This window comes from Thermogemmatispora carboxidivorans (assembly GCF_000702505.1).
GTDB classification, from domain to species: Bacteria; Chloroflexota; Ktedonobacteria; order Ktedonobacterales; family Ktedonobacteraceae; genus Thermogemmatispora; species Thermogemmatispora carboxidivorans.
Map to the genome: position 1 here is coordinate 3860041 of NZ_JNIM01000001.1, position 461373 is coordinate 4321413.

Below are 461373 nucleotides of genomic sequence, written 5' to 3' on the forward strand. Positions count from 1 at the left end.
TTCGGCCTGGTACTGGAAGGACAACCTCGCCAATGAGCGAGTGCCTCACTAGACCAGACAGGGAGGTGTCTCGAAAGTATGCCAGCAGAATCTGTCGAAGCTGAAATTCAAGAAACGGTCAATTATACGCCGCTCCAGCGGATGCGCCATTCCGCGGCCCACGTCATGGCCGAGGCCATTCAGGAGATGTTTCCCGAAGCCCGCTTCGCCATCGGGCCGGCCATCGAAGATGGGTTCTATTATGATTTCGAGTTGCCGCGCCCGCTCACACCCGAGGACTTTCCCGAGATCGAGCGCCGTATGCGCCGCATCATCGAGGCCCGGTATCCTTTCATTCATGAGCGCTGGCCGCGCGAGAAGGCCCTGGAGTACTTCCGCAATAAGGGCCAGGTCTATAAGGTCGAGATTATCGAGAATCTGCCCGACGAGGAGGTCGGCATCTATCAGCAGGGCAATTTTCTCGACCTCTGTCGCGGCCCCCATGTGGAGCACACGGGTCAGATCGGTCCTTTCAAGCTGATGCGGGTAGCTGGCGCTTACTGGCGGGGCGATGAGCATCGCCCCATGCTGCAGCGCCTCTATGGAACGGCCTGGTTCACGCAGGAAGAACTCGACCAGTACCTCTGGCGCCTCGAAGAAGCTCAGAAGCGTGATCACCGCAAGCTGGGCCGCGAGCTGAAGCTCTTCCTGATGAGCGAGGACGTCCCTGCCGGGGTGCCGCTCTTCTTGCCTCACGGCGAGATGCTGCGCCACCTGATGGAGTCCTACGTGCGCGAGACGCAGGAACGCTACGGCTATCAGCACGTCTGGACGGGTCATCTCGGGAAAGTGCGCCTTTATAAGACATCCAAGCACTGGTATACGTATCGTGAAAATATGTTCCCGGTGATGCGAGGCGAGGAAGAGCAGTCGGAGGACGACGCCTATATCCTGAAGCCGATGAACTGTCCTCACCATATCCTGCTCTATAAGTCGCAGCTGCACAGTTACCGCGAGCTGCCGATTCGCTACGCCGAGTTTGCTACGCTCTACCGCTATGAGAAGCCCGGCGTGCTGACGGGCCTGGCACGTGTGCGCAGCTTGACGCAGGACGATGCCCATGTCTTCCTGCGCTCCGACCAGATTCAGGAGGAGTTCGATCGCGCTGTCGATCTGACGCAGGAGATCTTCAATACGTACGGCCTCAACGACTACTGGATTCGCCTCTCTCTACGCGATCCGCAGAGGAAGGAGGACTATGTAGGCAGCGATGAGGTCTGGGAGCTGGCCGAAAGCTCGTTACGGGCTGCGCTGGAGCACCGCGGCATCGAGTACCGCGAGGGCATCGGCGAAGCCGCGTTCTATGGCCCAAAGATGGACATCATGGTACGCGATGCCCTGGGGCGCGAGTGGCAGTGCTCAACGATCCAGCTGGATTTTGTGCAGCCGGAAAACTTTGAGCTGGAGTATATCGGCGAGGATGGTCAGCCTCACCGCCCAGTGATCATTCATCGCGCGGTGACGGGTTCGACGGAGCGCTTTATGGCGATGCTCATCGAGCATTTTGCCGGCGCTTTCCCAGTCTGGCTCTCTCCCGTTCAGGCTGTGGTGATTCCGATCGCTGACCGCCATCTGGAGTACGCTCAGAAGGTCCTGGCTGTTCTGAAGAACGCCGGCGTGCGCGCCGAGCTGGACGCCCGCAACGAGCGGATGAATGCTAAGATCCGTGATGCTCAGTTGCAGAAAATTCCGTATATGCTGGTGGTCGGCGATAAAGAGGCGGCCAGCGAGAGTGTGGCGGTGCGCCTGCGGACGAATGAGAACCGCGGTACGCAACCACTGGGGGACTTCGTGGCCCATATTACGGAGATTATTCGCACGCGCAGCCGCGATCTCTAGCAATGATCCAGCAACTAGTCAGGCTCAGGCCATGCAGAGAGAGGAGCCTTAGCTCTCTGCCCCGGGCCTGGGTCCTGGCCGAATCCATTCCATTGGTCTGGTCAGCAGCCGCCGAGAAAGGGAGGAGCTAGAAGAAAGGAGCCTGTCATTCGATGTTGGTGGCTTTTGAGGGGATCGATGGAGCCGGTAAGACAACGCAGCTGCGCCTGCTGGAGGAACGGGCGCGTCGCCAGGGGCTGCGCGTGACCAGTCTCTCGTTCCCTCGCTACACTGAGACGGTTTTTGGGCGCTGTGTGGCCGCTTATCTGCGCGGCGAGTTCGGTCCCCTGGCGGAGGTGCCGCCGCGCTCAGCCGCTCTGCTCTTCGCCGGCGACCGGCTGGAAAGTCTGGAGTTGCTTTCTCGCCTGGCGACAGAAAGCGATCTCCTGCTGCTGGATCGCTACGTGGCCTCAAACCTGGCCCACCAGGGAGCACGCCTTGCCGGCTCAGAGCGCGATGCTTTCCTGGCCTGGCTAGCGCACCTGGAGTATGAGGTCTTCGGTCTGCCACGCCCCACGCTCACGCTCTATCTGCGCCTGCCAGTGGCAGTGGCTAGCAGGCTACTGGCGACGCGCGCGCAGCTGCGGAGATCGGATGCACGCGATATTCACGAGGAGAATGCCGCCTATCTGGCACGCTGCGCCGAGGTCTACGAACAGCTGGCCAGCGCCCACGCCGATGGTCCCTGGGAGATCGTTTCCTGTGTCGATGAGCAGGAAAGACTGCGCTCTCCGGAGGAGATCCAGGGACAGGTCTGGTCGCTGTTGGAAAGGTATCGTATTGTATGAGCCGCCGCGTTGTGGTAGTCGACTACGATCCGCAGTGGCCACAGGAGTACGCCGCCGAGCGCCAACGGCTGCTTGAGGCCATCGGCCCCCGACTGGTGGCCATCGCGCATATCGGCAGTACCTCTGTACCCGGCCTGGCCGCCAAGCCCATTATCGATATCATGGCCGCCGTAGCCCAGCTCTCGCACGTCACTTCTTGCATCGAGCCGCTGCGTGCTCTCGGCTATGAGTACTTACCAGAGGTCGAGCGCTTTATCCCCGAGCGCCGCTATTTTCGCAAGCTCTGCGGCGAGGAACATACACACCATCTGCACATGGTGGAGTACGACAGCCCTTTCTGGCAGCGTCACCTGCTCTTCCGCGATTACCTGCGCGCCCATCCGGCTACAGCCCAGGAGTACGCCCGTCTGAAGCGGGAGCTGGCGGCACGCTTCCTAAACGACGTCGCAGCTTATACCGAGGCAAAAACCGCTTTCATCAGGGATATCGAAGCCAAGGCCGCTCTCTGGTCGGCCCGGGGACGGCCAGTACCAGCCACTGCTGAGCAGGATGAGCTGTAAGGCCAGCGTGACAAGGGCCAGGGTCCCCAACCAAAACCAAAACGAAGCGGGAGGAGGGATCTTCTCCCTCCTCCCACATCTATCGGCAGGCTCATCAATCGATGAGCTCGTACGCCGGCAGCGTCAGAAATTCGGTAAACTCGCGGTTGGCAATGATGCGATCGAGAAGGCTGTAAGCCTGCTCGTAGCGGCGCGCCTGATAGGTCTGCTCGCCAAGGGCGGCCTTGATCTTCTCCAGTTCTTCGCGAGCCATTTGGCGCACCAGCTCCAGCGTCACCTTGCGCCCATCATCCAGAATGCCCCGCGGATGATGCACCCATTGCCAGATCTGCGAGCGTGAGATCTCGACGGTGGCAGCATCCTCCATCAGGTTATTGATCGGAACACAGCCCAGGCCACCAAGCCAGGCCTCCAGATACTGGGTGCCAACGCTGATGTTGGTGCGCAGGCCACCCTCGGTAATGGTCCCCTCGGGGACACGCAGCAAGTCGGCAGCGGTCACCTGCACATCCTCGCGCTGGCGATCGATCTGGTTCGGCTGCGGCATGACGCGATCGAATTCCTCCTGAGCCACCTGGACCAGTCCAGGATGAGCCACCCAGGTGCCATCGTGACCGTCGGTCGCTTCGCGCCGCTTATCGGCACGCACGCGCTCCATCGCCTCCTCGTTTGCCGCCGGATTGTTCTTGATGGGGATCTGGGCCGCCATGCCCCCAATGGCGTGGGCATGGCGCCGATGACAGGTTTTGATGGTCAGCAGCGTATAGGCTCGCATAAAGGGCGCAGTCATCGTCACCTGGGCCCGATCGGGATAGAGGAACTGCTCGTGACTGCGGAACTTCTTGATAGCACTGAAAATGTAATCCCAGCGTCCACAGTTGAGGCCCGCCGAGTGCTCACGCAGCTCGTAGAGGATCTCGTCCATTTCAAAGGCCGCCAGGATGGTTTCGATCAGCACTGTGGCTTTGATCGTCCCACGCGGGAGGCCAAGCTGCTCCTGAGCCAGGAGGAAGACATCGTTCCACAGGCGTGCCTCTAGATGGCTCTCCATCTTCGGCAGGTAGAAGTAGGGGCCAGTCCCACGCTCGAGCAGGGCACGCGCGTTGTGGAAGAAATACAGGCCGAAATCGAAGAGGCTGCCGGAAATGGGTTTGCCATCGAGCAGGACATGCTTCTCCGGCAGGTGCCAGCCACGGGGACGGACCAGCAGGGTGGCAATCTGCTCATTGAGACGGTAGTGCTTGCCCTCGGGGCTGACATAGCTGATGGTGCGCCGGACGGCATCGCGCAGGTTGATCTGCCCCTGCACGAGGTTGGCCCAGGTTGGGGTGAGGGCATCCTCAAAGTCGGCCATGTAGACCCTGGCCCCCGAGTTCAGCGCGTTGATAATCATTTTACGCTCAGCGGGGCCGGTGATCTCCACGCGCCGGTCTTGCAGGTCGGCAGGGACGGGGTTGATCGTCCAGTCTCCTTCACGAATGTGAGCCGTCTCTGGCAGGAAGTCGGGGAGCTTGCCAGCATCGATCTCGGCCTGCCGCTCGACACGCTTGCGCAGCAACTCCTCGCGACGCCCCCCGAATTCGCGCACCAGCGTCACCACAAAGTGCAATGCCTCTGGCGTCAATATCTCCGCGTATTCGGGTGGAACCGGTGCTTTGATCTCAAGCCCGTCTGGATAGCTCTGCTTCGTCATCTGCTTCGCTTCGCCTTTCTGCCTGACAACAATGGGGGCACGCCGATACGCCTGACGCGCCTGAACGCGCCCACCAGCCTCCGTCGTTTTCCCCCCCATTGTACGACATCGGTGCAGGCACGCTCAAGCGCGTCGGCGTTCGCCGCTACCCGTCAGGAGTGACCAGAAGATGGATGGAAGGATATCAATGGAATTGTTCTGCCTCGGTCGAGCCGGCCAGGGCCACGGTCGAAGCCTGGCCACCGGAGATGACCATCGCCACCTCGTCGAAGTAACCAGTACCGACCTCGCGCTGATGGCGTGTGGCTGTATAGCCCTCGCGCTCCAGAGCAAACTCCTCCTCTTGCAGGTCGGCGTAGGCCGCCATGCCGCGCTGGCGATAGCCGAGCGATAGCTCGAACATGCTGTGATTGAGGGCGTGGAAACCAGCCAGGGTCACAAACTGGAACTTGTAGCCCATCTTGCCCAGCTCGTCCTGGAAGGTGGCAATCGTATGGGCATCGAGCTTCTTCTTCCAGTTGAAGGAAGGTGAGCAATTGTAGGCCAGTAGCTTGCCAGGATATTTCTCGTGAATGGCCTCGGCAAAACGCCGCGCCTCGTCCAGATTCGGCTCGGAGGTCTCGCACCAGATCAGATCAGCGTAGGGAGCATAGGCCAGCCCACGGGCAATAGCCGCCTCCAGCCCGTGGCGCGTGCGATAATAGCCCTCGGGAGTGCGCTCGCCAGTGAGGAAAGGATGATCAGCTGGATCGACGTCGCTGGTGATAAGGGTGGCCGCGTTGGCATCGGTCCGCGCAATGAGAATGGTCGGCACTCCCATGACGTCCGCCGCCAAACGAGCAGCGATCAGGTTGCGAATGGCCAGGCGCGTGGGGATCAAGACCTTGCCGCCCAGATGACCACACTTTTTCTCTGAGGCCAGCTGGTCCTCGAAGTGCACGCCTGCTGCACCCGCTTCGATCATGGCCTTGGTCAGCTCAAAGACGTTCAGCGGCCCGCCAAAACCCGCTTCGCCATCGGCGATGATCGGGGCGAACCAGTAGGTGTCTCCTTTCCCTTCAGCCTGCTGAATCTGGTCGGCCCGCTGCAGCGCCTGGTTGATGCGCTTGACAACGTGCGGCACGCTGTTGGAGGGGTAGAGACTCTGGTCGGGATACATCTGCCCCGCCAGGTTGGCATCGGCAGCTACCTGCCAGCCGCTCAGATAGATGGCTTTAAGGCCAGCTTTGACTTGCTGAACCGCCTGGTTGCCGGTGAGCGCGCCGAGCGCCGCCACGTATGGCTCGCTGTGTAGCAACTCCCAGAGCCGTTCTGCTCCCAGACGCGCTAAGGTGTATTCTATCTGAATGGAGCCGCGCAGACGTACGACGTCTTGTCCGCTATAGGGTCGCTTGATGCCCTGCCAGCGCGGATCTTCGCGCCAGACACGCTCCAGCTCCTCGGCGCTGGGGCCACTATAGGGCGTCTGCCGCTTTCCATGTGCGCCATTGCCATTCATAGTATATTGACTGCTCATTATGATCTCTGCTCCTCTCTCCAGAAGCGCTTCGATAAGTTTTGACCTATAGATCTGCGGGGCCTGCTCGCTCCATAACAAGGATAACACACGAACAGGCGAAGTTGCTATGAAATAAGTTAAAAGCTGGTAAGCTTTTGGATAACTAAACACTTATAGGTTGCAGAGAGAAAGATGGGGAGCCAGCTCGCTTCCGAGGAAGTGAGCTGGCTCCCCGCTTTCAACGCCTGCTTCGAGTTCAGTCTGGCCTGGGGCCTAGGCGCCGTGACACTTCTTGTACTTTTTGCCGCTGCCGCAGTAGCAGAGGTCGTTGCGCCCGATCTTGCGCGGGGGGACCGCTGGCTGAGCCACGGGTGCGCTGGCGACTGCCGTGCCTCCACGGGCTGCGCGCCGTCCGCCTCCACTGCGCGAGCGGGAGCCGTTGCTATCGCTCTTGGCCTGGCCACTGAGGCGGGCAATTTCATCGACGTTGGTGCGCAGGTTGCGCGGCAGTTGGCGCGGCTTCGGCTGCGGGCGCTGGACAGTCACGGTGATTTCTCCGCGCAGCATCTTGAGCAGTTCGTCGACGATGTAGTGCTGGATGGCACGCTTCAGCTCCTCAAACATGCGATAGGCTTCGTTCTTGAATTCTGTCAGCGGATCACGCTGGCCGACAGCGCGGAACTGGATGCCGGAGCGCATCACATCCAGAGCATCGATGTGATCCATCCAGAGGCGATCAACAACCTGTAGGGTGATGGCCCGCTCTAGATCGCCCAGACTGGGCACGCCCTGGCCCGGGTGCTCGGCGGCCAGTTCGTCAAGCCGGCGCCCCTGGGCCTCGTAGTGCTCGATGACGAGCTCGCTCAGACGCTCCTTCAGCTGGTCTTTGTGCAGAGCATGCAGGTTCTCTGGCAGGAAGTCCTCGGGGACATGCACCCAACGCTCAATCTGGGTGAAGAGTAGCTCTAATTCGCCCTCATCGTTAATGGCATGCCCGGGAATGCAGCGATCTACGAGGGTCGCGATCTCGTTGCGGATCATTTCCAGGACCCGCTCGTGCATGTCGGCCCGTTCGAGAACGGCCCGCCGGTCGGCGTAGATGACTTCGCGCTGTTTGGCAATGACATCGTCATATTCGACGACGTGCTTGCGAACGTCGAAGTTGTAACCCTCGACGCGAGCCTGGGTCTGCTCGATGAAGCGTGTGACGAGGCTGCTCTCCAAGGGTATGTCCTCGTCCATGCCGGCAAATTTCATGATGCCCGAGGCGCGATCGGCTCCGAAGCGACGCAGGAGGTCGTCCTCTAGCGAGAGATAGAAGCGCGAAGAGCCGGGGTCGCCCTGACGGCCAGCACGGCCCCGGAGCTGGTTGTCGATGCGCCGGGATTCATGACGCTCGGTGCCGATGACGTGCAGGCCGCCTAGCTCGACCACGCGCCGGTGATCTTCTTCGCATTGGCGAATCAGGTCCTGGAGGATCTCGTCTTTCTCCTCCTTGGTCATACCTTCGATATACTGCCGGATAGCCTCTTCTTTCTCTTCACGCTCCTCCGGCGTATCTTCGGGCATGTCGCGAATGTAGTCGACGTGCTCGGCATGCTTGCGCAGTACGACGTCAAAGTAGCTGGCGGGGTTGCCACCCAGGAGGATATCGGTACCGCGTCCGGCCATGTTGGTGGCGATGGTCACGGCCCCACTGCGTCCGGCCTGGGCGATGATCTGGGCCTCGCGTTCGTGGTGCTTGGCATTCAGGACGTTGTGCGGAATGCCTTCTAGCGAGAGCAGGTGTGAGAGATGCTCAGATTTCTCAACCGAGGTTGTGCCAACCAGGACCGGCTGCCCATGCTCATGACGCTCTTTGATCTCTTGAACGACGGCGCGCCACTTGGCCTCTTCGGTTCGGTAGATGAGGTCCGGCAGGTCCTGGCGGATCATTGGCTTGTTAGGCGGAATAACGATCACGTCCAGCTTGTAGATCTTGTGAAACTCCTCGGCCTCGGTGATGGCTGTACCGGTCATGCCAGCCAGCTTGCGGTAGAGGCGGAAGTAGTTCTGAAAGGTGATCGTCGCGTAGGTATGGTTCTCGCGCTGGACCTGCACCCCCTCCTTGGCCTCGATGGCCTGGTGCAATCCTTCGCTGTAGCGCCGCCCCGGCAGTAGACGCCCCGTGAATTCGTCGACAATGATCACCTGGCCGTCTTTGACGATGTAATCTCGATCACGCTTGAAGAGGACATGGGCCTTGAGGGCATTCTCCATGTAGCGCGTCAGGTCCAGATGCTCCTCGGCATAGAGGTTCTGCATCCCAAGCATACGCTCCATCTTCTCGACGCCCTCGTCGGTCAGCATCACCGTGCGCGTCTTCTCGTCGACGGTATAGTCGGTCTCAGGCTTGAGCCGTGGGACCAGGCGCGCGAATTTGACGTAGAGATCGGTCGATTCGGGGCCAGGGCCAGAAATGATGAGCGGCGTGCGCGCTTCGTCAATGAGGATGTTATCAACCTCATCGACAATGGCATAGTTCAGCTCGCGCTGCACCATCTGGCTGAGGTCGGTGACCATGTTGTCGCGAAGATAGTCGAAGCCGAATTCATTGTTGGTGCCGTAGGTGATGTCGGCGGCATAGGCAGCACGTCGCTCGGGACTCTGCGGCTCGACGGCGTTGACGATGACGCCCACGCTCATGCCCAGGAAGCGATAGATCTTCCCCATCCATTCGGCGTCACGGCGCGCCAGGTAGTCGTTGACGGTAACGACATGGACTCCCTTGCCGGTGAGGGCGTTCAGGTAGACGGGCAGAGTGGCGACCAGGGTTTTGCCTTCACCGGTCTTCATTTCGGCAATCTTGCCCTGATGGAGCACGACGCCACCGATGAGCTGGACGTCGAAATGGCGCATGTTGAGGACGCGCCGCGCCACTTCGCGCCCCACGGCGAAAGCCTCGGGCAGGAGATCGTCAAGGGTCTTGCCTTTGTTGCGATAGCGCCGCGCCAGCTCCTCGCTCAGCGGCTGCATGGCCTCAGCTTTGTAGGCGACCAGTTCCGGCTGCAGATGGGTGAGAATACGGCTCAGGAGCCGCTCCAAGCGCTCGTCAGCCTCCTCATCGGGATTACGGGCCTGACGACGCTCGTCTTCGAACATGGCCCAGGCTTTGGCAAAAGCGCGTCGACGCTCTTCCTCCGGCAGCTGCGCCAGATCCGGCTCTACCTCCTGCAGCAAGCCCATGATGGCCTCTTCAGGGTTGGGCGCCTCCTCTGGCCAGAGCTGCCGCTCTTCCACCAGGTCCATGACGGCTTCGACGCGCAGGGTGTTGAGCGCGGGATTGAGCTGCTCGTAGCCGGCGGCAAATAGCTCATCTAAAACGTCTGCCAGCTGATCGCGCAGAACCTCCTCCTCGTCGCGCCGCCGGTCAAGCTTCTGACGGTAGTCGGTAATGGCTGCCCGAAGCTGCTCATCGCTGCAGCGCTCGGCCAGAGGCTCAACGCTGGTGACCGCCTCACGAAAGAGCTTGAGCAGCTCGTCCTCCAGGACACGCCCCCCCTTGAGATAAAGGGCCAGCTGCCCCCGAAATTCTGCTGTTTTACCCGCTAGTTCCTCGTCGCTCAGCTTCTGTATCTCAGGTTCCAGGGCATTGATGCGATCGATAATCGGTTGGATACGTTTCAGTTCACGCTGATTGGGATCTCCCAGAATCTTCGTTAGCAGTTGCATGTCGCTCTCTTCTCCTGCAGCCCGGCTGGCATGGTCGTCCGCATCCCTGGCTGGCGCTGGTTGCTGAGTGCCCTTGTGGCGATGACGCCAGTTGACCGGCCCGTGTTCTCATTCATTATATCACACCTCGTCTCGACCGGGCGCGAAGGCCAACAGCATGGCGCATCTTGACAGGTCACGGCGTGTAATGCCACACTCTATAGTAATAAGGCTCTACGACAGGGAGGGAAGGAACGGCCAGAGGAAGCCGCTCTCTGCTCTCTTGACAAGCTCAGCCGCTTCGAGCTTCTTTTCAAGCTGAAGCGGTGTCTGCAGCCCCAAGAGGAGGATAGGGTAGGTTACCGGCAATCCCATCAGACGGGCCACTGATCGCTTGCCGCTCCCAGATCGGCTGACCAGCATCACAGAAGCGCGCCGTATTCTCTGGGCCTACCCCCGTAGTTCCTCTCCCCTCGTTGTCTGCCATGCCTACCCCAAACGACGTCTCCAGCATCTGGCGCGTCGCGTCGGTGCCTGTCCCATTGCCCTGGAATGAGCTGCAGCAGGGCAGTGGCAGCCCAACGCCGCACGGCCCCAATGAAAGGAGGCAATGGCCCGGCCCATTGGCTACTCACACTGCTTGACATCCATTGACACCTGTCAACATTGGTCATGCTCGTCAGCGCTCTCACCATAAGCAAGGTCGCTACTCTGCTTCGCATAGCAACGTGAGGCACGCTCTCTTTGTTCTTGCCACAGGCCACAGGCTGCGGATCACTCAGCTCGGCTTAGCTCGCCACGAGGCCGACGCAGATCCGTCTGAGCCGGCAGGCCAGGCACCGACCACTGCGACCACTGTCGGTCGTCTTTGAGTGAGCAAACATGGCATTCGCATCGAGGCGAACGCTGGTACGGACAAGGAGAGCGCAACCAGGATACCGTAGTCTGGACGCAAGGAGCCAAACAGCGATGTTTCACCAGTTACTGACTCCCGTTGCTCATAACCTCTTTCTCTCCTTCCTCGTAGGGATTATTCCCATCGCCGTCGTCCTGATCCTGCTGGGGGTGATTCGCCTGCCAGCCTGGCTTTCAGCCCTGGTTGGGTTGATCGTCGGGCTACTGATCGCCGTTTTCGTCTGGCAGATGCCGTTTCAGCTGGCAGCCAGCTCGACGCTCAATGGCATGATCTTCGCCCTCTGGCCAGTGATGTCAACTGTCCCCAGCTTCCGCCAGGGGCTTGCCCGCAGCCTTGTCGGCCCGGGCTTCAGGGCTGGTTGACGGCAGCCCACTGCCCCGTAGGACAGTACAGCGCGCTCGAATGTTCCGAGCTGCATTGATATCGGCATGCTCCAGGAAGCCGCAGTGCAGGCAGGCGAAAGCATGTCGACGGCGGTTCCCCCGCTGTCCACAGCGAGAACAGATCTGACTGGTGTAAGCCGGATTCACCTCCACCACGCACAGCCCCCGCTCCTGTGCCTGCTGCTCTGTCCAGCGTCGGATCAGCCCTCGTTGCCACAGCGCGAGCCGCCGCCGCAGCGCTCGCCCTCGGATCTGCTCTTTCTGGGGCGGAGGCACCTGGAGCTGTTCGAAGACCAGCACCGCCTGCGGTGGTGCCCACTCCACCAGGCGCTTTGCCACCGTTTGGGCAAAGGTCTGGGTGCGGTGTCGTTGCTTGCGGCCAAGCCGTTTCAGCACCCGCCGGACACTGCGCGTGTCCCGGTGCTGTGCCTTATGGGCCGCCAGCTTTCGCTGCAGTCTCGCCCGCGTCTTCGCCGTGCGCCGATTGCGCACCTTCACCGCCTTCCCACTCACGAAGAGCACCCGCTCCTGACCATCCACCGCCACCAGCGCATTCGTCTCGTTCAGATCGATCCCCACGACCGCCTCGGTCTCTGGGCGGGCCGTCGGAGGATCAGGTACCTCCAGCGTGATGGTCAGTCGCCCGAGGAGCTTCCCCGCGCGTTCCAGCACGGTGAGGCTATCGATGCTCTGCGCCTGCGCCAGCCGCGGCTGAAAGGCCTCCGGCACCTGGTAGGGCAGGCGCTTACGCCCGGCGACCGTCCAGATGGAGAGGGTGCCATCGGGGCACAGACGGGCATCCCGTCCTCGCGGGCCGATGAGGAACAGCGCCTGTCTGCGCTGGAACTGGAACGGGCGCTGTGGCGGGCGACGGTTGCTCTGGGCACTCTGGTAAGCGGCAGCCACCAGCCGGATGGCGGTGCAGGTCATCTGCGCGTTGAGCTGGCCCTTGACCTCGTGATAGCAAGCTCGCTGCAGGGCCACGGCAGAGAGGGGCTTGCCCCCGTTGAAACAGGGGGCTGAGAGCTGCTGCTGCACCCGCTGGAAGACCGTCAGGGTCCCCCGCAAATCCTCATCGGCTGGCAGCAGCAGCGGGATGGTTCGCTGCACCTGGGCCATCGGCCTCTTCCTTCCTCTTCGTATTCCTTCTCACAAGACGTGTTTCCACGCTCGTTTTCCTTTCCGGTCATCTGATGGAGAGAGAGACACTTTCTCCTGGAAGGCAGGAAAAGAAGCCGGTTGGGTCCTCATCGATCACTCCTTCCTCTTCTGATCTGCTTGTGTCTGGCGCTGGCAGTGAGCCTGCCAGTCGGTTCGCAGCCGGGCCAGTGCGGCCTCGCGCACCTGGCGGACGCGCTTGGGGGGCAGGCCCAGCTCACGAGCAATCTCTACCAGGGTGGCTGGACGCCAGTGGTCCCCCCAACCCAACAGGGCTTCCATCACGATGCGCTGTCTGGGGGTCAACCGGTGCCGCAGCGCCTCTGCCAGCCAGCGTCGTTGCTCCTCCGCCCCGTCGGGACTGCAGACAGCCTCGGCGGGATCGGGCGCTCGGGGATCGCACCGCTCCTCTATCTGCCAGCGCTCTTGCTGTGTCAGGGTGTCCAGGGAGACCGTCCGGGGCACCGGCTGTGAGCCGGGGAGAACTGGCTGGGCGTCCTTCTCTGTCTCCCCTGGGGCTGAGGTGTGAAGACGGACCTGGACATACTCAGGCAACCGGATGGTATCCGCTGCCCGGATCGCCCGGAGGATCGCCTGTCTGATCCACCAGGTGGCATACGTGCTGAACTGGGTCCCTCGCTCTGGGTCATAGTGCCTGGCTGCCTCAATCAGCCCCAGATTGCCCTCCTGGATCAGATCAGCCAGGTCCAGGGCTGCCTGCTCTCGGAGCAGTGGCGCATAGGTCCGCGCCACGCTGACCACCAGGCGCAGGTTTCTCTCTACCAAAGCCATGATCGCCTGCGTCTGCTGAGCACGGGGAGCCGTTCCTGTCTCGGAGCTCCCCGCACCGTCCCGGGGGGAGACGGACAGATCGTTCAGATACAGGGTGACCGGGGTCAGGTCGGTCCGGTAGGCGCGCATGCGCCGGGGGGTCAGATGGGGAGAGGGAGCAGGCGAGCGGGACCTGCTCCCGGAAGACAGGTGGCTAGTCGCGCGGGGCATGCCGACCTCCTGGGGAGACACGAGCGTCCTGGCCTGCCTCCGCTGGGTGCTGCTGGCACCGCCGCCAGGCAAGCTGGAGGGCAAGGTGTTGTGCACACAACTGCTGGATCGTGGCCTCCAGGCGCATCTGACGGGCCTGGTAGGCGGCAATCTGGCGTTCCAGCCGGCGCAGGGAACGCTCTGGGTGGGTAGCTGTTCGATGGAACAGTCCTTTCATCCACTGCATGACCTTTCCTCCTGGATGGGTGGGGAGCGGTCCCCACCCACATCTGTAGGCAGACGAGGAAACGAACAACGTGAAGGCGTGAACAGGGAAATGACCGGGAATTGGCACAAGCAGCGCGTTCAGGCTTGCTCGTCTGAGACAGGCCGGCAAGAAGGAGCCCGCGCCTCGTCGACGGAGAAGAAGGCCCGAGTCCTGGCGGGATTGGCTGGCAGCCACTCGGGAAAGGGGGCCAGCCCGAGCAGGCGGATCAGGGCCTCGACCTCCTGATCGGACAGCCCATCCAGAACCAGGGCCGCCTGGAAATCCTCACCAGGCCGCTGTTCTGACTGTTGGACAATGGCCGCCGCCTTCAGCCCGTCAGGACGCGCGTAGAGCAGCCAGGTTCCTGCGGGGAACCGGCCCATTCTGGCATGGATCACTGGTACTCACCTCCTCCCTCTGTCGGGCAGGGAAACAGGACAGTCTTGCTGATCGCTTTAGGACTCCGGCTAGCCTCCAGGCGGCCTAGAGCAGCCTGCAGGAGCTGGAGCTGCTGCCGGACCTGCTGGCGCAGGCGATCCGGGCTGCTGACCCCTGGCCGGCGCCAGGAGGGCAGGCCCTCCGCCTCCTCGCTGCTGATCCGCCGGGCCAGGGTGCCCACCAGCAGGCGGGTCTCATCACAGTGCTGGCAGGCGTCCATGAGCAGATGCTGCCGGTGGATGGAGGCCGCTTCCACAGCGCCGGCAGACATGTGCGGGGACCCGCCGTGCGCGTGCACCGTCTCCGTCTCCAGCCGTAGACAGAGCTGTCTCAGTCCACGGGTCAGGCGATGCAGATCCGCCAGCGAGAGAGCGGCCTCGTAGGCGCCGACCTGGTGGCTGGCCCAGGAGAGCCAGGCCAGCCAGTGGGACCAGGGAGCATCAGGAGTGGGCGGCTCGCAACCAGGGGAAGGCCCCAGGGGGCTAGACTCAGCCATTGCCCACCCCCGAGGAGCCTGCTGGAAGGTCACTCCGCCGTGCACCAGGGCCAGGGACCTGCATTGCAGAGGCGGGCTCGTCAGGAACTCGTGCCGTCAGATGACACACGAGCTGGAAGGGGACGCCGTCGACCCGGACCAGGATCACAGGCGCCTGCCTCGATCCCGAGGATGGCTGCACCTGCAGGGTCACCACGCGCGGGGGATCACCGGGAGCCTCCTGCACCACCTGGGGGAAGGTACACAGGCGCACTGCCCCCGCCCCAGCGACAGCCGAGCCAGGACCCGAGGCCGACACCGGGGCAGTAATCTCCACCACCAGGATGGTTCCATGCCAGTCCTGTCCCAGGAAGTGATGGACCTGGCCACGTACCACGACATCAAGCTGACTGACCCGAGCGGTGCCATAGACATACTGGGCCTGCTGCTGATTCCACCAGGCCCCCAGGGTGGGGCCAAGCCACCCGAGCCAGCACAGGGCCAGCAGCATCCCTGCCCCCAGACTCAGAGTAGCCCGTACCTGTCCCCGGCGCGGCGTCTGAAGCGTGCGCGAGTGACCGGAGCCAGGAGACCCATCCGCAGACATCTCCGGCTCTGCCAGAGGGACCCGGTCCGCGGTCGCAGGAGCCGCCGCTGTCGCAGAGCGCAGGCGGCTGGCGCGCGGCGGAATGCCTGCGGGGAAAGACTGGGAAGGAGATGGAGCGGTCATGACAAGAAAAAACCTCCTCTCACGTTCGACAACAAAAACACGACAGGAGAAACGCAGACAGACGGAGGGGAGAAAACAGCCCTGCTGAACGTGGCAGGGACAGGAGCCGTGGCGTAGACGGGCCTATGGGGCACTGGAAAGATCAGCACCCCGTGAGCGGCCTGCTCGTGAGGAGCGTACAGGCATATCCCAGGGCGGCCAGGTTGGTCCTGGACGGATCTCATACCAGGTGAGCCGCTCCTGCAGTTCCGCCCGCAGGTGCTCAGCAAGCCAGAAAGCCCGGCCCTGTCGGGCAGGATCAGGCACCCGGCGCAGCCGCTCAATGCGACACAGCACCTCCTGCAGGGCCTCCAGGTACGCCCGGCGGGTTTTCAGGAAGCGGCCCCGCCCATCCGGGGCGAACCAGGGGGGCCAGAAGAACCACAGGGTTGGCAGGGCAGGAGAGGCCCCGATCCAGTAGAGCCGACCTGGACGCCGCAACAATGCCTTGACCTGTGCGAGGAGCATCGTCAGGGAAGCGCAAGACCCCTCGGGGTCCTCCGGTTCCACCGCTTCCACCTCCTCCATTGAGAGGGAGGAGCACGGTTTTCCTGTCTCATCAGAGGCAGAAGCCATGCGCGTTCACCTCCTGATTTCTCACCACCAGGGATAGGGGCGGTTCAACCCACGCTCGTCAATCTGGACGGACCCAGGAGCTGGGGCAGGGAAACATACCACATAGGGGGAGCGTTTCCCAGGCTGCAGCAACAACCAGCCGGTGGAACCTGAGGAAGCTTCCGTCGGTTCCTGGTCCATGCGTGTGGGTGGAGTCCCCTCCGAGCGCACAGGCACCACCTCCAGGAACACCCCCTGAGGGGCCAGCAAGGGACAGTATTGGGGAGGGAGACATTGGTCCTCCAGAAAACGTCGCACGAACCCAGTCAGGAAAGCAGTGATCAGCTTCTCTCGCTCCGGCTGCTGACCCACCAGCGTCCGGGCGCGCTGCTGAGCCAGCAGCAGCGCATGCGGCCCATGCTCTCCCCCAAGGTCATAGTGAAGTCGTCCCGCGAGGTACCAGTCTTCCTCGGTATTCTGGGGATGGAAGAAGAGCAGAGCATCTTTAGTCCCCAGAGCAGTGGCAATTGTCAAGAGAATGTTCTGAAACGTGTCGCAAACGACCTCGTCCTCCAAGTCAGGATCAATGACGACCGCTGCGGGTTCCTGCAGGATTGCAGGGTCACGTCCACACAGCCGCAGGAGTTCCTCCAGCTCATTGGGATACCATACCCGTCCACGCCAGCGAACCCGCCACGAGAGAGAAGACAGAGGGGACATAGAACACCTCCTTGATCAGAATAGGGGGCTAGGAAGAGAGCACCCGAAACTGCTGCAGGGCAAAGGAGACGCCAAAACACTGTTTGTGGCTCCTGCCCGACTCGAAGAACACCACGCAGACACTTCCGTCGTCAGCGACGGAAGTCACGACTCCCCGACCCCAACGGAAGGCCGGGGTCCCGTCAGGATGAAGGCCGACAGGAGAGGGAACCAGCACCGTGTGCCCACAGAACAGACGACGCGCCTGCGCCACCAGACGTGCATAGGGCACTGCCCAGGGTGTACGCGCAGCTCTCTGATCGCGTCGGCGACGCGATCGAGAGGGAACGACAGGAGGGAACGACAGGAAGGCAGACACGAGGACCTCCTTGGAGAGAACAAGACACCGATGTAAACTGAAGAGACAGACAAAAGAGGCAGAAAGGGCCGGGCAACCACTGCTGTGTGGCATGCTCTCCCAGGAGAGAGGCAGACCCCCAGGAACTACTGTCCCCACAAGGCAGAGGCATATACAGGGAAGATGCCGCGCACCTCCGAGCGAGCCAGCCCCTTCTCAACCGTAGAACAGTCACCTCCAGCTCGCCGGCCTTGCTTCCTCTCCTTACCACATGTCGCCCAGGTGCTTGGCTCCCCTGTAGTACCTCACCCAAGTCGTATGCAGTTGTTAGGGTTCTCTCACAAACCAGGCCAACTTCTCAGACTAATCGGTCTTCCGCTTGTTGCCAGACCACTTTGACCTGCTAATATGAATGGTAACATGGACTGATCCAAAAGTCAAGGCAATATTGCGTGAAATTATGTCTAACCAAAATTCATGATATTTATAACGTGCTTTTGACCCGAACCACTTGGCCTGTTGACATTGTTTTCACTCCATGTTACAGTTACCCTGGGCGAACAAGCCCAGTTAATCGCAGTGGAGCACTGACTATGGACTCAAAAGTTGAGACAATTGCCGGGGAGCTTCGCCAACGGATTAAGAGCGGGGAATTTGGAAGAGCTGGGCGCATTCCCCCCCAACGCGCCTTATGCGATTACTACAACGTCTCGCGAGATACAATTAACCGAGCCATAAAAATTCTGGAGGCTGAAGGATTACTGGTCACCCAAGGGAAGTCTACCTATACTCACTTGCCCATTCGCCTTCCAGCATTTGTCAGCAATTACGATGATTACATTCGAGCAAGGGGCCTGGAGCCAATCAGTGAATTCATCGAGCCACCCAACATGGTCACCCCCCCTTCTTGGGCTGCTGAATGGTTAAACAAACCAGCGTCAGAAAGCGTCCCGCATCGCAGATTACGACAGGGGATCGTGTATAGCATAGGGAGAGTCTACTACAGGCTTTCCGAGAATTTCTACAACCCCGATCTGATCACAGACCAGATCTTCAGCCAACTCCAGGCTGATCCTTTCTTCAACACCTGGACGGCCTTACGGCAAGCACACGGGATTGAGATCGTGACTTCACGCAATCGCGCCTTCGTGCGCCTGCCAACTGCCGAGGAACAGCACCTGCTAGCGATAGACAAAGAGATGCCGGTACTGGAACTACGCCGAGTACAGCTAGCAGAAGCAGATCTTCCTGTGATGGTGAACAGGCTGATCTTCGTCAGTGGCAGGTTCGAACTCTTTTTCGAAGCGTCACCAGCATCACAAGAGTGATGCCATTCCGGCAGCACCAGACAACAGATGCCGTGCAGTTCTCCCCTTACACAGGCAAGAGCACACGCCTCAGTCTAGAGCCAGAGAGGAACCCGCCCCCCCTGGGTCGAAGCCTCGAGGGGGGTGACGGGTTCCTCAACAGAGACAGGACAGCAGCCCTCTAGGCCTGCTAGGGCGCGCGGGGTCTTGCCAAGACAACACGACCCCGGCAGCAAGCGCTCCCCTCGTCTGGAACGCGATGTGGCTCTACAATGTGGCGGTGCGCTCGGGGAAATTCGAGCTATTTCGCCGTTGGATGGTCCATAATGTGCCAGCGGGCCGCCGCATTCTGCTGCTCATCATCGGTTTCAGCTTCGGGGCGCTGATGGAGGGAATCTCGGGCTTCGGAACACCGGTGGCCATCTGCAGCGCGCTGCTGATCGGCCTCGGCTTTGAGCCGCTGGATGCCATTGTGATGACCCTGATTTTCAATACGACGCCGGTGGCCTTCGGGGCACTCGGAGTGCCAATCACTACCTTGCATGGCGTGACGAATCTCCCAACCCTGGCCCTGTCGGCAATGGTGGGACGCCAGCTTCCTATCTTTAGTCTCTTACTGCCGTTCTACGCTCTGGTGGTCTATGCCGGCGTGCGCAGCCTGCGCACCTGCTGGCCAGCAGCACTGGTGGCGGGCCTCTCGTTCGCCTTGACTCAGTTCGCAGTCTCGAATTTCGTCGGCCCCGAGCTGCCCGATGTCCTGGCGTCACTGGTGTCCCTACTATGTGTGATTCTCTTTGTACAGATCTGGCAGCCACGCGATACGGCGGAGTATATGGCAGCCTTTGCGAATGCCAGTTCCAGCGCCAGTGGCGAGGGCGGGACGGGCCAGCCGACCACAGAGCGCCCGACGCTGGGGGAGACGCTCCTGGCCTGGTTGCCCTGGCTGCTGGTGAGCGCAGTGGTGATTATCTGGACCTTCGCCGGCGTGGCGAAGATCGGTCAGATCAACGTGCCCTGGCCCAATCTGCATAACGCGATTTATCTGACCCTTTACAAGAAGCCCTATGCCGCGATCTATAGCTTCCAGCCCCTGGGCACAGGGACGGCTATTCTGCTGGCTATGTTGCTGACGGCAGCGGTGATGATCGCCGCCGGGGCGCGCCCGGTTATTCTCTGGCAGGCACTGACCGATACCTGGCGTCAGTTGCGCTACGCTATTCTCACGGTGATGTTCATCGTGGGCCTGGCCTACCTCTTTAACTACTCCGGTATCTCCTATACCATCGGCCTGGCCATTTCCTCACTGGGTGTGGTCTTCCCCTTCTTCTCTGTCTTCTTGGGCTGGATCGCCTGCTTCCTGAGCGGCAGCGATACGTCGTCGAACGCCCTCTTCGGCAATCTGCAGGTGGTGGCGGCCCAGCAGTTGAAGCTGAGTCCGATCTTGATGGCAGCTACCAATTCCAGCGGGGCGGTGATGTCGAAGATGATCTCGCCACAGAATCTGACAACCGGCGCTTCCACCATTGGTTTGACTGGCAAGGAGGGCCTGGTAGTGCGCCGTACCTTCTGGCATAGTATCATCCTGGCCTGCGCCCTCGGCCTGATTGTCATGGCTCAACAGTACCTGGTACCCGGCATTATCCCACAGTAAGCTACGCCGCTCTACTCCCTGTCGAGGACAGGCTGCCAGGGCAGGGGCGTGAGCAGGCCTGCTCACTGAAACGGCAGGCGCCACGCCCCTCACAAGAGCAGGAGCAGTCTGGCCTCTCTTTCTGGCTGGCCAGCCCTCCTGCTCTCTTCTCCGCCGTCCGCTGCGGCACTGCACTCCACCTTGATTGAGAGCAGGCGCCCCTGTCTTCCCAGCTCATAGTTGAATGATAACCAATTATTGACCAGGATGTGTCGATCTCTCAACTTGACTTTAATGCAATTTTCATTGACACTATGTGTAGTGGTTGCTATGGTAACATTGCAATCTTGGGCTTTGTGCGAGCATAGGGGTCCCGCCGCCTTCACCGCCCAAGAGCTGGCAGCCGCCATCTTCGCTGAAGAGAGTTGGTCCAAAAGAGAAAATTTTCCCCTCTCCTGACGTTCTGAAGAAGAGGCGGAAGGAGCCAGCCGTGACCGCCGGAGCTGGTTAACTAGGCTAGATCGTCACCTGAACGCAGAGGTTTTTTTGCTCATGAGCAGCCAGTACCCTCAAGGCAGAGCCAGTTCACCTGATGCACGCAGGCAACAGTTTGTGGTGATGAATCTTCTCCTGCGCGCTGTTGCCGCGATGTATACGATCGATGAACTCTTCCAGTGGCTCTGTTATGCCTTTATTGAGCATTTCCAGATCGAGTTGATTGAGTTTTGGACACCGCTCCTTACACCAGCCCGTACCTCCGTGCTCCATCTGCGCACGATGCTTCCCCGCGACCCCAACCTGCCGGAGCAGATTACGTACAATGAGCAGATGCTGCTGATTGCCCAGCGCTTTGCCTTTGAGCAGCGCCCGATCCAGACCTTCGCCATTGAGATGCTTTTTCCTCCGCAGCAGGTCAGTCTGCTACATCAACACGCTTGCCACTACTGCCTTGGTGGCTTCATGAGCAGTCCCGTGTTGCTCCCCGCTCCGCCCGCCACGCCAGGGCCCCAGGAGCCGCTGCCTTTCGCTCTGACCTATCTGTTCCTCGTGGGTTACCAGCCCCCACCTGAGCTACAGCAGGCTATTACCATGTTGCTGCGTCAGGCGATTGGTCTGGCGACTCAGCGTGGCTTGCTCCTCCACCCGCCAGTGCCGGGTTCCGCCGTCCCTGGGCCTGGGTCGAGGGCGGCGCTCGCAGGTCCACCCGGGGCAACAGCCAGGACGCCAGGTCCAGGCCGCCAATCGCAACCAGTGCCGCTAACTGCCCTGATTCCCCGGCGCAAGGAGGACGCCGAACTGCTGACTTCAGAAAATCCTTTTGCTCGTTCCGCCGCCATCGCCGATAAGCGCGCCCGCCGCCTGCATGGCGCTATCGATGGCCTGCAGAGCATCGCCGAGCTGGTCCAAAGCACGGGCATGGAGCTGGCCGATGTCCTGGCCGCTCTGCAGATCCTGGTGAAAATGCGACGCGTGGAATTGGTTGATCCTGACGGGCGCCTCGTCAGCGCTGAACGGCTCTTTGAGTCCTGAGTCGGCCAGGAATCTGTCGGGGAACGTTGAGCCGCTGACGCTCTCTCTTTCGCTAACTATTTCTAGAGTTTTGCTTCTAGCTCTGGTTCGCTAGGAAGGAGGCAGACGTGGGTTTCAGTTGGATGCCTATCATGCTCGCGATGATTCTGATCGCGATTACCCTCTTTGTGACCCTGCGTGTGGCAGTAGCCTACCCCCAGGTGCGTAGCACGCGCTTGCTGATGCTGGGGATCTCGATGGGGATGATCGCCCTTACTGGCCTGGCCGATCTGCTGTCAATGCTGGTAACGAGCGTCACCCTCCACACGGACTGGTTTCTTTATCTGGGTCAAGCCTGCGCCTATCTGTTTATCTTGCTCAGCCTGGTCAACAACTCTGATCAGTATTTGAACGCCTTGCTCCGCTTGCAGATCATCTGTTCACTGATGGCTCTCTGTATCGGGCTGCTCTCTCCTATTCTGCCGGATCTGCCAAATGTCGGCCTCCGCGCTACCTTGAGCGGCTCTCGCGCACTCCTTTGCCTGGGCATTTTCTATCTGTATACCACGGCCCTGCTGAAGAAGCCAACGCGCTTCGCTTTCCTGATGGGCACGGCCTTCCTCTTCCTGGGCCTGGGCTATCTGATGATCTTCCAGAAGTATTTCTTTGTGAACTCTCTGCTGGTTGACAATATCGGCGATGGCTTGCGCATCATCGGCCTGCTGGCCATGCTGGTGGCGGTGCTGGGCAGCTGAGCCAGGGTCGTCAGGCCAGGTTGAAGCCAGTAAGAGAGTAAGAAAGCTGGCTTCAGCCTGGCCTGGCTCAGGCTTCGGCGGCACTCCCACGCCGGGCGTTCAACCAGGCTCGCAGGGCGTTGGTATGATCTACCAGGTGCTCACAGGCCTCGCCATAGATCAGCTCTCCAAGGGGCCTGGCCCGCCAATCCACTACCAGCTGGGCTGTCTCCTGCAGGAGCCTGTCATCGAGAGCCATAGTCTCATCGTAGAGGCGACGCCAGGTGGTGTGAAAGTTCGCCAGGACTTCTTCCAGCGTTTGCCCCTGACGCTCGCGGTGGAAACGCTGGTTGAGTTCTTCCAGTTCTTCCTCGCTCATGGTGTCAAAGCATAGCATCGGCTCCCCCCCCTCACGGGCAGCGGAGATATCATTGAAGGCCAGTTCTAGCCAGGCAGTAAGATGGGCAATCACTTCTTTCACAGACCAAGCGCCCGCCACCCCTGGCAGGAACAGCTCTTCCGAGGTCACAGTGGCCAGCAGGCTATTCCATTCCTGATAGCAACGCTTCATCTCACTAAGCAGTCGGGCTTTCTCCACAGATGCCTTCTCCTTTTCCTCTCTGGTCCGTGGCTCCATCAGCAGAAGCCAATTGCTCTACGAGCACTGCCTCTATCAGTGTTACACGCTCTTGAGCATAGCAGCGAAAGCGGTTATACTTCGTCCTAATTCGTTGATGCTGATCTGATCATCTGCGCAGATGGAGAAAGCGAGGTCACTATGTACTTTCCCACGACGCGCGTGCTCACGGTGCTGGAGCTGCTCCAGGCCCGTGGGCGGATGAGTGGGACCGAGCTGGCGGCACGCCTGGAGGTAAGTCCGCGGACGGTGCGTCGCTATATCACCATGCTGCAGGACCTTGGTATCCCTGTGGAGGCGGAACATGGCCGCTACGGCGCCTACTTTCTGCGCCCAGGCTTTCGCTTGCCTCCGCTGATCTTCAGCGACGAGGAGGCTCTGGCCCTGACCCTGGGCCTGCTGCTGACGCGACGCCTGAACCTCATTGGCGATCAAAACGCTGTCGAGAGAGCACTGGCCAAGATTGAGCACGTGCTTCCTGGACCGCTGCGCAAGCGTTTGCAAGCGGTTGAGGAGACCCTGCTCTTCGATCTGCCAGAGGCCAGCCAGCAACCTGCCGCTGAAGTGCTGTTAACGGTCGGCCACTGTACGCAGCAGAGCCGACGTCTCTGGCTGCGCTACCGCTCCTGGAACGGAGCCGAGAGCGAGCGCGAGGTTGACCCCTATGGCCTGGTCTATCGCTCCGGTAGCTGGTACCTGGCGGGCTACTGTCACTTACGTCGGGATCTACGCGTCTTCCGCCTCGATCGCATTCTGCTGGCAGAGGAACGGCCCGCAACGTTTGTGCGACCAGCTGATTTCGACTGCTTGAGAGAGATTCAGCACGCCATTGCACTCACGCCAGCCCTCTGGCAGATCGAGGTAGTTCTGGAGCTGCCGCTCTCCGAGGCGCAAAAGCGGCTACCATCCGCTCTGGCGATCTTAGAGCCACTGCCCGAGAATCAGGAGATGACCCTGCTGCGCTGCTCAACACATAATCTGGATTGGGCCGCCTATGTGCTGGTCGGACTGAACTGCCCTCTGCAGGTGCGCAATCCCCCCGCCCTCTCTACAGCCTTCCAGGCACTGGCCCGGCGCATCAGTGAGCACGTGATCCACTGATCTGAGAGAGGCTCACGCTCTCCTGGTCCTTCTTGTCGCGCCAGTCAACCAGCTGGCTTCTCTGTAGCCTGGGGCCGGACCAGCGGCAGGGCAAACCAGAAGGTTGCTCCCTGACCAGGCTGGCTCTCCAGACCAACCTCGCCGCCGTGGAGCTGGATAATGATGCGACAGATATGCAGGCCCAGCCCCAGGCCGACCGGCGAGCCTTCCTGCACAGGAATACCCGGCGCACGATAGAAGCGCTCCCAGATGCGTTGTTGTAGCTCAGGCGGTACCCCCGGCCCTTCATCACGTACCAGTACTCGCGCCCGCTCCCCCTCGACGCGCAGGCAGACCTCGATGGGACGGTCGGCTGGCGCATAGCGGATGGCGTTGAGCAGATAGTTGGTCAGAACCTGACCGATGCGCGCGGCGTCGACCTCGACTGGCACCTCGCCAGAACTCTCAATGCGGAGGCGAATGTCGCGTCCAGGATGGACCTGCTGCTGACTCTGGACCACGTCGCGCACGATTGCCGCCAGATCAAGGCGCCGGCGCACCAGCTGCAAGGTCTCCGATTGGATGCGCGAGAAGTCAAGCAGATCGCCAACGAGACGATCCAGTAAGTCAACTTGAGCAATCGAGCGATCAAGCAGCTCGGGAATACTGGCCAGACGCTGCAGGAGAGGATGAGGGGCCTGGAGCATGGACTGACCGGCGCTGCTTTCGCCGGAGTTGCCGCTACCGAGATCACGCCCGAGGGCACTGGCCTTCTGCAGGAGCCGCTTGATGAGCTGGGCATTGGCCTTGAGGACGGTCAGGGGGGCCCGCAGCTCATGGCTGGCAAAGCTGATGAATTCGTCCATGCGACGATTGGCCTCGCGCAGCGCCAGGACGCTGGCCCGCGCCTCAGCCCGCTCTTCTAGCAGATGCTCGCGCTCCAGGACAAGGGTGGCCATGCGCGCCACCGCCGCCGCTAGGGCTAGCTCGTCAGGGCTGTAGCTGTGCGCTTCGGGACCATAGTCGACCGTGACGATGCCAATGAGCCGCTCACGCAGGCACATGGGAATCACAAGCAAGGCCCGCACCAAGTAGCGGCGAACCTGGCGACGCAGGTGACCGAATTCGGGTGCTTCAAGATCGATGAGCAGGCTTTCGCCAGCGCGCAGCCGCTCCAGCAGGGCCGCGTTCAGAAAGGCACTCAGCGAAGCCCCAAGGGCGATTTCCTGCCAGAGACGCTCTTGCTGGGGAGTGACACCGGTAACCGCTACATGCTGAATGCGCTCAGTTTCGCGCTCTAGGCCAAGCATGGCAACACGCCGACAGCCAAGCACCTGGCGCGTCAGCTCACCGAGCCGTAACATGATCAGACGCGTCTGCCCCTCGCTCCGGTACTCCTGCAGAGGAAGCGGCTCATCCTCGTCGACCTGGACAAGGGCCTCGGCCATCGCCACTAAGGCGCTGAGCACGGTGTGAGCACGCTGCTCGAGCCGCCGCCGCGCGGTGACTTCACGCCCAATGATAAGAGCACCAATGATCTGCCCGCGGCTACTCCGCACGGGCGCGCCGCTGAAGCTGAAAACGGCTTTCTCGCCTCCGACCAGCTTGATCTTGATATCAACCGCCTGCTCGCCGGCAATGGCACACCCCTCCCGGAGGATACGCTGCAGCGGCGCCGCGGCAGGAGTATCGGAGAGCAGCAGCTCCTCCTCTGTCTCTCCACTCTCTCGGGCTTCATCCTGGTCACTCTCACCCTCCCCCGCCAGAGCCGCCCGACGGGCATGATCAGGTTGCAAGAGAGGAAGCAGTCGCCGGGCAACAGCGTTGACATAGATCAGACGCCCGCGATGATCGTAGAGCAGAACGCAATCGCCGATGGCCTCTAACACGGCTCGCAGCCGACGACGGTATAGCTCAAGCTCGTGTCTGAAGACAGCCTCATCCGTGCAGGAGCCGAGCCGCTCAAGCAGCGAACGCAGACGCTCCTGCTCCTCTGGCTCACAACGCTGGAGGAGTCGTAGCAGGTACTGGCGCGCCTGCTCGTCGGCCATGTGCGCTCGCTCGGGATAGGCCGTGATCCAGAGATGGCAGGTTTGCACAAAGGCCAGAAAAGCCTGCAGCGAGGCATAGACGCGCGACGGCAGCAGGCGCCGCAGCTCCAGCCGAGCCTGCTCGGTCTGCTCGCCTGGTAAGAGCAACGCCCCAGCAGCCCAGAGCAGGGCCTGCTCCAGGGCCGAAGTCGGCTCGGGCCAGCTCTGGAGCGGTTCCGTCTGGGACGCCAGAAACTCAAGCTGGGCCGCTCGCTCTTCGTCATTGGCAGGCTCCTGGAGGAGAGCGGCTATGTCCGCGGCCCTGTGGCCCTGGCTGAGGAGCTGGACGAGCAAATAGTGAAGGCAGTAGGGCACGTGCCGCTCATAGGTCAGAAGGGTAAAGAGCCGGGCGCGAAAGGACGCTGGTAGCAGACTGGCGTCGCTCATGGCCTGCTCCTGCCAGCGCAGCTGTTCAAGCTGCAGTGGCTCAGCGCCAGCGGCGGCCAGATAGGGAGGTAGCAGCTCAAATGAGTCCGCGCCAGGATTGCTAAACGATTCGCTGCTCTGCATGGATCACCAATCTAGCGGATGGAGCAGATGAGACAGAGTGAGACAGAGTAACAGGGAGAAGGCCAAGCCGTCAGCCTTCTCGCTCGCTCCTTCTCACTATAGTAGAGGGATACAAGTCGAGGAACAACGGCGGAAAGCATCAGCACCTCGCCAGCTCTCCCGCAGGCTCTGCACGTGGTCTACCTCAGCCCTGGCCCAGGCAATCAGGGAGAGATTGGCCCGCAGTGGCCTCTGCCTTATAGCAGGTTCCTCTCGGCCTCACTTCTATCCATCAGCTCGCCTGCCCTCAATCGATCGTCGCTGGTTGATCGAGGGCCTCCTCTGGTCATTTTGCAGCCGGCTGAACTAACTAACGTTCAACCGGGTGCCAGCACAAAGGCAGTGAGAGTGGCCAGGCAAGCAGACAGGCTAAGCGGCAGGAAGCCGGGCGGACATTGATGCATAAAGCACAGCAAGAGCCTCCCTGATGAGATGTCTTTCGCTGGCAACGGTCGCATCAATTCTCAAAGCAATCACCCTTTATACCGCAGAGATCTGCAATCAGCCGAACCACTTGACATCGCAGCATCAAGAGTGTAGACTCAACCACAGACACCCGTGACTGCCGCTCTGCCACATTTTTAGTCTACCTGCTCTGCTCACAACAATCAAGCAGAAGCAGGAAGGGGGTCAATGGTGCTCAAAGGAAGGAGAGCGCTGGCCAACCAGGTGCGCCAGCGGCTGCGCGTCCTAATCAGCACGGGCATCTATCCCCCCGGTTCTCGCCTCCCGAATGAGGAAGAGCTTTCCGAGACGCTGGGAGTCAGCCGTACGACGCTACGCGAGGCGCTTCAGGGACTGGCCCAGGAAGGGCTGATTCTGCGCTGGCATGGTCACGGAACCTTTGTGAATCAACACCCACAGCAAGTGAAAAGCGGTCTGGATCGGAACCTCGACATCAGCGAGCTGATTCGAGCCTCGGGGCATCTCCCCGGCACACGTGACGTCGTCATTCAGACCATGCCAGCCAGTCCCCAGGTGGCCAGGCAGCTCTCTCTGGCACCCTCCGATGAGGTGCTGGCGATCGAGCGCGTGCGTCTGGCTGATCAACGTCCCGTCGTCTTCTCGATCGATTTTTTGCCGACGGCCCTGGTACAGACCGCCACCTATGAATTGACCGATCTCTATAGTGACTCGCTCTACGATTTTCTCGTCCAGCACCTCGGCCTCGCCATCCATCACGGCCTGGCCCGGCTCCGGCCCTTGCAGGCCGAAAGCTGGCTGGCGCAGAAGCTTGGCCTCGCCTCTGGTGCGCTTCTGCTCTATATGGAGCAAGTTGACTATACGCTGGAGCAGAGGCCGGTACTCTTCTCGCAGCGATATCACGTTCCCGACGCCTTCGAGTTCACGCTCTACCGGCGTGGCCCCAGTGAGAGCTGACCAGGGCGGGCGATCTGAGCTTTTCACCCACTCGCTTCCTCGTCGCGATGGTATATAATAGGGGTTGTGGGTGCGGCGCGACCAGCGCCGCCTGCTCAATCACGCCTGGAGCTTGCAAGCATGAGTACATCCGCGTCCTCCTTTACCAGGTACCGGGTCGCCGCTATCCAGTACGAACCCACGCTGGGCAAGAAGGAGCAGAACATCGGCGATCTGTTGCGTCTCGTCGAGGAGGCCGCCCGCCACGGCGCGCGAGTGATCGTCCTGCCAGAGCTGGCTACAACCGGCTACTGCTGGGAGTCGCGCGAGGAGATCGCCCCCTACGTCGAGCCTGTCCCTGGTCCCACCTGCCTGCGCTTCGCTGAGCTGGCCGCAGCCTATGACTGCTACATCGCGCTGAGCCTGGCCGAGGTTGATCCCGAAAGCGACGTCTACTACAATACGACGGCTCTGCTTGGCCCCCAGGGCCTGCTCGGCAAGTATCGCAAGCTGCACTCATACATTGTTGAACCACGTTGGGCCCGCGATGGCGATCTGGGCCTGCCGGTCTGGGATACGCCGCTTGGACGCCTGGCAATTCTGGTCTGCATGGACGCGATGTATTTCGAGGCCGCACGCCTGGCCACTCTCCGCGGGGCCGATGTCCTGCTCTTCCCCTGCGGCTGGCTGGACGAAAAGTGCCCCAGCAGCTGGTGGATGCTGCGCGCCTTCGAAAATGGCCTCTACCTGATCGCCGCGAACCGCTACGGGCGCGAGCGCGGGGTGCAGTTCAGTGGCGGAAGTTGCATTCTGAATCCCGATGGCTCAATCCAGGCTTACCGCGACGATGGCGAGGGTATTGTCTACGGCGAGGTCGATCTGGAGCGCTGCCGCGCCAAGCAGTGGGGACCCTCTGGCGAGGAGCCGGTGGGCGACCGCCTGGCAGACCGCCGCCCTCATGAATATGTCTCGCTGGTGCACAATACCTATCTGTGGGAGCCGCTGCGCTTCCACGGTCTCTATCATTCCCACGAGCTGCCGCCCGGCCAGCTCTCCTGTGCCGCCTTTGTCCAACTTGAGCTGCGCGAGGTGCTCGCCGCGCCCGAGAAGGAGCCAACCGGAGCCACGGCCTCGACTTCGAACGAGGAGCGCCTGGAACGCCTCCGGTCTCTGGTGCGCTCGCTGCTGCGCGTCCATGAGCCTGCCTATCCCGATGTCCTGGTCCTGCCCGAGCTAACGCTGCCAGGGCCAGTCGATCCCTCTCTTCCCGAGTTCGCCGCCCGCATGCGCGCTGGGGCTATCCGCGTACCTGGCCCCGAGATCGAGGCCCTGGTCGCCCTGGCTACGGAGTTCCAGCTCAGCATTGTGCTGGGGGTCGCTGAATGCGCATATGCCGATAAAAACGCTGAGCCAGCCTATTATAATACGGTGCTGCTGCTCGATCCCGAGGGAGTGCACGGGATCTATCGCAAGCTGCATCTGACGCGCGCTGACCGGCGTTGGGCCAGTCCGGGTAATCTGGGCCTGCCAACCTTCGATAGTCCGGTGGGGCGCATTGGCCTGGCCACCGGCTACGATGTGCTCTTTCCGGAGACGCTGCGGGTGCTGGCTGGTAAAGGCAGCGATCTCGTCTGTGCGCCAACGCTGCTCAATTTCCCTAATCCCAGCGGGCTGGGGCCAACGGCCATACCCTTCGGCCCCCACGTCGCTCCCGAAGGCTACGATCCCTGGCATTTCCTGCCCTGGCGTATCCGCGCTGCCGAGCATCATGTCTACTTGACGATCGCGAACTGGAGCGGTGAGGCCAGCGGGGTCCGCGCTAACGGCCTCAGCGGCATCTTCTCGCCTTCTTGTGCCAGCTATCCCTGGCACGAAGTGATCGCCGAGGAGGGTGAGTCGACGCTGATGCTGATGACGATCGATACGCGCGAGCAGCGCACCGGTCGGCGCTCGACGACGCTTTCGCCAGCCTACATGCCCGGTGATGTGGCCGGCTCCTTGACCGGCGAGCTGGCTTATGATATCCGCGAAACCATCCCCGGCAACGTGGTCCGCGCCAAGCCACTCTTGCGCAAGCGTCAGCCGCTGTGGTACCTGGACCTGGTGCGTTCTGCTGTCGGCGCGCCCCCTTCCGCCCCGACAGCATCGCCCGCTACGCCAGTCACGCGCTGACCAGTGAAGGGATCAGGGCCTCACCGTCTTCTTGCTGCCTGCCCGCCTTGCGGCACGTCCAGCAAGTCGGTCGCTGGTCACGCGCCAGATCTCACGGCTGGCGTGCCGTTTTTTCTGGCGGGCCTCAGCCTGAGTGATCGCTGCGATCTGCATCAGTTGTCTGTCTGTCTGTCTGTCTGTCTGTCTGGTTGCACATAATGAATAATAGTTCAGCTTTATTCGCTCAGTTCCAGCGCCGTCTGAGCACCGCTGGCGGCGTGGCCCACTGGGCCGAGGACCTGGCCCAGGCTGCAGAGATGATCGCTACTCATCCCGCGCTCGCTGAACAGCGGCTGATCATCCCTCCTGCTTTTGCCGCCTGCCAGCCCTGGGGCGCTATCCTGCCGCTCCTGAGCGCGCGGGGCATTCGTCTGGAGGAGGCGGAGACCCCGGAGCGTATCGCCGATGCCCCGGCTGGCCTTTCTTGTGCCGCCCTGGCCATCGCTGAGACCGGCTCGGTCTTTCTGGCCGATAATGCCCTGGCGGCGCGCATCGTGGGGATGCTGACACTGACCCACTTCGTCCTCGTCTCCGCCGGGCAGCTGGTTCCCCTCCTCGACGAGGCGGCCACGTTGCTGCAAACCTTCACTCGCCCGGGTCCTCAGCAGCAACACTATATTTCCTTGGTTACCGGCCCCAGCCGGACCGCCGATATCGAACGGACGCTGACGATCGGCGTGCAGGGGCCACGGGCGCTCTGCGTGATCGTTGTCGCCAGCCCTGCGCCCGGTGATCGTTCCCTTTCTATCCAGGAGGCAAAGGACAAGTCCGATGAGCCATAAAGAGCAGTCTGCACACGTCCAGCTCCTCGCCGCCCAGAGGAGCGCTACGGAACCTGCCTCGGCTGTCCACGATGTTCATGCTATGCCCCCGTTTGCGGAGCGCCTGCAGCGGGGTCTGAGCGATGAGCATATGCATCGCGCTCTGGAACGCTTTGCCCCCAGCTGGCGCCAGTCGCGTCAGGCGCTCTTTGAGGCAGCGGAGACGGAGTACGGTTCCGACTACAGCTTTGCCAACCTGCGCCAGCGCCTGCGCTCCGCCAAGGATGAGGCCATCGCCCATCAGGAGGAACTGGTGACCCGCTTTAAGGAGCGGGCTACAGCCGCCGGCGCCGTGGTCTACGAGGCCCGCAGCGCCGAGGATGCCAACCGCTATATTTACGAACTGTGCCGCCACAAGGGCATCACCCTGGTCGTCAAGTCCAAGACGATGGTCAGCGAGGAGATTGAGCTGAATCACTATCTGGAGGAACGCGGCATCAAGGCCGTCGAGACCGACCTGGGTGAGTGGGTGGCCCAGCTTGACCATGAACGCCCTTCGCATATGGTGATGCCCATCATTCATAAGACCCGCCAACAGGTGGGCGAGATCCTCAGCCGCGCTACCGGACGCGAGATCTCGCGCGAGAATGTGGCCGAGCAGGTGGCGGTCATTCGCCGCGAGCATCGCCAGGCGTTCTTGACCGCCGGCATGGGCATCAGCGGCGCTAATGCCCTCATCGCCGAGAGTGGCACAGTAATGCTCAATACTAACGAGGGCAACGGGCGCATGGTCACCTCGCTCCCGCCAGTCCATGTGGTGCTGGCCAGCTACGATAAGCTCCTGCCCACTTTCGCCGACGCCATTACACAGATTCGCTTGCTGGCCCGCAGCGCCACGGGCCAGCCCATGACGAGCTATACGACCTTTATTACGGGACCAGACCGGCCCGGCAAAGAGGTCCATATCATCCTGTTGGACAACGGACGCAGCGCTATGCGCGCCGACCCGCGCTTCAGGGAGGCTCTGCGCTGCATTCGCTGCGCCGCCTGTGCCAACATATGCCCACCCTATCAGCAGGTGGGTGGCCACGCCTTCGGCTACATCTACAGCGGTGCCATCGGCCTGGTGGTGACCCCCTTCCATCATGGTCTGGAAGCCGGCGCCGGCCCGCAAAGTCTCTGTGTGAGCTGCAACGCCTGCGAGACCGTCTGTCCTGTGGAAATCCCTCTGCCATCCCTCATTTTGGACGTGCGCAGCCGCGTGGTGGCCAACAAGGGCCTGCCCTGGCTCAAACGCCTCATCTTCGGAACCCTGGCCCGTCCACGCCTCTTCGGTCTCCTTACGCGCCTGGCCGCCCTCGGCCAGTGGCCAGCCACCCTGGGTACGCCCTATGTGCGCTACCGCTATCTGCGCCTCTTTGAGCGTCTGCCTGGTATAGGCCCACTGGCGCGGTTGACGCGCTGGCGCAGCCTTCCCGCGTTTGCGCTCCGTCCCCTGCGCGACCGCGTTGGGTCCCGCGCCAATCTGGCAGGAGCTCGCCAGGAGAGGCGTCGCCCCGAGGAGCTGACGGTCTGCTACTTCGCTGGCTGCATGACCGATCGCCTCTATCCCGAGATGGGCGAGGCCGTCATCCAGATCCTGGAGCGCTGCGGCCTGCGCGTAGTCTTCCCACGCGCTCAGCACTGCTGTGGCCTGCCAGCCCTCAACTCGGGCGACCGCCAGCATGGCGCGGCAATGGCCAAACAAACTGTGCGCATGCTGGAGCGCGCCCTCGACGAGAGTGGGGCAGATTACATTGTCTGCGCTTCCACCAGCTGCGTCGTGACCCTCATCCAGGATTACTTGCGCCTCTTCGAGGACCTCCAGCTGCAGAGCTGGCTCAACCGCACCCGCGCCCTGGCCGGGCGCATCATGGATTTCACCAGCTTCCTGCTGCGGGTGCTGGTAGCTCAGCAGCGACTGCCAGCCCTGCGCCGTCCCGCTTCTGGAACCGCCCCCGTTGTGACTTACCACGATTCTTGCCAGTCGTGCAACTGCCTGGGCCTGCGCACCGAGGCCCGGCAGATTATTCGCGATGTGCTCGGCCTGGAGCTGCGCGAGATGACGGACTCCGACGTCTGCTGCGGCTTCGGCGGCTCTACTTCAATCGAGCACCCAGAGATCGCCGAGCGCCTGCTGACGAGAAAGCTGAGACACGCCGAAGAGACTGGGGCCACACTGCTGGTCTCCGACAATCCCGGCTGCCTGATGCATCTGCGGGGCGGGGTTGATGCCAATGGCCTCCCCCTGCGCGTGCTGCACCTGGCTCAACTGGTAGCTGAGTACCTCCCCTAGCCGTCTCTGTCACGAGAAGCAGAGCATGCAGGCCGTTCTCCTGGTGAGCAAGCGCTTGCCAGCGGGAACGGCCTTCCTCGTCTTGCGCCTCGGGCATAATTGCATTACAACGACCCGCAGAGTATACTGTTAATGCAGTGAAGCGAGAGCGAAGACTCTTCTTCTCAAGAGTGCTCTCCCCTCTCCAAAGCAGAAACTATTTTTTAGCGAAATTGGAACGCAACGCCTGGCCAGACTGGCGTTGTGGGAAAGGCGGTCAGCCGTGAGCTGCATCTTCTGTGAGATGATCAGTGGAAAAGTCGAGGCCAACTTTGTCTACCAGAGCGATGAGGTAGTGGCCTTTTTGAGTGAAGAGCAGCCAAATCCCTACAAAGTGGTGGTCGCTCCGCGCAAGCATGTCGAGACCATCTACGACCTGGACGACCAGCTTGCCGCGCGCATCTTTCAGGCTACCGTTCACGTGGCTCGCGCCATCCGCCGCGCGAGCAACTGCCCCGGCTTGAGCCTGGTTCAGGCCAATGGCCAGGCTGCTCAGCAGCGCGTGCGCCACTTCCATCTCCACTTGCTACCTCGCTTTCCTCACGATATGGCCCTGGGGCGCGTCTTTCTGCGCTGGGAGGGCTGCCCTGCTGAGCGCCGCGAGCTGGAACGGCTGGCGGCAGACCTCCATGCCCAGCTCTCTCAGCAGGGTCATTCCTGCTAAGTCTCATCGGGCCAGGTGACCGCGCTCGCGCTCCTGTGGAGGTGGGCAGGCCGAATCGCATCAAAGCCGCGCCTGCCCCTGAGTTATCACCCTCGCCCAACAGCTTTTTCAGGCCCACGAGTCAGCTACCATTTTCTCTCCCCTTACTATCTCTTCCGCCCAATAGATCGTTGTTTGCCAGCAAACGGGCAGAGCCGTAAATAACCTGATAAGTTATTCCTCTGTTGGCGCAATGTTCCTCATCCTTTTCGAAAAAATGCACCACTTAAATTTATCTATGATATACTATGTTCATCCCTACTCTCTACTCCGGCCTGCCACGCGCAAGCTGGAGCCTGTCATGGTCAATCTTCTGGCCGGCGAGGCCGACCAACCGACAGGCGAGCACGTCGGCAGGCAAGATTCGGAAGAGAACTAGCAAGCCAGGACGGCAGGGACACGCGATGAGAATGGTTGTCACGAAGCGTCTGACGCCCAGCTACCTTCAGCGGCTCTACCGCGAAAGCAGCCTGGAAACGGGAGCAGCGGCCCTCACAGTCTTCTTGAGCCTTCTCTGGATGGCGCTGCGCCTGGGAGGCAGCCAGGCTACCGCCCTTTTTGCCGATGCCATGTACAGTCTCTGCGCCCTGGGCGCCACCGTCCAGGTCGCCCTTACCGTCTGGCGCAGCCGCTATGGTCCTTTGCGCCTGACCGCTCGCTATCAGCTTGCCTGGTCGCTCGTCACTATCGCTCTGCTGCTCGACGCCCTGGGCGGTCTACTCTACTTCTATCGCGATTGGACAGGACAGGCCAACACTGTCCCTTCTCTGGCAGACTTCGCCTTCTTGCTCAATTATCTGCTCGTGATCAGTAGCCAGCTCCTCATCTTGAGCGATTTCAAGCTGAACCGCACCGTGCTCCTGATTTTGCTGGATTCGTTGATCACGACGCTCTGCCTGCTGGGAGCTATCTGGTTCTTTCTCGTCGGCCCATCTTACGCTGCTCTGCGCCAGAGCGGTATCGATCCGCCTACGTTGGGGATCAGCCTGAGCTACCCCTTTCTCGATCTGCAGATCGTGCTCGCCAGCGCCATGCTGCTGACCTTGGCCCACGTGACACGGCCTCTGCGTCCTTCGCTGCTGCTCCTCATCATCGGCGCTTGCTCTCTGCTCTGGGCCGATAGCTGGTATTGCTATCTGGTGCTGCACCAGGCTTACGTCTCAGGCACGCCCTACGTCGATACCGGCTGGCTCATTTTCTTTGCTTCGCTGGGCTTGACTGCTTCCTGGCAATACACCAGACTCGCCCAGCACGCCTATCACCAACAGGTTCCGACCCGGGACCTCAGCCAGGCCCTGGGAGCGGCCAGGCGGGCCGCTGGCGAAGAGGAGTCCCTGACGAATAACTACCCTGCCGACCATGTGCTGCTCTTCCAGAGCCTGCTGATCTACCTGCCGTTCACGATCGAGATCGTCCTGACGCTCTATTCCAGCCTCATCCATGATGGCACTCGGGCGGCCTTCCTCGATACGTTGACGGCAGCGGTGGCCATCTGCCTTTTTCTGCGCTATCTATTGACCGATCGCCAGAATAGCGCGCTGCTGCGCGAGCGCGAGGAACGGCGTCAGGAGGCTGAACGCCTGCGCCTGCTGACAGCTCAGCTCAGCGAGATCCTGGAGCTGAATCCTTTGCTGGAGCGCATCGTGAGCCTGGCCCCCACAGCCCTGGGCTGTGAGACGGCCCTGCTTCTCATTCAGGAGAAGGCTCCCTTTCCTGAGATGCCAGCCAGCGTGAAGGTCTATGTCGCCACTCTACCCGCCGGGCAGGTGATTCTCTGGCGCTTTGAAGGACAGCGCCTCGAGGTCTGTACCATTCTCCAGCCACGTGAGCTGGAGGTAAGCTGGCCCGTCATGACCCCCGAGCATCTGCCCGAGGAGCTGGTGGCCTGGTACACTCACATGGGCATCCGCACGAGCCTGGTGATCCCCCTGCTCTATCAAGAGAAACACCTGGCGAATTTGATCTTCTGCAGCCGCTCCGATCACTCGTTTTCACCAACGCAGAAGGCAACGGCGCGCGCTTTCGCCGAGCAGGCCGCCACCGCGCTCGAACATGCCTTTCTGTATCAGGAGGCCCGCGAGCAGGAGGCCTTCGCCCAGGCTCTGGCCAATATTGCAACCCGCCTCAATTCGGCCATTGTCGAGCCAACGGAGATTCATCAGATTATCTGCCGCGAGGGCGCTAACGCTCTCGATGCCGACTACGTCTTGCTCTATACTCCCGACCAGCATGGCTGTCTGCTCCCCCAGGCTATTGCGGCCAGCGCCAGCGAGCCATCGAGCGAGCTGAGCGAGTGGCCGGTGATCTACGAGCACGAGTACGAGGCCCAGGCCCTGACCTCGCCCCAGCCCGTGCTGATTCCCTTGACCCACTTTTATCAGCTTGATCCGCCGCAGCCAGCAGTCTCGCTGGCCCTCCAGGCCCGGGTTGCTGTCGTGGGGGCAACAGCCTGGTCGCCGCACCCACCACGACGGCAACGCATGCATCGGGCCCTCTCCTTGCGCGAGATGCTCGCCAGGCGCTACGTCCCGACGGCCATCCTGGCCCCCCTATTCTCGCACAATGTCGCTGTCGGCCTGCTGGTCCTGGCCCGCTCTCTGCGTCCAGGTACCCAGGAACGCCAGCCCCTGGGTCTGCCCGATCTGCCGCGGGCTCAGGGCTTCGCCGAGCAGGCCGCCGTTGCCTATACCAATGCCACGCTCTACCAGCAGCTGCGCACTGCTCACCAGCAGCTGCAGGAACTAGACCAGCTCAAGGATCAGTTCATGATCACAGCCTCCCATGAGCTACGCACCCCCTTGACCGCCGTTCAGGGCTATCTAGAGCTGCTGGCCCAGTACGATGAGGTCCTTTCTCCTGAGCAGCGCCACGAGTTCTTACACAAGACACGCCTGGCCTGCGACGAGCTGGTGCTCTTGCTCAATAACGTCATGGACGCCAGCCGTCTAGAGGTCGATGCTGGCATTCGCCCGGCCCATATCGAGACGGTGGCCGTTGAGGATATTGTGCAGAGCGTTGTCGATATGATGGAGCCGCAGCTTACTCAGGAGGAACGGATCGTCTATCTGGATATTCCTCCCGACCTGGCAGTACAGGCCGACCCGGTACGCTTGCGCCAGATCTTGCGCAATCTGGCCATGAATGCGCTCAAATATTCGCCGCCTGGTACGCCGATCACCTTCCGCGCTCGCACCTCGCTGGATAGCACTTCGCTGCGACCCTGCGCCTTGATCAGTGTCAGCGACCGTGGCAAGGGCATCCGTCCTGAAGATCAGCCGAAATTGTTCCAGCGCTTCGTACGCCTGGAGAGCGACGTCAATAGCCCGGTCCGTGGCTCTGGCTTGGGTCTTTACATCTCACGCCGCCTGGTAGAGGCGATGAGGGGGAAAATCTGGGTGGAGAGCAGCGGTGTGCCGGGGGAGGGAGCAACGTTCACTATCGAGCTTCCAGTGATGAGCAACAGCCTTAGCCAGCCAGTTCAGCATCGGGAGTAGCTGTACGGCCACATCCTTGCTCCGATAGCAGCCCTACCCCTGGGTGCCTCACCCTCTCTTCTATGGAGGGGCTAGCGCCCATCTCGCTCGTGAGCTCCCAAGAGGGATAGAGTATCCCTTCTTCAGGTGCGCTGAGGGAGGCATGGGCAGGCAGCGGAGAAGGGCACGCCCTTTTCGCTCTTTGTTGCCCTTCCGTCTAACCCCTGATCATCCAATGCGCTAAGCTGATCCCTGGTCCCACTCGCTCGCCCGCACCAGCCTCACACCCTCGCTTACTTTTTCTGCTCTTCCCTGGCAGCAGTGGCTTCTGCCTGCTTCTTCACCAGAGGCGGCACATGCTGCTCGCAGAAGCGGAAGGTCCGCCCGCCGGAGAGCAGCTGAGCATAGGCTGCCGGCTCGCCGCAGGTATCGCAGCGGCCCACATGTGTTTTGACTGCTTTCATGAGAAAAAAAGAGAACCTCCTTACCGCGGTCTATAGGCAGGTACCGGCGCCACTCGCCGCGCACTCTCAGCGCGCGCGAGAAGGGCCAACGTGTACCGATCTTCGAGAGGATTGCCACCCTATATGATACCACACCGGCGCGCCCTTCGCCTCTCCCTCCTCTCAGGGCAGAAAGCTCAGCCAGGATCTTGTCTTATGTAAGAGTGCACCAATCTTCTCTAGCCGGGCCAGCCCGCGAGCGATTTCGCAGTGAGGGGCAGGGAGCTACAATGCGGGCAGCTTGTGCAACAGCGCACAGCAAAAAGCGGGAGAAGGTGCACAGAGAAGGATCTTCCGGGCAAGCCGGGCTGCCAGTGAGAGGAAAGTGAGCATGAAGTGGGAGGGAGTAAACTAAAGATAGTGGTGTCGGGTCACCTGTGGTGATCGTCTGGGTGCCAGCGTGCTCGTTGAGCCGGGCGCCTTCAGGCCAGCACGCCCGTGTACTCCGAACCGGAGGCCGTTGAGCCGCGCCGCGCCGCGGCGCCCGGGGAGCCCAGGACAGGCTCGGGGTATGCTCTGCTGCGTGCCACAGCAGAAAGCCCATTGAGCCTGACCCTGCGCGAGGCTGCAGCGCAGAGTTCCGGCCCTGGCTGGTTGAGTCGGGCGCGGCCCTGCAGGCCACGCCGACTGGCTCCGAGCCGTGAGACGATCACCACACCACTCTTAGCTACCGTCCCTGGCCAGCCGTCGCAACTCTACCTATGTGATCGCCTGTCCTGGCAGGCAGGACCCGCTGCGGACCGCTGTCATCGTCAGTCCTCCTGATGTGTGCCCGCTCTCTCCTCTGCTTCTCTCGTTGGCGCAGGCAGCGCCCGTAGCTCTCGTGCGTCCCCAAGCTGGCCCGTGTCTCACGGGTCGGGGCAGGGGGCAGCATCGGCCTCGATAGTCATCTCTTCTGACGCTGAGGCGGTGGGCGTTGGCGTTGGGGCCAGCGTCGGCCCCTCTCCCGGTTCGCGTACGCTGATCTCCAGGTGGCCATCGACAGCGGTCACATGCACCACACCTGGCTTAGGAATATTGCCCATGAGAATGCGCAAACTGAGCGGCACGGTCAGCAAGCGCTCGATGGCCCGGCGCAGAGGGCGCGCTCCCTGGGTACGGCTGAAGCCCTCTTTACAGAGCAGATCGATGGCACTCTCATCGGCCTGCAAAGTCAATCCTTGCTCTAGCAAGCGTGAAGCCAGCTCGTTCATCTGCAGGCGCGTAATCGCCCGCGCATGCTCCTGCGTCAAGGGGTGGAAGATGACCACCTCGTCGATGCGACTGAGAAACTCGGGGCGGAAGGTCTGGCGCAGGCGCTCCATCAGCTGCTCGCGCTGCATCTCCTCCAGTGAGGTCTTACTGGCAGCGCGGAAGCCACTCGGGAGCGAGCGCCCTAGCATATCGGTGCCGACGTTAGAGGTCATAATCCAGATTGCATGCTGGGCGTCGACCGTGTGTCCCTGAGCATCGGTCAGGCGTCCGGCGTCGAAGACCTGGAGGAAGAGATCAAAGACCTCGGGATGGGCCTTCTCTACTTCGTCCAGAAGGACAACACAGTGCGGACGGCGGCGCAGCTTGCCGGTGAGCTGGCCTTCCTGGTCGTAGCCGATGTAGCCTGGCGGTGCGCCAACCATGCGCGAGACGGCGTGCTTCTCCATGTACTCCGACATATCCACACGGATCAGATATTCGTCGGAGCCAAAGACCTCGGCGGCCAAAGCCCGCGCCAGCTCGGTCTTACCAACGCCTGTCGGCCCCAGGAAGAGGAAGACCCCCGCGGGACGGTTGCGCGGCTTCAAGCCGGCCCGCGCCACCTGAATCGCCTGGGTCACGCGCCGAATGGCCTCGTCCTGGCCAATGACACGCGCCCTCAGCCGGCTCTCCAGGTTGAGCAGACGATCGCGCTCCTCGCGGCCCGGCGCATTCACCGGGATACCGGTACGTGCCGAGATCACTTCGGCCACGGTGGCCGCCGTGATCACTGGCTCCTCGCCCAGCTCATCACGATTGTCCTGCTCGACCGATTCATCTTCTACCCAGAAGACCCGCGCCTGCGAGCACGCCTCATCCAGGACACTGCAAGCCTTGTCGGGCAGGCGCAAGTTGGGCAGATACTGGACCGAGAGATGGACGGCGGCCTGGAGAGCCTCCTCAGTAATGCTGACATGGTGATGCTGCTCGTAGAGTTCACGCATGCCCCGCAGAACCTGCAGCGCCTCCTCCGGTGACGGCTCCTCGATCATGATCGGGCGCAGGCGACGCTCCATTGCGGCATCCTTCTCGATCATGCGGTACTCTTGCGGGGTAGTGGCACCAATACAACGCAGGCGGCCTCCAGCCAGGGCCGGTTTGAGGATGCCGGCGGCGTCGATGCTGCCATCGGCGGCGCGCCCGGTACCGATCAGCAGGTGCATTTCATCGATAAAGAGGATGATATTGCCGCTGTTCTCTGCCTCCTCCAGCACTTTGAGCAGCCGCTCCTCAAATTCGCCGCGGTACTTGGTGCCGGCCACCAGTGAGCTGGCCGACAGCTCGATGAGGCGCTTGCCGCGCAGCTCCGGTGGCACCCGGCCCTCGACGATGCGCTGAGCCAGGCCCCCGACAATGGTCGTCTTCCCCACGCCCGAGTCGCCAATCAGGATCGGGTTATTGCGATCCTTGAGCATCATGGTCTGCATCAGCAGGCGCAGCTCTTTCTCGCGTCCAATGAGCGGGGGCAGCTGCTTGAGACTGGCCTGGCGCGTCAGATCGCGGCCCAGGCGCTCCAAGAGCGAGTTGCCGGCCCGCGGCACTGGCTCGGCCAGGCTGAAGCCGGCTGGCATCTCTACCGCTGGCGGCTGATGCGGCTCCGCGGAAGGAGCCAGCTCCAGCAAGGCATGAGCCTCGCTCGCCATGATCAACTCGATCAGCTGCTCGGGATTGATGCCGATCTGGGTCAGCAGATTGTGAGTCACGCCATCGCCCTCGCTAAGTACAGCGCGCGCAATGGCGCGTTCGTCAATCATGGTGGCCCCAGCACTGATGGCATTGCGCTCAGCGGTCAGCAGAATCTCTTTACAGCGCCGCGTCGGCAAGATCGGCGTGTCGCTGGTGGCCTTGCCGCTACCCAGGGCGCTGCGAATGACATCGCGCACCTGCTTGGGCGAGAAATTGAGGCTTCGCAGAGCATCCTGAGTACAGCCCCCATCAAGCTTGGTCAGAGCGATGAAGAGATGGGGCGTCCCCAGGTAATCCTTGCGCATGCGCCGCGCTTCCGCCAGAGCGATGCTGAGCACCTCCTCCAGGAAGCGCCGGTCAAGGGCGTGTGACGAAGATGGCAGCGAGGGGATCAGTGGCTCTTCCTCCTCTTCAAAGATATCAACGTAGTCGGCGGGATTGCGCTCGGGCAGACCAAAGCTCAAACGCAGCAGCGGGTCACCGTAGAGCTGGAAGGAAATCCAGGCCGCCTGCTCAGGCCGCCGCTGGGCCAGTACAGCGCGACTGCGCCTGACCGCCTCGCCAATAGCCACCCCATCGCTCAACTCCTGATAGAGCAGGACGGCGAACTCCCGAACGCGCGCGGTCGGCAGAGGCCAGCGCAGGACGATGATCGCTCCCGCACCGGCATCGACCAGGCACCGGGCCAAACGCTGCAGCAGCTCCTCACGCTCCGGCTGGCTGATAGACCCCGCCCCCGGGCCCGGCGCGGGCAGTCCCCCACCCCCACGCCCCCCCGGGCGCTCGCCTTCGTAGTGACTGACAAAAATCAGGGGACGCCGCGGTAAGAGCTGAAAGAGCTGGGCCGCCGCCTCGCCGTCGAGCCGCGAGCTGCCCGCCAGGGCCAGCGCCGGCTCACCTGCCACTAGCAACGGCCCCACTCCGGCATAGTGAATGATCTGCGGCGGCTCGCTGCTGATGCGCATGCGCATGTCAAGCTGGTTGGCTTGCTGACGATAGAGGATCGTGCGCCCAATGGCTTCGGGCAGGGCAGTGCACAGCGCAGCGACCTCCTCTTCTGCCACGCTGCGCTCACCCGTCGGATTGACGAGGAAGAGGATGGAGAGACCCACCTGGTCGCGCCTTCCCATTTTGCGCTGCATCCGCTCCGTCAGCGGCGCCAGGCGCTCTGGCCGCGCCTCGCCCGCTAAGCGGCTCACGCTCAGCCGCTGACAGAGAAAGGAGCTTGGGCGGATGCTCCCATCAAAGCAGAGCTCCCAGGGGATTTCGGGAGCGTTGGTCTCAAGCACAAGGGGGAGATCAAGATGCCGCAGCGCCTCCTGCAGCGGCAACGGCAGCAGCTGCTCAAAGAGAAAGCGCCCCAGAGCCTGTACCGAATCGTTCACTGCGCCCAGCTTCATCGTCTGGCGCCTGCTCTCGGCCAGAGCCTGCGTCTGCATGTATTGAGTCACGGCCTGCAAACTGCGCCTGAGCCGCTCTTTCAGCTCAGGGGTGATCTCCGTGACATAGTCGCGCCCTTCCTTGCTACCTTCCCTGGCAGAATACTCAGGCAGGTCAAGCCGGAAACGATAGACGCTTTCAGTGCGTATGATACTCAAGAGCGCCGGCAGTTCCATGAGTTCTTCTCTTCTACTATCTTCCCAGATTAGCTAGCCCTGAGAATACAACCTACTGCAAGAGCAGTATATCCCAAGCGTGAGTCGCTGGCAACAGGAGCTTTCTTCGCCTTCTCACCACACCAATACAGGAGTCTTCCACATTTGTAGAACGAGCATACTACATGCTGTATGATTGGTCAAGCTTTTCAGCATTTTAGAGACGTTACGGTGATCAAGGCTTGCTCACCGGCGCGGCTGGCTCTTCCACGCCACGGCTGAGGCTGCCCTGCTGGTGAGCAAGCCTGAAGCAGAGTCGTGGGCAGCGGCTATACGCCGAGGCGTGGGTAGCAGCTGCTCGGGGTGCCTGCCGTCTGCCCGTGGCCCTGGCTGCTGCCAGTGGACAGGCTACGTGGCGTGACGAGCAGGTCGCTGGTCAAGAGGGTATCGACATGGGTCCCGGCGAGATTGAGCTGGCTGCAAGGATCAGGTGGCAGAATGGTGACATCCAGCTCCGGGTAGGTGCCCGCCTGGCGCTGGACCAGCAGGGCATAGTGTCCCTTGTTGAGAGGAGGCACATACCAGGAGAGGGTCACGGTCATGGTGCAGTTCTTGGGCACCACGACCCAGCCACCGAACATGGCCCGCCCCGGCACATCGCTGACGGTGTTGGTCGGTGGCCCCACTTTGTCCAGCGGGTGCCAGTCGTTCGGATTCTCGTCGCTCAGGGTCGGCGAGGCTGCCCCTGGCTGATATTGCCCCGACGGACACATCAGCTCGTCGTGCGGATAGACCACGGTCGCGTTACAGGCCGGCAGCGGCCCCCCGCAGAGAGGAATGCCACTGTCGAAGCCGTCGCCGCTCAAGAATTTGCTGTTGGGCGGGACATAGATGCGTACATAGTCGCGATAGGTGTCGTAGCCATACACCGGTCCGGTATCGGTATAGGCCAGACGGAGCTGAAGATAGTGGGTGGCTCCGCCATTGGCGTCCAGCGTTACAACATCGTGAATGAGCGTCCGCACATACTGCGAGGCTTTGGTGGCGTTCAGGTTGGCCTGCACAATATAGAGGCCATCGCGGCTGGTCGAGCGATCCATCTGGGCCCCATAGCCGTATTGGATGAGCAGCTGCTCAACGTGCGGATCGGTGACGTAGATTTGGATGTCTTTGGTCTTGAGGTCATAGAGGGCCTCATGGGCAATGGCCAGGATCTCATCAGGAGGGGCATGACGCACACGGTCGAGCAGGGTCTGAGCCAGGCGCGAGGTGAAGAGTTTGCGCGCCTGACCAGAATCATCGACATGCTGAACAATCTGCTGCTTGCGCACTCCCTCGCTGTCAAGCTGGTAGTAGTGGAGGCGATCTTCGAGATTGAGGGCCGTGATGGTCTCGTTGTAGCCCGGCACGGTGATCGGGCCAATGATCTGCAAGACGTGCTCGATGAAGAAGGGGGTCAGAGCAATGACTCCGTCAACATGCCGCCCTACTTCATGCTGATAGGTCTGGACGGCTAGTTGCCCAGTGGTGGGGAAGTCCGCCGAGAGGTTGGAGTCGCGCAGCCCCCAGTTAGCAAAGGGCCACCAGGAGCGATACGGCTCGGGGGCTAGCTGGCCCAGGGTCGGACTGCCAGAGGTGTATTCGACAAAGGAGATGTCTTTGAGCGAGAAGGGGGCGATGCGGCCCGCGTTGATGGTCAGCTCACCATACTGGCCGGTGAAGCCGCCGGATGGCCGCAGCTCAGAGCGATCCATCGTCTGCACCAGATAGGTGCGCGGCTTGTCTACTCCCAACAACCAGCCAGCGGCGTCGAGCAGCTGGCGCGCCTGGCCCAGGCTCTGCTGGAGAACGGGAAGCATTTGCAGGAGCTGCTGCACCTCCTGCCGTTGGCTGCTACTGAGGGGCAGAGCCGCCAGTGAGAGACTCTGACTCTGGGTCCCGATGTCTCGCAATGAGGGCATGATGTCGTCTATGGTTCGTCCGAGTAAAGTGAGCATGTCCTGGGTTACCAGCGGCTTGCTCGAGTTGCTGAGGAGCGGGCCCTGAAAGTGTGGGGCCAGGCTCTTGGCCACCGGGATAAGCTTGAGGCCGATGATACTGACGTCCACGCCGATCTGGGCCGCGGCTCGGGCAGAGCTGACTTGCAGCTGATAGCGCGGAAAGAGCGAAATAACAGTGTGGATGAGGGCAGAGTGGTCAATGGTGTCTCGCGCCTCGGCAAAGGATTGCCTGGCCTGCTGCAGCTCCTGGGCAGCCTGGTTGAGTTTGCTGGCATCGAAGAGACTGGATGGATGGGCTTTAGCGCCGTTGAAGATGGTCTTGAGGGCCAGCAGGTGCTCAACACCCGCGGAGGCCTGCCCACGAAGGGCGCTATAGGTTAGATAGGCTTGCACTCCTATGGCCAGCCCACCGACAATGGGTAGAGCGATGCCTAGCAAGAGGATCACAAGGAGCACAAGGGCCTTGAGGCGTTGCTTCCCTGCCCCATAGCGCGCCTGCTTCCAGAGGCGCCCTGGCCAGGCGGGAGGACGTAGACGACGGGCGGAAGGGCGCCGCGCCCCCACTTCTCCCCTGGCCACCCTCCCTTCTTGTTGTTGCTGAACCTGGGGAGCTTGCTCCTGGGCTATCAGCTGCGTGGCTTGCCGCCCTTCTTGCTGCAGGGTAGCCCCGCCTGGGGTCGCCAGGGGAAGCGTTTCGGCATCGACCAGCGGAGAGGGCGCAGGGGTCACCGTCGCGGCGGCGCTGGCCAAAGGCAGGGTCTCGGCTTCGCTGAGAGCAGCCTTGTGCACTTCCTCCGCACGCTTGTCGGCTCCGCTCCCGGTCCCGGGCGCGACTGACTCTGGTTCCGGCTTGTCAGTACTGTCTGGGAGCACCGCGGGAAAGGCAACCGGGGCCGGCCCGGCACGCAGCAGGGAGGACCAGGCCGCAGCCGCTCGCTCGATGGCAGCCCGCGCCTCATCGCTAGCGCGCTGCTCCACGGCCCTGGCCTCCGCCATACTTTGCAGCTCGATCGTGTCTTCGTCCGCCAGACTGCTCGCCTCTGTCGCTGGCTGTACGCCTTCTCCCTCTCCTTTCTCTGGGGAGGCAAGAGGGCCGATCAGGGCCGACTCTTCCTGCGGATTGAGCTGATCGGCTGCTTCCTCGCGCTTTGGATGATTGCTATTGATAAGCATATCAGACATGGATTACCTCAGAAGAACCCTGGGGAGCTTGGTCTCGATATATACAAATTTATTTTCAGATACCGGTGATAGGGTTTTGAGACAGCGTGGTCAGAAGGGTAAGAGAGCTTCCTCTCTCCCTGAGTATAACGTATGGTACATGGGCAGTGTTGCTTTTTCTATCAGGGGTCCTGTTTCGCCCGGGGAAGCAGTCACCCGAAGCGGCGAGTCGGCGGGTCAAGCCTGGCGCTCGCCATTGAGTCTACGTGTGGTCAGATCCAGGCGCCGCGTTGGTCTGCCACGGGCGCGGGCGGCGGGTGGATAGTAAGGGGTGGCAGCAGTGATGATATCGCCGATGCGCGCGAGGATCTGCAAGTAGCGTGTACCAGAGCGATGATAATGGGCGAAGAGCATCAGTAAATGATGGATGAGAATATCGGCTTCATCGGTATGGCGCTCCAGAGTGATCTGTCCGCCAATGGCCCCCTCACCCTCGCGTAGCATGGCCTCCTCACCTTGTTCATCAGAGAGCAGATGGCGCGTCTCCTGGCGTGGGCGGGCCGGCCAGAGGAGCAGGGCTACGACCCGCCCCTTGAGGCGCTGCTCGCGCAGGCGTCCGGCCAGATAGCCGCCCAGTTTGTGGATCGCGGCGCAGGTTTCGTCGGCATCGGCGGCGTGCTGGAAGCGAATGCGCGCATTCTGGCTCAGTGGCGGCGCATCGGGGATCACCAGGCTGTGGTCTTCACCTTGAGCCAGCTGATGGAGCCAGCGCCCCAGACGGCCTAGGCGGCGCTCCAACCCTTCGGGAGAGAGAGGGGCCACCTGTGCAAAGGTCGTGATGCCGAAGTCGCGCAGATGAGCAACGAGCTCGGCAAGCGCTTCAAGGTCAAAGCGCTCACCCCGGCCTTCCAGTTCGGAGCCACCGGTACGCAGGCCCGCACCTTCTCTCTCGCTCTCGTGCCCACCCGGGAGGCCAGGCTCGCTGCCATGTAGCTGAAGCAGCAGCGAGAGAGGCAGGGACTGAACAAAGGAGGCCTCACGGCCCGGTGGGATATAGAGGATGCCCTGGCGCCCGCCTTTGCGACTCATGAGCGCGGCCAGCTCGGCGATGGTTTTGCCGTTGGCAATGCCGATGAGGGCCGTCAGACCAAGGGCGGCTATGTCACTGCTGAGCTGCTGGGCCAGGAGAATCGGTGAGGTAACGGGCTGAGGGCTGCCACTCAGGTCGATAAAGGCATCGGCCAGGGGGACAGACTCAACGATATGCGAATAGGCTCGATAGCGCTCGCGTAAGCGCTGCAGAACCGGCTGATAGCGCTCGTAGGAGGCCGGCAGGAAGAGGGTGCGCGGGGCCAGACGATAGGCCCGGCGCAAGGGCATGCCAGGGACAATGCCCAGGCGCACCGCGGCAGGAGAAGCGTCGATGACGCGCCCTGGCTCGTTCGGACGCCCCGTGCCGGTCCCTACGACGAACGGCAGACCATGCAGCGCGGGATTGGCCATTTCCTCCAGCGTACAATAGAAGTGCCGAATGCGGACATGCATGATTCCTTGACGCAGGAGAGCCTGCTCCGAGATCGCCCCTCTCTCTGTCGACGAGGCCGGCCCTCCCATTGGCCCACGTGGAGGGCGCTGCGCTGCCGCATCTCCAAGGATTGACGGCTTCAACGTCCCTGACTGATCGTGCTCCATAGTAGCCTTCTGCTCAAATTAACCTCTCCCAGTTTAGATTATACGCTACAAATGGGCTATTGCCAGCCCTTTCTTCAGCCGGGTTGATCGGCGCTCCCCTCCTGACTGGCCTCACTTCACCTCCGCCAGCTCTTCCTTGGAGCCACTGCAGCGCACGGCTGGTGCTCTTCGTAAATTGCTACCTCGCCCCGTTCAGCTCCACCAGAAAATATGGTAAGCTGTTCATGAGGCGGATGCGCCTGCCTGAACTGGGCCGCTTCCCTGCCTCCTGCCTTACCGGCAGCGAGCGCTGGCAGCTTGACAGATGCGGTAGATTGCGCACGCTCAGATTGGAGGGTAAGACACGATGTCTATGCTTCAAAACGAGACGTTCAGTAGAGTGGGAAAAGGGGCAAGAGAAACGTTGGGCGGCTTCAAGGCCTTTATTCTGCGCGGCAACGTGGTTGACCTGGCTGTTGGTATCGTCATCGGCGCCGCTTTCACTAACCTGGTCAATGCCATCGTCAGCGGACTGATTACCCCTTTGATCGGCCTCTTTGGCGGCTTCGATTTTTCTGGTCTGAACGCAGGCCGCTTCGCCTTCGGGACGGTCATCAATAGCGCCGTCAGCTTTCTTATTGTGGCGGCGGTGCTCTATTTCCTGATCGTTTTGCCAGTCAGCAAGCTGATGGCTCGCCACAAGAAGGGCGTGCCAGAGGAGAGCGCTACGCGCGAATGCCCTTACTGCTTGAGCAGCATCCCCGTGGGGGCCCGCCGCTGCGCTTACTGCACCTCGGAGCTGGGCCACAGTGAGCCTTCTTCAGCTTCGGTGGCTGGCTCTTGAGACTCGCCCTTTCATGTTCGCCAGCTCAGCGAGCAAACGAGCAAGCGAGTGAGGACCCCAGCCGGATCTTCTTCTGCCCTGCTTGAGAGGGGAGTATTTTCTGTCTCCTTCCTCGCCTGGCAGGAGATTCGTGCTATACTAATCTACGGAATCCGAGGGCAATGCCAAGCGTGTGATCAGGCAAACGCAGGTCAGAGAAAGACCAAAGCTGGGCAGGGGCCGCCTGTTTGGATCAGCCTGGCCCAGCGGCGGCCTGGCCGCGAGCAGCGCGGTGGACCGGCGTCGCCTGGTCACTTCTGTGCTAGGCCGGTTGTGGATTCGCTAGGCCCGCAAGCCCTGGAGAGGCGGCCTGACTTAGTTCTTTGTTGAGGAAGGAAACGGAGCGCTTAGGATGTCATCGTCATCTGCGTCGGGGCCACTACGGCTGGAAGACTGGATTAGAGATATTCCCGATTTCCCTCAGAAGGGCGTGCTCTTTCGCGATATTACCCCCCTTCTGCAAAATCCCGAGGCTTTCCGCGCCGCTATCGATCGCCTGGCAGCCCATTACTCCGGTGCAGGCATTCAGACCGTCGTTGGCGTCGAATCCCGAGGCTTTATTTTCGCCGCCCCCCTGGCCTACTTGCTCGGCTGCGGCTTCGTCCCGGTGCGTAAGTTTGGCAAGCTGCCAGCGAAGACGGTCAGCGTGGAGTACGCTCTGGAGTACGGGACCAACATTGTAGAGATGCATACCGACGCCATCAAGCCAGGCGAGCGAGTGCTGATCGTCGATGATCTGCTGGCCACCGGAGGGACCGTCTCAGCAGCAATGGAGCTGGTCGAGAAGCTGGGTGGCCATATTGCCGGCATTGCTTTTCTGGTCGAGCTGACCTATCTGAAGGGCCGTGAGCGCCTCAAGGGCTACGATGTCTTTGCTCTGATTAAGTATTAGGGAGGGAGGGTAACGAGCCAGCCGGGCCGGAGCGGAGAGGAGCACCCAGGACCGCGAGACGTGGAGCCAGGGGCCCTACGCTCTTCTTTCTTCTCTCCGCTCACCCTGCTTCAAGGTCGCCAGACGAGTGGGGAGCCAGGACGCTTCCCAGCAGCCTCCGCTTCCACTCCTGGAGGATAGGAGTGATCCTTTCCTACGTGCTTTGCCTTGCCTCTACCAGCCTGCTCCCCCGCTTACTGCCCTGCCTGGCTATCTGACTGGCCGGCTGGGCGCACACAACTGCTGTCAACCACGCTCACCGCGCTTTTCGGTATCAGCTAGAGCGTCGCCCTCCCACAATGAGTTCAACGAGAAGCAAGAGCAGGGAGGCCCCAAGAAAAGCAACCAGCGTCGTCCCCAGAAAGTGAAAGGTCTCGTTGATGCCTAGCAGGCTCATCAAAAAGCCGCCAATGACGGCCCCTACCAACCCGATACAGATGTCGAGCAGACACCCCAACCCGTGCCCACGTACCAGCTTTGCCGCCAGGAAACCCGCTATCAGTCCAACCAACAACCAGGCAAACAGCTCGCCAGGATAGAGGTGAACGTGTCCCAGACCCGGGTGAAAGCTAATTCCATCCATTATGAAAGGCCTTTCTCTCCTTCTGCTGATGTCTTTGCGCTGCCGGGTGCCGCAGGCCGGCGCAGGCTCATTCACAACCGGCCAGAATGCCCCGTCTTCTCGGCGGGCGGGGGCAATGCACAGGACCCGGGCAACGGTTGCCACTGCTCTCGCGGATATGATACCCTACGAAGGCATGGCTCTTTCTTTTGCTTTTCTTCTCCATTCCGCTCTACGTATGAGGACGATAGGAGTCGCAGACGATGTCTTCCAGGCCCGATCTCTCTCAGGACGCCACTCGCTCCACCAATAGCACGGGAGATGGGCCGCCGGGCAATCCGCAGGGCAACCACAGTAGCAGGCTGCACCTCTTGACCTGGTTGCAGCTTCCTCGCGATGTCTACCTGCTGCTGTTCTATACCCTCGGCAAGGGCTTTCAGCTGACAATTGGGACGCTTGATATCAATTACTATGCCCATAGCCTGGGCTACCAACCGGATTTCATTGGGCTGCTGAGCGCCATGCCAGCGCTCGGCTCGCTGGTCAGTGCGGTCCCTAGTGGGATGTTGGCCGATCGGCTGGGCTATAAGCCTGTACTCCTGGCTTCGGCTTTGTTGACGCCTCTCTTTCTGGCGCTGATCGGCCTGAGTTCTACGGCCCCTCTCCTGCTGCTGGCCGCCTTTCTCCAGGGGGTGGTCTCCACCGCTTTTTGGGTAACGAACATTCCTTTGCTGGTCGAAAAGACCAGCGAGGAGCAGCGCGTGGGAGTGCTGGCCCTCAATAGCTTTTTGCTTCTGGGCGTGGGCGCCCTGGGCAATCTGCTCGGCGGCGCTATTCCCGAACTGGTCGCCGGCCTGCTGCAGGTGAGCGCCAATAGTGTTCTGGCTCTGCGTTGGGGTGTGCTGAGCGCTTCATTGGTGAGCGTGCTCTTCGGCCTGCCCCTCTGGTGGCTACAACCCACGCCACCCCGGGCCTCTCGCCGTACCACGGCCCCGGCCACCAATGCTTCGGCCTCGCCATCCTCCAGGGAGCCCGCCCCTGCAGAGAACAGGGAGCGCTTCCCTCTGGCAACCTTTGCTCAGCTCCTGGTGCCCGACTTGATCTTCAATATGGGCGAGGGGGCAGTCATCGCGCTGATCCAGCTCTTCTTCGTGCTGCGCTTCGCCTTGCTGCCAGGTCCACTCGGGCTGATCTTCACGATCTCTGGCCTGGCCGGCGGCCTCTTTTCGCTCACGGCCCCGCTCTTCGTGCATCGTTGGAGCAAGATCAACATTATCACAGCAGTGATGTATGCCAGTGCACCTCTCATGCTCTTGATTGGATACTCTCCTACCATGTTGATCGCGGTGCTCGGCGAGTACGCTCGCTCGTTCCTGCGCCTGCTCATTGAGCCGGTCTATACGGCCTTTGCAATGGAGCAAGTCCCTGAGCGCTATCGCGGTACGCTGAGCGGCTTCTATTCGGTAACCTGGAGTATTGGCTATAGCCTGGGGCCAACTTTGGCCGGTTGGTTGCAGACCTATGTCAACCTCTCCGCCGCCTTTCTCTTTGCGGCTCTTTGTCTGGTAATCGCGGCCAGTCTGCTCATGACAGCCTTTGGACGTCGGCCCGCGCGCCTGAGCTAAGGCCAGGGCCACCCGACCGGAAGGAGCAGGAGCAGGAGCCGTAGAAACTCGCCGCCTCTCTCTCGGAACGCTGGACAAGGCCAGCAGATAGATCAGAGGCAGTCGGCCAGAGAGAGTTTCTTCCTGTTGCTCTGCGGCCAACGGTGACAGGAAGACCAATTTTAGGGTATCATTAGAAAGGGTTCATCGACGGAAAGGAGCCTGCAGCAGGCAGGTGCCTTTCTCTTCTCTTGCTGCTCGCATGAACAGTACTTTCTCGTTCCTCTTGCTCGAGTAGAGGACGGGAGAGAGAACGGAGTCTTTTGGGGCACGCAGGTTCATGCCTGGCATCCATCATGGCATTCGTTGGGACAGGAGCCATTCGTCATAGACCCCACGCCTCAAGGCGTGGGCTGGCGGTGATCTCCCAATCAGGACGGGTATACGATACGCAAGGAGGGAGCAGCGCCTCTTCCCCAGGCATAAACGCTGGGGCTGCCGGCGCTGCGTAGTTTGGTGATGAAACCAGGTCAGGCTGCTTCTTCTCCTCTTGCAGAGGCCGCCCGCAAGCGTGAGCCTTGGGAGGTGGGGACAGAGGTGAGGAGGGGAGCCAGCGTCAATGGCTTCCGTCCAACGCTGGCGAGCACGCCCACGGGTCCTGAGTCTGTCGCCCCTGCTACGCCACCGCCAGCTCGCTCCTCCAGGTTCGCACTGGTCCCGGCAGAAGGCTGGTGGCCACTGGTGCTGGTGGCCATTGCGCTCTTTGCTCTGGTGCTGGCGGTCCTCTCAGCCAATTGGGTGGCAGGAACCTGGATTCTGCTCTGGAGCGCCCCTTTGGGCTTGCTAGCCGGCTTCCTGGTGGCTAAGAGCCACTCGCTGCCCCAGCCGCTGCTTCATCTTGCGGCTTTTTTCTTCGGCTACTGGCTGGCTTTTGCCCTCACGGCGAGCGCCGCCCTGCATACTCCCTGGACGATGCTGCTCAACGACCTCCAGGCGGTGCTGAGCAGCGGCAGTGGTGCCGGCCTGGCTGTGGTTTCCAGCGAGCATATTTTTCTGCTGTACCTCTGTTTCCTCAGCTTCTTTTTGGGTTACCTGGGAAGCTGGCTGACCTATCGCGCACGCCTGCCCTGGTTGGTCGCCTTGACCTATTGCTCGATTATGCTGGTCAATCTCCAGTATAGTCGCCAGGCTTCGCCCCTGCTGCTGCCAGTCATGCTCGGCGCGCTCTTGCTTCTGATCGGTCATCTGCATCTGACAACGCTGCTCGACGACTGGCATAGCCTGGGCCTGACCGCCGATCGTTCCTGGCTGCGCTCCCTGCTGAGACGCAGTCAGGCGCTGACTTCCCTGCTCATGCTCTTGTCCCTGCTGCCTGCGTTGCTTCTCCCTCCGCTCATGCAACCAGGCTGGGGAAGCCGCTTGTGGCAAAATGTCGATGCTTTGGTTGGCAACCTCCTTCATCAGCGCCTGATCGGCTCAGGGCCAGTCACTCAGCTGCCCTCGCTAGATGCCACTGTTTTCTTTGGCGATCGCTTGACGGTCAGTGGCTCGGTCTCTTTGCCAGCGGGGAGCGTGCTGGAATATAGCGGCAGCGCTGCGCCAGCCTATCTGGAGGCGGTGACCTACAACCAGTTCGATGGCCATAGCTGGACGTCGAGCACGCAGACCTCGGCCACTCGCTTTGCTGCAGGTCAACCGCTACCGGCTGATACGGCTTCCGGCCACTACCGTCAGGTCAGCGCGCAGATCCACCTGCTTCAGGTCCCTCAGAGCCAGCGTCACTATCTGTTCGCCCCTCCACAGCCAGCTCGCTTCAGTGTACCGGTCGTGGTCTACGGCAAGGGTCTGGCAAGCGCCTGGACTCAGCAGACGCCACTGCATCCCGACGAGCGCTACACGGTTTTGGCGCGCGTGCCGCAAATCGATGCAGCCGCCCTGGCGCGCGTCCCCTTGCTCTCGGCAGATCCGGGCTTCTGGCAGAGCGATCCAGCCCTGCCAGTTCTGGAACGCGACTATCTGCAGCTGCCAGCCAGCCTGCCTCACAATCTGATGCAGACGGCCCTGGAGTGGACGCGAGGTACAAGCAATGCCTTTGAGGCGATGCAGCAGCTGGAGAGCCACCTGAGCGATCCACGCCAGTTTAGCTATTCGATCACTAACCCGCCGATCCCTGCCCATAGCGATGTGGTGAGCTGGCTGCTCCAGACACATACCGGTTATTGTACCTACTATGCCAGCGCAATGGTGGTGATGGCTCGCTTGCTGGGCATGCCAGCACGCATCGTGGTGGGCTTCAGCCAGGGCCATTTCGATGCTGGACGTCAGGTCTGGGTGGTCAATGGCAGCGACGCCCATAGCTGGGTCCAGATCTACTTTCCAGGCCAGGGCTGGATCGACTTCGATCCGACGCCCGGCTTCGCCCTCGGTCCAGCCTTCTCAGGAACCCCAGCCCCTTCGTCCTCGCCTTCTGTATCCAATGGTGCTTCTCCTACGGCGAGCAGCCAGCCTAATCAGAAAGGCTCCGTCACGCCTCCGACAGCCGATGGCCGCGCAGAGACTCCCCGCGACCCTCTCCAGCAGGCTCTCTCTTTCCCCTGGCTGCTGCCAGCGCTGCTGGCTTTCACAAGCCTGGGCCTGCTGCTCGTCCTGCTCACTGGCATAAGCAGCAGGAGACGTCGGCTCGCCTCTCAGCTAAGCCCCGTGGCTCGACTCTTCTGGCGACTGTGCCGCCTGGCAAGCCTGGCCGGCTTCCGACCACGCTCCTGGCAGACACCGTACGAGTATAGTGCCCGCCTGAGCCACGCCATGCCCGAAGCCGCCCTGCCGCTGCGTCGACTGACCGAGCTATTTGTACGCGAGCGCTGGGCCCCCCCCTACGAGCTGGCTGGCGCTTCCGACAGGTCCGACGAGCTGGAAGATCTGTGGCCGCCTCTGCGCCGCGCCCTCTGGCGTCTCTGGCTACGCCGCTTGAGCTGAGGTCTCCACTACTACCTCTTTTTTCCATTATTTGATTAGTAGAGGCAAATTTACCGCCATATGTTACCAAAGATCGAATAAAACGTCCTCTCAAATAGAAAGTGTGCTGAAAGCAGCAGCAACGAGAACGGTGGTTGAGGAAGTGGAAGTGGAGAGGAGATCTGAGCGAGGCAGAAACCAGGTTGACGTCTCCGAGGGAGAGGAACAGGCAGCGCCTGTGCCAATCGTGGAAGGAACATGTGGCTGGGGTCGGCTCTTTCAGCTCTACCCCGATCATCTGCGGGTGCATGGTGTGGTCTACGAGCTGCGCCATCTGACCCAGATTCGCCCGGTCTATCGCACTCTGCTGGGTCTGCCCTCAGCCCGCCTGGAGTTGACCTTTGGTCAGCAGCGCGTCATTCTACGCGGGATTGCGGCGGTGGAGGATGCACGCAAGATGGTGGATTATCTGCTGCACACCTGCCCGCAGGCGCGCTTGCTGGTGGCCCCTGGCCATGAGTCAGGTCCGCCGACTGAGAGTGCGAGCGCGGGCGTCGATCCGGCGGCGACAGAGACGACTGTTCCACTGGTCGCTAGAGAAACGCCGACTGCCCTCATGCGGGCACTGGCCCCAACAGGCTGGCAGGCGGCTCGCCGCGAGCTACTGCAGCGCCGCCGGGCCCGCCTCCAGGAGGAGCGCGAGCGGCGCCAGGAAGCCACGCTCTCCCGGGAGTCCGGACGGCGCTCCCCACTCAAGGACCCGCTACCGCCCGTCCAGGTTCCCGTTCGTCTGGCCTACGGAGAGCGTGCTTACTATTGCTGCCAGGCCACACTCTGTAATGAGCAGCTCCGTCCCTTTGCTCCCCCAGAAGAGGCGGTGCGCGACCACGGCCTGCTGATTCTCACCGATCGCCGCCTGCTCTATCTGGGGCGCCGCTGTCAGATTCTGCTTGGCTATGACCACTTGCTGCAGGTGAGCCGTCAGCGGAACGGGGTAGCCTTCCTGGCCGATCACTGGCGGCGCCGCGAGCTGTTTACGATGCGCCGTCCCCTGGAATGTGTGCTGTGCCTGGAGAAGCTACTGTGGCGCTTTCAGCAGGAGCGCCAGCTCTCGACGTTGATGAGCGTTGAGTTAGAGGAGCAGGACGAGGAAGCGACCAGCCCCAATCAGGAAGCTCGCCAGCCTGAGCGCCATGCCGGCAGCGAGCCGGTGACACGCTAGAGGGATGGGCAGGTAGAGGAAGAGAAGAGGCGAGGAGAGGAGCGAGCATCAGCATGCTGGATACGGTGATGGCCCTGTGGAACCGCGGCTGTGCTTTGCGCTTCTTGCTGCTCACGCTGTTAACGCTAGCAGTCCTGCTGAGCTTTGGCCTGCCGATCTGGCTGGGTAATCAGCAAAGTCGGCCTCTGTCCTCCCAATCTTCATCAGAGGGAGCACTGGCAGCTCAGACGCAGGGGCATATTGGCGAAAGCACCATGACGGTGCCCCTCCCACCCAGCATGACGCCGCCAGTCCAGGTCGGCTCTTCTCAGCCCGAAAGCAACCTGAATTTTCCGCCTTTTCCCCCCTGCAGCAGTCCCTTGACCATGCCACAGCCGGGACCAACGGCCCTGCCTGTGGTCACACCGACAGCACGCCCCCAACCACATCCTACGCCTCGGCCATCTCCGTCGCCCCTGCCCCAACCACAGCCTTCTCCAATACCCTCGCCCTCTCCTGCGCCTACACCAGCACCAACACCAACCCCCTCGCCCTCTCCTACGCCTACACCAACACCAGCACCAACACCCTCGCCAACACCTTCGCCCTCCCCCTCACCGACCCCAATACCTACCTCTACGCCCGCGCCTTCGCCCTCCCCCTCACCTCCGGCTCCCACCGCTACACCTTCAGCCTCACCAACTCCATCATCAGAGCCTGATCCGATAGAAGCTCCCTTCCTGCCCACTGCTCCCTCAACCCGCTCCACACTCGCCACGAGCCAAAGGCGCGCGCCTCTCGCGCGCGAGCGAGGCGCAGGCCAGCAAGCGAGCAGGAGAGAGGAAGCAGGGCAGGCTAGCAGAGACGCCGCGCAATGACCATAGCAGAGTTCAGATGACTTCCAAAGAAAACGCGGGATGAATGGTGCTGCCACTCATCCCGCAACGGTGGGCTTTCTCTTTTACTCCCAGCGAGGATTTTTCTGCTCACTGGGTTACACTGGCGGAGGAGGTGGGATTCGAACCCACGGGGGCTGTTAACCCCACACGATTTCCAGTCGTGCTCACTAGGCCACTATGAGACTCCTCCGTGTAGCATCAACAACCATGTCACCCACCTGCTGACGTAGCTCCCCTTGCCCCTGGCGGCGTCAACAGGGAGACTAACATGGGAATGACCCGCTTCGCCGAAGTGAGCGCCAGCGAGTCACTGCTTTTGGCGGAGAGAGTGGGATTCGAACCCACGAGGGTCTTTCGGACCCTACCGCTTTTCGAGAGCGGCTCAATCAACCACTCTGACATCTCTCCGGCGCATAGTATATCACATTCCCCGGGGAGCTGACAAGGGGGAGGAAAACAACTTGAGCAAATCTTGCCAGCAGTGGGGGCATTGGCGCCATTCTCCGTCAGCAGCCTCCTCAGTCAGGTTGCCAGCGAAAACCTGGGGGAAGCTTCCAGCAGGAGAATCTTCCGCCGGAGAACCTCCCCTTATCCTGTCCAGTCTTGCCCCAGTAGAGGCTAGGGAGGGAAGGAGGGAGAGATCAAGCAGCGACCGTTGAGTGCCGTCCTCCTGTGGGTCAAGAGGCTTCCTCTGGCGATTCAGAAAATTCGCCGATCGCCCCATGCTCATAAAGCCAGCGAGCGAACTGCAGATGCGGGTCGCCGCTGAGATAGGGAGGGATTTCCCCGCTGCTCTGTACGCGGCGACGCAGCAGCAGCAAGCGCTGAATCTCCTCGGGGAGGAAACCGGCTTCGCGTAAGTGATCGAGAGCCTCCGTCTCCGCCTCTCCGGCCTCCAGAGGCAGGGGCCACTGCTCCAGCGGAGAGCGCTCCTCGTCGCAGGCAGGCTCTTGCTCATGCTGATACTCAAACTGATATTCTCGTCTATCCATAGTGCGCTGTCTCCTCTCAAGATGAGAAAAGCTGCTATCAGCTCAGCTTGTCTGGCTCGGTTTGGTTCTGGTCCACCCCACCCCCTGGTCTGATCTCCGGCAACGCGCGTCAGCCCAGCCCAAAACCAGTCGCGTCCGGCTGCTCATTTAGAGCCGGGCGCTTCTTCGCTCTTGCTCGGTTCCAGATCACCCTTATCCTTTCCCTTGCTCTATAGAACATCCATATCGGCAAAAAGTTGACAGCGATTAGTCTCCCGGCCCCCCCTTTTTGCCGGCGAGAGAATTTCAGGACCTTTGGCGTAGCAAGGAAGCGACCTCTGTCAGTAGCTCAACAGCAAGGACTCTCGTACACTCTAGCTAGACGAGGGAGCAGGGAAACTCAGCAGGCCCAGCCGGCAACGTCAGCCAGTCAGGGGCCGCAAGAGGAGCAGCGCCACGAAGCGCCCCAGGCATCTGCCAGCCCAGATACTCGCATCCTCCCAGCCGACAAGCCGACAGCCAGTCAGTCTGCCAGTCAAGTCAATCAAGCCAGCCATCAACAGCCGAAGATCCAGGCCCCCCCTGTCAGGGAGAGTCAGCAACAGTCAGGAAGGCAGCGCAAGCAAGAGAGCGGAAGGCTGGATAGAGAGGAGGGCAGGCAGCCTAGCCGCTCACAGAGCCACGAGGGCCACAAGCAGGAGGAGAGGAGAGCAAGTCAGCAGGGCAAGACCTCAGTCAGGCAAGGAGATGTCTATCGATGACCAGTTCCGCGCACCTGGAAGAGATCTGGGCCGAGTTCATACGCACCCACAGTCAGGCACAGCGCCGCCTGTTGATCGAAGCCTACGTACCGCTGGTGAAAGTCACCGTCGATCGGTTGGGCATTCCGGCGCGCAGCCTGTTAGAAGCCGACGATCTGATCGGCTATGGCATGCTTGGTCTCATCAACGCCATCGATCGCTACGATCCTACGCGCGGGATCAGCTTCGAAGCCTTTGCCAGTGCCCGCATCCGGGGAGCGGTTATCGACCAGCTGCGCGCCCTCAATTGGTTTTCGCGCTCGGCCATGCAGCGCATCAAACAGGTCGAGCAGACGATGGCCGAGCTAGAGCGTCGGCTGGGAAGGCCGGCCCGCGACGAGGAGATGGCCGCAGCCCTCGGCGTCTCCCTGCGACGCTACCGCCGCATGCTTCAAGAAGTGGGCACAGTCATTCTCTCGCTGGATAGCCCCCTCCATACGCCCGAGAGCGATGGCGACCATTACTCACTCGGCGAAGCCCTGGAGGACCAGGCCACCCCCGAACCAGCCAGCACCGTCGAGCGCCGCGAGCTGCTACAAGCCCTCAGCCAGGCTATCGAGCACCTCCCTCGCCGTGAGCGCCTCTTGCTCGCTCTCTACTACGTCGAGGGCCTCAGCATGAGCGAAATCGGCAGGACACTCGGCATCTCGCAGTCGCGCGTGAGCCAGCTCCACGCCCAGACCCTGCTCCATCTACGCATCAGCCTTGGACTCCATGAACAACAGCACAGACGTGGAAGGCGCACAAGTACTCGTTCTACATCAGCACACGAACACGCCCGGCAAATCGATTCGCTCGCCCATCAGCAAGTCCCCACTGTACCATAGCCTGGATCGTATAGTATCATAAACAGAGTATTACTACGATCCCTGGTTTCCCTGTTGATCTTGAGCGACCTGTTGACTACGAGAGGGGAGCAGGCTTCCCTGGCAGGAAGGAAAGCCAACCCCGGTGTCACACCTTTCAGGGGAGGGTACCCAGGTGCAGATCAGGGCTCCACATCACTCTCAACAACGACGGCAGCTTTGGCCACAGCAGCAGGGCCGCTCAGCGCTGAGACGGTGGCAAAGGCGCTGCGGCCCGTCAACAGGGATAGGCCCCAACTGCTCGCAACGCCCGGGGAAACAGTGGTTGCTGAAGCACGGTGTACAATCTACAGAGAGGGTAGTTTTATCGCCAGCGCGAGTGCGCACGCCGGTCTGTGAGATCGAACCGCGCTTACTTGTGCGGAAAATCCTGGCGCTGAATCGTCTTTTGACAAAGAGCGTACATTGAGTCTGCACAAGCGACTCACAGACCAGCGCTTCGTTGTGCTCCGTGCCAGTGACAGGAAACGAGCCTACCCGTTTCCGTCACCAGCAACGTCCAGTGTGAGCAGGAAGCCCACTCGCTGCTCGGCATCTCGTCTGTGTTCGGCTTGAAGAGACGCCTGTAAGGTGTCATCTGCAGCGCAGGGACGTCTCGGAAATGCTTCTGGGGAAGGGAGCCTTACATGCTTGTTTTGAGACGCAAAGTTGGTGAAAGCATCATTCTCGGTGGGGTCATTAGCATCTCGGTCCTCGCGGTCGAGGGGGAGCGCGTGAAAATCGGGATCAGCGCTCCGCCAGAAGTGACCATTGTGCGCGAGGAGCTGTTACGCTCGGGGCAGGATCAGCACCAGCAACCAGCAGCGAATGCTTCGACCGTGACGAACGCTCCAAGCGTACAGCGCTCGTAGCGGTTCATCTATCCATCTAGTGCATCTCTCGTTGAAAGCAAGGCCAGGTCTTCGCCAGGCAGTGCCAGCGCCTGCCCGGGGACCTGCCTTGCTCCTCGGAATCGGCAGCGAGTGTGGTGCTGGCGTCAGTCAGACTCGACAGCCCACCGTCAGCACCACCGCTTTGCTCCTCCGCTCTTGTCTGTCAGCCATTTCCTCCTGCTGACGCTGCTACTCGCTGGGAGCCTCGACCTTGTAGCCGTTGCTCGGCTCCACGGCCTCCGTCCGAGCAGAGGCGGCTTCCGGCCCCTCGCCACGGATAAAGGCCTCGGTCATGGCACGCGCGACGTCATCAGGATACTGCACCGGAGGCGACTTCATGAGGTAAGCGCTCGGTCCGAGCAGGGTGCCGCTCAGGCCTCGGTCCAGGGCCAGCCTGGCCAGGCGCACGGCGTCGATGACGACGCCGGCAGAGTTGGGCGAGTCCCAGACCTCTAGCTTCAGCTCCAGGTTGAGCGGCACATCTCCAAAGGTGCGCCCCTCCAGGCGGATGTAGGCCCACTTGCGATCTTGCAGCCAGGCCACGTAGTCCGACGGCCCAATGTGGACGTTCTCCGGCGACAGCTCATAGTCAAGCTGGCTGGTGACCGCGTTGGTCTTGCTGATCTTTTTGGATTCCAGCCGCTCGCGCTCTAGCATGTTGTAGAAGTCGGTGTTGCCACCAACGTTGAGCTGCATGGTGCGCTCTAGTCGTACGCCGCGATCGCGGAAGAGCTTGGCCAGCACACGGTGGACAATCGTGGCACCAACCTGGCTCTTGATGTCGTCACCGATCATCGGCAGCCCAGCCTCTTTAAAGCGCTCTTGCCAGTACTGCTCTCGCGCGATGAAGACCGGAATGCAGTTGACGAAGGCGACACCAGCTTGTAAAACCTGCTCGACATACCACTTGGTGGCCGTTTCAGAGCCAACTGGCAGGTAGTTGACAAGAACGTCGGTCCCGGTGTCTTTGAGGATGCGCACAACGTCGTCGGTCTTGCCCGGCGCTTTGGTGACAACTTGCGAGAGGTATTTGCCTAGCCCGTCATGGGTCATACCGCGATAGACTTTGACCCCCAGCGGCGGAACGTCGGCAAAACGATAGGTGTTGTTGGGGGCCGCGTAGATGGCCTCTGCCAGATCCTTGCCAACTTTGTTCTGGTCTATATCGAAAGCTGCCGAGAATTCGATGTCGCTGATATGATAGCCCCCCAGAGTGACATGCATGAGCCCCGGAACAAAGTCCTCTGGCTTGGCGTTGCGATAGTAGTAGACCCCTTGCACAAGCGAGCTGGCACAGTTGCCAACGCCCACAATGGCTACACGTACTTTCTTCGATCCTGGCATGATCGTTCCCTTCCTCCTACGAAATTAGCTAGCTGATTACTATAGTGGCATTCGCCGCGTGACTACTGCGCTGCGCAAAACACGCAAAGATATCCACTTCCACCCTTCAAACGACCCAGGCTACGCCGGAGTTAATCCAATCCGTCTGCTCGCTGAATGCAACTCTGACCCTGGCAGTCGACGACGCTGTTGCCGCCAGAAAAAAAGATGATGCGGAGAAGAGTGCGAGGATTCCTTTCTCTGGAGGTAGGACTGCTTCCGATTCCCTCTCTGCCAGATGCATGCACCTCCTCACAAATTAGCAGGCTGTCAATATTATACTATTATCTCTGGGCAGGAGAGCAAGCAGCTAGCTCTGCCTTGCGGATCGCTCTCACTGTTGCTGGTCAGCCGCCGCATCGGCTTCCGGCCCTCGCTCGCACTCTCCTCCGCCCCTCTTTCCCCTCTCCACTCGCTCCTCTTGGCCTCGCCTCATCCAGCACAGCGCCGCCCGCGGCAGAGGCCCCCTGATCACGCACCGCACGGCGTGCCGATCGGAGGGAGCCTTCTCTGAGGTTTCTGAGGTAAACGGGTTTTCCCATGTTTTTAAACAGTGCAGGCAGGCTGTCTATTCCCGCAGATTCGAGGCACCAAATTCCTGGCTGCCAGACGTTTTATCGGCGTAAATCTCCTTGTTAGAACTTGCTAACACTTAACAGCAGCAAAAAAGACGCCAGATCGCTTGTTCAATGACCTGAACCCTGGAGAGGTGCAGAAAGATGGAGAGAAGGACGCGCTATCGTGGCTGCCTCCTGGGCCTGGCCTGCGGCGACGCCGTGGGTACAACGCTGGAGTTTCGATCTCCGGGCTCGTTTGCGCCTTTGACGGATATGGTCGGTGGAGGACCTTTCAGGCTGCAGGCCGGCCAGTGGACCGATGATACGTCGATGGCACTCTGCCTGGCGACCAGTCTAGTGGAATGCCAGGGTTTTGATGTACGCGATCAGATGGAGCGCTATGTGCGCTGGCGCGATGAGGGCTATCTGTCGAGTACGGGCTACTGCTTTGATATCGGGGGCACGGTGGCCAGCGCTTTGCGTCGCTTTGACGAGACGAGGGACCCGCTGGCCGGTTCCACTGATCCGCATTATGCGGGCAATGGCTCCCTGATGCGTCTGGCTCCTGTGCCGCTCTGTTATGCGCGTCATCCGCGGGTCGCGTTGGAGAAGGCCGCCCTCAGCTCGCGTACGACGCACGCAACGGCGACAGCGGTGGATGCCTGCCGCTATATGGCCGGGTTGATCGTGGGAGCGCTGGACGGCGCCAGTAAGGAGGAGTTGCTGACGCCTTTCTATACGCCGGTGCCCGGTTCCTGGGAGGAGCAGCCGCTGACGCCAGAGATCGCCGAGGTGGCGGCTGGCTCGTTTAAAGTGCGTCAGCCGCCGGAGATCCGCGGCCTTGGCTATGTGGTGAAGACGCTGGAGGCGGCTCTGTGGGCTTTTTACCACAGCACCTCGTTCCGCGAGGGCTGCCTGTTGGTGGTGAACCTGGGCGACGATGCCGATTCGAGCGGGGCGGTCTATGGTCAGCTGGCGGGCGCCTTCTACGGTGAGGAGGCCATCCCTGCTGAGTGGCACGCGAAGCTGGCGAAGCGCGAGCTGATCGAGTCGCTGGCCGACGCTCTCTATGAGCTGGCCGAGCGTATCCTGCCGGAATCCTGAAGCCTGTAGAGAAAAGGAGTGAGGGAAAGTACGATCACCCAGGACCAGGATGGACAGGAGGCTCAGCTGACACTCGCCTGAGGGTAGACTGATGCATCGTATGGATCGCTTGACTGCCATCGTGTTGCTCTTGCAGCGCGGCAAATGGACCGCCGCCTCTCTCGCGCGGCATTTCGAGGTGTCGCGCCGGACGATCCTACGTGACATCGAGGCGCTGTCTGAGATGGGTATGCCGGTGGTGGCCGAGCCGGGGCCAGGCGGCGGGTACAGTCTGCCAGCGGATTATGCCCTGGCCCCCTTGCCGCTGTCGCTGCACGAGGCCCTGCTGCTGCGTTTGGCACTGAGCAGCCTCTTGCAGTTGCGCTCAGTTCCCTTCAAGGAGGCACGCGCCTCGTTGTGGGCCAAGCTTATGGCGCTGTTGCCCAAGTCCGATGAGCACGAGCAACGACTGCAAGAGGGGCTGAGTCCTCTCTCTTCGGCACGCTCCAGCGGCGAGGAGTCTCCCGTGCCGTTCTTCGCCGATGTGCTGCAGGCACTGGCGGCAGGCCGTTGGATTCGCGTGACCTACCGCTCGGAGCGGCGCCTGTCGGTGCAGACCTTGTTGCCCCAGCGCCTGTCTACCAATGCTGGCCTCAGGTACTGCCATGCCTACTCGCTGGAACATGGCAGTGTACGCCTCTACCGTGTTGACCGCCTTCTCAGCCTGGAGGTGCTGACCGAACCGCCCTGCGTGGTAAGACCAGCTCCCAAGGATTGGCGGGAAGACCCGGCTTTTCCAGAGGCCTGCATTCGTTTAACCGCGCGCGGCGTGCTGCGCCTTGAACATTGCACGCCGCTGGCCGCTCGCCTGCAGCGCGAGGCCGATGGCAGCGGCTGGCTGCGCCTGCATTGGAATCCAGACGATTACGCCTGGTTAGCACGCCAGCTTTTGAGCTTAGGCCCGGAAGCTCGCATTGTGGCCCCGGAAGCACTGCGCCACTGCCTGCTGACGATGGCCCATCACATCATCGCAAGGCAGGAGGAAGAGTCGGCTCAAGGTGAAAAATGGTGACAGACAGTTGTCACCAGGCCAGCGCTAGACTACTCGCTGTACTGGCTGACCTGACCTGATACGGCGGGAGAGGAACCTTTCCAGCCAGTCAAAGCAAGGCCAGTACGTAAGAGAGTTGCTTGCTCAGAGCAGCAGAAAGGAGTCTCTCATGGCCCAAAAGAGTATTGTTCACCTTGAGTTGCCAGCACACGACCGCCGCGCCATTGCAGCCTTTTATAAGGACATTTTCGGCTGGCACATTGGACTTAATAGTGCACACGACTACCTGTACTTCGAGGCACAAAACGGGATACGCGGAGGCTTTCCCCGCCCCGATGAGCCGGGCCAGCGCGAGGGTGAGCCTTTGATCTACCTGGCCTGCGAGGATATTGAAACCACGCTGGCAGCAATCGAGGCCCGCGGCGGGCGCTGCTTGATCCCTAAGACGGAAATTCGCGGCGTCGGTTGGTGGGCCACCTTCCTTGATCCCGCCGGCAATCGCCTCGGCCTCTTTACCTCCGCCCCCTTTGAACCTGGCGCGTGAGCCAGGCCAGCCTCTCTTTCCGCCCGAGTCGGGGCCCTTCCTAGGCCCGGTCCTGGCTCTGGCGGAAAAACTCGACCGTTCGGCGAATGCCCTCTTCTAGCGAGACCTGCGGCTGCCAGCCGAGTAGCTGCGTTGCTCTGCTATAGTCGAAGTAGGCGAGCCTGATGTCGCCTGGCCGCTTGGGAGCGCGCTGGATGGGGGCTTCAAAGCCGGTCAGTTTGACAAGCTGACGGTAAATCTCATTGACCGAGGTAGGTCGCCCGGTGGCAATGCAGAAGACGTCGTTGTCGCCTCGCTCCAGCGCCAGCAGGTTGGCCCGGGCGACATCGCTGACAAAGACGTAGTCTTTGGCCTGCTCGCCATCCCAGTCGATGCGCACACCTTCCCCAGTGAGAAAACGGCGGGCAAAAATGGCGATGACTCCCGCCTCGCCATTGGGGTCCTGGCGCGGCCCGTAGACGTTGCCGTAGCGTAGGATGGTGTAGGTCAGGCCGTGGGCCTCATGCCAGTAGCGCAGGTAATGCTCACCAACCATCTTGGTAATGCCGTAGGGCGACTCGGGCCGCTGTGGCGTCTCTTCGGTGACGGGCAGCTGCGACGGCGTGCCATAGGTCGCCGCCGAGGAAGCGAAGATGATCTTGCGCACGCCGGCCTGGGTGCAGTTCTGCAGGATGGTGAGCAGGCCGAGAACATTGACGCGGGCATCGAGGAGCGGATCACGCGCGGAGACGGCAACGCTGTGTTGGGCGGCGTGATGGCTGACAACATCGGGCCGCACCTTGGCGAAAAGAGCGCGCATGGATTCGGCATCGGTAATATCGGCGCGGAAAAAGTGGGCCTGGGTGGGGATATTGGCTAGCTTACCGCCCCCTTCGCTCCAGAGGTTATCGACGATAAAGACCTCATGGCCAGCCGCCAGATAGGCGTCGACCAGATGGGAGCCGATGAAGCCTGCGCCTCCTGTGACAAGAATCTTCATGCTGAATCAGATACAGGCGCCGCGCCCTCCCTTGTCCTGGCCAATCAGACGACAGGCAGAGGACTAAGAGCCAGGCTGGCGCTTTTCCTCCTTCTGTAATCGCGTCGCGCATGCAGGGCTACAGCTCAACTGCTGCACCAGCCAGTGAGAGAAGGTCGCCGCGGTGGCCAGTTTCCAGTTTCCAGTCCCCAGTCCCCAGCCATCCGTCCGGTCGTGGGTGGCAGAGGCAGCAGTTTTCTCTATCTTAGCAAGGGCGGGACAGGGCGTCAAACGCGACCAGGCGGTCGATCCTCCTCGTTGTCGCGCGAGGCAAGCGCGACCTTGCCCGGCGGCCACAGGAGGTTTGCCCGCCGCCGCTAGCGCCTTTTCTGGGCGGAGGAGGTCGTGCTCAGGCGCTCCAGGGCCTGTTGAAGTTCCTGGGGAGGAGTCAGGACCGGGAAGATCTGCAGGCCCGTTTCACGTTGCAGGCGCTCCAGGACGGCCTGATGATTGCTGCCATCGGCCAGGGCCACGGTCAGCGTCTTACGGGCGCGCCCGATAGGACAGCAGTGGAGTTCATGGGCGAGATGGGGACTGATGGCCTGTCGGACGCTGGCAGGAACACGTCTCGGCAGCGGCGCGAGATAGGGAATCCCCAACCGACGAGCCTCAGCTAATAGCTCCTCTGTGGGTGCTGAGGAGAGCGAGAATTGCCTGCCTGGGGCAAGAGGCTGATCTTGCTTTGACGGCAGCGGCTGAGCAGACAGCCCCTCCCTGTCGATCTCATTGTCGGCGACAGGCTCGGCAGAGTCAAGAGGAGCGGTCAGCACCCGCCGCGGGCGCGCCGCCTCACGGAGCACGCTCAGCAGGTTCTGGCTTTCAGCGCGCTCCAGCGTTCGCCCTCCCACTGCCAGGGCCGTGAGGTCCGCCAGTTCATAGGTCTGGAGCGAGCGGACTCGCGAGCAGAGCGCCCACCAGAGGCGCTCTTCGACCGCCACCCGGCCAGGCTCATCGCAGTCGGGCAGGACAACATAGCCTCGGTTGCCGAGGACAAAGACACGGTCCGTTCTACGCACCAGCGAGCGGAGTGCCGCTAGCAGACGACAGGTGGCCTGGGCACGCCTCTCCCCCAGAGAGGCCGCGGGCGCGCGCTGGCCCCCAAAGGTCAGGGTGATCACCACAACCCCTAGTCGGCCCTCTCCAGCATTCAACAGCTGCCTCAGCTCAGCAGCGAGAATACGCAGGCTATCGACCTGCACATAGGTGGCTCCACTGCTTGCCGCTCCCTGCCAGACCGGTAAAACCACGCGGGTGCTCATCTCTCTCAGCTCTTCTGCTCGCCAGGCCCTACAGGCAACTGGCAAAGCAGGCTCCTCTCGGCTCTTACTGTCGCACTGCCGTCGGGTCGCAAGGCCGGCCTGCCTGAATGGAACTCAGGCCGGTTCTCGCTTGCGCTCCTCTCAATCGAGCGCTATGGATGCTCTGGCTATTACTGTACTCTGTATTCAGCAGAAACGAGACATCGATCCGGTTGCGTTCCTGTTAAGACTGCGCCCCTGTGGTTAAGATCAGTATTCTGCCCCCTTGTTGGTGCTAACCAGAAGGGCAGCCACCCCTCTCCCCGGCCCTCACGGTACGCCCGCTTCGCTGGAGCCACGGACGCTTTTTCTCCGCTCCTTCTCCTTCTCCTGGAGGGTAGAGAGCAGCGCTTCGACACCAAAGGCTTCGCTGATGGTGCTGAGCGGCTCCCAGAGGCCAGCGAATGTCATCTGCAGCTGCTCTCCATGCTGAGTAATGTCTATCAGAAAGAGGGCCAGCTCTGGCGCTCTGCACTCCTTCTGCTGCGTCAGTCCCGGCAGGAGCTCGCCAAAAATAGCCCCAGCCTCTTCAAGCAGCAAGGCAAAGGCCCGATCGAGCCGGGCCGAACTTGCCAGGGCGACCTCCGCAGGTAGCGAGCCAGGACGACCAAATTGGAGGGCAAAAGGCGGCAGATGTTGATAGCTCTCTTGCCAGCTTGCAAGCTGCTGCCTGAGCCAGAGCGGGCAGCAGCCAGCAGGAGGGACTGAGGCAATAGTCGGCAGAGGGGCTAGAGCAGAAGCCAGCGCGTTGGGATCAGAGACAGGGCCGCGATCGAGCAGGTCCAGCAGGGTGCCCCCGGCGCTTGTGAGCAGCTGACAGAAGAGATCGCACTGCAGCAGACTGCCGCTGACTTCGCGCAAGGCCAGCCAGATGGCGTGACGCGTCGGGAGGTAGTCGGGGGGGACAAGCCCATCCATGAGCGGGCGTGTGGCCGCTCCAAGGGCAGGCAAGCGCCGTTGATAGAGGGCGGCGAGCTGGAGAAACAGGTGGCGCAGGCCAAAAAGCAGCAGCTCCAGGGAACCAGTCCCTGGCATGCCCCGCTCCAGGCGAGCGCGCAGGGCTGCGAGGAGGCCAGACAGCCCCCTCTCTCGTTCTTTGTCTTCCGGCTCCTCGTCCCACTGGTGGCATGCAGCAGTCGGCCAGGGTGTAGCCGCAAGTAGCTCTTTGTCCCGCTTGAGCCTGGCCTGGTGACCTCCCATCGTTCCCAGGTCCTCCCTCGCAGTAAAATGGCGCACGCTCCCATATACATTGTATGATTCGCTGCTACAGCCAGAGCTGGCCTTCTTCCGGCCAGGGCGGCTCGACGGGCAGAGGTAAGCTCTCGGCAGGCAACTTTTCCGTGGAGACACCTCCCTGCGGCTTGCCGGCAACGGGCAAGTCCGGGGGAACAAGCGGCGGGAGAGCAGCAGTCTGGCCACTCCCAGGCGCCGCTGATTGGCGCGGCTGCTCGGCAAACTGACGCAGGCCCGTTATGGCCAGAAGCCGCTCAATCTGTGGCACCCCTTCGCAAGAAGCAGGGATGATGAGCGGCTCCCCAGCCGGGCAGCGCTCCAAGGCGGCGCAGAGATCTTCCAGCGCTCTGCGTACAAGCTGGTTGTGCTCATTCCACAGCTCCAGGCGCATCTCGCGATCGGCAAGCTGGTTCAGGCTGAGCGCCAGGGGTCGCAGCTCCTCGTCTGTCGGCTCCAGACGCGCGGCCAGATCGCCAGCAGCCAGACGCGCCAGAACCTCCCTGAGACGGGCTAGCTGCGCTTCCAGCCCATTGCTGCGTCGGCTGGCGCTGTACAGCTGCGCCTCCAGCTGCTGGAGTTCCTCCTGATAGCTCCTCAAGAGGAGACGACGCAGTCGACCCTGCTCGCTTACTGTCAGCAGGAGGCGCAGGCAGGCCACCAGGACGGCCAGGCCGAGGATGAGCAGCTCCGTGAAAAGAGGCGACTGACCGCTTTGCCATACTTTCCAGATCAGAGCAGCACAGCAGGAGATGAGCAAAAGAGAGGGTAGATAGAGAGGAAGATGCCAAAGCGTGCTGCTGCGGCTGCCCCTGCCGACCGGGCGCGCGCTGAGCTGACTCAGCAGGATCTCGTCACCGGGGAGAGGCGCACTTTCGATGGCATCGTTAGGGCGACCGGTGACAACGCGCCTGAGATAGGCGGCCAGACCACAGAGGAGCAGACCCACCGCTACTAGCGTCGCCAGCTCTTTCTGACGCCACGCCTCTGGTCCAGGCCATGACTCGCCCGCGGCGCGATGGAGGAGCAGATCGGCGAGGGCGTAGAGGAGAAGGCCAGCAACAAGACAGAACAGACTGACGCGGCGGGGAGGCTGGCGATAGCTTGTGTCGCTGGCCGCTGCCAGGCGGAGCAAAAGCAAGACGGCAGCCCCCATCAGGAGGAGATCAACCAGCGGGTCAATCAGTGTCTCCCAGGGAAGAGGATTGAAAGTGAGAGGCCAGCTGAGGGAAGCAAAGACCCCCAGATTCCAGGCCAGCCCCGCCATCGCCAAGAGAGCAAGCAGAACGTCAAGGGCCAGGAGTAGACGCCCACGTCCGGCACTGGCCGCCGGCCACAGGAAGAGCGAGAAGCAGAGCAGCAGAGGAAAGGAGAGAAGGCTCACCTGTGGAATGAGCTGCAGCGCCGAGGGCGGTAAGGTCCTGACCAGGGCGCCTGGACCAGAAGAGGGCGCTTCACCTATCAGTTGCCAGCCGGCGCCAACGGCCCGGAGCAGTAGCCCACTCCCAACGCACAGCCAGGCCGCACGTTCCCGCCCGCTCCAGGGCAGAACACTCGTTGCCGGAACAGCCCTCTCAGGAACAGGAACAAGGGCCGCTCCCAGGCCAAAGAGACCAGCGAGCAGGGCCACTGCCAGCTCCATAGCAGAGGTCGAGATGGCGAAGGACCAGAAAGACGGCGGCAGCCAGACCACTGCCATCACGATCAGGCTCAAACCGACTAGCGCTGCTGTGCCAATGCGCCCTGGAGGACTCATAGCTCACCACCTGTCTCAAAGAGCAGAAAGAAAGCTCTCCTGCCCCTATGTGGTCACTCTCACTATTCTGCTTGATTGTAGCATGACAAAAGCGACGCATCCGTGATGGATAGCCCTTTTGCCTTAGCCAAGAGGGGTGAGAGAGAGACGAAAGGTCAATGGCCATTGCCGGCGCGGAGACAAGTCAACGAGAAGCCCTGCGCCCGTGATCAGAGCCGGGAAGAGAGGCGCTCGCGCCTTTTCTCAGCTCTCGCCTGAGCCTGGAGGGGAGAAGAGCGTAGGCTAGTGATGGGCCGTGCAGCGCGCACAGCGCCCAAAGAGGGTAATTGAGTGGCCTTCGATAGCAAAGCCCGTCTGCTGCCCAATCGCCTTGAATTGTTCCGCTGGCAGACAGATATCGACCTCGACTACGCGATGGCACTGGGTACAGGTCAGATGATGGTGGTGACGCTCGCCGCAGATCCGGTAATGATGGCTCCCATCGGCAAATTCAATGCGATCCAGCAGGCCAGCATTGACCAGAATCTCCACCAAACGATAGACTGTGGCCCGCCCTAGACGCGGCTCCTTCCTGCGCAGCGACTGCCAGAGATCGTCGACCGTAAAGTCAGCCCCCGCGGTTGCAAGCTCGATCAAGCGCTCTTCTACGAGACGAAGAGGCGCCGTCCTCCGTTGACGTGCCTCGTTAAATGCAGCGCGGATCTTCTCAGCTAACAAAAAGCTTCCTCCTCAGCGTCTACTAGCATGTAGTGTATCACTTCCGTTGGCTTTTATCCAGTCTCCAGAGGCTCAGCTACCAGGCTGTGATAGGAGAAGGAGAGGCTCCCCTCGATGGATGAGGAGGCACGACGCAACGGCGTCTCTCTTGCATTGTTCGTGTCAGCAGAGAGGCAATGCTTCCGGGCGTGCTTGCGAAGGGCATTGCAAGCTGCTACAATGTGAGCTATTGCAGCAGATGCCTATTGGCCAGGCTTTTCACCAGCCTGACCAGAGCGAGCCGAAGGAGACGGCACGGATACAGGACTGATCAAGCAGGCAGAGGAAACAGGAAGGGGATGCCAGAGCCATGCTAGAGGAGCGAGCGCTTGCTGCCCTCAGAACCCTTCTCTCGCCAGATCAAGTCTTCACCGACGCCACGGCCCTCATTGCCTATGAAGGAGACGGCGGCCTTGATCGCGGGCGACCGGACGCCGTTGTCTTCCCTCGCAGCACTGAGGAGGTTGTGCGCCTGGTCCACTGGGCCAACGAGTACGGCGTGCCGCTGATAGCGCGCGGGGCCGGCACGGGCCTCTCGGGCGGGGCCGTGGCCGATCGCGGGGGAGTCCAGGTAGCCTTCTCGCAGATGCAAGCGATCCTGGAGGTCGACCCGCTCGGGCGCCGGGCCCTGGTGCAGCCGGCGGTGATCAATCTGGCCCTCGATGAGCAAGTCAAAGCCTACGATCTCTATTTTCCACCCGATCCCTCCAGTCAGCGCGTCTCAACCCTGGGCGGCAATGTGGCCGAAAACTCTGGTGGGCCGCACTGCTTCAAATACGGTGTCATGACCAACTACCTGACAAGCCTGGAGGTCGTGCTTGCTGACGGGCGCCGGCTGCTCCTCGGTGGTCCGGCCTGTGACTATCCGCTCAGCGATCTCTGTGGCCTACTGTGCGGGAGCGAGGGCACGCTGGCCTTGATCACGACCATTGGGGTGCGCCTGGTGCGCCGTCCGCCCGGTGTTCAGACGCTCCTGGCAACCTTCGATTCGGTGGAGCGGGCGGGTCAGGCGGTCTCGGCCATCATCGCCGCTGGCCTGATCCCAGCCACGATGGAGATGATGGATCAGCAGATCATCCAGATGATTGAGCCGTTTGCTCACGCTGGCCTGCCGCTAGAAGCGGGTGCCGCCCTGATCGTCGAGGTCGATGGCTATCCGGCGAGCCTGGCTGGACAGATGGAGGAGATCAGTCGCCTTCTGCTGGCCTATGGTGGGCGCGATCTGCGCCTCGCACGCGATGAGGAGGAGCGGGCCCGCATCTGGCTGGCGCGCAAGAGCGCCGCTGGTGCGGCTACTCGCCTGGCTCCGGCCTACTATACCGTCGACATCACGGTACCGCGCAGCCGCCTGGCAGAGATGCTGCAGCGCGTGAACGCCATCTGCCAGCGCTATGGCCTGCGCACCGGCCACGTCTTTCACGCCGGCGACGGCAATCTGCACCCGATGCTCTTGATCCCCAATCCCGATGATGCCTCGTTGCTGGAGCGCGTGCGTGAGGCGGGACGCGAGATTGTGCGCGCCTGCGTCGCCTTCAACGGCAGCCTGACCGGTGAGCATGGCGTTGGAATCGAGAAACGTGAGTTTATGTCGCTCATGCACTCGCCCGCCGAGCTGAGTGCCATGTGGGACGTAAAGCAGGTCTTCGACCCTCAGAACCTATTGAATCCTGGCAAGATCTTCCCGCAGCACGAGGCCCATCCCTGGGTAGAGCGTCCGGCACCGACAGCGGGGCCGTCGGAGGCGGACCCTGTGCCGCTCCAGCCAGGCGAGCTGCTGGCTCCCGCGAGCGACGAAGAGGCAGCCCAGCTGCTGGCTCGCTGCACGGCCCGCAACTGGCCAGTACTGCTCATGGGAGGAGAGGAGTCGGCCCAGGCCCCTCCCCCTCCGTCCGCAGGCGCCGCTCTCTTACTGAGTACGAGGCGCCTGCGCGGCATTCGCGAAGATGCGCCAGATGATCTGTTCATTACGGTCGGGGCTGGAACGCCACTGGCGGAGATTCAAGACTGGCTGGGACGGCGTCGGCAGCAGGTGGCGCTGAGCTCGCCCTGGCCGGAGGCGACCCTGGGTGGGCTGGTGGCCGCAAATGTCAATGGGCCGCGCCGCCTGCGCTACGGCGCTTTGCGCGAGCAGGTCCTCTCGCTAACGGTGGCACTGGCCGACGGGCGTCTGATCCGCACAGGGCGCCCACTGACCAAGAATGTGGCCGGCTACGATCTGACCAAGGCGTTCATCGGCTCCTACGGAACACTGGGCCTGCTGACAAGCGTGACGCTGAAATGCTGGCCTCAGCCCCGTCGGCGCCGCAGCTTGCTGGTGCCGGTCGAGGATCTGCGCCACGGCCTGCTGTGGGCTCGGCAACTGCTACCACTGACCCTGGTCGCTTCGGCCCTCCTGCTCTGCCGCGGCAGCCAGCTTGCTCGACGCTACAGCCCGCGGCTGCACGCTGCCCCCTACCTGCTCGTCTACACTGCCGAGGGGCTGGCCACCGACGTAGAGAGCGAGCTGGAGGAAGTGACCTCCGCGCTGCAGCGCGCACAGGCTCCAGAGCCAGTGACCTGCGAGGAGCTGAGCGGCGATGACCTCTGGTGCGAGCTGCTACGCGGCGAGGGGGAGAGCGGTCTCAGTGCAGGAGGGAGATCCACTGCTCACGAGGCCGCGCCTGTGGTGGTGCGCCTCGGTCTGGCCGCCCGTGACTTGCCACGCTGGCTCATCGATCAGCAGCAGCTCCTGGAAGGCTGCGATCTGGTGGCCGATGTGGCAACAGGCTTGCTCTATGTCGTGACTCCCTGGACGACGACCCGGACCACGACCTTGCTGGAGCAGCTACAGGCCGCAGTGCCGACGGACGAGGGCTATGTGACGGTCATGGATCAGCCTCGCCCTTCCCCTTCCTTTGCTTTCTTCGGCCCAGCGTCGCCATCGCTGGAGTTGATGCTCCACCTCAAGGAGCGCTGGGACCCACAGGGGATCTTGAACCGCGGCCTTCTGCTCCCGTCTCCTGGCTAAGTCGGCAGAATATCACCCATCCAGGCGCAAGTCGATGTATTTGGAACATAGATAGCGAAAGCCGCCAGAGGAGAAGAAGGAAGGGATGAATTCAACACCTCCTTCTTTCTTCTCTTCTGACTGAAGCCCGTTATGAAGATAGGTGCTGATAGCCATTCTTTTTGGGACCGACCTGGCAAGGCAAATATGTAACAACATAGGCAGCGAGTTTGAAAATAGTAGCATTAGAGGATGCAGATTTAGAATAGAGGACGAGGCCATTGCTGTAAGTAAGCAGCATTTTCAAGCCTGAAGTGAAGAGAATCGGGAGGAAACCAACCCTTATGGTGAAACCGCCATTGTCTGTAGCAGATTTAGCCGAAGCTGAGACCACCCCAGCCCACCGGCCCGTCGCACCCTGGTGGAAACAGGCCGGGCTCTATGTTCTGGCCGGGTTGCGCATTTGCCGGCGCGACATCGCCGGGATCATTACCCTGGTGGGACTCTTCTCGCTGCCGCCGCTGGCAGCCGTTGTGGTCGGCAGCTATCCAGGCACCCTGGCCTACTGGATCGGTACCGCGCTGCCCTGGATCACGATTACTCTGGGGAATATCTCAATGGTGTTGGCAATCGAGGCCCTGGACGCCGGTCAGCCGATTATTCCCGCCCAGATTCTCCCCGCTGCCATCCGCTGGTTTCCACGCTACATCGTGACGAACGGCATCACGACCTTCCTGTTTTGGGGTCTCTTTACCCCCCTGCAGTGGCTGATCGGACAGGAAACTACCCGCTTGAATTGGCCTCCTTATACTCCCCTGCTTCTTTTGCTGATCCCCATGCTCATTTGGCATGTGCACTTGGTTTTCGCTACCTACGCCGCCATTGTTGATAATCATCCCGGCCTGCGCTCGGTGATCATTAGCATCTCGATGACGCGACAACGCTGGTTGATGGTGGCTACCGCTTTCGTCGGCTCGGTGCTGGTCGAGGCGCCAATTGTGGGGCCGCTCTATGTGCTCATTATGCACGTGACTAATCCAGTTGTGGCCACTGGTTTTACCTGGATGCTTGTTATGCTCATGCGTCCTCTGTTTATTGCCACACTCCATGAAATCTATGAGGACTACCGTCCTCTGCCGCCTCCACATCTGCGGCTGCCACTACCACCGATGTGCCTTTTCTCCCGCCAGAATATCTTGAAGTTCCGGCCCAGAAGCCGCGGCGCGGGCAAGGAGGCCAGGCTGCCGCTGGTGCCGGCGCCGGCGGGCGAGCGCGTCCACGGGCGTCTGATTCAGCTGACAACGCTGGTCAGTCGCTATGGGCGTCGGCTATAATACAGAGAGTGGCGTCTGCCCTCAGCGGCGTCGCCTTTTCATCCTGGTTCCTGGCCAGGGCTGTTGGTCTCCTGGTCTCTGCTGTGCTTGCTGCGAAATCGTTTTGCAGCGTGGCGCCGGCATTGACCCAGGGTTGCCCTGGCTGTTTGCTTGCTGGCTGGCCTGACCGCCAGCATTTGATTCTTTGTGCGTGCCGGAAGGAGCATGGCCAAGAAGGAAGAGCAAGAAGCCTTGCTGACGACGAGGGATGGAATCGCCCTCTCGGTGCACAGTTGGAAGTCGGAGCAGCCGAACTGCCTTCTGCTGTGCATTCAGGGCCTGGGGGGGCACGGTGGCTATTATGATGTCCTGGCCCAGGCCCCTGAGCTAGCCACAGTCCAGATCGTCGCACCGGACCTGCGTGGTCATGGCCGATCGCAGGGTCGGCGGGGAGACATCGCTAGCTTCCGTCTCTATTTAGAGGATGTTGACAGTACAATAGCCTGGGTCCGCCGTTGCTGGCCCTCCCTGCCGCTGATTTTGCTTGGCGAAAGCATGGGGGCCTCGATCGCCATTCACTATCTGAGCAGCCACCTGCCCCATGTCCAGGAAATCAGCGGGCTGATCCTCATCTCGCCCGTGCTGAGCGCCTCTATCACCCCACGGCCTGGCGAGGTCCTGCGCTACCTCTGGCTTCTGCTGACGGCGCCGACCCGTCCCGCCATGCCGATCACCGGGCGGGAAGAGCTGGGCTGTCGTGACCCTTCCTTCAACGAGCGCCTGCGCCACGACCCGCTCTTTGTGCGTCTGGTGAGCGTGCGCTTTCTTAACCTGCTCAGCTTCTGGCTGGCCAGCGCCCGGCGCCGAGCTCCGGCCATTCGCCTGCCTCTCTTGCTGCTGCGCGGTAGCTGCGACTTCGTTGCTGGCGAGCGTGGCACACGTACATTTCTACGGAGGATTGGGAGTCGCGACGTAGAGGTCGTCACTTTGACTGGCGCCTATCACTCGCTCCTGCATGATCCGGCCACCCCCGCCCTGCTGGAGGCCATGCACAGCTGGATCGAGCGCCATCTGCCCCAGGCTCGAGGTCTGAGCACCGCCCAGGCAGAAAGTGGGTGATCCTCCAGCTCTGGCTAGTTTGACCAGCAGGCAGGCAGACAGCGACGACTGAGCAGCCTGACCCTCGCCTGACCCCGGGCGGGACCAGAGATCATCAGCGCTCAGTCCCTGGACTTCTTCAGGGCAGGGGGTCAGGGAACTGGTAGCCGCTCCTGGGCCTCGGGCTGCTGCCGGGGTCCGCCAGAGAAGCGGTCGCGATCGTTGCGGGTCAGGGCACGCCCCACGGTGAGTAGAGCTGCAAGCAGGCAGGAGCCGGCCAGCAGGTAGGTCACCGGCACAATGCCCAGCCAGTCGGTCAGGGCTCCCATAAAGAGCATGACTGGAATGGCTCCGCCGTTAAAGAGGACTTGAAAGAGAGCCAGGACGCGCCCGCGCATCTCATCGGGCGAGCGCTGCTGCATCAGGGTCTGGGCCGGCACCACCACCAGATCAAGGCCGAAGCCGACGGCAGCGGTCAGAACAGCCAGGATGAGGAGAAAGAGGGGATGCGTGGCCCAATGAGGGGCAAGGAGCAGGCGCGCCAGCCACTGCAAAGGGGGGATCAGAGCGATGCCGAGGCCAGTCCCGACCATCCCCACCAGCATCGTGCGCAGCGAGCCAAGGCGGGCCACCACCGCTGGCACCAGTAGCGAACCAGCCACAAGACCAATCCCTGCCGGCGCAAAGATGACCGTGGTGTTGCTGGCCGGCAGCCCCAGCAGCCGCTGCACAAACGTTGTCGCCAGTTCGGCGATAGTGAGCATGACCAGTCCGCCAAAGCAGGACTGAAAGAGAGCATCCAACAAGACCCCATCGTTGCGCACCAGACGCCACCCGTTTTCCAGGTCCTGACGCAGCCGTTGCCAGCCCGAGAGCAAGGTCCCAGCCTCCTCAGAGAGGACCTCGTAGGGGCGCGAGCGCTCATTTTCTTCCCCAGCCCTGGCCACCGCCGCAGGAGACGAGGACAGGCTGGCCTCCCTGTGCTGATATCCAGCGTGACTCTGACGTGGCAAGGTGGCCGTCAGTATGGTGGCCAGCAGATAGAGAGCAGAGATGAGCAGAAAGAGCGTTTCGACAGGCATTAGATCAATTTTTGCGCCCAAGAGCGAGAACGACAGAGAGGGCAGCAAATTGAGCATCAGGGGGCCAAGGATGAGGAGACCAACCGCCTGGCTGGCGTTGAGCGTCAGATTATAGAGGGAGAGCGCGGGTAGCAGTTCCTCTTCGTCCACCAGGCTTGGAATAATGGCCCCTTCCGCAGGTGAGAAGAAGAGGCCCACCAGGGAGAAGAAGAAAGCCAGGATATAGATAAAAATATATTGATGAGGACTCAGCAAGAGAGCGAGCACGAAGAGGAGGGTGGCAAAGGCTCGCACGACGTTGCTCACCCAGAGCACGGTACGGCGATCGAGGCGATCAACGAGGGCGCCCGCAGGCGCGCCGAAGAGGACCAGCGGCAGGCTGAGCGCGATGATCACCAACCCAACCATGACCGCCGAGTGAGTTTCATTGGTGATCAGGACGATCATGGCGTAACTTGCTGTGAATTGCACACTGAGATAGATCACCTGAGCCAGCCACAAGCGTAGCAGCGCGGGATGGCGCAGTACGCGGAGGACGGTCAGGCCCTCTAGTAATTTCTTCATGCAAACCCCCTCGGACCCGATGTCGTGAGGCTTCCCCTTCTTCTCCCTCGGCCCGAGGCCGCCACTCTTCTTCTCCGCCAGCAGGCAACACCAGCTTGCCAGGCAGCGTAGGGAATCTCTTCGACCGGATCACGCGACAACGCCAGGCCACCCACTCGCGGGAGTGGGTGAGGAAGGCTCGATCAGACTTCACTACCAAAACGGACGAAGCCCGGAGCTGGTCGCACCCCGTCCGTTGCCGCCATCTTGCCTTTGCCAGGACGGGCAGTGTCCTGTCCTGCTCTTGCCAACGGCAAGAGCTGCCAATAGTCTAGCGCAGACTCTGAAGGAAAGCAATGAGAGCAAAAAGGGTACAGATAGGTAGAAAAGCAAAGCAGGAAGATGGGGTCAGAGGCGCAGGCCCCTGACCCCCCAAGAGTAGCGGAGAGAAGCTGCTTTGGCAGCTTCTGCCTGGGCCGAGAGTACAGCAACGGGGTGTGTGTGGTGTTAGCCGCAGTTGGTCAACACCGTACCGTGCAGACCAACGACCCAGACCTGCTTCGTATTGGGCACAGCGGCAGCGCCGAGGAGCATATGCTGACGGCCATCGGCAGCATTGGGAGCCTGGATCAGGTTCCAATGGGCGCCATCCCAGTTTTCGAGCAGGGCACTGAAGTGGCTGCCACTGAAGGCTCCGCCCACGGCCCAGACATTGCCCGGGGAGACCGCCGCGACGCCGGTCAGATAGCTGGCAAAGGCATTGGGCGCATCGGAGCTGGGGACGACGCTCCACTGCGAGCCATTCCAGTGCTCAACCAGCGTTTTGGCCTGCATCCCGTTGAGTAGAGATCCCTGAAAGGTGGAACCCACCACCCAGACGTTATCGGGCGCCAGGGCGGTCACGCCGCTGAGCATGGCCATCTGAGTTGAGGGACCCTGGCCACTGACCGCCTTCCAGCTGTTGCCGTCCCAGTGGACGATGACCCCGGAGCCCATCGAACTCATGTTCAGATTGACTCCGTAGCCCTGGAAGTTGTAGTTGACCTTGAGGCTGGTTCCGACCGCCCAGATGTCGTGTGCGCTGCTAGCGGCAATGGCGAGCAGGGAATCGCCCTGGCCGGCCAGATTGGCTTGCAGGGCCACGCTCCAGCTCTTGCCGTCCCAATGCTCGATCAGAGCCTGGCTGTTCGAGGTGCCAACCGCCCAGACATCATTGTGCGCCAGTGCCACAACGCCGTTGAGCTGGCCAGTGCCAACGGCATCGCTCACGATGCTCCAGCTCTTGCCATCCCAGTGTTCGACCAGGGTGTGATTCGGCGTATTGGTGGTGCTGCCCACAGCCCAAATATCGTCGGGTGCACTCCCCGAGATGCTCTTGAGCAAGGCTGGCTCACTCGGGGCTGGGCTGGGAACGATGCTCCAGGCTTTGCCGTTCCAGTGCTGAATGAGCGGCACCGATCCCTGGCTACCAACGATCCAGGCGTTGTCTGGGGCAAAGGCTGTAACGCCTACTAAGGCCCCTTCGGCAGCGTCAGGGACACGACGCCAGGCCCCGCAGGTGAGCGCGGGCGCCTTCGAGGCCGCTGCTACCGTTGACGTCAGGTGGGCTGTGCCCTCGCCCGCTCGCGAGATCAAGAGCGTGACCAGGGCCATCAGCGCGCAGGAGAGCAGAACCGCTCCAGAACGTTTGAGCATTCCACCCAACATAGTCTACACCATCCCTTTCCACGTCTTCCTTGACAAACAGCAAACCAGCAGCCTCCTACTGCTGTAGCCACTCTTTCTGGCTGCTCACCTGCTCCTCCCGCAGAGCGCCGTTTCTGGCATGGCCGTCTGCCACCAGTATGGGGCCAATGAGTCACCACACCGACCATCCTCGGTGCCCGAGAGGCGGCTTGGCCCGGCGGCTCCGAGCCTGTCCCAGCTCGCCGCTGCCGCTTCCGCTCGCCCATCGGGGCAATGCGTGGTCCGGGAGACAGGTGTGCAGCCTTGAGCGTTTATTTGGTTCTTCTGAAGAAGCTACGGCCAATAGAGCAAGTTCATCTTCTTATCTCTATCAGGCCGTCTTCTTCATGATACAGTGTAGCAAAGATGAAGAAGAGGTCTTTCTCTCGATATCTCCTCATAGCAAAAAAGTTATAGCCTTTGGTGCATATACCTATTTTCGTATGGCAATGATTAGATTGGGTCTGGTCATCTGGCGGTTCTGGTGCGCGGGGGCAAGCTTTCCCAGTGGTCTTCAGCCGGTGGCGCTCTGTGATAGAGTAATACAACAAACGCTACACAGACCTCTGCCATCAGCAGAGATCGCTGCTGGAGCACTCTCATGCCACGCATTGCAATCGTTGGAGCCGGTATCGCTGGCCTGGTGGCCGCTCTTACTCTGCAGGAGGCGGGCCTCTCCTGCTCTCTTTACGAGGCTTCTGACCGTATCGGTGGGCGTATTCGCTCCGATGGGCATACCTGGCGATCCGGGGCAGTCAGTGAAGGCTGCGGGGAATTCATCGACGCTGATCACGAGCTGATGCACCAATTGATCCGGCGCTTCGGCCTCACGACGATCAGTCTCGATCGAGGCCGGGCCCCCAGACTGCTCTATTTTTTCAACCGCTACTATCGCGAAGATGCACTCACGGAGCCGCTGCAAGCTGTTGCCGCCTTGCTGCAAGAGCAGCTGCAGGAGATTGGCCCGGTGACCACCTATAGGCAGTATACGGCTGCCGGCTACCGCTTCGACCATCTGAGCGTTTACGACTGGATCGAGCGCTTTGTGGCGGATGGCCATCGTTCTCCTGTTGGCCGTCTGCTTGATATTATGTGTAACGGCTATTATGGCCTGGATAGCAGCGAGCAGAGCGCACTTAATTTAATTTATATGTTTGCCCCTCGTGATCTGGCTCGGGGTTCTACCAGCGGTGGGCCGCAGCTAGAGAGCTGTAAGATTCGGGGAGGGAACGAGCAGCTGGTGCAGGCCATCGCGCGTAGCCTTCCCGAGGGAAGCGTCCATTTGCAGCACCGACTGGCAGCTATCGAGCGGCGGCATGGGCGGGAGGTTGTTTTGACCTTTGTCACTCCTGCGGGACCGCTGGAGGTGGACTGCGAGCATGTGCTTTTAACGCTGCCCTTCAGTACGCTCAGGCAGGTCGATTATCGCCGGGCTGATTTCAGTCCACTCAAGCAGCAGGCGATCGCCGAGCTGGGCTATGGCACAGTTTCTAAGCTCTTTCTGGAGTTCGACCAGCCGTACTGGTACCAGGAAGGTCCCTGGCCCCATCCTCACAATGGCTTCATTATCACCGACCTGGAGCTTCAAACCCTCTGGGATGTCTCGTATGGCCAGGGGGTCACGGGCGGACTGCTGCTCTCTTACAGAAGCGGCAGTCGAGGGGCTGCCCTGGTCTCTCCCACTCCTTATGCGACCTCGCTTGACTCGGAGGTGGTGCGGCAAGTCGCCGCCTCTTGCCTCCAGCAGTTAGAGCGCCTCATTCCCGGCATCAGCGCCCACTACATAGGGAGGGCTGCCTTGAGCTATTCAACGGGTGATCCCTATCTCCTCGGAAGCTACTCCTGCTGGCGCGTTGGACAATATACGCTCTTCAGTGGATACGAGGGAGTGCCCGAGGGGCCGATCCATTTTGCGGGAGAGCATTGCTCGGTCGACTTTCAGGGCTTCATGGAGGGCGCGGCCCGTGAGGGAATGCGCGCGGCCCGCGAGATCATCGCAGACTACTAGGAGAAGCAAAACGGCTGTCTGTTGATAGCGGATAGCCAGGCTATAGGATCTTTGCCTGCCCGGGGAAGGGAGAGCCGAGCGCCTGGTGAGGTAGCTCAGCCCGTCTTAGCCCCGGGCCTCTAGTTGCGTCGGACAAGAGCGCGAGCTGTTCCTTTTCCTGATTGCACCCCCAAGTAGGTCCCCCGCTCGCCAATCAGCCATTTCCGGTTTCCTTCTCTCAAGCAAGAATGAACCTTGTGAAGAGTTCGCCTCTCTCTTCTCGATCTATGCCGTATCCATTACTTGATTCTTATCCATCATGGAGCAAGAGCGAGATAGGGCAGCCATCGCAGCAGATTGTAGCGTCAATAGACCCAAAGAATCGAGGCGATATCTTGTCTGGCTACCTGGCAACATGGTTTCCATAAGCAGAGGGAGGCGCCAGACCTCTCGTCAGTATCTGGGAGCATGGGCGCCACACTATCACCTTGCGTCAGCAAGATGTCCGCCCTCTTTGACCCGATTGCCAATGCTAGCCAGCTCACGGACATCAGAATCTGCAATACCTCGTTGAGGGGAATATACCGGCTGCTGAACAATGACACCCGTCAAAAGGACTTTCCATCGTCGTATCCATATATAGAACTGCAGATATTATCTGCCATAGCGATGGGGAGATCAGCAGTTTGGCCATTCATACTTACTGGGGCATGTGAGCTGAACTACGTAACGCTCAGCTATAACAGGTATGCATCAGACGTAGTGGTGAAGGTTCGCATGGGTAGCGTCTCACAGGTGCTATTGGCGCACAGCCATGCTCTGCTCTGTCTGATGTGGTACCATGCTATGGTGCTAGAAAGTCTATTCTTTCACGCTTAACCTGTAGAGGAACATGTTCGGTACAGGGAGGTTCAAGCCAGCATGTATGTCATTGTCTATGGCTATCGCACCAAGCAGTGGCGGATGGGACAGATTTCCGCGCCGTGCCAGCGCTGTCAGCGTACAGTCCAGCAGCAAGTGGTACGCTCACAGCGCAAGTTTACGCTCTTCTGGATTCCTCTCTTTCCTATTGGCACTAAAACGTTTCTGGTGTGTCCTTTCTGCGGTAATCAGGCCCGCATCGATAATAAGCAGGCTGACGCCTGGTTTAGGCAGCCTGCTCCTCCGGGAACACCGGGCATGCCAGGGGTCCCTCCGCAGCCTGGCCAGGCCCAACAGCCTGGGCAATAGCCGCCGTCCAGCTATCCTCTGCTGCCAGACAATCCTCCAGTGGAAAAAGGTGGTCGGCGAGGATAGCAACGAGCAGGTTCCTTCCTTCTTGGTCAGTGATTGATGGCCACCGGCATTAGCGCACAGCGATCAACTGCCCTATAGAAGGAATACTTCGTTACAAAAAAGAGAAGGGACCTGAACAGGTCCCTTCTCTTTTTTGTAAGAGGTTATCGATTTCTTCAAGAACACGTTCGTATGTTCCCGCTTTGCCTCGCACAAGCATTGACAAGGGTGAGCTGGCATGGTATAGTTACTATCATCCTATCATGATAGGATGATAGTAGTACAATATATTTGTTGCGGGCTGCGCTCGGAGAGCCAGGCCGGCAGTCTTGCCTGTGCTTACTTCGCCCACAAGTAAGTCGGTGCCGGTATGTCTTCACGCCGGAGTGCCTTCAGCCTTACATGTTCGCACCAACGCAGGTGCAAAAGCTGTGTCCTTTACAAGGAAGAAGGAGTTTAGCATGTCCAGGCTCTTCAAGACAAGCTTTACCCTCCCCGTTGTGATCTTCATTGTACTTGCCACCCTCATCGTCGGGGTGGTAGGTGGTCGTATTTTCGCAGCTCCTGCAAGCCAGGCCAGTGGCAACGTGCCGGCCTCTGGCCAAAAGATTGACGTTATCGTCAAAGCGACCGACTCGGCTTTCTGGCAGGCGATGCTCGCAGGCGCACAGGCTGCTGGTAAGGACTGGGGGCTTCAGGTTGGACTATTCGGCGCCACCTCAGAGACAGACGTCGCCGATCAGGTGCGGCTTGTTGAAAATTCGATCTCGCGCGGCGTGAATGGCATCGTCATCGCCGCCTCCTCTTCGCAGGCGCTCAATAGTGTGATCGACCGTGCGCGCAGCCAGCATATCAAAGTCATTACTGTCGATAACCCAGTGACGACGACCACCGATGGTTTTATTGGCACCGATAATGTAAAGGCAGGGGCGCAGGCAGCTGACCGGCTTGGTGAGCTGCTGGCCCAAAGGGGCATCAAATCTGGCAAGGTGTTGCTAGAGTCATCGGTTGCAGGCGTCCAGGTGCTCATTGACCGCGACAGGGGGTTCCAGGAAGAGCTGGCCGCCCATTACCCTGGTCTGAAGATTATTGACCACCTTTATAACAACAACGATGCTCCGACGGCCCTATCGCAGGTGAATGACGTGATCACGGCCAATCCGGATCTCGTCGGCATCTTTGCAGACAACAATGTCTCAGGAGATGGCGCTGCTCTAGCCATTCAGGAGAACAAGGCGCAGAGCCGTATCAGTCTCGTTGCATTTGACACAGACCCCCAGGAGGTCGACGCGCTGAAGAACGGCAGTCTGCAAGCGCTAGTGGTGCAGAATCCGTTCTTCTTTGGTTACCAGAGCGTGGTTGAAGCAGCAATGAGCATCCAGGGCCGCTTTCCGCCCGCGAAGCTGGACCCGGGTGCGCTCCTGGTCGACAAAAACAACATGAATGATCCGGCTGTCCAGAAGCTGCTGAATCCTCCGACCGCCAAGGGAGAAAACTAGCATGGAACCCCGCCTGCTGTCGGTTCCGGTTATTCAACTCATAGGTATTTCGAAAGCGTTCGGGCCGGTTCAAGCTCTGCGCGATGTCTCTCTTGACTTGCGTCGTGGCGAAGTCCACTGTCTTGCGGGGGAGAATGGGGCAGGCAAGTCAACGCTGATCCGCATACTGACCGGAGCAGTTCACCGCGACAGGGGCGAATACTATCTAGATGGCCGAGCACTCGGCCATCTAGATCCGGCGCAAATGCGGGCGCTTGGCATCGGCGTTGTCTATCAGGAGCTTAGCCTTCTGCCCGATCTATCGGTACAGGAAAACCTGCTGATGGGCCGCCTCCCAAACACCGCTGGCATTCTGCAGCCACGAGCACTACGAGAGCAGGCGACGCGCATGCTCGCACGGATCGGCCTGGCCTCGCTCGATCCCCAAACCCCAGTCTCGGCGCTGCCACTTGCGACGCGACAGATGGTCGAGATTGCCAAGGTGTTCGGAGCGAATGCCCGTCTGATTATCTTCGACGAGCCGACGACGGCTCTGGCCGAGGACGAAGTTCGACGTTTGCTCCAGCTCATCAGGCAGTTGAGAAGCGAAGGTATGGCGATTCTTTACGTCACCCATCGCCTCGAAGAGATCTTTGAGATCGGAGATCGTATCACGGTTCTGCGCGACGGCCAGGTGGTGGCCAGCAAACCTGTGCACGCCTTCGATCGGGAGAGCCTGATCGGGGCAATGGTAGGACGTCAGATCGAGTCCCTTTATCCCGGGCGACAGGAGCCACAACGAGGGAGGGTGGTGCTCTCGGTGCGGGGACTCCGCCTTCGAGGAAGCCCTTATGCCATCGATCTGACGGTCCATGCCGGCGAGATCCTCGGCATCGGCGGCCTGGTAGGCTCTGGTCGCACCTCGCTGTTGCGCGCGATTTTCGGGGCCGATCCCGTCGCTGCTGGAGAAATCAGTATTGATGGGAAACCACTGCGCTCCGGCTCTCCTCATCAGGCTGTCAAGGCTGGTCTGGGGCTGCTTTCCGAGGACCGCAAAGAGCTCGGCCTTCTGATCGACCTGTCTATTCGTGAGAATGTGACAATCGCGAAGCTGCCCGCTTTCGCTCGCTTCGGCATCGTCTCACGCCGCAAAGAGCAAGCTGTGCTCAACCGACTGCTGCCGAGCTTGCGTGTAAAGTTCCACACCACCGATCAGCCGGTCTCTTCGCTCTCGGGTGGTAACCAGCAGAAGGTGCTGCTGGCACGTTGGCTGGCAACCCATGCGAAGGTGCTGCTGCTGGATGAGCCAACGAAGGGGATCGACGTAGGGGCCAAGGCCGATATCTATGCACTGATCGGAGATCTGGCAGCTCAAGGACTGGGTATCGTGGTCGTGTCGTCATACCTACCCGAATTGCTCGGCCTCTGCGATCGCGTGGTCGTTGTGCACGATAGGGGCATTACCGGAGAGTTGTCCACCAAAGAAGCAACCGAGGAAGCAGTTATACGTCTGGCCAGCGAGACGCCGGTCGCTGCCCGCCGCCAGTAGGTGCCGTAGGCTGCAAGCGGATTGCAAGAACGAGGAGTGCTCAGATGCGCCCGCGTGCTTTCAGTGTCCTCGCTGAACCAGCCAGGTTTCGTGGACGAGCACAAAAGAAGGAGAGTCATATGGCATCGAAGCCGAGTACTCCACACGCACATACCAATGCATCGGAGGAGAGAGAGTCAGGTCAGCCGCTTGCCGAGAACCCACAGCCCCAGACCATCGGTTTTGGCACGGTTGTCAAACGCGAAATCGGTGGAGTCCTGGTCATACTGGTGCTCGCCGCCGCTCTGACTCTAACGACAAGCACGTTTCTGACGCCAACCAATCTCGCGAATCTGGTCCGCCAGGTGACTGTCTTTGCGGTGCTTGCGGTTGGGCAGTTATTTGTCATCCTCACCTCGGGCATCGATTTGTCCGTCGGCTCCATCCTGGGTCTGAGCGGTGCAGTGACGGCGCTGCTGCTGGTGGCTGGGATGCCGGTGCCTCTGGCTGTGCTCATCGGCCTGGTCGCCGGGTTGGCCAGCGGCTTCGTTAATGGGCTACTGGTGGCTTTTACCAAGCTCCCCCCTTTCATCGCAACGCTGGGGATGCTCGGGATTACACGCGGGCTGGTCCTGCTGATGACCGATGCTGAGACGATCTCTCCGCTGCCCGAGAGTTTCAATGCGATCGCCAATGGATCGCTCCTAGGCTTGCCCAATCTTCTGTGGATTCTTGTCCTGGCGGGCATCATAGCGACTTTTGTGCTGAGCAAGACGGTCTTTGGTCGCTATGTCTACGCCGTAGGCTCCAACCAGGAATCGGCACGCCTGGCCGGGGTGCCGGTGCATGCAGTGCTAATCGCCGTCTATAGCATCAGCGGGCTTCTGGCCGGATTCGCCGGCATATTGACCGCCTCGCGGCTGGGTGCCGGTATTCCTACTGCCGGGGATGGCTATGAGCTGCAGGCGATCGCTGGGGCGGTCATCGGGGGCGCCAGTCTCTCGGGAGCCAAAGGTCGAGCTGTGGGGGCAATCCTGGGCGCCTTCATCATGGGGATGCTGGATAACGGCGGCAATCTGCTCGGGGTCAATTCCTTCTATCAGCAGATCGCCATCGGCGCTTTAATCCTGCTGGCTGTCTACTTCGATCGCTTGCAAGGACGCAGATTCAATCTGGAAGGGCGCGCCTCCTAGAAGAGAGGTAGATGTAGATGAAAGGAGCAGTAAGGCATTGAAGCCAACCTTGATGGATCCATTCTCACTGACGCTCGATATCACCTCTGGCCAGCTGAAGCCTGCAACCAGCCACGTGCAGCGTCGCCTCTCGCACATGCGCGGGATGTACGGCGATGCTGTAGCTGAGCAGACCCTCCTGGAGCAGGACGATCCTTTGATCTATGAGGTATTCCAGTACGATGTGCCTAATGACAACGGCCAACTGCTTGTCTGCACAACAGTGCTCTATCCCGGTCAGGTCGGCAATGAGTATTACATGACAAAGGGGCACTATCATGTGAAGGCAGATGCGGCTGAGGTCTACCTGGTCCTGAGCGGATGCGGGAAGCTGCTGATGCAGGTGGATGATCGCTTCAGCGTGCTCGACATTGGCCCGGGAACTGTCGCCTATGTGCCTCCATATTGGGCCCATCGCACAGTGAATACCGGAAGGACGCCGTGCGTCTTCCTGGCAGTCTATCCAGCCGATGCCGGACACGACTATGGCCGCATTGAACGCGACGGCTTTTTGCAACGTGTCGTTGCCCATGCTGGAGAGCCGAGGCTCATCTCTACCCATAAGCAGGCATCCTAGACACCTGTTCGCTAACGGGAAAGCCAGGGTGCGAGATACCTATCGCTTGCTTGCTGGCTTTCCCCAGAGGGAGAAGCGGAAGATGATGACGTCTATTCAAACCCTCGGTGGTCCGCATCCTGCTAGGAGTATTGCTGTTGCTGATGCCCATGCTCACCTCTGGCTCCAGTCTGAGGTGGATGGCAATCCAGTCCTCCACGATGAGGAGCTGGCTCTGGCCGAACTGGCCGATTTTGCCTCGGTAGGTGGAAGCTTGGTTGTGGACTGCCAGCCCGGAGGGGCGGGACGCGATGAGCGCGTGTTGATGCGCCTCGCTCAGGCTTCTACGGTTGCGATTGTGGCAGCGACGGGTTTTCATCTTCCGCGCTATTACCCTCCTGGAAAAGGTGTCTGGTCCCTGAGCGAGCAGGAGGCTTTCGACTTTTTTGCGCGTGAACTCGCTTCCGGCATGGACCTGACTCCCGGCGTGCGGGCTGGAGTTGTCAAGTGTGCTTGGACTGGCAAGAGCAGTCACGAGATGGGGCTGATGCAGGCGGCGCTGACGGCAGCCCGACAGCTCGATGCCGGAGTCGTGGTCCATACCGAAGCCGGGGCGAGAGTGGAGCAACTCATCCGTGTGATTGAGGCCTGCGGCGTTTCTCCGGGACGGGTACAGATTTCGCATATTGACAAGCGTCCCGAGTATAGCCTGCACCGTGACCTGGCCCGCGCTGGCTATGTCTTGGGCTATGATACCTTCCTGCGCCCGAAGTATGATCCAGAGCGGCGTGTCTGGCCAATGTTGCTCCGCATGGTCCAGGAGGGGCTATGGACGCAGATCACACTGGGTCTTGACTTAGTTGATAGCTCACAGTGGTACGTGCGGGGCGGACCTGGCTTGCGTACTATTGCAAAGCAATTGCTGCCCCGGCTGCATCAGGCGGGTGTCAGCGACACAGCCCTGCAAGCTCTTGGCGGAGGCAATATAGCCCGGTTACTAGCAAGACGACATGGAAGGGACAGACATCATGAGGAGGCGCCTGAATAGTACGGTCCTGGTAACATCGCGTTCCTTTGGGGTTGACGATGCTAGCTTGCGGGAGGATCTTGAGGCAGCAGTCAAAGAGGTCCGCTATAACCCCTATGGGCGTGCTCTGACGCTGGAGGAGCTACGTAGGGCGGTTGGTGACGTCGATGGCATCATCGCCGGCTCGGAGAAAATTGATGCCAGTGTGTTCGCGGCTGCCCCGCGTCTGCGTGTGATCGCACGCTACGGAGTGGGTGTAGATAATATCGACCTGGCTGCAGCCAGGGAGCATGGCGTTGTCGTCACGAACGCACCTGGAGCCAATGCCGAGGCTGTGGCGGAACTCACCATCGGTTTTCTTTTTGCGCTATCGCGCTCTCTGAGCAGGATCGATCGGGCTGTTCACGCGGGCCAGTGGCCATCGCTCCAGGGTCACGAGGTTGGGGGCAAAGTTGTCGGGCTGCTGGGGCTGGGACGGATCGGCCAGGGGGTTGCACGGCGAGCCTTGGCCTTGGGTTGCACCGTCATGGCATACGATCCTTGCATTAACCAGGCTTTCGTTGACAACTACAAGGTCCACGTTGCCCCCCTCAATGAGGTTGTTGCGCAGGCGCATTTCCTCTCGCTGCATCTGCCTCTCACTGCAGAGACGCGGGGCCTTGTCGATCGCAGCTTGTTGGAGCGTATGCGTCCAGGTAGCTATCTCATCAATACAGCTCGGGGCGAGCTGCTGGTCGAAGAAGATCTGCTGTGGGCGCTTGAGAGTGGTCCTCTCCGTGGCGCAGCGCTGGACACGCTATGCGATGAGCCACCGCCCGCGGATCATCCTTTTCTAGGGCGCGAGGACATTATTCTGACATCGCATGTGGGAGCACATACTACTGAAGCAGCGAGGGCTGTGGGGCGCATCGCCCTGAGCGAGCTGCTGGCCGTTCTCTCTGGCCAAGCGCCACGTTTTGCCGTCTCACTTTCATCTGAAGTACATACACCATGAATAGACAAGGAGAAATATTCGCACGACTCGCCCAGGCCGCGCTCATTGCGGTCGTACGCGCGGAACAGCCTGAGCATGCCGTTCGTGTCACCGGAGCTCTGCTGGCGGGCGGCATCCAGGCCGTTGAATTGACTTTTACTACTCCGGGCGCGGCGGAAGCGCTGGCAGCGGCACGCCAAACCTATGGCGATGCCGTGTTACTCGGCGCCGGAACTATCCGTGAGCCTGCCCAGGTTACAGCTTCGGTACAGGCGGGAGTGGATTTCCTGGTCTCGGCCCATCTGCGTGCCGATCTATTGCAGGCCATGCTGGCAACTGGCCTGCCAGCCCTCCCTGGCGTTTTTACGCCAAGCGAGGTTGCCCAGGCGCTTGAAGCCGGCGCAGAGGTTGTCAAGCTCTTTCCAGCATCGACAGCCGGTCCAGGCCACCTGCGCGCGCTGCGTGGACCGTTCCCTGGACTGCAGGTTGTTCCCACAGGCGGCATCGACATCGAGGATCTGCCTCGCTGGTTTGCTGTCGGTGCGCTGGCTATAGGCGTAGGGAGCGAGCTTGTACCGCGTTCTCTGATGCAAGAAGGTCGCTGGGATGAGATTACGAGCCGGGCCATGCGCTTTGCCGCGGCTGCTCGTAGTGCTCGTGCCCAATGAGGTGAGAAATACTGGATGACTCGTTTTTTTACCTTTATCGGCGTCACAACCAGGCAATCGTCTATTATGCGTATCTTTCCTCGCTGGCGCGATTTGTTGGGCCTTGGCCAGGACGTGGAAATGGTCGGCTGGGATTTGCCTATCAATGCCTCGCCTGAGCAGTACCGTAGGGCGGTTGCAGAGCTTAAGGCTGATCCCAATAATCTCGGTGCCCTGGTCACAACGCATAAGATCAATCTCTATCAAGCGGCTTGCGATCTCTTCGATGAGGTTGACGAGTACGCCAGACTGCTGACCGAGATCTCTTGCCTGGCCAAACGCGATGGCAAGTTGCTCGGCTGGGCAAAGGACCCGATCACCGCTGGCCAGGCTCTTGATGATATTCTTGGGGTAGGATATTTTGCTCGGACACAGGGCCACGTGCTCATTTTCGGAGCTGGTGGCGCTGGCGTGGCGATCGCGTTGCACCTGCTGACGCGCCCTGATCGGGCCGATCGCCCAGTACAGCTCATCATCCTGGAGCGCAGAGCGACTAACCTTGCGCGCCTACGTGCCTTGCAACAACACGTTGCGCCAACGGCCTCCGTCACCTATGTGCAGAATGGCAACCCGCGCGTCGGCGATGCACACCTCTCGGCGCTACCGCCGGGCTCAGTCATCATTAACGCGACGGGGATGGGCAAAGATCTCCCTGGCTCGCCCGTTACCGACGCGGCACAGTTTCCGGAGCGAAGCGTTGTTTGGGAGCTCAACTATCGCGGATCGCTGGATTTTCTGCATCAGGCACAGGCGCAGAGCGATGGTCGTCTTGTGCGGGTCGTTGACGGCTGGAGGTACTTTATTTACGGCTGGTCTGCAGTTATCGAAGAGGTTTTCAATCGCCCCATCACAGTAGATGAGTTGGCGCTGCTTGAGCGCGAGGCTGCATTTGCCCGTCCATCTCCGTCTCTGCGTTGAAGAGGCATCGTGATGGTCGTGATACTGTCCTGGCAAGCCAGAAGGGGTGCTATGAGCAGCATTTCTATGCGACGAGGAGGATTTGCATGCGCTACATTCTCGCCCATGATGTAGGGACCACTGGTAATAAGGCCACTCTTTACAATGAAGAGGGCGTTCAGGTGGGGATGACCTTTAGCCCTTATGCTACTGCCTATCCGCAGGTCGGGTGGGCGGAGCAGAACCCCCAGGACTGGTGGCGGTCGCTGTGCCACTCCACACGGCAATTGCTGTATGAGTCGGGTGTCGCAGCGGAAGAGGTCAGCGTTGTGGCCTTCAGCGGTCAGATGATGGGGGTTGTCCCTGTCGATAGCCGGGGGCGTCCGGTCCATAACGCCATTATCTGGGCGGACTTGCGCGCTGTGGCCCAGGTTGAGCGCGTTGCCACACGCATCGATCCACAGCGCGTCTATACGCTGACTGGCCATCGTCTCAGCGCCTCATACTCGGCGGGTAAGATGCTCTGGCTCAAAGACGTTGAGCCAGAGGTCTACAGGCAGACATATAAATTTCTGCAGGCCAAGGATTTCTTGGCAGCTCGCCTGACTGGGCAGTTCGTCACTGACCCTTCCGATGCCTCTGGCACTAACCTTTATAATCTTGAGCGCGGCGAGTGGGATGGAGAGCTGCTGGATGCCTTCGGGATCGAGCAGGAGAGATTGCCTGCTATCTATCGCTCCACCGATGTCATCGGCGAAGTACAGTCAGCCGCGGCGGAGGAGCTAGGATTACGCGCCGGGACACCGGTCGTAATCGGTGGTGGGGACGGCTCATGTGCTGCCACAGGGGCTGGTGTCATCCGTCCGGGCATTGCCTACAATTATATCGGTTCCTCATCCTGGATCGGCATTGCTACTGAGAAGCCGATCCTCGACCCACAGATGCGTACGTTTACCTGGGCCCACCTTGTTCCCGGCATGTTTACCCCTACTGGAACTATGCAGGCTGCGGGCAGTTCTTATCAGTGGGCGCGTGACGAGCTGGCCCAGAGTGAGAGAGAGGTTGCTGAACAGCTTGGGATCTCTGCTTACGAGCTGATGAACCAGGAAGTGCAGCAGTCACCGCCGGGGGCGAACGGCTTGCTTTTCCTCCCATATTTGCTTGGTGAGCGCAGCCCTCGCTGGAACCCAAACGCGCGTGGCGCCTTCGTCGGGCTGACCATTCGGCACCGTCAGGCAGACTTGTTACGCGCCGTGCTGGAAGGCATCACCTTTAATCTGCGTGTCATCCTTGAGGCCTTTACACGACAAGGCGCCCAGAGCGAGGCGATGCGCGTGATCGGAGGCGGAGCTCGTAGTGCTGTATGGAACCAAATTATGGCGGATGTCTTTGGAATCCCGGTTCTGCGCTTGACGCAGCTGGAAGGGGCCACTTCGATGGGCGCTGCTATCGCCGGGGGTGTCGGTGTTGGTATCTGGCAGGATTTTTCCCAAGTGGACCATATGGTAAGCGTCGCCAGGGAGACCCATCCCAATCAGGAGCGATACCGCTTCTACAGCAAGCAGTACGAGATCTTCAACGCTATCTACGATGCTCTGGAGGATGCCTCGATCTTTGATCGCCTGGCTGCTCTGCCGTGAGTAGCCCAGTCATTGAAGGGCATGCTTACCTGTGGTAAGATGTTGATAACAATGCGAGGGAAGGTCTGGAGCTTATGCAGCAGGTCAAGGAAGGTGTTGTGATCTTCGATACGGATGTCATCGTGCGCGACAGTCCAGTTCCATATTACTATCAGCTTGCTCGTTATATTGAGCGCAAGATCAAATCACGCGAGTGGTTACCACACCAGCTCTTACCCAGCGAGCAGGAGATCTGTACTCGCCTCGATGTCAGCCGTACTGTCGTTCGCCAGGCTATGGACTACCTGGTGAAGGAAGGCCTCGTCGTCAAACAGAACGGGAAGAGGAGTAGTATTGCTGGACCTAAGTACTCCGGTGACCTGATGCAAAATTTGCGAGGCTTCTATGAGGACGCCATTGCCAAGGGCAAGGTGCTCTCTACTCGTGTACTCGATCTGAAAGTGATCGGGGCTAGTGGAGACGTCGCGGAGGCGCTACGCCTCGATGAGGGTACTCCTGTTATTATGCTCAAGCGTTTGCGCTTCCTCGATGGAGAGCCAACCGTACTGGTCACCACCTACCTGCCTGAACATCTGTGCCCCTCGCTCATCCATGAAGATTTCACTAGGCAGTCGCTCTACACTCTCCTCTCTGAGCGTTACCATCTGGAGATCGCCGAGGCAGTGCGCACCATCGAAGCGGTGAGTGCGACACAGCAGGAAGCCAGGTTGCTTGGCATCGTCCCGGGAAGTCCGTTGCTTCTGCTCAAAAGCGTCGGCTTCTTAAGGAACGGACTTCCCCTCGAATACTATATTGCCCGGCACCGCGGCGATCGGAGCAAGTTCCAGGTGCATCTGATAGAACCTGCTAGGTGATGCAAGCTTCGTTCGAGAAACATGGTGAGAAGAGGTCCTTGAGCCGAGTTGCACGGCAACCTGGGTTGTAATCCTTCCTCGATCTGCCATGTCTCGAGAATGGTCATGGCGATACTCCGGAAACTCTAACGCTAGCACGCTCGAATCAGCACGAGCGGCTTTGCTCAAGTAGACGAGGTAAGTTGCGCTCGATTAGCCTCGGACGTTCTGCATGCAAGTAGGCCCCTCAAAGCTAGGTCTGGAAGAAGCGGAGCAGCACATTGAGCGCATCTTTGCGCGCCTGGACCGCGTGGAGCTGCGTTTAGAGACGCTCAGTGGTGAGACTGTCCAGGACTAGGGGTGGTCATCCTCCTTTGCCCCGGTGCCCGAGTACCACCCTGCTACCTTACGCTGGCGCAACCCTGTCGCTCGCTGGCGGGTGCCTGTTTCTCGCTCTTCTTTTCTCTTTCCTCTTTTCCAAAACCACCCGGGATACTCTGTTCGTTCCTCTCAGTTTTCCATGACTCGGAACAAAGGGGCGCAGGTCTGCCGTGGCTTTAAAGCAACCATTTCCTGCCTCGCTAGATCGCAAGCCAGTCCCGCCTGTTTTAGCAACCGCATAGCCATCGCTCGTCGTTCTTCCCCCGAAGCCAGCTCCCAGAACTTCCCCAAGTGGGGAAGTTGCGGCCTGCCTCGAGGAGAGAGATGACACGGCATAGCTCCCCACCTCCCCTGTCACGGGCCCTGCTCCCCGTGGGCTACGGCGCCTCATGGCATCGTGTCCTCATCGACCAGGCGCTGACAGGACTCCCTGCGGCGCTCCTGGTAGAGGTGGGCTGGTCATCGCGCTCGCGCCTTCCCGGGTGGGGAGGCACGGCCCTGCGCCGGCGCTACGGCACGCGCTACCTGCCCCTGGGGCACCTGTTAGGGAATATGACCTACCGGGAGCCGGGGCAGATCCGCACCGCCGCCAGATCTGCGAGGCCGTCCAGGCCGCCGATCCCACGGTGATGGTCTGGCAGCCGGAGCAGGTGCTGCCCTGGCTGGAGGGCCGGCCACGACCGGAGGAGACCATACCACATTGTCCCGAGAGAAAGGAGAGCTAATGCACCTCAGCATTCCTGTCCAGGCCTGTCTCCGTGCCCTGACCCTGGCGCAGGCTCGAAGTGGACGCTGGGCGCAGCACGTGTGCCTGACTGCTGGCCCCGACGGCGTCCAACTGGAAAGTTCCGATGGCCTCCTCGCCCTGTGTGTGCATCTTCCCGAGGCACACATCTGGGAGGAAGGCCAGATCCTGCTTCCTTCCCGGCAGCTGCAAGCGGCGCTGCGACCGTATGCTCTCGCCTCGGGGCAGTCTGTGGAAATCCGCGAGTCCCTGGGCGGGGTCACGCTTCTGATCGCAGACATGCGCGTGAAGCTCACCGGAGAGGACCCGACGCCTTTTCCCGGGATGGCGAGGCACCTCGCCATCCCGCGTTCCTGGAGGGCAACGGTCAGCGCTCCAGCCTTGCGGAGCGGGCAGCACCAGGTGCTCTTTGCGGCAGCCAAAGAGAGGGCCTGTCCTGCGTTTCAAGGAGTCCTGTGTCAGTTCGACGTGCCCGCGCCGGGGCAGCTCACCCTGGTAACGTGTGACCAGTTTCGGATGGCCATCCACACGATCCATTCCCCTGCCGTGAACGTCGACCAGGACGCCGGGCAGTGCCCCCAGGACGAGGGCGAGCCAGACGGGCAGGCGGCGGGGCCGCAGCTTCTGATTCCGGCCACGTCCCTGGCAGCCCTGCAGCGACTGCTGCCCCGTCGGAGAACGGTCACCATCGGGGCCTGGCCTCACGGGGTCCTCTTCCAGATCGAGCAGCTGGAACTCTTCTCCTGCCTGTTGCCGGAGACCTTCCCGGACTACCGGGCGGCACTGCCGCGGACCGCGGACATGCGTGCCCGGCTGGAGGTGGAACCGTTCCTGAGACAGCTCCAGGCCGCCAGAGCGTTTGCCCGCGAGCGAGCCAATGGCGTCTGGCTCCGGTTCTGCAGCGCGGCTGGCGGAGCACAGCAGCAGGGCCAGGTGAGCATCATGGTGGGCCGGCCTGCCGCCTCGGGGGAAGGGGAAGTCGACTATACCAGCACCCTGGAGACCACGGTAGAAGGGGCAGACCTCGCCCTGCTGCTCAATAGCGAGTATCTGCTGGAGGGACTCAAGCGCCTGCCACCCACAGCGGTGGTGGACATCACCGGAACCGTCCCCTTTCGCCCGCTGGTCCTCACCTGGTGTGCCCCTAGCAGTACCCTGACCTCCCTGGTGATGCCGATGGTCCAGGATCGGTAGAGGGAGGGACCTGCTGGGGACAGCCGCCGTCTGCCCGACAGGTCCAGTGACAGGTGATCCGCCGGGCGCGGGCATGTGCTCCGTCAGCAGGAGCGTTCCCCCTGGCCTCAGCGGGGCAGCAGGAGCCGCCGCTGCGCCCTTCCTGCTCCTCTTCCGAGGAAGGGGCCTGAGCTGGTCCTCTGGTTCTTCCGCTCAACCCCGCGCTTCCCGCCTGGTTCCCGTGCCGTTCCCAGGGATCACCGTGAGTGATCCCTGGGTCTTCCTCTGCCTTCCCACTCCTTTCCGCCTATCATGGACTATTGTTGCTCTGAGACAAGGAATGATCGCTTCTTCTGAAGGAGAAGATGTATGGACCATCCGACGCATGAGCAGTATAATTCCCAAGAAGAACCTCTTCCCCCAGAGGTCCTCGCCTTTTGTCGACTGGTCGCTCGGATTATTCGACGTGCTTTACAGGATCAATTACTCGACGCAGAAAGAGGGTGCCCCGCAGGACTGTCGGTCTCCTCTCTGCAGGGAGAGAAGCCGGGGCAGCAGAAGTGAGCGCAGGGGGTGAACGGTGACTTCACCAGAGTCAGGTCTTGTCGCCGGCTACGTGCGCCGTTCCAGCGAAATGCAGAAAGACAACTATAGTCTCGAGGCCCAGAAGCGGGCCATTCGCGAGGCGGCGAAGCTGCACGGATTACCAGAGCCGGTCTTCTATGAGGACGACGAGCGTAGTGCGCGGGGAGAACACATTGCGAAACGTCCAGCTTTTAAGCGGCTCCTCGAGGACGTCCAGGCAAAGCGTATCCGGGTCGTGATCGTCCATACCCTGGACCGATGGTCCAGGAACGTGATGGTGACCTTGCAGAGCTTTCGCATTCTCTCCCAGGCAGGCACTGCGTTCCTTTCCCTTTCGGAGCACATCGATTATTCCTCTCCAGAAGGACAATTGCAGCTGACGATTCTCGCGGCCTTTGCGGCTTACTTTTCGGACAGCCTGGCAAGGCACACGAGCAAAGGGAAAAGGGAGCAGGCTGTCCAGGGACTGCATAACGGCGATATTCCTTTTGGATATCGCTCGGGAGGGCCAAAATCGCCGCTAGAGATTGACCCAGACAAATATCCAGGCGTCCGCTTGATAGGCGAGTTACGCATGCAGGGAAAGACTGCCGAGGAAATTGCTACTGCCTTGAACGCGGCTGGCTACCGTACCAGCAGCAAGCGGTTTGGAGATCGACTCTTCACGAAGGATACGATTAATGCTATGTTACGGAACGAATTCTATGCGGCCTTTGCTCCCGGCGATGATCGGGGGACCATCCGCTACAAGGGGCAGCGGTTTCGAGGCCAGCATCCGGCGATCTTCACGTATGATGAGTGGCAACACATCCGTGCTCTCTCAAAATCCTTGTGCCACGTCCAAACCCGCACGGTTGTCGTCCGGAAGATCTACCCATTTGCGGGATACATTGCTTGCATTCATTGCGGCCTGACGCTGCGCTGTGATACGGGGAACACGCCTGCCAATCGGCGAAATTACTACCGGGACGCAGCCAAAACGCGCCGTATTCCTTGCTCCACCAGCGGCAACTTGATGGTGCGCACCAACCTGGTAGAGGAGCAGTTTGGCCACCTGCTCAAGCGTCTCCAGTTGCCTGAACACTGGCGTGAGCACATCCGCCAGGAAATGATGGCCCAGGCGGCATCAGGAACCACGTCTGAGGCAGTTGAGCGGGAGAAGGAGCGACTGCTGCTCAAGAAGGCGCGTACGCTCAAGGTGTATTGCGAGGGGTTTATTGATGAGAAGGAATTTCAGGCCGAAATGGCCGCAACAGAGCTGGCACTCAGGAAACTGGAGGTCCCCGAAGTCAACGGGGTGACGCTCGCAGAAGTGACCCAGGCGGGTGAACATCTGCCCGAGATGGCAGCCCTGTGGGAGATGGCCACGCCCGAGGAGAAACGGGAGATGGTGACGATGTTGCTGGAGCCAGGGGGACTGTACTACGATCTGGAGAATAAGATGATTGCGGCGCTGAAACCCCGTCCAGCCTTTCTGCCCATCTTGCGCATGCTGGACGGGGTGACTGAGTACGAGGAAACCAGGGGGCTGCTGTTGACAGCACACTGGTGCGAGCGGAACCGACGGGATTCGAACCCGCGATCTCCTGCGTGACAGGCAGGCGTGTTAGGCCACTACACTACGGCTCCCCAACCAGCGAGGCTGAGTCTCTTCAGCCTCGCTCGTGGCAGTTGCTATCATACCAGAAGAGAGGGCAGTCTGTCAAGCATCTCTTTTGCGCTTCCTGACCCGCTGGCTTCATGAAGCAACACTCCCGCCAACATGGCAAGGACCAGTAACGCCAAACAACGAGGCCAGAGAAGGATTTTTACTACCCTAGTCGATGGAGGTCACAACAGTCAGGCATGCGCTGCTATCCTATCCTGCCTGGAACGCATTTGTATGCTAGATATCTCCAAAAACATGATAACAGCAGAGCAAAAGAACAGACGCCGAATCTTGCTTACCTCACCTCGTCTCGGCGTGTCACGCAGCAGTCTGTGAAGAACGGTGGCGAGAGCGGAACCGACGGGCTTCGACCCCTCTGTCGACACTATCCAGGCTCCATCAGTACATTGAGACCTGCAGCAGTGAGACTTCGGAAGACCAGGCTGCACCGGCACCTGCCAGGCACCGCTGGAGCGATGCCGCCCGCCTTGCCCGCTTCCATATCCCTCTCTCCGAGTGGCCCCATGTGCTGGCCCTCCTGAAGCAAGGGGTCTCCCTGCGCCAAGTCGCAGCGCAGTTCGGCGTCTCCTACGAAAGTGCGCGGCGCGTGCAACGTGCCTGGCATGAGTTGCAACAGAAGGGATCTTTCTTGTGGCCTCGTCAGAGCTGATCTGGCTAGGTCCAGCGCAGTACCCAGCGAATCAGAAGCGAAGCCAGGAATCACCAGCCCCAGGAGCACCAGCGAACCAGCATAGGCTTCATGGATCTGATACGCATAAGGACTCAGGGTAAAGGTGAAGATGCGGAGCGGCAAGGCATCTATTGGCAGCGTTCGATCCGTGTCCAGCGATAGACTCCCAAAAGCGGTCATCAGTAACAGGAGTCCTGTTCAGGAGAACAGCGTACGGATTCTTCCTCGCCCTGAGCAGGAAGGGACAGCCTCCTCTGATCGCACTGTGCTGCTCTCTCTGTGGTACGAAGCGAGCTGCTCGCTGCGACAGGGAATCAGTCAAGTGATGCGCTGCAGCAGCAAGGCCCGCCGCTCTTCTTCTGAGAGCGGGGCATACTCGCCGCTTCTGGCCTGATAGAGAGCGATCTCCCGCCTGGCTGCAGCGAGCCTCTCCTCGGGAACCGGATTCCTCCAGAGCGCAGCGCTCACCAGCAGGGCCACAGCGATGAGGGAAGCACTGATCTCAATCCAGAGTGGGGGAGCAAAGAAGAGCCAGACCAGGAACACGAGAAAGACCCCCCAAAAGAACCACAACAGCAAACTGAATCCGAACTGGATGATCTCTTCTTACGGCAAAGGAAGGCCGTCATCCTCTGGAGGACCTGCTGGTGGCCGCCATTCCCGCCCACTCCTGTTAGGCTACCGCGTCCATACTCTGCTCTGTCGTGGGACCGGCTTGCCGCTCCTGTTTCTGCCCTCACCCGCCAATGTCCACGATGCGCCCCTGGCCCGCCCATTGCTCGCCTGGACGGTACGCCTCTTCCAGGTGCGCTCCCGCGTGATCCATTTGGATGCTGGCTTCTGGGGCCTGAAACTGATCGCCTGGATTCACACCGTCCTGGGCACCCGCGCCGTCCTGCCGTGGAACCCCAAACGCCAGAAACGGCGGAATGGTCTGCCTCCCACCTGGATCGCCGAGGAGCCAGGCAAGCGCACCTCCATCGAACGTTTCTTTGGACGTACCTTCATCTGTTTTCGGTTACAACGTCCTCCCGTCTTTGGCTGGTCGGCGGTGGCCATGCGGGTAGCCCCGACGGATGCGGCCCTCGGGGTAATCGCCTTGGCGGTCTGGCAAGCAGGCCGTTTGGAAGATCATTGTGGGGTATAGGGCCTTGTCGGCCTTGCTTTATAGGAGATTTCCTTAAAGCCCTGGTGACCATCGGCGTCAGCGGCGCGACGGACCCGCGCACCTGGACGCTGACCGGCCAGGCACTAGCCCATCCCTGGTTGGTCGGTGGCATCATCGTCTTTGCAGGGCTGCTTACCTTCGCGGCGTTTCGCGCCGACGTGACGAAGCGCCGCACGGCAGAAGAAGCCGCACGGCGCAAGCGCAAGGCCGAGGCGCAGGCCGAGCGGGAGCGTGCCCACCTTCCCTACGTGGTCAAGCGGGTGGAAACGCTGGACCCTGGCGCGCAGCCTGATGCGCCGCAAAGATGCCGCCGCGCTGATTGGCACAGGTATTGCTTTTAACCTGCGCCCGCTGGGTAATCTGCGGACCAACCAGGAGCAGGCGGTGGCCTGTTTCCGCGCGGCGCTGGAGGTGTACACCCACCAGCAGATGCCGTTTGAATGGGCATCAACCCAATACAATCTGGCACTTACCTATCTGGACCTTGGGGAAGCCCTGGCAGCATGGGACCAGCAGGCGACATGCACTGCTCTGCGCAAGGGCTAGCAATGCGTGACATTGGCCTTGCAGGTCTTCACTCACGAGCATCTTCCAGCGTATCATCGGCAAGCCAGAGAAGTAGGAAAGCTGGTAGAAGCAGCCATGCAAGAGCTTGACTGTGAAGCCTGAAAAAGCGCGAGCCTCGCGCCACCTGGCCGCATGCTCACAGACCAGTGCCCTGCTTCCCCTGAAGCGGTTGCAGACAGCACCTGCGCTCCCACAGGCAGCTATCCAACTCCTTGAGACGCAGCTGCCTCAGTCGAGGTGCTTCGTTTGTTGTTCCTTTCGTTTGTAATGGTGCTCAGGCCAGGATGGCTGGCTTGAGCACTTCCTCACACCACTGGCGGAAGCTCGTGGGAGTGGTGGATTCGGGGGTACGCGGCTCGGCGGTGGCGAGTCCCTGATCGTAGGCCGCCATCATATCGACCAGGGCCTGCGCCATAGCCTCGGACCTCCCATATCTGATCAGCGTGGCCTTCAGGGCTGAACCTGTGATCTGCTGGTAGCGCACTGGCCTGCCCAACACCTGGGACATGATCTGCGCCATGTCGTTGTAGGAGAGATCCTCGGGACCGAGCACCGGGCGACTGGCGACTCCGCTCCAGGTGCGATCGAGCAGGAGCCCGGCGGCAATGGTGGCAATATCGCGGGTGGCGCAGATTGGCTGCTTGAGGTCCCCAGATACCATGTCGAAGAACACGCCCTGGTGCTTAATCGACTCGACTTGACGGAGCAGATTCTCCATGAAAGGGGCCATTGCCAGAGCTCGGTAACTGACCCCCGTGCTGGCGATCAGGTCGTCCATCGCCAGCGATGCCGTGACATTGCCAGCCTTTCCGGACACAGCTGCTCCACGACCGAAGGCCGAGACGCCAACCACCCGCTTGACTCCCTGGCTCTTGAAGGCGTCGCACGCTGGTCGGCTGAAGCCCACATAGGCGGCCTCAACGCTCTCGGCCTGGGGGTCCGGGGGCACAAGCCAGAACACGCTGTCTGCTCCTGCGAACGCCCTGGTAACCACGTCGAGGTCACCATGCGATCCCTGCACGATTTCGACCCGCTCACGCTCGCGCGGGGACAGACGAGAGGGATCGCGCACGATCACACGGATCTGCTCGGAGCTTCTGAGCAGATTGTTCAGTACTTGATGGCCGATCAGGCCAGTGGGAGTTGTAATGACGATCATGAAAACCACCTCCAGGAGAGAGATCGCGTAATGACTCTTGGTTGCATTGAGATAGCCCTTCCTCCATCTTTGTGTGCTCTCGCTGCGGCAAACATGCCCTGCCGGGACAGGTGCCCTGCATCTGATGGCCACCACATCTAGCAAGTGAACAGAAAGATGTCGGATAGACAACAGTGTTATCTAACTAACACTTTCGTGTATACTACACAGGAGGAATAGTAAGCTGGCTCTAAACAGGAAGCAATCAGCAAACCAGCCTGATCGTTGTGTAGACAACATGGGGAGGCAATTGTTGCTTTTCACAAGGGGGAGGATGAGGACATTTCCAGGGGAAGGAGGGAACAATGACCACACCGGCGAATGAGAACGATCCACGGGTCAAACGGACTCGTCAGTTGTTGCTGCAAGCGTTCATCTCATTGCTTGAAGAGGGACGCACCATTCACTCTATCCGGGTCGCAGACATCACAGAGCGCGCAACGGTTAACCGGGCCACCTTTTATGCTCACTTTGAAGATAAATATGCTCTCTTAGAGGTCTGGATGCGCGAGAAGTTTCACCATGCGTTAGAGAGCCAGCTTCCCGCCACATCCACCCTACAGATGAGCACCTTGCGCCAGCTTCTTCTCGCCGTGTTCGATTTTCTGGCCCTCTGGCAGTATCACCTCAAGCCAGCCGATAGGCAGTTTGTGCCGTTCTTCGAGGTCGCTTTGCAGCAAGAACTCCAGGGGGTCTTTGTGCGCTGGCTGAACCAGGTCCCCTCGTTGGTGCCCATTGGCCGGGAAACAGTAGAAACCACGGCGCAGGTCATCAGTTGGGCCATCTTCGGTCCCGCAGTGCAGTGGAGCCGGGGAGACCGGACCATTGCGAAAGATGTGATGGCCCAGCACGTTTTGGCCGTCGTGATTGCTGGCTTGTCACCGATTGTCTCTGTTACTTGACTGACGCCCTGGCACTACTTTGTTAGTTTCTCCTGGGACGGAAGAACTCGATCTGCTGGGTGTGAATCAACCAGCAGACGAGATCCTGGAAGAGCCAGAAGGAGCACCTGCCGATGCACCCCAGGCAGCGAGTTTCTCCTGCCGCAGGGGGAAAATACCTCACCGGAAGGAAGAGCGAGACGAGAGCGCCTGAGAAAACGGTAGGCCAGCATGACCGGGGCCAGATGCCGGTGTAAGCCGTTCCAAGGAAGTGATCGAAGCCACATTCTTGTGGTAGGACTCCCTGATCCGGATGTCTGCTCACTCTCCCTGACCGTCCAGGAATGCAGCTTTCCGTCTACTACGCCCCTGCAAGGCACTCCCCTGCCGTGGGCACCGAGCTGCTTGTGCCGGGCTTCCTCCAGCCCGCTTACTGCTGGCGCAAGCAGATCCTCCCACTGACCGAGGCCGGATGGAACGTGCTGACGTGGGCCCCTTCCTGGTCGCTCCAGGGCGGCTAGACGGAGAGCCTGGGTTGCTGGACAGCGGAGCTCGCTACTGTCCTGGCGGCTTCGCCCTTCCCAGCCTATCTCCCGGTGGTCCTCGTCGGCTGGTCGCTGGGAGGGATAACTGGTCGGTGAGCTGCTCCGTCAATCACCTCGCAGACAAACGATTGCTGGCCTGGTGTTCGTGGGCACACCTCTCTTCCTTGAACGCCTCGCTGAGGTATTCACAGGAACAGGAACAGATGCTCCCGCGCCCTTCGACCTGTCTGAGCCGTTGACGTGGCTGGTGCGTTTTACCACCGGATTGACGATGAACCCACCGGTGTTCGGAGAGTTTGAGCGACATCTGGGCGGAAGCTGCCTGGCGCTAACCAGGCTCCTTGAGTCAGTGGACGAGCAGCGCCTTTCTCTGGCCAGCCTCCTTCCTCCCTTGCCAGCCGTCCAGGCAAGAGAGAGTATTCCCTGGCACGACTTTCGGCTGCCAACGCTCATCATCCACGGCGAGTCTGACAGACTGGTCCCTCAGATGCTGGCTCACCAGATCGCCCGGCAGCTCGAGGACGCGGGAGCCACAGTCACCCTCTCGCTCTATCCCACTGGGCATGCCGCGTTCATCGAGGAACCGAAGCGCTTTAATACAGAGCTGGTGACCTTTCCGCAGCAACGCTTCCTCTCGTCAGTGCTGACTCACACCTCCTCCTAGAGGGGACATCTGTCACCGATGATCCCACCTTTCCAGACTCTCTGTTCTCATCTGTTCTCACAGAACGAGAAAGGTGGTACTGCTCATGTCTGTGGATTCTGTTGACTCTCAGGAAAAGGCCCATCCTCCTCTTGAGGACCTCCTGTATCGTTTCTCTCCTCCTCTTGAATTGCGGCTGGATAGGGAACGGTTGCCCCATCTGGCTGACCTGATCCAGTGGCCCATACGCAACGACGATTTCTGCCTCCTGGAAGCCCTCTTCCAGGCTCGTGAGCAGCGACCGAAGAATAGCCGGCGCCCCCTCTCGGAGAGGACCTATGAATTCCTCTCTCTGATTCGAGGCCGCCTGGTCCAAGAACAGGCGGTGGCAGCTCGGACTGCCCTCGAATGGGGCCCCTCTTCCAGCTGGTCCCGCGCCAGCTGGCCGAGGAGGAAGCCTCTCCCCCTCAGAAGACAGACTAAGCAGGTGGTGAGATATCTGCGCGCGCAGGGGCGCTATCAGGCGGCTCTTCCGCTGGCCGAGTGCTCCCGCTCCATCCGCGAGCGCGTCCTCGGCTCCGATCACCCAGACACCGCCACTGCCCTCAACACTCTCGCTCTCCTCTATTACACCCTGGGCCGCCTCAGCGACGCCCTCCCCCTGGCCAAGCGGGTCCTCGCCATCCACGAGCGCCTCCTCGGCCCCGAGCATCCCATGACGCAGCGCAGCCGCGACCTCGTCGAGCAGCTCCGGCGCCAGCTGGGCGACTGATCCCATACACCCTGCTCCCCGTCTCTCAGTCTCTCACACCCTGCCTGCCCAAGGCTGGACCGGGCTACAGTCCCTTGTGCCCTGTCGGAGGGCTATCTCGCCTCGCCGGCGCACAGGGGAGCCGCTGCCCACACCTGCCAGCCCATCAGCCGCGCAGGACTGGCCCCTGCTCCAGCTCCACTCTGGTCGCTATCCCTCTCCTCATCAGCAACAGCGGGAGCAGCTCCAGCACCATCAGCGCCTCCGGGCCGACCGCGTGCAGCGTCCCCCTTCATCTGAACCACTCCCTGGCCGGGTTCCGCAGCTGCGCCCGCCTTCGGAGCGGGCCACCCACCGATAGCAATCACGCAGTGGGGACGGCGTGGAGCTGGTCATCAATGGTGTCAGCCGGGCAGCTCCTACACGAAAAGCCAGGTGGCACGAGCATTGGGGATCGCCCGCAACCGGCTGTATCTGCGTGGAAAGCAGGCGCACAAAGGCAAGCAGGTCTCCCTCGCTCGCGAACGGTGGCACGACATCGATGACACGCCGGGCCATCGCAAGCCGGCGGCCCTGCTCAAGATGGGGAAAAAGCGCGCCAGGCGGGTGATGAAACAATAGGGGTGGCGGCCAGACGCAAGCGCAAGCAATCTACCTATCCCAGCCGTGCCAGCAGCAGGGTGCCCCATTTGTTGTGCTCGATGAGTCCGGCCGGTACGCCAACGGATCACGACGATGCTGAACGCTTTATGGGCACCGTTCAGCTCTCCGTGGCGGAACGGAGACGCTCTCAGGGGGAGTGCTACGTAAGCTGTCACCAGCCGCAAAGTAGTGGGGAATGCGAGTACAAGCTCCCTGGTCGATTCGCGCTCTCCCTGGTGCTATTTATACCGGAAGTTGTGCAGATTCCTTCGCGAGCCATTGATCGGCGGTGTGTCGAATGGGGGAGAACCACACCCAGAGGACCGGGAGCAATCGACCGGCTGCTCCGACCACTAATGTCGGCCATAAGCCGATGGTTTGCCCTAACATCCCCCCGAGGAGTGCGCCTATGGGCATGGCTCCAATCACAATGAAGCGCATACTTGCACTCATCCGTCCCTGCAGGCGTTCCGGGGTAATCGTCTGTCGTAATGTCAACTGGTTGATACTATAGATGGTCCCCCCAAGACTCCCCAGGAACTGTGCTCCTATAAGCAGGGGCACAGCGAGCATGAGCGGACCGCGTGCCAGCGGGATGAGCAAGGCGCCGATGCTTGCCAGGATGGGAGCACCCACCAGGGTCCTGCCGAGGCCAAAACGCGTGGCAGTGCGCCGTGCGAGTGTTGCGCCAAAGAGAAAGCCCAGATTACTACTGGCAGAGATAATCCCCAGGAGCCCGGCAGTCGCTCCGAGGTCGCGAACCAAATACAGTACAAGGATAGTCGTAATCACACTGCCGAAGAGGTTGGCGGTTCCAGTGCAGCCGGCAATCGCTCGCAGAATCGGATTGCCAAACACAAAGCGAAGCCCTATCATCATCTCCGCCCAGAGATGCCGCTGCTCGCGCCGCGGTGGTGGTCCAGGCTCCTGTGCGCGGATCAGGCTCACACAAAGAGCAGACCAGAGGAAGGAGCCAGCGTCGAGAAGAATAGCAAAAGGGGGAGTGACGAATTGCATCAGGAAGCCCGCGATCGCTGGGCCAGCCACCTGAGACCCTGAGCGGCTGATCTCAAGCTTGCTGTTGCCCTCGATTAATTGTTCGCGTGGAAGCAACGTTGGAAGAAAGGCCTGATATGCTACCCCAAAGAAGACAGAAAGCGTCCCCACGCCAAACGCTACAATATAGAGGATCAGCATATGCAGCAGGCCGAGCCATGCTGCCAGAGGAATGAGGAGCAGTAACACCGCCCGCCCAAGATCTGCACCAATCAGCAGCAGGCGCCGTGGTAACCGATCGACCCAAACCCCTGCCATGAGTCCCAGAACCAGGATCGGGGCGGTTTCCGTAGCGCCGAGGAAACCCAGTTGTGCGGCAGGAACGTGCAACGTCACCACGGCCACCAGCGGCACAGCGAGCAAGGTGATCTGGTCGCCAAAGAGCGAAACGCTTTGCCCAATCCACAGCTTCAGGAAATTTGGATGACGCCAGAGACTCACGTTCTGCGCCTGCATCAGACCCTCCTTGTTCGCCCGGAAGGCAGTGGAGAAAGCCCGAGGAGGAGGATGTCCACGTTTCTCTTTATCCAATATGGCCGCATTCGCTGGTCTCCCTTCCGTCTTCGTCCCTGACCTGCTTCTTGGCTAGAATGAGTTCTCTGGGTATCTTCTCTGCTCCTCGACGAAAGCCAGCTTGGGTTAACCACGTCGCTCCTTCATCGAAGCTGTAGCATCGGCTTCCCCCCTGCACCAGTAGAGAAACCGAAAAGACTGCTGTCTGCCTGGGGGCAGTCTTACTCGTTTCCAGAAAGAAATCTCGCACAAGCACCATACCATGATCTTCCAGTGCGGTAGACACTTTGTTGAAGAGCAGGGAAATTTGCTCTTCATCCAGCCAATGAACCACATGAGAGACCAGGACCGCATCGTAGATTCCCGGGAGTCCATCCTTGGTTACATCTCCCGCGATCAGGTTGATCCGGTCCTGTAAGTTCGCTTGCTGGGTCATTTGTTGTGTCATCGGCAGTGTGCCGGGAAGGTCAAATATGGTAGCATGAAGGTGAGGGTAAGCCAGACGCAAAGCGATTGAACACGTCCCTGCTCCTCCGCCAATATCCAGGAGCGTGTGAAATGGACTCAGGTCTACAATCGATGCAATGGCTTGTGCCTTTTCAAAGCTCCCCTGGTAAAGTGCGAGTAAAAGATAGGTCGCTGCTTCTGGATCCTTCTCAAACAGCGTCTGTTGAGCCACATCTCTTCCAGAGAGGATAATGCGTTCTAACTGCTCCCAAGCATGCCATAAGAGATCGTCTAGATGAGCCCAATACCAAAACCGCATGCCCCTCACCAGATGGCTTTGAGCGAGGGGGGTGTTTCTATAGTAGTCATCACGCTTCTCCAATACTCCTACGCCGACTAATGCATTCAGTAATAACTCCAAATGATTCGCATTTGCCTCAATTTCTCTGGCAAGGTCTGCTGCTGTTTTCTGCCGCTCAAGCAATCTCGTGAAGAGATCAAGTTTGATTGCAGTCAACAATATCTTGGTCTCCCAGTACGACCCGAGGCGTACAAGATCATCAACCGAAAGAGAAGGCTGGTTGATCATAAGTTCCCTTCAGACCTTCTACTTTGCACCTCTAGCGTGTGCGAAAAGCCTTGCTCATGCGAAAGAACGCCAGGCTGGCAGTTTCCCAACTCGGCCAGCCTGGCCCTTCATGCTCACCTCAATCAAGCAAGACGACAAGCGATTCTTTTGCTACAAGGACTGTTAATAGTCGTTGGCCGGGCAGGCGCTGTTGGCAGGGAAAACGCGTGGGAGGAGTTCATCCGGGATCACTGTTTTCCTCTGCTTTCTTTTCTCTGGTACTACCTCAATCACCAGGCTTTCTGATGCCTTGTCCTGGGAAGGAGCAAGTTCAACTGACTGAGACTCGACTAAAATCTTGTCCTGAACTTCGTTCGTGGTCATGCGTTGCCCCTCCAATGGTTTTCATCGACTGTTCGAGAAACGCTGTAAGCCGCATCTCGCGGCTCTGCTCGTCATCGATCCAGGCAACAATGCCAATGCTTATGAGAAACTGGCAGGTTTCAACAACGGCGTCCTCTACTGTGCTTTGCTCTAATTCCTCCAATCCAGGGTACTGGTGCGTACCTGACTCAAATTCGCTGCGTATCTGCGCAGCAATTTCACGGCACGAAAAGGCCCCGCTTGCCAGTGTCAAAACCCTCTGGGCAAAAGGCGGAAGGTAGAACCATCGCCGCTCCTCAGTTCCCTCGGGTTTGACCTGGCGTATACGAATGAAGAGACCATCAGGCCTGAAGGCATTATCACGTCTGATAAGACCGAGAGAACGCGCCCATTTCAACCGATCGAAGACGATAACAGCCGCTTCGTCTCTCTCTGCTAGCTGAAATGCTTGGGCGAAGTCCATCGTAAGTGCGTAGACCGAGTGGCACCCATCGCAACGTGCCAGGAGAAACTGTTCCTGAGCACTAAGCTGAAGGGGAATTTCGCCATAATAGACCCGCCCATTCTGCAAAGTGACCTTGGGAGTGAAGTATGGATAGTAGTTAGGAATGAAGTCGAAGGCAATCCCTTTAGTTTCGGGATTACCAATGATGACCTTCGGTATGCGGTACACATGGTCAATCATGGAACGCCTCCCCCATACTGGTACTCACGGTAGACAGCCTTGTACGTAGGTCGGCCAGGACAGGGGAGTGCTCCCAGATTCCTGTGAAATCTTGCTCACGTAGATTCCCTAGCAACCACTCGCTCTTGTACAGATTCGTGCAGGGGTAGACGCCACCATTATAGCTGATATAGGCATACACGCCGCGAGCGCAGCCTCCGCACCCATCGTAAGAAGGAATACTGGGGACACACGGCATCGATTTACTGGGTGTGCGTCCGATGAGAGGGTTCCGCATCTTGAGTTCCTCGAGGTAGTCAATCAGGCGCAGAAGATGAGCTTGAGCAATCTTCTGCTGATCCTCCCCGCGCCCGGTGGAGAATAAGCGCCCAAAATGGACCTTACGCACTCCGAGGCTCTCTGCTAGTGTGACCATTGCGTCGATATCTTGTTCGCTTCCAGTGGATTCAACGGAGAGAACCGTGTGGATATCAGTCCGCACGCCTGCGCGAACAAGATGAGCAATCCCTCTCATACTTCTGCGAAAGGCGCCAACCTGTCCACGGAAGCGGTCATGGACGGCAGCGTTTGCCGAATCGATGCTGACTTTCACACAATCAACGCCGATGTCGCGAAGCCGTTGGGCAATTCGTGGGGTAACAATGGTACCATTCGTATTGAGGCAAATATACAAACCAAGGGACTTTGCGTGCTGAAGCACCTCAAAGATCCCTTTGAGCAGGAGTGGCTCGCCGCCGGTAATGACAACATCAAAGACCTCTAACTCTTTCAATCTGGTAAGGATTTGGCATAACTCTTCAACCGTAAAGTTATCTGGTCGGATCTCACTCGTTGAGCCAACATAACAATGAGTGCAGAAGAGGTTACAGGTGAAGAGCGTACTGAGTGAAACCACAAGCGGGGCTTTGAGCTTGAGATGAGCGGGCAGAGGCGATGCTGTCGTCGACGGATTTGGGGGACGTACTTCATCCTCTTGAGGGTATCCCTGGATAAGTTGCCGGTGATGCAACTCATCCAGAAACATAGTACAAATGTCCTCTGCCTGTGCCTCTGCGATTGGTTGGGACAACGCAGACGTGTACCACTCCTGGATCTTAGACTCGAGCTGCCCCACACTGGGATGAGTGTCTAAGAGTTGAATAAGTCGGTAGCCGGGCTCATTTACTGGGTGAAAAGCTTTGGTCTCAAGATTAAAGAGGACTCCCCCAAACGGTTCGGAGCGGTGTACAATGTCTGGGTGAAGGGAGATGATCGCCTCTTTTCGTAGTTGCATACTATCCTCCACTCGATAGTAGCTGGGACTTCCTAGCCAGAAACTGAGTTGATCATCTCTGCAATACTAGATATTACTGCTAACCCTTTATAAGGATAGTTAAATTTCAGCCAGAAGTCAACAAGGGAGCGTAGAGGCACCAAAGATTTGGAGGTGAGAGTGGTTCCACATGATCTGGTGGATCAGCTGCTGCCGCTGATTCCGCCTGAGCGGGCGGGGGACGTCGTCTTGATGGATCTCAGTGACCCTGAGCATCTCCCCGAGATCAATCCGCTCGATGTCCACTTCTCGCCCGTGCGGGACAAAGCCGTCGCCGACCTGCTCGCCTGCTTCCGCGAGATCTGGGCAACGAGCTGGGGACCACGCATGGAGGCGGCCTGCGAGGCCGCCTTGAAGCTGATCTACAGCGTGAACCAGCAGCTCGTGACGGAAGGAGAGGAGCGGCAGCTCACGCTGCTGGAAGTCCTGCTCGTGCTCTCCAGTGATCGCGTCCGCAACCGTCTGCTGCGCCTCCTCCATCGGCCAGATCCCTTCTTGATTCGCTGGTGGCAGATCTACTTCGAGCCTCTCAGCCTGTTCATGAGGCTCGAGCGCGTCGACCCCGTCTTAACGAAGTTCGCCAAATTCGAGGCCGTCACTCCGCGACGCATTCTGGGGCAGAGCCGCTCCTCAGTGCATGTACGGCAGTGCCTTCAGCGGGTGCTCCTCATCAAGCTGGCACCCGGCGTTGTGGGAGAGGATACCGCGCGTCTGATTGGGGCCACGCTGCTGAACTTACTCGGTCTCTTTCTGCAGGAGCAGCCAGCCGGACGCCGCAGGACGATGATCATCGTCGATGAATTCCAGTTCTTCCTGGGAGTGCGCTGGCAAATGCTGGCAGAGCTGCGAAAATATGGGGCGAATTTTGCTCTGGCCACGCAATCGCTAGACGCCTTTCGGCACACCTGGCAGGAGCGCAAGCTGCTGGCCCAGATCTTTTCCAATATCCAAAGCCTTCTGGCGTTTGCCGGCAGCGCGGACGATGCCCAGACGCTCGCTCCCGAATTGGGAATCACCACAGAGGACCTGCAGAGCCCCCCGCGCCATCACTGCTATGCCCGGTTACCCGTCGCAGGAGAACGCATCACCTGCTCGCTCCAGTTGCTGCTGCCCGACGCAGCGGACCCGGCCCTGGCCGAGCGCATCCGAGCCACCAGTCGCGAGCGCTTCTGTCGTCCGGTCCAGGAGATTGATCGGGAACTGGCTGAGCGGCAGCAGTGGCTGCTGCTCGGGGCAGAAGGCACACGGGTCGCCCGCGCTCCGTCAGGCGCTGAAGACCCTGTCGCCGGCGAGCCTGCTCAGGAGCCAGAGGGCGATTCGGCAGGGGGCACGCTCGTGCGTGATCCCCTCGCTGCAGGAGAAGGACGAGAGGAGGCCCCTGCTCCCAGCCATCCCCGAGGGTCCAAGCGAGGCCGCAAAGGGCTGCGCAAGCGCACTGAGGCCGGCTCGTTCAGGCCAGTCCATCGACAGGGACAGGTGCGTCCCTTCCTGCTCGAAGCCTTCGAGGGAGCGCTCGCAGAGCTCACCCGCGAGCCAGCAGAGGCACCAGCGGAGGGGGAAGGAGCAGCCGATGGATACTGAAGAGGGCCTGGGCCTTCCCCTCGCTCCCCAGCGGGAACGCCAGCTCATCCGGCTGCTCTGGTGGCTGTTGCGCTTTCCCTGGCAGCGGGCCGAGGACCTGGCCGTGGCCCTCGGCTGTTCCCGACCCTCTATCCATCGCTTGCTGGCGCTGGCCACGGCGGCAGGTGCCATCGAGCGCCTCCGAAGCAAGCGCTGGGACTGGTATGTCGCCAGCCCCAGAGGGGTGATCCTGGTGGCCAGGATGCTGCAGTGTGATCCTGGCGCACTGGCTGCGCAGCACGGCTACACCAGAGCGCAACTGCTCCGGTGTCTGCCGCGCCTGGCTGACTGGAGCCTCTGCCAGCAGCTCTTGCAGGACGTGCTCCGCCGCGCGCCCACTCAGCTGACGGCGCGACTGCCGGCCCCGCTGCAGATCAGTGCCGCACACGGGCAGGTCCGCTGGCTCTGGACCTGGGTACGGGACTACCGGAGCGCGTTCCTGCTTGGTCAGCAGCGCTGGCCCCTGCAAGCGACAGCGCTCTTCTGGCTCGGCGTCCAGGATCTGTCAGTGGGAGCGGAGGTCAGACGGGACACCACCACGGAAGAGCAGCAAGCCAGCAGCCTCTGCAGCGTGCACCTCCCGCTGCTGCTCGATCCAGGCCTGCCTCTCGCTGACGAAGTGCAGCGACTCTGCCAGCAGGTGATCGGCTGGGTGGTCCTCCAGGCTCGTGCCCAGCACCAGCCATCTTGTCCGCGCGTGGGACCAGTGCTCCTGCTGCTGCCAACCGGCTCAGGGCCTGCTGCTCCGCCCCGCCGGCTCCAGCTCTGGCGGCAGGCCGCGGAACGCGCTTGCCAGCAGCTTGGCCTCTCTGGCCTCGCAGAGCAGCAGGCCCCGCTGATCCTGGCGGCCTGCATCCCTCCAGGCACACGCCTGGCCTGGCACTCCCTCACCTGGCACGCCCTCTGGAATGAGCGCCCCTGCTCCCTCTGGCCGCTCCTCGCGCTTGGAGAAGGCGACCTGCTTCCCGGCGTGCGCTCCCCCCTGCGATCGCCAGCCGCCAGAGCGCGCACGGCTGCGACCAGGCCGCTCAGCCAAAGACACACCCGCTGGTTCGTGGCGTCCCTCAAACCTTCCCCCACGCAGCAGGCCCATCTCCCTGAGCTGGCTTCCCTCAGCACCCGGCTGGGAGCGCGCCATCTGCAGGTGCTTCGTCACGTGTTCACACTTCCCCTGGCCACCACCGACGAACTGGCAAGCGTCTTTGCACAGCCTGCACGCACCCAGGCCACCCTTGCGCATCTGGTGGCCGAGCTGCGCCGGATGGGCTGTGTGCGCCCCGTCGAGCCTCCTTCTCCCCGGCCCCAACCTCGCGGCGGCAGTCCCCACTGGAGACTGACGGAACGAGGGCTGCAGTTGCTCGCAGCAGTGACAGGCCTGCCCCTCTCGGCGCTGGCATCTCGCTCGGATGCCTGGCCAGGAGAGCAGTGGGGACAGCGGGCGGTACGCGGGCTGTGGCGTCAGTGGGAGCATACCCAGCAGCTCCGTCGTCTCCTCCTGCAGCTGATCCAGGCGGCACGGCAGCGAGCGATCTGGTGGGACCTGGCTCCTCACACCCGTTCTCACGAGGATGGCCGCCTCACGGTCATCCCCGATCTGCTGTTCGCCTATCGAGACGCCCAGCGAAACGTGCTCGCCTGGATTGAGGTAGACCGCGGGACGCTCAAGCCGCCGCAGTATCGTGCGAAGTGGCGTCGCTACCTGGCGTTGAGCCAGCGACAGGCTCGCAGACTCTCCCTCTATCTGGTCTGTCCGGATGGGGCACAGTCGCGCATGAGCCACGTGATCCAGCAGGCCACTGCACATCAGCCCGCTGAGTATCTTGTCTTCCGACTAGCCGAGTGGGAGCAGGTGCAGCGTGCAGGAACCTCCGTGCTCCATGCTCCGCTCTGGCGCCAGATTCTGCCTCCTCCAGGTCGCGATCAGGTCACGTTCCTTGACCCATGAGGATCGCTCACGGCGCACGCCCCTCCTGGTCCTTCTCTCTGGTCAGCGCCAGGGAAGGGGAGCATCTTCCTGACGCACGCACATCATCCTCCCTTAGCTCTGGCAAAGACGTTCCATCCAGCGCTTCCCAGTGGAAGCAGTGAGAGGGGACTGGAGATGATATATGACCCCCCTTCTTTCCCCCTGCATCTCAAGCAGATCGCTCTCGATCGGCTCCCTTCGCCTCCGTTCCCGCTTCCGCTCCGGAGGCGCTTTGCTCTTCCGTTGCACCGAGTCTGCACAAAGAGGGTAGCGCCTCGCTGCTGAAACGAGAAGGACAGAGGTGTGGAACGAGCAGGGGAGCCAGCGATCCCGATCAATGCAAGCTGACAGTCATCCCGGATGGCAGGGCCCGCTTCTGGAACAGACAGATGGATCAGTACGGCAGCCGTGCAGCCGCACTTCTCGACCGAAAGCGAGTGTTTTACCTTGCAGTCTTGACAAACATCTTTGTCTCTGCTACTATCGGAATATCTCTTCCCTTGTATCGCTCTCATCCTTCCGATCGACGCAGAGCAGTGGTCCGCTGCCAGAGATGCTTGTTCTGCTGCCCGAGTCCATCAATCGCGACCAGTGGGGCCGATTCATTGATGGAACGACATCAATTCATTCAAACAGGGACGCAGATCCAGCAAGGGCAGATCCCCAGACGGCCATCAGTCTGGAAGCAAGAAGAAGCCCATGTGCAGCAAAGATCTTCTGCAGGAGAAGATGTACGGGCCTTTTGCCGGCTGCTGGCACGGATTCTTCTCCGCACACTCCAGGAGCAGCAGGCCTCGTCGACGCAAGAAGTCGGAGCAGGGATGAGAGCTGGGCAAGGGGATGTTCGTCTGCGAAGGGAGCCGACAGAGACACTCGCTCGCCCAGCTACGACCGAGGATCTCTCGGGAAGAGAGGGAAGGCACAGGCTCCCGTTCCAACTTCCTCGTCAAAAGGTGGAGCAATGAGCAGGCTGTCTTCTTTCCTCTCCAAACTCCCTGGTCAGCCACCCAAGCTGCAGGTCGCAGGGTACGTGCGTCGCTCCAGTGAGATGCAGCGCGACAATTTCAGCCTGGCTGCTCAGCAGCGAGCCATCGAGGAGGCCTGCCGTCAGCGCGGCCTGCCTGAACCACGCTGGTATATCGACGATCAGAAGAGCGCCAGAAGCGACCAGATTTCCAAGCGACCGGCATTTGCCCAGTTGCTGGATGATATCAGTGAGGGCAAGATCCAGGTGGTGGTGGTCCATTCCCTGGATCGGTGGTCACGCAATGTGGCGCTCACGCTGCAGAGTTTTCGCCTGCTGGCGAGCCAGTGAGTGGCGTTCATTGCGGTGCAGGAGCAGATCGACTATGGCACTCCCGAGGGGATGCTCCAGTTGACGATTCTCTCAGCCTTCGCGGCGTATTTTTCGGATACCCTGGCGAAGCACACCAGCAAGGGAAAGGCTGAGCGGGCCGCGCAGGGATTGCCGAATGGAGATCTTCCCTTTGGCTATCGCTCAGCAGGGCCAAAGAACCCTCCCGAGATTGACCCTGAAACCCATCCGGGCCTGCGGATGATCGGGGAGCTGCGCATGCAAGGGAGGACCAGCGAAGAAATTGCGGATGCCTTGAACGGAGCCGGCTACCGCACAGGGAGTAAACGGTTCGGGCAGCGTCTCTTTACGCGAGATACCGTGAATGCGATCCTGCGGAACGAATTCTATGCGGCCTTTGCCCCCGGCGATGATCGGGGGACCATCCGCTACAAGGGCCGGCGGTTCCGTGGCCAGCACCAGGCCACCTTCACGTATGAGGAGTGGCAGCAGATCCGGACCATCACCGCCTCGATGCAGCGCGCCCCGGGTCGTGCCCGCCTGGCAAGGCGCGTCTACGAATTTGCTGGCTACATTGTCTGTGCACACTGTGGCTTGCCCCTGCGGAGCAAGCCTGGAGCCCGTCCCACCAGCAGCTACTATCGCGATCCAGCCAAATTGCGGCAGCTGCCTTGCCCACTCGGAGGCCACCGCATGGTCAAGGCCGAGGTGGTGCAGCAACAATTTGGCCAACTGCTCGAGTCCATTCGTCTGCCTGAGAACTGGCAGGACGAGATCAGAAAGCAGTTGACCACCCTGGCCTTGGAAGAAGCTGGACGCCGGGCACCGGAGCAAGAGAAAGAGCGGCTGCTGGGAAAGAGAGCGCGGCTGGTGAAGCTCTATTCCGAGGGCTACCTGAGCGTGCGCGACTTTGAGGCGGAGGTGGCTGCCGTCGACCTGGCCCTCTATCAGCTCGAGCAGCCTGTCCTGGCCGGGATCAGCTGGGAAGAGATCCAGCAAGCCGCTGCGCAGCTTCCCCAGATACGGCACCTCTGGGAGCGGGCCACGACCGAGGAGCGGCGAGCATGGGTGATCCAGCTCTTAGAGCCGCAGGGGTTGTACTATGACCTGGAACAGCAAATGATTGCAGCCATCACCCCACGCCCCTCCTTTGCGGCACTCTTCCTTCAAGGGGGGGCTTTCCACGCCAGTGAAAACAAGGAGGCCGTTGGCCTCCTTGTCACGAAAAGGTGGCGAAAGCGGAACCGACGGGCATCGGTCTCTCCCACCACTGAGTGTGCCGGCCCAGCAGAGCTACCGACAGGCCTCGCTTTCCCTGCAAGGATCAAGTGCACGCCCTCTCCGCCCTCTCATACCCCCCCACGACCAGTCAGGGCCAGCCTCGGGCCTCGGGGACGCTCAATGTGAGCAGCAGGCAGAGCTGGATTGCTCTCTTCCCCCTCCCTCTCTTCCACCTCAACCGCCCTCCAGCTCGTTGAGCAGAGCCTCAAAGGCGCGCTCCTCCTCTTCCTCCATCCGATAACTTTCCCCCTCGCCCGGGAAAGCCCCAGAGCGCACATCAGTAAAGAAGCGCTGGAGCGCCGTCACGGCCTCCTCACCCAGACAGGCATACTGACGGACAAACCTGGGCGTGCGCTTGTTGAGATGCCAGCCTAACACATCATGAAAGACAAGAACCTGACCATCGCAGTGCGGTCCCGCCCCAATGCCAATGGTGGGCACAGGCACCAGCGCCGTAATGGCCCGGGCCACGATGGCTGGCACCCCCTCTAACACAAGAGCAAAGACACCAGCCCCCGCCAGCGCCCGCGCCTCCTCAACCAGGGCCCGCGCCGCTTCAAGACGTCGACCCTGCACCCGATACCCCCCCATGACACGCACCGACTGCGGCGTGAGACCTAGATGCCCCATCACCGGGATCTCCGCCGCCAACAAAGCCTCAACCACCGGCAGGCGCTTGCGCCCTCCCTCCAACTTGACAGCCTCAGCCCGCCCCTCGCGGATGAGGCGGCCCGCATTACGCACGCTCTCCTCCAGAGAGATATGGTAGCTCAACCAGGGCATGTCACCAACGATCAAAGCTCGTGGCCGGGCCCGCGCCACAGCAGCAGTGTGATGGATCATGATCTCCATCGTGGCAGAGAGAGTATCGGAAAAGCCAAGCACATTGTCCGCCACCGAGTCGCCAACGAGGATCAGGTCCGCCCCAGCCCGATCGGCTATGGTGGCCATAACAGTATCATAAGCGGTGACCATCGTCAGAGGCGGCCCACCCTTGCGAGCCTGTACAGTGGCAACAGTAATTTTGTCTCCCATCTTCCTCGCTCACTGCTCGTTCATGTCTGATGGACTCAACTCTCCGCCAGGATCAGGAGGCCAAAGGCGGAACAATGAGACCAGTCTCCCAACTGCCGTCAGCACGCAAAAGAACGTTGTCAATGAGGCGCGCCGCCTCAACAAAGGCCGCAATCAGTAAGAGCGCAGGCGCACGCAACGTCTCTAGCGGCTGGAAGGTCTCAGGGTCTCGCACGTCAGCATACTCCAGACGCGCTAAAGGCTCGCTGGCAACAATCTCCCGCATGACTCGTACCACGCCAGCAGGGCCATCGCTTACCCCTTGCTCGTAGGCGGCCTTGCCCGCCAGTAAGGCCCGGTAAAGAACAGTCGCCGCCCGCCGCCCCCCTGGCGAGAGATAGCTGTTGCGGCTACTCATGGCCAGCCCGTCTGGCTCACGTACTGTCGGCATGATGACCGGCTCAACCGGCAGATTGAGATCTGCCACCAGCGCTTTGATAACAGCAACCTGCTGGGCATCTTTCTGCCCAAAATAGGCCCGCTGCGGCTGCACAATATTGAAGAGCTTGAGGACAACAGTCGCCACACCGCGAAAGTGCCCCGGACGACTGGCACCCTCGGCTTCACTGGCCAATGGCCCACTCGGCTCGACATAGGTGATGAAGGTCGGCGGATACATCTCGCTCGCCGTCGGCACCAGAACAGCATCAACATTGCTCTCTTCGAGCAAATGGAGATCACGCGATAGATCACGAGGATAGCGCTCAAGATCCTCGTGCGCCCCAAATTGAATCGGATTAACAAAGATGCTGACGACTACTTTATCGTTTTCAGCACGTGCCCGACGCACCAGCGACAGATGCCCCTCGTGCAGATAACCCATTGTCGGTACAAGCCCGACGCTACTCAGGGCGGACCAGCCGCTCCGCAGGCGACGCATCTCTCGCACCGTCGTGATGATGTCCATTGCCTCCCCCACCAGTGGTTTCTTTTAGACTGCTGTGGCCTTCCGTAGCACTAAGGCAGTGGAAGACATTGATCGCGCCGAAAGCTACCAGGCAGTTTTTTTCGGAAGTATACCAGAGACTGGCTGTCAGCATCAAGCACGACCTACCGCTCCGACCTGGCCCAGAAGGTCAGGCCAGAGCGGCACGCTGTGGTTTGTCTGTCCACTCGCCAGGGCAGCAGCACCCAGGTCGGTAGCCCTGCTGCCTGACGAGCAGCGCAGGCCCCTTCTCTACCAGCGGTCATGGACCAGCGACTTGATACGCCGTTCGTATAGCTCGCGCACGCGCTGCATGGTCTCCTCACTGAGCAACGGCAGGTCGGCAGCACGGCTGTTCTCTTCAGCCTGCTCTGGATTCTTAGCACCGGGGATGACGGTGGATACCTGGGAGAACATCAGTATCCAGCGCAGGGCAAACTGAGTCATGGTCATCCCAGCAGGGACCAGGGGACGCAGCTCTTCAACCGCCTGCAGACCAGTCTCGTAGTCGACCCCCGCGAAGGTCTCGCCCTGATCGAAGGCCTCGCCATGACGGTTGTAGGTCCGATGATCGTTGGGGGGAAACTGGCTATCGCGGCGCAATTTGCCAGTCAGCAGCCCACTGGCCAGCGGCACACGCACAATGATGCCTACCTGCCGCTCCTGGGCCACCGCAAAGAATTGCTCGGCAGGCTTATGACGGAAGATATTGAAGATAATCTGGACACTCTGTAGGTTGGGGTAGCGAATGGCCTTGAGAGCTTCTTCAACCTTTTCAACGCTGACGCCATAGAAACGGATCTTGCCCTGCTGCACGAGATCATCCAGAATGCCAAAGACCTCGGGTCGGTCATAGACCTCAGTGGGGGGACAGTGGAGCTGGAGCAGATCGATGGCCTCGGTCTCCAGATTGCGCAGGCTGCGCTCGACGAAGGCTGTCAGATTTTGACGGTTGTAGCCATCAGCAGTGTGGGGATTCAGACGCCGCCCGGCTTTGGTCGCAACGTAGAGCGGCTCGCGTCGCTCTTTGCGCACACGGGCAATGAGCTGCTCGGAGTGCCCGTCGCCATAGACGTCGGCAGTATCGATAAAGTTGACGCCCCAGTCAATGGCCCGATGCAGGGCCGCCAGTGCTTGATGATCATCGGTCGGCCCCCAGGCGTCTCCTCCAATAGCCCAGGCCCCAAAGCCTATGGCTGATACCTGCCAGCCGGTTCGTCCCAGCGGTCGATACTCCATCTTTCTCGCCTTACTCTCCTTCCTGATGAGGTCTCCTACGCCAATAGTGTCTTGTTGGTGGCACTAGCCTTTTGATTGTATCGCATGGACGAGGCCAGACGCCATCGGAACAATGGCGCTCAGCCTCGCATAAACAGCGCCGAAGTCTTCGGCCTGCCGCTCACAGAGATCGGCTCTGCTCAGCAGCCTGCGGAAGAGGGTGTGACTTTTTTGACCCCTTGCCGTCTAAGGGGACGTGTAGAGCAGCAGCAAACGCTAGCTGGCAGCTGCTCCAGGACTAAGAGGAGGGCAAGCTGCCCGCTGGTTCGATAGCCAAGCGAACAATCGGTCAGTCAGTCGCTGTCTGTGAAGGAGGGTAAAACCTATGCCAGTCGTCAACAACATCGGTCAGGCTTTTCTGACCTCACTTGCCAATGCCTTGAATCTGGTGCTCACTTTCATTCCTAAGTTCCTCGGTTTCCTGGTCATCTTACTCATTGGCTGGCTTATTGCCAGCGTGCTGAGGCGCACGGTGGTCTTTGTCTTGCGGCGGATCGGCTTCGAACGCCTGGGAGCACGCATCGGCCTGGCACGTCTAGAGCAGAATACCGGGATGCGCTTCGATGTAGTGGCGATCCTCGGCACCATCGTCTATTGGTTCATCTTCTTGATTTTCCTGGTGCCCGCCGTCGACGCTCTGGGACTGAGCACCGTCAGCAATATCCTCAATGAGCTGATCGCCTATATTCCTAATGTCTTCGTGGCAGTGCTGGTGCTCTTCCTGGGCCTGCTGGCCGCGAGTGTCGTCGCTGATATTGTGCGCGGCCTGACGGCCACGACACGCGTGGGCAATCCGGCCCTCTTCGCCTCGGTGGCACGTTATGCGCTCATCGGTTTCGCCGGGCTGATCGCCCTGGAGCAGCTGCAGATCGCCCCCTCGCTGCTCAATATCCTCTTCACAGCGGTGGTCGGCGGCACGGCCCTGGCCTTCGGCCTGGCCTTCGGTCTCGGCGGCCAGGAGGCAGCCCGCCGCCTGCTTAACCGCAGTGGTATGCTGGCCATCCCAGCAAGCGAGAGCGGCCAGCCGCTCCCTGCCGGCGAGAACGGCCCGGCCACTGAGCCAACTCAGCCAACTCAGCCACGCCCTGAAGCCGGCAGGTAAGGCTCCCCCGTCTGTAAGCCCTGGATTGCGACCCGCGGGTCCGCTGACCTGGGAGAGGAGGACAGGAAGGCTTCCGCCCTCTCTCTCCCCCCGGCCAACGGGCCTGCCGGCTGTACCAGGGTTTCGACCCAAATGCTCACCCTCTCCGCCAGCTCCTCCCCCAGCTTTCTTCCATCTGGCTCCCCCGGCCACTTCCACAATGGCAACCAGGTTACAACCACAGGATACACGCCACTACCACGAAGCAATGATATAGTTGCATTGATTGCGCAGAGAGAGAAACAGATACTGATCCTAATCAGGGGAACACCGCAGAGAGGCAAGAGCATGACAAGGCACGCTGTCCCAGGTCGCTGTCAGGCAACTTTCAAAGCTCAATTGGTCACAAGCCTGGCCCTCTTGTTTTTCCTGGTGCCAACCACGCTCGCTGCCTGCAATCCTCTCGGGAACATGGCTCCTTCGCCTAATGCTACCGCCCAGGCAACGGCTCCCCCTTCGTCGCTCCAACTGCCCGGCCAGCAGCGCTGGAAAGATGGGGTCTCATCTCTGCTCTTTGGCACGAACGATACACAGGAGTGGAGCGACAATAATATTGAGACGAATCCTACGTTTCAGGCGGCCCTCAAGGCAGCCCACTTTACGTTGATGCGTACCTTTTTCTTTGACCACAGCCTGGCCGATAATCATGCCACCAGCGATGCTGAGCTTGAGCAGCGCCTGCGCACGGTCGAGCAGAGTGGCATGACCTGCCTGGGAGTGCTGTTTAATATTTTCGATGTGGCCTTCCTGAAACATGTGGTGAGTTATGCCGGCTCTCGCTGCCTGCTCTATGAGTTCGGCAATGAGCCGGATTACAATGGGATCTCTAGCGCCAGCTATCTGAAACAATGGAATAGCGTGATCCCCCAGCTGCGCCAGCTGAACCCACGCGCCCGCTTCATCGGGCCGGTGATCAGCCAGCCCAGCGCCACAGAGTTCCTGCGCTCCTTCTTGCAGGGAGTACGCTCTTCGGGAGTGCTTCCCGACGCGATCAGCTTCCACTGGTATCCGTGCTGGCAGGATAGCGAGAGCAACTGTCTGAAGCTGGCCGACAGCGCAGCCGAGGCAGTCCAGGGCGTGCGCTCCTTGACTCGCCAGATTCTGGGGCGCGACCTTCCCGTGGGGATTACGGAGTGGAATTTCGATCCTGGCAATCCTCCCCCAGCCTACGGCGAGAAGAGCGACTTTATGTCGGCTTTTACGACCCGCGCCCTGCAGGCTATGGTTCGCTCTGGCCTGACCTTCGCTTGCCAGTTCGACGCCGCCAGCTACGCAGGCTACGGCCACCTGGATTTGTTCGATGTGGATACGAACGCCCCACGACCACAATACTATGCAATGAAGAATTTCATTGCTCAGTATTATCCCGGCTCTGCGCAGTCACAACCGACGCCTACGCAAGCACGCGCCAGCCCACTGATCTCGCTCGGCATGCCCGTCTTTTGCTCGGCTAATGACGATGGCCCCGGCGGGCCAGCAGCCATTGTCGACGGCCACTACGGAAACTGGGCTTTCTGGCACGGCACTCAGCGCTCCCTCCCCGCCTGGTGCGCGATCCATGTGGGCAGCGGTCCCTCGCGCTTGCTCCTCGTCTGGGCCAGTGACTATGTCTTCGACTACCTCAGCGATAACGGCTCCGCTCCCCGCTCCTATACCCTTTCCGTCTCTGCCAATAGCACCAACGGCTCCGACGGCTCCTGGAAAACATTGGTGACCGTCAGCGCTAACCGGGCCCGCAACCGTGAGCACCTGCTCCCTTTCACAGGGATGTCCTGGGTCAAGATGACCGTGACCGGCGTTCAGCCGGGCAATAGCGAGCATGAGTTTCTGATCGATGAGATCGATCTCTTCGATGCCTCTTCCCAGACCTCCCTCAACGATACCTTCTTTTGTATGGGAACGTCGATCTCGGCTCTGGCCTTCAACCGCTTCAACGAGAATCGGCCCGCTCTCCCCGACCTGGTCCATGCCGCTTATCCTAATGACTTTCCCGCTCTGGTCAACGGCGGCATCGGTGGACAGACAAGCGCTGGGATGCTCCAGCAAGTCGATACGTTTCTGTCACTCAATCCCGACATGCACTATTGGCTGATCGAAGTGGGAACCAACGATGCTTTCGGTCAGGTTGATCCGGCCACCTATCGCCAGACGCTGCAGCGCCTGGTGACACGCATTCAACAGGCCGGCCATGTACCGATCCTGGCCCTGGCTCCGGCAAGCAACAGGCCCGGCGATGGCGACGCTTTAAATGCAGAGATCCAGCGGCTGAACAGCGTTGTTTTGGACATTACGCAGAGCGCTGGGCTGATGAGGGGACCAGACCTTTACACCCTTTTCCGCACCCATCCGGCCTATTTCAGCGAGGATGGCGTTCACCCCAACGCCGCCGGCATCGTCGCCATTAATCGCGCCTGGTTCGAGGCCCTGCGCCCCTACGGACTCTGGCAGTAGCCACAGCCTTACCACAGCCTTAGCGTGGCTTCACTTCACTGCCTCTTGTTCTCTACAGTAGCCTTCCAGGCGTCAAACTGCCCTTTGTCCTGCACCCTTTTGCTTTGCGGGGAAGGGAAATGCAGCGCCTCGTCTCATCTGCCCCCTCCTTAGCACAGGCCGCTCTCGCTCGCTCGCTCGTCCGCTCGCAGCCAGGCCCCCGGCTCAGCTCAGCAGCTTCAGCGAAGCCTGGCCGACCTCTGCCCCCTCCGCCAGGCGCCGGACCACTGGCAGCCGATCCGTCTCCTCGTCATCCTGGGCCGGAACAATGGCTTCACCCGCGCCGGCCACTGCCTCGCCCTGATTCTGCCGTCCGCTCTCGGCCTCTACCACAGCCTTCAGCGAAGCCTGGCCGGCCTCTGCCCCCTTCGCCAGGCGCCGGACCACTGGCAGCCGATCCGTCTCCTCGTCATCCTGAGCCGGAACAATGGCTTCACCCGCGCCGGCCACTGCCTCGCCCTGATTCTGCCGTTCACCCTCGGCCTCTACCACAGCCTCTGGAGCCAGCAGCACCCCCGCCGCCGGCTCTTCCCCACTCCCGCCGCGACGATGGAGCACCGCCTCAATCAGGGTCCTTAGATCAGAGCGAGGAATCGTCCGCAGCACGGTTGCCGCCGCCAGATAGACAGCGATTGCCACGGGCGTAAGGGCCAGAATCGACCACGAGCGCAAGAGCCAGACCACCAGAGCCATGACCAGGCTGGCCCCCAGCGCTTTCAGAGCTACGACCAGGCTCGCTCGTGGCCACAAGGCCCGAGGGATGAAGCCAAGGAAGGGGCCGATAAAGAGCAGCTCCGTCAGCGAGGTCACCAGGGCCGCCCCATTCTGTTGGTAGAGAGGGATCAGGAGCAGATTCAGGGAGAGATTAAAGACCAGCGCCACTCCGGCCATCAGCGTCATCTTGCGCTCCTGATGGATGCTCACCAGGACCGTGCTGAGAACCATATTCACGTAGAGGAAGACCAGACCAGGGGCCAGCAACTGGAGGACAGCAAAGGTATGGATAAACTCAGGGCGATGGTAGAGAAAGCCGATAATGTTAGGAGCCGCCACCACCATCAGCGTCGCGGTCGGAATGCTACAGAAGAGGAGAAAATTCAGCGACTTCTCGATCGCCAGGCGCAGAGCATCCTGCGACTGCACAGCCAGCTTCGAAAAAACAGGGTACATAATGGCGGCGATTACCAGACTGGGCAGGAAATTCAAGGTATCGAAGAGGCGATAGCCAGCCCCATACCAGCCGACCATAGCGTCGTTACCCAGGAACGAAAGCAGGATCACGTCGAGGCGATAGTAGAGCACCCCCAGCACGCCGTAGATCAGGAAAGGCAGGCTGGAGCGCAACAGCAGGCGGATCGTTCTCCCATCCCAGAGCGGACGGAAGCCAACCCAGCGAAAGAAGCAGAGGGCCTGCCAGAGCATATTCAAGAGCGCTCCCCCGCAGAGAATCCAGGCCATCGCCATTACCCCGGCCCCATTCTTAAGGAAGAGATAGCCCAAGAGGGCGGAAGAAGCCTTCTCCAAAATTGTGCCCACCACCGGCGCCACATTGCGCTCAAAGGCATAATGCGCAGCGGCAAAGGCCGTCCCCATACCCGTCCAGAGCAACGTCAGTCCGCTGATCATCACCAGCAGCCGTACCTCGTGATCATAGTGCAACAGCCAGGGGATCAGCAGGAGCAAGCCATAGAGCAGGCCCCAGGCAACAGCCTTGATGAGCAGGGTATTCGCCAGATAGCGTACAGCCCGGCTTGGCTCCTGAGCGACATCGCGCGTCAGCTGCTGGTTAAAGCCCTGCTCCATTGGGAAACCGACCAGGAGGGCGAGCGTGATCGCGAAATAGAGTTCTCCAAACTTCACATCGCCCAGGAAGCGCCCATAGGCTATCGTCAACAGCAAGGTTGAGGTCCAGGTAATGACCTGGCCTCCCAGGGAGATCAGGGTATTATAGACCACACGGCGCAAGCGCTGCATACCCAAACACCTTTCAACACCTGTCTTCAGAGAGCCTCTGACCACACAAGTGACGCACTCTCAGAGCGACCCTTTCAAGGATAGCAGGCCCAGGTGATGATGAGATAACGATACGGGTAGAGAAGGAGTGATCTTCGGCTTCCCGCGCCTGAGCGGTGAACCAGGCCAAGCCGGTCCGGGCTGGTCTGGGCCAGTCTCTCCCCAGCGTCATTACTGGACAGGAGCGCAGCAGCTCTCTATAATGAAGCACGCCCGGTAGAAGAGCAGCCAGCCAGAGCAGGGGCAGGTGAGCACCAGGATCGCAGGGAGAGAAGGACCACCCAGCCCAACTGACTGGCGCGGATAAGAGAGCAGTAGGGGAGATGAAACTGCCAGCAGCCCTACTGCACGCTAGAGGTAACAGCGGCTGCTCTGCCACTGTGAACATCCTCGCCAGGGGTGCCTTTGCCAGTCTGCTTTTGCTTGAGTACCGAACAATGCCAATCGATGTTTTGGAACGAGAGACTGCGCTCTCGGATGAGGCGCTAGTGCGGCGCTGCAAAGAGGAACTGCCTCATGTCACTAGCAGCTTTGAGCTGCTGGTAGCTCGCCATATGCAGCGCGTCTATACGCTCGTCTATAAGATCGTCAATAACAATGAGGAAGCCGAGGATCTGACGCAGGAGGTCTTTCTCAAGGTCTATCGCGGGCTGCCGCGCTTCGACATGCAATGCGCCTTTACGACCTGGCTCTATCGCATTGCGACCAATACAGCTCTGGATGCCCTGGAGCGGACTCGGCGGCAGCGTCAACAGACAATCCAGATCAGTCGCGCTCGCACTCGCTCGCAGGCCTCCGACGAGCCAGGCGAGTTGAACCTCAGCGAGCTACCGGCGCCAGGGCCAGCACCCGAGGAGTTGGTGCTGCGCCGCGAGCTGCGCGACTGCATTAACCGTGTGCTGCGCCGCCTGGATCGCGAGCAGGTGCGGGTTCTGCTGCTGCGCGATCTGGAGGATATGAGCTATGAGGAGCTGGCTCAGGTCCTGCAGGCCAGGTTGAGCGCTGTGAAGATGCGCGTCCACCGCGCACGTCTGGCTTTTAAGGAACTTTTCGGCGAATTCTGTGGAAAGATCTATCAGGTTCTATCTTCTTCATCTCAGAAGAATCGTCACCAAAAGCGAGAGGAGTAACGCCAGTTATGAATTGTGAAGAGCTGTCGCGGCTGCTGCCGGACCTTGTAGAGGGAACGCTGCCGCCAGCGTTGCAGGCCGAGGCTGAGGCTGCGCTGCCTGGCTGTCCAGAGTGCCAGCGCGAGCTAGAGCTGGCGCGTCAGGTGCGAACCTTGCTGAACGAGCTGCAGACGCAATACGCCGGCCTGCGCCTTCCTCCCGACTTCGAACGGCGCCTGCTGGCTCGCATTCACACCGAGCAGAGCAGCCTGGAATTGCTCGATCTCTCTTCTCAGACGCTGCTGCAGTGGCTGATCGATTTACTCAACTTGATCGGGGCCTTGCTCGATCCAACCACGGGCGCCCTGCGCCTGCAAACTCAACCCGCCTGATGGTACACAGCAGAGGTGGTGGTTGTCTATGAGCTTGCAACCGTTACTGCAGTCGCTGCTGAGCGTGGGCACCAGCCTGCTGGCCTTCGTTCCTCGCCTGGTGAACGGTCTCATTGTTTTGTTGGTCGGCTACCTGCTGAGCTGGCTCGTCCGCTGGCTGTTGCGCTTCCTCTTTCGCCAGACCCGCCTGGAGCTGCTCTTTGAACGCATTGGGCTGAGACGCTCGCTGGCAGCACTCGGCATCCGTATCCCTCTGAGCGAGCTGCTGGCTCAGCTGGTCTTTTTCTTCCTGTTGCTGAGCTTCTCGATCCAGGCCGTGGAGCTGATGGGATTGACCCCAGTGGCAGACCTTCTGCAGGCTGTTCTGCTCTTCTTGCCCCGGGCTATCAGCGCCGCCCTCTTGCTCTTGTTCGGCTCGCTCCTGGCTCGCTTGCTGGGCAACACCATAACGGCGGTCGCACGGAATGTCAATATTGCCTATGCAGGAGCGTTGGGCAGGCTGATCGAGTATACGGTGGTGGCCTTCCTGTGTGTGCTGGCTCTGGCGACACTCGGCGTTGAGACGACGCTGCTGACTACCAGCCTGACCATCATCGTGGCAGCAGCGGGCCTGGCTATTGCGCTGACATTCGCCTTTGGGACACGCGAGGTGGCCCGCCATGTGATCGCCGGCTACTATGTGCGCCAGCAGTTCCGACGCGGTCAGCGGCTGACGCTGGGCGATTATAGCGGTACGCTGCAGACGACGAGCGGGGCCTATACGACGCTAGAGATCCAGACCGAGGATGGCAGTCGTCGCCTGCTTGCTCTGCCGAATGCGTTACTGCTGCAGGGGGTCACCATCAGTGAGGAGCCTCCTCCCGCCCGCACAACCACGGCAGAGACGCCAGGCCCGGGCGAGACTCCAGCTTCAGCTTCAGGTCAGACACCCTCTGCGTCCGAGGGTGAACAAGGCTCTGAGCCAGCATCCGGGCCCGGCCCTGGCCAGAGCTGAGAGATCCGCTCGGCAGGTTCGGCATTCTTGCCCGCATCGGACCTGTCGAGCACGCTGTCATCGTGAGTGCCCAATGAAGGGAAGAAAGGAGAGACAAGCAGACTATGCACTTCGGGGTGATTGTCCCGCAAGGCTGGCGCCTGGACCTGGTGGCTGTCCCTGATCCCGTGGAGGCCTATGAGGCGATGACCCGCGTCGCCCGTGAGGCGGAAACCCTCGGTTTTCACTCGATCTGGCTCTACGACCACTTTCATACGGTACCTGTCCCCACGCAAGAGGTGACCTTCGAAGCGTGGATGTCTACCGCCGCCCTGGCACGCGATACACAGCGTGTCCGTATCGGGCAGATTGTAACCTGCAATAGCTATCGCCATCCAGCCCTGCTGGCCAAGATGGCCAGTACGGTCGATGTGCTGAGCCACGGTCGCTTGATCCTGGGGATCGGCGCCGGCTGGTATGAGCAGGAGTATCGCGCTTACGGTTACGAGTTCCCTTCTACTGCGGAGCGCCTGGCACGCCTGGGCGAGGCGCTCCAGGTGCTGCGAGCCATGTGGACCCAGGAGGAGGCTTATTTCGAGGGCCGCTATTATCAGGTGCGAGGCGCGATCAATCAGCCCAAGGGCGTGCAGCGTCCGCATATCCCGATCTTGATCGGTGGCAGCGGCGAGAAGGTGACGCTGCGCCTGGTGGCCCTCTATGGCGATGCCTGTAACTTCGGTGGCGATGTCGAAACGGTTCGTCATAAGCTGGCAGTGCTGCGCCAACACTGCGAGGCCGTGGGACGCGATTATGAGAGTATCTGGCGCACGGTGATTATCGACGAGTGCGCTATCGCGGAGAGCGAGGCGGAGGCGGTGGCTAAGCTGCGCCCTGAGCAGCGCGCCAATCTGGAGCAATTGCGCCGTACGCAACTGATTGGTACTCCGAAGACCATCCGCTCCCGTATCGCTGAATATGAGGCTTTGGGTATCCAGGAGTTGATTATCCATTTTGTGGATGCCGCTACCAATCTCGAAGCGCTTCGGCTCTTTGCCCGTACTTGCCTGTCTGTCTGACCAGATATCAGATCTGATCGACTTATTCCGCTTCCCGAAGGCTGCCCACTGTCTCTTTGAGAACACTTCTATGTCGCCGAGTCTTCTTGCTTCCACTTGGATGACAAGAGGATCTTGGCGACTCTTTTGCATATTTTGCATTGACAGTGATCTCCTCTGAGTGCTATACTACCTAATCGATACATATAAATAAATTGGATGGTGGGTGAGCGAGGAAACCCGCAACTGGTAGTACGCTCCTCGACCTGCTTTAGCGGGATTTCGTTGCCAGCCATGTCAAGTGAGACTACCAGCCACGGGACGGCGCTTCTGCGAGCTGTGAATGGCCCAGGGCAGTGCTTGCGAGCAGGCTTGTTCGCCCAAAGGGCCGACTGCCCCGATTTGCCAGGAAGAGGCAATCTGCACCTCACATGGCCTCATAGTAGTTAGAAGGTAACGTTTATGTTCTGCATCTACTGTATTGCACAAAATGATGATAAAGCTCTTTATTGCCAGCAGTGTCATAGAACTCTTCCACCTCTAGTTTTGAAATCTGCCCCCTCTAGTCAGTTCACAGAGGAGGGCAGACCTTACGCGCTGGCTACCTATTCAGCCACGGCAACCAGCGCAGTGCAGTCAACGGCACGGCCAGCAGCCAGCAAGTGGAGCAGTTGATCACGTGCCTCTGGTACAGCCCTACACCCGCTCTACCTCTGGCTATTACCAGACCACCTGGTATGACCCACCGGGCTTTGTCATGAACTGGGTGCAAGATCACATGAATTTCACGTATGACGGAACATACGTGGATTCGGCCTCCTACTGGGATGCCTGGTTCGATCAATGGGACGGGTGGTATCAGGCCCAGCATAGCAATGGATACTATTGGGGTTCTAACTACACCAGTATAACCGCCTGGACTTATGCGGTCCACGAGAACGATGTGTTCTGCGCGCTCCAAAGCACATACGTGACCTACAGCGATAACAATTTGGTCGCGCACGGGTCAGGAAGCGTCGGCGGGTATGTGTCAACGTGGGACAGCGGAGGCTGCTCTTCCTGGCTACACTACGACTCATTCGTTAGTGGCGGCGCGTAGGTGCAGGCGCAGACACTGCCTCACTCTGGCTTGGGAAAGGGAAGACTCTTATGTACAGGCAAAGTATCATGTGGGCATGTGTGGCCGCGCTCGCGCTCATGGCCCTTGTTCTTGCGCAGGAGTCGCCCAGGCAGCCCCAGCTACTCCTACGTGTGGCATGACTCGCAGCGTCCCAATGATCGTCGGTCCAGTTCACTGCATCACGTCTCCGCAGGTCTATCGGACACCGAATGCCCAGTTCTTCGATCTCACGCGCTTGCCGCTCCACCTTCTCGCACCGGGCTACTACGTTGTAGACGGCCAGGCCGTCGGCAGCCACTACGAATACGCTTATGACTTGCACGCATCCCACGGGTCAGTGGTCGCAGCCATCGAAGTGGCGATTGATCCTGTTGCGCATACCGAGCTGATCGAGGTTGGCGTACCGGCGGCAGACTCATCAACCGCTCCACAAGCGCCCGCGACAGGCGAATCTGCGCGGAATGAGAAACAGGTGCAACCATCGAATCTCATCCGGTACAGCTCTGAAAGGCGCTGTTTCATCAGGAGGTCTGCAACATGAGAACACTCCAGCGGATCGAGGGTCTGAGCGGTGCATTTGCCAGCATCCTGGGGCTGGCGGCCCTCCTCGTCGTGATCTTTGCACCACTTGGCACGTATGGCCGCACCAGCACCATAGTGGTCACCCCCGGATCGGGACCAGGCACGGCTGGCCCGACGACCACTCGGTCGGTCAGTCTGGTAGCAACAGGCATCTCGGCAACGGCGGCATACTTCCTTGCCTTCATCGCGCTCGTGATCCTTGGCATTGGCATCAGCGCAATTGTGCACAGCCAGACCCATTCTAACGCATGGCGAGCGATCCTGTGGCTCACCACTGCTTTGCTCCTGGCTGGTGTCGTCGTCGCGATACTGGGTGTCGGCCCCTTCCTCTTGCCAAGTCTGCTCCTGGCTTTAGTAGCGTCGGTGCTGGCCGGCCTCAATCGGCCCACGGCAGCCTGGCAGGGGGGAGACTGCTCCTCTGCCGAGGACTGTTTTTGGCAGCCCAAGTGGCCCACGCAAGGAAGAAAGGAGAGACAAGCAAACGATAGATTTCAGGGTGATTGTCCCGCAAGGCTGGCGCCTGGACCAGGAGAAGGCCTATTTCGAGGGCCGCTATTATCAGGTTCGTGGGGCCATTAATCAGCCCAAGGGCCTGCAGTGTCCGCCTATCCCGATCTTGATCGGCGGCTGCCTGCGCCTGGCAAGAGTCTATTGGCAAGGGAATGATTCGGAGATTTTGCACTCTAGCCTTCGAAAGCACACTTTCTCCTTACTGCATTGACAAAGCAGCTAGCAGATGATATTATCAAAAAACACTACTGATGCTCACCGCGATGGAAGGGCAGACGCCAGCGAGCTGCTCAGAGCGGAACGGGTAGTGTCTTGACGCCTTCGTGGCAGCTCGCCCGGCTGTCTTGTCGTCGTGGGGAAGGTATCTCTACTGTCTCTCCACGCTCACTTTGCTCCCCCGTCTAGAGCCAGAGAGCGCCAGATACACTTTGGATCGATAAAATACGATTTCCAGGTTTTTCTAGTTTTTCCTTCCTCAGCTGACAAGTTGCTGGAATAGAGAGATGCAGAAAATGCTTACCAGGGAAGTGTGATCATGTTCTGTACTCGCTGTGGTGCTGCTAATGCCGAGGAAGCATCTTGTTGTCAGCAGTGCGGTCAGCCCTTGCCTGCCGCTGCGCCAGTTTCAACCACTACTCCCCCCCTCGCTGGGGCCAGCGAGAGTGAGCAGACCTCATCATCGTCCGCCGGCCAGGAGGCTGCGAATCGGGCAGATCGGAAACCGGCCTCAGAGGCGACGCTCTCTCATCAGTTGCAGCCCCCTGCTTCGCACACGAGTGGCATTGGCATTTCCAAGCTGCCAGCCGGTTCCGGGACTACCGCCAGGAGCCAGATGGTCTCCGATCCCGCTCGTACACAGTCTGAGTGGCCACTCAGGACTCTGGTTGCCCAGGGCATCATGCCTTTGCGGCGAGATCAGGCGAGTATGGTGATGCTGATCGGCTGCGCTGCCGGCGTGGTGGGCTTCTTTTTGCCGTGGATTCAGCTGGATGGCTTTGATCCTCTCCTGCCAGCGCATTTCTCTATCAGCGGCCCCAATTTCGGGCTGACAACCTGGCTGCTGCTGCTGGCGCTGGTGTTGCAGGCTGCTCTGGCAGCAGGAGAGTCCTGGTTTCTGAAGAATAATCCGCGGCTGGTGGTCTGGCTGCCGGCCCTTCCCTTGATCATTGGCTCTTTCGTTCTGGCGATCGCAGTCTATACGCTCGGCATTGGCTTCCGCTTAGAGGGTTTGCTGGACCTGGTGAGGCCTCCTGCAGGGTCGATGCCAACTGAGGCGGGACCCAATATCGGAATCGGGCCAGGCACTTACCTGACGTTGCTCGGGAGCCTTATCGTGCTGGGGAGTGGCGCCTATCGCCTGGCTCGCTTACTGCTGCAGGCCCGTTTCCCGCAATAATGGTCCCTGACCAGGACAGGACCAGGCTACAGAATCTGCCTGAAGCGGGCCGGGTCGCCTGGTCAGGAGGGTCTCAGGATCTGGACCTCCGATTGCCCCGCCTCTCCTTGAGGGGCTAAGAAGGTCAGCAGGCGCTCCCCTTCGGCGAGGAGTTCATCGCCTTGATCCGCCGACAGCGTGGTGAAGGGTGTGATGAGGAGCTTGCTGTGCCCCTGCTGTCGCTGAATGGTCCAGATGCCGGCAACGAAGCCGTCGACAAGAATGGTTGGCAGCACGCGCCCAGGTGGCAGCAGGACAGCTTGACGGTAGCTGGCCGGTAGGATGCGCTCGCGTCTGGCATAGGCAAGGAGCACGTTGTCGAAGTCGGGGAGAAAGCGCACCGGCGCAGGCCTGTCTGCCGGTGGCAAAGGTTGATCGGGGAGATCAAATAGCTCTTGACCTTGCTCATCGCGATAGAGGTGCAGCTCAGCGCGCATTGAGCGCAGAACCGGCTTCAGGTTGCCCAGGCCCGACCAGGTCTGCAGGTCGTTGAGACTGGCTGGCCCAAAGGCCGCCAGGTAACGCCGTACCAGCAAGCGTAGACCCTCCTCGGGCGGCCACGGCTCTCCTTCTTCACGAAGCCAGTCGAAGGCAACAGCATAGTGTGGGTTGTTGCTGAAGCCCCAGGCACCTTGATCGGGGACCTGGACCAGAGGAAGCTGCATGCGCACGAGATAGGCGATGTAGGCCGGCTCTAGCTCAGGAAAACGCTCGGCCAGACGCTGACGGAGCACCGCGAAGGTAGAGGGGCCTTCCTGCAGAAGGCTGCGCGCCGCCTCCAGGACAGCGGTCTGGACCGCAGGATCACCTCCACGACGAAAGAAGGACTGCAATGAGCGCGCGAGGGCCGGCTGCAAAGCCGGACGGAAGCGCACATAGTCGGCAGCACTGACTAGATGCAAGGTGGCACGCATCAGGGTGGCGCGGACGATCTTCCGCTGGTGGAGAAGATCCAGCAGCGCGCGTCGATGAAAATGATGCAGACGTGTCCAGAGTCCTATAAAAGGCGGTGCAGGCAGCTGGGCCTGCAGGCCAAGCAGGTGCTCACTGGCCTCCAACGGCGAAACCTCAACCCGCTCCAGGAGCCACTGACGAGCCAGCGTGGCGCGATTGAGCTGACGTCGATTCAGGGTAGACGTAGTCATTGCCCGGCAAGGTTCCCCTGTCTTCACGTGTTTCTGATTATATTCTCCTTCACCGGTCGCCTGGCGGAAAGAGCGGATCAGAGCAGAGCGGGACAGCATTGCCACTGACTCTCGCTTTGTGCTATCCTGCAAACAAGACCTGGTGATGCGGGGCGACAAGATCCATCCCAGGCTAGCAAGTAACACAACGATTAGAGAGAGGATACGCAGGCAGCAGAGAGAGCGAGGCCGGAGAGGGAAAACTGTGCGACCTGAAAAAGCCCACGTTCTTACCATTTACCTTGGCGAATCGGATCAATGGCACGGGCAGCCGCTCTATGTTGCCATGCTGCAGCTGCTGCGCGAGGAGGGCTGTGCCGGAGCCACAGCCATGCGGGCGATAGCTGGCTACGGCGCAAGCGCGCGGCTGCATGCGAGTCAGGGACTACGCTGGTCTTCGGATGCCAGCATCGTCATCCAGGTCATCGATCAACCAGCGCGCATCGAGCGTCTGCTCCCGCGCCTGAGCGCTATGCTGCGCGGCGGCCTGATCACCCTGCACGAGACCGAGGTGGTTCACGTAACACCACTCCTGCGCTCGGGATTGCCGGCTCGTCGTCCGGTGCGTCAGGCCATGACCACCCATTTGACCACTGTTGAACCGGAGACGCCATTAGCCCAGGTACTCACACTACTGCTGCGGGGGCCATTCCGTGCCCTGCCAGTTGTTGATCGGGAGCAGCATCTGCTCGGCCTCATTACCACCGGTGACCTGATCAGAACGGGTGCCCTGCCGCTGCGTCGCGGCCTGGTGCGCACGGCTCTCGCTCTGGATGAAACAACCGCCGACCAGATGCGTACCCCTTTGACGCAGGCGGGACAGAGCGCACGTACTGCAGCAGACGTCATGAATCGTCAGGTGCGCACAGTGCGTCCCGAGCAATCGCTGCGCGAGGCGGCTCATCTCATGCTGGAGACGGGCCTGCGTCGTTTGCCGGTCGTGGAGCGCGATAAGCGACTGGTTGGCATGCTCTCACGCACAGACCTGCTGCGCGCAGTGGCCACCAGTCTCCTGGCCAGCGAAGCCGAGGAGAGGGAGTCAGGACTAATGGGAGGCGTCGCGAGGCAGACCAACAGCTCCGCCGCCTCGGCGCCGGTCAGGAACTATCTGCGCTCCGAGGTAGCTACCGTGCACGAGGATGCCCCTCTGTCAGAGGTGTTTGAGGCCCTCCTGCAGTCGCCGCTGAAGCGCGTGGTGGTCATTGACGATGGGCAGCATGTCAGGGGCATCATCAGCGATGTCGATCTGCTGGCGAGCTTGCAGGAGGAGCTGCGTCCTCGCCTCTTGTCCTGGCTGAGCGGACTGGCACGGGGTCGGGAGCAGCACGCTTCTGGCGCCAGTCCATCTTTAGGCCCTCAGCTACACCGTGCCGGGTGCGCGGGCGAGGTTATGAACCGCACAGTGGTAACCGTGCCTGCCACAGCAACGGTCTCAGAAGCGATTGCCCTGATGATGAGAACGGGCCGGAAGGTGCTGCCAGTGGTGGACGATGATGGGCACCTCGCTGGGATCGTTGGACGCTCTGATCTGTTGCGTGTCCTTCTGGAAGATGGTGATGATGCTTCATACTAACGGTTCTGGTCACGGAATAACTCAGCAGCAGCCGCTTTCCCGCCCTGGGAAACGGCTGCGGATCTTTGTGGGTGAGGCCGAGGAGTGGCAGGGCCGGCCTCTCTATCGAGCCATCCTGGAAGCAGCCCAGCGCCACCAGATAGCCGGGGCTACGGTCTTGCGCGGGATCGAGGGCTTTGGGCCAGATCATCACCTGGCCAGTGAGCGCCTGCCTGATATTGCCGATAACCTGCCTTTGTTGATAGAACTGGTTGACAGTGAGGAGCAGATCGGGCGCTTCTTGCCTGTCTTGCAGAGCATGGTTCGTCACGGCCTGATTACTGTGACGCCGGTGACGATCGTGGCTCTGTCAACCTGGCAGGAGTGGCCACGATGACGCTGGTGGCATTCGGGCAGTTGCTGGCCACAGGGCTGGCGGGAGCTTTAGGAGCCTTGAGCCGTTATGTGCTCGGGCGCTTTATTGCGGAGCGGGTGACGACGGCCTTCCCGCTGGGAACATTGGTGATCAACCTGACCGGGGCTTTCGCCATTGGGCTGGTGTTCGGACTGACGACGGAACATGTGCTTCATGCGGCGCTACAGAGTGTGCTGGCTACCGGCTTCCTGGGAGGCTACACGACCTTCAGTACGATGAGCTGGGAAGGGGTAGAGCTGCTGCGTGGGGGCAGTAGCTGGCTGGGCCTGCTCTATCTGATTGGCAGCGCCTTGCTGGGCCTGCTGGCCGCGGCTCTCGGTCTGGCTCTGGGGAGGTGGCTCTAGTGGCTCAGAGGCTCTCGACACGGCGGCGCCTGGGGATGGTTGCTCTGGGCGGCTTCTGTGGGACACTGGCGCGAGCCTGGCTCAGTCCACTCCTGCAAGCCTGTTTTGGCAAGAGTTGGCCCTACGATATTTTGTTGATCAATCTCAGTGGCGCCTTTGCTCTGGCGCTGGTCACGGTATTGGCGGAGGCCACTTTTCTGATCGGACCTACCCGCCGCCTGCTGATCACAGTTGGCTTCCTGGGCGCCTACACGACCTTTAGCAGCTTGGCCCTGGGAGACGTCTTGTTGCTGGCCGCCGGGCGCTGGCTGGCTGCTGCTCTCTATCTGTTGGTGAGTCTAGTCGGCGGGATTGCCGCAGTGTTGCTCGGCCAGTGGCTAGGCGGGCGCTGCCTGGCCTTACGTGGCTGGTGGCGGGCGCGACGGCGGCAGCGCCTGCGTCGGGAGGCACGGCCTGCTGATCTGCAGGCCATCCCTGCTCAGAGCACCGTCGGACAAGCCGCAGCAGAGCCAGTCGCCGAGCTGCCAACTCCGCCGCCTGGGGAAAAGCAGGCCCAGGCAAGCCGCCAGGGAGAGGAGGGATGGCCTTAGCTGGCCAAGCCCTGCACAGAGTCAGGCTACAACAGGGACGACCAGGAGATCAGCCCAGTCCAAGCAGCATTGGAGCCAGCCCTCAACCTGAGCACCAGCGTTGGCCAGGAGCACTGTTGACCCGCTCTGCTCTGGGTAATGGATAGAGAGAGGGGTATGGCCTCGATAGCACTGGCGGTGCTGAAGCCATCAGTGAAGACCTCACCCTCGTCCTCCATCTCAATCCTTTGGTTCCAGGTCAGCGAGGGAGAGGCTAGGAATTGGCAACAGCACCTGCCAGCACCATGTCAATCAGCCGCTCAAGATAGTGATCCAGTTGCTGCAGCATCGGTTCATAGAGGTGCTGGGGCGTAGCTAGCAGATGGTTGAGCACCGCCCCGGCCACAAGATCGGTCACCAGGGTCGCCGAGGCAGTGGGTGGTAATTCGCCCCTCTCAATCGCACGATGCACAATGGCACGCGCCGCGAGAATGGCTCTGCCAAAACGCTCCTGCATCGGGCCTAGGAGTTCAGGCCGCGCCCGAGCCTCTACGGCTACACGCAGCACCAGCCAGCCCTCCGGCCCAAGATAGAACGAGATCATCTGACGCGCAAAGTTGAGCAAATCCAGACGGACCGAGCCGCTATCGGTTAATTGCAATGGCAGGGTCCGCGCCTCCAGCGCGTCAAGCAGGAGTTTTTCTTTGGTGGGCCAACGCAGATAGAGTGCGGCTTTGCCAACACTGGCGCGTCGGGCAACGGCGTCATACGTCAGACCAGGCCAGCCCACTTCGTTATAGAGCTCAAGCACTGCAGTGTGAACCCGCTGCTCTAGCTCCGGATCACGCGGCCTCCCAATTGTGCCAGTCTTTCGCACTCCCATGTCACCTATTGTAGCATAGTATCGCCCACCGTGGTTCTATCCCTCTGGCTATCCCACCTACTCCTCCCCTTGACAGCCTCCTCAGTCTTGGGTACAATTACAGACACAAATCGTCTGTTTTTCGAAGGCGAAGGAGCAGCGCCCACGCGCACCAGCGTAGTGCGTCGCAGCAGACCAGGAAGGAGCTGACTGTCGACGGGCCAAAGGACGGAGCAGGCCAGCCATGAGCGGCAGCTCCCCATGAGGGCCTGGTGCTCAGCTCTGGTGCCGGCTCAGTTCCTCAGTGATGACACAAGGAGGCCACGCAATGACGCAGCCATCAGTCGGGCCACAGGGATCACAGACGGCCCCCTACTCTCCGCAGCGATTGCAACGGCTTTTTCATCCCGACAGCATTGCCGTGATAGGAGCGTCAGAGAAATCCTCATGGTCCTGGAACCTGCACCAGGTCCTCCATGATGGGCACTTTACCGGGCCGATCTACTACGTGAACCCGCGTGGCGGCACTATTCACGGGCAGCCGGCCTACCCGAGGCTCAGTGCAATCGGCGCGCCAGTTGACCTGGCCCTGATCATTGTTCCTCCCCAGGCCATTGGGGGCGTCTTACAAGACATGGCTGAGACGGGGGTACGTAACGGCGTCGTTATCACCTCTGGCTTCGCTGAGCTTGGGGGTGAGGGCGAGCGGCAGCAACAAGAGTTAGCGGCTTTCGCTCGTGCTCACGACATTGCTCTCCTCGGGCCTAACTGCCTGGGCTACATTAACGTTGCTGCCGACATCCCTGCCATGCCCAGCCCATACCCTCCGGTGATCAAAGGGCACGTGGCCCTCATCTCGCAGAGTGGTGCACTGACCAGCGCGCTTTTCAGCTACGCCTATGTTCAGCACGTTGGTCTAAGCGCCCTGGTCAGTACAGGGAACGAGGCCGTTATTTCCCTCTCAGAAGTCATAGACTACTACATAGAAGATGAAGCCACCAAAGTTATTGCCCTTTTCATGGAGAGCGTGCGCCATCCCGACTATTTTCGTCGTGTTGCAGAGAAAGCGCTGGCACGAGCCAAACCCATCGTGGTCCTCAAGATCGGGCGGAGCGAGCACAGCGCGCGTATAGCCCAGGCCCACACTGGGGCCCTGGTTGGCGATGATCGCACGTATGACGCGCTCTTCCGTCAGCTGGGCATCATTCGCGTCGATTCCATCGAGGAGCTCCTCATTACAGCGGAGACGCTCACACACACAGGGACAGCCCTGGGCAAGAGACTGGCCTTCGTAGCGCTCTCAGGTGGCTCTTGCGATCTGGCTGCTGATTACACCTACCAGTATGGGATCGAGTTACCGGACTTCAGTGAGACTACCAAGGAGGCCCTGCGCACGCTGGTGCCCGCCCTGGGAGCAGTCAACAACCCGCTTGACACGACTGGGGTCGTTGTCAATCAGCCGCAGCTCTTCGAGCAGATTCTTCAACACGTCGGGGCTGATCCCGGTATCGACCTGGTCGTCTGTGCCCACCCGCTGCCCTCCGAAGCGCAAAGCGAGCAAGGACGCGCTTTCTCTGTCCAGTTTCTGCAGTATATTACGGCGGGACTCAGCAGTAGTCGTCATCCGGCGTTTCTTCTGGACTTCGTGAGCAGCGATATCAGTGAGCCAGCCAGAGAGGCCGCTGATCGCTACGGCTGGCCGCTCCTACCGGGTGGCATTCAGCGCGGGCTACAAGCCCTGGCTAAGGCGATGTGGTGGGCAGAGCACCAGCGGCGCTTTCAAGAGCAGCAAGAGCGAGGTGGCTCACAGGCTGAGTCACTCATCTCAGCGCCCGCAAGGCTCACAGGGTTGCCAAGAGGCAGTTGGTCAGAATGGCAAGTACGTCAGCTACTTGCGGAGTACGGCATTCCAGTCGTACCAGCCCAACTGGTACACAGCTCCGATGAGGCAGTGGCCGCGGCCCAACAGCTTGGCCTGCCGGTGGCCCTGAAGATTGTTTCGCCAGAGATCCTTCACAAAAGCGAGCTGGGAGGAGTGCGCCTGAACCTGAGCAGCGAACAGGAGGTTGCAGCCCACTTCGAAGATCTCATCAGTACCATCCGTGGCGCTCGTCCTCAAGCTCGGATCGAAGGTGTCCTTGTCAGTCCAATGCGACGCGATGGGCTGGAATTGCTCGTTGGTATCGTGCATGATTCTCTTTGGGGCAACGTCCTGGCTGTGGGCCTTGGTGGTCTCTGGGTAGAGGTTTTGCGAGATACCAGCTTGCGAGTCTTGCCGGTCTCGCGGGAAGATATTCGCCAGATGCTGGCTGAGCTGCAGGGACAGGCCCTACTCATGGGAGCCCGTGGCACCACACCGGCTGATCTGGAGCAGCTCGTGGAGGTAATCTATCGTCTCAGCCAGCTCGCCCAGGCTCTAGGCCCCTCATTGGAGGCCCTGGAAATTAACCCGTTGCGGGTACACGGCCCAGAGATCGAGGTTCTTGATGCGCTGCTGAGTTGGCGCGAGTGAGGTACTTCACCCGCCAACGAAGGGAGACATCCCTCTTGCCCCCGCCGTATTGAGCAGGGGAGAGAAACTTGCCCTGCCTGAGAGGAGATGGCGACTCATGACTGAATCCAACCACTCTCAAGCCAATCCCGGTCGCGCCGCTCTCCAGAAGCCCATTCCCATCCCAGACGAGGCTTCGCGCCCCTTCTTCGCTGGGGCCAGAGAGCGACAGTTGATGCTGCAGCGCTGCAGCGCCTGTGGTCGCTGGTGCTGGCCAGTCAAGGCGCGCTGTCCCGAGTGCTGGAGCTCGGCCCTGAACTGGACCCCGGCCAGCGGCAAAGGCACCCTCTACAGCTTCGCCCTCATGCACCAGCTCTATCATCCCGCCTTCGCCAGCGAGCTGCCTTACATCATCGCCGCTATCGACCTGGCCGAGGGCGTGCGCATCACCAGCACCATCGTCGGCTGCCCGCCAGACGAGCTGCGCATCGGCATGCCGCTGGAGGTCACCTTTGAACAGCTCAGCGAGGAGATCACGCTTCCCAAGTTCCGGCCCGCTGGCAGACCGGACAGCGACCAGTAAAGTGAGCAGGGGAGCCCAGTTCAGAGGTCCGTCAACTGCTTTTGATGCGAGGAGGCACCAGTGACGAACTATCAATATGTGCTCTACGAGAAGAAAGATCATATCGCCTATGTGACCATCAATCGCCCCGAGGTGATGAACGCCCTCCACGCCGCGGCCAACCAGGAGCTGACAGCGGTTTTCCGCGACTTTGTGGCCGATGAAGCGGCCTGGGTCGCCATCCTGACCGGAGCGGGCGAGCGCGCTTTCTGCGCCGGCAACGACCTGAAGGCAACGGCAGAGGCGACCGCTCGCGGCGAGGCGCCTTTCGCCTCCCGACAGGCCGCGGAGGGCCAGCCGGCTTATTTCGGCGGACTGATTGGGCTGGACTGCCCGAAGCCGATCATCGCCGCCGTCAATGGCGTGGCTGCCGGTGGAGGCTTCGAGTTGGCACTGGCCTGCGATCTGATCATTGCTGCCGAGCAGGCTCGCTTTGCCTTGCCGGAGCCGCGCGTTGGCCTGATCGCCGCCGCTGGCGGTATGCATCGCCTGCCGCAGCAGCTTCCGCTCAAGATCGCGATGGGCCTGCTTCTGACAGGCAAGTGGCTCTCCGCCCAGGAGGCCGCTCACTACGGCCTGGTGAATGAGGTGGTGCCACTGGAACGCCTGCGCGAGACGGCGGAGCGCTGGGCCGCCGAGATCCTGGAGTGCTCTCCCTTGAGCGTGCGCCTGACCAAAGAGTCCGTGCTGGCCGGCCTGGGTCGCCCGATCGAGGAGGCAATGGCAGCCGATCAGGAGCGGCTGCGCCTCCTGCTAGCCTCAGAGGACTTTCGCGAGGGGCCGCGCGCCTTTGTTGAGAAGCGGAAGCCGCAATGGAAGGGACGCTAGGAGCCAGCGACCAGAGCCAGCAGAGAGAAAGTGATTCTCATCACGTAAGCAGAAAGAGGCTGGAGCATATCTTTTATGAGCATTAAAGGCAAATGCGCCATCGTTGGCCTGGGAATGACGGCAATGGGCAAAATCTACGGGCGCAGCGCCAGCGACTTCGCTGTTGAAGCCGTTGAGCTGGCCCTGCAGGATGCCGGCCTGACGAAGGCTGAGGTCGATGGTCTGCTGATCAATGCGAATCTCTCGCGCGAGATGCAGCCCGGGCTACAGACGGCGCTGGGCCTGGAGAATCTGCGCCTGCTCAATGTCATGAGTGCCTATGGAGCCACGGCGGGCACGATGATTCAGTATGCGACAATGGCTATTACCCACGGCCTGGCGAATGTCGTGGTGCTGGTCTTTGCCGACGCGCCTCTCAGGCCGACACGGGGCGCTGGTGCCGCCTACGGGGCTGATCTGCTCTCGTTGCGGGGCATGGAGGGTCTGCAGGCCGCCTACGGTATCTTCGGTCCCATTCCGGGCTACGCCCTGGCCGCGCGGCGCCACATGCATCTCTTTGGCACCACCAGCGAGCAGCTTGGCGCCATCGCCATTGCTCAACGGCGTTGGGCCCAGATGAATCCAGCCGCCCAGATGCGGACCCCTTTGACGATGGAGGACTATCTAGCTTCGCGCTATGTCGTGGAGCCGCTGCGCCTCTACGATTGCTGCCTGGTCTCTAACGGCGGCATTGCCGTGGTGATCACCTCTGCCGAACGCGCTCGCCAGCTGCGTCAGCCGCCGGTTTATATCCTCGGTCTGGGTCAGGCCGCCCCCGGAGGCGATGAGCGCACCGACCGCGAGCCTGGCATCTACACGGGGGCCAGGCAGTCGGGCGAGGCGGCCCTGCATATGGCAGGCATCGAGCTGAAAGATATCGATGTCTGCGAAATCTATGATTGCTACACCTATACGGTGCTGGTGACGCTGGAGGACTACGGCTTCTGCGCTAAAGGCGAGGGTGGGGCTTTCGTGGCCGATGGCAAGCTGGGACCTGGCGGTTCGCTGCCGACCAATACGGGTGGCGGCCAGCTCTCGGCGTACTATATGTGGGGCTTCACGCCGCTCTCAGAGGCCATCATCCAGGCTCGCGGCCAGGCCGGCGAGCGCCAGGTACCCAAACACGATCTGATCCTGGTCAGCGGCAACGGCGGCATCTTGCAGTATCACTCGACGACCATCCTGGGCACACAGCCCGGCTAAGCGGGGTGAGCTTGCAAGCCAGCCAACCCGGGCGATGATGTACAATTGAGGAGGGCATTCAGAGCGGCGAGCGCAGTGCCGTGCTCGTCTGGACGCTTGCCCTCTTCTTTCCTTCTCTCAATGGAGGCCGTCCGTCCGGTTAGCGTTGACCGCTCAGAGCACGCAGCCAGGATGGCGTTCGCTCCGTGTCAGTTGGCGCCCTGCGCTGAACCGAACCGGCGCGGGGCCAGTGAGGACCTCTGCGACGGTCGCAAGAAAGTGGAGACCCGAAGATGGATCTGACCCGCGTCTACGACCCTGAATTGCTGCCTCCCCTGGAGATCTTCCTCTCGCAGCCGCAATTGAATTGGGAGAATCTGCCAGCCTCGCGCGCGCTGCTGCAGGAGGCAATGCAGCAGGTCAAAGCCAGCTTCCCCGATTCGCCCAATATCCTGAAAGAAGACCACCAGGTCCCAGGCCCAGAGGGAGCGCCCGCGGTACCCGTGCGTCTCTACCGTCCCAAGGGCGAGCCAGCCCCTCTGCCCGGCCTGCTCTGGATTCATGGCGGCGGCTACGTGATCGGCAGCATCGAACAAGATGACCTGTTGGCGCAGCACCTGGCCGAGAGCATTGGCTGCCTGGTGGCCTCGGTCGACTATCGCCTGGCCCCCGAGCATCCTTTCCCGGCAGGAGTAGAGGACTGCTACGCGGCCCTGAAATGGCTGGCTACGCACGCCGATGAGCTGGCCGTCGATCGTACGCGCCTGGCCATCGCTGGTGCCAGCGCCGGCGGCGGTCTGACCGCGGCGCTGGCCCTGCTCACGCGCGACCGCGGTGAGGTGCCGCTGGTCTTCCAGCTGCTGATTTATCCGATGCTCGACGATCGCGATGCGACGCACTCGACGGAGCTGTTCGCTGAGGCTCCGATCTGGAACCGCGAGGATAACCGCCGCGGCTGGCGGGCCTATCTGGGCGAGGCAGCCGGTGGTCCCGAGGTTTCGCCCTACGCGGCAGCGGCCCGCGCCCAGGACCTGCGCGGCCTGCCTCCGGCGTTTATGGCCGTTGGCGCAGCCGAGATCTTCCTCGACGAGGATGTTGACTATGCTCTGCGCCTGGCCCACGCCGGCGTCCCCGTCGAGCTGCAGGTCTATCCGCGCGCTTATCACGCCTGGGATGGCATTGCTCCCGCTTCACGCCTGGCCCAGCAGTTTGCCGCTAACCGCGATCGGGTCTTGCGCGAGGCCCTGCATCCGCACAGCCAGGCCCGCGCTCAGGAAGGCTAAGCAGGCAGCGCGCAGCGCTCTTTAGCTGTTGAGCTGGAGCTGGCAGGTGCCATCAGCAGCTACTTCGAGCGTGTAGTCCTCTAGAGATGGCTCGCCAGCGGCCAGCCACTGCTCGCGCAGTTGCAGGATCAGTGACCAGAGAGGATGCGCTCCGTAGACTTCGACGCGCCAGTGTACAGGTCGTGGCCCCTCGGCAGCGGGTACCAGGAGCAGGAGGCTCTCCTGCCAGTGCAGGCCCGTTCCGAGACCTTGCCCGGGCATCGGGTAGAGGCAGCGCTCAACGCCCGGCAGATGGCGCTCCAGCCAGAGGGCAAAGGCCGGCTCGTAGAGCAGCTCATAGCTCTCTAGATCGGTCTCAGCCTCCTCCTGGCGCGGCTGCTCGCGCCAGGAGGCTAGTTCCCGGATGCGGTGGGCCGTGGTGGGTGATGCTGGCTCTTCCTCTCGCAGCTGCATAAAGAAGGCCGGCGTCGGCAGCAGGCAGCCCTCCAGGCGATCGGATGCCACTTTCACCAGACGGAAGAGCGGCGTTGTCAGTGGACGGAGCAGGTCGCCCACGATGATTCCTCGCAGGGCCAGTTGCTCGCGCCAGGCCGGCGGGATGCGTGGATAGCTGCCAGTCGCGATGATGCGATCATAGGGAGCTGCTGGGGCGTAGCCCTGAAGCCCGTCGGCGGTCACCACCTGGACGCGCTCGCCGTAGCCGGCCAGCCGCAGGCGCTCGGCAGCCAGGGCCGTGACCTCCTCATCAATATCGAGCGTCACCACCTGGCCACCGGGGGCCACCAGCTCGGCCAGCAGGGCAGCATTGTAGCCGGTGCCGGTGCCGATCTCCAGCACTCGCATCCCTGGCTGGAGCGCCAGGGCTTCCAGCATGGCGGCCATAATCGATGGCATGCTGGAGGAGGAGATCGGGCGCCCCAGCTCGTCGACCTTGGTCACCAGGGCCTGATCACGGTAGACAAGAGACCGCGCTTCCTGCCTCGTCCAAACGCCCGGCTGCTCTTGCCGACAGTAGAGCGGGACAAAGTGGGCCCGCGAGACCTTGAGGAGCGCGCGGCGCACGGCAGGCGCCAGAGGATAGCCGCGCGACTCCTCAATGCTGTTGACCAGTTCTCGACGCTCCTCATCTTCAGTCGTTGCCGCGATAAGATCATCCACCAGAAAACTCCTTCCATCCGTGTCCGCTACGGGTCTGCTCATTGTAACTGCACTAGCGGCCCCTCGCAGGGAAGGGCCAGGCCCTCCTTGCCGGAGCTGAGGACCTGGGCAATGGTGGCCGCAAAGGGCAGACCCGTCTCCACCTCCAGCCATTCCCACTGCCCACCCGGATTACACTCCAGAAAGATGTAGTCACCTTCGGGGGTCACGATCAGGTCGAGTGCCCCAAAGACGAGGCCCAGCCGCTGTACCAGCGCGACACAGCGCCTGGCCACCGCCTCGGGCAGGCTATAGGGCTGATAGCGCACCTGATAGCAGGCCGCCCGCCAGTCAAGGCGTGCCGCCTCCAGCTCTTGCGAGTCAATACGGACAGCCAGAAGCGCCTGTCCGATGACGGTGGCACGCACCTCGTAGGCTTTCTCGATGAGCGGCTGGAAAAGATGGGCCGTCAGACGTACCTGCTCCAGTTCGGCCAGTCGTTCGCGCCCGACACGACTGGTAAAAATCAGGTGATAGCGATCGCCACCGCCGGGCAGAAAGTTGCCGTGCAGGGTCTTGTAGATCATCTGCTCCTGGCAGACCTCGAAGAAGAAGCTGCGCACGGCACCCGGATCGTTGGTGATGAGCGTTGCCGGCACGCGCAGGCCGACCTCCTGGGCAAGCTTGAGCTGAAGGGGCTTGAAGCTGGCACGCCGCTGGGCGTCCAGGGAGTTGACCCACAGGCAGTCAAGACTGCGCAGCACGCCGCCGAAGCCACGATAGGCTTCATTCTCAAGGAAGAGCTGGATCAACTCGGGAAAGTCCTCACGCACCTGGTAGTGATGGGGACGACGCACATAGATGCTGCGAATGGCCTCCAGATCATAGCGCTTGCCCTGGTAGCAAAAGGAGCCGCTCCAGCTGGCATCGCGCAAGAGGGCGACCAGGGTAACTACCTGGGGAAAGGCCGCCGTATCGAGCACGAGGGCCGCGCAGCCGCAGCGCTGTAAGGCATGTTGGACGCGCCGGGCAGTGCTGTCGCCTGGGTAGCTAAGGATAAGGACGTATGGTTCCATCTAGTCGTCGTACTCCATGTCGAACTCCTCGTTGTGTAAGGGATTAGGCGACGAGGAGTCATGACCGGTCGTGTGATAGAAGGTGATCGATGGCTCGGGCTTCCCCCCTTTGCTGCCTTCCTCTTCCTCGCTCTCACCATCGCCTACGAGGGGAATGTGGCGCTCTTGGGCAAAGAAGAAGGCAAAGGGACCATTGGCCGGCAGGGCCAGCGCTTCAGTGGGAAGGGGCAGCTGTCTGGAAGCTTCAAGTGGGCGTTTCAGCATGCGATGATCAACCTGCCTTTCGCCTCGTTGCCGCTGCGGCACGAGGACACGAATGCCTACGCAGTACCCAGTACCAGTCAGCTCAGCCGGTGCATTCAGCCAGCCAGCCAGCCAGCCAGCCAGCCGACTGCCCCGCTCCGATGGGACAGGGCAAGGATGACCTGGCTCACTCCACAAGGTACCGGGCTGGTCAACTTACTATGTTTCCTGCATTCTATTGTAGCATAACGGCAGGGACGTCCTTTCACAATCGAAGCCTGATATAGAGCCAAATTATGAAGCAAGCACTATTTTCAAGATTGGATAAGAAGTGTGCCAGAAATTCACACTGGACAGGCAGAGAGCTAGGGATGAGGCGTACGCAGGACGACCCGCTCGGGGGAGGTCCATTGACAACAGACAGACCGGAATAGCCAGGAAGATCAGCTTTTGGAAGGGGCCTTCACAAGAGGAGCGAGAGCCAGCTAAGATCAAGGTCACAACCACGCGCAGGCCTGGTTTTCTCTTCGAGACTGTGCACATCACCCGGAGTCCAAGGGCCAGCTCAGAAGAGAGAAAGAGAGATCCACTCGATAGCAATATCAAGTATCAAAGGCACTGAGGATATGGCAGCGATTGAACAGCACTTTCCCTCGGAGCAGCTGAGTCTCCTGGCTGAACTGGAGAGTTGGCGCAAGGAAATCAACCGTCCGACTTACCACATGCACAAATGGTGGGCAACACGGCTGGGATCGGTTTTTCGCGCCATCCTGATCGGTGCTTTGAGTGAAGACGAGCAGGATATCTGGGAGGGCTTTTATCAAGCGCTGCGTTTCCCCGGCAAGGTGATCTTTGATCCTTTCATGGGGGCGGGCACGATCATCGGTGAGGCGCTCAAGCTTGGCTGCTATGCCATCGGGGCCGACATCAATCCCGTCAGCGTTTTCCAGGTGCGCAAAGCTCTTGAGCCAGTCTCTCTTGAGGAACTGCTGGCCGCCTTCGAGCGGGTAGCAGCCAAAGTAGCGCAGCCCATTACGCAGCTCTACCAAACCATTGATCCCGAGAGCAAACTCTCTCTTCCGCTCCTCTACGCCTTCTGGGTCATGAATGTTCCCTGCCCTGCCTGTAGTTCTCAGGTTCATCTCTTCGATACGACGATTTTCGCCAGGCACGCCTACCCGCAGCGCGTTCCTGTTTGCCAATCGATCTGCCTTCACTGTGGAGCGGTCAACGAGATACGCTATGACGCCAGCGTTGTCCGCTGTCGTGGTTGCCACACAAACTATGATCCTCACCGAGGGCCGGCGCGACATAGCCAGGCCACGTGCCCTTCCTGCCAGCACACCTTTGTGATTGTGCAGGCCCTGGCACAAGAAGGTCGCCCTCCAGGTTACCACCTCTACGCCCTGCTGGCCTTGCGTCCCGACGGTAGCAAGGTTTACCTGCCAGCCACCGAGGACGACCGACAAAAGGTAGCGCTTGCAGGGGAACGACTGCGCTCACGCTCAGGCCCCCTTCCAGCCACGCCTATTTTGGCGGGCCACAATACGGACCAGATCCGACGCTATCAGTTCACCTCATGGCGACAGCTCTTCAATGAGCGCCAGCTGTACTGCCTCTCGCTGCTCCTTGAGGCTATTCTGGCAGAGCCTGATGAGGCTTGCCGTGAACTGCTGCTGTTGCTGTTCTCCGGCACCCTTGAATTCAACAACATGCTGTGCTCCTATAAGGGGGAGGGCACAGGAGCGGTGCGCCATCTGTTCTACCATCATATTCTGAAGCCAGAACGGATGGCCCTTGAAAATTCGGTGTGGGGCACGTCGAAAAGCTCAGGTTGCTTCTCGACTCTTTTCCACTCGCGGTTGCTTCCCGCCCTGCGCTACCGCCAGCGCCCCTTCGAGCTGGCGCTGACTGAGGAAAAAGGACGGCTGACAGGGAAAAAGATCTATGGTTTGAGCGCCTCGCCCGTAACCCCTCTTGCTTCCCACTTCACTGAGCTGAGCGAGCAGCGGCGCGCCCTCGTGCTGTGCACCGACTCCGCTCAGGTTCCTTTGCCCGATGGCTCCGTGGATGCCATCATTACCGACCCTCCTTATTTCGACTTCGTCCACTACTCCGAGCTGGCGGATTTCTTCTACGCCTGGCTGCGCCCAGCGCTGCAGGAACGCTATCCCGAGTTCGCTCCCGAGACCACACGCTCGCCATACGAGGTGCAGCAGCGGCAAGCCGAGGCGTTTTCTGCAGCGCTCTGCCGCGTGTTTCGCGAATGTCGGCGCGTGCTCAAAGCAGAGGGTTTGCTCGTCTTTAGCTTTCATCACTCGCGTACGGAGGGCTGGGCTGCCGTCGGCGAGGCCCTCCTGCAAGCCGGTCTGGCTATCGCGGCTGTGCACCCAATCAAGGCCGAGCTGGCTCTGGCAACCCCGAAAAGTCAGACACGCTCTCCCATCAACTACGATGCCATCCTGGTCTGTAAGCATCAGGCCGCCAGGAGAGAGCCGCTCTCTTGCGCAGAGGCCCTGGCCACGGTGGTGCAAGAGACGGTCACGCGCCTGCGCTCCTTGCAGATGGCCGCCGGTCAGCAGCTGCCCGCCCTCTCACGCAACGATTGCTTTGTCCTGGCTCAGGCCCAGGCGCTGCGCCTCGTTTCGCGCTTTCGCTGCCTGCTGAGAACAGCCCCAGCCCCGGCAGAGCCGGAGGTTTCGCTAGAGGTGAGCCTGGCGACTTTCCTTGAGTTGGTGGCCCAAGAGGTCGAGTCAATCTGGCAGCAGGTCAGCGCCAGCGGGCCAGCCACCGCCACGGCCTGCGCGCCTTCTCTTGCCACCACTACCGCAACTCCGCCAGCTGCTGGTCAGTTCCACTCGACCCGCTCTTACCCTCTAGGGACGGGGGCCCAGCCGCAGCCACTTCCCTGGTCTCTCCAGGAGATTTTCGACAGTCTGGACGGTAAAGCGGGAAATTCCTGACCGCGAACTGATATCAAACGGGGTTCTCGTTCGTTCTATATATAGACCCGAAAGGAAGCGGGGGTGGCCGCGAGCAAGCAGATCCACCTCGACGAGCAGCTTGTAGCGCTACCCATTTCCTGTGCAGCCTTCTCCCCATGAGGCTGCACCCGCCCTTTCAGGGATCTCCCGGTAGCAGAAGCTCCTGGGTAATAAGGGGGAGACGAGCTGGCACCCCGTCTTCCCCTTATTCTTTTTCCCTCTGCCTCCTCCTCCTCCTCACGCACCCTCACCCGACCGTGTTCTCTCTGCTCTCCTGGTTTTACTAATTCAAAAGTATTCTTTTTCTATAATGAAAGATCAATTGTGCAAGAAGTATCAGATGCCAGCTCTGCGCGATCTCTTCCTTTTGATAGCGCCGTACGCTATACTCTTTGCAGGACGATGAGCCGCAGCCTTTCTCGATCACTTTCTTAGTCGCGAGAAGAATCGCAGGTTGATTCACTGACTCAGCAGCGAGCGAGCCAGGACAGCGACTCATCAGCCCACAACTCGTGACCCGATCGAACAAAGGAGGCCATGATGCCATTGTGGGGTCTACTGCGTCGCAAGCAGCGTACGCTGTCGGCGCGCGCTCCCCTCTCTCCGGCGCCGGCGCAGTCTGAGTCGCCGCCGGAGCAGGAGCATGCCGTCCGGTTCCAGCGCCGCTATCTAGAAGACGTCCCCTACCTGCTGCCTAAGGATGAGGCAGAGATCGATCGTCTCAACTTTCAGCACTATGCCCTGATGAGCGTTCAGAAGGTCCATATCGTCGCGCCGTTGGAGGGTTCCCCCCAGGCGATTCTAGATGTTGGCTGCGGTACCGGTCTCTGGGCGCGCGAAGTCGGGCATCGCATCCCCAATTGCCGCGTCGTCGGGGTCGATATAGAGCCGCCGGAGCGACTGCCCACCACGCCTATCAATGTGCAGTTTCTCGCTAGTGACGTGCTCAAGGGGCTGCCCTTTGACGACAACTCCTTCGATCTGGTACATCAGCGTCTGCTGATCTCGGCCATCCCTGTGCACTCGTGGCCGGCGGTGGTGCGCGAGCTGGTGCGCGTGACCAGGCCGGGCGGCTGGCTGCAGCTCACCGAGACCGGCGGCTACTACCATCGTCCTGGCCCGCTCTCGCTGCGGGTCAGCGGTCTCCTGGACCGTGCTTTTGAGCGCTGGGGCTTTGATCCCTACATTGCCGAGCATTTGCCAATGTACCTGCAACAGGCCGGGGTGCACGAAGTGGAGACGTATGTCTATAGCGTTGTCTTGGGTGAAGGAGGTGGCCAGGGTGGGCGCCTCCTGCAGAAGGATCTGCTGGCGCTGCTCCATGCTCTGAGTGAGCGCATGGCCTCGCTCATCGCCCGCGAGGAGTGGCAACACATGCTGGAGGCCCTGCCGGCAGAGTGGGCCGCCCATCAGACCGCTTTCCAGTTCCACGTGACGGTAGGGCGCAAGCCGGCAGCTTCTTAGCAACGGCTGCTGCAACTGCGCAGCGCTCTGGTCCAGTGCGAGGGGAAAGAACTGAGAGCACGCACCTGGTCCGTCTCCGCTTGACCCGCTTTCCCCTCTCACCCGGACTTCATGCATCCTGCACAAAACCCCCGTCGCCTTATGCGTTAAATTGGCCATAGCTTCCTCTACTATTTGGCTCTATACTGATCTACAGAGGTCGCAAAGAGGCGCTCTCTGTGCACTTTATATGAAGTTACGCGAAGCGCTTCCCCTCCGGTGGCTCGCGGTAACCAGGGATGGTGCGAGCTGGTGCGTCGCGTCGAGGCTCCTCTCATAGGCGAGGTCGCTGCTTCTGTCCGCTGCCATTCTGGCGGCGTGGCACCTGCAAGGCTGCGGGCCGTGCGCTGCACCGCGTGCGCAGCGCTCTCCGGGCGTATAGGCCATGAGCCAGTCAGCCGGCTAATCCGTCAGGTTGCTTAACCATTGCTCTGACGTGCAGGTCGTGCGCCCGCTGTCGACCCGTTGTATCAGTTGCCTGCAGATGAGGAGGCTCTGTGCATGCTTGAAGAAACGGAAGCAACACCAGTCGCCGCTACCGCTCCCTCCACCACAGCTCAACCGAAACGTCGCTTCAATCTGTTAGTAAACAATCCAGTCCTGGAAGATTATTCGCTGCGCTATGCGCCGCGCTCCTTCCGTAGGTGGGGGACGCTGGCGGTGGCGAGCGCCGCTCTGGGTGGGATCGCTTACCTGGCTGACTTTGCCATCGGAGCTGACATTATCATCGCCCACGGCTTCAGTAACGCGGTGGCTGCTATTTTGCTGGCCGCGGTGGTGATTTTCTTGACGGGCATCCCGATCGCTTATTATTCGGCTCGCTATAACATCGATATGGATCTGCTGACGCGCGGGGCCGGTTTCGGCTATCTTGGCTCGACGCTGACCTCGCTGATCTATGCGAGCTTTACCTTTATCTTTTTCGCCCTGGAAGGCTCGATTATGGCCCAGGCCCTCCATCTGTACACGGGCCTGCCGCTGCCGTGGGCTTACCTGGTGTGCGCGCTGCTGATTATTCCGCTGGTGGTCTTCGGCATGACCTTGCTGGCGAAGTTGCAGACCTGGACGCAGCCGCTGTGGCTGGTGCTCTATGTGTTGCCCTTCCTGGCGATCCTGTGGAAGGACCCCGGCGCTTTTGCGGCCTGGACCCATTTCGGCGGACTCTCCCCAACGGGGGCGAGCCTGGTGCCGCTGGAAGTGGGAGCCGGCGCCGGCGTGGCGCTCTCGTTGATTGCCCAGATCGGGGAGCAGGCCGATTATCTGCGCTTTATGCCCGACAAGACGCGCGAGAATAGTGGTCGCTGGTGGCTGGCCGTGTTGAGCGCTGGCCCGGGCTGGGTGATCCTGGGGGCGCTGAAGCAGCTGGCCGGGGCCTTTCTGGCTTTCTATATCTTCGCCGAGGTGGGGGCTCAGCTGGCCGATCAGCCGATTCAGCAGCTGTTGAAGGGCTTCAGTGTGCTGATCCCTAATCCGTGGCTGGCGCTGACAGTGGCGACCTTCTTCGTGCTGCTCTCTCAGGTGAAGATCAATGTGACGAACGCTTATTCCGGCTCGCTGTCGTGGTCGAATTTCTTTTCGCGGATGCTGCACCGCCATCCGGGGCGCGTGGTCTGGCTCTTTCTCAATGTGGGCATCGCCCTCTTGCTGATGGAGCTGAATATGTTCGCGTTCTTGAATACGATCCTGGGCTTCTATTCGAATGTGGCCATCGCCTGGATTGGGGCCGTGGTGGCGGACCTGGTGATTAACAAGCCGCTGCTGAAGCTGAGTCCTCCCTATATCGAGTTCAAGCGCGCGCACCTGTATACGATTAATCCGGTGGGCTTCGGGTCGACGCTGGTGGCTTCGGTGCTGTCGGTGCTGGCCTTCTTCGGGCTATTCGGGCCGGTGGCGCAGGCGTTCTCGCCGTTCCTGGCCCTGGTGATCGCTTTCGTGCTCTCGCCGCTGCTGGCGGTGCTGACGCGCGGGAAATACTATATCGCGCGCGAGAACGCTGCGGCCCATACGAGTGGTCAAGGGGAGCTGCCGCTGTTGCAGTGCTCGGTCTGCGCCGATGCCTATGAGGCTCCCGATACGACGTTCTGCCCCTATCACGAGGGGACGATCTGTTCGCTGTGCTGCACGTTGGAGAAGAATTGTCACGATCTGTGTAAGGCGACGGCCTAGCTTCGCTATTCCGCGGGAGGGAAAGCAAAGAGCTGGTATGGCGGTCAGTCAGTCATTCGGTCGGTCATCTGGTTGGTCTCTCGGTCGTTGCGTTGGCTGCCAGGTTGACTGGACTGGCTGGCCGTCTGCCAGTGGGTCAGTTTTTGGGGGGCTGGCGTAGCATAGAAGAGAGGTGGGATGTGCTTGCTGTGAGGCCGCGTGGTGAACCGCGCTGAACTGACCTGCCCACTCCTCCCCAATGGCATGCTCCGACCGCATCCCGCCTCTCTTTTTTGTTATTGCTAGACGGGCCAGCTCTGCGCTGTGGTCCTGAGAGTAAGGAAACGAAAGGAGGTGTGCCGATGGCCGCGTTGCTGGGAGAGCCACCGCTAGCGGGGCCGCCTCGCGATGGGCAGCTCCTGGACCGGGACCTGGAGCCGTTGCAGGTCTTGCAGTTGCTGCAGTTGTGCGATAGCGCGCTGCCGGTGGGGGGCAGTGCGCATTCGTTTGGTCTGGAGACCCTGGTGGCTGAGGAGCTGCTGACGGTGGAGACGCTGGAGGAGTTTTTGCGGGCCTATTTGACGGAGGCCGGTCTGCTGGAGGGGGTCTTTTTCGGACGGGGCTGGCGCCTGGCAGTGCTCACCGCTTCAGAGGAGCTATTGCCGCGCTGGCGAGCGCTGAACGCGGAGCTGAGCGCGCTCAAGCTGGCTCGCGAGAGTCGTCAGGCCAGCATCATGATGGGGCGCCGCTTGCTGCATTTGGTGCAGGGCTGGTTCAGCGACGAGCGCCTGACCTCGGTGCAGCAGGTGGCCCTGCGCGAGGATGGGGTCAGTCATTATGCGCTAGCCGCCGGTCTGCTTTGCGGCCTGCTGGGGATCGAGGAACACGTGGCGCTGGCGTCCTTTCTGCATCAGCAGTTAGCGGCTGTGCTGGCGGCCTGTCAGCGCTTGTTACCGCTGGGCCAGCGGCGGGCGATGCTCTTGCTCTGGCAGTTGAAGCCGGCCCTTCTCGCGGTGACAGAGCAGGCGCGGGACTGCCTGGAGCGCGGTGAAGAGCCGTGGCAGTGGACTCCGCTGGTGGAGCTGGGCGGTCTGCGCCATCCGTATTTGGAGACGCGCCTCTTTATTAGCTAGGGGCGTCATCCCGCCTGGCCTGCGCGTGCAGCCGGGTCGGGTCTTGAGCGAGGTGGCGGCTTGAGGAGAGAGGAGCTGGCAGGCACGGCAATGGTCAGGCCAGGAAGGAGCGAGGATCTGGATGCAGGCACTGGGAAGTGAGCCGCGCGAGGAGGCCACTGAGGAGGAAGCGGCAGCAGGCTCTGATGAGCGAGAGCGCCAGGAGCAGCCTGACGCGCGGGGCTATCGTCAGGCTGTGGCTGGCTGGCTGCGGCTGGGTTTTGCTTATGAGGCGTCGACGGGCCGGTCGCGGCTTCTCGTTCAGGAGCAGCGGCCACCGCTGCAGGTGGTGCGCGCTTTCTCGACGGACGAGGGTGGGGCATTGGTCCATGTGCACAATCTCTCGGGCGGTGTCCTGGGCGACGATCGCTGCGAGCTGGTGATCGAGGTCGGGCCTGGGGCCCGGGCAATGCTCACGTCGACGGGGGCGACGCGCCTCTATCGTCCGCGCGCCGCTGATCGTCCGGCTCTGCAGCGCTGGCAGGTGCATGTCGGCGCCGGGGCCTTATTGGAGCATTTGCCCGATGCGCTGATTCCTTTTGCGGGGGCGCGCTACCGCCAGGAGGTACTGATCTCTCTGGCGGAGGATGCCGGCCTGTTCTGGTGGGAGATGGTGGCGCCGGGTCGGGTGGCGCGCGGCGAGTGCTTTGCTTATGAGTGGCTTGAGCTGCTGCTGACAATCACAAGCGCCGGGTGTCCGCTGGCGATCGAGCGTTTCCGCCTGGAGCCGCATGGGCGGTCTCCGTTCTCGCTGGCCCGCCTGGGGCCATATCGCTACTGCGCCAGTCTGTACGTCTGTCGCACGGGCCTGCCACGGCAGCGCTGGGCCGACTTGGAAGCAGAGTTGGCGGGACTGGCCCAGGAGCTGAGCCGGCCCGGCGTTTGTGTCTGGGGTGTGGGCCGCTTGCCGGCGGACGGGCTGATGGTGCGCGGCCTGGCTCAGGAGGGGCTGCCGCTCAGCGCTGGCCTGCCGGAGTTTTGGCGCCTGGCGCGGCTGCGCCTCTATGGGCGGATGCTGCCGCTGCCGCGCAAGATCAATTGATGGCTGGCTGCTCTGTCCTGACGCTACGGTGGGCGGGGGCCTGACTGAGCTTGAGCCGAGCAAGGAGGAAGAAAGGAGGTTTGTCGCGCGATGTATTTGACGCTGCGTGAGCAGGAGAAGCTCTTGATTGTCGTGGCAGCAGAGCTGGCGCGCAAGCGGCGGGCGCGCGGTCTGAAGCTCAACTATCCCGAGGCAGTGGCCTTGTTGGCTGCGGAGATGATGGAGGCGGCGCGCGATGGGCGCAGTGTGGCCGAGATTATGACCTTGGGGACGACGCTGCTGACGCGCGACGATGTCATGGAGGGCGTGCCCGAGATGATCCAGGAGGTGCAGATCGAGGCGACCTTTCCCGATGGCACCAAGCTGGTGACAGTGCACGACCCGATTCGCTAGCCGCGCTAGCTTTGCCTGCCCATCAGAGAAGAAAGGAGGGCCTTGATGGGAGCAGCAGAGGAGCCAGAGACGACCGCCAACCTGGAGGGCCTGGCGCCTGGGGCCTATCTGTTGGCCGAGGGGGAGATTGTGCTCAACGCTGGACGCCGGACGGTGCGCCTGCGGGTGCGTAATCGTGGCGATCGTCCGGTACAGGTTGGCAGCCACTATCACTTTTTCGAGGTCAATCCGGCCTTGCAGTTTGAGCGGGCCGCCGCCTACGGGATGCGTCTCAATATCGCCGCGGGGACGGCGGTGCGCTTCGAGCCGGGCGAGGAGAAAGAGGTGACGCTGGTGGCCTTCGGCGGCAGGCGGGCGATCTATGGTCATCGTGGCCAGGTCAATGGACCGTTGCAGGCGAGGCCGCCGGCGCCGGCGGGGGAGGCCGCCGACGCTGAGAGCAAGAGGCCTGGCGAGGAGGGCACGCTATGAGCTTATCGTTGCCACGTCGTACCTATGCCGATCTCTATGGACCGACGGTCGGCGACCGCGTGCGCCTGGCCGATACGGCCTTGATCATCGAGATCGAGCATGATTACACGGTCTATGGCGATGAGGTGACCTTCGGCGGCGGGAAGGTGATCCGCGATGGGATGGGGCAGAACAGCCAGGTACTGCGCGAGGGGAAGGCTGGCGAGCTGCGGGCCTTGGATCTGGTGATCACCAATGCCATTGTGCTCGACCATTGGGGGATCGTGAAGGGCGATATTGGTATCAGAGATGGGCGCATTGTGAAGGTGGGGAAGGCGGGCAATCCCGATACGATGGAGGGGGTTGATCCCGAGCTGGTGATCGGGGCCAGTACCGAGGTGATCGCCGGCGAGCATCTGATTGTGACGCCGGGCGGCATCGATAGCCATATTCATTTCATTTCGCCGCAGCAGGTCTATGAGGCGCTGGCTAACGGGATTACGACGATGATCGGCGGCGGGACGGGACCGGCGACGGGGACGAATGCGACGACCTGTACGCCCGGGGCCTGGTATCTGGCGCGCATGTTGCAGGCGGCAGAGCATTGGCCGCTGAACTTTGGTTTTCTGGGCAAGGGGAACGCCGCCGCGGAGGAGCCGCTGCTAGAGCAGATTCAGGCTGGAGCCTGTGGGATGAAGCTGCATGAGGATTGGGGCAGTACGCCGGCGGCCATCGATGCCTGTCTGCGGGTGGCTGAGGTCTGCGATGTGCAGGTGGCGATCCATACGGATACGATGAATGAGAGCGGCTTTGTGGAGGAGACCATCGCGGCCATCGCCGGGCGCACTATTCATACGTACCATACGGAAGGGGCCGGCGGCGGTCATGCCCCCGATATTATTCGCGTGGCCGGGCTGCCGCATGTGTTGCCCTCGTCAACGAATCCGACGCGGCCCTATACGGTCAATACGTTGGCTGAGCATCTGGATATGTTGATGGTCTGCCATCATCTCAATCCGCAGGTGCCGGAGGATGTGGCCTTTGCGGAGAGTCGTATCCGCCCGGAGACGATCGCGGCGGAGGATATTCTGCACGATCTGGGCGTGATTAGTATGATGTCGAGCGATTCGCAGGCGATGGGGCGCATCGGTGAGGTGGTCCTGCGCACCTGGCAGACGGCCCATAAGATGAAGGTGCAGCGTGGACCCCTACCCGAGGATTCGGGGCGCAACGATAATGTTCGGGTCAAGCGCTATTTGGCGAAGTATACGATCAATCCGGCGATTACGCACGGGGTGGCGCGGGAGATCGGGTCGATCGAGCCGGGGAAGCTGGCCGATCTGGTGTTGTGGAAGCCGGCCTTTTTCGGGGTGCGGCCCGAGATGGTCATCAAGGGTGGTTTTATCGCCTGGAGTGTGATGGGCGATCCCAACGCTTCGATTCCGACGCCGCAGCCGGCGCTCTATCGTCCGATGTTCGGTTCGTTCGGGGCGGCGGTGGCGGAGACGAGTCTGACCTTTGTGTCGCGGGCAGCCCTGGAGGCGGAGGTACCGCAGCGCCTGGGCCTGCGCAAGCGGGCGGTGGCTGTGGAAGGCTGTCGCGCGGTTGGGAAGCGCGATATGGTGCATAATACGGCGACGCCGCTCATCGAGGTCGACCCTGAAACGTATGAGGTGCGCGCCGATGGGGTGCTGTTGACGTGTGAGCCGGCGCGGGTCTTGCCGCTGGCCCAGCGTTACTTTTTGTTCTGATTGTATTAAGTATTGTTCCATATGTTCCGTTTGTATCTCTACTCTAGTACAAGCGCGGGAGAGGTCAGAATGGCTCTCCTGCCTGAAGGAGGGCGAGGCTATGTCTGAGGTGTATCAGCAGCAGCAGGGGCGGCGAGCTTTTCGGGTAGGCATTGCGGGGCCGGTGGGCAGTGGTAAGACGGCGCTGGTGGATTGTCTGAGTCGGCGTCTGCGCGAGCGCTATAATCTGGCGGTGGTGACGAACGATATTTATACGCGCGAGGATGCGGAGTTTTTGCTGCGGCAGGGGACGTTGCCGGCGGAGCGGGTGCGGGGTGTAGAGACGGGGTGTTGTCCGCATACGGCGATCCGTGATGATGTCTCGATGAACGAGGAGGCGATCGCCGATCTGGAGGCGAGTTTGCCGGGGTTGGAGCTGGTGCTGATTGAGAGTGGTGGGGATAATCTGGCGGCGTCGTTCAGCCCGGATCTGGTGGATGTCTGGATCTATGTGATCGATGTGGCGGAGGGGGAGAAGATGCCGCGTAAGGGGGGGCCGGGGATTTTGCGTTCGGATTTGCTCTTGATTAATAAGATTGATCTGGCGCCGTATGTGGGGGCGTCGCTGGAGGTGATGGAGCGGGATACGCGGCGTCAGCGTGGGGAGCGACCGTTTGTCTTTACCAATTTGCGCAGTGGCGAGGGGCTGGAGGTGGTGGTGAGCTGGCTGGAGGAGCAGCTGGCGCGGGCGTGCGGGTCGCAGATTCAACTTCCTTCGTAACCGTAGCCTTTCTTCTGTCAGCTCGGTTGGTCTGCTGGAACCGGGGCCAGAACAGGGCCGCCTGCGGGTGCCACGGCGTTCCTGTTCTGGCCCTCCTCTGTGTTTGGTACTGGTTACTCCAGGGCTGCCTGTCCACTCGTCTGGCCTTACCACAGTCACAGGCGTGGCGGTGAGCGAGGCGGCGTCGTCACTCTCTTGGCCCTTACGCTTGCTCGTCTGGGGAGATCAGCCATGTCTCAGTGGCTACCTGCGGCAGGGCGGGCGCTAGTTCTTCGGCAGTTGGCTCGTCTGGTACCAGCGCCAGCGCGGCCAGCTCGCGGCGGAAGGGCCAGAGGAGGATCTGCCAGGCCCGCGCCGGCGGCAGCCCTGCCAGGTGGGTCCGCGCCGCCGCAATGGCCTGCCAGACCTCGCGCACATGCTCCATTGCCTCGGCCTGCTCCTCAGCCTGACCCAGGGTCGCGACCGCCTCCTCCAGATGGCGCCAGGTTGCCGGCGACTCGCCCTGTCCAGTAGAGACGGGCACCAGCGTCGGCCCCTGCTCCTGTATGCGCCGCACCAGCTCAAGGCCGGGCGTTGGCTGCCGGCGGATCTTCATCACCAGCTTCCTCCTTTGTGCCTGATGCTTCCTCGCCGGCTGAGCAAGCTGCCTGGACCGGCAGACCCAGACGGCGCAGCTCGCCCTGACACCAGGCGAGCAGCTCGGGCGGACATTGCTCCCAGGGAACGTAGTCCAGCACCGCCAGCCGCGATAGCGCTGGCCCCAGCTCTAGCCGGGCGTGGATCTGCTCCAGATGCGCATAGACCGTGTTGCGGCTCAGTCCCAACTGGTTGGCCACCTGGGTGGTCGTCAGGCCGGCCCGGAGCAAGAGCAGCGCCTGCCAGCGGCGCAGTCCACGCAGCTTGAGCGCCGGCGATGAGCGCCGTTCGGGGAGGGCGGGCGCCTCGGGCAGGCTTGCTGGTTTGCCAGGCAGCGGGGGCAGTCCCTCGGGTGGCAGCAGCACGGGTGGACACTGCTCCCAGGGAACATGCGCGAGTGGATCGCTGTGGCGGGAGAGGCCGAGACGCTGGCGCAGCAAGGAGAGGTGAACGGCGACGGTGTGAGGGGCAAGGCCCAATTGGGCGGCCACGGCCTGGCGGGAGAGGCCGCGGCGCAGCAAGAGGACAATCTGCCACTGGCGCATGGTCAGAGGCCGTCGCCGCCGGTAGTCGGCCCTGGGCCGGCAAGTGAGAGTCATAAGGTGTCTTCCTCCTTCAGCGAGTGAACACAGATAGGAACGAACATCGTCTTGTCGGGATGAGCAAGCAAGCCGTCTATGACGAAGGGAAGAACGAGGGCGGGGAAAGTGACCAGGGAGCCGGGGGGAGAGGTGGAGCGGAAGGAGGGAGCGGCGAAGGAGACAGGTGAGGAGGGGCGAGGGTGAGCAGGTGCTGAACGGTGGTGAGCAGGTCGGAGATGGTGAAGGGTTTGGCCAGGAAGGCGGAGGCGCCGGCCAGGCGGGCCTTGAGGCGGTCGAGGGTGCTGTGACGGCAGCTCAGCATCAGGATGGGCAGGCGAGACAACTGGGGGTAGCGGGTCTGGTGGCGTAGCAGATAGGTGAGCTGGAGACCGGAAAGATGGGGCAGGAGCCAGTCGAGCAGGAGCAGATCGGGCGGGGGTGCTCCGGGGCTGGCCAGCGTCGAGAGGGCGCTGAGGCCGTCGCTGCAGGTCTGGACCTGGTAGCCGGCGCGGCTGAGGGCCACGCGCAGCACGGTGCGGCAGACCGGCGAATCGTCAACCACGAGAATGGTGGGTCCTGGGCGCATGATGTTCATGCCTCCTTTCTGACAGACACTCTTTCCACTTGTAGGCTTCGCTGCTCAGCAGCATGCCTGTTCTCTCTCTCACAGATAAAGTAACCTCTTTTTACACAAGAACATCTTTTCACATAAAGAGAAACATGCTATTCTTTGCCTGACTTCATCCTTGCTCTTGAAGTATAGGTCATCGGGCCGGACGAGCGTGCCCCTTGACGGTGACATCCGTGCAGAATCCCTGCAGAAAGCGTGCAACTCTGCTGGCCACATCCAGGCTGGCCCTGAGAAGAGGCTGTTACTATGCGCGAGAAGACGCCCAATCATGCCAATCACCTGCGGGCCGCCATCAAAGAGGCAGGCCTGACCATTGCTGAAGTTGCCCGCGAGACAGGCATTCCTGTAAGAACCCTCTTCGACTATTGTGCTGGGCGTGTGCGAATTCCCAGGAAGCGTCTGGAAGCCATAGCCAGGCTATTAGCATGTCCTCCCGAACTGCTTGTCTGCCGATCCCTTTCCGATGGTGGCCCTCATCTGCTAGAATGGACTCAGAGCGCAGAAGCCGAAGCCGGCGAGGCACTCCCATTACTCACCGTGCTCGGGGAAGGAGCCACCACCATCGATCGTCTAAGGCGTGCCTTATTACAGCAACTGCTGCTACCGCTGGTAACGGCAGCCCCCTGGCTGCACAGGACCACGCAAGAGCTACTCGAAGCAGAGGCCTGGGAACGCCTGGCGCTGGCGCTCAGGCGGCCCTCCCGTACCGACGCTGCCACCCTGGCTCATCTAGAGGCCGTCACCGACCTCTACTGGGAGTTATATCGTTCCTCGCTGGCCAAAAGCGATCTGCAACACGCAGTTTCAGGTCATCTGATGACCCTGAACCAGTTGCTGCATGCTCAGCAACCGCTGGCCATTCAACGGCGGCTGTGTGCGGTCTGTAGCAATAGCGCCCAAATACTCGGCGAAATTGCCCTGGATCAGCACGACACAGAGCGAGCCGCCACCTCCTATCGACTTGCCATTGAGCTGGCTCGCGAGGGAGAGCAGTCAGCCCTCTGGGCGCTGGCTGCGGGCCGGCAGGCCTGGCTGCTGGTCTATCAGGGAGCAGGCAAAGCAGCCTTGCCGACCCTAGAGCACGCGCTGGCATTAGGGCAAAGCAGCCAGCTCAGCGGCCAAAGCCTGGCCTGGCTGGAAATGATGCGCGCAGAAGTGCTGGCCCAAGAACAGGATCGTTCCGGCTGTGAACGGGCGCTGGAACATGTCCATAGCTGGCTGGATCAGAGTCAGGCCGGGCAAAGCCCTGATCAGCGCTGGACGGGCTTCCAGGTCAGCGCCTGTGCGGCCTATGAGGGTCGCTGCTACCTCTATCTTGGCTCCCTCTCCCAGGCCAGAGCCTCGCTACAGCAGGCACTGCAGTGGCTTTCTGCAGCTCCCACCAGGCGCCGGGCGCTGGTGCTGGTGGACCTGGCCCACGTGGCTGGGCGCGAGGGAGAGCTTGAAGAAGCCTGCTCGCTGGCTGAAGAGGCGTTGAGATGTGCCTGCCAGGCGCGCTCACCGCGAGCGCTCAGGGCAGTCCATCGGCTGGCCCAAGCCTTGCAACAATGGAAGCGCCTGCCTTGCGTTGCCCGGCTCAACAGAATGCTCCGCCAGCTCTAGCAGGCGAGCCGCTCCTGGCCTAGCCGGCGCGGCTGAGGGCCACGCGCAGCACGGTGCGGCAGACCGGCGAATCGTCAACCACGAGAATGGTGGGTCCTGGGCGCATGATGTCCTTTCCCCTTTCTTAACTTACCACGTGACACGGACAAAGGTGACCTCTAATACAGCATGTCCAGTCTGGTCAGCTATCGTCTGACATCCATCAGCATACTCAAGTTTATTTGATTTGTCAAGTTCTCATGATTCTGATAGTTTGCAAGATTGAGAAGAGCTAGAAAAATACAGCTTGTCTGGTTAGTTTTCGACTTTTGTGCTATACTATAGTGGCCTGAAAGGAGGGACTGCATGAGCCAGCCAGAACCGGAAGCAGACCGCGACTACTACACAGCCAGTGAGGCCATGAAGCGCCTGGGCCTCTCCAGGACGACCTTTCATCAATATGTCAATGAAGGGCTAATCCCTCGCTTGCTCAGGCCGGGGGCCAAGCGTGGCGTCTATCCCAAACGCGATATTGATGCACTGGCGCTGACGATGAACCTGGCCCTGCGTGTCCACGAGCGAATCATCTTCTCGCGTTCGACGCCGGGCGACCAGGTAGAAGAAATGGACATCGGTATTCGCTGCTTCGGCAGTGAATTCATCACTCCTTTGGCGGAGCGCATCGCATTTCAGCGCAAGAGCGAGCACACCTTTTGGTCATTGAAGGTCGATGGGCGAGTTGTAGGCTACCTGTCACTCTTCCGGCTCCCACCCGCCTTGCTGGATGACCTGCTTACAGGCAGGCACATTGAGCGCGATATCAGGGTTGAGGACGTGCTCCCCTTTACCCGGATAGAGCCTTTTGATATTTACATCGACGTGCTGGCCATTGATCCACGTCTTGACCCACACCTCCGCTCGTTCTACGCCTCCTTAATTATCTCGCGCATTGCCGATGTACTTCTCGACTTTCTGGCCAATGGCTACCAGATCGAGCACCTCTATACCGTTACCGCCACACGAGAAGGCGATAACCTGGTTCGGAAACTCGGCTTTCAGCAACTGGCCGATAAATCTTTGGTTCCCGGGCGTGTAGCCTATGTGTTTCCCCTCGATGAAGCAGGAATCGCGCGTTTACGTTCTCTAAGCAGGAGAGGAATCTATGTCACCCGCCGAAGAGAAGATTCGTCACGTTCTTGAAGCCAATGCCTGGCGCCTCCGAACGGAAGGGCCGGATGTCGTTCGCTGGCTGACCGGCGGCAGCGAACCAGATGCCTATGTGCTTTTGGAACGCCAGCCGGGCGCAGAGCGGCTGACGGCTCGCTGTGCTTCCTGTCGGCAGGTGCTGCAGCCGCTGACCCTGGTCGACGGGCGTCTGGTTGCTGAAGAGCTATTAGCAGTGCGGCGGCGCTTTGCTGGCCATACCTGTGCCAGAGCAGACGCCTGAGCAGGGCTAAACCCGTTCCCTCTGGGCCTGGCTGAGCGGTTGCTCCTTTTGAGAGAGTGTTATCGGGAGGCGCTGGCCATCTGGGTCCTGCCTCTGGCTGATGCAGAGGGGCAACGGTGCTGAGGAGCTCCCTCCAGCAGGCTCTGGCCAGGGCAGCCAGCGTCTGCCTTTGTGTTTCTCTGCCGACTCACAGCAGGCCGCCCAAGCGCTGAGGCCGTCGCTGCAGGTCTGGACCTGGTAGCCGGCGCGGCTGAGGGCCACGCGCAGCACCGTCCGCCAGACCGACAAATCGCCAGCTACGAGCATGGTGGGTCCTGGGCGCATGATCCTGGCTTCCTTTGTTCGGATATATTCCTCACTCCCCTCTTGGATTACTTATGTTGATAGATTGATTTTTTCTTGCACTCGATGTATGCTCAAAGGCATGAGGAGATCCTACGGCACTCTCTTGTTCCCGCCAGCTCACCTGGCGCTCCTTTGATAGGGAGCTTGTTTCTGCAGAGAGTATAGCTGGGAAAAGTGGGAAAGCAATTGTATTCTTGAAACTTTAGCAACGACAGCTTATCTCCAGGCCAGCGAAGGTCGGGAGGGTTGGTAACGGTGATGAGAAGTGGACACCAAGCGCGTGACTTGGGGCTATTTGTGGCGAATCTTCGCGCCCAGGCTGGCCTTTCGTTAACAACGCTGGCCAGTCTGGTAGGAAGCAGCAAGAGCACGCTCTCGCGACTGGAACAGGGACAAATCCCTCTGCCCGCACGCGGCAAAAACCGTATGCTGCTCATTGCGCTGGTGCACCTGCTCTGTAGCGCGGCCAGCGAACGCGATCGTATCCTCTCTCTGGCTTCTATTGATCCAGCCTTGCTCACTCTTGGAGAGCTGATTGTCCTGGGCCTCTGGCCGCCATCTTCCCCTCATGGTATTCGCTCGCTGCCTCATGAGGATGTGGAACAAGGCAGGGAAGAAGTAATACGACTGTTAACACAACTGGAAGAGTGGATGCGTAAACCTGCGGTCTCTCATTCAGAACAGGTGAGTACACTCCTGCGTCGAAAGATCGCTCGCTATCGAGCATTGCTTGAAGAACTGGAGCAGCAGCTTACCTGGATTCAGCATACTTCCCGTCCCGGAGAGCCTGGTGCTTCCCCAGAGCATAGAACACATCTCGATCAAAGCCGCAATATGCAAACTGGTACCTCTCCCGTTGAGAAACAATCACAGACGTCTTCTTCCTCTGCACTATCTCCTGACCTCTTCAACCTGGCGTCAGCAAGAGCGCGCTGGCTGATGCAACAGGCAGGCGTTGAGCGTTTTGCTGTCGACGACTGTATTGTGCTCACCGCCAGCGAGGGCTTTAGAGGCTGGGACAAGAAGCAGATCCAGATGACGACCCTGGCGCAGCCGTGGCCCCTCCCCGAGGATCTGGCTGCCGTCCTGCGCGAGCAACGGGCAGCACTCGAGGAGAGTGCGCTCAACGCCCCACACTATCAACTGGTCTCGCTGACCCCAGCCTGGAGTGAGCTTGATTGCTTGAAGCTGGTCATGGCTCCCCTCCGTTTCTACGATTATGCGGCATTGCTTCCGATCCTTGATAAACCACTTCTAGCCTCCCAAGATGGTCGGCTTCTGAGTATTCGCGAGCAATACGGAAGCACTGCCTTATATACCCGCTCTTACTCCCGCAATGCGGCCTTGATACCGGCACCGGTAAGCATCCAGTGTCTGCTAGAAACGCAAGATGAGCGCCTGGTACTTGTACAGCGCTCGGAAGCGGTGGCATTCTACCCTGGTTGCTGGTCAGCTTCCTTCGAAGAGACCATGAATGCGCCGGGGCTGGTTGCTGGGTCCTTCCAGCCTGGCGATGCGCATATCTTCGACGCTGCTTATCGCGGACTGGAGGAAGAGTTTGGCCTACCTGCGGACGCGGTCGAGGAGATGAAAGCTCTCTCGCTCAACGTCGAATATCCGACACTCTCGGTTGATGTCTTCATGCTGATCAAGCTAGCGCGGCCTCTCGCCGCTGTCAAGGAGCGCTGGCTCATCAGTGCGCGTCACCGTGACGAGGCGTTACAGGTGACAGGGATCGCGTGCCGGCTTGACGAGGTGGTGGCTACGCTCTTTGCACCTCGCCAATGGCACCCGACGTCACGGATGCGCCTGATTCAATGGCTCATTCAGCGCTATGGGCTGGACGCCGTGATGGCGGCAATCAGGGAACAGGGCCAGGGTGCAATGCTGCCTGACGGACCAGCACAGGAAGAACGCCGCTCAGGGTTATCCGAGGCCACTGGTGCGGTACTGTTGGGAGCGTCTGGAACGGCTCGTGACGAGCGAGAGGAGGTGAAGCCAGTCATTGGAGCGGCATATGGCGCGGAGCAGAGATCACGATCTGACAAAGCGCTCTCACTCTCGGATCTAGCAGCACCTGAGGCTGTGCAGTTTATGCAAGAGGCCGGAATTGACAGTCTGGCTGTAGATGGGCTGATTATGCTCACCAGCAGTGCTGCCTTTCAGGGCTGGCTGCCTGCTGACATTGTGACAAGGCGGTTGGCTACACCGTTGCCGGTTCCCGAGGAGGTCGAATATTGTCGGCAACGCTATTTGCCTCGTGTGGCTGCCCATTTTACCAATTCCTCTCATTATCGCCTTGTTGCTTATACTCCTGCTTTTAGTGATCGTCGAGGGCTGGAGGTGATGCTAGCACCGATCGGCTTCCATGACTATTATCCGCTGGCGTATGCTCTAGATGAACCGTTGTTGGAAGGACCGACTGGTCCATGTAGTCTGCGCCAGAAGTATGGGGCGACGGCTCTGCATTATCTTCCTCCTGCAAGCTATCCGGCGCTCCCCATGCCGGTTAGCCTGCAGGGAGTGGTACTGACCAGTGATCAGCAGGTCATACTGATGAGGCGTTCGGAAGCAGTGGCATTCTATCCTGGTTGCTGGTCAGTATCTTTCGAAGAGACTATGAATGCGCCGGGCCTGGACCCGCGGGGGCGCGAGCGTTCGGGTGATAGTGATTTCTTTGCCTGTGCGCGGCGTGGAATCAGGGAGGAATTTGGGCTAGGGCCAGAGGCAATTGAGGAGATCAGGATACTGTCGCTGAATCTTGAGTACTGGCTGCTGGCGGTCGCTGTAGTGGCGGTGATCCGCTTACGTGTTCCAGCGGATGAGGTACGTATGCGCTGGCTGTTGCAAGCGGCTGACCGGGATGAGGCTGCCCAACTCAGCACGTTTCCGCCGACTTTGGAGGCGGCCTTACGGGAGCTGGCCAGTGGGAGGCATTGGCATCCGACGGCGCGCATGCGGTTACTCCAGGTGCTTTTTCATCTCTATGGTGTTGATGAGGTGCAGAGGGCACTGGCAGATGGTCAGCGCTGAGGGCTGTTTGTTTGCAGCACGGGCCAGGGAGCGGGCGTTATTGCAGATGCCGGGTTGGGCGTGTCGCCTGGCGGGGGGCTGCGCTGTTATGTGCCCGAGGTGACAGGGCCGGGCCATCAGGGGAGTTAGTAGGCCGTCACTATCGCTTCCGAGGGGGGCGTGAGCGTGCGGGCAGGGTCTGGCCCGCATGCTTTTTGTTTTTGGTGGGAGAGGGAGACAGAGGAGCAGTGAGTGGGGTGGGTGAGGGAGCCTGGCCAAAAAATGGCCCATTTAAGAGGCCGATTCGAAACTCTCCGCGGGTGCCCCCCCGATCCGGTCAGATTCCGGCCAAAAGTGGCCGGAATCCCGCATCTTTTGCTGCTTTTATAAGTGAAAATATATTGATGCTTTCTCGAAACTCGCCCCTTGCGGCTTGCAAACAACGAGTTTCGAGAAAGGTCGTGATACGATAGATTCTGGAGGGTGGGGGGCGAAGAAAACGAGGCGTTGAGATGCCAAAAATGGGGCCTCGATCGTTATAGAATAAGTGAGAAGTATCCCCGGTGCTCTTCCGCCGGCTGCGGTGGCAGGGGTCTCGATCCGCTTGTGGATACTGAAAGTTCCGCTTTGCTGAAATTGGTTCGACGCGGCATATAGTGGCAGGGGTCTCGATCCGCTTGTGGATACTGAAAGCTGTTCAACCAACATCATGTACGACTTCTCGGATGCTAGTGGCAGGGGTCTCGATCCGCTTGTGGATACTGAAAGCCAGACCAAGATGATCAAGGAAATTGCCAAGATGATAAGGTGGCAGGGGTCTCGATCCGCTTGTGGATACTGAAAGTCAGTGCCAGCTCGCTGATGGTCGGAGAAGGTTGGGTGGCAGGGGTCTCGATCCGCTTGTGGATACTGAAAGTCTTTGGAGCTGTTGAGTGGATGTTTGCCAACGCAGTGGCAGGGGTCTCGATCCGCTTGTGGATACTGAAAGGCCGAAACCTGGCAGCGACCATCTCTATCTGCTCTGTGTGGCAGGGGTCTCGATCCGCTTGTGGATACTGAAAGAGAGACGGAACGCATTCGTGTCTCTGGCGTGGAATGTATATGTGGCAGGGGTCTCGATCCGCTTGTGGATACTGAAAGGGCGGGCGAGCATTGTTCTGCAAGAGGGCTAAGTTCCGTGGCAGGGGTCTCGATCCGCTTGTGGATACTGAAAGAGAGAAACCAAATAGGCTGAAAAGGGATGTTGACAGTGGCAGGGGTCTCGATCCGCTTGTGGATACTGAAAGACTGAGGTTTAACCATGATGCTCTACCGGAATTTCCAGTGGCAGGGGTCTCGATCCGCTTGTGGATACTGAAAGAGCTGAGCCGTGGCCAGCAAACTGGTGGGTAGGGGTAAGTGGCAGGGGTCTCGATCCGCTTGTGGATACTGAAAGGTTAGACAAGACCTCAAGCCCTTATGGCGAAAACAAGTGGCAGGGGTCTCGATCCGCTTGTGGATACTGAAAGACTGGCTGACGGTTTCAGCCGTGGTCACACAGGTACAGGTGGCAGGGGTCTCGATCCGCTTGTGGATACTGAAAGTTCATCCTTCTCATCCCCTTTCTTATCTTTCTTCCCCCCGTGGCAGGGGTCTCGATCCGCTTGTGGATACTGAAAGGCGTTGACCAGCTCTGCAAAACATCTGTCTTTGTCGTGGCAGGGGTCTCGATCCGCTTGTGGATACTGAAAGATAATCCAGCCAGCCCCGTGCAGGGAGTTCCTCTTGTTCGTGGCAGGGGTCTCGATCCGCTTGTGGATACTGAAAGAGACGGTCGTTCAACACCCGAAGGATTTGGAAAGCGGTGGCAGGGGTCTCGATCCGCTTGTGGATACTGAAAGTAGCCTGGTGCTCCCTGTGGCGCGGCGGGCGCGCCGGGTTGTGGCAGGGGTCTCGATCCGCTTGTGGATACTGAAAGTTTTCTTCGCGCTGATCAGGCGCAGAGCCTGGGGCGTGGCAGGGGTCTCGATCCGCTTGTGGATACTGAAAGTCGATACTAGGCTGGCTCTCCCCCTCCGTCACATAGCGTGGCAGGGGTCTCGATCCGCTTGTGGATACTGAAAGATGAAGAAGGGACACAAAAGAGTAAAAGGAGTTTCTTTGTGGCAGGGGTCTCGATCCGCTTGTGGATACTGAAAGATTTTTGATTTTACCACGGGACACAACAAGGCTCCAGGTGGCAGGGGTCTCGATCCGCTTGTGGATACTGAAAGCCACAGAGATACTAGCATGTTTTCACTCTCTCAGTCGTGGCAGGGGTCTCGATCCGCTTGTGGATACTGAAAGATTTTTGATTTTACCACGGGACACAACAAGGCTCCAGGTGGCAGGGGTCTCGATCCGCTTGTGGATACTGAAAGCCACAGAGATACTAGCATGTTTTCACTCTCTCAGTCGTGGCAGGGGTCTCGATCCGCTTGTGGATACTGAAAGGTTTCAGAGAGAATGGATACATCGCGCAAATTATCGGGGTGGCAGGGGTCTCGATCCGCTTGTGGATACTGAAAGGAGCGCCTCATGGCAGGGGACCGATTGAAGTGAAGATGGTGGCAGGGGTCTCGATCCGCTTGTGGATACTGAAAGTCAGACAATGCCAAGGAGCTGACACCCAGGGCTGTTTGTGGCAGGGGTCTCGATCCGCTTGTGGATACTGAAAGCTTTTTGCAAGAGGGACATGCGCTTTCGCAGAGAGCCGTGGCAGGGGTCTCGATCCGCTTGTGGATACTGAAAGGCGGGCGGGGTAGTGGTCTATGCCCTGCTTGCCAGGTGGCAGGGGTCTCGATCCGCTTGTGGATACTGAAAGTGCCGGACTATGGACGTGCGCGTGAATATCTTGCTGCGCGTGGCAGGGGTCTCGATCCGCTTGTGGATACTGAAAGGAATCTAGATTTTGTGGAGTATGTTGACGTCATTTACGTGGCAGGGGTCTCGATCCGCTTGTGGATACTGAAAGGGTCAAACGCTTACTGGACGCGCTGTTTCCCCACTAGTGGCAGGGGTCTCGATCCGCTTGTGGATACTGAAAGGTACTTCATAGCCACTCATGCTGTGTTTCACGTCAGTGGCAGGGGTCTCGATCCGCTTGTGGATACTGAAAGACCTGGTACGCATGGGTGGCCGCCGGGAAGCCACCAGTGGCAGGGGTCTCGATCCGCTTGTGGATACTGAAAGGCTCAGGCTGTTCATTGCCAATCGCCAAGAGCAGCGGTGGCAGGGGTCTCGATCCGCTTGTGGATACTGAAAGGGCAGCTCTTAGAGGCAAGAAAGGAGGAGAGTCATGTGGCAGGGGTCTCGATCCGCTTGTGGATACTGAAAGATTTCCAGAGGATGTACGCGACGGCCCAGCAGCTCGGTGGCAGGGGTCTCGATCCGCTTGCGGATTCTGAAAGTGCATTCACGATTGAGGAGAGCGATGATGCAACAACGTGGCAGGGGTCTCGATCCGCTTGCGGATTCTGAAAGTCGTCTTTTCATTGCATGTTGGCTTTTCTTCTGTGGTGGCAGGGGTCTCGATCCGCTTGCGGATTCTGAAAGATAGCACGGATAGATACCGAGCGAAGATAGCCTCCAGCGTGGCAGGGATCTCGATCCGCTTGCGGATTCTGAAAGCTGCTGGCAGAGGTGTTTGAAGAAAAGAGAGAGCAGAGTGGCAGGGGGGTCGATCCGCACGAGGATTCTGAAAGCTCGAAAGAGGAACTAGCGCGCCGATTACAGTGCACGTGGCAGGGGTCTCGATCCGCACGAGGATTCTGAAAGGGACTGATACGCCATACACAAGCAGATCGCCTCAGCAAGTGGCAGGGGTCTCGATCCGCTTGTGGATTCTGAAAGGTGGATACTGAAAGGCCTCGATGATCGCCACCCACCCATCTGCCAGATCCGAGCGGCAGGGGGGTCGATCCGCTTGCGGATTCTGAAAGATGAGAATGGACAGCGATCTCTTCACGATATCAACGTGGCAGGGGCTTCGATCCGTAAGGGGATACTGAAAGCAGCACAAGCAATAAAAGCGCGGAGGAGGCTCTCCCTCCCCCGCGCCTGCAGTCAACCAATCACAACAAGGAGCCTATCGCCCAGGCAGCTCAGCCCGGACCTGGTCAGCCGCGACACCACCCCCCAACCACAGCCCAGCAACCTCAGCCCACCGCCCGCCTGAGTAGCTCCCTGATCCGCTCCTCCTCAGAAGGCCCCAGCGCCGTCAGCGCATAGGCCGTCGGCCACATCTGTCCCTCATCCAGATGAGCCACATCGTTGAAACCCAGCGTCGCATAGCGCGTCTTGAACTTCTGCGCCGGCTGGAAAAAACAGAGAATCTTGCCATCCCGCGCATAAGCCGGCATCCCATACCACGTACGCGGCGCCAGCTCCGGTACACACTCCTTCACCAGCTCGTGCAAGCGCAGCGCTAAACTGCGATCCGGCTCGCTCAGCTCGGCAATCTTCGCCAACACCTCCTGCTCGCCCTGCTCCCGATCCTTGCTGGCCTTCAGCTCGCGCGCCCGCTCCCTCATCGCCGCGCGCTCGGCCTCCGAAAAGCCCTCAGATCCCTGACCTCTGGCTCCGGCCCCCTGGGGCCTCCCCAGCTTATCAGCCTGACTCATACCAAACAAAACCTCCTCTCATATCCAGCGCATTGCAGCCATCCACAGGCCATCAACAGCCCCAACCGGTCCAGCCCAGCAGGCAGCCACAACAGCCGACACGCTCATATACAAGCTTTATTCTCTCTGACCAGCAGCCAGACGGCAACGCCCCACCCTCATTCACCTACTAGGCAAAGGCCGTCAAAGCGGCCCGCTCAGCCTCCCACAACTCATCAAAGAGCTGGCTCAGCTCCTCCAGCGAACAGACCGCCGCACTCAACGGATCAAGGAACAACGCATAGCGCGCCGGCTCTCGCCGTCCCGTCAGCAGCGCCTCACAGAGCAACTCGTGTACCGCCATATGGGCCCGATCCAGGGCCGCCAACTGCTCCGGCAGCCGTCCGAAATGAACAGGCTGCACCCCATTGCGATCCACCAGACAGGCCACCTCGACACAGCCATCCGGCAGATTCTCAATCAGTCCCACGTTGCGCACATTGCCATAAATCACCGTTGGCCTGCCCGTCACGATAGCCTCGATGATCTGAGAACCATACTCAAGGCTGCGCTCCCAGGGAATATCACGCTCGCCCGCCAGCATCTCCTCAATGGCATGCTCGCCCTCGCGACGCCAGATCGGCCAGTTACGGGCATAAAAGCCCGACTCGCCCAGATAGCCGGCCCGACCATAGCGCGCGATCAACTCCGGGCGCTTACGGAAATACGGCACATACTCCGAAAAATGCCCGCTGCTCTCCGTCACAAAGGCCCCCAAATGGAGCATCGTCTCAAAGCGCACCGGGTCCAGCTCGTAGATCTCGGGCCGCCGCGCGCACTCGCGCAGACGCGGATACAGATCCTCGCCCCGCCAGCGCAGCTCAGTAAACCAGGCCAGATGGTTGATCCCAGCGCAGCGCCATTCCAGCTCTTCGTAAGGCACCTCCAGATAATGCGCCAACTGGCGCGAAGTCCACTGCACACTATGGCACAGCCCCACCACGCGCAGGCGCGTCCCCCGCAGAGCCGCCAGCGTCAGCGCCGACATCGGATTCGTATAGTTCAGCACCCAGGCTCGCGGACACAGCTCCTCGGCATCGCGCAGGATCGCCAGCCAGGCCGGCCCCGTACGTAGCGCCTTGAAGATCCCTCCTGGACCAATCGTATCGCCGATACACTGATCGATCCCATATTTCAAAGGAATCTCGTAGTCCTGGCGCACATAGTCTAGCCCGGCCACCTCAATCGTATTGATCAAGAAATCGCTGCCCGCCATCACCTTGCGCCGCTCCGTCGAGGCCTCGACCCGCCAGCGCTTGCCACTGCGCTCGATCAGCTTCTCGGCGATACGGTGGGCCAGCTCCAGCCGCCGCGCATCCACATCAACCAGGGCAAAGGTCCCCTCATCCAGCCCCTCGCAGAACAGCACATCGGTCATCAGTTGACGAGCAAAGACAGCGCTCCCGGCGCCCATCATGGTGATCTTCACGTGGGTCACGACCTCATGCCTCCTTGGCGCTCGCGGCGCGGTAGCCTGAGCCGACCGACCGCAGCCACCGGCGTACCGCCATGCCAGATTGTCCATCATCTGCAGTCAGTATAGCATCTGCCGCAGGCCACGGGTGAGCCATCTAGCCTGGTCCCGCTTTGCCAGAGAGCGCCGAGGGACGCGACCCTTGCTCGCTTGACATGGCTGCCACGATCTGCTATACAGGTAGCAGGCAACACCGTTGCAGATAAAGGAGAAACAGGCAGTCACGGGAGCTCGGGAGAGCCGGGCTGAGAGGGTGACCAGACCTGTCGCCGCGGGTGGCATCAGGCCACGTTGCGAGCAGGCCGCACCGTCACCGACCGCCAGAACCTGATCTGGGTAATGCCAGCGCAGGGAGCGTACTTGATCCTATTGCCTGCCCCGCACGCTGGGGCAGCCCCAAAGCGAGCAGCCTGACGATCCCGAGGTGCTGGCGAAGAGAGAGGCGCGAGCCAGCACCTTCTTTCTTTAGCATCAACGCCCCACCCGATCAGCCAGCTCCCCCACCGACGCCAACAGAGCAACCGCAGCCCCTCTGTCGCCCTTTGGCCAGACCGGCGCGCGCTCTCACTCACTCCCGTGGCTGCCTCTCGGCGAACCATCCAGGCTGTGGTTAGTCCTGCCAGCGGCTTAACGCGCCCCATAGAGGGCGAGCCGCCCAAGAAAGGAGCAAGCCAATCATGGAGCCAGCAATGGAGCCACAAGAATCAGGCAGCGGCATCTTGCAAGTACGGGGAGTAGAAGCAGACGACTTTCTCAAAGTCGAGCGCCACGGCATGGAGCCGATCCCCGAAGCTGATCGGCACGGCAGCGCGCGCGAGCTGGCACTTGTCTGGGCCGGAGCAATGGCCAATTATCTCTCGCTCCTCACCGGCGCCCTGGCCATCGGGGCCCCGCTCGTGCTGGGCCTGAGCCAGGGACAGCTTGGCCTGCTCGACAGCGCCATCGCCATCCTCATCGGCTGCGCCCTGGCCGCCGCCCTGCACGGCTTGACCAGCGCCACCGGCGCCCGCACCGGCACCCCGCAAATGGTCTTTGCACGCGCCGTCTTTGGGCACCGTGGCGCCTATCTTGGCGCCTTCCTCACCTGGCTGATGGCCGTCGGCTGGTTCGCCGTCGACTGCGTCATCGGCGGCTGGGCCCTGGTGCAGCTCGCCAGCCTGGCCGGCATCCCCAGAACGCCACAGACCGCCCTCATCGCCATCGCCCTCGTCCTCATCGCCTCCGTCATCGTCGCCGTCTACGGACACCAGACCGTCCACGTCTTCGAAAAGTACGGGGCCATCGTCTTCATGGCCTTCTGCCTCTTACTCTTCATTGTCCTCTTCCCGCGCATCAACTGGAGCCTGCCGACCACAGTTCACGGGCCGGCGCGCCTGGCCGCCATCGTCACCGGCGGCGGCTTCATCTATGCCCTGATCGCCTCCTGGATTCCCTTCGCCTCCGACTACTCGCGCTACCTGCCCACGCGCACGCGCCCCGGGCGTATCGCCTGGTGGGCCGGCCTGGGCATCGGCCTGCCCACGGCCCTGTTGGGCATTCTGGGCGTCGCCCTGGCCACCATCAACCCGGCCAATCCCGACCTCCTGAGCGTCATCACCGGCGCGGCGCCGCCCTGGCTGCTGGTCCCCTTCCTGCTCTTCGTCGTCCTGGGCGAAATCTGGGCCAACTACTTCGACGTCTACACCGCCGGCCTGGTAGCCCTGGCAATGGACATCCCGCTCCGGCGCTGGTGGTCGGCCCTGCTCTGCGGCATTGTCGGAGCGGTGGGCGTCTTCTGGATCGGCCTCTTCTCCCATTTCAGCTTCAGCGAGGCCCAGACCTACAGCGAGCTGGTTAATCGCTTCCTCAACGTCTACATCGACTTCCTGCTCCTGACCTACCTGTGGGTGCCGGCCTGGGCCGCCGTGCTCCTTATCGACTTCTTTGTCCTGCATCGTGGCAACTACGCTGCCGCAGAGCTGACGCGCGGGCGGGCCGGACGCTACTGGTTCAGCGGTGGTGTGGCCTGGCGAGCCGTTCTCTCCTGGCTGGTGGGCTTCGCTGCTACAATCCCCTTCATCGGCTCGGCGACCTTACCCTGGCTGAGTCAGCCGTGGCAGGGGCCATTCGCCCACCTGTTAGGCGGCATGGACCTGAGCGGCATCATTGGGGCTGTTGTCAGCGGCCTGCTCTACCTCCTGCTGAACCTGCCCCGCCTGCGCCGGCAGCAGGCTGCAAGGAGATCGGAAACAGCAGCAGCCAGCTAAGCAGGCTCTCATTCCGCAATCTATACGGCCAGAGCCACAAGGCTAGCGCCGGGGACAGATAGAGGCCGCTGAGGCGGGCCTTCGGAAACCGAAGGCCCTGTCTCTCCGTCCCAGTCACGCTTGACAGACCAGAGAAAATCTAGCCAGAAGGACCCTCAGCCGCCGCTGGCGGCTCCTCTCTCCTCCCTCTCCCGAGAACGTCGAGCGACGGGATTGGGAAGCATTCAGGGAGCCGGCCAATAAGACAAGCCGAGAGCTAGCAAAACAGAGACGAGGTCAATCAAGAGAAGAGACGGGTTTCTGACGATGCTGGTGATGGAAATCTATCGCTCGATCCAGGGCGAGGGCAGCCTGATGGGCGTGCCGACAACGTTTGTGCGCTTCTTCGCCTGCAACCTGCGCTGCTCGTGGTGCGATACCAAGTACTCGTGGAGCGTGCGCGAAGGCGGCAGTTGGGAAACGCTCCCTCCCGAGACAGTGGCGGAGCGCGTGGCCGCCCTGGGCGCTCGCCATGTGGTGCTGACCGGCGGTGAGCCAACGCTCCAGAAAGAGCTACCGCAGCTCGCCACCCTGCTGAAAGCCCAGGGCCACCACCTGACCATCGAGACGAACGCTACCATTTTCCCCGCCCTGGTCGTGCCGCTGATCGATCTGTGGAGCCTCTCGCCCAAGCTGCCCAGTGCCGGCAGCGGCGCCAACTACCTGCGCCATCCCATCATTGAGCAGTTTCTGCATAGCCTGGCCCCCATGCAGCAGCAGTGGAAATTTGTCGTGCGCGACGACTATGACGAGCAGGCCCTGCGCGCCTTGCTGGAAGCTCACCCGTTCTTCAAGGAGCGGCGCCTGCCCATTATCCTGCAGCCCGAGGGCGATGCCGCCTTGCCCGATTACCCCACCGCCCTGGCCCGGCTGGCCGAGCGCGTGCGCGACCCCTTCTGGGATCAGTACAATGTGCGCGTGCTGCCGCAGCTGCATATCCTGATCTGGGGACGCCGCCGCCTGGTCTAGCCCCAGGGAGACAAGGAAAAAGGGAGGAAGAGAGGAAGGAAGGAAGGAAGAGGAGAAGGGCCGCTGGCAGGCAGCTCAGGGAGAATGGGCTTTCCCTGCCCTGCTTTCGGCTTCCCTGCTACAGCTAGAAGTGTAGCCGATCTACGTGAAAAGTCAACTTTCATCGGGTTTCGCGGAACAAATGGCCCAACTCTCCTAGTATGCCCCCTCTGCCTCCCTCGCGTACCCTACCTCACTGCCTATGCTCTGTCGGCTAAGTGCTCTCCTCCTGCCTAGCTGCTCCCTTGACAGCGTTGAGCACAGAAAGCTATATCTCTCATTGAGTATCTTTCATCTTAAGTAGTCACTCACATTCAAGATAATCCATAGTTCGCTGAAAATTTTCAGCAAGGGAAATGAGACTGAAAATTTTCAAGCAGGGAACACAGGAAAGTGAGCGTGGTACCCTTCTCCCCTTCTAGGAGAAGCGAGGCCGCCTCACTCAACGTGGCCCGCGAGAGAGCGAACCACACAGGCAGTCGTTGCTTTGGCTGCTCAAGGAGGAAAAGCCATGTCTAGCAATCAGCCGGCAAGGAGAGCCGGCAGGCTCCTTGTTGGTGTCCTACTGCTGACGAGCCTCGCCGTCAGCGCCGCCCTCCCTCTCTCAACGCACACGGCCTACGCCGCCTCAACGATTAGCGTGAACGGGGCGACGCGCTATCAGACGATCGATGGCTTCGGCTTCTCCGGCGCCTTTGGTCCCGCCCAGGAGCTGGAGCAGTCTCCCAGCAGCACCCAACGTCAAATTCTGGATCTGCTCTTCAGTACCAGCAGCGGAGCCGGCTTCTCGATCCTGCGCAACTTGCTGCCCTCGGACCAGGCCCACACCATTGAACCCACCAGCCCCGGCAGTCCAAATGCCACACCAACCTACGTCTGGGACCACGATAGCTGGGGCCAGGTCTGGCTTTCCAAGCAGGCCCAGAGCTACGGCGTCACGCAGTTCTACGGCGACGCCTGGAGCGCCCCCGGCTTCATGAAGACCAACGGCAATGAGACCAACGGCGGCGCTCTCTGCGGCTCACCTGGCGCCAGCTGCAGCAGCGGCGACTGGCGCCAGGCCTACGCCAACTACCTGCTACAGTACTACCGCGACTACCTCAGCGATGGCATCCGCCTCACCCAGATCGGCGCCTTCAACGAGCCAAATCTCTCGACCTACTATTCGAGCATGGTCATGAATCCGACCCAGACCGCCGACTTTGTGGCCATCCTGGGGCCAACGCTGCGCGCGGCAGGCGTAACGCCACAGGTGGTCTGCTGCGACGGCGAGGGCTGGGACAGCGCCCAAAGCTACGCCAACGGCATCCTCGCTAACCCAACGGCCAATAGCTACCTCGACCTCTTCTCCAGCCACGGCTATACCGCTCCCCCGACGACCCCCATCACGGGACTGGGCAGCCGCCATGTCTGGCAAACGGAATGGGCCAAGTTCGATACGGCAGACTATAGTTGGGATGACGGCAGCGATGGCTCCGGCTTCTACTGGGCCCAGCAGATCTACACGGGCCTGACCGCCGCCAATCTGAACGCCTTCTTCTATTGGTGGGGCGTCAACTTCAACGCCAGCGATAATGGCTATCTGATTAATGTGGTCAACGGCAGCGTGACCCCGGCCAAACGCCTGTGGAGCTTCGCCAACTATAGCCGCTTTGTGCGCCCCGGCGCAACCCGCATCGGCGCTACCAGCAGCGATACGACGCTGGAGGTGACGGCTTTTCTCAATACCAATGGGACGCTGGCCATCGTGGTCCTCAATACCTCTTCCAACGCTGTGCCAGTGACGCTCTCGCTGCAGGGCCTCTCTCTGCCCGCCAGCACCAGCGCGGTCCCTTATGTGACCGATGCTACTCATAATACAGAGGCCCAGGCTCCGCTAAGCGTGCAGAATAACAGCTTCAGCACCACGATCGCCGCTCGCCAACTGGTGACCTACGTGATCGCTGGCAACTCCTCGGCAACGCCTACGCCCGCGCCTTCTCCAACAGTGGAACCCTCACCTGCTCCTTCGCCTACCGCAACACCAACAGCGACCGCGGCCCCCACTCCAACGCCAACGCCTTCCCCAACCCCGGGAGCGGGCGCCAGCTGTACGATCCATTATGCGGTCAACGCGCAGTGGCCCGGTGGCTTCAGTGCCCTGGTCCAGATTACCAATACGGGGACGACCCCGATCAACGGCTGGCAGCTTCAATTTACCTTCCCCAACGGGCAAACGGTGACCCAGGGCTGGAACGGCTCCTTCAGTCAGAGCGGCAGCACGGTCACAGTGACCAATCTCTCGTATAACGCCATGATCCCAGTGGGCACCACGCTGGGCGCCTCGCCCGGCTTTAACGGGACCTGGAACGGCAGCAATAACCCGCCCACAGGGTTCAGGCTGAACGGCCTCAACTGCGCCACTACCTAGCTCAGACGGCCCTCGCCCAAGGTTGGGCAGCAGGCCATCGTCGGACTGGCCCCTCTCCGATGAGGTCTTGAGCGAGGCCAGATGAGTCCTCTCCTCTTCCTCTCTGCGATGGCAGAGAGGAAGAGAGCAAGGTCTCGCTCTATCCTGAGCCAGCTTCTTGCTGCAATGCCCAGGACAGCGCTGGCCTGTTCGCAGGGACGCCCGGCGCGTCACCCTCCTGACCGATCTTCGCTCCTCTACCCAGACGCGCTGCCGCTCCCATTGCCCTGGTCTCACGCTTTCTGCTATCATAGAAACAGTTGTGTTTTTCGATCTCCTCACGTTCGATGGGCTGTGCTCGCGCGATCACTCGCTGATACGCCTGACGCCCAGCAGGATGTCTCGCGCATGTTCTTGAAGGGAGGCTCTCGTGAAACAGGCATTCACCGGGCGCTTGGCCGCCGGCCTCAGCCTGATCATCGTCGCCATTGTGCTGCCGCTTGTGCTCTGGTTCGCTGCCGGGGGACGAGCGCTCATCGTCGGTTCCACTGGTAGCTTGCTCGCTCTGATCTTCGGCATCTTGCTGCTCGTCGGCGTCTTTCCACCGCGCTCCAGGAGCTGAAGCGAATCAGGGAGAGCCTGGCCAGCTCGCTCCCTGACTATCTTCATCAAGGAGCGCTCGCGAAACTACCCGCATTGGGTCCGGGCAGGCATCTCCTTGCTGAGAGAAACGTCACCTGCTGACATCCTATGAGTGAAGGAAGCAGTCCAATGGCACTCGCTCCGATTCCGGTACCCTACGAAGACCGGGAAGCTTTCATCCTGGGAGATTGCTTTGAGCAGGAGCTGGTCAGGCGCGGCTGGCAATTGCAGCAGGCACGCCGGCCCTATACTGATCCCCTGGTGCTTCGGCAGCCCTGGCTGCGTTGTCCCAATGGCAGCCAGTACAGCGAGCGCGCCCTGTATCGCTCTTTGCTGGCTACCTCTGCTCGTCGTGCCCTGCGCCACCTGCTGGAGCGTCTTCCTTGCCTCTATGGTGATCTCCTCGCAGCCAGTCCTGGTGAGCTGCCCAATGATCGCCTGCTGCAGCTGCTCATCGACCAGGAGCTGCTACTCCGAGAGGGAGCCACTATCAAAGCGGGCCCTGCCCTGGAGCGCCTTCACAATTTGGGCCATACGCTAGAGTGGCTGGTCGCTGAGTGGCTGCGGCTCTACTGCGTGGAACACTACGATCGCCTCGTGCCGGTGCGTCACGGCGTGAGCCTGGCCTCCCCAGCCATCCCGGGCGATCTGGATGTCCTGGCCTTTCTCGATGAGGGCCCCCTGCTGATCGAGTGCAAGTCACGGAGCAAAGCGATCGAGGAGGGCCACTTTATGCGCTTTGTGGCACGAGTCCACCTGCTCCGCCCCTTCGCCTCCATCTTCCTCGTCGATATTGAAAATCCGCTTCCGCAGCAGCGTCTCAGTCAGTACGCGCGCGCCCTGCAGCAGCGAGGGTCTGCCCCTCCGCACGGTTCAGGTGGCTTTTACTTCACCACCGAGCGCATCTATCTGGTGAATACCTCGCTGAGCTTCGCTCAGCGCCTACAGGAGGTGCTGGAGGACGCCCGCCGCCGCCAGCCCAGGTCAGCACTGGTACAACGCTGAGGGACCCACGTCCGCCTGGCCTGCTCCGCTATCAGTCAGCACCTGCGCTCTAAGCACTCCTCTCCCGATATACCTTGCTCCTCCTCCCTCTTTCCCCTTCCTTGCTCTTCTTACCCGGGCTAACATGCTTTTGCCCTTTCCATAGAGATCTCTACCTATCTAGCTACCCTACCCATCTGGGCCATGCCGGCGGCGCCCCTCGCCAATTCGGCATCAGCGAAGCACAGGAGAAAGTAGAGGCGTATCAGACATCTTGGCTGATGTCTGTATCACGCCACTCAGGGGTGGAAAGGGCCTGGCATAGGGATTTCACCTTTTCAAACAAGGAGCGAATAATGCACAAGATTGTTGATAACGCTCCTGAACACATCACTCAGCGGGTCACGGATGGGCAGAGGATTGGCCTGCAGATGCCGCTGACTGGCTCTGCTCGCTTGCTATCCGCGCCAGAGTGCGGAGGAGCCAGCGAGGCCGCCATGACAGGGATGCGTGGTAACGAGCGCGGACGGGAGCTTCTTCCTGAAGTGGTCGTAGGGGGCGTTCTACTGTTTCCCTACCTTCCTCCATTTTTTGAGGTCTGTCAAGTCGTAGATGAGGAGTTCGGTACCCAATGGAGCAGGACGATCTTTCTCAAGGGATTGAAGCGGAGCTAGTCAGCCTGCACCCTGCCCTGGAGCGCTTTTTCAGGCGGCAGCTGCACGACTCCTCAGAGGTCGAAGATTGCGTGGACGAGACCTACGCCCGTGCCTATCAGAGTCTACGTCAGCGAGCCTTGCCTCTTTACCATCCTCGCGGCTGGCTGTTTAAGATCGCATGGCGCGTCCTGGCCCAGCACCGTGCCGAGGAGCAGAAGCACCGGCGCACGGGGCAGATCCACTATTACTCGACAGCCGACGGCGAGCTGCGCTCAGAGATCGATGATCTGGCCGATGACGCTGAACAGCAGCCGGAGGCCCTGGTAGAGCGGCGTGATCAGGTTCGTCTGCTCGCTCTCAGTCTTGAGGCCTTGCCTCGCTATGAACAGACGGCGGTGATGTTACATTTCTCGGGCCAGTCGGCGCGTGAGATCTCCGCCCAGACAGGCCGTCCTCGGAGGACGGTCAACGACGACATTCGTCGAGGGATCAGCCGCTTACGCCGTCTGGTTCACAACATCGACTGAGGTTCCTATGAGTTGCTCTTGTCTTGATGATGAGCCAAGACCGAACAGCGCTCACACTCGCTCGCCCCAACGGGCGGCCAGCGCTCATGCCAAGGTAGCGCCAGCCGCAGCGGAAACGAGCGCGGAGAGAGAGAGGCATCTTTGAGCAATACAGCAGGGGAGGATTCGCTTCATGCATCAGAACAGCGCTGAACCTTGCACGGGGCCGCTGCGAGCCAGGGAGCTGCCCCCTCAGCCTCACGAGAGCTGGCAACGCTCGCTCTCCCCGGTACGTCAGTCGGCGCTCCATCCGCTCCATCTGGTGCCCACCAGCGGAGAGGATCAAACCCTGAACGTTGACACCGAGGCCCATCCCGTTCAGGCTCCCCCTAAAGGCGGAGCAGCGGCGGGCGAGGAAGATGATCAAGGCAACCGGGAAGCGGAGATACCCCCCGGAGAAGCCCCCCGGCTCCGCCCCTTGCCAGGTGACGGCGAAGTCCTTGTGAGCCAGCTGGCCCAAGCTCTGGAGCAACGGACCAGCTTGCCACAGGACCCGCTTCTGTCGGCTCTGGCACACTCTTCCTGGCGCGTACGCGCTGAGGCGGTGCGCCTGCTCGGCTTGAGCGGCCAGCCTCTGATAGAGCTGCTACTCAGGACCCTCGGGCAAGAAACCCATGAGACGGTGCGCGAGGCCATCGTCTGGTCGCTGGGGCGCTTGATCCCCGCCTTCCTGGCCGACGAGCAGTTACGCCGCGCCTGGCTGGTCCGCCTGCGGACAACCTTGATCACCCTGTTGCAGGCTGACGATTGCTGGCTGGTGCGCGAGGCCGCTGCCTGGGCCTTGGGACGCTTAGGCTGGGCCGCTCCCCTGGAGGCGCTGCGTCAGGCACTGCTGAGCGACAGCGATGAGGAGGTCTGCGCCGCAGCAGCCCAGGCCCTGGCCTTGTCAGGCAAGCGCCTGGCGCGGGCCTACCTGTTGGAAGCCCTGGAGAGGATCGAGCGACCTTTTTTGCAGGAGGCGATCCGTGAGGCCTTGGCGGAATTCGACGAGGCCCTGGCTCGCACAGAAGCCCAGGCCCAGCAAGCCCGCCGGTCGAGCTCGCCACTGCGTCAGACGTTGCTAACTCTGCGCGATTTCCTGGAGGATCGCCGCGGCACTTTGCTAGAGCCACGCCTCCTGCTAACAGAACAAGGGCCGGTTCTGGTACTATGGTGCACCTATCAGGCGAAGGAGCGGCGACTACAGGAGGTGCTCGAAGCTCTGCCCCAGGATCTGTGGAGGCAGGCTTCGATCGCACCACTCGAGGCAACGCAACGATCAGGCGATCGGGTGCTGCGCCTGCTCGGTCGACGGCTGGCCCAACACTGCCAGCAGTCTTCCTGTCAGGAGGTCCTGATGCTCTCGACGACCATCTGTCGCCAGGCTCAGGCTCAGACTGAGTCGCTTCTGCCAGAGCAGGGCTGTACCTGCCTGCGCGTCATCATCATTGGGGTCAGCGAGTTACAGGTGGACGGCGACAAGCCGCCCGTGTTGCGCGAGCTGGCCCTGGCCTGGCAGGCAACGACCCAGGAGGCACCGCTCTGCGAGCAGGACCCGTGTGATCTGCGCCTCTGGTACCAGCCTTGCTGCGGTTGGGCCAGCCAGGGCTAGGCAGAGGTGGCCAGACCAGCTCAGACAGCACTCTTCTCTTGGCTGCGCTAGCGCCTCCTGCTACTTTGACTGCTGTCTCAGCTTCATCCTCAGACAGCCAGTTGCTGCTCAGGGATGAGGTTGAGATGGCTCCAGCGGCTGCTCGGGATCAGCAGAGCGACGCCGACGGCCAGATCCCCGAACATGGCGCCGGGGCGGCTGCACTTGCTCCGTATGCTCCCGCTCGAAGAGCCAGAGGTCGCTCAGGCGCCAGAGGCGGTAGTGAACATAGCTTTCTCCCAGACAGAGCGCTTCGGCCCAGAGGAGGATCAACAAGGGCAGCAGCCAGAGCGCTGGGGCCATCAGTGCTCTCCATTGCCAGCTCAGCCAGCCCAGGACTATGATGAGCAGCGCCACCAGGATGGCCCCGCTGGCCGCCAGCAGAAAGGAGCGCCGATGACGACGCCGCACCACCAGGAGGCCAACGGTTAGCATGCGCTTGAACCGCCCACGCGCGTGCTCCAGCATATCTCTCCACTTGCTCCAACGAGTGGATAGGCTCAAAACCAGCGGCAACATGATCACGAAGGCCACCAGCAGCAGAACCAGTAAGAGCAGTATCCCTTTGAACAAGGCTAGCATTGCTCTCTTCTTTCACTCATTCACCTGATCAGCAGGCAAGAGAGACACCGGTATCCTCCGGCGAAGGCCCGCACTGAGAGGCGGCTTTAGTGCCAATGGGCCAACAGCTCGCCGAGGAAGGTAGCCAGCGTTTCGAGTATGCCGCCAGCCACCTCTTCGCCCAGGAGGCTACGCCGCTGGGGCGGCGGACCACTCTGCTCTTGTCCGAGCAGGAGGATGTAGGGGCTGAGCGTTATCAGCAGCGGCAGCTCGGGCAGGTCTTCGGTGGCTGGAAAGAGCTGAAGCTGGCAGTGTTTCAGATGGGCAGTAGGACGCTGCCGGGCCCGCATATGTACGCGCAAGAGGGCTGGTCCTGCTTCTTGCTGGGCCGAGGGAGCCAGCTGACAGGTGCAGCTGGCAAGCGGGACCTCGCGCCGCCAGACCCAGCAGTAGCGGCGCCCATCGGCTAGCAGCAGGCACAGCTCCGGGAAATGGCTCTCGCTATCAAGCCAGGCCAGCGGCTGGGCGTTTGCAGCCCTATCGCCGTCAGGGCCAGGGTAGATCTTGACTGCAGGATCAAAGAGCTGCTGGCCCACAAAGAGCCAGCTCTCGCTTCCGCAGGTCGCCAGGATCTGCGTCGGCTTTTGCCGATCCCGCTCAAAGGTGGCCAGTTCGACGCTCCCTCGGCGCAGGACCAGGTAGCTCCGGCTACGCTCAGGCTGTACCCACAGGAGCGGCTGCTCACTGCTATCGCTGGATGCAGGCATCTGGTTTCCTCCATTGTTGGATGGTGTCGGCTCGCTTGCTCTCCTGTAGAGAGGAGTTGACGCTCTTCAAGCGGGAGCGCGCTAGCGAATCAGTGCTAACAGACGCGAGAACATAGGTCTGAAGAGCGCACGCAGGTGCTTGTCCGAAGCGGCCGGCTGCTGCCGCAAGGTCTGCAGCTCTTCATAGCGCTCGCTCGCTTCGTCGAGGCGGCCTAGAAGGGCCAGCAGGAGAACCTGACCACAGCGAGGTACCGGATCGCCGGGCATCAGCAGAGCCAGGCGCTCATAAACGGCGAGGGCTTCCTCTCCCCGGCCCAGACCGCTCAAGAGAAGCGCCTGCTGATAGAGGGCCTGGCGATCGTCAGGGCGGCGCCGCAGCCGTTGTTCGCAAGCAGCCAGCTCCTTTTCGGCCCGCTGGCGGAGGATCGGCTGCTGCTCCGTCTCCCGTGGGAGCAGCGATGAGGAAGAGGAGGCAGTCCGCCAGTGGAGGCGCAGCGCCTGCAGCAGGGTTCCCAGGGCCTCGCTATAGCGCCCCAGCTCTGCCAGCACACAGCTCTCCTGCAGGACTACCCTGGTGTTCTCGGGCTGGAGCTGGCGGGCGTACTCATAGGCGGCCAGCGCCTCGCGATAGCGCAAGAGCGTGGCCAGGACACCGGCCTTGTTGGAGGCCGCCCACCGATGGCCTGGATCAAGTCGCAGGGCCTCCTCAAAGACCGCCAGGGCCTCCCTATAGCGGCCCAGCGACGCTAAAGCGGCCCCTTTGCCATTGAGAGCGGCCACATAGTCCGGTCTGAGTCGCAGGGCCTCCTCATAGGCTACCAGCGCTTCCCTATAGCGGCCCAGCGACGCTAAAGCGGCCCCTTTGCCATTGAGGGCGGCCACATAGTCCGGTCTGAGTCGCAGGGCCTCCTCATAGGCTACCAGCGCCTCCCTATAGCGCTTCAGTTGGTGCAGGACATAGCCCTTGTGCACCCAGGCATGGGCATAGCTCGGGTTCCGACGCAGGGCTTCCTCATAGGCCGCCAGGGCTTCCTGATAGTGTTGCAGCCGCTCCAGAGCCAGGCCGTAATAGTAGTGGGAGTCGGCCAGGTCCGGCCAGCGGTGCTGGGCGTGCGCAGCAAGCTGCAAGCCTTCCTCAAGGCGCCTCAGCGCGAGCAACAACTCACACTTGAAGAAAGAAAAGCTGGCCTCTTTCCCACTATCGAGACGCCCGGCCTCACTGCACACAGCCAGGGCCTCTTCGCAGGCAGCCAGGGCCTCTTCGTCACGTGCCAGGTGCCATAAAGCCCCTACCCGTACATACCATAACTCAGCATCTTCACGATCGCGCTGCAGCCCCTGGTCCACCGCCTGCAGCGCCTCCTCGGCGCGCTGCAATTTCAGGAGCACCAGAGCTTTTTCGAGCCAGGGAGCGCTTTCCGGCTCAAGCTCGCAGGCCCGCTCATAGGCGGTCAGGGCCTCCTCATCGCGCTCCAGGTGCTCCAATACATCGCCCTTCCTCGCCCAGGCCCAGGCATCTTCAGGGTCCAGCCGCAGCGCCTCCTCAAGAGCCTCCAGCGCCTCTTCGTAGCGTTCTAATGTTACCAGAGCTTGCGCGCGATCATGCCACAATAGCACATTGACATCCTCTTGGTCAAGTACTAGCCCCTGCTCTACCGCCTGGAGAGCCTCCTCGGCACGCTCGAGCTTCAGCAAGATATGGGCCTTCAGATGCCAGAAGCCAGCGGTGTCTGGCTGCAACTGGAGAGCTTGCTCGCAGGCGGTCAGGGCCTCCTCATAACGCTCTCGCGCCTCGTATACCTCGCTCTTGCCACTCCAGGCCCAAGCGTGCGCGGGGTCAAGGCGCAGGGCTTCCTCATAGGCCGCCAGGGCTTCCTCGTAGCGTTCCAGCTCTTGCAAGGCCCAGCCGCGCGCCCGGTGCAGATCGGGATCAGCGCCATCAAGGAGCAATCCTTGATCAGCCGCCTGCAGGGCTTCCTCAGCTCTCCACAGAGCCAACAGCGTTATCGCCTTTCCCCAGAAGAGCAATCCCTGGCTGCAGCTGAAGGGCGTGCTCAAAGGCCGTCAGCGCCTCTTCATAGCGCTCCAAAGCATGCAGCGCCCTCCCTTTGCCTTGCCAGGAGAAGAGATCTGTTGGAGAGAGATCCAGGGCCTGGTCATAAGCCGCCAGCGCCTCTTCATAGCGCTCCAAAGCTAGCAGCGCCTCTCCGCGGTTCTTCCACAACCAGAGATCTTCCTTATCGATGCGCAAGCCTTGATCGCAGGCCTCCAGCGCCTCGCTATATTGCTCCAGTTGCAGCAAGCAGTCGCCCTTTGACGCCCAGGCAGCAACATTCATGGGATCAAGCCGCAGGGCCACCTCATAGGCTGCCAGCGCTTCAGCTCTTCGCTCGAGTGCCTCCAGGACGTAGCCTTTCCTTAACCAGCTCTCCGCCTCACGGGGATTCCTCTGCAATAGCTCTTCATAAAGAGTTAGAGCCTGATCATAGGCGGCTAGAGCCTTGTCACTGTTGTCCAGCCTGCTGAGAGTCACTCCTAGGTAATAGGAGCATTTGGCCTGACGCTCCATACTCTCCGGTAGCATCCGGCTCAATCTCTCAAAGATTGTCAGCGCCTCTTCAGAGCGCTCCAGCACGTTCAGTGCTCTTCCTTTCAACAACCAGAGATCCCAGGCCGCTTCCTCACTCTGGTTGCTCAGCTTCAGAGCCTGCTCTGCCACCTCCAGAGCTTCCTTGGAGTGGCCCTTCCTCATCCAACGCTCTCCCTGCTCCAGATAGCGCTGCCAGCTCGGCGGCTCTTCCTCCTGCCCCGCTGTCTCAGTACTCTTCATATTCTTCATTTGTCCTTTTCCTTTCTTCTCAAGAGAAGAGATCATGAGATTTAAGTCAATCAATGCAATAATCAAAAGCTGTCACGCCTGGGCGTGATCAGTCCTCGGTGTGTCACTAGCGTCAGCCGAGCCTGTGTCCGTATCTGCTGACCGTCCGTCAAGCTTCCCCAGTCATTTGCAAGCTATCCAGCTAAGCCAGAGAGCCGGAGGGAGCTGAACTTGCCTGCGGGCCTTTCCCGTCGCTGGCGCTCATCTACAGGGGAGAGGAGGTCGCGGGCAGCGCTCTGCTCTCCCCTGGATGGCTCCTTGTTCAGTTGGTCAGCGCCGGCTGCCAGTCTTCTCCCTCGTTCAGGGGCAGCGGTAGCACTATCTTCCATTCCTCCTGCCCGCTCTCCTTGGCCAGGGCATGCAGGACAAATCGTTCTAATCCACCCGATGCTGTTCTAAACAGATAGATCTCGCTCTTTCCCACTATCAGACGGCTCGGACGCAGCCCCCGCTCTTGACTGGTGACTGGCAGAAACTGCCAGAGCACTCGTCCGCTTTGCCCATCCAGTGCCGTCAACTGTCCTCGCGCATCCAGCAGATAGAGCACCTTTCCCTCTAACACCCCTTGCACCGGCGCCAAATCGAACTCGAAGTCGCCTGGCAATTCAACCGACCAGCCCTCCTCTCCATCCTCCAGCCGCAGCGCGCTCACCTGCAGCTTTTGCTCCTGCTCCACATCCTTTGCGACATAGAGCCAGCCCTGCCCCGCAGCAAGTAGCCGATATTCGAAAGCAAGCCATCGTGATCCGCTCGCTTGCCACAGCTGTCGCCCGTCGTTAGCGTCTATTGCGATAACCCCCTGTGACAGATCCAGGCAAAGCACCCCATTTCCCAGCACCATAGCTATCGGTTGTTGATCACGCCCTTCTGGAAAGCTCCTTTGCCAGCGCGGCTGCCCCGTGCGTGCGTCCAGAGCCACCACCAGAGCAGATCTCTCTGGCACTGTCAGTAAATCATCTCCTACGACATAGACCATCCCCTCTCCCACCAGAGGCATCAGTTCGACCCCTGTCGTTGTTCGGTTGGCCTCCTTCTGAGGGAGCTGATAGCTCCAGCGGCTCTGCCCATCGTTCGCTGCCAGTGCCTCTACCAGCTTCACATCCCTCCGATAGACCAGCCCGGCTGCCTTGTCGACCGCTGGCACTCCCCAGCCGTCATCAAGAGAGTCTAAATCCTCCGCCCCCCAGCGAACCGTTCCGTCCTGAGCGTTCAGGACCAGCAGATAGCCATCCGCGGTATTGGCGTACAGATTCTGTCCGTCACGAGTGATTGTCATAAACCCTAACAGGTCGCTGTAAGAAGTGTCTTTCGAGCGCAGCAGTCGGCACCAGCGCGGGCGCCCACTGCCGGTATCCAGCGCATAGAGCCATGTACTCAGCCCTACATAGAGCGTGGTCTCTGCTGGCTCGTTCCTACCAGCAGGCTGGCTGAGCCTGCTGACCTGCACCTGCGACTGAGCCGCCGGGCAGGGCACCGTCTCCATCTGCACGGGCGGCGGCATCTGGCAACCCAGTAGACTCACCAGCAGCCAGACACACCCGAAGAACAGCTTCCACGAGGCGCGTGCAAACTTCTGCCATCGCTTGCTCACGAGCGCACACTCCGTCTATTCTGACCTTGACCCCTCTAAAGACAAAGACGCAACTTTGCCTCAAGCTTCCAGTCATGAGATCTACACGCTGCACCTATCGAGTACGATAATGTTCTTTTGTTCCCAGGAAGAGGGAGGGGCCAGAGGCGCGCTCTCCTCCCCCGTGTTCTCCTGCTCTCAGCCCGCCAGGACCGGTATCGGCCAGCCCTGGCCTACGGGCAACGGTAGCGCCACATTCCACTTCTCCTGGCCGTTCTCCTTTGCCAGGGCATGCAGGACAAAATGTTCCTCTTCGCCAGGGAGTGCCAGAAACACATAGACGTTGCTCCCCCCCACTACCAGGCGGCTCGGGATGCTTCCCCCATTACGGCGGCTTGCTAGTTGCTTCTGCCAGAGTATTCGCCCGTTCTGCCCATCCAGCGCCGTCACCCATCCCTGTCCATCAACCAGATAGAGCATCTTCCCGTCTATTCCCCCTTGCAACGGCGCAGCTACACGGTCAAACCCTCCCGTCAGTTCAACCGACCAGCCCTCCCGTCCATCCAGCAGCCGCAGTACGCTCACCCGTATCTTCCCTGTCTGCCTGGCCTTCTCCACCAGATAGAGCCAGCCCTGGCCTATTGCCAGTGGCTGGTAATCCAGATCCCAATCTCGCCATTGCGCACGGCTCACTTGCCACAGTCGTCGCCCATCGCTGGCCCTTATCCCAAGGATCTGGCCTTCGTAGTCCAAACAAAGCACTCCATTCCCCAGTAGCATCGCCCGTGGCTGCTGATCAGGGAGAAACCCTTCAGGGATGCCCAATTGCCAGCGCAATCGCCCTGTGCGCGCATCGAGTCCTATCACTTCCGGCCCTCCCCCCTGCGGTGCCGATAACCTACCACCCACGACATAGACCATTCCCCCAGCCGCCACCGGCATGAGATAAACGCTGGCATTCCCTGGGAACGCATAGCTCCATCGCCCTCGCCCAGTGTTCATGTCTAGCGCCTCTACCCTCTTCAGAGCGACCCGATAGACCTGTCCGACCGTCTCGTCCACGGCTGGCACCATCCAGGATTCCCCGCTGAAAGCCATCAATTTCATCTCTGCTTGCCAGCGAATTTCCCCATTCTGCGCCTTCAGTGCCAGCAGATAGCCATCGGCGGTATTAGCGTAGAGCGCCTGCCCACCACGCGCGATCGGCTCGAAACCTGAGAGGGCATAGAGAGGAGTGCTTTTCCAGCGCAGCAGTCGGCACCAGCGCGGGCGCCCACTGCCGGTATCCAGCGCATAGAGCCATGTACTCAGCCCTACATAGAGCGTGCTCATTGCTGGCTCGTTCCCACCAGCAGGCTCAGCCAGCCTGCTGACCTGCACCTGCGACTGAGCCGCAGGGCAGGGCACCGTCTCCAGGGACACGCTTGGCGGCGTCTGCTGGCAACCCAGCAGACCCACCAGCAGCCAGACACACCCGAAGAACAGCTTCCAGGAGGGGCGCGCAAACCCGGGCGACTGCCCTTTCATGATCTCAATGCTCCTCCTTTCTCAGCACTATCCTCCGCCGACGCTGACGACGAAAGAGCCAACAGTTTGTTGATGAGGACCTGGGCCTCTTTGACAGAGTGCAGTTCGCTGCGCTGTTTTTCTCCAGATCGCTCATTCATGCTTCCTTCTTTTCCCTGGCTCAGGCTCCCAGCACTGGCACGATCCAATAGCCTCTCTCCCCAAAGGTCATCTCCCACTCTACCTTTCCGCTCGCGCGGTCCACCGCGTGCAGCACATAGGGTCCGTTGGCCTCCACTCCACTCGTGAGAACATAGACCGTATTTCCTTCTACTACTGGCTGACTCATTGGCATCCAGTCATCGCCGGCGTTAGCGGCGATCTGCTGCCTCCAGAGCTTATGCCCGCTGCCTATCTCTAGCGCTTCCAGCCCTCCACCCTCGCCTGTCAGATAGAGCGCCTGTCTGTCCGCCGCCGTCCAGAGGCCCCCCTCTTCCTCAGCGGTCACCTTCCAGAGTACCCGCCCGCTCGCCGCCTCCACCGCCCAGAGCTGCGGATGCTTTCCCGCCTCAATCTGCAGGTAGAAGACGCCTTCCGCTGCACCAACCAGCTTGGAGTAAGACGTTTCCTGCAGCTGTATCTCCCAGAGCAGCTTGCCATCGGTCACGCGTATCCCCAGGAGTCCCTTCCCGTCGATCAGCAGGCCGATCACTCCTTGCTCCGCCTTCAATGGCTCTTGCAGGCGTAAATTTTCTCCCAACGGCCAGAGGTGCTCCCACAAGCGCTTCCCTGTCTGCGCCTCCACTCCCAGTAAGAGAAGGTTCTCAGTATTGGAACCTGCTCCCGTGTAGACCGATACTGCTGCCACTGCCACATTCCCACTGACCTTCGGTAGCAGCCTTGGCAGTACCTGCGACTTCGCTGGCAGCCCCTGGCTGAGATTCTGCTGCCAGCGCATCTTCTCGTCCGTGCTCCCGACGGCATAGAAGCCAATGCTACTATCTACTCCATAGATGAGCTTTCTCTGCTCATCTACCGTTGGCGCCTCCCAATCCTCATTACCAAAGAAGTCATAATTCTCTGCCACCCACCGCACCTGTCCGCTGTCTGCATCGAGAGCCACCAGTCTCCCCTCGTCTGTTCCGCTATAGAGACTGTGACCACTACGCCTCAGTGCCGCAAAGTCGGGGGTTATACTCTCTTCCTCGCTATCCGTATCCACCAGCCGCCGGCACCACAGCACTCTTCCCCGCTGCCCATCAATCGCGTAGAGACGATCGTGATCACCTACGTAGAGCAATGCTTGCCCTTGACCATCAGCGCGAGCCTGCCCTCTGAATAGTACTTGGTCCCCTGTAGCCCCACAGGGAACAGTACTCAGAGGCACAGCACTCGACAGGAGAGACAATGGCTGACAGGCAGAGATCGTTCCTATGAGGAAGACCAGGCTGAACATCAGCAGACTTGCCCACTTCGTTGTGTCGAGCAACAGACGAGACACTTCCTTCCCTCCTTCAATCGGCGAGCCTAAAAGCCGGGGGAGAGAGTGCATCCGACCTCTTGCCAGGACTGCTTTGTCAGGTTCTGAGCTTGCTCATTATGATAGGTGGACAGCCGGCCATCAGGCTGACTGGCTCCCTCGCTGTAGAGAAGAGCGTTAGCACTTTTCTTCCGCAGAGAGCCAGTTTCTCTACCCCCAGCGAGTGCCCACCAGGGCTGATACCACAAGTCTGCAGTCGGACCATAGCCACAGCACAGAGGGCCGCCCCCAATGAGGCAGTCGGCGGTCTCCGCTCCAGGTTCACCAGACTCATCAGGAGCTACCCATTCCCCATTAGCAGCTTCTATCTGCAACGTTCTATTCCTGCTGTCACTTACTCTATAGCAGATATATTGACAATAGTCAATACTATCAACGAGAAGACTCGCCAGCGATCTGTTGTCTTCTGTCCTCTGCTGGAGACCATCGTCCATCTCACACCCCCCTCCCTTTTGCTAACCTTTGCGCAGCTGGACAGGAGGCACCTCCAACTCTTCTCGAAATAGCTCATCTACTGGATTGCCAGCTCTACTAGCTCTCTCTTTCTATACCCCTCAGCACCGTCTCATCGTGTCCTGTCGGCTTGGTCCGCGTCTCCGCGTTGCCTCTCACGGACGCAGACGGGTCCTGCTCCTGCTCACTCCCCTCCACCGTCTCCGCCATCATCAGCTCTCTGCTCTTCTATCTCTTCTTCCTGCTCTTGCTCTGCTGCCTCTTCTTCAGCAAGCTCCCTCAGCCCCTGGCTTACTCTCCAGACCAGCAGGCCTATGGGGTATACCAATGCCGCTATGGGCAGCATCAGCAGCAGCGCTGCCCCCCCCAATTCCACCAGGTTCCCCACCAGCCCCCGCAGACCCTCCTCCTGCACCCCCCTGAGCAGCTCATGGCGCACCTCCGGGCTGACTGCCACCAGCCCAACGACCAGTCCTCCCCAGACCACCACTGCCCCACATCCCACCGCCTGCACCCCCTGCCTCCATCTCCTCTCTGCCCTCGCCTTCTCCCACCCCTTCAACGTTCTCCCCACGGCTGCCGCTCGCTCCTCCAGCAGCTGCTCTAGCTCCTCCTCCCCCTCATAGAGCCTCGGCAGCAGCCACTCCGGCTCTCCCCCTCCTTTCTTAACCACTCGCCAGCCCCACGGCTCCCGCCTGATTTCCCGCACCTGCTCCCAGCGAACCACCCAGGTTCTCCGTACCAACCCCTGCAGCTCTATCCATCCCTCCTCACCGACCACCAGCCTCCGCCGCAAGCCCAGCAGCTCCCCGGCGGAAGCTACCTCGAACCCGGCCAGGAGCGCTGACAGGAAGGCGAGGTCCCCTGGCCCCTTCCGCCACAGGACCAAGACGACCACTCCAATCCCCACTCCTAGCAGTCCCCACCAGCTCACGCGCAACCACCGCCTCGTCCGAAAGGCAGCCAGCGGCCTGCCTAGCTCCAGACGCTCTAGCAACTGCTGATCCTTCACAGCGATGTTCATAGTTTTGCGCATCTCTTACCATTCCTTCCCTTGCAAACACAGGTACTCATCAACTGTCTGGCAAGGACCCTTTAGCTAGCATCTCTCTCCACACCCCTCACGCCCTCATCGCCTAATCGACCGCCGGAGCAGAGGTCACCGCTCTAGCTCCACCAACAAGAGGCTGATGGAGAACACGGCTCTGTTGCCGGCTGCCAACCGCTCCCGGTCGCCCTGCTCTCCTCTCACTCAGGCGGCACGGCAGCCATCCCTACGGCGACAAGATAATGCAGCACACAGATGAAAATAGCCTTTGCCCGCTTCCTCATGCTTCAACCCAGCGCTATTCTCTCTCACCATCGAGCTGGGCTCTCCTCCCTGCCGCCTGCATCGGACCAGCTCCCAGATCTGCCACTTGCGCCAGCAAGACACCAGAAGGCCAGCCGCAGCAGCAGCACCTCCATCACCACCTGCCAGCCACCCCCAGGCAGCGCCAGCCCCACGCTGGCAGGCCAGAGATTGAACCAGATCTGCCCCACCGTCATCCCCAGCGCCAGCATGAAGAGCACGCCCATTGCTAGCACCAGCACCCAGATCCACACTCGCGACAGGGATTCCCAGAAACGTGTCCGACGGGCCAGGCCGAAACGTGCAAGCCAGACTAGCAAGCGGAACCCCAGTGCTCCCAGCCCCACCAGCAGCGCACTCAGACTCAGCCGCCAGAGCAGCCCCTGCTCCAGCCACAGCGAGCCGCCCACCCCCACGACGACCGCCAGCAGCCAGAGCGCCAGCGAGCCAACACCCCTGGCTCCCCTTCTTGAAGCTCGCCACCCGCGCCACCAGCGCGGCAGCACCCACCGGCTCAGGCGGGCCAGCTCCGGCCCTAACAGCCAGCCCACGCGCAGCTCCAGCACCAGCACCCCTGTCATAAACGCTCCTGCCAGCGCCTGCTCTCCCACCCATAGCCAGCGGGGCTGCTGTGGCCCGGCAGGAATCAGCTTCAGCCAGCTGCCCCACAGCAACGCTCCCACTAACCACACAAAGCACGGACCGACCACCACCGAGAGCCGCTTTGTCTCTGCCTCTGTCCCCCCCTCACTCTGCCCCACCAGCCCTTCCCCACTCAGCGCCTCCTCCTGGAGCCACCACAAGAGCACGCTCACCAGTCCCCATGCCCCCAGGGCCACCACCCCCTCCGCCAGAAAGCAGAGCGCCAACCGCTGCTGCCAGACGACCACCCCCATGAGCGCTATGCTTGCTGCCCACAGCAACACAGTGCCGCGCACTGACCAGACCCGCATGATGGATGTTCCCCCTCTCAAGGACTGCCTTATACTGGTTCAGGCCAGCAGCCGCTACTTCGTAGCGAACATGAGCGCTACGATGATCCCTGTACACATGATCCAGAACAGCCGATCCAGCTGCTCCCGCCACACCGCCTGCACCGCCTCCTCGTGCGCTTCCACCTGGCTGAGTCGCTCGCAATGCCGCAGCAACAGCACTTGCAGCACCCACCCCACCACCACTCCCCACAAGACGTGGTAGAGACCAGCCACCCCCTCAGCCATCACCAGCAAGGAGCTGCATAGGCTCAGCCAGCCCCTATAGTGCAGAAATCGCCCCTCAGCAGAGGGGTGTTCAGCCTCAGTGTTCATCGCAACCAGTTTTCTCCTTTCCTATCCTCCAGCCCTCCTGAGCCGGAGCCGCTTTCCAATCTTGCTTGCTTGGAATCGGGTTCTATGCCAACTGGATCCTCCCAAGCCCAGGTATGGGTCCAACAAGTAGGTCTGGCTGGTGAGCAACCGGCACCGTTGTAGGCTGGTCTGCACCGTCTCGCTGGCGCCAGTGACAATGATGGTCTCGGCAATCTGCCGCCCACATGCATCATAGGTATAGCAGTAGGAGCCGCTGAGATTGGCCGGACCGCTGAAGCGCTCGCCAGCTACGCGACCCACGCCTACGTTCTCATTGGCGGTGCTGTCGTAAGTGTCGGCAACCCAGGCGCCGTTAGGGATGTTGCTGCCGTTACACCACAGCAGCCGATTGAGACCGTCGTAGCCGTTCTGCCGCTCCTGCCAGGCGGCAGACGCTTCCTCTGGATTGGCGGTCTCCCCTTGCTCCCTGGCTCCAGACTCAAGCACAAGCACATGGGCGGGTCCAAACATGCCGAGGTCTTGGGAAAGAGGGGAGTAAAGCAGCGCGTGGAAAAGGATCTGCCTGCACCTGGGCCAGGCCGGCAACCAGGATCTCCCTCCACAGCAGGAGACGCAGAGAGAAGCAGCATCCGAGAGGGGGGAGGGATCAGGGCAAGGGTCAGGCTTCAGGAATGATCGGTCTTCTAGAAAAAAATAAAGGACCTTTGCAAACAACGTCGTCCAGCCTGGCACCGACAGCCTCAACGCAGTTCGCATGGAGAAAGCTACTACAGGTGCAGCGCTGCGTCCATGCCTCCTGTTATGATTGCTCTCCCTTAAAAGGCTCCTGCTGGCTGTGAGTATAACCGGCAGAGCTATGTCTGTCAAGTGCAATCGACTTCCCTCTGAATTGAGAGGAAGAGAAGAGGAAAGCAGGCACAGTAAGCCGAGACGACTTAACGCTCAGACACCCTTCCGCTCTTCTCCCTAGGGTACTCTCTGGTAGGAGCTTAGGAAAGATACGGGTGGATTTTCTACGCATCTATAGCGTATACTCTTTTTAGAGGAACTTATTATCGCTTGGTTGCTTTGGTGATGCTTAAGGAGGTGAGAAGGGCAAGTAGCCTGCCACGCGCAGAGCGATCCGGCGTCCGGTTGATGAGAGATACGCACCGCAGCCCGCGCGGGCTTTCAGCGCCAGCCGACGGCGACGAGGCGAGTCTCTTGATCTTCACCGACGCGCGCTCTTTCTCAGTTGCCAGACAATCAACGATCGTAGTAGCCCCCGTCTTGTCTGTTGCCTTTCACTGGAGAGGAGTTCGAGAGCCATATGCAGACCGTGCAAACCCGCCTATCTGCTTCGTATCTGCTCAAGGGGAACCTGGCAGGCGCCCGCGCTTGTAGTTGTTCCTGCAATCCCTGCGACTGCAACCCCTGCGAGTGCCCCGGAGCCAGCCGCTGGCCAGGCTGGCGCCTGAGCCTCTACCAGCTGGTCGAGGGCCACTTTGAAAAAATCTCTTTCAACGGCCATGAGCTGCTCCTGCTCTGTCTGGCGCTGCCCCAGCGCGAGGCCGACCCGACCTCCTGGCAGGAGGTAATTTTGTGCGAGGCCTCCGCCAACCCGGTCACCGTACTCAAGCTGCTAGAGGAGGTCGAGCCATATCTAGAGGCCCTCCCCGCTGAGGTGGAAGGAGCAGCCTCCCAGCCGCCCCGACGACCTGTCTACGCCGTCCCGCTGGTCTACCAGCAGGGAGAGAGCACACCGCTGCTGCACGTGAAATTCGATCCCACAACGGCCCGCCTGCTGCGCGCCGCCGAGCCTGGACCGGCGCACCCACCGCCAGCCTGGTCGTACGACGGCCCACTGGCCCCGCGCAGCTCCTTCACCTGGCAGTCCCCACTGCGCTAAGCCAGCCCAAGCCGGGCCGGGCCGAGCAGCCCCCTACCTGAAAGCGAAAGAGGCGACAGCCCTGACAGCTCCGACGGTCCACGCCGGCTGTCGCCTCTTCCTCTCCAGCGACTAGCCATTCAGCTCGGTCGCGCGCAGCTCTCCCGCGGCGCCGTCGGCCTCACTCAGCTCGCTCGGCACATGACCACAGGTCCGCACCACCTCAGCGATCCGCTCCGGCCCCAGTTGCCCACGCGCGTAGCGCAGGGTCACCGTCCTGGTCGGCAAGGCAGTGGCGACGATTTCCAGGCCAGGGAGAGCCCCGAGGGCTTCCGTGACGCGCTTGAGGCAGCCCCCACAGCGCAGACTGGGAATGTGCAGCACCACCGTCGTCAGCTTCTGGCCAGGCACGTCCGCCATCTCCTCACGCTTCATCTCCTTCACCATCCCTTCACGAACAGAACTACTGGTAGCCATACGAGGGCCTGACTGGCCCTATCTGCCACCGCCTTGACTATACAGGAGAGCCTTTCTAGCTGTCATGAGGCTTCTCCCGTATTTTTCTCTCAGGTCTTTTCCCAAGGAGATTGCGGCCAGCCCGGCTCAACAATCGTCTGACTCGTCGCTTTCCTCCTCAAAGGGCCTGTCCAGCAGCACGTCATCTGTATCTGTATCAATGGGGGTCGGTGAGAGGAGTCGCGAGATCTCCAGTCGCCAGCTGCCCAGCAAGGCCTCGACGAGCAGAGCGCCGCTCGCCAGAGCCAGCCCAGTAGTGAGAGGGGTATGCGCCACCCAGAGGTAGGAAACGCCCAGCAAGAGGAGGAGGACGCACGACCAGACGAATAGGCGTCCCTTGAGCGTATGAACAAGACTGGCCTGGGACGTGCACAAGATACCCACAAAGGCCGTCATCATCCCACGCTCCAGTCGGCTACTTTGAGCCAGGCCGATCGCCCCCAGACCACAGGTGAGCAGTCCAGCCAGCACGATCAGCAGACAGGAGATGAACACGCCCTGAAGCCAGTTACTGCGGTAGTGCCAGTTCACGCCGATCAAGACCAGCAGGCAGCAGGCCAGGGCAAGCAGCAGCGACTGCCACCAGAGGCCACGCAGATCCGCCAGAGCCAGCAGCCCCAGAAAGAGCACGCATCCGATTCCTGGCAGCAGGCGCCACCAGAAACTCAACTGTCCTTCCCGGGAAAAGATGAACGAGAGCAGCACCACGAGCCAGGGCGTAACGAGGAGAAGAAGACCGTACCCGGTCAGCATTGTCAGAAACGCCACGCCGGTGAAGGCCAGATAGACGAGCATGGAGACCAGATAGCCGCCCGGCGTGATTGAACGCTCGGGCCGCTCCAGGTTCAGGCTGATAACAAGAGCTAGCAGGAGGAAGCTAGGTACGCTGAAAGCCTGACGCCTGGCGCTCTCAGGCAGCAGGATCGCAAAGACGACGACGGTCATTATCGTCAGGAAGAGCGTGATCATCCATGGCAGCGAATGATCACGAGCGAGGATTGACTGCAACGGCCCTCGGAGTCTACCGAGCATAGGCACCTTTCTCCCGAACAGAGCGCCAGACAAAGGGTTCACGCCGAAGAGCAGCAGCCACGCCATACTCGCTCGGCATCCGGTCCGGCCTTAGCATTCCTGGGCTGCCGACTCGCCTTCTATCTGTGTAGTGTAGCAGGCTTGCGCATCGACTGTCAACGCGACTCATTGACCTTCTCTCTGATTGCCTGGCTCCTCCTCTGTTGCGCTGCCATTCCTGGTCAGCCTCTTTTGACAGCTGGCTTATATGTCCATATAATTCTACCCGTAGGAGAGTGATGCGCGAATGGCTCATGTGAGACAGCCATCCCAATCACCTGCTCGTCTGAGAAACCCTGACTCATTTGTGAAAAGGAAATAGAGGTAGGACATGCTGAGGTGGTTTCGACGCAAATCTGCGCAATCCCGCCCATCCACCGCCAAGGTCTACGATTACGCCAACCGACCCACCAGCCTCACTGAAGACAATGTACCCGTTCCTTATATGCTACCCAAGGATGACCGTGAGGTCAACCGCCTGGATTTCCAGCACTACATGCTGCGCTACGCCTTGCGCAGCAACTATCTGGCGCCCATCGTAGAGCCGAAGCGCATCCTCGATGTTGGCTGCGGCACCGGGCGCTGGCTGGCAGAGATGGCTCAGCTCTTTCCCGAAGCTCATCTGATCGGCCTCGACCTCAACCTGCCGTCTGCCTCACCCTCATTCCCGCCAAACTGTACCTTCCGCCAGGGCAACCTGCTCGACGGCCTCCCTTTCTCCGCTGGCAGCTTCGATTTTGTCCATCAGCGCCTCCTTGTCTTCGCCCTGCCGGCGGATCGCTGGCCGCTGGTGATCCAGGACCTGGTGCGCGTGACACGCCCCGGTGGCTGGCTGGAGCTGGTCGAGGTTGATCCGCTCTTTCAGCGCAGCGGCCCGGCCACAACGCGCATGCTGCAGCTCATCGCGGCAGCCTGCCAGAGCCGTGGAATTGACCTGAAGATGGCCCCTCGCCTGGAGTCAATGCTGCATGAGACTGGCCTGCTGCACGTGACGGCTCAGGTCATCTCAATTCCTATCGGAGACTGGGGCGGTCGTCTGGGCAATATGGCCCGCACAGACTTCGCCGCTGGCAATCAGACAATCGCGCCTCTGGTGGCGGCGACGACCGGCGCCAGCATTGAGGAGTATCAGCAGCTTGCCACGGCCTGGCTGCACGAGTGCGAACAGTACCGTACCTATTGCAATTTCTATGTGATCTACGGCCAACGCCCCCAGTAAGGACGGTCGCCCACTCACGCCCTCATCGACAGCGCTCCAGCTCGGCTCTTTCGTCTTGCGCCGGGGTTGTCGCTGCTGCTATCGTAAAAGAGAGAAGCAGGCAGAGAGGCCGCCTTGCCGAGACGATCGCTGGCGAGACGGCGAGTGCGGTGCCGGGAGGGAGAAGCTGATGCATTTTGAGAGCACGCTGCTGGTTGCGTCGCTGCTGTTGCTGTTGAGTGTGCTGGCCTGGAAGATTGCCGGCAAGCTGGGAATTCCGGCGCTGTTGCTCTTTCTGGGCCTGGGAATGTTGGCCGGCTCGGATGGTCCGGGCGGAATCTATTTCGACGATGCGCAACTGGCCCAGGCGGTGGGTATCGTGGCCTTAGTGCTGATTCTCTTCGCCGGGGGATTGGAGACACGCTGGTCGGCGGTGCGCCCCGCCCTCGGTGGCGCTTTGCTGCTCTCGACGCTCGGCGTGCTGCTGAGCGCTCTTGTGGTGGCCCTGTTCGCCGTCTGGCTGCTCCACGCATCGCCCCTGGAGGGCCTCCTGTTAGGGGCCTTGATCTCGGCCACCGACGCGGCGGCAGTCTTCAGTGTGCTGGCGGCCCGCAATCTGCGCCTCAGTGGCCAATTGCTCCCGCTGCTAGAGCTGGAGTCGGGCACCAACGATCCAATGGCGGTCTTTTTGACGCTCGGCCTGATCCGTCTCCTGAGCGAGCCGGCGACTTCGCCTCTCAGCATCTTGCTACTCTTTGGGCAGCAGATGGGCATCGGCCTGGTGCTGGGATTGGTGATCGGACGGCTGGCCATTTGGCTGATCGCTCGGCTGCATCTCGACGTCGAGGGCCTCTATCGGGTGCTGACGATCGCGTTGGCGCTCTTCACTTACGCGGTTACGGCGCTGTTGGGCGGCAGCGGCTTTCTGGCCGTTTATCTGGTCGGGCTGCTGCTGGGCAATAGTCGGGTGGAGGGCATTGAGCGCATCGGGCGCTTTCACGACAGTCTGGCCTGGCTGATGCAGATCGCCATGTTTCTGATTCTGGGCCTGCTGGTCTTCCCGTCGCGTTTGCCGGCGGTGGCCCTGGCTGGGGTGCTGATCACACTGGTGAGCGTCTTCGTGGCCCGCCCGCTGGCGGTTTTGCTGGCGCTGCTGCCTTTGCGACGCATGCCGCTGCGCGAGAAGCTCTTTGTGGCCTGGGTGGGCCTGCGTGGCGCGGTGCCAATCGTGCTGGCGACTTTCCCTTTGCTGGCAGGGCTGCCTCGGGCGGAACTGCTCTTCGACCTGGTCTTTTTCGTGGTGCTGGCCTCCGTGCTGTTGCAGGGCACAACGGTGCCGCTGGTGGCGCGCTGGCTGGGCGTGGCCCGACCGGCTCCGGCCTCGGCGTCAGAGGCTCCCGCTCCCGAGGCTTCTCCGTCAGCATCAGACTAGGCCGCGCCCGGCCTCCCCGTTTCAGGCCCGGTCAAGGGCGGCTCTGAACTCTTCTTCGGTCAGGGGCCAGTTGAGCCTGATGCCTTCGTCGGTGATGGGGGTGACCAGCCCGTTGTGGAGGCGAAAGCGACCGCTGGGGCCACCGACGACCAGGTAGTGCCCGGGACGAAACGGGCGCAGAAAGAGGATGGCCCCTTCACCGATCTGGAAAAGCGGATCATCCTGGACGGAAACCTGCTCTCCGTTGAGGAGGCCGCCAGTCTGGTGGATGATCAGTTCGCTCCCTTGACCATCTCCTTGCAGCAGGTGCCGCGGATTGTAGAGGAGGCGGCTGACACGCAAACGGAAGTCGGTGAAGGGAATGCCATCTTCGACGGCCTGGGAGTCAATGGCGACAATGGTTCCTTCGACCGCCAGGGCAGAGGCTCGCTTCAGACTGCCCAGGTCCCGGTAGAATTCGGCCCATGAGATGGCCAGCCGCCCTGAGCCTTGCCCACTGCCTGCTGTACTACTCCTCCCGGAGCAAGCGCTGAGGAGAACAAGCAGACTGACTAGCAGCAGGAGGCAGGTATGGCGGCGTAGCCCGAGAGCGCTTCCTCTGCCTGGGGGCATGCGTCTTCTCTCCCCTTTCTGTCGGTGCATCATTGCTCGCCGTCAGCGAGTCCCCACACGCAGGACGTTGGCCGAAGGCCGAAAGTTCCCGTTAACGTCCGCTGGCAAGCAGCACAACCAGAGAGAGAGAATGGATTATAGTCGCGCCAGCCTGCGCTGTCGCGGCAGCAGCCAGAGGGCAAGTATGGCCCCCAGCAGGCAAGCCAGACTGCCGAGGGTCAGGGTCCAGCTCAGCGAGTCGGGAACCGTGGCGCTGGCGAGGTAGTAGGAGCAGCAGAGGAGTAAAAAGACCAGGGTGAGCCAGAGGCCAAGACGATCACGAGCGCTGAAGGTGGGAGACCCCCCAACGGTACTGAGATAGCAGCAGAAGAGGGCCACCAGGCCACGCGGCAGGCCAACAAGCTGCCCCAGGCCCACCAGGAGCGAGAGCACCACCAGGAGCAGCGTGGTCTGCACGATGACGCGCGTAATGACCAGGCGCCTGTCGTCTTCCAGTCGCGGGAAACGCCAGACCAGCAGAACAGTCGGGATGCCGAGCAGGAGGCCCGCCAGTGGAGGCTGCCACCAGAGCGCCAGCAGGTCGGCCAGCATGATCATAACGAGCACGGCCACCAGGCAGACGGCTCTGAAGCTGTCCCCCCCGCCTCCGACTCCGGCAGGCCGGGGTGCTGTCACTACGGACCAGCGGCTGAGCAGGACGAAGGCCAGCGGGCAGGCAAAAAGGGGCCAGCTCTGGGCGACGAGGATGGCCTGCAGAGCCGCCAGATAGAAGGACACCGTGATGAGCAGAGCTACGACGTAGGAGCCGAGCGAGGCACTGGACCCGACTAGCTGGATGCAGAGGGCGAGGAGGAGGAAGAAAGTGACCTGCTGCGCATTGTAGAGGGCCAGTTTGGGAACAAGCGGGCCGAGATAGGCTGAAAGGAGAACCTGGGCACAGTTGACAGGAATGACAATCAGCATGAGGATGCCTAGCAGGCGCAGGCCACTCTCGTTTCTGGTCGCTCGCGCAGGATCGGGCTGCATCACTGGCTCTGGCTCTTCTTCTTCTTGGCTGACGCACTGTCCCGTTGCTCTGCCGGGCCAGATCAGGACCTGGCCCTCTACCAGCGAGTGTAACAAGGGGCGACGGTTCTGTCAACGTATAATAATAAGGAGTGGGAACGTGGGCCGGGCTGGCAGCGTCTTCGCCTCTGCTACCTGTGCAAGCCAGTCGGGGAGACAGGAGAAAATGGAGGGCGACCTGGCCCTGGCCCTCGAACAATCCACCCCTTATTTAGTAGCGACGCAACGGCTGCGACGGCTGGGGCGCCCGCCACGGCTCCGCAGGAGGAGCAGCGGCTCCGCCCTGGGTTGGCAGTCTTACAGCGTTACCAGTCCCCCACGCTCCTGGCCGCTGAAACTGGTGCGGAGCCATTGCCTGAGCTGGTCCCGGTCGCGCCTGAGCCTGCTGGGCCTGGAGCCGCGCTTGCAGCTGGGTTCGCTCTTGCTTTGTACGTCGCGCGACCTGCACCCGCCGCCAGAGTAGCCAGCCCACAGCCCACAGACTGCCACCATAGAGAGCCAGCGCCCACCAGCTTTGTGTATCGCTACCACTGCCCAGTCCGTGCAGGGTGGCCAGGCCGAAGAGCAGCAGGGTGAGCAGGTGCAGTCGGCGCCACCAGCGATAGCCGATATAGGGACGCAGCAGGGTGCTAATGCCGATGGCAATCCCCAGGTAGAGGGCGCAGATGCCCAATGCCATCCAGATGGGCCGATAGTGGCTGGCCAGAGGGATCAGGATCTCGTTCCAGCCAAAATGCGTAAAGGGGTCAACCCAGACGGCCAGAATATGCAGCCCCACAAAGATGGTCGCCAGCAAGGTCAGAAAATTGTGCAGCTCATTGTTCACCAATCGCGGCCAGCGGGCTGGCGACTGGAGCTGTGCCGAGAGCGCCAGCCCGGCACAGACCGCCAGCGTCAGCAGGAGATAGGCTGTCAGACCACCTGCCCGCGCCACATTCCAGGTCACACTCTGCCAGATTGTTGCCATAGACCTTCTCTTCCTTTTTATATAGAGGGAACGCTTGTCTGTTTGCTTTCTTCTTATCCATCCATCAGCTGATGAGCGAGCGATTGCTCTGTTCCTCAGCAATGCGGTGCCCATCTTCTTCCTGGCTGGCTAGAGCTTTCCTTCTTCTCCCGCTGGCTGGCCAGTTTCCTCCGGCCAGGAAGTCATCAGATGAGTTGGCCAGGGCGCGACGCTCTGCCAGCTTCCATCTTCGTGGACGAAGAGGCCAGCAAGACTGTGGCGGCGCAGGAAGGCCCGGCCCTCTTCGGGACCAAGAAGAAAGGCGACCTTGGCGGCTACCTCAGCCTGTTCACAGCTATCGGCGACGACGGTCACCGACCAGAGACCGTTAGCGGCAGGCAGGCCCGTGCGCGGGTCGAGCAGGTGATGACGCAGGGTACCGTCCCGCCACCAGCGACGGCGGGCAATACCCGAGGTGGCCACAGCTCCACGGCGCAAGGGAATGGTCCAGCCGCCGCGCCGTCCCGGGACGGCAATGGCCCAGTGTTCACCGTCGGGCGGCAGACCAGCGACGGCCAGGTCGCCGCCGGCGTTGACCAGGGCCGGTATCAGACCCCGTCGACGCAAGGCTCCCAGAGCTGTATCAACAGCCATCCCCTTGGCAATGCCTCCAAAGTCCAGCTGCACCCCAGCTGGCAGGCGCACCCGCCGCATCACCGGGTCGACCTCAATGTGGCGCCAGGCCCCACCAGGCCACCCCCCGATGGCTTCGCTTCTCCGGCTCCTCTCCTCCGCTTGCTCAGGATGTACGGTCTCCCCCTCCTGCTCCAGAAGCTCAAAGCTGCGATTGTAGCCCAGGTGCAAGAGCTGTGGCAGCAGCGTCGGATCATAGAGGCCGTCGCTGGCGGCAGCGGCTTCCAGCGCTCGCGTGAGTACTACATAGAGCAGTTCGCTCACCGCAACCCACTGGCCAGCACGGCGGTTGAGGTGCGTCAGTTCGCTCTGAGGGCGAAAGCGGCTCAAAATCGCCTCCCAGCGGGCAAAGAGGTCGGCAATCAGCTCGGCACCCTGCTCGCTTCCCTCAACGGGCAGCAGATAGCTGACAGTAGTGCCCATCGCCTGGAAGCTGCCGCGGACCATCCTTGATGGCGTCACATACTGCGTCTCTACAGACTCAGGAGACGCCGCTGCCGCTGTGGCCCTGTCCGAAAGTCGGCTGGCTGCCAAAGTTATCCCCCCCTTGCTGATTGAAGAAGCCATTGCTGTCTTGAGATGAGCTGCTGCCCGTCGACGAGCTGGAGGCTGACGAAGAAGACGAGCCAGATGAGGATGAGCTGGCCCCGCTGCCGTTGCTCGTAGCATTGGTCGACGATGACGACGATGACGACGAGCTATTGCTGCTGGCCGGCGTGCTGACCTGGGACTGCGCGCCAGACGACGACGATGAGGAGGCAGTGGCACTGGCCTGGTGGAACGCCACCAGAGCGCTAAAGGTGCCGAAGCCCGCTACGGCCAGGGCCACAGCCCAGCGCTTCAGCCGTTGGGCCAGGCGCCTGGCCTGCTCCTTGGGCATGCTAAACCCTTTCTTCTGTCTCTGGCGCGCTGACGCGGCTGCCGGCTGGGCAGCTGCTCCCAGCGGCCTGGCCACTGGCGACGGGAGCTTTTCGGCTCCCGGGCCGCTCTGGGCTGAGAACGGTTGATGCCAGGAACGAGTGATCGCAGTCGCAGGCATGGGCACGGTCTCCCACCCGGTTCCCTGGGTGTTTCCTGGGCCGTAAGAGCCGGAGGGAGGATAGGTATAGGGGGCGTAGGGCCTATCAGGATTCTCTCCCCGAGCATTGCTCGAAGAGGGATAGGCACCGCCGTAAGTTGCATAGGATCGGTAGGGGTAGGAGCCAGAAGCTCCATAGCCGCCATAGGAGCTGCCAGCGCTGCCAGTGCCCGTGGCGGTATTTCGTTCTCTTCTCTCATCGTGCATGGTTTCACCTCTCGTGTGTAGAGCGCCTCGCGAAAGTAGAGCATCGGACTAGACAACCTCTAGCTTACCAAGCATTTCTTAGGCTTCCATTGGAGAAAGATGAGAAGCTTCTTACTCAGGCCCTCGGCTCAGCTACTCGTTCTGGGAGAGGCCAGCCCATCTCTCTGATCGGCCTCCCCTCGCTCTCAATGGCTCATCCTTAGCTATGCCACGTCACGATGAGAATTGCATTGGAAGAAAATGAGAACTCTCTCGCCCGCAGCCAGGAGAGAGCCGTCGGGGCAGGACAAGTCTCCGACGCTTGCTCGCGTCGGAGGACGCCAGGTGGCTCGGCTCGGGCCAGAGCCAGCGCCGCAAGCAAGGAGAAAAGTAGGAAAGAGAGGCCACACCGGTTCGGGGGCCAGCTCCACCGATGTGGTTGTTCGCAACTGAAGGCGCCGCCCCAGGCTTGACGCCATGCTGCCGCGCCGCAGCGGCCCCCTGCGGCAACCTGGGCCGGGACCAGGTCGCCCAGAGGAAGAGGCGTTAACGCCACAGGACGGGCCACAAACAGGTTCGCCGAAACGAACGTACTCAGGCCACGCTGCAGCTCACGCCGTTGACGCTGAAGGACGTCGGCTTCCCGTTGGCAGTCGTCCAGGTGCCATTGAAGCCGGGTGTCGGGTTGACGCTCGCACCGGCGGCCACACTGCCATTATAGGAAGCGTTGGTCACCGTCACCGTGCTCCCCGACTGACTGAAGGTTCCATTCCAGCCCTGGGTCACTGTCTGCCCGGACGGGAAAGTGAAGGTCAGGCGCCAACTGCTCCAGGCGGTCGCACCCGTATTGGTGATCGTCAGGCTAGCAGTGAAGCCGCCCGGCCACTGGGCCGTCACCGTATAGCTCACGCGGCAGCTCGTCCCAGCGGAAGCCGTCGGGGTTGGCGTTGGTGTGCGTGTCGCCGCTGCCGTTGGTGTCGGCGTCGGCGTGCGTGTCGCCGCTGCCGTTGGCGTTGGTGTCGGCGTTGCACCGCCGCTGGAGCCGTTGCCGCTGACGATGCCCACACCAGAGTAGGTTGTCACCTCATTGATGACATCACTGGCCGAATCAAGGGTGTAATTGTAGGGGGCCGTTGTAAAGGTTCCGACCTGAGTGATATCAACCGTCGCACCGCCGTAGTCGTTGCCGCGCGCGTTGGCGAAGCCATCTTCAGGACTATCGCCGGTCGTCGTCAGGGCGACATCAACATTGCGGAAGACGTTGTTTTCAACCAGCACCTGGGCACCCATGCGCGAATGGATGGCGCTGTCATCTACGTTCTGGTAGTAGTTGTTGTAGATGTGGCCGGTGCCAAAGCGCAGGCTGGGCAGGCGCGAATTGACGTTATAGAACCAGTTGTGATGGTAGGTCACATGGAGATGGCCAGTATCCTCCGAGGCATTCGAGTCGGAGTGGCCCACCAGCGAGACCTTGTAGTGGTCGTGCAGGCGGTTCCAGGAGACCGTGATGTAGTCGGCGGCGTGGGTGATGTCGACCAGGCCATCGTAGTAGTCTTTGCCGTGGTCCATGTCTGAGAAAAGATTGTTGTGATCGACCCAGACATGCTGCGAGTGTTCGATATGGATAGCATCCCCGCTGGTGTTGCCGTCGGCACGCACGAAAGAGATGCTCAAGTTGCGAATGATCACATTGCTCACATCCTTGAGCGAGAGGCTAATGCCGACCAGCGAGGCTGTGGAACCCACCCCGATGATGCTGGTGTTGGAGCCAACATCAACATCGGTGTCACCCGTGATCGTGCCACTGACGTAGACGATCTTGGGCGAGGAGCCTTTGACAGCGTTCTGCAGAGCAGAAAGCGTGCTGACGGTGGTCACGCTACCGCCGGCGCCGCCAGTGGTGCCGGCTCCATAGCCAACAAGCTGATCAACGGGAGCCGCCGCAGCCGTGTGTGTCCCCAAGAACACGGGTACGAGGGCGAGCCCGCCTCCGACGAGGACGAGCAGCGTCAGAACAATTACCCATAATAGCTTCCTGCTTCCGATTCGCTTCATGCGCACATTCCTCCTTGACGTTTCCGATTGAGGGTCCTCCTCTTGCGGCTGCAGCACAGGACACTATCAGGGTCGTTCATCCATCAGAATGAGCACCGCGGTTACTTACAGCAATGAGGCTCTCGCCCTTGTGCTACAGCATAGATCATATCAAATGTGCAGTTTCACAATACCAGATCATGGGGCTAGCGTCAATATTCTGGCCGCTTCTCCTGCTACAGCGGGGAGTCTTGACACAGACGTTTATCGTGTGAAACCAGTTCTCAACTTGTGTCATTGACCACAACTCATCTATTGCCAGAACATACCAGAAAGTACCATTGATAGTAATTGCGTTGGATATGAGCGAGAGGAGGGGTGAAGGGCCACACGCAGAGCGGGCCGGCTCTTGCTCTGGATGAGCAGAGGAGCCGACCCGCCCGCTTGTTGGAACAAGGTAGGACAGGACAGGTCAAAGGGAGGGCGAGACGGGACGCGGGCGCCCGCAGGAGGGGCCGGCGGCCTCGCCTCGCTGCGTATCTGCTTCGTTTAGTTGCCGGTGTACTCGTAGAGCTGGGCGCCGCCGCTGCTCGCGCCGGAGGATTGCCAGGCGCTGCTCGGCACCTGCTTGCAGTGCTGGGTGATCCAGTTAATCAACTCGCTCTGAACATCACCACGGCCACCACCGCCAGCTCCATTGATCAGGAAGAAGCGCACCTGGCCGCTCTTGACGAGCTGAGCCAGCTTGGCCGGCGTCAGAATTGGATCGGTACCAGAGAAGCCGCCCATCGCCATCACCGGCTGATTGGTGGCCAGAATGATCGATTCGGCCTCATTGGAACTCATGACGGCAACCAGGTACTTGGCGCCGTTGCGATGAGCCTGGAGGTAGTTAATGAGGGCCGTATTGACGCTGGGGCCCTCGCCACCGGCCCCGGCCCCGGCCCCATTGGGACGCTGGCCGTTCTGCCCAGAGGCAGCCCGCTCGAAGTCTCCAGAGTAGGAGCGATCGGCGGCGCTACTGTTTCCCGCGCCATTGAAGGCCCGGAAGCCGCCGGTTCCCAGGCCGCCAAACTGGCTGCCCGGGCCAGCCGTTGGGAGACTGGCCGCTTCGCCGCGCAGGACAGGGATGAAGGACCAGACCGCCGGCGTGAGCTGCAGCGCGATGAGGGCCACGACAAGAGCCGGCACCAACACTTGTGCTCGCTCGCGCAGGAAGGAGACAAAGCGCGCGATGAAGAGGATCAGGGCCGCCAGGGCGCAGGGCACGGCAATCAGGGGGATCAGCCAGGTGCCCCAGGCCGGATTACTGGTGATGATGTGAAGCTGCTCGAGAGCTGTCAAGAGCAGGGCCAGCGGCAGCAGCCAGCCGCGCCAGCCACGACGACGATAGTCGTGCCACATGACCACTACGCCAATACCGAAGAGGGCGGCGACCGCCGGGGCCATAGTGGTCAGGTAGTACTGATGGAAGAAGCCCGCCATCGAGAAGAAGACCGCTGTGGTGAGCAGCCAGACCCCCCAGAGCACCAGCCCCTGTTGTTCGGGGTCGCCCCGGAAGCGCGGTCGCCGCTGCCAGGCAATGGCCACGATAGCCAGCAGGGCCAGCGGCAGCAGCCAGACAATCTGGCCTCCGAGTGGTTCATCGAAGAGCCGGAATGGACCAGGCGTGCCGGTGCCGAACATGCCGCCCCCGTTCATACCTCCCTGGCCCTCTGGTGGCTGCCCCACGTTGTTAATCACGTACTGATTATCAGAGCCGGGATTGCCTGCCGGAGTAGTGGTCGGGCCGTTGTTGCTTCCGTTACCGCTATTCGTATTGCCTGTTCCATTGTTTGGGCCATTGCCCGGTGCCGTCCCTTCAGATGGGGAGCTACTGCCCTGCGAGGGTCCCTCTTGAGTGCCCGCAGGTGGTTGCCCACCTGGCTGGAAGTAGCCATTCGCGGGTGGCGTGGCGCTAGTGCCATTATTACCGTTTTGATTGGAAGAGCTACTATTTTGATTCGAAGAGCTACTACTACTGGAGTTACTGCCGCCGTTCCGCTCAAAGCTTGGCGGAGCCATATTGCTGCGCGCGCCCGGCCCAAAGCCAAATTGCCCAAGGAGACGTTGAATACCGTTGTAGCCCAGGGCCAGGCTGATCTCTGAGTTGTCCTGGCTGGAGCCGACGTACGGACGGGCTGAGGCCGGGGTCAGGTCGACGGCCAGGGCCCAGGATAAGGAAACGGCCAGCATGAGGACGGCAGCCAGGGCCAGATGGCCGATGCGCACCCAAATGCGCCGTGGAGCGGCCAGCAAGTAGAGCAGGCCGTAGGCTGGCACAACGAGGTAGGCTTCGAGCATCTTGATGTTGAAGCCTAAGCCGATAAAGAGAGCGCACAGCAGCAGCCAGCGCAGTTTCCCTGTCTCGGCAGCCCGCATGACGGCCCAGGCACCGAGCAGCATGACAAAGACCAGCGTGCTATCGATGGTGTTGTTGCGGTTGGTGACGACGCTGATCGGGCTGATGGCCAGGGCCAGGGCCGCTAGCAGGCCGGCGGTGGTGCCAAAGTGTCGCTGCACAAGATAGTAGAGCAGCAGGACGGAGAGGACGCCCGCCAGGGCCTGGGGCAGCAGGACGCTGAAGGCCGTGAAGCCGAAGATTTTGGCGCTGGCAACTTGCAGCCAGAAGCCCAGGGGTGGCTTGTCGATGGTGACGAAGCCGCCGGGATCGAAGGAGACGAAGAAGAAGTTGTGCCAGCTATCGAGCATGCTGCGTACGCCCGCGGCGTAGTAGAGATTGCCGAAGCCATTGGCGCCGAGCTGGTAGAAGTTGAGAAAGACAGAGAGCAGGGCGATGGCCGCTAAGGCGAGGCGCCGCCAGAGCGGTGGCCAGTCCCACTTTGTGGCCAATGGTGGCGTTGTGTCGGCAACCAGCGGCTGCTCGATCTCCGCTAGGGCCGGAGTCGGAGCCGGGGTCGGTGTTTCCATCATAGCGTTTCGGGTCCTTTCCTCCTCGACAGGGTTTGATGGACATGCGGTGTTTCTGACGTCAGGATGCTACCTTCGGCAGACGAGGGCCTCCTTTGTGGATAAGGCCGTTGCTGGGATGAAAGATGCAGGCTTGCCCCTCTTTGAGCAGGTCGACGCTGGACAAAGACCCAGAGCCGCAGGCCAAGGTAGGAGATGAGGGAGGTGCCCCCAATGGCGATGACTTTGGCGGCGTTGGTCCAGAGGGTCGGGTTGACCAGGACGTGCTGCAGGGCCAGGCCTGCCAGCCAGAGAATGCCGCTGCTCCAGAGGCTGCCGCTGAGGGTGATGAGGGCGAAGCGCCAGAGTTCGCCGCTCGTGACTGGCTCGCGCTTGCCAAAGGTCCAATACTTGTTGAGGATAAAGCTGTTGATGGCTCCCACACAGTAGGCGACGATGTTGCAGGCCAGGAGCAAGGGCGCGCTCCTAACGTCCAGGAGCCAGACCAGGATGTTGAGGACGACGATGTCGACCAGGGTGTTGAGACCACCGGTGATGGCAAAGCGCAGGAGCTGGCCAAGGTTTCTAGCTGCGTGGCCTTGCTCTCCGCCAGCCTTGGCTGCCACAGCTCGCTTGCTCTGATCCGGTTCAGGGTAGCTGGTGTTCGGCCCCTCCGGCTCCTCCTGCCCCTGATCGGTCAGGCTGACAATGAGGGCCTCGTCCTGACCAGTCGGCACGAGGGCCAGGGAGATGGCCAGACCCGGCTCCGGCAGGCTGAGCCGATAGAGCTTCGTAGGCCGCAGAATGCGCTGCGCTCGCTGAGTTTGCCGCGACAGCGACTGGCGCTGACTCAGCTGCGCCTGCCGGGTCATCACTGGTCGTGGCTCAGATGCAACGCCGGCGCTTTCTGCGAGTCGCTCCGGATTGCGTCCCACCTGAGCAGGCCGGCGGGCTGGTTCACCAGCTGGCCGTTCTAGCAGAATCAATACTGTCTCTCCTCTTTCTGATTGTTCTCTGCTTCGTGTGCTTCGCTCTGCTGTTCTCTATTGCTTGATCTATGCCCGATGCGGTCTTCGCGTGCTCGCTCCATTGCTGCTATTGCGCTATCCAGGCGTCGGCGCGCTCCAGCGCTGCAAACCGAGACCAGATGGCTTTCGACAGGGCCGCCACCCGTCCAGGTATCGCCTCGTCGGCACGCGCTGGCCCCGACACTGCTGAGGTCGGCGCCCGCCCCCAGGTCTCCCTGTCGCCTTTAGCATAGGGGCCTTTCTTTGAAAAAAGATTGGAGAAAGATGAGAATTTTCTTATGAATGACGATGGCGGCCCCTCAGCCCCGCTGAGCGCCGCTTGCGCTCCGGGTCCGGCTCTGCTCAAGACGAATTGTTTGCCGACTTGATCTAGAGATGCCGATATAGTACAATTGGCGACAGGCACTACGGTTGCGACGTTCGTCAGGTCTGGTAAGGAGCAGTTTCCTTTGAGTGGTTCGGGTAGTGACCCTTCAGACCCGACAGCCTTTCCTCCATCCGAGCAGTCGCTCCGTCGACACCGGCCTCACGAGGAGGAGCAGGCCCAGTGGCCAGTTTCTCATCTTGATCTTGTGCAACAAGCCCAAGAGGGCACTCTCCCCAGGCCGCCAGCCGGCCACATTGAGCCGCTGACCGGGCTGACAGCTTCTCACTCTCCCCCAAAAGTCCTAGCCGCCTGGGAGCGGGCCGGTTCCTGGCGAGCGGGGCCGCCCGATTTTGACGCTGATCCGGTGGTGGTGCGCACGGTGGTCGAGGGCGAACGCCTCTCTTATGCCTATTTATTTAATCCTACCTTTGCATCCGAGGTGGCACTGATCGATCCTCTGCCCCATCAACGGATCGCCGTTTATGAGTATCTGCTGCCTCAGTCTCGATTGCGCTTTCTGCTGGCGGATGATGCGGGCGCTGGGAAGACGATTATGACTGGTCTCTATATCCGCGAGATGCTGAGCCGGCGCTTGATTACGCGCGTACTGATTGTCTCTCCGGCGGGTCTGGTCGGCAACTGGCGTCATGAGCTGCAGCGGCTGTTCAATCTGCCGTTTCGCATCGTGGTGGGCAGTGAGGCGCGTGGGAGCAATCCGTTTGTGGGACCGGAGAGCAACCTGCTGATTGTGAGCGTGGATACGCTGGCCGGCGAGCGTCTTTTTCGGCGTTTGCAGGAGGAGACGGTTGAGCCGTACGATCTGGTGGTTTTTGATGAGGCCCACAAGCTGAGCGCGAGTTTCGACAGCGATGGGCGCTTGCGGGCCACGGATCGCTATCGGCTGGCGGAGGCGCTGGCTGGCATTCCCACCGATGACGCGCGCTGGTCGCTGTCGTGGAGCTGTCATCATTTGCTGTTGTTGACGGCGACGCCGCATATGGGGAAGCCTGATCCTTATTATTGCCTCTGGCGCTTGCTGGAGCCGGAGCTGCTGTCAACGCCGCAGGCTTTCGAGCAGTTCCCGGCGGAGGAGCGCCGGCGCCATTTTTTGCGCCGTGTGAAAGAGGAGTTGGTGACGCTCGACGGGCGCCCGCTCTATCCGCCGCGCCTGGCGACAACCTTGCGCTACGAGTTGAGTCCGCCGGAGCAGGCTCTGTATGAGGAGACGACGGAGTATATCCGCACGACCTACAACCGCGCGAGCCTGCTGAACCGTCAGGCGGCGCGTCTGGCGATGAGCGTTTTTCAGCGCCGGCTGGCCAGTTCGACCTATGCCCTGCTGCGCTCGCTGGAGCGTCGTCTGGAGCGGCTCGATGACTTGATCGCGCGCGTACGTCGGGGGGAGCTGCCGTCCGCACGCTTGCGGCAATTGACACAGGCAGCCTTGTCCGAGCTGAGCGATCCGTTGGAGACGAAGACCGCCGATGAGGAGGAGCGTGTCGCAGGCCAGGAGGAGCATGAGCGGGCTGAGGAGGAGATTCTCCGGGCGGTGCTGGCCTCGTCGTTGCAGGAGCTGGAGGTGGAACGCGCGCAGGTGGCCAGGTTGCTGGCTCAGGCTCGCCAGGTCTATGAGCGGGGGTCGGAGGCGAAGTTTGAGAAGTTGCGCGAGGTGCTGCGAGATCCGCGCTTCGCCGGGGAGAAGCTGATTATTTTTACGGAGCATCGCGATACGCTGGAGTTTTTGCAGCGTCGCCTGGAGGCGCTGGGCTTTACAGGCCAGTTGGCGGTGATTCATGGCGGGATGGATTATGAGGAGCGCGAGCAGGCGGTGTCATTTTTCCGCAGGCCACTCACCGAGGGCGGAGCGCGCTATTTGCTGGCGACGGACGCCGCTGGCGAGGGGGTCAATCTGCAGGTGGCCTGGCTGCTGGTGAACTATGATCTGCCGTGGAATCCGGCCCGCCTTGAGCAGCGCATGGGGCGTATTCATCGCTATGGTCAGCAGCATGACTCGGTCTCTATTGTCAATTTGGTGGCGGGCAATACGCGCGAGGGCCGGGTGATGGAGCGCCTGCTGGAGAAGCTGGAGGCGATCCGCCAGGAGCTGGGGAGCGATAAGGTCTTCGATGTGATCGGGCGCCTGCTGGAAGGGGTGTCGTTGCGCGAGTATATGGAGCGGGTGGTCTTGGGGCCGGCGGAGGTGACAGAGGAGATCGGGCGGCGTCTGGAGGAGTCGCTGACGGCGCAGCGGGTGCGCGCTGAGCAGGAGGAGGAGCGCCGACGCTATGGGCTGAGCGAGGGAGCGGCGGGAACAGGGGCGGATGCCATCAGGCGGGAGCTGCCTCGCCTGCGCCAGGAGTTGGAGCGGGAGCGCTATCGCCGCTTGTTGCCGGGCTACGTGCGGGCTTTTGTGGAGCGGGCGGCGCCGTTGCTCGGGTTGCAGGTTGAGGACTATGGCGATGGGACGTTTGGGCTGCGCGAGCGGATGGCGGGGGCCTTGGAGCAATTGACGCCGGCGCTGGAGCGCTATCCGTTGTCGCGTCGCAGGCGCTTGACGGTTTATCCGCCACGCGCGGATGAGGAGGTGATCTTTCTCTATCCGGGGGAGCCGGTCTTTGATCGGCTGCAGCATCTGATCTGGGCCCGCTATGCTGAGCAGGCGGAGCGCGGGGCGATCTTTATCGATCCGACGGCGCGCCGCCCATATATGTTCTTTTTGCTGCGCCTGGTGGTGCGGCGCGAGGGCGATGCCAGTCTGCGGGCCTTGCAGCGGCCTGAGCTGGTGCGGGTGGCGCTGGTCGGGGTGCGCCAGGAGGAGGGTGGGACGCTGAGCGAGTGCCCGGCGGAGCAGTTGCTGCTCTTGCGCGATGGCAGCGGCGATGAGGATCAGGCGGAGCGGGCGCGCCGGGCGCTGGAGCTTTGGGCGCCGCTTTGGCCGCAGCGAATGGAGGCGCTGGAGGCTTTTGTGCGCGAGACGGTCGGTAAGCGCCTGGTCGAGGAGCGGCGCGCGGCTCTTCTGCAGACTCTGGCGGGGCGGCAAATGTTCTTGAAGCGCGCCTTTACTTATCAGGAGGGCGAGTTAGCTGAGCGGCGGCGCCGCCTCCATGAGAAGGCTCTGGCCGGCGATGCGCGGGCGAAGGGCGAGTTGACGCGCGTCAAGGCTTTGCAGCAGTCGCTGCAAAGGCGGCGCGAGGAGGCGCTGATGACGCTGAGTCGCGAGCCGGAGCTGTTGGGGGTGGGAGAGGTGACGCTGCTGGCGCAGGCTGTGGTTTTGCCGTCGGTTGATCCCGAGGATGAGCGGCGCTATGCGGAGGCGGTGGAGGAGATCGCAATGCGGATGGCGCGCGCGTATGAGGAGGAGCGCGGGGCGCTGGTGTGGGATGTGTCGACGCCAGCGAAGGCGCGGGCCGCCGGGCTGGAGTCCTGGCCGGGCTTCGATTTGCTCTCGCGGCGCCCTTCAGGCGAGGAGCGGGCGATCGAGGTAAAGGGGCGTGTCGGGACTGGCCCGATTGAGATGACGGAAAATGAGTATCGGCGCGCACAGAATCTGGGTGCAAAATATTGGTTGTATTGCGTTTTCGAATGTGAGAAGCTGGCTCCGGTGCTGCGGCGCGTTCAGAATCCGCACGCGAAGCTGACCGCCTATCCCAAGGGCGGGGTGCTCTTCTCGCCGGCGGATATTCAGCGCGCCGCCGAGGAGTGAGCTGCTTTCTCCTATGATATTTCTTTCCCCAGTATATCGCTGTTAAGGAATATGGTTATGCATGAGGAGCGTCGCCTGATTGAGGTCGATTTCCCTTTGAAGCAGACGTCTCTTGATGCGGTGCATGAGAAGAATGTGCGCCACGGGCATCTGTCGACGTTGCATATCTGGCCGGCGCGCCGTCCGCTGGCGGCCTGTCGCGCGGCCTTGCTGACGGCCTTGCTGCCGGCCCCGGAGTCGGAGCAGCAGCGGCGCCAGTTGTTGCAGCGCATTGCCGGACGAGTGAAAGATCCGACCCGCCAGCGCCAGCGGCAGGGGGCACGTCGTCTGGAGCATCAGGAGGAGACGGAAGGGGGGGTCCTGCATTGGGGACGGGAGACGGATGAAGCGCTGGAGCCGTTTCGCCAGGAGATTCGGGCGGCTTTCGGCGGGCGGGCACCGCGGGTGCTTGATCCGTTCGCCGGCGGCGGAGCTATTCCGCTGGAGGCCATGCGCCTGGGCTGCGAGGTGACGGCGATCGATCTGAATCCGGTGGCCTGGTTTCTGTTGAAGTGCACGCTGGAATATCCCTGGCACCTGGCCGGGGAGCGGCGCCGGCTGCCGGATTTTGTGTTGGGCTGGCACTCTTTTATGGAGGCTTATCTGAAGGCTCAGGGCCTGAAGGGAGCGAGGCTGGAGGCGACGCTAAGGCAGCTGGGAGTGAATGGAGCAGGCGAGGGAGCAGAAGCGGAGGAGCCGCCACGGCAGCCTGAGCTAACTGGTCTGCAGGTCGCTGTGAGTCTGGAGGCTGAGGCGGCCTGGCATGTGCGCGCCTGGGGCGAGTGGGTGTTGCAGCGGGCGCGGGCGGCGCTGGCAGGCTACTATCCGATGGTCGATGACAGGCCGACGGTGGCTTACCTGTGGGCGCGAACGATGCGCTGCAAGAATTGCCGGGCGACGGTGCCGCTGCTCAAGACGCGCTGGCTGGCCAGGACAGGGAAGAAGCGGGTGGCGCTCAAGATGGAGCCAAACGCTGAGCGGACGGGCGTGGTCTTCGAGATCTGGGAGGATGTGCCGCTGCCGACGGGGACGACCCAGGAGCGCCGGGCTTTTGAGCGCCGCGTGGGTGGGGGGACGATGTCGCGCACAGGGGTAACCTGCCCCTGCTGCGGGACGGTGATCAAGATGGAGGATATCCGCTTTGAGGGCAAGGCGGGCCGCCTGGGGACGATGCTGACGGCGGTGATTGTCGAGGGCAAGCAGGGGAAGGAGTATCGCTTGCCGACGGAGGAGGAGCGCCAGGCTGCTGAGGAGGCGGCTCAGGCGCTGCCAACCTTGTTCGCGGCGATCCCTTTCGGTCTGCCAGAGGAGCCTTTGCCCCGCGGCGGTCCCGGAGCCAGCCGCGCTTTTTCAGTGGATGGCTACGGCTTTGAGCGCTGGGAGCAGCTCTTTACGCCGCGCCAGTTGCTGGCCCTGGGGACCTTCGTGCGCGAGACGCGTGCTGTGCGCGAGGAGCTGCGCCTCCGCGGCTATCCGCCGCACTGGGTGGAGGCCATCAGCGCCTATCTGGCCCTGGCGATTGACCGCACTGCTAACTATATGAGTACCCTTTGCGTATGGGAACCGGCAGCGGGGGAGGTCAAACAAACGTTCTTGCGTTTTGCTTTACCCATTAGCTGGGATTTTGCAGAAGCTAACCCATTATCTACTAAGGAGAGGTTCTACAATGGAGCTATTGCTGGTATCACAGAAGTTCTGAGAAACCTACTATCTCCTACATCTTCTTCAAGTAAGCCTACTATTTTAAATCAAAGCGCAACTCAGTCTGTTCCATCGAAGTTTGATCTGATCATTACTGATCCACCTTATTATGACGCCATCCCCTACTCTGACCTGATGGACTTCTTCTACGTCTGGCTTCGGCGCAGCCTGCACGGCCTCAGCCCCGAGATCGACGCCGTCTTTGCCAGCCTGCTCGCGCCCAAGTGGGATCATGAGCGCAACGACGGCGAGCTGATCGACGACGCCAGCCGCTTCGCTGGCGACCGCCAGCGCTCGCGGGCCGCCTACGAAGACGGCATGTACCGCGCCTTCCAGGCCTGTTACCGCGCTCTGAGCCCCGACGGGCGCCTGGTCATCGTCTTCGCCCACAAGCAGCCCGACGCCTGGGAGACCCTGGTCGCCGCCCTCATCCGCGCCGGCTTCGTCGTCGTGGCTTCCTGGCCAATAGCAACTGAGATGAGGGGAGGAGTCCGTAACTTCGAACGAGCTTCCCTTTCTTCCTCCATCTGGCTGGTCTGCCGGCGGCGGCCCGAGAGCACGCGCCCCGGCTGGGACAAGACCGTCCTTGCCGAGATGCGCCAGAACATTACCGAACGCCTGCGCCACTTCTGGGACGTCGGCATTCGCGGCCCCGACTTCATCTGGTCGGCCACCGGCGTGGCCCTCGAAATCTACAGCCGCTACCCGGTTGTCAAAAAAGCCGACCAGCCGGGCCAGCTCATGAGCGTCAGCGAATTCCTGCGCCACGTCCGGCGCATCGTCGTCGACTTCATGGTTGGGCGTGTCCTCAGCCAGAGCGACCAGAGCATCAGCGAGCTGGACGACCTCACCGCCTACTACCTGCTGCACCGCTACAGCTTCGGCTTCGAGCCGGTACCCAGCGGCGTCTGTATCCTCTACGCCATGTCCTGCGGCCTCAGCGATCGCGACCTCGTGCAGCGCTACGACCTGCTCAGCCGCGGCGCCCCGGCCAGCGCCCCCAATGGCAACGGCAGCAGCTCCGACGGGAGCGACGAGGAAGACGAGGGCGACGAGGAGACCGGCGAAGAGCAGAGCGAGAGCAGCGGCAGCAACCTGCGCCTCAAAAGCTGGCAGCAGCGTCGTCAGCCGCACCTGGGTCAGAGCGTCAACGGCAGAGACGATGAGCCGCCCCCGCTCATCGACCAGGTTCATCATCTCATGCACCTGTGGAAGGCCGGCGACGTCCGTCCCGTCAACGACTATCTCGACCATCAGATGCTCGACCACAAGCCGCTCTTCCGTGCCCTGCTGCAGGCCCTCATCGAGCTGGCCGCCGAGAGCAGCGATGAGCGTTCCCTGTTGGAGAGCATCAGCAACCATCTCGACCAGCGCAAAGGCTTGCCGAGCCAGCGCCTGCCGTTCAGCCGGGTCTAGGCAAGGCTCTCTGATCCATCCTGCAGCAGGCCAGAAGAGGGCAGCTGCACGTTCCTGGCCTGCTGCCCGATCTGTTCCTGCTCCGATCGCAGGGGCGGGCCAAGCCGGAGCGGGCAGGCTGGCCTCAGCCAGCCCCGGGAGGGGGTACCTTGATTGGAGGAGATGTACGAGCAAGACAGGCAAGTAGACGGAGAGAGGAATATATGAGCACCAGTGCACACCGGTGGCATCCCTGGCATGGGATCGTGCGCCTGCGCGACGAACTGCTGAGTGGTGACCTCAGCCTGGCCAGCTTTGCCGCCGACCTCTATGACGTCGTCATGCAGCGAGGCAACTCGCTCTACCGCGAGCCGGACGAATTCTTCTCCTTCACCTATCCCACGGCCAACATGCGCCGCCTGGCGCGGGAAGTCATGCAGCGCCAGGCCGGGCGCAGCGATCGTGCTGTCTACCAGCTAGAGCTATACTACGGCGGCGGCAAGACCCACACCCTCATTACCCTCTATCACCTGGCTCGTCGGCCCGAGCGGCTTCCCAAGCTGCCCGCCGTCGAAGAATTCCTGGCAGCCATCGGTCTGAGTGCCCTGCCGCGGGCGCGCATTGCCGTCCTGGCCTTCGACAAGCTTGACCCAGAGAAGGGCCTGGAGATTCCGGGACCTGGTGGTGAGCGACGTCGGCTGCGTCATCCCTGGAGCATTCTGGCCTACCAACTGGCAGGTAGCGAGGGGCTGCGCCTGATCCACAGCGAGGACCAGGACGCGGAGCGCGAGACGCCGCCAGCGGAGGAGCTGCTCGCCAATCTTCTTTCTCTGCCGGCCCGCCAGGGAGACGCCACCCTGGTTCTCATGGACGAGGTCCTCATCTATGTCCGCGAGAAGGTCGGCCTTGATCCTGTCTGGCGCTGGCGCATGAGCGACTTTTTCCAATATTTGACGCAGGCCGCCAACAAGGTACCCACCTGCGCCGTTGTCGTCTCGCTGCTGGCCAGCGACCCGCGCAAGCGTGACGAGCTCGGGCGCGAGCTGAGCAACGAGCTACAGGAGATCCTCGGGCGCCAGCGCGAGCCGGTTTTCCAGCCGGTTGAAAAAGAGGACCTTGCCGAGGTTCTGCGCCGGCGCTTCTTCACCCCTGACTCCATCCGCAACCGTGACCTTTTCCGTCCCCAGGCCATCTTTGCTGTCAACGGCATCGCCTCCCTTGTCGAAGAGGTTGCCAACCATCGTCACGAGCTTGAGGAGCGCATTGTCAACAGCTATCCCTTTCATCCCGATCTCATCGATCTCTTCTACGGCAAATGGACCGACCTGCAGACCTTCCAGGGGACGCGCGGCACGCTGCGCAACTTTGCCCTGGCCTTGCGCGACGCCGCGCGCTGGGACCCCTGCCCGCTGGTTTCTGTCAATGCCTTCATTGGCCCGCCCAACGGCAGCGGCCTCTCCGAGGTCGCACACGAGCTAGCCACTACCGCCGAAAACGAATCGTACGAGGGCCGACGCCAGGCCTGGAGCGCCATTCTACAGAGCGAGCTAGAGAAGGCGCGCCAGATCCAGCGCTCCTTTCCCTCATTGCGTTTCCGCGAGGTCGAGCAGGCGGTTTTTGCCACCTTCCTGCACTCGCAGCCGGTGGGCAAAGATGCCAACCTGCATGAGTTGCTGCGCCTCATTGGCCAGATGAGTCCCGATCGCATTGCCCTGACGCAGGCCCTGAAGCAGTGGACCGAGATCTCCTGGTTTCTCGACGAGAGCACTTGGCACGAGAGAGAGAAACTGGACGAGGAGGGCCAGGAGTTGCCAAAGGTCTGGCGTCTGGGAGCGCGGCCCAACCTGCGTCAGATGCATCACGATGCCTGTCAGAACATCAGTTCCGAGGCTGTCGAGCACCATCTACGCCGTGAAATTGAGGAGTGTCGCTATCTCTTCTCGACCGGTGGCGAACGGCATCCGCCGCGCGTGCACAAGCTTGCCAAGGAGCCGCGCGACGTAGATGACGACGGAGATCTACACCTGGTCGTCCTGGGGCCAGAAGGGGCCTGCCGTCCCGGCCATCCTTCGGAGCTGGCCCTGCGCATCCTCAACGAGAAGAGCGGTCCCGAGGCGCCGCGCGTCTATCGCAACGCCGTCATCGTGGTAGCTCCCTACACGCGCGGGCTGGATGGTGCCCGTGAAGCCATGCGCAGCTATCTGGGCTGGCTCGACGTTGAGGAGCGACTCAAGCGTGAAGAGCAGGAGGTCGACAGCAATCGCCAGGCGTTGCTGGAGCGCGAGAAGAAAGAGAGTGAGATGCGCCTCAAGGAGCTGGTGCGCGAGAGCTACTGCATTGTGGTGGCGCTCGCGGTCAACAACGAGGCGGAGGCATTCCAGATCAAGCTCACCGAGAGCAATCTGTACGCCTCGCTCAAGGCTGACGAGCGTCTGCGCATCTCGGAGCAGCCAATCGAGGCAGAGGCTCTGCTGCCGGGCGGTCCGTACGAGCTGTGGCGTCCGGGCGAGAGCGCGCGGCGTTACAAGGATGTAGTGGAGGCATTCGCCCAGTTCGTGCACCTGCCGCGCATTGTCGACCGCCAGGCGATCAGGCAGACCCTGATCAATGGCTGTCTGCAGGGACGCTTTGTTTTTCGTCAGCCGCGGCCCGATCGCAGCTATCGCACCTTCTGGCGGCGGCGTCCCGATGAGGAGGTGCTGCGCGATCCGGCGCTGGAGGTGGTTCTGGCGGAGGTGGCCAGCCTGACAGAGCTGGCACCTGAGCTGTTGCAGCCTGGGATTTTGCCGGAGCTATGGGAGGATGAGGAGCTACATCTCAGTCGGCTCTACGTCTACTTTGGCGGCGGTCATGTCGTCCATGAGCAGCGCGATGGTTACAGTGAGCCGTTGGCCATTCCGCGGGCTGAGCCGGGGGTGATCAGGCAGGCGGTGCGTGAGACGGTGCGAGGGCGACAGCTCTGGTTATTGAGCGGGCAGAGCAGCTTTTTGGGGGAGGAGGTGGCTGAGGATGTGCTCTTGAGCGAGGGGGCGCGCCTGCGGCCTCCGCCGGAGCCGTTGGCGGCCAGTGAGATTCTGCCTGAGCGGTTGCCGGAGGCCTGGCATGGTGAGCAGACGACGGCGCGGGAGATCGCTGATGCGCTGGCCAGGCGGGTGGGTATGCCCTTGCCCTGGCTGACGGTGCGGGCGGTCATTGAGGATGCTTTTCAGCAGCGTCTGCTGGAGCGCAGCATCGACTCAGGTCCCTGGCCGTGTGACTATGCGGGGGCGCGGGGAGTGAAGATCCAGGTGATGCGCCAGGAGCCGGTAATGGTGGCTGGCCTGCAGAGCACGCTCATGGGGGTGGCAGGTGTCAGCACCGCGCGTGAGCAGCCCGCGGCTTACGTGTTACCGCTGCGCGCTGAGGCGACGCTTGAGAGCGGCGAGCTTCAGAATCTGGCTGAGGTAGTTGGCGAGCTGTTCAAGATCTGCGGGGACTACAGTCTTACTCTGCGTCTCCAGGTTGGGATCGAGGTTGAGCCGGCCAGTCGTGTGACGGAGGAGGCTTTGCAGCGTTTGAATGCTGTGCTGGGCGAGGTGGCACCTGGCTTGAGGCTGCGCTCTTCTTCTGTCTGAGTGTGGAGGATGGATCTTTTCCTTTTGCTCGTTGCCATCTCTTGAATTAGGGAAGAGAAGCACGGTGAGCGCCGGGCATGCTACCCGGCGCTCATGTTTCATTTCTTTGTGCTTTTCTGTGCTCTCATCTCTTTCAGTATCCTCGTGCGGATCGACTCCCCTGCCACGGGCTTCCCAACCGTGCAATCCTGCGAAGGCCATCTCTTTCAGTATCCTCGTGCGGATCGAGACCCCTGCCACAAACGGCTACGTCCGAACAGCCTAACCAGGTACGCCTTTCAGTATCCTCGTGCGGATCGAGACCCCTGCCACGCATGTATTGCCCCAAAATGGTCATTCTCTAGCCGTCTTTCAGTATCCTCGTGCGGATCGAGACCCCTGCCACACTGGGCGAGTGGAGTCGGCGCAGGTCGGGATGTTCTTTCAGTATCCTCTAGCGGATCGACACCCCTGCCACGGACATGGGTGATCGCCATTGCCTGCAAAATCCATTCTTTCAGTATCCTCTAGCGGATCGACACCCCTGCCACACTGGGCGAGTGGAGTCGGCGCAGGTCGGGATGTTCTTTCAGTATCCTCTAGCGGATCGAGACCCCTGCCACAAACTGCGGCGGAAGTGAATCGCGAGAGCGGTGGCACCTTTCAGTATCCTCTAGCGGATCGAGACCCCTGCCACACAGCTCACGCTCAATGTGCGCGAGGCTGCTCAAGCTTTCAGTATCCTCGTGCGGATCGAGACCCCTGCCACGTGAGTGGGCGCTCACGATTGATGAAGAGATGGTGCCTTTCAGTATCCTCTAGCGGATCGAGACCCCTGCCACTCTTGATACCGCGTGCACGGCACTCGCGAAAATAGCCTTTCAGTATCCTCTAGCGGATCGAGACCCCTGCCACATGGGGGGCACATGCGTCGCAAGTTGACATTGACGGGACTTTCAGTATCCTCTAGCGGATCGAGACCCCTGCCACGACGGCAAAGGAGGCATGGCTACTGGGATGAAATCCTTTCAGTATCCTCTAGCGGATCGAGACCCCTGCCACCTGCAACAAGCTTTGAGCTTGTCGCCACTCTTGAAACTTTCAGTATCCTCTAGCGGATCGAGACCCCTGCCACTGTCCCGAAAAAGTGGGCATTTACCCCTTGGGGTACACTTTCAGTATCCTCTAGCGGATCGAGACCCCTGCCACCCTCGCTGGAACAACCATCAGGATTCTTGCCGATGGATTCTTTCAGTATCCTCTAGCGGATCGAGACCCCTGCCACGCTGTTTGGAGGGGAGATAACTAATGGCCCTTCAAGTCTTTCAGTATCCTCTAGCGGATCGAGACCCCTGCCACACTGAAACAGCATGGGGTTGACCCAGAGCAGCACTACCTTTCAGTATCCTCTAGCGGATCGAGACCCCTGCCACGAATGGCTGGCTCAAGTTATTCGGGAGCGCATTCAGCAACTTTCAGTATCCTCTAGCGGATCGAGACCCCTGCCACTTGACCTTGCGGCCACTCGCCCCTCAATGGGACTCTCTTTCAGTATCCTCTAGCGGATCGAGACCCCTGCCACGCGATCGTTTCTGTGCGCGCAATCACCCGGCTCCGGTTCTTTCAGTATCCTCTAGCGGATCGAGACCCCTGCCACTCTTGATACCGCGTGCACGGCACTCGCGAAAATAGCCTTTCAGTATCCTCTAGCGGATCGAGACCCCTGCCACGGGTGAGTCGATCCTTGCCCCTGCAGAAGAAGACCCTTTCAGTATCCTCTAGCGGATCGAGACCCCTGCCACCCCCCCCTTCTCTCCTTGCTGAATGACAGGAGTCCACCTTTCAGTATCCTCTAGCGGATCGAGACCCCTGCCACCGGTAACTAGTCCCCAGACGGTCGTTCAACACCCGACTTTCAGTATCCTCTAGCGGATCGAGACCCCTGCCACACGGCCCCCGTCACAGACGAGAGTGCTTGCAGGTAACAGGAGCTTTCAGTATCCTCTAGCGGATCGAGACCCCTGCCACCGCAGCCGGCGGAGGAGCATCGGGGATACTTCTCACTTATTCTATAACGATCGAGGCCCCGTTTTTGGCATCTCAACGCCTCGTTTTCTTCGCCCCCCACCCTCCAGAATCTATCGTATCACGACCTTTCTCGAAACTCGTTTTTTGCAAGCCGCAAGGGGCGAGTTTCGAGAAAGCATCAATATATTTTCACTTATAAAAGCAGCAAAAGATGCGAGATTCCGGCCACTTTTGGCTGGAATCTGACCGGATTGGGGGGGCACCCGCGGAGAGTTTCGAATCGGCCTCTCACATGGGCCATTTTTTGGCCAGGCTCCCTTTCCCTCCCTCCCTCTCTCCCCAAAAACAAAAAGCACGTGGGCCAGCCGCCGGCCCGCGCTGCAAACAGGCGCTCCTCAGTGCAGATCACCCCTGATGAGCCAGTGCCCTCTGCACCTCATCAACACCATAGAGATGAAAAAGCACCTGGAGTAACCGCATACGCGCCGTCGAACGCCAGCGCCTCCCACTGGCCAGCTCCCGTAAGGCCGCCTCCAAAGTCAGCGGAAACGTGCTCAGTTGGGCAGCCTCACCCCGGTCAGCCGCGTGCATCAGCCAGCACGCTCCTGCTGACGCCAGGTTGAAGAGGTCAGGAAATAGTGCAGAGGATGCAATCGCGTTCGCTGGCCGCGCTACAGAGCAGATGCACCAAGGCAACGAGCAGCGGACGGTTTTTGCCGCGTGCAGGCAGAGGGATTTGTCCCTGTTCCAGTCGCGAGAGCGTACTCTTGCTGCTTCCTACCAAGCTAGCCAGCGTTGTTAACGAAAGGCCAGCCTGGGCGCGAAGATTCGCCACAAATAGCCCCAAGTCACGCGCTTGGTGTCCACTTCTCATCACCGTTACCAACCCTCCCACCCGATCTGCTCCTGCTCGACTGGCTCCTGGCCATCTTTCCGGTCTTCAGCGCACCTATCTGCTGAGCCACCAGGCCCGCTATTCCCAGTTGTCCCGCCTGCCCATCCTGATGCTGAACTGCCGTCTCGGCCCACTCGATCGCCTCAAGGCTCGCCTGGCCGGCTCCTCCGTCTTCCTGGCCAAACCCTTCACCATCGCCGACCTGCTCGCCATTGTTCACGTCCTCCTATCCTCTTCGCCTGGGTCACTCGCACGAAAGCGAAGGTATCCGGGTCCTGGCCCGGCTGCCGGATAGTCAGCGTATCATCATGGCCGGGACCAGGATTGTGAAGCTGTGGCAGGTCAGCCTCTGATCCCTCACCCCCCGCTCACCCTGATGGGATGCCCACCGGTCACCAGCCCCCCAGAGCGAATAGCAGCAGCCCCCAGCAGAGCAGACAGGAGGCACACTTTACTGAAGCAGCAGAGCCATGCTATAATTGGCAGCACTTCGATTCCCAGCGCGAGAGAAGCGGCGCAGGCTTCCCAGCCCGGTCCCCCAGGCCGTCCGCGCTGAGCGCCCGCCCCGCCTTGATCGGCTCGCCTAGCATGGCCCAAGCGAGACCACAGCGCTAGAAAAAACCTGTTCCTGAGCGTTCCTTGCCTTCACCGACCTTCCCGGGCAGCAGACTCTGCAGTGAGAGCTTGAAGCAAGGAGTTCATCGCCAATCCTTCCTAGAGAAGGAGCAACTATGAATCAGGTCAGCAGCCAACAGAACTATGACCTTTCAACGATCGCGCGCGAGCTTCAGCAGCAACTGATCCGCTATATTGAGGCCCAATATCCTATTCGTCACAGCGACGTCGTTGAGGAGCGTCGCCGGCTGCTGGAGGAGCCGAAGGTCATTGCGCGCGAACCCTATATCGAAAGCACCCCTGGCTACCCTGGCGGGCGCTCTTATACCAACCTGGATCTGCCGCCCGTCATAGGCCAGGCCCTGGCCGAACTGGCTGGCCAGGCTACTGGCCTGCCTCCGCTCATCCCTCCCCAGCCCTATCCCCACCAGGGCGAGGCCCTGGAGGCTCTGCTCGGACAAGACCGCGATCTGATCCTGACCACTGGCACCGGTTCGGGCAAAACGGAGGTTTTCCTGCTTACGATCCTTGCCCGCAGCCTTGACGAGGCCAGGCAGCGCCGCGAGAGCTTTGCCCTACCCGGTATGCGCACCCTCATTCTCTATCCCACCAATGCCCTCGTCAACGACCAACTGGTCCGCCTGCGCCGTCTCTTCGGCCATGCCGCCTTTGCTCGCTGGTTCAAAGAGCGCTACGGCCTTGACCGCCCGATCCGCTTCGGCATGTATACCTCACGTACTCCCTACCCAGGCCAGATGAGCCAGGAACGCAACAAGGCCCAACTGCTCCCTCTGCTCGATTTCTACGCCAATGTATCCCCAGAGCAACGTCAGGAGCAGGAAGAGAGGGGGCGCTGGCCGGCCTGCAATCTGGAACGCCTGCACAATGACGCCATCCGGGGAGCTGTCGAGATCGATGCTGACGATCGCGAACTCTACAGCCGTCACCAAATCCAGCGCTGCTGCCCCGACATCCTGATTACTAACTATTCCATGCTGGAATACATGCTGATGCGCCCCATCGAGCGCAGCATCTTTGCCCAGACCGCCCAATGGCTGGAGAACGATCCGGCTAACAGCCTGCTGATTGTGCTCGATGAGGCGCACCTTTATAGCGGCGCCACCGGCGCTGAGATCTCGCTGCTCCTGCGCCGCCTGCAGGCCCGCCTTGGCATCGGGCGCGAGCGTGTGCGCTACATTCTGACCAGCGCCAGTCTGGACCCCAGCGCCGGCGAGACGGGCATTCTGACCTTTGCCGAAGGGCTGGTAGGGGCCCGCGGCTCAGCCGGCGCCAGCTTTGCCATCGTCCGTGGCGAGCCAAGCCAGCCGCCCTCGGCTCCCAGCGTCGTCAACGGGCGACCGCTCCCCAGGCCGACGCCAGAGACCGAAGGCGCAGCGCTGGCGGCCTTCGACCTGACGGCTTTCGCCAATCGAGTTCTGGACGAGGGCGCTGCTCTGCGAGCCGTAGAGGACCTCAGCCAGCGCCTCGGCTGGCCAGCTCCATCATCCCTGGCCGAGTTACCGCTCTATCTGGGTCGTTGCCTGAGCAGTCTGCAAAGCTTCCGTCTGCTGTGGAGCCAGACCGCCGGCAAGGCCCGCGCCTTGAGCGAGCTGGCCGCCCAGCTTTTCCCGTCGCTCTCCGAGCAAGAGCGCGTTCGCGCCACCAGTGCCCTGCTCAGTCTGGCTGCCGCCGCCTGCCGTGAGGATGATCAGCCCCTGCTGCCGGTGCGCGCCCATTTCCTCTTTCGCGGCCTGCCGACGCTCTACGCCTGCGTCAATCCACGCTGTAGCGCGCTCCTGCACCAGACAGACGGACCGTCGACGCTGGGCCGGCTCTGGCTGAGTCCCCGCCTGCACTGCGACTGCGGCGCGCGCGTCTACGAGCTGTATGCGCACCGAAACTGCGGGGCCCTCTTCCTGCGCGTTTTCACGACGACGGGCAGCGCTGGCCCCCAGACTCAGTTTCTCTGGCACGAGCCGGGCGAGGACCGTAACCAGGCCCATGAGGAGCTGCTCCTGATCGGCTCTCCCCATCCCCGGCAGCATTCCACACAGTCGCATCTGCAGGAGCTGCGCCTGCACATCCAAACTGGCAATGCCTACGTGGTCGGGAAAGGGCTACAATCGACATGGGCCTGGGGCCGCGAGGAAGAGTTTATCACCCTCTATCGCCCTGCTCCTGAGAACAAGAGCAAAACAAGTTCTAACGCCAGCAATGGAGGGGATCAGCCAGCAGCCGGCAATGGCTGGAAGAGCTGCCCGGTCTGCCTCAAGCAGTTGACCACATCTGATGCCCTGGCCAGTCTGGCGACGCGTGGCGAGCAACCCTTTGTCAACCTGGTGCGGCGTCAGTTTGAGCTGCAGCCGCCACGTACACCAGCGCGAGAGGCAGCCCCCAACATGGGACGCAAGGTCCTGCTCTTTTCGGATGGCCGCCAGCGTGCGGCGCGTCTGGCGCGCGATCTACCGCGCGAGGTTGAGCTAGACACTTTCCGCGAGGCTCTCATCCTGGCCGCGGATCGCCTGCGCCAGTGCCACGGTCAGGAGCTGGTGCCGCTTGATGGGAAGCTGCAGCGGGAGTTTATCATCGTCTGTTCTAAATATGATCTCTACTTTTTCGATGGTGACTCTCAGCAGGAGCTACTCAGGCGCATCCACGAGTTCCGCCAGGATTACCAAGAGAATGAAGACCTGGCCATTGCTGAAGATTGGACGCCGGCCCTGATCCCTGGCTATCGCCGCGCTCTCCTGCGCCAGGTTGCCGACCGCTTCTATTCGCTGCCACGCATGTGCATCGCCATTATTGAACCGGCTCCAGCCGCGTTCAGGGCCTTGCACCGTAAATTCTCCGCTAGCGGGCTGAGCAATGAGGAGCTGCGGGCCCTGGCGATCCAGTGGATCGCCGAACTGCTTGAATTGAGCGCTTTCGACGATGGCATCGCCTTCTCGGATCGGCAGATGACTGTCCCCGGCGAAGGTTTCCGGGAGGACAAGTCGCCGCTTGAGGCAGAGAAAATGGCCAGAGAGCTGCTCGAGGTCGGCAACGAAAAAGAGTTTCGCCAGGCCATGATTGATGTGCTCTGCAGCTCTTCCTCCAACGGGCCGCGTTTTCTCCGCCCAGAACAGCTAGCCCTGCGTCTGACTCTTGACGATAAGTGGTATCAGTGTCGCGACTGCACACAGCTCGTCTGGCAGCCGCTGCGCGGACGCTGCCCGGCCAGGAGCTGTCGGAGCGAGAATCTGCAGCCTCTCCCTACCGAGGACATCAGTTTACAGGCCCGCACGGCCTTCTATCGCGAGCCATTGCGCCAGGTGCTGGCCGGACAGCGCCGTCCCATGCACCTGACCGCCGAGGAGCATACCGCCCAGCTCTCCCACCGCGACAGTCAGGCGGTCTCGTCGACCACTGAGGAGTACGAGCTGCGCTTTCAGGAGATCGGCATCTCAGCAGAGAAGCCGGCCATCGACGTGCTGAGCTGTACCACCACGATGGAGGTCGGCGTCGATATTGGCCAATTGCTGGGGGTGGGCCTGCGCAACATCCCGCCGACGCGCGCCAGCTACCAGCAGCGCGCCGGACGGGCCGGACGGCGCGGGGCCGCACTTTCAACGGTGCTGGCCTACAGCGAGAACGGCAGCCATGACGGTCACTACTTCGACCATCCCGAGGAGATGATCAGCGATCCGGTGCCCTGCCCGCGTCTCTCCCCCGTTAACAAGCGCCTGCTCACGCGCCACATTCAGGCTGCCCTCCTGCAGACCTTTTTCCGCGAATACGTGGAGGGCAAGACGGAGGCCGCTTTACAGCGCAGTTCGCTTCCCGAGGCCCTGGGGCGCGCCAGTGATTTCTTCCAAGAGAAAGGAGCGGCGACGTTGAGCCGCTTCGGCACCTGGCTGCAGCAGATGCTCAGGGAACGCCCCCCTGAGTTCACGCGCCACGTTATCGCCTGGCTGCCAGATGAGATCGAGGGTCAGCGCTGCGATCTCGAGCGCAAGTTTGCCATCGTTGGCGAGATTGGGGCCAGGCTCTGCGAGCGTCTGGAGGAGCTGCAGCGGGAGTTCGAGGAGCAGCGCCTGCTCCTGTCGGCGGGCTGGATGAGCGCGAGCAGCGCCGATGATGTGAAAGAGGTTCTCTTACTTGACCTGCTCTTTGATCAGGGCCTGCTGCCACAGTATGCTTTTCCGCGCGAGCTGCGCAGCTTCGTCATCGAAAAGAAGAATCATCAGCGATTTGGCTTTCGGGAGCGTCCGCAGCAGAGCGTCGATATCGCACTGACGGAGTACGCGCCCGGGCGTGAGTTGGTGGTGAATAAGGAGACCTATCAGAGCGGCGGCATCTACGTGACGCTCTTTCCTGGTCTGGCACCCAGCAATGCACCGTCGCCAGTGGAGCGCTTCTTTAAGCAGGCCCGACGACGTTTTCTGCTCTGTCAGGTCTGTGGCTATCTTGAAGAGACCACCCGCAGGGGAGAAAACGGCAGCACCGGAGTGCTGGAACAGCCCTGTCCCCAGTGTCATACCCCCTTACGAGAACAGGAGATTCTTGATCCGCCAGCCTTTGCGCCGTGGGGGGCCACTTCGCGTGAGCGTCGCTCGTCCGGCCACGATACTCAGCAAGAGCAGGGAGTCATCTACACGGCGGCTCATCAGGTGATGCCCTTGACCAGTCGCGACTCTCTGGCCTGGCGGATGCCGAACGGGGGTGTGGCCTGGGAGTACAAAGAGAATCAGGAGCTGCTCATCATTAATGCCGGCCCCGGGGGCACTGGCTTTACTATTTGCCGGAGCTGTGGCGCCGCTGTAGTTGGGAGAAAGGTAGCAGCGCTGGAAGGTTCCTCTTATCATGGTCATCCGCGCCCTTTTCTAAGCACCCAGGGCAAGCAATGGTGTAAAAGCCGCTCATACTGGTATGGCTACCTGGGGCATGTTTTTCGAAGTGACTTGCTTTTGTTGCGCCTGACACTGCCTGGGGGGACACGCTATGAGGTGGGACAGAGTTGGCTGGCGGATGCCGCTCATACCTTGGCCCAGGCCCTGCAACTGGCGGCCACACGTCTGCTGGATATCCAACCAGGTGAGCTGCGCATCGGTTGGAACTACACTCCTACGTTCGAGGGAGAGGCAGCGGGGAGTAGCATCGACTTTTTCCTGTTTGATGCGCTGGCCGGTGGGGCGGGCTATGCCACCCAGGTAGGTCAGGAGATCAAGCAGTTGCTCGAGATGACGCTACAGATTCTCAAGGAGTGCCCAGAGAGCTGTGAGCAGTCCTGTTATCGTTGTTTGCGCAACTATGGCAATCGCATGCTGCACTATCGTCTTGACCGCCATCTTGGCCGGCGCCTGCTGGAGGCGATTGTCGAGCAGCGAGCGCCGGCGGCCTTCTCCCTGGAGGAGCAGAGGCGACAGCTTGGGGACCTGGCTCAGTTTTTGAGACTGCAGGGCTACCGTTGCCAGCAACCAGGTTGGCTGGCTGGTCACTCGGTGCCGCTGCTTGTTGAGGACGAGGATGGCAACCTGCTCGCCGTCGGTACCTATCCTGTTGAGCAGGACTATAAGCAAACCGGGCATCCCTTGCAGGAGCTGGGGCCAAGGGTTTGTCTGGTGAGTGATTATGCGCTACGCCATAATCTGCCAGGGGTGGCAGGGGAGATTCGTAGTGCTATCTCCGGCTCCAGGTCTTTCAGTATCCTTTAGCGGATCGACTCCCCTGCCACGCGGCCTCATGACGGCCTTCCGCCCCACCTTCCATCGCTTTCAGTATCCTCTAGCGGATCGACTCCCCTGCCACTTGTTGGGATGGAGTGTTCCGGAGCCAGCTCACCACAGCTTTCAGTATCCTCGTGCGGATCGACTCCCCTGCCACACAGGGCTGCCCGTCGTGAAGTCGGTCCTGGCCCAGCTTTCAGTATCCTCGTGCGGATCGACTCCCCTGCCACATGCCGTCAGAGACGTAGATGAGCTTGTTGCCGTGTCTTTCAGTATCCTCGTGCGGATCGACTCCCCTGCCACATGCCGTCAGAGACGTAGATGAGCTTGTTGCCGTGTCTTTCAGTATCCTCGTGCGGATCGACTCCCCTGCCACAGCTTGCGCCACAAAGAGGCGCCAGAGCCATGCTGTATTCTTTCAGTATCCTCTAGCGGATCGACTCCCCTGCCACGTACATCCTTCCCTAGGACTCACGAGTAGTACTTTTCTTTCAGTATCCTCTAGCGGATCGACTCCCCTGCCACGGCAGGTTCCTGGTGAGTTCAAGTCGAGTATTGACCTTTCAGTATCCTCTAGCGGATCGACTCCCCTGCCACGCAATTGCCGAAACAACGCGTCACTTCAACGGTATTGCTTTCAGTATCCTCTAGCGGATCGACTCCCCTGCCACTCATCAAGAGTCAGATCTGCGGCGAGAGGAAGAGACACTTTCAGTATCCTCTAGCGGATCGACTCCCCTGCCACCCTTCCGAATCTTCCCGGATCTCCATCGGTCTCTCCCTTTCAGTATCCTCTAGCGGATCGACTCCCCTGCCACCCTTCCGAATCTTCCCGGATCTCCATCGGTCTCTCCCTTTCAGTATCCTCTAGCGGATCGACTCCCCTGCCACTATCGCCGGCATGCGCGGTATCCATCTCAAATTGAAGCTTTCAGTATCCTCTAGCGGATCGACTCCCCTGCCACGATTCGTGCAGTGCGATCGTCTCAAGCGGACCCAGCCCTTTCAGTATCCTCTAGCGGATCGACTCCCCTGCCACCTACAGCGTGTTCACGAGACCTGTGCTCAGCAGATCTTTCAGTATCCTCTAGCGGATCGACTCCCCTGCCACAGCTCGCGCGTGCGATTGAAAGTAGCGCCCCAAAAAACTTTCAGTATCCTCTAGCGGATCGACTCCCCTGCCACCTGGTCGCAAGAGCACACGGCAGCTCAGCAATTCAAACTTTCAGTATCCTCTAGCGGATCGACTCCCCTGCCACTTACACCCGGCATACGTTCAGGTCGGCGCTGACACCTTTCAGTATCCTCTAGCGGATCGACTCCCCTGCCACCGTCATCGACATGCTCTAGCAGTCGATACACACTATCTTTCAGTATCCTCTAGCGGATCGACTCCCCTGCCACTTTGGAGCCGTTGATTTTTTGTCGATAGCCTCGACTCTTTCAGTATCCTCTAGCGGATCGACTCCCCTGCCACTGGTTAGAGCGTGCTTTTGGTGGCAATGCGCTCGGCCCTTTCAGTATCCTCTAGCGGATCGACTCCCCTGCCACCATGACCGCCGCCCGCATTATCATTGCCGCCAATGCCTTTCAGTATCCTCTAGCGGATCGACTCCCCTGCCACTGGGCAGATCGTCAAGGAACGCAAGGCTATTCAAAGCCCTTTCAGTATCCTCTAGCGGATCGACTCCCCTGCCACTCGCGTGTCTGTTCTTTCTCCTCTTTCCCCTCTGGTTCTTTCAGTATCCTCTAGCGGATCGACTCCCCTGCCACGCTCAGCATATCAATTCGGACGGGTCTATAGACCGCCTTTCAGTATCCTCTAGCGGATCGACTCCCCTGCCACGGTTTTGCCAGCGCTCAAAACGAGGGGCAAAACGCTCTTTCAGTATCCTCTAGCGGATCGACTCCCCTGCCACTCTCGCCTGGCGTACCATGAGTGGCCCCCTCTTTGACCCTTTCAGTATCCTCTAGCGGATCGACTCCCCTGCCACTCAAGAACGGCTCTCGCGCGAGATCACCGTGATTTCTGATGCCTTTCAGTATCCTCTAGCGGATCGACTCCCCTGCCACCTTTCTACGCGCTTGATCAGACTCAAGCGCACATTTCTGCTTTCAGTATCCTCTAGCGGATCGACTCCCCTGCCACCAGCGGCATCCGGTCATACCGCCCCAAAGCGCTGACACTTTCAGTATCCTCTAGCGGATCGACTCCCCTGCCACTTTGTTGTTTGCCCGGTGAGCAGCTCAGCCGCGTCCCTTTCAGTATCCTCTAGCGGATCGACTCCCCTGCCACTTGCTACAGTCCCTGCTGCTTGATCAGCTCTCTCTCGATCCTTTCAGTATCCTCTAGCGGATCGACTCCCCTGCCACGGGGCCACTTCTGCCACCGGCGCCGATATCCCCCTGCGATCTTTCAGTATCCTCTAGCGGATCGACTCCCCTGCCACGCAGCCTCCCAACGCACGCGCGGCCATCCGCGCGGCATCTTTCAGTATCCTCTAGCGGATCGACTCCCCTGCCACATGCTACGTTATCTTGTCCCTTCGCACCCCCTGAGACTTTCAGTATCCTCTAGCGGATCGACTCCCCTGCCACCACCGAAAAACTCCGTCTCATCGGCAAGACGTCATCCCTTTCAGTATCCTCTAGCGGATCGACTCCCCTGCCACGAAGGGGGTGGACATAAAGTACTTTACATATGAAGGCTTTCAGTATCCTCTAGCGGATCGACTCCCCTGCCACCAGCGGCATCCGGTCATACCGCCCCAAAGCGCTGACACTTTCAGTATCCTCTAGCGGATCGACTCCCCTGCCACGGCTCCGGCGCCTGAATGAGCCGTACCTGCCGCTCTCTTTCAGTATCCTCTAGCGGATCGACTCCCCTGCCACGATTATGCTTCTGCGGGGTACGGCGATACTCATCAACTTTCAGTATCCTCTAGCGGATCGACTCCCCTGCCACTCACCTGACCTGTCAGGTAACGAATGCTGTACGCCGCTTTCAGTATCCTCTAGCGGATCGACTCCCCTGCCACTCTTGTTTGCCATGCCCTGTCTTGTCGTTGTCTGACTTTCAGTATCCTCTAGCGGATCGACTCCCCTGCCACCGGTGATACCAGTGCCTCCACGTACGACAATATGAAAGCTTTCAGTATCCTCTAGCGGATCGACTCCCCTGCCACTATGTCCTCCCGATAGATTTCCGCTTGAGGATCACGTACTTTCAGTATCCTCTAGCGGATCGACTCCCCTGCCACGTCCTAAGCAGCAAGCCCACAGCTGAGCTGCTCGTCGCTTTCAGTATCCTCTAGCGGATCGACTCCCCTGCCACGAGCGACCCAAAGAAGTCCTGCCAGGTTGAGTCGTACTTTCAGTATCCTCTAGCGGATCGACTCCCCTGCCACCGCAGCCGGCGGAGGAGCATCGGGGATACTTCTCACCTATTCTATAACGAACGAGGCCCCATTTTTGGCATCTGAGAGCCTCGTTTTTCCCTCCTCCAGCCGTCAAGAATCTATCGTATCACGACCTTTCTCGAAACTCGTTTTTTGCAAGCCGCAAGGGGCGAGTTTCGAGAAAGCATCATCATACTTTCAATCACAAAAAGAGCAGAAGATGCGCGATCACAGGGAAATGCGGTCAGAATCTGACCGCATTTCGGGAGTGCTCTCGGAGAGTTTCGAATCAGCCCCTCAAAAGGGCCTTTCCACGTCCCCCCTGATCTCTTCCCCTTCCCCCACCCCACTCCCCCAGCCACAACGAAGGCGGGGACAGCAGAGAGCCAGGCCATCCGCTCTCATCTGTCCCCGCTCAGCTAGTTCGGTCCGATCCAATCCAGTCCAGCCATCAACGGCAAACAGCATCAGAGGTGCATCCACCGTATCCCCCTTGACTTGACACCGGGCCTCTCGCCTCAGCTACAGCGGCGGCTCCCCATCGTAAATCAGCGCATCCTGCATCCGCCGCGCCTGCACTATAAAGGAATGGGCATCCAGCTCCACATCATCGTACGTCAACGTCTGACCACGCGCCACCGGACGGCGCACCCGCGCCCGCGCCGTCAACCCCAACGGCAGCATCTGCTGCGCCCGCGCCACCTCAACCCGCTCAATATTGCCATAGAGAGACGTTCCCCCCAACCCCTCCAACACCTCACCCGCCTGCAGGTCGCGCTTCGCCACCGCCGTCGTCTCCGCCACCGGTGGCCCCGCTGGCGCCAGCGTCGCCTGTCGATACAACACCGCCTGAGCAATCGAACGCGGCGTCTCCAGATTAGCCAGATGATACGGACGATAGAGCGCCCAGTATGGCCCCTCGCCCAGGCGCAAATAGCGCAAATCCTCAATCACCTTCGGCTGCTGAGTCGTAATCACCAGAAAGACCCCCGGCGCCACGCTTCCCAGCGCATAATCAACCACCCCCCGCCGTCCCAGAATTCCCCCATCCTCGCGCGGACAAAAAACCTGCGCCAGCGTCTCCGGCGTCGCCTGCGGCCCATGCATCCCACTCACATCCGGCACCAACCCCGTCGCATTGGCCACCGCCGTCATCTCCACCATCGTCTTCGTCCCATCGACAAACGAGGTCAGCATATGCGGACTCATATGCCGGCTCCGCGCCTGCTCAGCCAACTGCTCCGGCGTCGCACTGCGATCCAGCGGATTATTTTTCCCCTTACCAGCCGCCACAATCTCAAAGCCGAGCGAGCGAGCAAAATCGTACAACTCCAAAATCGCCCCTGGCTCATCGCCTGCCGAAGTCGTATAGACCACGCCTGCCGCATCGGCCATACGCTTCAGCAAATAGCCGATCGTAGCATCGGTCTCCACATTGAGCATAACGATATGGCGACGCGCCAGAATCGTCCGATAGGCGACGAGCGCCCCCACAGCAGGCACCCCTGTCGCCTCCACCACAGCATCCAGCGAGGCAATATCAGGGACCAACGTCGCCCGCGCCGTCACCACCCGCTTGCCAGCCCGCACCGCCGCATCGGCCTCGCGGCTGCTGGCCCCTGGCGGCAAAAGCAGCACCTCCTCCTCACTGTAGCCACAGGCGCGGAAGGCAGCCACAGCTCGCTCCGTCTCAATATCGGCAGCCGCCACAACCTCCATGCCCTGCATCTGACTCACCTGGGCAATCAGACCCGCCCCCATCTGACCAACCCCCACCAGCCCCACACGGATCGGACGCCCCTCGCGCTCACGCGCCTCAAGTTCCGCAACCAGATTCATAGCTCGTGGCAATCCTCCAGTCTGAGCAATTCCAGAATGGTTCCCACCGGGGGCAGATGGAGCAGAGCCGGCGCCACCGAGATCGTCCCAGGCAGTGCCGCCTCCGCTGCGCCATCGAAATGCACCACCAGATGACCCAGCTCGGCCAGATTGGCACTGGCCACCTCGCCAACCGCCGTCACCCGGTACGCGAGCACCCGGCCCACCTCCCCGCCTTCACCAGACGGCTCCCGGAAACAGAGCCAGTCGCCCACCTCGATCACCCCCTGCAAAGCCGCCCCCGTATGGACAAGCGAGACCTCACGCAACTCCGCCGGCGCCTGCGGACCAAAGAAAATCAAGATGCCATGCGGCAGGAACTCCGGCACCTGCGGCCCAATCTCCTCAATCATCGCCCGATACTTGAGCAAAACCCGCCTCCCCGCACCCAGCTCCATTCCCTCCCCTGCAATCCCCGACCCCTCGGCGCCCGCCATTCCCGCCCCCGGAAAGTGGTTGAAACGCAGCAGAGACATGACCGTCTCTCCTCCTCCCTCCTTGAGCAAGCGATCACAACAGCCGCCTGCCCTCTAGACAACTCAGCGCCCGCCTGACCCCGCCCACCCCGGCGCTGACTGACTCCACCCCGCCAGCAGCCCAAAGAGCACCAGTCAGCGCCAACGGGAGCGAGACCCAACCAGCCACCCGCCATCAAGACTCCTCAAGCAGCGTCACATCCTCAGGGCGCACCCCCGACACAAAGAGCTGCTCCGTGATGAACTTCATCAGCGGCCCCGAGGGCGAACTGGGCTTCACATCGATGGTCAGAATCTTCTTCATCGGATAAACCCCGATGCGCGCCGTCCCGCCGCAGTCAATCACCACACAGGCAATCTGCTTCTCAGGGGCCGACGAACGAAAGCCATCGAAGGCCCGCCCGCCGCTCAGCTCGGCAATGCGCTGCGCCACCGGATGAATACCCCCACCAGTGACACAATAGATCAGGTCCTTTCCTGGCTCGGGCTTGACAACCAGCGGCCCACCCCAGCCACCGCGTCCTCGCGCAATCTTCACAGCACGATAAGGCATCGTCGCACACTCCTTTCTCTCTCCTCAAACAATCAGGCTCAGACCAGGCAAGCAACAGGCCAACCAAGCTCGGGGAACCACCGCCGTCACCCCCCGGCCTGAGCCACAGCACCACCTTCCCCCCTTCTACCCCTCCCCACCCACTGACTCACTCAATCAGCCCTAATGGCCGGCATACATCCCAAAGCTGGCCAGATAGGCAATGACCACCGCCAGCGGCCCCGTGATCAGGCGCGACATCAAAACCGCTGGCACTCCAATCTCAGTCGTCTCCGGCTCGGCCTCACCGAGCGCCAGCCCGACCGGGATAAAGTCACAACCGACCTGGGGATTAATGGCAAAGAGAGCCGGCAGCGCATACTGCGCCGGAATATGCCCCAGGCCAATCTCTACGCCCAGCAGCGTCCCCACAACCTGGGCGATCACCGCCCCAGGACCCAGCAACGGCGACAGAATCGGAATGGCACAGATCACCGACATCAGCAACAGCCCGAAAATATTCGAGGCCAGTGGCGACAGGGTATGAGCAATAATGTTGCCAATCCCCGTGTAGAGAATGATGCCGATGACCATACTAATGAAGGCCATGAACGGCAGAATATTGCGAATCACCTGGTCAATGGTGTCACGACCAGCCTGATACAGGATGCCGACCACATTGCCAACGGCCCGCCCAATGGCCTCCAGACCACGCGCCACAACTTGCATGACTACGCCTCCTCTCCGCTAGCGAAGGCCGCCCCACCCGTCTCCACAGCAGGGGCCGCCTCGGCTGCCGACGTTGACTCCTCACCCTGGCTCTGGCCCTCGGGCACCGAGCGCCGCGCCCACATGATGGCCGTGATGCGCTCCGTCACCAGCCCGCGAATAAAGATCACCAGCAGGCCAACCAGGAAATAGCGAATCGCCAGATCCCCTAGCCCCAACCCAAGCTTGGTAATGCCCGCCGCAATCCCAGCCCAGACAAAGATCTCACCCGGATTGGCATGGGGAAAGAGACCAAGAATGGGATGGACAAAAGACACCGCCGCATCATAGAAAGCCGGCTTCTGCTTCTCCGGCAGGAAACGCCCCATCGTGTAGGCCATCGGGTTGGTCAGGAAGAAGACGGCCAAAAAGGGCAGAACCAGATAGCGCAGCAGCACATTGCGACTGCTGATCATGGCCACCTTATCGATCCGTTCGGGGCCAATGAGGCGCACCAGAGCATTGACGGCTGTCATCAGCACGATCAACAGGGGGATGATACCCGTAACCAGACCGACAAAGGTCGTGCCCCCCTTTTGGAACATGCCGATGAAACCCTCGGCAATACGGGCTGCGATCTCCACAGAGTCACCTCCAGACAAAAGGACATCGTGACAATCTTTTGTCCTCTCAGACTCCTACCCAGGCCAACAGGCCACAGCCAGCGCCTGATAGCAGCCGGCGAGGACTACTCAGCAGCGAGAAGAGCTGAGCAAGTGAGCCGAGTGAGTGATTACCCTCCTTTCAGGCCAACGGCTGCAGCGACGTCCGCGGCGGGAGCACGCTCCCCCCACTAGCCACCTCCGCCGTCTGACGCTCGAAGGTCTCTTGAAGCGTGCCGGCAGCGGCCCTGACCGCCTCAACCAGACGCGGCTTCAGCCCAAGGGCCCCGAGCTTCTCGAAGACAAGAAGCTCGTCAAGTGGGCACCCCTCAACCTGGGGCAGGGGACGGAGCCGCGCAAAGACCGTGAAGCCACTGAGCTGCCGGGCAGCGAGAATAGTACGCCGCTTGGGATGGGCCACAAGCACCACATAGGTGCGCCCGCGGTAACGCCCCCCAGCCATCGCAGTGGCGCAAGGCCCAAGCCGGCGCAGACGACTCACGTCGCGATAGAAGCGCCGCGCCTGCCAGTAGGCCAGAGCCAGCTGCAGGCACCAGGCCACCAGGGCAGCGAGGGCAACTTGCTCGATCATACGAACCTCCTGATGTCATACTCTAACGCGGCGAGCATATGGCCGTCTGGAGCTGCAATGAGCTTCGCCCCTACAGACAGACCTCGGCTAGCTCGCGGGAAAGCTCGATCGGTTTGTTGACCACGCGCCGAGGTAAGCTGGAGACGAAGAGCAGTGGATCGGCCTGCGCCTCATGCTTTAAGCGACGCGCGAGGGCGGTAGCACGCCAGGGGAGATCACGACAATATTGGCGGAGTAAGACAGCCGCTGGCTTTTCAACGGCGTGGGCGCAACGATGGCAGACGATCCTCTTGATGTAGAGCGAGGCATAAAAGACCGTGTGCACCGTCGGACGACCGCAGTAGAGGCAGTCCAGTTCAGTCTGGCAGGCTATCATAGCGAGCGACGCCCCCTCTTTCCTCGACGATCGATCAGCGATGGAGACGAACAGGACAGCTCTGGCTGAAGCGCTTGCTCAAAGCGCTCTCGCTAGCCCAGCCCGCCCGGCCAGGGCCTGCCCTCCATCACGCATTGCCAGCAAGGCGAAGTGTCACTAACGTCGTTAGACAGAGCTACTTCTTCTCATCAGAAATAAATAGGTAAGCCACCTGACCCGGCCTCCAACCCGGCTAGAGACCATAGTGGCGACAGAGCCGCTCGGCCTGCAGCAGGTCGTAAGCAGTGGTGATCTTCAGATTGCTCTGATCGCTTTCGACCACCGCCACCGGATAGCCAAGACGCTCCAGAGAGGCCGCCGTGTCGGTCCCCTCAAACTGGTCCTGGCGCGCCCGATCGTAGGCCGCCAGCAACCAGGCCGCACGAAAAGCCTGGGGCGTCTGAGCCCGCCAGGCTCGCTGACCCGCAAAGCGGCGACAGATGGCCTGCTGCTCGTCCACTTCGACAATCAGCTCCTCTTCCTGCAGCGGCATGGCCAGAATAGCTCCGCCACAGGCACGCGCCGCCTCGACCAGCTCCTGGATGCGCTCGGGGAGCACAAAGGGACGGGCCCCATCATGGATCAGAATCAGGTCGATCTCGCCACCCTCGATGCGCGAACGCAGGGCCTCCAGCGCACATTGCTCGGAGGCGTGCCTCGTCGGTCCACCCTGGACGATACGCCTGACTTTCTGACAGTGGGCCGCTTGCGCTAGCTTGGCAAGCTGCTCCTCTTCTCCAGCCGCCCCGACAAGCAGGATCTCGTCGATCACTGGACAGCGCTCAAAGGCTTCCAGCGTGTAGATGATGACCGGCTTGCCATGAATGGGCAGGAAGATTTTGTTGATCGGCAGCCCCATACGCCTGCCCTGGCCCGCCGCCAGCACAATGGCCACAACGTGCTTCGCTGCACTCCGCTGGTCGAACACCGTTTCACCTTTGTGCACATTCGATATTTTGTGCATAGTATACCTTGCCCTCTGGCGAATGTCAAGCGGGCGGCATAGAGAAAAACCGCCCAGTCGCCTCCCGGCGCAACCTCTCACTCTAGCCAGCGTCCAGCCCTCCAGCGCGCACAAGCGGCATTTCCTTGCCCGGGCAAGCGACAGTGAACAATTGTCCACTTATGCACAAGGGTTGACAACGGTCGTCACCATCAGGTACCATAGAAACAACCGGAATGGAGCAGTTTATAGCAGAGGATCTATTTTACAATTCGATCGATGGACTGTTTTATCAACGATAGAGGCGCACCCTGAAAGGAGGAGAGAACAAGAGAAGAGGAGTAGCTGGTCTCCTGCAGTTGCGCGGGGCAAGGCCAGCTGAGGCATCAGCCTTCTTGCCTGATCCATTCAAGGCAGAGTCGTCGCCCCCTCGCTTCTCCTACGCGGCAGTAGGCAAGCAAGCTAGAGGGCGCTACACAGAGCTGTGACCAGTTGCCAGGAGGTTTTTCCGCCCATGTCCGATCTACGCATCCTCGTCAGTTGCGGCACCGGGATCGCCACCTCGACCCTGGCCGCCGACAAACTTAAGCGCCTGCTCAAGAGCCGTGGTCTTAGCGTCACGACCGCCTCGTGTAAAGCCGCCGAAGTTGCCGGCAAAGTCTCCACCTTCCGACCACACGCTATCGTCTCGACCACCCAGGTCGCTGTGAAGGTCCCTATCAAGGTCTTTAATGGCCTGCCGCTCATCAGCGGCGTGGGCGCCGAGCAGCTTGCCGACGAGATTGCCGCCTATCTCAAGACCCTCAGCGCCAGCTGAGCTGAGGTACTCCAACAAGGAAGGCCCCTGGCAAGTGCGTAGAGGATAGGCAGGCAAAACGGCAGACAATCACCGCAAGGTTTGCGCACGGGCGTTCATCGCGAGCAAGAACGAAGATGTACGCAACGAGCCGGCTTTTCATCCTCACTACGGGTAGGAGGAACCAGCCATGTCCGCTGTTATGGCCGTTATCAACTATATCTTGAATCTTGGCCCCAGCGTCATGATGCCCATCATTATCTTTATTCTGTGCATGATCTTCCGCATGCCTCTTGGGCGCTCGCTGCGGGCCGCCATCACCATCGGTGTTGGCTTCATCGCCATCAACCTGGCGATCGGCCTCCTGGTCAATACGCTGGGGCCGGCGGCACAGGCGATGGTCAACAACCTCGGCATCCACCTCGACGTCATCGATGTCGGCTGGCCGGTGGCCGCCGCCATTTCCTTCGGCACCGTCTCCGTTGTCCCCTGGGTCTTCATTCTGGGGATCCTGCTCAACCTGCTGTTGATCGTCGTGCGCTTCGTCAAGACGCTCGACATCGACATGTGGAACTACTGGCATTTTATCTTTACGGCAGCCTTCGTCTACGTCATCACCGGCAACTTCTTTATCGCCCTGGCGCTGGCCCTGCTCACCGAGCTGTTCATCCTCAAGTTGGCCGACCTTTCGGCCCCCGTCGTACAGGACTACTACGGCCTGCCGGGCATCTCACTCCCGCATAGCAGTACCGTCGACTGGTCGCCGGTCGGCTGGGTTTTGAACAAGCTGCTCGACCGCATCCCCGGCCTCAATAAGCTGCATGCCGACACAGGCACTATTCAGGAGCGCTTCGGCATCGTCGGCGAGCCGATGATCATTGGGCTGGTCCTGGGCTTGCTCATCGGCCTCCTGGCCTATTTCCCAGGCCTGAGCAGCGACTTCGGCGGGTCCTTCGCCAAGATCCTGACGACTGGTATTACGCTGGGCGCCGTGATGCTGGTCCTGCCGCGCATGGTGGCGATCCTGATGGAGGGCCTGGTCCCGCTCTCGGAGGGCGCGCAGACGTTTATCAGCCAGCGCTTCCCGGGCCGGGAACTCTACATCGGCCTGGATGCCGCTATTGTGATCGGCTTCGCCAATAACATGACGGTGGCCCTGCTGATGGTGCCGATCACGCTCATCCTGGCGATCGCTCTCAGCTTCCTCGGCCTGAACCATGTGCTGCCTTTCACCGATCTGGCGGTCCTGCCCTTCCTGGTGATCTGGGCCACGACCTGGTCGCGCGGCAATGTGATCCGTGGGGTGATCATCGCCACGATTTTTATGGCCGGCATCCTCTCGGTGGGCACTTTCCTGGCACCGATGACGGTGGTGCTGGCTAAAGGCGCCCATTTCGCTATCCCCAAGGGGGCCATCTCCATCTCTAGCCTCGATTCGGGCGCTCATTTGATCTCTTTTGCACTGGTCTTTTTCTTCTCGCTGCAGCAGGTTGGCTCCTACGGACCGGTCTTCTTGATCTGGTCGGCGCTGTGGGTGGCCTTCACAGTGGCCTGCTATATCATCTACTTCCTCTACTGCCGCTCCCATGTGCCCGGCATCGACGATAAGGCCCTCTACGTGCGCGAGGAGGTAGAGGCGTCAGAGGCCGAAGCCGGGGCCGGGATCGAGGCCGAGGGCGCCGGCGGCCAGGCGATCGCTGGCCAGGGCTAGAGAACTGTCTGCCTGTCTGCCTGTCTGTCTGCCTGTCGGCCAGGCTCACTAAACGGTCAGCGGGCGGATCGCTCTGGCCCGCCGCGCTGCGGTTGGAGCCAGGGCGATCGAGCGCCCGGCTGGCCGTGGGCCGCTAAGAGGAAGAGCCTGCCTGGCCAGGCCACGCCAATAGGGTAGAGAGCCAGCAGAAGAAAGGAAGCTAACCAACGATGATCGGCGTGCTGGTCGACTATTTGATGGGACCGCTGGGGCGCGCTCTGGAAAACGCCTATCTGACCCACTCCTTGCCTATTGGTCTGCTCTTGCTGGTCTGGATGGGCGTGGTCTGCTGGGGTCTGCGCGGGCTGATCCGCCTGCGGCAGCAGCTGCGGCGCTGGGTACAGGAGCTGCTGCCGCTCTGCGATCCCTCGCAGCCGGGAACACCACAGCAACTGCTGGAGGTCCTGGAACCGCGTTGGCAGGAGGAGGCGGCGCGCGTGCGCTTTATGCCAACCCGCCACGGCCTCTGGATACGGCGAGCTACCCCCGAGGCCCTGCGCGCGGAAGTGGGCTTTACGGCGGAGGGCCTGGCCCGCCTGCTGGTCCGCCTGGCACCTCAGCCAACAGCACCACGCCCGCCGTCTGCGCCCCGCCAGCGCCGCCAGTCCCGCACGGCGCTGAGCGCGCGGCCTTTAGATCGATGAGTCCACATCGCTTCCAGACAGGATAAGAAAGGAAGCGCCAACGACGACGAAGACGATAGGAGAGGGCATTACTCGCAATATGGAACCGATCGAGCTAGAGCTAACGCTCAGCGGGGTCACGATGCCAGTGCTGGTGTTGTGGGACCTGGCCGTCAAAAGCAAGGAGGAGCTGTTTGCCTGCGTGCATGCAGAGTTGCTGCAGCGCGGCCAGGTGCGCCCGAGCTATCTGGAGGGCGTCCTGGAGCGCGAGCGGCAGTATCCGACAGGGCTGGACTTCGGCGATTTCGCCGTGGCCCTGCCCCACGTCGACTTCGAGCATGTCATTCAGCCAGCATTGGTGGTGGCTCTGCTCAGCGAGGCGCTCCCGTTTCAGGCGATGGATGATCCCGCCCGGCAGCACCTCTGCCGGCTGGCTATTTTCCCCGTGCTGACCTCCGGAGACGCACAGCTGGCTTTTTTGCAGGCTGTGACCTGTGCGCTGCAGGAGCCCGGTTTCTATGAGCACTTCGTTGCCCTGCAGACGCCCCAGGAGATCAAAGCCTGCCTGCAAAGCATGCTGCAGATTGCCGTGAACGAGGGGTAGCGAGAGTCCGGGCCCGCTGGAGGCAGACAGGCCAGCGCTCCTGCCTGCTCCAGCAGCCCCCTGGCTTCCGGCTCCCCACCTCGTCGCCTTCTCCCGTGCTTCACGTCATCAGCCCTGACGCTTCTTTAGCAGGGCAAATGGCTTCATGGCGAAGAATTTCTAGCAGCACCTGAGCGATGCTTCCTTGATCAAACCCAGCGTGGAAGGAAGAGAGCAGCCTCCCATCACCCTTCCCGCTTCGCTTCACGCCGCCCGCCTATTGACAGCCGCCCTTCAGCATGGTACATTGAATATGTGTGCATTATTGAATATTTGTGCAACAGAGCAGGAGAGGCCAGCTATGTCTGAAGCGGTTCCCGCCCTCTCTCCCGAGCAGATGCGCTGCCTACTGCAGACCATGTACCGCATCCGCGCCTTTGAAGAAAAGGTGGACGAACTCTTCATGCGCGGCGAAGTTCACGGCACCACCCATCTCTCCATCGGAGAAGAGGCTACCGCCGCTGCGGCCTTACAGGCCCTGCGGCCCGATGACTATATCACCAGCACCCACCGCGGTCACGGTCATTGCATCAGCAAAGGGGCCGACCTCAAGCTGATGATGGCCGAACTGCTCGGCAAAGAAACCGGCTACTGCCGTGGACGCGGCGGCTCCATGCACATCGCCGACGTCGCCTCCGGCAACCTCGGCGCGAACGGTGTCGTCGGCGGCGGTATTCCCATTGCGACCGGCGTCGGCCTCAGCATCAAGATGCAGGGGCTTGATCGCGTCTGTCTCTGCTTCTTCGGCGACGGCGCCGCCAACGAAGGTACCTTTCACGAGTCGCTCAACCTGGCCGCTATCTGGGATCTCCCCGTCATCTTCCTCTGCGAGAACAACCAGTACGGCATGTCGATGTCCGTGCGGAAGGCCACACGCTGCGAGACCATTGCTCAGCGCGCCGTAGCCTACGGCATTCCCGGCGAGCGCGTCGACGGGAACGACGTTTTCGCCGTTTACGAGGCCGTCTCTCGGGCCGCCGCTCGCGCCCGCTCTGGCCAGGGTCCGACCCTGATTGAGGCTGTGACCTATCGCTATAAAGGCCACTCTAAGAGCGACCAGAACCGCTACCGCACACGTGATGAGATCCGCGCCTGGCAGGAGCGCGATCCCATCAAGCGACTGGCCGCCTATCTGCGCGACCACGGCCTGTCGACCCAAGAGGAGATCGAGCGCGAGGAAGCTGCGGCCTACCAGGCTATCGAGGAAGCCTATCAGTTCGCCCTGGCCAGCCCCGAACCCGATCCCGACTCTCTCCTGGAAGGAGTGTACGCATGAGCGGTCCTTCGTCTTTCCCGACAACCATCACCACCGGTGCGCCCCAGCCATCATCAGAGGCAGCTCAGAGCCAGGTCCAGGAGATGACCTACGCCGAGGCCATTCGCGAGGCCCTGCGCGAGGAGATGCGACGCGACCCTCGTGTCTTCCTGATGGGCGAGGATATCGGCATCTATGGCGGGGCCTTTGGCGTGACCTACGGTCTCATCGATGAATTCGGCGAGGAGCGCGTGCGCGATACGCCGATCTCGGAGGCAGTCCTGGCCGGCAGCGCCATTGGTGCCGCCCTCACCGGTATGCGCCCAGTGGCCGAATTCCAGTTCAGCGATTTCATGGCCATCGGCATGGATCAGATCGTCAATCAGGGGGCCAAGCTGCGCTTTATGTTCGGCGGCAAGGCCCAGGTGCCGGTGGTCTTCCGTGCTCCGCTCGGCTCCGGCACCGGAGCAGCGGCCCAGCACTCGCAGAGCCTGGAGGCCTGGTTTGCCCACGTGCCCGGTCTGAAAGTGGTCCTCCCTTCGACGCCCGCCGACGCCAAGGGGCTGCTGCTCTCGGCCATCCGCGACCCCAACCCGGTGATCTTCCTCGAACACAAGCTGCTCTATCGCTACAAGGGACTCGTGCCTCGCGGCGAGTGGACGATTCCCATCGGGCAGGCTGAGGTCAAGCGCCACGGCAAGGATTTGACGATCATTGCCCTCTCGATTATGGTGCCACGCGCCCTGGCCGTGGCCGAGCGCCTGGCTGAGGAGGGTGTCGAGGCTGAGGTGGTCGATCCCCGCACGCTGCGCCCGCTCGACGAGGAGACCTTGATTACCTCGGCGCGCAAGACTGGGCGGGTGCTGATCGTCCATGAGGCCGTGTTGACCGGCGGCTTCGGTGGCGAGATCGCGGCCCGCATTGCCTCTAGCGAGGCCTTCTACTATCTCGACGCCCCGATTCTGCGCCTGGGCGGGGCCGAGACGCCCATTCCTTACAACCGAACCCTCGAACGGCGGGCTACCCCCCAGGAAGAGGATATCTATCAGGCCGCCAGACGCCTGTTGCAGCGGAGGCCGCTGTGAGCTGGCTCAGCCGCCGGGCAGTCCCAGGCAATCCAGGTAAGCAGACAAGGCAGAGGTGACGGCGCGATGCAGACGCAGCACGAGCAACGTACGCTGACGATGCCCAAGCTGGGCATGACAATGACCGAAGGCACGGTGGTGCGCTGGCTTCTCAGCGAGGGGGCGCGCTTCGAGAAAGGGGAGCCGCTGGTCGAGGTGATGACCGATAAGGTCGCTCTGGAGGTCGAGGCCCCCTGTACGGGCCAGCTCCTGCAGATTCTGGCCGGCGAGGAGGAGACACTGGCGGTGGGCGCCCCGCTGGCCCTCTTGCTGGCGGAGGGGCGCGATCCGGCTGCCGCTGCCGCCGCTGCTAGCTCGGCTGCCGCTGCGGCTGTGGCCCCCGTCCAGCGCGAGGAGCGTCTTTCTCTCTCCTCTCCTGCCGTCGACGTTCCTTCCTCAACCGCAGTCTCAGCCCCATCCAGCCCACGAGAGGCAGAGGCACCCACGAAGGAAACGCGCATCGCCAGTACGCCCGCCGCCAAGCGCGAGGCGGCTTTGCAGGCTGTGGATCTCCGTGCCGTGGTCGCGGCTGGCTTTGAGCCTCCTCTGACGCGCGCCGACATCCTGGCCTTCGTGGCCACCCAGCCGGCTCAGCAGGCAGGTCCAGAGGTGCGGGCCACGCCGCTGGCGCGCAAGATGGCCCGCGAGCATCAGGTAGATCTGGCGGCCCTGGCCGAGCAGAAAAGAGGCGAGAAGGTGACGCGCGCCGATGTCGAGACAGCCCTGGCGATCCGCCAGCAGCAGGAGACGCTTCAAAGCACCCTGGACGATGGCGCCACGGCCAGCACGGCAGCGGCCCGCTCCCGGTCACAGGCTCCTGCAGCGCCCACGCCTGTGATCGCTGGAGAGGAGAGCGAGGAGGCCGAGGTCATTCCACTCTCGCCAGCGCGGCGCCTCATCGGGCAGCGCATGCTGACCAGCGTCACCACCATGCCCCATATCTATCTTGATCTGGAGATCGATATGAGCGAGGCTGAGCGCTGTCGCCAGCGCCTGGTCGCCAGCCTCTCAGCGCAGGGCGAAGAGGTCCCTTCCCTGACGGCCATCATCATCCGCGCGGTGGCCGCCGCTCTGCGCGCCTCCCCCGAGATCAATGCCACCCTCGACGATAGTCGTGGACCAGGCAAGGAGGTCATCCGTCGCTGGCGCGCCGTTCACATTGGTGTGGCCGTCGATACCGGCCAGTCCCTGCTGACGCCGGTCATCCGCCATGCCGACCGCCAGAGTCTGCCCGAGCTGGCGCGTACCTTGCGCCGTCTGGTCGAGGGCGCGCGCGCTGGCAAGCTCTCGCCCGACGATCTCACGGGGGCCACCTTCACTATCTCCAATCTGGGTATGTACGGGATTGATACCTTCCATGCCATCATCCCCCCGGGCCAGAGCGCCATTCTCGCTGTAGGCAAGGTAACACGGCGCGGCGTGGTCATCGACGACGGTCCGCGTGGCACAGCCGAGCAGGCCGCCCGCCTGGAGATCCGCCCCGTGATGAAGGTCTCGCTCTCCGCCGACCACCGCGTCCTCGACGGGGCTAGTGGCAGCCGTTTCCTGCAGCGCTGCAAGCAGCTACTTGAAAATCCCTATTTACTGCTCTAATTTCCAGGCGCGGTAACCCTTCCTACGAGCAAGCGCACGGGCAGAGGTATCATCCGGCTACATTCCCCGTCCGACAACGAGAGCGGGCACCGCTGCCGGGTCGTCACCCACCAGCTGGTAGGGTCTATGGCCCACACCGGTGTCCGCGACACCTGCTGCTCGTTGCCCGGGTACCGGCGCCAGAGAGGCGACAGGGAGCCACGGAGATGGTACACTGTCCTCTGGAGCAGAGTGCTCCACCACCGACTGAAGGAGACAGGTGCATGCAGCAAGCAAAAACCATTGTGCGCAATGAGGTTGGCCTGCACGCCCGCCCTGCAGCGCAATTCGTCAGGCTGGCCAATCAGTTCAAGAGCAAGATCACCATCAGCAGCAAAGGCAAGAGCGTCAACGCCAAAAGCCTGGTCCTGATTTTGACGCTGGCCGTGGGGAAGAATACCGAGGTCGAGATCACCGCCGAAGGCGAAGACGAGCAGCAGGCCGTTGCCGCCCTGGTCGATCTGATCGAGCGCGACTTTGCCGAGGAAGCCTTGCCGCCCTCTTCGTAAGGCCGGGTCAGCCAGCGAAGGCCGTAAGCAGAGGTGGGGACGGCAGGCCGGGCACAGCGCGGGTCTGGCATCTGCTCGCTACGCTTGACGATACTGCTCCGTCCCCGTCTCTCTCTCCAGAAAGATGCCTGCCTGGCTGGCTGGACGAGCTGGCTTAGCCGGGGAGCTGAGCCAGCTCCTGGCTAGCGGCCAGCTGCAGGAGGGCACGGGCCCCCGGCTCGTCAGTGATCAGCACTTTGACGACGCCGGTCCGCAAGGCCCCAAACATGGCCTCCTTTTTGGCCGCGCCCGCCGCTACGGCGATGACCAGCGGCACCTTGCGCAACGTCTCAAACGAGACCGTCACCGTGCGACAGAGCAGCTCCTGGGCGCAGAGGCAGCCCTCGATATCAAAGTAGCAGCCACAGATATCACCAACGGCTCCCTGACTGCGAATCACTTGTAGCTCCTCTTCATCCAGGTAGCCAGCACGAAAGAGGCCAGAGGCCTCCGGGCGTGCGCCACCGATGCCCACCAGCGCCATGTCCATCTGCTCCATCATCTGGAACGAGCGACGCAGGCTGCGCTCCTTGAGCAGCCCTTCTCGCACCGTGGCATCGGCCACCAATAGGGGCGCGTGCAGGTAATAGCAGCGCCCGCCATAGGCATCCGCCAGGCGACGCGCGATCTCCGGCCCATCGATGTCGGGCCGGCTGGAGGTGTCGACGCTGCCCATGAGTTGGATCACATTGAGTGGCAGGCGCCTCCGGGGACGCAAGGCTTTGAGCATCTCCAGCATCGAGGTCCCCCACGAAATGCCGACCGTGCGAATGGGCCGCTTCCCCTCTGCGTGCGATTCCTGGATGCGCCGGTCCACGTAGCGCGCCGCCAACGCCCCCACGCGGTCCAAGGCTACCCCCTCCGCTTCCGCCGCCTCCAGTACCTGCGCATCCTGTAGCCCAAAACGCTCCATAAGCTCCTCTTGTAGAGCAGCAGAGGTGCGCAGCACCTGATGGACGTGAATGTCGACCAGACCCAGCTCCCGTGAGCGGCTCAGCAGGCGGGAAACGCCAGAGCGCGAGATGCCAATCATTTTGGCAATCTGCTCCTGGGTGTAGTTCTCTTCGTAGTAGAGGCTGGCCACCTCGGTCAGGAGATAAATATCGTCGCTTTCCTGAGTCATACTGTTGTGCCCTTTCCCTGAGCAACAGAGATCGTTCGCACGCCCGTTTCGGCACAAACGCCGATCTTTGCACCAACGTGCAACCTTGAGAAATATTGTAAAAGGCTGGCACTGGCCTTGTCAACAGCGTCAGCCTCTGCCGCAGAGACCAGGCCAGGCCCTGCGGATACAGCCCGCGCCTGATAGCTACGCTGCTGGAGCTTCAGGCTCCCACCGTTGTGCCTGGCGTGACCGGCGCAACGCTCGCCGATGTCGCATCGCTCTGACCAGGCTCGACAACAAGCAGGCCGCCAGCACATTCCTCGCACCAGTAGCGTCCTCCCCGTCTTCCTAAGCGCTCCAGGCAATGCCTTCCCAGCTCCTCAAGGGTGGCCGGCGAGAAGACGCGCAGATGCCCATAGACCGGCTCAGGCTGCTCTTCATAGGGAACGGCAATCACCAGGAGGCGCCTGGTGGCCGCCAGCAGGTTGCTCAGTACCTGCTCGCCTTCCTGGGGGCCGAAGTGCTCCAGCACGTGCAGCGCCACGACAGTGTCGAACTGGCCGAGGGCCGCGACCTGGCCGGCACTACGTAGATCAGCCTGCACAAAACGCACTTGATGCCAACTACGCTCAGCGGCCAGCTGACGAGCCACGAGAAAGGCGTCGGGGCGCAGATCGAGGCCAACGATCTCCCTCAGTTTCAGTTCAGGAAAGGCGTCGGCGAGCAGCAGGGGGAGGAAACCGAAGGAGCAGCCAGCATCGAGCAGGGTACCGGCAGCAGTAGCGCGCGCTCGCCTGATGAGGGCGCCGACGCGGCGGTAGAGGCTGGAGAAAACGGCAACGGGCGAGTCTGATCGGGGCAGCGGGACCTGCGGCTGAGCACACTGCACAAGACGACGGTAGCGCCAAAGGGTATTTTCGCCATAGCGCCGCCAGGCCAGAGTAGGGTCACGCGGAGCACAGGAGCCAATGACTCCCGCGAAGAGCTGGGCCAGGTCAGCCGGGGTCGCTAGCCAGCCGGCAGGTCGCAGCTCTTCGAGAAACCAGGCGCCAAGATCGGCATCCAGTTCCTGGGGAGCGAAAAAGTGGATCAGCAGGCGCCGAGGCTCCTCCGCTCGCTCCGCCATGAGAAAGTGAGCTGTGTGCTGTAGCCGATAGCCGCCTGTTTGCAAGCGTTCGGCCAGCGTTTGGCGCCGGGTTCGATGACCGTCGATGACGATCAAGTCCCCGACGCGCAAGGCTCGCTCACGAACCGGCACCGGGACGCGACGCCGCTGCTCGCCACTCGCTGCAGGCCCATTCACGTCCAGTGCCTCCTTTCTTCGCGCATCTCACGGGATAAGTCCTTTGCTATTATAGCACCGTCGTCTTCACTTGGGGTACCCATACTACCCGTGCATTCCCTTCAGCTTCGCTATCGGAACCACACCCTTGACTCTCCTTCATTCGTTCCAACCATACCAATCCCTTGTATTCGAACTTTACCGATGTTATACTTATAATACTCTTCTATGACCTAAAAACCATTAGCAAGATTTCAGAGATGATTGAAGGTTGTTACAGAGATAGAAAGAGGCTCTTCTCTCAACAATCAGGTCGAAGCTCAAGTCAGGTCTATGCAGCATCGTCCCTGGCCGAGAGCGAAGCCTGCGTATTTCCACCGCTTCCAATGTTTTCCCCTGGGAGGAGCAGCAACCCTAAGAGCGCGCACGAGGTCCAGAGGCTGCCTCTGGCAAAGAGAGCAGCGCGTGGTCAGCCACAGCCAGCCGGCGAGCCTGGGCCTGTTCCCAGTGCCACCTATCCTTTCAATGCCGAGGACGAGGCCAAGCTGGCCCGGCTCTACCAGCAGGCCATCGCCGAGGCCTCTGGACCGTGCTAACGGCCTGGGGCCGGCAGCCGGAGCCGGCGCCTACCTCGCCAGCCACTTCCTGACGCAGCCCCGCTTTCGCCCCGGCGAGCCTGACCACGGACCTGGCCGCCAGTCGGGAGGCGGGCGGTCCTGGGGCAGCGACAGGGGCCTCACTACGCCTCTCCCCGCACATAGCGCGCCCGCAGCTCTGCCTTGAGAACCTTGCCCATCGCATTGCGCGGCAGGGCCTCGGCAAAAACGATCTCCTTGGGGATCTTGTAGCGGGCCAGACGCTCGCCGCAGAAGGCTAACAGTTCTTCAGGACGCAGGCCACCTGGCACACGCGGCACAACGATCGCCAGCCCAACCTCGCCCCAGCGTGGGTCGGGCCTGCCGACCACCGCCGCTTCGGCCACCCCGGGATGAGCGAGTAGTACCGCCTCCACCTCGGCGGGATAGACATTCTCCCCACCCGAGATAAAGAGGTCCTTCTTGCGCCCCACAATGTAGTAGTAGCCCTCATCATCGCAGCGCGCCAGATCGCCAGTATGCCACCAGCCGCCGCGCGCGGCCTCCGTCGTCTCCATCGGGCGCCGCCAGTAGCCCGAGCAGACATGCGGCCCCGCCAGCACCAGCTCACCTACCTCTCCAGGCGCCACATCTCGATCGTGCTCGTCGACAATGCGCGCCCGCGAATGGAAGACCGGACGCCCCACCGACCCAGCCTTGCGCAGCGCATCCTCGGGCGCCAGACTGAAACAGTTGACCCCGACCTCGGTCAGGCCATAGCCCTGGCGCAGCAGCACACCACGCTCCCCATAGCCACGAATCACCGGCAGCGGACAGGAAGAGCCGCCCGTCACACAGAAGCGCAGCGACGAGAGATCTGTGGTGGCAAAAGCCGGATGCTCCAGCATCAGTTGAAAAACGGTCGGCACGGCAAACACTACTGTGCAGCGCTCTGCTTCAATCGTGCCCAAGATCAGCGCCGGATCAGAGGAGCGCAGCAGCACTACCGTGCCACCACAGTGATAGAGTGGCGTCGTCAGCACATTCAGGCCACCAGCGTGAAAGAAAGGCGCAAAGGTCGGCGTGATATCGTCGTCGCGCAGCCCCCAACTGATTTGCGTATTAATGGCATTCCAGGTGATCATGCGATGCGAAAGTAAGGCTCCCTTGGGCACGCCCGTGGTGCCAGAGGTATAGAGGATCAGCACCGGCTCCTCACCGTCGGCACTCGCGAAGGGACGCGCTCGCGCCGCCCGGCGCCGATCCTCCCCTGGAAAGGCCGCAAAGGAGAGCAGACGCGGCATCACGCCCACTGGTGGCAGCGCCTCCAGTAGCTCGCCGGCCCGCTGGCTGTGCTCCTCGTCATGCAAAAGCAGACAGGGCTCACAGTCGCGCACAATCGTCAGCAGCTCGTGAATCGTCAGGCGCCAGTTGAGCGGCACCAGAATAGCCCCGAGCAGGGCCACGGCAAAGAGCGCATCCAGATACTCGGGCGCGTTGTGGGCCAGCACCGCCACACGCTCGCCCGGACCAACACCGTAGTCCTCGCTCAGCAGCGCCGCCAGGGCCCGGGCTCGCTCGTTCAAAGCGCGATAGCTCAGCCGCGCCCCACTCTCGACATCGATCAGGCCGATCTTCTCGGGCGTCAGCTGGGCACGGCGCTCCAGCCATTCGCCCAGACCAAGAAAGGTCTTCTCCATCCAGGACCTCCTCACAGAGGAAACTCTCGCAGCTCGCAGCAGCGCAAGCCGCAACTCAGCTACCCAGCTTCTTGCCGCTATGCTAAAATATGATATGTGAATCATCTATCATATTGCTAACTGTACCCGAGGTCGGGCCGAAAATCAAGCTGGTAGCGTGCCAGCCAGAGCCTTCGCTCCTCGGGCAGCCCGCCTTTGCCCTACAGCAAGGAAACGGCAGAGTGATGGCCAGGGGCAAAAGCAGGTACTGGACACGAAGTGCCCACTTATGTGACCATAAGAGCATCGTGAGACCATCGTCAAAGCAGGGTGAGGCCACTGTGAAGACCGGCACTATCAGAAGAAGCGTTAGGAGGAATAGAGAATCACACATGATGGACGAAGCAGCTCAGCCCAACGCCTTGGAGAACGGGCGTGCCACCCCAGCCAAAGCAGGGTCGGTGCAGCCAACCAGAGAGAAAGAGAGTGCGAGCACTCCCAGCCTCTCGCGCGGCGAGATCACGCGCCAACGCATCCTGGAGGCCGCCGAAGCGGTCTTTGGCGAGCTGGGATACTATGAGGCCAGCATCTCAGAGATCACGCGGCGCGCCGGCGTCGCTCAGGGCACTTTCTACATCTATTTCCGTACCAAGCGCGAGATCTTCGTCGAGCTGGTCAAAGACCTGGGTCGGCGCCTGCGCGAAGCTTCGGCGGCGGCCACGGCTGGTCTGACCAACCGTTTGGAGATCGAGCGGCAGGGGTTTATCGCTTTCTTCCGCTTCGCCGCTGCTCATCACAGCGTCTATCGCATCGTCGAAGAAGCTGAGCGCGTGGCCCCCGAAGCGGCGCAAGAATACTACCAGAGCATCAGCCGGGGCTACGCGCGCGGCCTGCGTGCCGCGATGGAGGCCGGCCAGATCCGTTCAATGGACCCGGAGACGCTGGCCTATGCTCTGATGGGCATCGGCCACTTCCTCGCCCTGCGCTGGATCGTCTGGCCCCAATTGACGAACGCACCGGAGTCCGCCGCTGCGAGTGAGGCGCCTGCTGCGCCTGCCGCAGCCCACACGAGCCAGGACGAGAGCGAGCCGAGCGCAGAGCAGGTGCTACCTTCCCAGGTCTTTGCAACGCTCATGGACTTCATCACCCACGGTCTGGCCGTCACTGCCTCCCCGGCAAAGCCGGGATCGGAGGCCAGGCCGTCGGAGCCGCAGCCTGATTGACTGCGGCCCCGCCGGGCTGGGCCAGGCCGATTCCCACGATCTTCACCTGCCCTCACCCCGGCTGGACTACTGGGCCGTCCAGCCGCAGTCGATCACCTGGGCGCTCCCGGTGATCCCCGCCGCCGCCTCGCTACAGAGATAGCTCACCAACTGAGCGACCTCCCCCGGCTCCAGCAGGCGGCGAATCGCGCTGCGCGCCGTCATCACCTCTGCCACCACGCGCTCCTCGGGAATCCCATGCTGGCGCGCCAGTGCCGGAATCTGGCCCTCGACCAGCGGCGTGCGTACGTACGAAGGGCAGACAGCATTGCAGGTAACGCCGTGGGGCGCTCCCTCCAGGGCCGTCACGCGCGTCAGCCCCAGCAGACCGTGCTTGGCGCTGACATAGGCCGCCTTCAGCGCCGACGCTCGCAAGGCATGCACCGAAGCGATATTGACAATGCGCCCCCAGCCACGTTCATACATGCCGGGCAGCACGGCCCGTGTCAGCAGAAAGGGAGCTGTCAACATCAGATCGATCATCTGGCGCCACTTCTCGACCGGGAACTGCTCCAGCGGCGCCACATGCTGAAAGCCAGCGTTATTGACCAGAATATCGATGCGCCCTTCAGCGTCCAGCGTTGTGGCGACGAGGCGTTCGATGTCGGCCTGGCGCGTCAGATCTGCGGCCACAAAGCGCGCCTCTGGCAAAGTCGCCGCCACCTGTTCCCCCTGGGCGGCGTTGACATCGCACAGCGTCACGCGCACGCCATGCCTGGCCAGATCCTGCGCAATGGCCAGCCCAATACCAGAGGCGGCGCCCGTGACCAGCGCTACCTTGCCTGTCAAACCTTCCATTGCTTGCTCACTCCTCTCCTCTTGCTTCGTTGTTCAGGCTCCCGCGCACCAGGGAGCGCGCATCAAGGTTCTGCTCGTCTGACCCCTCGACCTTCGCCTCGCCGCCCAGGTAGAGATGCTGTATAGCCGGGCTGGCTGCCAGGTCAGCCGGCTGGCCCTGCAGGACGATGCTGCCGCTCTGGAGCACGTAGGCCAAACTGGCTACCTTGAGCGCCTTACGCGCATTCTGCTCAACCAGCAGGATGGTCAGCCCCTCGTCGCGGTTGAGGCGTACCAACACGGCGAGCACGCTCTCGACAATGGCCGGCGCCAGGCCCTGGGATAGCTCGTCGATGAGGAGCAGGCGCGGTCGGCTCATCAAGGCTCGCCCGATGGCTAGCATCTGGCCCTCGCCACCGCTTAAGCTGGCCGCTGGCAAGGCCAGCCGCTCTTTGAGACGCGGAAAGCAGGTCAGAACACGCTCGATATCAGCTTCGATAGCCGCACGCCCGCGGCGCGTGAAGGCCCCCATCAGGAGATTCTCGCGCACACTCAGGGAGGGAAACAACTCGCGTCCCTCGGGCACCAGTCCCAAGCCGAGGCGCACCCGCCGCTCAACGCTGGCACGCTGTACCTCCTGGCCAGCGAACAGGATGCGCCCGCTCCACGCCGGCAGCAGACCCGTCATGGCCCGCATCAGGGTTGTTTTACCGGCCCCATTGGCCCCGAGCAGGGCCACCAGGCTCCCTGCTGGGACCTCCAGCGAGACGCCATGCAGGATCTCCAGCGGCCCATAGCCGGCGCGTAGATTCTCAACCCGCAGCATGATCGCTCACCTCCTGCTCCTGCAGAGGGTTCACCTCCTCGTCGCGGCCAAGATAGGCCTCCAGGACGGCAGGCTCGCGCAACACCCTGCCTGGCTCGCCTTCGGCCAGCTTGCGCCCGTAGTTGAGGACGCAGACGCGCTGCGCCACTGCCTGAACCACCTCCATGTTGTGCTCTATCAGCAGCAGGGTGAGGCCCAGCTCCGCATTCCAGCGCCGCAGCTGCTCGGCCAGGGCCGCCACTTCGCGCAGAGACACACCCGCCGCCGGCTCATCCAGCAAGAGCAGGCGCGGCTCCCCTGCCAAAGCCCGCGCCACGCCGACCAGCTTCTGCAGACCTGCCGGTAGCGCTGCCACGACACAGTCGGCATATGGCTCCAGTTCAAGCCAGGCCAGGATTTCGTGTGCTCGCTGGCGTGCTCGTGCATCTTCACTCTTGGCTGGGCCACAGGGCAATAGCCCCTGCAAGAGACCGGCCCGCAGATAGGTATGACGTCCGATGAGCAGATTCTCCAGGACGGTCATGCTGGCGAAAAGCTGCCCATTTTGGAAGGTGCGCCCGATCCCCAGAGCCGCCCGGCGCTCAGGCCCGAGAGCCAGTAGATCCCGCCCCGCAAAGTGGATACAGCCAGCCGCAGGACGCACAAAACCGCTGATACAATTGAGAACCGTCGTCTTGCCAGCCCCGTTCGGACCGACCAGGGCCAAGATTTCGCCCTCCTCGACACGCAGATCGAGGTCGGCCACTGCAAGCAGGCCGCCAAAGCGCACGGTCAGCCCCTGCACCTCCAGCAAGGGTCTGCGCCGGCGCGCCTCCTGCGGAGCCGTCTGCCATTCAGCGCTCATGGCTTCCCTCCCTCTTCCCGAGCCAGGCGCCCGCCTCGGCTAAAGACTGCGCTCAGGCCGCCGGGGAAGAAAATCAAGGCGAGCAGCAGCAGCACGCCGTAGATGCCCGTGGTCAGCGTGGCAATTGGGAGCTGCAGCGGCCCCAGCATCAGCGGATCGGGTAGCTCGCCTAAGAGCAGCGGCACAAGGCCGACGAAGAGCGCCCCCAGTAGGGAGCCGGACAGGGAGCCGGCCCCGCCGACGACGATCATCGTCAAAAAGGCGATGGTCTGGTCAACGCTCGACATACTGGCCGTGGCCGTCGTGCCCCAGGTCGCATAGAGCACGCCCGCCAGCCCGGTCAGCACCGCGCTGACCACAAAGGCGAGCAGCTTGTAGCGCGTCAGAGCCACCCCACAGGCCGCCGCCGCCACCTCGCTGTCGCGCAGGGCAATCCAGGCCCGCCCCACGCGCGAGCGCAGCAGGTGAAAGGCGCAAAAGAAGATGAGCGCTGTCAGGGCCAGCACCAGATAATAGAGGACGCGATCGTCGCCCAGGGCCTCGGGCAGGGCTGTCAGCTCGTAGCTCTGGCGGCCCGCACTGGTATCCCACAGCGTCAGCAGCGAACCGGTCAAGACCACCAGGCCCAGGGTGGCGATGGCCAGATGGGCCCCCGAGACGCTCAGGGCCGGGCCACCGACGATCAGGCCAAGAAGGGCACAGGCCAATAGAGCGACCAGTATCGCCAGCCAGTAGGGCTGCTGCAGGTCACTATTCAACCAGGCCAGCAGATAGGCGCTGACGCCGAAGAAGGCGGCGTTGCCCAGCGATGGCTGGGCCGCATAGCCGGTGAGCAGGTTTTGCGCCAGGGCGGCGATGGCCAGGATCAGGATCAGCGTGACACGATGCAGCTGGAAATCGGCACTGTCCCCAAAGAGCAGGTCGAAGAGCAATGGCAGCAGAACCAGGGCAAGGAGTCCCAGGAGCGTGGCCGCCGCTCGTTGCCAGGCCAGGCGTGTGCTCCCTGACGCCCCACCTGGCCGTTCGCTCGCAGTCAGAGAGAGCGCTGCTCTGGGGGCGCTCTGCCCGAGCCGGCCCCTCTTGAGCGGCAAATCCATCCGTTTCATAGCCACTCACCTCCATCCGCGCTAGACGCGCCGCAGGGCGGCCCCGCCAAAGAGGCCGCGAGGACGCAGCAGTAGCAAGAGCACAAAGCCGGCGAAGATCAGGGCCTCACGGATGCCCGGATTGCCCAGATCCAGGGCGCCAAGACTATGGCCGGCCAGGAGCAGGGCCAGCACGTTCTCAGCCAGACCCACGAGCGCCCCCCCGAGGACTGCCCCCTCCAGACGATCGAGGCCGCCCAGCACGGCCCCAATAAAGGCCAGTAACAGGACCGGGTCCATGAACTGCACGTCGATCACGGTCTGCCGGGCAGCAATCAGGATGCCGGCAACGGCTGCCAGCAGACTGGCCAGCATCCAGACCAGCAAGAAGATCAGCCCCACGGGAATGCCCATCAGCCGCGCCGCCTCCAGACTATCGGCGGTCGCCCGCATGGCCATGCCCAGGCGTGTGCGCAGCAGAAAGAGCTGCAATACGATGAGCAGCAGGACCATCGTCAGGAGCGTCAGGCCGTCGACCAGCGAGAGATAGAGGCCGCCGAAGTGCAGGGCATGACCCTCAAAGGGCGTTGGGAAGTGCACCGGAGAGGTCAGCTGCGGCCAGAGGGCCTGGACGACCGTCTGCAGCACCAGGGCTAAAGCGAGGGTCGCAATGGCCTTGGTGAGGATAGGGGCCGCCAGCAACGGACGCGCAAAGCCGCGCTCGACAAGAGCGCCAAGTAGGAGCGCAAAGAGCAGGCTCAGCAGCAAAGCTGGCCAAAAAGGGAGCCGCGGCCCTGTGAGTAACACGTAGAGAAAAGAGGTTACCGTGGCTGCCAGGGCGCCGTAAGCGAAGTTCAGTACGCCAGTCGTGCGATAGATCAGGACAATGCCCAGCGCCAGCAAGCCGTAGAGGCTGCCGGTGACCAGCCCCGACAGCAGGACCTGGAGCAGTGCAAGCACAAGATGCCTCCTCTCTTCGTCAGCCAGGACGAGCCAGTCAGCAAACAAGCAGAACGACAGCCAGAGCCTTAGACCACCGGCGCCCTTCTTATTTACAAGGAAGGCCACAGCAGCGGCGCTGGCTGTCGAGTTGCAGGCGGCAGGCGAGCGCCGTCGCTCACCTCACGCCTCTCTAGAGAGCAGGCTCTAGGGCCAGACGGCGCTGGCTTTGATGAACGAGCTGACAGGCGTGAGCTGCCCTTGCTTGATCTGGAAGAACATGAAGTCGCTCACGCCGCCGTGACGCTCCGGCGTCCAGGTCAGCGTCGGCCCAAAGCCAGTATCGTAGTTGACGAAATCGTGGTCGAGGGCGTCGCGCAGACTGGCACGCGTGGGATTGCTGCCGGCCTTGCGCAGGGCATCGACCATGATCTTGGCGTTGATGTAGCCGTAGAACTTGTAGGCGCTAAAGACGGGATCGCTGCGGGTGGCCTGCAAATATTGCTGCGCAACGGGTGTGTCCATGCTGGTGTAGCCGCTGACATAGATGCCTTCGCCGGCAGCACCCAGGACCTTGGCCCAGGAGTTGTCAGCCATCGGATAGTTGGCCAGGTAGCCCAGCCGCGGACGATAGCCCTGGGCGGCAGCGGTAGCGACAAAGCGCGCTGTGGGACTGGGCAGACCGTTGAGAACGATCAGGTCGGGCGCGGCGGCTTTGAGGGTCTGGAGAGCCGCCGAAAAGTCGGTCTGGGTGGCGTTGTAGCCGACGGAGGCCACGAGCTTGCTGCCGTACTTCTGCAGCGCTTCAGCCAGGGTGGTCTTCTGCTGCAGGCCCAAGACGTCGTCTTCATAGAGGAGACCAACACTCCGCGCTTTGAGGGTGGTGGCAGCATAGTAGCCGATGACGTGCCCTTCGTCTCCATAGTTGGGCTGGGTCATCCAGACCCAGGGCAGGGCCTTGCCGCTCTGGTCGGTGTATTTGGAGCCGCCGCCAATGGGATCAATAAAAGGAATACCACGCGGAACGGTGTAGCTCTCGGCGACGTTGGCATTGCCAGAGCCGCAGACCTGGAAGATGGCAAAGACGTGATTTTGCTCGACGAGCTGACGCACGGCATCGCGCGTGCGCGTGGAGTCACCGTTGTCGCTGACCTGGATGAATTTGATCTTGCGCCCATTGATGCCACCGGCAGCGTTCACCTGGTTAAAATAGAGCTGGTCCCCCTGCAAAATGGGAGCACAAATCACCTTGATGGGGCCGGTGGTGTCAAGCACTCCTCCAATGGTGATGGTGTCGGCGTCGACTCCAGGCGCGCTGGCGCTGCTTCCCCCGCCTCCGCCGCTGCTGCTCGCACTCCCGCAGGCGCTCAAGAGGAGCAGGAACAGGAGTACGCTGGGAAGAAGCAGGCCCACACCGGAACCGCCGCGTCTGCGCTGCTCCACTGGAGCTGGTGGTCGCTGAAGCCTCATGATCGTGCTTTCCTCCTTCCGCTGGTGACAGCCTCGTTGCTTAGCAGCCACACCGATCGCTGTGCTGGGCTATGCGTGGGCTATCGCAGTGATCAGCAGAGTGAATCATGAGTCACTCATCATATGACACATGATTCATGTATCATGATAGTCGGAAAACCGCCTTTGTCAAGAGGGAATTCTCCACCTTCTACCCTTGACAGGATCAGGCGAAATATGATACATGAATCATGTGTCATGTTCGCTGCTTCCGGTCAGCCGAGGCAGGCCCGGCCCGTCGCGGAGCCATCAGTCGCGTGGTCGAGCTGGGGTGCTCACGAACGGGACGGGGCTGGCCGGAGGCGGCGAGCGCAGGACGGCGACAGCGCTGCGCCTTCTGTCCAGACAACCTATTCAGGTCTGCCCGCAGACAGACCGCGGCCTCGCGATGCCACGAAGGCATCCATGAGCAAGCAAGGGAGATTGCCGTATGCCGAACTCCACATCCCCTGGTTCTCTTCCTCACAGCCGTTGGCCGCTCGTCGGTCTTCTCGTCCTCGTGCTGACGAGCCTCTTCCTTCTGCCAGCGCCGGCGGCCCATGCCAGCGGCGGCGCCTTTGTCCAGTATCTCTATAGCGGACCAGCGGGGAGCCGTCCCTACTACGTCTACACCCCTGCCGGCTACCATGTCGGCACTGCAGTGCCTTTGATCGTCATGCTGCACGGCTGCCTGCAGACACCCGTTGACTTCGCCGCTGGGACGCAGATGAACGCCCTGGCAGATCAGCAGCAGTTCATTGTGGTCTATCCTCAGCAGACCAGCCTCTATAACAGCTACGCCTGCTGGAACTGGTTCCTGCCAATCAACCAGGTACGAGGTTATGGCGAGCCGGCCATCATCGCCGGCATTGTCCAGACCGTTGAGCAGCATACGTCGCAGTGGACAATTGACCGTAAGCGTGTCTATGTGGCCGGTCTCTCAGCCGGGGCGGCGATGAGCGTGATTATGGGTGCCACCTATCCTGATCTCTTTGCGGCCATCGGTGTGGCTTCGGGCCTCGAATATCAGGCTGCCACTTCGGCCTACAGCGCGCCACTGGCCCAGCTCTATGGCGGCCCCGATCCGCAGCAGCAGGGGCAGCTTGCCTACCAGGCTATGGGGAGCCGGGCGCGGCTCGTGCCGACCATTGTCTTCCACGGCCAGAGCGACTACGTGGTCTACCCGATCAATGGCGATCAGGTAGTGCAGCAGTGGATGACGACCGACTCTCTCGCCTCGGGCGGTAGCTACAACCCCAGTTTCGGCAGCCCGTCGAGCAGCAGCAACGGTCAGGTTCCTGGGGGACACGCCTATACGGTCCAGACCTGGACCGATCGCAGCGGCAGAGAGATCCAGGAATACTGGAAGGTCTACGGCATGGGCCATGCCTGGTCGGGCGGCAGCAGCAGCGGCAGCTATACCGATCCCGCCGGACCGAGCGCGACCAACGCCATGTACACTTTCTTTATGAATCACCCCATGTCCTGATTATTCCCCAGTTTGCGGCTTCCTGCCCTGGCAGCAGCAGGCCAGCAGCCCGGCTGTTGAGTCGACACGGGACCGGTCCGAGCGGCGCGACGCTCTTGCACGTCGTCGTCACCCGGACCGGTGGCAGGATCAGAAGACGGGGGAGAGCGACCGGTCGCGACCGACTCGCCCTCCCCAACCTGAGCGGGCCAGAGGGTTAAGAGAGCAAACGAACACTCGAAGAGCGGATCGGAAAGGGATCTGCTTGCAAGCCGGAGGCTGCAGCGGGCTGGGCGCTGGCGGGTCTGGCGGGCGTCTCAGCGCAGGTCTGGCCCAGGCGATAGCGGTGCAGGCGGCGTCGGATGCGGGCCGGTAGAAATTCGCGCTCGGCCCGCTCAAAGCGCGGTGTGAGAACCATCACGGCGACGGGATCGTCTCCCAGAGAGCCATAGGGGCGGCGGGCACGCCCCGAGGCCACCAGCCGACGGCGATAATCCTTCTCTCGACGGCGCGCGATGGCTTTATAGACGGCCATCATGCTGGCTCGCCCTTCCTCTTTGCTCTCCTGAGCAGCGCTCATCTGACTGAGCCTCCTTCGCCTATTCCTTTTGTATATTACAGAGCGATGACAGCCTGACGGACATAGCCGCGACAGCAGGCCTGGCAGCGGAAGGCGCGGCGCTCAGCCAGGCTGCCGTAGAGGCGGGTGCGAATGGCGGCCCATTCCCAGCGCAGGGCCTCGTACGTCGTGAACGTCTGCGGATGGCGGGCGAAATAGTCGGCCAGCTCGCGGGCCTGCTCCAGGTAGCCGTTCAAGATCAGGGCCTCCAGCGACTTCACCACAAAGCCCCCGCGCGCCCAGTGCCAGGTACCGTCGTTGAGCATCAGCTCAGGGCGCCACCAGACGTCGAGCGTGAGGCGGGCCAGCTCAGCAGCAGCGCTGGGCCTGGTTAACAGGGCAAGCTGCAGACGGAGCTGAGCCAGATCGCCATCGTGCAGGAGCGTGCCGCGGAGCTTGCGCGCCAGACTGTGGGCCGTCTCCAGCATGGGTGCATCGTGGTGCTGACGGGCATATTCGCCGCAGAGGACCGCCAGATAGGCGACGGGGACCTCGGCATAGGGAGAGGCCGAGCGCCGGGCCAGCTCAGAGGCCGCCTGCGTCAGACGCAGGGCCTCGACCAGCCTGCCGCTGCGCTCGGCCAGGGTCGCCGCTCGCATTAGCAGGCGCGCCTGGCACTCGTCTTGATCCAGCGCCAGAACCACGGTCGGATCGTCACAGGCGTCGGCGTCTTGCGCAGTCGTCTCGGTCCCGGTCAGGGCCAGGGCCAGCGCGGGCGAGCCGAGCAAGAGGGTGCGTCGTAACATCAGAACCACTCTCCACTTCTTCAGCAAGGTAACAAAGCCAACTCCACGAAATAGCAGGCCATCACATCAGACAAGGCGAGGCGAGACAAGGCAAGACCAGCAGCGCAAAGCAGGCCGCCCTCACCACCTCACAAGGCACTATCGAAGTGCGACAACGGTTCCCACCTCTCTTTCTCCAGAGCGAGCCTGGTCAGGGGATGACCCTCTAGCGCGTGCTGGCGCTGGCGCTGCCAGTCCTGTTCTTTGGTGACCAGGAAACAGAGACCATTGGCATGGGCGCAGAGCAGATGATAGCTGCCCGGCGGCTCGCGCTGCTCTTGAATGCGCAGGACCGTGACCCGCGCTTCCCGATCGTTGCGAATGCGCTCGGCTAGGGCTTCAGCCTCCTGGCGCGTCATCTTGCACGCTCCTTTCTTTTTGAGAAGACACTAATCGATAGCTATCGTGCAGAGTACATCTATCGGTGTTCTCTTTCACTAGCTCTCTATCATAATACCACAAGGACTATATCGTAATCAAGGTATATAGATAAGTGGCTACCCCCTAGAGGAGTTAACACGAGGCACTCTGCTCTGTATACTCAGAGCGAATATGTCCACCAGGGCGGAATCTGCATGATACGGCTCCGAATCAAAGAAGTCCTCCAGGAGAAAGGGATCAGCCAGGGGCGATTATCACGAGAAGCCAATATCCCTTTGAATATGGTGTACCGAATGGTACACGACAAGCACTACATGCCGAGTTCGCTGACGCTCTGGAAAGTAGCGCGTTATCTCAAGGTGCCGATGGAGGAGCTGCTTGAAGAGGTTGAGGGACCGGACGAGGAGACGGCGAACGGGCACCAGGACCAGGAAGAGTGAGCCGTCGTCTTTCCTGTCCCTAGCCGCCTTGCACTGTGAGCGCCGAGATATGGGCTAGCTACTCCCGGTGACTGCCCCACGGATCATGTGTGCCTTCGAAATTTCAGCCTACCAGTCTGGCCGTCGTCAGGCCCCATCAGAGTGGCTTCCTCTTGAGCACGAGCAGGGGGCGTGAGGTCCCTGCCCGCGGAGCGGACAGGGCAGCGTCTTGCCGCAGTTTTCTCCTTCCGTCAGGCAGGCCGGCGAGCGGCTGCGAGAGGCTTTCGCAGTGGCTCTACTAAATATTGCTTGCTTGTTTATAAATGATCACTTCTTTTTCAAGCGATCTTTCCACCAAAAGCCCTTGATCTATGTTTCCAAATCTGCTATACTCCCCTCAGCACGCCGAAGGAGGTTGAGCGCCTCACTCTATGGTCTCGTCCTGGGATCTCAGCCTGAAGCGGCTGTTCTCGCTGGCCGCGCAGGATCTGATCACCTTTGTCTTGCCGGGGGCCAGCCATGTCCAGCAGGCTTCGGGCGAGTTTGTGCTTGCCATTGATCCGCCGCTCACCGAGCTAGGAGCCTTGTACGCTGATGCCTTGAGCACTTGCACGCTGGCGGGCAAGCCTCTGCTCATCCACCTGGAGTTTCAGAGTCGAGCTGACCCCAGCATGCCCCAGCGCCTGCTGATGTATAATATTCTTGCAGACCGGCGCTTCGGGTACCCGGTGCTCTCGTGTGTCATCTACCTGCGCCGCTGTGGTGTCCCGACGACGCCCTATCAGCGCTTTCTGCCTGATGATTCGCCTGTGCATGAGTTCTACTTTCGCATCGTCAAGCTCTGGGAGCTTTCGGCACAGGCCTTGCTGGCGCGGCAGCTTCCGGGGTTGCTGCCTTTGCTGCCGCTCTCGCGTGAGGGGCACAGTCGCCAGGTTATCCGCACGATGATCGAGCGCCTGCAGCAGGCACGTCAGTATGAGTTACTTGAAGTTGGGTTGCTGTTAGCCTCGTTGGCCTGGGCCGATGCCCCCGCCAGCGAGCGCCAGTGGCTTCAGGAGCAGTTCACAATGCTGACCGAATTTTTACAAGAACTGAAGCAGACCGACGCCGCCCGCGCTCTTATCCAGGAAGGCCTCCAGCAGGGCCGTCAAGAGGGCTTACAAGAAGGCCTCCAGCAGGGCCGTCAAGAGGGCTTACAAGAAAGTCTCCACAAGAACCGACGGCTCCTGGTGGACATTGTCAGCGCTCGCTTTCCCGCTCTCAACGAGCTGGCCACGCTGGCCGCTACCGCCATCAGCGATCTTGACACGCTTTTGACGCTCACTATCCAGGCCAGCACCGTTCCCGACGCCGAGCGCCTGCGTTCCTTGCTGCTCTTGTACCTGCCCACAAGCGACGACCAGCCCCCAGGCGCTCCCATCGACCACGGCTTCCGCTAGCGAGTCCAGGAAAGAGCTGATCTGCTCCGGGGTCCCGTCGGCCTGCAGGGCCAGCACGTCCTCCCCCGTCTGCTCGCTCTGCGCCGACGGCCCTCCTCCTCGCGACTACTCCCCCGGCAGGGTCGTAGCCCCCATTTCACTGCCCGCTTCTTTAAATATCGCTCGCTTGTTTATTGATAATCTTTCTTGTATAAAAAGAAGCATCTCTAAAAACTCTTGATCTATGTCTCCAAATCTGCTATACTCAGTGCATACCTCACCACCGCAGAACAGGAGGCTTGCCTGCTACTCTATGGCTTCTCGTTGGGACCGGAGCATGAAGCAGCTCTTCTCTCTCGCCACTCAGGACCTGATCACCTTCGTCCTGCCACAGGCTCTATTCCTGCGGCATGCCTCTGGCGAGTTCCTCCTCAAAACCGATCCCCCGCTCGCCGAGCTAGGTGCTCTCTACGCCGATGTTCTGAGCCAGTGCCTCCTGGCCGATCAGCCCCTGCTAGTTCACATCGAATTCCAGAGCCAGGCTGATGAGCAGATGGTGCACCGCCTGCTGATGTATAATATCCTTGCAGACCAGCGCCATCGCTGCCCGGTCTACTCATGTGTCATCTATCTGCGGCGCTGTCGGGTTCCTTCGGCTCCCTATCGGCGGCAGTTACCCGACACCTCGCTTGTCCACGAGTTTCATTTTGGCGTCATCCCGCTCTGGGAGTGCTCTTCTCAGGACCTCTTAGATCGGCAGCGCCTGGGAGTTCTCCCCCTGCTGCCGCTCACTCGCGAGGGGCGCAGTCGCCAGGTCATCCGGGCGATGATCGAACGCCTGCAGCAGGCACGTCAGTATGAGTTACTCGAAGTTGGCTTGTTGTTAGCCTCGCTGGCCTGGGCCGACGCACCCGCCAGCGAGCGTCAGTGGCTTCAGGAGCAGATCCAGATGCTGTCACAATTCCTTGAGGAACTCAAACAAACCGATGCCGCCCGCGCCCTCATCGAGGAAGGGCTGCAGCAAGGCATCCAACAAGACTTGCTAGAGGGCCGCGAAGACTTCATCGCTGGCGTGCGCAGCCGCTTCCCCCAACTGGAGCCGCTCGCCACCACCGTGGCCGCTCACATCCACTCGCTGCGTACCATCCATCAGCTCTTGCTCACGATTGGCCTCGCACGCAGTGCCGAGGAACTCCAGTCGTTGCTGCTCTCCCACCTGCCCGACAACGCTGGCCAGCCCCCGACCGGCAACGGCTCCTAACCTTAGCCAGACCCTTTCTCTCATCATCCGCTTTCACCGCCGTCGGAGTTGGCTTCTCCCTTTCTCGGGTCAGCTCCCGCTCGTGACGAGTGGGAGCTGATCACTCACCCCAACGAAGATAAGGAAAGGATCGCAGGCCGCTATGTCCCTCGATGACCTCATCGCCGAACTCAAACAGACCGACGCCGCCCGCGCCCTTATCGAGGAAGGCTTCCAACAAGGCTTCCAACAAGGCTTCCAACAAGGCCTCCAGCAAGCCTTACAGCAGGGCCGTCAGCAAGCCCTCCAGCAGGGCCGTGAAGACCTCATCGCCGGCGTGCGCAGCCGCTTCCCCCAACTGGAGCCGCTCGCCACCACCGTGGCCGCTCACATCCACTCGCTGCGCCCCATCCGTCAGCTCCTGCTCGCGACTGGCCAGGCCCCTGATGCCGAGCATCTGCGCGATCTCTTGCGCTCCTATCTCCACAAGCACGAAAGCGACGACACCGATCCCTAAAGCCCCCGTACCTCCGCCGTACCCCTGATAGTCGCACAGCAAGAAGGGCAACCATCCCGCTCGCTCAAAGCAGGACGGTTGCCCTCTGCTTCTTCATGATCCTGAACCGGCAGGTAGCCCGATCCAGCAGCCTCCCTCAGTCAGCCCCACCAGCATGAACCGGCTTGTCGACCTCGCCGACCTCGCCAACCGTCAGGACCGCCTCCGCCTCCTCTGGCCTTTCAGGGACATGCTCCTCGATCTCAAAGCCCAGATCGCGGATCATCTGCCACGTCTCCTCATAATGCTGCCCCGGCGTCGTCAGATAGCCCGACACAAAGACCGAATTGGCCGCATAGAGCGCCAATGGCTGCAATGAACGCAAGTGCACCTCACGGCCCGCCGATACCCGAATCTCCTGCTTTGGATTGGTCAGGCGCATCAGGCAAAGAATGCGCAGACAGTCATAGGGGCGCAAGTAGTGCGTATGCTCTAGCGGCGTTCCCGGAATCGGCAACAGGAAATTCACTGGGATCGACTGCGGCTCCAGCTCACGCAAGGCCAGCGCCACATCGATAATATCCTCCAGCGACTCCCCCTGACCAAAGATCGCCCCACTACACAGGTGCAAGCCCGCCCGTCGCGCCGCCTGCAGCGTCTGCCAGCGATCCTCATAGGTATGCGTCGTACAGATAGACGGATAGTAGCGCTCGCTGGTATTCAAGTTATGATTGAGCTGCTCCACTCCCGCCTCAGCGAGCCGGCGCGCCTTCTCTTCCGAGATCAGGCCAACGCTGCAGCAGATGGCAATATCTACCTCTTCCTTGATGCGCCGCACAGCTCGCACCAGAAAATCGATCTCTCGATTGTTGGCCCCGCGCCCGCTGATGACGATGCAATAACGCCGACAGTGCGCCTCTTTCGCCCGGCGCGCCCCCTCCAGCAGACGCTCCAGGCTGACCAGTGGATAGCGCTCGATGGCTGCCCGCGAAATACTCGATTGCGAACAATAATGACAATCCTCGGGACAGATCCCGCTCTTGGCGTTGATAAGCATGTGCAGATGCACACGTCGACCGCAGAAGGTCAGCCGCACGCGATAGGCTGCGGCCAGTAGCTCTAAAATGCGCTCATCTGGGCAGGTCAGCACCGCCAGACATTCCTCGCGCGTGAGCACCTCCCCCTTGATGGCCTTGTCTGCCAGTTGCTGGAAATCAACAGGCATCGCTTTTCTTCCTCCCCAGGTTGCTTACTTGCCGATGATCAGGCCCCAGCTTCATTGAGTGGCTCGGTGGGAATCCCCTCTTCCGTCGCTGCCGCCGACACACTCGCGCCGACTCCTCCACCCTCGGCAATGTCCAGAGCCATGCCCTCCAGCAATCCGGCGCCCAGAAGCAGACTGCCGGCAGCCGCCAGGGCCTCCTCGTTCAGGTCGGCGAGATGGGGCACAGGACCATACAACGGCACCGGACACCAGCGCCGCAAGGCGTCGGCATTGCTGCGCACCGACAGATCGCTCTCGTCAGGTGCTCCCGGATGGTTGAGCACAACGCCCAGGACGCGCGCCCGCCGGCTGGCCACAGTTACGGTGAGACAGGTGTGGTTGATCACACCCAGCACGTTGCGCGCAACAACCAACAGCGGCAGCCCCAGGGCAACAGCCAGATCAAGCATAGTCAGCTGCGCCGTCAGCGGCACTAAGAGACCACCCGCTCCCTCGACAAGGACAACGTCATGGGTCGCTAGGAGCTGCCGATAGCAGCGCACAACTTCCGCCAGTTCGATGGTGACGCCGGCCTCTTCCGCCGAGAGGGCCGGGGCCAGCGGCAGCGGCAAGGCATAAGGGACAACCAGCTCCAGCGGCGCCGTACAGCGCGCCACCTGACGTAGCCACTGCGCATCATGGGCCCCCTCACGTCCTTGCTCCGGGGGACAGTCGGTCTCTGCCGGCTTCATAACCCCAACGCGCAGCCCGCGCTGCACCAGGGCTGCAGCCAGGGCCGCTGTGACCACGGTCTTGCCCACACCTGTATCGGTGCCAGTAATAAAGCAGGCCCATTTCATGAGAGGACTTCCTCCGCAACTTTCTCTATCGCAGCATAGGTAATATCCAATAAACGCACCAGCTCGGGATGCGAAATCGCCAGCGGTGGCATGATCACCAAAACATCGCCAAGCGGGCGCAAGATCAGGCCACGCTTCCGCGCCTCCTTGATGACGCGCACGGCCACCCGCTGCTCAGGCGGGAATGGTCTCCTGGTCTTCTTGTCTTGCACTAACTCAATGCCCACCATGAAGCCGCTTTGACGAATGTCTCCGACAATCGGCAGGGCCTGGAACGAGCGTAGCCATTCTTCCATGAGGGCAATGCGCAGCTCCAGACGCTGAAGCGTCTCTTCTTGCTCAAAGACCTGCAGGTTGGCCAGGGCCGCCGCACAGGCCAGCGGGTTGCCGGTGTAGGTGTGGCCGTGATAGAAGGTGCGCCCGGGACCCAGAAAGGCCCGATAGATCTCTTCGGTAGCCAGGGTGGCCGCCAGCGGCAGATAGCCCCCGGTCAGCCCTTTACCGATGGCCATCAGGTCAGGCTCGATGCCTTCGTGCTCGCAGGCGAACATCTTGCCCGTGCGCCCGAAGCCCGTGGCCACTTCGTCGGCGATGAAGAGGACGCCATGACGTTTGGCGATCTCCCAGACGGCCCGCGTGTAGCCCTTGGGGTAGACATAGATGCCCGCCGCCGCCTGGACCAACGGCTCCATGATGACCGCCGCCAGCTCGTGCGCATGGGTACTGATGACTCGCTCGACCTCTTCAAGACAGGCCATCTGACAGGCCGGATAGCTTTTCTGCAAATGACAACGATAGCAGTAGGCGCTGCGAGCTTCGATATGTGGGAAGAGCAGCGATAGATAGGAACGGCGATACATGTCGATGCCGCCGACGCTCATGGCGCCCACAGTGTCGCCGTGATAGGCGCTGTGCAGGGCGAAGAATTTGGTGCGCTGCGGCTGCGGTGAAGGACACTGCTGCCAGTATTGGATGGCCATCTTGAGGGCGATCTCGACTGCTGCCGCTCCGGTGTCGGAGTAAAAGACGCGCTGCAGACGCCCCGGGGCAAGATCGACGAGCCGCTGCGCCAGCTCGATGCCAGGCGGGTGGGTCAGGCCGAGAAAGGTGGTGTGGGCGACGCGCTCTAGCTGCTCGCGAATGGCCTGATCAATGGTCGGGTGACGATGCCCGTGGATGTTGACCCACAGCGATGAGACGCCATCAAGGTAGGGATTGTTGTCGCTGTCGATGAGATAGCAGCCATCGGCACGCTCGATGACCAGCTGGGTTTCCGCTTCCCAGTCGCTTTGCTGGGTGAAGGGGTGCCAGAGTACGCTTTTGTCGAGATTCTGCCAGCGAATGCTCTCGCCGCGAGAGGCCATAGCTCAGCTCCTCCTTTCTCTTCCTCTGTAGCTCCTTTCCACCGTGCGCCAGGGCGCCAGCGAGACTTTTCCCTGTCCAAGCGCCGCCCGGCACTTCTGGGCCGTCGCTCCTCCCTCTATCAGAGAACACCTACTTTGGTCGCGCTGGCATCTGCACACTCCCTTTCACCCTCGTTGCTCAGAGCAGGCCCAGCTCGCGCCCGACGTCCGCGAAGGCTTCCAGGGCAAAATCAAGGTCGCTGCGCTCGTGTACGGCCATGACGCTGGCTCGGATGCGGGCCACGCCCGCAGGCACCGTCGGTGGGCGGATGGCCACGGCAAGGACACCACGCTCCTGCAGGCGCTCCGCCATCTTGAGGGCCAGCCCGGCATTGCCAACCAGCACGGGCACGATATGGGTGCTGGAGGTCAGGGTGTCAAAGCCAAGGGCCTGTAGCCCCCGACGCAGATAGGCAGCGTTGGCCTGGAGCCGCTCGACAAGTATGGGCTGCTCTTCAAGGACGGTGAGCGCAGCCAGGGAGGCAGCGATGACCGGCGGCGGCAGGGCGGTGGTGAAGATGAAGGGGCGCGCAACGTTGACCAGGTAGTCGGCGAGCAGGACAGGGCCAGTCACGAAGGCGCCAAAGCTGCCGAGGGCTTTGCTGAGGGTGCCGATGGCGATGATGCCCTCGTAGTCGCTCGCTACGGCGTCCAGCAGCCCGCGCCCGCCCGGCCCCAGACAGCCGGTGGCGTGGGCTTCGTCAACGAGCAAGAGGGCGCCATATCGACGGCAGAGGGCGATCAGTTCCCCCAGGGGAGCGATATCACCATCCATGCTGAAGACGGAGTCGGTGACAACGAGGATGTGCCGATACTGCCCGCTGCTTCGCGCTTCAGCCAGCAGGCGCGCGACGGCAGCGCTGTCGTTGTGCGGGTAGACGGTGCAGGTAGCACGGCTGAGGCGGCAGCCGTCGATGATGCTGGCATGGTTGAGGGCATCGCTGAGAATGAGGTCGCCAGGACCGACGAGGGCGGTGATGACGCCGACATTAGCAACGTAGCCGCTGTTGAAGAGGAGGGCGCTTTCGCTCCTTTTGAAGCGGGCAAGACGCCGCTCTAGTTCGGTGTGCAGGTCGCTGCTACCAGCGATGAGGCGCGAGGAGCCGGCGCCGCAACCGTAGCGCTCGCTGGCCTGCCTGGCGGCTGCTTTGAGGGCCGGATGGGTGGCCAGGCCAAGATAGTTGTTGGAGCTGAGATTGAGCAGGCGACGCCCGTCGCGCTCTAGCCAGGGTTCACTACTCCCCAGCTCCGGGCGCAGCCGCCGATAGAGCTGAGCCTCACGCAGGGCCTCCAGCCGCTCGCGCATGAAATCCAGGGGCCTGCCCTCTTGCATCATTCTACCTGTCCCCCTCGATCACCTGCTGTGTTGTCTCTGGCTCGCTCTGCCTCGTGGCCCCGGTTGCGCTCTGCTCCGGCAAGGCGCTGAGGCGACGCGATTGGTCCTATTGTAGCGGAGCTGGCCCCAGCCTGGCAAGGGTGCTTTTGGCAGCCGGGTCAGTTGAGGCTCTCGCGCCGCGGCTGATCGCGCAGGGTTCTCCCAAGGCGCCGCAGGAGGCTGCGCCCAAGGCGCAGTTCGAGCGGCAGGTCTCTCGTCTCTACTCTACGGCAAAAGCGCCTCAGTAAGCTTTCGACCAGGCCCAGGAGCCAGCGGATCTGGTGCATTTCCGGCTCGGTGAAATAGACCAGGTAGGCTGTCCGGCTGACCATCGTCTGCTGGCAGCGCCGCTGCAGCAGGGTGAGCACTTCCTCTATTTCTCGCATGCCGCACAGGGTAGCTTGCTCCTCTACGCTCAGCTCTCGGGCAATGGGTCCCTGGAGCCAGAGGACTTCTCGCTCATGGAGCCAGTGCTCCCAGCAGGCTTGTCCGTTGGGCGAGAGCATGGCAAAGAGCTGCTCCTGCAGTTCGGCCAGCAGGCGCCCGGCAAGGACCCATTCAACCAGGGTGGCCAGTGGAAACTGTGGCATGCCGGCCAGCAGCGAACGGCGGCGCGGGCGTCTCGGCTGGCGCCCTTGAGGAGAAGGACGACGCCGGCTCATGGTTTGCGCCCCCAGACGGCCAGCCCTCCGCTGCTGGTGCGCAGGCACTCCCATTCCTGGGGCAGGGCGGCAAGCGTCTCGGCCACCTGCTCGCGAGGGAGATGGTTGACGGCGGCAAGCTGCGGCTCCAAGGCTCGCAGGGCGCTCAGGACATCCTCGCGGAAGAGAGGGGCACCCCGCCGACGTCCATACAGGGGCATCTGGAAGCGTAGGGTGTGTGGCTGTAGGCCGCGCTCTTGCAGCCAGTGGGGCAGGTTCAGAGCGGCATCCAGGCGCAGACCACGCCGTTCCAGGAGGGCGCTGAACCAGGTGCGGACCTGTCGATGAAGCGGTCCTTCGTTGCAGGTGTCGCCAGTGGCTTCGATCAGTTCGAGCCAGCCGCCGGGCCGGGTGATGCGCAGCAGATCGTCGAGGATGCCAGGCCAGGCGGTGAGGGGAATGGCGGTAGCCAGAAAGCGCTGATGGACGTAGTCAAAGTGAGCTTCGGGGAAGGGCAGGCCAGCTAGCAGGTCGGCCTGAACCGGCTGGCAGTGCGAAGGGAGCGGCTGACGGCAAAGGGAGAGGTCTTTGTCAAGGGCCACCAGTCGGGCGTGAGGCCAGCGGCGAGCGGCTTCGCGCAGCCAGATGCCAGTACCGCTGCCGACGTCCAGGATGGCGGTCGCTTGTTCTACGGGCGCCAGGAAGTGGCTGCCCAGGAGCTGGCGCAGGGCGAAGTGTTGCAGGTCGAGGCGGGCCTGTTCGCGGCGCGAGCGCGGCAGGGCATAGGTCTCGGCGGGACCAGGGCCGGCGGCGCTGGAGCCTGTTACGGCGATGGCAGGGGAGCCGCTGGCTCCCAGCAGCTGGGTGAGCCAGGTCCAGATCATGCCCACCCCTCCTTTCGCTCGGAGAGCAGCCGACGCAGGATGGTAGCCCACGACACTCGCTCGCTACGGGGCAAGACAATCGGCTGCGGCTGGTTGAGACAGAGGCTGCGGCAGAGACAGCGCTCGCAGAGCGACTGTTTACGCGCTACGCTTGGGAGACAGGGCTGGGGCACGGTGGCCATGCTGAAGTTTCCTCCTCTCTACTTGTCAGTATCTTCCTCGAACGACTATACTGTCCATCGAGATAGTCAGATGCTTTTCTGACTTATATCATATCAGAAAGATTAGGGTGGAAACGGTACTACATGTTCCTTACGACGGCACACTATGTTACCTGTCAGAAGCGGAGGATGCCTTCGTTATGTTACCCAAGAATACTTTCGGCCACCTTATCCGCACCTACCGCCGCCTTCGCGGCTGGAGCCAGGCCGACCTGGCCCAACGCTGGGGCTACAGCCGTGAATACGTCTCCCAGATCGAACGCGGCCAACGCAAGCTCGACAGCCTCCAGCAGGTCCTGCGCCTCGCCGACCTCCTCGACATCCCTCAAGACCAGCTCGACGCCATCGGGCGCGGCATCCCTCGCCGCTCCCTCCCGATCCAGCGCCCCGAACAAGCCGATAGCGCCATCCTTCAGATGCTCCTCGCCCCCAGCCGCGACATGGTCCAGCTCTCTTACCTGCTCTGGATCGCCGATCAAGCCCCCTCCCTCGAAGATAAGCTCCATGACCTCGTCTCCCAACTCGACCAGGCCCTCATCTCTTATCACGGTGACCTCCTCCAACCCGCTCAGCAGCTCCTCGCCTACGCCCACCAGATGCTCGGACGCATGGCCGTCGACCGCCTCGACCTGGCCGCCGCCGCCGGCCACTTCTCCGAAGCCATCGCCCTCGGCGAGGAACTTCGTGACCCCGACCTGCTCACCATCGGCATGGTCTACCAGGGCAGCCTCTTACGCAAGCGGGGCCGCTTCGAAACGGCCATCCGCTGCTTCGAGGCCGCTCGCCAGCATCTGATTGGCGCCAGCCCGGCCACCCAGGGCATGTACTACGTCCATCTCTCCACGGTCTACGCGGACAGCGGCCAGGAAACCCCTTTCCTGCGTTGCATCGAGCAGGCCCTCGATCTGGTTTCCAGCCAGCAGGACAGCCTCGCCGGACTGGCCAACGATTTCAGCCTCGATGATGTTCTCTGGGCTAAGGCCGGCGGCTTCGCCGAACTCTGGAAGCCAGCCGAAGCCGTTAAGGTGTTTGAAGAAACCGATCGACTTCGGCCATTCAGGCCCTTGCGAGAACTCGGTGCATATACTATTAATAAAGGCAAAGCCTATCTGCGGCTTGGAGACCTTGAAGAGGGGCTTCACCTCGTCTTAAAAGGGCTAGAGCTGGCAACCGAATACCGCTCAGCCCGCCAAATTGGCTGGGTAGAACGGATTTACACGCAACTGAGAGCACTACCAATCGGGAAGGATAAACGTCTTGAGACTTTGAAAGACGCCTTGTCTGAGGCAAGAAGGAAGCTAGAATAATCAGCCCGAGAGCACAGCATGATCGTTCCAGGCCAGCCTGTTCCTGCCTGGCTCTTACCATAGCGCGCGACCCGTCGCCTGGCACCAGGCACAGCTTGCGTGCTCTCTTGTGCAGCATGGAGACGAATCATGAAGCAGGCCGAAGCCCTCGCACCCGAACGCTTTAGCCCCACAGTCGCCGGCCTTCCACTCTTCTACAACCGCGGCACTGTCTACGAGGAGTACGCGCGTAGCTGCGCCGACCTCGGGCAAGCTCAGCTCTCCTTCCACTACCTCGACCTCGCTCAGCACTCCCTGCCGGCTACCCGCTTCTGGGAGCTGATGCTACTCACCGCTCGCGTCATCGTCCTCGTCAAGGCCCACGAGTTCGACGCCGGCATCTCCCTCGCCCTCGATCTGCTCCCCGAACTCAAACAGAAGGGCCTCCAGCGCTCCCTCGACCAGCTCCAGCAGCAGACCGCACGCGCCAGCCGCTCCCTCGCCGACGCCCTGGCCGAGTCCGCTCCCGATTATTGACACAGAGAGGAGGCTGCACCATGTTACCTCAGCACACCTTCGGCCATCTTATCCGCACCTACCGCCGCCTTCGTGGCTGGAGCCAGGCCGACCTGGCCCAACGCTGGGGCTACAGCCGTGAATACGTCTCCCAGATCGAACGCGGCCAACGCAAGCTCGACAGCCTCCAGCAGGTCCTGCGCCTCGCCGACCTCCTCGACATCCCTCAAGACCAGCTCGACGCCATCGGGCGCGGCATCCCTCGCCGCTCCCTCCCGATCCAGCGCCCCGAACAAGCCGATAGCGCCATCCTTCAGATGCTCCTCGCCCCCAGCCGCGACATGGTCCAGCTCTCTTACCTGCTCTGGATCGCCGATCAAGCCCCCTCCCTCGAAGATAAGCTCCATGACCTCGTCTCCCAACTCGACCAGGCCCTCATCTCTTATCACGGTGACCTCCTCCAACCCGCTCAGCAGCTCCTCGCCTACGCCCACCAGATGCTCGGACGCATGGCCGTCGACCGCCTCGACCTGGCCGCCGCTGCCGGCCACTTCTCCGAAGCCATCGCCCTCGGCGAGGAACTTCGTGACCCCGACCTGCTCACCATCGGCATGGTCTACCAGGGCAGCCTCTTACGCAAGCGGGGCCGCTTCGAAACGGCCATCCGCTGCTTCGAGGCCGCTCGCCAGCATCTGATTGGCGCCAGCCCGGCCACCCAGGGCATGTACTACGTCCATCTCTCCACGGTCTACGCGGACAGCGGCCAGGAAACCCCTTTCCTGCGTTGCATCGAGCAGGCCCTCGATCTGGTTTCCAGTCAGCAGGACAGCCTCGCCGGACTGGCCAACGATTTCAGCCTCGATGATGTTCTCTGGGCTAAGGCCGGCGGCTTCTCAGAGTTGTGGAAACCTGCCGAGGCTCTCAAGGTCTACGAGCAGACAGACAAATTGCGCCCTTTCAGGCCGCTGCGAGAGCAGGGAGCGTACTTGATTGATAAGGGAGAGGCTTACCTACGCCTGGGAGAGCTAGATGAGGGAATCTCTCTGTCCTTGAAAGGGATAGAACTAGCCACCTCCTATCAATCAAGACGTCAGCTAGGCTGGGTCGAAAAAACCTATCAGCGTTTGCGCGTTCTCCCCATCGGGAAGGATAAACGTCTTGAGACTTTGAAAGACGCCTTGTCTGAGGCAAGAAGGAAGCTAGAATAATCAGGCGGAGTGAGCCTATAGGTTGGCATGATCGTTTCAGGCCAGCCCGTTCCTGCCTGGCTCTTACCATAGCGCGCGACCCGTCGCCTGGCACCAGGCACAGCTTGCGTGCTCTCTTGTGCAGCATGGAGACGAATCATGCAGCACGCCATCATTGTTATGCCCCAGTCTCTCAGCTACCCTCCCCCGACCACCCAGGGCTGTGCGCTTCATCTCCCCACTCCATTACCTCTGTCCTGATCACTTTTGCCTCTCGCTTGCTTATGCTATGCTCATCCATATCGATCGTCCGCTCTTGACTCTGACTCTACCCAATAAAGGATGAGACCACAATGAACCTTGCCGCACGGAAGGCCTTCGGCCCACTCAGCCAGCAGCTTCGCTCACGCGCGTCGCTCGACCTGGCCATAGCCTGGCTCCCTGCCAGCTGTTTGTTCTTACTCGCCTTGCTGCTCTATCTGCATGCACTGGGATCGCCCAGCCTCTGGTTTGACGAAGCCTTCTCTGTTGAGCTGGCGCGCCAGCCACTGCCGCGGCTCTGGCAAGCCATCTGGGGACCCGAGCCGAATATGGAGCTGTATTATCTCCTGCTGCATTTCTGGCTGCAACTCACCGGCACTCTCGGACTGGCCCCTACCGAATTCATCGTCCGCCTCCCCTCAGCTATCTGCGCCGCCCTCAGCGTCGTTGTCGTCTACCTCTTCGGCAAACGCTACCTCAGTGTGAGCGGCGGCCTCTGCGCGGCCCTGCTCTACCTGCTCAACTACTCGACGCTTATTTACGCCCAGCAGACCCGCGCCTACGCCCTGCAGCTGCTGCTGCTCACCCTCTCCTGGTACGCCCTGGCTGCCTGCCACACCGCCAGCCGTCGCCTGGCCGGCTGGTGGACCCTCTACGTAGTCACCACCACTCTGGCCCTCTACGCCCAGCTCTTCAGCCTGGTCATCTTCTTCATCCAGCTTGTGACCATTGCTGGCCTCTGGCTGCTACCTACAGCCTGGCGCGAGGGCGCCCGCCAGCGCTGGAAGCTTATCGCCAGCGCTCCCGTCGCTATTGGCCTGCTCGCCCTCCCGCTGATCCCCGTCGCCAGACAAACTGGTAAGACCGAGTGGCTGGCACAGCCGCACATCCACGACCTGCTCAACCTGCTGGCCGTCATGCTCGGCGGCGACCATCCGCTCGTGACCCTGCTCGTCCTGAGCTGCCTGCCAGCCTTGATACTGATCCCCCTGGCCTTCAGCCTGCAACAGCTCCAGAGGCGGCGTCAGCCCCAACCGGCAGGCGCCTCCGAGAGCACCACCGAAAGCGGTACCCTCACCGACCAGCGCTGGTACCACTCTGTCAGCCATCTCCCACTGCTCTGGCTCATCGGCTGCTGGTTCATCCTGACCATCCTGCTCAGCTTCGGCCTCTCACTCGGACCGGCCCGCCTCTTCTCCTCCCGCTACCTGGTGGTCACCATGCCCGCCTTCGCCCTCCTCAGCGCCCTGGGCCTCTCCCTCGTGCGCCCGCGCCTCCTCCAGGGAGCGCTCGCTCTCCTCCTCGTCGCCCTCTCCTTCGTCAACGCCCTCAACTACTACCCACACGCCCAGCTCGAAGACTGGCGCAGCGCCGCCATGTGGCTCCAGCACCACTACCAGCCCAACGACGGCCTCGTCTGCTACAACACCATCCAGGGCTGTCAGGTCTCCTTCGAATACTACTTCTACGCCTACCCCATCAGCCAGGCCCACTTCACTAACGACGCCCCCGGTAACCTGCTCTCCTGGCAGACCGACAACGGCTACGCCGCCCCTGGACGCACACCCGACGCCGCCCTCGACATCAACGCCGTCGCCGCCTACGCCCGCCAACACCCCCGTCTCTTCTACATCGTCGGGCGTGTCCCCGATAGCCAGGCCGCCCAGCAAGTCAGCGCCGTCGAAACCTGGCTGGACCACCACTACCACTTGTTGGCCTCCATGAGCAGCGCCGGCAGCATCAGCGTGCACCTCTACGCCGTCACACCAGAACCATCCTCAGAAGGCTCCCCGGCCAGTGCCAGCAGCCGGCTCGCGCTGGCCCCTACGGCTCCGCCAATGGCAACCTGATCGCAAACGTGCTGCCCTGGCCCGGCGTGCTCTCAACGCAGACACTGCCCCCATGCGCCTGCACAATACTGCGCACAATGGCCAACCCCAGCCCACTCCCACCGCGGTCACGACTGCGCGCCCGATCGGCTCGATAGAAGCGCTCGAAGACATAGGGCAGGTCTTCGGGCGCAATGCCGATCCCCGTATCGCTTACCCGTAGCTGGGCCTGCCTCCCCTCGATCGAGAGCGCCAGCGAGACCGTCCCTCGCGCAGGAGTATACTTGAGCGCGTTATCCACTAGAGCGATTAGGGCCTGCTTGAGAGCGTCAGCCTCGCCATAGACCTGCACCGGCTCCGTCTGCAGCAGCACCAGCCGTGGCCCGCAATCGTCTTCGTCGAAAGCTCCCTGGCCCTCGGGTCGCTCGGGCCGGCTCAGCCGCCGGTATTGGTGGAAGACCTCCAGCAGCAGATCGTCAAGCGGCACGCGCGACAAGGAACGTTGCGCTGACTGCCTCTCTGTTCGCCCGCCACCGGCACGCAGCCGCTGCAGCTCATCGCTGCGCGCCAGTAACAGCAGGTCCTGAATCAGGCGCCCCATGCGCTGGGCCTCCGCGCGGGCATCTTCCAGCGCCGCCTGTACCTCGCTCGCCGGCAGATCAGGCGCGCGCGCCAGCAGATCAAGATTGCAACGAATGGAGGTCACAGGGGCCCGCAGCTCATGCGAAGCATCGGCGATAAAGCGCTGCTGAGCACGATACGCCTCTTCCAAGGCGGCCAACATACTATTCAGCGTACGGGCTAACTCCCCTAGCTCCTTACTTCCTCCCAACTCACCACTATCCAGAGTCAGCCGCCGGCTAAAATCACGCGCATCCTTAATCTGCCGGGCCGTGCGCGTGATGCGCTGCACGGCCTGCAGCGGTCCCCGCGTCAGAAACCAGCCTCCCAACATAGCCAGCAGCAGCGTCAGCGCAGCCCCCCCAAGCAGCGCCGCCCGCAACCAGGCCAGCCACAGCTCGATATCCTGCTCCGAGCGCGCTACCTGGATCACATGATAGACCCCCTGGCAACCAGGACCGCTGAGCAGGGTATAGACGCGCACATGACGGCCAGCATAGGAAAGGGTGGTGAAGAAGCCCACCTCCGCCGCAGCCACGGACTCGGTGCGGCTGCTCTGGAGAGCCTGCCGAAAGGCGGCAGCATCCCAGGGCACCGGCTGGGGAAGAGGTGTCATGCTGCCCGGATCGAGATAGACTAGCGACTGCTGCGGGTTGGCATTCGCGGTAGCCGCCTCGCCAGACCCCGAGGTCGTGGCCAGCAGCCTTCCTGTCGCGCTCAGCACCTCGATCGAGACCCCCGACCCCAGCGTGTCAACGCCATTGAGGAGCACAGGCAGCCCCCGCGGCAAGGACTCTTGCGCGGCAGCGCTACACTCACTAACCCAGAGGATCTTTCCAAAGCGCACGCTCGCAGCACGGCTGCGTAGCAGATCATCCAGCCCCTGATAGGCCGTGCCCTCAGCCTGTCGGTAGACAGGCCACCCGAAAGCCCCCAGCGCCAGCGCCAGCAGCAGCGTATAGACCAGCGTCAGGCGCACTTGCAGCGGGAGCGCCCTCATAGCCCTCGGCGCCATCGCGACCATTGCAACCATTGCAACCATCGCTCTCCTTCGGCTCCCCTTACTCGGAAAGTCGCAAGACATAGCCAGCGCCACGCACCGTCTGAATCAGCCGCTTCTCTCCCTGCTGCTCCAGCTTATTGCGCAGGCGCCCAACATAGACTTCGAGAATATTCGGACTCCCCTCGAAATCATATCCCCAGATCTGTTCCATCAAGAAAGCACGGGTCAATACCACCCGCGGATTGCGCAGGAAGAGCAGCAGCAGCTCATACTCCGTCGTGCTCAGCTCAATCAGGCGCTCGCCGCGCCGGGCCTGGCGCGTGGCCGTGTCCAGCTCCAGATCGGCAAAACATAGCATCTCACGGCCAAGGGTGGACGGAGCTGCACGTCTCAGCAGCGCTTTGACGCGCGCTAACAGCTCTTCAAGCGCAAAGGGTTTGACAAGATAGTCATCCGCGCCCAACTCTAGCCCCTGGACACGATCCTTGACCGCATCGCGCGCCGTGAGCATTAAAATGGCAACACGCTCCCTGGCCTCGCGCAGGGAGCGACAGACCTGCAAACCATCGAGACCGGGAAGCATGAGATCAAGAATGACCAGATCGGGCGCAGTCGCCCGCACCGCCGCCAGCGCACTCTGTCCATCAAAGGCCGTCGAGACCTGAAAGCCCTCATAGATCAGAGTACGGCGCAGAGTATTGACCAGGCGGCTATCGTCATCAACAATCAGAATGTGCGCCTTCATCCTACCTATCGGGACCGGATGCCCCCAGCTTCAATCATGGGCAGCAGCGGGGCAGGACAGCGCAGACCCTCAGCTCAGCCGAAGATCGCACGCCGTCCCCCCGCCACAGCCAGCCTGGCTCAGATCACTCGTCAATCCACTCATCAATCAAGACGACCAATCGCCCAGGGAGTCCTGGCCGGTACGCTCAGCGGAGCCTGCGCCTCGCCGCTGCTGAGGTCGATAGGGATAATCCCCTCAGCAGGACTGACAGCATAGAGCAGTCTGCCCGTCCCATCAATGGTCAGTCCGGTGAAACTTTCCTGGGGCACATACTCGCTTTGCAGGCCCGGCAGCTGAGGATCAAACACCCAGATGCCTTTCAGACCAACCACGTAGAGCCAGCGCTGATCAGGCGAGAGCACCGCCCCACTGGCCAGCTGGCGCCCCATGACTTCAGGGTCCGCCTGCTGCGTGCGCCCAGGGCTGAACCGATCGCTCGTCGGCCCAGGCACCCCGGTCACGCTCTTCGGATCATAAGCGAGCCTGACATCAACGACAGCCATCACCCCCAGGGCCGCATTGACTGCGTACAGGGTCTGCTCATCCTGCGAAAGGGCCAGCGTATAGAAGTGGAGCAAGGCCCTGGCCTGGGCACCTGTCCCGGTCGGCAGATCGACACAGCGCGCCAACAGCGGGTCGTCAAGCCGATCAGTCAAGGGCAGAATGTGAATGAAGGCTTTATTCTGCTCGGGATTGATATAGATGGTAAAGGCAGCCTTTCCGTTGGGCGCCAGTTGGCGGGTGAGAGCAACCCCCTGCATCTTCTCATCAGGCTCGTTCTTGTCGACGATCACCTGGGGCAGCAAGCGCTCACCCACCACATCGTATGCTCGCACATTATAGTGATAGGCGGCGCGATCAAGATATTCGAGCAGGTAAAGGATGCGCCCCTGGGGCGAGATGCCATCAAGATCGAAATCACCACTCAGGCTAATGGTGGTTGCCAACTTGCCCGCCGCCATATCGATCAGCGCGAGGCGGCTGATCTGAGCTGGCGTACTGAGGTCACGCAACACAAGCCAGCGGCCATCACCAGAGAGCAAGGATTTGCCGGCGCCGAGGTCCGCCGTGGAGTAGCTGCCGGCAATAGTCAGCGAGCGCAGCGTCTCCCCCGAGCGCATATCAACCACCGTGATCCTCGTCTGTCCTCCTCCTGCCAGCGCCCGATAGAGGCGGCGATGATCTTGCGACATCAACCCAATGGGCAAGGTCAAAACCTTCCCAGAAGACTTACCCGCCGCCTCAAACACAAGCAGACGCTGACTGCTTTGACTGGAAGGTGAACCATCCACAACATACAGCACATTGTTGCCAAGGATACTCTGCTTCTCTCCGCCTCCGCGCGACGGTGCTGGCTGGCCGCCACAGGCCCCCAACGCCAGGAGCAGAGCAACCATCACCAGTAAAGATCGCTGCAAAGGCCGCGCTCTGTCCCTCATCTTTATGCTGTTCATCGGCTCCCCCTCTCTGCTCTTTCGCAGGTGTCAGGGCATGAGTGAACACTACGGAGACTCCGCTCAAGCCTCATTGACTGTTCGCTATAGAAGGTATACTTGAAAGACCTGAATTGGAGCTAAATAGAAAGAGGCATCCCGAGGACCTGCACAGGCCATCGTTCTGCAACGGCAGCAGAGCCAGGTATGCCATCCAAGAAGCAACCAAAAAGAGGGTGCCCCACCACCTGCCGCTGAAGGTGGTAGGGCACCCAGCATGATCTTGCCCGCTCCGGCGCAGACCAGGCCCTGCCGCTCGCCGTCAACGAGTCATGAGTCAGGCGATTAGCGCGTTCCGGCAGGACGGTCCTGCACATCGCGGCGCGTGACGCTCAAGTAAGCCACAAACAGAACCAACAAGATTAGCAAGGCCAGCGAGACCTTGTCATCGCCTAAACCCAGGCCGCCCAGATACGGCTTGCCCAGCCAGTCCGCAATCGAGGCCCCCAGGGGCCTGGTCACAATATAGGCCCACCAGAAGGCCGCGATCGCATTGAAGCGGAGTAACCAGTACCCCAGCGCCGGCAGCGCAAAGAGGACCGCGAAGAGCAGAATCGAGGGGAAGTAGCCGAGATTCAGAGTAGCCGCCGTCAGATCGCCTGCCGCCGTTCCCAGGGCAAAGGTGGCAATCACCGCCGCCCAGTAGAACAGCTCACGGCGCCCACGATAGACACTATGAATCGAGAGCGTGTGCTCACACCAATACCAGACCACAAAGACCACCGCCAGGGCCGTCGAGAAAAAAACCGTCGAGACTACATACGAGACACCCAGCACCACATGCAAGACATCGGCGGCCATCGTTCCAAAGACCGCCACCATCAAGGCCGCCAACCAGTAGACCCAGGCGATATAGCGCCGCAGGCAGAGCTGCAAGATCAAGGCCGCCACCAGCCCAAAGCAGCCTAAGCCCACCGCCACATAGGGATTGATCTGGTAGACCAGAAAATCCGAGGTCGATTCACCCAAGGCCGTCGTCAGGAGCTTGATCACCCAGAAATAGACCGTGATCTCCGGTACCTTGACGAACAGCGGCTGCCATTGCTGAGGCGAGAGCGCAGGAGGAGAAGAAGACGGCTCCTGCCTGGCAGGATGGACCCCCAACGGCGAAGAACGCATGTCAGACATGGTAGCCTCCTTTCGGCTCGCACCTCGACAGCGCCCGTCGCCCCCGATCCCCGGACTGGCAACAAGCACCAACGTTCCTGACAAAAGCCCGAACAGCCTCACTCAGCCCCCCTCTCCTTACTGGATGAGCGGGAGTCACAGGAAGAGGAGTATGCATAGCGTTAATCTGTCCCTCCGTGCAGTATGCCATCAATATCGCGCAAGAGTAGCAGCAGGCAGAGCGGCCCATCGAGCAATCGGCACCTCTCTGCTCTGCCAGCAGCCACGGGAAGCACGGCAGCGGCTCCAGCCTTCTCGTGCTCCATCGCTGCTCTACCAGAACGATGGAAATCCTTAACCGGCCACGGAGAGAGAAAGGAAGCCCGTGCCCCCAGTCCGCCCCCTCAATCTCGTCCCACCAACCCAGACGCGACGGCGCAGAGTCATGCACCCAGGCAGCAGGCCCCCCCGGCTGCCCTTGCTCACCAGAGCAACTCGGACCCCCACCCCCAACCTGCGCCATGCGCAGTAGCACCACTCCAGGGGAAAAAGAGAGCTTCACACAAACGAGTCAACCAATAAAAGCAGTAGGAACAGCACGAAGAGAAGTGAAGAACGCCAGTCCAGAAAGGCACAGAGCAAGCCAGACCCGCCGCCAGAGGAGCAGACCCGGACGCCTCACCCACCAACAGGAGAGGGGACCGCTGACTAGACTCGCTTCTGCGCCAGCCGGGCCATCATCAGGCGAATCGCCATCGCCTCCCGGAAATGCAGGCGCGCCAGACGCTCAGCCTCGTCCTCATCCTGGCGCACAATAGCCTCAAAGAGGGCCTCATGCTCGGGCAGAGCCGCCCGCTGGCGCTCCGGCCTATCGAGCGTTGTCTTCTGCAAGCGCTCGATCAAATCGCGCAGATTCGTCAGCTCACGGAACAGATAGCGATTGCGCGCCGCCTGCCAGATCGCCTCATGAAAGGCATGGTTGAGCACCACCAGCCGCTCAACGTCGCGCTGCTGTGTTGCCTCACGATACTCCTCCAGAATGCGCCGCAAACTGGCTACCTCCAGCTCTGAACGCAAACGCGCCGCCAGCCGCGAAGCCATCCCCTCCAGGGTCTCGCGCACAGCACACAGCTCCTCCAATTCCTCCGGCGAGGTCGTCCCGACGACAATCCCCTGACCAGTATCCCTCACCAGATTGTCCGCCTCCAACTTACGCAGCGCCTCCCGCACCGGCGTGCGACTGACTGAGGCCAGAGCAGCAATGCTCTCCTCTACAAGCCGCTCATTCGGCTCTAAGGTTCCATCAAGAATAGCATTGCGCAGAAATTCATACAGTTCCTGGGCACGGGAACGCTCACCCGGGAGCTGGATTCGAGAGAGAGGCATATACTTCACCCACTTTCCTGAGAGAGAAGTGTCATGGAGAGCCTTCCTTGCTCTCCTTAATTGTATACATCCGTATGCAAGATGCTGTCAAGCGAGCCGGAATTTCTTGACAGGGAGCAGATGCCGGTTCTACCCCTCTCATCACAATGCCAGAGCGCGCCATTCAGCAAGGCTCACCCCCTTGACAAGCTTCCTTCCCCAGTGTATATAACTGTTGTACAACTGTATACGACTGTATACAGTGATGAGTTCGTGATGAGAGCAGGCCGGAGCCTTGGGACTGCCTGTCCGCCTGTGGCTCTACTTGCGGACCTGCTCGCCGGAGCCAGAGCGAGAGCTGACGAAAGCCCTGGTTCATCTCTGGACAGTCTTGTACATACAGCAGTATGGCTTATCAGGTGTACGACAGGACGAGCGGAGAAGCGCCCATCATGGCAAGGTAATGCAACAAGACAGATCTGGCAAGTCGGAACAGTCGGCGCGTGACTACTGGCCAGGCAGGCTGTCCTGCCTGGCTATCCGGCTGGCTGGTTAGCTGGTCTTCTGTACTTTGCCGTGTTCTCTCCCGCTCCTCTCGGGCGTTGCCGAGGAGTCTGGGCCTACTTGTCTGTCAGACTGCCTGCCCCGCGGCAGCGAGCGCCACGCTGATCAGCAGATCCGGCATGGCACAGCAAAGCTATGCCGGAGGCGCAGGAGGGAAGAGCCTCCAACCCTAACGAATGGACGAACGCACGCACCAAGGCGGCCCTATTCAACTCTCACAAGGAGGTGTCTCGACATGGCACTATTTCAGCGACCGCACGCGCCCCGTCGTTCTCTCCCAAGCGGCCACCTTTTTATCGCTTGCCTGCTGCTGATTGCACTGGTGCTCTCAGCCTGCGCCTCCTCCACCTCCGGCGGCTCCTCGTCCTCGGGGCCGATCCGCATCGGCTTCTCCATCACCGAGACAGGTCCGCAATCGGCGCCGGCCAAGTTTGACCTGCAAGGCTATCAGCTTGGCGTCGAAGCCATCAACGCCCAAGGCGGACTACTTGGGCGCAAAGTGCAACTGGTCTACTACGATGACCAGGGGAGCGCCTCAACCGCGGTCCAGCTCTACCAGCGTCTTATCACCACTGACAAGGTGGACCTTCTCGTTGGGCCCTACCAGACCGACCTGACCTCAGCCATCGCGCCGCTGGTGACACGTTACAAGATGGCCATGCCAGCGATGGCCGCCAACCTGGAGCCTTTCAGTGGGCGCTATCCCTACCTTGTGCAGTCGATCACCCAGACACCGCGCTACATGATCCCAGTCATCGACCTGGCGGCCACCAAGGGCTACAAGACGCTAGCCCTGTTGATCCAGGATACCGCCTTCCCGCGTGAGCTGGCTCAAGGGATCAAGCAAGAGGCTGCCTCGCGCGGCATACGTGTGGTCTTTGAAGCCACCTACCCAGCCGACACCAACGACTTCACCGCCCTCGTCCTCAAAGCTGGTGCCGCCAAACCCGACATGATCATCGGCGCCACCTATCTGGCCGACGCCGAAGGCATTATTCGTGCCGCACGAGCCTCTAACGTCAATGCCAAGCTCTTCGCCTTCAGCATCGGACCCGTCGAGCCAGAGTTTGGCAGCGCCCTGGGCGACGCAGCTAACGGCATCCTGGGCACAACGCTCTGGTTCCCTACGATCAAGACCAGTGGCAATGCCGAGTTTGTTCAGAAGTTCCGCGCGCGCTTTGGTCGCGATCCCGACTATCATGCGGCAATGGCCTATGCCACAATGCAGGCCCTGGCGGCAGCCGTCAAGATGGCCGGCAGCCTGGATCAGACTAAGATCCGCGATGCTTACCTCAAGCTCGACCTCCAGACGGTGGCTGGTGAGTTCAAGCTGAACAGCCTTGGTCAGCAACTGGGCTATCAGTCCTATGTGCTGCAGTGGCAAAACGGCAAGCAAGAGCTGGTCTGGCCATCAGAAGTAGCCACCAGCCCTGTCCAGTTGCCGCATCCGAACTGGTGAGCACGCCCGCAATGGGTCGGCATGGCGCTGCTCTGCGCGGGGCGGGCACGCCCGTCTGACCGACCTGGAAGAGGGGGAACGCGAACGATGCTTCAGCTCCAGACCTATCTGTTACTCCTACTGACCGGTATCATGTGGGGCGGGGTCTACTTGCTGATGGCCTTCGGCCTCAACTTGATCTACGGCGTGATGAAGGTGGTCAATCTGGCCCACGGCGATTTTATTGTCGTGGCTGGTCTGCTGGCCGTGACGCTCTATGGCGCCTTCCAGGCCGGGCCAGTCCTGGCTATCCCTCTGGCCACCCTGCTCTTCCTGCTCGTTGGCCTGGCGGTCTACCGCGGCCTGCTGGCCCATGTGGATACGACAGGATCGCAAGGTGAGCTGCGCACGCTGCTGATTACCTTCGGTCTCTCATCGATCATCTCGAATATCGCTCTCTTGATCTGGGGAGGCCAGTATCAGTCGGTACCGTTCTTTCAATCCGCTGTACGCCTGGGGCCACTCTTCCTGCCGGAGTCGCTAATTGTCTCGTCGCTGGTGGCCTTCGTTCTGGCCTTTGCTGTCCAGTTCTGGCTAACTCGCACACGCTGGGGGCGGCTGGTACGGGCCACGGCTCAGTCAGAGCTGGGAGCGGCTAGCTGCGGCTTGAATACGGGCCGTATCCGCCTGCTGACCTTCGCGCTGGGGGCCGCTATGGCAGGGGCCGCCGGCGCCCTCACCGTGGTGCTGATCCCTGTCCAGGCCGCTTCTGGCGGCTTTGTAACCGTGCAGGCGTTTACGCTGATCGCCCTCGGGGGCCTCGGTAACTATCTGGGCGCTCTCCTGGCGGCTATCTTGCTTGGCGTGATCGAGGTCAGTAGCAGCTATTTCCTGGGGGCCAGCGCCGCCTCGGCGATGATCTACCTGATCTTTATTCTAGTGCTGATTGTGCGACCGCAGGGCCTGCTTGGCCACAGGGGGCGCATATGAGAGAGAGAGAGACGAGGCCGGCTTTGACACGGACCAGAGCGCCACGAGTGGCCATCACCCTTGCTCGTCTCAGGCAAGAGAGGATCTGGTTGCTCTTTGGGATCGTGGTGCTGGCGGCGGCGATGGTGGCCCTCTTCGGCAATGGCGATCAGGCTCAGTTACTTTTCTCTACCTGCCTGTTCGTGGTGCTGGCCTACGCCTGGAACATCATCAGTGGGCTGAGTGGCTATGTCTCCTTCGGCCAGGTGGGCTTCTTCGGCATCGGCGCCTATATGGCAGCCACCTGTCAGATCGCCTGGCAGTGGGACTGGTATTTGGCGGCGCTGGGCGCGGTCCTGGCGGCCATTGTGCTGGCATTGCCGCTGGGAACGGTCATGCTCCGCCTGCAGGGCATCTTTTTCGCTCTGGGTATGTTCGGGCTGAGCCGCATTGGCGCGCTGATCGCGACCTCCACCTCGCTGGTCGGTGGGAGCATGGGCGAGCCGGTGCCGATCGTGGGAACGACGCAGGAGACGGCGCTTGCGATGCTGGGCTGCGCCGTGGGGGCTGTGGTGCTGACGGCCTGGCTGCTGCGCTCGCCACTGGGGCTGCGCCTGCTGGCTTTACGCGACGACGAGAAGGCCGCTGAGGCTTCTGGGATCAATACCAATGCCAGCAAGGTGACCGCCTTCTGCCTGAGCGCTGGCCTGGCGGCGCTGGCCGGCTCGCTCTACGTCTGGAACGTGGGCTTTATCGATCCCGGCAGTGCTTTCAACAATACCTATGAGCTGCAGACGATCTTGATGGTGCTCTTCGGCGGCATTGGGACGCTCTGGGGGCCGCTTCTGGGGGCAGTGGTCATCTCCTTGATTAGCAATGCTCTCTGGGCCCAGTTCCCGCAGCAGCAGCAGATCATTCTAGGGGCCTTGATTCTGATCGCGGTGATCTGGATGCCGGGCGGCCTGGTCTCGCTCTTCCAGCGCTTTGGCTGGCTGCGGCGCCGTCCGGTGTGGGGTCCTCCGCCGCCGGTGGAAGCAGAGGAGCGCCTGCCGCTCTTCCCCGCGGCTGTGGGCAATGTGGGCGAGCCAGTGCTGGGCTGCCAGGAGGTGACACGCCGTTTTGGTGGCCTGACCGCTCTGAATCGGGTCAGTCTGGAGGCTCGCAGTGGGCATATTGTGGCGGTGATCGGTCCCAATGGGGCCGGCAAGACAACCCTCTTTAATCTGATCACGGGCTTCGATCGCTGCAACGGCGGGGCTATCCGCCTCGGCAAGATGCTGCTGAAGCGCCTGGCTCCCTATCGCATTGCCAGGGCCGGTATCGCCCGCACCTTCCAGACCTGCCGGCCTTTCCCCTCGCTGACGGCCTGGGAGACCTTGCTGTTGCCGGCCCTGGTGGCGAGTGCCTCCAAGGAGGAAGCCATCAGAGCGGCAGCCCAGATGCTGGAGCGCCTGGCCTTACGCGATCAGTGGGATGCTTCTCCTGAGAGCCTGCCGCCCGGTCAGCTACGTTTCCTGGAGATCGGGCGGGCTTTGATGCTGCGTCCGCGTGTGCTGCTCCTTGATGAGGTCATGGCTGGCATGTCGCCCGAAGAGATCCGCCTGATCCATGCCTTGCTGCGCGAGGCAGTCGCCGCGGGCTGCGCTGTGATAGCGATCGAACACGTTGTCCCTGCCATTATGCCCATTGCCGATCATGTCTCTGTCCTTGATTTCGGTACCACTATCGCCCAGGGCCGTCCGGACGAGGTATTGCGCAATCCCGCTGTGATCGAAGCCTACCTGGGCACGGGAGAGGAGGAGCCGGTCAATGCCTGAGTTGCTCCAGCTACAGCAGGTCTCGGGCGGCTATCACGGTCGCACGGTGGTCCATGAGGTCAGCCTGAGCGTCGCCGAGGGGGAGGCCGTAGCTGCTGTTGGCGCCAACGGGGCCGGCAAGACAACCCTCTTGCGTCTGATTATGGGCCAGCTTCCCTTGAGCGGTGGGCAGGTGCTCTTTGCAGGTCGCGCTCTGGGACGGCTGCCGACTTTTGAGCGCGTACGCCTGGGCATCGGCTATGTGCCCGAGGGGCGGGCCCTCTTTCCCGAAATGAGCGTCGAGGAAAATCTAGAGATCGGAGCCTATCGCGCCAGCAAAGCAGAGCTGCGCCAGCGTCTGGACCACATCTATCAGGTCTTTCCCAAGCTCCAGCGCCTGCGCCAGACGCGCTGCCGTCTGCTCTCCGGCGGTGAGCAACAAATGGTCACGGTTGGGCGCGCCCTGATGACTCGCCCGCGTCTGCTGATCCTCGACGAGCCATCGACCGGCCTGGCGCCGAGGGTGGTCGGCGAGCTGTACCAGGCGCTGCGCGTCTTGCACAGCGACGGCCTGACAGTCTTCGTCGTCGAGCAGAACGCCTATGCGGCCCTGCGCTTCGCTCAGCGCGGCTACGTTTTCGAGGACGGGCACATTACGCGCGTGGCTCCGGCAACCGAGTTGCTGCACGATCCCCACCTGGTGGAGTCCTATGTCGGGCGAGCCAGTCCACTGGCCAGCAGCCAGGGACCGGCGTGATGGATAGCGCCGGTATCTGAGCGCGCTGCCAGGTGAGGTGAAGCGTCAGGGCTGGGGCCGGCGTCTGGCTGGCCAGTGAGCAGCGTGCTTGCAACGCAACCTATTCCGTTAGCAGGAGGAGGACTGATTGTCGATGGCAGCCATCAAGGGGGCGGAACTGATCGTTGATTTTCTGATCAGGCGAGGTGTCCCCTATGTCTTTGGTCTCTGCGGTCATGGCATCCTTGGCTTTTTGGATGCCGTCTACGATCGCCGGGACGAGTTACAGGCGATTTCCGTGCACCATGAGGCCTGCGCCGCTTTCATGGCTGATGCCTATTTCCGCGTCGCTCAGAAGCCGGTTGCAACCTTCACCTCCTGTGGTCCTGGCTCCACGAACCTGGTGCCGGCCATCGCCTCGGCCTTCATGGATTCGTCGGCCCTGCTGGCCATCACCGGGAATGTGCCTACCTCGCAGTGGAACCGTGGCCCTTTTCAGGAGAGTGGGCGCTACTTCCAGGGGGAGTTTGTCAATGTGTTGCGCCCCTACGTGAAGCGCAGCTTTCAGCCAACGCGGGCCGACATGCTTCCGCTGGCATTACGCCAGGCTTACACGCTGATGCTGAGCGGGCGCCCGGGGCCAGTCCACCTCGATGTACCGCTCAATGTCTTTGTGGAGACCGTGGAGCGCGAGGAGGCCGAGCGCGAGCTATGGGAGTGCCCCATTGCCTCGCGCGCCGGAGCCGATCCTGCCGATCTGCAGGAGGCTCTACATCTTTTACTCGGGGCTCAGCGCCCGGTGATCATCGCCGGACATGGCGTCGAGCTAAGCCAGGCTGAAACGGAGCTGCTGCGCCTGGCCGAGCGCCTGGCGATCCCGGTGGCTACCACGCCGCTCGGTAAGGGCGTCATCGATACGCGCCATCGCTTGAGCCTGGGGGCAACGGGACGCAACGGCAGCTATCCGGCCAATGCTGCGACGCGGAACGCCGATGTCATTCTGGCTCTGGGGACGCGCTTTGACGATCGCTCGACCAGCTCGTGGTTGCCTGGCTTCACTTATCGCATTCCGCCTACCAGGCTGATCCACGTCGATATCGATCCCAGCGAGATCGGCAGGAATTTTCAACCAGCGGTCGGCATTGTGGGCGACGTGAGAACGGTGCTGCGTCAGTTGCTGGAGGCGCTGTCATCCTGTACAGAGACAGCGCTGGAGGCCCGGGCGGAGGCGCGTCGAGCCTGGCTGGAGAAGATCGGCGAGTGGCAACGCACATGGGAGGCCCATGTCACTGAGCCGCGCCGCTCGGAGGCGGTGCCCATTCGGCCCGAGCGCGTCATCAGTGAGCTGCGCGCCGCCTTGCCCGAGGATGCCATCGTGGTCTCCGATGTCGGCGTCCACCATAACTGGCTGGTCTCGGCCTTCCCCGCCTATCGCTCACGTACGCTGTTGCAGAGCTTTGGTTTCGCGTCAATGGGCTTTGGGGTCGCTGGCGCCCTGGGGGCCAAGCTGGCCGCCCCTGAGCGGAACGTGGTCAGTGTCTGCGGCGATGGGGGCTTCTTGATGTGGCCAGGCACGGTCGCCACGGCAGTCGAATACGCCATTCCGGTGGTCTGGCTGATCTGGAACAACTATGGCTATTGCTCGATCCGCGATCAGCAGCTCGGCTACTTCGGCAGCGGGCGCGAGCTGGTGACAAGCTTTGTCGAGGCGCAGAGCGGACGTTTTCTCTCGGCTGATTTCGCCGCTATGGCGCGCTCAATGGGGGCCGAGGGCTACACGGTCGAGCGCCCCAGCGATCTGGGCGATCTCCTGCGCCAGGCCCTGACGAGCGGGCGCCCAACGGTCCTTGATGTGCGCGTCGATCGCGAGGTCAGGCCCCCAGCAACGGCCAGCTGGGAGCTCCCGCCGCTGCCCCATCCATTGCCTACGTTCGGCTGGCAGGAGGATCAGGTATGAGTGCGTTTGCGTCGTTTGATCCGCGGCCCTCTTCGATGCCCAAGGAGGCCAGCGAGGTGCGCCCGGTGCGGGCCGAAGAATTGCTCTGGGTTGAGCCGCCGCAGCATCACCAGGCCTATTCTAAGCTGCTGGTGAACCCGGATAATAGCACGACGCGCTACTTTGATTTTCGACTCTCGCTTTATCAGCCACGCGGCTACGCTGAGAACCACGTCCATGAAGAGGCCGAGCACGTCTACTACATTCTCAAGGGGCGCGGCCTGATGCGCCTCGGCGAGCGCCAATACGTGGTAGAACCGCATACGGCCATTTTCATCCCGCCGGGAGTGGTCCATTCGCTGGCCAATACGGGCCTGGAGGATCTGCTCTTCATCGTGGTGACGGTGCCCGCCGGCGAGCTGGAGCGCCGCGACCAACGCGAGCACGAGGTCGCGGTCTCTAACGGTGACACGACTTCGCCCGCTAGCACGGACACGGGCGCTTCGTGACGGGAAGCTGCTCGCTTTGCTCGTGCGGCTATGACTGACGCCCACCAACCAGCCCAGCGACCGGCAGAGGTCGGGTCGACTTGCTCAGGCCCGGCCCACCGGCCTCTGGCTGCCCTTCTCTCGCAGAGCGAGCAGCCTTGAAGAAACAAGAGAAGGAAAGGAGCTGGCAACTCTCATGGGAGAGCGCTTGAAGGATCGCATCGCCGTGGTTACTGGCGCGGCCCGCGGCAACGGACGCGCCATTGCAGAAGCCTATGCCCGCGAAGGGGCCCATGTGGTGATCGCCGATGTTATGGAGGAAGCCGCCCGCCAGACTGCCGGCGAGCTTGCTCAGGCGACAGGTCAACGGGTTGTCGGGAGGCATCTCGATGTGACGAATGCGGCGGAGGTCAATGAGCTGGCTGCCTGGACGGTTCGCGAATTCGGGCGGGTCGATATTCTGGTCAACAATGCCGGCGTCATCGGACGTTACGATTTTCTGGAGATCACGGAAGCTGAATGGGATCGGGTGCTCAACATCAACCTGAAGGGAACCTTTCTCTGTGGCCAGGCCTTTGCGCGCCAGATGAAGGAGCAAGGTGGCGGCGTCATCATCAATATCGCTTCGGTCAATGCCGAGAGCGTCAACCCGACGACTGTCCATTACTGCACCAGCAAAGGCGGGGTACGCACCCTGACCAAAGCGATGGCCCTGGCGCTGGTCAAGGCCCATATTCGGGTCAACGCCATCGGCCCCGGCCCGATCTATACGGAGCTGAGCAAGGACCGACTGGATGATCCGCAATCGTTAGCGGCAACGCTGGCCCATATCCCAATGGGGCGCGTTGGGCAGCCGAGCGACCTGGCAGGGGCGGCGGTCTTTCTGGCCTCCGACGAGTCGGCCTACATCACGGGGATCACGCTCTATGTCGATGGCGGCTGGCTCACGATGTAGCCCGTACGCTCGGCTCACTCATGGCAGGCGAGGAGAACGGAGGAAAACAGCACGATGATACGCCATATTTTTCTTGGCAAGGCCCGCGCCGAGGCGAGGCCGGAGCAGCTAGAAGAGCTGTGTGCCGCCTGGCGCTCGCTTGTCGGGCAGGTGCCAGGCTTGCGCAGCCTGGTGGCCGGGCGCAACATCAGTCCGCGCGATCAACAGTATACCGTCGCGCTGGTGGCCGACCTCGACGATATGGAGGCCTGGGAGCGTTATATGCAGCATCCCGCGCATGTAGCGATCAGCCAGCACCTGACGTCTCAACTGATTCACAGCGATGGGCGCGCAATGGTACAACTGGTAATGGAGGATCAATGACAGAGTACTACGATGTCATCGTGGTCGGCGGCGGCAACGCCGGCCTCAGCGCTGCTCATGCGGCGCGCGAGCAGGTGGACAAGGTGTTAGTGCTGGAAAAGGCCGGTAGCGATTGGGCAGGCGGCAACAGCTATTTCACGGCGGGGGCCTTCCGCACCACTTTCTCTAGTCTGGAGGAGCTGCTGCCGCTGCTGGACGAGCGCGATGAGCTTTTTCTCCAGCGAACGGCGCTCCCTCCCTACACACCTGAGCAGTTCCTCCAGGATATGCAGCGCACGACGAAGGGCCGCTGCGACCCTGAGTTGACGGCCATTCTGGTACAGGAGGCCGCCGAGACGATCCGTTGGCTGCATCAGAAGGGGCTACGCTTCCGCCTGATGTACGATCGCCAGTCGTTTCAGGTCGACGGAGAATTCCGCTTCTGGGGCGGGCTGGCCCTGGGTACGGTCAATGGCGGCAAGGGATTAATTGAGCAGCATCTGCAGGCAGCGACGGCCAGCGGCATCGAGGTGCGTTTCAACAGCCCGGTGGTCGATCTAGAGTGCGAGGCAACGGGAGCAGTCTGCGGTGTGCTGTGTGCCCCACCAGGCAGAGAGCGGCAGCGTATCCGGGCCGGCTCCGTGGTCCTGGCGGCGGGCGGCTTCGAGGCCAATCCTCAGCTTCGTACCTGCTACCTGGGGCCTGGCTGGGATCTGGCGCGTGTCCGTGGCACGCCATACAATACGGGCGAGGTCCTCTTTGCCGCTCTGGCACTGGGAGCGCAGGCTTACGGCCACTGGAGTGGCTGCCACTCGGTAGCCTGGGACGTCGCCTCTCCTCCCCACGGTGATCGCTTCTTGACCAACCTGCTGACCAAGCAGTCCTACCCGCTGGGGATTGTGGTCAATAGCCAGGGGAAGCGCTTCATCGATGAAGGGGCCGATTTCCGCAACTACACCTATGCTCGCTACGGCGCTGAGATCATGAAGCAACCCGATGGCATCGCCTTCCAGCTCTTCGATGCCAAAACTGAGCCGCTGCTGCGCAAGGATGAGTACACAGCGCCCGGTGTCTCGCGCTTTGAGGCTCTGACGATCCGCGAGTTGGCCCAGAAGGCCGGGATCGATCCCGATGGCCTGGAGGAGACGGTAGCAGCCTTTAATGCCGCCGTGGTGCGCGATGTGAGATTTAATCCGGCGATCAAAGACGGCAAGTGCACGGTCGGCATTACACCCAAAAAATCCAACTGGGCCCAGCCGCTGGATACACCACCCTACTACGCCTTCGCCGTCACCTGCGGCATTACGTTCACTTTCGGGGGGCTACGCATTGACCCCAATGGGCGTGTGCTGGACCGGCTCAATCTGCCAGTGCCTGGTCTGTATGCTGCCGGCGAGCTGGTCGGGGGTCTCTTCTACCATAACTATCCGGGTGGTGCCGGTCTGATGGCCGGCTCGGTCTTCGGACGCCGGGCCGGACGAGCCGCCGGGCAGTGGTCTCGCGAGCAGCGGGCCCTTGATAAGGCCAGTCAGTCAGCTAGCTAGTGGTTTGCTGGCTTCTCCCCTGGCTGGTCACCAGCCCGGCCTCTCGGAAGAGAGCGGGGCAGCGCTGGACAGATCGGGCTTGACCAGCCAGTCTGGCCTGGCCTGGCCTGGCCACAACGGCAGAGAAGCTACGATCTATACGGAAAGGATGGCATGATGAGTCAGTCATCGGCTGCAGCCAGGGCGGTCATTGTGCGCGACAAGTGGAGTGGGGAGATCATCGGTGAGCTACCGCAGGCTGGAGAGCGCGAGATTGAGGAGGCGTTGCAGGCGGCAGAGCAGGCCAGCCGGCGCCCGTGGCCGGCGCGCGAGCGGGCGGCAGTGTTGCAGCGGGCAGTGGCTTTGCTCGAAGAGCGCCGGACCACTGTTCTGGAGACCATGCGTCGCGAAACCGGCTTCTCGCGCAAGGATGTCGAGCAAGAATTTGCCCGCGCCGTGGTCACCCTGACTCTCTGCGCGCAGGAGGCCCTCCGTCTGGGCGGCGAAGTGGTGCCCCTGGACGCCAGCCCCGGCTTCGAGCAGCGTCTCGCCTTCACGATTCGCGTGCCGGTCGGCCTCGTTCTGGCGATTACGCCCTTCAATGCGCCGCTCAATACTGTCTGCCATAAAATCGGGCCGGCCCTGGCCGCTGGCAATGCGGTCATCCTCAAGCCGGCGGAGCTGACGCCGCTGACGGCCTCTCTCCTGGGGCAGGTCTTCGAAGAGGCCGGGCTACCAGAGGGTCGCCTGCAGGTGCTCTATGGCTCCGGTTCCACGGTTGGTCTGCGGCTCTTGCGCGATCCGCGCATTGGCTTCACGACCTTTACTGGCTCAACCGAGGTGGGGACGATCGTCAAGCGGGAGACTGGCCTCCGCCCGGTCTCGTTGGAGCTGGGCAGCGTCTCGGCCACCATCATCTGTGCCGACGCCGATCTGGAGCGCGCCGCCCGCGATGTCGCTCACGCTGGCTATCGCAAAGCTGGCCAGGTCTGTACCTCGGTGCAGTCGCTCTTTGTCCATGCCTCGGTCGAGCGCGAGTTTGTGGAGCGTCTGAGCGCGCAGGTGGCAGCCCTAAAGAGCGGCGACCCTGCCGATCCAGCGACGGACGTAGGTCCGCTGATTAGCCAGAGTGCGGCAGTGCACGCCTGCTCGCTGGTAGAGGAGGCGCTGCGGTCGGGGGCGCGCGCCCTGGTCGGCGGCTCCTGCGAGGGCACGCTCTTTCAGCCAACCCTGCTGCATGAGGTCGCGCCACCGATGCGCATCATGCGCGAGGAGATTTTCGCCCCTGTGGTCAGTATTGGGCGCTTCGAGCGCTTGGATGAGGCAATAGAGGCGGCCAACGCCAGCCGCTACGGTCTGCAGGCTGGCGTCTATACTTCCTCGCTGGCGACGGCCCTGGAGCTGGCCCGGCGTCTGGAAGTGGGCGGCGTGATTATCAATGGCACTTCCAGTACGCGCGCCGATGGCATGCCCTACGGCGGCATGAAGGATAGCGGCTTCGGCAAAGAAGGGCCAGCGTATGCTATCCGCGAGATGACGGTAGAGCGCCTGGTCATGCTGGGACCGTGATCCGGGCGCCTCTTGACGCAGCGGGGTCGCGCGTGCTGCTGCTCTGGCGTGCACACGGCGTCTGGGCGGCAGCAGGTGCCCTTGCCCCTACCCCCCGCTGCGTGAGGAGGTGGGCAGCTCACCTTTCGACGACGGCAGGCGTCCGGAGGCGTGAGCTGTCCGCCGCGCTCGCGCCCTGCGCGGGGCCAGCCCAGGCGGAGGTAATCAGAGCAGCAGCAACCGCCCCATGGCGCACGCTACAACATCAGCCGTCGGAGGCCATTTCGACACCAGGGATCTCAATCGCGAACCAGCCAGGACCAGAAACGGCAGCGGTCTGCGTCTTTCTCTGAAGAGAGAGAGGATCTTGCCGTCCTCCTTGCCCTCTCGCCTTCTCGGCCATGCGAGCCATCTACTCAGGCACAATCACCAGGAGAAACCTGTTATGACCTACGCTGGCTTTCTGGCTCTGTTCTTACTTGGACCCTGCGCCTTACTGGCCCTTCTACTGCGGCGGCGCCTGCTCTGCCGTCGCTATTGGCTGATGACCGCCCTGCTTGCCCTCATCGTCCTGCTGGCTATGGCCCCCTGGGACCATGCCGCCGTCGTGCGCGGCATCTGGAACTGGTCTCCCGCCCAGACCTGGGGCCTGCGCCTCTGGCTCATCCCTCTCGAAGAATATCTCTTCGCCCTGCTAGAGACCCTGCTGACCACCCTCCTGCTTTTGGCTCTCTTGCTCCCGGACCCTGCTCCCTGGCGGAGGATTCCCGAGAGGGAGCCAGCCAACAAGAAGGGAGCCTGAGCGAGCATGGTGCATATGACCTATCTGCTCTTCCTACTGGGCTGGGCGCTGCCTATTTTGGGTCTGCAGTGGCTCATCGGCTGGCGCAAGCTCTGGGCCCGGCGTCGACGCTGGCCCTGGGCCGTGCTTCTGGTTGGCAGCTATCTGACCCTGGCCGATAGCCTGGCGATCGCTCAACATATCTGGTTCTTCCAGCCGGCCCTGATCCTCGGCCCCACCCTCGGCAACGTCCCCCTGGAGGAAGCCCTCTTCTATTTCCTGACGGCGGCCATGATCGCCCAGGGCTACATCCTCCTGCTGCCAGCCTCCCATACTTCCCCCGGTCCACCACCCAGGCCCGAGACAGAGACTCCTGCCAACTGACGCAGCAAGAGCAAGAGAAGAGGCGGGTCCCGCTCCACAGACAGAGCCGCTGGCGAGACTCGCCTCCCAATGGCTCCCTCTCCCCCTCCCCGAGGCAGAAGAACCGGCCCGAACAGGCCGAGAGGAAGGCTAAAACCTGGCCAGACTTACTGCGTCTGGGCTGCCAGGGCCGTTCCCTCGCCGCCGACCTCCTCTTCTACGGCAGCCTGACCGGCCAGCTCACGCCCGATCAGGGCTGTCGAGATGAAGGAGACCACGGCCATAAAGATGATAAAGACAGCAATCAGCGTAAAGGACGGCGCCCCATTCCCCAGCCAGGTATGCGTATTGGCCACCAGCCAGGTCGCCAGGATCGGCGCCGGGCCGCCCGCCGTAATCGAAGCAAGCTGGTAGCCAAGCGAGGCCCCACTGTAGCGCAGTCGCGTCCCAAAGCGCTCCGAAATCAAGGCCGCCTGCGGGCCATAGAGCCAATCATGGCAGAAGCTAATCGAGAGAATCATCGCCAGCAGGACCACCACCGGCAGACGCGTCTCCAGCAAGAAGAAGTAAGGGAAAGCATAGAGCGCCATCAAGACGCAGCCGATCATATACCAGCGCTTGCGCCCAAAGCGATCCGAGAGATGGCTCCAGGTCGGCATCAGGATCAGGCTACAGACCGCCGAGATAATCAGGCCAGCATAGAGAATGCTGGAATCAACCTTGAGCGTCTTGGAGCCATAGGAGAGAATGAAGGTCGTGAAGAGATAGAAGGGCGCCTGCTCAGCCGAGCGCACCAGGGCCGAGAGGATGATCTCACGCCAGTAATGACGGAAGACCTCCACCAGCGGCACATGGGCGATGCGCCCTGTCTCCTTGACCCGGCGAAAGGCCGGCGTCTCTAGAATGCGCAGACGGATGTAGAGGCCGACCAGGATCAGCAGCAAACTCAGCAGGAAAGGAATGCGCCAGCCGATCGCTAAGAAGGCTTCACCAGGGAAAATGGCCTGAAAGCTCAGGACAGCAATAGCCGCCAGCGCCAGCCCTAGCGGCACGCCAGTCTGTGGCCAGCTCATCCAGAAGCCGCGACGGCGATTGTCGCCATACTCCATCGAGAGCAGGACCGAGCCGCCCCACTCGCCACCGACGCCCGCCCCTTGCAGGAAGCGCAGCACCGAGAGCACCAGCGGGGCCACCAGGCCGATCTGGTCATAGCCAGGCAAGAGGCCCATCAGGGCCGTAGCAATCCCCATCAGCAACAGGGTCGCAATCAGCGTTGACTTCCGCCCTACGCGATCGCCAAACCAGCCGAAGAAGGCCCCACCCAGCGGACGCGCAAAGAATCCGACAAAGTTGGTCGTAAAGGAAGCGATCGTCCCGGCAACCGGGTTCAGCTCAGGAAAGAAGAGCCTGGGGAAAACCGTCGCCGAGAGGAAGCCGTAGAGGAAGAAATCGTACCATTCGATGGCCGTCCCGACGGTGCTGGCCGCCAGAATGGGCACCATACGGCGTACAGTGACGGGACTCGTCTCTGAGACCGTTGCCATGCATTCCTCCTTGAAGCGAAGTCAGGATCAACAGCGACATTCTCGCATCGAGGAAGACTCTAGCTGCAGAGCGCCGTCCAATACGCGAGGACGCAGCAGGTGCACCCTCGGGCGCTCTCCAGAGCAGTGGCCTCACCTTCGCGGCACCAAACGACAGGGCAGGCGGCAGCGTTGCTGGCCCGACGAGGCAACGGCTTGCTTCTTCTCATTCTTTTGTCGCTTGCAATGCCTCTCCCGGCATGCCTGGACAGAAGCAAGACTGTCATGACGCTTGCTGTCCAACTTCTCCCTGCAGAGAGGGGTAGATCAGTCCTGCCAAAGGACCTACGTCCAGTCTCGCCTCTTCCTAGCAATCTGGGCGAGCTACACGAACAGACCGTCACCTCGCTCGCTGTCTGAGGAGCATGCCTTTCCGAAGGTATGCAATTGCTTATAGTATAACTGCACAGACGGACTCTGTCCAGAGCTACACACAGACACCAGTGAGGAAGCAGATGCCCGGATAGCGATCTGTTCCCACTGTATCCCCTCGGCCCCTAATGAGAAGCCGCATCGACAAGGCGCAGGCCCCCAAAAAGCCGCGGTGGCTCCCCCGGACGCCATAGCACAGCTCCCGCACGCTGCGGAGCTACCGCCAGCGTCAGGCCCTCTTCCTCTAGCGAGAGACGCTGCTCAGCGCCAGCCTCGGAAGCCACCAGCAGGAGCATCCCCTCCTTAAGAGGACGGCGCACCAGTAGCCAGGGCCGGCGCCTTCCTTCGGGCCGCGGCTCCAGCGGCGTCTTCCCCAGCACTCGCTGATAGAGATGCGCCAGCGGCTCCAGCTCACCGGCCAGCTCCAGTGGCAACCCAGCCCACAGCAAGCGCCCGGCTCCGAGCCGCAGCTCCCGCAACTCGTTGTGGGCCTTACGCACGTAACCCGTTTTTTCTTGCGTAAAGCTTAGCTGATAGCGGCTGCCATCCTCAAGCCGCAGCTCCTCATAGGGAGCGACCGGCAGCGGTCCAGACTGGCCGGCCTCAGAGTTTAGCTGTGGATCGAAGGGCAGATTGTGCAGATCGCGACCAACGACGCCGCTCACCAGGGCCGTTCCACCACGCTGGACATACTCGAGCACAGCGAACCAGGCCGCGGGTTCGCAGAGCTGCAAGGACGGCACGATGATCACCTGGGGCCGATAGCGCATGGTCGTCAGTTCCGGGAGGCGCTGCTCTCCAATGAGCTGGGGGATCACGCCCAACTCATAGGCCAAAGCGCGCACCGCCTGGCGCGTCGGCAAGGCTCCCAGGTCCGGGCGTGCAAACCACTGGCTATAGGGGATCACCAGCCAGACCGCTGGCGGCTCGGGCGCCTCCTGCAGCTGACCCTCCAGGGTCTGCACCAGATGGCAGAACTCGCGCATCACCAGCAGCTCCGGCTTGGCGCTGCCATCGGTGCGGACCAGGCCAATGCTATTCTCGTTCTCGCTGGTCATGTAGGCATTGGTATGCCAGAGCCACTGGATCAAGCCGGCCCCATTAGCCATCAAGCCCATCATCAGCTTGCGCTCCAGCAGCCAGGCATTAGCCTGTTCCGTGCGCCAGGGGCGGCCATCGAGGTCGCGCACCAGCATCACCCCCGTCTCCTGGATCAGATTGGGTCGCTCAGGCGTCTTGTCGAGGAGCATATCCCAGAGCAGGTCATCGACATTCCACCAGGGATGCGTCGTCGTATAATCGACAGCGCTGGCATAGAACTGCGGCGCAATGCGCGCCCCCGCCTCATCCTGACCCACGCCAATCACGGTCTGACTGCCAGCAGCCCGAATGGCCCGATACATGCGTCGCGCCCAGGCGACAAACGCCTCCTGCGAGAAGCGCGTATAGTCGGCCACCTTCAGCATGGCACGCGCCGCCGCATCGCGCACCGAGGTTGAATAGTCGGCCTCGCGCGGCAGGCGGAGCTGCTCCCAGGAAGGCAGCTCTGCCGGCGTCTCGCGCCAGCGCAGCTGCAACTGCTCGAGCGTGTAGCGCTCCCTGAGCCACTGTCCAAAAGCCTGCTGCTCGTAGCGATCATAATTGGGCAGCGGACGCTGAGCGAAGGCACGAGCCGGATCGCCAAAGCTCGGCTCATTGATCAAGTCCCACGATAGCAACTCCACCTGCGCATAGCGGCGGGCCAGCAGTGAGAGAAAGCGCTCCTGAGCCTCCAGAGAACGCGGATCAAGCCAGGGGTTCAGGCCATCGAAGAGAGGGGGAAAGAAGGCAAAGAAGGTAAAGATCACCTGCAGCTCGTGACGGCAGGCCGTCAGCACAAAGGCATCGAGCGCCCGCAGAAAAGAGTCCGTTGGCACCCCGGCCACCGGTAGCACCTCGCGCCAGGCCGTCCAGAGGCCAGTACGCAGCAGATTGATGCCGGCAGCCTTCATCTCGGCCATCTCGCGCTCCCAGCGGGCTGGATTGGGTAAGCGCCAGTACTTGCGCTGCACCCGGCTATCCATATAGGTCGTGCCACAGACCAGAAAGAGGCGCTCGCCCTGATAAAAATAGTCGCGCCCGGCCACCAGGCGCTTCCCGCGTGTCGCCGCAATCAGCGCCTCATCCCAGATCCAAAAGCCCGTCTCCTGGCTCAACCACTGGCCACCCTTGGGCCGATACTCGGTACGCACACGATAGAGGCCCGCCCTGGGCGCTGGCTCCATCTGGAGATAACGCTCGGAATGCACTGGCGAGGCCAGAGCTTCGAAATCCCAGCGCCGCAGCACCTCACCATCATCCGCCTGCGTCACCGTGATATGCAGCTCCAGATCCAGCCGCTCAGGCAGTGTCACCACCAGCGCTGGCGCCTCTTCAGGGCGATAGCAGGCTAGCACTGGGCGAACAGCGCAGCAGAGAGGGTCTTCCAGGGCCAGGGCCAGCAGACGCCGTACAGGCTCAGCCAGGGCCAGCCAATCCTCCGCAGTGTCAGGCTCCCACAGCGAGAGGAGCCAGCGCCCGCCCTGAAAGCGCCCCCTAAGCTGGTCGAGCACAAAGGCCGGCGTCGCCAGCCGTTCTTCGCCAGAGGGCGTCTTTGCGACAGCGAAGAGCAGCGGCAGCAGCAGCGTGTCGAACGGTCCCGCCGAGCCAATCTCTTCAGGATAGTCGGACGTCTGCGTCAGGCGCGGATAACAGGCCCAGAAGCGCCCTGGCCGTTCGGCAGACAACGGTAGGGCACAATCATGCAGAAAGCGCGCCTCCGAGGCAGCTACCAGACGCAGTGTGCCCGGAAGAACCCCACTTACTGCCAGGTCGACCGGGAAGAACGGCCCCAGGCAGAGCTGGCGCGCATAGACATCCTGCTCCGGCTCTACCTCTCCCGAGGCAGTAACCGGTCGCGCAAAGGGCATGCCCCCAAAGATAGCCAGATTGCCCCCGCGCTCCAGAAAGCGCAGCAGAGCATTCCAGGCTGCTTTCGGGAAATAGGGGCCATGAAAAGAGACCAGGAGACGCGGCGCGCTCTCCAGAGCCTGGGCTAGTTGAGCCGCATCGCAGATCTCAAATGGGTTGGGCAACAGTTCATGCAGTAACGCCCGACTGCAGGCCCGCGGATAAGCCGGATCAGCGAAGACGAGCACGCGATCTGAGCGAATCACTGAAACCATCGTTCCTCACACAAAAGCATCCAGACAAACAAGGCGCTTCCGTCACCGACAATAAGGACCCCGGACAGAAGGAGCAGCACGTGCCCACGTCAGCAAGCCAGGACGGATCAATCAGGACACAGCAACCCCAGAGCAGCAGAGAGGAGAGAGGCGGCTGGCAGCATCCCTGCTCGGTGGGGAGGGATCAACAACAGCGCTTCCTTCTCAGCCTGACAGGGACACCAGATTCAGTGCCGGGCAGAGGTGGACGGAGCACAGGCCGACTCGCGCTGCACCAGCTCTACGTCTAGCATAGAGACCACGTGCACAGGATCAGAGTGACTGATCAAAGCGAGCAGCCGCCGCAAGGCCACCATGCCGAGAGCCTCCTTATTGACGCGCACCGTCGTCAGGGGCGGCGTCAGATGCTCCACCATATCGATGTCGTCGAAGCCCACCAGCGAGACATCCTCGGGCAGACGCAGCCCGGCCTCGCGCAGAGCTTTCATCGCCCCCACGGCCATCTCATCGTTGGCACAGAAAAGGGCGCTGAACTGCTCGCCACGTTCCAGCAGCCGCTTGCAGGCCAGATACCCCCCTTCCATCGATAGGCCGCCATCCTCGTAAAGCCCCGGTAGAATGGGCAGGCCGGCCTCCAGCAGGGCCAGACGATACCCCTGGGCACGGCGCTCAATCGTATAGACGCGGTTCCTTGGCAGTCGTGGCCCTCCCTCTCCTTGCTGTTCCCTCTCTTCACTTGCCTCCGTCATCAAGGGTCCCCCCATGAAGGCGATGCGGCGATGGCCCAGGCTGATCAGGTACTCAACGGCCTGGCGCGCACCATCCAGGTTATTCCCTAAGACAGCGTCTGTCTGGGGAACATAATTGTCAACGAGGACCAGGGGCGTGCCCGTCTGCTGGATGGCTCTCACCGTGACGGCTTCGGCAGGCCCTACCAGTAGAATGCCGCCAAGACGCATATCGTAGATGGTGGTCAGCAGACGATCCGGGTCCGCCTGGATCTCGCTAATGGCACGATAGGTCACTTTGACGTTGGCCCGCCGCGCTTCGCTCTCAACGCCGTGCAGGATGTGCGACCAGAATGGATTGGTTGAAACAGTGGTCTTGGGCAGAAAGGAGCAGAAGAGAAAGCCTATCTCTCTGACAATTCGCCCTTCGATGGGGCGCTCTTCCTCTCCTCCCCCCTGCCGCCCACTCCCAAAGTAGCCGAGCCGCGAGGCCGCACGCAGCACACGCTGGCGCGTCTCCGCGGTGACGTTGCCGTGGTTGTTGAGCACTCGCGAAACGGTGCCGACTGAGACTCCCGCCTCCCTGGCGATGTCTCTCAAGGTGACAGTGTTTGCCAACGCCGATCCCTCCAAGGATGTGAAACGTTCACGAAAAAGATAACATCCATATTGATCTCTGTCAATCTACAGGCCAGCCGTCGGGCGGCATGACGAGGCTCAACCCCGAGAAGGGGCACCTATTGACAGAATGCTTGGTAAGATGGTACCATTCTTCCGTGTAACGGTTCATTGAAAAATTTGCATTGTTCATTGAAACCACTGGAGCGCAGCCTTTCATCCAGGAAGGAGGAGAGCCTATGCAGGATGCACATGCTGAGACCCCGCTACCACAAGCGAGCCGGAGAGCTTTTCTGGAAGCCGTAGCTGCCGCTGGCCTGAGCTTCTGGGCGGCGAGCACGGGCTTGGGTGCGGGAACGGCTTTTGCGCGCCCCAGTGCCGACAGCGAATCATCCTCCCGTTTCACGGCGGCCAGCTTGCGGCAGCAACGCGGCAGCTTTGTCAGCCGGCGCGGGCCGTTCTTCATCCTGGACGGCAAGCCTTTCTATTTTGCCGGCACCAACAATTATTATATGCATTATCAATCCCACTTTATGATTGACGATGTCCTCAAGGATGTCGCCGCTCTGGGTCTGCCGGTCTTACGCATTTGGGGTTTCCTCGATGGGCAGCCGCACAATGGCTTTGTCATGCAGCCTGAGCCGGGCGTCTATCCTGAAGACGGCTATGAGCGTTTCGACTACACGGTCTGGCGTGCTGGGCAGCTTGGCATCAAGCTGGTGGTCCCTCTGGTCAACAACTGGGACGACTTCGGCGGCATGGATCAGTACGTGGCCTGGTTTGGGGCCAGCGGTCATGACGATTTCTACACCAATCCCCAGATCAAGGCTGCCTACAAAGCCTACGTGCGTCACTTCATTCACCGCCTGAACCGTTACACAGGCAAACCGCTCTATCTCGATCCGACCATCATGACCTGGGAGCTGGCTAACGAGCCGCGCTGTCAGTCGGACCCCAGCGGCCAGACCCTGACGGCCTGGGTGCGCGAGATGAGCGCCTTCATTAAGAGCATGGATGGTCTGCACCTGGTGGCGGTCGGTGATGAGGGCTGGTACAACGAGCCGGGTAACGCTGACTGGGCTTACAACGGCAGTCAGGGTGTAGACTGGAAGCGCCTGGTCGCCCTGCCGACGGTCGACTACGGGACGTTACACCTGTATCCGGATTATTGGGGCAAAGACAATACCTGGTCGTTGCAGTGGATTGCCGATCATATTCGCGATGGCCATGCGCTGGGCAAGCCGGTGGTTCTGGAAGAGTATGGCTGGCTGGATATGGCAACGCGCGATGCTATCTATCGGCAGTGGACCGACCAGGTCTATCGGTTGAACGGCAATGGTGATCAGTTCTGGATTCTGACGGGCCTGCAGGACGACGGTACGCTCTATCCGAACTATGATGGTTTCCGCGTGACGTATCCGAGCAGCACGGCCACGGTGATCGCCCAACATGAGGCCCAGATGCGGGCTAAATCCGAGCGGCCTGGGCGTGGCCCCCGGGCCGGGGCGTAGCGCAGGAACGGCGCGAGGATGTGTAGAGCACGCCCGATGAGTAGATTGTTACCATGAACCACACTCACACCCTCACGCCCTGGGTTTCCTGCTTGTTGTGACACCGGACTGCCTGGATCGCCCGGTCCAGGCAGTCACTTTTCAGGCTTCCGAGCCTCATGAGTGGGAGGAGGATTGAGTGGCTGCAAAAGAACAACCCTTCTCGCTGATGGTCCCTCTCTTCGCTGATGGCCCCGTGGTCAGCAGCTCCAGCGGCACTATCCCCAGCCAGGGGGAGGGACTGCTACGGCCCGTCAATGTGGCCAGCGTACCTCAGCGCAGTCCCTTTCGCTATCCGGGCGGCAAGACCTGGCTTGTCCCTTATATACGCCGCTGGCTCTCTCCCACGAGCAGAGCGGCCCGCGGTCTGTCGCCAGCGCGCCCGACTGTCCTGCTAGAACCCTTCGCCGGCGGCGGCAGCGTCAGCCTGACAGCGGTGGCCGAGGGATTTGTGGAGCAGGCTCTGATGGTGGAGCTGGATGAAGATGTAGCGGCAGTCTGGCAGACTCTCTTGCAAGAGAAACCCCGCGCTCAGCTCCTGGACCTTCTGCACTCTTTCGAGCTGACGCCTGCGGGAGTGGAGAACTGGCTCACACGCCCGCGCCAGGCACTTTCTCTGGCCGAGCATGCCTTTCAGACCCTGCTTCGCAACCGCGTCAGCCACGGCGGTATTCTGGCCCCCGGCGCCGGTCTTCTCAAGCATGGCGAAGATGGACGCGGCCTACGCTCGCGCTGGTATCCAGCAACCTTGCGGCGGCGCATCGAGGAGATCGCCCGCCTGAGTCCACGCCTCGCGTTCATCCACGGCGATGGCCTGGAGCAACTCCGCCAGTATCAGGAACGCCATGACGTGGTCAGCTTTATCGACCCTCCCTATACGCTTACTGGCAAGAGGGCCGGGCGCCGTCTCTACCGCTACGCTGAGCTTGATCACGAGGCCCTCTTTGCACTGGTGAGCTGTCTCACGGGCGATTTTCTGGTCACGTACGACGACACACCAGAGGTACGCGCACTGGCCAGACGCTACGGCCTGGCCCTGGCCGCCGTGCCTATGCGTACCACCCATCACACGCAGCTGATGGAGCTGCTCATCGGGCGCGACCTGCGCTGGTTGGAGACATCACAGCCATCATAGAGAGAAGGGCCTTGTTGCTCGCTTGCTTTTTGGAGAACAGACAAGACCCTTCTCTGCGCGCTTCTCCTGAGAGCCGAGCCCCCAGACTATCCGCTTTCCTCCCAGCCAGGGAGGCAGAGGAGGCCCTTTCGCTTCCTCCTCTCTCCAGTTCTATCGCTCTATCTCCCCGCTTTGCCCCGATCTAGGATCTCCGATAGGAGAGGGACGGACGCGCCAGCCAGACACCCAGGATCAGCCCACACAGCAGACAGAGCAGGGCAATCGTACAGAGCAACCAGACATCTAGTGTCACCATGTGCAACCTCCTGCTTATATATTGACATTCAATATACCTGACATATAATTTATACAGAAAGCCGTCATATCTCGCTCTAAGCATAGCACAGCCCTGGCCCGCCAGGAACCTCCAGCAAGGAGCCAGCGCAGGAGCAGCAACGGGGCCAGGAAGCATACAGGGCGGGGGCCACTAGGGGGCCAGCTAGATTCCTCCATCTTCTGCACGAAATACCCTTGAAAGATGGTCTCTCTCTGAGTAAACTGAAAGTGAGAGCAGCGATGAGCGACGGGGCCAGAGAAGCACCTTCACCCAAGAAGGCCAATCAGCTGCTCAGGCGTGCGCGCGAGTTGCGTGGCTGGTCACGCCAGCGACTGGTTGTGGAGCTGCAGCAGCGCTTTCCCGGAGTGGCGGTTACAGCTAAGGACATTGCTCGCTGGGAGCGGGGGAAACGCAGGCCAGGCCCATATTATCGAGAGAAACTCTGTCTGATCTTTGAGCTAACCGCGGAGCAACTTGGCTTTATCGAGTCGTCGCCCGCCGCCGCAGCAACGGCAGAGCCGTATGTCAGCCCCCCCTCGCCTTCGCCAGAGTCCGAGCCCGAGCCCGAGCTACGCGCTCAGTCTGCCCGCGTGATATTGTTGGCTTCGCCCCCGGCCAGGCAGGACTCAGAGCCGGGCGATCTCGCTACCTGGCTCGGCCTCAAGCTCGCGCAGATCGTGCGGATGATCAGCACCTGGCAGGGCCAGGCTCTCGCCTGTGAAGAGGTACAGGCGCTGATCGATCAGGAGCTAGCCATGATCGACGATACGCTGCAGCACTACAGCAGGCAAGAAGAGTTAGAGCTATCGCGACGCGAGGCGCTCGTCACTATTGCCGCCCTCCCGACGGTCCTGCTCTCCTGGCGCCGCCCCGAGTGGACAAACGAGATGCTGGCCGAAGAGTTCCTTCCCCAGTGCTCGGCCAGCCTGGCGGCCTGCTGGCATCTGCTCAAGGGCAATGGTCTGACCACCGTTCAGGAGGTTCTCCCTCGCTTCGCCCCAACACTCATTCTGATGGCCCGCCAGGCGACGCGCTACCAGCGGGTGGCGGCTCGCCTGGCCACGCAAGCCGCCATTCTCCAGGCCATCCTGGCGATGCACCGCCTGGACATCGCCGGGCGGGAACGCTCCTGCCTGGAGGCCCTCCGCTGTAGCCGTGCGGCTGCCGATGAGCGCCTGGAGTGCGCGGCGCTAATGTATCTGGGCTATACCTATTCGTTCTGTTATCGCCCGCGTCAGCCCCGTAAGGCGATTGCGGTCTTCGAGGAGGCACTGCGTGTGCTGGGAAGCCAGGATTCGCTCCTGCGCAGCGATGTGGCAATGGGACTGGCCGAGGCTTATGCTCAGTGTGGCGACGAGCGCCAGGCGCTCCACTATATGACGCTCGCTCAGGACGCTTTCCCTACTCGCCCAGAACTTGACCCTAGCTTCGCCTATGCCGAATGTGGCCTGAACGTGCTCTACCAGTGGGAGGGAAAGATGTGCCTGGAGCTGAGCGCTCACTTCCCCGACTTTGGCTATCAGCAGCGCGGCTGGCAGGCCATTGAGCTGAGTCTTGCCACGCCCTCGATCTCAGAGCGCGCCAGCAACGAGTCCATCATTTACCAGGCCGATGCCGCCCGCCTGATCGGTGAGCTGGACCTCTTCGCTCGCTATGTACGCCAGGGGGCCGAGTTGGCCCTGACACTGCACAGCCAGAAACGCTATAATGAGGTGCTCGAAGTCTTTCAGCGGGCGCCGCGCTCCTGGCAGCATGAGCCACAGATCCAGCGGCTGGCCCGTGATTTCTTCAAGCCGTTGCCTAGCCCAGGTTGAAGGAAGGATGACGCAGACAATGGCAGAGTTTCTTGAGGTGCGCACAACGATCGATTCGGAGGAGGGCGCACGCCGGATCGCCCAGCAGCTCGTCGAGCAGCGCCTGGCCGCCTGTGTGCAGATCTCCGGTCCTATCCAGAGCCTCTACTGGTGGCAGGGAGCGATCGAGCAGGCCCAGGAATGGCTCTGTAGCGCCAAGACGCGCGCCGATCTCTACAGCGCTGTCGAGCAGGCCATCCGGGCAGCCCATTCTTACGAGGAGCCGGAGATTATCGCCCTGCCGCTCGCCGCTGGCAGCGAGGGCTACCTGCACTGGCTGACGGCTGAGACAACCCGCCCCACGAGCGACAAGCCGCAGTGAGCCAGCCCTGAGTAGACAGCGGGCAGGAGCGGAGCCTGTTCCCCTCCTGTCCGCCGCTTTGCCGGCGTGGCGTGACTTAATGGCAAGCCAAGCAAGGACCAGCGGCAAAAACAACTCCCCTGTTGATCCTCTCCTCATGAGATCAGACTGATCGGTACATCCTGCCAGCTTCTCAGCAGCCAGTCAATCATTGGATCATCGGCCTACCAGCACTAGCCATCGGCCCGGCAACGATGACCAACCCTTGCCAAAAAAGGCAGCGCTTCAGCAAGGGTTTTGCAGCGAAGAGAAGCGTGTTTCTCTTGATTGCAGCTTCTTCTTTGGAGTATAGTAACTCTCATCGATGGGGCTACGCCGGGGAAGGCAGGCGCCTGTGATCGCTGGGGACTCTCCTCCCAAAGCCAGTGTTGTCGCCAGGTAAGAGCAGACCGTAGCAGACCGCCTTACCCTCTTCCCGGCTGAGCAAGATCCAGCGGCTGGGGTCCTGTCTCTCCTTCTGGCAGGCCCCTGGGGGAAGGTCGATGGCCAAGCTTTTTCTGGCGAAGGACGGGAGCCACTTCTATATCGTCGCAGGCAAGAGCCAGGGCACCTTTCAGCTCTCGCTGGCGGGCCTCTTCTGGCTGGCCCAAATGCACACCTCGTTTCCTCAGCCCGGCAGGCAGAAAGATGAGGGTGTCCCTCTCACATGGGGGACATTTCGTAAGCTGAGAGACGAGGGCTACCTTTTTACAAAAGGCCTCTCTCTCCCGACTCGCACCAGTCACCCCAGTGGCTACGAGCGCGATGAGGACGAGCAGGAGGCAGACGAGCCTCCTTCCGCTTCCGGGCTCCCTCTGCTGCTGAGGGTGGAAGCAGACGATCAGAAAGAGCGCTGGCAGCTCGCTCTTGATCTCTCTGCCCTGGGTGAGCAGACGTGGCAGGAGCTGCAGCAGCTCGCTGGCCCGGCGGCTGCTCGTCTGCTGGCTGGCTCGCCAGGGCTGACCAGAGGGCGATCGCTCAGGGATCTCTCCTATTCGCCTCTTCTACCGGTACCTCCCCAGACGGAAGCATACCAGCTCTGCTGTCAGCGAGCAGACGAGTTTTATGAACTGCGGACGGCTCCCCCGACGCCTGGTCTCAGCAGGGCCTGGCAGGGTACACTCTTTTATCAGGAGGAGGATGCCGAGCTACCCCGGCGCTTGCGTCGCGGCGAAAGCATCAGCTTCTACTCCAGGGCGCGTCTCTACTGGCTGGTGCGCAGCGATCATGATATTGGGCGGGGACTGCTTCAGGACTGGCCAGGTTCGAAGCGTCAGGTCGGCCCGCCTTGCTCTGGCTGGCAGTTGTGGGAACTGGAGCTGACTTCTTCGACCCTGGCCACGCAGGATGCTGGGACCCGGCTTGAGCGCTGGCTGAACTACAGCGAACTGAAGTTGCAGCAGCCGGGCTGGTCGCTGATGCTGCTCAGTCCGCCCCTGGTGCTCCCGAAGGAGGGACCACCCGTGCTGGGCCCGCGCTCTAAGGTGATCATCGGCTGCAGACCACCCGCTACCAGTCTGGCCTCTCTCCAGTCAGGGCGAGCTGTCACCATGACGTTGGATCTACGCCTCTCTCAAGAGGGCAATGGTCCACCTCTAGAGCGGCGCTTTTCACTGACCGGAGAGACCAGCATGGTTTACGTGGCGTTGGACGGTTTGGAGCCAGGGACATATCAGCTAGGGCAAGGGAGCCAGTCAGGTCGCCTGACCTTCACGCTTGATCCTGGCACCGCGGAGGCCGAGGTCGGTCCCTGGCCGCCAGAATTGCTGGCCGGCTTGCGCTGCACTGCGGTGACCCAGGGCGGCGCGCGGCAGGTGTTCGCCGCGTTCAGCCCGACGGCAGAGGAGGCAGCGGGAGCCACAGAGCCAGGCCGCCTTCTGTTGAAAAGCCCAGAGGAGGGGGCCACATTGGTATGGGAACTGGCCCCGTCGGGCCTGCCGGTCAGCGTCTCCTGGCGTTGGTGCACTGCAGAGACCCCCTGGCACCAGGACCAGGCTTTCTCTCCGGTGACCGCGGGCGAGAAGCTAACAGCCCTCTGGCAGCAGCAGATCTGGCCAGCGCTCGCCAGGGCCAGCCAGGCCCGTCTGATCCTGGACGGGGATGCCCTGGGCTGCCTGGAGATCTCTCTAGAGCCTGCCCCCAGACCGGTCGCTGCACCACTACGGCTCAGGACTGCCCAACGCGCACAGTTGCTCTGGCTGGGCCATTGTCTCACCACCCTGCCAACGGCTGAGCTTGTCTATACGTCAGGGCTTCCGGTTGCTCTGCAGCAGCGGCTGCGCTCTCTGGAGCAGGCTGCCCGCCAGAATGATCCACCGCTGGCCCTGGCGCTGCGGCGCCTCCTGACCTCGCATCTGCCTCCCTGGGTAGTGAACCGCCTCATAGCACTCTTCTCGGGGAAGCTGATACCATAGAGCGAGTGCCATAGTCAGTGTTCTGCACGCTCCCCTTGTCCCTGTGGAAAGGTCTTGGCCATGTCAGATACAGAAAGATATTATTGGATCGGAATTATTCGGAAAGAAGATATAAAGGAAAATTTAGCTTTTATAACACCTCTTGCATTTTTAGATAATGAAATGAAGGTCTGGGAACCATTAGTCCGGGAGGCTTACAAACACTTCTTCCCCAACGCCGGTAAGGTCGCCTGGCCACGTGGGCCGAGTGGATGGAGACCAGAGCTGCTCTACAGCTTTCGCGTTGAACCGGCGCAGGGTCGCGAGGACCTCAAAGATTCACCGACCTACGCACACTACCGGATCGCTGGTTCCCCCTGGCCCTCGCCCGAAGGACTGGCTCAAGTCCTCGACTGGAGTACTATCCCACGGGAGCGGCTCGTCGCTAGGCTGAGCGAACCTTTCACCAGGCCGTGCTATACGAAAACCATCTATATCCAGCATGGGCGCCAGCTCTATGGGCCCATCCAGCTAGACGGCGAGCGGCTGCGTCCTCTCGCCTACAGCGATGGCATGACGGAGCAAACGCTGCATGTCGACGTCTGCGAGCTTCCCGACGATGAGCAGGCGATCCTCACGTTCTCGCTTGACAATGGCGAAGAGCTGCACCTCCTGACAGTCGAGCCAGTCGCCTCCGAGCAGCTGGACTGGTCTCCTCCAGGTGTCATTATCAAGCAGGTGCTCACGGCCTATCAGAAGCAGCCCCTGGTCAAAGACCTCGACGCGGACCAGGTGCGGCGCGTGCTCAAGGCGCTGAAGCATGCCCTTAGCACTCAGCCGCCAGCTACCACCTTCCCATTGCAGCCAGATACTCTCACACGCGCCAAAGCCCTATTGCAAGCTGGCAAGCAGGTCATCGACGACTGGGAAGAATTCAGCGACTTTCTGCAACAGCTTCCCGCTGTCCGGCAGCAGCTCGCCGCCATTCGCGAAGCAGCTCACCAGCAAGCCTATCAGGAGGCTCAGGAAGAGGCTCGCCAGGAGATGGCCGACTTCCGCCGCCAGCAGGAGGAGGCCATCGCTCGCGAGCTTGAGGCCCTCTTTGCTGAACAGCTCCAACAGCTCGCCGAGGGACAGAGACAGCTTGATACGCTCAGACAATCTCTTAAAGAAGCCTCTGATGAGCTTGAACTCTATGAAGAGGAAATAAGCAATAAAAAGGAAGAGATAGAAGCACAAAAGCGTTTGCTTCAGCAAGAAGAGGCCCAGCTTCAAGCCTTCGAAGCCCACTTCCGACAGCGTCTGGAAGAGCTACGACAGCAACCGCTAGCAGCGCTGAGCCAGGTGCTTGCGAATCACTGGCTCCTGGCGGCCAGCGCCAGTACAGACAGCAGGCGAGGCAGCAGTAGAGACACTGGTAGAGACATGGGTACTGGCAGAGGTACAGGCGCCGCCCACTCTCAGAGCACCGAGCAGCTCTGGCCAGAGCTAGTCAAAGCCGGGTCGGGCAAGTTCATTACCGATGCATCTACCCTGCTTAATCTGGCGACCGTTCGTCAGGCGGCCCGGGCAAACGGTATCAAGCCGGAGGCTGTGCGCCTCTGCATCGTTGCCCTCCTGGCGGGCCTCATTCCCACGCTCAGCGGACCCTACGCGCTCACCACGCTGGAAGCCCTGAGCCTGGTACTCAGCGCCGGACGCCTCTGTCGGGTCCCGATCCCGCTGACAGCAACGCAGCCGCTCGACCTCTTCGGCCAGCTCAGGCCCACAGAGCGCCTTTTCCTCCCCGCCAGCTCCCCGCTGGCCGATACCGTACTGTGGGCCGCTGACCATCCCGGGCAACTGGCCATCGTCGTTCTCGAAGGGCTGGACCGCCTTCCCGGCGCCCCAGTTTACGTACCGCTTCTACAGCAATACATCGTCATGCAGCTTCGCTCCGCATCGATGCCGACACCGGTGCCACTCTTCCATCCCCAGGCACTCCCTGCTGACGATCCCTACCACTCACTGGCAGCCTTTCGCTGGCCATGCAACCTGCTGCTGACCGCGACCTGCGATGACGACCTGCACAGCCTGCCACTGCCCAAGATCACCCGCGGCTGGCTGGTCCACCTCGATCCCGGCCAACTAGCCCTAAGCCTCAATCAGCAGCAGCTCAACGGTCACCAGGAGCGGAGCGAGGTCGCCACCACGGACTGGCATCGCTGGCGTCTGACTGTCAATCAAACGCTCGCGAGCGCAGCCAGCGACGAGACGAACGCCAGCGCGTTTTCCGCCATCATAGGTCAGCTCAAGCAGACTGCCCGCTGCTTCGACTGCCCCTTCAATGAGAATCTCCTGAACAAGGCGGCCTATGATCTCGGCGCAGAGGAGGCTGCTGCTTCCCTGGAGGAGCTGGACTAAGGCCATGACCGTCGATATCGAGCTGCTAGAAGAGAAGCAAGCCAGGGACTTCGTCACCTCCTCGTTGCTGGGAACCATCCAGGCCGCGCCGGCGGCACTGCAGGCCGAGGCCGTACGCGCAGTTCTCTGGGCCTTGGGCCGGGGAGGCGCCAACTCCTTGAGCAGCGACTCCGCCGTCTCAACCCGCACGCTGCTCCATCACACGCGCCGCCTGCTGCTACCCTGCACCAAGCAGCCGGCAACAGAGCAGGTCGATCGCCAGTTTCTGGAGCGCCTCGCCGAGCAAGGCGATCTCCTCCAGATCAGACACACAGAATGGCAGTGGCTACCGGCCCCCCCGCGCCTCGTTCCGCTGGGCAGCCGCTATCTGCTCGCCGGCGGCCTCCCCCTCCATGCGCTACCCGAGCCGCTCCAGAAGCAGATCACCCTGCGCACTACCCTGCGCCTGCTCCCGCTCACGGCAGACAAGCACTGGCCCTACGCCTACCAGAGCCTTGCAAGCTGGCTCGGCCCTCAGCCACCCAGCCTGCGCGAGCTGCAGAGCGCCTTTCAGCAAGCACAGCTCACTCCCGTGGAGAGAACCCCAACGGCGAGCGACCAGATCGAGGTTTACCTGCCCCAAGGTTGCGGCCCCCAAGAAGAGCGGTGGCAGCCGCTGATACGCACTGCCACCGCACCACCGGCGCGCTACCTGCTGCGCAGACCAGATCGCTGGCAGCCTGGACGCTTCCAATACAGCATCGTGTGGCTGAATCAGGGGCAGATTCTGCAGGAGTCCCACCCTTGGGAGGAGGTGGACATCGCCCGCCTCTGCTACGCCCTCGATCAGGCCGCCGGCAGACGCACAACAGTGCGCTGGTCCGGCCAGGCCGGCAGCAAGACGCTAGCCCTGCATCTCGAAAGCCGCCTGCCCCGACGCGAGTACCGCCTGCTGCTGGCCCTGAGCGCGCACCTCTCTATCGAGCGCAGCGCCCCACGCCGCTATCGCTGGCAGGGCATCGCCGTCGAAGATCGGCCCCGCATTGAGGAGACACTGCGGTCCCTGGGCCTGACCTTCGCAGAACATCTCAGCCGCTGAGTCGAGACCCGTCGCCAGCTTCCCGCCAGGTCCACCTCAGCGCCCCGGCTTGCGGCCAATAGTGACGTGAAACTGGAACTCGGTGCCGTAGTTGCGCCACTCCTCCGGCAGCGAGGCCAACAGCTCACGCCATTCTTCTACCGGCATAAAGGCCGCCACACGCTCGGTGAGCGCCGACATCACGGCCAGCATATCTTTCTCCAAGAGGCGCCCACCCTGGCCACCCGCCTCACCCATCACTACGCTATAGGTCCGCTTCTCGACAGCAATCGCCCCCGCCTGCGTTAAAAGGTTCGGCATATTGAGAGCAATCAGCGGATCAAAGCCCCAGCCAGCGATCGCCCGGTTGACCAGATCGCGCAGATGGGCCGAGCGCGGCCCGGGATGATTGAAATACATACCGGCTTCCGTCAACTGCAACCAGCCGCCAGGACGCACGAGGCGCAACAGCTCGCGCAGCACCTGCGGCCAGGCCGAGGCCGGCACCGCCAAAATCAGCAAACGCTGATGGACCAGATCAAAGCTGTTCTCGGGAAAGGGCAACCCCTTGAGGACATCGCCATAGACATAGTCAACGTTGGCCGGTACCGTCGGCAAGCGCTCCGGCGGCTCCACGTCCACCCCCATCACCTGACAAAGCGGATAACGCTGCCCTACCTCGCGCGCCCATAGTCCCGTGCCACATCCCACATCGAGAATCGCCCGCGGATAGTCGTCGAGCGGCGCAATAATGTGCTGCTTTTGCACGCTCATGAGCGCGTAATGCTGAAAGTTGAGGCGATCGATCTCGGCCTCGTCCTTCGGTAAGACATAGGGGACATCCTGGAGATAGCGGCGCTGCCACTGCTGCTCTTCCTCTGCTCGCGCATCCTGTCCACGCGGCGTCAGCTCCCCCGTCCTGATCGCCGGTAGCCGCCGCGTCCTCTTAAACAGGCCCCATAAAGGCATCCTGGCCTCCTTCTCATCATGAAATGCCTATACCTGGCTCTACTTCATCTGCCACCTGGCGAAGATTAGCCCTCTTGCCCCGTGTGCTAGCCGCCATCACACATGGAGACTGCCGCCCACCCAAGCGGCACAGGCCCGCCAACCCGCCAGGCCGGACAAGAGGCAACGAGGGCGTAACGCCCTCGTTGTTCATAAGAGAGTATACCTGGTCATCGCTCAAAAATGGAAGGATCTACCTGAGCTGCAGATCGCTTAGTCGATTGCTCCACACTTCCTCACGGCACGGTGAGCGATTGCGGCACCACCATCCGATAACGGGCTCCCCTCAAAAAAAAGAGGAGCCGGCTGCCTTGGCCAGATCAGATGGCAACCGCGCCCGGCTATGATGGGCGTGTCACGACCTGCTTCCAGGGTTGGTGAAGCACGCCCAGTCAGAAAGCCCTAGGCCAGGACCCCAATCATCTCCAGCTGCACCAGCAGATCAAGGCCCGAGCGCAGCGGCAAGCGCTCCATCTCCGGCAGAGCCTGCAGCGCCTGCTCAGTCTCTTCCAGATGGGTCAGCGTATGCCCACCGTCGAAGAGGGAGAGCAGCACCTCCTCACCAGGGTGCAGGTCCAGATAGCGCCCCGTCCGCCGGTTGATCACGCGCCGCGTCTGGCGCACTGCTCCCTGATAGTAGTAGAGACCGTCGCACAGCTCGGCCTCCTTGAGACGCAGCGGGCGCCCCGCGTACTGAGCTGCCAGCTCGTCGCGGCAGTAGGGCGTCCCAAAGAGACCGTTGACGAGCTGCTGCGCCTCATGCAGGGGATAGCTACCGAAGAGGCTCAACGACTCCGCCCGCGTCGCATAGCCCGAGGCCAGGCGCGTAAACGCCTGGCGATCCGAGAGATTCAGCTCACTGCCGCTGCGCGCCAGAATGCGCCGCGCCTGCCAGAACCAGCTTTCCAGCGAAAAATTGTTACTGTACCAAAACGCCGCCATATCGCGGTAGGCTTGCAAATAGGTGCGATAGGTCTGAGCATAAAACTCCCAATAGCGCCGGACCTCCTCATCGCTGCCAGCCGCAAAGCTCGACACCAGGGTATAGGCCGCCTTCTGGCCCAGCTCATGGGCTAGCATCACGCCCGACGAGAGGATCGGATCGACAAAGCCCGCCGCATCACCGACCATCGCCCAGCCAGATCCACTAAGCTGGCGGCTGCGGTACGACCAGTCCTGAATAGCGCAGACCATGCGCCGCTGATCGGCAGCGATGCGCGTCAGGCGAGCCTCCTTGAGAAGATCACGCACTTCGTCACAGGCCTGCAGCTCTTCCAGATAGAGCTGCTCTGGTCCCTCGGGCAGGTGTTTGAGCGTCTGGCGATGGGTCACAAAGCCCACGCTCATCACATCGCGCTTCAAAGGAATATACCAGATCCAGCCGCGCGGCGTCGTGATGATGCAGATGCGCGTCAGCTCGGGATAGCCCGTATACTCATAGAGCCACTTCGCTCCCTGCCAGTAGGCAAAGAGAGCATAGTTGTTCATCTGCACATCGTACTCGCGCAGCTTGAGGGCATGGCCGAGCAGGGCCTGCTGCCCACTGCAATCGAGTACCCAATCGCAATAGACCGTCTGCAGGCCACGCTCATCGACGAACTCGACACCGATGGCCCGCGGCTCCCTCCTCTCCTGGCCCTCAGCGCTCAGCGACGCAGGCGGCTCGCGGTCCCAGAGCACGCGCGTCACACGTGCCCGCTGGCGCACCTCGACCCCCAGGCTGGCGGCGTGGCGCAGCAGCAGCTCATCGTACTCCGCGCGCCGCACCTGCCAGGCCCGCGTGTAGAGTCGCGGCAGGCGCTTGCCCTGAGCCACGAGCTGCGAGATCAGCTCATCGAACTCGAAGCCCCACGGCTCGCGGCTCTGTCCCCAAATAAAGGTCGCTCCCAGCTTCTCCAAAAAGCCCGCGTTGGCCACCTTCTCATAGGCGCCCATCTCCTCCAAAACCGGTGAGGCCCCCGCTAGCAGCGACTCCCCCACATGATGGCGGGGGAAAGCCTCTTTTTCGAGCAAGAGTAGACGCAGCTGCGGCGCATAGCGGCGGGTCAGAGCCGCCACCGTGCTGCCCGCCGGCCCGCCGCCGATAATGACGACATCGTAGTGTCTGGTCATCATGAGTGCCTCCTTTCCCTAGAGGCGACGCCAACAGATCACTCCTCCGCTGAGCAAGGCCACCAGCCGGGTTGACGTACAGGCAATATCGGCAATGCGCACCAGCGGCAGCCCCTCATGCTGAGCCTGCCAGCTCTGGCCCAGATCGTCCGAGCGGAAGATGCCACCGCCTGCCAGCACAAAGAGCGAGCGCTCTCCCGCCCGCTGGCACGAGACAACGCGGCGAATGCCGCCGCCGCCGTGGCCGACCGCACAGCGGCGCCAGTTGCCGTCGGGTCCCGCCAGCAGCAGGATATTGCCAATGCCCAGCGTCAGCGGCTCAGGGCAGCTGGCCACCAGCGGCCAGTTCGTATCGGCCTCCAGTCCGCGTATCCAGTTACGCCCATCATCGGTTGAATACCAGAGGCAGACATGATACTGCCGCGGATCGTAGGTCGCCGCCACCAGATGCTCAGGGGTGGCCTGCAGGGCCGCCAGCAGCGTCACCCCAAACGGCGGCGTCAACTGGCGCCAGCTTACGCCATCGTCGGCACTGTGCCAGAGGCGACGACCATCGCCGCTGGCCACCCAGAGATGACGGGACCGGCCATGACCGGCCCAGGTGATCAGCGTGTTGCCCTCCAGCGGCTCCGTCAACAAGCGCTGATGCTCACCGCTAGCCGGCCAGAGACGCAGCAGACCCTCGGGTCCAGCCAGCAGCAGCGTCTCGTCGTCGATCACCGCGCACCCCGTCAGCGGCAAGGTCAGCCCCTGCAGGCGCTGCCATTCCGCCGTCTCGCCCGCTTCGTCCCCGGTCAGCCTGGCCTGCAGGGGGGCCGTATGTGTTCCCACCAGCCACAGGCGCTCACCCTGGGGCTGCAAACGCAGCAGATCATGCAGCGGCGGCTCAGGAAGAGCACGCCAACTGTGACCATCGTCGTCGCTGACCAGCACCCCCTCAGCAGTGCCCGCATAGAGCCGACCCTGGCCCCGGTCCTGGCGGCAGACATGCACCATCCGCCCATCAACCGTCTGCCAGCTCCTGCCGCCATCGGTCGAGCGCAGCAGGCCGCGCTGCGTTCCCAACAAGAGCGTGCCCGCCTCCGTAGTGAAGAGCGACAGAGGATGAGCCTCCTGCAGGCCCTCTACCGCCTGCAGAGGCTGCCAGCGCTCGCCTTCGGCGTCAGCCTGCAGCAGGGTGCCATTCTCCAACACCGCCAGGACATCCCCACCCGGCAGGCGCGTCAAGACCTCAACCGCTCCCTCACTGCTCTCCAGGACCCGCCGCCAGCCACGTCCGCCATCGCGCGAGCGATAGATGGCCTCATCGGTGGCCGCCAAGACTGTCAGCCGGTCCAGCCAGAGAAGATCGGTGATCTCATAGCTTTGCAAGCCAAAGGAGACGTTGCGCCAGGTGCGCCCGCCATCGCTGCTGCGCAAGACGCCATTGGCCAGCGTCCCAGCCAGCAAGGTATTGTCGCTGCCGAAGGTTGGCGAGGGAGCCAGGGCCGTCACCCCAACGCTCCCATCTTCGATCTCGGCGCGCTGCCAGCCGGCTCCGCCCGTGAGCGAATAGGCCAGGCCGCCATTGCCACCCGCCAGCAGCAGATTGCCATAGGCCCATAAGGCCGTCACCGGCGCCGGCGGCAAGAGCACCGGCCCCGGCTCCCAGGCTCCAGCCTCTGCCCCCTCCGGCTTCTCGGAAGCCGTTCGATAGCAGGCGATGCCTCCCAGACCACCAGCCCACAAACGCCCCGGCGCCGGGGCCAGGGCATAGATTGGCGTCGGCAAGGCCGGCGCTCGCAGCTCACGCCAGGCCCGTCCGTCTGACTCCGATTCTTTCCCTGTGGTCATACTCAAAAGCAGACACCTCCTTCCGCTTTGCTCAACTGCGGCACGCGCCTCGGCTTCAGCGCCGCGGCACTTGTCATTATCGCAGAGAGCCGCAAGCGCCTGGCTCCCCCCATCACTCAGTAGCTACAGAGCAAGACCGCAGGTCGCCGGGTCCTCCACAGAGGCAGCTCCCTGCCCCCTTGCGCTCATCCATGAAAGACCACAGCATCGGTCGTGACCAGCATCGTCGCCAGACTGACCGCCGCCCGCAAAGCTCCGCGCACAACGCTGCAGCAGTCCAGGATACCGCGCTCCCACATCGAGACCACCTCACCGCGCAGAGCATCGAAGCCAGAATCGGCCCCCCGGCGACGTACCTCCTCCAGCACCAGCGGCGGATGCCTGCCTCCATGATTGCGCACAATCTGCAAAAACGGCTCCTGCAGGGCGGCCTCCAGCAGCGCCACCCCCTGACGCTCGTCAGCGTCGGCACAGGCCACTCGCGCCTCCTCCAGAGCTGGCAGGCAGTTGAGCAGGGCCACACCGCCACCGGGCACCAGGCCACCCTCGTAGGCCGCCTCCAAAACGCGCAGCGCCTTCTCCGCCAGCTCCTTTCTCAACTCCAGCTCATGCTCATTGACAGCGCCGATCTTGAGGATGCCAATCCCGCCCGTCAGGCGCGCCAGACGCAGACGCAAAAACTCCCACTCGCTATTTTTGCCGCGCGGAGCCTCGCGGAGCTGAGCGCGCACCGCAGCAATACGCTGCTGCACCTCGCGCATGCACCCCTGACCACCAATGATGGTCACCCCCGTCGGCGTCAGGATGGCCTGCTGAGCGTGACCAAGGTGCTCGCGCCGAATATGACGGCAGAGCGTCCCCGTCAGCTCTGAGAAGACTGTACCGCCCGTCAGGGCCGCCATATCGGCCAAATCATCATGGACCAGGGTTGCACCACTGGAGAGGACCAGCAGGCCGAGCGTCACCAGGCCGCGCACATGATTGGCCGCCAACATCGTCAGAGCAGGCCCGCGCAAGGCCCGGGCAACCACCAGCAGCGGCGGGCGACACGGCTCCGTCAGCGCCAGTTCGAGCACAGGCAGCACCTGCTCAACCTCGCACAACTCCTCGTCGGCGAGCACAATCCAGGGCTGGCGCAGGATCAGCCCAGCCTCACCCTCCGGCAGGAGCGCACGCGCCGGGATGTAGCCATCCCACTTGCCCCCGCGAATATATTCGTGATCAAGGCCCGGCCCGGGCAGCTCTTCGGTGACAATGGTGGAGCACGGCCCCAGGACCTCGAACATGGCCGCCAGCACCTCGCTCAGCTCGCCATCACCCGTTGCTCCTAAGACCAGAGCCTGCACCTCCTCGCAGCGCCCCAAGGGACGCGCCTGACGCTCCAGGGCCGCCTCCGCCGCCTCGACGGCCCGCTGCAGTCCACGCGCCAGAGCCGGTGGACTGGCCCCCGCCGCCAACCGGCGACAGGCCTCGTGCACCAAAACCCGCACCATGACCGCCGCCAGCGCTACTCCATCGCCATAGCGCTCGTGCAGCTCCAGAGCCATCTCGCGCAGCAACATCGCTCCCAGGTTGTCACTGCGGTCACGCAGGGCAATGACACGCCGCGCAATGGTGCTGGCGTCGGCCAGCACCTCGCACTCACTGCGGCTCCGTTCGTTGAGAACCAGGGCGCGCGCCGGCCCCAGAGTCAGGGCCAGGGGCCGGGCCAGGAGATCAACGCCACGTACCAGGAGGCGTAAGGCCCGCGGCAGACGGATCAGCGAGGGCTGCTGCGCCACGCGCCGCAGCTCCGTGACCAGCCGCCGCGCCTCCGCCAGGCGGTAGCCAGTCGTGACATCACGCGGATTACGCGGCCTCAGCGTCGTCATGGCAGGTCCACCCTTAACTCACCTCGACCTCGACGGGCCAGCAGCACCAGCCCCCTCCTCCAGAGCAGCAGAGCCGCCAGCACCGGCGCAATCAGGAAGAAGCCAGCAATCGAAAGATAGCCGACAAGCATAACAGCCAGAGCCAGCAAGAGCGAGCCGGCTGTCGGCAACGGATAGCGCCAGGCCAGCCGCAAAGCGCGCCAGAGCAACGACCAGGCCCCCTGCTCCGGCTCCGCCACAAAGAGCGGCCCCCAGTAGGCGGCACTGAAGAGCAGGATCAGCAGCAATAGTCTAAACAGAATATCCAGCAGCAAGAACTGAAGTGGCGCCACGACGATAATCAGCAGGCAAAGCAGACCACAGAGACCCGGCAGTGGCGCCAGCGTGCGCAGGCACGGCAGCAGCAAGCGACCCAGGTCGTCGCGCAACATCGCCAGGTCCAGCGGCTCCTGACGATTGAGACGGGCCACGCCGCTAAAGAGCACGGCTGTCGCCGGCAGCAACGCCAGGGCACTGTAGGCCACCAGGAGCAGACGTAGCCCCAGCGGAAGAGCTGGCCAGGCCAGCGCAACTAAGGCCGGCACCAACTGCACAGCCCAGGCCACGTTGAGGGCAACCAGCCGCTCCAGCTGGTCTCGCAACAGGACAAAAGCCCCCCAGATTGGACGGCGCAGCGTCTCCTCTGAAAGGGCATCGGCCTCAAACTCTTCAAAGAATGGCATCGTCTCTGTTCTCCCTGTCCCCGGAAAGCAGAACAAACAGGCGCTAACGCGATCACATCCTGCGCTACAAGCGCAGAGCAGCACCGGCACGGCGGGCAGGGAGCCACAGGGAGCCAGACAGACAGACAGCCTGCCGCTCCTACCCGTCGTGCCCCGCGGTACCCATTGATGTCGTCGGCCAGCCGAATGCTCGCCGACGCCTTCCCAGGCAAGCCGGCTGGCTACCCCAGACGGACACGGGCCTACTTCAGGCCCTGGATGCGCACACCGCGCAGCAGATACTCACGGCAGAGAATGAACATCACAAAGATTGGGAGGGTCTGCAAGAGGGCCAGCACCATCAGGCCATTCCACGAGAGACCCGCCGCCAGGGCCGAACGCATGGCCACCGACTGGCTCAGGGCCGTGGCGCGATCCATCACCCCCGAATTGATGAAGTTGTTCATGACCGTATAGACCGCCAGCGCGGTCGGAGCTTTGTCGTTGCTCTGGATCACTAGCTGCGGCCACAGGAAGCTATCCCAGACTGCATAGAACTGAATCCAGGCCACCACTGAATAGACCGGGACGCTCATCGGGAAGACAATGCGGCGGAAGATGTTGAACTCCGAGCCGCCATCGACGCGCGCCGCCTGTAGCACCGAGTCGGGGATCGTGTCGAAGTAGCCCTTGAAGATCAGGTAGTTGTAAGCATTGAAGATACCCGGCACAATAATGGCCCAGGGCGTATCGTAGAGCGAGAGGGTCGGGAAAGGCTGATCGGTCCCCGGCAGATTGGGCACGGAGGCAGCCGGCAGGGCAAAGGGGAAATTGAGCGCCAGGAAGAGCATCGGGATCAAGAGCACCGCCAGCGGGATCATCAGGGTGCCGATAAAGAAGAGAAAGGCCCAGCGCGCGCGCCGCCCGCGCAGCAGCTTGCTGGTGGCATAAGCGGCCATCGAGGTCACGGGAATCGAGATCAGCAGGGTCACAGAGGTCATGAAGAACGAGTTCCAGAAATAGACCCAGAACGGTTCTCCCGCCGACCCAGCCAACAAGGCACCAACCCCACTGTTCTCGGCCCACTGGATCACCAACTTCCAGGCCGCCAGCGTGGGATGCAGCGGCCAGAACACCGGCGTCGTCGACAGCGTGTCCTGCGCCGGCGTGATCGAAGTCACGATCATGATATAGAACGGCACCAGGTGGGTCAGGACGCCCAAGGACAACAGGATCACCATCAGCCACCAGCCCAGCCTTAGCAAGGGCTGCTTTCTGCCAACCTTTGGGAAAAGCATAGACACAACAAACACACTCCTTCTGCTACCTGACTGACTTGCGCGCTCGTGCCCGGTCAGGCATCCGGGTCCTCCTTAAAGAAGATGCGGAAGAGCACAACGACAAAGAAAATCAACAAAAAGAGATAGATCGAGAGTGCCGTCGCATCAGCGTAGCGTTGATTCTGGATATAGGAGAAGAGGTAGAGCATCACCGTGCGACTGGCCCCCTCGGGCTGGCCGCCCGTGAGAATCTGCGGCCAGGTATAGTCTTGCAACCCCTGGATGATGCCGTAAACCAGCATAACGGCGATCACCGGGCGCAGGCGTGGCAGGGAGACAGTCCAGATCTTGCGCCAGAAGCCGGCCCCCTCGATCTCCGCCGCCTCAAAGTAGGAGCGTGGAATCCCCTGCAGGGCCGCCATGTAGGCCAGGCCAGCCACGCCCGGCCCCGCCACAACCACCGACGGGAAGACTAGCCAGAAGAGCACCTGATGGGGATCATTGAGAAAGGGCTGATGCGGTAGATGGAGGATCTCGGTGGCGATGTACTCCAGCAGACCGTACTGCTCATTGTAGAGATAGCGCCAGAGGATGCCATTGGCAATGACGCTGATCGGCAGGAACCACAGGATCATCATCCAGCGCATCAGGCGCGGCGGTAGCTCCATCAAGAAGATGGCGATCAGCAAGGGGAAGATGAAGGTCAGGGCCACCAACATGGTCCCATAGATAAAGGTCACACGAAAGGCCTGCCCAACCAGGGGATCGTTCCAGACCCGAAGGTAGCTCTCCAGCCCGGTAAAACGACTGGGCAGCATCGGCTGAGCGTCGGTGAAGCTGATCAGAAAGGCCATCAGCAACGGATACCAGCCCCAGACGAGCTGAAAGAGGGCTGCCGGCAACAGAAAGAGCCAGGTCTCCAGCCGACTGCGCCGCCGCAGGCGCTGGGCCTGGGCTGGCTGCTCCACTTCGCTCGCGCTCGCCGGGGCCGCCACTCCGGTAAGCGGTTCAGACATTGCTCTCGTACTTCCTTCCATAGAAGACGGGCCGCCGGGACCCCCTGGCTACGCTTCAGTCAGGGGAGAAAGGCGACTCCCTGCTTGCTGTCCGCAGAAGGTCGACCACTCGCTCCCTCCTCGTGCTGGTCAGGGCAAAGGCTCCGACCGCAAGGTCAGCTCAGCAACGGCTCCGCTCCGGCTGGCAGAGTCAAGGCCGGAGCGGACTGGCCAGGGCTGGCGGGACCGTCGGGGCCCGGCTCGCCAGCCCTGCCAGCCAGTACAGCGACACTGGCCCTGCGCAGGAGGCCGGGGAGGGTCGTCTGCTGCTTCCTCCGACAAGGGAACGGCCTGGCTTAGCCCCCCAGAGCCGGCAGAACCTTCTGCACATACCAGGGGTGGAAAAGTTCCGCCGAGTAGAGCGGGGCATATTTGGCCCAGAAGGCATCGAGATCGGCAAAGAACTTCTTCGCACTGGCAATGAAGGTATCCCTGGACAAACTGGAGGAGAGCGAGGCGAACTGTGCGTTCTGCACGTCCTGCAGCTTCATCAGTACTGTCGGGATGCTGTCCTGGGTGTAGGCCAGGCCCGAGTTGGCATCGTTCCAGGCGTCACCAGTCGGACCCGGATTCTGCTCCGCCGGGAAGTAGAGGCCGGGATCGGGGAGCTGGGGAATGGCGGCGGCGGCGTTGACGGCCTGCATCGTCAACTTGCCCCAGGCCTGTTCAGCAGTGCCCTTGATGCCGTAGTCGATCTGCAGCTTCGACATCGGCGGCACCTCCAGGAAGACATCTTTGAGGTCGTGGGTGACCCTGTAGATCTCCTGGCGCTGCTTGAGTAGTTCCTCGCCGATAATAAACTGCACCAGGAAGTCGAAGGCTTTGGCCAGAGCCGGCTTGTTGCGCTGCAGATGAGGATCGATGGAGCCGATGGCTGAGCCGGCCTGGGTGGCTCCGAAGGAGCCGAGGTAGCCGATGGGGTGCGAGATCCAGCCGACGACCTCCTCAAAGGGCTTACCCACTTTGACGGCAATGTTGATGGCGCTCGTCGGGTCGGTCACCGGGCGCGTGAAGAAGCCCGTATTGTTGGCCATCATGGCCACGTCGCCACGGGCAAAGGCCTGGGCCACGTCGCTGTCGCCGGTCGAGAGCGAGGAGGTAATCGATTTGTCGGTGAAGTACATGCCGCGCCAGTTCTCGATGACCTGCTCGTACTGGCTCAGCCAGGGCGTGAGGTTGTAGCGCCAGGGCCAGGCGTTGGAGGGCGTCGGCTCCAGACCCAGGGCGCCATAGCCGGTGGCGCCAGAGTTGAGACCATTGGCCTGCAGGCTCCGGTCGAAGACGTAGAATTGGAGGGCCGCCCCCTTCATCTTGGCGCTGGTCAGGGCCTTGGCCAGCTTGCGGAAATCGCTCCAGGTCCAGCCCGGCGTCGGCTCAACCAGCCCGCTCTGCTGAATCAGGTCACGGCGGAAATACATGCCGTCGCCGGCTCCGTAGCCGCCCGGGGTGCCGTAGTAACGCCCGTTGACCTTCCAGCTGCGGTAGACAGGTAGATAAATAGCGGTGAGCTGGCTCTCTAGCCTGGTGCTGACAACCAGATCGGTGACGTCCGCCGCCAGGCCGCGGGCGAAGGCGCTGCGCACGACATTGTTGATGAAAGAGCCAAGGATGTTGCCCTCGAACCAGGTCGGGGCCGTGCCGGCGGCAATGGCCTGGGTGACCGCGGACTGGCTCCAGATGTTGGTGTCGGTGTGCTTGATCTTGACGCCGGGATTCTTCTTGAGCCAGTCGGCCAGAGCGTCGGCGTAGGCTTTGAGGGTGACGTTCCCTTTCTGCTGCTCGGCAGTGGGCATGGCATCGCCCGGCCAGCCGTTGGTGAGAAAGGTGACGTTCACAACCGTGTTGGAGCTGCTCCCTCCACAGGCTGCGAGCAAGGCCCCACCCGCCAGGGCCACACTCCCCGCAGCAGCTGTGCGGAGCAGCTGCCGGCGCGTTAGCGTCCTCTCAGGCACGAGCAGCGGCTCTAGAAGGGTGCGCGTTTCGTGAGCCATAATCTCATCTCCTTCTTTGGAAGCTGGTGAATGCTCTGGGTCCATCCTTGTCGTCTTGCATCTGAAGCCCTGTGCTTTGCCTCGTCCTTGTCTGCCTTGCCTCCGTGGCCGAACACGCGGCCTCTCCTCGTGCGTCCTTCCAGCAATCTGCTCGCCTGCCATTGAGGCTGCCTTAGCTGTACATCAGTTCAACCGTGTGTACGGTCAAATTCTGGCCCAACTATACCTTCTTTGGTCGTGACTCAAGTCTCAGTTGTGGGATCGCTCCCATAACTCTATTGAGAGTGTACCTAACAAAAGGATCACTGTCAAGTTTTCGATGGTGCCATTCTACTCAGATTGCAAAGCCCGCTCAGAGCGCGGATCGAAGAGCAGCAGATGCTGCGGATCAAGTCCGATCTGCAGTACTGTCCCCTCTTCTGGCAGATCGCTCAGCTCTTCTGGCTCTGGCCAGACCGCCACGAGACAGGGAGCTGGCTGCTGCGTTGTCTGCAGTTCCAGGGTGACTTCAACTTCGCCAATGAGGGTCTCGACCGCCAGAGCGCGGGCCGAGGCACGCCAGAGCGAGGCCGTCGCCTCGACCTGTTCCAGTTCCCAGGGCGGCACGATCTCGCGCGGGCGCAGGCCCACGGTGATGGCCGCTTCCGGGTGCCTGGTCAGGACGTGCTGCCAGGCGGCGTCGAGCGGGAGGCGCAAGGAACCCAGCTGGCAGAGATAGCGCCCCTCTTCGTTGACAAGTCTGCCTTCCAGCAGGTTCATCGGTGGGTTGCCCAGAAAGCGGGCCACGAAGAGATTGGCGGGATGCTCTAGCAGCTCGCTGGGGCTGCCGATCTGTTGCAGGCGTCCTGCGGCCATGATGGCCAGGCGATCGGCCAGGGCCAGGGCCTCGCTCTGGTCATGGGTGACGTAGAGGCTGGGGACGCCACGCAGGCGGTGCACGGCCAGCACATCGCGTCGCGCTTGATGGCGCAGGCGCGCGTCGAGGTTGGCCAGTGGCTCATCGTAGAGAAAGACGTTGGCGTCGCGGGCCAGGATGCGGGCCAGGGCCACACGCTGCTGTTCGCCTCCGCTCAAGGTGTCGATGCCGCGCCGCAGCAGGGGCGTGAGCTGCAGCTTCTCGGCGGCCTCCAGGACACGGCGCTGGATTTCGTCCTTCGGGAGACGCCGATTCTCCAGGCCATAGGCGATGTTGCCGTAGACGTCCATGCTCGGGTAGAGGCCGTAGTCTTGAAAGACCATGCCGACGTTGCGCTGGCGCGGGCTGAGGTGGGTGATGTCTTCGCCGCCCAGCAGGATGCGCCCTTCGTCGGGCTGCTCCAGGCCACAGATGATGCGCAGGACGGTGGTCTTGCCGCTGCCCGATGGCCCGAGCAGGACGAAGAATTCGCCGTCTTCGATGCGAAAGCTGACGTGGTCGACGGCGCTCTGTCCGTCATAGCGCTTGACGAGATTCTGTACTTCGAGTGTGCTCACGCTCGCTCTTCCCTCTTCTTGCTGGCTTCGCTCGTCGCTGGTTGGCGTGACGGCTGCTCCACCTGCTCGCTCTCTGGCTCACCGACCACCGCTCTGGCGGGCTGGTCAGCGGCGATGGCGGGCATGTGGAGCAGGGCGCGCCCATCTTCGGGATCAAAGAGGTGGATTTTGCGCAGGTTGACGGCCAGCGGCACCTCGCGCCCGAGGTAGCTGCCGGGCAGGCGCGCTTTGAGGGTGGCCACGAAGTCGCGCGGGGCCGGCTCCAGGGTGCTCAGGTAGACGGTGCAGCCGCTGACGGTCGGCTCGATGACGTTGACGAGGCCGCGGACGGTGCTGTCTTCGCTGACGGCGAAGTCGGCCCGCCGTGGCGGCTGCAGGTGCTCGGGGCGGATGCCCAGGTTGAGGCGCCGGCCTGTGTAGGGGGCGACGCGCTCCTGAAATTCTGCTGGTACAGGCAGGCGAAAGGCCGGATGGGTCAGGAGCAGGCGCCCGTCGTGGTCGGGACGCTCGTCGGGACGGACCTCGACTTCGAAGAGGTTGATGCCCGGGGAGCCGATGAAGAAGGCGACAAACTGGTTGCAGGGCCGCTCGTAGAGGTCAAGGCCACTGCCGACCTGCTGCAGCTTGCCGTCGCGCATAACGGCGATGCGGTCGCCGAGGGCCATCGCCTCAGCCTGATCATGGGTGACGTAGACCGCCGGCTGCCCTTTCTGGCGGTGGAGGGTCAGGATGTCTTCGCGCGCCTGGTGGCGCAGCTGGGCGTCGAGGTTGGCCAGCGGCTCATCATAGAGATAGAGGGCGGCGTCGCGCACCAGGGCCCGCGCCAGGGCAACACGCTGCCGCTCGCCACCGCTGAGCTGGCGCGGCTTGCGCCCCAGCAGGTGCTCGATACGAAAGAGATGGGCCGCGTTGGTGACGCGCTCGCGGATGAGGCTGCGTGGGGCGTGACGGGCACGCAGGCCGTAGGCGATGTTTTCGAAAACGGTCAGGTGCGGGAAGATGGCGTAGTCTTGAAAGACCAGGGCAACGTTGCGGTCGCGTGGGCGGATGTCATTGACCAGGCGCTCGCCGAAGTAGATGCGTCCATCGCTGACCGGCTCCAGTCCAGCCAGCAGGCGCAGGGTGGTGGTTTTACCACAGCCGGAGGGTCCAACAAGGACGAAGAGTTCTCCCGGCTGAATGTGCAGGTTGAGGTCGTCGACGACAGTCCGCTCGCCGAAGCGTTTGATGAGATGCTCGATGACGATGCCTCCGCTGGCCGCTCCCATAGGCTTCTCCTTCTCTTGTTCCTCTTTGTGTACTGCGTGTGCTCCGCGTGCTTTGCTGCTTGCTCTGTCAGCCCGGCGTTAGCCTGGCTCTTTCCTTGCTGTCAGGGGCCACTCCACCACCCCCGGTTAGAAGAGAGCCGGCGGGCCAGGACTGTAGAGGAGGCGCTCGTCGTCGACGGCAAAGTAGAGGAGCTGCTCCCAGTCAGGCCGCAGGCTCTGCAGGCCACGGCTGTCGTCGGCCTCCTCCAGGGACAGGGAGACGGTGACGCGCTGCCCCAGCCAGTGACCGTGTACGAGGGCAATGCGCTCGGTGGGAATGCGCTCGCTATGGCTGATCTCCAGCGGCAGGCCGTCCGGCTGGTCGCGCAGCCAGTGCTCGGCGCGTACGCCCAGCCGCAGTGGACCCGATGGCAGGCGCCCAGCCAGCTCCTCGGGCAGTGGCCAGCTCTGCCCGGCGATGTGCAGATGGCCCTCTCTGAGCAGGGCAGGCAGGACGTTGAGCGGCGGGCTGCCAATGAAGGTGGCGACAAAGAGGTTGACGGGCGTGTAGTAGAGGTCGTCAAAGTTGCCCACTTGCTCGATACGCCCCGCGCGCATGACGGCCAGACGGTCACCCATGAAGATCGCTTCCTGCTGGTCATGGGTTACGTAGAGTGTGGTAACGTGGAAGGTACGGAGCAGTTTCTTGATCTCAATGCGCGTCTGCTCGCGCCGCTTGGCATCGAGGTTGACAATGGGTTCGTCCATGAGAAAGATGGTGGGGTCACGCACGATGCAGCGGGCAATGGCAACGCGCTGCTGCTCACCGCCACTGAGGGTCTCGGGAAAGCGGCCTAGCAGGTGCTGGAAGTCGACGCCCATGAGCTGGGCGGTGCGCCGGACACGCTCTTCCATCTGCTCGTGGGTGTAGGTGTGGTGCTCGAAATAGTAGGCCAGGTTCCCTTTGCTCTTCATGGCGGGGTAGAGGGCGTAGTCTTGAAAGACCATGCCGACGCCGCGGTCCTGGGGCTTGATCTCGGTCATGTCAAGGTCGCCGTAGTAGATGCGTCCGTGGGTGGGGAATTCAAGGCCGGCGACAACCTTGAGCAGGGTGCTCTTGCCACAGCCGGAGGGGCCGACGATGGCCAGCGTCTCGCCGTCGGCTACCTCCAGCGAGATGTCGCGTAGGGCCGGCTGGCGTCCCCCGGGACCGTCGTAGTCCTTGACGATGTGTTCGAGCCGCAGGCTGGTCATGCCTGTCTTCCTTCCTCCCTGAGCTTCCCGGTGCCGGCCCGGCCCGGCGCTGGCCGCACTCGTTCGGTCTCCCTCGCCATGAGGGCCGACTCCCGGCGATTCCTTTCTGTTCTCTTCTGCTCTATTCCAGGCCGCTTGCTGCGCTTGCCTGGCCTTCGCCTGACTTGCTCTCTGTGCTCGCGCTTCCTTCGCGCTCTTCCCGACCTTCCTCCGTTACCGGAGATTCTGTATTCTGTATTCTTTGTACGCGACTGGCAGCGGCCCGCTCTGGCCGCCTCGCGCTGGACCGATCCGGGTCTGTCTGGTCGCTGGGCCCATCAGCCGGCGCGTTGCTCCTCGCCCGAGACGGCGGGCGCGCTGGCGCTGGCCTGCACGGCTTGTCGGCAATAGCCGCAGGACTGGCGAATGATGAGGGCGGTGGGCAGGATGATCTGTACACGCTCGCGGCGATTGTGCTCCAGCTGGTCAAGGAGCAACTCGGCGGCGCAGGTGCCCATCTCCACGCAGGGCTGACGAATGGTGGTCAGCTCGGGAAAGATCATGGTTGTCTGCAGGAGATCGTCGAAGCCGACAATGGCCAGATCATCGGGGACCGTGAGGCCGCGCTCCTGGACAGCGCGCACGACGCCGGCGACCATCATGTCGTTGGATGAGAAGAGGGCGGTCGGCGGCTCCGGCAGGTCGAGAAAGCGCCGCGTCCAGGCGTAGCCGCTGGCGGGGGTCCAGTCGCCGTCACCGACAAGGGCCTCGTCGAAGGGGAGGCCGGCGGCGGCCAGGGCCTGACGGTAGCCTTCGAGGCGGGCGTGGGTGCAGACGTCTTTCGCCAGCCCTTTGAGCATGGCGATCCGCCGATGCCCCAGGGCGATCAGGTGCTCGACGGCTACACGCGCCGCCGCGACGTTGTCGACGTCTACGTATTGCAGGTCGCCATCGTCTTCGGGATCGTGCCCAACACGCACGTAGGGCATACCCGCTTCGCGCAGCATGGCGGCGCTGCGGTCCTGACGGTCGCTGCTGATGAGGATGACGCCGTCAAAATGCCGCCCGCGCAGAAGGCTGAAAAAGGTGGCCTCGTTCATGTCTTGCCGCCCGATGAAGAGCATCGGGGTGTAGCCCCGCTGTGCACAGACCTGGCTCACACCGCGCGCGATTTCGGCAAAGATGGGATTGCCAAAGAGATGATGGGCATTGTCGGGCAGGATTAACCCAATCAGGCGCGTCTTGCGCATGACGAGCTGCCGCGCCGCCGCCTGCGGCGCGTAGCCGTAGCTGTTGATGACCTCTTGCACTCGGTCCCTGACGCTCGGCCTGACGTTCGGTTGCCCGTTGAGCACTCGCGAGACTGTTGAGCGAGATACCCCGGCAATACGCGCAATATCCTCAATCGTTAATTGCGACATGAGCCAATCTGCGCACCTTCAGAGCGGTTACACGTTTACTTTTGGCTGCAGTTTCGTGTACAATACCTCGTGGGATCGCTCCCACGACTTGCTATGTGCAAGCTTACCTGATCCTCCTCCTTCCTGTCAAGGGGTGAGCTGCCTGCCTGTCTGTCTGCCTGATTGAGCGCCTTGCTGCTGGCTGCCTCCTCCAGGCTGAGGCCAGGGTCGCTCAGACGGGCGACAGGGCTGGGAGGAGGTGATCGGCATGGCTGAGGACAGGATGTCGGTACTATCGTACAAAGCCATTACGCATGGAAGGAGTCTCTTCATGGCAGAGCCGGTTCCTTTGCTTCCCTATAACCTGTACATGACTGAGCCGCCGCGCTTGCCGGTGCGAGGACCCGAGGATGAGGGGGGTCCCGATTATGTGGTGGAGGCGACGCTTGTGGAGCGCGGTGAGCGCCATGTCCGGCTCCAGGGGCGCACCCTCAGCGGCTCCCCTCTCTTGATCACGCTAAGCCTGGTGGCCGATGGGATCGTGCGTGTGCTGCTGGAGGAGGAGCCTGATCCGACGCGCGTCCGCCTGGCAGGCAAGCTGCCCCTTCCCCAGACTGCTGCGTCGCTGCTGGTCGAGGAGCAGGCAACAGGCCTGGCTCTGCTCTCCCCCTCGCTACGCCTGGAGGTCTCGCTGCGCCCCTTCGGCCTGCGCTTCCTCGATGCGGCTGGCCGCCCGCTGCTGACCCAGAATTATAGCGAGCTGACCAATGTGCGTATGAAGCTGACGATTCTCCCCTTCGGGCTGAGCCGCGTCAATGGTCAGCGCGTGGCTTTCCACGATACGTTTACGGCGGAACCCGATGAGCATTTCTTTGGGCTGGGCGAGAAGTTTACGGATTTCGATAAGCGCGGGCAGCGCATCACGACCTGGAATTGCGATTGCGGCGGAGCCTTCAGTGAGCGCGCCTATAAGAATGTGCCGTTCGTGGTCAGTTCGCGCAGGTACGGGATCTTTGTCGATAGTCCCTGCGCGGTCGATTTCGATCTGGTGGCCAGCAATACGGCGACCTTTACGCTGATTAGCCGCGATAGCGCTCTGGATTATTATGTGATCGCTGGGCCGGACCTGAAGACGATTATTACGCGCTATGCCTCGCTGGTGGGCTTTCCCATTCTGCCGCCGAAGTGGGCCTTGGGGACCTGGATTTCGTCGGGCTTCCAGCGCGATAGTCAGGCCGAGGTGCTGGCACGGGCCCGCTTGATCCGCGAGCATGAGATTCCTTGCGATGTGCTGCATCTCGATTGCTACTGGCAGCGCTTCGGGCGCTGGTCTGAAGTGCTGTGGGATGAGGAGCGCTTTCCCGCTCCGGCGGATCTGATCGCCCAGCTCAAGGCTGAGGGCTTTAAGGTCTGCCTGTGGATTCATCCCTATCTGGGAACGGCTAGCGAGCGCTTTGCCGAGGGGGCGGCACGCGGCTACTTTCTGAAAAATGCCGCCGGCGAGCCGTATGTGGCCGATCTGTGGGGCGGCTTTCATCCGCCGGTGGCGATGCTGGATGTGACGCACCCGGAGGCGGTGGCCTGGTTTCAGGGGCTGTTGCGCGAACAGTTGCGCCTGGGGGTCGATGTCTTTAAGACGGATTTCGGCGAGGGCATTCCGACAGATGTGGTGGCCTATAGCGGGATTGCAGGCGAACGCTTGCATAATTTGTATGCCCTGCTCTATAACGAGGCGGTGGCCGAGGTGACGGCGCGCGAGACGGGCCGCGCGGGCCTGGTCTGGGGCCGTTCGAGCTATGCCGGCGGCCAGCGCCATGCGGCTCAGTGGAGCGGCGACCCCAATGCGACTTTTACGGCCCTGGCTTCGACTTTGCGCGGTGGTCTGAGTATCGGGATGTGCGGCCATGCCTTCTGGAGCCACGATATCGGCGGCTTTACGGGCCAGCCTTCCCCTGAGCTGTATATCCGCTGGGCCCAGTTCGGCTTCTTTTCGCCACTGACACGCGCTCACGGCAATAGTTCGCGCCTCCCCTGGGACTTCGGCCCACAGGCCCTGGAGATCTTCCGCTCGTATGCCCGCCTGCGCTATCGCTTGCTGCCGTATATCTATACCTATGCCTGCATCGCTGCCCGTACCAGCCTGCCGCTGCTGCGGGCAATGGTGCTGGAGTTTCCCGATGATCCGGCAACTTATACGCTGGATCTGCAGTATATGTTCGGTTCGGAGCTGCTGGTAGCACCGCTTTATCGCACCGGTGGCGAGCGCCCGGTCTATCTGCCCTCCGGGACCTGGGTCGATTTCTGGAGCCGGACCGTGCTGCAGGGGCCGACGACTTTGCAGGTACAGGCACCTCTGGAGCAGCTTCCGCTCTATGTGCGCGCCAATGCGCTGATTCCGACAACAGAGCCGGCGCCGTTCGTGCGCGAGGAGCCGTTTGCGACGGTGCTCTTCGAGGCCTATTTGCTGCCGGAGGGAGCCGGGACGTTTACGCTCTGCGATCTGGATGGGGAGACGACGGTGTCGGCGCGCTTGCAGGGGTCAACGCTGGAGATCGAGGCGACGGGGGCCAAGCGCCGGCTGGGGCTGCGCCTGGTGAAGCTGGCCGGGCAGGCGCCCGTCGAGCGGGTACTGCTCAATGGCCGCCAGTGTGAGCGCTGGACGGGCGAGACGGGGCCCGACCTGGCAACGGCGCCGGTTTCGGCCTGGTTCCCTTTACCCGATGGAGGGATGCAGGTGACGATAGTCCTCTGAGATTCGTCCTGTCTGGCATCATACCCAGGAGGAGAAGCATGGAGGCCTTTCCACCGCTGAATCCGCGTGCACCTTTTATCTGGTACGGTGGCGACTATAATCCTGAGCAGTGGCCGCGCGCGCTCTGGGATGAGGATCTGCGCCTGATGCAGGAGTGCCGCTTCCGCGTGGCGACGGTGGGTGTCTTTAGCTGGACGGCGCTGCAGCCGGCGGAGGAGCGCTTCACTTTCGGCTGGCTCGATCAGGTGCTGGATAAGCTGGCGGCGGCGGGCTGCCGGGTCTGTCTGGCAACGCCCAGCGCGGCGCAGCCCGCCTGGTTGTCGCAGCGCTATCCCGAGGTGCTGCGCGCCGATCCGACGGGTCGCCGCCGCCATCATGGCTGGCGCGTCAATTATTGTCCGACCTCTCCGGTCTATCGCCGCCTGGCTGCCCAAATGGCGGCGAAGCTGGCCGAGCGCTACCATGCTCATCCGGCCCTGGTGGCCTGGCATGTCTCGAACGAGTATGCGCCGGCCTGCTATTGTGAGCAGTGCGCGGCCACCTTCCGTGAGTGGCTGCGCAGGCGCTACGGCAGCCTCGATGAACTCAATCGCCGCTGGTGGACGCGCTTCTGGAGCCATTCGTATACGGATTGGTCGCAGATTGAGCCTCCTTATGCGAACGGCGAGGGATCGATGCATGCCCTGACGCTGGATTATCGCCGTTTCCAGAATGAGATGTTGCTGGAGTGCTTTCAGCTGGAGCGCGAGGCGATCCGGCAGTTTTCGCGCGATGTGCCGATTACGACGAATCTGATGCGCTTCTATCGCGATCTCGATTATCGTCTCTGGGCGCGCGCGATGGATGTGGTGGCCTGGGATTGCTATCCGTCCGTTGAGGATGAGCCGCTCGATATTGCGCTGGCTCACGATCTGATGCGCAGTCTGCGCGATGGACAGCCGTTCTTGCTGATGGAGCAGTCGCCCAGTAGTCAGAATTGGCAGCCGTACAATACGTTGAAGCGGCCCGGGGTGCTGCGTCTGCAGAGCTATCAGGCGCTGGCTCACGGGGCGGAGTCGGTGATGTTCTTTCAGTGGCGGCGGAGTCGTGGCGGGATCGAGAAGCTGCATGGGGCGGTGATCGAGCACAGCGGGCGCAGCGATACGCGCGTCTTTGCGGAGGTGCGGGCACTGGGTCAGGAGCTGGAGCGCCTGGGTGGGCGCACGTTGGGCGGGGTGACGCCGGCTCAGGTGGGGCTGCTCTTCGATTGGGAAAATTGGTGGGCGCTGGAGGATTGCAGCGGGCCGACGCGCGAGAAGCGTTATCTGGAGACGCTGCGCGCTCATTATGCGCCGTTCTGGCGGCGCAATGTGCCGGTCGATCTGGTCTTTGGCGATTCGGATCTGGGGCGCTATCGCTTGCTGGTGGCGCCCCTTCTCTATCTGCTCAAGGAGGGGCTGGCCGAGCGCCTGACGGCCTTTGTGCAGGATGGGGGGACGCTGGTGACGACCTATCTGTCGGGGATGGTGGATGAGTGCGATCTGGCTTTCGAGGATGGTTATCCGGGGCCGCTGCGCCATGTGTTGGGGATCTGGAATGAGGAGATCGAGGCGCTGCCGCCAGGGCGGAGGAACCGGCTGGTGTTGAACGATGGGCGCGCTTTTGTCTGCGGTCATGTCTGTGCGCTGATCCACAGTGAGGGGGCCGAGGTGCTGGGGCGCTACGGCGAGGATTTTTATGCGGGGCGCCCGGCTCTGACGCGCCATCGCGTGGGAGAGGGCCAGGCGTTCTATCTGGCCTGCGAGCCGGAGGCGGCTTTTCTGGAGAGCTTCTACGGGGAGCTGCTGGCGGCACTGGGGATCACGCCGGTGCTGGAGACGCCGCCGGGCGTGGAGGCGACGCTGCGTCAGACGGCCCGCGAGCGTTTGCTTTTCGTGCTCAATCATGGGCGGGACCCGGCGACGGTCTCCCTGCCGTCGGGCCGCTGGTTTGAGGAGCTGCTGACAGGCCGCCGGCTGAGCGGCTCGCTGATGCTGGCCGGCCTGGAGGTGGCCATTCTGGCGGAGCCGCTCGCGTCTTAGCCTAGCTGGCGGGCAGGATCTTGAGGGCACCGCCGCGCTCGCCTGGCGGGGTGGCGGGTAGGGTGACGTGCAGGCCCTGGTCGTCGCGCGTCCAGGGCAGCGGGGCGTCGCCGCCGAGCAGGTGGATGGCGCCGATGTCCTGCGGGTAGTGGGAACTGCCGGCGGCCAGGGCCTGGATGCTGACCCTGCCCCCCTGCGGCCAGACGGGCAGCAGGGCGTAGAGGGTCTGGCCGCGGCGGGTGAAGCGCAGGTCTTGCCCGGTAAAGGCGGCCTGCTGGCTCTCGCTGAAGGCGCCGGCGGCGTTGGCGGTGGGACCTTCGCCGTGGAGGTGCCAGGGCTGGCTGTCGTAAATGGCTTCGCCGTTGATGGCCAGCCAGCGCCCCAGGCGGCGCAGGAGGTCGGCCTCCGGCTCGGGGATGCTGCCGTCGGCCCGCGGGCCGATGTTGAGCAGGAAGACGCCGTTTTTGCTGACGGTGTCGATGAGGTCGTCGAGCAGGGTACCGAAGGGCTTGTAGTCCTGGGCGGCGGTGTAGCCCCAGGAGTTGCGGGCGACGCTGGTGTCGGCCTGCCAGACGCGCGGGCTGATGGCGGGGCGGCGTCCGCGTTCGATGTCTTCGACGGCGCTCCCTTCGTCAAAGGCGCCTTCCTTGTAGGTGATGACAGCTTCCTGCCCCCAGTGGGCGGCGCGGTTGTAGTAGTAGGCGGCGAAGCGGGCCAGGTAGGGGCGGAAGGCGGGTCGCGAGATCCACCAGTCGAAGTAGATGAGGGCGGGCCGGTAGCGCTCGACCAGCTCGTAGAGCCGGGCCAGCCAGTCGGCGAGAAAGGCGGCATCGGGCGGCTCGTCTTCGGATCGCGCGGGACCGTAGAGGTCGGCGTACTGGGGGTCCTGGACGTCGCAGGGGATGGTTCTGCCGCCGTTGAAAAACCACCAGTGTTCGGCACGGTGCGAGGAGAGGCCAAAGGTGAGGCCGCGGGCGCGCACGGCGGCGGCCAGTTCGCCGATGAGGTCGCGCCGCGGTCCCATGTCGACGGCATTCCAGCGCGAGAAGCTGCAGCGGTACATGGCAAAGCCGTCATGATGCTCGGCGACGGGGACGACGAAGCGGGCGCCAGCTTCCTGACAGAGGGCGGCCCAGGCGTCGGGATCGAAGCGCTCGGCGCGGAAGTGGGGGAGGAAGTCTTTGTAGCCGAAGCGCTCGGGGGGGCCGTAGGTGGCCAGGTGGTGGCGGTAGGCCGGCGTGTCGGGCAGGTACATGTTGCGCGGGTACCATTCGTTGTCGTAGGCCGGGACGGCGTAGAGGCCCCAGTGGATGAAGATGCCGAAGCGCGCGGCGGCGTACCAGGCCGGTACGCGGTAGGCGCGCAGGGATGGCCAGTCGGGGAGAAATGGCCCGGCCTGGGCCAGGCGGTCGATGGCGTTGAGCGCTTCCTGCTGCTCGTAGCGCTGCTGTGGCTGTGGCTGTGGCACGGAGAGGCTCCTCCTTTCCGCTCTCTCTTGTTTGCCTCTCTTCTCGCTCGCTGGTCAGCAGCGAGAGAGGAGGCCAGCTAGAGGCGTATCTCCAGGGTCTGGCCGGCTTCGATCAGTACAGGTGGATCGAAGTGCCAGCGCTCGCCCTGGCGGCGGCCCGCAACGGGTATGCTGGCCAGCCAGATGGCCTGTTCGCCGGGTGGGGTGTGCTGGGCGCTGGCTCCGCCGGGCAGGGTCAGCTCGCGCAGGCTGAGCTGTCCCTCTTGGATGTGGAGCAGGGTCCGCCCTTCGCCGGCGCGGTATTCGATCTGGCCCCAGCAGCCGGGCAGGACCAGCGGCTGCCGCCAGTGGCCGTCGGCGGGCTGCAGGCGCGGCTGCAGGTGCAGGGCCTGGCGCGGGGCGTCGTAGCTGAGGCCGCCGAGGGCCAGCCAGGCCAGCCAGATGCTCAAGGCTCGATAGTAGTGGCCGCCGCACTCTTGATGGTCCCAGGTCTGGCCGGCGCGCTCGTAGCGCGTGTAGACCTCGTGGATGATCGTCAACCCTTCGCTGACGAGGCCTTCTAGCAGCAGCTGGATAGCAACGGCGTATTCGGTTCCCGACCAGACGGTCTCGGCCTGGTGGCGCGGGTCACCGAGGGTCCAGTGATCGGGTCGGTCGGCGCGCCTGCCGGGCGGGAGCATACCATTGACCAGGCCGCGCCCGGGGACAAAGTTGTAGCGATAGATGGCGCGCAGGGCCGACAGGATGTGCTCGCGCGGTAGAATATCCCCCAGGCCGAGCAGAGTGGCGTAGAGCTGGCCGCTGAGCTGGTCGGCCATACAGGACTGATTGCGCCGTCCGCTGCGTGGGTCGACCCACAGATCGTAGTATTCCCCGTTCCAGAGCAGGCGCTCCATGCTGGCCTGGCTCTCGGCAAACTGGCGCTCCAGGTCCTGGGCGTAGTCTTCGTCGCCGAGCAGGTGGGCCATCTGGGCCGTGGCCTTGAGGGCTGCCAGCCAGATCGACGACACATAAGCCGAGTAGCCGATGAAGTCCCAGGTATCGTACGTCTGCGAGGAGATGGCCGTCTCTGCGGGGGCGTGGTCGTAGTGGTAGGGCAGGCCGACCTTGAGTTCGTCGATGCGGCGGGCGTGCTCCATCGCCGCCTTGACCGCTGGCCAGAGCCGTTCGAGGGCGGCGCGGTTGGCCGTCCAGCGGTAGTCACGCCAGACCTGGAGGGCGAACTTGGGCATCAGGTCGACCATGTGGTAGGCGTCGACGACGGCGAAGCTGCCGGGAAAGAGGTGCGGGATGCGTCCGCTGGCATCCAGGTCGGTTTCGGCGGCCACTTCGCGGTAGAGGGCCTGGCGACGCTGGGGATCGCGGGCCAGCTCGGGATCGCTTTCGATGCGCTGCCAGACCTGCGCCCGGTTGGAGGCGAAGGCTAAGAAATACTCGTCGTAGCGTGGCGAGGCAGGGGTGAGCTGGAAATCGGCGGTCATCTGGAGCTGGCGCTCTTCCAGTTCGGGGAAGAAGAGGGCCACGGCGTGGGAGCCGTAGTACGAGACGTCGAGGGTCTGCAGGCCGCAGCAGCCCAGGCCCTCCCAGATGCCAAAGCGCCCGTCGCGCACCAGCCAGGAGGATTTGACGAGGGTGGTGAGCTGGGCATTGATGGCATCGGCCAGCCAGTCGGGGACAGAGGCGCCGTACTGCAGGTCGTGAAAGGCGCGCGTGCGGGCGTAGAGGGCCGCCCGGGCCTCGGCGACGTAGCGGGCCACGTCGAGGGCGTCGCTGAACCAGCTTTCGTAGCGGTGGCCGAGGTCGTCACCGACGTTCTCGCCGCGGTGGTTGGGAAAGTACCAGGTCAGGACAAAGGTCAGGTCGCGCTCGCTCCAGGGGGCCAGCTCGACGATGGGGCTGCTGATGGCGGCGCGCGTCGGACGGTTGGCGCGGGTGTTAAAGAGCTGCGGGGCGCGCTCGCTGAGGAGGCGCGCCAGGGCACCTAGCTCGCTGAGACGGGCGCTGGCCTGGACGGGATCGCGCTGCAGCTCGGGCCGCTCCCGACGCTCGTGCTCGTACTGGGCGCGCTCGGCGGACGTCAGATTGAGTTCGAGCAGCAAGGCCCAGCGCCAGCGCGGATCTTGGTAGTGGATGGGGTCGGCGGCGATGCGCTCCTGCAGCTCGCGCCGGTCGGGGACGAGGGCACTGTCGACCATGCCGCGCAGCAGGCTGGGCAGTTGCCAGTAGGCGCTGGCCGGGTCGAGTCCTTCGCGGACGATGCGCTCCAGCAGGGCGCGCAGGGGGTCGCCGCCCACTGGATCAGGGACAAACTGGCCGCCGCTCGCCCAGCTCTGCCAGGCATTGAGGTCGCCGACGTCGCGCAGCTCGGTCACGAGGTCGGCCTCGTCCTCTAGCAGGGCGAAGACGAGCGAGCCGCGCGCCAGGGGATGATCGACGGGCAGGTCGTCGGCGCTGAAGACGAGGGCCCTCAGTCCAGGTGCCCGCTCGCTGCGCGTCTGGGGTTGGCCGGCTCCCTGGCTGAGGGCCTCCAGGCTAAAGATCTGCGGGAGGAGGCCGAGCAGGGAGACCTCGACGGCTTCGGGGCCGGGATTGCTGAGGTGGAAGGTGAAGAAGGCCGCCGGCAGGGCCGAGTGTTTGACATCTCCCGGCACGAAACTGGACCAGGCTTCGAGGCTGACGGCCAGCGGCAGGGCCGGGTCACGATAGTCCAGCCAGGCACAGGGGAATTCGCCGCGAAAGTCGATCTCCTGGACGCTTTCGACGTACGACAGGGTGTAGGTGAAGCGCGCTTCGCTCTCGCTGCGCTCGCGCAGGATGCGCACGACCGCCGGCTCTGCCGCACTGCCCTCAGCCGCGATGCGCCTGCGTCGGGCACGGATGGCGAAGAGGGTGTCGCCAGGACGGACGGGCGAGGCGATCGGCGGACTCCAGGGGGCGCCGCCCCCGCTCCAGGGCGGATTGTTGAAGATCTGCCATTCGTGCAGGGCGCCGTCAGCGCGGATCTCGATGCTGCCGGTGCCCAGTCCTCCCAGGGGGATACCAGAGAGCGGGGCCCCCCCCCGCCTGCTTGGCGTGCGAGCTGCTTTCATGGCTGCGTTCGTTGCTCCTCTTGCTCCTGTGACACTGACAAGACGGGACCAGCGGCACGCCGGTCCTGTTAGGTCGGGTTGGTCTGCCGTTGGGCTCCGGTTGGGTCAGCGAGCGCCGTGCTGGCTGGCGTCCGGCCCAAAACGGTACTGCGGCTGGGGAGGCGCCGGCTGGAAGGCGCTCAACTCTTCGATCTCGGCCCGCAGCCCACCGAGGGCCGCCGCCAGGACGGCGCGGACATGCGTTTCGAGGACGGCGGGCGAGCAGTCGACGCGGGCATTGAGTAGCCAGACAGCCCCTTCGGGCGGCAGATGGTCGCTGCGCGCGTCCCAGCTCATGGCCGCCGGCCCGGGGCCACACAGGCTGGCTTTGATCAGGCGTCCCTGGGCCTGCTCCTGCTGGCCGGCCACCGCTGCCACGGGATCGAGGGCCAGGGGCCCGTCTGGCTCGGCGCTGAGGAGGGGTCGCAGGGCCTGCGGGGCTACGAGCAGCTTGATATGGGCAATGGCCAGCCCGGCACGCGCCAGCCGCTCCTGAAGCTGGCTGAGCAGAGCAGTGGCCCAGGCCAGCACCTGGCCCGCTTCGCCGTTGGTGGCTCCGATCGGATGAGAGGGCCGCAGGCGACCGCGGGCGTTGAGCCAGCCCAGCCGCGCTTCGGCCCGCGCATAGCGCTGGTAGTCGAGGTCATCCAGGCGGTGGGCTTCGGCCTCGCTGACGCGGGCAGTGTTGACGTCCTGCAGCAGATTATCGAGCCAGAGGGCTACGCTCTCGCGCCGGCGCGCCGTCATGGGCAGAACCGGCACCCCAGGACAGTAGGCCCGCAGCCAGTTGCGCAAAAAGAGCTGCTCATCGCTGCTGAGCAGGTCACTTTTGTTGATCAGCAGGAGATCGCCCTCTTCGATCTGACGGGCGAAGAGATAGGCGACATCATCGTTGAGCAGGCTCAGGTCGCCGTGCCGGATCAGGTGGGAGAGACGCGGACCGTCGACGACGATGCTCAGGCAGGCCGGACGGTAGCGCTCGCGGTAGAAGTGCAGCAGGGGCAGAATGACGGTGGCCTGCAGGTCGGTACAGCTCCCAACCGGCTCGGCCAGGATGACCTGCGGCTCGATGCGCCTCTCCAGGGCGGCGATGGCCTCTAGCAGGTCGCTGAAGCGGCAGCAGAAACAGCCCGCGGTGACCTCGGCAACAGCCTCGCCCGGCCAGTCGGCGGCGGCCAGGGCGGTGTCGACGAGTTCGCGCCCCTGGTCGTTGGTGACCAGGGCCACGCGCAGGCCGCGCTGACGCAGAATGGCGGCAGCCTGGAGCAGGAGGGTGGTCTTGCCCGCTCCCAGAAAGCCACCGGCGATGATCAGCTTGGGCCTGGTTTCGTGCACTACGCTCCTCTTTCGTTGGTGAAGCGGCAGCTACTCCTTCTGCTGGACAGGTCAGACGTTCAGCGCGGGCCGGCAGGTTGCCCGCCACCGCGCGCGCTCTAGAGGAAAGGGTACCAGAGGGGCCTTCGCCCTGTCAAGTGGGAACGCTCCCAGGCTTGCCACTCCTCAGCTCAGGATGATCGCGAACTGAGGGGATGATCCGCCCCGCTCTCTGGGCGTCAGCAGTTGCTCAAAGGAATCTGACTGCGGCGTGGAGGCCCGGTAGCGCTGTGTGGTCAGCATTTCATAGAGAAGCCAGAGTTCATGCAGCCGCTCCTTGAGAGGCTCAGAGCCATGCCAGAGGGTGACCGGATTATAGCTTGCCGTTGCCTCCGCGGCCCAGACAACTGGATCTTCTCCAGTCCCTCATTCCTTGTGCATGCTATAGTAGCACGATCGCCCTCTCCGGAGCAGTTGCATCGTAGTATCCCTCCCCTATCTGGAGTTACCAAGAAGCGTTAGCAACGGTTCCTCGGATCAACGTGAGCCGGCCCTCGTTGGCTTCCTTAGATAGACAAGATACCAGAGGATAGGAGCACCATCAAACTCGCCAGGTTGCAAACTTCCTCCGCAACGCCAGGATGGTTGCCACGGATCGAGGGCTGTGGCAGCCAGTTATGGAGGTAAGGAGAAGGCAACGGGCCCTGAAAATAGCTGAGGAACATTCACCATTGGCGGAACCCTGGAACATTCCCCAAGGCCAGGCTCGCCAGTCAGCCTCAGTCTTCATCAAGGGGGAAGCAGGCACAGAGGACAGGACCAAAAAGGACACAGCGACAGGCCCGGGAGGGCGTCGTGAAGGGGGTTACGACGCCTGCCCGGCACCTGTCGCCGCGCCCGGATCAGAAGAGGGCGCTACAAAGAAGGGCAAAATGAAACAGGAGAGAGGTATCTGGTAAAAGAACCGCTCACAGCTTGTGCACACGAGGCGCAGCGAGGTATGACCAGACCTCGCCTGATCAGAGCCGGGCCGTGGCCCGGACCCAGCCGGTCACCTCTCTGCCGCGCCAGCCAGAACACTGCCCCGCCTCGCTCAGAGAATGCACCACGGCTCACCATCGAGCTGCGGGTAGTCGCGCTGATGGATGCGCTCCGCGCAGGAGGCGCAACAGGCAGTGAAAGCGATTGATGCATATTCAAGCACCTTGTGCAGACAGAGGTCGCTGACGATGCGCAACTGCCATTTTTCGGGCAAATAGCAATACTCGCGAGTCACGTAGTCGCGCAGTTCCTGGGCCAGCTGAGCGGGCATGCGCAGGCCGTAGCGATGCTCCGTCAGACGGCCACAAATACAGCGGTCACCGGGGCGCGGACCGAAAGAGGGGGTCGCGCGATCCTGGGAAGGCGGCTGACCGATGGTGCCGCCGGGTACGGCGCTCTCGCTCTGCTCCGACATAGTCTGCTTGCTCCTTCTTGCGCTCTTCGCTTAGCCAGCGCAGACACCGTCTCCTAGGGAGACGGGTCAGCCTGGCCCTGGCCGGTAAAGCGGTAACGGGGGCGGCGCCGGCCAGGCCGGCAGCCAGAGCCGGGCGCCCTGGTGCCCCAACTCCCGAGAACCAGAGAGCACTGGCGCCCTCAGCCCTGCTACCTGGTGGCCGGGCCGGGTCAGCCGCCCGCCCTGCCTCCCTGCTTCTTCTCCTGCTCATCCTGCTGCGTCCTTGATGCTGCGGGCAGCGGATCTGGCCAGCTTGACGACCTGCCCCGCCCGCGAGCGGGGAGCTGCCGCGGACGACCCTGCTCCGCGTGGCGCTGCGCTGCGCTCTGCTGCTCCCTCCCGCTGTCGCGGCGCCGGTGCCAGGGCCAGGGGTTCAGGGCCGGCCCAGGACAGCGAGCAGGCCAGACAGGCAGAGAGACAGGCAGCTCACCAACCGTTCACAGGGCCACGCTGCGACCCCGACGGCCCGCCCGCAAGAAGCGCGAGAGGCGAGCGGGCCGGGGGTGATGGCTCGCAGGAAAGGAGCGTCGGTACGCGACCACGATCCGCCCGGTATCCCTCCGGGCCTGTCGCTGGCTACGCCTTACGCCGCTCGCACCCACCAGAACGGCCTCGGAGCAGACCGCTCGTCAGTCCGCCCCGGCCTGGCCGGGCTCGGTTCACTGCAACCAGGACCGGGACAAACCGATAGGGCTACCCCCGCGGGCCGCCACAAGGGCAAGCCGGCTACAGGTGCATCCAGTTGAGCAAGGAAGAATCTCAAGGAAAGGCAATGAACCGGGAACGTCCCCCGCGCTGACGGGTGGGTGGGCGCAACGTCCCGCCTGCTCGTCACTCTCTGCGCACCAACCCCAGCCCGGCAGCCGCCGGCGTGAGCGAGGACGGCAGCAGACGAAAGCGATACAGAAGATCGCGCTCGCCGCCGCGGGCTTCCCGATACCAAATCTGCACCTCCACTGGTACGATCACAAAGCGCTTCAGCCGCCGGCAGTGCGCGAGCAGTTGATAAGGCCAGCAATATTCTCCTACCAGCGCCGCTGGCTGGCTGAAACCCGCTCGTCTCGGATAGACGATCTCTAGTTCGTATCCCATAGCTCACGGTGCTCTTAAGTTCATTGTACTCGCAGGCCAATAGCAATGAATCGGTGTTCTTGATGCATCTTTAGTCACCATAATGGCTCATCGAGACTCTGACCATCCTCTCCAGGTTCTCTCTCTGCCGCACTCCCCTCCAGCCGACGCTGGATACGCCGCGCTCCTATCCGCAGGATCTCTTGCCCCTCGCGCTCAACCACAATGGTGAAGGGATCAAAGGCCGGCTCGCCACTGAGCTCCCTGAGTATCCGCGCAACACAGCGCTCGCAGGCCGCTGGCAGCAGGAAGAGATCCCCGCCCTCTTCGCGATAACAGATCACCAGGTACGGCTCCCTCTTCCTCCCTTCCCTCCCAACCGGCGGCAGGTTCATCGCTCACCTCCGAGTTCTTTGAGATCCCCCGACCACCACCCCCTTGGGAAAGTATACCATTACGCATCTAGGTAATCAATACCTATCTATCATCATGCTTTAATTACACCGTGTAATCACAACCTATTAATCTATATGTTTTGTTTACCCGGCTAGTATGAATCGGGAGCCTTCATTATACTGATCACAAAGGTTGGATCGCACTGGTACAATTGCGCGATTAAATCAATACCTGGTGATTGCACTGAGAAAGCGAATCCATGTATCGTCTTCGAGTTAAAGATGTCCTAAAGGAGCGGGGAGTCACCCAGAGCTGGCTGGCGCGTAATACGAAAGTCAACGAGTCGATGATCAGGCGGATGGTTCATGACCCCAACTACATGCCTTCCGCAGCGACACTGGCTCAGGTGGCTAAGGCCCTGCATGTCCCAATGGAGGAGCTTCTAGAAGAGATTCCTGATCCGCCTCCACCTTTCCTCCAGCAAGAAAGTAGCGAGCAGAAGCAATAGAGGGTCTAGGGCAGTGCTTTGCAAGGCAGACATTGGAAGCATTCTCGACAAGCAGCCCTATGAGAGTAGAAAACAAGAGTAAGAGAAATGTATCGCCTAAGAGTTAAAGAGGTCTTAAAAGAGAAAGGCGTCACACAAACATGGCTCGCACGGCACACAAAGCTCACAGAAACAATGGTAAGGCGACTGGTACGTGATCCCTCGTATCTCCCCTCAATAGCCACGATGGCACAGGTAGCGAAAGCGCTGCAGGTGTCTATCGATGATCTCATCGAAGAAATTCCAGATCCGCCACTGCCATTCACGCGTAGGAGTCAAGAAGAAGAAGAGTAGGCATAGCATCTTTCTCCTTTCTTGGGGGCAGTGATCGTTAGCACAGCAGCGCGCCTGGCCTGCGGCTCACATCCGCTGACCAGGCGCGCCATATGCAAAACTCGGAGGTAACCGCATATAGGATAAAGCAAAGCGCAGTTGCTGTCAAGCCGGGGGTCTGCTCTCTTTGCTCAAGGCTGTTCCTGACCTGGCGGAGGAGAGGGCTGGTTTATAGCGGCCCACTCATTCAAGGTCATCACCAGATCGATCACATGCTTAAGCTCCGGCCAGAGCCGGCGCGCCGCAGTCGCGCTCAGCTCGCCGTAGTCGCGCAAACGAGCCGGGTGCAGCTCCTCCAAATCACACCAGAGCAGGCCGAACTCCGCCAGCATCACCGCCCGCAGATTCTCCTCGCTCGCGGGCAGCCGATAGGCGCGGGCCAGCCGGGCCACCTCGCTTCGCAGCTCGCCCAGCAGAGCCAGCAGCTTAGCGCGCTGCTCAGGCGTAAAAGGATCAACCATGCGCGTTAAGGCCAGCAGCGGGGCCTCCTGGCGCTGCAAGCGTTCCTCCGTCCGCCAGGCCGCCAGCTCTATCCGACGCAAGGCCGTTGTCAAGGCCAGGCGTATGGTTGGCGAGAGCGCGGGCGCGGTCTGTTCTCCCTCTTCCTTGTGCGGCTCCTCAAATGGTAGCTTACTCATCGTCCCTCTCCTTTCTCAGTGCAGGCCGTCTCTGTCAGTCTGGCCTGCATCCCCGGCGCCAGGCGCAGCAAGGTTCGCAAGCGTCTAAAGAGCGGCAAGACCAGGGCCAGGGCCGGCCCGGCGAAGGGGAGATCATAGCGTGCCACCTGATCAGCGGCGCGTGGCTCATACAGCGTCAGCCCAGAGCCGAGCAACGAATAGCGCAGCTCCAGCGATGAGAGATTCCACGGAGCGACGCAGTGCAGACGCAGCGGCTCCTCATCCTTCTCTGCACCCGTCGGCCAGCGCCCGGCCCGGCCCCCAGTGGCCTCCAGCACCAGCAGGGCGCGCCGGGTCAGCGCCAGCCAGCGGGGCGGACTACCGTATTCAGTCAAGGCTGGCAGCCCAAGGGTCAGCAGCACCTCCTCGCGCCCCATTCCTTGCGCCGTCAGCCAGGTTTCCAGCGTCTCCTCAAAGCGTCGGGTCAGCCGCTCAGGCAGTCGTCCCCCCAGGTCTGCCAGTTCCTCTACACGGCGCGGCTCCGGCTGCCAGGGCGAGAGCGCAGGCCAGACGCGCAGGCGTCGCTCCTCCTGACCCGGAGGCAGCGGCAGAAAGGCCTCTACAATCGCCAGCAACCGGAGCAGAGCCTCCTCGGCCTCCGGCCAGGCCGGAAACTCAACACGCAGCCGCTCCTCCCCCTGAGCTGCTGTCACGCCCAGCACCAGCTGGAGCAGCGCTTGCTCCGCGCGCCGTCCGGCTCGCCGCGCCGCCACGGTGGCCGTCTCGCCCTCGATCGTACAGGAGCGCAGCCGCTCTACTGGCAGCGTCCGCGCCACATAGCCCCCTTCCGTAAAGCTGCGGCCCTGAGCAAAGTAAGCACGCAGCCAGAGCACCTGGCGGTCGCTCACCAGCAGCAGCCCCTCGGGCAGGTACCGCCCCTGGCGGCGCAGCAGGCCCAGCCCAGCGGCCTGGCGCAGAGGTGGGCGCTCCACAAAGACCAGCACCTGCTCATCCTCATCGAGCAGCTGGCGCAGCACAGGCTGAAAGCGTGGCGCCACAAAGCGCAGCAGGCGCGCCGGCTCCGCGAAGGGCAGCGAGGCATCGGCTCGCAAGAGCAGGCCCCCGGCGCGCAGAGAACATTGTTCTGCAGCCAGGCTGGTGGCGGTCTGCCAGCTCAGCGGGGTCTCGTGGAGAGACTGAGCCTGCAGCGTCCCCCGTGGCTGTGATGGCTGGCTGGCGCGGCGAGCCTGACGCGCGGCCACCCGCAGTCCCTGCAGCACCTGCGCGGCCTCCTCTGCCGTCAGCCAGCGCAGCACAGGCCGCCCCCCCTCAGTGAGGAGTCCACGCTCACGGGCAAAAAAGTCCTCAACCTGGCGCCGCCAGGCCGGCTCAGCCAGGCAGGCCAGCACCGACGGTGAGACCGCCGCCTGCGTCTCCGCGTCGACCAGCGCCCCCAGCCAGAGCCAGTCATCTGGCTCGTCAGCCGGCACTAGCTGCAGGGCCGCCACCAGGCGCACGCGCAGCCAGGTCTCGGGCGGAGCGCTCTGCGGCAGCAGCACCAGCAGACGCAGCTCCAGGCCCTCCTCTGGAGTAGAGACGGCCAGGTCCGCCGGCAGCCCTGGGTGAGCCGCCGTCAGCCCGCTCACCCAGAGACGGCCCTCCTGCCAGCGATAGCGCAGACAGGCCGCGCGTGCCGCCGTCAGGCGCGCTGTAAGCACTGGGCCGCTCTCCGGCGGTGACTGCCGGATCAGTGTAGTCTCGTCTTCAGCAGAATCGGGAGAGCGCCATGACATCATCCAATAGCCTCCTCTCCAGCGAGCGGATCAGCTAGCTGGTCAGGCCCGGCCCTTGCCTCACGGCCTACAAAAAAATGGCTTCTACGCACCGCCCTGGCCGGCTGTGCCAGGGAACAGTGAGTAGAAGCCATCAGCCCTGAAAAGGCATTAAGCGGGCTTCATCGCTCTTCTACCGTACTGGTAAGCATAAGTAGTACGAGTGGACGAGTAGCGTAAGCGCAGATCAGCGCCTACGAGATCAGACCTCCGGTGCCCCGCTCACACATGAGAGCGAGTGCGCAGCCAGAGATTGACGAGCAGCGCCAGCACCAGCCCCACCAGCAGCCCAATCAAGGCTGCGCGCCCGGCAAACGGCTCCTGCCGAGCCTGCAGCAGCGCGACCTCTACCAGGCCGCTGCCCACATAGAGGAAGACGGCTAACACCAGCAGAGCCAGGCCCAGACCGAGCAACACCGGTAGCAGCCGACGCCGACCAGCCATCTTTTTCGCTTCCTCGCTTTTCGGGCGGTCCTCTCTGGCTGGCTCTCGCCCCGCACATGAGGCGACGCGAGACTCAGCCTCTCAAGAGAGGCCCACCGTCGCAGTCTATCTATCTACTATGTATATGTATTATACAAGCCAGCTCAGCGGGCGACAAGGCCGGGCCGGCCACCGGCGCCAGCGTGCCGCTTTTGTTCTCCAAAGCGTGACTGGAAGAGCGCGCCCGAACTTTGGTATACTGAGGGGAGGCAGGAAGCCCCGGCCCACCCCAACGCAGCAGCGAGCAGGACAGGAAGGTTGCCGCAAGCCGAGGGGAGTACATTTTGTTGTGATCGTGGTTATGGGAGTAGCCTGGGCCAGGACCAGTGCCGGGCTTGACGAGTGAGCGGGCTGTGCGTCCCAGGCCCAGGGGAGGAGAGAAAACCTTGTACCGCGGCGAATCACCCATACCGACCCAAACAGCCGTTGAGATCGTCTGGTTACCGAAGCAAGAAGACTACGCCCTGCGCCTGAAGCCAGACAACAGGTTGCGGCCCCTACCGCGTCAAACGGAGGAGTGGCGAGCCTGGCTAGAGCGTCAGAGCACCTTCACCTTCAAAGGGCAGAGCGGTCGTCTGATCGTGCGTCGCGAGACCCGCAAAGGGCGCCCCATCTACTGGTACGCTTTTCGTCACTGCCTGCACCGCACCTTTAAGCAGTACGTCGGCAAAACCGAGGCCCTCACGCTCGAACGCCTGGAAGCGGTCGCCGGCCAGCTAGAGCAGGCCTGTCAGCGCCTGCGTGACTACATGCGGGCGCGCCACGAGAAAGGGCTACGCGAGGAGGAGGAGCCGCTGCTGCAGGCCAAACTCCGGCCACCGGCGCTGCCCGGCGACCTCATCCGCCGCGAGGCTCTGCTAGCCCTGCTCGACCGTGGAAGCGAGCGGCGGCTGATCCTTCTCTGCGCCCCGGCGGGCAGCGGCAAAACCAGCCTGATCCGTCAGTGGCTGGTCCACCGCGAAGAAGAGGCCGGCGACGCTGGCGCGTCCCCCGCCGCCTGGCTGACGCTGGACGGCGCCGACAACGATCCGGCGCGCTTCTGGCGCTACCTTGTCGCCGCCTGCACGCCCTGGCTCAAGCACGAAGAGAGCCAACGCCTCACCGCCGGGTCCTCCAGCGTCCTGACCGCCAGTCTGGTTGGACTGGCGCCCGTTGACGTTGCCGCCAGTGCCACCAGCATGCCATTGAGCAGTCAGCTTATCCTGCTGCTCAACCTTCTCAACGAGCGCAAGGCCCGTGGCCTGCTCGTCCTCGACAACTACCACCTCATCAGTGCTGAGGCCATCCATCAGGCCCTGATCCTCCTCCTTGACCACCTGCCCCCCGGCCTCTGCCTGGTCCTGCTCACGCGCGAAGAGCCGCCGCTGCCGCTGGCCAGCCTGCGCGCCGCTGGCGCCCTGCTAGAGCTACGTGGTCCAGAGCTACGCCTCACCCAGGCCGAAAGCGCCGCCTTTCTGAGTCCCTACGGCCTCAGTCCCGAGCAGCTTGAGCAGATCGACCAGCTCATCGTCGGCTGGCCGGCTGGTCTACGTCTGCTCTCCCTCCTGCTAGAGAGTGCCCGTCTGGCAGGCGAGCGAGACGGCAGGCCGCTGGCCCCTTCCACCCTGGAGCGTCTCCTGAGCGGGTTCCGCGGCAGTCAGCGCCCGCTCTTCGACTACTTTAGCAGCGAAGTTCTGCAGGGGCTGCCGTGGCACCTGCAAGACTTCCTCCTGCGCACCTGCTGGCTGCAGACCCTACAGCCCGAGCTTTGCTGGGCCGTCAGCGGTCAGCCGGAGAGCGGTCTCCTGCTGGAGGAGCTAGAGCGCAGCAACCTCTTCATCGAGCCGCTTGACGCGGGGCGCCGGACCTACCGCTATTACCCCCTCTTCGCCGAAGCCCTCCAGCACGAAGCCCAGCGTCGCCTGCCGCCCGACGAGGTACGGATCATCTACTACCAGGCCAGCCGCTGGTACGCCGACCACGACCAGCTCACCGAAGCCATTGAGCTAGCCCTGCAGGCTAATCTCAGCCAGTGGGCCGCCGACCTCATCGAGCGCCTGACCGTTCCCCTGTCGCTGCGCCTGCAGCAGGGTGATCAATTCCTGCAGCGTCTGCGGCACTGGCTGGCGGCCCTGCCCAAGTCGATCATCTGGAGTCGGCCCCAGCTTTGCCTGCTCAGCGCCCTGACAACCCTGACAACCCTCTCTGAGGAGCGCCGCAGCCAGCGGCGAGGGCGTGACCTGATGCCCGCCGAAGAGGCCCACATCGGCGCCCTGCTCAAGCAAGCAGAGAAGCTGTGGCGCGAGAGCAACGATCAAGAGGGGCTGGCGCGTCTCCACGCCTGTCGCGTCCTCGTGCTGAGGCACCTGCCAGGTTCGCCCGAGGAGGCCGTCCGGCGCTTCCATGAGAGCACCGTCTACGCGCGCGCCGCCCTGGAGCACCTGGCCCCCGACGAAAGCGACTGGCGTTACTTCTGCCTGGATCATCTCTTTGCCCATGCCCTACAAAGCGGCCACCTCCTCGACGCCGACCAACTCAGTCAACAGATAGAGAGACTCCTGCAGCAGAGCGAGAGCAGCGCCGAAGCCGACACCTGGTCGAACAGCGTCAGCGGCCTGCGCGCCTTCACGCTCACCCTGCGCGGCCAACTCTACGAACCCGCCCACATCTATCGTCAGCTTATCGAGCAGCACGGCACCCAGCACCCGCTCACCCTACTGGCCCGCCTGGGGCTGGCCCAGATCCTCTACGACTGGAACAACCTGGCCGGCGCCGAAGAGCAGCTTCGCCTGCTGGAGGAAGACCTGAGCCGTCTCCAGGCGACGGAGGGCGACGACAGCAAGAGCGACGACGACGAGCGCAAGACCTTCATGACCTCTCTGCTCGGCCTGGTCGCTGGCCACCTGCGCACCCTCATCAGCCAGGCTCGCGGTCAGCTCGATGAGGCCTGCGCCCGTCTCCGTCACCTGCTGCTGGGGCTGAGAGGTACCTTCTCCACTCCAGACCTCTATCACCACCTGCTCGGCGACCTGCTTGTCTGGCTGGTCCGCCTGGAGCTGGAGCGCGGCAACGTTGAGGCGGCCCGCGACGGCCTGTACGAGATTGGGCGCCTCTGCGGGCTGACAGGCAGCAACGGCCAGGAAGCCCCCGAACAGCTTGCCTCAAGGCTGGTCTGGGAAGAAGAGCCGCGGCTCCTTAGCGCTACGGCGAGTACCGCGCCAGTCGAGGAGAGCCAGCGCCAGGCTGGTCAGCTGGCACCTCGTTTTCAGGGGAGAAATAGCCTGCTGCTTGAGCAATACCAGCTCCTCAGCGCCCGCCTGCTGCTGGCCGAAGGTCAGCCCCGGCAAGCTCGCCTCCTGCTGGAGGAGGTGCAGGAGCGGGCGCGTCAATGTGGACGCGGGCGCGGCCTGCTGCAAGCCCGCCTCCTGCTCGCCCGTGCCTACGCCCAGCAGCGCGACCCCGTCCTGGCCTGTACCTACCTTTGTAGCGCCCTCGAACAGGGGCAGATAGAAAGTCACCGGCGCCTCTTCCTGGACGAAGGCGAACCGCTGGCCGCCCTCCTGCGCGAGCTTCTGCCGCGCATCCGTGGCCAGCTCCTGCGCGCCTATGCCGAGAGCCTCCTACAGGACTTTGCCAGCGCGCAGAGCCAGCAGCCGCCCATCATCACCAACGTCGAGGCGGCCCTGCCCGAGTCATTCTCGGTCCAGGAGCTGCGCGTCTTACGCCTCCTGGCCGTCGGCTACAGCAACGCCGACATCGCTCGCGAACTCGTCGTCTCGGTCAACACCGTGCGCACCCACGTTCGCCACATCTATCAAAAGCTCAATGTCCACAGCCGCCACCGCGCCGTCGCCGCCGCCCGTCGCTATGGCCTGCTCCAGGCGGGTCGGCCCAATCATCCCGGTCATCATCCAGAAGGATGACGCCCCCTCATCCCCTCCTGCGTTACACTACCAGCGAGAAACAGAACAAGGTCCACTACCAACACAACTCACGACCCGGCCAGGACGAGAGCAGAGCAGGAGCGGGAAGAGAGAAGGGGAAGCGAGCCTCCTGCTCGCTCACGTCTGAGGGCTTTCCCAGACCAGAAAGGAAGAAGGACACCATCGATGTACACCCCCATCGCGAGCGAGAACCAGATCGGCCAGTTGGAGCGCCTCACGGTTGAGAACGCCATCGAGGTTGAAGGTCTGGTCAAGCGTTATAAAAAGGCTCAGCGCAACGCCGTCGACGGCGTCAGCTTCCGTGTTCCCGCCGGCAGCCTTTTCGCCCTGCTCGGGCCGAACGGAGCCGGCAAGACCACCGTCATCTCTATCCTGACCACGACCCTCAGCCCGACCGCGGGCCAGGTGCGCATTGCCGGCTACGACCTGGAGCAAGAGGCCCCTCACATCCGGCGCCAGATCGGCATCGTCTTCCAGAAACCCAGCCTGGACCAGAACCTGACCGCCGAAGAGAACGTCCGCCTGCATGTGGCCCTGTACGGTCTCTACCCCTATCGCCCGGCCTTTCGCCTCATGCCCGCCGCCTACCGCCAGCAGGTCGAGGCCCTGGCCGAGCTGCTCGACATCAGCGAGAGCCTTTTCAAGCCCGTCAAGACCTTCTCGGGCGGCATGAAGCGCAAGCTAGAGATCCTGCGTGGCCTGCTCCATCAGCCCGCCGTTCTCTTCCTTGATGAGCCAACGACCGGGCTGGACCCCGAGAGCCGTCATAGCCTGTGGGACTACCTGCGGCGCGTGCGCGCCACAGGGCGCACGACCATTTTTCTGACGACCCACTACCTCGAAGAAGTCGAAGAGGCCGATGCGGTCTGCATCATGAGCCGCGGCAAGATTGCGGCCTCGGGCACGCCCTCCCAGCTCAAGGCCAGCCTGACGCAGGCCCGCCTCCTGCTGGATGCGCCCGAACGGGCCCGCCTGCGCCAGGAGCTGCAGCAGCTTGGGTTTCCCTTCTCTGAGACCGGGACCGCCTTCGAGCTGCCCATCGCCGGCCCCGACGTCCAGCGCCTCCTCAAGCGCCTGGAGACGCCGCTCAGCCTGGTGCAGACGCACGCCCCCAGCCTGGAGGAAGCCTACTTACAGATCATTGGTCAGCAGACTCTGGACAGTGAGGAGGAATAAAACAGCATGGCAACGCTTTCCCCCCAATCGTCTTCTACGCCGAGCGTGGCCCCAGCCACGGAAGTCAGCCAACACGACGAGCTGCTGCATCGCATCCTGGAGACGCAGTCGGCCCAGCGCCCCCTGAACCAGACCTGGAACGCCATCGTAACCATCGCCGCCCGCGAGATCATGCGCTACCGGCGAGATAGGGCTTTTCTCGTCTTCTCAGTCATCATGCCCATCCTGCTCGTTCTGGGCCTGGAGGGGCCGCTGCAGAGCAACTTTGGTCAGGCCGTTGGCTACAGCCTGGTGGCCTTCGCCATCACCGGCATCCTGGCCATGACCCTCTATGAGCACACCCTGCAAGGCCTCCTCTCGCTGCTGGAGGACCGCGAGAACGACTTCACGCAGGAGCTCCTGATCGCTCCCGTCTCACGCTACGCCCTGATCGTCGGCAAGATCCTGGGGGCCTCGGTAGTCGCTCTGCTGCAGGGTGTACTCGTCCTGCTCCTGGGCATCTTCTTCTTCCACTTCCCAATCTCGCCCTCGGGCCTGACCCTGCTGGTGCCCGTGGCACTGCTGACCTGCTTCTCAGGTGGAGCCCTGGGCCTCCTCCTGCTCTCGCTCTTCAACAGCCAGCGCAGTGCCAACCAGGCCATTCCTCTGCTACTCTTCCCACAGTTCTTTCTGGCAGGCATCTTTATTCCCATGCGTAATCTGCCCTGGTACCTGGACCTGCTCTCGAAGATCACCCCGCTGCGCTACTCCGTCGACTTGCTACGCAACGTCGTCTACAGTGGGCAGCCCGAGTATAGCAAAGTCGTACTGGAGGGGCCAGCGATCAACCTGGTGGTCGTCTGCGCCCTGACGCTGCTCTGCCTGGTGGTGGGCACCATCCTCTTTGTGCGCAGCGAGCGCGAGCGCTAGCCCGAGCTGGCGCGAGAGCAATCAAGCAAGTAAGCAAGCAAGGGAAGAGGAAAGCAGCTCCTGGCGCTCCCGCGCCTGGAAGCGGGCCGGGGAGCGCCAGGGCCAGCGGCTAAAACAGAGCCGGCGGGCAAGTCTGGAGGTGCTCCGTAAACAGATAGACATCGATGGTCACGGTAGCCTGATCCTGGCCCAGCGTATAGAGCGGATCGTAGAAGGAGGTGCAGGTAAACGCAAAGCGCTCCTGGCGGCCCATTTCGGCGAGCAGGCCCATCACCTTGCGCGAGACATCCAGCGCCGTTCCGATGGCGTCCACGGTGGGAGCGCCATCGTAGACGATGACCAGGCCGGCGGTGCGTCCGCGCAGGAAGCCCTGAGCGCGCACCTGCCTCTTGAGCGAGGCGATGGCTCCGGCATCGTTGGACAGCAGGCCGTTGGCATCGACGTTCACCGTAAAGCGGTGATGGTGCAGTTCGAGGCGCGGCAGCACCGTCGGTGTCGGCGTGCTCAGATGCGGCGTAGGGGTTGGCGTCGGCGTCGGCGTCGTCGGGGGCGGGAGGCGCGCATAGCTATTGGCGGCCAGAAAGATCACCGCCAGGCCGAGCAGCAAATCGGCAAAAAGCCAGCCGGCCAGCAAAGTGCTCTCGCGCACGCGGGGAGGACGCTGAAAGCTGGACATCGTTGAATACTCCTCTCAGCTCGGCATCGCTTCGCTCAGGGCTGTCTCCCACTGGCTTCGGACTGCGGCCTCACAACGGGCGCCAGAGTGCGGAAAGCGCTAGCCACCTCGGCGACCAAGGCCGCCGTCTGCTGCAGCTCGCTGGCTCCCTGGCGCAAGGTCTGCACAGCCTCGCTCAGACTGCCGGGGGAGCCAGGAGCAGGCAGGCGCCCGTCCTGGATGGCTGCCGCCTGCAGGCGCAGCGTATCCTGCATATCGACGGCAATGCTGCGCAGGTAGATGGCTCCCTGGCCCAGAGCGTCAATGGCGTCGTGGAGATTCGTCAGGGCCTCGCCCAGCCGCAGGGCCAGCACCTCCTGCGCCTGGCGTTCCTGGGAGAGTGCGCTCAGGAAGCCCTGCCAGGTCTGGGCGGTGCTCTCCAGGCTGGTGGCCAGGCTGGCCAATTGACCTACCGCCAGATCGAGGGCATCGATGCTGTTCATCAGCCGCTGCCAGCCTTGAGCCAGTGGCTCCAGTGAGGTCGAGACCCTCTGGAGCCGGTCGTTGGCGTCGACGAACTCCTCAAGCAGGCGCTCATGACGCTTCTCCAGGCTCTGCACTGGCCCGGCGACCCCCTGGAGACCCTGGGCGATGGTCAGCGTGGCCTCCTGCAGGGTCCTGGCGGCTCCTTGCAGCTCGCTGGCCAGCCGCCCGCTCCCGTCGAGCAGATCAGCCAGGTGCTCAAGCAGCTTCTGGCCAAGATCAAACTGCTGGGCGAAGCGCTGGTTGATGCCCTCGACGGAGCGCGCCAGCTCCTCGGCCACCGCTTTAAAGCGGTCGCTGGCCTCAGAGAAGTTCTGTCCGATGCGCGCCGCCAGACGATCAAAGGTAGCGAGCACGGTATCGGCCATCTGTTCGATGCGCAGGGCCACGTCGGCCAGATTCTCGCCCGGCGCCAGGGCCATGCGCTGGTTGCGCAGCGCTAAGGTCGCCTCGCTGACGGCGTGGACGAGTCGGCGCTCAAAGAGCCTCACCTCCTGCTCGCGCTGCTCCTCCCCGCGGCGCTCCAGCAGCAGCGCCCAAAGGGTCAGCAGGAAGACAATCAGCAGCAGCGAGGCGTCAAACAGGCCGACATTGCTCAGGCGCCAGATGGCGGCCAGACGATCATCAAACCCTTGTTGCCAGAGATAGAGGAAGGACTGCGCCGCATCGGGGGGGCAGAGACTGCGCTGCTGCAGACAAGGCTTCAGGAAGGCCTGGTAGGCCGCGCTGGCCTGGGCAATGCCCAACCAGGTGACCATGATCGGCAGAAAGATCAGCACATTGCGCGCGCCTTCTACCAGGCGGAAGAGGAGTCGTTTCGGCTGCCGCTGCTCACGATAGGCGGCGACAATCAGGTCGGGCGCCAGATAGGCGCGCAGGTCCAGACCAGTCCAGGCCATCCCCGTCCTCTGACCGGAGCCAGAGAGCACCGCCTGCACCTGCGCCAGACGCTCGGCCCCCGCCTCGTCAAAGATCCTGACCTCTTGCTCCAGGTGCTCTAGCTCGTCCTGGATCTTCTGTATGCTCAGCATGCTTATCCTCTAATAAAAATCAAACATAACATCATAAAAATGGAGATGCAGAATATAATCGTTATTGCATTTATGATATGCATGATAGAAGATGTCGGGGATCGTTGGCCTTCAGCGACGCGGACGCAGACCGCGCCGCCCGAGCCAGGGCAGGCCACGCAGGCGAGCGCCTTGCTTGGGAAAACCCTCGGGTTTCAGCTTCTCCAGGGCAGGCTGCTGCCCCCGTGGCTTCTTTGGCTCTGGTTTCAGGTGCTTGAGCTTCAATTTATTGGCTATTTCCTTAAGCAGTGCTGCATAGCCCTGATCATCAAGCGCCTGTCGCAGGTAGCCAAGGGCCTTTTCCAGCTCTGGCCTGGTCTGGCGCTGCTCGAGGGCCTCCGCGACCCGCAGCCAGCTCCAGGCCAGCAGGATCAGGGAATCCGGCAGCGCAGCTTTGGGAGCGACCAGTGTCCTGAGCAGGCCTCTCGTCTTGGGCTGTCTCAGCCGTTCTGGCGTCAGGCTCAGCAGATAGAGATGGGTCAGGTGGGTCAACTCCCAACAGCGGGCGTAGTCGGGGCGAGCGAGATAGATGGGGCCATACTGCTCCAGCAGCCAGGCGCCTTCTTCAGCGGTCAGCGCACTGCAGGTCAGCAGCACCTGCAGATCAAGGGGATCAGGCTGATGTTGCAGCCACGCTTGCAGTAGCTGCAGCTTCTCATCGAAGGGAAGCGAAGCAACTGCCTTGCGATAGAAGACGACGCCGGGGCGAGTGCGCAGGAAGAAGAGATCGCCCTGCTGGGCGCCCGTTTTGATGAGGGAAAGCACGGCCCTGGTCTCCGTCGCTGGCCACACAAGAAGCAGCCGTTCACGCAGAGAGTTCGAGGCCTGGGCAAAGAGGAGCGTCACAAGCTCCTCTCTCTCAGCAGCGATCGACGTGAGGCAGAGCAGAGTAAAGAAGCGCAAACACAGCTCTTCCAGGGCCGGCAGGCGCATCTGCAGATAGACTGGCGCGTAGTAGCGTAGTTGCTGGCTATAGCTGCGCAGAAGCTCGCGGCGATAGTTTGCGGCAACGCGCCCCTGCTCCAGAGCGCTCAGCTCTCGCAGCAAGGCTGAGCCGTCAAGCAGCTCCTCCATCTCGTTCTCGGTGGGCGGCGGACTGAGCTGGCAACAGCGGGTCAGCAGCTCGAAGGCCGGAGCCGCTTGATCTCTCAGCAAGACAACCGCCAGGCGCAGAGCGACATCGCGGCTCCCCGCGTCCTCTGCCTGGCCCAGGAGCTGGAGCAGCCATTGCCAGTCTCGCTCTCGGAGCGGCAGCGGCGCCCCACCGGCGGGCCGCAGCAGCTTCTCCAGCACGCTCAGCAAGAGGCGTAAGCGCATCTCACGCCAAGCGGGCGGCAGGTCCAGCGATAGGAGCGAGCGGCAGGTCTCCCAGTTCTGATATCCCTGCAGGAGCCTGTCCACCACCTCGCGGTAGTGTTCCGCCTCGCTGCTGGTCAGGGTGGAAGCAGCACAGTCGAGGACCTTGCTACAGCGGTCTGGCCTCGCCAGCAGGACAGGATAGGCCGCGGGATCATCGAGCAAGGCCCTGACGGCCTCCTTTAGCAGCTCGCGCCCGGCCCCCAGGGAAGCGAGCGTTAGCAGGAGACGCACGCGAGCCGCGGCAGAGAGTCTGGCCCCTTGCCATAGCCTGCGCACCTCGTTTTCAAAGAGCACCAGGGAGTGATCGAGCCGTCGCTGCTCCAGCCGTAGCCGCGCAAGCCGGCTCAGGTCTGGCAGCACGCGGTCGAGCAGCGCTTCGCCCTGCTGGTCATCGCAGAGCCGTGCCAGAATCTGGCGGCGCACCATGAGCTGAGACAAATCCTCGGGGTAGCGGCTGATAATCTCGACGACCTGCTCAGGCCCCAGGCTGCTCTGATTGCTGCGCCAGCGCTGGTACTCGCGGAGGAAGCCATCGATCGTGCTGGCCCCTCCCTCAAGATCGCGATGAAGCTGCTCGATGAAGCTGAGGTCGCCCCCGCGGAAGGCCGCACAGGCCAGCTCCACAAAATCCCGGACCTCGGGCCATTCGCGAGGCGACGAATGCAGACCGGTAAAGAGATTGAAGGCCCAGGCGCCGCGATAGAAGCCTTCACTGACGAAGGTCGCGGCATGCTGTGGCAAGGCCGGGCAGGTGGCTACCAGCGCGAATGTGCGCCGGATGAGGCGCGAGCTGCTCAAATCGCCGCTCTCCTCGTAGGTGCTGAAGGTCAGCCGGGGGCGCAACACAGGCGGCAGGAGCCGCGCCAGGGCCCAGACCAGCCAGGCCGCCTGATCGGGAGTGGCGACCAGGCAAATGGGAGGAATGCCCGTCTCGCTCTGGTGCTCGCTGGCCAGGGCCTCCCTGCCGCCGCCCCTGATCTGCGAAGAGGTTTTTTCCGCCTCACGCTGAGCCTGCAGGCTATCGCTGCGCTCCTGCTGATCGAAGAAGGCCAGCAGCAATAGGGGCAAGAACTCCAGCGCAGCGCTGCGCTCGCTCTCGCTGAGCTGGAAAAAGTCCGGTCCGCGCGGCACAGCCTCGGGCCGCCAGGCCCGTTCCCAGCGCTTGCGCAGGCGCAGCTCCAGCTCCTCGCGCGGGATGGGAGGGAGCATGACCCCATGCCCGGGGTCGTCGCTGGTACGCCAGAGCAAGGCATCCTGATAACGCCAGAAGCAAATCGCACGGTCGGGGCCAAAGGTGGGTTCCAAGCCGGCCAGCAGATGCACAAAATAGTTCCCGGGGCGCCCGGCGCCGTCGCGCCCCGCGTAAACCTTGTGCAGTAATAGGCACTCGTTGCCGCTCTTGACCAGCGCCAGCGTCCGCGGCGCCTCCTCGACCGCCAGGCTGGTCACATTAGCATCGGCAGGTAGCTGATAGCGAAGATAGGGCTGCACCTGCTCCAGACGCCCCTCACTCTGCAACGCCGGCGAGCAGGCCCGCACGCGATAGCCAGCGGCGAGTGAGCTTTCCAGGCCACGCTCAGACCAGGTATACCAGAGCTGCTCAATCTGCTGTGAATTGGCTGCTTGATCGTTCATCATCCGCTCCTCCGTGCTTGATAGAACGGCGCTGCCGTTCCTGTCGGCCCACCCGCCCACTGCGCTCCCCCTCTCACCACCCCCTCAGCTTCCCTCACCGCCTGCAGGCAGGCAGTTCAGGGCTGCGCCCGCCGCTGAGAGAGTTGCCAGGCTTGAGCTGACGGAGCTCCGGCCAGGAGAGCCTGGCCCCCGTGCGCTGGCGCCGCGGCTGCGGAAGTGGGCCGGGCCGGGAGCAGGCGGAGCTCGTGTAGCACCCAAAGAAAAGGATCAAGACAACGCCAGGGATTGATCGCCGGAATGCCCCCCTGCTCGTCTGGGGTATAGCCAATAGCCGAGACCGCCGTGTAGCACACAGGGTCAAAGAGCTGCCCCCGATAAAACTCGACGGCCTCCACGAAGCGCCCAAGGTCATATTCATAGAGCAGTTGCCGCACTTCCTGATCAACGCTGGTCAGATCGGTCAGATCGAGGCCGCCGCGGTAATCCGGCTGACGCCTGAGAAAGCTAAATTGCTGGCCAAGAGGCCGCAGCTTTTTGAGCAGGTCCGCTTTAGAAAGCGCGATCGCCAGGGGCCGCGGACGCCGCACGCCGGACTGAGCCAGCGGGAGGACTATTTTGCCGAAACTATCGAGCGGATGCCCCAGGGCCAGACTATGGCCATAGCGAAAATGGGGATCGCTCGGGAGGCTGGCGCGCATCGCGGGAACAGCTACCGGATCAAGCATGAAGATTATGGCGTCCGCGTTGAGCACATAGGGAGCATAGCGGACCTGCCTGGCCTGGATGACATAATCTTCTCCAGAGGTATCATAGATGACAAGATTAAAGCGCACCGGGGGCAGGTCCGGCTCCAGACGAATGGCAATCTCGTAAATGATCGGCTGGTGAGTCATCTCAATTGCGCGCGGCGTCCCCCGCGGCACCACCTTATCAACAAAGAGCGGCTTCCCGTAGTCGCGCTCGTAGCGCTCGCGAGCCTCGGGCGTCAGGCAATGGCAGCGGAATCGCAGATGACTGGGAATAAAGGCCGCCTCCTCCAGAAGGTGCAGGAGCACGGCAATGTACACGCTCTTGCCGGAGCTGACATCACCAATGATGGCGATCGTTACCTGGCGCGTGCGCTCAATATTGTACGGCAAGGGATATTGACAGTGCGAGCAGATGCGCACCGCCTGCCGCCTGACAAACCATTCACTCTGCAGCGACGTGGGGAAGAGAATAGAGAAGACGCGCCGGAGGCCAGACGGCTCCTGCTGCAGCGGGACGAGCGTAGGGAGTGCCTGCAGATCAGGAAGGCTGACAATGGCACAGGCTCCAGGATAGATGCGCTCGCAGCACGAGGGACAGATGGCGACACGTCCGCGATAGAGCAGGGAGGTCAGTTTCTCCCAGAGAAAGCTGATTGCAGCGATCAGAATCTGCCTCAAGCTCATATGATGGGTGCTCCCTCGCATAGAATGGGCTGGCTCCAGTCAGGCCAGGTCAGGCCCGCCCAGGCGTAGCCGGGAGGGACGGAGGGCCTGCACTCCGCCCCGTCATCAGGTGAGAACCACCTCCGTCTCAGGCAGCAGGACGGCGCTCAGGGCACGCCCTGGCCACCAGAGCGCGTCTGGCGCCTGCTCCTCTGTCCGAGATCCATCGCGCTGCGCCCACCGGCCTTTCACCTGGCCATACCAGTCCTCGGGCAGCAGGGCACAGAGCAGCACATGGAGGCGCGAGCAGGAGCCTACCGGCAGGTCCAATGAGGCCGGGTCCTGGCCAAGCGCCTCGGGCTGGCTCACCAGGCGGTAGTGAGCCAGCCGCTCCAATTGCCACCAGCGAAGCGGCTGCGGCAGGGGCGGCAGCTCCTGTACACTCCAGCAGATCAGGAGATAGCGTAGCAAGGGATCGGCAGGCCAGCGCCAGGCGACGATCAGGCGCTGGCCCCCGCCGGCTGAGCGCAGGCTCATGCGCACGTCCGCTGGCTGGAGCTGCTCCGCCAGACGCCGGCTGGCGACTCGCAGTTGCAGCGCATAGCGCGCCAGGGGCTGCGGCTGCTGGATGCTCCTGGCAATCAGCAGCATGCGTCGGTAATCGCAGGCACGCCAGGCCTCCTCCAGTTCCTTGACGAGCCGGATCACCTCCAGGCGCTGGCTCTGGGCCGCAGTCAGCAGCCAAGGAAAGACCGCCAGCAGCTCCGGCTTGTAGGCCGAGGCTAGCTGCTCATCCGCATGCTCCTGCTTCAGCAGGTGGAGCAGCTCCAGGGCCTGGCGCGCCTCGGCGAGAGCGCGCCTGTGCTCAGCCGTGAGGCGCCCAAGCAGAGCCTCCGGCAGCCCGTTATAGGCCGCCAGTATTCGGCGCGGCCCCGCCTCGCCAGCCTCGTGCGAGGCCGTCATGAGCGCCTGCTCAAAGGCCCGCCACTCTTGCTCTTGCGTCCAGAGGAAATGCAGACGCTCTTGCTCCTCCGGCGAGAACTGGAAAAAGGCGCTGTGCGGGCTGGAGAGCAAGCGCTCATAGAAGGCGAGGAGGCGCTGATCATCCTCATAGGCTGCGACGAACTCCTGAGCCAGCTCCAGCAGCTCGCGCTCATCCTTGCTGAGGCGGACCTCTTGCAAGAGGGGATCAGCCGCGGCGGCGATCAGGCGCGGCTGGCGCGAGTGCAGGGTGCTCAGGAAACAGCTATAGCAGCGCCAGCGCTGACGGGCCCGCGTCAGGAGAGCGCGCTCCTCGCTGGTCAGGAGCAGGCTGTCCTCCGCCGTGGCCTCCTGTTCCAGTTGCTCGCCCAGCATAACGAGGCTGGCATCATCGTTTGCCTCGACGGCAGCATAGAAGCTGCGCGCCAGCTCCAGCTGCTCTTTTTCTACGGGCGTGAGAGCCGTGCACGTCTCCAGCAGCGGGTCATCAGCCTCGGCCACGGCCCGCAGACGGCGGCTGCGCAGGGCCATTCGCAGACGCGCCAGGGCCGCCAGACGGCGCTCGGCCAGCTCAGCCCGCGCGCGCTGCTCGGCGCTAAAGGAGAGCTGGGTCCCCGCCGGACCAAGGGCCAGGGCCTCATAGGCCGCAAGCAGGGCCTCATCGTCGGCCTCGGGGTCGGCCACCAGGGCACAGAAGCGGGCCGCCTGGCATCCGATCATCTCCTCCTCTGGCGGCAGGGAGAGGCCGCAGCGCCACACCTGCTCGTAGGCCGCGGCCAGAGCACTCACCTCACCGCTCCGGCGCGCCTCAGCCCAGGCCCTGGCCGCCTCGTAGCGCTCGCGGGCGGCCTGCACCTGAGCCTGTTCCTGCGCATTGAGGATCGTGGGGCCATAGAGCGAAATCAAGTTTGTCGCCGCGGCGAGCAGCCCCTTGTCATGGCGCTCCTGCAGCGCCTGGCGGAAGCGCCGCCCCTCAGTGATCAGGAGCTGCTCGCGCTCGGTCAGGGCACTGCAGCCATCGAGCACGGCATCGTAGCTGGCCAGAATGTCCTCCAGCGAGGAGCGCTGAGCAATGGCCTGGCGCAGACGGGCCAGCGCCTCCAGACGCCGACGCGCCAGCTCCGCGCGCTCTCGATAGGACTGGGCCGGCCCATACTGCTCCAGCAGCGGCAGCCAGGCGCGGACAATGGCCTCATCATCGCCGCGAGTCATAGCCTCCCTCAATTCGCTCAGGGCCTGCCGCTTTTCGTGCTCCGGGTCGAGCAGGCGGAACGGAAAGCGTACGTCCTGGACAGGCTGGAGACAGGCCGCTTGCAGCTCCCGCGCCAGTTGGCGAACCACCGGATCATGGCAGCTCACCAGCTCCTGGAAGAGGCGCGAGCGTGAGGGGTCGGCAAAGTCTTCAGCGGTAAAGAGCAGCGACTCGGGCGGCCTGCCGCGCTCACCGATGCGGGCGTAGCGTCGCCAGAGCGAGGGATCACCGGCCAGAGCGGAGAGAGCGGTCGTGATCACGAGGGCCGAAAAGGCGTCGGTCTCCTCGCTAAACGGGCGCTGATACATCTGCGGATGCTGGTAGTCCTGCTGGCCAGCCAGCACCGGTCGATAGCCGGCCAGAGGCGGAAGATAAACGCCGTCGTAGTCGACCAGCACCAGCCGCCCATCCTCGCGGACCAGCACATTGCTGCCAGCCAGGTCACCGTGTGCCATCTGTGCTCTGCGCATGGCCCAAACGATCTCCTGCCAGCGCTGGCTGAGCTGGCTGAGGGCCGCCCGATCGCCTTGGAGAGCAGAGGCATGGACCGCTTCGCAGAGCGTGCGCCCCTCGACCCACTCCATCGCGATCAGAGGGCAGACCTCGCTGCGGCCCTGCTCCTTCACCAGGATGCCCTCACGATGATAGGTGAAAGGGACCGTAATGGCCCTCAGCGCCGGCTGCGAGGCGAAGTAGTCGGCGATCAGGCGATAGCGTTCCTCGGTATCGGCCTTCATGTCAACATGGAAACAGCGCAGCGCGCGCACCTCTCCGCTGCGTGTGCGGAACTTGTAGACAACGGCAAAGCCGCCCTCCACTCCCCAGGGGCGCCTGATGGGACCCCGGCGCGTAGCAATCTCGACCATCTCGACCTGGCCTTCGCGCAGCTCAGGATCAGGCACCAGGAGACGGCTGCGCGCAAACTGCATGGCCTCATCGAAAGCCAGACGCCCGGGCATAGAGGCTACTCCGTCCTTTCTCCTCGGATCGGCGGCGCTTGCCCCGCCTCATCTCCAGCTTCGACCCCGCGCACGCCCAAGGCGCTCAGCGTCCGGCGCAGCGACGCGGCACATGGCTCGGCAGCCAGCAGCGGCGCATAGCTCTCCCAGAGGCGAGCCGCCTGCCAGGCAGCATCGGCGCGATTCAGGAGCGGGCGGAGCTGCCAGAGCAGCTCATCGAGGGCCTCGGCCACTCGCCGCGCCTGGGCGATTTCCTCATTCGTGGTCAGGCCCGGCGGCTGCTGAAAAGCGCCTCCATCGCCGTAGAGCACGGCCATCCGTCGACGGTCGCCAGCGCGGCGGGCCTCCTCGAACTCGCGCTGGCGTTGCTGCACAAGGTCGCCCTGATAGGACTGCGTTGCGCCCAGCAGGCAGGCCCGCGCGCTCGCCGCTCGGCAACAGGTCAGAACCAGCGCAGTGCAGTCGTCGTCGGCCAGCCCTCGCCGCGCCCGCTCCTCCTCGACAAAGGCCTGCCAGGAGGTCAGTCGCTGCTGGGCCACCAGCTCGAAGCACTGGCCCGGGGTCAAACTGCCATCTCCACCGGCCAACACCCAGCGCGCCAGGGCATCGGTCGCCAGCATCAGGCAGTCGTCCGCTTCAAGCGTCAGCTCTTGCTCCTGGAGACGGTGAAAGGAGCGGCGGAAGAGGGCCGCCCGCGAAGGCAGACAGAGCGGCGGCTTTGTGAACTCGGCGGGCGAGCGCAGAGGGAAGGACTCGACCAGCTCGCTGCCCGCCCGGCGCCAGAGCAAACAGCTATCGCCGACGGCGAGCGCCTTGGCCACCACACGCTCCGGCCCCGACTCGACTACGCGCAGCGTCGCCAGCGTCGCCTGACTGCCTTCACGCAGCCACTTGTAGCGCAGCGCCGGCGGCAGTTGCTCTGCCGGCAAGAGATAGCTCGCGTAGCGGGTCCAGGCCAGGTCTAGCCACCACTCTACCTCGAAGGGGTGAGCACTCAAGAGCGGATAGGTCACGAACAGCTCCGCCAGCGTCAAGGCCCACTCACGGGCGAACAAGGTCGTGCCGGCCCCATCGGCTACGGCAAACAGCCCACGCCCGGCATCCAGCGCGCAGGCATCCTCGTTGGTCTCGCGCTCATGCTCCGATTTCCAGTACTCCAGAATGCTGATCTCGGCAAACATCGACAGGTCTCTCCCCTGTCTCCAGCTCACAGCTACCGACAAGGACCTCACAGCGGACGGTCGCCGGCAGCCGGTCAGACAGGCAGGCAATTGACCCTCCCGCTGGCGCTCCGCGTCATCTCTCAGCGATTCGGGTCCAGAAGCTGAGTGGCTGGCAGGCTGGCGAAGTTAAACATCAGGCGCACGGAAACAGCGTCACCGTTAAAGATCAGGCCGCGGGCCTGCGGGCCGATGTCGCGCTGCAGCATCGCCGCTAGCAGCGCCCGACTGGTCTCGGGGACAAGGCTGCTGATGCGAAACAGGAGCTGGGCGTAGGGATCGTTGGGCAGCTCGCTCTCCGTTGCCGGGTACTCCACCGGCGCGTAATTGAGGCTGGTGATGTGCACGGAGAACAGGAGGGCATTGCCATCGGCAGTGGCCACCCGGCAGAGGTCCTGCGCGATCGGCGTCGGATCGCCATCAGTGGCCATTCCGTCAGTCACATTGATGACAACCGGCGGGTAGCTGTTGGGATGGGCCGCAGCCCAGCGCTGGGCCAGCTCGGCAGCATACCGCAAGGCGGCACACATCGGCGTCCCTTCTCTGGAGACCGGCTTGACCCAGATCGGAAAAGAGATCTCTAGCTCATAGACCGCGCCCGTCTCGTCAAGCTCGCGCTTCTTGCGCCGCTCCACAGCCAGGGGCTGATCTTGCAGCTCCCCCAGGGTCACAAACTCTTTCCGCCCAAGTCCCCCCTTGAGGGCCGACGTCACTGTCGTGCCACTGTATCCCAGAACGGCAATCTCCGCCCGCGGGCGTACTTCGGGGATGCCTTCCTTGTCAATGACTGTGTTGGCCGTGATAAGCTCGTTCAGGAAGCCATTGACTACTGTCGCTACCATCTCGCATTTGCGCCGCCCACCGCCAGCCTGCTGTAACCCGAATGGCTCATCCATCGATCCCGATTGATCAATCAGCAGAATAAGGCAGCCAGGTTGACGGCTGCTCCAGGGCTGCAGATATGGCATGACAATCCTGCTCCTCGTTCACCGCTTGCTGTTACACTGGAGCCACTCTACTGGGAGAACGCCAGTTACTCGACAATTTTGCCTATTTTTACATTACCGAGCTGGCAGCCGCCCCTACCTCATCCCTCTCCTCAGTCACCAGCGGAGGCGCAGCTTGACATAGCGGTAGTTGGCATACAGACAGGCAGCGCAGGCAGCCAGAGCCAGCAGACTGGAAATCACGCCTCCAAGGAGGCGCTCGCCCCCAACATGGGCGATGAATTTGTAAGCCCACACCCAACCGCTCAGCCCGTAATAGCACGCCACCAGCAGGCCCAACGCCTGGGCGACGAGTGGATGCCGACGGCTGATGGCCAGTAGGAAGAGGGCCATCATCAGGGGGATGGAGAGCAAGATCAGCCACCACAGCTTAGGAAGAGCAGCGAGTAGGAGAATCCCGGCCAGAATAATTAGCACGAAATGTGTAAATCGGAATAGACGAAATTCAGGTAGAGAGAGAAAGGAGCGGTGACCGCTGAAGAGATGCGGCGGTTTTACTGGCGGCAACTGGAGCGAGAAGGCAGGAGCCAGGAGAAGGCCCGAGGAGTGCGTGGGCAGATTGGGGAGCGTGGTTGAGGCCAGGCTCCCGCCAGGGGAGAACGATCGCCCTCCCAGGAAGAGCCTCGCCGGTCCCGGGTCGGGGGTCAATGCCGGCGTGAAGGCCGACGCGGACCTTGACGCGACTGCTGGCTCGTGACCCGGCCCCGACTGCGGCGGACGGCGCTGCGCGGTGACCGCCTGCTCCAGAGCCTCAGCGAAGGCTTTGACTCTCGGATAACGCTGATCGGGATCTTTCGCCAGCGCTTTGAAAATGACCCGCTCCACCGCAGGGGGAATATCGCCAAAGCGCGCCGTCAGCGGAGGCGGCGGCTGCGTCTGATGGAGCCGGCTCAGCTCCTGCAGGCGCACCTGCGCATCTGGGGCGGCACTGCTGAACGGGGGAGCGCCGGCCAGCCACTCGTAGCAAGTCACAGCGAGCGCATACTGATCGCTGGCGCGGCGACGCAGGCCCTCAAAACGCTCGGGCGCCATGTACTCGGGCGAGCCCCAGACCGCTGTCTCCCCCACCGACTGCGCCGCAGCCAGCGGATCACTGACCCGGAGCGTCTTGTGACCGATAATGGCAATGCCGAAGTCGCTGAGCCAGATCTGCCCCCGCTCGCCAATGAGCATGTTGGCCGGCTTGACATCGAGATGCAGAATAGCATTCTCGCGCCCGTCAGGCTCGCGGAAGTCGTGGGCATACTGTAGCGCCGCCGCCACCTGCTGTACATAGCGTACCACCTCCTCTGGCGGCAAGCGCCGGCCCCGGGGTACAAGCTGACGCAGGCTCCCCCCAGGAGCCAGCGGCATGACCAGATAGGGCAAGGCGAGCCACTGCCCCTGCAGCTCCACCTCATGGATGCCGTAGTCAAGGAGCCGGATAATGTTGGGATGGCTGAGGCGCGAGATAATTCGCACCTCGCGCTCAAAGTCCTCGCGGCTCTCCAGCGAATCCAGCGAGCGTCGACTGACTTTGATCGCTACCTCTTGATCCGCCCCCCATCGGCCACGATAGACGCAGGCAAAGCCACCACTGCCCAGGACCTCGACCAGGCGATACGGACCTACCTGCTGGCCAAGTAGCACCTCGCCATCGATTTCCATGATGGGACCTCTCTCGACTTCAGAGCAGAGCACTCGCCAGGACGCACTACCGGCCAGCCACACCTCCTACGGACAGGGTCGGGAGATGAGGGCGCACAATGGAAGCCAGCCTCTAGAGTGACCCTGCATGTATATTGCAACGTAACCATGTCTCTATTGTACTGCCGGCAGCTTACTTTAGTAGCATAGCACAGCAACGCTGGCTATTCAAGCGTACGCTTACTCGGGGGGCGAAGCTGGCGCTACTCGCGCCAGCCAACTTTTTTTAGTAAAAAACGAACGCAATAGTGAGGAGGGACGAAAAGGCAAGGACGGGCGGCGCGCTCTCTGGCGCCGCCGTCGCATCAGGCCAGGGCAAGGCGGTGCGGTGCGGCCTGCCGAGGCTTCAGTCGAAGCAGGTCAGGTGCAGGGTGCGGCGTCGCGGCCCATCCAGCTCCACCAACACGAGGCGCTGCCAGGTACCCAGCAATAGGCGGCGCTGAGCATAGGGCACCACCAGCGATGGCCCGATCAGTGTCGCCAGAATGTGATCGGGCGTATGGGCAGGATCGTGCGGATGCCGATAGCGGATCGACGGCAGCAGGCGGCGCAGGGCCTCGAGAAAATCGAGATCGGTGCCCGGGTCGAGATCCATCGCCGTCACGGCGCAGGTTGTATGCGGCACAAAGATCGTACACAGGCCGCTCTCTCGCTGGACATCGTGGAGATAGCGCGCCACCGTATCCGTAATGTCGATGATCTGATCCTTGTCGCGGGTTTCAACAGCCAGAATCTTCATCTCAGCCATAGGTTACTCCTCCTGGATGTTGCAGCAGCGTCTCTCTGTCTTGGCAACCCGGCGAGCGCAGAACAGTCCAGCCCGTGCGCGCGATCACAGAGGGCCATCCGATCCGGCCTCTCGTTTGCAGCCGCGCGACCACTCCTGGTAGCCAGCTCTCTAGCTGGGTTTGCGTCCGCAGATGGTCAAGGCATAGCAGAGGCCGACGTGGTCCTCGCTGAGCATCTCCACCAGCATCCGCTCATAGAGGGTATCAAACTCGGCCTCGCTCAGCGAGGCGAAGTGCAGCAAGAAGGGTTTCGTCAAGGCGAAGGCCACCTCGGCATCTTTGACGCTGATAGCGTACATGTCGCTGCCATAGGAGCCATCGACCACATAGGGCACCTTGCGGATGGTCCCAAAGCCGGCCTCCAGCAGCAGCTTGCCGAGCATATAAGGGACACCGCTGGTGTGGCCATCGACCGAAAAGGTGCGCTTCAGACGGGCCAGGGCCGTGTAGAGATGGCCCATCATCGCCTGAAAGGCGGGGCTATTGGTCACTGTTAACTCCGGCTCTGAGAGGCGCAGCAGGCCGCCGGGGCGCAGCAGGCGCCAGCACTCAGCGATCAGCGACCGCCAGCTCTCTTGATCCATAAAGGCGAAGATCCAGCGGGCGTTGATCAGATCAAACGAGGCATCGCGAAAGGCCAGGGGCTGGCGAGCATCCATTACCTCGAAGGAGACGTTTGTCAAGCCGCGCACGCGGGCCTGGGCGAAGGCGTAGCGGATCATCGTCTCGCTGATGTCGAAGCCGACGATCTCCATCGAGGGATGGGCTGCTGCCAGGGCGAGGGCCCAGCCACCGGGGCCACATCCGATATCAAGGACCCGCTGCACGCCGCTGAGTTCCTCGGCTGTCCATTCCGGCAGCAGGCCGCCCATCGCCTGCGTCAGCAGCTGGTCCTGCATCATCAGGCGCGACGTTTCGGCGGCATCCTCAGCATCGATCGTATATTGGCTCTGGGCTGTAGGCTCGGAAGAGGGGGCAGGGTGATCAGAGGTAGCCATTGGTTTCTCCGTTCCGTCCTTTCTCTGAACTCCAACGAACGGTGAGGCCAGGCGCATTCAGAGCCGGCAGAGCTGGGTCGGCAGGAGCGCTGAGCTTCCTCAGCGCTGTCGCTGTCGATCACTCCTCTGCCAGCGGTCTGCGTCGGCATAGCAGGCAGACGGGCAGGCACTTTATCGCTGTATCGAAGACGCCAGGTGCTCGTGGGCGCGAAAGGCAGCCCTTCCTTCTCGTTTGCGGCCAAGGCAACCCACAGGGACACGTTCCAGGATAGACTATCAGGAGTGGCAAGTCAAGCAGGAAGAGGTAACACAGCAGCCCGGCTTAGTTGAGCACTGTCCAGGGGTGCCAGCTGCCGTCAAACCACAGGTGCTGCAGAGCATTTGTGTCGGCACGAGCAAATATATCGATGTATGCGGGCCCCCAGGAGATGGCGGTTGGCGACGAGACCAGGCGTCCACCGAACGATTCCCAGGAGTGCCAGCTGCCGTCGTAGGCCAGGTGCAGGAGTGAGCCGGCGGGCGAGCAGGCGAAGACATCCAGGCGTCCGGCTCCCCAGGAGGCCACGGTCGGGTCGTAGATGAAGCTGCCGCCGAGGGACTCCCACGGCCCCCACCTCGTGCCAAAGGCGCGGTGCCAGAGGGCGTTATCGGCGCCACGGGCGAAGACATCGAGGCGGCCCGGCCCCCAGGACACGGCTGCCGGGGCTGAGGTGATGACGCCGCCCAGCGATTCCCAGTCATGCCAGAGGCCGTCGTACCACTTATGCCAGAGGGCGTTATCGCTGCCGCGGGCAAAGACATCGAGGCGCCCGGCTCCCCAGGAGGCCACTGCCGGATTGGAGGTCAGCGAGCCGCCGAGGCTCTCCCAGTCGTGCCAGGAGCCGTCAAACCAGCAATGCAGCAGGCTATTGTCGACGCCGCGCACGAAGAGATCGAAGCGCTCAGGGCCCCAGGCCACGGCCACGGGATCGAAGGCCAGCGAGCCGGTGAGCCGCTCCCAGTCGCGCCAATGCCCATCGAAATGGCGATGCCAGAGCGTATTGTCGGCGGCGCGGATGAAGAGGTCGAGCTGGCGGACGCCCCAGGAGGCCAGAGCTGGCCGGCTGTTAATGCCCATGATGAGGGCCTGAGCGGTCCCCTGGGCCTGCGGCGTTGGTTTGGCCGGCTGCCTGGTAGGCGAGGGTGACGGTTTGACCTGGGCGGTGGCCGTCGGATGAGGATGGGAGACCGGGGCAGGGCCTTGCCGTCCCAGCAGGCTGCTCAGGGAGGCAAGCTGCTCCTCCAAGGCGCTCACGGCGAGATCGCCGGTTGCGGCGCTGAGGAGGGCCAGGGCTCCGATTCTGAGCAGGGCCTGGCGGCGCGAGAGCGGCTGCGTCTCTGGCAGAGGCTTGCCAAGGGGCAGCGCCTTCAGCGTGGCCTGTAGCCAGCGCAGCGAGCGCCGTGGCAGCAGGGAGGGTGGAGCGGGAGTCACAGGTACCGCTGGGAGCAGCGCCGCGCTCGGCTTGCTGGCGCCGGCACTGGCGGCTTCGGCCTCGACGCTAGCGAGGGACGGGGGCGATACTGCGGCGGCCTCAGCCTCGGCAGAGCCGGCTGCAGGGCTGTCGGCACGAGCTTCGGCGGCGGAGGATTCCGCGCTCTCTGGGCGCTCGGCACGCGCCAGCAGGGCGGCGGACTGAGCGGCCTGGCGCCCCGTTTCAGTAGCCGAGGCCAGACGAGCGGGCAAGAGCAGTGGTCTGCCAGGCCGCTGCGGCTCCGGCTCTGGCGCGGTGGGAACGGAGAGGGTCAGACGGGTCGCCGGAACCTCAACGGTCGGTTCATCGGCGGCCTGAGCGAAAGCGGCCTCCAGGGCGCGGGCAAAGTCGGCGACGCTGGCAAAGCGCTCGCGCGGGTCTTTGGCCAGGGCCTTGAGGACGACCATCTCGATGGCCGGCGAAAGGGCGGGCTGCTTCTCGCGCAGCGGCGGCGGGGGCGCCTGCAGATGCTGCAGGGCGACGAGCATCTCGCCCCCTACAAAGGGCGGACTGCCGCAGAGCCACTCGTAGACGACCACCCCTAAAGCATATTGGTCGCTGGCCGGCGTTGGTGCGCCGTCGATCTGCTCCGGCGCCATATAGGTTGTGGTGCCGGCGGCATTGGGCGGGGCGTACGGCGTGCGCGTCACTCCCGCCCCCGGGGCGCGCATGGCGATGCCAAAGTCGCTCAGCAGGAGCACAAAGTTGTCGCCGAGCAGCATATTCTCAGGCTTGACATCGCGATGGATGATCTGGCGCTCGTGCGCATACTGCAGGGCTGCTGCCATCTGACGCACGTAGGAGAGGACGCGCCCCGGCGTCAGAACGCTGCCAGTGGGATGGCGCTGGCGCAGTGAGCCGTAGGGGGCGTAGTTCATGACCAGATAGGGCGTCTCATCTTGAATGCCGAATTCCAGGACACGGATGATGTTCGGATGCGAGAGACGTGCAATGGTGCGCGCCTCGGCCAGGAACTGATTGAGAGCGTCCTGGGTCAGGCGCGTCTGCAGCACCTTGATCGCCGCTGGTGTCTTGAGATAGATGTGCTCGCCCAGGTAGACGCGGGCAAAGCCGCCGCTGCCAAGCACTTTGAGCAGACGGTAGTTACCGAGTTGTTGCCCTGCATAGTCTATCATCGGCCCGTCTCAACCCTATCCTCTGATTGCGTTGCGTGCCTTGTCTGTTTTCCAGAGATGCTTTCCTGTGCTTCGCTGTGTCTCGCCGTGATGCGCTTCGCTGGAACAGCCGCCTTCCTACTTCCCTTGGGCTTATTATAGCCTACACTCCCTTTTTTCGGGACAAAAGTCCCATTGAACGGGAGAAAATAGTACTTCTAGCATCACTTTTTTCTGGAGTCTGCTTGCTCGGTGGAGGGACGGCTGTCAGTTGTCGGCCCACGCGCTCAGCGGCTATACTGAAGCATAGCGGTCAGTCGACGGCTGATCTTCGCGCTTCCCGCGTCCAGCCCGACCAGGTCTGGCCAGGGAAGGAAGGGATTGGCCTCTAGCAGTCTATCAGCCCGTACGTAAGGCTATGAAGGGAGCGACGAGCAAGGCCCTATGTTGAATGATCCCGTTTTGCTCAACGATTGGCATGTGGTGGCGTATGCGCCGGCTTTACCCGAGCGTCAACCAGTGGCGGCGCGCTTGCTTGATGAGGATCTGGTCCTGTGGAAGGTTGACGGACGGGTCCATGTCTGGCGCGATCTCTGTGTGCATCGCGGCGCGCGTCTCTCGCTGGGACGCGTTGAGGATAGCTGCTTGATTTGTCCGTATCACGGTTGGACCTATGATGAGGAGGGGCATTGTGTGCGTTTCCCAGCCCATCCTGACCAGAAGCCGCCGGCCACGGCCCACGCGCGCGTCTATCGGAGCTGTGTGCGCTACGATTGGGTCTGGGTGACGCTGGGTGAGCCTCAGCATGATGTGCCGGTTTTTCCCGAGTGGGATGATGCCAGTTTCCGCAAGGTGCACACCGGCCCATACTCAATTGAGACCAGTGGGCCGCGCGCTATTGAGAATTTCCTTGATGTGGCGCATTTTCCGTATGTGCATGCGGGCCTCTTGGGCGACCCGGGCCATGCGGCGATCAATGATTATACGGTGGAGACGGGCGAGGATGGCATCACGGCGCGCGATATTACGGTCTGGCAGCCGAACCCTGATGGTAGTGGCCAGGGCGCAGAGGTGACCTATACCTACCGCGTGCTGCGTCCGTTAACGGCCTATTTTGTGAAGACGTCGCAGGGGCCGCGCTTTGCGATGTTCTTTACGGTGACGCCGGTGAGCGAGCGCCGTTGCATCGGCTGGCAGTATGTGGCTTTGAACTATGGGGAGCAGAGTGAGGAGGAGATTCGACGCTTCGAGGATATGGTGATGCAGCAGGATGTTCGCGTGATTGAGTCGCAGCGTCCTGAGCTGCTGCCATTGGATCTGCAGGCAGAGCTGCATCTGCGCTCGGATCGCACAGCTATTGCATATCGCCGCTGGCTGCGCCGCCTGGGGGTGACTTTCGGGACAGCCTAGGCTGGTTTGAGGTGTTCTTTTTGCCTGTTTAACAGGAAAAGCAGCGTAGAGGCTGTTACTGCTGGTCTTGTTATTCGTCCTTCACTATAGAAGAAGGCGCACAAAGAGGGGCAACCAATGAGCGCGACTTCTCACCCGCCCGAGGTGACGCGGCTGGTTTCGTACCGACGCTGTGTAGAGCGCATCCGCTGCGCCTGGCCGGCTTTTCTGGAGCGTCGTGCGGGTGGTCGTCATGCCATGAGAGACGAGCAGAGTTCTTCCTGAATGAGGACCCATGATTGTGGCCTCAGTCTCCTCAGCTAGCGTATACTCGCAGCTCGTCCCTTTTCTATGCGAGGGGAGGCGGCCAGAGCGGTGTTGTAGGCGGCGTTAGAGCCGGCGGCACCTGCTCTGGCCGCCTTTTTTGTTGCAGTCAGACCCTCGACCGCGCTTTTGGTCTGCCGCATCCGGGCCGACTGGGGAAGAGCAGACAGCAGTGGGCGATCGCTTTAGCAGTCCGCTCCAGCAGTTACCTACGGCGCCAGGAGGCTTGTGAGGAGGTTTCGGCACGTGTATAATAGAGCCTCGCTCAACTCGACTCCGCTGCAGAAGGAGGTCCCTTGTGCCGCGCAAGAAGAACGGGAAGCCGGGGAACAAGGGCAATGGCCATCAGGTTGATCCCCAGATGGCGCAGAATCCGGTCTTGCCACTGGCGCTGCGCTCCGATGAGCATTTGACGATCGCTGAGCTGGAGCAATGGCTCTGGGATGCCGCTTGCGCGATCCGTGGGGCGACCGATGCGCCGAAGTTCAAGGATTTTATTCTGCCGCTGGTGTTCTATAAGCGGCTCTCGGATGTCTTTGACGATGAGTGCAGAGAGTGGAGCAGGCACTTCGGCGATGAGGCGGTAGCGCAGCAGTTTATTGAGGAGGATCACCGTCAGGCGCTGCTGGAGGGACGCAGGCCGATGGTGCGCTTTCTGATTCCGGCGGCCTATCGCTGGGAGCAATTGCGCAATCATGGTCTGGCTGGGTTGGGTGAGTTTGTTTCGGAGGCGATGCAGCAGGTGGCGAAGCTGAATCCGGCGCTCGATGGGGTGATCAATGTCCGCGATTATAATGAGCGCCAGGGCGGTCAGCGGACGCTGGACGATGAGCGGCTGGCGGCCTTGATCGAGGTGATCAGTCGCCATCGCCTGGGTTTGCGCAATGCGGAGCCGGATGTGTTGGGCCGCGCCTATGAGTATCTGCTGCGCAAGTTTGCTGAGGGCCAGGGGCAGAGCGCGGGCGAGTTCTATACGCCGAAAGAGGTGGGCTGGCTGATTGCGTCGCTGCTCGATCCGCGCCCGCGCAGTACGATCTATGATCCGGCCTGCGGCTCGGGCGGGCTGTTGATTAAGGCGCGCCTCTATTTTGAGGAACACCATCCCGAGGAGCATAGTAAGGCGCCGCGCCTCTTTGGGCAGGAGCTGAATCCGGTGACATTGGCGATTGCCAAGATGAATATGTTCTTGCACGATTATACGGATGCGCTCTTGCTGCCAGGCGATACGCTGCGCCGGCCCGGTTTTGTGGCCGAGGGGGCCGGCTTGCGTCGCTTCGATTATGCGGTGGCTAATCCGATGTGGAACCAGGATGGCTACGATGATGAGTTTTACGATCATGATCCGTATGGGCGCTGTCAGGGTTTTGGAAAGCCGCCCGCCAATTCGGCAGATTGGGGCTGGATTGAGCATATCTATGCCTCGCTGAATGAGCAGGGACAGGCGGCGGTGGTGCTGGATACGGGGGCGGTCTCGCGCGGCTCGGGGAGTAAGAATAGTAACCGCGAGCGCGAGATTCGGGCGCGCTTTGTGGAGCGGGATCTGATCGAGGCGGTGATTCTGCTGCCCGATAATCTGTTCTACAATACGTCGGCGCCGGGCATTGTGCTGTTGCTGCGTCGTCAGAAGCCGGAGGAGCGACGCGGTCAATTGTTGCTGGTGAATGCTTCGCAGCTCTTCGTGAAGGAGAAGCCGAAGAATGTCTTGAGCGAGGAGGGGATCGCTTCGATTGTAGAGGTCTACCGGGCCTGGGAGTCGCGCCCGCGCTTGAGCCGGGTGATTACGCTGGAGGAGGCGCGCGCGACGGATTATAATTTGAGTCCGTCGCAGTTTGTTGATACGACCCCGGCGGCGAGCTATCGCCCTCTGCCGGAGATCCTGGCCGATCTGGCCCGCGTTCGTGCCCAACGCGAGGAGGCCGAGCGGGAACTGGAGAGGCTTCTCTCCAAACTGAGTATAAAGCAGGCACCGATAGAGCATGGCTGGTAGCTGGAAACGTGTCCCTCTCGCTGAAATTGCAGAGTTTACAAGCAAGCCTAGAGAAGTGCGGCTTACAGACTATAAAGCTATTCCTTTTGTACCTATGGAGCTGATCCCTTCCGATAAAATAGCTATTGACGGCTTCTTAATGAAAGATCCATCTGTAATATCAAGCGGCACCTTCTTTAAAGAGGGGGACATCCTTCTCCCCAAAATTACGCCTTCTTTCGAAAATGGTAAGCAAGCAATAGCTGAAGATTTACCTTTACCATTCGGGCTAGCAACTACAGAAGTCATACCATTAAGAGAAAAAGCTAATATTAGTGACAAGCTCTTTTTATTCTATTTCTTACTCAAAGGTGATGTCCGACAGAGCTTAGCCAGCAGGATGGAAGGGACAACGGGACGACAAAGGCTCAACACCGAAGCGCTGAAAACCCTACCTGTACCGCTCCCCCCTCTTCGCGAGCAGCGGGCCATCGCGCGTGTGCTGCGCGCCGTGCAGGAGGTGATGCAGGCCCTGCGGCGCGAGCTGGAGCTGGAGCGCGAGCGCAAGGCCGCCCTGATGCACCACCTCTTTCGCTACGGCACACGCGGCGAGCCAACCAGGCAAACGGAGATCGGCGAGATCCCGCAGAGCTGGAAGGTGGTGAAATTGGGTGAATACTGTTATCACCCTGAGTATGGCTACACGGCAAGTGCGAAGAACTGGCCAGTGGGACCTAAATTTCTTCGGATTACAGACTTGAATGGCTCATCTATTGATTGGTCTCATGTTCCCTATTGTGAATGTCCAGAACAATTAAAAGATGCTTACTTATTACGCAATGACGATATCATTGTAGCACGCATAGGAGCTACCACTGGTAAAGCGCAATTGATTACGAATTGCCCAGATAATACAATATTTGCCTCTTACCTTCTACGCATACGGATCAGTCGCCAGAGTTACTTAAAACCTCATTTCGTAGCATACTTTTTCCAAAGTGATTTATATTGGAGACAGATTTCTCAAAATAAAGGAGGAAAACTAAAGCAAGGAATAAATATACCAATTATCGAAAATCTACTCTTACCATTAACAAGAATAGATGAACAAGATTTCATATCGGGCATCCTTACTAGCATTGATGCCAAAATCGCCGCCCTTGAGCGGGAGCTAGCCCTCTATCAAGAGCTTTTTCGCGCGCTGCTAGAAGAACTCATGAGTGGTCGTCTCTCAGTTCAGCCGCTTCTGGAGCAGGAGCCGGCATGAGACACGTAGAAGGGAGTATAACATCGTGGGCAAAGAAGAGCGAACCGTACAGGACCCCCTTATCAAATACACCGGCCAGATCGGCTGGCACTTCGTTGACGCCAGAAGCGCCCTCCAGCGGCGCGGCGGCTCCCAAGGCCGTTTCTTCCGCGACACCCTGGAGGAGCGGCTCATCCGCCTCAACCCCGGCCTCGTCACCGACGAGCGCGCCAGCGAGATCGCCAACCTCCTGGCCAGGCTCCCCGCCAGCATCGAAGGCAACCGCCAGGCCCTTAGCTGGCTGCGCGGCGAGCAATCCCTCTACATCCCCGCAGAGAAGCGCGAGCGCAATATCCGCCTCATCGACTTCGACCAGCTCGACAACAACATCTTCGAAGTCACCAAAGAATGGCCCCAGCGCAACGACCTCTACACCAACCGCGCCGACATCATCTTTCTCATCAACGGCCTCCCTGTCGCCATCGTCGAAACCAAAAAAGCCACCCTCGCCGAGGGCCTCAGCCTCGGCGTCGACCAGCTCCGCCGCTATCACCGTGAAACCCCTGAAATGCTCGTCCTCCCCCAGGTCTTCGTCGTCACCCAGCTTTTCGACCTCTACTACGGCGCCACCTGGAACACCGACCGCAACAGCCTCTTCAACTGGAAAGAGGTCGTCGGCCCCCTCAGCACCTTCGAACAAAAGGTCTGCGACTTCTTTGATCGCCGCCGCTTCCTGCGCGTCCTGCGTGACTACCTCATCTTCCTCACGCGAGACGACCAGCTCAGCAAAGTCATCCTGCGCCAGCATCAGATGCGCGCCGTCGAAAAGGTTGTCGCCCGCGTCGAAGAGGGCCAGAAGCGCCGCGGCCTCATCTGGCATACCCAGGGCAGCGGCAAAACCCTCACCATGCTCACCATTGCCGCCCGCCTCCTGCACGCTCCCCAGCGCGAAAAGCCCACCGTCATCATGGTCGTCGACCGCAACGAGCTAGAGCAGCAGCTCTTTAAAAACATCCAGGCCTACGGCCTGGGCAGCGCCAAAGTTGCTGAGAGCAAGAAGGACCTGCAGGACATCCTCGACTCCGACTATCGCGGCCTGGTCGTCACCATGATCCACAAATTCGACGGCATCCGCCCCCAGAGCAACCCGCGCAAGAGCATCGTCGTCCTCGTCGACGAGGCCCATCGCAGCACCGGCGGCGACCTGGGCACCGAACTCATGGCCGCCCTGCCCAACGCCACCTACATCGGCTTCACTGGCACCCCCATCGACCGCCTCTCCCAGGGCCAGGGCACTTTCAAGGTCTTCGGCAGCGAAGACCCCGAGGGCTACCTTGACAAATATTCGATCGCCGACTCCATCGCCGATGGCACTACCGTCGCCCTCAACTACGCCCTGGCACCCTCCTCGCTGCGCGTCGACCGCCAGACCCTGGAGCGCGAGTTTCTTGACCTGACCGAGGCCCAGGGCGTCAGCGACATCCAGGAGCTGAACGCCATTCTCGACCGCGCCGTCAAGCTCAAGGAGATGATGAAAGCCCCCGAGCGCGTCGACGCCATCGCCCGCTTCATCGCCGAGCACTTCAAGCAGAATGTGCACCCGATGGGCTTCAAAGCCTTTCTGGTCACCGTCGACCGCGAAGCCTGCGTTCTCTACAAGCGCGCCCTTGAGCGCTACCTGCCCGTCGACTGGATCGAGGCCGTCTACTCGCCGTCACACAAGGATAGCGGCGACCTCAAGGCCCTGGCCCTCAGCGAAGATCAGGAGCGCGCCATCCGCCGCGACTTCCTCAAGAAACACAGCCTGCCCAAGATCCTCATCGTCACCGAGAAGCTGCTCACCGGCTAGGACGCCCCCATCCTCTACTGCCTCTACCTCGATAAACCCATGCGCGACCATGTACTGCTGCAGGCCATCGCGCGCGTCAACCGCCCCTACGAAGACGGCGAGGGCCAGGTCAAGCCCTACGGGTTCATCCTCGACTTCGTGGGCCTCTTCGACCAGCTCGAAAAGGCCCTGGCCTTTGACTCCGACGTTGTACAGAGCGTCATCCAGGATATCGAGCTCCTCAAGCAGCTCTTCGCCTCCTGGATGCAGAACGAGGCCCAGCCACACCTGACCTACGCCCGCGCCCTCAAGGACGACCAGGGCTACGAGCGCGCCCTGGAGTACTACTTTGACGACAAGCAACGGCGCCAGGATTTCTTGACCTTCTTCCGCCGCCTGCAAAACCTTTACGAGGTCATCGCTCCCGATGCCTTCCTTCAGCCCTACCTGGCAGATTACCAGGCCCTGGCCGAGCTGTACACCATCGTCCGCCGCGACCTTGACCTGGCTCCTGTCGACCACGAGCTGACCGCCAAGACCAAGGCCCTGCTGCGCTCGCGCACGAGTAGCAGCGCGCCAACAGCCCCAGAGGCCGTGCGAGAGCTGAGTCTTGAACGATTGCAAGCCCTCAAGAATAGCCGTCTCTCTTCTTTAGCAAAGATAATCAATTTACGCAAATTGCTCTCATTGACCGTCGAAACCAAAGCCAGACAAGAGCCGCATCTCGTCTCGATCGGCGAGCGCGCTGAAGAGGTAGCGCGCGAGTACGAGGCGCGTCACGTCGCCACTCAGCAGGCCCTCGACGAGTACGAGAAGCTGGCCGAGGAATATCTGCACGCCAGCGAGGAGCGCCAGCGCCTGGGCCTGGGTAGCAACGCCTTTGCTATCTACCAAGAGCTGCGCCGGCAGGTGGTCACCGCCAGTCCACAGCAGGCCCTGGCTCTTGATGAGGCCTTTAAGCGCTATCCTGACTATGAGTGGAATCCTACCCAAGAGAGCCACTTGCGCGCCGAACTCTATCGCCTGCTGTATCCTATCTGTGGAGTCACGCTAGCGGTGAGTCTTGCCTCAAAACTGTTACGACTGGAGCGAGTAAAAGAAGCATGACACCGCCCAAAAAGAAAGTGAAGCGACAACCTGCAGAAGAGCCGCAATACTGGTACGACGATGAAGAACTCCGCTGGGCCGTACGCTACTGGGCGGCGCGCATCGGGGTCAAAGTGCCCCAGGTGCGTTTCCAGCGCATGCCCGATGCCTGGGGACGCATCACGCCAAACGGCTGGCTGGCTCTTGATCCCAGCTTGCTGACGCTGCCGCGCCCCCTGGGGGAGCTGGTGATCGTTCACGAACTTGTGCACCAGCTCGCGCCCAATCATGGCCGGGTCTTCAAACTCTTCATGCATGCCTATCTGCCAGACTGGGAGGAACGAGAGCGTGAGCTGCAGCGCTACGCCCAGCCCTCTGACGAGCACCGGCCAGCCCACTAACGAAGCTGGCACCCAGGCGAGGAGGGACTGAGGCCGGCCAGATCTGCTCTGACCCCCCTTCTGGCCAGTGCCCGTTCGTCTTGGCCTTCTGCTGCAACTCACTCGTCTAGCCAGGCTGAGATAGCGCCTGCCTGTCCCGACCCGGCAACGCTTGCAGGAAAGCAGTCTCTACCGGTACAATGATAGAAAACGCGACCTGTGAGGCTGCACGGCGCCAGCATCCTCTCCAAACTGTAGAACAGACAAAACAGATCTGGACTCATGATTGATCCAATGCTGACCATGCTAGCGCCGTCAGAGCGACCTGAGCAGCCCAGCCACAGGCACCTGTCCGCCCGCCCGCCCATCAGTCTGCGCCTGACCAGTCGAGGAACTGGCCAGCCACGACGGCCAACGCCATACAGCAGTAGCAGGAGAGAGGAGGTCCGCGAACCGGTGAGCAGTCCTCTGATCAGCGATATCAGCAGCCGCCGTCGCTGCCACAGTCGAACACGAGTTAGCCAGCGCTTCAGGCAAGGCAGAGCAACCCGCTACGGGCGCTACATCAGCTACCTCGGCTCGCTGGGCCGCGCCAGCCGGCGAGCTGTCCAGGCGACACGCCAACGTGCCCCCGCCTGGCGGCACGCTGCTTTCTCACGCTATGTCTTCGCCTGGCTTGCCGCCTATCTCTACGGCTCGCTGCCACTTGTCTACTGGCTCGGACGACGCAGCGGCGTCAACCTGCGCAAAAGCGGCTCGGGCAACGTCGGCGTCTCCAACCTGCTCAGCAGCGGCAAGCGGGGACGACGCTGGGCAGTGCCAGCAGCCCTCTTCGACGCCTCCAAAGGCTACCTGCCAATCGGGATTTGCCGCCGCCTGGGCTACCCGCGCGAGGTAGCTGAATTGGCCGGCGTCTGCGGGGTCATGGGCCAGTGCTGGCCGCTCTTCTTGCGCTTCAACGGAGGGCGCGGCCTGAGCGCTTTTCTAGGGGCCGCCCTGCAGATCAACCGTCGGGGCGGACTCCTGGCCCTCTCAACCCTGGCCAGCGGTCTCCTCTGGCGCCTTGGCTCCCTGCTCTCCCACTACCGTGCGCCCATGCAGACCGCTCGCTGGTCCTGGACCAGTCACGGCACCAGTGCCACAACGACGCGGAGCAAGGTCGTACCCTTGAGCGGCCTGGCCGCGATCCTGCTCTTCACGCTCATCTGCCTGCGCGAGCATGAACGCACCCAGCGCCAGCAGCTCATTCCTCCCCTGCTGGCCGCCCTGCTTCTGCTACGCCGCCTGACCGCTCCCTTGCCCGACGATGCCGAGCACGGTCCCACGCGCCAGCCCGCTGCCCTGCTCTATCGCCTGCTCTACGATCGCAACACGCCCAACTAGCGGTCGCCCAAACAGCGCACCAGCAACACCAGAAACAGACAGGGCCAGTCAGTCTGGGGCAGACCCACGCCCCTGAGCGATCTGCATCCAGAGGGCAGAGGACGAGTAATCAGCCTGGCCCGACGCTGACCGCCGTCCATCCTCTGCCTCAGCATCGTTCTTTGAGCAGGCAGCCCCAGACCTGCTTGACCTGGGTATGGCCCGCCTGGTCCAGGTGGAGCAAGAGCACCGGCTTGTTCAGGACGTTGCCGTCGCTGCCAAAGGCAATTGTTCCTGTAATCCCTTGCCAGGCTTGCTTGCCGGTAATCTGCAGCAGACTCTGCTGCACGCGCGCCCCCGTTACTGGCTGGCGCTGCTGGAAGAGGCGAGCGCAGGCTTCCGCCAGAACGGAGACAGCGTCATAGGCCAGCATGCTATCGGCGTCCGGTCGGGTGTAGCCGTAGGGGCTGTGACCGGGTGGCGTCGGCCCGAAGCTCGCTGCGTAGGTTTCCAAGAAGGTCTGCATCTGGGGCAAGGTCTGCCCCTGCCACTCATCGGGAAAGGCGAAAGCTGTGAAGTAGAGGCGCCCGCTGCGAAAGGCAGGACGCGCCTCTTGGGCATAGTTGCCATAGATGTAGAGGGCGTCGCCCCCCAGCACCAACGGACAGGCGGTCGTCGCCAAGGCCCCCAACGGCTGACAGGGTGGCAATGCCTCCAGTAGCTTGCTGACATCGGCAGAATAGCCCGCGAAGTAGATCAGATCGGGCTGACTACGCAGAGCCTCTTGCAGGAGATGGGGCAGGTTGCCAGGCTGGCCAACGTGATATTCTTCGGTGGCCGTGATCTGATGGCTGGCATCCTCGAAAGCCAGACGAAAGGAGGAGGCTAGACTTTGACTATACTTGTCGCGCGGGTCCTCAAAGAGAGCAACCCGCCGGGCCTCCAACGTCTGCCGCGCATAGAGAGCGGCGTCCTCGCCCTGGAGAGCATCCGGTGGAGCAATGCGCGCGAAGTAGGGCAGATTGCGCAGGTCATTGCCCGAGGCAGTCGGCGAGAGCATTGGCAGATGGGCCTGATCAACCAGTGTGACGCTTTCGCTGACATCCCGGCTCAGCTCCCACCCAATGATTCCCACGATGGGCGCCCTGCCCTCGGAGGCCACCGCAGCCTGAATGATCTGACAGGTGATCTGAGCCGCTCCGCTACTGCCAGCGTTGGCCAGCAGCAGGCGCATTCGTAGCGTATGAGTATCGTTAAAGATGCGCTGAGCGATATAGGCCCCCTGTAGCACATCCCGCGCTCCGCCAAGATACTGCGGCGTGAAGCGTGTGGCAACCACCAGAGTGATGGTCGGCAAACCACTTTGCTCAACGGCAACGTCTTCTGCGTAGATGCGCGCCTCCGCATCGTTCGTCACTTGCTCGGCAGCGCTTTGCCAGAGCGACTGCGCCTCAGACAGGTTGCCGGCATTATACTGCTGCGCCGCCTCCTGCTTGCGCGCCAGATCAGGCAGGCTGGCGTCTAAGACCGCGGAGCCATCGCTGATGCCGATCAGCTCTCCATTGGAAGCCTTCGTCACGCCCAGATAGGCCGAAGAGGCCAGGTTATTGCGCGGCAGGCTGCAGCTTGTTGCAGAGGGAATATGTGGCCAGATGTGCGGCACGATATTCCAACCGAGAAAGACCAGCAAGAGCACGCACGTGAGTATCATCCAGAAGCGCGTCTTCGCCACCAGCGTGGTTAGATCCTCTCCGAGGGCCTTCAGCAGCCGAATGAAACCCATGCGCGCCTCATGAAACTGCAGGACAACTCCAACGACGCCGATCAAAAGCCCGATGAAAGCAGTCAGCTGAGCGGAGCCGCTTGCTTTGTAGCAGAGCCAACAGAGGATAATGATGAACAGGAGCAGAAAGCCCAATTGGGCCAGGCGTCTGCTCATGCTGGTCCCCCTCCTTCCTCTCCTGGAAGGAACGTTCAGGACTAATAGATCTCTCCTGATGTAAATAGACGCGGCAAAATGCGGCTGCTTGCTGCTCATTATAGTCTATCGGGTAGGGTCTGCCTATTTGTGCCTTTTTCTCCCGGAGAGACCGAGTCCGGCCAGCCTGGCGCAAGGGAATGGCCTGTACTATGATAAAAGAGTAGTGGCCCGGGCATGAGGTGAAAGCAGCGCAGCGCGGAGGGACCAGCTGCCGGTGTCGCAATGACACGCTCTCACCTCGTTCGTTCGCTCGCTCGCCGGCAGGCAAGGAGGCCAGAGAAAGAAGGAGTCCGGCCCAAGTCGCGGAAGGAGCACTGGCGACTGAGTCCGGCAGAGCGGGAGGGAAAGATCATCGAGGAGCAACAAGGGAGCAATGCAGCACAGTGTCTCGTTGACCGGCGGGCAGGCAGTAGTAGCCAGCCTGCGCGCCCACCATATTGAGGTCGTTTTTGGCATTCCGGGAGTGCATAACCTGCCGATCTACGACGCCCTCTACGATGAGCCGGGGATACGTCACATCCTGGCACGCCACGAGCAGGGTGCAGGTTACATGGCCGATGGCTACGCGCGCATCGCTGGGCGCCCTGGCGTGGCCCTGGTCATCACGGGGCCGGGCGTGACCAATATTGCCACGCCGCTGGCCGACGCCTATGCCGATTCGCTACCGCTGCTGGTCATCGCCACCAGCCTGCCGGGCGAGGCCGGCGGTCGCTCCTGGGGCCGCCTGCACGAGCTTAAGGACCAGCTCGGGCTAGCGCAGGCCCTGGTTGGCTGGAGCCATGAGGTGCAGCGGGTAGCCGCGATTCCGGAGGTCATCGCTGAGGCTCTGCGCCAGATGCGCACGAGCCGGCCCCGCGGCGCCTTCCTTCAGATTCCGCTCGACGTGCTTGAAGCTCAGGAGACTATGCCGCTGCCCGCCCTGGAGGAGGGCGAAGAGCCAGCGGTGGCCCCCGCAGAGGAGACTGTTCAGGCAGCGCTGGAGCTGCTGCAGGCGGCACACCGACCTGTGATCATCGCTGGGGCCGGAGTGACCGCGGCTGGAGCAAACCATGAGCTGCTGCGCCTTGCCGAGCTGCTGCAGGCCCCGGTCTTGCTTGGAGGCAAAAGCCACGATGTCTTGCCCAACGATCACCCACTGGTCATCACGACGCGCGGCGCCCCGTCGCGCACGCTTGGCCCACTGCTGAGCCGCTCCGATCTGGCCCTGGTCGTTGGCAGCAAGCTGGGCATGCAGCGCACGACGCTGCCCGCCCTGGAGCGTAGCCGCAGTGGGTCGGCAGAGGGGGGCCGCCTGCCCCTGCCGGAGAAGCTGATCCACATCGATATCGATGCCGGTGAGATTGGCCAGCGCTATCCGGCCAGCGTCGCCCTGGTCGCCGATGCGCGCCTGGCCCTGAGTGCCCTCCTGACGGGACTGGAGGAACGGGCAGGACAGTACGAGGATCGCCGCGAGGAGGTGGCCGCTGTGCGCGCTGCTTTGGGCGAGCGAGCGCAGCGGATCTACGGCGAGGTTATGCCCTGGCTGGAGGCCCTGCGGACGGCCCTGCCGCGCGAGGGGATCGTGGTGGCCGATATGACAATGGCTGGCTATGCTGCCGCTCAGGCTTTTCCGGTCTACGAGCCACGCAGCTTTATTCATGCCTCTGAGCTGTGTTCCATTGGAACGGGCCTGCCGCTGGCTTTAGGGGCCCAGCTGGCCGCGCCCCAGCGTCCAGTCGTGGCTCTTTGCGGCGATGGGGGCTTTTTGCAGAATGTGGGCGAGCTGGCTACGGCAGCACAGGAGCGCATTCCGGTGGTTACTCTTGTCTTCAATGATGCTAGCTATACGGCGGTGAAGAACGATCAGCTGCAGCGCTTCCCCGGACGCAGCATCGCGACAACACTGGTGCCGCCTGACTTTGTGAGCCTGGCCCGCGCCTTCCATATCGAGGGCCAGCGCGTCGAGACCCCCGAGGAGCTGGCTCGGTCGCTGCATGCGCGGCTGGCCTTGCCACCGGAGGAGACACGCCCTCTGCTGATCGAAGTGCCGCTGAGACAGCACTGAGATCAGCTCGCAGCGTTTCTGAGAGAAAACAGCATCTGACAGGCCAGGTGCTGTTTTTTCTCTCTCCACTGCCTGCTTGTCCTTTCTCTCCTGTTTTGCTATCCTATAATAGGAAGAATGGCAGCAAAGCAGGGGCAAGATAATAATGATGGTATTATAGTATGACCTTTCTGTCCAGGCAGGATAGGGTATTCTTTTGAATAAAGCGCAAGTGAGAGAGGGGGAATGATTGATGAGTGTCTTTCAGGCTAAGGAGGAAGAATGATGGCAGGCCCGTCGCAGTCAGCCGAGGGCCGGCCTGATGCGTGGCCGCGCCGTAACTGGGCTTTTGCCGAGTACGAGCTAGGGCCAGGTCAGCGCGGGACGCTGGTGGCAGAGAGCAGCCTGCGTGATCTGCCGGGCACAGTACCGACGCCAGCTCCCGAGGCGCGCTACTTTTTTCCCATCCGTCTGGCTCACACGGTTGGGACAGCTCTCCATGAGGCCGATGCTGAGGATAAGCTGCTGAATGAGCTGGCCCGTCGCTTTAATCCGCGCCGCGAGCCGGTCTGTTCTGTCAAAGCCAGGGTACATCTCTACAGTGAGCGTCAGCCTTGCTCAGCGTGCGAGGATCTGATCAGGCAGTTCCGGCGCATGTTTCCTCACGTTGAGCTGACCGTAAACTACGATTTTGAGCCGGTTTTCTAGCCAGGTTGCCGGTCTGCTGGTCCATGTCCATGCCATTCACCCTACCAATCGAGCCGACCAGAGGGGTTGCAGACAGTCCTCCGACCTCAATGACAATGGCAGTCTCGTCTTCTTTGAATTGAAGCAGGGCCGAGGCGAGTCATCTGCTACGGGCCAGCGGGGTCCTCCCAGTGCTGGTCAGGAAAGGAGTCGTTGCTGAATGTATCTGGACCGAGTGCAGGTGCGTGTGCGGCAGTATCCGCAGCTTTACGGGCGCTGGCAGCCTTGCTATCCTTCGTGGGCAAGCTGGCTGGAGCAGCAGCTTGGCCTGCGCTTCCCGCAGGCCTATCGGGAGTTTCTGCTCTGGCTTGGGCACTGGAGCGGCGGTCTGCTCGATGGTATCTCTTGCTGTTGGATGCATCTTGAATTCAATCAGCGCTGGGCGCGCGGCAATCTCGTGGAGCGAGAGCCGCTGCGGCTGCCGACGCTAGTGAATGCGCTGCCACCAGACGCGCTGATCTTCTGGCGCGAGGGCTATGACCGCTTTGCTTTCTTCCGCAGCGGTGAGGGAGATGATCCGCCTGTCTATAGCTGGCAGCGTCTGGCCGACAAGCCAAGTGCCTGGGAGCCTACGGGGAAGAGCTTTGTGACCTTTCTAGAGCAAGAGCTTGAACAGGCGCTGAGGCGTCGGGCAGCGCTGGAGGAAGCGCTGACCCGTCGTACCCCACCGCCGGGCGGTTATCTGGGGCGCGTGCGTGCGCGCTATGAGGCGATGGCCGGGCTGCTTCCGGGTCCTATTGAGGGATGCCCTGAGCAGGAAATAGCTGATCTGGAGCGTGCATTGCGGCGTCGTTTGCCGGCGGCTTATCGCGAGCTGCTCCTTTGGGTAGGCCATCATCACAGTGGTCTCCTCAGCGAGCTGGCAATCTCGATTGATACCCTCTTGCCTTTGCAGCGGCAGGCTCGGGCTTGGCTGCAAGCGGATCGCGTGCCGGTGCGTTTGCCGGACGATGCTTTTGTCTTCTACCAGCGTTACGAGTCGGCCTTTGGCTTCTTCCGTCTGAGTGAGGGGGAGGACCCTCCTGTTTATGGTCATTGATGATCCACGCCAGCCGCGTTTTGAGTGGTGGCATCGTCATCTCAGCGATTTTGTGATGGCTCAGTTAGAGGAAAGTATCGCTTTGGCCGAGCGGCGTTGGCTTTGGGAAAGCCACCAGAGGTAGCGCCCTGTAACTTCTTGATCTCAGATTTTGCCTGTTTTACCTGCAAATAGGGAAAGCCACCTTTAGGCTGGCACCTCCCCCGCCGCTATCATCCCGGCGCAGCTAAACACCCCGAATCGATCCTGAGTGGCTCCTTCTGGCGACAGCCCTCAATCAAGCCCGCTCGCTCCCCCAGTGGCAGCACCGGCAGGCCGGCCCAGCCCCAATACAGCGGACGACGGGCCGCTTCTTCTCTCAGCCTGGCCCTGGCTGCGCGCGCAGAGCAGCACAGAATAGAACAACGTAGACTTGCTAGCGCCTGACAGAGAGCCAGACACTAACGAAATTCTAACGTTCCTCCCACACTCTTCTAACACAGCCTATGGCATCATACGTACTGTGGGGAGGTGTACCATACCACCACAGAGCGGAAGAGGCCACACGCAAGACAACTCGCTAAGACCCGACCACCAACGTGACATACCAGGCTTCCCGGGATCTGCGTAGCTAACATGGAGGTGTGCCATGCCAGTTGAAACCCACAAGGAAACGCTGGGCTTTCAGGCGGAAGTCAAGCAATTGCTTGACATCATGATCCATTCGCTCTATAGCAATAAAGAGATTTTCCTGCGTGAGCTTATCTCTAACGCATCAGATGCCATCGACCGCCTGCGCTTCGACGCGCTCTCAAATCCCGACCTCTATGAGCGTGACGCCGACTTCAAGATCCGCGTCTCCTACGACCGCGACGCGCGCACCATCACGGTAAGCGACAATGGCATTGGCATGTCGCGCGAGGAGGTCATCCAGAATATCGGCACCATCGCCAAGTCGGGCACGCGCGAATTCTTCCAGTCACTGACCGGCGACCAGCGCAAAGATGCCATGCTCATCGGCCAGTTCGGCGTTGGCTTCTACTCCTCGTTCGTGGTAGCCGATCGCGTGACCCTGCTGACACGCCGCGCCGGCCTACCAGCCGAGCAAGGTGTACGCTGGGAGTCCGATGGTCTGGGCGAGTATACGATCGAGACCATTGAGAAGCCGACACGCGGCACCGAGGTTATCTTGCACCTGCGCGAGGGCGAGGATGAGCTGCTCAATGGCTACCGTCTGCGCTCGATCATCCGTAAGTACTCGGACCATATCCAGCTCCCCATCGTGATGAAGGTCGAGGGCAAGGACGAGGAGGAGGTCGTCAATAAAGCTTCGGCTCTGTGGGCCCGCTCGAAGAGCGAGATCAGCGAGCAGGAATACAAGGACTTCTACAAGTACATTTCGCACGACTTCGCCGACCCGCTGGCCTGGGTCCATAGCCACATGGAGGGCACCCACGAGTATACGCTCCTGCTCTTCATTCCCTCACAGGCGCCCTTCGACCTGTGGCTGCGCGAGCGCCATCATGGCGCCAAGCTGTATGTGCGCCGCGTCTATATCATGGACGATATCGAGAATAGGCTGCTGCCGCGTTATCTGCGCTTCGTGCGTGGCGTCATCGACTCCGATGACCTACCCCTCAACGTCTCCCGCGAGATGCTGCAGCAGAACCGTCTGATCGATACGATGCGCGCCACAGCGACTAAGAAGATTCTCGGCCTGCTCAGCGATATGGCCGAGAAGGAGCCAGGCAAGTACGCTATCTTCTGGCGCGAATTCGGGCGCGTGCTCAAAGAGGGCCTGGTCGAAGACCAGACCAATCGCGACCAGATCGCCCGCCTGCTGCGCTTCGCCTCAACGACCAGCGGCCCAGAGCAATCGGTCTCGCTGGAAACCTATGTCTCGCGCAAGAAGGAAGGCCAGGATAAGATCTACTACCTGCTGGCCGAAAGCTACGAAGCCGCCAAGGATAGCCCGCTGCTGGAGATCTTCAAGCAGAAGGGCGTCGAGGTCTTGATCTGGACCGACCCCATCGACCACTTCGTGCAGCACGAGCTGCGGGAATATGGCGGTCTGCCCTTCCAGTCGATTGCACGCGGCGAGGTCGACCTGAGCAAGCTAGAGGATAAGCAGGAGCAGGAGGAACGCCAAAAGAGCGCCGATGAGGTGCGCGACCTGCTGGAGCGCTTCAAGAAGGTCCTCAGCGAGAAGGTCAAGGATGTGCGCACGACAAGCCGCCTGACAACTTCACCCGCCTGCCTGGTAGTCGACGAGGACGGCATCGATCCCAATCTGAAACGCCTGCTGCAGGCCGCTGGCCAGGCCGTGCCCGCCGACAAGCCGATCCTGGAGATTAACCCACAGCACCCGATTATTCAGCGCCTGCGCCACGAGCAGGACGAGGAGCGCTTCGCCGATTGGACCTGGGTGCTCTTCGATCAGGCTGTGCTCAGCAGCGGCGACCAGTTGGAGAACCCGATCAGCTTTGTCAACCGCCTGAACAACCTGCTGACCCGCCTGGGCACAGCATGAGACAGGCCACCGCAACGCCAGCCCGCCAGGGGAGAACCTTCCCCCTGTCCCACAGCTCTGTTTCGCCCGCACCCGCTCGCTACCAACCAGCGGGGCGGGCGAGCTGCTTTCTCCTGATCCCCTGATGACGCCTTTCCCCAGGCTATGCCTGCTCTCCCTTTTGCCTTTGCTGGAGCAGTCGCCTTATCTGGAGCACGGTCTTCCAATTACGCCCCGTGGCTGGACAGCCAAGAGCACGCTCAAGCACAGCAGGCGTCAGCTTCGAGCGCCCGATCCCATTGGCATACCAGATATACAGCTCCTGACCACGTGCCGAGAGCTGGAGCTTCTCGGACCCTGCAGCGGCGAGTCGCCGCAAGGCAGAGGCCCCCTCTGCCATTGGGGTCGCGACCAGGAAGAGCACCACGAGGCGCTCAGGCGCCTGCTCGGCCTCTGACGGGAACGGATTCGCCGCGATGACCTCCTCCAGGTCAGCGGCGCTGCGCAGGGCAACCCGGCTGGCAAAGCCAAACTCCTGGAGGAAGCGCTCCTCAATCTGACAAGCCAGCATCCTGGCGTCACTTTCGTCAGCGCTGAAGAGCACGTTGCCCGTCTGGATATAGGTGCTGACAGCCCGCAGCCCTAGAGACTCGTGCATGGCCTTGAGGGCTGGCATAGAGACCATCCCACGCCCACCCACATTGAGTGCGCGAAAAAAGGCCACATAGGTCGTCATCTCTCTCATGCCCCTTTCATCTCTGCTCGCCAGTTGGCGAATCGTCAGCTTTCTTATTGATATGTTCTGCTTCAGCTCCCAGAGCCAGGAAGAGAGATGATTACCTGGATATACTTAGACAAAAAGAGTGTTAGAGATTGCCTATCTAGCAATTAATCAGTATAGTTGTGGCAGCAATGACAAGGGGGAGAGTCAAAGCGAGGAGGAACAGCGCGCATGTTGTCAGCAGGAAGCGAGATCGCACCAGCGTCACAGCAGACCGGGAACAGACCGCAAGGCCGGCTGATCCTGATCAGGCTTCAGGAAAAAGGCAGGAGTCTGGCGAGGAGTCTGGCGAGGAGTCTGGCGAGGAACTGGCCGCTCTGGCTTTGTCTGGCACTGGCCCTGGCTGTGCGCCTCTTCCTGGCGATTCGCCATAATCCGGTCATCGAAGGAGATGAGGCTCTCACCGGTATTCAAGCGGAGAACATCCTGCACGGCGAGTGGCCAATCTACTACTACGGGCAGCCCTATATGGGGAGCCTGGAAGCCTATATCATTGCGCTGTTTTTTGCCATTGCCGGGCCATCGGTACTGGTCCTGCGCATTGCCATGAGCTGCACTTCACTGCTCCTCGTCTGGCTCACCTGGCGCTTTGGCGAGGCCCTTGCCAGCGAGGCTGGCCTGCGCGCAGGTCCGCGCCGGCTCTTCCTGACAGTGGCGACAGCCATCGCAGCTTTACCCCCTCTCTACGATACTGTCCTGGAACTACGTTCCTACGGCGGCTACACCGAGGCCATGATCGTGATGCTCTGGCTGCTCTGGGCTACGCTGCGTCTAACGCAACGCTGGCAGCAGGGTGCCAGCCGGCCTGAGTTAGCCTGGCGCTGGGCAGGAATCGGTCTGCTCATCGGCCTGGGCCTCTGGATCGATCCCCTGATCATCTATGCCCTGGCCACAATGGTGCTCTGGCTCGCCGGCTTCCTCTGGCAGGCGTGGCCGCGGCAGCAGAAGCAGAGCGAGGGAGACCGGAGCAAGAGCAGTCAATGGGTCCGACTAAAGGCGGGCTTCCTGGCAACGCCAGCGGCACTGCCGTCACTGCTGCTGGGATTGGGACCAGCGCTCATCTACGGCGCACAACAGAGCTGGGAGAATTTTCTCTATATGCTGCACGGCGGACATCCTATCGCCGCCCCAGGCAGCCGGCTCCATATCCTGCGCGAAGTTGTCATCTTCTATGCGCGTTGTATCGCCCCGCGCGTCATTGGCGGCACATTGCCAACCGAGCCTTATGTGACTCAAAATCATCCGGCGATTCTGACACCAGGGCTGGTCATCAATGGCCTGGCAATGACGCTGGCCGCTAGCGCCCTGTTTCTCCCAAGGATCTGGCCCCGGCGAACCGTGCTCTGCCTGCGCCGCCTGACGCTGCTGCCCCTCCTCTTCACGCTCTGCCTGACGCTTATCTATTGCCTCGATCCGCTGGCGGTAGCTAGCGTCTACTCGGGCTGTGGACCGTGGGACCTGACTGGACGCTATGTAGTGCCGCTGGTCATTGTTCTACCGTTCTTCTTGGCATCAGCCGCCACTCTCTGCTGGTACGGCTCCGCCGCAACTGATAGCCAGTCCTTGCCTGGCAGCCCGGCCTCAGCCGCCACCGCTCTGCCAGCCAGGTCACTGACGCTACGACCAGTCAGCAAGTGGCCAGCCTGGCAGTCACTGCTACGCCCCACTCTCCTGCTCCTCCTGCTAGCCTGCTACTTCAGCACGCAGTTCTCGGCCTACGCCGTAGCCAACACACATAACACGTTCGAGACCTCTGGCTGCGTCAAGGCGCCGGGTGACTACACTCCCATCATCGCTTATCTGCGCCAACAGCATATCAGCTACGCCCTGGCAACAGCCTGGGTCGGTAACCCCATTACATTCATCACAAATCAGCAGATCCTGGTGACTGAGCCACGCGCGCGCCTGCCGGAATATAGTCAGCGCGTACTCCACGCCGCCCACTACGCCCTGCTGCTCTTCGTGCGCCAGGACAACAGCCAACCAGCTATTGTACAGGCGCTCCAGCACGAACACTGGCGCTATACAGTGCGGCGCTTCCCGACGGTACCCGGCTGGGAACTCATGGTTGTCATCACTCCCGATCATCATGTCTCACCGACTGATCCCGCCTTCCGACAGGCACTGACTCAGCTCTACAATCGCTGCGAGGAATGAAGAGTCGACCACCTACGTGTCACTCGTCAGTCCGGCAACCCAGCCAGCCAATTGGGACAAAGCAAGGTCCTATTTGCCAGTCCAGGAAAGGTCGATCCTATCCCCTGCCAGAAGGGGCTGTTCCCGCCGTCCCGGGACAGAAATGCCGCCCGGTTGTATTTACGGGCCAGGGATGTTAAACTGAACACTGAACAGACAGGCAATCCGCTGAGCTGAGCAGGTCAGTCAGAAGGAAGACATCGCTTGCTGCGCAAAGATCGCGTCTTTGAAATCTTGCGCGCCATGTGTGCGGAGGCCGCCGCTGCCCCCGAAGGCACGGCGCTCAGGCGCAAGCGAGGGTTCAGCGCCGAAGAAGTCGCGGAACGCGCCGCTATCGATCGCACCAATGCCAGCCGTGACCTCAATCAGTTAGCACAGGAGGGGAAGGTCGAGCGCATTCCTGGCCGCCCTGTCCTGTTCGCTGTCAGGAGCCTCACCCCCCAACCGTCACCGCAGCCGGTCGGGCCAGAGCCATCGTCGGCCAGGGAGTCGCAGCAGAAGCAGACCCAGCAGACGCAGGCCCCAGCGGCCACCCGCCAGCCAGATCTGCCCAAGCTGGTCAGACCAGAGGCTCCCAACAAGCTGCCGGTGGTGGTGGCCTCCATGCAGAGTGGAGCCATAGTTACCAGCTTCGAAACGCTGGTCGGGAGCGACGAAGGACTGAAGGTCGCTATCCAGCAGGCGAAGGCGGCCATGCTCTACCCGCCGCACGGGCTACACACGCTCATCTGCGGCCCCAGCGGCGTGGGCAAGACCACCTTTGCGCGCCTGATGCATGCCTTTGCCATCGAATTCGGGGCCTTACCTCCCAACGCCCCCTTTATCTCCTTCAACTGCGCCGACTATGCCGGCAACCCTCAGCTACTCATGGCCCACCTCTTCGGAGTTGTCCGCGGGGCGTACACCGGGGCCGAGCGCGATCGCCCGGGGCTTGTCGAGCAGGCGAGCGGGGGCATTCTCTTTCTCGACGAAGTGCATCGCCTCCCGCCCGAGGGGCAGGAAATGCTCTTCTACCTGATGGATCGCGAGCGCTTCCGCCGTCTGGGCGACGTTGAAGAGCGGCAGGCCAGCATTCTGCTCATCGCCGCCACCACCGAGGACCCCAGCGTCACCTTGCTACCGACCTTCCGCCGGCGCATCCCCATGCTCATCACCCTGCCCGGTCTGGCCGAGCGCTCGATGCAGGAGCGCTACGCCCTCATCCGTGCCTTCTTCACCACCGAATGCAGCAGCATTGGCGCCAACATCCATATTGAACCCCAGGTCATCCAGGCCCTCCTACTCTACGAATGCCCCGGCAACATTGGACAACTACGCACCGACATCCAGCTCCTCTGCGCCCGCGCCTATCTCGACTACCGCACGCGCAATCTCAGCGAGCTGCACGTCGATGTGAGCATCCTGCCCGACCACGTGCGTCGTGGCCTGCTGCGCACCGCTGAGCTGCAGCGCTCGCTGGAGCCGTTGCTTGACGTCCTCAAGGTCACCCACATCTTCACCCCCACCGGCCTCAGCCTCGACGTCTTGCCGCACTCGGCCCGCGATCTCTACGAGACCATCAGCCAGGAAGTGCGCTCGCTGCGCCGCAGCGGCCTCACCGACAGCGAAGTCAATCGTCTCCTGCAGCTAGAGATCCAGCACTACTTCCAGCGCTTCGCCGACGAAGTGACACGCGCCCGTCAGGAGGCGGCCCCCCACCTGGTCGACGAGCAGGTCGCCGCCGCCTGTCGCGCCGTAGTCGATTACGCTGCTCAGCGCCTGGAGCGCGACCTGCCCGAGAAACTGGCCCTCGTTCTGGCCATGCACGTCACCAGCACGCTGGAGCACCTGGCCCGCGGCCATCAGGTCCCCGCCTCCGTCATCGAATCCGTAGCCGAAACTTATCCCCGCGAATATGAGGTAGCGCGCGCCGCCCTGGCTCAATTGCGCAACGCCCTGCAGGCCCCACTGCCCGAGAGCGAGGTCGATGTGCTGGCCGTGCTTCTCGCCCATGCCGATAGCCTGCTCAGCAGCGAGCAGCCCGGGGTCGGTATTGTGGTCGCCGCCCACGGGCGCGGCATCGCCGCCGGCCTGGCCGAGCTGGCCAATACCCTGGTCGGCGTCAGAACGGTGCGCTGGGTCGAGCTGTCGCTGGAGCAGTCACCCGACGAGCTGGTGGCCCAGGTCGCCAGTTGGGTGCGCGTGGCCGACCAGGGGGCCGGCGTTCTGCTCCTCGTCGACTTTGTCTCTTTGCTCTCCCTGAGTGAGCTAGTCGAGCAACAGACCGGCGTGCGCGTACGCACGGTCTCCGACGTCAGCGCCCCTCTGGTGATCGAGGCGGTGCGCCGCGCTCAGCGCTCGCGCGATCTGAGTCTCGACCAATTGGCCGAGAGCCTGACCCTCAATCGCGCCATCAGCAGCCGCAGCAGCAGCCGCGAGCGCCACACTGAGCCGCTGCCTACTGGCAGCTCAGAAGGCTCCAGCCGCGAGGCCGGGCGCGTGATTCTCTCAGTGTGTCTGACCGGCTTCGGCAGCGCAGCCAAGATTGCCGAGCTGATCAATGAAGCCCTGCCCGGCCTGCACAAGCAGGGGATCGATATCCTTTGCATGGACATGACGCTCTCCTACAAGACGCGCGAGGACATCCAGCAACTCGTCGGCAATCGCCAGGTGATTGCCGTCGTAGGTACCATTAACCCACACCTGGACGACTATCCCTTCATTCCCTTGACGGATCTGCTCTTCGGCGACGGCCTGGCCCGCCTGCGCACCTTGCTTGGCGAGACGCTCATCGATCCGGCCCTGCTGCAGGCCGGGCGCGAGCAGGAGCCAGTGATGACGACCTCGCTTCCACTACCCCTGACCAGCGCGGTGGCAGCGGGCTACGCTCCTCTGGGGGAAGCCCTGAGCGACGGCAACGGGACCCAGGCGCATCAGACTCAGCTCTTCTCACGCCGCGCCGATCTGGTGCGCCAGCTCACGGAGACCCTCAACCAGCGCATGATTTTCCTCAATCCGACCCGCGTTATGCCCCTGCTCGATCGAATGATCGAACTGATCGAGGTCGAGGTCGGCGAGAGCTTCCCGATGGAAGTCCTGGCCGGCCTGATGCTCCACCTGGCCTGTATCCTGGAGCGCGGCGTCCCCTACAAAGGAATGCTGATAAGCGACGCAGTGCGCCGCCTGGTCGAGCAGCAGTTTGCTCGCGACCTCTCGATCTGTCGCCACGCCCTGCAGCTCTTGGGAGAGCAGGTCGGGCGCTTCCTCCCCGATGAAGAGGCCTACAATATCGTCTGCATCCTGCGCCAGCTTGATATCTTCGCCGCCCGCTCCTGATCACCCCCGACGGCTTTCAGCCCCACCTCAGACCTGGTGTGCGGCCTTGGCACCGGGACCGCGCACGCACCATATCCCGCTGAACTACGTATAATAAGGGCAAAAGGAAGTAGAGAGCACCCTTAGTCGAGCGAGCGACATCTCTCAAAGGAGCCAGGGACCTGCTTGGCCTGCCGGAATGCCTGTCAGCGATGCTGTCCAGCCCAATAATACAGCCTGGCTGGCACAGCCGGGCTGAGTGCAACCCATCCATCGCCGTCCAGGTAGCAGGTGGTGCGTCCCTCTAGTGTGCTATCTGTGCTACACAGATTTCTGGCATAGTTCTTGCTAAAGAGAAGAGTGACCCCGCAGCGCGGTGGTAAGCACGGACCTTCTGCTCTCCGCCGGGGAGCCTGACCCTGGTTGGAACTCAGGATCAGGACAGGCAGGACAGGAGCAGGCGAGAGAGGGAAAGGGAGGCGAGCCAGCGTGCGGCGGGAAGGAGCGAGCATGATCCGAGTCCTGATTGTCTGCAGCTGGGGCATGTCCACCAGCCTGCTGGTGGAAAGCATGCTTGAAGCAGCAGCGGCACGCAACTGCACACTCAGCGTCGAGGCATTGAGCGCCGGCGAATATATGGACCGGCTGGACGAGTGCGATGTTGTACTCATCGCTCCGCAGATTCGCCATCTGCGCAAGAGCATCGAAAAGCTGGCGCAGGAAGCCAGCAAGCCCGTGGCCTTGATCGAGCCATTTCACTATGCAACGATGAACGGCGAGGCCGTGCTGGAGCAAGTGCTCTTGCTCCTGCAAGGGACGCAGGAAGGTCAGGCACAGCCATGAATGCGATGATCGAGAAGAGCAGCGCCTGGTTTGAGCGCTATCTGGTACCACCGCTGAGCGCGATCGCCAGCAATATCTACCTGCAGGCGATTCGCGACGCCTTCATCATCTTCACGCTCCCGCTGATCATCGCGGGCAGCATCTTTCTGATCATCGCCAACCCACCTATTCCAGCCTTTGCCCAATTTCTGCAGGCCCATGCTGGCATTCAGAATGCCATTTTGGTGCCTTTCAACCTGTCCTTTGGGCTTATGGCGCTTTTCCTGGCCTTCGGCGTCGCCTACAGCGTCGCCCAGTACCGGCGCACCGAGCCGGTCCAGCCGGGTGTCCTGGCGATGGTCCTCTTCCTGGTCGCCAGCATGCCGGTCACCAACCTCAACAGCCTGACGCTGGGCACCATCCTGCCCTATCTCGGCGGTCAGGGCCTGCTCATCGCCATCCTGATCGGCATCCTCTCCAGCGAGGTCATGCGCTGGTTCCGCAGCTCCCGCTATACCATCCGTCTGCCGAAGAGCGTGCCCGCTAACGTCAAGCGCGCCTTCGAGGCCCTGGTGCCAGCCGTGCTGCTCATCACGGCCATCTGGCTGCTGGAGTGGTTCGTCAGCTCGCATACAGTGACGACCACCGACAGCAGCGGCCATCGCGTGACGCTGCAATTGACCCTGCCGATCTTGCTGATGAAGGTCTTTGAGCCGTTGGTGGTGGTGCAGGACAGTTATCCAGCGGCCCTGCTGGAGATCATCTTGATGATGCTGCTGTGGTCGGTGGGCATCCACGGGATGAATATCGTGACGGCGATCGCGGCCCCTTTCTGGTTCAGTACCCTGGCCGCCAATGCCGCTGCCGGCCCGGCCCACGCCCACGGCATCGTCACTGAGCCGTTCTTCCACATTTTTGCCCACCTGGGCGGCTCAGGCGCCACCTGGCCACTGGTGATCTATATGCTACGCTCGCGCTCGGCCCAGTTGCGTACCGTTGGCAAGGTCGCCCTGGGACCGGCGATTTTCAATATCAATGAGCCAGTCACGTTCGGGGTCCCAATGGCGCTGAACCCGCTGATGATGATCCCCTTCGTGCTGGTTCCCGTCACCATCGTCACCATCAATTACCTGGCCTTCTCTTTCGGCCTGGTCCATGTACCGATGGTGATGCAGCCCTTCACCGTTCCCGTCGGAATCAGCGGCTTCGTGGCTAGCGGGGGCGACATTCGAGGCAGCCTCCTGCAGTTCTTCGATCTCGCTGTTTCCGCTGTGCTCTATTATCCCTTCTTTAAAGCCTGGGAACGCATCTTGATCGCCCGCGAAGAGGCAGCGGCCCGCGGCGAAAGCGAGCGCGCCACCGCGACGGCAGGTCTGCCTTCGGCCAGCAGCGGCGTGCGCCGCGGCGCTATGAGCCGCTAGCCAGGGCCTGGGGCACCGGGTATCGACTGGAACATTCTGGCCGTCCCGCTCTGCCCCGCCCGCGCATCCGTTCGCTCGCCTCCGAGCGTCGGCGAGATGATCGAGATGATCAGGAAAGAAAGGAGGTTGGCATCTCTCCCGGCAGGAGAGGGAGCACTGCATCCCCTTCCTGACCCGGTGGCAAGGTCTGTCTGGCCTTCATGTCACTGAAGACAGACATACGAGCGAACAAACGGACAAAAGCACGAGCGTTGTTTTCTTGCTCATGCGCCTGACGCGGGCGCCGTCGGCCTCGCGCAAGTGGGCTGGCGCGCTGCGGCCAGAGCCAATGCCGGCGCGCTTCGCTTACCCCTTTGAGGGCAGCGAGGAGTCATCTTCAGTGAGGCAGGCGCTACGCTGCTGCTCAGCGATAGCCTGTCTCGCGACCAGGCAATGCCTGCTATCTCGCTCAGTGCATAGAGTTCTCTACGAAAGGATAGGGTGCGAACAATGACGTTATTTAGTGGACAGCGCAGATTTGCTGCGATAGCGATCACGCTGCTCTTATCTCTCCTTCTGGCCGCCTGTGGTAGCAGTGGCAGCACTGGCGGCACGTCGTCCTCCGGGGCAGCCAATGGCAAAGGGTGCATGAAGATCGGCATTCTGCTCCCGGAGACAGCCACCTCGGAGCGCTGGGACGCCAAGGATAAGCCAGCTCTGATCAACGGTATCAAGGCTGCCTTGCCTGGGGCAACTGTTGACTACAACAACGCCGAGGGCAATAAGGATGAGCAGCTCAACCAGGCCGAGGCTGACCTGACGCGCGGCGACTGCATCCTGGTGGTGGGCGCCGTCAATAGCGATGCCGCCGCCGCCATCGTGGCGAAGGCCAAGCAGCAGGGCGTACCGGTCATCGCCTACGACCGCCTGATCCAGTCCAAGGACCTGGCATACTATGTCTCCTTCGATAACGTGCGCGTCGGCTACCTGCAGGGCCAGTACATCGTCCAGCATCATCAAAAGGGCGACCGTGTCGTGATGATCAACGGCTCGCAGACCGATAACAATGCCATCCTCTTCCGCCAGGGTGCCCACCAGGCACTTGATCCTCTCTTCCAGAGCGGCGAACTGAAACTGGTCTACGAGACCTATACGCCTGGCTGGGATAACGATACGGCTCGTACCGAGATGGATCAGGCTCTGACGGCCAACCAGAACAACATCCAGATCGCCTACGTGGCCAACGATGGAATGGCCAACTCGGTAATCGCCGCCCTCAAGGCTCAGCACCTGGACAAGAAGGTCCTGGTTACCGGTCAGGATGCCACTGTCGCCGGTATCCAGAATATCCTGACGGGCGAGCAGGCCATGACGGTCTATAAGGCCATCACCAAGGAGGCCAATGCCACCGCCCAGCTTGTGGCGGCTATCAGCAAAGGGGAAGATACCTCGAAGCTGGTCAACGGCCAGACGAAGACCAAGGATGGCGGCAATATTCCGTCGGTCCTGGAGACACCGGTTGCTGTCGATAAGTCCAACATCGCTTCGACAGTGCTGGCCGATGGCTTCGTGACCAAAGAGCAGATCTGTCAGGGTCTCCCAGCAGGGACCGGAGGCATCTGCTAATCCCCTTCTCCCTGGCTGTCTGCCTGCCGCTGCATGGTTCGCAGTGGGCTGCTCTCGATCCCGCTGCTGCTATATAATAGCAGTACAGACTGCGACAGCAGCTGCGAATCACCGGCAGGCGAAACGGGCATGATTACCAGCTCATCGGTGAGCAGGGCGCCCGGTCAGTCGGCCATCAGGCCTGTCTGCCTTTCCCATTGCTCGCCGATGAGCCATGTGTGTCACTAGTTTGCTCATTGTGGAGGCCACATGGCAGACAGTTCTATCAGTACACCAACCGCTCCTTCGCGGCCCGGCCAGACGGGCGTGGCAGAGCCACGCCTGCGCCTGACCGGTATCAGTAAGACCTTTGGGGCCGTGCAGGCCCTTTCAAATGTCGACTTCGAGGTCCACGCTGGTGAGGTCGTCGGCCTCGTGGGCGACAATGGCGCCGGTAAATCGACGCTGGTCAAGATCATCTCCGGCGTCGAGCAGGCCGACAGCGGCGAGATCTTCCTGGAGGGCACACCGGTTAAGATCACCGGCCCCAGTGTAGCAACGCGCCTGGGGATCGAAACCGTTTATCAGGACCTGGCGCTCTGCGATAATCTCGATGTAGTTGCTAATCTCTTCCTTGGCCACGAGGAACTCGATATCTGGCCTGCGCTCTCTGAGGTGCACATGGAGCGCGAGGCGCTGCGCGTGCTCAGCGTGCTCGATGTCAAGATCCCCTCGGTGCGCGTGCCGGTCTCGCTGCTCTCGGGCGGTCAACGTCAGTCGATCGCGGTCGCTAAGACGATCCTGCGCCAGGCCAGGGTGGTGCTTCTGGACGAGCCGACGGCAGCTTTGGGCGTGGCCCAGACGCGCCAGGTGCTCAATCTGATCAAGCGCTTGCGCGAGCAGGGCCTGGCCGTGGTGGTGATCTCTCATAACCTGGCCGATGTTTTTGAGGTCGTGGACCGTGTGATCGTGCTGCGCCTGGGGCGGCGCGTGGCAACCTTCGATGTGAAGTCGGCGACGCCTGAGCGCGTGGTGGCGGCCATCACCGGCGCAGAGTTTGGCGCTGAGGTGGACGCGAATGGTTCGAATGGAGGAGGTTCACAGTCATGAGCGAAGCTGTGAAGCAGAAGCAACCGGCTCCGACGACCAGCGTTGAGGCGCCTTCCAGGTTGCCCCGTCCCACGGTGGGCCAGCTCCTGCGCACCGATCTGGGCTTTGTGCCCGTGCTGCTAACGCTGTTGGTCATCGCCGCCTACTTTGCCTTGACAACTGGCGGCCTCTTTTTGACGCCGCGCAACCTCTCGAACCTGGTGCTGCAGATTACGCAGATCGGCGTGTTGGCTCTGGGCAGTACGCTGGTGCTGCTGCTCGGTGAGATCGATCTGTCGGTGGCAGCGGTGAGTACGCTCTGCGCGGTGGTGATGGGCGTGCTGACCGAGCGCCAGGGCATGCCTGCAGGTTGGGCGATCCTGGCCGCGCTGGTGACAGGCGCCCTCGCGGGCCTCATCAATGGCTTGCTGGTCGCCTTTATCCGCATTCCTTCGTTTATTGTGACGCTGGCGGCCTCTATCGGCTATTCTGGTCTCTTGCTCTACCTGCTCGCCGGACAGAGCACGCTGATTATCCACGACGCCTTCATTGTCTCGCTGGCGAATAACTACTTGCCGGATGCCCTGGGCGTCGGCTTGCCAACGCTGGCGCTCTTGCTCTATATTGGGTTTGTGGTGCTCAACTATGTGCGTCGCCGGCAGGCGGGCCTGCGCACGCAACCACTGGCGCGCTTGCTCCTGCAGATCGTCATTGTGGCGGTAATCGTCGAAGGGGCGGTGGCCCTCTTCGAGTCCTACCTGGGCGTGCCTCAGTCGGTGGTGTTCTTGACCGGATTAATCTTGCTCTGCTGGCTCTTGCTGACGAAGACACCCTTTGGTCGCTATGTCTATGCCGTCGGCGGCAATGCCGAGGCGGCGCGCCGCGCGGGTATCAATGTACCGCTGATTCGGGTGGCAGTCTTTACGATGTGTTCGACGCTGGCGGCCATTGGTGGCGTGCTGGCGGCTTCGCGCGGTCTGGCGGTGGCCAGTCAGATTGATCCAACTCTGCTGCTCGATTCGATCGCGGCGGCGGTGATTGGCGGCGTGAGTCTCTTCGGCGGCAAAGGCTCGGTCTGGTCCTTGATTCTCGGCGCGCTGATCATCGGTAGCCTGGAGAATGGTCTCGACTTGAAGAGCCAGGGCACCGACGTGAAGGAGATGGTGGAGGGCGTGGTTCTGGTGATCGCAGTGGCAGCCGACGCCCTGATTCGTCGCGCTCAGGCTCGCCGTGGCCGCTAGGTCGTCCGCTGCCTGCTACAGAGCGCAGCGAGATCTGCGCTGATCAACCAGCGGCTGACCTCGATCACGGTCCCGATCCAGCAATGATGCACACGCCTCGCTCGCTGGCTGGCTCGCTCCGACTCCACGGCGAGGCGCTGGCCCGGGGCCATCTGCAGGCCAGAGAGAAGGGATCGACGTCCCACCTGTCGCTCGCTGCACTGATCGTCAGGCCAGTAAGGGAAGGTAAGGCAAGAGAAGGAGGAAGAGCCAGGCGTGCTGCAAGGCCTGTCGCAGCCGTTCTCAGGATCTGGTACAGAGTCACTGGTCCCAGCCATAACCTTGTTCGCTCCGCTCCTGACCGAGGATGCGGAGCGCGCGACGGCAGAGGAGGCGCTGCTGCGTGCAGCGGCGGAGTGGCATCTGTGGCTCAGCGAGGGTCTGGCACGGTGCAACCTCTCTCTGGCACCTGACGATCTTAACCACGTCGCTCAGCTGCTACTGGCACGCCTGCTGTTCCTGCGTTTGTGCGAGGAGCGCGGCCTGGAGCCGTCAGGCGGCCTGCTCCGGCTGAGCAAGCAGCGCATGCTCTACGCGCGTCTACAGCGGCGCTTTCAGACGGCAGGAAGACGTTACGCCGCCGGCCTCTTCTGCACCAGACCTCGGCTGGCGGGGAGTACTACGTCGACTGGCCCGGCCAGCGCTCCCTGCGAGATGACAGAGGAGCTGCTTTCAGCGCTACGACTGGACGATGAAACCTTGTGCAGGCTGCTACAGGCCCTCTACCCTCCTCTGGCTCCCTGCGATTTCGCCCTTCTCTCCCCTTCGGTGCTCGGTCGCCTCTATGAGCACTTTCTGGAGAAGAGCCTGACGACGGATGCCGCTGGTCGCCTGGTCCTGAGCGAGGAACGAGCCACCAAGAAGGCCGACGGCATCTACTATACGCCTCCCCACGTTGTCGACTATATCCTCGCCCATAGCGTGGCAGCCTTGCTTGAGCGTGAGGCGGAGGTGACAGGCGCCGCTCGCCTGCGCATGCTCGACCCCTGCTGCGGAGCTGGCTCCTTCCTGACGCGCCTCTATCGCCTCCTGCTGCACTGGTTCCGCGAGCGGTATGTGGCGGCGGGAGCGGAGCGCTTCCCCCAGGCGCTGCGACGCGATGACCAGGGGCGCTGGCGCCTGACGCTGGCCGAGGGCCGTCGCATTCTGCTAGAGCAGATCTATGGAGTTGACCTTGATCGCCGCGCGGTGGAGGTCACCCGCCTGTCGCTCTTCTTGTTGCTCTTGGAGGAGTGCGCGAGTAGCGCGCGCGAGCGGGCCCAGGCCGCCAGAGTGCTGCCACACCTGGAGATGACGATCCGCTGCGGCAACGCTCTGGGGAGTCCTTTCGGCCCCGGAGTCGCTCCGTTCAGCTGGCAGACGGCCTTCCCACAGGTGTTCAAGAGGCAGGCTCAGGCAGAGATAGGGGGCTTTGATGCGGTGATCGGCAACCCGCCCTATCTGTTCGGCGAGCAGCGCCCGCAGACGGCTCGCCCCTATCTGGAGGCGGCTTTTACCCTGGCGCGCCGGCAGTACGACGCCTGCTGGCTCTTCATCGAGCAGGGTCTCAAGCTGACCCGCCCCGGCGGACGCTTTGCTTTCGTGGTACCCGACGCCCTGCTGGCTCGCGATGAGGCTCGCCAGGCTCGCGCTACCTTGCTGCGCGAGGGATTGCTGCGCGTCTACCATTGCGGCCCGGTCTTCCGCGCCTGCGTCTCCGCCGCTGTGCTGGTCGTCGAGCGCGGCGCTCAGCCATCGACGATCGCCTGCGATGTACCAGCGCCAGCGGCAGCCTCCCCGGCCAGCGAGGGCCTGCCAGCGCTGTCAGTGTCTACACGTGCCCTCTGCAGCCGGCAGCGCTTCCTGGAAGATGCCAGCCATCGCCTGCTGGTCCATGTGAACGATGAGGAGGCAGCGTTGCTGGCACGCCTTGAGCACGAGGGGGAGCCGCTCGGCCAGCGGGTGCGCATCTCGCGCGGCGAGGAGATCGGCAAGCGGCGCGTGGCCACGACAGGCCCCCTGCCAATCCTGGCCGGCGATAACGTGACGCGCTACTATATTGCTCCTCCAACGCGCTTCGTCCATACGCTGACGAAGCCCGCTGACTTCTACCAGGCCCCCAAAATCGTGGTGGTGAAAACGGGCCGACGCTGCGTGGCAGCTCTGGAGACCGCCGGCCTGGCAACAATGCAGTCGCTCTATAACCTGCACCTGCTCGACGAGCGCCTTTCTTACGAAGCTCTGCTCGCCATTCTCAACAGTCGTCTGATCGATTATTACCTCTATAAGACATTTACTGCCTATAAACGTCTATTTCCCCAACTCAATCAGACAACGCTGGCCGCCATCCCCCTGCCACCGCAGCTGGCTGCGCACCAGGAACCGCTGGTCGCTGCCGCCCGCGCCATGATGGCCCTGCAAGAGCGTCTGGCGGTCAGTACCAGGGCTGAGGAGTGCCAGGCTCTGCATCAGCAACGTCTGAGGCTGGAGGCTCAGATCAACGCCCTGGTTTTTCGCCTCTACGGCCTCAGCGAGGCTGAAACGCGGATGCTTGAAAGCGCGGTATAAAATAAGAGGGTAACGTCAGCGAGAGTGGGGGAGAGGAGCGCGCCCGAAACCGACCTATCCGTCTTGTCAGGTGGCTGATCCTATTCCTGCTGGCAGCCCGCCAGTCTGGGCGACGTGTACCGCCTGGGCAGGCGGGATCTCATCCCGGCAGAGGAGAGAGCCAGCCGGCCCCGAAGAAGCGCAGCCAAGAGCGGCGAACCATTATGGCACAGCTTGCAGCAACTTGACAGAAGAGCAGATTTTCGCGTACAACGATAGGAGTTGGGGCTTTTTTTGCGCCTGCCAGTCAGGACGCAGGGCGGTCGAATCGGTCAGTGCAACGAGCCGAAACAGCGCGTCATCATGGACACGAAGGAGGAGCCATGTTAGAAGAGCAGATCACAGAGATCCCTCCCGAGACCGAGGGAGGCAAGATCGATCCCAGGAAATGCTACGTGTGTGGGGCCAAGGCGACAGCTCTATGTGCGCGCTGCCAGATGCCCGTGTGCCCTGAGCATCAGCAGTCTACTCGCGACTACATCACCAAGATAGCGACGATCCTCTGCGACGACTGTGCAGACTACTACGAGGCCCTGATTAAGCCTTGAGCGCGCAGCAGCGCAGCCACGCGCATCTGGGTAGTCTCGCCTGGTCTGAGAGAGCGCGCTCATCAGCAGAGACGAAAGCCAGTACGGCAATCTCGCGTCTGAACCGTAATCGGACTTGACTGACTGCGACCGGTCCGCGTCCAGCAGCGATGCTCGCCGTGTGGCGACTGGGCATGGGCACAAGAGGGTAAAGCGTGGCTGTCTGTCTGGTCTTGCTGTCCCGAGTCCTTGCCATCAAGCGAGGCGGCAGAGAGCCAGCAGACAGGCAGACAGGCAATCTGACTGTACACCAGCAGAAGGTCCAGCTCCCAGGAGAGGAGAGCGAGCGACAGCTGACCTTGCGCCAGCTCGTCGCCCGCCTCCTCTGGGGCTGGACCCTCTCTATCTGAACTGTCTCCCGCAGCGAGGGGTCAGAGCCTGCACCGACCCGGCTATGGCCCGGCTCACAGCGGGGGATTCTGGCAGCTCGGATTGAGCACCGCCTGGACCTTGGGATCGTTGAGATTGGCCTTGGTCAGGATCGTTACCCCGGTATCCTCGCTGTGGATGGTGGCATGCTGACGCAGGATACTCACCATCGCATTGACGCTGTCATAGCCCATCCTAAAGGGGTTCTGCACTACCAGCGCCGAAATCGTCCCCTGCTGCACTCCCTTGACCTCGTCGGGAGCGGCATCCCAGCCAATGATCGTGATCTTGCCAGCTTTGCCAATGCGGCGCACGGCCTCCGCCGCCCCCAGCACGCTCGGCTCATTGGCGGCAAAGATTCCATTCAGATCAGGATGGGCAGTCAGGATGTCCTCGGCCACACTCAGCGCCTGGTTGTAGTCGCTGTGACTGGACTGGTCCGCAACGAGCTGAATGCCCGGGTACCTGGCCAGCTCCTGCTTGAAGCCCTGGACACGCTGATCATTGGTGGCACTGCCCGGCTGGAACTCGATCAGGGCCACCTTGCCATGACCATTGAGTTGCTGGGCCAGCAGATCAGCAGCCTTGCGCGCCGAGGCGATATTATCGGTGGCGAAGAGCGGCACGTTGGCCGGCTGCGGATAGGTGCCCGAGTCGATATTGACCACGGGAATGTTCGCTTTGAGGGCTTGCTGTGTCACCTGGTAGAGAGCACGCGCATCGGTGGCGGCGTAGATCAGGCCATTGACATGCTGCGTGATATAGTTAGTCAGCAGGTCGATCTGCCCGGTCACGTCGGTCTCGGCAGTGACCCCATTCCAGATCACTGAGACCTGCTGCTGCTTCGAAGCGGCGCACTCCGCCCCTTTGTGGACCTGCTCCCAGAAGTCAAAGCCGATGGCTTTGGGAATAACGGCAATCCTGAGCGGTCCAGAGGCAGTCGTGTTGTTATTACTGCCTGATGACTGTACAGTGACGCTGCCACAGGCACTTACCAGGCCGGCCACCAGCAGTAGCCAGAGAGGAAAGAAGATATCCCGCACCAGTCTGCGCAGAAGTTGTCGCATCAGAACAGCCTCCTTTGCCTTTGACCGCGGCCTGCCGCGGTCGCGTGTTTCCTCACTGAAGCGGCGGGCCTCGCCAACCCAGGCCGCGCCGATCGTTCATCGTCCTTGATGCCATATCCTCTTTGCCTGCGCCTCATGCGGCAGTTGCCTACCAACAAGCAGCATTATCAATCAGCTCAGCCTGCTCTCCGGTCAGTGGACAGGCGGACCGGACCGACGGGCAGGCCCATTGGAAGAGGAGGCCGCCAGTCAGAGAGAGCAAGCACGTTCAGAAGAGAGGCCACCCCCTTTCTTACATCAGCGGTAGAGAGTAGAGAGCGCTCCGAGCCAGCCGCAGAGACGGCGGGGCGCACAGGACGGTTGGCGTGCGGTGCGGGTTGCCCGCGCTTAGCGGGTGCTCTCCGCAAAGCGGCGGCGGCGGAACTGGTCCCAGATCACCGCCAGCCAGATAATGACGCCGATGATAACGCTCTGCGTAAAGGTATCAATATTGAGCAGGACCGCCCCGTTGCGGATCACCGCCATCAAGAAGGCTCCGATGAGAGTGCCCAGAATGGTGCCCTGGCCGCCGAAGAGGCTGCAGCCACCGATGACGGCGGCGGCGATGACATCCAGCTCCAGACCGTCACCAAAGTTGGGCTGGCCCGAGGCCACGCGCGACATGGCTACCATGCCCCCGAAGCCGGCCAGCAGGCCCTGGAGCACATAGACCGCCACCAGATAGGCGCCGACACGAATGCCCGCCAGGCGCGCCGCCTCCTCATTGGAGCCAATGGCGTAGGTGTAGCGCCCCAGGCGTGTGCGGCTCAAGAGCAGGTGGGCCGCCACAGCCAGCACCGCCAGGGTAATTAAGGGAATGGGGATGCCGTCGATCATGCCCTGGCCGAGCAGGCGGAAGGAGTCGGGAACGCCGAAGACGGCGGTAGCTCCTGTAATAATGTTCACGAGGCCGCGAGCCACGCTCATCATGCCAAGAGTGGCAATAAAGGGCGCTAGACGCGCGCGGGTAATCAGCAGGCCGTTGGCCAGGCCAGCCAGGCCCCCAACCAGGGTGCCGCCGAGCACTGCCAGCGGCCAGCTCAGACCGAGATCGACCATCAGCTTGACGCCGAGCACCCCCGCCAGAGCCGCCACCGAGCCGACCGAGAGATCAATACCGGCGGTGATAATGACAAAGGTCATACCCAGGGCAATGATGGCCGTGACGGCAGTCTGTGAGACAATATTGAAGAGATTGTAGAGAGTGAGAAAGACCGGCGAGGCGATGGAGAGCGCGACACAGATGACGATGAGCGCGCCCGCCGCCGCGAATTGAGAAATAAGGTCGGAGATCTGGGCTGGCAGCAGCCGGCGCCAGGAGAGAGCGGCCTCCGCGCCTGGCTCGTCCGTGATCTTTCTGCTCAGAGATTCCTTCATGGGATGGTCACCTCACTGGCCCCAGTTGCCAGGGCAATGATGCGCTCTTCACTGAACTGCCCTCGCGAGAGCGTGCCAACGATGCGCCCCTCGCGCATCACCGCAATCCGATCACACATGTTGAGCAGCTCAGGGAGATAGGACGAAATGAGGACAATGGCCCGCCCCTCGCTCGCCAGTCTGCCAATAAGAGCAAACATCTCGGCTTTGGCCCCAACATCGATACCGCGCGCCGGCTCGTCGAAGAAGATGACTCTGGCCTGCGTCTCTAGCCAGCGCGCCACGACGACCTTCTGCTGATTGCCCCCCGAAAGGAGGCGCGCCTTGCGGCGCACCGACGGGGTGCGGATATTAAGGCGCTGGCAGGCTCGCAGGGCAGTGGTTCGCTCGCGCCGCAAGAGCAGGAGGCCCAACCGGGCAGGAAGGCTGGCCAGGGTGATATTCTGATCAACGCCCAGATCAAGGGCCAGGCCCTCACGCTTGCGATCCTCGGTGACGTAGGCGAGGCCGGAGCGAATGGCGTCGGCGGGGCGGCGAATGTGCAGCTCCTGACCGTCCAGGAAGATGCGCCCGCTGTCGATGGGGTCAGCACCACAGACGGCTCGCGCCAGCTCGCTGCGTCCCGCGCCGATCAGGCCGGCAAAGCCCAGAATTTCGCCGGCCCGCACCTCGAATGAGCAGTCGTGGAGCAGGCCGCGCCGGCTCAGTTCTTCGACGCGCAGCAGAACGGGGCCAGGATGGGTCTCGGGGCGCGGGTAGAGGTTGGTAATGGCCCGCCCGACCATGAGCTGGACCAGCTTCTGCTCGCTGAGTTCGGCCCGCGGAAGCGTGGCAACGACACGCCCATCGCGCATGACGGTCACGCGATCAGCGATCTGGAAGATCTCATCGAGGCGGTGGGAGATGTAGAGGACGGCCACACCCTGGTCCGTGAGCTGGCGAATGACCTCAAAGAGACGGGCAATCTCTTGCTCGGTAAGGGTGGCAGTCGGCTCGTCAAGGATGAGGACACGCGCATTGAAGCTGATAGCGCGAGCAATTTCGACAAGCTGCTGCTCAGCTACGGAAAGCGAGGCGACCAGGCGACGCGGGTCGAGGTCGAGACCAACTTGCGCCAGTAGATGGCGCGCCTCGGCCAATTCGCGGCGCCGGCGGATGAAGCCGAAGCGCAAGGGCTCACGCCCGAGAAAAAGGTTTTCGGCCACGGAGAGGTGTGGCGCAAGGGCAAATTCCTGGTGCACCATTGCGACGCCAAGAGCGCGGGCATAGTGCGGCCCGTGAAAGCTGAGGGGGTGGCCGTTGAGATAGATCTGGCCAGCGTCAGGGCGCTCCACCTGATACAGTATTTTCATGAGCGTCGATTTACCGGCCCCGTTCTCACCAGCCACAACGTGAACTTCTCCGGGATAGATGTCGAGGTCAACCTCGGCGACGGCGGTGACGCCCGGAAAGCGCCTGGTGATCTTGCGCAGGCGAATGATCGGTGACTGCTCCGTCTCCACTGAAGTCGAAGGCATGACGACCTCCCTGCGAGTATGGCAACGGCTTCATAGCCCCGCCCGCTCTCCTTGTACCCTGCCTGTCCCCCCACCCCCTTCTTCCGCTTCCTGCCAGCCCGTATCGATATGGCCTGGCTCCTCTGATTAGGAGGGGAGATGACTCTCTTCGGCAAAGATATCGGCTAGCACTCCTTCTTTGGAGTGGCGAATGTGAGCCGCTAACAGGGCAGCAGCCTCGTCGAGCTTGCCGGCGAGTAAGGCCCGCAAGATCTGCTCATGATCGTTGAGCGCGATCTCGATGCGACGCGGATAGAAACTATCGCGCATCTGGAACATGCAGAGCTGACTGCGTAGCTCTGAGAGACAATGGATCAGACGCCCGTTGCGCGAGGCGCGCGTGATCAACAGGTGAAAGAGCAGATCAACTTTGAGAAAGCGCAAGAAGGGATTGCTCGTCAGCTCGGCACGGATGGCCTCTAGCTCATCGAGCTGAGCCTGTAGCTCTTCACGCTTCAGATGCGGCGCCGCCAGCCGGAGGGCGAGGACCTCCAGCGCCTCACGCAGGTCGTAGATCTCGTGGATGTCCTGGGCGGTAAAAGTGCGCGTCCAGTAGCCCCGCCGCGGATCAGCACGGACCAGCCCCTCTTGGACGAGCCGCTCTAGCGCCTGACGTACAGGCGTGCGGCTGACGCCCAGTTGCTCGGCCAGGGTCACGTCAGACAGGCGCTGCTCCTCACTGCCACCCAGCAGGATGACGCGCTTCCAGAGCTGCTCGTAGGCATAGTCAGCAACGGTCGGGGTGGCGGTGCGCTCTTGCCCCCAGAGCAGGTCGAAGAGTTCACCCACAAAGCGCTCGTCAACAACGTCGGCAACAGCTGCCGCCGCCCCCTCCCGGTGATTGGTCTCCGCTTCAAATTGCCTCATACCTGCTCACTCCTGTCTTGCTGCTTGCTAGTTTGAGCAGGCCGTCCCCTCGCTTCAGATTCCAGCCCCCCGTCGAGCCTGGGCCGAGGTCCGAACCTGCTACGCCCCGCGGCTTCAGCAGCCCACTCTTGCCTTCGTCGCCTCCGCCGCTCGCTCCCATCCGACTGGCCCCAAGTCTGCCCACGCCCACGGTGCGCCTCTTTATTTTGGCGCGCCCGCCCAACTTTGTAAAGAGTACGCTGTATTCAGAATACAGAATATAGTATACCTGGAAGGGGTGCCCAGGTCAAGGCGCGCACCCTCGCTTTGGCTCTGCCATCCATGCTCTGCCCGGCACTGGTCACCCGGCCTCCATTGCATCATCCATCGATCATCTGCCACTTTCTGTACGCTAGAACGTATAAGGAATCGCGTGAGATGTTTAGGCTCTGTCTTCCCCTACGGAGGTGAGTCTCATGACTGTAACATACTCTCCGCTCTCTTTCATCCTGCTCCTGATCATCGTAGGAGGCCTCTTCTTCCTCTGGAGGCTTATGCATGGTCACCATTAGTTAGTGTTCTCAAGCTGGCCAGGGCCAGCCCGGTCTGACAGCAGCCAGCTCAGCGGGCCTGGTTGCCCGTTGAGCTTTCTTTCGTTATTTGTGTGCTTGACTTTGTTGCCTGCTGTACTGTATTCTGAATACAGAATATAGTATACCTTCAGATGGCGCAGCGTCAAGCAGGCGCTTGCCACCTCCGCCATCGACGAGGGGCGCCGGGCGCCATGCCGTGGACGAGGCTCTCTCAGGCGAAGCAGGGGAGGGTTGGCGCTCCACAGGGGTTGCGGAACCACCCTGGGAGTGGGGGCTCATCAGCGAGGAGCAAGAGAGAGAGGAGAATCTGACCCGAGGGAGGGCGGCCCGCTCGTCTGCTCTGGCGGAGGGAGCGGCGCGTTGCCAGCCAGGTAAAAAGGAGTGGTGTATTGACAGTAACCATCGTTGATGTCCGGGCCTACGATATTCGGTTCCCCACCTCGCGCACGCTGGCCGGCTCTGACGCCATGAATGCCGATCCCGATTATTCGGCGGCCTATGTGATTCTGCGGACCGATCACCCTAACGGGCTGGAGGGCCACGGCTTTACCTTCACCATCGGGCGCGGCAATGAGATTTGTGTGGCTGCCATTCGGGCCCTGGCGCCGCTGGTGCGTGGGCACACGCTGGAGGAGTTTACTGCCGATATGCGCGCTTTCTGGCGTCACATAACGGGCGACAGTCAGCTGCGCTGGATTGGGCCGGAGAAGGGTGCGATCCACATGGCCACGGCGGCTCTGGTCAATGCGGTCTGGGATCTCTGGGCCAAGGTCGAGGGGAAGCCGCTCTGGAAGTTGCTGGTAGACATGTCGCCCGAGCAGCTGGTGGCTTGCGTCGATTTCCGCTATCTGAGCGATGTGCTCTCTCCTGCGGAGGCGCAGGAGTTGTTGCAGCGCCTGGCGCCGACGCGCGCCGAGCGCGAGGCCGAGCTGCTGCGCCTCGGCTATCCTGCCTATACGACTGGAGCCGGCTGGTCTGGCTACAGCGATGAGCAGCTGCGGCTCCTCTGTCGCCAGGCACTGGCCGAGGGCTGGCGCCATTTCAAGCTCAAGGTTGGTCTCGGCCTGGAGCGCGATCGCCAGCGCGCCCGTATCATGCGCGAGGAGATTGGCCCCGATTGCACGCTGATGATGGATGCCAACCAGGTGTGGGAGGTAGAGGAGGCCATCGCCGCTATGCAGGAGCTGGCGAAGTTCCAGCCACTCTGGATTGAGGAGCCGACCAGTCCCGATGATATTCTCGGCCATGCTGCTATCGCGCGCGCCATTGCTCCTGTGCGCGTGGCAACAGGCGAGCATGTTCAGAACCGCATCATTTTTAAACAGCTCTTTCAAGCTCAGGCCATTGGCTTCTGCCAGATCGACGCCTGTCGTCTGGGCGGCGTCAACGAGGTGCTGGCTGTGCTCTTGCTGGCCGCTAAATACGGGGTCCCGGTCTGCCCCCATGCTGGCGGCGTGGGTCTCTCCGAGTATGTGCAGCATCTGGCGATTTTCGATTATATTGCCGTCAGTGGCTCGCTGGAGGGACGAATGATTGAATATACACCCCACCTGCATGAGCATTTCGTGCACCCGGTAGTGATGCGCCATGCACGCTATCTGCCACCGCTGGCCCCCGGCTACAGCGCGACGATGCACGCCGACTCGATTGCAGCCTATTCTTTCCCCGATGGGCCGGTCTGGGCGGCAGGGCGGCGGGCCGCAGCCGAGCGCTCGAGCGAGTGAGGCGCGATCGGGCGCTCAATGGTGGCGCGTGCCGGGCCGTGCGGCCTGGCAGGCTTTGGGCTGGGGAGGGCAGGCAGGCTTTCCAGGGGCCTGGCGCGCGCGCTACAATAACAGGAGGATTGCCAGCTATGCGCAGAGTCGGACAGATTATTGGCCTCAAGCCAGATGCCATTGAGACCTATGAGCGGCTGCATGCCGCGGTCTGGCCGGAGGTGCTGGCGACTATTCACGCCTGTAATATCCGTAACTATACGATCTTTCGTCATGGGACGCTGCTCTTCGCCTATTTCGAGTATGTCGGCGACGACTACGAGGCCGATATGGCGAAGATGGCCGCCGACCCGAAAACACAGGAGTGGTGGAAACTCACCGATCCCCTTCAGGAGCCTGTGGAGTCGCGGGCGCCCGGTGAGTGGTGGGCGCTGATGCGCGAGGTCTTCCACACGGACTAATGTCTGTCTGTCGAGGATCAAGGAAAGGAACGGAAAGGAGGGGCAAGCGTGGTCTTTCGCCTGGATGGGAAGGTGGCTTTGATTACGGGCGCCGGCTCGGGGATTGGGGAGCAGATTGCGCTGCTCTTTGGGCGTCAGGGGGCGCGGGTGGTGGTGGCCGATCTGCGTCCGGAGGCGGCGCAGCGGGTGACGGAGGCAATCGTGGCCGCCGGAGGCCAGGCTCGCGCCTGGACGCTGGATGTGGCTGAGGAGGATCAGGTACGGGCTGCTCTGGCTGAGGTGGCTGCGCGCGAGGGTCGGCTGGATATTCTGGTCAATAATGCTGGCGTCAGTCATGTGGGCAATGTTTTGGAGACGTCGCTAGAGGATTGGGAGCGGGTGATGCGCGTCAATGCCCGCGGCGTCTTTCTCTGTGCCCGCGAGGGAGTACGCCAGATGCTGGCCCAGCAGCCGCCCGGTGGGGTGATCATCAATCTGGCCTCGGTGGCGGCGCTGATCGGCGTGGAGCGTCGCCTGGTCTATAGCGCGAGCAAAGGGGCGGTGCTGGCCCTGACACGCACCATTGCCGCCGATTACGTGAAGCAGGGCATTCGCTGCAACGCCATCTGCCCGGGCACGGTGCATACGCCGTTTGTGGAGGGCTACCTGGCGCGCGATTTTGCGGGCCGCGAGGATGAGGTGCGCCAGCAGCTCCATGCGCGTCAGCCGTTGGGGCGCATGGGACGGCCCGAGGAGATTGCGGCGGCGGCCCTCTACCTGGCCTCAGATGAGGCGGCCTTTGTGACCGGCTCTGCGCTGGTGATCGATGGCGGCTGGACGGCTATCTGACGGCTTTCAGGCTGTGCCACCCAGCGCAGCAGACGCGAGACGGCCAACTCTCCAGAGAGCGGCCTGAGTGGTCAGGTCAGTCGCTAGCTGAGTCGGGCCGTCCAGGCGCTGCCACCCCTGTTCCTGAAGAGCGAACGTCAGAGGAGGTATGTTGTAGCTATGACGTCTGCAATGGGGGCTGCGGCCCCGCTGCCGCGGCGAGCGCTAGGTCAGACTGGTCTGCAGGTGACGCCGATCTGCATCGGCTGCGCACCGTTGGGCAATATGCCGGAGACCTTTGCCTACGAGGTGCCCGAGGAACGGGCTTTAGCGACGATCCGCGCGATCTTTGCCAGCCCACTCAATTTTCTTGACACGGCGGCGGCCTATGGTGATGGCGAGAGCGAGCGCCGCATTGGCGTTGTGTTGCGCGAGCTGGGTGGCCTGCCGCCCGGCTTCGTCCTGGCAACGAAGGCTGACCGCAATCTGCAGACGGGCGAGTTTAGTGGCTCCCAGATGCGCCGTAGTGTGGAGCGTAGCCTGCGCCTGTTGGGTCTGGAGCGGCTACAGCTGGTCTACCTGCACGATCCTGAGTATATTCCTGATCCGACACAGGACCCGTTCGAGGTGATGATGGCCCCGGGTGGGCCGGTCGAGGTCTTGCTCCAGCTGAAGGAGGAGGGTCTGATCGAGCACCTGGGCATCGCCGGCGGCCCGATCGAGATGATGACGCGCTTTGTGGAAACTGGCCTCTTCGAGGCGGCCATTTCGCACAATCGCTATACGCTGCTTAACCGCGAGGCTGATCGTTTCTGGGACCTGTGCCGCAGCCGTGGGGTGGCTACGGTGAACGCCGCTCCCTACGGCAGTGGCTTGCTGGCGAAGGGGCCAGAGGCGTATCCACGCTACATGTACGGCGAGGCGAGCGCGGAGCTGTTGGAGAAGGCCCGGCGCATGCAGGCCGCCTGTGCGCGCTATGGGGTGCCGCTGGCAGCGGCGGCTTTGCAGTTCTCGCTGCGCGATGAGCGCATTGCCTCGACCATCGTTGGTGTGACGCGGCCCGAGCGCATTGCCGAGACGCTGGCCCTGGCTCAGCAGCCGATCCCAGCGGAGCTGTGGCCGGAGCTGGAAGCTATCTATCAGGCTTCGTAATACCTGGTGAGTGAGGGCAGACAGACAGACAGACAGACAGGCAGGCGGGCGGGCGGCGGCGCCAGGCCAATCGGCCAGGGCCAGATCCACGGAACGGAGTGCTTCCCAGCGTAGACAGGCACAGAAAGGAGCGAGAGCCGCCATGCGCGATCTTTCTCTCTCTTCCTCTGTGGGAGCCGATGAGCTGCTCCCCATCATCGATGCCCATGTCCACTTTTGGGACCCGCAGCGCTTTCGCATGCCCTGGCTAGAGGGGCATCCACAGCTCAAGCGCGCTTTTGGGCCGGAGGACTACCGGCGGGAGACGCAGGGTCTGCCGATCGAGGCTCTGGTTTACGTTGAGGTGGTGGTTGCGCCCGAGGAGGCGCTACGTGAGGCCGCCTGGATTGTCGAGTTAGCACGGGAAGAGCCGCGCCTGAAGGCCATTGTCGCTGCGGCCCCCCTGGAGCAGGGCCTGGCGGTGCGCGCCCACCTGGAAGGGCTGCAAGCGCTCTCGCCCTTGATCAAGGGGGTACGACGCAATATCGAGAACGAGGTGGAAGACGACTTCTGTTTGCGCCCGGCCTTCATCGATGGCGTGCGTCTGCTTGCCGACTATGGTTTCTCCTGTGATCTCTGTCTGCGCCATCAGCAGCTCGCGAGCGTCGTCGAGCTGGTGCGACGCTGCCCCGATACACGTTTCATCCTTGATCATCTGGGGAAGCCGCCGATTCGCACGCATGAGCGCGAGCCGTGGCGGCAACATATCCGGGCCCTGGGCGAGCTGCCAAACGTGGTCTGCAAGGTCAGTGGCATGGTCACGGAGGCCGATCACCAGCGCTGGAGCGCCTATGATTTGGTCCCCTATCTGGGGACGGTCATGGCGGCCTTCGGCCCTGAGCGCCTGCTCTTCGGGGGCGACTGGCCGGTTGTTCTGCTGGCCTCCAGTTATCGGCGCTGGTATGAGACGTTGCAAGCGATGCTGAGCGCCTATCCGCTCTACGAGCAGCGTCTGCTGTGGTCGGAGACCGCACGTCAGGTCTATCGTCTCTAATTCAGCCGTCCCGCACTCGCTGGTCAATGCCCTTGCTCAGCGGTACGGTAAGTTTAACGGCAGCGAGCCGACGCAGTTTCAGATGAGGAGGCTCCGGCTCGCTGCTTCTTCTCTACTTGTATACTTGCTCTGGCGGGCGCCGCTTCGCGGGGAGAGGACTCTCAGCCGCGGCGCTCAGACGGCCTGGCCGGGGCGCAGGGCCTTGAAGCGACGGGTGGTCTCGGTAATGGCGATCTCGGTCGGCAGGCGCTCCATGCTGGAGGCCCCAAAGAAGCCGACGACTCCGCGCGTGCGCGCCAGCACATAGGCAGCATCCTCCGGTTCGGCGATGGGGCCGCCGTGGCAGAGGACCAGAATATCGGGGTTGACAGCCCTGGCGGCGTCGCGCATGGCCTGGATGCGCTCAACGCACTGGTCCAGCGTCAGGGCGGTCTGGGCGCCGATGCTCCCCTTGGTTGTCAGGCCCATGTGAGGGACCAGTACATCGGCTCCAGCTTCGGCCATCGCGCGCGCCTGTTCGGGGTCGAAGACATAGGGTGCGGTCAACAGATCCAGCTCGTGTGCCTGACGGATCATCTCGACCTCCAGGGCGAAGCCCATGCCGGTCTCTTCCAGGTTCTGGCGGAACACTCCATCGATGAGGCCGACGGTGGGGAAGTTCTGGACGCCAACAAAGCCCATCTCCTTGAGCTGGCGCAGGAAGTAGGGCATGACGCGGAAGGGATCGGTACCGCAGACGCCGGCCAGAACGGGCGTGTGCTTGACAATTGGCAGAACCTCGCCGGCCATTTCAACGACGATGGCGTTGGCATCTCCATAGGGGAGCAGACCCGCCAGGGAGCCGCGTCCGGCCATGCGGTAGCGGCCCGAGTTGTAGATGATGATCAGGTCAACGCCGCCGGCCTCAGCGCACTTGGCCGATAGGCCGGTCCCGGCACCGGCACCGATAATCACTCCTCCCTGTTTGACGGTTTCTCGCAAGCGCGCAAGTGCCTCTGCTCGATTCATGATACTGCTCCTCCTTCGTTGGGCGCTTGAGTCTGGTGAGTCTGAGCGTGCATGCTCTCAGTTTGCTCGCCGGCCAGGCGCCGCTGTTCCTGGATCAGCTCATCAAGGCGGCGGGCCATTGCTTGAGCGAAACGCGGGTCGTTGATGTCCATGTCCAGCTCGTGGACCTCGATATGGGGCTGCAGGTCGGCCTTGAGAGCACCGATGAGAGCCTGGTCTGCAGCGGGATCGTAGAAGGGCTGCCCCTCGGTATCGATGAGTGAGACGCCGCGCAGCGGAATGAAGAGGACCGTTGGACCGCGCGCCTGGTTAAGCTTGCGCGCGATGATGTGGCCAAGAGTGGCACACTCTTCGGGGGTGGTGCGCATCAAGGTGACGGTCGGATTGTGCTTGTAGAGGCGTCGCGAACGGAATTTGTCGGGGACCGTCTCTATGGGACCGAAGTTGACCATATCGAGGGCTCCGAGCGAGACCACCTGTGGCAGGCCCGCCTGACCAGCGGCCTCGAGGCGCTCGGGGCCAGCGCTCAGGACACCGCCCACCAGTTCATCGGCCAGCTCGGTCGTGGTGATATCCAGGACACCAGCCAGAAAGCCACCCCGCACGAGGGCTTCGAGCGACTGACCGCCGGTACCGGTGGCGTGGAAGACCAGTACTTCGTAGCCGCGCTCTTCGAGGGAGCGCCGCGCCTCCGTCACGCAGGGTGTGGTGACGCCAAACATGGTGGCCCCGATGAGCGGGCGGCTGCTCGGCGTCGGCTGGAAGGAAGCGTAGGTACGAGCCATGCCGGCAATGGCGGCGGCGGCGTTGCTCAGAATGCGTTCCGAGAGGCGATTGATCCCAGCGATGTCGACGACCGAGTACATCATGGCGATGTCAACGGCCCCGACATAGGGACGGGTGTCGCCCGAGGCGAGCGTTGAGACCATCAGCTTGGGGACTCCGATGGGCAAGGCGCGCATGGCCTGGGTCACCAGGGCCGAGCCACCGGAGCCACCCAGGCCCAGCACTCCATGCAGGCGGCCCTGAGCAAACAGCTCTGTGAGCACGACGGTGGCCCCACGAGCCATTGTCTCGATGGCCACGCCGCGATCGCCGCGGGCCACTAGCTCCGCCAGATCGGCCCCGGCAGCACGCGCCACCTCCTCGCGGCTGATGTCCGGCTGCGTCAACGGCGCCCCCTTGACACCGGCGTCGACGAGCAGCACATCGCAGCCCTCAGCTCGCACTCGCTGGCGCAGATAGGCATATTCCTGCCCCTTCGTATCCAGGGTGCCAACCAGAACAACGGTAGCCATAACATCTTCGTCCTTTCCTCTGTCATCCTGCCCTGGCCTGCTCGCGCCGGTGGGCCTGTCTGGGGGGGTATTCTCCCATCACTGGCCTCAGAGCCGATGCGCAGTCGCAGACAGACAGACAGACAGGCAGGCCAGACTCTGCCCGGCCCCCCTGGAGGGAGGATAATACTTGTGGACAGAGCATGACGAGCTACGCGGATAGCCCAGGCAGCTCAGCCTGCTTGAGAACAGGACTACCCGCCCACACGAGTAGTCTACTCACCTCCGCCTGCAGGCGTCAAGAAAGCAAGCAAGCGATGTTTTCCCCGCGCTCGCAGGAAAGCAGAGCGAGTGGACCTGGAGTAGGGGACGGCGCAAGCAGAGGAGAGCGGCCTCAAGCCGGCGCTGGTGGAGAGGGGCGAAGACGAAGCGGGCGGCGAAGAGAGGGGTTCAGGCAAGAAAGACGCCCCTTCCCCCTGGCTGGTGGGGAAGGGGCGACAGGCTTCAGGGAGTCTCCTCGAGGTATCCAGAGCGGAAGCGCCAAGGCTATGGATAGCCCGCCTGCTATAGACGAGACGACTAGTACTCGGGAGCCGGGGTCGCTGGGGCCTTCTCCTTCTCCGGGATATCGGTGACGAGGGCCTCCGTCGTCAGGATCATGGCGGCGATGCTGGCGGCATTCTGGAGGGCCGAGCGGGTCACCTTGGCCGGGTCGATGATACCGGCGGCGACCATATCCTCGTAGCGATCGGAGAGCACGTTGTAACCAACGTTCTCGTTCTGCTGCTCCTGCTGAGCGCGGCGCACGCCCTCGACGACCACCGAGCCATCGCGGCCCGCGTTGATCGCCAGCTGGCGCATCGGCTCCTCCAGAGCGCGGCGCAGGATCGACACGCCGGTCGCCGCATCGCCCTCCAGCTTCACGCTATCGAGGGCCTTAACGGCGTTGAGCAGGGCCACGCCACCGCCGGGGACGATGCCCTCCTCGACCGCGGCGCGAGTCGCCGACAGGGCGTCTTCCACGCGCGTCTTGCGATACTTCAGCTCCACCTCGGTCCCGGCACCGACCTTAATCAGGGCCACACCGCCGGCCAGCTTCGCCAGGCGCTCCTGGAGTTTCTCGCGATCGTAGTCGCTGGTTGTCTCCTCGATCTGGGCCTTGATCTGACGGATGCGGGCCTGGATGTCTGCCGGATTGCCGCGGCCCTCGACGATGGTCATATTGTCCTTGGTGGCCACCACGCGGCGGGCCTGACCTAGATCGGCCACGGTCGCGCTATCCAGGCGGCGGCCCATCTCCTCGCTGATCACCTGGCCACCGGTCAGGATGGCCATGTCGCGCAGCATCTCCTTGCGGCGATCACCGAAGCCCGGGGCCTTGACGGCCAGCACGTTCAGCACACCACGCAGCTTGTTGACCACCAGGGTGGCCAGGGCCTCGCCATCGACGTCCTCAGCCACGATGACGATCTCGCGCTTGCCCTGCTGCGTCAGCTGCTCCAGAACAGGCAGGATATCCTGGACGGCGCTGATCTTCTTATCGGTGATCAAGATGAACGGCTCGTCGATGACGGCCTCCATCTTCTCGGAGTTCGTCACGAAGTAGGGGGAGATATAGCCACGGTCGATCTGCATACCCTCGACATACTCGGTCTCGAAGTTGATGCCGCGGGACTCCTCGACCGTGATGACGCCGTCCTTGCCGACCTTCTCCATGACCTCGGCGATCAGATTACCGATGGTCTCATCTGCGGCGGAGATTGTGGCGACCTGGGCGATTTCCTTCTTGCCCTCAACGGGGATGGCCTTGGAGCGGATATATTCGACAACGGCCTCGGTCCCCTTGTCGATGCCGAGCTTGAGCTGCATCGGGTTGGCACCGGCGGCCAGATTCTTCAGCCCCTCAGTGACGATGGCCTGCGCCAGGACAGTAGCGGTCGTCGTACCATCGCCGGCGACATCGTTGGTCTTGGTAGCCGCTTCCTTCAGGAGCTGGGCCCCCATATTCTCAAAGGGGTCCTCTAACTGGATCTCCTTGGCGACGGTGACACCATCGTGGGTGACGCTGGGCGCGCCAAACTTCTTATCCAGCGCGACGTTGCGCCCCTTGGGGCCAAGAGTCACCTTAACAGCCTCCGCCAATACGTCAATGCCCTTCTTCAAAGCGTGACGCGCCTGTTCGTCAAAGACCAGCTGCTTCGCCATCGCTGTACTCCACCTCGCTTTCAAACTACTACTACTACTACTACTACTACATCTTCTGTCTCACTTGCTTGTCCACCTGCCTATCTCGACAGGCTGCTCTTCTCGCGCCAGCGCTCCCGTTGCCTCCGAGCATCTTATGCAGCGCAGGCAAGCGCTGACTCAAGACAAGCGATCAGAAGAAGAAGAAGAAGAAGTAACGCTGTGCTTCGGTTTCCTCACCAGAGCAGATCAGACAATGAGAAGAAGAGAGATGAGCGCGATCTCGCGCGGCGCCGTTCAACACGGTTCAGCTCAACACGGCCAGAATATCGCTCTCTTTGAGGACCAGATATTCCTCGTTGTCGAGCTTGAACTCGGTGCCGCCGTACTTGGCAAACAAGACGTGATCGCCCTCGTGCACCTCGATGGGCACCCGGTCCCCGTTATCGAGCAGGCGCCCGCTGCCGACGGCGATCACTGTGCCTTCTTGCGGCTTCTCCTTGGCTGTATCGGGGATGACGATCCCGCTCTTGGTCACTTCTTCCTTCGGAAGCGGCTTAACCACGACGCGGTCGCCTACAGGACGAATCTTCGCCATGCGCACACACTCCCTTCGCTGTTCGTTCGTTCGTTCGTTCCGTCAGTCAATCAGTCGGTCGCAAACACCTGCCAGCGGAAGAAGCAGGCTTACAAAAGGACGGCAGGAGCAGGCCCGGCTCTGGTCTGCCTGCCGTCCGCGCAGCGCGGCACGACAGGGCACAAGGCGCTGACCGCTGCTCACCGTCCGTTACTCGACCTCGACCGTTTCGTGACTCTCTTCTTGGCTGTGTTATCCTGTCCTGGGTTCTCTCCGCCTATACTAGATGCCACAGCCGCCGTTAGAACAACACAAGAGAAGCGTTAGAGTTCCGTAGGAATTGTGTTAGAGGAATGTTAGAATCCTGGTCTGGCTCCAGTGGACAGCGACCTCATGGCGCCGCTGGCCCTGCCGCTGCCCGTTGAGGCATGATATACTGCCGGCAGGACAGGGTAAGCAGCCTGGCTCGGTGCTCTGGATGGAGAGGCCGGGGGGAAACTGCCACAGAAAGGGGGAATTGTGCGATGCCGATACCTGGGCCAGAGGAACCCTCTGCTCAGCTGAGCCATGTGGACGCCAGCGGCCACGTGCGGATGGTCGACGTGAGCGAGAAGGCGGAGACGCGGCGCGAGGCCACCGCCCGGGCCCGTGTGCGCCTGCAGCCGCAGACGTTGGCGCTCATCGAGCAGAATCAGATTGCCAAGGGCAACGTATTGGAGGTGGCACGCATCGCCGCCATCATGGCCGCCAAGGCAACGCCGCAGCTGATTCCGCTCTGCCATCCGCTGCCGCTGACGCACGTCGGCGTCACATTCGAGCTGCAGCGCGAGCAGGGGCTAATCCTGATCGAGACAAGCGCACGCACCACTTACAAGACCGGCGTCGAGGTAGAGGCCCTGACAGCAGCAACGGTGGCCGCCTTGACCATCTACGATATGTGCAAGGCGGTCGACCACACGATTACGCTGGAGCAGGCTTATGTGGCGCGCAAGAGTGGGGGCCAGCACGGCCTGGTCGAGTTCTCGCCGGAGACATCCGCTTCCTAACGGACGACAGCGGGCCGCGGTCTGATCCGGTCCGCCGTCGTCCGTCCATCGACCGAGCGAGAGCGACGGACCGGACCGGATCGCACCGCACCGCACCGCACCGCACTGCTGGTCACTTAGGTCAGGACGCGCTGGCGCTGGCGATAACGGATGCAGAAGGTGCCGTCCGTCTGGTTTTCGATGTCAATAGCTTCGCCGTACTCGGGTTCTCCCGGGTCGACTCCGTCAAAGAGGTAGTGGCGCAGAAAAGCGCGCAGGAGCGGCGAATGAGAGACGCAGAGGTAGCGCCGCGGCTGGCGAGACAGGTCGTCGGCCAGGCTGCGCGCGAAGGTCCACAGGCGTCGCGCCGCGCACAGCGAGTCTTCGCCCGGTGGATCAGCCAGCCTGACCCAGTAGCCAATGCGGTCGGGTGTGTTCCAGAAGCCCTGCCAGAAGGGATGCCGCCCGAGGTCTTCGGCGCTGAGGCCGCAGTCGGGCGGCAGTTGCTCCAGCAGGGCGGCGGCGCTGCTGACCATCTCGACGCGCGTGCCGGCCAGGTAGAGATCGGGCGTGCGCAGGGCGTCGTTGCGCCGCGGCGCGTGGACGACAATGCGCTGCTCCGACGTGGTCATCTCGCTGGCGCGGGCGGCACAGGTGCGACTCAGCACCTCGTAGAGGACCTGAGCGGTCTCGCTGGCGCGCCGGGGTGCAGCGTGCAGGATGATCACTTCTTCTCCAGGCAGCAAGCGGACGGCCAGCGCCTCCGCCAGGCGCGCGATCTCTTGCTTGCCCTCCTCGGTCACGGGGATATCGCCGCGATGCGAGGCGACGCGCCCGTGACGCAGGAGCTGGATCATCAGCGGCGCGGGCCGCTCACTCATGGCTGCTCCTCCGGGATGAGGGCGAAGGCCCGCGCTGGGGCGCTGTCGATGCCGGCGAAGTGGTAGAAGGGGGCGAAGAACTGGCAGCGTGGCGGCAACTGCGCCAGGTTGACCAGCCCTTCAATGAGGGGAATGCCCGCCCCGAGAATGGTACGATGGACCACGAACTGATCGGCGGTCCAGCCCTGCTCACGGGCCGCCGGCTCCTCGAAGAAGTCGCAGCCGATGCTCTTGGGCTGCTTAGCGACCAACCAGCGAGCTGCCGCCTCGGTCAGGGCCGGCGAGCGTGGGAAGTAGACGGGCGTGCCGATGGCGCGCTGGGCCCAGTCGCTGCGCAAGAGCAGGATGTCGCCGGGGCGAATGGCTTCCCCGCGAGCGTGCAGGCGCTCAAGCGCGCGCTCTAGCAGCGGGACGTCGATGAGCATGCGCTCCTCAACGGGCGTCAGATCGAGGACGACGGCGCTACCGATGACGCGTTCAAGGGCCACCTGGTCGATGGCCTCGCCGCGCTCGAAGCAGTGCAGGGCCGACTCGACATGACAGCCCGTATGCAGGCTCATGGTCACCTGACCCGACTGCCAGTAGGGCCGCTCGCCCACAGCCCCTTCACCGACTTTGGTACGTACTTCAAAGTGAACGCCGATATTGGTTGACGGTGGTCCCTTGAAGCCTTCGGGGACCGCTGGCGTCAGATCGACAATTTTCGTCATAGCCTCCCTCGCCTTCGTTCTCCTCTATGGATTCCTTTTATATTTATGGGATGGGCTGCAGGCCAGCCCACCAGATGGGCAAGCCAGCCTGCATGCAGGTGGGCGCTGCTTCCTTTCCACGCGGACGAGGCTGATCAGAGCGTCCAGAAAAAGTGGCGCTCGCGGCTCTCCAGATTGGGAATGGCCTCACCCTTGACATATTGTTCGAAATGAGGGGTGGCCATATGGGCCTCGTAGGCCGCCTCGTCAGCATATTGCTCATAGATAAAGAAGAGGCGCGGGTCGTCTGGCGAGCGATGCGGCTGGTAAAAGAGACAGCCAGGCTCCTGGAGCGACAGGGGGGTCATGATCTCCAGGACGCGGCGAATGGTCTCCTCCTGACCTGGCTTGGCGCGCCAATAGGCAGCAACAATGTAGGCCATAGCTTGTGTTACGCTCCTCTCTTCTGCTGTTTTTTGCCGATGCGGTTCCGCAGAACGCCGATACCTTCGATCTCCAGCTCGACCACGTCGCCTTCGCGCAGCCAGCGATCCAGCTCCAGCCCAGAGCCGCCGGCGGCGGTGCCGGAGCCGAAGACCTCGCCAGGATAGAGGGTCTGGGCCTGGGAGGCGTAGGCGATCATGTCGGCAAAGGTGTGGTGCATATGGCCCGAGTTGTCCTCACCCCAGACCTCGCCGTTGACGCGCACGACCATGCGCAGGTTGCCCGGATCGATCTCGTCGGCGGTGACGATGCAGGGTCCCAGCACGTTGGAGCCATCCCAATCTTTGGCCTTGCACGGTCCCATGTTGACAGGCAGCTCGCGCGTCTGCACGTCGCGGGCCGACACGTCGTTCCAGATGGTGTAGCCAAAGATGTAGTGCATGGCCTCCTCTTTAGGGATGTCCTTGCCACGCCGTCCGATGACGGCGGCTAGCTCCAGCTCGTGGTCGAGGCGCTCGGTATAGGCCGGCCAGGGGATCTCTTCGTCGGGGCCGATGACGGTATCGGGCAGCCCTTTGTAGTAGGCCGGCACCGTGTACCATTCGGGGGCGATGGGTCGTCCGAGGCGCCCCATTGCATTCTTGAGGTGGCCCTCAAAGGCCAGAAAGTCGCGCAGGGAGCGAGGACGTAGCGGCGCCAGCAGGCGCGCCCCGCTGACAGGCTCTCGTCGGGCAATAGGGGTCCCGGCTTCGATGAAGGCCACCATGTCGCCTGCGAAGCCCACATCAAAGATCTGCTCTCCTTCGAGTAAGCCGACACGTGGTCCCTGGCCCGCATCGTACGTCACAAATTTCATGGTTGGCAACTCCCGATTCTCTCACACTAAGGATAACAGAGACGACATTACGAGACAGGGGCGGCTCCAGGCCCCGGTTGAGGTCGCCGTTCTTCGGCCAGCAGGGCCGCAGCGCGCTGGGCAGCCTGCACAATCTTGAGATAGCAACCACAGCGGCAGAGATTGCCCCCGAGCGCGCGCCTGATCGTCTCCTCGTCTGGCTCAGGCTCCTCCTCCAGCAGGGCCTTGATGGTCAGAATCATGCCGGGGGTGCAGTAGCCGCACTGAAAAGCCTGCACCTCTTCAAAGGCACGCTGGACGGGATGATGGCCACCGAGGCCCTCGACGGTGGTGATCTCGCAGCCCTCGGCCAGCGGCGCCAGCAGAATGCAGGTTGAGATAGGCTGGCCGTTGAGCAGAGCCGTGCAGGCGCCACAGATGCCCAGGCCGCAGGTCTCGCGTACGCTGCGCAGGCCCAGCTCGCGGCGCAGGACCTCCAGCAGCATTTCATCCGGCTCGGCCTGCACGGCGACCGGCTGGCCGTTGAGCGTGAAATGGATCTCCATTGCTGCCATGATGGCGCTCCTTCCCTTCTTCCTTCTGCCCCTCCGCCCTGGTTCAGACCGATGCGGCGCTGTGGACACTGCGGCGCTCGCTCGCTTCAAGGACGCGCTCGGGCGTGAGCGGCAGGTCGCGCACGTGGATGCCGAGCGAGAAGAGGGCATTGCCAATGGCGGCGGGCACCGGCGGCAGGGCGGTCTCGCCTAGCCCGTGGATCTCGGCGCCGGGTCGCTCGATCAGGTCGTAAGTGATGCGCGGCAGATCATCCGCCGCTGGGATGTTGTAGTCAGAGAGATTGGCGTTAGTGATCTGGCCATCGGCAAAGGTGATCTCTTCAAAGAGGGCACTGCCGAGGCCCATAATCATCGAGCCTTCGTTTTGCAATTGGGCCGCCGGCGGATTGACGATGCGCCCGGCGTAGATGGCGGTATGCAGGTGAACGACCTCCAGCTTGCCGGTCTCTTCGTCAACGTGCACCTCGGCGGCGGCGGCCCCCTGATGCCAATGGGTTGAGGCAATGCCCTGGCCTGTGTCGGGATCAAGGCCGCCTTCATTGACGCACTCGCCGTAGCCCAGCTCACCATTCTCCTTGAGCTGGCGCACAGCCTCCACTAAGGCCCGCCCCATCATATAGGTCGAGCGGCTGGAGGTAGTGCGGGTATCGTAGGGGACGATGTCGGTATCCGGTACGGGAAAGTGTACGCGCTCGACAGGCACGCCGAGCTGTTCGGCGGCCAGCATGCGGATGGCTCGCCAGGCCCCCTGGCCCATCTCGGCGGTGGCGCAGTGGACCGTGTAGCTGCCGTCCTCGTTGGCCTCGACGACGATCGAGGCCCGGCTTGGCGTCTGCATGCCCTTGAGGAGGACGGCCAGGCCCTTGCCGCGGCGTCCGCGTTGCCAGCCGATCTGCCCGGCCACTGCCTTGAGGCAGTCGGCGAAATGGACATCGTGCATGATCTCGCCCGTGCAGTAGCGATCGCCGTCAACGAGGACGTTCTTGAGGCGTAGCTCCAGCGGGTCCAGACCCAGACGCTCGGCCAGCAGATCCATCGTGCGCTCCGAGGCCCAGACGGCCTGGGTGGCCCCGTAGCCGCGGAAGGCCCCGTTAGATGGCAGGTTGGTATAGACGCAGTAGGAGTCGACCCAGACGTGAGGGATGCGATAGGGACCGGGCGAGGCGAAGCCCATTTTCTGGGCGACGCCGGGGCCGCAGTCGGCGTAGGCTCCAGTGTTGGCCCAGCACGTGACCTGCTTGGCGACCAGGGTGCCATCGCGTTTAGCTCCAAGCTTGACGTGGATGGTCGCCGGATGGCGGTTGAGGGTCAGCCATTCTTCGTCGCGCCGCAGGACGAGCTTGACGGGGCGCCCGGCTTTGCGCGCCAGTCCGGCGACGATGGCCTCGTAGCGCACGAAGGTTTTGGAGCCAAAGGCGCCGCCCATCGGCGGGGCGATGATGCGAATGCCCTCCTGGGGCAGACCAAAGATACCGGCCAGGTCCATGCGCAGGTTAAAGGGCGTCTGTGTTCCCGTCCAGACCTCCAGGCGCCCGTCGGCAGTCCAGCGCGCCAGGCAGGCATGGGGTTCCATTGGAACATGCTGGGCGCTGGGCGTGCGATAGGTCTCTTCGACGATGATCTCGGCCTCGGCAAAGCCCTGCTCGATGTCGCCGTGGCGAATGCGAAAGTGGTGGCAGACGTTGCGCTGTGGTTCGGGGCGCATGCCGAAGTAGGCGGCGTCGTTCTCGGAGATAGCCAGATCGGGATGGAGAAGCGGCGCCCCGGGCTGCATCGCTTCCACAGCGTCAAAGACTGCTGGTAGCTCTTCGTAATCAACCTCGATCAGCTCGGCGGCCTCGCGCGCGGCCCGCGGCGAGGCGGCGGCCACGGCGGCCACCGGATCGCCAATATAGAGGGCGCGCTCAACGGCCAGGACCTGCTGATCTTTCATCTGGCAGCCATAGAGACCGAGCGAGCGCACATCGTCTGGTGTCAGGGCGACGACGTCGACAGGCAGAGCAGAGGTGTCGACGCGCAGCACGCGGGCATGAGCGTAGGGCGAGCGCACAACACAGGCATAGAGCATCTCGGGTAGCTCGACATCCTGGGCGTAGCGGATGGTCCCGGTCACGCGCGGATCAGGCTCAGTATAATGGGCGTTGCCGCCTGGCTCAGGCATGGCTCTGGCTCCCTCCTCTCGCGGCAATGATCCGATTGAGTTCTTCCAGGGCCCGGCGCACTTCGACCGCGATGACGCGCCGGCGGTAGTGGGACGAGCCGCGGGCATCGCTGATGGGATCAATGGCAGCGGCGTAGCGCTCGCCGATTTCGCGCGCCAGCTCTGCCTCGATGCTTGCCTGGCCTCTGGCCAGCGCGCAGATTTCGGGAAAATACTGTGGGCGCTCGGCGACGGCGCCGACGGTGACGCGCAGGCGTCCCTCACGACGCACGGCGGCGACGGCCACGCAGGGGCGGTCTTCGCTGGAACGCGAGCGGAATTTACGGTAGATGGCCCCCTCGATTCCTCCGGGAACCTGGATTTCGGTGAGCAGCTCGTCGGGGCGCAGACTGGTCTCGTAGTGGCCGATGATCAGCTCCTCGACGGAGATCAAACGCTGACCGTGGGGACTGCGCGCGACGACGCTAGCGCCCAGAGCATGAAGCAGGGCTGGCGGGTCGGAGGCGTAGTCAGCGTCGGCCAGGACGCCCCCAACGGTGGCCTGGTTGCGGACGCGCGGACTGGCAACCAGGGCAAAGGTGCTGGCCAGCACCGGCCAGCCGCGCTGGACCAGCGGCGAGCGCTCCAGGGCGCGGTGAGTGGTCATGGCGCCGATGCGCAGCAGGGGCTTGCCGCTGGCAGTGGCATCCTCGACGCGGAGGTAGGTCAGCGCCGCTATCTGGCGCAGGGTCAGCAGGGCTGTCGGCTGCAGCAGGCCCTGATTGATCAGAATGCCGACAAAGGTGCCGCCGGCTACCACGGTCGCCTCTTCACCGTAGCGGGCGCGCAGCTCCAGGGCCTCCTCCAGGGAGGTCGGAGCAAGCCACGCAGGAATTGGTCTGGCCATAGGGCTTCCAGCTTCTTTCTAGCTCGCTCTCGCGCTCTCTTACTTGCTTGTACGTTCGTTGGCCGACAGGCGGTGCTTTGCTGCCTCTCTCGGGAGGGGTTCGGCACTGGCCGTTCCACCCGCTCGCCCGCCCCGCCCTGAGCCGGTCTCACCCCCAGGAGGGGGACCGCCGCGGCAGGGCGGGCGAGCCTGGTAAGAAAGAAGAAGAAAAAGAAGAAGCAGCGCACCGCCGCTCAGAGGGTGGTGATGGGCCGCGACTGGAGCAGATAGAGCTGTCCGTTTTCGATGGCCCACTCGATATCTTGGGGGACGCCGAACAGCTCCATCAGGTGCAGGCCCAGCTCCGTCAGGCGGCGAATCTCCTCCGGCTCAAGCACGCGCTGGGCCCCGACGATCTGTTCACGCTTCAGGCTGCCGGCGCGGTCAACGACATAGTGATCGGGGGTGACCTCGCCCGAGACGACCTGCTCGCCGAGACCAAAGACCGCCTCGATGATCAGGCGATCGCGGCGCCGGTTGACCGGGTCAACGGTAAAGAGGACGCCGGACTTTTCGGGGGCCAGCATCTTCTGCACGACGACAGCCATGCCGAGGTCGTGCAGCGAGCCTTTGCGCGCCCGGTAGAAGATGGCCCGCTCGCTGAAGAAGGAGGCCCAGCAGTCGACGACGCGGCGACAGACCTCGTCGGCTCCATGCACGTTGAGGTAGGTCTCCTGTTGGCCGGCGTAGCTGGCCGCTTCGGAATCTTCGGCGCAGGCCGAGGAGCGCACGGCGACCAGGCCATTGCCGGGCGCAAGCCGCTCGTAGGCAGCGACGATGGCTTCGCGCGGCGCTTCGGCCTGGCGTACCAGCTCCTGAGCTTCGGTGTGGCGCTGGGCCAGGGTCAGCTCTAGCAGCCGCTCGCGGTCGACCGACTGCTCCAGAACGTAGGCCGGGATGACGAAGCCCGGCGGCACCGGGAGACCCTGGGCGGTCATCGTTGCCAGGCTGGCCCCCTTGCCACCGGCCTGGCGCACGTCACAGCAGGCTTCCTCGTCAAACCAGAGGATCGCCCCCTGCTGCACTTGCTGTCGCATGATAGATGCCCTCCTTCTCTCTCGTCGCTCGCTGACTGGCAGTGCTAGCCCTCGTTCTCGATGATGCCGACGGCGCGCACAGGGGCCCCGGTGGTACCGACCCATTTGATGGGGAAGACGGCCACTTTGAAGTTGCAGGGCGGCAGCTGATCAAGATTGACCAGGTTTTCCAGGTGCCAGTAGTCCTCTTCTTTCATGACCAGGTGGGCCTCCCAGAACTGTTTGCGCTCGAACATGGCCCAGACGGGTGGGTCGAAGGTGGGGGCATCGGTCCCCATCATGCGCACGCCCTGCGAGATCAGGTAGCGAGTGGCCTCGGCGGTCATGCCGCAGTGGTCGGTGAGATAGCGCGGCTCGGTGTTGTAGGCTGAGGCGCCGGTCTGGATCAGGACGATGTCGCGCGGCTTGAGGGTGTAGTTGATTTTGGCCAGGGCCTCCTCAATGTCGGCGCGCGTGATGCCGTAGCCGTAGGGTTTGTTGCGGAAGTCAAGGACGACGCCGTCGGAGTAGCAATATTCCAGCGGGATGCCCTCGGGTCCGGGGGCATCGGGACCGCGCACGTGCTTGAGGGCATCGCAGTGGGTCCCGATGTGGTCGCCCTGGATGACGAGGTAGGAGGCCGTCAGCCAGGTGGCTCCGTACTGGGCGGCGCCGATGCCTTCGGCGAATTCTTGCCAGGTCTCGTACATCAGCAGGGCCGGCGGGACGACGCGCGGGAAGGTCATCATGCCCTTGTGCACCGGCATCGAGAGATCGACAAGGCGGGTCATGCGTGTTCTCCTTTCAAGACCAGTTCCCCGAAGAATTCGACATGCTGGCGCAGCAGGCGGCCTGCCAGGTCACCGTCGCCGGCGCGCAGCGCTTCCAGAATGGGACGGTGCATGTCGGCCAGGTGGTGCGGCTCGATTTCGGTTTTGACGACGCTGATAAGGGTGCGGGCCTCGATGCGCAGCGAGCGCCAGACTTCCTGCAGGACGCGGTTGCCGCAGGCGTCGACGATCAGGCGATGGAAGGCGACGTCGTGGCAGACCTGGGCATAGAGGTCGCCGTCGTCGGCAGCGCGGTGCATGGCGGCGATCTCGGCCTCCAGGGCGCTGACGTCGCCGGCCAGACGGGCCGCCGCCGTCCGGGCCGCCACCTCTTCGATGGCAGCGCGGACGGGGTAGACTTCGGCCAGTTCCTGCTGCGAGACGGCTCGCACGCGCGCGCCGCGGTAGGGGACCGACTCGACGAAGCCGAGGGCCTCTAGCTCGCGCAGGGATTCGCGCACTGGTGCTTGACTGGTGCCGAATTCCTGGGCGATCTGCAGCTCGATCAGACGGTCGCCGGGTCGGTACTCGCCCTGCAGGATGCGCGTGAGCAGGATCTCTTTGATCTGCTGGCGCAGGCTCTTGCGTGTCAGCGTCAAGCAAGGACCTCCACTACGCCGGTGGCACCGTTGACGCGGATGCGGTCGCCCGTCTTGATGCGCTGGGTGGCGTCGGAGGTGCCAACCACTGCCGGGATGCCGAACTCGCGCGAGACGACCGCCGGGTGCGAGGTCACGCCGCCGGCGTCGGTGACCAGACCAACGATGCGCGTGAAGAGGACGACCCAGGCGGGATTTGTCATACGGCAGACGAGGATGTCGCCTTCGCGTACCTGATCGAATTGCTCCAGCGAGAGGACGACGCGCGCCGGTCCTTCGATGACGCCGGGCGAGGCGGCCAGGCCGCGGATCTCGTCGCTCTTCTGGGCTGGCTGCTTGTAGAATTTCTCCGGGAAGCCCCAGAGGGCGTTGTAGGGGAAGGCCAGGGCCGTCTTGGTGGCGGTGCCGACCCATTCGCGCGGGCGAATGTTGTAGGCGCGCTCGCGCTCGTCGCGCCGCTGCGAGACCAGTTCGCGGGCGGGAACGGCGCCGGGATTGGTCATGAGCAGGCGCAGCTCGTTGTAGTGCAGGTACATGACGTCTTCGGGGTCGTCGAGCAGTTTGGCCTGAACCAGCTTCTTGCCGATGGCGATGAGCACCAGGCGCAGGCGGGCATTGGTCCCCTGGTCAATGTAGAAGTGGTGATCAGGGGTGAGTGGGTTCATGCGCAGCGAGAGGTCAAGGGCCTGCTGCAGGCGCTCGCGCCCTTCGCCGGGCGGGACGTCGTCCATCAGTTCGTGAATGGCGCGGTCGAGGTCTTCGCGTACGCCCTGGATGGTGCGCGGATAGTCGTAGTCGGTCTCCAGGTAGCCGCGCAGGATCTCGATGATCGGGGTGGCCTGCTCCTTCCAGGTGGGGAAGGCAAATTCGTGGGACCAGATCGATTTGTAGCCAAATTCTTGCTGATAGGGTTCGATGCGCTCGCGAATGAGCTGCTGGCCGCGCGAGGATTGTTGTAGGGCGCGCCAGATGTCGGCGGCGGTTTCGCCGCGCTTGAAGAGCTGGCGCAGGTCGTCGTCGGCCTTGATCTCTTCTTTGATGCGCCAGAGGGCCTCGATGGAGTCCCAGTTACGGTCGGCCAGCGAGCTTTGCAGGCGCCCCATCAGGTTGGGGTCGACCTGGCCTTTGATTTCTTGGATGAGGGCGTTGAGGTTGAGGGTCGAAGAGAACTGGGCAAAGTTGAGCATCCAGTGGATTTTCCAGTGGCGGTCGTGGATGTCGATGGCGTCCTCCAGGAGGACGGCTAGCTCGACGAGGCTGGCGTGCTCGGTATCGTAGTTGTCGAGATAGGCAAAGTTGCGCTCCATTTCGGGGCGCAGGCGCTGCTGCCACCAGTCAAGGAAGTTGTGGGCGTAGTGGGGCAGGACGGCGTTCATGTAGGCGCCGATTTTCTGGGGATAGTCGGGATCGCGGGGGACGCGCGGGACGTAGCGCGCCTGGTATTCGGTGGCTTCGGAGTGCAATGCAGAGTCGGCAGGTACGGCGGCGGTGTAGACGTAGCCGTTGATGTTCTTGGCAATCCAGTCGCTGGCGAAGGGGGTGCCGAAGCGGCGGAACATGTGGTCGCAGGTGAGCCACCAGCCGCCGATGTCGAAGAACATGGGCGAGACGGGGTTAGGGATGTGCAGGTCGTCGTAGATCCAGAATAGTTCTTGCTCGCCCTCTTCCCAGGTGATGGGGAAACTTTCGTCGCCGTAGAATGTGCCCAGGACTTCGTCGTTGCTGCTCATAAAATAAGCCTTCCTCTCTGAAAACGGGTCCCGACCTCGGGCACAAGGCTGATTGGCTGCTGCACAGCGCTGGGCTGGCGCGCTCTCTGGCTATCCTGCCGGCCCTGGTCGGGTCTGAGCGTTCCTCGCGCTGAACGCTGGCCGGTCCGTGTGGCGCGTGCACACGGCTGGCGCACTTAGAAGCATGCAAGGAGTAAGAGCAGGTCCAGGCTAGCCAGGCCGGCACGTGTCTCTGTGCCGCTGCTCTCTATCAAGAATAAATTATCGATAAACGAAAGTCAAGCGGGTGAGGGGGGAAGGTCGGCGCCCAAGAGGGAGAGCGGTGGGGAGCCAGCCAGACCGCCCGCCAGGTCTATAGGCGAGAGGCAGCCAGGGATGGCTTGGCGTTGCTTGACGGGAGACGCTCGGGGATGTTATGCTCACAGTGGGCGGCCTCGCTTTGAGCAGCCCATCTAGTAGGAAGAGGCCTGTGCCTTCAGTAAGGATGATGAGGAGATTGTCGCATGCTAAGTCGGGAGGAAGTTGAGCAACTGATCGATCAGAAGCTAGCACCACTACAAGAGGAGATCGCGATGCTCAAAGCTGAGCTGGGCAAAGTCGATCTCCTGGCCCTTGATCATCGTAATATGCGCCAGGCGCTGACGCGCATTGAGACCGCCCAGGAGAGTCTGAAGCTCGATTTCGAGCGCCAGGAGAAGCGCCTGATCCGCTTTGAGGAACGGACGCTTCGCTTCCAGGAGGAAGCAATGCAGCGTTTTTCTGCGCTTCAAGCCGATAATGCTACGCTCAAAGAGCAGATGGCGCTCGTAATTAGCATGCTGCGCCGCGTGCTTCCCTCAGATCAGTAGGGTTGCTGATCCTTCTTCTCTCTCACACGGCGACAGGCGCCGGACGGCGCGGCGGCTCGTTCGCTAGTGTTGCTTCTGCGCTGGCCGTGTGAGCCTCGGAGAGCAGGGCAGGAGCGACCCATCTACCGTCTATGGCCTGGCCTACGCCGGCAGTCGTTGCGGTTTCCTCCCATTGCTGACCGCTGGCTTGCGCTCACTGAATTACTCGCCTCACTCACATGCTTCGCCCTCTTCAGCACAGGGCAGTGACCTGCCAGTACTGCAGGGTCGAGCCATCTTGGACCCACGAACTAAAAATATCCTTTGCTCTCCTAGAGAGAGAAATATTCCTCAAGTCATTGTTGCCGTTGGTGCTCGTCGCTTCGAGCATCTCGGCACCCGGGATCTCACGCAGCGATCCTCGAATGGCTTTTCATGCGTCTCCAGGGCCATAGTGGCTGGCATCATTACCGCGCAAAAACGGTCACTGATGACCGCTTTTTTGGGATGCTCGAAAAAGCTTGACAGAGGCCGCTCCAGATGCTACATTAGAGAGGGTGCTGTCAGAAAGACCCTTTAGCCCGTTTAGGGATTAGAACTGGTAATTTCCTCTGCTCCCTGGTCCAGAAATCTTCCCAGTCAGAAAGACCCTTTAGCCCGTTTAGGGATTAGAACCGGCACAAGGAGATCGTCCCGATGCGACAGCGCTTGGTCAGAAAGACCCTTTAGCCCGTTTAGGGATTAGAACATCAGCCGCTGGGGTATACCGATGCACAATAGCTGGCGTCAGAAAGCCCCTTTAGCCCGTTTAGGGATTAGAACGATCGTTAACACGGTACCGATCGCTAAGCCCTGGCTATTGTCAGAAAGCCCCTTTAGCCCGTTTAGGGATTAGAACCCATCAACTCACGCAGATCCTCAGCCAGAGCACAGCGTCAGAAAGCTCCTTTAGCCCGGTTTGGGATTAGAATGAGCAGCGCGAGGTCAAAGCGCTGGTTATCAGTGCGTCAGCAAGCCGCTTTAGCCCGGTTTGGGACTGGAACATCAAGGAGACTAGAGGGCCTGCCTGGAAGCTGAGATCAAGCTTCAGCCTCTTGCTTCCCCTCCCTTTGGCCTGGCATCCCAGGCAGGCCCCATCTTCATTACAGAAGCTGCTTGCCTCGCCCGGCCTGGTCTAGAGAGTGCGCCCGCGCCCGCGTCCCGGCTGGTTCAGCAACAACCGCAGGCGCGCCACCTCCGGCGCACTGCCAAACGGCGAAGCCGCCAGCTGCTCCACGAGCCGGCGCGCCCGGTCCAGATTCACCTGACTACGGATCGCGTGCGCCACAGGTACCGCCTCCAGGCCCAGCGCCGCCGCCTGCTCATACTCGCCCAGCCGCGCATAGGCCTCCGCCGCCAACAGCTCTGCATAGACATTGGCGCGCGTCATACCGCTCAACTGGCGCGTTGGCAGACTATCCAACGCCTCCCGAGGCCAGTTGAGCGCCAACAGCACCGCGGCCCGATCAATCTGAAAACGCTCCCTACTCAAAGGCAGATGATAGTGATGATCTCCTCCCGAGCCAGCCAGGGCCTCGCCCAGCCAGGCAGCCGCCTCATCCAATAGCACCAGTACCCTGCCTGGCCGGCGTTGCGCCTCCTCTGTCCGCGCCTGAGCCAGAGCGCCGCGCAGCAAGAGCGCGACCCGCAAATCCGCCGGCAGGTTCGGCAACAGCCGGCGGACCCGCAGCTCATCCTGTAACGCCCGCTCAATCTGACCAAACTCGATCAGGGCCGTCATCCGCCGGTAGAGCGCAAAGGCCAGCAATGTCTCCTGCTGCAGCGAATTGGCCCAACCAACAGCCTTGTTGAGATGCTCCAGCGCTCGCTGCGGCTGCTGCTCATCGCGCAGTACCGAACCCGCCAGTGTGTGATAACCCACCAGCAAGCGTTTGAGGTGTGGCTGATCTCCTCTGGCAAACGGCAACGCCTCATACAGCCCGCCCAGGGTGGTCTCAACCACTGGCAGCTCCGGGCCAGCGGTACTGAGGTCCCCTTTGCGATTCAAGGCGGACAAACGTCGTGCCACCTGCTCCATATCAATGGCTGGACGGCTGATCACCGCAGGAGCTTGCAGCGTTGCAGTCTGCTGCCTCACACCCGGCAGCTCCGCCAGGCCCAACAGGACAGGAGGAATGGCCAGGATCTCTGCAAGAAATCGTCGTCGAGAGAAACTGTCAAAGCCTTCGTCGTGATGCTCCATGAGGTTCACATACCTTTCAGTGACGCCCAGCGCCCGCGCCAGGTCGGCTTGGGTCCAGCGCTTGCCATCAGGACGCCGCTTCAGACGCCGATAGTGACGGACCACCTGCCCCGGGCGAGGAAGGTGATCAGGCCCCGCCTCAAAAGGCGGATAGCCAAGCTGTACCCACCAGGGACAACCGCCAGCGCGATCAGGACAGCTCCCCAGCGATTCAGACGTAGCAGCCATTGCTATCAGGCGCTCCTTTCCCTCTGCGGAAAACAGGGAAGCCACGTAAACGCTAGAGCCAGTATACGGAGGGAAGGAGAGCAACGCAAGAGCTTCCGAAGGAAAAGCAGAACCAGGAGTTCATCATCTCTTGATAGCGAGACTAGACCAGTGAAAAAGGCGAGCGATTGCTTTGACAATCGATGGCAAGGATCGATTCCCACTCTCGGGAACCATTGGGGGAAGCGCACTGAGGTCGTGGTAGGTGGCAGTCTCGTCAGCTCTGTCCTCATGCCCACGCCTGGCCTGCCTGGAGCCAGATATCCTCTTGCTCCCTTTGCTCCCGCTTCTCTCGCCAGGCCGGCCACCGACGGCAAAGGCTCTGCATGCTTACAGCGCGCGCCCGCGCCAGATCGGCCTGGGTCCAGTGCCTGCCGTCAGGGCGCCGCTTCAGACGCCGGTAGTAGCGGATCACCTGGCCCGGGCGAGGCCAGCCGTCAGGTCCTTTCTCGAAAGAAGGATAGCCAAGCTCTACCCACCAGGAGAGAGCCGAGGCATCAGCCGGATCGGGAGACTGCCGCTCCGCAGACGGCGACATTCTGTTCTCTCCTTCCATTCCCAGAAACACCATGTTCTTCCAGAGAGGGAGCTATCTTCAGTATAGAGAATATCCGGCGCATAGGCAATGACCAGGCAAGTCTGACCAGAAGTGCAACTTCAACCTCGGACTAACTATCGGAAAGAGGACAAGCGATACCCCTTGTGGTTGGTCACATGGTGGTCCTGCCCGACTACCACCTCGCTGATGCCGGCGATCTTCTGCCGCACCTCCTGCTCACTCGTCTCCGGCTTCGGCCTGAGCAATACCACGTACAGTATCATAGGCTGTCTGATCGCCTCTTAAGAGCCTGGTCATTGGAAGCGCTGGGGAGCACAACAGTGCAGGGAGCCTGGCATCTGGCCGGTCATAATGAAGGCATTCATCGCCTGGGCTGTCAACGCGCTCCAGAGCAGCCCAAAGCTGCCATGCCCGCATCTGAGCTTTGGCAATTGCTCCCTATCTTTATGCAAGCATAGCTTGCCGCTCCTCACTTAATTCCCTGACAGCTTGTACAGAGTCGTATTTTTTCTTCAGAGCAGCCAGAACGCTATCCGCCTGCTCTAGGGCAGGCGGACTGCCCATTGCTTTGACCTGTCGATACAGCTCCCGCAGCTCTTTCGCGCATGCTTCCACCTCGCCCAGCAGCAAATAGGCCCGCGCCCAATCCAGCGGCATCCAGGCAGCCACGCGCGTGCCCTGCTCTCGCTCAAGTACCCGCTTTATCTCCTCACGCAAGGCCAGCGTCTGGCGAGGCTGCCCGAGCAGTAGATAGCCCGCGCTGCGCTCAGCCAGAATGTTACCTAGCGTGTAGTAGACCTGGTCAGGGTCCTCGATAAAATCCTTCGCCAGGACGTGACTTAAACGCAGAGCCGTGTCGTTCGCTCTCAGAAAACGCCGCTCTTCTCCCGCACGGGCATAGGCTCGACTCAAGTAGGAATGAACAAGCACGCTCCAGGCCTTCGAAGCCTCTAGAGCACAATCACAGGCCTCTTCCAGATACTGGATGCCATGCTGTGTCTCGCCTCGACGATCGTACTCGACGCCCAGATTCATGAGAGCATGGGCCAGTACCGCCGGATCATTGAGCTGCCGGGCGAACTGCTCCATCTGTTGGTAGTAAGCAAGCGCTTGCTGATAGTGTCCGGCATCAACAGCCAGTACCCCCCGAATACAGTGATAGTCAGCCAGGAGGTGCCCGAAACGAGCTTGATCCCGCTGCAGTAATGGGGATATTTCTTGCTGGAGTGCATCGAGCCACGATCCCAGGCGGGCCAGCACCTGACGAGCCTCCCTTAAAAGGGCCGCTTTGCGCAGTTGCCAGATCTGCCGTACCGTCAGCTCCATCAGATCGAAACAGCGAGTGAACGGGGATGCGCCGCTCAGGGCACCGCTGAGCGGATCATACTCACTCAGTCCCACACGCCACAGCGGAATATTGAGTAAACCACAGACCTTGCGCAGCGTCGCCTGATCTTCAATGCGCTTGCGCCCACGTTCAATATCCTGAATGTACTTCCAGCTCACTCCTTCGCCGCCCCCAAATCGGGCATGTCGTGGCCAGTGAGCGGCAAGCTCAGCCTGGGTCATGCCTGCACGCTCACGATATTCGCGAATGAGGCGTCCAATTTGATCCATCTCACCCTTCTTTCACCACATTGCACCGCCCTCAAAGGAGGTGCACAGGATGGCTCTTTCAGCCCGCGCCACCCCCACCGAGGTTGGTGTAAAACAAGATCTTCATACGCTATCCTTGTCTGTAGATCACAAGTAATGCTCCCTTTACATTCTACCATAGAACCTTATCAAAGAAGAGTCAGGTACACAAGAGTAAGAGCCTCATGCAAGAGAGGAGCTGTAGTACATGGAATAGAACATGTCAGCGGAAGGAGGGCTTTTAGCACGTTGGCTTTCTTCACCCATCCTGCTGCCCGCGCCAGGTCGGCCTGGGCCCAGCACCTGCCATCAGGGCGCCGCTTCAGACGCCGGTAGTAGCGGATCACCTGGCTCGGGCGAGACCACTCAGCAGCAGCCGCCACCGCAGGAGACTGCTGCCTGGAAGGCAGATGCATCCAGAAATGGAATTTCAGCTTCGGCCCAGCTACATAGCACAGGTCAGGAGCGGCCTCTTAGGATAGAAGCAGACCAATAAACAAGAGAAGACTGTGCCCGCCCTGGCCCCTGAATGCTTCAGTTCTACATCCTAAGTAAGCAAATAAGCTCTTATTGGAGAGAAGAGAGAGGAAGGAGATCAGATGTTTGTCCGTCTCCCTCGTTGGACCCCAGATCCTTGCAGGCCAGCCTCTTCCTGGGGACCTCCTCGCCCGCTGCTTCTACCAGGGAGCAAAGAGATCCTCCAGCGCCCCAATCTGCCGCTCATGCGGCCAGCGCTCCCGCAGACGCTCATAGACCTCTGCCAGCTTGTTGAAGTAGAGCCGCGACCCCAGCCGGCGCGCCAACTGCACCGCCTCAGCCACCACGCTGCCGCCAGTCTACTCGTAACAGCCCAGCGCTATCCCCAGGCGCTCAACCGGCGGCAGCCTTGGACCCGCTACCTGCCTGAGCCTCCCATACAACCGCTTCAGCTCCCCTTCATATTTGCGCGACCCCATTTGTCGCGCCGCCTCCAGCGCTTGCAGAGCCGCCCGCGCACTCCCCTCTACCTCCCCAGCCGCCAGCTCCAGCTCCGCCTCCGTCAGGGCAAAGTGCACCTGCCACACCCGCAGCTCTGGCGTGAACTGCTTCCAGGCCGCCAGCAGCTCCTGCCTTGCCTCCCTCAGCAACTCCGGGCGTTGGCGCTGCCGAGCGAGCAGCAGCAGCAACTTGGCCCGATCATGATGCACTCCCGCCAGGTTGAGCTTGAGAAACGAGCCATCCGGCTCGATCCGCCGCTTGTACACCAGCGTGAGCGCCTGCTCCTGCCAACGACGTACCTGCCGCTCATCTTGCTCATCAGCAACCCCTGCCGCCGCCACTGTTGCAGCAGCCATCAGCAAGAGGTTGCCTTGCAAGGGCGGCTGAGCTTGGTCGAGGTGCTGCAAGGATGCCAGCGCCAACTGTCTGGCCAGACCATGACGGCCTTGCTCATGCTGCACATCAGCACGCATCGACAATGCATGAGCTTGCAGGGCTGGGAGATCCAGCATTTGCGCCAGGCGCAGCGCCTGAGCATTGTAGCGCAGTGCCCCCTGCCGATGACTCCCCTCCTGCCCTCGATGCCGCTCGATCTGCACCGCCAACAGATAGTATCGCCCCAACAACTCACGCCACGCCTCCTGCTCCGGTCCCACCGGCACCCTCTCCACTATCCCCTCCAACTTCCTCAGCCGCCTCTCCATCCGATCCGCCACCACCAACAATCTCCCCTCATAGAACAGCTCCCACCCCAGGGCCAGCGTGTCCTCATAGTGATAGTAGCTATCTGCCTCCATCCTCTCTGCTGCACTCAGCAGCCCCTCTTCATATCCCTGCGGCTCCTGCTCCCCGTAAACCTGGTACCACGTCAGTCCCAGCAACACTGGGGGAATCCTGAGCACCTTCGCCAGAAAAATGCGTCGTCCTGTGTCGCTGATCACGTCGCTCATCTCCCATTCGCGCACCGTGCGCCAACTGACACCGATGGCCTCCGCAAAAGCCTGCTGCGTCCAGTACCTCCGTCTCCGATAATCTGCCAGCACCTCGCCCATATGTGGCGAGTTGTAGGGACCAGGCGTATACCGCCCGTAGCGGTACCACCACAGCTCTCCGTCCTGCATATCACAACCATCCTTTCCCCACCCTGCAGGCAGCCTCATTGTAGCATCGGCTTTTCCACTGCAGCAAGCGCAGCCTGGGACACCCTTTGTCCGTTCCTGACACTGCCGGCAGGGGAGCATTGTTTCCTACCTTACAAAGACGTATCCTCCTCCAGAAGGTGACAAACCATATGATACGCAATCGATCTAGTAGAGTGCAAGCAAGGAGCCTCTGCAGCAAGAACCAATGAAGCTTCAAAGCTTGCAGCTTTTTCTATAAGGACCACAGAAACAACCTGTATTTCCGCCGATCGGATAAGAAAGGAGGAAAAAGAGACAATGGCCACCGCACCCCAACCTGTTTCCTACCGAGCGCCCGGGCAGCTCGTGCGTCCTTGCGCGCGCTGTCGCCTGCGTGATCTCTGCCTCACCGCGCCGCAGCCCATTGTCCTGCCGCGCCTATCGCGCTTGCAGTGGGCTGCCCAGTTACGTCGCCTGCTCTCCCACCAGACCACAGAAGAGGAGGAGCGCGCATGATTCGCCACTGGCTTACCCGTCTGCTCGGCTTCCCAGCCAGCCAGACCGCCCAGGCCGCCACCGGCTCCCTGGCTCCCAGCGGGCCAGACGATCCCTATGTCCTGCCTCGCTCCCGCCAGGAACAGGACCGCCTCGACCTGCAACACTTCGCCCTGCGCCAACTGCTCGGCACCCACTTCCTCGCCCCTGTCCAGCACCCGCAGGCCATCCTCGACGTCGGCAGCGGTACCGGCATCTGGCTGCGCGAGGCCGCCCGGCACTGGCGCCAGGCCCGGCTCATCGCCCTCGACAAAGACCTCTCCCTCCTGCGTACTCCCCTGCCCCCACGCTGCCAATCCATTCAGGCCGACCTCCTCAGCGGCCTCCCCTTCCCTGACGCCTCCTTCGACTACGTCCATCAGCGCCTCCTCGCCGCCGCCATCCCCCTCACCGCCTGGCCCGGCGTCCTCGCCGACCTGCTGCGCGTCACCCGCCCCGGCGGCTGGCTCGAACTCGTTGAAGCCACCAACGAAGTCTTCCACGAAGGCCCACGCCATGCCCAGGTCCGCACCTGGTTCGAAGCCCTGGCCGCCCGGCGCGGTCTGCACATGGCCGCCTCCCTCCAGCTCCCCGACTGGCTGCGCAGCCTCGGCCTCGACCCGGTCGTACGCCACTGTCAAGCCCCCCTCGCGGGCAAAGCACATGGCGCCCCCCTCTTCCGTCAGGATCTGCTCGCCTCCCTGGAGAGCGTCGCCCCCGCCCTGGCCAGCGTCAACCAGGTCCCCCTTTCTCAGGTAAAGGAGACCCTGGCCGCCCTGCCCGCCGAATGGGAGCACCACGGCACACACTGCGGCCTTCTGACCGTCTGGGGGTGCAAGCCATGAGCCGCCACAAGCACAAGAAGGAGCGCCAGTCAGCCAGGCGCCGCCGTCGCTCCACTCACCCCATCCTGGCCAACTCGCAACCATTCCCCGTACCAGGACTGTTAGAGTGGGTGCTGGCCGGGCGCACCCTCGAAGACCTCCAAACCCTGGCCAGCGAGCTGCTCTCACCACACGCTCAGGCCCACTGGCAACGCTGGCGGGAGAACCAGCAGATCAGCGAGCTGGAAAGCCTCCTCCCCGATCTCAACCCTGACGACCACTGCATGCTAGAGATCCTGGTCGAACTGGAGCAAGGAATCACCCTGCTGCAGACCCGCACTCAGGAAACCCTGGAACATGACCCCAACTCTCCGCTCTATTTCAGCGAACCAGAGATTCGCCAGCTTCGCTGGCTGCTGGGCTTGAGCGAAAACGCCCTGCGCCGATTGCAGCGCTGCCGCAGTTTCCAGCCGTTCCCCCTGGAGCTACACATGGGCCAGCGCCTCATCCGCCATCTTGCCCGCACCTTACGCTATTACCCGCGGCGCGAGGGCCTCAATTGAGCACCCTCCTCCGCCTGCGGTCAGACAACCAGGAGCACAAGAAAGACGAAGCACAAGACCAGACAGAAAGGAGACCCAGATGATCCCCGCCAGCAGCCAGAGAAACAGACAACCGACGACAGGCCCAGGCTCCCGTCCAGCCTGGACTAGCCCAGCGACCCAGGCTCCCAGAAGAAGCCGCAGCCAGTCAGGCCAATGGCCGGCCCCCCGGCGCCGCGGTACCTCCACCTTCCTCAGCGGCCAGCCGCCGATCAACCTCCTCCAGACGCACCTTGATCAGAGCCTGCGCCTGCGCCTCACCCAACAACTGGCCCAGCTCAGCCTGATAGGCCGTCACCGCGCACAGATGCGCCTCAACCAGCGCCCGACGGCTGTAGTCACACAAGGCCCGCGCCAACCCTCGACGCGCCGCCTCGTACTCCTCAGCCAGCTGCCGCAAGAGAGCATCCACCCGCTCAGAACGCGGACCGGAGCCATCGCCAGAAGCACTCAACTGACACTCACTCACCATCTGCTCCTCTCCTTCGCCTTCTGGCCCACACCCCAGGCCAGCGTCGCCGGGCACTGCGGACCAGAGGGCCGACAATCGAAGTTGAACCAAAATTCATAATTTAGTGAGTGATCATATATCGATCACTCTCCACAATTATAAGTCAGGAATGGCGTACTAACAATACCCAGAGCATGTCACTGGAGAAATGAGCACCATAACTACCGTCTTTTCAATTGAAAAGATTACGGTTATACTGCTTACAGTGAAGGGAGGAGGTCCAGACAGATGATCACTGGCTCGTACTGGTGGTCTCGCTACGGCGACTTCCCGCCCGGCGACTACAACCAGCCGCATCACGGTGCGGTCATCGCCTGCTACCGCAAGCGACGTGGGTGGACGCAGCAAGACCTGGCCATTGCCGCCGGCGTCGAATGGCGCACGGTGCGAGAATGGGAGGCGATCGCCATGCTGAACGATACCGCGCGTCGGATCTTCCTGGCCAAGCTCCTGCGCATTCCTCCGGCCCTGCTCGGCCTCGACTGGCGCCTGCTCGGCTACCAGGACGCCCACGGCACGCCCACAGCCCAGGAGCCGCTCAGCGAGCTGGCTGCCGAAGACGCCTACTACCACTACGAGGACATCCTGGCCCTGGCCTGGCAGGCCCGTCGTCAGGGCACACTCGCCAACTACCTCTATCGTCTGAATCGCTGTCTGAGCCGCCTGGAGCTGGCCGTCCAGCAGTCCCCAGCCCACGATCGCGAAGCCTGGCAAGCCCTGCTCTGCCGCTACTACCGCCTGGCCGCCGAGATCGAGCGCGACCAGGGAGCCAGTGACCCCGCCGCTCGTCAGCGCGTGCTCCACTATTACGCCACGGCCCTGCGCCTGGCCGAGGAGCTAGAGGACCCACAGCTGGCCGGCGCCACCCTGATGAGCCTGACCGAAGCGCAGCTAGAGTACGGCAACCTCATCGAGGCCAAGCGGGCCGCTGAGGGCGCGCTGCGATACAGCGAGCGCGTTCAGCCGGTGCTCCGGGGCAACATCTACCTGGTGAGCGCCGCCGCCCACGCCCCCTTTGCCGTCGAGGACGAGCCGCTGCGCAGCCAGTGTCGCCGCTGGCAAGAACAGGCTGCCGCCCTGGCCTACCGCCGCCCCGCCGAAGACGACGGCTCGTTCCTGAAACTGAACCTGGCCGGCGTCCACCACGAGCGCGCCAAAACCCTGCTGACCTTCGGAGAGCAGCAGGGCGAGCGCACGCTCCTGCAACAGGCACGCGAAGAACTGGTTCTGGCCTGGCAAGCCCTCACGCCAGACCTCGTGCTCTGGCAGCTCTATTTCTCGTTGACAGAGGCACGCCTGCACCTGACGGCCAATGAACTGGAAGCCAGCGCCCACAGCGCCAAGGAAGCCCTGAAACTGGCGCTCTTCATGCAATCACGCCAGGGCCGAGAACAGGTGCAACAGCTCTACGAGCGCTTACAGGAGCGCGATAGCAACAATCCCCATATCCTCCATTTGGGGGTCGAGCTGGGATTGTTCTAGCCGCCAGACCCTCTCTTCCCACCGGCACCACCGGCCTTGGTGCTGCATGCGGTGCTCTCTGCGCATGGGGCGCCCCGTCCTATCCTCTCGCCGCAACGAAGCGGTCGAGAGAGAGGCGGGGCGCTCGCTCTCTCACACCCGCTTTCAACCCTCCTCCCTTGACTTCTGATATTAGGTAATGCTAATATCCTAGTAGTTCAGTAGGATATTAGCATTACCTAATATACAGCGAGCTGGTAGCCAGTGGAGTCCACGGACCCTGTCGCTGCCGCTACGCGAGCCAGGCAGGTGGAAGGAAGCCCATGCCAGAACTATCGTCGTGGCTATCGAAAAGCTTTGAACGCTTCACCCTGGCAACGCTCACCGTCTCCTCGGTGGAAGTCTTGACTTCACGCCTGCGCCTCGTTCGTCTCGAGGGGGAAGCCCTGCAGCGGCGCACTTGGGAGCCGGGCCAGGAAGTCAAAATACGAGTCGGGGAGCGTGACTATCGACACTATACGCCGATCAGCTACCGCCAGGAGCAGGGGGAGATGGAGATCATTTTCTATTTGAACCAGCGAGGGCCTGGTAGCCGCTGGGTGGAGCAGCTCCGCGTCGGTCAGCCAGTCCCTCTGGCGGGTCCAGCCAATGGCGCCCCCTTCATCCCGCTGCGTCTGCCTGCACTCTTCCTCGGCGACGAAACCGCCCTCGGCCTTGGCCTGGCCTTACAGGCCTCCCAACCACAGGCAGGCGCTTTCCAGTCGGTCATTGAAGTCTCTTCATCCGAACATTCGGATATCATGACCTTATTTCCTCAGCTCACCATTATCCCACGCCTCGAAGGCCAACCAGGGAGCGCGCACATCCGCTGGCTTGAGCAAGCCCCCATCGCTCTGGATCAACGGACATGCTATCTGGTCGGACATGCCCAGAGCATTCAAGCCATCCGTCAGGTCCTGATGCAGCGCTACCACCTCGAACGGCAGGGCATCAAAACGAAACCGTACTGGGCGGATGGCAAGCGCGGTCTATAGGAGGAGGGGAGACCAGGCCAGCAAGCAGACACCCTACCATCACCTCAGTCTGGGAGCCCCTTACTCTGCAGCTGAAGAGCGCGGCGCTCACCGTCTCGTGGGCGTCGCGCTCTTCGTCCTTTCTCCCTCAGCAACCAGTCAGTGAAGAGGTCGGCAGTCAGAATGGCGGCGTCAAGGTCAGCAGGCGCCACGTCCCCTCTCCGTCCTGCTCGACCACGGCCCGGTAGCTGCGCAAGACAAACAGCTGGAAGCGGAAGGCCATCAGCACCGTCGCCCCGGTCGGCAGATGGCGCCCGCGCGGCGGCTCTAACAAGCACTGATAATCGATAAACTGTGGCGGAGGAAAGCGCACCGTCACCGGAGCACTCTCTTCCAGCTCCTCGGGGCCAGTTCCGACCAGGGCCTGGCGGGCGTGAGCGCGGGCATAGAGTCCGCCGCCATAGGCCAGGGCCTGCCCCCCAGAAAGCTGGGCCGAGACCTCGCTGACATAGACTACCGCCGGCTCTTCCTCGCTACTACCAAGACTCTGCTCGGGCGTCGTGCCGGTCAGAGCATGGCCCGGCTCGCCGTGGCTGGCCCCGTACTGTGCCAGCAGCGGCAGTACGCTCAGCGAGGTATTACCTGGCGCATTGATCTGCTCGATCGAAAAGCCGGCGGCCCGCAGCCGCTCCGCCGAGGTCACCAGGGCCTCCAGATTCGCCGTTGGGCGATAGCGGGTCGCCTCCTCGTCCCAGGTAAAACAGGGATAGCTCGTGACGCCGCTCAGGCGCAGGCCAGGCAAGCGAGCGATCGTCGTCGCCGCCGCCAGCACTTCCTCTGGCGCGAAACCGCCCTCCTGACCGGGAAAGAAGTCGCCACCGTTGATGCGCAAGAGCACCGACTGCACCCGCCCTAAAGCCAGCGCCGCTCTGTTCACTGCCTCCGCCGCCTCCAGATCGAGCAGTGTCCAGACCTCGGGCCGGGCCTGCGCCATCAGGGCCGGCACCAGGCGCGCAGGTATCGGCACCAGATGCCCCACATGCTGCACCTTCGCCCCCTGAGCCAGCAGCGCCTCGGCCCCCATCCAGTCGACCGCTACCGCCCCTGGAATACAAGAGCGGATCGCCGCCACCAGCTGAGCATCGTAGGCAATCTGCTTGGCCATGTAGTAGAGATCCAGCCCCAGGGCCGCCGCCCGCTCCGCCAGGCGCTCCGCATTGCGCCGCACGGCGCCGCGGTCGAAGACAAAGGTATTGGGCGGGATCACGCCGCTGCGATGCAGCTGGGCTGCAAAGCGCAGCAGCCCGGGATTGCGCCGGCGCACAGCGTCGAGAAACATACGGTCATACCTCGCTCAGTGCCTCTTCCAAAATGGCAAGCACGGTCTCGGGACCGGCTCGCATGGGATTGATGCGCAGCCAATGCTGCGCTTCCTCGGTCCCCAGGCTGGCGCTCATGGTGCCCGAGACGCGGTAAAAGAGGGGCACCAGCTCATAGCGGGCCATCGCCCCAACCGGGAAAGGCGCCGCCCCACAGGCCGCAGCCCGTGCCACAACCCGCTCCGCTACGGGCTGGCGCAGGCGTACCAGCACTACCGGCGACTGCAGACTGGCAACGTGCGCCTCAACAATGTGACGGGCACAGGCCGGCGGCGGCGCGGTGCGCAGGCGCTCCACCACCGCGTCAGCGCTCTCCTGGGTCAGCGCATTGGCCACAAAGGCCAGGGCCAGCCCCATCAAGACCTCCTGAGCCTGAAACCCCTGCACGCGGCTGCCACCCGAATACAGATCGGCCCGAATCGCCCGCGCTAGCTGCTGCGAGCAGAGCACGACCCCGATCCCCTCTGGCCCAAGCAGCTTGTAGGCCGAGAAGGCACTGACGTCCGCTCCCAGCTCGACGCCGACACGGGGCGTGTTGGCAACGGCATAGTTGTCGTCGACCACAATCGGCAGCTCCGGCCTGACAGTCCGCACCTCGGCAATGACCGCCCCCAGATCATAGTGATCGTCCGGGCGCTGGCGCGCGTGCTGGAGATAGACAGCCTGCAGCCCCTCGCTGCTGAGGATCTGGCGCAGGCGCCCCAGATCGTGGAGATCGACGGGCACCGCCACGTAGCCGGCGGCGCGAAAGGTGACCGCCGTGGTGGCATAGAGTGGAGCATCGTGTACGAGCAGACGACTGAGGGGCGGCAAGAGGGCAAAGAGGGCCGCGCGAATGGCTCCCGTGCCCGCTCCAGTTACCAGTACAGCCTCTTCGCTGCCGAAGAAGGTCGCCAGCACCTGCTCGACGCGGCGCGTGAAGCGGCTGCCCTCGCCGTCGACGCCTACCCCCAGCTCGCCCCGCGTCAGCCACTCCTGGCCGGGGAAATGGCGGCGCAGCGTCTCAATCAGACGAAACTGCAGGCGCCGCGCTTCCTCCAGCGTCAAGGGCGGCAGACGCGCCCCCACATGCACCATACTCATACCCTTACACCTCCCTCCTTCCCAGGGCAGCAGCCAGAAAGCACCGCGGATTCCGCACCAGCAGAGCCTCGATGGTGGCCGCCGGCAGACCCGCCGCCTGCAAGCGCGGCAGAAAGTCGCGCACGAGATAGGCATAGCCCTGCCCACCGAGGCGGCGCAGATAGCTGTTGCGCGAGATATCGCAGGAGAGCAGCAGGCGCCCGGCCAACCCTGCCTGGCAGAGGGCCACAATCCAGGCCAGGCGCCGCTCATCGGGGGCGTAGCGCTCCTTGCCAACAGTATCGAAGCCGATGTAGGCCCCCCGACGCGCTACGGCGAGCACGTCCTCCAGCGAGGGCGCCAGATCGAGATGACCGATCAGGATGCGCTCCGGCGTCAGCCCCTCCTCACTCAAGATCTGGAGCTGGCGCAACCCTCCCTGACCAAGATGGGCATGCGTAGCCACCACCACCGGCCACCGCCCGGCAACACGCGCCACGGCCCGCAGAACTTTCTCTTCGTCAGGATGGAGCACACTCCCCGAGCCACCGATCTCGCCCAGCACCAGCGGACGCACCCCGGTGCCGTCAAGACCGACCCGCAGCTCCTCCTCCAGCAGGGCCGCGATCGCCTCCACACTCAGGCGCGCCAGCTCCGGCGGATGAAAACGCCGATGATAGAAGCCAGTACTGGGAATGATCTGCAGGCCACTGATGAGTTGCAACTGACGCAGGCGCCCGACGTCACGCCCCATCCCACGACAGGTCTGCTCGATCAGTGCGGCCACCCCCAGCCGCTTCAGCTCGCTCAGCTCCTCGGCAATCAAATCCAGACGGTCCAGCTTGCCTTCTGGGTCCTCGGGCGTGGTCAGATCGAGCCAAAGATGCTCATGGGCATACACGAGGCCATCGGCCAGCGGCTGCACCCCGGCAGCCGTCGGCACCAGCAGCCGCTCAGGCACTCCCGCAGAGGCACTGGCCACAGACAATGACTGCTCCTTTCCAGAGAGATGACCAGACTCCAGCGCCCAGGCCCCGGCCAGGCGGCACGGGAACCAGCCAGGCCAGAAACCTGGGCAAACAGGCCAACGGAATCCGGCCCTACTTGATCGGGATCGGCGTAAAGAGCTGGGCGTAGGCCAGCAGGTTCAGAGCTACGCCGGCGATAATCACACCAACCGGGCCAGCTGCCATGCGCACCACCGGTCGCCCAAGAACTTCGTTGAGGGCATAGAGGCCACCCACAATCGCAATCCCCAGGCCGCCGGCCATCGCATTGCCCGCCGCCAGCGAGCCGAAGAGAATGGCCACCTCCAGCGTCAGATTGATAGCGTTGCGAATGTTATCGGAAGCATCGCGGATCGTATGCAGGGCCGCGATGCCCCTGGCGATATAGCTCAAGATGAAGACCTCGATGCCGAAGAGCAAAGCCCCGGCAATGGCCGCCAGAATCGGGTTGGGCAGCAGATAGGCCACCGGGTAGATCAAGGTGAAACCCACGATCTGGAAGGCCCCAGAGGCTACCGCCGTTGTCACAATCAGAGGAATGAAACCAAGGGCGCGATAAAAGTCGATCTGAGCAGCGTTGGCAAACTGACCTTTGGCGATGATGTAGCTGGTCGCTTCGCCGCCAGCGAACATATGCGTATTCACCAGCACTCCGAGCAGGAGGCCCATGATCATAAAATAGGGAGCATGACGACGCAGGCGCGCCGCATTGGCGGCAAAGATCGAGGAGGTCTCATCATCGGCCTCAGCGACGCTCGCCACTGCACTGGCCGCAGCCGGCGGATCGTCCCCCTCAGCCGGCTCGCTCGCCGCTCCCGCCGGGGCAACTTGAACCGCCTGGGCCTTGAGCCGCTCGCTGCGCGCGCGCGTCACCTCTTCAGCCACGGCGAAGGCTACCAGCAGAATGACGCCAATCGCCATCGTGGTGGCCCCAGGGAAAACCGAGGACAGCCACTTCATCGTGATCAGCATCACAAAGATGCTCACCACAAAGGTGATGATGCCCCGCAGGCGCCCAAATTGCATCGTCACAGCCACCGCCGGGAAGAAGGAGAAGAGATAGAGGATAGGCGTCGACATCTGCTGCATGGCCGTCAGGAAGTTCACCGGCAGACTGTTGGCAGCAGTGGTAGCAGCGCTGAGGCCGAAGACGACGACCGCCCCCCAGGCCGCACCCAGGATAGGAGCAATCCACTTGCGCGGCGAGAGAATGCCAAGGATGTCCGACGGCAGAAAGAGAACCCAGGGATTGAGCACACCAGAGGAGAAGGCCACGGGCACACCCAGGCCAAAGATGAAGCCCGCCGAGAGACCGAAGGCGATGGCCGTCATCTGCGGACGCGCCAGCTCGCCACGATAAAAGTCGAGCAGGAAGGGCCGGACACCGTCGTTGAAGACGGCCAGGGCCATCTGCGAGAGGAGGGCGGCAAAGGCCGTTGCCAGAATGGTGAAGATAATGACCAGGGGCGTCAGATGCAGACTCATAGCGATCCTTTCCTTTCACGACGTCCGCTTGCCCGCGCCCTAGACCCAGTGCCAGGACCAGAGAGCACAGGCGCGACCTGGCGCGGCGTCGTCTTCTATCTGCGCTTCGGGGAGCAAGCCGCTGCCGCTGGCGCTTGGCTTGCTGCGTTCGCTTGATCGCTGTCAGTGCTGGCCGAGATTGGAGACTGGGCGCTGCGGAGCTACGAGCGGGGAGGCTGGTAACTCTGGATGGCCTCGACCAACACGGGGACAACGGTAGTGATCTGGTCGACAGAGACGCCAAAGGCGCGAATACCTGACGCGAGCAGCTTCTGCACCTCCTCGACGCTGACCCGCGCCTGCCTTCCAAAGGTGTGGCAGCGCTGCCGCCCAAGGAAGGCCATCAGGGCCCCCAGCGAGCCACCAGCCCCAGTGTGGCAGGTGCCGATGTAGTAGGCATCGCTGCGACGCTTGAGGAGCTGACCGGCTTCCAGATCGTTGCTGACAACAACGGTGAGCGTGGGATCGCGGCGCTGTTCCAGCAGGCGCTTGAGATCGGCCTTGCCAACGCCGCCGATGTAGATGGTTGCCATTGTTGCGCACCTCCTGCCTCTCTGATGGCAGCCTGACAGGCAGGCCCGTGCCAGGCTTTACTGTCGTCCGGTCATGTCATTGATCGACTGAGTCATTTGCCAATGATGGATTGCGCTCTTCACCTCCCTTGGTGACCTCTTCTGCCAGCAGCGACCTGGCCTGCAGCTCCTGCCTGTTTTATGACTCCTGACCGCGGAGCACCAAAGCCCCGAGATGGAGCAGGAGAAAGTCCTCTTCCTCGGCGGGCAGGCTCAGCCTAAGCTGTTGGAGGGCCTGGGCGCGAATCTGCCCGGCCCAGTCCTGCAGGTGGGGCAAGACCGTGAGGGCGCTGGCCTCCTCGTGCACGAGCGGACTCCAGGCTGAGCCGAGATCTTCGCCGCGTCGTACCCGCTCCAGGGCCAGCAGCAGGTGACTGGCCAGCGGCCCCATGTGCTCTTCGTCGCCGGGGCACTGCGCTGCTTGCTCCAGCCAGCCCAGAATCTGGCGCACAAAGGCGACGATCGCCGGAGCGGCCAGGCCCTCACGCTCAAAGATGGTCAGGCGCTGCTCAAGATCTTGCTCCATCTCCTGCTCCTTCTTCGATCAAACCACAGGATAGGGCCGCTGCAGCTCCCTTCCCTGCAGCGCCGGCGGCCTGTCAGCCAGTCATAGCCGCTCAGTAGCGGGGCAGGCGTCGCTGATCGATCACTTCCTGCTGAGCAGTGGTGATCTCCTCGGGCACGAAGATGCTGGCGAGTACCTGGTAGACGGGGGCTTCGCGCAGAGCGACAATGGCAGCCTGCGTAGCCAGGGTACGCAGGTGCGCCGCGCCCTGCAGTGGCAGGAGCTGCAGAGCGGGGGGCAGGCTGCCCACTCCCTCGCGGTTCCAGATGATGGCATCAAACTGCCCTTCGCGCAGCAAATCGAGAACCTGCAGGCGCGTGGCCGGGACGCTCTCCCAGTCCTGGCGCCCGCGGAACTCCTCGGCAGTGAGCAGGATCTCATCGAGGGAGGTCTGATCAACGCCAACGCGGCGGATCTGCTCGCGCGGTAGGCGGCTGATGAGGATGTGCTCGCTGACGTAGGAACCAGGGGGCAAGCTGGTGACAATGGCCAGCTCGGGATAGCGCTCCACCAGATGCTCGGCGGCCAGCAGCGACATGACGGCGTAGTGGTAGTGCCCCTGGCGCACCATCTCGGCCCGCGAGCGTGAGCCGCGCTGATAGGTCATGTTGAACGGCAGGCCCGAGACCTCCAGCCGATCGTAGAGGGCCGTGGCCAGCCCTTCGTAGCGCAGCGTGTAGGGCAAGGGCATCGAGCCAATGATCCATTCGTTGCCAGCATAGCGCCAGAGCAGCGGGTAGTTGACCTGCTCCAGGACGGAGCCTTGAGCACCATGCGCGGCTACAACAATGGCCCCCGCTCGCGTCAGATAGCTGAAGGCTTCCTGGACCGTGCCGTTTCCCGAGCGCAGCCGACGCGCTACATCGACCATACGCGGCAGCCGCTCGCCTTGACGATAGCCTAACAGCAGACGCGCTAAGCCAATGGTCACTTTGCCTGTCTGGGAGAGAAAGTCTTCGGTGTCCGACAGGGCCATCGCGCTGGCGCTCTCTTTCGCTCTGCTCACCTTATCCGCTCAATATCCAGAATACTGGATAGAGTATAACCGACCAGCGAGCACCTTGTCAAGCCGCTCATCGCCGGTCAGAGAAAGGACAGGAGAAGGAGAAGCAGAGCGGCGCATGAGGGAGGAGAGCACTGGGAAGTCAGGGAAAAGGGGAAGGCCGTGGGTGTTGGGGACGGCTCGCCGCAGGCAGCGCGGTCGGGACGGAACGCAGAATGCACTGACCGGCGGCGAATGCAGAGGTAGGGGCAGAAGCAGAGCCGTCAGCCCGCGACCTTCCCGTCTGCTTCGGGAGAGAACAGGCGCCCGCTGTATGTTGGTCGGGCCTGGGCTTTAGCGCGCAGTGGAGGAGCGGCGTGGCTCCGGTAGCCAGCCGGGCGGCTCGGGCTGGCCGATGCGATTGCGCAGCACGCCCAGGCCGCTAATCTCTAGTTCGACCACGGCCCCTGGTTGCAGGGAGCGCCCATGCTCGGCGCCGCTCCCAGTTCCGACGGTGCCTGAGCCGAGCAGCTCGCCGGGCCAGAGGGTCTCACCGCAGGCGGCGTAGGCCACCAGCTCCTCAATCTTCCAGGTCAGGCTAGCGGTTGAGCCGCGCGACCACTCTTCTCCATCGACGCGCGCCACCATCGTCAAAGTATGCAGATCAAGTTCATCGCAGGTTGCAATCCAGGGGCCGAGCGCCGTCGCGAAGTCCTTGCCCTTGGCCGGGCCAAAGCCGCTGCTCATCTCCGGTCCCTGGACATCACGCGCGCTGAAGTCGTTGAGGATGGTCACGCCGAAGAGGAGGTCCAGGGCCTCCCCCGGCGAGACATTGCGTCCCTGTCTGCCGATGACCAGACCTATCTCTAGCTCGTAGTCCAGATGACGGGTATAGTGCGGCCAGGGGACCTCGGCCTCGGGGCCACAATGGTCAGAGGGTTGATCTTAAAGTAGGGTGGCCGCTGATAAAACTCGGGAAAGACACTGCCGCCCTGGCGAGCTGCCATATTGCGGACGTGTTGCTCAAAGGCCGTAAAATCGCGGATGGTTGGCGGATCAAGAGGGGGCAGCCAGCGTACGCTTGCCAGCGGGTGCACGGCTTCCTCCGCCGGGGCGGCGCTCGCCTCGGCAGCCGCCTCACGAAAGGCCTCGCCCAGGGCGATGGCAGCGCTCATGCTGGCCGGGAAGAGGGCCGTGGCCAGTCGGCGCGCCGCTTCGCGCGTCGCTCCCCGCTGTTCGAGGCGCAGGCGCCAGGCCGTGGCCAGATCGACGACGCGCTGGGCCTCCGGCTGCACAACGACCAGACGCGCCTCTTCTCCATCAACACCAGTGACAGCAATACGAGCAAATTTCACAGCGACCTCTCTCCTCTCTGTCTCTCTCTTCCTGTTGAATGTTTCACATCGATCGCCTGTATCCGAGTGCGCTGGGCCGATCAGGCTAGCCGTCACTCAGGGTAGAGCGGCCTCTGACGGCCTCCTCGGCAGCCAGAGCGGTCGCCGTCGTCGTTGACCCACTGCGATCTAAGCGGCTCACCAGGGCCTCGCCCAGACGGCGCCCCAGCTTGAGCGCCAGTGGCCAGAGTCCCTCGGGCGCCAGGCGAATAATCAGGATCAGCAGCAGGCCAGTTAACAGGCTGCTGAGGGCCTGCGAATTCTGCAGCACCTGCTGCAGGGTAAAGAAAACCACCGCTCCCAGCAGCGGCCCGGTCGAGGTGGCAATGCCGCCGATGATCGTAATAATGATCATCGTAATTACCCAGTTCATGCTGAAGGCCGAGTCCGGCTCAATCTCCAGCTTATTGAGGGCGATCAGTCCGCCGGCCAGCCCGACAAAGAAGGCACTGATGGCAAAGGTCACCAGCTTCACCGGGAAACTATTGACGCCCAGCTCGGCGGCAGCCTCCTGATCGTCGCGGATGGCCATCAGGCGCAGGCCGAAGGGACTGCGCACCAGAAGCACGATTGTCAGGGTGGTCGCGACCAGCAAGCCGAGGGCCAGATAATAGAGTGTGGAATAATCCAGGGTCGCGGCAGGCGGCAGATTGAGGCCGCTGGTGGCGCCGGTGAAGGACCAGTTGAGCATCCAGGTCAGGGCCGCCATTGCCAGGCCGAGCGAGCCGATCGAGAAATAGGCCTCGCGCAGGCGCATCAGCAAGAGGGCTGCCAGTGTTGCCAGCGCCGCCGCCAGCAGACCGCTCAGCACGAGATCCAGCAGCAGTGGCAGCCCGCTATGCAGCAGCAGCACGGCAATGGTATAGGAGCCAGCTCCCACGAAGAGCGAATGACCTAGCGAGAACTGGCCGCCATAGCCGCCCAGCAGGTTCCAGGACTGGGCCATCGTCATATAGTTAAAGAGCGTAAAGGCCAGTACCAGGTCGAAAGCGCTCAAGTAGAGGGGCCCCAGCGCGGCCAGGAGGACCAGCACCCCCAGTACACCCCAGCCGAGCCAGGGAGCCAGACGGCTCAGGGAGCGCCACCAGGTCGCAGCCGGGGCGAGTCGAGCGGCGGAGGCAGGCGAGGTCTTCATTTTGCCACCCCCACGCGCTGGCCAAAGAAGCCCTCGGGCCGCACAATCAAAACGATCACCAGAAAAGCGAAGACGATCAGATCGCGGAACTGTGGCCCGACAATGCTGGCCGCCACCTCTTCCAGCACCCCAATAAGCAGGCCGCCGAGGAGCGTGCCCCAAAGCGATCCCATACCGCCCAGGACGATCACCGTAAAGCTGCGCAGCAACCAGCTAGAGCCGGTTGTCGGACCGAAGCCGAAGGAGAGGCCAATCAGCGTGCCGCCCACGGCAGAAATGGCCGCCGCCAGACCGAAGGTGATCCCATAGACCAGCGGCACATTGATCCCAATTGAGGCCGCTGCCCCTGGATCTTCTGCCGCCGCCCGAATAGCCTTCCCCAGCGGCAGGTAGGTCAGCAACAGATGGGTTCCCACCACCAGGAACAAGGCCGCCACCAGGGCGATCACATAGATAGTGCGCACGGTATCGCCAAAGATAGTAACGCCCGTCAGGGTATAGGAGGCGCTCAAGGAGAGCGTGTTATTGCCGTAGATCAGCCCAAACAGCGTCTCGGCTACCAGCAGCAGGCCAAAGGTCGCCACCAGCAGCGTCTCCTGCCCGCGGGGAATGAGCGGATTGAGCAAGAGGCGCTGCACCAGGTAGCCGATGACGAACATGATGGGGGCCACCAACAGCAGGCAGAGTAGCGGGTCAAGATGAGTGAGGCTGGCGAGCGTATAGGTCAGGTAGGCGGAGCCGATCAGGACCTCGCCCTGAGCCAGATTGACCGTATTCATGACGCCGAAGACCAGCGTCAGCCCAAGGGCGATGGTCACGTAGAGGCCCCCGAGAAAAAAGCCATCGATCAGATGGTAGAGCACCATACAGGTCCCTCTCCTTCCTTCCTTCCCTCTACAAACAGCGGCAGCGGCACGGACAGCACGGCGGCAGACGGGACCAGGCTTGATCGCTCTTGATCAAGCCCGGCCCCGCTGACATTCACGCAACCAAATGGTAGGGCAACAGAGCACTGTGGGCGCATCTGCTCAGGCTCGCTCGCCACGTTCGTGCGTTCGTCCGCCGGTCGCTCGTCTGGTCGGTTGGGCCTGCTCAGGCCAGGCCCTTGGCAGGCGCCTCCAGGCTCACACCGGAGACCGGTGGATAGACCTGGACCGTCTCGCCGTTCTGCCATTGGAGCATAATGGCCTGAACGGGATCAGCGTGATTGCTGCCAAAGTGAATCGGGCCAACAGGATAGGTCTTGTTTGTCTGGCCAATGGCCCGATTGATGGCCTCGGGATCGGTCGAGCCGGCGCGCTTGATGGCATCGAAGAGCACCTGGGTGATCGAGTAACCCATGATGTAGCCGGCCTGCTCGATGGTGGCCTTGATACCGGCCTTTTGCGCCCGCGCCGCCAGCTCCTGGCTGCCAGGATAATTAAAGGAGCGAGACCAGAAGTTGGCAATGAGCGCGCCCTCGCCGACGTTCCCGAGAGCCTGCATCCAGGTGGTGGTCGAAGAGCCTTTCTCGCTTTCGGCGATTGTCGGATGGTAGCCCAGGGCCTTCATCTGCTTCCAGAGGGCCATCGCATCGGGCGGCGTCATCTGAGTAATCAGTACCTCGGCATTGGCGGCCTTGGCGGCGGCAATCTGGCTAGAGAAATTGGTGGTGCCAACGGGGAAGATTGCCCGGTAGGCAATGGTATAGCCGAACT

At 62.0% G+C, this 461373-nt stretch carries 359 protein-coding genes, 3 tRNA genes, 9 pseudogenes and 3 CRISPR repeat arrays (1 of these 374 only partly in view); of the genes and pseudogenes, 180 read left to right on the forward strand and 191 right to left on the reverse strand.

What is annotated here, in order from left to right; all coding sequences use genetic code 11:
• Nucleotides 1-78: 78 nt before the first annotated feature.
• The 3 genes from thrS (at nucleotide 79) to N688_RS15145 (ending at nucleotide 3265) form a co-directional block, all read left to right on the forward strand.
• The gene (gene thrS / locus N688_RS15135) at nucleotides 79-1878 is read left to right on the forward strand and encodes a threonine--tRNA ligase (protein ID WP_052890063.1); all 1800 of its coding nucleotides are present in this window, start codon (nucleotides 79-81) and stop codon (nucleotides 1876-1878) included.
• Between the two features lie 152 nt (nucleotides 1879-2030).
• Nucleotides 2031-2705 (forward strand): nucleoside/nucleotide kinase family protein, encoded by a 675-nt coding sequence (locus N688_RS15140; RefSeq protein WP_052890064.1) that lies wholly within the window; start codon nucleotides 2031-2033, stop codon nucleotides 2703-2705.
• Entirely contained in the window at nucleotides 2702-3265 is a 564-nt protein-coding gene (locus N688_RS15145; RefSeq protein ID WP_052890065.1) for a GrpB family protein, read from the forward strand. The genes N688_RS15140 and N688_RS15145 overlap by 4 nt, the downstream gene beginning before the upstream one ends.
• Nucleotides 3266-3359: 94 nt before the next feature.
• Here N688_RS15145 and aceB read toward each other — a convergent pair whose 3' ends face one another.
• The 3 genes from aceB to secA form a co-directional block, all read right to left on the reverse strand.
• Nucleotides 3360-4958 (reverse strand): malate synthase A, encoded by a 1599-nt coding sequence (gene aceB, locus N688_RS15150; RefSeq protein ID WP_052890066.1) that lies wholly within the window; start codon nucleotides 4956-4958, stop codon nucleotides 3360-3362.
• A 184-nt stretch (nucleotides 4959-5142) separates the two neighbouring features.
• Nucleotides 5143-6456, reverse strand: coding sequence for an isocitrate lyase (gene aceA, locus N688_RS15155; protein ID WP_081839220.1), 1314 nt, complete (start codon nucleotides 6454-6456; stop codon nucleotides 5143-5145).
• Nucleotides 6457-6729: 273 nt separating this feature from the next.
• Nucleotides 6730-10167, reverse strand: a complete 3438-nt coding sequence (gene secA, locus N688_RS15160) for a preprotein translocase subunit SecA (RefSeq protein WP_081838890.1) — start codon at nucleotides 10165-10167, stop codon at nucleotides 6730-6732.
• Nucleotides 10168-11115: 948 nt separating this feature from the next.
• On the opposite strand from secA, the pseudogene N688_RS15170 reads away from it, so the two are divergent.
• A pseudogene (locus tag N688_RS15170) lies at nucleotides 11116-11355 on the forward strand (L-lactate permease); the annotation flags it as partial.
• Here the strand turns inward: N688_RS15170 and N688_RS15175 are convergent.
• The 9 genes from N688_RS15175 to N688_RS22885 form a co-directional block, all read right to left on the reverse strand.
• On the reverse strand, nucleotides 11356-12564 hold the full coding sequence (locus tag N688_RS15175) for an RNA-guided endonuclease InsQ/TnpB family protein (RefSeq protein WP_052890069.1): 1209 nt from the start codon (nucleotides 12562-12564) through the stop codon (nucleotides 11356-11358). It lies immediately after the preceding pseudogene.
• 135 nt (nucleotides 12565-12699) lie between these two features.
• On the reverse strand, nucleotides 12700-13605 hold the full coding sequence (locus N688_RS15180; RefSeq protein ID WP_052889213.1) for a sigma-70 family RNA polymerase sigma factor: 906 nt from the start codon (nucleotides 13603-13605) through the stop codon (nucleotides 12700-12702).
• On the reverse strand, nucleotides 13589-13831 hold the full coding sequence (locus N688_RS15185; RefSeq protein ID WP_052889214.1) for a hypothetical protein: 243 nt from the start codon (nucleotides 13829-13831) through the stop codon (nucleotides 13589-13591). The genes N688_RS15180 and N688_RS15185 overlap by 17 nt, the downstream gene beginning before the upstream one ends.
• Nucleotides 13832-13950: 119 nt before the next feature.
• Nucleotides 13951-14250: a hypothetical protein gene (locus N688_RS15190; protein ID WP_156025375.1), complete on the reverse strand. Its 300-nt coding sequence runs from the start codon at nucleotides 14248-14250 to the stop codon at nucleotides 13951-13953.
• Entirely contained in the window at nucleotides 14247-14786 is a 540-nt protein-coding gene (locus tag N688_RS15195; protein ID WP_052889216.1) for a hypothetical protein, read from the reverse strand. Before N688_RS15195 ends, N688_RS15190 begins: the two co-directional genes overlap by 4 nt.
• Nucleotides 14779-15495 carry a hypothetical protein gene (locus tag N688_RS15200; protein ID WP_052890070.1) on the reverse strand — a complete coding sequence of 239 codons (717 nt, stop codon included), beginning with the start codon at nucleotides 15493-15495 and terminating at the stop codon, nucleotides 14779-14781. The genes N688_RS15195 and N688_RS15200 overlap by 8 nt, the downstream gene beginning before the upstream one ends.
• A gap of 123 nt (nucleotides 15496-15618) precedes the next feature.
• Nucleotides 15619-16110, reverse strand: coding sequence for a hypothetical protein (locus N688_RS15205; protein ID WP_156025442.1), 492 nt, complete (start codon nucleotides 16108-16110; stop codon nucleotides 15619-15621).
• A 21-nt stretch (nucleotides 16111-16131) separates the two neighbouring features.
• Complete coding sequence (locus N688_RS15210; RefSeq protein WP_052890072.1) at nucleotides 16132-16809, reverse strand: hypothetical protein; 678 nt, start codon at nucleotides 16807-16809, stop codon at nucleotides 16132-16134.
• 28 nt (nucleotides 16810-16837) lie between these two features.
• Entirely contained in the window at nucleotides 16838-17167 is a 330-nt protein-coding gene (locus N688_RS22885) for a hypothetical protein (protein ID WP_156025443.1), read from the reverse strand.
• Between the two features lie 572 nt (nucleotides 17168-17739).
• Between N688_RS22885 and N688_RS15215 the strand changes: the two genes are divergently transcribed.
• The 4 genes from N688_RS15215 to N688_RS15235 all read left to right on the forward strand — a co-directional run bounded on the left by N688_RS15215 (nucleotide 17740) and on the right by N688_RS15235 (nucleotide 22347).
• On the forward strand, nucleotides 17740-18474 hold the full coding sequence (locus N688_RS15215) for a GntR family transcriptional regulator (protein ID WP_052890073.1): 735 nt from the start codon (nucleotides 17740-17742) through the stop codon (nucleotides 18472-18474).
• A gap of 166 nt (nucleotides 18475-18640) precedes the next feature.
• The gene (locus tag N688_RS15220; protein ID WP_272945055.1) at nucleotides 18641-20104 is read left to right on the forward strand and encodes an L-lactate permease; all 1464 of its coding nucleotides are present in this window, start codon (nucleotides 18641-18643) and stop codon (nucleotides 20102-20104) included.
• 591 nt (nucleotides 20105-20695) lie between these two features.
• Nucleotides 20696-21613: a hypothetical protein gene (locus tag N688_RS15230; protein WP_162179570.1), complete on the forward strand. Its 918-nt coding sequence runs from the start codon at nucleotides 20696-20698 to the stop codon at nucleotides 21611-21613.
• Nucleotides 21614-21720: 107 nt separating this feature from the next.
• The gene (locus N688_RS15235) at nucleotides 21721-22347 is read left to right on the forward strand and encodes a hypothetical protein (RefSeq protein ID WP_156025445.1); all 627 of its coding nucleotides are present in this window, start codon (nucleotides 21721-21723) and stop codon (nucleotides 22345-22347) included.
• A 67-nt stretch (nucleotides 22348-22414) separates the two neighbouring features.
• Here N688_RS15235 and N688_RS15240 read toward each other — a convergent pair whose 3' ends face one another.
• On the reverse strand, nucleotides 22415-22924 hold the full coding sequence (locus N688_RS15240; RefSeq protein WP_052890078.1) for a ClbS/DfsB family four-helix bundle protein: 510 nt from the start codon (nucleotides 22922-22924) through the stop codon (nucleotides 22415-22417).
• Between the two features lie 180 nt (nucleotides 22925-23104).
• On the opposite strand from N688_RS15240, the gene N688_RS15245 reads away from it, so the two are divergent.
• Nucleotides 23105-24064 carry a helix-turn-helix transcriptional regulator gene (locus N688_RS15245; protein WP_052890079.1) on the forward strand — a complete coding sequence of 320 codons (960 nt, stop codon included), beginning with the start codon at nucleotides 23105-23107 and terminating at the stop codon, nucleotides 24062-24064.
• Between the two features lie 44 nt (nucleotides 24065-24108).
• Here the strand turns inward: N688_RS15245 and N688_RS15250 are convergent, their stop codons facing one another.
• The gene (locus N688_RS15250) at nucleotides 24109-26643 is read right to left on the reverse strand and encodes a sensor histidine kinase (RefSeq protein WP_052890080.1); all 2535 of its coding nucleotides are present in this window, start codon (nucleotides 26641-26643) and stop codon (nucleotides 24109-24111) included.
• Between the two features lie 672 nt (nucleotides 26644-27315).
• Between N688_RS15250 and N688_RS15255 the strand changes: the two genes are divergently transcribed.
• The 6 genes from N688_RS15255 (at nucleotide 27316) to N688_RS15285 (ending at nucleotide 37584) form a co-directional block, all read left to right on the forward strand.
• A complete protein-coding gene (locus N688_RS15255) occupies nucleotides 27316-28062 on the forward strand; it encodes a GntR family transcriptional regulator (protein ID WP_052890081.1) in 747 nt (248 codons plus the stop codon).
• 120 nt (nucleotides 28063-28182) lie between these two features.
• Nucleotides 28183-30213, forward strand: a complete 2031-nt coding sequence (locus N688_RS15260; protein WP_052890082.1) for a nitrilase-related carbon-nitrogen hydrolase — start codon at nucleotides 28183-28185, stop codon at nucleotides 30211-30213.
• A 197-nt stretch (nucleotides 30214-30410) separates the two neighbouring features.
• On the forward strand, nucleotides 30411-31034 hold the full coding sequence (locus tag N688_RS15265; RefSeq protein WP_052890083.1) for a LutC/YkgG family protein: 624 nt from the start codon (nucleotides 30411-30413) through the stop codon (nucleotides 31032-31034).
• Nucleotides 31024-33348, forward strand: a complete 2325-nt coding sequence (locus N688_RS15270) for an LUD domain-containing protein (protein ID WP_052890084.1) — start codon at nucleotides 31024-31026, stop codon at nucleotides 33346-33348. The genes N688_RS15265 and N688_RS15270 overlap by 11 nt, the downstream gene beginning before the upstream one ends.
• A 262-nt stretch (nucleotides 33349-33610) precedes the next feature.
• The gene (locus N688_RS15275) at nucleotides 33611-34051 is read left to right on the forward strand and encodes an HIT family protein (protein ID WP_052890085.1); all 441 of its coding nucleotides are present in this window, start codon (nucleotides 33611-33613) and stop codon (nucleotides 34049-34051) included.
• 443 nt (nucleotides 34052-34494) lie between these two features.
• A complete protein-coding gene (locus N688_RS15285) occupies nucleotides 34495-37584 on the forward strand; it encodes a GAF domain-containing sensor histidine kinase (protein WP_052890087.1) in 3090 nt (1029 codons plus the stop codon).
• A 272-nt stretch (nucleotides 37585-37856) separates the two neighbouring features.
• Here the strand turns inward: N688_RS15285 and N688_RS22890 are convergent, their stop codons facing one another.
• From N688_RS22890 to N688_RS15300, 4 genes are all read right to left on the reverse strand, one after another.
• Nucleotides 37857-38027 (reverse strand): hypothetical protein, encoded by a 171-nt coding sequence (locus N688_RS22890; RefSeq protein WP_156025447.1) that lies wholly within the window; start codon nucleotides 38025-38027, stop codon nucleotides 37857-37859.
• Nucleotides 38028-38914: 887 nt separating this feature from the next.
• Complete coding sequence (locus tag N688_RS15290; protein ID WP_052890088.1) at nucleotides 38915-42601, reverse strand: AAA family ATPase; 3687 nt, start codon at nucleotides 42599-42601, stop codon at nucleotides 38915-38917.
• Between the two features lie 308 nt (nucleotides 42602-42909).
• Nucleotides 42910-45762 (reverse strand): DUF4012 domain-containing protein, encoded by a 2853-nt coding sequence (locus tag N688_RS15295; RefSeq protein WP_081838893.1) that lies wholly within the window; start codon nucleotides 45760-45762, stop codon nucleotides 42910-42912.
• Between the two features lie 216 nt (nucleotides 45763-45978).
• Complete coding sequence (locus N688_RS15300) at nucleotides 45979-47433, reverse strand: DNA polymerase Y family protein (protein ID WP_052890090.1); 1455 nt, start codon at nucleotides 47431-47433, stop codon at nucleotides 45979-45981.
• Nucleotides 47434-47779: 346 nt separating this feature from the next.
• On the opposite strand from N688_RS15300, the gene mscL reads away from it, so the two are divergent.
• Entirely contained in the window at nucleotides 47780-48256 is a 477-nt protein-coding gene (gene mscL / locus N688_RS15305; protein WP_202901935.1) for a large conductance mechanosensitive channel protein MscL, read from the forward strand.
• A 391-nt stretch (nucleotides 48257-48647) separates the two neighbouring features.
• A complete protein-coding gene (locus N688_RS15310; RefSeq protein ID WP_052890092.1) occupies nucleotides 48648-49187 on the forward strand; it encodes an adenine phosphoribosyltransferase in 540 nt (179 codons plus the stop codon).
• A 313-nt stretch (nucleotides 49188-49500) separates the two neighbouring features.
• On the opposite strand, the gene N688_RS15315 is transcribed toward N688_RS15310, so the two are convergent.
• The gene (locus N688_RS15315; RefSeq protein WP_081838894.1) at nucleotides 49501-49809 is read right to left on the reverse strand and encodes a GlsB/YeaQ/YmgE family stress response membrane protein; all 309 of its coding nucleotides are present in this window, start codon (nucleotides 49807-49809) and stop codon (nucleotides 49501-49503) included.
• Nucleotides 49810-50051: 242 nt separating this feature from the next.
• Between N688_RS15315 and N688_RS15320 the strand changes: the two genes are divergently transcribed.
• The 3 genes from N688_RS15320 to N688_RS15330 all read left to right on the forward strand — a co-directional run bounded on the left by N688_RS15320 (nucleotide 50052) and on the right by N688_RS15330 (nucleotide 55569).
• Complete coding sequence (locus N688_RS15320; RefSeq protein WP_052890093.1) at nucleotides 50052-51413, forward strand: MFS transporter; 1362 nt, start codon at nucleotides 50052-50054, stop codon at nucleotides 51411-51413.
• Between the two features lie 576 nt (nucleotides 51414-51989).
• Complete coding sequence (locus tag N688_RS15325) at nucleotides 51990-54368, forward strand: DUF4129 domain-containing transglutaminase family protein (protein ID WP_162179571.1); 2379 nt, start codon at nucleotides 51990-51992, stop codon at nucleotides 54366-54368.
• A gap of 217 nt (nucleotides 54369-54585) precedes the next feature.
• Entirely contained in the window at nucleotides 54586-55569 is a 984-nt protein-coding gene (locus tag N688_RS15330) for a hypothetical protein (protein ID WP_052890095.1), read from the forward strand.
• Between the two features lie 979 nt (nucleotides 55570-56548).
• On the opposite strand, the gene N688_RS15335 is transcribed toward N688_RS15330, so the two are convergent.
• From N688_RS15335 to N688_RS15345, 3 genes are all read right to left on the reverse strand, one after another.
• Nucleotides 56549-56637, reverse strand: a tRNA-Ser gene (locus N688_RS15335).
• Nucleotides 56638-56764: 127 nt separating this feature from the next.
• A tRNA-Ser gene (locus tag N688_RS15340) sits at nucleotides 56765-56855 on the reverse strand.
• A 269-nt stretch (nucleotides 56856-57124) separates the two neighbouring features.
• Complete coding sequence (locus N688_RS15345) at nucleotides 57125-57439, reverse strand: hypothetical protein (protein ID WP_052890096.1); 315 nt, start codon at nucleotides 57437-57439, stop codon at nucleotides 57125-57127.
• 736 nt (nucleotides 57440-58175) lie between these two features.
• Here N688_RS15345 and N688_RS15350 point away from each other — a divergent pair.
• Entirely contained in the window at nucleotides 58176-59045 is an 870-nt protein-coding gene (locus N688_RS15350) for a FliA/WhiG family RNA polymerase sigma factor (protein ID WP_052890097.1), read from the forward strand.
• Between the two features lie 665 nt (nucleotides 59046-59710).
• Nucleotides 59711-59935 (forward strand): carbon storage regulator, encoded by a 225-nt coding sequence (locus N688_RS15355; RefSeq protein ID WP_052890098.1) that lies wholly within the window; start codon nucleotides 59711-59713, stop codon nucleotides 59933-59935.
• Nucleotides 59936-60145: 210 nt separating this feature from the next.
• Here N688_RS15355 and N688_RS15360 read toward each other — a convergent pair whose 3' ends face one another.
• Nucleotides 60146-61300: an inositol-3-phosphate synthase gene (locus tag N688_RS15360; RefSeq protein WP_052890099.1), complete on the reverse strand. Its 1155-nt coding sequence runs from the start codon at nucleotides 61298-61300 to the stop codon at nucleotides 60146-60148.
• Between the two features lie 758 nt (nucleotides 61301-62058).
• Between N688_RS15360 and N688_RS15365 the strand changes: the two genes are divergently transcribed.
• From N688_RS15365 to N688_RS15375, 3 genes are all read left to right on the forward strand, one after another.
• Nucleotides 62059-63000, forward strand: coding sequence for an ADP-ribosylglycohydrolase family protein (locus tag N688_RS15365; RefSeq protein WP_052890100.1), 942 nt, complete (start codon nucleotides 62059-62061; stop codon nucleotides 62998-63000).
• 91 nt (nucleotides 63001-63091) lie between these two features.
• The gene (locus N688_RS15370) at nucleotides 63092-64051 is read left to right on the forward strand and encodes a helix-turn-helix transcriptional regulator (protein WP_052890101.1); all 960 of its coding nucleotides are present in this window, start codon (nucleotides 63092-63094) and stop codon (nucleotides 64049-64051) included.
• Nucleotides 64052-64199: 148 nt separating this feature from the next.
• Complete coding sequence (locus N688_RS15375) at nucleotides 64200-64574, forward strand: VOC family protein (protein WP_052890102.1); 375 nt, start codon at nucleotides 64200-64202, stop codon at nucleotides 64572-64574.
• Nucleotides 64575-64614: 40 nt separating this feature from the next.
• On the opposite strand, the gene N688_RS15380 is transcribed toward N688_RS15375, so the two are convergent.
• The 5 genes from N688_RS15380 to N688_RS15400 all read right to left on the reverse strand — a co-directional run bounded on the left by N688_RS15380 (nucleotide 64615) and on the right by N688_RS15400 (nucleotide 70593).
• On the reverse strand, nucleotides 64615-65553 hold the full coding sequence (locus tag N688_RS15380) for an SDR family NAD(P)-dependent oxidoreductase (protein ID WP_052890103.1): 939 nt from the start codon (nucleotides 65551-65553) through the stop codon (nucleotides 64615-64617).
• 356 nt (nucleotides 65554-65909) lie between these two features.
• Entirely contained in the window at nucleotides 65910-66851 is a 942-nt protein-coding gene (locus N688_RS15385; RefSeq protein ID WP_052890104.1) for a GspE/PulE/PilB domain-containing protein, read from the reverse strand.
• Between the two features lie 309 nt (nucleotides 66852-67160).
• Nucleotides 67161-68090 (reverse strand): hypothetical protein, encoded by a 930-nt coding sequence (locus N688_RS15390; RefSeq protein WP_052890105.1) that lies wholly within the window; start codon nucleotides 68088-68090, stop codon nucleotides 67161-67163.
• Between the two features lie 64 nt (nucleotides 68091-68154).
• Nucleotides 68155-69876 carry a hypothetical protein gene (locus N688_RS15395; protein ID WP_052890106.1) on the reverse strand — a complete coding sequence of 574 codons (1722 nt, stop codon included), beginning with the start codon at nucleotides 69874-69876 and terminating at the stop codon, nucleotides 68155-68157.
• A gap of 282 nt (nucleotides 69877-70158) precedes the next feature.
• Nucleotides 70159-70593 carry a Fur family transcriptional regulator gene (locus N688_RS15400; RefSeq protein ID WP_052890107.1) on the reverse strand — a complete coding sequence of 145 codons (435 nt, stop codon included), beginning with the start codon at nucleotides 70591-70593 and terminating at the stop codon, nucleotides 70159-70161.
• 349 nt (nucleotides 70594-70942) lie between these two features.
• Between N688_RS15400 and N688_RS15410 the strand changes: the two genes are divergently transcribed.
• From N688_RS15410 to N688_RS15420, 3 genes are all read left to right on the forward strand, one after another.
• On the forward strand, nucleotides 70943-73639 hold the full coding sequence (locus N688_RS15410) for an FAD-binding oxidoreductase (protein WP_052890109.1): 2697 nt from the start codon (nucleotides 70943-70945) through the stop codon (nucleotides 73637-73639).
• 323 nt (nucleotides 73640-73962) lie between these two features.
• Complete coding sequence (locus N688_RS15415) at nucleotides 73963-74952, forward strand: hypothetical protein (RefSeq protein ID WP_052890110.1); 990 nt, start codon at nucleotides 73963-73965, stop codon at nucleotides 74950-74952.
• 204 nt (nucleotides 74953-75156) lie between these two features.
• Complete coding sequence (locus N688_RS15420; protein WP_052890111.1) at nucleotides 75157-76050, forward strand: alpha/beta fold hydrolase; 894 nt, start codon at nucleotides 75157-75159, stop codon at nucleotides 76048-76050.
• Between the two features lie 131 nt (nucleotides 76051-76181).
• Here N688_RS15420 and N688_RS15425 read toward each other — a convergent pair whose 3' ends face one another.
• Together N688_RS15425 and N688_RS15430 are read right to left on the reverse strand one after the other, a co-directional pair.
• On the reverse strand, nucleotides 76182-77675 hold the full coding sequence (locus N688_RS15425) for an MFS transporter (RefSeq protein WP_052890112.1): 1494 nt from the start codon (nucleotides 77673-77675) through the stop codon (nucleotides 76182-76184).
• Nucleotides 77676-78161: 486 nt separating this feature from the next.
• On the reverse strand, nucleotides 78162-79361 hold the full coding sequence (locus N688_RS15430) for a beta propeller repeat protein (protein WP_052890113.1): 1200 nt from the start codon (nucleotides 79359-79361) through the stop codon (nucleotides 78162-78164).
• A gap of 619 nt (nucleotides 79362-79980) precedes the next feature.
• Here N688_RS15430 and N688_RS15435 point away from each other — a divergent pair.
• From N688_RS15435 to N688_RS24020, 16 genes are all read left to right on the forward strand, one after another.
• A complete protein-coding gene (locus N688_RS15435) occupies nucleotides 79981-81387 on the forward strand; it encodes a flavin monoamine oxidase family protein (RefSeq protein ID WP_052890114.1) in 1407 nt (468 codons plus the stop codon).
• Between the two features lie 900 nt (nucleotides 81388-82287).
• Nucleotides 82288-82596, forward strand: a complete 309-nt coding sequence (locus tag N688_RS15445; protein WP_052890116.1) for a zinc-ribbon domain-containing protein — start codon at nucleotides 82288-82290, stop codon at nucleotides 82594-82596.
• Between the two features lie 506 nt (nucleotides 82597-83102).
• Nucleotides 83103-84140 (forward strand): ABC transporter substrate-binding protein, encoded by a 1038-nt coding sequence (locus N688_RS15450; RefSeq protein ID WP_052890117.1) that lies wholly within the window; start codon nucleotides 83103-83105, stop codon nucleotides 84138-84140.
• Between the two features lies 1 nt (nucleotide 84141).
• Nucleotides 84142-85668: a sugar ABC transporter ATP-binding protein gene (locus N688_RS15455; protein ID WP_202901936.1), complete on the forward strand. Its 1527-nt coding sequence runs from the start codon at nucleotides 84142-84144 to the stop codon at nucleotides 85666-85668.
• Nucleotides 85669-85787: 119 nt separating this feature from the next.
• The gene (locus N688_RS15460) at nucleotides 85788-86840 is read left to right on the forward strand and encodes an ABC transporter permease (protein ID WP_052890118.1); all 1053 of its coding nucleotides are present in this window, start codon (nucleotides 85788-85790) and stop codon (nucleotides 86838-86840) included.
• 52 nt (nucleotides 86841-86892) lie between these two features.
• Nucleotides 86893-87456: a glucose-6-phosphate isomerase family protein gene (locus N688_RS15465; protein ID WP_052891523.1), complete on the forward strand. Its 564-nt coding sequence runs from the start codon at nucleotides 86893-86895 to the stop codon at nucleotides 87454-87456.
• An 82-nt stretch (nucleotides 87457-87538) separates the two neighbouring features.
• The gene (locus tag N688_RS15470; RefSeq protein WP_052890119.1) at nucleotides 87539-88483 is read left to right on the forward strand and encodes a phosphotriesterase family protein; all 945 of its coding nucleotides are present in this window, start codon (nucleotides 87539-87541) and stop codon (nucleotides 88481-88483) included.
• Nucleotides 88464-89456 (forward strand): phosphoglycerate dehydrogenase, encoded by a 993-nt coding sequence (locus N688_RS15475; protein WP_052890120.1) that lies wholly within the window; start codon nucleotides 88464-88466, stop codon nucleotides 89454-89456. The genes N688_RS15470 and N688_RS15475 overlap by 20 nt, the downstream gene beginning before the upstream one ends.
• Nucleotides 89453-90103 carry a bifunctional 4-hydroxy-2-oxoglutarate aldolase/2-dehydro-3-deoxy-phosphogluconate aldolase gene (locus N688_RS15480; RefSeq protein WP_052890121.1) on the forward strand — a complete coding sequence of 217 codons (651 nt, stop codon included), beginning with the start codon at nucleotides 89453-89455 and terminating at the stop codon, nucleotides 90101-90103. Before N688_RS15475 ends, N688_RS15480 begins: the two co-directional genes overlap by 4 nt.
• Before the next feature lie 15 nt (nucleotides 90104-90118).
• Nucleotides 90119-91060: a hypothetical protein gene (locus tag N688_RS15485; RefSeq protein WP_052890122.1), complete on the forward strand. Its 942-nt coding sequence runs from the start codon at nucleotides 90119-90121 to the stop codon at nucleotides 91058-91060.
• An 86-nt stretch (nucleotides 91061-91146) separates the two neighbouring features.
• The gene (gene xylB, locus N688_RS15490; RefSeq protein WP_052890123.1) at nucleotides 91147-92679 is read left to right on the forward strand and encodes a xylulokinase; all 1533 of its coding nucleotides are present in this window, start codon (nucleotides 91147-91149) and stop codon (nucleotides 92677-92679) included.
• A 74-nt stretch (nucleotides 92680-92753) separates the two neighbouring features.
• On the forward strand, nucleotides 92754-93533 hold the full coding sequence (locus tag N688_RS15495; protein WP_081838897.1) for a GntR family transcriptional regulator: 780 nt from the start codon (nucleotides 92754-92756) through the stop codon (nucleotides 93531-93533).
• A 211-nt stretch (nucleotides 93534-93744) separates the two neighbouring features.
• Nucleotides 93745-93870 carry a hypothetical protein gene (locus tag N688_RS23800; protein WP_272945042.1) on the forward strand — a complete coding sequence of 42 codons (126 nt, stop codon included), beginning with the start codon at nucleotides 93745-93747 and terminating at the stop codon, nucleotides 93868-93870.
• Between the two features lie 347 nt (nucleotides 93871-94217).
• Nucleotides 94218-94523, forward strand: a complete 306-nt coding sequence (locus N688_RS22895; protein ID WP_156025448.1) for a hypothetical protein — start codon at nucleotides 94218-94220, stop codon at nucleotides 94521-94523.
• A 94-nt stretch (nucleotides 94524-94617) separates the two neighbouring features.
• Complete coding sequence (locus tag N688_RS15500) at nucleotides 94618-95832, forward strand: DNA polymerase III subunit beta (RefSeq protein WP_052890124.1); 1215 nt, start codon at nucleotides 94618-94620, stop codon at nucleotides 95830-95832.
• Nucleotides 95833-96427: 595 nt separating this feature from the next.
• Nucleotides 96428-97990 (forward strand): recombinase family protein, encoded by a 1563-nt coding sequence (locus N688_RS24020; protein WP_420341019.1) that lies wholly within the window; start codon nucleotides 96428-96430, stop codon nucleotides 97988-97990.
• Here the strand turns inward: N688_RS24020 and N688_RS15515 are convergent.
• Both N688_RS15515 and N688_RS23230 read right to left on the reverse strand, forming a co-directional pair.
• A tRNA-Asp gene (locus tag N688_RS15515) sits at nucleotides 97952-98025 on the reverse strand. The genes N688_RS24020 and N688_RS15515 overlap by 39 nt on opposite strands.
• 1028 nt (nucleotides 98026-99053) lie before the next feature.
• Entirely contained in the window at nucleotides 99054-99281 is a 228-nt protein-coding gene (locus tag N688_RS23230; RefSeq protein ID WP_162179573.1) for a hypothetical protein, read from the reverse strand.
• A gap of 49 nt (nucleotides 99282-99330) precedes the next feature.
• Here N688_RS23230 and N688_RS15530 point away from each other — a divergent pair, with 49 nt between their 5' ends.
• The 3 genes from N688_RS15530 to N688_RS15540 are packed head-to-tail and all read left to right on the forward strand — an operon-like array spanning nucleotide 99331 to nucleotide 100449.
• Nucleotides 99331-99882 carry a transposase gene (locus N688_RS15530; protein ID WP_052890129.1) on the forward strand — a complete coding sequence of 184 codons (552 nt, stop codon included), beginning with the start codon at nucleotides 99331-99333 and terminating at the stop codon, nucleotides 99880-99882.
• Between the two features lie 44 nt (nucleotides 99883-99926).
• Nucleotides 99927-100244: a hypothetical protein gene (locus N688_RS15535; RefSeq protein WP_052890130.1), complete on the forward strand. Its 318-nt coding sequence runs from the start codon at nucleotides 99927-99929 to the stop codon at nucleotides 100242-100244.
• Complete coding sequence (locus tag N688_RS15540) at nucleotides 100195-100449, forward strand: hypothetical protein (RefSeq protein WP_052890131.1); 255 nt, start codon at nucleotides 100195-100197, stop codon at nucleotides 100447-100449. The genes N688_RS15535 and N688_RS15540 overlap by 50 nt, the downstream gene beginning before the upstream one ends.
• A gap of 295 nt (nucleotides 100450-100744) precedes the next feature.
• Here the strand turns inward: N688_RS15540 and N688_RS15545 are convergent, their stop codons facing one another.
• Complete coding sequence (locus N688_RS15545; RefSeq protein ID WP_052890132.1) at nucleotides 100745-101629, reverse strand: NmrA family NAD(P)-binding protein; 885 nt, start codon at nucleotides 101627-101629, stop codon at nucleotides 100745-100747.
• 344 nt (nucleotides 101630-101973) lie between these two features.
• Between N688_RS15545 and N688_RS15550 the strand changes: the two genes are divergently transcribed.
• The 4 genes from N688_RS15550 (at nucleotide 101974) to N688_RS22905 (ending at nucleotide 105109) form a co-directional block, all read left to right on the forward strand.
• A complete protein-coding gene (locus N688_RS15550) occupies nucleotides 101974-102570 on the forward strand; it encodes a TetR/AcrR family transcriptional regulator (protein ID WP_052890133.1) in 597 nt (198 codons plus the stop codon).
• Nucleotides 102571-103239: 669 nt separating this feature from the next.
• Nucleotides 103240-103758: an alpha/beta fold hydrolase gene (locus N688_RS15555; protein ID WP_337588103.1), complete on the forward strand. Its 519-nt coding sequence runs from the start codon at nucleotides 103240-103242 to the stop codon at nucleotides 103756-103758.
• Nucleotides 103759-103843: 85 nt separating this feature from the next.
• Nucleotides 103844-104509, forward strand: coding sequence for a tetratricopeptide repeat protein (locus tag N688_RS22400; RefSeq protein ID WP_081838899.1), 666 nt, complete (start codon nucleotides 103844-103846; stop codon nucleotides 104507-104509).
• A gap of 414 nt (nucleotides 104510-104923) precedes the next feature.
• A complete protein-coding gene (locus tag N688_RS22905; RefSeq protein WP_156025450.1) occupies nucleotides 104924-105109 on the forward strand; it encodes a hypothetical protein in 186 nt (61 codons plus the stop codon).
• Between the two features lie 264 nt (nucleotides 105110-105373).
• Here the strand turns inward: N688_RS22905 and N688_RS15565 are convergent, their stop codons facing one another.
• The 5 genes and pseudogenes from N688_RS15565 to N688_RS24025 form a co-directional block, all read right to left on the reverse strand.
• Nucleotides 105374-106642 (reverse strand): MFS transporter, encoded by a 1269-nt coding sequence (locus N688_RS15565; RefSeq protein WP_052890135.1) that lies wholly within the window; start codon nucleotides 106640-106642, stop codon nucleotides 105374-105376.
• A gap of 67 nt (nucleotides 106643-106709) precedes the next feature.
• Nucleotides 106710-107735: a methyltransferase gene (locus N688_RS15570; RefSeq protein WP_052890136.1), complete on the reverse strand. Its 1026-nt coding sequence runs from the start codon at nucleotides 107733-107735 to the stop codon at nucleotides 106710-106712.
• Between the two features lie 310 nt (nucleotides 107736-108045).
• Nucleotides 108046-108783 (reverse strand): hypothetical protein, encoded by a 738-nt coding sequence (locus N688_RS15575; RefSeq protein WP_052890137.1) that lies wholly within the window; start codon nucleotides 108781-108783, stop codon nucleotides 108046-108048.
• Entirely contained in the window at nucleotides 108776-109198 is a 423-nt protein-coding gene (locus N688_RS23625; protein ID WP_238321090.1) for an SPASM domain-containing protein, read from the reverse strand. Before N688_RS23625 ends, N688_RS15575 begins: the two co-directional genes overlap by 8 nt.
• An 87-nt stretch (nucleotides 109199-109285) precedes the next feature.
• Nucleotides 109286-110056 (reverse strand): annotated as a pseudogene (locus tag N688_RS24025) (PqqD family peptide modification chaperone); the annotation flags it as partial.
• A 153-nt stretch (nucleotides 110057-110209) separates the two neighbouring features.
• Between N688_RS24025 and N688_RS15585 the strand changes: the two are divergent.
• The 4 genes from N688_RS15585 to N688_RS15600 all read left to right on the forward strand — a co-directional run bounded on the left by N688_RS15585 (nucleotide 110210) and on the right by N688_RS15600 (nucleotide 116403).
• A complete protein-coding gene (locus N688_RS15585) occupies nucleotides 110210-111676 on the forward strand; it encodes a TraM recognition domain-containing protein (RefSeq protein ID WP_156025452.1) in 1467 nt (488 codons plus the stop codon).
• Nucleotides 111666-113660, forward strand: coding sequence for a replication-relaxation family protein (locus N688_RS15590; RefSeq protein ID WP_052890140.1), 1995 nt, complete (start codon nucleotides 111666-111668; stop codon nucleotides 113658-113660). The genes N688_RS15585 and N688_RS15590 overlap by 11 nt, the downstream gene beginning before the upstream one ends.
• 982 nt (nucleotides 113661-114642) lie before the next feature.
• Nucleotides 114643-114996, forward strand: a complete 354-nt coding sequence (locus N688_RS23235; RefSeq protein WP_052890141.1) for a recombinase family protein — start codon at nucleotides 114643-114645, stop codon at nucleotides 114994-114996.
• On the forward strand, nucleotides 114997-116403 hold the full coding sequence (locus N688_RS15600) for a recombinase family protein (RefSeq protein ID WP_052890142.1): 1407 nt from the start codon (nucleotides 114997-114999) through the stop codon (nucleotides 116401-116403).
• A gap of 48 nt (nucleotides 116404-116451) precedes the next feature.
• Here the strand turns inward: N688_RS15600 and panB are convergent, their stop codons facing one another.
• The 3 genes from panB to N688_RS15615 form a co-directional block, all read right to left on the reverse strand.
• A complete protein-coding gene (gene panB / locus N688_RS15605; protein ID WP_052890143.1) occupies nucleotides 116452-117312 on the reverse strand; it encodes a 3-methyl-2-oxobutanoate hydroxymethyltransferase in 861 nt (286 codons plus the stop codon).
• A gap of 52 nt (nucleotides 117313-117364) precedes the next feature.
• Nucleotides 117365-118258 (reverse strand): pantoate--beta-alanine ligase, encoded by an 894-nt coding sequence (gene panC / locus N688_RS15610; RefSeq protein ID WP_052890144.1) that lies wholly within the window; start codon nucleotides 118256-118258, stop codon nucleotides 117365-117367.
• 270 nt (nucleotides 118259-118528) lie between these two features.
• On the reverse strand, nucleotides 118529-119515 hold the full coding sequence (locus N688_RS15615) for an aldo/keto reductase (RefSeq protein ID WP_052890145.1): 987 nt from the start codon (nucleotides 119513-119515) through the stop codon (nucleotides 118529-118531).
• Nucleotides 119516-119879: 364 nt separating this feature from the next.
• Between N688_RS15615 and N688_RS15620 the strand changes: the two genes are divergently transcribed.
• A complete protein-coding gene (locus N688_RS15620) occupies nucleotides 119880-120656 on the forward strand; it encodes a mechanosensitive ion channel family protein (protein ID WP_052890146.1) in 777 nt (258 codons plus the stop codon).
• Nucleotides 120657-120983: 327 nt separating this feature from the next.
• Nucleotides 120984-123146, forward strand: a complete 2163-nt coding sequence (locus tag N688_RS15625) for a GDSL-type esterase/lipase family protein (protein ID WP_052890147.1) — start codon at nucleotides 120984-120986, stop codon at nucleotides 123144-123146.
• A 204-nt stretch (nucleotides 123147-123350) separates the two neighbouring features.
• Here the strand turns inward: N688_RS15625 and N688_RS15630 are convergent, their stop codons facing one another.
• Nucleotides 123351-125159: a flippase gene (locus tag N688_RS15630; RefSeq protein ID WP_052890148.1), complete on the reverse strand. Its 1809-nt coding sequence runs from the start codon at nucleotides 125157-125159 to the stop codon at nucleotides 123351-123353.
• 476 nt (nucleotides 125160-125635) lie between these two features.
• On the opposite strand from N688_RS15630, the gene N688_RS15635 reads away from it, so the two are divergent.
• The 4 genes from N688_RS15635 to N688_RS15650 all read left to right on the forward strand — a co-directional run bounded on the left by N688_RS15635 (nucleotide 125636) and on the right by N688_RS15650 (nucleotide 128748).
• Nucleotides 125636-126328 (forward strand): RNA polymerase sigma factor, encoded by a 693-nt coding sequence (locus N688_RS15635; RefSeq protein WP_162179575.1) that lies wholly within the window; start codon nucleotides 125636-125638, stop codon nucleotides 126326-126328.
• A gap of 8 nt (nucleotides 126329-126336) precedes the next feature.
• Entirely contained in the window at nucleotides 126337-126699 is a 363-nt protein-coding gene (locus N688_RS15640) for an anti-sigma factor family protein (RefSeq protein WP_052890150.1), read from the forward strand.
• 28 nt (nucleotides 126700-126727) lie between these two features.
• Nucleotides 126728-127693, forward strand: coding sequence for a mechanosensitive ion channel family protein (locus tag N688_RS15645; protein WP_052890151.1), 966 nt, complete (start codon nucleotides 126728-126730; stop codon nucleotides 127691-127693).
• Between the two features lie 104 nt (nucleotides 127694-127797).
• Nucleotides 127798-128748 (forward strand): LLM class F420-dependent oxidoreductase, encoded by a 951-nt coding sequence (locus N688_RS15650; protein WP_052890152.1) that lies wholly within the window; start codon nucleotides 127798-127800, stop codon nucleotides 128746-128748.
• Nucleotides 128749-130368: 1620 nt separating this feature from the next.
• Here N688_RS15650 and N688_RS24030 read toward each other — a convergent pair.
• Nucleotides 130369-130614: a hypothetical protein gene (locus N688_RS24030; RefSeq protein WP_420341006.1), complete on the reverse strand. Its 246-nt coding sequence runs from the start codon at nucleotides 130612-130614 to the stop codon at nucleotides 130369-130371.
• Nucleotides 130615-130955: 341 nt separating this feature from the next.
• Between N688_RS24030 and N688_RS24035 the strand changes: the two are divergent.
• Both N688_RS24035 and N688_RS15670 read left to right on the forward strand, forming a co-directional pair.
• A pseudogene (locus N688_RS24035) lies at nucleotides 130956-131057 on the forward strand (LLM class F420-dependent oxidoreductase); the annotation flags it as partial.
• 417 nt (nucleotides 131058-131474) lie between these two features.
• Nucleotides 131475-132335 (forward strand): zinc ribbon domain-containing protein, encoded by an 861-nt coding sequence (locus N688_RS15670; RefSeq protein WP_156025455.1) that lies wholly within the window; start codon nucleotides 131475-131477, stop codon nucleotides 132333-132335.
• Between the two features lie 62 nt (nucleotides 132336-132397).
• On the opposite strand, the gene N688_RS15675 is transcribed toward N688_RS15670, so the two are convergent.
• A complete protein-coding gene (locus N688_RS15675) occupies nucleotides 132398-133519 on the reverse strand; it encodes a winged helix DNA-binding domain-containing protein (RefSeq protein ID WP_052890157.1) in 1122 nt (373 codons plus the stop codon).
• 244 nt (nucleotides 133520-133763) lie between these two features.
• Here N688_RS15675 and N688_RS22920 point away from each other — a divergent pair, with 244 nt between their 5' ends.
• The 4 genes from N688_RS22920 to crcB (N688_RS15695) are packed head-to-tail and all read left to right on the forward strand — an operon-like array spanning nucleotide 133764 to nucleotide 136480.
• Nucleotides 133764-135131 (forward strand): DUF190 domain-containing protein, encoded by a 1368-nt coding sequence (locus tag N688_RS22920; protein WP_052890158.1) that lies wholly within the window; start codon nucleotides 133764-133766, stop codon nucleotides 135129-135131.
• Nucleotides 135115-135507 carry a DUF190 domain-containing protein gene (locus N688_RS15685; RefSeq protein ID WP_162179576.1) on the forward strand — a complete coding sequence of 131 codons (393 nt, stop codon included), beginning with the start codon at nucleotides 135115-135117 and terminating at the stop codon, nucleotides 135505-135507. The genes N688_RS22920 and N688_RS15685 overlap by 17 nt, the downstream gene beginning before the upstream one ends.
• On the forward strand, nucleotides 135504-135890 hold the full coding sequence (gene crcB / locus N688_RS15690) for a fluoride efflux transporter CrcB (RefSeq protein ID WP_052890160.1): 387 nt from the start codon (nucleotides 135504-135506) through the stop codon (nucleotides 135888-135890). Before N688_RS15685 ends, crcB (N688_RS15690) begins: the two co-directional genes overlap by 4 nt.
• A complete protein-coding gene (gene crcB, locus N688_RS15695; protein ID WP_052890161.1) occupies nucleotides 135890-136480 on the forward strand; it encodes a fluoride efflux transporter CrcB in 591 nt (196 codons plus the stop codon). Before crcB (N688_RS15690) ends, crcB (N688_RS15695) begins: the two co-directional genes overlap by 1 nt.
• 253 nt (nucleotides 136481-136733) lie before the next feature.
• Here crcB (N688_RS15695) and N688_RS15705 read toward each other — a convergent pair whose 3' ends face one another.
• On the reverse strand, nucleotides 136734-137342 hold the full coding sequence (locus tag N688_RS15705) for a TetR/AcrR family transcriptional regulator (RefSeq protein WP_081838905.1): 609 nt from the start codon (nucleotides 137340-137342) through the stop codon (nucleotides 136734-136736).
• Between the two features lie 307 nt (nucleotides 137343-137649).
• Between N688_RS15705 and N688_RS15710 the strand changes: the two genes are divergently transcribed.
• The 5 genes from N688_RS15710 to N688_RS15730 all read left to right on the forward strand — a co-directional run bounded on the left by N688_RS15710 (nucleotide 137650) and on the right by N688_RS15730 (nucleotide 143766).
• On the forward strand, nucleotides 137650-139833 hold the full coding sequence (locus N688_RS15710; protein WP_052890164.1) for an acetate--CoA ligase family protein: 2184 nt from the start codon (nucleotides 137650-137652) through the stop codon (nucleotides 139831-139833).
• A 97-nt stretch (nucleotides 139834-139930) separates the two neighbouring features.
• Nucleotides 139931-140395, forward strand: coding sequence for a Zn-ribbon domain-containing OB-fold protein (locus N688_RS15715; RefSeq protein WP_052890165.1), 465 nt, complete (start codon nucleotides 139931-139933; stop codon nucleotides 140393-140395).
• 60 nt (nucleotides 140396-140455) lie between these two features.
• A complete protein-coding gene (locus N688_RS15720) occupies nucleotides 140456-141262 on the forward strand; it encodes an enoyl-CoA hydratase-related protein (RefSeq protein WP_052890166.1) in 807 nt (268 codons plus the stop codon).
• Nucleotides 141263-141337: 75 nt separating this feature from the next.
• Nucleotides 141338-142504 carry a thiolase family protein gene (locus N688_RS15725; RefSeq protein ID WP_052890167.1) on the forward strand — a complete coding sequence of 389 codons (1167 nt, stop codon included), beginning with the start codon at nucleotides 141338-141340 and terminating at the stop codon, nucleotides 142502-142504.
• Nucleotides 142505-142776: 272 nt separating this feature from the next.
• On the forward strand, nucleotides 142777-143766 hold the full coding sequence (locus N688_RS15730) for an alpha/beta hydrolase (protein WP_081838907.1): 990 nt from the start codon (nucleotides 142777-142779) through the stop codon (nucleotides 143764-143766).
• A gap of 21 nt (nucleotides 143767-143787) precedes the next feature.
• Here N688_RS15730 and N688_RS15735 read toward each other — a convergent pair whose 3' ends face one another.
• From N688_RS15735 to N688_RS22930, 3 genes are read right to left on the reverse strand one after another with little or no spacing between them, the layout of a single operon-like run.
• Nucleotides 143788-144924, reverse strand: coding sequence for a methyltransferase domain-containing protein (locus tag N688_RS15735; RefSeq protein WP_052890168.1), 1137 nt, complete (start codon nucleotides 144922-144924; stop codon nucleotides 143788-143790).
• 38 nt (nucleotides 144925-144962) lie between these two features.
• Nucleotides 144963-145979, reverse strand: a complete 1017-nt coding sequence (locus N688_RS22925; RefSeq protein WP_052890169.1) for an MvdC/MvdD family ATP grasp protein — start codon at nucleotides 145977-145979, stop codon at nucleotides 144963-144965.
• Nucleotides 145980-146243: a hypothetical protein gene (locus N688_RS22930; RefSeq protein ID WP_156025458.1), complete on the reverse strand. Its 264-nt coding sequence runs from the start codon at nucleotides 146241-146243 to the stop codon at nucleotides 145980-145982. It abuts the gene before it with no gap.
• A 605-nt stretch (nucleotides 146244-146848) separates the two neighbouring features.
• Here N688_RS22930 and N688_RS15750 point away from each other — a divergent pair.
• From N688_RS15750 to ureG, 9 genes are all read left to right on the forward strand, one after another.
• Complete coding sequence (locus N688_RS15750; RefSeq protein ID WP_052890171.1) at nucleotides 146849-149185, forward strand: hypothetical protein; 2337 nt, start codon at nucleotides 146849-146851, stop codon at nucleotides 149183-149185.
• A gap of 558 nt (nucleotides 149186-149743) precedes the next feature.
• Nucleotides 149744-150670, forward strand: a complete 927-nt coding sequence (locus tag N688_RS15755; protein WP_081838909.1) for a class I SAM-dependent methyltransferase — start codon at nucleotides 149744-149746, stop codon at nucleotides 150668-150670.
• Nucleotides 150671-151210: 540 nt separating this feature from the next.
• On the forward strand, nucleotides 151211-152875 hold the full coding sequence (locus N688_RS15760) for a hypothetical protein (RefSeq protein WP_052890173.1): 1665 nt from the start codon (nucleotides 151211-151213) through the stop codon (nucleotides 152873-152875).
• Between the two features lie 341 nt (nucleotides 152876-153216).
• The gene (locus tag N688_RS15765; protein ID WP_052890174.1) at nucleotides 153217-153987 is read left to right on the forward strand and encodes an urease accessory protein UreF; all 771 of its coding nucleotides are present in this window, start codon (nucleotides 153217-153219) and stop codon (nucleotides 153985-153987) included.
• A gap of 121 nt (nucleotides 153988-154108) precedes the next feature.
• Complete coding sequence (locus N688_RS15770) at nucleotides 154109-155068, forward strand: urease accessory protein UreD (protein WP_052890175.1); 960 nt, start codon at nucleotides 154109-154111, stop codon at nucleotides 155066-155068.
• A gap of 90 nt (nucleotides 155069-155158) precedes the next feature.
• Nucleotides 155159-155461, forward strand: a complete 303-nt coding sequence (locus tag N688_RS15775; protein ID WP_052890176.1) for an urease subunit gamma — start codon at nucleotides 155159-155161, stop codon at nucleotides 155459-155461.
• 90 nt (nucleotides 155462-155551) lie between these two features.
• On the forward strand, nucleotides 155552-155932 hold the full coding sequence (locus N688_RS15780; RefSeq protein WP_052891525.1) for an urease subunit beta: 381 nt from the start codon (nucleotides 155552-155554) through the stop codon (nucleotides 155930-155932).
• Nucleotides 155929-157662, forward strand: coding sequence for an urease subunit alpha (gene ureC, locus N688_RS15785; RefSeq protein ID WP_052890177.1), 1734 nt, complete (start codon nucleotides 155929-155931; stop codon nucleotides 157660-157662). Before N688_RS15780 ends, ureC begins: the two co-directional genes overlap by 4 nt.
• Nucleotides 157663-157762: 100 nt before the next feature.
• Nucleotides 157763-158422, forward strand: a complete 660-nt coding sequence (gene ureG, locus N688_RS15790) for an urease accessory protein UreG (RefSeq protein ID WP_052890178.1) — start codon at nucleotides 157763-157765, stop codon at nucleotides 158420-158422.
• Between the two features lie 202 nt (nucleotides 158423-158624).
• Here ureG and N688_RS15795 read toward each other — a convergent pair whose 3' ends face one another.
• From N688_RS15795 to N688_RS15805, 3 genes are all read right to left on the reverse strand, one after another.
• On the reverse strand, nucleotides 158625-159020 hold the full coding sequence (locus N688_RS15795) for a hypothetical protein (RefSeq protein WP_156025460.1): 396 nt from the start codon (nucleotides 159018-159020) through the stop codon (nucleotides 158625-158627).
• Nucleotides 158983-159657, reverse strand: coding sequence for a LuxR C-terminal-related transcriptional regulator (locus tag N688_RS15800; RefSeq protein ID WP_052890180.1), 675 nt, complete (start codon nucleotides 159655-159657; stop codon nucleotides 158983-158985). The genes N688_RS15795 and N688_RS15800 overlap by 38 nt, the downstream gene beginning before the upstream one ends.
• Before the next feature lie 76 nt (nucleotides 159658-159733).
• Nucleotides 159734-160234, reverse strand: coding sequence for a response regulator (locus tag N688_RS15805; protein WP_052890181.1), 501 nt, complete (start codon nucleotides 160232-160234; stop codon nucleotides 159734-159736).
• Nucleotides 160235-160516: 282 nt separating this feature from the next.
• On the opposite strand from N688_RS15805, the gene N688_RS15810 reads away from it, so the two are divergent.
• The 4 genes from N688_RS15810 to N688_RS15830 all read left to right on the forward strand — a co-directional run bounded on the left by N688_RS15810 (nucleotide 160517) and on the right by N688_RS15830 (nucleotide 166676).
• Nucleotides 160517-161872 (forward strand): helix-turn-helix domain-containing protein, encoded by a 1356-nt coding sequence (locus tag N688_RS15810; protein ID WP_052890182.1) that lies wholly within the window; start codon nucleotides 160517-160519, stop codon nucleotides 161870-161872.
• 345 nt (nucleotides 161873-162217) lie between these two features.
• The gene (locus N688_RS15815) at nucleotides 162218-163051 is read left to right on the forward strand and encodes a helix-turn-helix transcriptional regulator (RefSeq protein WP_052890183.1); all 834 of its coding nucleotides are present in this window, start codon (nucleotides 162218-162220) and stop codon (nucleotides 163049-163051) included.
• Nucleotides 163014-163298 carry a hypothetical protein gene (locus tag N688_RS15820; protein ID WP_052890184.1) on the forward strand — a complete coding sequence of 95 codons (285 nt, stop codon included), beginning with the start codon at nucleotides 163014-163016 and terminating at the stop codon, nucleotides 163296-163298. Before N688_RS15815 ends, N688_RS15820 begins: the two co-directional genes overlap by 38 nt.
• A gap of 603 nt (nucleotides 163299-163901) precedes the next feature.
• Entirely contained in the window at nucleotides 163902-166676 is a 2775-nt protein-coding gene (locus N688_RS15830; protein ID WP_052890186.1) for a helix-turn-helix domain-containing protein, read from the forward strand.
• A gap of 562 nt (nucleotides 166677-167238) precedes the next feature.
• A CRISPR array of direct repeats spans nucleotides 167239-170686; the repeat unit is 37 nt; unit sequence GTGGCAGGGGTCTCGATCCGCTTGTGGATACTGAAAG.
• A gap of 144 nt (nucleotides 170687-170830) precedes the next feature.
• On the opposite strand, the gene N688_RS15835 is transcribed toward N688_RS15830, so the two are convergent.
• Together N688_RS15835 and melA are read right to left on the reverse strand one after the other, a co-directional pair.
• Entirely contained in the window at nucleotides 170831-171295 is a 465-nt protein-coding gene (locus N688_RS15835) for an iron chaperone (protein WP_052890187.1), read from the reverse strand.
• A gap of 169 nt (nucleotides 171296-171464) precedes the next feature.
• Nucleotides 171465-172772, reverse strand: coding sequence for an alpha-galactosidase (melA, locus tag N688_RS15840; RefSeq protein ID WP_202901937.1), 1308 nt, complete (start codon nucleotides 172770-172772; stop codon nucleotides 171465-171467).
• Nucleotides 172773-173485: 713 nt separating this feature from the next.
• Here melA and N688_RS15845 point away from each other — a divergent pair.
• The 8 genes from N688_RS15845 to N688_RS15880 all read left to right on the forward strand — a co-directional run bounded on the left by N688_RS15845 (nucleotide 173486) and on the right by N688_RS15880 (nucleotide 182929).
• The gene (locus tag N688_RS15845; RefSeq protein ID WP_052890188.1) at nucleotides 173486-175054 is read left to right on the forward strand and encodes a purine-cytosine permease family protein; all 1569 of its coding nucleotides are present in this window, start codon (nucleotides 173486-173488) and stop codon (nucleotides 175052-175054) included.
• Between the two features lie 306 nt (nucleotides 175055-175360).
• A complete protein-coding gene (locus tag N688_RS15850; protein ID WP_052890189.1) occupies nucleotides 175361-176062 on the forward strand; it encodes a 7-carboxy-7-deazaguanine synthase QueE in 702 nt (233 codons plus the stop codon).
• A gap of 550 nt (nucleotides 176063-176612) precedes the next feature.
• The gene (locus tag N688_RS15855) at nucleotides 176613-178511 is read left to right on the forward strand and encodes a cellulose binding domain-containing protein (protein WP_052890190.1); all 1899 of its coding nucleotides are present in this window, start codon (nucleotides 176613-176615) and stop codon (nucleotides 178509-178511) included.
• 409 nt (nucleotides 178512-178920) lie between these two features.
• The gene (locus N688_RS15860; RefSeq protein ID WP_052890191.1) at nucleotides 178921-179112 is read left to right on the forward strand and encodes a hypothetical protein; all 192 of its coding nucleotides are present in this window, start codon (nucleotides 178921-178923) and stop codon (nucleotides 179110-179112) included.
• Between the two features lie 149 nt (nucleotides 179113-179261).
• A complete protein-coding gene (locus N688_RS15865; RefSeq protein ID WP_052890192.1) occupies nucleotides 179262-180137 on the forward strand; it encodes a hypothetical protein in 876 nt (291 codons plus the stop codon).
• Nucleotides 180138-180472: 335 nt separating this feature from the next.
• On the forward strand, nucleotides 180473-180790 hold the full coding sequence (locus N688_RS15870; RefSeq protein WP_052890193.1) for a hypothetical protein: 318 nt from the start codon (nucleotides 180473-180475) through the stop codon (nucleotides 180788-180790).
• The gene (locus N688_RS15875) at nucleotides 180748-181299 is read left to right on the forward strand and encodes an RNA polymerase sigma factor (protein ID WP_052890194.1); all 552 of its coding nucleotides are present in this window, start codon (nucleotides 180748-180750) and stop codon (nucleotides 181297-181299) included. Before N688_RS15870 ends, N688_RS15875 begins: the two co-directional genes overlap by 43 nt.
• Nucleotides 181300-181471: 172 nt before the next feature.
• Nucleotides 181472-182929 carry a HEAT repeat domain-containing protein gene (locus N688_RS15880; protein ID WP_052890195.1) on the forward strand — a complete coding sequence of 486 codons (1458 nt, stop codon included), beginning with the start codon at nucleotides 181472-181474 and terminating at the stop codon, nucleotides 182927-182929.
• Between the two features lie 108 nt (nucleotides 182930-183037).
• Here N688_RS15880 and N688_RS15885 read toward each other — a convergent pair whose 3' ends face one another.
• The 11 genes from N688_RS15885 to N688_RS15940 all read right to left on the reverse strand — a co-directional run bounded on the left by N688_RS15885 (nucleotide 183038) and on the right by N688_RS15940 (nucleotide 195411).
• Entirely contained in the window at nucleotides 183038-183550 is a 513-nt protein-coding gene (locus N688_RS15885; protein ID WP_052890196.1) for a hypothetical protein, read from the reverse strand.
• An 86-nt stretch (nucleotides 183551-183636) separates the two neighbouring features.
• A complete protein-coding gene (locus N688_RS15890; protein ID WP_052890197.1) occupies nucleotides 183637-184296 on the reverse strand; it encodes a hypothetical protein in 660 nt (219 codons plus the stop codon).
• 81 nt (nucleotides 184297-184377) lie between these two features.
• Nucleotides 184378-186294 carry a tetratricopeptide repeat protein gene (locus N688_RS15895; protein WP_052890198.1) on the reverse strand — a complete coding sequence of 639 codons (1917 nt, stop codon included), beginning with the start codon at nucleotides 186292-186294 and terminating at the stop codon, nucleotides 184378-184380.
• Entirely contained in the window at nucleotides 186275-187135 is an 861-nt protein-coding gene (locus N688_RS15900) for a tetratricopeptide repeat protein (RefSeq protein ID WP_052890199.1), read from the reverse strand. The genes N688_RS15895 and N688_RS15900 overlap by 20 nt, the downstream gene beginning before the upstream one ends.
• 301 nt (nucleotides 187136-187436) lie before the next feature.
• Nucleotides 187437-188765: an outer membrane protein assembly factor BamB family protein gene (locus N688_RS15905; protein ID WP_052890200.1), complete on the reverse strand. Its 1329-nt coding sequence runs from the start codon at nucleotides 188763-188765 to the stop codon at nucleotides 187437-187439.
• A gap of 177 nt (nucleotides 188766-188942) precedes the next feature.
• A complete protein-coding gene (locus tag N688_RS15910; RefSeq protein WP_052890201.1) occupies nucleotides 188943-190271 on the reverse strand; it encodes an outer membrane protein assembly factor BamB family protein in 1329 nt (442 codons plus the stop codon).
• Between the two features lie 160 nt (nucleotides 190272-190431).
• The gene (locus N688_RS15915) at nucleotides 190432-191751 is read right to left on the reverse strand and encodes an outer membrane protein assembly factor BamB family protein (RefSeq protein ID WP_052890202.1); all 1320 of its coding nucleotides are present in this window, start codon (nucleotides 191749-191751) and stop codon (nucleotides 190432-190434) included.
• Nucleotides 191752-192427: 676 nt separating this feature from the next.
• Nucleotides 192428-193279: a hypothetical protein gene (locus tag N688_RS15925; RefSeq protein WP_052890204.1), complete on the reverse strand. Its 852-nt coding sequence runs from the start codon at nucleotides 193277-193279 to the stop codon at nucleotides 192428-192430.
• Nucleotides 193280-193599: 320 nt separating this feature from the next.
• Nucleotides 193600-194547 (reverse strand): hypothetical protein, encoded by a 948-nt coding sequence (locus N688_RS15930; protein ID WP_156025461.1) that lies wholly within the window; start codon nucleotides 194545-194547, stop codon nucleotides 193600-193602.
• Between the two features lie 54 nt (nucleotides 194548-194601).
• Nucleotides 194602-194901: a hypothetical protein gene (locus N688_RS15935; RefSeq protein WP_052890206.1), complete on the reverse strand. Its 300-nt coding sequence runs from the start codon at nucleotides 194899-194901 to the stop codon at nucleotides 194602-194604.
• A 21-nt stretch (nucleotides 194902-194922) separates the two neighbouring features.
• A complete protein-coding gene (locus N688_RS15940) occupies nucleotides 194923-195411 on the reverse strand; it encodes a hypothetical protein (RefSeq protein WP_156025462.1) in 489 nt (162 codons plus the stop codon).
• Between the two features lie 799 nt (nucleotides 195412-196210).
• Here N688_RS15940 and N688_RS15945 point away from each other — a divergent pair.
• Nucleotides 196211-196789: a hypothetical protein gene (locus N688_RS15945; RefSeq protein WP_052890208.1), complete on the forward strand. Its 579-nt coding sequence runs from the start codon at nucleotides 196211-196213 to the stop codon at nucleotides 196787-196789.
• 111 nt (nucleotides 196790-196900) lie between these two features.
• Here N688_RS15945 and N688_RS15950 read toward each other — a convergent pair whose 3' ends face one another.
• On the reverse strand, nucleotides 196901-197245 hold the full coding sequence (locus N688_RS15950) for a heavy-metal-associated domain-containing protein (RefSeq protein WP_081838913.1): 345 nt from the start codon (nucleotides 197243-197245) through the stop codon (nucleotides 196901-196903).
• 126 nt (nucleotides 197246-197371) lie between these two features.
• Complete coding sequence (locus tag N688_RS15955; RefSeq protein WP_156025463.1) at nucleotides 197372-198316, reverse strand: hypothetical protein; 945 nt, start codon at nucleotides 198314-198316, stop codon at nucleotides 197372-197374.
• Between the two features lie 370 nt (nucleotides 198317-198686).
• Here N688_RS15955 and N688_RS15960 point away from each other — a divergent pair, with 370 nt between their 5' ends.
• Both N688_RS15960 and N688_RS15965 read left to right on the forward strand, forming a co-directional pair.
• Nucleotides 198687-199574, forward strand: a complete 888-nt coding sequence (locus tag N688_RS15960) for a class I SAM-dependent methyltransferase (protein ID WP_052890211.1) — start codon at nucleotides 198687-198689, stop codon at nucleotides 199572-199574.
• Between the two features lie 169 nt (nucleotides 199575-199743).
• Complete coding sequence (locus tag N688_RS15965) at nucleotides 199744-200985, forward strand: potassium/proton antiporter (RefSeq protein ID WP_052890212.1); 1242 nt, start codon at nucleotides 199744-199746, stop codon at nucleotides 200983-200985.
• Nucleotides 200986-201006: 21 nt separating this feature from the next.
• Here the strand turns inward: N688_RS15965 and N688_RS15970 are convergent, their stop codons facing one another.
• From N688_RS15970 to N688_RS16005, 8 genes are all read right to left on the reverse strand, one after another.
• Nucleotides 201007-201597, reverse strand: coding sequence for a hypothetical protein (locus tag N688_RS15970; protein WP_052890213.1), 591 nt, complete (start codon nucleotides 201595-201597; stop codon nucleotides 201007-201009).
• A 135-nt stretch (nucleotides 201598-201732) separates the two neighbouring features.
• Nucleotides 201733-202623: a hypothetical protein gene (locus N688_RS15975; RefSeq protein WP_052890214.1), complete on the reverse strand. Its 891-nt coding sequence runs from the start codon at nucleotides 202621-202623 to the stop codon at nucleotides 201733-201735.
• Between the two features lie 250 nt (nucleotides 202624-202873).
• Nucleotides 202874-203629: a ferric reductase-like transmembrane domain-containing protein gene (locus tag N688_RS15980; RefSeq protein WP_052890215.1), complete on the reverse strand. Its 756-nt coding sequence runs from the start codon at nucleotides 203627-203629 to the stop codon at nucleotides 202874-202876.
• A gap of 129 nt (nucleotides 203630-203758) precedes the next feature.
• Nucleotides 203759-204763, reverse strand: a complete 1005-nt coding sequence (locus N688_RS15985; RefSeq protein WP_162179577.1) for an FAD:protein FMN transferase — start codon at nucleotides 204761-204763, stop codon at nucleotides 203759-203761.
• Between the two features lie 19 nt (nucleotides 204764-204782).
• Nucleotides 204783-205181, reverse strand: coding sequence for a hypothetical protein (locus tag N688_RS23240; protein WP_162179578.1), 399 nt, complete (start codon nucleotides 205179-205181; stop codon nucleotides 204783-204785).
• A gap of 978 nt (nucleotides 205182-206159) precedes the next feature.
• On the reverse strand, nucleotides 206160-207620 hold the full coding sequence (locus tag N688_RS15995) for a pectate lyase family protein (RefSeq protein ID WP_156025465.1): 1461 nt from the start codon (nucleotides 207618-207620) through the stop codon (nucleotides 206160-206162).
• Between the two features lie 528 nt (nucleotides 207621-208148).
• The gene (locus N688_RS16000) at nucleotides 208149-210572 is read right to left on the reverse strand and encodes a glycosyltransferase family 39 protein (protein WP_202901938.1); all 2424 of its coding nucleotides are present in this window, start codon (nucleotides 210570-210572) and stop codon (nucleotides 208149-208151) included.
• Entirely contained in the window at nucleotides 210569-211534 is a 966-nt protein-coding gene (locus tag N688_RS16005) for a GtrA family protein (RefSeq protein ID WP_052890219.1), read from the reverse strand. Before N688_RS16005 ends, N688_RS16000 begins: the two co-directional genes overlap by 4 nt.
• Nucleotides 211535-212025: 491 nt before the next feature.
• Between N688_RS16005 and N688_RS16010 the strand changes: the two genes are divergently transcribed.
• From N688_RS16010 to N688_RS16020, 3 genes are all read left to right on the forward strand, one after another.
• The gene (locus tag N688_RS16010; protein ID WP_156025466.1) at nucleotides 212026-215646 is read left to right on the forward strand and encodes a helicase-related protein; all 3621 of its coding nucleotides are present in this window, start codon (nucleotides 212026-212028) and stop codon (nucleotides 215644-215646) included.
• Between the two features lie 51 nt (nucleotides 215647-215697).
• The gene (locus N688_RS16015) at nucleotides 215698-218802 is read left to right on the forward strand and encodes a DUF1156 domain-containing protein (RefSeq protein WP_081838917.1); all 3105 of its coding nucleotides are present in this window, start codon (nucleotides 215698-215700) and stop codon (nucleotides 218800-218802) included.
• Between the two features lie 203 nt (nucleotides 218803-219005).
• Nucleotides 219006-222395: a DUF499 domain-containing protein gene (locus N688_RS16020; protein ID WP_052890222.1), complete on the forward strand. Its 3390-nt coding sequence runs from the start codon at nucleotides 219006-219008 to the stop codon at nucleotides 222393-222395.
• A gap of 130 nt (nucleotides 222396-222525) precedes the next feature.
• Nucleotides 222526-224402: a CRISPR direct-repeat array (repeat unit 37 nt; unit sequence CTTTCAGTATCCTCTAGCGGATCGAGACCCCTGCCAC).
• A 405-nt stretch (nucleotides 224403-224807) separates the two neighbouring features.
• Here N688_RS16020 and N688_RS16025 read toward each other — a convergent pair.
• The 4 genes from N688_RS16025 to N688_RS23245 all read right to left on the reverse strand — a co-directional run bounded on the left by N688_RS16025 (nucleotide 224808) and on the right by N688_RS23245 (nucleotide 226373).
• Entirely contained in the window at nucleotides 224808-224993 is a 186-nt protein-coding gene (locus tag N688_RS16025; protein ID WP_052890223.1) for a hypothetical protein, read from the reverse strand.
• A gap of 37 nt (nucleotides 224994-225030) precedes the next feature.
• The gene (locus tag N688_RS24040; RefSeq protein ID WP_081838918.1) at nucleotides 225031-225276 is read right to left on the reverse strand and encodes a helix-turn-helix domain-containing protein; all 246 of its coding nucleotides are present in this window, start codon (nucleotides 225274-225276) and stop codon (nucleotides 225031-225033) included.
• On the reverse strand, nucleotides 225251-225517 hold the full coding sequence (locus N688_RS16035) for a hypothetical protein (protein WP_052890225.1): 267 nt from the start codon (nucleotides 225515-225517) through the stop codon (nucleotides 225251-225253). The genes N688_RS24040 and N688_RS16035 overlap by 26 nt, the downstream gene beginning before the upstream one ends.
• A gap of 547 nt (nucleotides 225518-226064) precedes the next feature.
• Nucleotides 226065-226373: a hypothetical protein gene (locus N688_RS23245; RefSeq protein ID WP_052890226.1), complete on the reverse strand. Its 309-nt coding sequence runs from the start codon at nucleotides 226371-226373 to the stop codon at nucleotides 226065-226067.
• A 15-nt stretch (nucleotides 226374-226388) separates the two neighbouring features.
• Here N688_RS23245 and N688_RS24045 point away from each other — a divergent pair.
• A pseudogene (locus N688_RS24045) lies at nucleotides 226389-226514 on the forward strand (hypothetical protein); the annotation flags it as partial.
• A 129-nt stretch (nucleotides 226515-226643) separates the two neighbouring features.
• Here the strand turns inward: N688_RS24045 and N688_RS23250 are convergent.
• Together N688_RS23250 and N688_RS23635 are read right to left on the reverse strand one after the other, a co-directional pair.
• The gene (locus N688_RS23250) at nucleotides 226644-227018 is read right to left on the reverse strand and encodes a hypothetical protein (RefSeq protein WP_052890227.1); all 375 of its coding nucleotides are present in this window, start codon (nucleotides 227016-227018) and stop codon (nucleotides 226644-226646) included.
• Between the two features lie 411 nt (nucleotides 227019-227429).
• On the reverse strand, nucleotides 227430-227945 hold the full coding sequence (locus tag N688_RS23635) for a hypothetical protein (protein ID WP_052890228.1): 516 nt from the start codon (nucleotides 227943-227945) through the stop codon (nucleotides 227430-227432).
• A 1302-nt stretch (nucleotides 227946-229247) separates the two neighbouring features.
• Between N688_RS23635 and N688_RS24050 the strand changes: the two are divergent.
• A pseudogene (locus N688_RS24050) lies at nucleotides 229248-229496 on the forward strand (helicase-related protein); the annotation flags it as partial.
• A gap of 21 nt (nucleotides 229497-229517) precedes the next feature.
• On the opposite strand, the gene N688_RS23805 reads toward N688_RS24050, so the two are convergent.
• Together N688_RS23805 and N688_RS23640 are read right to left on the reverse strand one after the other, a co-directional pair.
• Nucleotides 229518-229649, reverse strand: coding sequence for a hypothetical protein (locus N688_RS23805; protein ID WP_272945043.1), 132 nt, complete (start codon nucleotides 229647-229649; stop codon nucleotides 229518-229520).
• Nucleotides 229650-230435: 786 nt separating this feature from the next.
• Entirely contained in the window at nucleotides 230436-230762 is a 327-nt protein-coding gene (locus tag N688_RS23640; RefSeq protein WP_052890231.1) for a hypothetical protein, read from the reverse strand.
• A gap of 135 nt (nucleotides 230763-230897) precedes the next feature.
• Here N688_RS23640 and N688_RS24055 point away from each other — a divergent pair.
• Nucleotides 230898-231134 (forward strand): annotated as a pseudogene (locus N688_RS24055) (DUF1998 domain-containing protein); the annotation flags it as partial.
• Nucleotides 231135-231137: 3 nt separating this feature from the next.
• On the opposite strand, the gene N688_RS16070 reads toward N688_RS24055, so the two are convergent.
• The 9 genes and pseudogenes from N688_RS16070 to ispD form a co-directional block, all read right to left on the reverse strand.
• Entirely contained in the window at nucleotides 231138-231470 is a 333-nt protein-coding gene (locus tag N688_RS16070; protein ID WP_156025467.1) for a hypothetical protein, read from the reverse strand.
• A gap of 118 nt (nucleotides 231471-231588) precedes the next feature.
• Nucleotides 231589-235024: a CRISPR direct-repeat array (repeat unit 37 nt; unit sequence CTTTCAGTATCCTCTAGCGGATCGACTCCCCTGCCAC).
• 513 nt (nucleotides 235025-235537) lie between these two features.
• Nucleotides 235538-236854, reverse strand: a complete 1317-nt coding sequence (locus N688_RS23810) for an NAD(P)H-dependent oxidoreductase (RefSeq protein WP_052890233.1) — start codon at nucleotides 236852-236854, stop codon at nucleotides 235538-235540.
• The gene (locus N688_RS16080) at nucleotides 236851-237369 is read right to left on the reverse strand and encodes a PTS glucitol/sorbitol transporter subunit IIA (protein WP_052890234.1); all 519 of its coding nucleotides are present in this window, start codon (nucleotides 237367-237369) and stop codon (nucleotides 236851-236853) included. The genes N688_RS23810 and N688_RS16080 overlap by 4 nt, the downstream gene beginning before the upstream one ends.
• Before the next feature lie 184 nt (nucleotides 237370-237553).
• Nucleotides 237554-237922: pseudogene (locus tag N688_RS16085) on the reverse strand (PTS glucitol/sorbitol transporter subunit IIB); the annotation flags it as partial.
• 162 nt (nucleotides 237923-238084) lie between these two features.
• Nucleotides 238085-238609, reverse strand: a pseudogene (locus N688_RS16090) (PTS glucitol/sorbitol transporter subunit IIB); the annotation flags it as partial.
• Between the two features lie 128 nt (nucleotides 238610-238737).
• A pseudogene (gene srlA / locus N688_RS16095) lies at nucleotides 238738-239253 on the reverse strand (PTS glucitol/sorbitol transporter subunit IIC); the annotation flags it as partial.
• A gap of 160 nt (nucleotides 239254-239413) precedes the next feature.
• Entirely contained in the window at nucleotides 239414-239863 is a 450-nt protein-coding gene (locus tag N688_RS16100; RefSeq protein WP_052890236.1) for a transcriptional regulator GutM, read from the reverse strand.
• A gap of 70 nt (nucleotides 239864-239933) precedes the next feature.
• Nucleotides 239934-240239, reverse strand: a complete 306-nt coding sequence (locus N688_RS16105; RefSeq protein ID WP_052890237.1) for a hypothetical protein — start codon at nucleotides 240237-240239, stop codon at nucleotides 239934-239936.
• A gap of 232 nt (nucleotides 240240-240471) precedes the next feature.
• Nucleotides 240472-241206, reverse strand: coding sequence for a 2-C-methyl-D-erythritol 4-phosphate cytidylyltransferase (ispD, locus tag N688_RS16110; RefSeq protein ID WP_052890238.1), 735 nt, complete (start codon nucleotides 241204-241206; stop codon nucleotides 240472-240474).
• Between the two features lie 529 nt (nucleotides 241207-241735).
• On the opposite strand from ispD, the gene N688_RS16115 reads away from it, so the two are divergent.
• The 8 genes from N688_RS16115 (at nucleotide 241736) to N688_RS16150 (ending at nucleotide 249553) form a co-directional block, all read left to right on the forward strand.
• Nucleotides 241736-242038 (forward strand): PTS sugar transporter subunit IIB, encoded by a 303-nt coding sequence (locus tag N688_RS16115; RefSeq protein ID WP_052890239.1) that lies wholly within the window; start codon nucleotides 241736-241738, stop codon nucleotides 242036-242038.
• A gap of 169 nt (nucleotides 242039-242207) precedes the next feature.
• Nucleotides 242208-243728: a PTS galactitol transporter subunit IIC gene (locus N688_RS16120; RefSeq protein WP_052890240.1), complete on the forward strand. Its 1521-nt coding sequence runs from the start codon at nucleotides 242208-242210 to the stop codon at nucleotides 243726-243728.
• A gap of 209 nt (nucleotides 243729-243937) precedes the next feature.
• Nucleotides 243938-244411, forward strand: coding sequence for a hypothetical protein (locus N688_RS16125; protein ID WP_052890241.1), 474 nt, complete (start codon nucleotides 243938-243940; stop codon nucleotides 244409-244411).
• Nucleotides 244412-244490: 79 nt separating this feature from the next.
• The gene (locus tag N688_RS16130; protein WP_052890242.1) at nucleotides 244491-244994 is read left to right on the forward strand and encodes a PTS sugar transporter subunit IIA; all 504 of its coding nucleotides are present in this window, start codon (nucleotides 244491-244493) and stop codon (nucleotides 244992-244994) included.
• A gap of 340 nt (nucleotides 244995-245334) precedes the next feature.
• On the forward strand, nucleotides 245335-246309 hold the full coding sequence (locus N688_RS16135; protein ID WP_052890243.1) for a thiamine pyrophosphate-dependent dehydrogenase E1 component subunit alpha: 975 nt from the start codon (nucleotides 245335-245337) through the stop codon (nucleotides 246307-246309).
• An 83-nt stretch (nucleotides 246310-246392) separates the two neighbouring features.
• On the forward strand, nucleotides 246393-247373 hold the full coding sequence (locus tag N688_RS16140; protein ID WP_052891527.1) for an alpha-ketoacid dehydrogenase subunit beta: 981 nt from the start codon (nucleotides 246393-246395) through the stop codon (nucleotides 247371-247373).
• A 66-nt stretch (nucleotides 247374-247439) separates the two neighbouring features.
• Nucleotides 247440-249005 carry a dihydrolipoamide acetyltransferase family protein gene (locus N688_RS16145; protein WP_052890244.1) on the forward strand — a complete coding sequence of 522 codons (1566 nt, stop codon included), beginning with the start codon at nucleotides 247440-247442 and terminating at the stop codon, nucleotides 249003-249005.
• Between the two features lie 263 nt (nucleotides 249006-249268).
• The gene (locus N688_RS16150) at nucleotides 249269-249553 is read left to right on the forward strand and encodes an HPr family phosphocarrier protein (protein ID WP_052890245.1); all 285 of its coding nucleotides are present in this window, start codon (nucleotides 249269-249271) and stop codon (nucleotides 249551-249553) included.
• Between the two features lie 154 nt (nucleotides 249554-249707).
• Here the strand turns inward: N688_RS16150 and N688_RS16155 are convergent, their stop codons facing one another.
• The 3 genes from N688_RS16155 to N688_RS16170 all read right to left on the reverse strand — a co-directional run bounded on the left by N688_RS16155 (nucleotide 249708) and on the right by N688_RS16170 (nucleotide 254254).
• Nucleotides 249708-250715 carry a sugar-binding transcriptional regulator gene (locus tag N688_RS16155; protein WP_052890246.1) on the reverse strand — a complete coding sequence of 336 codons (1008 nt, stop codon included), beginning with the start codon at nucleotides 250713-250715 and terminating at the stop codon, nucleotides 249708-249710.
• 202 nt (nucleotides 250716-250917) lie between these two features.
• A complete protein-coding gene (locus N688_RS16160; RefSeq protein WP_052890247.1) occupies nucleotides 250918-252000 on the reverse strand; it encodes a class I SAM-dependent methyltransferase in 1083 nt (360 codons plus the stop codon).
• Between the two features lie 718 nt (nucleotides 252001-252718).
• Nucleotides 252719-254254 (reverse strand): acyl-CoA synthetase, encoded by a 1536-nt coding sequence (locus N688_RS16170; protein ID WP_052890249.1) that lies wholly within the window; start codon nucleotides 254252-254254, stop codon nucleotides 252719-252721.
• A gap of 371 nt (nucleotides 254255-254625) precedes the next feature.
• Here N688_RS16170 and N688_RS16175 point away from each other — a divergent pair, with 371 nt between their 5' ends.
• Complete coding sequence (locus N688_RS16175) at nucleotides 254626-255456, forward strand: TetR/AcrR family transcriptional regulator (protein WP_202901940.1); 831 nt, start codon at nucleotides 254626-254628, stop codon at nucleotides 255454-255456.
• A gap of 66 nt (nucleotides 255457-255522) precedes the next feature.
• On the opposite strand, the gene N688_RS16180 is transcribed toward N688_RS16175, so the two are convergent.
• The 6 genes from N688_RS16180 to N688_RS16205 all read right to left on the reverse strand — a co-directional run bounded on the left by N688_RS16180 (nucleotide 255523) and on the right by N688_RS16205 (nucleotide 261436).
• Complete coding sequence (locus tag N688_RS16180) at nucleotides 255523-256293, reverse strand: 3-hydroxybutyrate dehydrogenase (protein WP_052890250.1); 771 nt, start codon at nucleotides 256291-256293, stop codon at nucleotides 255523-255525.
• A gap of 7 nt (nucleotides 256294-256300) precedes the next feature.
• Nucleotides 256301-257098: an ABC transporter ATP-binding protein gene (locus N688_RS16185; protein WP_081838924.1), complete on the reverse strand. Its 798-nt coding sequence runs from the start codon at nucleotides 257096-257098 to the stop codon at nucleotides 256301-256303.
• The gene (locus N688_RS16190) at nucleotides 257085-257942 is read right to left on the reverse strand and encodes an ABC transporter ATP-binding protein (protein ID WP_052890251.1); all 858 of its coding nucleotides are present in this window, start codon (nucleotides 257940-257942) and stop codon (nucleotides 257085-257087) included. The genes N688_RS16185 and N688_RS16190 overlap by 14 nt, the downstream gene beginning before the upstream one ends.
• Entirely contained in the window at nucleotides 257939-259048 is a 1110-nt protein-coding gene (locus N688_RS16195; protein WP_052890252.1) for a branched-chain amino acid ABC transporter permease, read from the reverse strand. Before N688_RS16195 ends, N688_RS16190 begins: the two co-directional genes overlap by 4 nt.
• 21 nt (nucleotides 259049-259069) lie before the next feature.
• Nucleotides 259070-259987: a branched-chain amino acid ABC transporter permease gene (locus N688_RS16200; protein ID WP_052890253.1), complete on the reverse strand. Its 918-nt coding sequence runs from the start codon at nucleotides 259985-259987 to the stop codon at nucleotides 259070-259072.
• 186 nt (nucleotides 259988-260173) lie between these two features.
• A complete protein-coding gene (locus N688_RS16205) occupies nucleotides 260174-261436 on the reverse strand; it encodes an ABC transporter substrate-binding protein (RefSeq protein WP_052890254.1) in 1263 nt (420 codons plus the stop codon).
• Nucleotides 261437-261905: 469 nt separating this feature from the next.
• Here N688_RS16205 and N688_RS16210 point away from each other — a divergent pair, with 469 nt between their 5' ends.
• The gene (locus tag N688_RS16210; RefSeq protein ID WP_052890255.1) at nucleotides 261906-262943 is read left to right on the forward strand and encodes an extracellular catalytic domain type 1 short-chain-length polyhydroxyalkanoate depolymerase; all 1038 of its coding nucleotides are present in this window, start codon (nucleotides 261906-261908) and stop codon (nucleotides 262941-262943) included.
• 196 nt (nucleotides 262944-263139) lie between these two features.
• Here the strand turns inward: N688_RS16210 and N688_RS16215 are convergent, their stop codons facing one another.
• The 3 genes from N688_RS16215 to N688_RS16225 form a co-directional block, all read right to left on the reverse strand.
• Nucleotides 263140-263502 (reverse strand): hypothetical protein, encoded by a 363-nt coding sequence (locus N688_RS16215; RefSeq protein ID WP_052890256.1) that lies wholly within the window; start codon nucleotides 263500-263502, stop codon nucleotides 263140-263142.
• 35 nt (nucleotides 263503-263537) lie between these two features.
• Entirely contained in the window at nucleotides 263538-264287 is a 750-nt protein-coding gene (locus tag N688_RS16220) for a hypothetical protein (protein WP_052890257.1), read from the reverse strand.
• A 128-nt stretch (nucleotides 264288-264415) separates the two neighbouring features.
• A complete protein-coding gene (locus tag N688_RS16225; protein WP_052890258.1) occupies nucleotides 264416-264685 on the reverse strand; it encodes a hypothetical protein in 270 nt (89 codons plus the stop codon).
• 216 nt (nucleotides 264686-264901) lie between these two features.
• On the opposite strand from N688_RS16225, the gene N688_RS16230 reads away from it, so the two are divergent.
• From N688_RS16230 to N688_RS16245, 4 genes are all read left to right on the forward strand, one after another.
• The gene (locus N688_RS16230) at nucleotides 264902-265147 is read left to right on the forward strand and encodes a helix-turn-helix domain-containing protein (RefSeq protein WP_052890259.1); all 246 of its coding nucleotides are present in this window, start codon (nucleotides 264902-264904) and stop codon (nucleotides 265145-265147) included.
• A 410-nt stretch (nucleotides 265148-265557) separates the two neighbouring features.
• Nucleotides 265558-266565 carry an RpnC/YadD family protein gene (locus N688_RS16235; protein ID WP_052890260.1) on the forward strand — a complete coding sequence of 336 codons (1008 nt, stop codon included), beginning with the start codon at nucleotides 265558-265560 and terminating at the stop codon, nucleotides 266563-266565.
• Nucleotides 266566-266881: 316 nt separating this feature from the next.
• Nucleotides 266882-267805 (forward strand): RpnC/YadD family protein, encoded by a 924-nt coding sequence (locus N688_RS16240; RefSeq protein ID WP_156025469.1) that lies wholly within the window; start codon nucleotides 266882-266884, stop codon nucleotides 267803-267805.
• Nucleotides 267806-267947: 142 nt separating this feature from the next.
• Nucleotides 267948-268301 (forward strand): hypothetical protein, encoded by a 354-nt coding sequence (locus tag N688_RS16245; RefSeq protein ID WP_052890262.1) that lies wholly within the window; start codon nucleotides 267948-267950, stop codon nucleotides 268299-268301.
• Nucleotides 268302-268437: 136 nt separating this feature from the next.
• Here N688_RS16245 and bioB read toward each other — a convergent pair whose 3' ends face one another.
• The 7 genes from bioB to N688_RS16280 all read right to left on the reverse strand — a co-directional run bounded on the left by bioB (nucleotide 268438) and on the right by N688_RS16280 (nucleotide 274829).
• Nucleotides 268438-269505 carry a biotin synthase BioB gene (gene bioB / locus N688_RS16250; RefSeq protein ID WP_052890263.1) on the reverse strand — a complete coding sequence of 356 codons (1068 nt, stop codon included), beginning with the start codon at nucleotides 269503-269505 and terminating at the stop codon, nucleotides 268438-268440.
• Between the two features lie 38 nt (nucleotides 269506-269543).
• Nucleotides 269544-270344, reverse strand: a complete 801-nt coding sequence (gene bioD / locus N688_RS16255; protein ID WP_052890264.1) for a dethiobiotin synthase — start codon at nucleotides 270342-270344, stop codon at nucleotides 269544-269546.
• Entirely contained in the window at nucleotides 270341-271708 is a 1368-nt protein-coding gene (gene bioA / locus N688_RS16260; protein WP_052890265.1) for an adenosylmethionine--8-amino-7-oxononanoate transaminase, read from the reverse strand. The genes bioD and bioA overlap by 4 nt, the downstream gene beginning before the upstream one ends.
• Before the next feature lie 178 nt (nucleotides 271709-271886).
• On the reverse strand, nucleotides 271887-273083 hold the full coding sequence (gene bioF / locus N688_RS16265) for an 8-amino-7-oxononanoate synthase (RefSeq protein WP_202901941.1): 1197 nt from the start codon (nucleotides 273081-273083) through the stop codon (nucleotides 271887-271889).
• 158 nt (nucleotides 273084-273241) lie between these two features.
• A complete protein-coding gene (locus tag N688_RS16270; RefSeq protein ID WP_052890266.1) occupies nucleotides 273242-273784 on the reverse strand; it encodes a hypothetical protein in 543 nt (180 codons plus the stop codon).
• A complete protein-coding gene (locus tag N688_RS16275) occupies nucleotides 273781-274647 on the reverse strand; it encodes a class I SAM-dependent methyltransferase (RefSeq protein ID WP_052890267.1) in 867 nt (288 codons plus the stop codon). Before N688_RS16275 ends, N688_RS16270 begins: the two co-directional genes overlap by 4 nt.
• Nucleotides 274644-274829, reverse strand: a complete 186-nt coding sequence (locus tag N688_RS16280) for a hypothetical protein (RefSeq protein ID WP_052890268.1) — start codon at nucleotides 274827-274829, stop codon at nucleotides 274644-274646. The genes N688_RS16275 and N688_RS16280 overlap by 4 nt, the downstream gene beginning before the upstream one ends.
• Before the next feature lie 179 nt (nucleotides 274830-275008).
• Here N688_RS16280 and N688_RS16285 point away from each other — a divergent pair, with 179 nt between their 5' ends.
• The 4 genes from N688_RS16285 (at nucleotide 275009) to N688_RS16300 (ending at nucleotide 279968) form a co-directional block, all read left to right on the forward strand.
• On the forward strand, nucleotides 275009-276175 hold the full coding sequence (locus N688_RS16285; protein ID WP_052890269.1) for a helix-turn-helix domain-containing protein: 1167 nt from the start codon (nucleotides 275009-275011) through the stop codon (nucleotides 276173-276175).
• 129 nt (nucleotides 276176-276304) lie between these two features.
• Nucleotides 276305-276691 carry a hypothetical protein gene (locus tag N688_RS16290; protein ID WP_052890270.1) on the forward strand — a complete coding sequence of 129 codons (387 nt, stop codon included), beginning with the start codon at nucleotides 276305-276307 and terminating at the stop codon, nucleotides 276689-276691.
• A 20-nt stretch (nucleotides 276692-276711) separates the two neighbouring features.
• On the forward strand, nucleotides 276712-277878 hold the full coding sequence (locus tag N688_RS16295; protein ID WP_052890271.1) for a helix-turn-helix domain-containing protein: 1167 nt from the start codon (nucleotides 276712-276714) through the stop codon (nucleotides 277876-277878).
• A gap of 332 nt (nucleotides 277879-278210) precedes the next feature.
• Nucleotides 278211-279968 (forward strand): glycosyltransferase family 39 protein, encoded by a 1758-nt coding sequence (locus N688_RS16300; protein ID WP_052890272.1) that lies wholly within the window; start codon nucleotides 278211-278213, stop codon nucleotides 279966-279968.
• Here the strand turns inward: N688_RS16300 and N688_RS16305 are convergent.
• The 5 genes from N688_RS16305 to N688_RS16325 all read right to left on the reverse strand — a co-directional run bounded on the left by N688_RS16305 (nucleotide 279943) and on the right by N688_RS16325 (nucleotide 286344).
• Entirely contained in the window at nucleotides 279943-281610 is a 1668-nt protein-coding gene (locus N688_RS16305; protein ID WP_162179579.1) for a sensor histidine kinase, read from the reverse strand. The two genes, N688_RS16300 and N688_RS16305, sit on opposite strands and share 26 nt — an antisense overlap.
• Before the next feature lie 19 nt (nucleotides 281611-281629).
• The gene (locus N688_RS16310) at nucleotides 281630-282316 is read right to left on the reverse strand and encodes a response regulator transcription factor (RefSeq protein ID WP_052890274.1); all 687 of its coding nucleotides are present in this window, start codon (nucleotides 282314-282316) and stop codon (nucleotides 281630-281632) included.
• Between the two features lie 143 nt (nucleotides 282317-282459).
• Entirely contained in the window at nucleotides 282460-283776 is a 1317-nt protein-coding gene (locus N688_RS16315) for a hypothetical protein (RefSeq protein ID WP_156025471.1), read from the reverse strand.
• Nucleotides 283777-284136: 360 nt separating this feature from the next.
• Nucleotides 284137-284979 carry a COG4705 family protein gene (locus N688_RS16320; protein WP_202901942.1) on the reverse strand — a complete coding sequence of 281 codons (843 nt, stop codon included), beginning with the start codon at nucleotides 284977-284979 and terminating at the stop codon, nucleotides 284137-284139.
• Nucleotides 284980-285666: 687 nt separating this feature from the next.
• Nucleotides 285667-286344, reverse strand: coding sequence for a GntR family transcriptional regulator (locus N688_RS16325; RefSeq protein WP_052890276.1), 678 nt, complete (start codon nucleotides 286342-286344; stop codon nucleotides 285667-285669).
• A gap of 778 nt (nucleotides 286345-287122) precedes the next feature.
• Here N688_RS16325 and N688_RS16330 point away from each other — a divergent pair.
• The 12 genes from N688_RS16330 (at nucleotide 287123) to N688_RS16385 (ending at nucleotide 299783) form a co-directional block, all read left to right on the forward strand.
• Nucleotides 287123-288346 carry an amino acid ABC transporter substrate-binding protein gene (locus tag N688_RS16330; protein ID WP_052890277.1) on the forward strand — a complete coding sequence of 408 codons (1224 nt, stop codon included), beginning with the start codon at nucleotides 287123-287125 and terminating at the stop codon, nucleotides 288344-288346.
• Between the two features lie 87 nt (nucleotides 288347-288433).
• Nucleotides 288434-289315 (forward strand): branched-chain amino acid ABC transporter permease, encoded by an 882-nt coding sequence (locus N688_RS16335; protein ID WP_052890278.1) that lies wholly within the window; start codon nucleotides 288434-288436, stop codon nucleotides 289313-289315.
• Complete coding sequence (locus N688_RS16340; RefSeq protein ID WP_081838928.1) at nucleotides 289312-291111, forward strand: branched-chain amino acid ABC transporter ATP-binding protein/permease; 1800 nt, start codon at nucleotides 289312-289314, stop codon at nucleotides 291109-291111. The genes N688_RS16335 and N688_RS16340 overlap by 4 nt, the downstream gene beginning before the upstream one ends.
• A complete protein-coding gene (locus N688_RS16345) occupies nucleotides 291104-291847 on the forward strand; it encodes an ABC transporter ATP-binding protein (protein WP_156025472.1) in 744 nt (247 codons plus the stop codon). Before N688_RS16340 ends, N688_RS16345 begins: the two co-directional genes overlap by 8 nt.
• Nucleotides 291848-291980: 133 nt before the next feature.
• On the forward strand, nucleotides 291981-293783 hold the full coding sequence (locus N688_RS16350; RefSeq protein ID WP_052890280.1) for a thiamine pyrophosphate-binding protein: 1803 nt from the start codon (nucleotides 291981-291983) through the stop codon (nucleotides 293781-293783).
• Nucleotides 293780-294271, forward strand: coding sequence for a cupin domain-containing protein (locus N688_RS16355; protein WP_052890281.1), 492 nt, complete (start codon nucleotides 293780-293782; stop codon nucleotides 294269-294271). Before N688_RS16350 ends, N688_RS16355 begins: the two co-directional genes overlap by 4 nt.
• Before the next feature lie 175 nt (nucleotides 294272-294446).
• The gene (locus N688_RS16360) at nucleotides 294447-295205 is read left to right on the forward strand and encodes an SDR family NAD(P)-dependent oxidoreductase (protein ID WP_052890282.1); all 759 of its coding nucleotides are present in this window, start codon (nucleotides 294447-294449) and stop codon (nucleotides 295203-295205) included.
• A 54-nt stretch (nucleotides 295206-295259) separates the two neighbouring features.
• Nucleotides 295260-295568 (forward strand): Dabb family protein, encoded by a 309-nt coding sequence (locus N688_RS16365; protein ID WP_052890283.1) that lies wholly within the window; start codon nucleotides 295260-295262, stop codon nucleotides 295566-295568.
• Nucleotides 295565-297091 carry an FAD-dependent tricarballylate dehydrogenase TcuA gene (gene tcuA / locus N688_RS16370; RefSeq protein WP_052890284.1) on the forward strand — a complete coding sequence of 509 codons (1527 nt, stop codon included), beginning with the start codon at nucleotides 295565-295567 and terminating at the stop codon, nucleotides 297089-297091. Before N688_RS16365 ends, tcuA begins: the two co-directional genes overlap by 4 nt.
• A gap of 153 nt (nucleotides 297092-297244) precedes the next feature.
• A complete protein-coding gene (locus N688_RS16375) occupies nucleotides 297245-298639 on the forward strand; it encodes an aldehyde dehydrogenase family protein (protein WP_081838929.1) in 1395 nt (464 codons plus the stop codon).
• A gap of 424 nt (nucleotides 298640-299063) precedes the next feature.
• Nucleotides 299064-299420, forward strand: a complete 357-nt coding sequence (locus tag N688_RS23260; protein WP_052890286.1) for a lycopene cyclase domain-containing protein — start codon at nucleotides 299064-299066, stop codon at nucleotides 299418-299420.
• A 6-nt stretch (nucleotides 299421-299426) separates the two neighbouring features.
• Nucleotides 299427-299783, forward strand: a complete 357-nt coding sequence (locus N688_RS16385) for a lycopene cyclase domain-containing protein (protein ID WP_052890287.1) — start codon at nucleotides 299427-299429, stop codon at nucleotides 299781-299783.
• 146 nt (nucleotides 299784-299929) lie between these two features.
• Here N688_RS16385 and N688_RS16390 read toward each other — a convergent pair whose 3' ends face one another.
• From N688_RS16390 to N688_RS16400, 3 genes are all read right to left on the reverse strand, one after another.
• Nucleotides 299930-301306, reverse strand: coding sequence for an MFS transporter (locus N688_RS16390; protein ID WP_052890288.1), 1377 nt, complete (start codon nucleotides 301304-301306; stop codon nucleotides 299930-299932).
• Between the two features lie 536 nt (nucleotides 301307-301842).
• Nucleotides 301843-304911 carry a beta-galactosidase gene (locus tag N688_RS16395; protein ID WP_162179580.1) on the reverse strand — a complete coding sequence of 1023 codons (3069 nt, stop codon included), beginning with the start codon at nucleotides 304909-304911 and terminating at the stop codon, nucleotides 301843-301845.
• Between the two features lie 236 nt (nucleotides 304912-305147).
• On the reverse strand, nucleotides 305148-306266 hold the full coding sequence (locus N688_RS16400; RefSeq protein WP_081838931.1) for a LacI family DNA-binding transcriptional regulator: 1119 nt from the start codon (nucleotides 306264-306266) through the stop codon (nucleotides 305148-305150).
• A gap of 239 nt (nucleotides 306267-306505) precedes the next feature.
• Between N688_RS16400 and N688_RS16405 the strand changes: the two genes are divergently transcribed.
• The 7 genes from N688_RS16405 to N688_RS16435 all read left to right on the forward strand — a co-directional run bounded on the left by N688_RS16405 (nucleotide 306506) and on the right by N688_RS16435 (nucleotide 317334).
• Nucleotides 306506-307777 (forward strand): glycoside hydrolase 5 family protein, encoded by a 1272-nt coding sequence (locus N688_RS16405; protein WP_081838932.1) that lies wholly within the window; start codon nucleotides 306506-306508, stop codon nucleotides 307775-307777.
• Nucleotides 307778-307955: 178 nt separating this feature from the next.
• Nucleotides 307956-308951: a DNA adenine methylase gene (locus tag N688_RS16410; protein ID WP_202901943.1), complete on the forward strand. Its 996-nt coding sequence runs from the start codon at nucleotides 307956-307958 to the stop codon at nucleotides 308949-308951.
• A gap of 555 nt (nucleotides 308952-309506) precedes the next feature.
• On the forward strand, nucleotides 309507-311081 hold the full coding sequence (locus tag N688_RS16415; RefSeq protein WP_052890291.1) for a helix-turn-helix domain-containing protein: 1575 nt from the start codon (nucleotides 309507-309509) through the stop codon (nucleotides 311079-311081).
• A 19-nt stretch (nucleotides 311082-311100) separates the two neighbouring features.
• Nucleotides 311101-311442 carry a divalent-cation tolerance protein CutA gene (gene cutA, locus N688_RS16420; RefSeq protein ID WP_202901944.1) on the forward strand — a complete coding sequence of 114 codons (342 nt, stop codon included), beginning with the start codon at nucleotides 311101-311103 and terminating at the stop codon, nucleotides 311440-311442.
• Nucleotides 311443-311963: 521 nt separating this feature from the next.
• Nucleotides 311964-313874 carry a hypothetical protein gene (locus tag N688_RS16425; RefSeq protein WP_052890293.1) on the forward strand — a complete coding sequence of 637 codons (1911 nt, stop codon included), beginning with the start codon at nucleotides 311964-311966 and terminating at the stop codon, nucleotides 313872-313874.
• 162 nt (nucleotides 313875-314036) lie between these two features.
• On the forward strand, nucleotides 314037-316256 hold the full coding sequence (locus N688_RS16430; protein WP_052890294.1) for a hypothetical protein: 2220 nt from the start codon (nucleotides 314037-314039) through the stop codon (nucleotides 316254-316256).
• A 4-nt stretch (nucleotides 316257-316260) separates the two neighbouring features.
• A complete protein-coding gene (locus N688_RS16435; RefSeq protein ID WP_052890295.1) occupies nucleotides 316261-317334 on the forward strand; it encodes a hypothetical protein in 1074 nt (357 codons plus the stop codon).
• A 36-nt stretch (nucleotides 317335-317370) separates the two neighbouring features.
• Here the strand turns inward: N688_RS16435 and N688_RS16440 are convergent, their stop codons facing one another.
• The 12 genes from N688_RS16440 to N688_RS16495 all read right to left on the reverse strand — a co-directional run bounded on the left by N688_RS16440 (nucleotide 317371) and on the right by N688_RS16495 (nucleotide 334538).
• Entirely contained in the window at nucleotides 317371-318282 is a 912-nt protein-coding gene (locus N688_RS16440; protein WP_052890296.1) for a class I SAM-dependent methyltransferase, read from the reverse strand.
• A gap of 441 nt (nucleotides 318283-318723) precedes the next feature.
• Nucleotides 318724-320436 (reverse strand): NAD(P)/FAD-dependent oxidoreductase, encoded by a 1713-nt coding sequence (locus N688_RS16445; RefSeq protein ID WP_052890297.1) that lies wholly within the window; start codon nucleotides 320434-320436, stop codon nucleotides 318724-318726.
• A gap of 15 nt (nucleotides 320437-320451) precedes the next feature.
• The gene (locus tag N688_RS16450) at nucleotides 320452-322266 is read right to left on the reverse strand and encodes a WD40/YVTN/BNR-like repeat-containing protein (protein WP_052890298.1); all 1815 of its coding nucleotides are present in this window, start codon (nucleotides 322264-322266) and stop codon (nucleotides 320452-320454) included.
• Between the two features lie 185 nt (nucleotides 322267-322451).
• Nucleotides 322452-324137, reverse strand: coding sequence for a TCP-1/cpn60 chaperonin family protein (locus tag N688_RS16455; protein ID WP_052890299.1), 1686 nt, complete (start codon nucleotides 324135-324137; stop codon nucleotides 322452-322454).
• Complete coding sequence (locus N688_RS16460; RefSeq protein WP_052890300.1) at nucleotides 324134-324859, reverse strand: hypothetical protein; 726 nt, start codon at nucleotides 324857-324859, stop codon at nucleotides 324134-324136. Before N688_RS16460 ends, N688_RS16455 begins: the two co-directional genes overlap by 4 nt.
• A gap of 242 nt (nucleotides 324860-325101) precedes the next feature.
• Nucleotides 325102-326136, reverse strand: coding sequence for a carbohydrate ABC transporter permease (locus N688_RS16465; RefSeq protein ID WP_052890301.1), 1035 nt, complete (start codon nucleotides 326134-326136; stop codon nucleotides 325102-325104).
• Nucleotides 326137-326192: 56 nt separating this feature from the next.
• Nucleotides 326193-327134: a carbohydrate ABC transporter permease gene (locus N688_RS16470; protein WP_052890302.1), complete on the reverse strand. Its 942-nt coding sequence runs from the start codon at nucleotides 327132-327134 to the stop codon at nucleotides 326193-326195.
• 335 nt (nucleotides 327135-327469) lie between these two features.
• Entirely contained in the window at nucleotides 327470-329164 is a 1695-nt protein-coding gene (locus tag N688_RS16475; protein WP_052890303.1) for an ABC transporter substrate-binding protein, read from the reverse strand.
• 330 nt (nucleotides 329165-329494) lie between these two features.
• Nucleotides 329495-330637, reverse strand: coding sequence for an ABC transporter ATP-binding protein (locus N688_RS16480; protein WP_052890304.1), 1143 nt, complete (start codon nucleotides 330635-330637; stop codon nucleotides 329495-329497).
• Nucleotides 330634-331905, reverse strand: a complete 1272-nt coding sequence (locus N688_RS16485) for an ABC transporter ATP-binding protein (RefSeq protein ID WP_052890305.1) — start codon at nucleotides 331903-331905, stop codon at nucleotides 330634-330636. The genes N688_RS16480 and N688_RS16485 overlap by 4 nt, the downstream gene beginning before the upstream one ends.
• Before the next feature lie 126 nt (nucleotides 331906-332031).
• On the reverse strand, nucleotides 332032-333138 hold the full coding sequence (locus N688_RS16490) for an ABC transporter ATP-binding protein (RefSeq protein WP_052890306.1): 1107 nt from the start codon (nucleotides 333136-333138) through the stop codon (nucleotides 332032-332034).
• A 317-nt stretch (nucleotides 333139-333455) separates the two neighbouring features.
• On the reverse strand, nucleotides 333456-334538 hold the full coding sequence (locus N688_RS16495; protein WP_052890307.1) for a LacI family DNA-binding transcriptional regulator: 1083 nt from the start codon (nucleotides 334536-334538) through the stop codon (nucleotides 333456-333458).
• A 310-nt stretch (nucleotides 334539-334848) separates the two neighbouring features.
• Here N688_RS16495 and N688_RS16500 point away from each other — a divergent pair, with 310 nt between their 5' ends.
• Entirely contained in the window at nucleotides 334849-337269 is a 2421-nt protein-coding gene (locus N688_RS16500; RefSeq protein WP_081838935.1) for a TIM-barrel domain-containing protein, read from the forward strand.
• 38 nt (nucleotides 337270-337307) lie between these two features.
• Nucleotides 337308-339329: a beta-galactosidase gene (locus N688_RS16505; protein WP_052890308.1), complete on the forward strand. Its 2022-nt coding sequence runs from the start codon at nucleotides 337308-337310 to the stop codon at nucleotides 339327-339329.
• A 1-nt stretch (nucleotide 339330) separates the two neighbouring features.
• Here the strand turns inward: N688_RS16505 and N688_RS16510 are convergent, their stop codons facing one another.
• The 6 genes from N688_RS16510 to N688_RS16540 form a co-directional block, all read right to left on the reverse strand.
• Nucleotides 339331-340797 carry an alpha-L-fucosidase gene (locus N688_RS16510; protein WP_202901945.1) on the reverse strand — a complete coding sequence of 489 codons (1467 nt, stop codon included), beginning with the start codon at nucleotides 340795-340797 and terminating at the stop codon, nucleotides 339331-339333.
• Between the two features lie 77 nt (nucleotides 340798-340874).
• Nucleotides 340875-343886, reverse strand: a complete 3012-nt coding sequence (locus tag N688_RS16515; RefSeq protein WP_052890309.1) for a GH116 family glycosyl hydrolase — start codon at nucleotides 343884-343886, stop codon at nucleotides 340875-340877.
• A 105-nt stretch (nucleotides 343887-343991) separates the two neighbouring features.
• Nucleotides 343992-345260 carry a GTP-binding protein gene (locus N688_RS16520; protein ID WP_052890310.1) on the reverse strand — a complete coding sequence of 423 codons (1269 nt, stop codon included), beginning with the start codon at nucleotides 345258-345260 and terminating at the stop codon, nucleotides 343992-343994.
• Between the two features lie 1072 nt (nucleotides 345261-346332).
• Nucleotides 346333-346695: a hypothetical protein gene (locus tag N688_RS16530; RefSeq protein ID WP_052890312.1), complete on the reverse strand. Its 363-nt coding sequence runs from the start codon at nucleotides 346693-346695 to the stop codon at nucleotides 346333-346335.
• Between the two features lie 870 nt (nucleotides 346696-347565).
• Nucleotides 347566-347826, reverse strand: a complete 261-nt coding sequence (locus N688_RS16535) for a hypothetical protein (RefSeq protein WP_052890313.1) — start codon at nucleotides 347824-347826, stop codon at nucleotides 347566-347568.
• 74 nt (nucleotides 347827-347900) lie between these two features.
• Entirely contained in the window at nucleotides 347901-348149 is a 249-nt protein-coding gene (locus N688_RS16540) for a hypothetical protein (protein ID WP_052890314.1), read from the reverse strand.
• A 311-nt stretch (nucleotides 348150-348460) separates the two neighbouring features.
• Here N688_RS16540 and N688_RS16545 point away from each other — a divergent pair, with 311 nt between their 5' ends.
• The gene (locus N688_RS16545; protein ID WP_052890315.1) at nucleotides 348461-348709 is read left to right on the forward strand and encodes a helix-turn-helix domain-containing protein; all 249 of its coding nucleotides are present in this window, start codon (nucleotides 348461-348463) and stop codon (nucleotides 348707-348709) included.
• Nucleotides 348710-348796: 87 nt separating this feature from the next.
• On the forward strand, nucleotides 348797-349042 hold the full coding sequence (locus N688_RS24060; protein ID WP_081838937.1) for a helix-turn-helix domain-containing protein: 246 nt from the start codon (nucleotides 348797-348799) through the stop codon (nucleotides 349040-349042).
• Nucleotides 349043-349212: 170 nt separating this feature from the next.
• On the opposite strand, the gene N688_RS16550 is transcribed toward N688_RS24060, so the two are convergent.
• The 3 genes from N688_RS16550 to N688_RS16560 all read right to left on the reverse strand — a co-directional run bounded on the left by N688_RS16550 (nucleotide 349213) and on the right by N688_RS16560 (nucleotide 351974).
• On the reverse strand, nucleotides 349213-349719 hold the full coding sequence (locus tag N688_RS16550; protein ID WP_052890316.1) for a hypothetical protein: 507 nt from the start codon (nucleotides 349717-349719) through the stop codon (nucleotides 349213-349215).
• A complete protein-coding gene (locus tag N688_RS16555; protein WP_156025476.1) occupies nucleotides 349716-351494 on the reverse strand; it encodes a hypothetical protein in 1779 nt (592 codons plus the stop codon). The genes N688_RS16550 and N688_RS16555 overlap by 4 nt, the downstream gene beginning before the upstream one ends.
• Before the next feature lie 258 nt (nucleotides 351495-351752).
• Complete coding sequence (locus tag N688_RS16560) at nucleotides 351753-351974, reverse strand: hypothetical protein (RefSeq protein WP_052890318.1); 222 nt, start codon at nucleotides 351972-351974, stop codon at nucleotides 351753-351755.
• Between the two features lie 425 nt (nucleotides 351975-352399).
• Here N688_RS16560 and N688_RS16565 point away from each other — a divergent pair, with 425 nt between their 5' ends.
• The 3 genes from N688_RS16565 (at nucleotide 352400) to N688_RS16575 (ending at nucleotide 358021) form a co-directional block, all read left to right on the forward strand.
• Nucleotides 352400-355915, forward strand: coding sequence for a winged helix-turn-helix domain-containing protein (locus tag N688_RS16565; protein WP_052890319.1), 3516 nt, complete (start codon nucleotides 352400-352402; stop codon nucleotides 355913-355915).
• Between the two features lie 186 nt (nucleotides 355916-356101).
• Nucleotides 356102-357112, forward strand: a complete 1011-nt coding sequence (locus tag N688_RS16570) for an ABC transporter ATP-binding protein (RefSeq protein WP_081838938.1) — start codon at nucleotides 356102-356104, stop codon at nucleotides 357110-357112.
• A gap of 6 nt (nucleotides 357113-357118) precedes the next feature.
• The gene (locus tag N688_RS16575; protein WP_052890320.1) at nucleotides 357119-358021 is read left to right on the forward strand and encodes an ABC transporter permease; all 903 of its coding nucleotides are present in this window, start codon (nucleotides 357119-357121) and stop codon (nucleotides 358019-358021) included.
• A gap of 109 nt (nucleotides 358022-358130) precedes the next feature.
• Here N688_RS16575 and N688_RS16580 read toward each other — a convergent pair whose 3' ends face one another.
• The 11 genes from N688_RS16580 to N688_RS16630 form a co-directional block, all read right to left on the reverse strand.
• The gene (locus N688_RS16580; protein ID WP_052890321.1) at nucleotides 358131-358697 is read right to left on the reverse strand and encodes a hypothetical protein; all 567 of its coding nucleotides are present in this window, start codon (nucleotides 358695-358697) and stop codon (nucleotides 358131-358133) included.
• Between the two features lie 35 nt (nucleotides 358698-358732).
• Nucleotides 358733-360250 carry a hypothetical protein gene (locus tag N688_RS16585; RefSeq protein ID WP_052890322.1) on the reverse strand — a complete coding sequence of 506 codons (1518 nt, stop codon included), beginning with the start codon at nucleotides 360248-360250 and terminating at the stop codon, nucleotides 358733-358735.
• A 111-nt stretch (nucleotides 360251-360361) separates the two neighbouring features.
• Nucleotides 360362-363286, reverse strand: coding sequence for a GAP1-N2 domain-containing protein (locus N688_RS16590; protein ID WP_156025477.1), 2925 nt, complete (start codon nucleotides 363284-363286; stop codon nucleotides 360362-360364).
• 113 nt (nucleotides 363287-363399) lie between these two features.
• The gene (locus N688_RS16595; protein ID WP_052890324.1) at nucleotides 363400-364716 is read right to left on the reverse strand and encodes a TRAFAC clade GTPase domain-containing protein; all 1317 of its coding nucleotides are present in this window, start codon (nucleotides 364714-364716) and stop codon (nucleotides 363400-363402) included.
• Between the two features lie 105 nt (nucleotides 364717-364821).
• Nucleotides 364822-367887, reverse strand: a complete 3066-nt coding sequence (locus N688_RS16600; RefSeq protein WP_052890325.1) for a hypothetical protein — start codon at nucleotides 367885-367887, stop codon at nucleotides 364822-364824.
• A 5-nt stretch (nucleotides 367888-367892) separates the two neighbouring features.
• A complete protein-coding gene (locus N688_RS16605; RefSeq protein WP_052890326.1) occupies nucleotides 367893-369068 on the reverse strand; it encodes a protein phosphatase 2C domain-containing protein in 1176 nt (391 codons plus the stop codon).
• 122 nt (nucleotides 369069-369190) lie between these two features.
• Entirely contained in the window at nucleotides 369191-370075 is an 885-nt protein-coding gene (locus tag N688_RS16610; RefSeq protein ID WP_052890327.1) for a vWA domain-containing protein, read from the reverse strand.
• Nucleotides 370076-370210: 135 nt separating this feature from the next.
• Entirely contained in the window at nucleotides 370211-371761 is a 1551-nt protein-coding gene (locus tag N688_RS16615) for a serine/threonine protein kinase (protein ID WP_052890328.1), read from the reverse strand.
• 385 nt (nucleotides 371762-372146) lie between these two features.
• A complete protein-coding gene (locus N688_RS16620) occupies nucleotides 372147-372548 on the reverse strand; it encodes a secondary thiamine-phosphate synthase enzyme YjbQ (protein WP_202901946.1) in 402 nt (133 codons plus the stop codon).
• A gap of 150 nt (nucleotides 372549-372698) precedes the next feature.
• Nucleotides 372699-373586 carry a class I SAM-dependent methyltransferase gene (locus N688_RS16625; protein WP_052890329.1) on the reverse strand — a complete coding sequence of 296 codons (888 nt, stop codon included), beginning with the start codon at nucleotides 373584-373586 and terminating at the stop codon, nucleotides 372699-372701.
• A 322-nt stretch (nucleotides 373587-373908) separates the two neighbouring features.
• Nucleotides 373909-376233 carry a DUF8189 domain-containing protein gene (locus N688_RS16630; RefSeq protein WP_052890330.1) on the reverse strand — a complete coding sequence of 775 codons (2325 nt, stop codon included), beginning with the start codon at nucleotides 376231-376233 and terminating at the stop codon, nucleotides 373909-373911.
• 423 nt (nucleotides 376234-376656) lie between these two features.
• Here N688_RS16630 and N688_RS16635 point away from each other — a divergent pair, with 423 nt between their 5' ends.
• The 8 genes from N688_RS16635 to N688_RS16660 all read left to right on the forward strand — a co-directional run bounded on the left by N688_RS16635 (nucleotide 376657) and on the right by N688_RS16660 (nucleotide 385814).
• The gene (locus N688_RS16635) at nucleotides 376657-377622 is read left to right on the forward strand and encodes an aromatic ring-hydroxylating dioxygenase subunit alpha (protein WP_052890331.1); all 966 of its coding nucleotides are present in this window, start codon (nucleotides 376657-376659) and stop codon (nucleotides 377620-377622) included.
• 117 nt (nucleotides 377623-377739) lie between these two features.
• Nucleotides 377740-377886 carry a hypothetical protein gene (locus tag N688_RS22945; protein ID WP_156025478.1) on the forward strand — a complete coding sequence of 49 codons (147 nt, stop codon included), beginning with the start codon at nucleotides 377740-377742 and terminating at the stop codon, nucleotides 377884-377886.
• A 337-nt stretch (nucleotides 377887-378223) separates the two neighbouring features.
• A complete protein-coding gene (locus N688_RS16640; RefSeq protein ID WP_202901947.1) occupies nucleotides 378224-379912 on the forward strand; it encodes a type I restriction-modification system subunit M in 1689 nt (562 codons plus the stop codon).
• Nucleotides 379902-381158 carry a restriction endonuclease subunit S gene (locus N688_RS16645; RefSeq protein ID WP_052890332.1) on the forward strand — a complete coding sequence of 419 codons (1257 nt, stop codon included), beginning with the start codon at nucleotides 379902-379904 and terminating at the stop codon, nucleotides 381156-381158. The genes N688_RS16640 and N688_RS16645 overlap by 11 nt, the downstream gene beginning before the upstream one ends.
• Nucleotides 381159-381183: 25 nt before the next feature.
• Complete coding sequence (locus tag N688_RS23390) at nucleotides 381184-382986, forward strand: type I restriction endonuclease subunit R (protein WP_202901948.1); 1803 nt, start codon at nucleotides 381184-381186, stop codon at nucleotides 382984-382986.
• A 9-nt stretch (nucleotides 382987-382995) separates the two neighbouring features.
• Nucleotides 382996-384072: a type I restriction enzyme subunit R domain-containing protein gene (locus N688_RS23395; protein WP_420341020.1), complete on the forward strand. Its 1077-nt coding sequence runs from the start codon at nucleotides 382996-382998 to the stop codon at nucleotides 384070-384072.
• Nucleotides 384069-384452, forward strand: a complete 384-nt coding sequence (locus N688_RS16655) for a M48 metallopeptidase family protein (protein WP_052890333.1) — start codon at nucleotides 384069-384071, stop codon at nucleotides 384450-384452. Before N688_RS23395 ends, N688_RS16655 begins: the two co-directional genes overlap by 4 nt.
• Before the next feature lie 261 nt (nucleotides 384453-384713).
• The gene (locus N688_RS16660; RefSeq protein WP_081838940.1) at nucleotides 384714-385814 is read left to right on the forward strand and encodes a glycerol-3-phosphate acyltransferase; all 1101 of its coding nucleotides are present in this window, start codon (nucleotides 384714-384716) and stop codon (nucleotides 385812-385814) included.
• A gap of 148 nt (nucleotides 385815-385962) precedes the next feature.
• Here N688_RS16660 and N688_RS16665 read toward each other — a convergent pair whose 3' ends face one another.
• Complete coding sequence (locus N688_RS16665; protein ID WP_052890335.1) at nucleotides 385963-387732, reverse strand: ABC transporter substrate-binding protein; 1770 nt, start codon at nucleotides 387730-387732, stop codon at nucleotides 385963-385965.
• A gap of 415 nt (nucleotides 387733-388147) precedes the next feature.
• Between N688_RS16665 and N688_RS16670 the strand changes: the two genes are divergently transcribed.
• The 5 genes from N688_RS16670 (at nucleotide 388148) to htpG (ending at nucleotide 394092) form a co-directional block, all read left to right on the forward strand.
• The gene (locus N688_RS16670) at nucleotides 388148-389818 is read left to right on the forward strand and encodes a thiamine pyrophosphate-binding protein (RefSeq protein WP_052890336.1); all 1671 of its coding nucleotides are present in this window, start codon (nucleotides 388148-388150) and stop codon (nucleotides 389816-389818) included.
• Nucleotides 389819-390079: 261 nt separating this feature from the next.
• On the forward strand, nucleotides 390080-390505 hold the full coding sequence (locus N688_RS16675) for a deaminase domain-containing protein (protein ID WP_081838942.1): 426 nt from the start codon (nucleotides 390080-390082) through the stop codon (nucleotides 390503-390505).
• A 199-nt stretch (nucleotides 390506-390704) separates the two neighbouring features.
• The gene (locus N688_RS16680) at nucleotides 390705-391583 is read left to right on the forward strand and encodes an SMI1/KNR4 family protein (protein ID WP_052890338.1); all 879 of its coding nucleotides are present in this window, start codon (nucleotides 390705-390707) and stop codon (nucleotides 391581-391583) included.
• Entirely contained in the window at nucleotides 391573-391707 is a 135-nt protein-coding gene (locus N688_RS23820) for a hypothetical protein (protein ID WP_272945045.1), read from the forward strand. The genes N688_RS16680 and N688_RS23820 overlap by 11 nt, the downstream gene beginning before the upstream one ends.
• Before the next feature lie 504 nt (nucleotides 391708-392211).
• Entirely contained in the window at nucleotides 392212-394092 is a 1881-nt protein-coding gene (gene htpG / locus N688_RS16685) for a molecular chaperone HtpG (protein WP_052890339.1), read from the forward strand.
• Nucleotides 394093-394234: 142 nt separating this feature from the next.
• On the opposite strand, the gene N688_RS16690 is transcribed toward htpG, so the two are convergent.
• Complete coding sequence (locus N688_RS16690; RefSeq protein ID WP_052890340.1) at nucleotides 394235-394816, reverse strand: DUF1697 domain-containing protein; 582 nt, start codon at nucleotides 394814-394816, stop codon at nucleotides 394235-394237.
• Nucleotides 394817-395023: 207 nt separating this feature from the next.
• Between N688_RS16690 and N688_RS16695 the strand changes: the two genes are divergently transcribed.
• The 7 genes from N688_RS16695 to N688_RS16730 all read left to right on the forward strand — a co-directional run bounded on the left by N688_RS16695 (nucleotide 395024) and on the right by N688_RS16730 (nucleotide 406499).
• Entirely contained in the window at nucleotides 395024-397009 is a 1986-nt protein-coding gene (locus N688_RS16695; RefSeq protein ID WP_052890341.1) for a glycosyltransferase family protein, read from the forward strand.
• A 243-nt stretch (nucleotides 397010-397252) separates the two neighbouring features.
• On the forward strand, nucleotides 397253-400363 hold the full coding sequence (locus N688_RS16700; RefSeq protein WP_052890342.1) for a sigma-54-dependent transcriptional regulator: 3111 nt from the start codon (nucleotides 397253-397255) through the stop codon (nucleotides 400361-400363).
• 489 nt (nucleotides 400364-400852) lie between these two features.
• Nucleotides 400853-401185 (forward strand): PTS sugar transporter subunit IIB, encoded by a 333-nt coding sequence (locus N688_RS16710; RefSeq protein ID WP_052890344.1) that lies wholly within the window; start codon nucleotides 400853-400855, stop codon nucleotides 401183-401185.
• Nucleotides 401182-402585 carry a PTS sugar transporter subunit IIC gene (locus N688_RS16715; RefSeq protein WP_081838943.1) on the forward strand — a complete coding sequence of 468 codons (1404 nt, stop codon included), beginning with the start codon at nucleotides 401182-401184 and terminating at the stop codon, nucleotides 402583-402585. The genes N688_RS16710 and N688_RS16715 overlap by 4 nt, the downstream gene beginning before the upstream one ends.
• A gap of 489 nt (nucleotides 402586-403074) precedes the next feature.
• Nucleotides 403075-404190 (forward strand): sugar ABC transporter substrate-binding protein, encoded by a 1116-nt coding sequence (locus N688_RS16720; protein ID WP_052890345.1) that lies wholly within the window; start codon nucleotides 403075-403077, stop codon nucleotides 404188-404190.
• A gap of 306 nt (nucleotides 404191-404496) precedes the next feature.
• Nucleotides 404497-405279 carry an ATP-binding cassette domain-containing protein gene (locus N688_RS16725; protein WP_052891537.1) on the forward strand — a complete coding sequence of 261 codons (783 nt, stop codon included), beginning with the start codon at nucleotides 404497-404499 and terminating at the stop codon, nucleotides 405277-405279.
• Nucleotides 405276-406499 (forward strand): sugar ABC transporter permease, encoded by a 1224-nt coding sequence (locus N688_RS16730; RefSeq protein ID WP_052890346.1) that lies wholly within the window; start codon nucleotides 405276-405278, stop codon nucleotides 406497-406499. The genes N688_RS16725 and N688_RS16730 overlap by 4 nt, the downstream gene beginning before the upstream one ends.
• On the opposite strand, the gene N688_RS23265 is transcribed toward N688_RS16730, so the two are convergent.
• On the reverse strand, nucleotides 406496-406684 hold the full coding sequence (locus N688_RS23265) for a hypothetical protein (RefSeq protein WP_162179581.1): 189 nt from the start codon (nucleotides 406682-406684) through the stop codon (nucleotides 406496-406498). The two genes, N688_RS16730 and N688_RS23265, sit on opposite strands and share 4 nt — an antisense overlap.
• Before the next feature lie 70 nt (nucleotides 406685-406754).
• Between N688_RS23265 and N688_RS16735 the strand changes: the two genes are divergently transcribed.
• Together N688_RS16735 and N688_RS16740 are read left to right on the forward strand one after the other, a co-directional pair.
• Complete coding sequence (locus N688_RS16735; protein WP_052890347.1) at nucleotides 406755-409085, forward strand: N-6 DNA methylase family protein; 2331 nt, start codon at nucleotides 406755-406757, stop codon at nucleotides 409083-409085.
• A 362-nt stretch (nucleotides 409086-409447) separates the two neighbouring features.
• Entirely contained in the window at nucleotides 409448-409672 is a 225-nt protein-coding gene (locus tag N688_RS16740) for a hypothetical protein (RefSeq protein WP_052890348.1), read from the forward strand.
• A 443-nt stretch (nucleotides 409673-410115) separates the two neighbouring features.
• On the opposite strand, the gene N688_RS16750 is transcribed toward N688_RS16740, so the two are convergent.
• The 4 genes from N688_RS16750 to N688_RS16765 all read right to left on the reverse strand — a co-directional run bounded on the left by N688_RS16750 (nucleotide 410116) and on the right by N688_RS16765 (nucleotide 414986).
• A complete protein-coding gene (locus N688_RS16750) occupies nucleotides 410116-411147 on the reverse strand; it encodes an ABC transporter substrate-binding protein (RefSeq protein WP_052890350.1) in 1032 nt (343 codons plus the stop codon).
• A 387-nt stretch (nucleotides 411148-411534) separates the two neighbouring features.
• On the reverse strand, nucleotides 411535-412563 hold the full coding sequence (locus N688_RS16755) for an ABC transporter permease (protein ID WP_081838944.1): 1029 nt from the start codon (nucleotides 412561-412563) through the stop codon (nucleotides 411535-411537).
• On the reverse strand, nucleotides 412560-414080 hold the full coding sequence (locus N688_RS16760) for a sugar ABC transporter ATP-binding protein (RefSeq protein WP_202901951.1): 1521 nt from the start codon (nucleotides 414078-414080) through the stop codon (nucleotides 412560-412562). Before N688_RS16760 ends, N688_RS16755 begins: the two co-directional genes overlap by 4 nt.
• A gap of 126 nt (nucleotides 414081-414206) precedes the next feature.
• A complete protein-coding gene (locus N688_RS16765; protein ID WP_052890351.1) occupies nucleotides 414207-414986 on the reverse strand; it encodes a GntR family transcriptional regulator in 780 nt (259 codons plus the stop codon).
• Between the two features lie 961 nt (nucleotides 414987-415947).
• Between N688_RS16765 and N688_RS16770 the strand changes: the two genes are divergently transcribed.
• The 5 genes from N688_RS16770 (at nucleotide 415948) to N688_RS16790 (ending at nucleotide 420726) form a co-directional block, all read left to right on the forward strand.
• Entirely contained in the window at nucleotides 415948-417282 is a 1335-nt protein-coding gene (locus N688_RS16770; RefSeq protein WP_052890352.1) for an L-fuconate dehydratase, read from the forward strand.
• Nucleotides 417283-417410: 128 nt separating this feature from the next.
• Nucleotides 417411-417734 (forward strand): L-rhamnose mutarotase, encoded by a 324-nt coding sequence (locus N688_RS16775; protein ID WP_052890353.1) that lies wholly within the window; start codon nucleotides 417411-417413, stop codon nucleotides 417732-417734.
• Nucleotides 417735-417782: 48 nt separating this feature from the next.
• Nucleotides 417783-418562 carry an SDR family NAD(P)-dependent oxidoreductase gene (locus N688_RS16780; RefSeq protein WP_052890354.1) on the forward strand — a complete coding sequence of 260 codons (780 nt, stop codon included), beginning with the start codon at nucleotides 417783-417785 and terminating at the stop codon, nucleotides 418560-418562.
• A gap of 159 nt (nucleotides 418563-418721) precedes the next feature.
• Nucleotides 418722-419693, forward strand: coding sequence for an aldo/keto reductase (locus N688_RS16785; protein ID WP_202901952.1), 972 nt, complete (start codon nucleotides 418722-418724; stop codon nucleotides 419691-419693).
• Nucleotides 419694-419835: 142 nt separating this feature from the next.
• Nucleotides 419836-420726, forward strand: coding sequence for an amidohydrolase family protein (locus N688_RS16790; RefSeq protein WP_052890356.1), 891 nt, complete (start codon nucleotides 419836-419838; stop codon nucleotides 420724-420726).
• A 174-nt stretch (nucleotides 420727-420900) separates the two neighbouring features.
• Here N688_RS16790 and N688_RS16795 read toward each other — a convergent pair whose 3' ends face one another.
• The 4 genes from N688_RS16795 to groES all read right to left on the reverse strand — a co-directional run bounded on the left by N688_RS16795 (nucleotide 420901) and on the right by groES (nucleotide 425793).
• Nucleotides 420901-421734: a phosphoenolpyruvate hydrolase family protein gene (locus tag N688_RS16795; protein ID WP_052890357.1), complete on the reverse strand. Its 834-nt coding sequence runs from the start codon at nucleotides 421732-421734 to the stop codon at nucleotides 420901-420903.
• The gene (locus N688_RS16800) at nucleotides 421731-423032 is read right to left on the reverse strand and encodes a Tm-1-like ATP-binding domain-containing protein (RefSeq protein ID WP_081838945.1); all 1302 of its coding nucleotides are present in this window, start codon (nucleotides 423030-423032) and stop codon (nucleotides 421731-421733) included. Before N688_RS16800 ends, N688_RS16795 begins: the two co-directional genes overlap by 4 nt.
• Nucleotides 423033-423590: 558 nt before the next feature.
• Nucleotides 423591-425216, reverse strand: coding sequence for a chaperonin GroEL (gene groL / locus N688_RS16805; RefSeq protein ID WP_052890358.1), 1626 nt, complete (start codon nucleotides 425214-425216; stop codon nucleotides 423591-423593).
• A gap of 286 nt (nucleotides 425217-425502) precedes the next feature.
• Nucleotides 425503-425793, reverse strand: a complete 291-nt coding sequence (gene groES / locus N688_RS16810) for a co-chaperone GroES (RefSeq protein WP_052890359.1) — start codon at nucleotides 425791-425793, stop codon at nucleotides 425503-425505.
• A 503-nt stretch (nucleotides 425794-426296) separates the two neighbouring features.
• On the opposite strand from groES, the gene moaC reads away from it, so the two are divergent.
• Nucleotides 426297-426818, forward strand: a complete 522-nt coding sequence (gene moaC, locus N688_RS16815; RefSeq protein WP_052890360.1) for a cyclic pyranopterin monophosphate synthase MoaC — start codon at nucleotides 426297-426299, stop codon at nucleotides 426816-426818.
• 116 nt (nucleotides 426819-426934) lie between these two features.
• Here the strand turns inward: moaC and N688_RS16820 are convergent, their stop codons facing one another.
• The 11 genes from N688_RS16820 to N688_RS16870 form a co-directional block, all read right to left on the reverse strand.
• Nucleotides 426935-427678 carry a histidine phosphatase family protein gene (locus N688_RS16820; RefSeq protein ID WP_052890361.1) on the reverse strand — a complete coding sequence of 248 codons (744 nt, stop codon included), beginning with the start codon at nucleotides 427676-427678 and terminating at the stop codon, nucleotides 426935-426937.
• On the reverse strand, nucleotides 427675-428388 hold the full coding sequence (locus N688_RS16825) for a cyclase family protein (protein WP_052890362.1): 714 nt from the start codon (nucleotides 428386-428388) through the stop codon (nucleotides 427675-427677). Before N688_RS16825 ends, N688_RS16820 begins: the two co-directional genes overlap by 4 nt.
• 134 nt (nucleotides 428389-428522) lie before the next feature.
• On the reverse strand, nucleotides 428523-428810 hold the full coding sequence (locus N688_RS16830) for a putative quinol monooxygenase (RefSeq protein ID WP_052890363.1): 288 nt from the start codon (nucleotides 428808-428810) through the stop codon (nucleotides 428523-428525).
• Nucleotides 428811-428818: 8 nt separating this feature from the next.
• Nucleotides 428819-429667 (reverse strand): fumarylacetoacetate hydrolase family protein, encoded by an 849-nt coding sequence (locus N688_RS16835; RefSeq protein WP_052890364.1) that lies wholly within the window; start codon nucleotides 429665-429667, stop codon nucleotides 428819-428821.
• A 47-nt stretch (nucleotides 429668-429714) separates the two neighbouring features.
• The gene (locus N688_RS16840; RefSeq protein ID WP_052890365.1) at nucleotides 429715-430221 is read right to left on the reverse strand and encodes a (2Fe-2S)-binding protein; all 507 of its coding nucleotides are present in this window, start codon (nucleotides 430219-430221) and stop codon (nucleotides 429715-429717) included.
• 43 nt (nucleotides 430222-430264) lie between these two features.
• Entirely contained in the window at nucleotides 430265-432382 is a 2118-nt protein-coding gene (locus N688_RS16845) for a xanthine dehydrogenase family protein molybdopterin-binding subunit (RefSeq protein ID WP_052890366.1), read from the reverse strand.
• The gene (locus tag N688_RS16850; RefSeq protein WP_052890367.1) at nucleotides 432375-433268 is read right to left on the reverse strand and encodes an FAD binding domain-containing protein; all 894 of its coding nucleotides are present in this window, start codon (nucleotides 433266-433268) and stop codon (nucleotides 432375-432377) included. Before N688_RS16850 ends, N688_RS16845 begins: the two co-directional genes overlap by 8 nt.
• A 233-nt stretch (nucleotides 433269-433501) precedes the next feature.
• Nucleotides 433502-434344 (reverse strand): PEP/pyruvate-binding domain-containing protein, encoded by an 843-nt coding sequence (locus N688_RS16855; protein WP_052890368.1) that lies wholly within the window; start codon nucleotides 434342-434344, stop codon nucleotides 433502-433504.
• Between the two features lie 44 nt (nucleotides 434345-434388).
• Nucleotides 434389-435114: a cyclase family protein gene (locus tag N688_RS16860; RefSeq protein WP_052890369.1), complete on the reverse strand. Its 726-nt coding sequence runs from the start codon at nucleotides 435112-435114 to the stop codon at nucleotides 434389-434391.
• Nucleotides 435111-435752 (reverse strand): GntR family transcriptional regulator, encoded by a 642-nt coding sequence (locus N688_RS16865; protein WP_052890370.1) that lies wholly within the window; start codon nucleotides 435750-435752, stop codon nucleotides 435111-435113. The genes N688_RS16860 and N688_RS16865 overlap by 4 nt, the downstream gene beginning before the upstream one ends.
• Entirely contained in the window at nucleotides 435749-437482 is a 1734-nt protein-coding gene (locus N688_RS16870) for a PEP-utilizing enzyme (protein ID WP_052890371.1), read from the reverse strand. Before N688_RS16870 ends, N688_RS16865 begins: the two co-directional genes overlap by 4 nt.
• Before the next feature lie 503 nt (nucleotides 437483-437985).
• Here N688_RS16870 and N688_RS16875 point away from each other — a divergent pair.
• The gene (locus N688_RS16875) at nucleotides 437986-438330 is read left to right on the forward strand and encodes a hypothetical protein (RefSeq protein WP_052890372.1); all 345 of its coding nucleotides are present in this window, start codon (nucleotides 437986-437988) and stop codon (nucleotides 438328-438330) included.
• Between the two features lie 1153 nt (nucleotides 438331-439483).
• Here the strand turns inward: N688_RS16875 and N688_RS16880 are convergent.
• From N688_RS16880 to N688_RS16900, 6 genes are all read right to left on the reverse strand, one after another.
• Nucleotides 439484-440779, reverse strand: coding sequence for a helix-turn-helix domain-containing protein (locus N688_RS16880; RefSeq protein ID WP_052890373.1), 1296 nt, complete (start codon nucleotides 440777-440779; stop codon nucleotides 439484-439486).
• Between the two features lie 268 nt (nucleotides 440780-441047).
• Nucleotides 441048-441356 (reverse strand): hypothetical protein, encoded by a 309-nt coding sequence (locus N688_RS16885; RefSeq protein WP_052890374.1) that lies wholly within the window; start codon nucleotides 441354-441356, stop codon nucleotides 441048-441050.
• A 134-nt stretch (nucleotides 441357-441490) separates the two neighbouring features.
• The gene (locus N688_RS22950) at nucleotides 441491-441640 is read right to left on the reverse strand and encodes a hypothetical protein (protein WP_156025479.1); all 150 of its coding nucleotides are present in this window, start codon (nucleotides 441638-441640) and stop codon (nucleotides 441491-441493) included.
• A 181-nt stretch (nucleotides 441641-441821) separates the two neighbouring features.
• Nucleotides 441822-442994, reverse strand: a complete 1173-nt coding sequence (locus tag N688_RS16895; RefSeq protein ID WP_052890376.1) for a helix-turn-helix domain-containing protein — start codon at nucleotides 442992-442994, stop codon at nucleotides 441822-441824.
• 695 nt (nucleotides 442995-443689) lie between these two features.
• A complete protein-coding gene (locus N688_RS22955) occupies nucleotides 443690-443836 on the reverse strand; it encodes a hypothetical protein (protein WP_156025480.1) in 147 nt (48 codons plus the stop codon).
• A 12-nt stretch (nucleotides 443837-443848) separates the two neighbouring features.
• Entirely contained in the window at nucleotides 443849-445111 is a 1263-nt protein-coding gene (locus tag N688_RS16900) for a helix-turn-helix domain-containing protein (RefSeq protein ID WP_052890377.1), read from the reverse strand.
• 318 nt (nucleotides 445112-445429) lie between these two features.
• On the opposite strand from N688_RS16900, the gene N688_RS16905 reads away from it, so the two are divergent.
• The 3 genes from N688_RS16905 to N688_RS16915 are packed head-to-tail and all read left to right on the forward strand — an operon-like array spanning nucleotide 445430 to nucleotide 447032.
• Nucleotides 445430-445627, forward strand: coding sequence for a hypothetical protein (locus N688_RS16905; protein WP_052890378.1), 198 nt, complete (start codon nucleotides 445430-445432; stop codon nucleotides 445625-445627).
• Nucleotides 445624-446490, forward strand: coding sequence for a class I SAM-dependent methyltransferase (locus tag N688_RS16910; RefSeq protein WP_052890379.1), 867 nt, complete (start codon nucleotides 445624-445626; stop codon nucleotides 446488-446490). Before N688_RS16905 ends, N688_RS16910 begins: the two co-directional genes overlap by 4 nt.
• Nucleotides 446487-447032 carry a hypothetical protein gene (locus tag N688_RS16915; protein ID WP_052890380.1) on the forward strand — a complete coding sequence of 182 codons (546 nt, stop codon included), beginning with the start codon at nucleotides 446487-446489 and terminating at the stop codon, nucleotides 447030-447032. The genes N688_RS16910 and N688_RS16915 overlap by 4 nt, the downstream gene beginning before the upstream one ends.
• Nucleotides 447033-447219: 187 nt before the next feature.
• Here the strand turns inward: N688_RS16915 and N688_RS16920 are convergent, their stop codons facing one another.
• Entirely contained in the window at nucleotides 447220-447543 is a 324-nt protein-coding gene (locus N688_RS16920; protein ID WP_052890381.1) for a hypothetical protein, read from the reverse strand.
• A gap of 267 nt (nucleotides 447544-447810) precedes the next feature.
• On the opposite strand from N688_RS16920, the gene N688_RS16925 reads away from it, so the two are divergent.
• Nucleotides 447811-449064 (forward strand): helix-turn-helix domain-containing protein, encoded by a 1254-nt coding sequence (locus tag N688_RS16925; RefSeq protein WP_052890382.1) that lies wholly within the window; start codon nucleotides 447811-447813, stop codon nucleotides 449062-449064.
• A gap of 302 nt (nucleotides 449065-449366) precedes the next feature.
• A complete protein-coding gene (locus tag N688_RS16930) occupies nucleotides 449367-450077 on the forward strand; it encodes a siderophore-interacting protein (RefSeq protein WP_052890383.1) in 711 nt (236 codons plus the stop codon).
• A gap of 157 nt (nucleotides 450078-450234) precedes the next feature.
• Here N688_RS16930 and N688_RS16935 read toward each other — a convergent pair whose 3' ends face one another.
• The 12 genes from N688_RS16935 to N688_RS16990 all read right to left on the reverse strand — a co-directional run.
• The gene (locus tag N688_RS16935; RefSeq protein ID WP_052890384.1) at nucleotides 450235-451395 is read right to left on the reverse strand and encodes an alanine racemase; all 1161 of its coding nucleotides are present in this window, start codon (nucleotides 451393-451395) and stop codon (nucleotides 450235-450237) included.
• Between the two features lie 4 nt (nucleotides 451396-451399).
• Nucleotides 451400-452518, reverse strand: coding sequence for an aminotransferase class V-fold PLP-dependent enzyme (locus N688_RS16940; protein WP_052890385.1), 1119 nt, complete (start codon nucleotides 452516-452518; stop codon nucleotides 451400-451402).
• A gap of 4 nt (nucleotides 452519-452522) precedes the next feature.
• Entirely contained in the window at nucleotides 452523-453479 is a 957-nt protein-coding gene (locus N688_RS16945; protein WP_052890386.1) for a phosphotriesterase family protein, read from the reverse strand.
• A gap of 118 nt (nucleotides 453480-453597) precedes the next feature.
• Entirely contained in the window at nucleotides 453598-454989 is a 1392-nt protein-coding gene (locus N688_RS16950) for a YhfT family protein (protein ID WP_052890387.1), read from the reverse strand.
• Between the two features lie 200 nt (nucleotides 454990-455189).
• Nucleotides 455190-455561 carry a DUF2620 family protein gene (locus tag N688_RS16955; RefSeq protein WP_052890388.1) on the reverse strand — a complete coding sequence of 124 codons (372 nt, stop codon included), beginning with the start codon at nucleotides 455559-455561 and terminating at the stop codon, nucleotides 455190-455192.
• 178 nt (nucleotides 455562-455739) lie between these two features.
• Nucleotides 455740-456126 carry a hypothetical protein gene (locus tag N688_RS16960; RefSeq protein ID WP_052890389.1) on the reverse strand — a complete coding sequence of 129 codons (387 nt, stop codon included), beginning with the start codon at nucleotides 456124-456126 and terminating at the stop codon, nucleotides 455740-455742.
• A gap of 91 nt (nucleotides 456127-456217) precedes the next feature.
• Entirely contained in the window at nucleotides 456218-457141 is a 924-nt protein-coding gene (gene yhfZ, locus N688_RS16965) for a GntR family transcriptional regulator YhfZ (RefSeq protein WP_052890390.1), read from the reverse strand.
• A 360-nt stretch (nucleotides 457142-457501) separates the two neighbouring features.
• A complete protein-coding gene (locus tag N688_RS22960; protein WP_238321123.1) occupies nucleotides 457502-458029 on the reverse strand; it encodes a fumarylacetoacetate hydrolase family protein in 528 nt (175 codons plus the stop codon).
• Complete coding sequence (locus tag N688_RS22965) at nucleotides 458014-458502, reverse strand: hypothetical protein (protein ID WP_052890392.1); 489 nt, start codon at nucleotides 458500-458502, stop codon at nucleotides 458014-458016. Before N688_RS22965 ends, N688_RS22960 begins: the two co-directional genes overlap by 16 nt.
• An 85-nt stretch (nucleotides 458503-458587) precedes the next feature.
• Nucleotides 458588-459676 carry a branched-chain amino acid ABC transporter permease gene (locus tag N688_RS16980; RefSeq protein WP_052890393.1) on the reverse strand — a complete coding sequence of 363 codons (1089 nt, stop codon included), beginning with the start codon at nucleotides 459674-459676 and terminating at the stop codon, nucleotides 458588-458590.
• Complete coding sequence (locus tag N688_RS16985; protein WP_052890394.1) at nucleotides 459673-460542, reverse strand: branched-chain amino acid ABC transporter permease; 870 nt, start codon at nucleotides 460540-460542, stop codon at nucleotides 459673-459675. The genes N688_RS16980 and N688_RS16985 overlap by 4 nt, the downstream gene beginning before the upstream one ends.
• Nucleotides 460543-460768: 226 nt before the next feature.
• On the reverse strand, nucleotides 460769-461373 hold the 3' portion of the coding sequence (locus tag N688_RS16990) for an amino acid ABC transporter substrate-binding protein (RefSeq protein WP_052890395.1). It continues 610 nt past the right edge of the window; only the last 605 of its 1215 coding nucleotides appear in the window; the start codon falls outside the window, past its right edge; its stop codon occupies nucleotides 460769-460771.

Coding starts and splice junctions, on each gene's coding strand:
- thrS (WP_052890063.1), top strand. CDS start 79: ATGCCAGCAGAATCTGTCGAAGCTGAAATTCAAGAAACGGTCAATTAT.
- N688_RS15140 (WP_052890064.1), top strand. CDS start 2,031: ATGTTGGTGGCTTTTGAGGGGATCGATGGAGCCGGTAAGACAACGCAG.
- N688_RS15145 (WP_052890065.1), top strand. CDS start 2,702: ATGAGCCGCCGCGTTGTGGTAGTCGACTACGATCCGCAGTGGCCACAG.
- aceB (WP_052890066.1), bottom strand. CDS start 4,958: ATGACGAAGCAGAGCTATCCAGACGGGCTTGAGATCAAAGCACCGGTT.
- aceA (WP_081839220.1), bottom strand. CDS start 6,456: ATGAATGGCAATGGCGCACATGGAAAGCGGCAGACGCCCTATAGTGGC.
- secA (WP_081838890.1), bottom strand. CDS start 10,167: ATGCAACTGCTAACGAAGATTCTGGGAGATCCCAATCAGCGTGAACTG.
- N688_RS15175 (WP_052890069.1), bottom strand. CDS start 12,564: ATGGCCCAGGTGCAGCGAACCATCCCGCTGCTGCTGCCAGCCGATGAG.
- N688_RS15180 (WP_052889213.1), bottom strand. CDS start 13,605: ATGCCCCGCGCGACTAGCCACCTGTCTTCCGGGAGCAGGTCCCGCTCG.
- N688_RS15185 (WP_052889214.1), bottom strand. CDS start 13,831: ATGCAGTGGATGAAAGGACTGTTCCATCGAACAGCTACCCACCCAGAG.
- N688_RS15195 (WP_052889216.1), bottom strand. CDS start 14,786: ATGGCTGAGTCTAGCCCCCTGGGGCCTTCCCCTGGTTGCGAGCCGCCC.
- N688_RS15200 (WP_052890070.1), bottom strand. CDS start 15,495: ATGACCGCTCCATCTCCTTCCCAGTCTTTCCCCGCAGGCATTCCGCCG.
- N688_RS15205 (WP_156025442.1), bottom strand. CDS start 16,110: ATGGCTTCTGCCTCTGATGAGACAGGAAAACCGTGCTCCTCCCTCTCA.
- N688_RS15210 (WP_052890072.1), bottom strand. CDS start 16,809: ATGTCCCCTCTGTCTTCTCTCTCGTGGCGGGTTCGCTGGCGTGGACGG.
- N688_RS15215 (WP_052890073.1), top strand. CDS start 17,740: ATGGACTCAAAAGTTGAGACAATTGCCGGGGAGCTTCGCCAACGGATT.
- N688_RS15245 (WP_052890079.1), top strand. CDS start 23,105: ATGTACTTTCCCACGACGCGCGTGCTCACGGTGCTGGAGCTGCTCCAG.
- N688_RS15250 (WP_052890080.1), bottom strand. CDS start 26,643: ATGCAGAGCAGCGAATCGTTTAGCAATCCTGGCGCGGACTCATTTGAG.
- N688_RS15255 (WP_052890081.1), top strand. CDS start 27,316: ATGGTGCTCAAAGGAAGGAGAGCGCTGGCCAACCAGGTGCGCCAGCGG.
- N688_RS15260 (WP_052890082.1), top strand. CDS start 28,183: ATGAGTACATCCGCGTCCTCCTTTACCAGGTACCGGGTCGCCGCTATC.
- N688_RS15265 (WP_052890083.1), top strand. CDS start 30,411: ATGAATAATAGTTCAGCTTTATTCGCTCAGTTCCAGCGCCGTCTGAGC.
- N688_RS15270 (WP_052890084.1), top strand. CDS start 31,024: ATGAGCCATAAAGAGCAGTCTGCACACGTCCAGCTCCTCGCCGCCCAG.
- N688_RS15285 (WP_052890087.1), top strand. CDS start 34,495: ATGAGAATGGTTGTCACGAAGCGTCTGACGCCCAGCTACCTTCAGCGG.
- N688_RS22890 (WP_156025447.1), bottom strand. CDS start 38,027: ATGAAAGCAGTCAAAACACATGTGGGCCGCTGCGATACCTGCGGCGAG.
- N688_RS15290 (WP_052890088.1), bottom strand. CDS start 42,601: ATGGAACTGCCGGCGCTCTTGAGTATCATACGCACTGAAAGCGTCTAT.
- N688_RS15295 (WP_081838893.1), bottom strand. CDS start 45,762: ATGTCTGATATGCTTATCAATAGCAATCATCCAAAGCGCGAGGAAGCA.
- N688_RS15300 (WP_052890090.1), bottom strand. CDS start 47,433: ATGGAGCACGATCAGTCAGGGACGTTGAAGCCGTCAATCCTTGGAGAT.
- mscL (WP_202901935.1), top strand. CDS start 47,780: ATGTCTATGCTTCAAAACGAGACGTTCAGTAGAGTGGGAAAAGGGGCA.
- N688_RS15310 (WP_052890092.1), top strand. CDS start 48,648: ATGTCATCGTCATCTGCGTCGGGGCCACTACGGCTGGAAGACTGGATT.
- N688_RS15315 (WP_081838894.1), bottom strand. CDS start 49,809: ATGGATGGAATTAGCTTTCACCCGGGTCTGGGACACGTTCACCTCTAT.
- N688_RS15320 (WP_052890093.1), top strand. CDS start 50,052: ATGTCTTCCAGGCCCGATCTCTCTCAGGACGCCACTCGCTCCACCAAT.
- N688_RS15345 (WP_052890096.1), bottom strand. CDS start 57,439: ATGGATAGACGAGAATATCAGTTTGAGTATCAGCATGAGCAAGAGCCT.
- N688_RS15350 (WP_052890097.1), top strand. CDS start 58,176: ATGACCAGTTCCGCGCACCTGGAAGAGATCTGGGCCGAGTTCATACGC.
- N688_RS15355 (WP_052890098.1), top strand. CDS start 59,711: ATGCTTGTTTTGAGACGCAAAGTTGGTGAAAGCATCATTCTCGGTGGG.
- N688_RS15360 (WP_052890099.1), bottom strand. CDS start 61,300: ATGCCAGGATCGAAGAAAGTACGTGTAGCCATTGTGGGCGTTGGCAAC.
- N688_RS15365 (WP_052890100.1), top strand. CDS start 62,059: ATGGAGAGAAGGACGCGCTATCGTGGCTGCCTCCTGGGCCTGGCCTGC.
- N688_RS15370 (WP_052890101.1), top strand. CDS start 63,092: ATGCATCGTATGGATCGCTTGACTGCCATCGTGTTGCTCTTGCAGCGC.
- N688_RS15375 (WP_052890102.1), top strand. CDS start 64,200: ATGGCCCAAAAGAGTATTGTTCACCTTGAGTTGCCAGCACACGACCGC.
- N688_RS15380 (WP_052890103.1), bottom strand. CDS start 65,553: ATGAAGATTCTTGTCACAGGAGGCGCAGGCTTCATCGGCTCCCATCTG.
- N688_RS15385 (WP_052890104.1), bottom strand. CDS start 66,851: ATGAGCACCCGCGTGGTTTTACCGGTCTGGCAGGGAGCGGCAAGCAGT.
- N688_RS15390 (WP_052890105.1), bottom strand. CDS start 68,090: ATGGGAGGTCACCAGGCCAGGCTCAAGCGGGACAAAGAGCTACTTGCG.
- N688_RS15395 (WP_052890106.1), bottom strand. CDS start 69,876: ATGAGTCCTCCAGGGCGCATTGGCACAGCAGCGCTAGTCGGTTTGAGC.
- N688_RS15410 (WP_052890109.1), top strand. CDS start 70,943: ATGCTAGAGGAGCGAGCGCTTGCTGCCCTCAGAACCCTTCTCTCGCCA.
- N688_RS15415 (WP_052890110.1), top strand. CDS start 73,963: ATGGTGAAACCGCCATTGTCTGTAGCAGATTTAGCCGAAGCTGAGACC.
- N688_RS15420 (WP_052890111.1), top strand. CDS start 75,157: ATGGCCAAGAAGGAAGAGCAAGAAGCCTTGCTGACGACGAGGGATGGA.
- N688_RS15425 (WP_052890112.1), bottom strand. CDS start 77,675: ATGAAGAAATTACTAGAGGGCCTGACCGTCCTCCGCGTACTGCGCCAT.
- N688_RS15430 (WP_052890113.1), bottom strand. CDS start 79,361: ATGTTGGGTGGAATGCTCAAACGTTCTGGAGCGGTTCTGCTCTCCTGC.
- N688_RS15435 (WP_052890114.1), top strand. CDS start 79,981: ATGCCACGCATTGCAATCGTTGGAGCCGGTATCGCTGGCCTGGTGGCC.
- N688_RS15445 (WP_052890116.1), top strand. CDS start 82,288: ATGTATGTCATTGTCTATGGCTATCGCACCAAGCAGTGGCGGATGGGA.
- N688_RS15450 (WP_052890117.1), top strand. CDS start 83,103: ATGTCCAGGCTCTTCAAGACAAGCTTTACCCTCCCCGTTGTGATCTTC.
- N688_RS15455 (WP_202901936.1), top strand. CDS start 84,142: ATGGAACCCCGCCTGCTGTCGGTTCCGGTTATTCAACTCATAGGTATT.
- N688_RS15460 (WP_052890118.1), top strand. CDS start 85,788: ATGGCATCGAAGCCGAGTACTCCACACGCACATACCAATGCATCGGAG.
- N688_RS15465 (WP_052891523.1), top strand. CDS start 86,893: ATGGATCCATTCTCACTGACGCTCGATATCACCTCTGGCCAGCTGAAG.
- N688_RS15470 (WP_052890119.1), top strand. CDS start 87,539: ATGATGACGTCTATTCAAACCCTCGGTGGTCCGCATCCTGCTAGGAGT.
- N688_RS15475 (WP_052890120.1), top strand. CDS start 88,464: ATGAGGAGGCGCCTGAATAGTACGGTCCTGGTAACATCGCGTTCCTTT.
- N688_RS15480 (WP_052890121.1), top strand. CDS start 89,453: ATGAATAGACAAGGAGAAATATTCGCACGACTCGCCCAGGCCGCGCTC.
- N688_RS15485 (WP_052890122.1), top strand. CDS start 90,119: ATGACTCGTTTTTTTACCTTTATCGGCGTCACAACCAGGCAATCGTCT.
- xylB (WP_052890123.1), top strand. CDS start 91,147: ATGCGCTACATTCTCGCCCATGATGTAGGGACCACTGGTAATAAGGCC.
- N688_RS15495 (WP_081838897.1), top strand. CDS start 92,754: ATGCAGCAGGTCAAGGAAGGTGTTGTGATCTTCGATACGGATGTCATC.
- N688_RS23800 (WP_272945042.1), top strand. CDS start 93,745: ATGCAAGTAGGCCCCTCAAAGCTAGGTCTGGAAGAAGCGGAGCAGCAC.
- N688_RS22895 (WP_156025448.1), top strand. CDS start 94,218: ATGACACGGCATAGCTCCCCACCTCCCCTGTCACGGGCCCTGCTCCCC.
- N688_RS15500 (WP_052890124.1), top strand. CDS start 94,618: ATGCACCTCAGCATTCCTGTCCAGGCCTGTCTCCGTGCCCTGACCCTG.
- N688_RS15530 (WP_052890129.1), top strand. CDS start 99,331: ATGATCTCTTCTTACGGCAAAGGAAGGCCGTCATCCTCTGGAGGACCT.
- N688_RS15540 (WP_052890131.1), top strand. CDS start 100,195: ATGCGCCGCAAAGATGCCGCCGCGCTGATTGGCACAGGTATTGCTTTT.
- N688_RS15545 (WP_052890132.1), bottom strand. CDS start 101,629: ATGATCGTCATTACAACTCCCACTGGCCTGATCGGCCATCAAGTACTG.
- N688_RS15550 (WP_052890133.1), top strand. CDS start 101,974: ATGACCACACCGGCGAATGAGAACGATCCACGGGTCAAACGGACTCGT.
- N688_RS22400 (WP_081838899.1), top strand. CDS start 103,844: ATGTCTGTGGATTCTGTTGACTCTCAGGAAAAGGCCCATCCTCCTCTT.
- N688_RS15565 (WP_052890135.1), bottom strand. CDS start 106,642: ATGCAGGCGCAGAACGTGAGTCTCTGGCGTCATCCAAATTTCCTGAAG.
- N688_RS15570 (WP_052890136.1), bottom strand. CDS start 107,735: ATGATCAACCAGCCTTCTCTTTCGGTTGATGATCTTGTACGCCTCGGG.
- N688_RS15575 (WP_052890137.1), bottom strand. CDS start 108,783: ATGATTGACCATGTGTACCGCATACCGAAGGTCATCATTGGTAATCCC.
- N688_RS23625 (WP_238321090.1), bottom strand. CDS start 109,198: ATGGTCACACTAGCAGAGAGCCTCGGAGTGCGTAAGGTCCATTTTGGG.
- N688_RS15590 (WP_052890140.1), top strand. CDS start 111,666: ATGGATACTGAAGAGGGCCTGGGCCTTCCCCTCGCTCCCCAGCGGGAA.
- N688_RS23235 (WP_052890141.1), top strand. CDS start 114,643: ATGAGCAGGCTGTCTTCTTTCCTCTCCAAACTCCCTGGTCAGCCACCC.
- panB (WP_052890143.1), bottom strand. CDS start 117,312: ATGGGAGACAAAATTACTGTTGCCACTGTACAGGCTCGCAAGGGTGGG.
- panC (WP_052890144.1), bottom strand. CDS start 118,258: ATGGACATCATCACGACGGTGCGAGAGATGCGTCGCCTGCGGAGCGGC.
- N688_RS15615 (WP_052890145.1), bottom strand. CDS start 119,515: ATGGAGTATCGACCGCTGGGACGAACCGGCTGGCAGGTATCAGCCATA.
- N688_RS15620 (WP_052890146.1), top strand. CDS start 119,880: ATGCCAGTCGTCAACAACATCGGTCAGGCTTTTCTGACCTCACTTGCC.
- N688_RS15625 (WP_052890147.1), top strand. CDS start 120,984: ATGACAAGGCACGCTGTCCCAGGTCGCTGTCAGGCAACTTTCAAAGCT.
- N688_RS15630 (WP_052890148.1), bottom strand. CDS start 125,159: ATGCAGCGCTTGCGCCGTGTGGTCTATAATACCCTGATCTCCCTGGGA.
- N688_RS15635 (WP_162179575.1), top strand. CDS start 125,636: ATGCCAATCGATGTTTTGGAACGAGAGACTGCGCTCTCGGATGAGGCG.
- N688_RS15640 (WP_052890150.1), top strand. CDS start 126,337: ATGAATTGTGAAGAGCTGTCGCGGCTGCTGCCGGACCTTGTAGAGGGA.
- N688_RS15645 (WP_052890151.1), top strand. CDS start 126,728: ATGAGCTTGCAACCGTTACTGCAGTCGCTGCTGAGCGTGGGCACCAGC.
- N688_RS15650 (WP_052890152.1), top strand. CDS start 127,798: ATGCACTTCGGGGTGATTGTCCCGCAAGGCTGGCGCCTGGACCTGGTG.
- N688_RS24030 (WP_420341006.1), bottom strand. CDS start 130,614: ATGAAGGCAAGGAAGTATGCCGCCGTTGCCGAGATGCCTGTTGCTACC.
- N688_RS15670 (WP_156025455.1), top strand. CDS start 131,475: ATGTTCTGTACTCGCTGTGGTGCTGCTAATGCCGAGGAAGCATCTTGT.
- N688_RS15675 (WP_052890157.1), bottom strand. CDS start 133,519: ATGACTACGTCTACCCTGAATCGACGTCAGCTCAATCGCGCCACGCTG.
- N688_RS15685 (WP_162179576.1), top strand. CDS start 135,115: ATGATGCTTCATACTAACGGTTCTGGTCACGGAATAACTCAGCAGCAG.
- crcB (WP_052890160.1), top strand. CDS start 135,504: ATGACGCTGGTGGCATTCGGGCAGTTGCTGGCCACAGGGCTGGCGGGA.
- N688_RS15705 (WP_081838905.1), bottom strand. CDS start 137,342: ATGGGAGTGCGAAAGACTGGCACAATTGGGAGGCCGCGTGATCCGGAG.
- N688_RS15710 (WP_052890164.1), top strand. CDS start 137,650: ATGACGCAGCCATCAGTCGGGCCACAGGGATCACAGACGGCCCCCTAC.
- N688_RS15715 (WP_052890165.1), top strand. CDS start 139,931: ATGACTGAATCCAACCACTCTCAAGCCAATCCCGGTCGCGCCGCTCTC.
- N688_RS15725 (WP_052890167.1), top strand. CDS start 141,338: ATGAGCATTAAAGGCAAATGCGCCATCGTTGGCCTGGGAATGACGGCA.
- N688_RS15730 (WP_081838907.1), top strand. CDS start 142,777: ATGGATCTGACCCGCGTCTACGACCCTGAATTGCTGCCTCCCCTGGAG.
- N688_RS22925 (WP_052890169.1), bottom strand. CDS start 145,979: ATGGAACCATACGTCCTTATCCTTAGCTACCCAGGCGACAGCACTGCC.
- N688_RS22930 (WP_156025458.1), bottom strand. CDS start 146,243: ATGCTGAAACGCCCACTTGAAGCTTCCAGACAGCTGCCCCTTCCCACT.
- N688_RS15750 (WP_052890171.1), top strand. CDS start 146,849: ATGGCAGCGATTGAACAGCACTTTCCCTCGGAGCAGCTGAGTCTCCTG.
- N688_RS15755 (WP_081838909.1), top strand. CDS start 149,744: ATGATGCCATTGTGGGGTCTACTGCGTCGCAAGCAGCGTACGCTGTCG.
- N688_RS15760 (WP_052890173.1), top strand. CDS start 151,211: ATGCTTGAAGAAACGGAAGCAACACCAGTCGCCGCTACCGCTCCCTCC.
- N688_RS15765 (WP_052890174.1), top strand. CDS start 153,217: ATGGCCGCGTTGCTGGGAGAGCCACCGCTAGCGGGGCCGCCTCGCGAT.
- N688_RS15770 (WP_052890175.1), top strand. CDS start 154,109: ATGCAGGCACTGGGAAGTGAGCCGCGCGAGGAGGCCACTGAGGAGGAA.
- N688_RS15775 (WP_052890176.1), top strand. CDS start 155,159: ATGTATTTGACGCTGCGTGAGCAGGAGAAGCTCTTGATTGTCGTGGCA.
- ureC (WP_052890177.1), top strand. CDS start 155,929: ATGAGCTTATCGTTGCCACGTCGTACCTATGCCGATCTCTATGGACCG.
- ureG (WP_052890178.1), top strand. CDS start 157,763: ATGTCTGAGGTGTATCAGCAGCAGCAGGGGCGGCGAGCTTTTCGGGTA.
- N688_RS15800 (WP_052890180.1), bottom strand. CDS start 159,657: ATGACTCTCACTTGCCGGCCCAGGGCCGACTACCGGCGGCGACGGCCT.
- N688_RS15805 (WP_052890181.1), bottom strand. CDS start 160,234: ATGAACATCATGCGCCCAGGACCCACCATTCTCGTGGTTGACGATTCG.
- N688_RS15810 (WP_052890182.1), top strand. CDS start 160,517: ATGCGCGAGAAGACGCCCAATCATGCCAATCACCTGCGGGCCGCCATC.
- N688_RS15815 (WP_052890183.1), top strand. CDS start 162,218: ATGAGCCAGCCAGAACCGGAAGCAGACCGCGACTACTACACAGCCAGT.
- N688_RS15820 (WP_052890184.1), top strand. CDS start 163,014: ATGTCACCCGCCGAAGAGAAGATTCGTCACGTTCTTGAAGCCAATGCC.
- N688_RS15830 (WP_052890186.1), top strand. CDS start 163,902: ATGAGAAGTGGACACCAAGCGCGTGACTTGGGGCTATTTGTGGCGAAT.
- N688_RS15835 (WP_052890187.1), bottom strand. CDS start 171,295: ATGAGTCAGGCTGATAAGCTGGGGAGGCCCCAGGGGGCCGGAGCCAGA.
- N688_RS15845 (WP_052890188.1), top strand. CDS start 173,486: ATGGAGCCAGCAATGGAGCCACAAGAATCAGGCAGCGGCATCTTGCAA.
- N688_RS15850 (WP_052890189.1), top strand. CDS start 175,361: ATGCTGGTGATGGAAATCTATCGCTCGATCCAGGGCGAGGGCAGCCTG.
- N688_RS15855 (WP_052890190.1), top strand. CDS start 176,613: ATGTCTAGCAATCAGCCGGCAAGGAGAGCCGGCAGGCTCCTTGTTGGT.
- N688_RS15865 (WP_052890192.1), top strand. CDS start 179,262: ATGGCACTCGCTCCGATTCCGGTACCCTACGAAGACCGGGAAGCTTTC.
- N688_RS15870 (WP_052890193.1), top strand. CDS start 180,473: ATGCACAAGATTGTTGATAACGCTCCTGAACACATCACTCAGCGGGTC.
- N688_RS15875 (WP_052890194.1), top strand. CDS start 180,748: ATGGAGCAGGACGATCTTTCTCAAGGGATTGAAGCGGAGCTAGTCAGC.
- N688_RS15880 (WP_052890195.1), top strand. CDS start 181,472: ATGCATCAGAACAGCGCTGAACCTTGCACGGGGCCGCTGCGAGCCAGG.
- N688_RS15885 (WP_052890196.1), bottom strand. CDS start 183,550: ATGCTAGCCTTGTTCAAAGGGATACTGCTCTTACTGGTTCTGCTGCTG.
- N688_RS15890 (WP_052890197.1), bottom strand. CDS start 184,296: ATGCCTGCATCCAGCGATAGCAGTGAGCAGCCGCTCCTGTGGGTACAG.
- N688_RS15900 (WP_052890199.1), bottom strand. CDS start 187,135: ATGAAGAATATGAAGAGTACTGAGACAGCGGGGCAGGAGGAAGAGCCG.
- N688_RS15910 (WP_052890201.1), bottom strand. CDS start 190,271: ATGAAAGGGCAGTCGCCCGGGTTTGCGCGCCCCTCCTGGAAGCTGTTC.
- N688_RS15925 (WP_052890204.1), bottom strand. CDS start 193,279: ATGCGCAAAACTATGAACATCGCTGTGAAGGATCAGCAGTTGCTAGAG.
- N688_RS15930 (WP_156025461.1), bottom strand. CDS start 194,547: ATGCGGGTCTGGTCAGTGCGCGGCACTGTGTTGCTGTGGGCAGCAAGC.
- N688_RS15935 (WP_052890206.1), bottom strand. CDS start 194,901: ATGAACACTGAGGCTGAACACCCCTCTGCTGAGGGGCGATTTCTGCAC.
- N688_RS15940 (WP_156025462.1), bottom strand. CDS start 195,411: ATGTTTGGACCCGCCCATGTGCTTGTGCTTGAGTCTGGAGCCAGGGAG.
- N688_RS15945 (WP_052890208.1), top strand. CDS start 196,211: ATGCAGACCGTGCAAACCCGCCTATCTGCTTCGTATCTGCTCAAGGGG.
- N688_RS15950 (WP_081838913.1), bottom strand. CDS start 197,245: ATGGCTACCAGTAGTTCTGTTCGTGAAGGGATGGTGAAGGAGATGAAG.
- N688_RS15955 (WP_156025463.1), bottom strand. CDS start 198,316: ATGCTCGGTAGACTCCGAGGGCCGTTGCAGTCAATCCTCGCTCGTGAT.
- N688_RS15960 (WP_052890211.1), top strand. CDS start 198,687: ATGCTGAGGTGGTTTCGACGCAAATCTGCGCAATCCCGCCCATCCACC.
- N688_RS15965 (WP_052890212.1), top strand. CDS start 199,744: ATGCATTTTGAGAGCACGCTGCTGGTTGCGTCGCTGCTGTTGCTGTTG.
- N688_RS15970 (WP_052890213.1), bottom strand. CDS start 201,597: ATGCCCCCAGGCAGAGGAAGCGCTCTCGGGCTACGCCGCCATACCTGC.
- N688_RS15975 (WP_052890214.1), bottom strand. CDS start 202,623: ATGCAGCCCGATCCTGCGCGAGCGACCAGAAACGAGAGTGGCCTGCGC.
- N688_RS15980 (WP_052890215.1), bottom strand. CDS start 203,629: ATGGCAACAATCTGGCAGAGTGTGACCTGGAATGTGGCGCGGGCAGGT.
- N688_RS23240 (WP_162179578.1), bottom strand. CDS start 205,181: ATGCCCAAGGAGCAGGCCAGGCGCCTGGCCCAACGGCTGAAGCGCTGG.
- N688_RS15995 (WP_156025465.1), bottom strand. CDS start 207,620: ATGAAGCGAATCGGAAGCAGGAAGCTATTATGGGTAATTGTTCTGACG.
- N688_RS16000 (WP_202901938.1), bottom strand. CDS start 210,572: ATGATGGAAACACCGACCCCGGCTCCGACTCCGGCCCTAGCGGAGATC.
- N688_RS16015 (WP_081838917.1), top strand. CDS start 215,698: ATGGTTATGCATGAGGAGCGTCGCCTGATTGAGGTCGATTTCCCTTTG.
- N688_RS16020 (WP_052890222.1), top strand. CDS start 219,006: ATGAGCACCAGTGCACACCGGTGGCATCCCTGGCATGGGATCGTGCGC.
- N688_RS16025 (WP_052890223.1), bottom strand. CDS start 224,993: ATGCACGCGGCTGACCGGGGTGAGGCTGCCCAACTGAGCACGTTTCCG.
- N688_RS24040 (WP_081838918.1), bottom strand. CDS start 225,276: ATGAGAAGTGGACACCAAGCGCGTGACTTGGGGCTATTTGTGGCGAAT.
- N688_RS23635 (WP_052890228.1), bottom strand. CDS start 227,945: ATGGGGAGAGCCGATCAGGAGCAGCTCCTCATGGGCCTGGTTACGGTC.
- N688_RS23640 (WP_052890231.1), bottom strand. CDS start 230,762: ATGACCATGATAAGAGGAACCTTCCAGCGCTGCTACCTTTCTCCCAAC.
- N688_RS23810 (WP_052890233.1), bottom strand. CDS start 236,854: ATGAATCTGGTTGCGGAACTTGAGGCGCGTGAGCGCGAGGGGCGTCCG.
- N688_RS16080 (WP_052890234.1), bottom strand. CDS start 237,369: ATGTCTCTGCTGCGTTTCAACCACTTTCCGGGGGCGGGAATGGCGGGC.
- N688_RS16100 (WP_052890236.1), bottom strand. CDS start 239,863: ATGATCGAGCAAGTTGCCCTCGCTGCCCTGGTGGCCTGGTGCCTGCAG.
- N688_RS16105 (WP_052890237.1), bottom strand. CDS start 240,239: ATGATAGCCTGCCAGACTGAACTGGACTGCCTCTACTGCGGTCGTCCG.
- N688_RS16115 (WP_052890239.1), top strand. CDS start 241,736: ATGTCCGATCTACGCATCCTCGTCAGTTGCGGCACCGGGATCGCCACC.
- N688_RS16120 (WP_052890240.1), top strand. CDS start 242,208: ATGTCCGCTGTTATGGCCGTTATCAACTATATCTTGAATCTTGGCCCC.
- N688_RS16125 (WP_052890241.1), top strand. CDS start 243,938: ATGATCGGCGTGCTGGTCGACTATTTGATGGGACCGCTGGGGCGCGCT.
- N688_RS16130 (WP_052890242.1), top strand. CDS start 244,491: ATGGAACCGATCGAGCTAGAGCTAACGCTCAGCGGGGTCACGATGCCA.
- N688_RS16135 (WP_052890243.1), top strand. CDS start 245,335: ATGTCTGAAGCGGTTCCCGCCCTCTCTCCCGAGCAGATGCGCTGCCTA.
- N688_RS16140 (WP_052891527.1), top strand. CDS start 246,393: ATGACCTACGCCGAGGCCATTCGCGAGGCCCTGCGCGAGGAGATGCGA.
- N688_RS16145 (WP_052890244.1), top strand. CDS start 247,440: ATGCAGACGCAGCACGAGCAACGTACGCTGACGATGCCCAAGCTGGGC.
- N688_RS16150 (WP_052890245.1), top strand. CDS start 249,269: ATGCAGCAAGCAAAAACCATTGTGCGCAATGAGGTTGGCCTGCACGCC.
- N688_RS16155 (WP_052890246.1), bottom strand. CDS start 250,715: ATGACTCAGGAAAGCGACGATATTTATCTCCTGACCGAGGTGGCCAGC.
- N688_RS16170 (WP_052890249.1), bottom strand. CDS start 254,254: ATGGAGAAGACCTTTCTTGGTCTGGGCGAATGGCTGGAGCGCCGTGCC.
- N688_RS16175 (WP_202901940.1), top strand. CDS start 254,626: ATGATGGACGAAGCAGCTCAGCCCAACGCCTTGGAGAACGGGCGTGCC.
- N688_RS16180 (WP_052890250.1), bottom strand. CDS start 256,293: ATGGAAGGTTTGACAGGCAAGGTAGCGCTGGTCACGGGCGCCGCCTCT.
- N688_RS16185 (WP_081838924.1), bottom strand. CDS start 257,098: ATGCTGCGGGTTGAGAATCTACGCGCCGGCTATGGGCCGCTGGAGATC.
- N688_RS16190 (WP_052890251.1), bottom strand. CDS start 257,942: ATGAGCGCTGAATGGCAGACGGCTCCGCAGGAGGCGCGCCGGCGCAGA.
- N688_RS16195 (WP_052890252.1), bottom strand. CDS start 259,048: ATGAAACGGATGGATTTGCCGCTCAAGAGGGGCCGGCTCGGGCAGAGC.
- N688_RS16205 (WP_052890254.1), bottom strand. CDS start 261,436: ATGAGGCTTCAGCGACCACCAGCTCCAGTGGAGCAGCGCAGACGCGGC.
- N688_RS16210 (WP_052890255.1), top strand. CDS start 261,906: ATGCCGAACTCCACATCCCCTGGTTCTCTTCCTCACAGCCGTTGGCCG.
- N688_RS16215 (WP_052890256.1), bottom strand. CDS start 263,502: ATGAGCGCTGCTCAGGAGAGCAAAGAGGAAGGGCGAGCCAGCATGATG.
- N688_RS16220 (WP_052890257.1), bottom strand. CDS start 264,287: ATGTTACGACGCACCCTCTTGCTCGGCTCGCCCGCGCTGGCCCTGGCC.
- N688_RS16225 (WP_052890258.1), bottom strand. CDS start 264,685: ATGACGCGCCAGGAGGCTGAAGCCCTAGCCGAGCGCATTCGCAACGAT.
- N688_RS16230 (WP_052890259.1), top strand. CDS start 264,902: ATGATACGGCTCCGAATCAAAGAAGTCCTCCAGGAGAAAGGGATCAGC.
- N688_RS16235 (WP_052890260.1), top strand. CDS start 265,558: ATGGTCTCGTCCTGGGATCTCAGCCTGAAGCGGCTGTTCTCGCTGGCC.
- N688_RS16240 (WP_156025469.1), top strand. CDS start 266,882: ATGAAGCAGCTCTTCTCTCTCGCCACTCAGGACCTGATCACCTTCGTC.
- N688_RS16245 (WP_052890262.1), top strand. CDS start 267,948: ATGTCCCTCGATGACCTCATCGCCGAACTCAAACAGACCGACGCCGCC.
- bioB (WP_052890263.1), bottom strand. CDS start 269,505: ATGCCTGTTGATTTCCAGCAACTGGCAGACAAGGCCATCAAGGGGGAG.
- bioD (WP_052890264.1), bottom strand. CDS start 270,344: ATGAAATGGGCCTGCTTTATTACTGGCACCGATACAGGTGTGGGCAAG.
- bioA (WP_052890265.1), bottom strand. CDS start 271,708: ATGGCCTCTCGCGGCGAGAGCATTCGCTGGCAGAATCTCGACAAAAGC.
- bioF (WP_202901941.1), bottom strand. CDS start 273,083: ATGATGCAAGAGGGCAGGCCCCTGGATTTCATGCGCGAGCGGCTGGAG.
- N688_RS16270 (WP_052890266.1), bottom strand. CDS start 273,784: ATGAGCCGGCGTCGTCCTTCTCCTCAAGGGCGCCAGCCGAGACGCCCG.
- N688_RS16275 (WP_052890267.1), bottom strand. CDS start 274,647: ATGATCTGGACCTGGCTCACCCAGCTGCTGGGAGCCAGCGGCTCCCCT.
- N688_RS16280 (WP_052890268.1), bottom strand. CDS start 274,829: ATGGCCACCGTGCCCCAGCCCTGTCTCCCAAGCGTAGCGCGTAAACAG.
- N688_RS16285 (WP_052890269.1), top strand. CDS start 275,009: ATGTTACCCAAGAATACTTTCGGCCACCTTATCCGCACCTACCGCCGC.
- N688_RS16290 (WP_052890270.1), top strand. CDS start 276,305: ATGAAGCAGGCCGAAGCCCTCGCACCCGAACGCTTTAGCCCCACAGTC.
- N688_RS16295 (WP_052890271.1), top strand. CDS start 276,712: ATGTTACCTCAGCACACCTTCGGCCATCTTATCCGCACCTACCGCCGC.
- N688_RS16300 (WP_052890272.1), top strand. CDS start 278,211: ATGAACCTTGCCGCACGGAAGGCCTTCGGCCCACTCAGCCAGCAGCTT.
- N688_RS16305 (WP_162179579.1), bottom strand. CDS start 281,610: ATGGTTGCAATGGTTGCAATGGTCGCGATGGCGCCGAGGGCTATGAGG.
- N688_RS16310 (WP_052890274.1), bottom strand. CDS start 282,316: ATGAAGGCGCACATTCTGATTGTTGATGACGATAGCCGCCTGGTCAAT.
- N688_RS16320 (WP_202901942.1), bottom strand. CDS start 284,979: ATGTCTGACATGCGTTCTTCGCCGTTGGGGGTCCATCCTGCCAGGCAG.
- N688_RS16325 (WP_052890276.1), bottom strand. CDS start 286,344: ATGCCTCTCTCTCGAATCCAGCTCCCGGGTGAGCGTTCCCGTGCCCAG.
- N688_RS16330 (WP_052890277.1), top strand. CDS start 287,123: ATGGCACTATTTCAGCGACCGCACGCGCCCCGTCGTTCTCTCCCAAGC.
- N688_RS16335 (WP_052890278.1), top strand. CDS start 288,434: ATGCTTCAGCTCCAGACCTATCTGTTACTCCTACTGACCGGTATCATG.
- N688_RS16340 (WP_081838928.1), top strand. CDS start 289,312: ATGAGAGAGAGAGAGACGAGGCCGGCTTTGACACGGACCAGAGCGCCA.
- N688_RS16345 (WP_156025472.1), top strand. CDS start 291,104: ATGCCTGAGTTGCTCCAGCTACAGCAGGTCTCGGGCGGCTATCACGGT.
- N688_RS16350 (WP_052890280.1), top strand. CDS start 291,981: ATGGCAGCCATCAAGGGGGCGGAACTGATCGTTGATTTTCTGATCAGG.
- N688_RS16355 (WP_052890281.1), top strand. CDS start 293,780: ATGAGTGCGTTTGCGTCGTTTGATCCGCGGCCCTCTTCGATGCCCAAG.
- N688_RS16360 (WP_052890282.1), top strand. CDS start 294,447: ATGGGAGAGCGCTTGAAGGATCGCATCGCCGTGGTTACTGGCGCGGCC.
- N688_RS16365 (WP_052890283.1), top strand. CDS start 295,260: ATGATACGCCATATTTTTCTTGGCAAGGCCCGCGCCGAGGCGAGGCCG.
- tcuA (WP_052890284.1), top strand. CDS start 295,565: ATGACAGAGTACTACGATGTCATCGTGGTCGGCGGCGGCAACGCCGGC.
- N688_RS16375 (WP_081838929.1), top strand. CDS start 297,245: ATGATGAGTCAGTCATCGGCTGCAGCCAGGGCGGTCATTGTGCGCGAC.
- N688_RS23260 (WP_052890286.1), top strand. CDS start 299,064: ATGACCTACGCTGGCTTTCTGGCTCTGTTCTTACTTGGACCCTGCGCC.
- N688_RS16385 (WP_052890287.1), top strand. CDS start 299,427: ATGGTGCATATGACCTATCTGCTCTTCCTACTGGGCTGGGCGCTGCCT.
- N688_RS16390 (WP_052890288.1), bottom strand. CDS start 301,306: ATGGCAACGGTCTCAGAGACGAGTCCCGTCACTGTACGCCGTATGGTG.
- N688_RS16405 (WP_081838932.1), top strand. CDS start 306,506: ATGCAGGATGCACATGCTGAGACCCCGCTACCACAAGCGAGCCGGAGA.
- N688_RS16415 (WP_052890291.1), top strand. CDS start 309,507: ATGAGCGACGGGGCCAGAGAAGCACCTTCACCCAAGAAGGCCAATCAG.
- cutA (WP_202901944.1), top strand. CDS start 311,101: ATGGCAGAGTTTCTTGAGGTGCGCACAACGATCGATTCGGAGGAGGGC.
- N688_RS16425 (WP_052890293.1), top strand. CDS start 311,964: ATGGCCAAGCTTTTTCTGGCGAAGGACGGGAGCCACTTCTATATCGTC.
- N688_RS16430 (WP_052890294.1), top strand. CDS start 314,037: ATGAAGGTCTGGGAACCATTAGTCCGGGAGGCTTACAAACACTTCTTC.
- N688_RS16435 (WP_052890295.1), top strand. CDS start 316,261: ATGACCGTCGATATCGAGCTGCTAGAAGAGAAGCAAGCCAGGGACTTC.
- N688_RS16440 (WP_052890296.1), bottom strand. CDS start 318,282: ATGCCTTTATGGGGCCTGTTTAAGAGGACGCGGCGGCTACCGGCGATC.
- N688_RS16445 (WP_052890297.1), bottom strand. CDS start 320,436: ATGATGACCAGACACTACGATGTCGTCATTATCGGCGGCGGGCCGGCG.
- N688_RS16450 (WP_052890298.1), bottom strand. CDS start 322,266: ATGACCACAGGGAAAGAATCGGAGTCAGACGGACGGGCCTGGCGTGAG.
- N688_RS16455 (WP_052890299.1), bottom strand. CDS start 324,137: ATGACGACGCTGAGGCCGCGTAATCCGCGTGATGTCACGACTGGCTAC.
- N688_RS16460 (WP_052890300.1), bottom strand. CDS start 324,859: ATGCCATTCTTTGAAGAGTTTGAGGCCGATGCCCTTTCAGAGGAGACG.
- N688_RS16465 (WP_052890301.1), bottom strand. CDS start 326,136: ATGCTTTTCCCAAAGGTTGGCAGAAAGCAGCCCTTGCTAAGGCTGGGC.
- N688_RS16470 (WP_052890302.1), bottom strand. CDS start 327,134: ATGTCTGAACCGCTTACCGGAGTGGCGGCCCCGGCGAGCGCGAGCGAA.
- N688_RS16475 (WP_052890303.1), bottom strand. CDS start 329,164: ATGGCTCACGAAACGCGCACCCTTCTAGAGCCGCTGCTCGTGCCTGAG.
- N688_RS16485 (WP_052890305.1), bottom strand. CDS start 331,905: ATGGGAGCGGCCAGCGGAGGCATCGTCATCGAGCATCTCATCAAACGC.
- N688_RS16490 (WP_052890306.1), bottom strand. CDS start 333,138: ATGACCAGCCTGCGGCTCGAACACATCGTCAAGGACTACGACGGTCCC.
- N688_RS16495 (WP_052890307.1), bottom strand. CDS start 334,538: ATGTCGCAATTAACGATTGAGGATATTGCGCGTATTGCCGGGGTATCT.
- N688_RS16500 (WP_081838935.1), top strand. CDS start 334,849: ATGGCAGAGCCGGTTCCTTTGCTTCCCTATAACCTGTACATGACTGAG.
- N688_RS16505 (WP_052890308.1), top strand. CDS start 337,308: ATGGAGGCCTTTCCACCGCTGAATCCGCGTGCACCTTTTATCTGGTAC.
- N688_RS16515 (WP_052890309.1), bottom strand. CDS start 343,886: ATGAAAGCAGCTCGCACGCCAAGCAGGCGGGGGGGGGCCCCGCTCTCT.
- N688_RS16530 (WP_052890312.1), bottom strand. CDS start 346,695: ATGTCGGAGCAGAGCGAGAGCGCCGTACCCGGCGGCACCATCGGTCAG.
- N688_RS16535 (WP_052890313.1), bottom strand. CDS start 347,826: ATGGGATACGAACTAGAGATCGTCTATCCGAGACGAGCGGGTTTCAGC.
- N688_RS16545 (WP_052890315.1), top strand. CDS start 348,461: ATGTATCGTCTTCGAGTTAAAGATGTCCTAAAGGAGCGGGGAGTCACC.
- N688_RS24060 (WP_081838937.1), top strand. CDS start 348,797: ATGTATCGCCTAAGAGTTAAAGAGGTCTTAAAAGAGAAAGGCGTCACA.
- N688_RS16550 (WP_052890316.1), bottom strand. CDS start 349,719: ATGAGTAAGCTACCATTTGAGGAGCCGCACAAGGAAGAGGGAGAACAG.
- N688_RS16555 (WP_156025476.1), bottom strand. CDS start 351,494: ATGATGTCATGGCGCTCTCCCGATTCTGCTGAAGACGAGACTACACTG.
- N688_RS16560 (WP_052890318.1), bottom strand. CDS start 351,974: ATGGCTGGTCGGCGTCGGCTGCTACCGGTGTTGCTCGGTCTGGGCCTG.
- N688_RS16570 (WP_081838938.1), top strand. CDS start 356,102: ATGTACACCCCCATCGCGAGCGAGAACCAGATCGGCCAGTTGGAGCGC.
- N688_RS16575 (WP_052890320.1), top strand. CDS start 357,119: ATGGCAACGCTTTCCCCCCAATCGTCTTCTACGCCGAGCGTGGCCCCA.
- N688_RS16580 (WP_052890321.1), bottom strand. CDS start 358,697: ATGTCCAGCTTTCAGCGTCCTCCCCGCGTGCGCGAGAGCACTTTGCTG.
- N688_RS16585 (WP_052890322.1), bottom strand. CDS start 360,250: ATGCTGAGCATACAGAAGATCCAGGACGAGCTAGAGCACCTGGAGCAA.
- N688_RS16590 (WP_156025477.1), bottom strand. CDS start 363,286: ATGATGAACGATCAAGCAGCCAATTCACAGCAGATTGAGCAGCTCTGG.
- N688_RS16595 (WP_052890324.1), bottom strand. CDS start 364,716: ATGAGCTTGAGGCAGATTCTGATCGCTGCAATCAGCTTTCTCTGGGAG.
- N688_RS16600 (WP_052890325.1), bottom strand. CDS start 367,887: ATGCCCGGGCGTCTGGCTTTCGATGAGGCCATGCAGTTTGCGCGCAGC.
- N688_RS16605 (WP_052890326.1), bottom strand. CDS start 369,068: ATGTTTGCCGAGATCAGCATTCTGGAGTACTGGAAATCGGAGCATGAG.
- N688_RS16610 (WP_052890327.1), bottom strand. CDS start 370,075: ATGCCATATCTGCAGCCCTGGAGCAGCCGTCAACCTGGCTGCCTTATT.
- N688_RS16615 (WP_052890328.1), bottom strand. CDS start 371,761: ATGGAAATCGATGGCGAGGTGCTACTTGGCCAGCAGGTAGGTCCGTAT.
- N688_RS16620 (WP_202901946.1), bottom strand. CDS start 372,548: ATGGCTGAGATGAAGATTCTGGCTGTTGAAACCCGCGACAAGGATCAG.
- N688_RS16625 (WP_052890329.1), bottom strand. CDS start 373,586: ATGGCTACCTCTGATCACCCTGCCCCCTCTTCCGAGCCTACAGCCCAG.
- N688_RS16630 (WP_052890330.1), bottom strand. CDS start 376,233: ATGATAGACTATGCAGGGCAACAACTCGGTAACTACCGTCTGCTCAAA.
- N688_RS16635 (WP_052890331.1), top strand. CDS start 376,657: ATGTTGAATGATCCCGTTTTGCTCAACGATTGGCATGTGGTGGCGTAT.
- N688_RS22945 (WP_156025478.1), top strand. CDS start 377,740: ATGAGCGCGACTTCTCACCCGCCCGAGGTGACGCGGCTGGTTTCGTAC.
- N688_RS16645 (WP_052890332.1), top strand. CDS start 379,902: ATGGCTGGTAGCTGGAAACGTGTCCCTCTCGCTGAAATTGCAGAGTTT.
- N688_RS16655 (WP_052890333.1), top strand. CDS start 384,069: ATGACACCGCCCAAAAAGAAAGTGAAGCGACAACCTGCAGAAGAGCCG.
- N688_RS16660 (WP_081838940.1), top strand. CDS start 384,714: ATGATTGATCCAATGCTGACCATGCTAGCGCCGTCAGAGCGACCTGAG.
- N688_RS16665 (WP_052890335.1), bottom strand. CDS start 387,732: ATGAGCAGACGCCTGGCCCAATTGGGCTTTCTGCTCCTGTTCATCATT.
- N688_RS16670 (WP_052890336.1), top strand. CDS start 388,148: ATGCAGCACAGTGTCTCGTTGACCGGCGGGCAGGCAGTAGTAGCCAGC.
- N688_RS16675 (WP_081838942.1), top strand. CDS start 390,080: ATGATGGCAGGCCCGTCGCAGTCAGCCGAGGGCCGGCCTGATGCGTGG.
- N688_RS16680 (WP_052890338.1), top strand. CDS start 390,705: ATGTATCTGGACCGAGTGCAGGTGCGTGTGCGGCAGTATCCGCAGCTT.
- N688_RS23820 (WP_272945045.1), top strand. CDS start 391,573: ATGGTCATTGATGATCCACGCCAGCCGCGTTTTGAGTGGTGGCATCGT.
- htpG (WP_052890339.1), top strand. CDS start 392,212: ATGCCAGTTGAAACCCACAAGGAAACGCTGGGCTTTCAGGCGGAAGTC.
- N688_RS16690 (WP_052890340.1), bottom strand. CDS start 394,816: ATGAGAGAGATGACGACCTATGTGGCCTTTTTTCGCGCACTCAATGTG.
- N688_RS16695 (WP_052890341.1), top strand. CDS start 395,024: ATGTTGTCAGCAGGAAGCGAGATCGCACCAGCGTCACAGCAGACCGGG.
- N688_RS16710 (WP_052890344.1), top strand. CDS start 400,853: ATGATCCGAGTCCTGATTGTCTGCAGCTGGGGCATGTCCACCAGCCTG.
- N688_RS16715 (WP_081838943.1), top strand. CDS start 401,182: ATGAATGCGATGATCGAGAAGAGCAGCGCCTGGTTTGAGCGCTATCTG.
- N688_RS16720 (WP_052890345.1), top strand. CDS start 403,075: ATGACGTTATTTAGTGGACAGCGCAGATTTGCTGCGATAGCGATCACG.
- N688_RS16730 (WP_052890346.1), top strand. CDS start 405,276: ATGAGCGAAGCTGTGAAGCAGAAGCAACCGGCTCCGACGACCAGCGTT.
- N688_RS16740 (WP_052890348.1), top strand. CDS start 409,448: ATGTTAGAAGAGCAGATCACAGAGATCCCTCCCGAGACCGAGGGAGGC.
- N688_RS16750 (WP_052890350.1), bottom strand. CDS start 411,147: ATGCGACAACTTCTGCGCAGACTGGTGCGGGATATCTTCTTTCCTCTC.
- N688_RS16755 (WP_081838944.1), bottom strand. CDS start 412,563: ATGAAGGAATCTCTGAGCAGAAAGATCACGGACGAGCCAGGCGCGGAG.
- N688_RS16760 (WP_202901951.1), bottom strand. CDS start 414,080: ATGCCTTCGACTTCAGTGGAGACGGAGCAGTCACCGATCATTCGCCTG.
- N688_RS16765 (WP_052890351.1), bottom strand. CDS start 414,986: ATGAGGCAATTTGAAGCGGAGACCAATCACCGGGAGGGGGCGGCGGCA.
- N688_RS16775 (WP_052890353.1), top strand. CDS start 417,411: ATGCGCAGAGTCGGACAGATTATTGGCCTCAAGCCAGATGCCATTGAG.
- N688_RS16785 (WP_202901952.1), top strand. CDS start 418,722: ATGACGTCTGCAATGGGGGCTGCGGCCCCGCTGCCGCGGCGAGCGCTA.
- N688_RS16790 (WP_052890356.1), top strand. CDS start 419,836: ATGCGCGATCTTTCTCTCTCTTCCTCTGTGGGAGCCGATGAGCTGCTC.
- N688_RS16795 (WP_052890357.1), bottom strand. CDS start 421,734: ATGAATCGAGCAGAGGCACTTGCGCGCTTGCGAGAAACCGTCAAACAG.
- N688_RS16800 (WP_081838945.1), bottom strand. CDS start 423,032: ATGGCTACCGTTGTTCTGGTTGGCACCCTGGATACGAAGGGGCAGGAA.
- groL (WP_052890358.1), bottom strand. CDS start 425,216: ATGGCGAAGCAGCTGGTCTTTGACGAACAGGCGCGTCACGCTTTGAAG.
- groES (WP_052890359.1), bottom strand. CDS start 425,793: ATGGCGAAGATTCGTCCTGTAGGCGACCGCGTCGTGGTTAAGCCGCTT.
- moaC (WP_052890360.1), top strand. CDS start 426,297: ATGCCGATACCTGGGCCAGAGGAACCCTCTGCTCAGCTGAGCCATGTG.
- N688_RS16820 (WP_052890361.1), bottom strand. CDS start 427,678: ATGAGTGAGCGGCCCGCGCCGCTGATGATCCAGCTCCTGCGTCACGGG.
- N688_RS16825 (WP_052890362.1), bottom strand. CDS start 428,388: ATGACGAAAATTGTCGATCTGACGCCAGCGGTCCCCGAAGGCTTCAAG.
- N688_RS16830 (WP_052890363.1), bottom strand. CDS start 428,810: ATGGCCTACATTGTTGCTGCCTATTGGCGCGCCAAGCCAGGTCAGGAG.
- N688_RS16835 (WP_052890364.1), bottom strand. CDS start 429,667: ATGAAATTTGTGACGTACGATGCGGGCCAGGGACCACGTGTCGGCTTA.
- N688_RS16840 (WP_052890365.1), bottom strand. CDS start 430,221: ATGGCAGCAATGGAGATCCATTTCACGCTCAACGGCCAGCCGGTCGCC.
- N688_RS16845 (WP_052890366.1), bottom strand. CDS start 432,382: ATGCCTGAGCCAGGCGGCAACGCCCATTATACTGAGCCTGATCCGCGC.
- N688_RS16850 (WP_052890367.1), bottom strand. CDS start 433,268: ATGGCCAGACCAATTCCTGCGTGGCTTGCTCCGACCTCCCTGGAGGAG.
- N688_RS16855 (WP_052890368.1), bottom strand. CDS start 434,344: ATGCGACAGCAAGTGCAGCAGGGGGCGATCCTCTGGTTTGACGAGGAA.
- N688_RS16860 (WP_052890369.1), bottom strand. CDS start 435,114: ATGACCCGCCTTGTCGATCTCTCGATGCCGGTGCACAAGGGCATGATG.
- N688_RS16870 (WP_052890371.1), bottom strand. CDS start 437,482: ATGAGCAGCAACGACGAAGTCCTGGGCACATTCTACGGCGACGAAAGT.
- N688_RS16875 (WP_052890372.1), top strand. CDS start 437,986: ATGCTAAGTCGGGAGGAAGTTGAGCAACTGATCGATCAGAAGCTAGCA.
- N688_RS16880 (WP_052890373.1), bottom strand. CDS start 440,779: ATGGCTGCTACGTCTGAATCGCTGGGGAGCTGTCCTGATCGCGCTGGC.
- N688_RS16885 (WP_052890374.1), bottom strand. CDS start 441,356: ATGTCGCCGTCTGCGGAGCGGCAGTCTCCCGATCCGGCTGATGCCTCG.
- N688_RS22950 (WP_156025479.1), bottom strand. CDS start 441,640: ATGATACTGTACGTGGTATTGCTCAGGCCGAAGCCGGAGACGAGTGAG.
- N688_RS16895 (WP_052890376.1), bottom strand. CDS start 442,994: ATGGATCAAATTGGACGCCTCATTCGCGAATATCGTGAGCGTGCAGGC.
- N688_RS16900 (WP_052890377.1), bottom strand. CDS start 445,111: ATGCAGGACGGAGAGCTGTGGTGGTACCGCTACGGGCGGTATACGCCT.
- N688_RS16905 (WP_052890378.1), top strand. CDS start 445,430: ATGGCCACCGCACCCCAACCTGTTTCCTACCGAGCGCCCGGGCAGCTC.
- N688_RS16910 (WP_052890379.1), top strand. CDS start 445,624: ATGATTCGCCACTGGCTTACCCGTCTGCTCGGCTTCCCAGCCAGCCAG.
- N688_RS16915 (WP_052890380.1), top strand. CDS start 446,487: ATGAGCCGCCACAAGCACAAGAAGGAGCGCCAGTCAGCCAGGCGCCGC.
- N688_RS16920 (WP_052890381.1), bottom strand. CDS start 447,543: ATGGTGAGTGAGTGTCAGTTGAGTGCTTCTGGCGATGGCTCCGGTCCG.
- N688_RS16925 (WP_052890382.1), top strand. CDS start 447,811: ATGATCACTGGCTCGTACTGGTGGTCTCGCTACGGCGACTTCCCGCCC.
- N688_RS16930 (WP_052890383.1), top strand. CDS start 449,367: ATGCCAGAACTATCGTCGTGGCTATCGAAAAGCTTTGAACGCTTCACC.
- N688_RS16935 (WP_052890384.1), bottom strand. CDS start 451,395: ATGTTTCTCGACGCTGTGCGCCGGCGCAATCCCGGGCTGCTGCGCTTT.
- N688_RS16940 (WP_052890385.1), bottom strand. CDS start 452,518: ATGAGTATGGTGCATGTGGGGGCGCGTCTGCCGCCCTTGACGCTGGAG.
- N688_RS16950 (WP_052890387.1), bottom strand. CDS start 454,989: ATGAGTCTGCATCTGACGCCCCTGGTCATTATCTTCACCATTCTGGCA.
- N688_RS16955 (WP_052890388.1), bottom strand. CDS start 455,561: ATGGCAACCATCTACATCGGCGGCGTTGGCAAGGCCGATCTCAAGCGC.
- N688_RS16960 (WP_052890389.1), bottom strand. CDS start 456,126: ATGGAGCAAGATCTTGAGCAGCGCCTGACCATCTTTGAGCGTGAGGGC.
- yhfZ (WP_052890390.1), bottom strand. CDS start 457,141: ATGGCCCTGTCGGACACCGAAGACTTTCTCTCCCAGACAGGCAAAGTG.
- N688_RS16980 (WP_052890393.1), bottom strand. CDS start 459,676: ATGAAGACCTCGCCTGCCTCCGCCGCTCGACTCGCCCCGGCTGCGACC.
- N688_RS16985 (WP_052890394.1), bottom strand. CDS start 460,542: ATGGTGCTCTACCATCTGATCGATGGCTTTTTTCTCGGGGGCCTCTAC.